General features: G+C 60.8%; 400 protein-coding genes, 7 tRNA genes, 3 rRNA genes, 9 pseudogenes and 4 riboswitches (2 of these 423 only partly in view). Of the genes and pseudogenes, 191 read left to right on the forward strand and 228 right to left on the reverse strand.

The features are described from left to right. Positions 1–299: the final stretch of a hypothetical protein gene (locus CLAC_RS09625; protein ID WP_053412735.1), read on the forward strand. The gene continues 349 nt to the left of window position 1, outside the view; only the last 299 of its 648 coding nucleotides appear in the window; its start codon lies off the left edge, out of view; its stop codon occupies positions 297–299. A gap of 95 nt (positions 300–394) precedes the next feature. Here the strand turns inward: CLAC_RS09625 and CLAC_RS09630 are convergent, their stop codons facing one another. Next, positions 395–574, reverse strand: a complete 180-nt coding sequence (locus tag CLAC_RS09630; RefSeq protein ID WP_053412736.1) for a hypothetical protein — start codon at positions 572–574, stop codon at positions 395–397. 73 nt (positions 575–647) lie between these two features. Here CLAC_RS09630 and CLAC_RS09635 point away from each other — a divergent pair, with 73 nt between their 5' ends. The 3 genes from CLAC_RS09635 (at position 648) to CLAC_RS13065 (ending at position 2,086) form a co-directional block, all read left to right on the forward strand. Beyond that, positions 648–1,115, forward strand: a complete 468-nt coding sequence (locus tag CLAC_RS09635) for a hypothetical protein (protein WP_141762951.1) — start codon at positions 648–650, stop codon at positions 1,113–1,115. A 164-nt stretch (positions 1,116–1,279) separates the two neighbouring features. Beyond that, positions 1,280–1,606 carry a hypothetical protein gene (locus CLAC_RS12695; RefSeq protein WP_156324825.1) on the forward strand — a complete coding sequence of 109 codons (327 nt, stop codon included), beginning with the start codon at positions 1,280–1,282 and terminating at the stop codon, positions 1,604–1,606. A gap of 345 nt (positions 1,607–1,951) precedes the next feature. Beyond that, positions 1,952–2,086 carry a hypothetical protein gene (locus tag CLAC_RS13065; protein WP_256375039.1) on the forward strand — a complete coding sequence of 45 codons (135 nt, stop codon included), beginning with the start codon at positions 1,952–1,954 and terminating at the stop codon, positions 2,084–2,086. Here CLAC_RS13065 and CLAC_RS12700 read toward each other — a convergent pair whose 3' ends face one another. Both CLAC_RS12700 and CLAC_RS09645 read right to left on the reverse strand, forming a co-directional pair. Beyond that, a complete protein-coding gene (locus CLAC_RS12700; protein ID WP_156324826.1) occupies positions 2,087–2,257 on the reverse strand; it encodes a hypothetical protein in 171 nt (56 codons plus the stop codon). It abuts the gene before it with no gap. A 72-nt stretch (positions 2,258–2,329) separates the two neighbouring features. Then, positions 2,330–2,569 carry a hypothetical protein gene (locus CLAC_RS09645; protein WP_053412739.1) on the reverse strand — a complete coding sequence of 80 codons (240 nt, stop codon included), beginning with the start codon at positions 2,567–2,569 and terminating at the stop codon, positions 2,330–2,332. A 180-nt stretch (positions 2,570–2,749) separates the two neighbouring features. Between CLAC_RS09645 and CLAC_RS12705 the strand changes: the two genes are divergently transcribed. Genes CLAC_RS12705 through CLAC_RS09660 form a run of 3 tightly spaced genes read left to right on the forward strand, consistent with a single transcriptional unit; the run spans position 2,750 to position 4,635 of the window. Further along, positions 2,750–3,280: a hypothetical protein gene (locus CLAC_RS12705; RefSeq protein WP_156324827.1), complete on the forward strand. Its 531-nt coding sequence runs from the start codon at positions 2,750–2,752 to the stop codon at positions 3,278–3,280. Beyond that, positions 3,273–4,271, forward strand: a complete 999-nt coding sequence (rhuM, locus tag CLAC_RS09655) for a RhuM family protein (RefSeq protein WP_245621856.1) — start codon at positions 3,273–3,275, stop codon at positions 4,269–4,271. The genes CLAC_RS12705 and rhuM overlap by 8 nt, the downstream gene beginning before the upstream one ends. Then, a complete protein-coding gene (locus CLAC_RS09660) occupies positions 4,252–4,635 on the forward strand; it encodes an ImmA/IrrE family metallo-endopeptidase (RefSeq protein ID WP_053412742.1) in 384 nt (127 codons plus the stop codon). Before rhuM ends, CLAC_RS09660 begins: the two co-directional genes overlap by 20 nt. A gap of 134 nt (positions 4,636–4,769) precedes the next feature. Here CLAC_RS09660 and CLAC_RS12825 read toward each other — a convergent pair whose 3' ends face one another. After that, entirely contained in the window at positions 4,770–4,916 is a 147-nt protein-coding gene (locus CLAC_RS12825) for a hypothetical protein (RefSeq protein WP_168165347.1), read from the reverse strand. Positions 4,917–5,310: 394 nt separating this feature from the next. Here CLAC_RS12825 and CLAC_RS13070 point away from each other — a divergent pair, with 394 nt between their 5' ends. The 6 genes and pseudogenes from CLAC_RS13070 to CLAC_RS09680 all read left to right on the forward strand — a co-directional run bounded on the left by CLAC_RS13070 (position 5,311) and on the right by CLAC_RS09680 (position 8,549). Next, complete coding sequence (locus CLAC_RS13070) at positions 5,311–5,439, forward strand: hypothetical protein (protein WP_255456356.1); 129 nt, start codon at positions 5,311–5,313, stop codon at positions 5,437–5,439. Positions 5,440–5,799: 360 nt separating this feature from the next. Next, on the forward strand, positions 5,800–6,672 hold the full coding sequence (locus tag CLAC_RS09670; protein ID WP_053412744.1) for a DNA adenine methylase: 873 nt from the start codon (positions 5,800–5,802) through the stop codon (positions 6,670–6,672). Between the two features lie 96 nt (positions 6,673–6,768). Continuing rightward, positions 6,769–6,951 (forward strand): hypothetical protein, encoded by a 183-nt coding sequence (locus CLAC_RS12830; protein ID WP_053412745.1) that lies wholly within the window; start codon positions 6,769–6,771, stop codon positions 6,949–6,951. 41 nt (positions 6,952–6,992) lie between these two features. Next, positions 6,993–7,085: pseudogene (locus CLAC_RS13205) on the forward strand (DUF2335 domain-containing protein); the annotation flags it as partial. Then, the gene (locus CLAC_RS12835; RefSeq protein WP_245621857.1) at positions 7,086–7,382 is read left to right on the forward strand and encodes a hypothetical protein; all 297 of its coding nucleotides are present in this window, start codon (positions 7,086–7,088) and stop codon (positions 7,380–7,382) included. A gap of 24 nt (positions 7,383–7,406) precedes the next feature. Further along, a complete protein-coding gene (locus CLAC_RS09680; RefSeq protein WP_053412746.1) occupies positions 7,407–8,549 on the forward strand; it encodes a site-specific integrase in 1,143 nt (380 codons plus the stop codon). 109 nt (positions 8,550–8,658) lie between these two features. On the opposite strand, the gene CLAC_RS09685 is transcribed toward CLAC_RS09680, so the two are convergent. Together CLAC_RS09685 and CLAC_RS09690 are read right to left on the reverse strand one after the other, a co-directional pair. Then, entirely contained in the window at positions 8,659–9,798 is a 1,140-nt protein-coding gene (locus CLAC_RS09685) for a DUF5808 domain-containing protein (protein ID WP_053412747.1), read from the reverse strand. Continuing rightward, on the reverse strand, positions 9,795–10,211 hold the full coding sequence (locus CLAC_RS09690; protein WP_053412748.1) for a GntR family transcriptional regulator: 417 nt from the start codon (positions 10,209–10,211) through the stop codon (positions 9,795–9,797). The genes CLAC_RS09685 and CLAC_RS09690 overlap by 4 nt, the downstream gene beginning before the upstream one ends. A 513-nt stretch (positions 10,212–10,724) precedes the next feature. Between CLAC_RS09690 and CLAC_RS12710 the strand changes: the two genes are divergently transcribed. After that, positions 10,725–10,955 (forward strand): hypothetical protein, encoded by a 231-nt coding sequence (locus tag CLAC_RS12710; protein ID WP_156324828.1) that lies wholly within the window; start codon positions 10,725–10,727, stop codon positions 10,953–10,955. 90 nt (positions 10,956–11,045) lie between these two features. Next, a complete protein-coding gene (locus tag CLAC_RS09695; protein WP_053412749.1) occupies positions 11,046–12,062 on the forward strand; it encodes an alpha/beta hydrolase in 1,017 nt (338 codons plus the stop codon). A gap of 92 nt (positions 12,063–12,154) precedes the next feature. On the opposite strand, the gene CLAC_RS09700 is transcribed toward CLAC_RS09695, so the two are convergent. The 9 genes from CLAC_RS09700 to CLAC_RS09730 all read right to left on the reverse strand — a co-directional run bounded on the left by CLAC_RS09700 (position 12,155) and on the right by CLAC_RS09730 (position 21,550). Beyond that, positions 12,155–12,730, reverse strand: a complete 576-nt coding sequence (locus tag CLAC_RS09700; RefSeq protein WP_156324829.1) for a hypothetical protein — start codon at positions 12,728–12,730, stop codon at positions 12,155–12,157. A 92-nt stretch (positions 12,731–12,822) separates the two neighbouring features. Beyond that, positions 12,823–13,176, reverse strand: coding sequence for a hypothetical protein (locus CLAC_RS12715; RefSeq protein WP_156324830.1), 354 nt, complete (start codon positions 13,174–13,176; stop codon positions 12,823–12,825). Between the two features lie 120 nt (positions 13,177–13,296). Further along, entirely contained in the window at positions 13,297–13,422 is a 126-nt protein-coding gene (locus CLAC_RS13075) for a hypothetical protein (RefSeq protein ID WP_281175549.1), read from the reverse strand. Between the two features lie 163 nt (positions 13,423–13,585). Further along, complete coding sequence (gene gcvT / locus CLAC_RS09705; protein WP_053412751.1) at positions 13,586–14,758, reverse strand: glycine cleavage system aminomethyltransferase GcvT; 1,173 nt, start codon at positions 14,756–14,758, stop codon at positions 13,586–13,588. Between the two features lie 234 nt (positions 14,759–14,992). Then, positions 14,993–16,657 carry a solute symporter family protein gene (locus CLAC_RS09710; protein ID WP_053412752.1) on the reverse strand — a complete coding sequence of 555 codons (1,665 nt, stop codon included), beginning with the start codon at positions 16,655–16,657 and terminating at the stop codon, positions 14,993–14,995. 3 nt (positions 16,658–16,660) lie between these two features. Next, positions 16,661–17,038: a DUF485 domain-containing protein gene (locus tag CLAC_RS09715; protein WP_053412753.1), complete on the reverse strand. Its 378-nt coding sequence runs from the start codon at positions 17,036–17,038 to the stop codon at positions 16,661–16,663. A gap of 291 nt (positions 17,039–17,329) precedes the next feature. After that, a complete protein-coding gene (locus CLAC_RS09720) occupies positions 17,330–19,753 on the reverse strand; it encodes an HAD-IC family P-type ATPase (protein WP_053413390.1) in 2,424 nt (807 codons plus the stop codon). Positions 19,754–19,885: 132 nt separating this feature from the next. Then, positions 19,886–20,638 (reverse strand): enoyl-CoA hydratase, encoded by a 753-nt coding sequence (locus CLAC_RS09725; protein WP_053412754.1) that lies wholly within the window; start codon positions 20,636–20,638, stop codon positions 19,886–19,888. A 60-nt stretch (positions 20,639–20,698) separates the two neighbouring features. Continuing rightward, positions 20,699–21,550 carry an aldo/keto reductase gene (locus CLAC_RS09730; protein WP_053412755.1) on the reverse strand — a complete coding sequence of 284 codons (852 nt, stop codon included), beginning with the start codon at positions 21,548–21,550 and terminating at the stop codon, positions 20,699–20,701. A 140-nt stretch (positions 21,551–21,690) separates the two neighbouring features. On the opposite strand from CLAC_RS09730, the gene CLAC_RS09735 reads away from it, so the two are divergent. The 4 genes from CLAC_RS09735 (at position 21,691) to CLAC_RS09750 (ending at position 24,777) form a co-directional block, all read left to right on the forward strand. Next, positions 21,691–21,954: a helix-turn-helix transcriptional regulator gene (locus CLAC_RS09735; protein WP_053412756.1), complete on the forward strand. Its 264-nt coding sequence runs from the start codon at positions 21,691–21,693 to the stop codon at positions 21,952–21,954. Positions 21,955–21,956: 2 nt separating this feature from the next. After that, complete coding sequence (locus tag CLAC_RS09740; RefSeq protein WP_053412757.1) at positions 21,957–22,526, forward strand: hypothetical protein; 570 nt, start codon at positions 21,957–21,959, stop codon at positions 22,524–22,526. Positions 22,527–22,597: 71 nt separating this feature from the next. Further along, positions 22,598–23,503, forward strand: coding sequence for an ABC transporter ATP-binding protein (locus CLAC_RS09745; RefSeq protein ID WP_053412758.1), 906 nt, complete (start codon positions 22,598–22,600; stop codon positions 23,501–23,503). After that, a complete protein-coding gene (locus CLAC_RS09750) occupies positions 23,500–24,777 on the forward strand; it encodes an ABC transporter permease (protein WP_053412759.1) in 1,278 nt (425 codons plus the stop codon). Before CLAC_RS09745 ends, CLAC_RS09750 begins: the two co-directional genes overlap by 4 nt. On the opposite strand, the gene CLAC_RS09755 is transcribed toward CLAC_RS09750, so the two are convergent. Continuing rightward, a complete protein-coding gene (locus CLAC_RS09755) occupies positions 24,774–25,808 on the reverse strand; it encodes a ribokinase (RefSeq protein WP_053412760.1) in 1,035 nt (344 codons plus the stop codon). The two genes, CLAC_RS09750 and CLAC_RS09755, sit on opposite strands and share 4 nt — an antisense overlap. Further along, a complete protein-coding gene (locus CLAC_RS09760) occupies positions 25,809–26,792 on the reverse strand; it encodes a nucleoside hydrolase (RefSeq protein ID WP_053412761.1) in 984 nt (327 codons plus the stop codon). Between the two features lie 184 nt (positions 26,793–26,976). Here CLAC_RS09760 and CLAC_RS09765 point away from each other — a divergent pair, with 184 nt between their 5' ends. Both CLAC_RS09765 and CLAC_RS09770 read left to right on the forward strand, forming a co-directional pair. Then, the gene (locus CLAC_RS09765; RefSeq protein WP_053413391.1) at positions 26,977–28,458 is read left to right on the forward strand and encodes a carboxyl transferase domain-containing protein; all 1,482 of its coding nucleotides are present in this window, start codon (positions 26,977–26,979) and stop codon (positions 28,456–28,458) included. Positions 28,459–28,769: 311 nt separating this feature from the next. Further along, a complete protein-coding gene (locus tag CLAC_RS09770; protein WP_053412762.1) occupies positions 28,770–28,961 on the forward strand; it encodes a hypothetical protein in 192 nt (63 codons plus the stop codon). 116 nt (positions 28,962–29,077) lie between these two features. Here the strand turns inward: CLAC_RS09770 and CLAC_RS09775 are convergent, their stop codons facing one another. Both CLAC_RS09775 and CLAC_RS09780 read right to left on the reverse strand, forming a co-directional pair. Next, positions 29,078–29,437, reverse strand: a complete 360-nt coding sequence (locus CLAC_RS09775; RefSeq protein WP_053412763.1) for an FKBP-type peptidyl-prolyl cis-trans isomerase — start codon at positions 29,435–29,437, stop codon at positions 29,078–29,080. Between the two features lie 183 nt (positions 29,438–29,620). Further along, positions 29,621–30,916, reverse strand: coding sequence for a citrate synthase (locus tag CLAC_RS09780; RefSeq protein WP_082313327.1), 1,296 nt, complete (start codon positions 30,914–30,916; stop codon positions 29,621–29,623). Positions 30,917–31,628: 712 nt separating this feature from the next. Between CLAC_RS09780 and serC the strand changes: the two genes are divergently transcribed. From serC to CLAC_RS09795, 3 genes are all read left to right on the forward strand, one after another. After that, the gene (gene serC / locus CLAC_RS09785) at positions 31,629–32,765 is read left to right on the forward strand and encodes a phosphoserine transaminase (RefSeq protein WP_053412764.1); all 1,137 of its coding nucleotides are present in this window, start codon (positions 31,629–31,631) and stop codon (positions 32,763–32,765) included. Positions 32,766–32,913: 148 nt separating this feature from the next. Then, complete coding sequence (gene sepH / locus CLAC_RS09790; RefSeq protein ID WP_156324832.1) at positions 32,914–33,987, forward strand: septation protein SepH; 1,074 nt, start codon at positions 32,914–32,916, stop codon at positions 33,985–33,987. A 27-nt stretch (positions 33,988–34,014) separates the two neighbouring features. After that, the gene (locus CLAC_RS09795; RefSeq protein WP_053412765.1) at positions 34,015–34,896 is read left to right on the forward strand and encodes a DUF6928 family protein; all 882 of its coding nucleotides are present in this window, start codon (positions 34,015–34,017) and stop codon (positions 34,894–34,896) included. Between the two features lie 37 nt (positions 34,897–34,933). Here CLAC_RS09795 and CLAC_RS09800 read toward each other — a convergent pair whose 3' ends face one another. The 3 genes from CLAC_RS09800 to CLAC_RS09810 form a co-directional block, all read right to left on the reverse strand. Continuing rightward, positions 34,934–35,797, reverse strand: coding sequence for a TrmH family RNA methyltransferase (locus CLAC_RS09800; protein ID WP_053412766.1), 864 nt, complete (start codon positions 35,795–35,797; stop codon positions 34,934–34,936). 95 nt (positions 35,798–35,892) lie between these two features. Then, positions 35,893–37,398 carry an NCS2 family permease gene (locus CLAC_RS09805; protein WP_053412767.1) on the reverse strand — a complete coding sequence of 502 codons (1,506 nt, stop codon included), beginning with the start codon at positions 37,396–37,398 and terminating at the stop codon, positions 35,893–35,895. A 305-nt stretch (positions 37,399–37,703) separates the two neighbouring features. Then, on the reverse strand, positions 37,704–38,396 hold the full coding sequence (locus tag CLAC_RS09810) for a DUF3027 domain-containing protein (RefSeq protein ID WP_245621858.1): 693 nt from the start codon (positions 38,394–38,396) through the stop codon (positions 37,704–37,706). A gap of 22 nt (positions 38,397–38,418) precedes the next feature. Here CLAC_RS09810 and CLAC_RS09815 point away from each other — a divergent pair, with 22 nt between their 5' ends. Then, positions 38,419–39,408 (forward strand): glutaminyl-peptide cyclotransferase, encoded by a 990-nt coding sequence (locus tag CLAC_RS09815; protein WP_082313331.1) that lies wholly within the window; start codon positions 38,419–38,421, stop codon positions 39,406–39,408. Between the two features lie 61 nt (positions 39,409–39,469). Next, entirely contained in the window at positions 39,470–40,009 is a 540-nt protein-coding gene (locus CLAC_RS09820) for a DUF2771 family protein (protein WP_245621859.1), read from the forward strand. Between the two features lie 4 nt (positions 40,010–40,013). On the opposite strand, the gene CLAC_RS09825 is transcribed toward CLAC_RS09820, so the two are convergent. After that, on the reverse strand, positions 40,014–40,412 hold the full coding sequence (locus CLAC_RS09825) for a cold-shock protein (protein WP_053413396.1): 399 nt from the start codon (positions 40,410–40,412) through the stop codon (positions 40,014–40,016). Positions 40,413–41,041: 629 nt separating this feature from the next. On the opposite strand from CLAC_RS09825, the gene CLAC_RS09830 reads away from it, so the two are divergent. Further along, positions 41,042–41,620 carry a transglycosylase family protein gene (locus CLAC_RS09830; protein ID WP_082313333.1) on the forward strand — a complete coding sequence of 193 codons (579 nt, stop codon included), beginning with the start codon at positions 41,042–41,044 and terminating at the stop codon, positions 41,618–41,620. A 213-nt stretch (positions 41,621–41,833) separates the two neighbouring features. Here the strand turns inward: CLAC_RS09830 and CLAC_RS09835 are convergent, their stop codons facing one another. Next, entirely contained in the window at positions 41,834–42,031 is a 198-nt protein-coding gene (locus CLAC_RS09835) for a hypothetical protein (protein WP_053412768.1), read from the reverse strand. A 63-nt stretch (positions 42,032–42,094) separates the two neighbouring features. On the opposite strand from CLAC_RS09835, the gene CLAC_RS09840 reads away from it, so the two are divergent. The 3 genes from CLAC_RS09840 (at position 42,095) to CLAC_RS09850 (ending at position 47,050) form a co-directional block, all read left to right on the forward strand. Continuing rightward, a complete protein-coding gene (locus CLAC_RS09840) occupies positions 42,095–44,557 on the forward strand; it encodes a helicase-associated domain-containing protein (RefSeq protein WP_053412769.1) in 2,463 nt (820 codons plus the stop codon). A 123-nt stretch (positions 44,558–44,680) separates the two neighbouring features. Beyond that, entirely contained in the window at positions 44,681–46,396 is a 1,716-nt protein-coding gene (locus CLAC_RS09845; protein WP_053412770.1) for a DNA repair helicase XPB, read from the forward strand. Positions 46,397–46,411: 15 nt separating this feature from the next. After that, entirely contained in the window at positions 46,412–47,050 is a 639-nt protein-coding gene (locus tag CLAC_RS09850; RefSeq protein ID WP_053412771.1) for a DUF3239 domain-containing protein, read from the forward strand. A gap of 7 nt (positions 47,051–47,057) precedes the next feature. On the opposite strand, the gene CLAC_RS09855 is transcribed toward CLAC_RS09850, so the two are convergent. The 4 genes from CLAC_RS09855 to CLAC_RS09870 all read right to left on the reverse strand — a co-directional run bounded on the left by CLAC_RS09855 (position 47,058) and on the right by CLAC_RS09870 (position 53,512). After that, positions 47,058–48,185 (reverse strand): alpha/beta hydrolase, encoded by a 1,128-nt coding sequence (locus CLAC_RS09855; protein WP_053412772.1) that lies wholly within the window; start codon positions 48,183–48,185, stop codon positions 47,058–47,060. Positions 48,186–48,309: 124 nt separating this feature from the next. Further along, positions 48,310–48,426, reverse strand: a 5S ribosomal RNA gene (rrf, locus tag CLAC_RS09860). A 99-nt stretch (positions 48,427–48,525) separates the two neighbouring features. Beyond that, positions 48,526–51,613 (reverse strand): 23S ribosomal RNA (locus CLAC_RS09865). A gap of 381 nt (positions 51,614–51,994) precedes the next feature. Next, positions 51,995–53,512: ribosomal RNA gene (locus tag CLAC_RS09870) — 16S ribosomal RNA — on the reverse strand. Together the 16S, 23S and 5S rRNA genes form the textbook arrangement of a ribosomal RNA operon. Positions 53,513–53,680: 168 nt before the next feature. Between CLAC_RS09870 and CLAC_RS12720 the strand changes: the two genes are divergently transcribed. Next, entirely contained in the window at positions 53,681–53,959 is a 279-nt protein-coding gene (locus CLAC_RS12720) for a hypothetical protein (protein WP_156324833.1), read from the forward strand. 360 nt (positions 53,960–54,319) lie between these two features. Here the strand turns inward: CLAC_RS12720 and murA are convergent, their stop codons facing one another. Continuing rightward, positions 54,320–55,588 (reverse strand): UDP-N-acetylglucosamine 1-carboxyvinyltransferase, encoded by a 1,269-nt coding sequence (murA, locus tag CLAC_RS09875; protein ID WP_211255355.1) that lies wholly within the window; start codon positions 55,586–55,588, stop codon positions 54,320–54,322. Positions 55,589–55,635: 47 nt separating this feature from the next. Here murA and CLAC_RS09880 point away from each other — a divergent pair, with 47 nt between their 5' ends. Then, complete coding sequence (locus CLAC_RS09880; protein WP_053412774.1) at positions 55,636–56,274, forward strand: cob(I)yrinic acid a,c-diamide adenosyltransferase; 639 nt, start codon at positions 55,636–55,638, stop codon at positions 56,272–56,274. An 82-nt stretch (positions 56,275–56,356) separates the two neighbouring features. Here the strand turns inward: CLAC_RS09880 and ramA are convergent, their stop codons facing one another. The 5 genes from ramA to CLAC_RS09905 all read right to left on the reverse strand — a co-directional run bounded on the left by ramA (position 56,357) and on the right by CLAC_RS09905 (position 60,777). Then, a complete protein-coding gene (ramA, locus tag CLAC_RS09885; protein WP_053412775.1) occupies positions 56,357–57,193 on the reverse strand; it encodes an acetate metabolism transcriptional regulator RamA in 837 nt (278 codons plus the stop codon). Between the two features lie 421 nt (positions 57,194–57,614). Next, a riboswitch (cobalamin riboswitch) is annotated at positions 57,615–57,868 on the forward strand. Positions 57,869–58,039: 171 nt separating this feature from the next. Beyond that, entirely contained in the window at positions 58,040–58,846 is an 807-nt protein-coding gene (locus CLAC_RS09890) for an energy-coupling factor ABC transporter ATP-binding protein (RefSeq protein ID WP_053412776.1), read from the reverse strand. A 31-nt stretch (positions 58,847–58,877) separates the two neighbouring features. Then, a complete protein-coding gene (gene cbiQ, locus CLAC_RS09895; protein ID WP_053412777.1) occupies positions 58,878–59,615 on the reverse strand; it encodes a cobalt ECF transporter T component CbiQ in 738 nt (245 codons plus the stop codon). A 12-nt stretch (positions 59,616–59,627) separates the two neighbouring features. Then, positions 59,628–59,996 (reverse strand): energy-coupling factor ABC transporter substrate-binding protein, encoded by a 369-nt coding sequence (locus CLAC_RS09900; protein WP_053412778.1) that lies wholly within the window; start codon positions 59,994–59,996, stop codon positions 59,628–59,630. A 31-nt stretch (positions 59,997–60,027) separates the two neighbouring features. After that, positions 60,028–60,777: an energy-coupling factor ABC transporter permease gene (locus CLAC_RS09905; protein WP_053412779.1), complete on the reverse strand. Its 750-nt coding sequence runs from the start codon at positions 60,775–60,777 to the stop codon at positions 60,028–60,030. Between the two features lie 67 nt (positions 60,778–60,844). Further along, positions 60,845–61,127, reverse strand: a riboswitch (cobalamin riboswitch). Positions 61,128–61,379: 252 nt separating this feature from the next. Between CLAC_RS09905 and cysK the strand changes: the two genes are divergently transcribed. Next, entirely contained in the window at positions 61,380–62,312 is a 933-nt protein-coding gene (cysK, locus tag CLAC_RS09910; protein WP_053412780.1) for a cysteine synthase A, read from the forward strand. Positions 62,313–62,407: 95 nt separating this feature from the next. Next, positions 62,408–63,001, forward strand: coding sequence for a serine O-acetyltransferase EpsC (gene epsC, locus CLAC_RS09915; protein WP_053412781.1), 594 nt, complete (start codon positions 62,408–62,410; stop codon positions 62,999–63,001). Positions 63,002–63,128: 127 nt separating this feature from the next. On the opposite strand, the gene CLAC_RS09920 is transcribed toward epsC, so the two are convergent. From CLAC_RS09920 to CLAC_RS09935, 4 genes are all read right to left on the reverse strand, one after another. Beyond that, positions 63,129–63,410: a GNAT family N-acetyltransferase gene (locus CLAC_RS09920; protein ID WP_053412782.1), complete on the reverse strand. Its 282-nt coding sequence runs from the start codon at positions 63,408–63,410 to the stop codon at positions 63,129–63,131. Positions 63,411–63,465: 55 nt separating this feature from the next. Further along, positions 63,466–63,921 (reverse strand): hypothetical protein, encoded by a 456-nt coding sequence (locus tag CLAC_RS09925; protein WP_053412783.1) that lies wholly within the window; start codon positions 63,919–63,921, stop codon positions 63,466–63,468. A 167-nt stretch (positions 63,922–64,088) separates the two neighbouring features. Beyond that, positions 64,089–64,161: transfer RNA gene (locus CLAC_RS09930), tRNA-Phe, on the reverse strand. Between the two features lie 19 nt (positions 64,162–64,180). Next, positions 64,181–64,257 (reverse strand) — tRNA-Asp (locus CLAC_RS09935). Between the two features lie 150 nt (positions 64,258–64,407). On the opposite strand from CLAC_RS09935, the gene CLAC_RS09940 reads away from it, so the two are divergent. Further along, complete coding sequence (locus CLAC_RS09940; protein WP_245621860.1) at positions 64,408–65,883, forward strand: DUF5129 domain-containing protein; 1,476 nt, start codon at positions 64,408–64,410, stop codon at positions 65,881–65,883. Between the two features lie 251 nt (positions 65,884–66,134). Here CLAC_RS09940 and CLAC_RS09945 read toward each other — a convergent pair. Continuing rightward, a tRNA-Asp gene (locus CLAC_RS09945) sits at positions 66,135–66,208 on the reverse strand. A 15-nt stretch (positions 66,209–66,223) separates the two neighbouring features. Further along, positions 66,224–66,299: transfer RNA gene (locus CLAC_RS09950), tRNA-Glu, on the reverse strand. Between the two features lie 326 nt (positions 66,300–66,625). On the opposite strand from CLAC_RS09950, the gene CLAC_RS09955 reads away from it, so the two are divergent. Together CLAC_RS09955 and CLAC_RS09960 are read left to right on the forward strand one after the other, a co-directional pair. Then, entirely contained in the window at positions 66,626–68,761 is a 2,136-nt protein-coding gene (locus tag CLAC_RS09955) for an AMP-dependent synthetase/ligase (RefSeq protein WP_053412784.1), read from the forward strand. 66 nt (positions 68,762–68,827) lie between these two features. After that, positions 68,828–69,370 carry an NUDIX hydrolase gene (locus CLAC_RS09960; RefSeq protein WP_053412785.1) on the forward strand — a complete coding sequence of 181 codons (543 nt, stop codon included), beginning with the start codon at positions 68,828–68,830 and terminating at the stop codon, positions 69,368–69,370. 102 nt (positions 69,371–69,472) lie between these two features. Here the strand turns inward: CLAC_RS09960 and CLAC_RS09965 are convergent. Next, positions 69,473–69,545, reverse strand: a tRNA-Lys gene (locus CLAC_RS09965). 320 nt (positions 69,546–69,865) lie between these two features. Here CLAC_RS09965 and CLAC_RS09970 point away from each other — a divergent pair. The 6 genes from CLAC_RS09970 to phoU all read left to right on the forward strand — a co-directional run bounded on the left by CLAC_RS09970 (position 69,866) and on the right by phoU (position 77,683). Beyond that, on the forward strand, positions 69,866–71,434 hold the full coding sequence (locus CLAC_RS09970) for a cytochrome ubiquinol oxidase subunit I (protein WP_053412786.1): 1,569 nt from the start codon (positions 69,866–69,868) through the stop codon (positions 71,432–71,434). 9 nt (positions 71,435–71,443) lie between these two features. After that, positions 71,444–72,466 (forward strand): cytochrome d ubiquinol oxidase subunit II, encoded by a 1,023-nt coding sequence (gene cydB / locus CLAC_RS09975; RefSeq protein WP_053412787.1) that lies wholly within the window; start codon positions 71,444–71,446, stop codon positions 72,464–72,466. A gap of 22 nt (positions 72,467–72,488) precedes the next feature. Next, positions 72,489–74,006: an ABC transporter transmembrane domain-containing protein gene (locus CLAC_RS09980; protein ID WP_053412788.1), complete on the forward strand. Its 1,518-nt coding sequence runs from the start codon at positions 72,489–72,491 to the stop codon at positions 74,004–74,006. Continuing rightward, entirely contained in the window at positions 74,003–75,646 is a 1,644-nt protein-coding gene (cydC, locus tag CLAC_RS09985; RefSeq protein ID WP_053412789.1) for a thiol reductant ABC exporter subunit CydC, read from the forward strand. The genes CLAC_RS09980 and cydC overlap by 4 nt, the downstream gene beginning before the upstream one ends. After that, positions 75,643–76,857, forward strand: a complete 1,215-nt coding sequence (gene dusB / locus CLAC_RS09990; RefSeq protein ID WP_053412790.1) for a tRNA dihydrouridine synthase DusB — start codon at positions 75,643–75,645, stop codon at positions 76,855–76,857. Before cydC ends, dusB begins: the two co-directional genes overlap by 4 nt. 97 nt (positions 76,858–76,954) lie before the next feature. Next, positions 76,955–77,683 carry a phosphate signaling complex protein PhoU gene (gene phoU, locus CLAC_RS09995; RefSeq protein WP_053412791.1) on the forward strand — a complete coding sequence of 243 codons (729 nt, stop codon included), beginning with the start codon at positions 76,955–76,957 and terminating at the stop codon, positions 77,681–77,683. Positions 77,684–77,812: 129 nt separating this feature from the next. Here phoU and pstB read toward each other — a convergent pair whose 3' ends face one another. From pstB to mshD, 5 genes are all read right to left on the reverse strand, one after another. Next, complete coding sequence (gene pstB, locus CLAC_RS10000; RefSeq protein ID WP_053412792.1) at positions 77,813–78,589, reverse strand: phosphate ABC transporter ATP-binding protein PstB; 777 nt, start codon at positions 78,587–78,589, stop codon at positions 77,813–77,815. Between the two features lie 46 nt (positions 78,590–78,635). Next, positions 78,636–79,571: a phosphate ABC transporter permease PstA gene (gene pstA / locus CLAC_RS10005; protein WP_053412793.1), complete on the reverse strand. Its 936-nt coding sequence runs from the start codon at positions 79,569–79,571 to the stop codon at positions 78,636–78,638. 30 nt (positions 79,572–79,601) lie between these two features. Then, positions 79,602–80,663, reverse strand: coding sequence for a phosphate ABC transporter permease subunit PstC (gene pstC / locus CLAC_RS10010; RefSeq protein WP_053412794.1), 1,062 nt, complete (start codon positions 80,661–80,663; stop codon positions 79,602–79,604). Positions 80,664–80,804: 141 nt separating this feature from the next. After that, a complete protein-coding gene (gene pstS, locus CLAC_RS10015; protein ID WP_053413398.1) occupies positions 80,805–81,872 on the reverse strand; it encodes a phosphate ABC transporter substrate-binding protein PstS in 1,068 nt (355 codons plus the stop codon). A gap of 337 nt (positions 81,873–82,209) precedes the next feature. After that, entirely contained in the window at positions 82,210–83,124 is a 915-nt protein-coding gene (gene mshD, locus CLAC_RS10020) for a mycothiol synthase (RefSeq protein ID WP_053412795.1), read from the reverse strand. Positions 83,125–83,203: 79 nt separating this feature from the next. On the opposite strand from mshD, the gene CLAC_RS10025 reads away from it, so the two are divergent. Then, entirely contained in the window at positions 83,204–84,061 is an 858-nt protein-coding gene (locus CLAC_RS10025; protein ID WP_053412796.1) for an LmeA family phospholipid-binding protein, read from the forward strand. Between the two features lie 69 nt (positions 84,062–84,130). Further along, a complete protein-coding gene (locus CLAC_RS10030) occupies positions 84,131–84,823 on the forward strand; it encodes a heme-binding beta-barrel domain-containing protein (protein ID WP_053412797.1) in 693 nt (230 codons plus the stop codon). A 24-nt stretch (positions 84,824–84,847) separates the two neighbouring features. Here the strand turns inward: CLAC_RS10030 and CLAC_RS10035 are convergent, their stop codons facing one another. Further along, positions 84,848–85,735, reverse strand: coding sequence for an aminodeoxychorismate lyase (locus CLAC_RS10035; RefSeq protein WP_053412798.1), 888 nt, complete (start codon positions 85,733–85,735; stop codon positions 84,848–84,850). A 41-nt stretch (positions 85,736–85,776) separates the two neighbouring features. Here CLAC_RS10035 and ygfZ point away from each other — a divergent pair, with 41 nt between their 5' ends. Then, positions 85,777–86,928 carry a CAF17-like 4Fe-4S cluster assembly/insertion protein YgfZ gene (gene ygfZ / locus CLAC_RS10040; RefSeq protein WP_156324835.1) on the forward strand — a complete coding sequence of 384 codons (1,152 nt, stop codon included), beginning with the start codon at positions 85,777–85,779 and terminating at the stop codon, positions 86,926–86,928. 235 nt (positions 86,929–87,163) lie between these two features. Further along, positions 87,164–87,346 (forward strand): DUF3073 domain-containing protein, encoded by a 183-nt coding sequence (locus tag CLAC_RS10045; protein WP_053412799.1) that lies wholly within the window; start codon positions 87,164–87,166, stop codon positions 87,344–87,346. 104 nt (positions 87,347–87,450) lie between these two features. Here CLAC_RS10045 and purM read toward each other — a convergent pair whose 3' ends face one another. From purM to CLAC_RS10060, 3 genes are all read right to left on the reverse strand, one after another. Next, a complete protein-coding gene (gene purM, locus CLAC_RS10050; RefSeq protein ID WP_053412800.1) occupies positions 87,451–88,515 on the reverse strand; it encodes a phosphoribosylformylglycinamidine cyclo-ligase in 1,065 nt (354 codons plus the stop codon). Positions 88,516–88,610: 95 nt separating this feature from the next. Then, positions 88,611–90,110 (reverse strand): amidophosphoribosyltransferase, encoded by a 1,500-nt coding sequence (gene purF / locus CLAC_RS10055; protein WP_245622040.1) that lies wholly within the window; start codon positions 90,108–90,110, stop codon positions 88,611–88,613. A 217-nt stretch (positions 90,111–90,327) separates the two neighbouring features. Beyond that, entirely contained in the window at positions 90,328–90,744 is a 417-nt protein-coding gene (locus tag CLAC_RS10060; protein WP_053412801.1) for a sterol carrier family protein, read from the reverse strand. 30 nt (positions 90,745–90,774) lie between these two features. Here CLAC_RS10060 and CLAC_RS10065 point away from each other — a divergent pair, with 30 nt between their 5' ends. Continuing rightward, entirely contained in the window at positions 90,775–91,782 is a 1,008-nt protein-coding gene (locus CLAC_RS10065; protein ID WP_053412802.1) for an acyl-CoA thioesterase, read from the forward strand. On the opposite strand, the gene CLAC_RS10070 is transcribed toward CLAC_RS10065, so the two are convergent. From CLAC_RS10070 to purS, 7 genes are all read right to left on the reverse strand, one after another. Next, positions 91,779–92,510 carry a hypothetical protein gene (locus CLAC_RS10070; RefSeq protein ID WP_053412803.1) on the reverse strand — a complete coding sequence of 244 codons (732 nt, stop codon included), beginning with the start codon at positions 92,508–92,510 and terminating at the stop codon, positions 91,779–91,781. The genes CLAC_RS10065 and CLAC_RS10070 overlap by 4 nt on opposite strands. Positions 92,511–92,546: 36 nt before the next feature. Continuing rightward, the gene (locus CLAC_RS10075; protein ID WP_053412804.1) at positions 92,547–93,335 is read right to left on the reverse strand and encodes an ABC transporter ATP-binding protein; all 789 of its coding nucleotides are present in this window, start codon (positions 93,333–93,335) and stop codon (positions 92,547–92,549) included. After that, the gene (locus CLAC_RS10080; protein WP_169750341.1) at positions 93,332–94,174 is read right to left on the reverse strand and encodes a FecCD family ABC transporter permease; all 843 of its coding nucleotides are present in this window, start codon (positions 94,172–94,174) and stop codon (positions 93,332–93,334) included. The genes CLAC_RS10075 and CLAC_RS10080 overlap by 4 nt, the downstream gene beginning before the upstream one ends. 111 nt (positions 94,175–94,285) lie before the next feature. Then, entirely contained in the window at positions 94,286–94,858 is a 573-nt protein-coding gene (locus CLAC_RS10085; protein WP_082313341.1) for an iron chelate uptake ABC transporter family permease subunit, read from the reverse strand. Between the two features lie 149 nt (positions 94,859–95,007). Then, positions 95,008–97,350 (reverse strand): phosphoribosylformylglycinamidine synthase subunit PurL, encoded by a 2,343-nt coding sequence (gene purL / locus CLAC_RS10090; RefSeq protein WP_053412807.1) that lies wholly within the window; start codon positions 97,348–97,350, stop codon positions 95,008–95,010. Positions 97,351–97,378: 28 nt separating this feature from the next. Then, positions 97,379–98,050: a phosphoribosylformylglycinamidine synthase subunit PurQ gene (gene purQ / locus CLAC_RS10095; protein WP_053412808.1), complete on the reverse strand. Its 672-nt coding sequence runs from the start codon at positions 98,048–98,050 to the stop codon at positions 97,379–97,381. After that, positions 98,047–98,289, reverse strand: coding sequence for a phosphoribosylformylglycinamidine synthase subunit PurS (purS, locus tag CLAC_RS10100; RefSeq protein ID WP_053412809.1), 243 nt, complete (start codon positions 98,287–98,289; stop codon positions 98,047–98,049). Before purS ends, purQ begins: the two co-directional genes overlap by 4 nt. Before the next feature lie 122 nt (positions 98,290–98,411). Between purS and CLAC_RS10105 the strand changes: the two genes are divergently transcribed. Further along, positions 98,412–99,398 carry a hypothetical protein gene (locus CLAC_RS10105; protein WP_245621861.1) on the forward strand — a complete coding sequence of 329 codons (987 nt, stop codon included), beginning with the start codon at positions 98,412–98,414 and terminating at the stop codon, positions 99,396–99,398. Here the strand turns inward: CLAC_RS10105 and CLAC_RS10110 are convergent. The 3 genes from CLAC_RS10110 to bluB form a co-directional block, all read right to left on the reverse strand. Then, positions 99,395–99,886 carry a glutathione peroxidase gene (locus CLAC_RS10110; RefSeq protein WP_053412810.1) on the reverse strand — a complete coding sequence of 164 codons (492 nt, stop codon included), beginning with the start codon at positions 99,884–99,886 and terminating at the stop codon, positions 99,395–99,397. The genes CLAC_RS10105 and CLAC_RS10110 overlap by 4 nt on opposite strands. A gap of 34 nt (positions 99,887–99,920) precedes the next feature. After that, entirely contained in the window at positions 99,921–100,685 is a 765-nt protein-coding gene (locus CLAC_RS10115; RefSeq protein ID WP_053412811.1) for a DUF2334 domain-containing protein, read from the reverse strand. 61 nt (positions 100,686–100,746) lie between these two features. Continuing rightward, positions 100,747–101,406: a 5,6-dimethylbenzimidazole synthase gene (gene bluB / locus CLAC_RS10120; RefSeq protein WP_053412812.1), complete on the reverse strand. Its 660-nt coding sequence runs from the start codon at positions 101,404–101,406 to the stop codon at positions 100,747–100,749. Positions 101,407–101,485: 79 nt separating this feature from the next. Here bluB and CLAC_RS10125 point away from each other — a divergent pair, with 79 nt between their 5' ends. Both CLAC_RS10125 and CLAC_RS10130 read left to right on the forward strand, forming a co-directional pair. After that, positions 101,486–101,953, forward strand: coding sequence for a winged helix-turn-helix domain-containing protein (locus CLAC_RS10125; protein WP_082313343.1), 468 nt, complete (start codon positions 101,486–101,488; stop codon positions 101,951–101,953). Positions 101,954–101,992: 39 nt separating this feature from the next. After that, a complete protein-coding gene (locus CLAC_RS10130) occupies positions 101,993–103,006 on the forward strand; it encodes a serine hydrolase domain-containing protein (protein ID WP_082313345.1) in 1,014 nt (337 codons plus the stop codon). Between the two features lie 9 nt (positions 103,007–103,015). Here the strand turns inward: CLAC_RS10130 and CLAC_RS10135 are convergent, their stop codons facing one another. The 3 genes from CLAC_RS10135 to CLAC_RS10145 form a co-directional block, all read right to left on the reverse strand. Then, the gene (locus tag CLAC_RS10135) at positions 103,016–105,211 is read right to left on the reverse strand and encodes a S9 family peptidase (protein WP_053412814.1); all 2,196 of its coding nucleotides are present in this window, start codon (positions 105,209–105,211) and stop codon (positions 103,016–103,018) included. After that, positions 105,208–106,101, reverse strand: a complete 894-nt coding sequence (locus CLAC_RS10140; protein WP_053412815.1) for a phosphoribosylaminoimidazolesuccinocarboxamide synthase — start codon at positions 106,099–106,101, stop codon at positions 105,208–105,210. Before CLAC_RS10140 ends, CLAC_RS10135 begins: the two co-directional genes overlap by 4 nt. A gap of 75 nt (positions 106,102–106,176) precedes the next feature. After that, positions 106,177–107,535, reverse strand: coding sequence for an alpha/beta hydrolase (locus CLAC_RS10145; RefSeq protein ID WP_053412816.1), 1,359 nt, complete (start codon positions 107,533–107,535; stop codon positions 106,177–106,179). Between the two features lie 124 nt (positions 107,536–107,659). Between CLAC_RS10145 and CLAC_RS10150 the strand changes: the two genes are divergently transcribed. The 5 genes and pseudogenes from CLAC_RS10150 to CLAC_RS12470 form a co-directional block, all read left to right on the forward strand. Beyond that, on the forward strand, positions 107,660–108,982 hold the full coding sequence (locus tag CLAC_RS10150) for an acetyl-CoA C-acetyltransferase (RefSeq protein WP_053412817.1): 1,323 nt from the start codon (positions 107,660–107,662) through the stop codon (positions 108,980–108,982). 48 nt (positions 108,983–109,030) lie between these two features. Continuing rightward, positions 109,031–110,389: a 3-oxoacyl-ACP reductase gene (locus CLAC_RS10155; RefSeq protein ID WP_053412818.1), complete on the forward strand. Its 1,359-nt coding sequence runs from the start codon at positions 109,031–109,033 to the stop codon at positions 110,387–110,389. A gap of 50 nt (positions 110,390–110,439) precedes the next feature. After that, positions 110,440–111,405: a MaoC/PaaZ C-terminal domain-containing protein gene (locus CLAC_RS10160; RefSeq protein ID WP_053412819.1), complete on the forward strand. Its 966-nt coding sequence runs from the start codon at positions 110,440–110,442 to the stop codon at positions 111,403–111,405. Positions 111,406–111,735: 330 nt separating this feature from the next. Next, positions 111,736–112,320, forward strand: coding sequence for an NADPH-dependent FMN reductase (locus tag CLAC_RS10165; RefSeq protein WP_053412820.1), 585 nt, complete (start codon positions 111,736–111,738; stop codon positions 112,318–112,320). Positions 112,321–112,657: 337 nt separating this feature from the next. Next, positions 112,658–113,171, forward strand: a pseudogene (locus CLAC_RS12470) (IS110 family transposase); the annotation flags it as partial. A 33-nt stretch (positions 113,172–113,204) separates the two neighbouring features. On the opposite strand, the pseudogene CLAC_RS10170 reads toward CLAC_RS12470, so the two are convergent. After that, positions 113,205–114,431 (reverse strand): annotated as a pseudogene (locus CLAC_RS10170) (IS3 family transposase). A 48-nt stretch (positions 114,432–114,479) separates the two neighbouring features. Between CLAC_RS10170 and CLAC_RS12475 the strand changes: the two are divergent. Together CLAC_RS12475 and CLAC_RS13010 are read left to right on the forward strand one after the other, a co-directional pair. Continuing rightward, positions 114,480–114,906 (forward strand): annotated as a pseudogene (locus CLAC_RS12475) (transposase); the annotation flags it as partial. Between the two features lie 885 nt (positions 114,907–115,791). Beyond that, positions 115,792–116,118 carry a hypothetical protein gene (locus CLAC_RS13010; RefSeq protein ID WP_245621862.1) on the forward strand — a complete coding sequence of 109 codons (327 nt, stop codon included), beginning with the start codon at positions 115,792–115,794 and terminating at the stop codon, positions 116,116–116,118. 430 nt (positions 116,119–116,548) lie between these two features. On the opposite strand, the gene CLAC_RS10190 is transcribed toward CLAC_RS13010, so the two are convergent. The 3 genes from CLAC_RS10190 to CLAC_RS13210 form a co-directional block, all read right to left on the reverse strand. Next, on the reverse strand, positions 116,549–116,800 hold the full coding sequence (locus tag CLAC_RS10190) for a hypothetical protein (protein ID WP_053412823.1): 252 nt from the start codon (positions 116,798–116,800) through the stop codon (positions 116,549–116,551). 1,023 nt (positions 116,801–117,823) lie between these two features. Then, positions 117,824–119,089 (reverse strand): hypothetical protein, encoded by a 1,266-nt coding sequence (locus CLAC_RS12725; protein ID WP_156324836.1) that lies wholly within the window; start codon positions 119,087–119,089, stop codon positions 117,824–117,826. Between the two features lie 26 nt (positions 119,090–119,115). Next, the gene (locus tag CLAC_RS13210) at positions 119,116–119,823 is read right to left on the reverse strand and encodes an ABC transporter ATP-binding protein (protein ID WP_082313349.1); all 708 of its coding nucleotides are present in this window, start codon (positions 119,821–119,823) and stop codon (positions 119,116–119,118) included. A 984-nt stretch (positions 119,824–120,807) separates the two neighbouring features. Here CLAC_RS13210 and CLAC_RS12730 point away from each other — a divergent pair. Beyond that, positions 120,808–121,493, forward strand: a pseudogene (locus CLAC_RS12730) (IS3 family transposase); the annotation flags it as partial. 204 nt (positions 121,494–121,697) lie between these two features. After that, positions 121,698–122,635: pseudogene (locus CLAC_RS10205) on the forward strand (IS110 family transposase); the annotation flags it as partial. Between the two features lie 133 nt (positions 122,636–122,768). On the opposite strand, the gene CLAC_RS10210 reads toward CLAC_RS10205, so the two are convergent. Next, positions 122,769–123,191, reverse strand: a complete 423-nt coding sequence (locus tag CLAC_RS10210) for a VOC family protein (RefSeq protein ID WP_053412825.1) — start codon at positions 123,189–123,191, stop codon at positions 122,769–122,771. Positions 123,192–123,208: 17 nt separating this feature from the next. Beyond that, on the reverse strand, positions 123,209–124,123 hold the full coding sequence (locus CLAC_RS10215) for an alpha/beta hydrolase (RefSeq protein WP_053412826.1): 915 nt from the start codon (positions 124,121–124,123) through the stop codon (positions 123,209–123,211). A 155-nt stretch (positions 124,124–124,278) separates the two neighbouring features. Between CLAC_RS10215 and CLAC_RS10220 the strand changes: the two genes are divergently transcribed. Continuing rightward, positions 124,279–126,141: a glycerophosphodiester phosphodiesterase family protein gene (locus CLAC_RS10220; protein ID WP_053412827.1), complete on the forward strand. Its 1,863-nt coding sequence runs from the start codon at positions 124,279–124,281 to the stop codon at positions 126,139–126,141. 16 nt (positions 126,142–126,157) lie between these two features. Here CLAC_RS10220 and CLAC_RS10225 read toward each other — a convergent pair whose 3' ends face one another. The 4 genes from CLAC_RS10225 to CLAC_RS10240 form a co-directional block, all read right to left on the reverse strand. Beyond that, on the reverse strand, positions 126,158–127,264 hold the full coding sequence (locus CLAC_RS10225) for a hypothetical protein (protein WP_053412828.1): 1,107 nt from the start codon (positions 127,262–127,264) through the stop codon (positions 126,158–126,160). Then, on the reverse strand, positions 127,264–127,917 hold the full coding sequence (locus tag CLAC_RS10230) for an ABC transporter ATP-binding protein (RefSeq protein WP_053412829.1): 654 nt from the start codon (positions 127,915–127,917) through the stop codon (positions 127,264–127,266). The genes CLAC_RS10225 and CLAC_RS10230 overlap by 1 nt, the downstream gene beginning before the upstream one ends. Positions 127,918–128,084: 167 nt before the next feature. Continuing rightward, positions 128,085–129,515, reverse strand: a complete 1,431-nt coding sequence (gene purB, locus CLAC_RS10235) for an adenylosuccinate lyase (protein ID WP_053412830.1) — start codon at positions 129,513–129,515, stop codon at positions 128,085–128,087. Positions 129,516–129,576: 61 nt separating this feature from the next. Beyond that, positions 129,577–130,029, reverse strand: a complete 453-nt coding sequence (locus CLAC_RS10240) for a MarR family winged helix-turn-helix transcriptional regulator (protein WP_053412831.1) — start codon at positions 130,027–130,029, stop codon at positions 129,577–129,579. Positions 130,030–130,472: 443 nt separating this feature from the next. Here CLAC_RS10240 and CLAC_RS10245 point away from each other — a divergent pair, with 443 nt between their 5' ends. The 5 genes and pseudogenes from CLAC_RS10245 to CLAC_RS10265 all read left to right on the forward strand — a co-directional run bounded on the left by CLAC_RS10245 (position 130,473) and on the right by CLAC_RS10265 (position 135,139). Further along, complete coding sequence (locus tag CLAC_RS10245; protein ID WP_053412832.1) at positions 130,473–131,699, forward strand: MFS transporter; 1,227 nt, start codon at positions 130,473–130,475, stop codon at positions 131,697–131,699. Positions 131,700–131,816: 117 nt separating this feature from the next. Next, entirely contained in the window at positions 131,817–132,545 is a 729-nt protein-coding gene (locus tag CLAC_RS10250; RefSeq protein WP_053412833.1) for an amino acid ABC transporter ATP-binding protein, read from the forward strand. 12 nt (positions 132,546–132,557) lie between these two features. After that, positions 132,558–133,494: pseudogene (locus CLAC_RS10255) on the forward strand (transporter substrate-binding domain-containing protein). A 20-nt stretch (positions 133,495–133,514) separates the two neighbouring features. Further along, positions 133,515–134,201, forward strand: a complete 687-nt coding sequence (locus CLAC_RS10260; protein ID WP_053412834.1) for an amino acid ABC transporter permease — start codon at positions 133,515–133,517, stop codon at positions 134,199–134,201. Next, positions 134,201–135,139, forward strand: coding sequence for an amino acid ABC transporter permease (locus tag CLAC_RS10265; RefSeq protein ID WP_053412835.1), 939 nt, complete (start codon positions 134,201–134,203; stop codon positions 135,137–135,139). Before CLAC_RS10260 ends, CLAC_RS10265 begins: the two co-directional genes overlap by 1 nt. A gap of 201 nt (positions 135,140–135,340) precedes the next feature. Here CLAC_RS10265 and CLAC_RS10270 read toward each other — a convergent pair whose 3' ends face one another. Beyond that, positions 135,341–137,188 carry a BCCT family transporter gene (locus CLAC_RS10270; protein WP_082313353.1) on the reverse strand — a complete coding sequence of 616 codons (1,848 nt, stop codon included), beginning with the start codon at positions 137,186–137,188 and terminating at the stop codon, positions 135,341–135,343. A 317-nt stretch (positions 137,189–137,505) separates the two neighbouring features. Here CLAC_RS10270 and CLAC_RS10275 point away from each other — a divergent pair. After that, positions 137,506–138,351 (forward strand): annotated as a pseudogene (locus CLAC_RS10275) (alkaline phosphatase D family protein); the annotation flags it as partial. A gap of 56 nt (positions 138,352–138,407) precedes the next feature. Further along, on the forward strand, positions 138,408–138,791 hold the full coding sequence (locus CLAC_RS13215; RefSeq protein WP_425388824.1) for an alkaline phosphatase D family protein: 384 nt from the start codon (positions 138,408–138,410) through the stop codon (positions 138,789–138,791). Positions 138,792–138,872: 81 nt separating this feature from the next. Here the strand turns inward: CLAC_RS13215 and CLAC_RS10280 are convergent, their stop codons facing one another. From CLAC_RS10280 to thiO, 5 genes are all read right to left on the reverse strand, one after another. Beyond that, positions 138,873–140,675 carry an ATP-binding protein gene (locus CLAC_RS10280; RefSeq protein WP_053413403.1) on the reverse strand — a complete coding sequence of 601 codons (1,803 nt, stop codon included), beginning with the start codon at positions 140,673–140,675 and terminating at the stop codon, positions 138,873–138,875. 81 nt (positions 140,676–140,756) lie between these two features. Beyond that, entirely contained in the window at positions 140,757–142,019 is a 1,263-nt protein-coding gene (locus tag CLAC_RS10285; RefSeq protein ID WP_053412837.1) for a ThiF family adenylyltransferase, read from the reverse strand. After that, the gene (locus tag CLAC_RS10290; RefSeq protein WP_156324889.1) at positions 142,016–142,834 is read right to left on the reverse strand and encodes a thiazole synthase; all 819 of its coding nucleotides are present in this window, start codon (positions 142,832–142,834) and stop codon (positions 142,016–142,018) included. The genes CLAC_RS10285 and CLAC_RS10290 overlap by 4 nt, the downstream gene beginning before the upstream one ends. 20 nt (positions 142,835–142,854) lie before the next feature. Next, entirely contained in the window at positions 142,855–143,094 is a 240-nt protein-coding gene (thiS, locus tag CLAC_RS10295) for a sulfur carrier protein ThiS (RefSeq protein ID WP_053412839.1), read from the reverse strand. A gap of 17 nt (positions 143,095–143,111) precedes the next feature. Continuing rightward, positions 143,112–144,275 carry a glycine oxidase ThiO gene (thiO, locus tag CLAC_RS10300; protein ID WP_245621864.1) on the reverse strand — a complete coding sequence of 388 codons (1,164 nt, stop codon included), beginning with the start codon at positions 144,273–144,275 and terminating at the stop codon, positions 143,112–143,114. Further along, positions 144,268–144,424, reverse strand: a riboswitch (TPP riboswitch). Its footprint overlaps the gene before it by 8 nt. Before the next feature lie 55 nt (positions 144,425–144,479). Between thiO and CLAC_RS10305 the strand changes: the two genes are divergently transcribed. Beyond that, positions 144,480–145,253 (forward strand): thiamine phosphate synthase, encoded by a 774-nt coding sequence (locus CLAC_RS10305; RefSeq protein ID WP_053412841.1) that lies wholly within the window; start codon positions 144,480–144,482, stop codon positions 145,251–145,253. A gap of 22 nt (positions 145,254–145,275) precedes the next feature. Here the strand turns inward: CLAC_RS10305 and CLAC_RS10310 are convergent, their stop codons facing one another. The 3 genes from CLAC_RS10310 to CLAC_RS10320 all read right to left on the reverse strand — a co-directional run bounded on the left by CLAC_RS10310 (position 145,276) and on the right by CLAC_RS10320 (position 148,563). Beyond that, positions 145,276–145,977: a potassium channel family protein gene (locus CLAC_RS10310; protein ID WP_053412842.1), complete on the reverse strand. Its 702-nt coding sequence runs from the start codon at positions 145,975–145,977 to the stop codon at positions 145,276–145,278. Beyond that, on the reverse strand, positions 145,970–147,367 hold the full coding sequence (locus CLAC_RS10315; RefSeq protein ID WP_245621865.1) for a TrkH family potassium uptake protein: 1,398 nt from the start codon (positions 147,365–147,367) through the stop codon (positions 145,970–145,972). The genes CLAC_RS10310 and CLAC_RS10315 overlap by 8 nt, the downstream gene beginning before the upstream one ends. A gap of 68 nt (positions 147,368–147,435) precedes the next feature. After that, a complete protein-coding gene (locus CLAC_RS10320; protein WP_053412843.1) occupies positions 147,436–148,563 on the reverse strand; it encodes an esterase-like activity of phytase family protein in 1,128 nt (375 codons plus the stop codon). 400 nt (positions 148,564–148,963) lie between these two features. Between CLAC_RS10320 and trpB the strand changes: the two genes are divergently transcribed. After that, a complete protein-coding gene (gene trpB / locus CLAC_RS10325) occupies positions 148,964–150,295 on the forward strand; it encodes a tryptophan synthase subunit beta (protein ID WP_053412844.1) in 1,332 nt (443 codons plus the stop codon). Positions 150,296–150,346: 51 nt separating this feature from the next. Here the strand turns inward: trpB and CLAC_RS12735 are convergent, their stop codons facing one another. From CLAC_RS12735 to CLAC_RS10335, 3 genes are all read right to left on the reverse strand, one after another. Next, positions 150,347–150,505 carry a hypothetical protein gene (locus tag CLAC_RS12735; RefSeq protein ID WP_156324837.1) on the reverse strand — a complete coding sequence of 53 codons (159 nt, stop codon included), beginning with the start codon at positions 150,503–150,505 and terminating at the stop codon, positions 150,347–150,349. A gap of 238 nt (positions 150,506–150,743) precedes the next feature. Then, positions 150,744–151,046 (reverse strand): hypothetical protein, encoded by a 303-nt coding sequence (locus CLAC_RS10330; protein WP_053412845.1) that lies wholly within the window; start codon positions 151,044–151,046, stop codon positions 150,744–150,746. An 11-nt stretch (positions 151,047–151,057) separates the two neighbouring features. Continuing rightward, positions 151,058–152,431, reverse strand: a complete 1,374-nt coding sequence (locus tag CLAC_RS10335; protein WP_082313567.1) for an inorganic phosphate transporter — start codon at positions 152,429–152,431, stop codon at positions 151,058–151,060. Between the two features lie 325 nt (positions 152,432–152,756). Between CLAC_RS10335 and CLAC_RS10340 the strand changes: the two genes are divergently transcribed. Genes CLAC_RS10340 through CLAC_RS10350 form a run of 3 tightly spaced genes read left to right on the forward strand, consistent with a single transcriptional unit; the run spans position 152,757 to position 155,014 of the window. Next, on the forward strand, positions 152,757–153,353 hold the full coding sequence (locus tag CLAC_RS10340; protein WP_053412846.1) for a hypothetical protein: 597 nt from the start codon (positions 152,757–152,759) through the stop codon (positions 153,351–153,353). Between the two features lie 36 nt (positions 153,354–153,389). Continuing rightward, the gene (locus tag CLAC_RS10345) at positions 153,390–153,869 is read left to right on the forward strand and encodes an RNA polymerase sigma factor (RefSeq protein ID WP_245621866.1); all 480 of its coding nucleotides are present in this window, start codon (positions 153,390–153,392) and stop codon (positions 153,867–153,869) included. Beyond that, on the forward strand, positions 153,866–155,014 hold the full coding sequence (locus tag CLAC_RS10350; RefSeq protein WP_053412848.1) for a hypothetical protein: 1,149 nt from the start codon (positions 153,866–153,868) through the stop codon (positions 155,012–155,014). Before CLAC_RS10345 ends, CLAC_RS10350 begins: the two co-directional genes overlap by 4 nt. Here CLAC_RS10350 and CLAC_RS10355 read toward each other — a convergent pair. Together CLAC_RS10355 and purD are read right to left on the reverse strand one after the other, a co-directional pair. Further along, positions 154,989–156,191 (reverse strand): aminotransferase class I/II-fold pyridoxal phosphate-dependent enzyme, encoded by a 1,203-nt coding sequence (locus CLAC_RS10355; protein WP_053412849.1) that lies wholly within the window; start codon positions 156,189–156,191, stop codon positions 154,989–154,991. The two genes, CLAC_RS10350 and CLAC_RS10355, sit on opposite strands and share 26 nt — an antisense overlap. 52 nt (positions 156,192–156,243) lie before the next feature. Then, a complete protein-coding gene (gene purD, locus CLAC_RS10360; protein ID WP_053412850.1) occupies positions 156,244–157,518 on the reverse strand; it encodes a phosphoribosylamine--glycine ligase in 1,275 nt (424 codons plus the stop codon). 88 nt (positions 157,519–157,606) lie between these two features. On the opposite strand from purD, the gene CLAC_RS10365 reads away from it, so the two are divergent. From CLAC_RS10365 to CLAC_RS10375, 3 genes are all read left to right on the forward strand, one after another. Then, positions 157,607–158,029 carry an HIT family protein gene (locus CLAC_RS10365; protein ID WP_053412851.1) on the forward strand — a complete coding sequence of 141 codons (423 nt, stop codon included), beginning with the start codon at positions 157,607–157,609 and terminating at the stop codon, positions 158,027–158,029. A gap of 269 nt (positions 158,030–158,298) precedes the next feature. Next, on the forward strand, positions 158,299–158,994 hold the full coding sequence (locus tag CLAC_RS10370; protein ID WP_245621867.1) for an esterase/lipase family protein: 696 nt from the start codon (positions 158,299–158,301) through the stop codon (positions 158,992–158,994). Positions 158,995–159,104: 110 nt separating this feature from the next. Beyond that, on the forward strand, positions 159,105–159,755 hold the full coding sequence (locus tag CLAC_RS10375) for an alpha/beta hydrolase family protein (protein WP_169750343.1): 651 nt from the start codon (positions 159,105–159,107) through the stop codon (positions 159,753–159,755). Here CLAC_RS10375 and CLAC_RS10380 read toward each other — a convergent pair. The 3 genes from CLAC_RS10380 to CLAC_RS10390 form a co-directional block, all read right to left on the reverse strand. Beyond that, on the reverse strand, positions 159,752–160,594 hold the full coding sequence (locus CLAC_RS10380) for a PaaI family thioesterase (protein ID WP_053412853.1): 843 nt from the start codon (positions 160,592–160,594) through the stop codon (positions 159,752–159,754). The two genes, CLAC_RS10375 and CLAC_RS10380, sit on opposite strands and share 4 nt — an antisense overlap. Positions 160,595–160,684: 90 nt before the next feature. Further along, positions 160,685–161,092 (reverse strand): hypothetical protein, encoded by a 408-nt coding sequence (locus CLAC_RS10385; protein ID WP_053412854.1) that lies wholly within the window; start codon positions 161,090–161,092, stop codon positions 160,685–160,687. 613 nt (positions 161,093–161,705) lie between these two features. Then, positions 161,706–161,781 (reverse strand) — tRNA-Thr (locus CLAC_RS10390). Positions 161,782–162,156: 375 nt separating this feature from the next. Here CLAC_RS10390 and CLAC_RS10395 point away from each other — a divergent pair. From CLAC_RS10395 to CLAC_RS10405, 3 genes are all read left to right on the forward strand, one after another. Then, complete coding sequence (locus CLAC_RS10395; RefSeq protein ID WP_053412855.1) at positions 162,157–163,722, forward strand: threonine/serine exporter family protein; 1,566 nt, start codon at positions 162,157–162,159, stop codon at positions 163,720–163,722. A 172-nt stretch (positions 163,723–163,894) separates the two neighbouring features. Further along, positions 163,895–164,254: a hypothetical protein gene (locus CLAC_RS10400; protein WP_053412856.1), complete on the forward strand. Its 360-nt coding sequence runs from the start codon at positions 163,895–163,897 to the stop codon at positions 164,252–164,254. Positions 164,255–164,267: 13 nt separating this feature from the next. Next, complete coding sequence (locus CLAC_RS10405) at positions 164,268–164,741, forward strand: META domain-containing protein (protein ID WP_053412857.1); 474 nt, start codon at positions 164,268–164,270, stop codon at positions 164,739–164,741. 12 nt (positions 164,742–164,753) lie between these two features. On the opposite strand, the gene CLAC_RS10410 is transcribed toward CLAC_RS10405, so the two are convergent. Beyond that, positions 164,754–165,368 carry a flavin reductase family protein gene (locus CLAC_RS10410; RefSeq protein WP_053412858.1) on the reverse strand — a complete coding sequence of 205 codons (615 nt, stop codon included), beginning with the start codon at positions 165,366–165,368 and terminating at the stop codon, positions 164,754–164,756. Between the two features lie 43 nt (positions 165,369–165,411). Further along, entirely contained in the window at positions 165,412–166,530 is a 1,119-nt protein-coding gene (locus tag CLAC_RS10415; RefSeq protein ID WP_053412859.1) for a LacI family DNA-binding transcriptional regulator, read from the reverse strand. Between the two features lie 250 nt (positions 166,531–166,780). Between CLAC_RS10415 and CLAC_RS10420 the strand changes: the two genes are divergently transcribed. From CLAC_RS10420 to CLAC_RS10430, 3 genes are read left to right on the forward strand one after another with little or no spacing between them, the layout of a single operon-like run. Continuing rightward, positions 166,781–167,815, forward strand: a complete 1,035-nt coding sequence (locus CLAC_RS10420) for a metal ABC transporter solute-binding protein, Zn/Mn family (RefSeq protein WP_053412860.1) — start codon at positions 166,781–166,783, stop codon at positions 167,813–167,815. Positions 167,816–167,818: 3 nt separating this feature from the next. After that, the gene (locus CLAC_RS10425) at positions 167,819–168,502 is read left to right on the forward strand and encodes a metal ABC transporter ATP-binding protein (RefSeq protein ID WP_053412861.1); all 684 of its coding nucleotides are present in this window, start codon (positions 167,819–167,821) and stop codon (positions 168,500–168,502) included. Then, positions 168,499–169,392, forward strand: a complete 894-nt coding sequence (locus CLAC_RS10430) for a metal ABC transporter permease (RefSeq protein ID WP_053412862.1) — start codon at positions 168,499–168,501, stop codon at positions 169,390–169,392. Before CLAC_RS10425 ends, CLAC_RS10430 begins: the two co-directional genes overlap by 4 nt. 571 nt (positions 169,393–169,963) lie before the next feature. On the opposite strand, the gene rlmB is transcribed toward CLAC_RS10430, so the two are convergent. The 3 genes from rlmB to CLAC_RS10445 are packed head-to-tail and all read right to left on the reverse strand — an operon-like array spanning position 169,964 to position 173,013. Next, positions 169,964–170,920: a 23S rRNA (guanosine(2251)-2'-O)-methyltransferase RlmB gene (rlmB, locus tag CLAC_RS10435; RefSeq protein ID WP_053412863.1), complete on the reverse strand. Its 957-nt coding sequence runs from the start codon at positions 170,918–170,920 to the stop codon at positions 169,964–169,966. Positions 170,921–170,976: 56 nt separating this feature from the next. Beyond that, positions 170,977–172,383 (reverse strand): cysteine--tRNA ligase, encoded by a 1,407-nt coding sequence (gene cysS, locus CLAC_RS10440; RefSeq protein ID WP_053412864.1) that lies wholly within the window; start codon positions 172,381–172,383, stop codon positions 170,977–170,979. A gap of 57 nt (positions 172,384–172,440) precedes the next feature. Further along, a complete protein-coding gene (locus CLAC_RS10445; protein ID WP_053412865.1) occupies positions 172,441–173,013 on the reverse strand; it encodes a CarD family transcriptional regulator in 573 nt (190 codons plus the stop codon). A 154-nt stretch (positions 173,014–173,167) separates the two neighbouring features. Between CLAC_RS10445 and CLAC_RS10450 the strand changes: the two genes are divergently transcribed. Then, positions 173,168–173,866, forward strand: a complete 699-nt coding sequence (locus tag CLAC_RS10450) for a hypothetical protein (RefSeq protein ID WP_053412866.1) — start codon at positions 173,168–173,170, stop codon at positions 173,864–173,866. 150 nt (positions 173,867–174,016) lie between these two features. Continuing rightward, on the forward strand, positions 174,017–175,597 hold the full coding sequence (gene radA, locus CLAC_RS10455) for a DNA repair protein RadA (protein ID WP_053413406.1): 1,581 nt from the start codon (positions 174,017–174,019) through the stop codon (positions 175,595–175,597). Positions 175,598–175,614: 17 nt separating this feature from the next. Here radA and CLAC_RS10460 read toward each other — a convergent pair whose 3' ends face one another. Together CLAC_RS10460 and CLAC_RS10465 are read right to left on the reverse strand one after the other, a co-directional pair. Continuing rightward, a complete protein-coding gene (locus CLAC_RS10460) occupies positions 175,615–176,304 on the reverse strand; it encodes a hypothetical protein (protein ID WP_053412867.1) in 690 nt (229 codons plus the stop codon). Positions 176,305–176,309: 5 nt separating this feature from the next. Further along, on the reverse strand, positions 176,310–176,942 hold the full coding sequence (locus tag CLAC_RS10465) for a carbonic anhydrase (protein ID WP_053412868.1): 633 nt from the start codon (positions 176,940–176,942) through the stop codon (positions 176,310–176,312). A 43-nt stretch (positions 176,943–176,985) separates the two neighbouring features. Here CLAC_RS10465 and CLAC_RS10470 point away from each other — a divergent pair, with 43 nt between their 5' ends. Next, positions 176,986–177,903, forward strand: a complete 918-nt coding sequence (locus CLAC_RS10470; RefSeq protein WP_053412869.1) for an HhH-GPD family protein — start codon at positions 176,986–176,988, stop codon at positions 177,901–177,903. A gap of 340 nt (positions 177,904–178,243) precedes the next feature. Next, positions 178,244–179,197 (forward strand): lipase family protein, encoded by a 954-nt coding sequence (locus CLAC_RS10480; RefSeq protein ID WP_245621868.1) that lies wholly within the window; start codon positions 178,244–178,246, stop codon positions 179,195–179,197. A gap of 20 nt (positions 179,198–179,217) precedes the next feature. On the opposite strand, the gene CLAC_RS12840 is transcribed toward CLAC_RS10480, so the two are convergent. From CLAC_RS12840 to CLAC_RS10500, 5 genes are all read right to left on the reverse strand, one after another. Then, positions 179,218–179,391, reverse strand: coding sequence for a hypothetical protein (locus tag CLAC_RS12840; RefSeq protein WP_169750344.1), 174 nt, complete (start codon positions 179,389–179,391; stop codon positions 179,218–179,220). Between the two features lie 2 nt (positions 179,392–179,393). Continuing rightward, positions 179,394–182,081, reverse strand: coding sequence for an ATP-dependent Clp protease ATP-binding subunit (locus CLAC_RS10485; RefSeq protein ID WP_053412872.1), 2,688 nt, complete (start codon positions 182,079–182,081; stop codon positions 179,394–179,396). A 144-nt stretch (positions 182,082–182,225) separates the two neighbouring features. Next, positions 182,226–182,975, reverse strand: coding sequence for an anti-sigma factor (locus CLAC_RS10490; protein ID WP_053412873.1), 750 nt, complete (start codon positions 182,973–182,975; stop codon positions 182,226–182,228). A 2-nt stretch (positions 182,976–182,977) separates the two neighbouring features. After that, entirely contained in the window at positions 182,978–183,574 is a 597-nt protein-coding gene (locus CLAC_RS10495) for a sigma-70 family RNA polymerase sigma factor (protein ID WP_082313363.1), read from the reverse strand. A 77-nt stretch (positions 183,575–183,651) separates the two neighbouring features. After that, positions 183,652–183,852, reverse strand: coding sequence for a hypothetical protein (locus tag CLAC_RS10500; protein ID WP_053412875.1), 201 nt, complete (start codon positions 183,850–183,852; stop codon positions 183,652–183,654). Positions 183,853–184,137: 285 nt separating this feature from the next. On the opposite strand from CLAC_RS10500, the gene CLAC_RS10505 reads away from it, so the two are divergent. Both CLAC_RS10505 and CLAC_RS10510 read left to right on the forward strand, forming a co-directional pair. Beyond that, on the forward strand, positions 184,138–185,889 hold the full coding sequence (locus CLAC_RS10505) for a cytochrome c biogenesis protein CcdA (protein ID WP_169750356.1): 1,752 nt from the start codon (positions 184,138–184,140) through the stop codon (positions 185,887–185,889). Between the two features lie 215 nt (positions 185,890–186,104). Next, the gene (locus tag CLAC_RS10510) at positions 186,105–187,841 is read left to right on the forward strand and encodes an AMP-binding protein (protein WP_245621869.1); all 1,737 of its coding nucleotides are present in this window, start codon (positions 186,105–186,107) and stop codon (positions 187,839–187,841) included. A 42-nt stretch (positions 187,842–187,883) separates the two neighbouring features. Here the strand turns inward: CLAC_RS10510 and CLAC_RS10515 are convergent, their stop codons facing one another. Both CLAC_RS10515 and CLAC_RS10520 read right to left on the reverse strand, forming a co-directional pair. Then, a complete protein-coding gene (locus CLAC_RS10515) occupies positions 187,884–188,651 on the reverse strand; it encodes a hypothetical protein (protein ID WP_053412877.1) in 768 nt (255 codons plus the stop codon). A gap of 67 nt (positions 188,652–188,718) precedes the next feature. Continuing rightward, a complete protein-coding gene (locus CLAC_RS10520) occupies positions 188,719–190,176 on the reverse strand; it encodes a purple acid phosphatase family protein (RefSeq protein ID WP_053412878.1) in 1,458 nt (485 codons plus the stop codon). 339 nt (positions 190,177–190,515) lie between these two features. On the opposite strand from CLAC_RS10520, the gene CLAC_RS10525 reads away from it, so the two are divergent. Beyond that, complete coding sequence (locus CLAC_RS10525; protein WP_053412879.1) at positions 190,516–191,025, forward strand: MmpS family transport accessory protein; 510 nt, start codon at positions 190,516–190,518, stop codon at positions 191,023–191,025. A gap of 190 nt (positions 191,026–191,215) precedes the next feature. Here the strand turns inward: CLAC_RS10525 and CLAC_RS10530 are convergent, their stop codons facing one another. Continuing rightward, on the reverse strand, positions 191,216–192,427 hold the full coding sequence (locus CLAC_RS10530) for an acyl-CoA dehydrogenase family protein (RefSeq protein ID WP_053412880.1): 1,212 nt from the start codon (positions 192,425–192,427) through the stop codon (positions 191,216–191,218). Positions 192,428–192,467: 40 nt separating this feature from the next. After that, on the reverse strand, positions 192,468–193,874 hold the full coding sequence (locus CLAC_RS10535; protein WP_053412881.1) for an acyl-CoA dehydrogenase family protein: 1,407 nt from the start codon (positions 193,872–193,874) through the stop codon (positions 192,468–192,470). A gap of 287 nt (positions 193,875–194,161) precedes the next feature. On the opposite strand from CLAC_RS10535, the gene CLAC_RS10540 reads away from it, so the two are divergent. Continuing rightward, positions 194,162–195,193, forward strand: a complete 1,032-nt coding sequence (locus CLAC_RS10540) for a DUF5692 family protein (protein WP_245621870.1) — start codon at positions 194,162–194,164, stop codon at positions 195,191–195,193. Between the two features lie 176 nt (positions 195,194–195,369). Here the strand turns inward: CLAC_RS10540 and CLAC_RS10545 are convergent, their stop codons facing one another. Further along, positions 195,370–196,419 carry a hypothetical protein gene (locus CLAC_RS10545; protein WP_053412882.1) on the reverse strand — a complete coding sequence of 350 codons (1,050 nt, stop codon included), beginning with the start codon at positions 196,417–196,419 and terminating at the stop codon, positions 195,370–195,372. A gap of 234 nt (positions 196,420–196,653) precedes the next feature. Here CLAC_RS10545 and CLAC_RS10550 point away from each other — a divergent pair, with 234 nt between their 5' ends. Further along, positions 196,654–197,838 carry a DUF5692 family protein gene (locus tag CLAC_RS10550; RefSeq protein ID WP_053412883.1) on the forward strand — a complete coding sequence of 395 codons (1,185 nt, stop codon included), beginning with the start codon at positions 196,654–196,656 and terminating at the stop codon, positions 197,836–197,838. On the opposite strand, the gene lysS is transcribed toward CLAC_RS10550, so the two are convergent. The 21 genes and pseudogenes from lysS to CLAC_RS10655 all read right to left on the reverse strand — a co-directional run bounded on the left by lysS (position 197,835) and on the right by CLAC_RS10655 (position 219,711). Further along, a complete protein-coding gene (gene lysS, locus CLAC_RS10555; RefSeq protein WP_053412884.1) occupies positions 197,835–199,376 on the reverse strand; it encodes a lysine--tRNA ligase in 1,542 nt (513 codons plus the stop codon). The genes CLAC_RS10550 and lysS overlap by 4 nt on opposite strands. A gap of 69 nt (positions 199,377–199,445) precedes the next feature. Continuing rightward, complete coding sequence (locus tag CLAC_RS10560; RefSeq protein ID WP_053412885.1) at positions 199,446–201,005, reverse strand: polyamine aminopropyltransferase; 1,560 nt, start codon at positions 201,003–201,005, stop codon at positions 199,446–199,448. Further along, the gene (locus tag CLAC_RS10565) at positions 201,006–201,491 is read right to left on the reverse strand and encodes a DUF350 domain-containing protein (RefSeq protein WP_082313365.1); all 486 of its coding nucleotides are present in this window, start codon (positions 201,489–201,491) and stop codon (positions 201,006–201,008) included. It abuts the gene before it with no gap. Positions 201,492–201,493: 2 nt separating this feature from the next. Beyond that, positions 201,494–201,958 (reverse strand): DUF4247 domain-containing protein, encoded by a 465-nt coding sequence (locus CLAC_RS10570; protein ID WP_053412886.1) that lies wholly within the window; start codon positions 201,956–201,958, stop codon positions 201,494–201,496. After that, the gene (locus tag CLAC_RS10575; RefSeq protein ID WP_053412887.1) at positions 201,928–202,503 is read right to left on the reverse strand and encodes a DUF2617 family protein; all 576 of its coding nucleotides are present in this window, start codon (positions 202,501–202,503) and stop codon (positions 201,928–201,930) included. The genes CLAC_RS10570 and CLAC_RS10575 overlap by 31 nt, the downstream gene beginning before the upstream one ends. An 11-nt stretch (positions 202,504–202,514) precedes the next feature. Next, positions 202,515–203,129 (reverse strand): DUF4178 domain-containing protein, encoded by a 615-nt coding sequence (locus CLAC_RS10580; RefSeq protein ID WP_053412888.1) that lies wholly within the window; start codon positions 203,127–203,129, stop codon positions 202,515–202,517. Positions 203,130–203,288: 159 nt separating this feature from the next. Further along, on the reverse strand, positions 203,289–205,469 hold the full coding sequence (locus tag CLAC_RS10585) for a PhoX family protein (RefSeq protein ID WP_053412889.1): 2,181 nt from the start codon (positions 205,467–205,469) through the stop codon (positions 203,289–203,291). Positions 205,470–205,635: 166 nt separating this feature from the next. Beyond that, positions 205,636–206,052: an aspartate 1-decarboxylase gene (panD, locus tag CLAC_RS10590; protein ID WP_053412890.1), complete on the reverse strand. Its 417-nt coding sequence runs from the start codon at positions 206,050–206,052 to the stop codon at positions 205,636–205,638. A gap of 306 nt (positions 206,053–206,358) precedes the next feature. Then, a pseudogene (gene panC, locus CLAC_RS10595) lies at positions 206,359–207,288 on the reverse strand (pantoate--beta-alanine ligase); the annotation flags it as partial. Between the two features lie 71 nt (positions 207,289–207,359). Continuing rightward, a complete protein-coding gene (locus tag CLAC_RS10600) occupies positions 207,360–208,277 on the reverse strand; it encodes a Rossmann-like and DUF2520 domain-containing protein (protein ID WP_053412892.1) in 918 nt (305 codons plus the stop codon). Between the two features lie 58 nt (positions 208,278–208,335). After that, positions 208,336–209,466 carry a DUF6779 domain-containing protein gene (locus CLAC_RS10605; protein ID WP_053412893.1) on the reverse strand — a complete coding sequence of 377 codons (1,131 nt, stop codon included), beginning with the start codon at positions 209,464–209,466 and terminating at the stop codon, positions 208,336–208,338. Continuing rightward, the gene (locus CLAC_RS10610) at positions 209,459–209,968 is read right to left on the reverse strand and encodes a DUF3180 domain-containing protein (RefSeq protein ID WP_053412894.1); all 510 of its coding nucleotides are present in this window, start codon (positions 209,966–209,968) and stop codon (positions 209,459–209,461) included. The genes CLAC_RS10605 and CLAC_RS10610 overlap by 8 nt, the downstream gene beginning before the upstream one ends. Positions 209,969–209,996: 28 nt before the next feature. Continuing rightward, positions 209,997–210,530 carry a 2-amino-4-hydroxy-6-hydroxymethyldihydropteridine diphosphokinase gene (gene folK, locus CLAC_RS10615; protein WP_053412895.1) on the reverse strand — a complete coding sequence of 178 codons (534 nt, stop codon included), beginning with the start codon at positions 210,528–210,530 and terminating at the stop codon, positions 209,997–209,999. Next, positions 210,527–210,931, reverse strand: coding sequence for a dihydroneopterin aldolase (folB, locus tag CLAC_RS10620; RefSeq protein WP_053412896.1), 405 nt, complete (start codon positions 210,929–210,931; stop codon positions 210,527–210,529). The genes folK and folB overlap by 4 nt, the downstream gene beginning before the upstream one ends. A gap of 7 nt (positions 210,932–210,938) precedes the next feature. Then, positions 210,939–211,835, reverse strand: coding sequence for a dihydropteroate synthase (gene folP / locus CLAC_RS10625; protein WP_053412897.1), 897 nt, complete (start codon positions 211,833–211,835; stop codon positions 210,939–210,941). Positions 211,836–211,927: 92 nt separating this feature from the next. Further along, positions 211,928–212,503, reverse strand: coding sequence for a GTP cyclohydrolase I FolE (gene folE, locus CLAC_RS10630; protein WP_053412898.1), 576 nt, complete (start codon positions 212,501–212,503; stop codon positions 211,928–211,930). 9 nt (positions 212,504–212,512) lie between these two features. Then, positions 212,513–215,050: an ATP-dependent zinc metalloprotease FtsH gene (gene ftsH / locus CLAC_RS10635; RefSeq protein ID WP_082313369.1), complete on the reverse strand. Its 2,538-nt coding sequence runs from the start codon at positions 215,048–215,050 to the stop codon at positions 212,513–212,515. Positions 215,051–215,281: 231 nt separating this feature from the next. Continuing rightward, positions 215,282–215,866 carry a hypoxanthine phosphoribosyltransferase gene (hpt, locus tag CLAC_RS10640; RefSeq protein ID WP_053412899.1) on the reverse strand — a complete coding sequence of 195 codons (585 nt, stop codon included), beginning with the start codon at positions 215,864–215,866 and terminating at the stop codon, positions 215,282–215,284. After that, entirely contained in the window at positions 215,859–216,881 is a 1,023-nt protein-coding gene (gene tilS, locus CLAC_RS10645) for a tRNA lysidine(34) synthetase TilS (RefSeq protein WP_053413410.1), read from the reverse strand. The genes hpt and tilS overlap by 8 nt, the downstream gene beginning before the upstream one ends. Positions 216,882–216,939: 58 nt before the next feature. Next, on the reverse strand, positions 216,940–218,220 hold the full coding sequence (locus tag CLAC_RS10650; protein ID WP_053412900.1) for an amidase family protein: 1,281 nt from the start codon (positions 218,218–218,220) through the stop codon (positions 216,940–216,942). Positions 218,221–218,268: 48 nt separating this feature from the next. Beyond that, on the reverse strand, positions 218,269–219,711 hold the full coding sequence (locus CLAC_RS10655) for a D-alanyl-D-alanine carboxypeptidase/D-alanyl-D-alanine-endopeptidase (protein ID WP_053412901.1): 1,443 nt from the start codon (positions 219,709–219,711) through the stop codon (positions 218,269–218,271). Positions 219,712–219,846: 135 nt separating this feature from the next. Here CLAC_RS10655 and CLAC_RS10660 point away from each other — a divergent pair, with 135 nt between their 5' ends. The 7 genes from CLAC_RS10660 to CLAC_RS10685 all read left to right on the forward strand — a co-directional run bounded on the left by CLAC_RS10660 (position 219,847) and on the right by CLAC_RS10685 (position 228,155). Beyond that, entirely contained in the window at positions 219,847–220,320 is a 474-nt protein-coding gene (locus tag CLAC_RS10660) for an inorganic diphosphatase (protein WP_053412902.1), read from the forward strand. Positions 220,321–220,582: 262 nt separating this feature from the next. Beyond that, positions 220,583–220,876 (forward strand): rhodanese-like domain-containing protein, encoded by a 294-nt coding sequence (locus CLAC_RS10665; RefSeq protein ID WP_053412903.1) that lies wholly within the window; start codon positions 220,583–220,585, stop codon positions 220,874–220,876. Positions 220,877–221,078: 202 nt separating this feature from the next. Further along, complete coding sequence (locus tag CLAC_RS10670) at positions 221,079–221,744, forward strand: MarR family winged helix-turn-helix transcriptional regulator (RefSeq protein ID WP_053412904.1); 666 nt, start codon at positions 221,079–221,081, stop codon at positions 221,742–221,744. Beyond that, positions 221,741–225,748, forward strand: coding sequence for a Pls/PosA family non-ribosomal peptide synthetase (locus CLAC_RS10675; RefSeq protein ID WP_053412905.1), 4,008 nt, complete (start codon positions 221,741–221,743; stop codon positions 225,746–225,748). Before CLAC_RS10670 ends, CLAC_RS10675 begins: the two co-directional genes overlap by 4 nt. Before the next feature lie 105 nt (positions 225,749–225,853). Continuing rightward, positions 225,854–226,030: a hypothetical protein gene (locus CLAC_RS12740; RefSeq protein WP_156324839.1), complete on the forward strand. Its 177-nt coding sequence runs from the start codon at positions 225,854–225,856 to the stop codon at positions 226,028–226,030. A 42-nt stretch (positions 226,031–226,072) separates the two neighbouring features. Continuing rightward, entirely contained in the window at positions 226,073–226,363 is a 291-nt protein-coding gene (locus CLAC_RS10680) for a hypothetical protein (protein ID WP_053412906.1), read from the forward strand. 61 nt (positions 226,364–226,424) lie between these two features. Further along, positions 226,425–228,155, forward strand: a complete 1,731-nt coding sequence (locus CLAC_RS10685) for an AMP-binding protein (protein ID WP_053413411.1) — start codon at positions 226,425–226,427, stop codon at positions 228,153–228,155. A 9-nt stretch (positions 228,156–228,164) separates the two neighbouring features. Here CLAC_RS10685 and metE read toward each other — a convergent pair whose 3' ends face one another. Beyond that, positions 228,165–230,528 (reverse strand): 5-methyltetrahydropteroyltriglutamate--homocysteine S-methyltransferase, encoded by a 2,364-nt coding sequence (metE, locus tag CLAC_RS10690; RefSeq protein ID WP_053412907.1) that lies wholly within the window; start codon positions 230,526–230,528, stop codon positions 228,165–228,167. Positions 230,529–230,568: 40 nt separating this feature from the next. Further along, positions 230,569–230,798, reverse strand: a riboswitch (cobalamin riboswitch). A 302-nt stretch (positions 230,799–231,100) separates the two neighbouring features. On the opposite strand from metE, the gene CLAC_RS10695 reads away from it, so the two are divergent. Further along, positions 231,101–232,216, forward strand: a complete 1,116-nt coding sequence (locus CLAC_RS10695) for a Dyp-type peroxidase (protein ID WP_053412908.1) — start codon at positions 231,101–231,103, stop codon at positions 232,214–232,216. 317 nt (positions 232,217–232,533) lie between these two features. On the opposite strand, the gene ppk2 is transcribed toward CLAC_RS10695, so the two are convergent. After that, positions 232,534–233,433, reverse strand: a complete 900-nt coding sequence (ppk2, locus tag CLAC_RS10700; RefSeq protein WP_053412909.1) for a polyphosphate kinase 2 — start codon at positions 233,431–233,433, stop codon at positions 232,534–232,536. Positions 233,434–233,755: 322 nt separating this feature from the next. Here ppk2 and CLAC_RS13015 point away from each other — a divergent pair, with 322 nt between their 5' ends. Next, the gene (locus CLAC_RS13015; protein WP_245621871.1) at positions 233,756–233,941 is read left to right on the forward strand and encodes a DIP1984 family protein; all 186 of its coding nucleotides are present in this window, start codon (positions 233,756–233,758) and stop codon (positions 233,939–233,941) included. Between the two features lie 449 nt (positions 233,942–234,390). On the opposite strand, the gene groL is transcribed toward CLAC_RS13015, so the two are convergent. Further along, entirely contained in the window at positions 234,391–236,016 is a 1,626-nt protein-coding gene (groL, locus tag CLAC_RS10705) for a chaperonin GroEL (RefSeq protein ID WP_053412910.1), read from the reverse strand. Between the two features lie 321 nt (positions 236,017–236,337). Here groL and CLAC_RS10710 point away from each other — a divergent pair, with 321 nt between their 5' ends. The 8 genes from CLAC_RS10710 (at position 236,338) to CLAC_RS10745 (ending at position 245,276) form a co-directional block, all read left to right on the forward strand. Continuing rightward, positions 236,338–237,723, forward strand: coding sequence for a dipeptidase (locus CLAC_RS10710; RefSeq protein WP_053412911.1), 1,386 nt, complete (start codon positions 236,338–236,340; stop codon positions 237,721–237,723). A gap of 380 nt (positions 237,724–238,103) precedes the next feature. Next, positions 238,104–238,664 (forward strand): hypothetical protein, encoded by a 561-nt coding sequence (locus CLAC_RS10715; RefSeq protein ID WP_053412912.1) that lies wholly within the window; start codon positions 238,104–238,106, stop codon positions 238,662–238,664. Between the two features lie 118 nt (positions 238,665–238,782). Continuing rightward, positions 238,783–241,815 carry a Na+/H+ antiporter subunit A gene (locus tag CLAC_RS10720; protein ID WP_082313371.1) on the forward strand — a complete coding sequence of 1,011 codons (3,033 nt, stop codon included), beginning with the start codon at positions 238,783–238,785 and terminating at the stop codon, positions 241,813–241,815. Further along, a complete protein-coding gene (locus CLAC_RS10725; RefSeq protein ID WP_053412913.1) occupies positions 241,812–242,330 on the forward strand; it encodes a Na(+)/H(+) antiporter subunit C in 519 nt (172 codons plus the stop codon). The genes CLAC_RS10720 and CLAC_RS10725 overlap by 4 nt, the downstream gene beginning before the upstream one ends. Then, positions 242,320–244,005, forward strand: coding sequence for a Na+/H+ antiporter subunit D (locus CLAC_RS10730; protein ID WP_053412914.1), 1,686 nt, complete (start codon positions 242,320–242,322; stop codon positions 244,003–244,005). The genes CLAC_RS10725 and CLAC_RS10730 overlap by 11 nt, the downstream gene beginning before the upstream one ends. Next, a complete protein-coding gene (locus CLAC_RS10735) occupies positions 243,998–244,609 on the forward strand; it encodes a Na+/H+ antiporter subunit E (protein WP_053412915.1) in 612 nt (203 codons plus the stop codon). The genes CLAC_RS10730 and CLAC_RS10735 overlap by 8 nt, the downstream gene beginning before the upstream one ends. Next, on the forward strand, positions 244,606–244,923 hold the full coding sequence (locus CLAC_RS10740) for a monovalent cation/H+ antiporter complex subunit F (protein WP_053412916.1): 318 nt from the start codon (positions 244,606–244,608) through the stop codon (positions 244,921–244,923). The genes CLAC_RS10735 and CLAC_RS10740 overlap by 4 nt, the downstream gene beginning before the upstream one ends. Next, a complete protein-coding gene (locus CLAC_RS10745; protein ID WP_053412917.1) occupies positions 244,920–245,276 on the forward strand; it encodes a monovalent cation/H(+) antiporter subunit G in 357 nt (118 codons plus the stop codon). The genes CLAC_RS10740 and CLAC_RS10745 overlap by 4 nt, the downstream gene beginning before the upstream one ends. Before the next feature lie 45 nt (positions 245,277–245,321). On the opposite strand, the gene CLAC_RS10750 is transcribed toward CLAC_RS10745, so the two are convergent. The 4 genes from CLAC_RS10750 to CLAC_RS10765 all read right to left on the reverse strand — a co-directional run bounded on the left by CLAC_RS10750 (position 245,322) and on the right by CLAC_RS10765 (position 248,431). Beyond that, positions 245,322–246,542: a glutamate--cysteine ligase gene (locus CLAC_RS10750; protein WP_053412918.1), complete on the reverse strand. Its 1,221-nt coding sequence runs from the start codon at positions 246,540–246,542 to the stop codon at positions 245,322–245,324. A gap of 18 nt (positions 246,543–246,560) precedes the next feature. Further along, positions 246,561–247,139, reverse strand: coding sequence for a hypothetical protein (locus tag CLAC_RS10755; protein WP_245621872.1), 579 nt, complete (start codon positions 247,137–247,139; stop codon positions 246,561–246,563). An 11-nt stretch (positions 247,140–247,150) separates the two neighbouring features. Then, positions 247,151–248,029 carry a LytR C-terminal domain-containing protein gene (locus CLAC_RS10760; protein WP_053412919.1) on the reverse strand — a complete coding sequence of 293 codons (879 nt, stop codon included), beginning with the start codon at positions 248,027–248,029 and terminating at the stop codon, positions 247,151–247,153. 84 nt (positions 248,030–248,113) lie between these two features. Further along, a complete protein-coding gene (locus CLAC_RS10765) occupies positions 248,114–248,431 on the reverse strand; it encodes a DUF3263 domain-containing protein (protein ID WP_053412920.1) in 318 nt (105 codons plus the stop codon). Positions 248,432–248,472: 41 nt separating this feature from the next. On the opposite strand from CLAC_RS10765, the gene CLAC_RS10770 reads away from it, so the two are divergent. Both CLAC_RS10770 and CLAC_RS10775 read left to right on the forward strand, forming a co-directional pair. Continuing rightward, on the forward strand, positions 248,473–249,084 hold the full coding sequence (locus CLAC_RS10770; RefSeq protein WP_053412921.1) for a peptide deformylase: 612 nt from the start codon (positions 248,473–248,475) through the stop codon (positions 249,082–249,084). A gap of 99 nt (positions 249,085–249,183) precedes the next feature. Then, positions 249,184–250,224: an N-acetylglutamate synthase, CG3035 family gene (locus CLAC_RS10775; protein WP_053413413.1), complete on the forward strand. Its 1,041-nt coding sequence runs from the start codon at positions 249,184–249,186 to the stop codon at positions 250,222–250,224. Between the two features lie 66 nt (positions 250,225–250,290). Here the strand turns inward: CLAC_RS10775 and CLAC_RS10780 are convergent, their stop codons facing one another. Further along, a complete protein-coding gene (locus CLAC_RS10780; RefSeq protein ID WP_156324840.1) occupies positions 250,291–251,028 on the reverse strand; it encodes an RDD family protein in 738 nt (245 codons plus the stop codon). Between the two features lie 265 nt (positions 251,029–251,293). On the opposite strand from CLAC_RS10780, the gene CLAC_RS10785 reads away from it, so the two are divergent. From CLAC_RS10785 to CLAC_RS10795, 3 genes are all read left to right on the forward strand, one after another. Next, complete coding sequence (locus CLAC_RS10785; RefSeq protein WP_053412923.1) at positions 251,294–252,091, forward strand: exodeoxyribonuclease III; 798 nt, start codon at positions 251,294–251,296, stop codon at positions 252,089–252,091. A gap of 181 nt (positions 252,092–252,272) precedes the next feature. After that, entirely contained in the window at positions 252,273–252,848 is a 576-nt protein-coding gene (locus tag CLAC_RS10790) for a MarR family winged helix-turn-helix transcriptional regulator (protein WP_053412924.1), read from the forward strand. Between the two features lie 88 nt (positions 252,849–252,936). Continuing rightward, the gene (locus CLAC_RS10795; protein WP_053413414.1) at positions 252,937–253,254 is read left to right on the forward strand and encodes a hypothetical protein; all 318 of its coding nucleotides are present in this window, start codon (positions 252,937–252,939) and stop codon (positions 253,252–253,254) included. Between the two features lie 353 nt (positions 253,255–253,607). On the opposite strand, the gene CLAC_RS10800 is transcribed toward CLAC_RS10795, so the two are convergent. Next, on the reverse strand, positions 253,608–254,108 hold the full coding sequence (locus CLAC_RS10800; RefSeq protein ID WP_053412925.1) for an NUDIX domain-containing protein: 501 nt from the start codon (positions 254,106–254,108) through the stop codon (positions 253,608–253,610). A 147-nt stretch (positions 254,109–254,255) separates the two neighbouring features. Between CLAC_RS10800 and CLAC_RS10805 the strand changes: the two genes are divergently transcribed. The 4 genes from CLAC_RS10805 to CLAC_RS10820 all read left to right on the forward strand — a co-directional run bounded on the left by CLAC_RS10805 (position 254,256) and on the right by CLAC_RS10820 (position 260,189). After that, a complete protein-coding gene (locus CLAC_RS10805; RefSeq protein WP_053412926.1) occupies positions 254,256–255,887 on the forward strand; it encodes a hypothetical protein in 1,632 nt (543 codons plus the stop codon). Then, positions 255,884–256,885 carry a glutamate ABC transporter substrate-binding protein gene (locus tag CLAC_RS10810; RefSeq protein ID WP_053412927.1) on the forward strand — a complete coding sequence of 334 codons (1,002 nt, stop codon included), beginning with the start codon at positions 255,884–255,886 and terminating at the stop codon, positions 256,883–256,885. The genes CLAC_RS10805 and CLAC_RS10810 overlap by 4 nt, the downstream gene beginning before the upstream one ends. Positions 256,886–256,889: 4 nt before the next feature. Beyond that, positions 256,890–259,451, forward strand: a complete 2,562-nt coding sequence (locus CLAC_RS10815; RefSeq protein ID WP_053412928.1) for a serine/threonine protein kinase — start codon at positions 256,890–256,892, stop codon at positions 259,449–259,451. A 63-nt stretch (positions 259,452–259,514) separates the two neighbouring features. Then, entirely contained in the window at positions 259,515–260,189 is a 675-nt protein-coding gene (locus CLAC_RS10820; RefSeq protein WP_082313571.1) for a L,D-transpeptidase, read from the forward strand. Between the two features lie 149 nt (positions 260,190–260,338). Here CLAC_RS10820 and CLAC_RS10825 read toward each other — a convergent pair whose 3' ends face one another. Further along, the gene (locus CLAC_RS10825; RefSeq protein ID WP_053412929.1) at positions 260,339–261,535 is read right to left on the reverse strand and encodes an acetate kinase; all 1,197 of its coding nucleotides are present in this window, start codon (positions 261,533–261,535) and stop codon (positions 260,339–260,341) included. Between the two features lie 3 nt (positions 261,536–261,538). Further along, entirely contained in the window at positions 261,539–263,062 is a 1,524-nt protein-coding gene (gene pta, locus CLAC_RS10830) for a phosphate acetyltransferase (RefSeq protein WP_053412930.1), read from the reverse strand. A gap of 453 nt (positions 263,063–263,515) precedes the next feature. Here pta and CLAC_RS10835 point away from each other — a divergent pair, with 453 nt between their 5' ends. Beyond that, positions 263,516–264,910 carry an FAD-dependent oxidoreductase gene (locus CLAC_RS10835; protein WP_053412931.1) on the forward strand — a complete coding sequence of 465 codons (1,395 nt, stop codon included), beginning with the start codon at positions 263,516–263,518 and terminating at the stop codon, positions 264,908–264,910. Positions 264,911–265,159: 249 nt separating this feature from the next. Here the strand turns inward: CLAC_RS10835 and CLAC_RS10840 are convergent, their stop codons facing one another. From CLAC_RS10840 to CLAC_RS10865, 6 genes are all read right to left on the reverse strand, one after another. Further along, positions 265,160–266,047, reverse strand: coding sequence for a sirohydrochlorin chelatase (locus CLAC_RS10840; RefSeq protein WP_082313375.1), 888 nt, complete (start codon positions 266,045–266,047; stop codon positions 265,160–265,162). A 33-nt stretch (positions 266,048–266,080) separates the two neighbouring features. Next, positions 266,081–267,433, reverse strand: coding sequence for a sulfate adenylyltransferase subunit 1 (locus tag CLAC_RS10845; RefSeq protein WP_053412932.1), 1,353 nt, complete (start codon positions 267,431–267,433; stop codon positions 266,081–266,083). Beyond that, positions 267,433–268,395 carry a sulfate adenylyltransferase subunit CysD gene (gene cysD, locus CLAC_RS10850; RefSeq protein ID WP_053412933.1) on the reverse strand — a complete coding sequence of 321 codons (963 nt, stop codon included), beginning with the start codon at positions 268,393–268,395 and terminating at the stop codon, positions 267,433–267,435. The genes CLAC_RS10845 and cysD overlap by 1 nt, the downstream gene beginning before the upstream one ends. Positions 268,396–268,439: 44 nt before the next feature. Then, positions 268,440–269,195, reverse strand: coding sequence for a phosphoadenylyl-sulfate reductase (locus CLAC_RS10855; RefSeq protein ID WP_053412934.1), 756 nt, complete (start codon positions 269,193–269,195; stop codon positions 268,440–268,442). A 202-nt stretch (positions 269,196–269,397) separates the two neighbouring features. Next, positions 269,398–271,074 carry a nitrite/sulfite reductase gene (locus CLAC_RS10860; protein ID WP_053412935.1) on the reverse strand — a complete coding sequence of 559 codons (1,677 nt, stop codon included), beginning with the start codon at positions 271,072–271,074 and terminating at the stop codon, positions 269,398–269,400. A 159-nt stretch (positions 271,075–271,233) separates the two neighbouring features. Further along, complete coding sequence (locus CLAC_RS10865) at positions 271,234–272,217, reverse strand: sulfite exporter TauE/SafE family protein (protein WP_082313379.1); 984 nt, start codon at positions 272,215–272,217, stop codon at positions 271,234–271,236. Between the two features lie 214 nt (positions 272,218–272,431). Here CLAC_RS10865 and CLAC_RS10870 point away from each other — a divergent pair, with 214 nt between their 5' ends. Continuing rightward, complete coding sequence (locus tag CLAC_RS10870; protein ID WP_053412936.1) at positions 272,432–273,985, forward strand: FAD-dependent oxidoreductase; 1,554 nt, start codon at positions 272,432–272,434, stop codon at positions 273,983–273,985. A 105-nt stretch (positions 273,986–274,090) separates the two neighbouring features. After that, positions 274,091–274,594 carry a phosphoribosyltransferase gene (locus CLAC_RS10875; RefSeq protein WP_053412937.1) on the forward strand — a complete coding sequence of 168 codons (504 nt, stop codon included), beginning with the start codon at positions 274,091–274,093 and terminating at the stop codon, positions 274,592–274,594. 4 nt (positions 274,595–274,598) lie between these two features. Here CLAC_RS10875 and purT read toward each other — a convergent pair whose 3' ends face one another. The 5 genes from purT to CLAC_RS10900 form a co-directional block, all read right to left on the reverse strand. After that, positions 274,599–275,822, reverse strand: coding sequence for a formate-dependent phosphoribosylglycinamide formyltransferase (purT, locus tag CLAC_RS10880; RefSeq protein ID WP_053412938.1), 1,224 nt, complete (start codon positions 275,820–275,822; stop codon positions 274,599–274,601). Between the two features lie 131 nt (positions 275,823–275,953). Next, positions 275,954–277,003, reverse strand: coding sequence for a nucleoside hydrolase (locus CLAC_RS10885; protein WP_053412939.1), 1,050 nt, complete (start codon positions 277,001–277,003; stop codon positions 275,954–275,956). 58 nt (positions 277,004–277,061) lie between these two features. Beyond that, positions 277,062–278,267 carry a glycerophosphodiester phosphodiesterase family protein gene (locus tag CLAC_RS10890; protein ID WP_053413416.1) on the reverse strand — a complete coding sequence of 402 codons (1,206 nt, stop codon included), beginning with the start codon at positions 278,265–278,267 and terminating at the stop codon, positions 277,062–277,064. Between the two features lie 215 nt (positions 278,268–278,482). Beyond that, the gene (locus CLAC_RS10895) at positions 278,483–279,187 is read right to left on the reverse strand and encodes an LppP/LprE family lipoprotein (protein ID WP_053412940.1); all 705 of its coding nucleotides are present in this window, start codon (positions 279,185–279,187) and stop codon (positions 278,483–278,485) included. A 121-nt stretch (positions 279,188–279,308) separates the two neighbouring features. Then, positions 279,309–280,598 carry an adenylosuccinate synthase gene (locus CLAC_RS10900; RefSeq protein WP_053412941.1) on the reverse strand — a complete coding sequence of 430 codons (1,290 nt, stop codon included), beginning with the start codon at positions 280,596–280,598 and terminating at the stop codon, positions 279,309–279,311. 50 nt (positions 280,599–280,648) lie between these two features. Here CLAC_RS10900 and CLAC_RS10905 point away from each other — a divergent pair, with 50 nt between their 5' ends. Next, positions 280,649–281,539 carry a hypothetical protein gene (locus tag CLAC_RS10905; protein ID WP_245621873.1) on the forward strand — a complete coding sequence of 297 codons (891 nt, stop codon included), beginning with the start codon at positions 280,649–280,651 and terminating at the stop codon, positions 281,537–281,539. A 164-nt stretch (positions 281,540–281,703) separates the two neighbouring features. Next, positions 281,704–282,414, forward strand: a complete 711-nt coding sequence (locus CLAC_RS10910) for a DUF1707 SHOCT-like domain-containing protein (RefSeq protein ID WP_053412942.1) — start codon at positions 281,704–281,706, stop codon at positions 282,412–282,414. 59 nt (positions 282,415–282,473) lie between these two features. Here CLAC_RS10910 and CLAC_RS10915 read toward each other — a convergent pair whose 3' ends face one another. From CLAC_RS10915 to CLAC_RS10955, 9 genes are all read right to left on the reverse strand, one after another. Further along, the gene (locus tag CLAC_RS10915) at positions 282,474–283,082 is read right to left on the reverse strand and encodes an NADPH-dependent FMN reductase (RefSeq protein ID WP_245621874.1); all 609 of its coding nucleotides are present in this window, start codon (positions 283,080–283,082) and stop codon (positions 282,474–282,476) included. A gap of 243 nt (positions 283,083–283,325) precedes the next feature. Then, the gene (locus CLAC_RS10920; protein WP_245621875.1) at positions 283,326–284,651 is read right to left on the reverse strand and encodes an FUSC family protein; all 1,326 of its coding nucleotides are present in this window, start codon (positions 284,649–284,651) and stop codon (positions 283,326–283,328) included. 41 nt (positions 284,652–284,692) lie between these two features. Next, positions 284,693–285,103, reverse strand: a complete 411-nt coding sequence (locus tag CLAC_RS10925) for a DUF3151 domain-containing protein (protein ID WP_053412943.1) — start codon at positions 285,101–285,103, stop codon at positions 284,693–284,695. A gap of 57 nt (positions 285,104–285,160) precedes the next feature. Continuing rightward, a complete protein-coding gene (locus CLAC_RS10930; protein WP_053413420.1) occupies positions 285,161–286,402 on the reverse strand; it encodes a glycoside hydrolase family 76 protein in 1,242 nt (413 codons plus the stop codon). 71 nt (positions 286,403–286,473) lie between these two features. Beyond that, the gene (locus tag CLAC_RS10935) at positions 286,474–287,235 is read right to left on the reverse strand and encodes a TrmH family RNA methyltransferase (protein WP_053412944.1); all 762 of its coding nucleotides are present in this window, start codon (positions 287,233–287,235) and stop codon (positions 286,474–286,476) included. After that, complete coding sequence (locus tag CLAC_RS10940) at positions 287,222–288,022, reverse strand: lysoplasmalogenase family protein (RefSeq protein WP_082313385.1); 801 nt, start codon at positions 288,020–288,022, stop codon at positions 287,222–287,224. The genes CLAC_RS10935 and CLAC_RS10940 overlap by 14 nt, the downstream gene beginning before the upstream one ends. A gap of 1 nt (position 288,023) precedes the next feature. After that, on the reverse strand, positions 288,024–288,572 hold the full coding sequence (gene pyrE / locus CLAC_RS10945) for an orotate phosphoribosyltransferase (RefSeq protein WP_053412946.1): 549 nt from the start codon (positions 288,570–288,572) through the stop codon (positions 288,024–288,026). Between the two features lie 89 nt (positions 288,573–288,661). Continuing rightward, a complete protein-coding gene (locus CLAC_RS10950; protein ID WP_053412947.1) occupies positions 288,662–290,587 on the reverse strand; it encodes a type III secretion system chaperone family protein in 1,926 nt (641 codons plus the stop codon). An 87-nt stretch (positions 290,588–290,674) separates the two neighbouring features. Then, positions 290,675–291,505: a sulfurtransferase gene (locus CLAC_RS10955; protein ID WP_053412948.1), complete on the reverse strand. Its 831-nt coding sequence runs from the start codon at positions 291,503–291,505 to the stop codon at positions 290,675–290,677. Positions 291,506–291,582: 77 nt separating this feature from the next. Here CLAC_RS10955 and CLAC_RS10960 point away from each other — a divergent pair, with 77 nt between their 5' ends. Continuing rightward, positions 291,583–292,374, forward strand: coding sequence for an SDR family oxidoreductase (locus tag CLAC_RS10960; protein WP_053412949.1), 792 nt, complete (start codon positions 291,583–291,585; stop codon positions 292,372–292,374). Positions 292,375–292,803: 429 nt separating this feature from the next. Here the strand turns inward: CLAC_RS10960 and CLAC_RS13020 are convergent, their stop codons facing one another. From CLAC_RS13020 to clpB, 3 genes are all read right to left on the reverse strand, one after another. After that, the gene (locus CLAC_RS13020) at positions 292,804–293,187 is read right to left on the reverse strand and encodes a DUF222 domain-containing protein (RefSeq protein WP_245622043.1); all 384 of its coding nucleotides are present in this window, start codon (positions 293,185–293,187) and stop codon (positions 292,804–292,806) included. Positions 293,188–293,314: 127 nt separating this feature from the next. Next, on the reverse strand, positions 293,315–293,980 hold the full coding sequence (locus CLAC_RS10965; protein WP_053412950.1) for a GNAT family N-acetyltransferase: 666 nt from the start codon (positions 293,978–293,980) through the stop codon (positions 293,315–293,317). Between the two features lie 86 nt (positions 293,981–294,066). Further along, on the reverse strand, positions 294,067–296,646 hold the full coding sequence (gene clpB, locus CLAC_RS10970; RefSeq protein ID WP_053412951.1) for an ATP-dependent chaperone ClpB: 2,580 nt from the start codon (positions 296,644–296,646) through the stop codon (positions 294,067–294,069). A 285-nt stretch (positions 296,647–296,931) separates the two neighbouring features. On the opposite strand from clpB, the gene CLAC_RS10975 reads away from it, so the two are divergent. Next, positions 296,932–297,819 (forward strand): fructose bisphosphate aldolase, encoded by an 888-nt coding sequence (locus tag CLAC_RS10975; protein ID WP_053412952.1) that lies wholly within the window; start codon positions 296,932–296,934, stop codon positions 297,817–297,819. A 94-nt stretch (positions 297,820–297,913) separates the two neighbouring features. Here CLAC_RS10975 and CLAC_RS10980 read toward each other — a convergent pair whose 3' ends face one another. The 6 genes from CLAC_RS10980 to CLAC_RS12750 all read right to left on the reverse strand — a co-directional run bounded on the left by CLAC_RS10980 (position 297,914) and on the right by CLAC_RS12750 (position 303,610). Continuing rightward, complete coding sequence (locus CLAC_RS10980; RefSeq protein ID WP_169750345.1) at positions 297,914–299,359, reverse strand: glycosyltransferase family 87 protein; 1,446 nt, start codon at positions 299,357–299,359, stop codon at positions 297,914–297,916. Positions 299,360–299,558: 199 nt separating this feature from the next. Further along, positions 299,559–300,221: a DedA family protein gene (locus CLAC_RS10985; RefSeq protein ID WP_053412954.1), complete on the reverse strand. Its 663-nt coding sequence runs from the start codon at positions 300,219–300,221 to the stop codon at positions 299,559–299,561. 9 nt (positions 300,222–300,230) lie between these two features. Further along, the gene (locus tag CLAC_RS10990; RefSeq protein WP_053412955.1) at positions 300,231–300,959 is read right to left on the reverse strand and encodes a phosphatase PAP2 family protein; all 729 of its coding nucleotides are present in this window, start codon (positions 300,957–300,959) and stop codon (positions 300,231–300,233) included. 145 nt (positions 300,960–301,104) lie between these two features. Further along, entirely contained in the window at positions 301,105–301,722 is a 618-nt protein-coding gene (locus CLAC_RS10995; protein ID WP_053412956.1) for a trimeric intracellular cation channel family protein, read from the reverse strand. Positions 301,723–301,761: 39 nt separating this feature from the next. Continuing rightward, positions 301,762–303,306 carry an amino acid permease gene (locus CLAC_RS11000; RefSeq protein WP_245621876.1) on the reverse strand — a complete coding sequence of 515 codons (1,545 nt, stop codon included), beginning with the start codon at positions 303,304–303,306 and terminating at the stop codon, positions 301,762–301,764. Between the two features lie 49 nt (positions 303,307–303,355). Further along, entirely contained in the window at positions 303,356–303,610 is a 255-nt protein-coding gene (locus tag CLAC_RS12750) for a hypothetical protein (RefSeq protein WP_156324842.1), read from the reverse strand. Between CLAC_RS12750 and gabT the strand changes: the two genes are divergently transcribed. From gabT to CLAC_RS11020, 4 genes are all read left to right on the forward strand, one after another. Next, complete coding sequence (gene gabT / locus CLAC_RS11005; RefSeq protein WP_082313387.1) at positions 303,598–304,995, forward strand: 4-aminobutyrate--2-oxoglutarate transaminase; 1,398 nt, start codon at positions 303,598–303,600, stop codon at positions 304,993–304,995. The genes CLAC_RS12750 and gabT overlap by 13 nt on opposite strands. Positions 304,996–305,127: 132 nt before the next feature. After that, positions 305,128–306,294 (forward strand): acyl-CoA dehydrogenase family protein, encoded by a 1,167-nt coding sequence (locus CLAC_RS11010; RefSeq protein WP_053412957.1) that lies wholly within the window; start codon positions 305,128–305,130, stop codon positions 306,292–306,294. After that, positions 306,291–307,757, forward strand: coding sequence for an aldehyde dehydrogenase family protein (locus CLAC_RS11015; protein ID WP_053412958.1), 1,467 nt, complete (start codon positions 306,291–306,293; stop codon positions 307,755–307,757). Before CLAC_RS11010 ends, CLAC_RS11015 begins: the two co-directional genes overlap by 4 nt. Further along, positions 307,754–308,851, forward strand: coding sequence for a CaiB/BaiF CoA transferase family protein (locus CLAC_RS11020; protein WP_053412959.1), 1,098 nt, complete (start codon positions 307,754–307,756; stop codon positions 308,849–308,851). The genes CLAC_RS11015 and CLAC_RS11020 overlap by 4 nt, the downstream gene beginning before the upstream one ends. 16 nt (positions 308,852–308,867) lie before the next feature. On the opposite strand, the gene CLAC_RS11025 is transcribed toward CLAC_RS11020, so the two are convergent. Together CLAC_RS11025 and CLAC_RS11030 are read right to left on the reverse strand one after the other, a co-directional pair. Then, a complete protein-coding gene (locus CLAC_RS11025) occupies positions 308,868–310,409 on the reverse strand; it encodes a PucR family transcriptional regulator (protein WP_053412960.1) in 1,542 nt (513 codons plus the stop codon). A 3-nt stretch (positions 310,410–310,412) separates the two neighbouring features. Beyond that, entirely contained in the window at positions 310,413–311,261 is an 849-nt protein-coding gene (locus tag CLAC_RS11030) for a nitrilase-related carbon-nitrogen hydrolase (protein ID WP_053412961.1), read from the reverse strand. Positions 311,262–311,392: 131 nt separating this feature from the next. Between CLAC_RS11030 and CLAC_RS11035 the strand changes: the two genes are divergently transcribed. Beyond that, positions 311,393–311,725, forward strand: a complete 333-nt coding sequence (locus CLAC_RS11035) for a hypothetical protein (protein ID WP_053412962.1) — start codon at positions 311,393–311,395, stop codon at positions 311,723–311,725. Beyond that, a complete protein-coding gene (locus CLAC_RS11040) occupies positions 311,725–313,113 on the forward strand; it encodes an alpha/beta hydrolase (RefSeq protein WP_053412963.1) in 1,389 nt (462 codons plus the stop codon). Before CLAC_RS11035 ends, CLAC_RS11040 begins: the two co-directional genes overlap by 1 nt. A gap of 31 nt (positions 313,114–313,144) precedes the next feature. On the opposite strand, the gene CLAC_RS11045 is transcribed toward CLAC_RS11040, so the two are convergent. Genes CLAC_RS11045 through dnaK form a run of 4 tightly spaced genes read right to left on the reverse strand, consistent with a single transcriptional unit; the run spans position 313,145 to position 317,294 of the window. Continuing rightward, positions 313,145–313,546, reverse strand: coding sequence for a heat shock protein transcriptional repressor HspR (locus CLAC_RS11045; protein WP_053412964.1), 402 nt, complete (start codon positions 313,544–313,546; stop codon positions 313,145–313,147). After that, on the reverse strand, positions 313,546–314,763 hold the full coding sequence (gene dnaJ / locus CLAC_RS11050; RefSeq protein ID WP_053412965.1) for a molecular chaperone DnaJ: 1,218 nt from the start codon (positions 314,761–314,763) through the stop codon (positions 313,546–313,548). The genes CLAC_RS11045 and dnaJ overlap by 1 nt, the downstream gene beginning before the upstream one ends. A gap of 57 nt (positions 314,764–314,820) precedes the next feature. Continuing rightward, complete coding sequence (gene grpE, locus CLAC_RS11055; protein ID WP_053412966.1) at positions 314,821–315,447, reverse strand: nucleotide exchange factor GrpE; 627 nt, start codon at positions 315,445–315,447, stop codon at positions 314,821–314,823. A gap of 2 nt (positions 315,448–315,449) precedes the next feature. Further along, positions 315,450–317,294 carry a molecular chaperone DnaK gene (gene dnaK, locus CLAC_RS11060; RefSeq protein WP_053412967.1) on the reverse strand — a complete coding sequence of 615 codons (1,845 nt, stop codon included), beginning with the start codon at positions 317,292–317,294 and terminating at the stop codon, positions 315,450–315,452. Positions 317,295–317,699: 405 nt separating this feature from the next. Here dnaK and CLAC_RS11065 point away from each other — a divergent pair, with 405 nt between their 5' ends. Next, positions 317,700–318,500 carry a YcnI family copper-binding membrane protein gene (locus tag CLAC_RS11065; RefSeq protein ID WP_245621877.1) on the forward strand — a complete coding sequence of 267 codons (801 nt, stop codon included), beginning with the start codon at positions 317,700–317,702 and terminating at the stop codon, positions 318,498–318,500. A 66-nt stretch (positions 318,501–318,566) separates the two neighbouring features. Here the strand turns inward: CLAC_RS11065 and CLAC_RS11070 are convergent, their stop codons facing one another. The 6 genes from CLAC_RS11070 to CLAC_RS12760 all read right to left on the reverse strand — a co-directional run bounded on the left by CLAC_RS11070 (position 318,567) and on the right by CLAC_RS12760 (position 327,890). Beyond that, positions 318,567–318,995: an SDR family oxidoreductase gene (locus CLAC_RS11070; RefSeq protein WP_053412968.1), complete on the reverse strand. Its 429-nt coding sequence runs from the start codon at positions 318,993–318,995 to the stop codon at positions 318,567–318,569. Between the two features lie 116 nt (positions 318,996–319,111). Continuing rightward, the gene (locus CLAC_RS12755) at positions 319,112–319,252 is read right to left on the reverse strand and encodes a hypothetical protein (RefSeq protein WP_156324843.1); all 141 of its coding nucleotides are present in this window, start codon (positions 319,250–319,252) and stop codon (positions 319,112–319,114) included. A 252-nt stretch (positions 319,253–319,504) separates the two neighbouring features. Further along, complete coding sequence (locus CLAC_RS11075) at positions 319,505–320,179, reverse strand: DUF3800 domain-containing protein (RefSeq protein ID WP_053412969.1); 675 nt, start codon at positions 320,177–320,179, stop codon at positions 319,505–319,507. Between the two features lie 13 nt (positions 320,180–320,192). After that, complete coding sequence (locus CLAC_RS11080) at positions 320,193–325,160, reverse strand: DEAD/DEAH box helicase (protein ID WP_053412970.1); 4,968 nt, start codon at positions 325,158–325,160, stop codon at positions 320,193–320,195. Between the two features lie 114 nt (positions 325,161–325,274). Further along, a complete protein-coding gene (gene uhpT / locus CLAC_RS11085) occupies positions 325,275–326,702 on the reverse strand; it encodes a hexose-6-phosphate:phosphate antiporter (protein ID WP_053412971.1) in 1,428 nt (475 codons plus the stop codon). A 255-nt stretch (positions 326,703–326,957) separates the two neighbouring features. Beyond that, a complete protein-coding gene (locus tag CLAC_RS12760; protein WP_156324844.1) occupies positions 326,958–327,890 on the reverse strand; it encodes an ankyrin repeat domain-containing protein in 933 nt (310 codons plus the stop codon). Positions 327,891–328,062: 172 nt separating this feature from the next. Between CLAC_RS12760 and CLAC_RS11095 the strand changes: the two genes are divergently transcribed. Beyond that, complete coding sequence (locus CLAC_RS11095) at positions 328,063–328,584, forward strand: hypothetical protein (RefSeq protein WP_156324845.1); 522 nt, start codon at positions 328,063–328,065, stop codon at positions 328,582–328,584. Positions 328,585–328,793: 209 nt separating this feature from the next. Here the strand turns inward: CLAC_RS11095 and CLAC_RS11100 are convergent, their stop codons facing one another. From CLAC_RS11100 to CLAC_RS11125, 6 genes are all read right to left on the reverse strand, one after another. Then, on the reverse strand, positions 328,794–329,897 hold the full coding sequence (locus CLAC_RS11100) for a DUF418 domain-containing protein (protein WP_053412973.1): 1,104 nt from the start codon (positions 329,895–329,897) through the stop codon (positions 328,794–328,796). A gap of 134 nt (positions 329,898–330,031) precedes the next feature. Beyond that, on the reverse strand, positions 330,032–331,600 hold the full coding sequence (locus CLAC_RS11105; protein WP_053412974.1) for a PTS ascorbate transporter subunit IIC: 1,569 nt from the start codon (positions 331,598–331,600) through the stop codon (positions 330,032–330,034). Between the two features lie 68 nt (positions 331,601–331,668). Beyond that, positions 331,669–332,490 (reverse strand): PTS sugar transporter subunit IIA, encoded by an 822-nt coding sequence (locus tag CLAC_RS11110; RefSeq protein WP_053413424.1) that lies wholly within the window; start codon positions 332,488–332,490, stop codon positions 331,669–331,671. Between the two features lie 192 nt (positions 332,491–332,682). Next, entirely contained in the window at positions 332,683–334,395 is a 1,713-nt protein-coding gene (locus tag CLAC_RS11115; protein WP_156324846.1) for a type III PLP-dependent enzyme domain-containing protein, read from the reverse strand. Positions 334,396–334,404: 9 nt separating this feature from the next. Next, positions 334,405–336,000 (reverse strand): FAD/NAD(P)-binding protein, encoded by a 1,596-nt coding sequence (locus CLAC_RS11120; protein WP_082313389.1) that lies wholly within the window; start codon positions 335,998–336,000, stop codon positions 334,405–334,407. Then, positions 335,997–337,043 carry a pyridoxal-phosphate dependent enzyme gene (locus CLAC_RS11125; protein WP_342669470.1) on the reverse strand — a complete coding sequence of 349 codons (1,047 nt, stop codon included), beginning with the start codon at positions 337,041–337,043 and terminating at the stop codon, positions 335,997–335,999. Before CLAC_RS11125 ends, CLAC_RS11120 begins: the two co-directional genes overlap by 4 nt. Positions 337,044–337,223: 180 nt before the next feature. On the opposite strand from CLAC_RS11125, the gene CLAC_RS11130 reads away from it, so the two are divergent. Beyond that, positions 337,224–338,000, forward strand: a complete 777-nt coding sequence (locus CLAC_RS11130; protein WP_053412977.1) for an enoyl-CoA hydratase — start codon at positions 337,224–337,226, stop codon at positions 337,998–338,000. A 158-nt stretch (positions 338,001–338,158) separates the two neighbouring features. Here the strand turns inward: CLAC_RS11130 and CLAC_RS11135 are convergent, their stop codons facing one another. Next, on the reverse strand, positions 338,159–339,892 hold the full coding sequence (locus CLAC_RS11135) for an AMP-binding protein (RefSeq protein ID WP_053412978.1): 1,734 nt from the start codon (positions 339,890–339,892) through the stop codon (positions 338,159–338,161). A gap of 387 nt (positions 339,893–340,279) precedes the next feature. After that, complete coding sequence (locus CLAC_RS11140; protein ID WP_245621878.1) at positions 340,280–340,924, reverse strand: TetR/AcrR family transcriptional regulator; 645 nt, start codon at positions 340,922–340,924, stop codon at positions 340,280–340,282. A 134-nt stretch (positions 340,925–341,058) separates the two neighbouring features. Between CLAC_RS11140 and CLAC_RS11145 the strand changes: the two genes are divergently transcribed. Continuing rightward, on the forward strand, positions 341,059–342,267 hold the full coding sequence (locus tag CLAC_RS11145; protein ID WP_053412979.1) for an acyl-CoA dehydrogenase family protein: 1,209 nt from the start codon (positions 341,059–341,061) through the stop codon (positions 342,265–342,267). A 46-nt stretch (positions 342,268–342,313) separates the two neighbouring features. Further along, complete coding sequence (locus CLAC_RS11150; RefSeq protein ID WP_053412980.1) at positions 342,314–343,099, forward strand: SDR family NAD(P)-dependent oxidoreductase; 786 nt, start codon at positions 342,314–342,316, stop codon at positions 343,097–343,099. A 67-nt stretch (positions 343,100–343,166) separates the two neighbouring features. Here the strand turns inward: CLAC_RS11150 and CLAC_RS11155 are convergent, their stop codons facing one another. Together CLAC_RS11155 and CLAC_RS11160 are read right to left on the reverse strand one after the other, a co-directional pair. Continuing rightward, positions 343,167–344,324 (reverse strand): acetoin utilization protein AcuC, encoded by a 1,158-nt coding sequence (locus CLAC_RS11155; RefSeq protein ID WP_053412981.1) that lies wholly within the window; start codon positions 344,322–344,324, stop codon positions 343,167–343,169. Positions 344,325–344,380: 56 nt separating this feature from the next. Further along, entirely contained in the window at positions 344,381–347,176 is a 2,796-nt protein-coding gene (locus CLAC_RS11160) for a GNAT family N-acetyltransferase (RefSeq protein WP_053412982.1), read from the reverse strand. A 263-nt stretch (positions 347,177–347,439) separates the two neighbouring features. Between CLAC_RS11160 and CLAC_RS11165 the strand changes: the two genes are divergently transcribed. Together CLAC_RS11165 and mmsB are read left to right on the forward strand one after the other, a co-directional pair. Continuing rightward, the gene (locus tag CLAC_RS11165) at positions 347,440–348,966 is read left to right on the forward strand and encodes a CoA-acylating methylmalonate-semialdehyde dehydrogenase (RefSeq protein WP_053412983.1); all 1,527 of its coding nucleotides are present in this window, start codon (positions 347,440–347,442) and stop codon (positions 348,964–348,966) included. A 32-nt stretch (positions 348,967–348,998) separates the two neighbouring features. Further along, positions 348,999–349,892, forward strand: coding sequence for a 3-hydroxyisobutyrate dehydrogenase (mmsB, locus tag CLAC_RS11170; RefSeq protein ID WP_053412984.1), 894 nt, complete (start codon positions 348,999–349,001; stop codon positions 349,890–349,892). Between the two features lie 72 nt (positions 349,893–349,964). Here mmsB and CLAC_RS11175 read toward each other — a convergent pair whose 3' ends face one another. The 3 genes from CLAC_RS11175 to CLAC_RS11185 form a co-directional block, all read right to left on the reverse strand. Beyond that, on the reverse strand, positions 349,965–350,558 hold the full coding sequence (locus tag CLAC_RS11175) for a TetR/AcrR family transcriptional regulator (protein ID WP_053412985.1): 594 nt from the start codon (positions 350,556–350,558) through the stop codon (positions 349,965–349,967). A gap of 44 nt (positions 350,559–350,602) precedes the next feature. Then, a complete protein-coding gene (locus CLAC_RS11180; protein WP_053412986.1) occupies positions 350,603–351,886 on the reverse strand; it encodes an amino acid permease in 1,284 nt (427 codons plus the stop codon). A 145-nt stretch (positions 351,887–352,031) separates the two neighbouring features. Continuing rightward, positions 352,032–353,087, reverse strand: coding sequence for an LLM class flavin-dependent oxidoreductase (locus CLAC_RS11185; protein WP_342669454.1), 1,056 nt, complete (start codon positions 353,085–353,087; stop codon positions 352,032–352,034). Positions 353,088–353,185: 98 nt separating this feature from the next. Between CLAC_RS11185 and CLAC_RS11190 the strand changes: the two genes are divergently transcribed. After that, positions 353,186–353,824: an NADPH-dependent F420 reductase gene (locus tag CLAC_RS11190; protein WP_053412988.1), complete on the forward strand. Its 639-nt coding sequence runs from the start codon at positions 353,186–353,188 to the stop codon at positions 353,822–353,824. Between the two features lie 22 nt (positions 353,825–353,846). Here the strand turns inward: CLAC_RS11190 and adhP are convergent, their stop codons facing one another. After that, a complete protein-coding gene (gene adhP / locus CLAC_RS11195) occupies positions 353,847–354,908 on the reverse strand; it encodes an alcohol dehydrogenase AdhP (RefSeq protein WP_053412989.1) in 1,062 nt (353 codons plus the stop codon). 372 nt (positions 354,909–355,280) lie between these two features. Here adhP and CLAC_RS11200 point away from each other — a divergent pair, with 372 nt between their 5' ends. The 3 genes from CLAC_RS11200 (at position 355,281) to CLAC_RS11210 (ending at position 360,814) form a co-directional block, all read left to right on the forward strand. Beyond that, positions 355,281–358,658 carry a heterodisulfide reductase-related iron-sulfur binding cluster gene (locus CLAC_RS11200; RefSeq protein WP_053412990.1) on the forward strand — a complete coding sequence of 1,126 codons (3,378 nt, stop codon included), beginning with the start codon at positions 355,281–355,283 and terminating at the stop codon, positions 358,656–358,658. Between the two features lie 192 nt (positions 358,659–358,850). Beyond that, the gene (locus CLAC_RS11205) at positions 358,851–360,026 is read left to right on the forward strand and encodes a sensor histidine kinase (protein WP_245621879.1); all 1,176 of its coding nucleotides are present in this window, start codon (positions 358,851–358,853) and stop codon (positions 360,024–360,026) included. A gap of 149 nt (positions 360,027–360,175) precedes the next feature. Beyond that, entirely contained in the window at positions 360,176–360,814 is a 639-nt protein-coding gene (locus tag CLAC_RS11210) for a response regulator transcription factor (RefSeq protein ID WP_053412991.1), read from the forward strand. 86 nt (positions 360,815–360,900) lie between these two features. On the opposite strand, the gene CLAC_RS11215 is transcribed toward CLAC_RS11210, so the two are convergent. From CLAC_RS11215 to CLAC_RS11225, 3 genes are read right to left on the reverse strand one after another with little or no spacing between them, the layout of a single operon-like run. Next, positions 360,901–361,491 carry a hypothetical protein gene (locus tag CLAC_RS11215; RefSeq protein WP_053412992.1) on the reverse strand — a complete coding sequence of 197 codons (591 nt, stop codon included), beginning with the start codon at positions 361,489–361,491 and terminating at the stop codon, positions 360,901–360,903. A 10-nt stretch (positions 361,492–361,501) separates the two neighbouring features. Continuing rightward, positions 361,502–362,179 (reverse strand): hypothetical protein, encoded by a 678-nt coding sequence (locus tag CLAC_RS11220; protein ID WP_245621880.1) that lies wholly within the window; start codon positions 362,177–362,179, stop codon positions 361,502–361,504. Between the two features lie 27 nt (positions 362,180–362,206). Then, a complete protein-coding gene (locus CLAC_RS11225; RefSeq protein WP_053412994.1) occupies positions 362,207–362,800 on the reverse strand; it encodes a hypothetical protein in 594 nt (197 codons plus the stop codon). Between the two features lie 621 nt (positions 362,801–363,421). Here CLAC_RS11225 and CLAC_RS11230 point away from each other — a divergent pair. Then, a complete protein-coding gene (locus CLAC_RS11230; protein WP_082313393.1) occupies positions 363,422–363,655 on the forward strand; it encodes a hypothetical protein in 234 nt (77 codons plus the stop codon). A 5-nt stretch (positions 363,656–363,660) separates the two neighbouring features. Here the strand turns inward: CLAC_RS11230 and CLAC_RS11235 are convergent, their stop codons facing one another. Beyond that, positions 363,661–364,344 (reverse strand): CE1759 family FMN reductase, encoded by a 684-nt coding sequence (locus CLAC_RS11235; protein ID WP_053412996.1) that lies wholly within the window; start codon positions 364,342–364,344, stop codon positions 363,661–363,663. A gap of 31 nt (positions 364,345–364,375) precedes the next feature. Further along, on the reverse strand, positions 364,376–365,521 hold the full coding sequence (locus CLAC_RS11240) for a CE1758 family FMN-dependent luciferase-like monooxygenase (RefSeq protein ID WP_053412997.1): 1,146 nt from the start codon (positions 365,519–365,521) through the stop codon (positions 364,376–364,378). A 166-nt stretch (positions 365,522–365,687) separates the two neighbouring features. On the opposite strand from CLAC_RS11240, the gene CLAC_RS11245 reads away from it, so the two are divergent. From CLAC_RS11245 to CLAC_RS11280, 8 genes are all read left to right on the forward strand, one after another. After that, the gene (locus tag CLAC_RS11245; RefSeq protein WP_053412998.1) at positions 365,688–366,224 is read left to right on the forward strand and encodes a YceI family protein; all 537 of its coding nucleotides are present in this window, start codon (positions 365,688–365,690) and stop codon (positions 366,222–366,224) included. A gap of 213 nt (positions 366,225–366,437) precedes the next feature. Continuing rightward, on the forward strand, positions 366,438–367,793 hold the full coding sequence (locus tag CLAC_RS11250) for a pyridoxal phosphate-dependent aminotransferase (RefSeq protein ID WP_281175552.1): 1,356 nt from the start codon (positions 366,438–366,440) through the stop codon (positions 367,791–367,793). A gap of 150 nt (positions 367,794–367,943) precedes the next feature. Then, positions 367,944–368,621 carry an MptD family putative ECF transporter S component gene (locus tag CLAC_RS11255; protein ID WP_245621881.1) on the forward strand — a complete coding sequence of 226 codons (678 nt, stop codon included), beginning with the start codon at positions 367,944–367,946 and terminating at the stop codon, positions 368,619–368,621. Then, positions 368,618–369,319, forward strand: a complete 702-nt coding sequence (locus tag CLAC_RS11260) for an energy-coupling factor transporter transmembrane component T family protein (protein WP_053413000.1) — start codon at positions 368,618–368,620, stop codon at positions 369,317–369,319. Before CLAC_RS11255 ends, CLAC_RS11260 begins: the two co-directional genes overlap by 4 nt. Then, positions 369,316–370,845 carry an ABC transporter ATP-binding protein gene (locus tag CLAC_RS11265; protein ID WP_425388797.1) on the forward strand — a complete coding sequence of 510 codons (1,530 nt, stop codon included), beginning with the start codon at positions 369,316–369,318 and terminating at the stop codon, positions 370,843–370,845. Before CLAC_RS11260 ends, CLAC_RS11265 begins: the two co-directional genes overlap by 4 nt. Positions 370,846–371,007: 162 nt before the next feature. Then, positions 371,008–372,696 (forward strand): ABC transporter ATP-binding protein, encoded by a 1,689-nt coding sequence (locus tag CLAC_RS11270; protein WP_342669471.1) that lies wholly within the window; start codon positions 371,008–371,010, stop codon positions 372,694–372,696. After that, the gene (locus CLAC_RS11275) at positions 372,693–374,471 is read left to right on the forward strand and encodes an ABC transporter ATP-binding protein (protein WP_053413001.1); all 1,779 of its coding nucleotides are present in this window, start codon (positions 372,693–372,695) and stop codon (positions 374,469–374,471) included. Before CLAC_RS11270 ends, CLAC_RS11275 begins: the two co-directional genes overlap by 4 nt. 496 nt (positions 374,472–374,967) lie before the next feature. Then, positions 374,968–376,542 (forward strand): YibE/F family protein, encoded by a 1,575-nt coding sequence (locus tag CLAC_RS11280; RefSeq protein WP_082313397.1) that lies wholly within the window; start codon positions 374,968–374,970, stop codon positions 376,540–376,542. 50 nt (positions 376,543–376,592) lie between these two features. On the opposite strand, the gene CLAC_RS11285 is transcribed toward CLAC_RS11280, so the two are convergent. The 6 genes from CLAC_RS11285 to dcd all read right to left on the reverse strand — a co-directional run bounded on the left by CLAC_RS11285 (position 376,593) and on the right by dcd (position 382,007). Then, a complete protein-coding gene (locus CLAC_RS11285; protein ID WP_053413002.1) occupies positions 376,593–377,957 on the reverse strand; it encodes a UDP-glucose dehydrogenase family protein in 1,365 nt (454 codons plus the stop codon). A 142-nt stretch (positions 377,958–378,099) separates the two neighbouring features. Beyond that, complete coding sequence (locus CLAC_RS11290) at positions 378,100–379,083, reverse strand: ABC transporter substrate-binding protein (RefSeq protein WP_156324847.1); 984 nt, start codon at positions 379,081–379,083, stop codon at positions 378,100–378,102. Next, entirely contained in the window at positions 379,080–379,865 is a 786-nt protein-coding gene (locus CLAC_RS11295) for an ABC transporter permease (protein WP_245621882.1), read from the reverse strand. Before CLAC_RS11295 ends, CLAC_RS11290 begins: the two co-directional genes overlap by 4 nt. Beyond that, on the reverse strand, positions 379,862–380,515 hold the full coding sequence (locus tag CLAC_RS11300; protein ID WP_156324848.1) for an ABC transporter permease: 654 nt from the start codon (positions 380,513–380,515) through the stop codon (positions 379,862–379,864). Before CLAC_RS11300 ends, CLAC_RS11295 begins: the two co-directional genes overlap by 4 nt. Before the next feature lie 9 nt (positions 380,516–380,524). Further along, a complete protein-coding gene (locus tag CLAC_RS11305) occupies positions 380,525–381,385 on the reverse strand; it encodes an ABC transporter ATP-binding protein (protein ID WP_053413004.1) in 861 nt (286 codons plus the stop codon). Positions 381,386–381,428: 43 nt separating this feature from the next. Then, entirely contained in the window at positions 381,429–382,007 is a 579-nt protein-coding gene (gene dcd, locus CLAC_RS11310; RefSeq protein ID WP_053413005.1) for a dCTP deaminase, read from the reverse strand. 197 nt (positions 382,008–382,204) lie between these two features. Here dcd and CLAC_RS11315 point away from each other — a divergent pair. Further along, positions 382,205–382,278: transfer RNA gene (locus CLAC_RS11315), tRNA-Gly, on the forward strand. Between the two features lie 61 nt (positions 382,279–382,339). Here CLAC_RS11315 and CLAC_RS11320 read toward each other — a convergent pair. Together CLAC_RS11320 and CLAC_RS11325 are read right to left on the reverse strand one after the other, a co-directional pair. Further along, positions 382,340–382,990 carry a response regulator gene (locus tag CLAC_RS11320; RefSeq protein WP_053413006.1) on the reverse strand — a complete coding sequence of 217 codons (651 nt, stop codon included), beginning with the start codon at positions 382,988–382,990 and terminating at the stop codon, positions 382,340–382,342. 23 nt (positions 382,991–383,013) lie between these two features. Next, positions 383,014–384,198 (reverse strand): sensor histidine kinase, encoded by a 1,185-nt coding sequence (locus CLAC_RS11325; protein WP_053413007.1) that lies wholly within the window; start codon positions 384,196–384,198, stop codon positions 383,014–383,016. A gap of 84 nt (positions 384,199–384,282) precedes the next feature. Between CLAC_RS11325 and CLAC_RS11330 the strand changes: the two genes are divergently transcribed. Further along, positions 384,283–385,254: a Sir2 family NAD-dependent protein deacetylase gene (locus CLAC_RS11330; protein WP_053413008.1), complete on the forward strand. Its 972-nt coding sequence runs from the start codon at positions 384,283–384,285 to the stop codon at positions 385,252–385,254. Between the two features lie 26 nt (positions 385,255–385,280). Here CLAC_RS11330 and CLAC_RS11335 read toward each other — a convergent pair whose 3' ends face one another. Then, positions 385,281–386,615: an MFS transporter gene (locus tag CLAC_RS11335; RefSeq protein ID WP_053413009.1), complete on the reverse strand. Its 1,335-nt coding sequence runs from the start codon at positions 386,613–386,615 to the stop codon at positions 385,281–385,283. 248 nt (positions 386,616–386,863) lie between these two features. Between CLAC_RS11335 and CLAC_RS11340 the strand changes: the two genes are divergently transcribed. The 6 genes from CLAC_RS11340 to CLAC_RS11365 all read left to right on the forward strand — a co-directional run bounded on the left by CLAC_RS11340 (position 386,864) and on the right by CLAC_RS11365 (position 394,999). Next, positions 386,864–387,043: a hypothetical protein gene (locus CLAC_RS11340; protein ID WP_053413010.1), complete on the forward strand. Its 180-nt coding sequence runs from the start codon at positions 386,864–386,866 to the stop codon at positions 387,041–387,043. Between the two features lie 345 nt (positions 387,044–387,388). Then, positions 387,389–388,306, forward strand: coding sequence for an ATP-binding cassette domain-containing protein (locus CLAC_RS11345; RefSeq protein WP_082313399.1), 918 nt, complete (start codon positions 387,389–387,391; stop codon positions 388,304–388,306). Then, the gene (locus CLAC_RS11350; RefSeq protein ID WP_053413011.1) at positions 388,306–390,447 is read left to right on the forward strand and encodes a YhgE/Pip domain-containing protein; all 2,142 of its coding nucleotides are present in this window, start codon (positions 388,306–388,308) and stop codon (positions 390,445–390,447) included. The genes CLAC_RS11345 and CLAC_RS11350 overlap by 1 nt, the downstream gene beginning before the upstream one ends. Before the next feature lie 93 nt (positions 390,448–390,540). After that, positions 390,541–391,020 (forward strand): universal stress protein, encoded by a 480-nt coding sequence (locus tag CLAC_RS11355; protein WP_053413012.1) that lies wholly within the window; start codon positions 390,541–390,543, stop codon positions 391,018–391,020. A 181-nt stretch (positions 391,021–391,201) separates the two neighbouring features. Continuing rightward, a complete protein-coding gene (locus CLAC_RS11360; protein WP_053413013.1) occupies positions 391,202–391,396 on the forward strand; it encodes a DUF2613 domain-containing protein in 195 nt (64 codons plus the stop codon). Between the two features lie 60 nt (positions 391,397–391,456). Continuing rightward, positions 391,457–394,999: a DUF3367 domain-containing protein gene (locus tag CLAC_RS11365; RefSeq protein ID WP_245621883.1), complete on the forward strand. Its 3,543-nt coding sequence runs from the start codon at positions 391,457–391,459 to the stop codon at positions 394,997–394,999. 57 nt (positions 395,000–395,056) lie between these two features. Here the strand turns inward: CLAC_RS11365 and CLAC_RS11370 are convergent, their stop codons facing one another. Beyond that, positions 395,057–396,229 carry an acyltransferase family protein gene (locus tag CLAC_RS11370; RefSeq protein WP_245621884.1) on the reverse strand — a complete coding sequence of 391 codons (1,173 nt, stop codon included), beginning with the start codon at positions 396,227–396,229 and terminating at the stop codon, positions 395,057–395,059. Between the two features lie 215 nt (positions 396,230–396,444). Between CLAC_RS11370 and pgfA the strand changes: the two genes are divergently transcribed. After that, positions 396,445–397,602 carry a cell envelope lipid trafficking protein PgfA gene (gene pgfA / locus CLAC_RS11375; RefSeq protein WP_053413015.1) on the forward strand — a complete coding sequence of 386 codons (1,158 nt, stop codon included), beginning with the start codon at positions 396,445–396,447 and terminating at the stop codon, positions 397,600–397,602. An 87-nt stretch (positions 397,603–397,689) separates the two neighbouring features. After that, positions 397,690–399,558 (forward strand): MmpA family trehalose lipid delivery protein, encoded by a 1,869-nt coding sequence (locus tag CLAC_RS11380; RefSeq protein ID WP_053413016.1) that lies wholly within the window; start codon positions 397,690–397,692, stop codon positions 399,556–399,558. A gap of 371 nt (positions 399,559–399,929) precedes the next feature. Here the strand turns inward: CLAC_RS11380 and CLAC_RS11385 are convergent, their stop codons facing one another. After that, positions 399,930–401,096, reverse strand: coding sequence for a glycosyltransferase family 4 protein (locus CLAC_RS11385; RefSeq protein WP_053413017.1), 1,167 nt, complete (start codon positions 401,094–401,096; stop codon positions 399,930–399,932). A gap of 155 nt (positions 401,097–401,251) precedes the next feature. Here CLAC_RS11385 and CLAC_RS11390 point away from each other — a divergent pair, with 155 nt between their 5' ends. From CLAC_RS11390 to CLAC_RS11465, 16 genes are all read left to right on the forward strand, one after another. Beyond that, on the forward strand, positions 401,252–402,058 hold the full coding sequence (locus CLAC_RS11390) for a class I SAM-dependent methyltransferase (RefSeq protein ID WP_342669455.1): 807 nt from the start codon (positions 401,252–401,254) through the stop codon (positions 402,056–402,058). Positions 402,059–402,061: 3 nt separating this feature from the next. Then, complete coding sequence (locus CLAC_RS11395; protein ID WP_053413019.1) at positions 402,062–402,466, forward strand: hypothetical protein; 405 nt, start codon at positions 402,062–402,064, stop codon at positions 402,464–402,466. 201 nt (positions 402,467–402,667) lie between these two features. Continuing rightward, a complete protein-coding gene (locus CLAC_RS11400) occupies positions 402,668–403,828 on the forward strand; it encodes an iron-siderophore ABC transporter substrate-binding protein (RefSeq protein ID WP_082313403.1) in 1,161 nt (386 codons plus the stop codon). Between the two features lie 76 nt (positions 403,829–403,904). After that, entirely contained in the window at positions 403,905–404,903 is a 999-nt protein-coding gene (locus CLAC_RS11405) for a FecCD family ABC transporter permease (RefSeq protein WP_053413020.1), read from the forward strand. A gap of 38 nt (positions 404,904–404,941) precedes the next feature. Further along, positions 404,942–405,982, forward strand: coding sequence for a FecCD family ABC transporter permease (locus tag CLAC_RS11410; protein ID WP_211255409.1), 1,041 nt, complete (start codon positions 404,942–404,944; stop codon positions 405,980–405,982). A gap of 22 nt (positions 405,983–406,004) precedes the next feature. Beyond that, entirely contained in the window at positions 406,005–406,895 is an 891-nt protein-coding gene (locus CLAC_RS11415) for an ABC transporter ATP-binding protein (RefSeq protein ID WP_245621885.1), read from the forward strand. A gap of 39 nt (positions 406,896–406,934) precedes the next feature. Beyond that, entirely contained in the window at positions 406,935–408,059 is a 1,125-nt protein-coding gene (locus CLAC_RS11420; protein ID WP_053413022.1) for a siderophore-interacting protein, read from the forward strand. Positions 408,060–408,479: 420 nt separating this feature from the next. Further along, positions 408,480–409,565 (forward strand): endonuclease/exonuclease/phosphatase family protein, encoded by a 1,086-nt coding sequence (locus tag CLAC_RS11425; RefSeq protein ID WP_245621886.1) that lies wholly within the window; start codon positions 408,480–408,482, stop codon positions 409,563–409,565. Between the two features lie 250 nt (positions 409,566–409,815). Beyond that, positions 409,816–411,051, forward strand: coding sequence for an acetyl-CoA C-acetyltransferase (locus CLAC_RS11430; protein WP_053413023.1), 1,236 nt, complete (start codon positions 409,816–409,818; stop codon positions 411,049–411,051). A gap of 37 nt (positions 411,052–411,088) precedes the next feature. Next, positions 411,089–413,353 carry a 3-hydroxyacyl-CoA dehydrogenase NAD-binding domain-containing protein gene (locus tag CLAC_RS11435; RefSeq protein ID WP_053413024.1) on the forward strand — a complete coding sequence of 755 codons (2,265 nt, stop codon included), beginning with the start codon at positions 411,089–411,091 and terminating at the stop codon, positions 413,351–413,353. A gap of 424 nt (positions 413,354–413,777) precedes the next feature. Further along, a complete protein-coding gene (locus CLAC_RS11440; RefSeq protein ID WP_053413025.1) occupies positions 413,778–415,082 on the forward strand; it encodes a PDDEXK family nuclease in 1,305 nt (434 codons plus the stop codon). 101 nt (positions 415,083–415,183) lie between these two features. Next, a complete protein-coding gene (locus CLAC_RS11445; protein WP_053413026.1) occupies positions 415,184–416,776 on the forward strand; it encodes a protein adenylyltransferase SelO in 1,593 nt (530 codons plus the stop codon). Positions 416,777–417,202: 426 nt separating this feature from the next. Further along, positions 417,203–418,795, forward strand: coding sequence for a peptide ABC transporter substrate-binding protein (locus CLAC_RS11450; protein WP_245621887.1), 1,593 nt, complete (start codon positions 417,203–417,205; stop codon positions 418,793–418,795). A gap of 4 nt (positions 418,796–418,799) precedes the next feature. Beyond that, the gene (locus CLAC_RS11455) at positions 418,800–419,726 is read left to right on the forward strand and encodes an ABC transporter permease (RefSeq protein WP_053413027.1); all 927 of its coding nucleotides are present in this window, start codon (positions 418,800–418,802) and stop codon (positions 419,724–419,726) included. Next, positions 419,719–420,636, forward strand: coding sequence for an ABC transporter permease (locus tag CLAC_RS11460; RefSeq protein WP_053413028.1), 918 nt, complete (start codon positions 419,719–419,721; stop codon positions 420,634–420,636). The genes CLAC_RS11455 and CLAC_RS11460 overlap by 8 nt, the downstream gene beginning before the upstream one ends. After that, positions 420,633–422,291: a dipeptide ABC transporter ATP-binding protein gene (locus CLAC_RS11465; RefSeq protein WP_053413029.1), complete on the forward strand. Its 1,659-nt coding sequence runs from the start codon at positions 420,633–420,635 to the stop codon at positions 422,289–422,291. Before CLAC_RS11460 ends, CLAC_RS11465 begins: the two co-directional genes overlap by 4 nt. A gap of 38 nt (positions 422,292–422,329) precedes the next feature. Here the strand turns inward: CLAC_RS11465 and CLAC_RS11470 are convergent, their stop codons facing one another. Beyond that, a complete protein-coding gene (locus CLAC_RS11470; RefSeq protein ID WP_245621888.1) occupies positions 422,330–423,253 on the reverse strand; it encodes a polysaccharide deacetylase family protein in 924 nt (307 codons plus the stop codon). 101 nt (positions 423,254–423,354) lie between these two features. Between CLAC_RS11470 and CLAC_RS11475 the strand changes: the two genes are divergently transcribed. Next, a complete protein-coding gene (locus tag CLAC_RS11475) occupies positions 423,355–423,855 on the forward strand; it encodes a hypothetical protein (RefSeq protein WP_053413030.1) in 501 nt (166 codons plus the stop codon). A gap of 64 nt (positions 423,856–423,919) precedes the next feature. Here CLAC_RS11475 and CLAC_RS11480 read toward each other — a convergent pair whose 3' ends face one another. After that, positions 423,920–425,347, reverse strand: a complete 1,428-nt coding sequence (locus CLAC_RS11480) for a YeeE/YedE thiosulfate transporter family protein (RefSeq protein ID WP_053413031.1) — start codon at positions 425,345–425,347, stop codon at positions 423,920–423,922. A gap of 228 nt (positions 425,348–425,575) precedes the next feature. Here CLAC_RS11480 and CLAC_RS11485 point away from each other — a divergent pair, with 228 nt between their 5' ends. Continuing rightward, a complete protein-coding gene (locus CLAC_RS11485) occupies positions 425,576–426,607 on the forward strand; it encodes a hypothetical protein (protein WP_211255356.1) in 1,032 nt (343 codons plus the stop codon). 39 nt (positions 426,608–426,646) lie between these two features. On the opposite strand, the gene CLAC_RS11490 is transcribed toward CLAC_RS11485, so the two are convergent. The 3 genes from CLAC_RS11490 to betT all read right to left on the reverse strand — a co-directional run bounded on the left by CLAC_RS11490 (position 426,647) and on the right by betT (position 431,380). Next, the gene (locus CLAC_RS11490; protein WP_082313409.1) at positions 426,647–427,417 is read right to left on the reverse strand and encodes a CDP-alcohol phosphatidyltransferase family protein; all 771 of its coding nucleotides are present in this window, start codon (positions 427,415–427,417) and stop codon (positions 426,647–426,649) included. Between the two features lie 201 nt (positions 427,418–427,618). Beyond that, entirely contained in the window at positions 427,619–429,187 is a 1,569-nt protein-coding gene (locus CLAC_RS11495; protein ID WP_053413033.1) for an aldehyde dehydrogenase family protein, read from the reverse strand. Then, positions 429,188–431,380 (reverse strand): choline BCCT transporter BetT, encoded by a 2,193-nt coding sequence (betT, locus tag CLAC_RS11500; protein ID WP_053413034.1) that lies wholly within the window; start codon positions 431,378–431,380, stop codon positions 429,188–429,190. 405 nt (positions 431,381–431,785) lie between these two features. On the opposite strand from betT, the gene betA reads away from it, so the two are divergent. Then, complete coding sequence (betA, locus tag CLAC_RS11505; RefSeq protein ID WP_053413035.1) at positions 431,786–433,513, forward strand: choline dehydrogenase; 1,728 nt, start codon at positions 431,786–431,788, stop codon at positions 433,511–433,513. A gap of 49 nt (positions 433,514–433,562) precedes the next feature. Beyond that, positions 433,563–434,651, forward strand: coding sequence for an NAD(P)H-dependent flavin oxidoreductase (locus tag CLAC_RS11510; RefSeq protein ID WP_053413036.1), 1,089 nt, complete (start codon positions 433,563–433,565; stop codon positions 434,649–434,651). 393 nt (positions 434,652–435,044) lie between these two features. Here the strand turns inward: CLAC_RS11510 and CLAC_RS11515 are convergent, their stop codons facing one another. From CLAC_RS11515 to CLAC_RS11530, 4 genes are all read right to left on the reverse strand, one after another. Further along, positions 435,045–436,886, reverse strand: a complete 1,842-nt coding sequence (locus CLAC_RS11515; protein WP_053413037.1) for a phosphoenolpyruvate carboxykinase (GTP) — start codon at positions 436,884–436,886, stop codon at positions 435,045–435,047. A 326-nt stretch (positions 436,887–437,212) separates the two neighbouring features. Next, positions 437,213–437,653, reverse strand: a complete 441-nt coding sequence (locus CLAC_RS11520; protein WP_053413038.1) for a DUF6802 family protein — start codon at positions 437,651–437,653, stop codon at positions 437,213–437,215. A 58-nt stretch (positions 437,654–437,711) separates the two neighbouring features. Beyond that, positions 437,712–438,701 (reverse strand): hypothetical protein, encoded by a 990-nt coding sequence (locus CLAC_RS12765; protein WP_053413039.1) that lies wholly within the window; start codon positions 438,699–438,701, stop codon positions 437,712–437,714. An 11-nt stretch (positions 438,702–438,712) separates the two neighbouring features. Next, positions 438,713–439,237, reverse strand: coding sequence for a hypothetical protein (locus CLAC_RS11530; RefSeq protein ID WP_156324852.1), 525 nt, complete (start codon positions 439,235–439,237; stop codon positions 438,713–438,715). Positions 439,238–439,432: 195 nt separating this feature from the next. On the opposite strand from CLAC_RS11530, the gene trmB reads away from it, so the two are divergent. The 7 genes from trmB to CLAC_RS11565 all read left to right on the forward strand — a co-directional run bounded on the left by trmB (position 439,433) and on the right by CLAC_RS11565 (position 445,999). Further along, positions 439,433–440,215, forward strand: coding sequence for a tRNA (guanosine(46)-N7)-methyltransferase TrmB (gene trmB / locus CLAC_RS11535; RefSeq protein WP_053413435.1), 783 nt, complete (start codon positions 439,433–439,435; stop codon positions 440,213–440,215). A gap of 2 nt (positions 440,216–440,217) precedes the next feature. Continuing rightward, entirely contained in the window at positions 440,218–440,901 is a 684-nt protein-coding gene (locus CLAC_RS11540; protein ID WP_053413041.1) for an NYN domain-containing protein, read from the forward strand. 34 nt (positions 440,902–440,935) lie between these two features. Continuing rightward, on the forward strand, positions 440,936–442,015 hold the full coding sequence (locus tag CLAC_RS11545; protein WP_053413042.1) for a lysylphosphatidylglycerol synthase transmembrane domain-containing protein: 1,080 nt from the start codon (positions 440,936–440,938) through the stop codon (positions 442,013–442,015). Between the two features lie 21 nt (positions 442,016–442,036). Next, positions 442,037–442,408, forward strand: a complete 372-nt coding sequence (locus tag CLAC_RS11550; RefSeq protein ID WP_053413043.1) for a DUF3054 domain-containing protein — start codon at positions 442,037–442,039, stop codon at positions 442,406–442,408. A 117-nt stretch (positions 442,409–442,525) separates the two neighbouring features. Then, on the forward strand, positions 442,526–444,028 hold the full coding sequence (locus tag CLAC_RS11555) for a peptide MFS transporter (protein WP_053413044.1): 1,503 nt from the start codon (positions 442,526–442,528) through the stop codon (positions 444,026–444,028). A 320-nt stretch (positions 444,029–444,348) separates the two neighbouring features. Further along, positions 444,349–444,618, forward strand: coding sequence for an ACT domain-containing protein (locus CLAC_RS11560; RefSeq protein WP_053413045.1), 270 nt, complete (start codon positions 444,349–444,351; stop codon positions 444,616–444,618). Between the two features lie 16 nt (positions 444,619–444,634). After that, positions 444,635–445,999, forward strand: coding sequence for a PFL family protein (locus tag CLAC_RS11565; protein ID WP_053413046.1), 1,365 nt, complete (start codon positions 444,635–444,637; stop codon positions 445,997–445,999). Positions 446,000–446,032: 33 nt separating this feature from the next. Here the strand turns inward: CLAC_RS11565 and CLAC_RS11570 are convergent, their stop codons facing one another. The 8 genes from CLAC_RS11570 to CLAC_RS11605 all read right to left on the reverse strand — a co-directional run bounded on the left by CLAC_RS11570 (position 446,033) and on the right by CLAC_RS11605 (position 456,457). Beyond that, a complete protein-coding gene (locus CLAC_RS11570) occupies positions 446,033–446,962 on the reverse strand; it encodes a cutinase family protein (protein WP_053413047.1) in 930 nt (309 codons plus the stop codon). A gap of 5 nt (positions 446,963–446,967) precedes the next feature. Next, positions 446,968–447,486 (reverse strand): DUF732 domain-containing protein, encoded by a 519-nt coding sequence (locus tag CLAC_RS11575; protein ID WP_053413048.1) that lies wholly within the window; start codon positions 447,484–447,486, stop codon positions 446,968–446,970. Between the two features lie 4 nt (positions 447,487–447,490). Then, positions 447,491–449,737 carry an alpha/beta hydrolase-fold protein gene (locus CLAC_RS11580; RefSeq protein WP_053413049.1) on the reverse strand — a complete coding sequence of 749 codons (2,247 nt, stop codon included), beginning with the start codon at positions 449,735–449,737 and terminating at the stop codon, positions 447,491–447,493. A 561-nt stretch (positions 449,738–450,298) separates the two neighbouring features. Beyond that, positions 450,299–451,342 (reverse strand): alpha/beta hydrolase, encoded by a 1,044-nt coding sequence (locus CLAC_RS11585; RefSeq protein ID WP_053413050.1) that lies wholly within the window; start codon positions 451,340–451,342, stop codon positions 450,299–450,301. A gap of 281 nt (positions 451,343–451,623) precedes the next feature. Continuing rightward, positions 451,624–452,652, reverse strand: a complete 1,029-nt coding sequence (locus CLAC_RS11590) for a decaprenyl-phosphate phosphoribosyltransferase (protein ID WP_281175611.1) — start codon at positions 452,650–452,652, stop codon at positions 451,624–451,626. Positions 452,653–452,672: 20 nt separating this feature from the next. Continuing rightward, positions 452,673–453,263, reverse strand: a complete 591-nt coding sequence (locus CLAC_RS11595) for a phosphatase PAP2 family protein (protein WP_053413051.1) — start codon at positions 453,261–453,263, stop codon at positions 452,673–452,675. Next, complete coding sequence (locus tag CLAC_RS11600) at positions 453,247–455,292, reverse strand: glycosyltransferase (RefSeq protein ID WP_053413052.1); 2,046 nt, start codon at positions 455,290–455,292, stop codon at positions 453,247–453,249. The genes CLAC_RS11595 and CLAC_RS11600 overlap by 17 nt, the downstream gene beginning before the upstream one ends. 121 nt (positions 455,293–455,413) lie before the next feature. Further along, entirely contained in the window at positions 455,414–456,457 is a 1,044-nt protein-coding gene (locus tag CLAC_RS11605; RefSeq protein ID WP_053413053.1) for an ABC transporter substrate-binding protein, read from the reverse strand. A gap of 158 nt (positions 456,458–456,615) precedes the next feature. On the opposite strand from CLAC_RS11605, the gene CLAC_RS11610 reads away from it, so the two are divergent. From CLAC_RS11610 to nrdF, 4 genes are all read left to right on the forward strand, one after another. Continuing rightward, positions 456,616–457,566, forward strand: coding sequence for a FecCD family ABC transporter permease (locus tag CLAC_RS11610; protein ID WP_053413437.1), 951 nt, complete (start codon positions 456,616–456,618; stop codon positions 457,564–457,566). After that, on the forward strand, positions 457,563–458,612 hold the full coding sequence (locus CLAC_RS11615; RefSeq protein ID WP_245621890.1) for a FecCD family ABC transporter permease: 1,050 nt from the start codon (positions 457,563–457,565) through the stop codon (positions 458,610–458,612). The genes CLAC_RS11610 and CLAC_RS11615 overlap by 4 nt, the downstream gene beginning before the upstream one ends. A gap of 43 nt (positions 458,613–458,655) precedes the next feature. Further along, positions 458,656–459,492, forward strand: a complete 837-nt coding sequence (locus CLAC_RS11620; protein ID WP_082313417.1) for an ABC transporter ATP-binding protein — start codon at positions 458,656–458,658, stop codon at positions 459,490–459,492. Between the two features lie 367 nt (positions 459,493–459,859). Next, the gene (gene nrdF / locus CLAC_RS11625; RefSeq protein ID WP_053413054.1) at positions 459,860–460,843 is read left to right on the forward strand and encodes a class 1b ribonucleoside-diphosphate reductase subunit beta; all 984 of its coding nucleotides are present in this window, start codon (positions 459,860–459,862) and stop codon (positions 460,841–460,843) included. Positions 460,844–460,846: 3 nt separating this feature from the next. Here nrdF and CLAC_RS11630 read toward each other — a convergent pair whose 3' ends face one another. Beyond that, on the reverse strand, positions 460,847–461,373 hold the final stretch of the coding sequence (locus tag CLAC_RS11630) for a DEAD/DEAH box helicase family protein (RefSeq protein ID WP_082313419.1). The gene runs 3,106 nt beyond the window's last position; the window shows 527 of its 3,633 coding nt (coding positions 3,107–3,633); its start codon lies off the right edge, out of view — the gene reads right to left on this strand; its stop codon occupies positions 460,847–460,849.

Consider the following 461,373-nt stretch of genomic DNA (forward strand, 5'->3'; position numbering starts at 1 on the left):
CTCCCGCTGATGCCCACTATCGGCACGTTGATAACGTGTCCTACGGTGCGCAACTGTTCTTCAAGCTTGAGAGCATTTACCCTCAGTTGATTCCCAAGGCGCGAGCCCAGAAGCGCCACATCGTCGCAATGTTCGGAGACAGCGTCGTATACAACGGCCGCAATCCCATCACCTTTGATGTCATTGCTGTCATGTCGTGGAAAACGCCCGGTGGTGGCGAGCGCGGTGGCACTATTAAGCGCCGCCTGAGCTGTCGCGAGGACAAGCTCGGAGCCATTGTCTTTTCTCAGGTTTCCTAGGTCGTTCACTCTCGTCCTCCCTCCTTTTTGCTTGTTGACAGTTGCTGCCCGGCACCTTCCCCAGCGCCCGGCGGGTTGAATCGTTAGCCAGCCAGCTAGCGCACGAGTTGCGTTAGGTCTTCGGCGAAGCGTTGCGCCTCCTCGATAGAGATATCGATTACGTTCGCTCCATGAGGTAGGTGCATCGCTAGTCGTAGATCATCGCGGGTGGCGTAGCGGTAAATCCTCACTCCGCTGATTGGACTCTTCATTTGGGCATCTGCTTGCGCATTCATTTAGATTCCTTCCTTTCGCTTGTCGACGGTTGCCCTGCCCAGCAGTTTCTGAGAGCTCAACTAGTGTTGATGTATGGATTTCGGAACAGTCTCGTCATGGGTAGCAGCCGGCATCTCTTTCGCTTCCGTAGGCGGTGCTGCTCTTTGGTCTTGGTGGAATCGGCCCTTGGTTGACTGGTCATTTACCGGGGAACTCTCCAATCCATCGAGAGACGAGAAACGGCTCATTATTTACGGGTCTTGCGGAAACTTCGGCGACGGCAATGCTCACCGTGTGAGCGTGTGGATTCACCGAGATGCCGAGTACCGCGAGCAAAAAATCGCAACTTCTCCTTTGCTGCGTCCAGGAGACTCCCTGGAATTCGAAACATCATTGCGCTTCGAGGACGTTTGCAATGCAGTCGTCTTCGTGCAGTGGACTCCGGCACCAATTCGTCGCCGCACTGAGCGCAGATCTGCGAGATTCCGTGTTGCTTCCGAATTCGAGCCAACTCCCTTCGTCGATTCGCTTCTCCGGAAACACCAATCCAGCCAGGATTAAATCTGCATCCGTATTGGCACTCGCCTCCCTTGTTCGACAAGTCGTCCACACGATCACTGGGCTGGAGCGACGTATCGCACGGCTTGAACGGCAGGTCGGCGAACATCCTGTCGACTAGGTCACTGTCCCATCGCGTCGACTGTGGCACTCGCAGCATTTGCGCGGTGGGACATTCCTTTTTGTTCTCACACATCTCTATTTCCTCCTTTCGCTTTTCGACGGTTGTTGCCTGGCACCTTCCCCAGTGCCCGGCGGTATTCGGTTGGTTAAAATTCCCGGTCAGGGGACGCTTCCCCGGAAGGGAGGTGATTAAGATGATGAACCTGTACTACGAAGGCCAAAACATCCTGCTTGATGAGAACGACAACGAAGAACTGGCGAATCTAATCAAGAGCAATAGATTCCCCGGTCTGATTGCTGTCTTTTTCGAAGGAAGAAGGCTCTATGTGAACCTGTCCGAACACGTCCCGTTCACTGTTGAGTTCAAGTAGTGCTCGTTGGAGTCGTTCATCTTCGATTGCAAGCGCTACTCCGAATGCGCCGGCTAGGCGTTGCGCGAGGGAAAGCGCCAGTAGTTTTCCGCGCGCGTCTAGTCGGCTAAGAGAATTCGCGACGGTGCCGCCGTCAGCCAAGTTTGTGCCAAGCGCGTTGAGTAGCCCCAGCATTGCGAGATCCGTTGTGGTTTGGTCTCGAAATATCCATGCCATCCTTGTGTTTCCTTTCATTCGCTTTTCGACGGTTGCTGCCCGGCACCTTCCCCAGTGCCCGGCGGTCGTGTCACGCTGGTTTAGTAACCTCCTCAATAACGCTTTTGCGTTGGAAAGGAGGTAATTGTCTTGGCTAAATCTGCTGGCAAGAGTTCTGGCAAGGTTCACCGCAGCGCTATTACAGGACGCTTCGTGAAGGCCTCTACCGCTGCTCGCCACCCGAAGACCACGGTTTCCGAGACTCGGTCTAGGGGTAAGAAGTAGTTAGTTGCCCTGGTCGTGCTTCGTTGCGTCCAGGGCCTCCTGCACGATTACTGCCATCACATTCGCCAGAATTTCGTATTCGATGTGGATTCCCTCACTGGCACCGTCTACATCGATGTTGACTCCTGTATCAGTGCCCTCGATATTGAGCTTCGCTACTTTTGCGCCCATAACTGCAATCTCCTTTTTCGCTTGTCGACGGTTGTTGCCCGGCAACTTCCCCAGTGCCCGGCGCGGTTTTTCTTATGCCGCGATTGGCTCGCAGTATCCAGCGATGAAATCGCCGTCGCCCTGCAGTGTTGCGATGTGTAGCGCCATTCGAGCGGTGACTGGAGCGCCTGCGCGCATATCTCCTAAGCGGTCCACGTTCGTTCCGAGTGCTGCTGCGAGCTGCTCTTCGGTCTGCAAGCGTCGAGTGCGCATGATGTGGTCTAGTACGCCTGGGCGAACCCGAAAGCGTGGCGCCGAGATGGTGTCCATCATGGGTTTCCCTTCCTCTGAAAGTTCCTTTCCAGCGCTTCCCTGCGCCGGTAATTTCACAGTGCCGGATTTTCCGACTTATTGCAATACCATAATTATAGCCCACCCCTTTTAAACACCCCCGCAACGTGTACTAACCTGCATTTATTGCCAATTCCGGCATATTGCAATAATGTGCATTTTATGAGGAACTCGACAGACTTCACCGCATGGCTCAAGGAGTTGGCCGGCGATGATACACAGAAGGCTATCTCCCAAAAATCAGGGGTAAAGGAGTCCACACTCTCCCGACAACTGTCACGCGGAACGTTCAGGCCAGAAATGGTGATAGCACTGTGCCGTGGCTACAACCACTCCCCCGTCACCGGACTAATCCAAACCGGATACCTCAACGAATGGGAAACAGACGGCGTAGGAATCCCCTTCGCACTACGCAAAGCGAGCAACCAGCAATTGCTAGACGAGATCATGCGTCGCTCCGACCCGGAAGCACTGTACCTATTCGGAGACCCCACCGGCGAAGCCATCGACTACGAAAACGTAGACGCACCCGTCACCAACCTCGACGCGCACCGTTCGAACACCCAATCCGCCCCGGCTGATACACATGACGGCACCGTTACGGAATGGGACGAAGCCGAACCAAACGCCGCCGATAGCAGCCCAGACGAAAACGAGGAACGAATCAAACGAGGTGAGGACCCCATTGACTAAACCAGACCACATCGCCATCTACACCACAGAAGACGGCAAAAGCCACGTCCGCCTCCAACTCAAACAAGGCACCGCATGGCTAACCCAAAAACAAATGGCCGAACTCTTCGACGTCACTAGCGCATCCATCTCACATCACGTGCAGAACATAACCAGAGAAAAAGAAGTATCCGGCAGTTTCAAACAACTTTTGAAAGTACCCGGTCAAAGCAGGTCAGTGAACCACTACAACCTCGACATGATCCTCGCTGTCGGATACCGGGTACGCGGCCCCCGAGGCGCGCAATTCCGCAAATGGGCCACCGAAGTACTCACCGAATACCTCGTCAAAGGTTTCGCGATGGACGACCAACGCCTGAAAAATGACGGCGTGGACACCCACTTTGATGAACTACTCGAACGCATCCGAGAGATCCGAGCCTCGGAACGACAATTCTTCCGCAAGATTTGCGATGTAATTGCGAAAACCAGCGACGACTATGAAGAGAAAAAGACCTATGCCGAAGTCCGGGACTTTTTCGCTGGAATCCAAAACAGACTCCACTTCGCCACCCATCACCACACTGCGGCAGAACTCGTTTTTAAGCGCGCCGACCACACAAAACCCAATGCTGGACTAACCACATGGGCAGCCGAATCGCCACACAAATCAGATATGACAGTAGCCAAAAACTTTCTCACCAGTGACGAGTTACGGAGAATGAACAGGCTCACGTCAATGTTCCTTGACTATGCAGAAGACCAGGCCGAACAACGAAAGACCATTCTCCTTAATGACTGGATGACCAAAGCTGACGCTTGGCTCGTTTTCAACGATCGAGATGTACTTCAAGGCAAGGGCGACAGGTCACATAAGCAAGCCGTGAACAAGGCCAATAGCGAGTGGGACAAGTACCAAAGGGCTCTTGATGCCAAGGTCAATGAGTTGGACATGAAGCAATTAGAGCAGGAAGTAAAGGAACTGAGCCGAGGTGAAGACCCCATCAACTAACGAGCTTATCTCCATCGCCGAAGCCGCCGGCGTTCGCGTCACATGGCACAAAGGCGGCCCCAAAGGCGCATGGCTCCCCCACGAGCGCCGCATTAGCCTGCGCCACGGCATGGACGACGCCGCCACCCGCTGCACTATGGCCCACGAACTCGCTCACATGTGGCTTGAACACCCCGCTCCAGCGAGCGACCGACAAGAGCTGCAAGCTGATCGTTTCGCGGCTCGGTTACTCATATCACCGGTTGAATATGCGCTCGCGGAACAGATTTACGAGGCACGTCCACAGTTAATTGCAGCGGAATTAGGGGTTACAAACGAAGTACTTGCCATATGGCGGGGTATGTATGAAAGGCGCACTGTGTGAGGGGCTTGGCTTACGTTAGTTAGATTGGTTCGCTATAGTTGGGCTTGACATGAATCGTCGCCCAACGCGCCCCATGTCACCGATAAGGCGAAGCCCCCACGCCGCCGCCAAGCAAACGTGAGGGCTTCGTGAGACTAGTTAGTTAGCCAAGTTATCGTCTCGCGAACCGCATCCGCGAGTTCATTGGCTACTAACACCGTGAAGGCTCGGACTGCAATCTCACCAATTGCTTTCCGAGCTTTCCCTTTTTCCGGCTTATCGCCGGTTTCCGGTTTCGGCATTTCATCTCACCCCCTTCCTTAAACGGAGGTGGACCCAACTAGCTGGTGCTATTCCAGTTCCACGCGCTTGCGGTGGAGACTTTTCGCACCGCTAGGAAAGGGGACGCTATCAGAGCGTCTTCTTTAGCTTACATGGTTGTTGTTTCCCGATGGCACCTTTGGTTTCCAAACTTGACACATAACGCATATTTACGTTATAATGGTTGTAGTGCGCGAGCGAAACGCACTAGAAGGAGAGGTGAAAGATGTGGATTACACCGACATCATTGCCACCATAACCCTGGTAGTCATGATCATCATCTGGCTAGACACCAGGAACAAATAAAGAAGCCCCCGGCTAAAGCAGCTAGCCGGGGGACTTCCCCCACCACACTACACGAAAGGACACACTGTAATGCGATTCATACTCATCGGAGCATGCACCGCCACCATCATGACACTGGCCGGAGCATCACCATTCTTTATCCCAGCCTTCCTCGCCATCGGCTACGCCATCGACCACAACCGAAAGAAAATCTCCTAATGCGCCCCATCATCATCGACGAAGACACCGGCCGCCGACTCTGGAACAGCGCCGAATGCGCAACCCACATCGGAGTTAGCCCCAGGACCTGGGCGAACTACCACGCCAACAAACGCACACCCCAACCGGTAGCAACCTGGGGCAAATCAGCCCCCCTCTGGGACGCTGAAGAAATCAAAACCTGGCACCAAAACCGCCCAGGCTCACCCGTCAAAAATCACCCCACCAAACACGGCGTCGACATCAACGAACCATGAGACTCATGAAGCAATAAGACACCTCGGCAGCAAATGTTTGGTTCGACCGCATCGAGCCGCTGCTGGTGGCCATGAACGAGAAACTACGCAATAATACTGATTCATGAGGTATCTTTCACCGCTGCGCTATCCAGGAGGCAAAGCACGACTAGCCCCCTACCTTCAGCGACTCATCACCGCCCAAACACCCCGACCCACGCACTACGCAGAACCATTCGCGGGCGGAGCAGGCGCAGCATTGAAGCTTCTCACCGATGGCATCGTCGAAGAAATACACCTCAACGACCTTAACCCCGGCATCGCAGCCTTCTGGCGCAGCATCACCACCGCCCCAGAGGAATTCTGCGAATTGATTTCCGAAACCGCAGTGAACCTGGACGAATGGCACAAACAACGTGTCACCTACCTCGCAGGAGAGACCGGAAACGATCTCGCACTAGGATTCGCAACTTTCTTCCTTAACCGAACCAACCGCTCGGGAATCCTCCACGCCGGCCCCATCGGTGGCCACGACCAAAAAGGCACATGGAAAATAGACGCACGCTACAACAAGAGCGGTTTAATCACGCGTGTACAGCATCTCGCACAATACCGACACCAAATACACGTCACGCAGATGGAAGGCCTAGATTTCCTCGACTCCATCTCAGATCTAGGCTCCAAAGTATTCATCTACGCAGACCCTCCCTACGTTGTCCAAGGTGACGGCCTATACCTGCATGCCTTCGACGAAGCAGCGCACGTAGACCTGGCAAGCAAACTCGCAGATACACACGCACCATGGATGCTCACCTACGACGATGATCCCCGAATTACGGACATCCTCTATCGAAACGTGCGGTGCGCACGTTTCCCCATCGCCCACACAGCACATAAGCAACACATCGGAACAGAAGCTGTCATCTATTCAGACTCGCTCCACGTACCAGACGTACAGCTCACCAGAGGCCGAACAGCAGAGTGGGTAACTACGTAGACGCATATCGTAGACCCCTATGTTCCTCAACGTTTCCGTATAGTAGGCTTTGTCACGTCCCCAACAGTTTAACCAGAAGGCGAGGAGTGATGACCGATGACCAACCTGGAGTACATCATGAGCCGTCGCAAGACTCCAGTAATCGCCCGCTCGACGGACGGTCGAGTGATTCGAGCGACTCCGATTCACGACCCATCGGAAAACTTTCGGAAGGGCTGGGAACAGACAGGCACGGCTCTACGCAAAGCAATGGACCATTACGGAGCGATGACGCGATAACAGCCGAAATAGTATCCGAAAACTCAGAAGCATTCGCCCGAATGCTTCAAATTCGGCAAGGTCCGCTTCCTCCAGCCGAGGAACTAGCCCGATACGAGCAAGCCCTCCCTGGAATTGCAGAACGAATTGTATGCATGTCCGAAGGAAGTATCTCTGCTGCGAACGAGGCCACACTATCCGAAGCCGAAGTGAATAACGCAATCGCCTACTCAATCCGCGAAGATGCAAACTCACATCGCCGCGCCCAATGGATTTTTGCCGCGCTCACCGCAACCTTGATTGTGGGTGCCGTACTAACTTCCGTCAGTGGCACCAGCGGCACAACCGCATTCGCATTCCTAGCCGCATTAAGCGGCTTAGGAGTCCTACTAGCACCGCGCGCGATGACTAGCTGGAGTAATAAAGACAAAAGCTCCTCACCGCAGGAGTAATCTCGCCGCAGGAAGGCGTTTGTCATGGCTACCGTCTCCTACTACAAAACGAAAAGCGGCCGACGCTGGCAAGTGCAATACACGAAACCAGATGGTTCACGCACCCGCAAACGCGGCTTCCCAACCAAAGCAGAAGCCCAAGCCTGGATAGAAGACCAAGGCGTCGCACAAAGAAAAGGCACGTGGGTAGATCCCGCTCTGTCCAACATCCCCCTATCCGAGCTATGGGATCCATGGATAGCAATCAAGAAAATGCGCCACGGCACCTCAACATGGAAGCCACTAGACTCTGCCTGGCGCACCCACGTCAAACCCCGCTGGGGATTAACGCCTATTAACCAAATCACCACCGAACAACTACAGACCTGGATAGTAGACCTGTCTGAGAATAAATCCGTCACTATCGTCGAACGCTGCCTAGGCATTATCCGAGGGATGCTCGACCTCGCCATCACCAACAAACGCCTCACCACAAACCCGGCTACTGCAGTCCACTGCCCGGCGCGGAAGCGGCCGAAGCAGGTGTTCTTGTCTTTGGAGCAGTTGGAGGCGCTGGCGTCGAAGTGCTCGGACGATAAGAAGGCGTTGGTTTGGTTGTTGGGCACGTCTGGTTGTCGTTGGGGCGAGGCTGTGGGTTTGACGGTTGGTGATGTGAATCCTTTGCGGGGCCGTATTTCGGTGACTAAGTCCGCGTCGACTGTCGGTGGCCGGGTTGTGGTTGGAGCGACTAAGGGGCGTCGTGATCGTGTGATTGCTGCGACGCCGGCCGTTTTTGAGCTTTTGGTTCCGCTGATGGCTGGGAAGAGTCCTGATTGCCTGTTGTGGGAGAAGCGTGGTGGTGGGCATTTGACTACGCCGTCAAAGCGGTCGTGGTGGCATTCTGCTGTGGATGCGTGCGTTGCTGAGGACAGTAGTTTTCCTTCTTTGCTTACTCCCCATGATTTGAGGCATACTGCGGCGTCGTTGCTTATCTCTAATGGGGCTTCTGTAAAGGTCGTTCAGGCTCAGCTTGGGCACGCGAGCGCGAAGGAAACACTGGATATTTACTCTGGTCTTTTTGACGAAGATCTTGATTCAGTGATTGATGCTGTTGGTCGTGCACAGCGTGCTGCTGGGTCTCGAAGAAAGAACAAGGGTGAGCCAAAAGTGAGCCAAAAAGCCGACTAAACTTCCATATCCTGCATATATACGGTCATGCCAGAGGTTCGATTCCTCTCTGGGGCACTTTTTTATGCCTTTTTGCGCGAGCACCCTCTTGCCCCAGCCCGCCTCAGAGCTAGCCCAGGAACGGCAACGCAATGCACACAATTAGCACCACCAGAATCGTCACCATAAACACCTTCGCTTGCCAGGTCGCATAGTTGAAGTCCATGCCCACGCCGAATCGCTTTTCGACGAGCACTGCCGGGTCGTCCGGGTTGTAATAGAACGTGCCCAGCTTGTAGAACTTGTCGTTGTCCGGGCTGTCATTGACATCATCGGGCAGCTTGAAGCCGCGCAAGGCATCGTCCGTCTTCGACTGAGCGGTAGCAATTGGAACAAGAATGGCGACGCCGCCCAGCACCGTGAGAGCAATGAAGATTCCGAACGTGGCCCCCATGAACCGTTCATAGCCGGGCAGGTAGTTGATGACCTGCATGGTGGCAAAACCTATAGCCATCATTAGCGCCAGCGCACCAAAACCTTTGTTCATACCGGCGAGGACGGCCCGCGACCGGAGTTGTCCCTTAATGGAGCGGTCTCCTCGCACCGCAACCATTGTTTTCGCCACAGCGAGCGTGGATCCCCAGAGCAACGCAAGCGTTCCCAGGCCAATCCAGGTGGGGATGAATACTTGCGCCGCGGACTTGTCAGCCCATGCGTCCGGCTCGAGCCCCGGCCCCCAATGAGTGACTATGACATTGGGAATTTCTGACCACCGCGCCGCGACCAACGCCGCAGCAGAGCCCAGTAGAGACAGCGAAGCTAGGTACCAGAAGACTGGCACGCGTGGAGCCTCCACAACTGCGATGGCGCGGGCAACATCACTGTTCTCCCCTGCCGAGGCCCCGGGCGCAATCTGCGCCGAGACGGAATACTCAGCATCCTCAAACCAACCACCGGCGGACTTCGCCTCGATAATCTTTCTTCGCTGCGCAAGATAAGCTGCCAGGCCGAGTCCGAGGACAACCAGTGGCACCACCGATGCCCATTCAGGAGCTATCGGCAACGCCAGCACTGCGAGAGCCGCGACAGCGCCAGACGCCAGGACAAGGCGCCGGTAACGGGACACCGCACTGGCGACGACGGCGTCGTCGGCACGCGAGCGCGGTATGCTCACGCCTAGCGGAGTGGTGCGGGCGACCAATGCGGAAGTTATTGCCATTGCTACTGCGATTGTGAGCACCGCAAGGGCAATCGTGATTTTGATGATCATTGCTTCGTCCTCTTTGCGTTGGAATCTTGAGCCGACTGTGGGGCTACGAGCTGATCCAGCTGAGCTGACACATAGCACTGGAGTTCTTCTGGCGAAATCCCCTGAACGACAGCTCGAGCCAAGGTTCGCCGCAGCTCTTCATGGGCCAGGCGTTGCTGCTGTCGGGTCGGAGTCCGCCCAACAGTGATGACCGATCCGGACCTGCGCGCGGTGGTGACAATGCCTTCTGATTGAAGCAAGTCGTAAGCCTTTTTCACGGTTGCAGGATTAATGCCAAAATCTGCTGCTACTCGACGGACCGGATCCAGCCTCTGCCCTTCAACAAGGTCGCCGGCAGCGACCGCCTCGACAATTTGGTCGTGAATCTGCTGGAAGAGCGGAATCTCCGAACCTGGATTGATGGTGATATACATCCAATTCCCACCTCCTGTACTGTCGAGCATAACACAGTTTGTACTACCCCGAGCAATACAGGTGAGCAACAAAAGATGGCGACCCCTGTCTGCAAACCGCTTACAGCTTAAGAAAACCTAATGCAGATAAGCATGCGACAAATACATAAATGTCAGTATCTTGTCACCATTAATTGTTTTGCAAGAAACTTCCACAAATGTAACTACCATCACCAATACGCCTTATAGACACACCCTACGCACCCCCGAAGCTTAGCCTGCCATCATCCCAGCTACACCAACTAGGCAATGGGATAGCCACACCCCCAGGCGTTATCCCCAATCGATTACCCCTGCTACCCGAATATCGGGCGCGCAAACTGCATATTTAGCCAACCATTCATACTTAAGGTGGAATGTGTAGTGCACGCAATCGCTAAAACCATTTCTTTTTGATGCAATACTTGTGCTATACCTACAAATGTATTGTGCATTAAGCTTTCCCTAAGCTTCGATTTTGATTGGTACGACTCAATGCGTTCTTCTTCACGACGTACGCTGCGCCGAGGACAGGTAGCGATCGCGCTCACCTCCGCAATGGCCGTCATCTCCGGAGGACTGACCTCTCCTGCCATGGCACAGCCGGCACTAATCCCGACGATTCCAGGCTTGCCCGCAAGCCCGGCTGCACCGGCACCGGCCGACTCCCCGGCGGTGCAGTCTCCGGCGACTCCTGCAGGTGACGCTGCTAAGCCGTTCGACTAGTTCTACCGTGGCCAGACCCCGTCGGAGGAATTTGACTCCGGCAAGGAATACTCCTGGTGGAACGAGTGCGGCTTTTCTTCCAATAAGCACGTGTGCGAAAAGCTGTCAGACGGTACCGAGGACTGCAAGATTGTCCGCAATCCGGAAGATCACAATGCGGGCAACCTCGAAAACTCGATTATGGCGCAGTATTTCCGCAGCGCTGGCGAGTACGCGGACATTAGCCGCACCACAAAGCCATTCGAGTGCCAGACCCTCGGCAAGCACATGCGTGACCTCGCAAAGCAGTACGGTTATGTCGAACTGCCGAAGTGCTACGGAACCTTCCCGGAGAAGAAGTTCCCCACCAGCATCAACGACCTGATTAGCGCTCACTTCGTCTTCCCGTCGTTCATCAAGGACGCGCCGCAGGACCAGAAGCTCCCCATTGTGCTGCTCGGCCCGGGGCTCTTCGCTGACCCCGGCCTGCAGGACCACATGGCCGAGCTGCTGGCTCACCACGGCTTCATCGGTGTCCCGACCTCGTCTAGCTTCAACGGTTTCGGCGAGCAGTTCCTGGCTGCGACGATTATCGCGGACAAGGCCAACAAGGATCCGAATCACCCACTTCACGGACGTATCGATTTCTCTCGTCTGTACATGTTCGGACACTCCGCTTCCGGTGACTCTGCACTCGGTATGAACGGCGTGCTGGAGCGCGAAATGAAGCGCACAATTCCAGAGCTGCGCGTCGCCGGTGTTGTCGGTATGACTCCGAGTGTCGGTGACTTCTACTGGCACGGCCTCACCGGCAAGGCTCCGACCCTCTTCGTCGAAGCTGACATGGACCACGCCGCACCGTTCGGTTTGGCCCGCTGGCGCTACGGTCTACTCGACCAGCCGGCATGGTGGACTCCGGTCCGAGGTTCCCGCCACAACACCGAGATGGACGCGACTTACAACACCAGCGAGTCCGGCCTGACCCTGGCCTTCCTCCGCTTCCTCGAAGGAGACAAGGAAGCCGCTACCTGGTTCATCGGTGACGACTGGAAGCTGCCGAAGGACAAGGCGCTTTACGACGTTCGCCGCAACGCCGCTGCGGATGCGCTGGAGGCAGCGCCTCAGTAAAGGCATACAGCGCCTCAGCACGAAACGAAAAGAGGGCGGATAGGGATTTTAGGTTCCTATCCGCCCTCTTTCACGTCCCCGTGTGCACCTTGCTATTTGACCTCGCAAGGAGCGATGATGACTCGTTTTCCCGCAAGAACATCGAACGGATGTCTCCCCTTAAACAGGACACTCACCAAAACGGTAGCGAGGACTATCTCCAAACCCCACTCAAAACCAAATCCCTCGCTCGCTACGAACAAAATATACGAGTTACGCAGCAGCGCCGAGACAACGCCGGATGATCCGCCAACGCTATCGACGCCACAGTTATCTTCCGCGCTCGGATTCTCGGCTACAGCCAAAAGCAGCATCGTCTGCTGTCCGTACGTGCGCACTCCCCTGCACTCCCATACTGCGCGGTGAGCAAACAGAATCATGGGAGCTAGGACGTTAAACAATAGCTCAAATCCAGGAAGGGACCGGATGGATCCGCCTCCAGCGACAAGATCCCAAACTGCGGTCACCGCCCACACAAGAGCCGCTGAAATGAGAGCCGCCACCACGGCGTCGATAAACCACGCGGCCGCCCGCCTTAGTGCCAGTTCCGAGTTCTCCCGCGCTACCGACCGCACCCCTCGTTCAACTGTGGAGGAAAAACCGCCATCGGGCTGCTGCTGATTCGACATAAAACGCATCATATCCCCTAGGACTGCGCCTTCGAACACCGTATTTTCGGACTGGCAATGTATAGTGCCCTTTTATAAACGAAGGTTGTTATCTATTCCGTAGTCTCCTTCGAGCCACCATTACTAGATCCAATCGGGCCTGAACCCCAGAAAGCGAGAGACACCGTGCGAGTCACCCACACCTCCACCACCGCGGTCCCCCGCGTCGCTCGCAGCTGCGCGCTTGCCGGTGCTCTTGCCCTCACGGCAGCCCTCAGTGTAGCCTGCGCCGGCGAAACATCTCCGGAAAAATCCGGGGCATCGTCGGCAAGCGGGGTAAGAACCACCCGCACGAGCGAATCGACATCGACTACGGAGGCGGTTAGCTCTTCGGCGGGGACGCGGCCCGCGGCAGCGCCCCAGGTTCGAGAAGGAGGAGTTCCGAGAATCGGACAGCTCTGCCCCAATCGCGCCGGCGATGTCCGGAAAGGAGCAAACGGGCAGGCCCTGAAATGTTCCGTCGTGGGGAACAATGAAGTGTGGACCGTGGTTCCGGAAAGTTCCGATAGACACCAGGCCGTCGAGAGTCAGACCTGGATTCCCACGACAGCGGAATCCACAACCGGAATGCCATCCGAAACCTCGACACAGAACCCAGAGACGCCGGACAGCACCACCAGCGAGACCACAAGCCCAACTGGTTCCACGCGCACCGAGACGGATGTAGACCCCGGTACAACGAGGACCGAGGCCCCTGAAATCGACGCTCCCGGAATGCACGATGATATGCATTCCGAGCCAAGCGCCGAACCCAGCCAGGACAAGCGCTAAACCGCTAGCCACTAGCAAGGCACGGGGCAGGCCAGATAGGGGCGCCTACTTGCGGTGGCGACGATTGTAGAAAGGCGTCGGCACCACAGTCGCGGTGACATCGGAGTCTGCGACCTTAAACTCAGTACCCTTTGTGGCGAGCCAGCGCTCAACATAGGCGAAGGCAATCGGCTGCCCCAACGTCGGGGAAACCTTCGAAGAGGTAATCACGCCGGCCTCGTTACCGTCGGCATCGAGCAACTTGGTTCCGCGGTTCAGAGCCTCCGAGCCGGAGATTCGAAGGCCCGCCAGGACTTGCTTCGACTGCGGACGGTTAAACAGGGCGTTGCGTCCGATGAACTGCCCCTTGGTCGGCCCCATAATCGACTTCAGACCGGCCTCGAGCGGAGTGCGATCACGAGTCAGCTCGTAGCCGTAGAGGGGCATACCGGCCTCCAGCCGCAGGGTGTCGCGGCAAGCCAGTCCACAGGGCAAAAGACCGAGCGCCTCTCCCTTATCGGCCGGATCGGCCGGGGACTCCAATTCCCCGCCCGCCGCGAGAATAGCGCGCCAAACGTCTACGGCGCGATCCGCCGGAGGGAAGATTTCGAAGCCGTCCTCGCCGGTGTATCCGGTCCGAGCGACAATCATCTCAACACCCGCGACCTCGAGCAGGGTGCACGAGTAGTAGTTGAGTTCATCGAGCGTGGCATGAAGATCCTGCGGAAGCACGCGGCGGAGCAGCTTCGCAGCCTTCGGCCCCTGAACCGCGAGCAGTGCCGTGATGCGATCCATCAGCTCAATCTCAACGTTGTACCCGCCGACACGCTCCAGCAGGGTTGAGTGCACTTCCTCGAAGTTTGCCGCATTCTGAACCAACATGAATTCGTGGCTGCCGAGGCGGTAGATGATGAGGTCGTCGATGATGCCGCCGTCTTCCTGGACAATCATCGTGTACTTCGCGCGCCCCAGGGCGAGAGGCTTAATTGCAGAAATCAGGGTGTGTGCCAGGAAGGAAGAAGCATCCTCGCCCGTGACTCGAATGATGCCCATGAGGGAGAGATCGAACAGGCCAACCGCCTCGCGCACCGCATCGTGCTCCGCCACCTCCGAGGTGTAGCGGAAAGGCACTTCGTAGCCTCCGATGTTTCGCATTTCCGCGCCGAGCTTTACGTGCTCGTCATACAGGGCGCTGCGACGCGGGGTGGTGGCCACAGAGTCGACAGAATTGCCAGTCATACACACTCCATCAATTGCTCTAATGAGTTTCGTTCTAATACTTGTCCACCTTATCGCCAAGACACAAAGGGCGCTTTAGTCGCACCTTCCGTCTGCGCGGGTTTTCCCGATCGCTCTTGTGCTCTCGGCCCGCTTTCCGACGTTCGCTGCGTCTAAAGCGCTTTTGGTCCAGTCTGTGCCATCCCCGCTTTTAAACGGCGGAGAGCATCCAGGCAGCTGGGATTGAAGTTGGTTTTAGTGGTCGACGGCCGCCTCAGTACCGACACCGGTGAGGGAGCGCACTTCCATCTCTGCGGCGAGGTCCTCGAAATTGTCCGGCTTGCCAATATAGGTGGCGATGATACCGGCCAGGAACGCCAGCGGGATGGACACGATGCCCGGCGAGGACAGCGGGAACAGTGCGAAGTCTGCGGAGGGAATCATCGAGGTCTTGGAACCGGACACCGCCGGGGAGAAGACGATCAGAACCAATGAGGAGATGACACCGGTGTACATGGAGGCCACAGCACCTGCGGTGTTGAAGCGCTTCCAGAACAGCGACATCAGAATCGTCGGGACGTTAGCAGATGCAGCGACCGCGAAGGCCAGGGAGACCAAGAAGGCGACGTTCTGGCCCATGGCCAGGATGCCCAGGATGATCGATGCGACGCCGAGGACGATCACGGTGATACGGGAGACGCGGACCTGCTCAGCCTCAGTAGCCTGGCCCTTGCGGATAACGGCCTGGTACAGATCCTGGCCGACGGAGGCGGAGGCGGTAATCGCCAGGCCGGCGACGACCGCGAGAACGGTTGCGAATGCAACTGCGGAGACGACAGCCATGAAGATCGAGCCGCCCAGCTCGAAGGCCAGCAGCGGAGCGGCCGCGTTAGCGCCACCCGGGGCTGCATTAATGCGGTCCGGGCCGACCAGCGCAGCAGCACCGTAGCCGAGAACCAGGGTCAGCAGGTAGAAGCCACCAATGAGGATAATGGCCCAGGTCACAGACTTACGTGCTTCCTTGGCGGTCGGAACCGTGTAAAAGCGCATCAGAACGTGCGGCAGACCCGCGACACCGAGAACCAGCGCGAGGCCCAGGGAGACGAAGTCGAGCTGCTTGGTGAAAGAGCCACCATACTTTAGGCCCGGCTCGAGGATGTCCTTGGCCTGGTAGCCCTTCTCTGCCATGTAGGCAGAACCGGCGTGCATGTCCATAGCGTTCTGCAGGAGCTGGGAGAAGTTGCCCTTGACTCCGAAGAAGATGAGCAGAGTCATGATGATGACGGCGCCGACAAGTAGGACAGCCTTAATCATCTGAACGTAGGTGGTGCCCTTCATACCGCCGATCAAGACGTAGGCGACCATGATGATACCGACGACACCTACGACGATGGACTGCTGAGTCTTATCGTGGATATTCAGCAGAACTGCGACCAACGAGCCAGCGCCTGCCATCTGAGCAATTAGGTAGAACAGGGTCACCGCGAGCGTGGAGATTGCAGCGGCGGTGCGGACCGGGATCTGCTTCAGACGGAAGGACAAAACGTCTGCCATGGTGAACTTACCGACGTTACGCAGGGGCTCGGCGACGAGCAGCAGAGCAACGAGCCATGCGACGAAGAAGCCGATGGAATAAAGAAATCCGTCGTAGCCGGTTAGCGCGATGGCACCGACGATGCCGAGGAAGGATGCGGCGGAGAGGTAGTCGCCGGCGATGGCCAGTCCATTCTGGGTACCGGAGAACTGCGCGCCACCGGTGTAGAAGTCGGAAGCACCCTTGTTACCGCTCTTGCCGACGCGCGTAACAATCAGCATGGTGCCGACGATGAAGGCGACGAAGACGATAATGTTGAGAATCGGGTTACCTGCAGCTGCTGCGTCGGCGGTGCCTTCTGCGGCGAGGAAGTTAGTCGAGATCATGGCTTACTTTCCCTCCTTTGCCAGCTGCTGCGCGATGTCGCCGTTTTCCATGGCGTCACGAATCGCGGCCTGCATGGGCTCGAGCTTCTTGTTTGCGAAACTGATGTAAATCCAGGTGATGGCAAAGGTAGTTACGAACTGGAGAATTCCCAGAACAATGCCCAGGTTGATGTTGCCCATCACCGGCATTGCCACCAGTTCAGGGGCAAAAGTCGCGAAGAGCACGAACGCGATGTACCAGACGAGACCGGCAACGGTCATCGGAATGGTAAAGGAGCGGAACTTCGTACGGAGTTCCTGGAACTGCGCGGTGTCGCGCACATAGCGGTATTCCGCCGCTTGTGGCTTGTGCCGATTGGTCGGCGCTGGAACTGCGGACACAGGGTAATCCTTTCTAAGGGATGTTACGCGGGTGTTCGTGATGATTTACTCCACAGACACATCGAGTGTGTGCTGTGCGCCACATTTTTATTTATGTGATGGAACAAAGTTACCTGGAACACAGTTCGCCACGAAATGAAAGTCGGCTAACATCCCCTCAGGAGATGCTCAGACACCCCCGAAAAAACGCTGACCAGCAAACACGCCCACCAACACCGTTACCCCCGCAACGGATACACCTCTCCCCGCCATGTAACAGTGCTTAGTTAGCGACCATTAACTCGTAACGTGCTAGCCCTTCGAATGACCACGTTCGGAGGTAGCCCGGCGAATCCACCAGAGCCCTTCCACAATGGCAGCACCCAATGCGCCGACGGCCAACGCCGAAGCCAGCAACGCAGGCCCAACCTGATGCAGATGTAGCACAGCGGATACAACGGGAACAGTGAAGATAAATACGTACGCCCCGGCTGAGACTGCCAGCAGAACCAACTTCCACCAGGCGTACGGCCGCGCGACCACGACGAGCACCCAAAACGCAGAGACGATTAGCACCACCAGCGTCGCAGTCGACGCTTCCCCTCTAGCATCCGCGCTCGCCGAGACCCCCGGGTAGGCCCAGAGCCAGAACAGGAACGTCAGCACACCGACAGTCACGCCCGCCGGTATGGCAAGTTTCAGCACTCTAGATACAAATCCTTCGCGGGCCCGCTCCAGGTTCGGGGCAAGCGAGAGCACGAAGGCGGGGATGCCAATCGTGAACCATCCGGTCACAGTCACGTGAATCGGCTCGAAGGGATACTCCATGCCAATCAGTCCCACTGCCAGCGCAAGGACGACCGAGTAGATGGTCTTGGTCAAAAACAGGTTCGCAACGCGCTCAATGTTGCCAATCACGCGGCGCCCCTCCGCCACTATCGTTGGCATAACCGCGAACTTGTTATCAAGCAGCACCAGCTGCGCTACCGAACGCGTCGCGGGCGCCCCATCCCCCATCGCCACGCCGAGGTTTGATTCCTTCAGCGCCAGCACATCGTTGACACCATCGCCGGTCATAGCGACATGATGCCCGCGACCACGCAGAGCCCTGACCATATTGCGCTTGTGTTCGGCCGTAACTCGCCCGAAGATACGACGGTTTTCGACCTCATCGGCGAACTGCTGACTGGGTTTACCATCGGCACATTCGGGAAGCCTGCGCGCGTCGAGTGGCTGATTCGCCCCCTCGATACCCAGCTCGCGGGCCACTGCGCCAACCGCCTGCGCGTTATCACCGGAGATAACCTTGACCTCGACCCCCTCATCCCCGAAGTATCGAATCGTCTCGGCCGCATCGGAGCGCACCGTCTGTCCGAGGACAACCAGCGCTGCCGGCTCGAGCACGCCATCTCCCGGCTCCGGCGACTGCCCCGCCCCATAGGGAATCTCCCCCACCGGGACCGCCGAGGATGCCAGCAGCAGCACTCGCATCCCTGACTCCATCAACTCGCCTGCGCGCTCCATGCCACCTGAAGAGCCGTCGGCAAGCACATCTGGAGCCCCCAGCACCCACGTCTCGCTGCCTGAATAGGTCAGTCCAGACCACTTCAGCGAGGAGGTAAACGGCTGGGACTGCACTATCTCTCGCTTGCCGACGGAAGAATCGGGTTGTTCGAGGCCGTCGATAAGCGCCCGGGCGGTGGAGTTCGGGCGCTCGTCGAGACGGCAGAGGTCGAGTAGCACGGAGTCGATGTCGGAGCGCGAGCGAGAAGAGTCGATGAGTTCGATGGAATCGAGACGCATGGTGTTGCTGGTCAGGGTACCGGTCTTGTCGGCGCAGACCACGTCCACGCGGGCAAGTCCCTCAATCGCGGGCAGCTCATTGACCAGGACCTTGTGGCGGCCGAGCCGAATCACGCCGAGGGCAAAGGCGATGGTGGTCATCAACACCAGGCCTTCCGGCACCATGGGCACGAGCGAAGCGACCATAGCCAGCAGAGCTTCCTTGAACGCGCTACCGGAGCGGAAGAGCTGGGTGTAGATCACCAGTGCGCCGACTGGAATCAGAATCCAGGTGATGTAGCGCAAGATTGTATTGATGCCACGGAAGAGCTCGGAGTCTGTGAGGGTAAACTTGCTGGCCTCCGCGGCGAGCTTGGCGGCGTACGCCTCGGCGCCGACCTTTGTGGCCTGATAGGTTGCACTGCCCGCGATGACGGAGGACCCCGAGTAGACGGTGTCACCTGCACGCTTGTAGACGGGGTCGGACTCGCCTGTCAGGGAGGACTCGTCGACGGAGAGGTCACGGCCCGAGCGCACCACACCATCGACGACAATCTGGTCGCCGGGGCCGATCTCAACGAGGTCGTCGAGGACGATGGCCTCGCGATCAATTTCCTGGGCCTCTGCTCCATCTCTGATGACGCTTGGTTTCGCGCGGCCGACAATGGAGAGCTTGTCCAGGGTTCGCTTAGCGCGCAGCTCCTGGATTACACCGACGGCGGAGTTGGCGATGATGAGCAGGCCGAAGGCGCCGTTGACGATGGAGCCGGTGTAGAGCACGATAGCGAACAACACCGCGAGAATGGCGTTAATTCGCGTGAATACGTTGGCGCGGACAATGTCCCACACGCTGCGCCCGGACGTCGGCGGCAGGTGGTTGACCTTGCCCTCTTTACAGCGCTGCTCTACCTGACTCCGGGTCAGACCGGTTTCGGGGGTTTCCCACGACACGATCACTTCGCTCCCGCTTTCTCGCACGGCACATCGGCGCAAAGACACGATGGCATAACGGCAATTCTCCTTCGAAGCCTACCCGCGGACGGGAGCACTAAAGTTCCGCGGGGATTTTTCCGCGCCTAGCGGAGACTACTTTCCGTGAAAGCGGGGCTCGCGCTTTTCCGCTCGAGCAGCCGCGGCCTCAGCTGCATCCTCGGAAGCCCACACCTGGTCATAGAGGGCCTGCTGCTCGGCGCCCAGCGGGGAATGCGTCTCATCATCATTGAGGACAGCCTTGTGGTAGGCCAGCGACAGCGGCGCGTAGGTGGCAATTCGCTGCGCCACCTCGTCGGCCTTATCGGATCCGCCCAGGTAGGAGGCGAAGCCGCAGCGCACAGCCTCGTCCTGATCCATGCGCTCGGCCGCAAGCAAAATGGTGCGAGCGCGGGCACCTCCAACCAGAACCCGGACCCGGCGCACAGTCCAGGCGTCCACCGCGATGCCGAGTTTCACCGGCGGAATCATGAACCAGGCGCGCTCACCGACGATGCGCAGGTCCGCCGCCATCGCCAGCTGCATGCCTGCGCCGACGGCCGGGCCTTGGATGTCTGCGATGACGATCAGGCGACTGCTTTCAATGGTGCGGAGCATGCGCCGCAGCTGCTCGTGAAAGCTACCCTCATGGTGCTGACCGCCCAAGTCGGCGCCGGCGCAGAACGCGCGCCCCTCTCCACGCAGCAAAACGACGCGGCGTTCCTGAGACTTCTCGGCCTCCTCTATCGCGTCGGCGATATCGCGACACACGTCGGCAGTTAAGGAGTTGCGTTTGTGATCACGGTCAATGGTGATGGTGGTGATGATGTCGTCGGACTCGACGCGGATTTCAGAAGCAGGGTTCGTCATGGCCACCAGGCTACCGGCCGATGCTGCGCGGCGAACCCTGTTTACCTAAAATATGCCCGCTTATTCGTTACCGAAGTCCCGCGGATCGGCGCTCATCCGACCGTCGGCACGCGCCATCGAGGCGATGGTGTCCATGTGCTCGTCGGTAAGCGCGAAGTCGGTGACCTCGAAGTTCTCTCGGATGCGCTCTCGGTTGGCGGACTTCGGAATGGCAACAACACCGCGCTGCAGGTGCCAACGAATGGCAACCTGCGCGGGCGTCTTGTCCAGCTCGGCGGCGATTTCCGCGATAGGAGAGCCATCGAGGTAGGTAGCGCGGCCAATTGGCGACCAGGCCTGGGTGACAATGCCGCGGCGGCGATCGTCGGCAAGCTGATCATCCTGCGGGAACTGCGGGTGCAGCTCAATTTGGTTGACGACCGGAGTCTCAGAGAGCTGGTCGAGGACCTCCGGGTAGAAGTTGGCCACGCCAACTGAGCGGATGAGCCCCTCAGCCTTCAGCTCCAGCAGGGTGTCGAAGCACTGGCCGAAGGCACCCTGGCTTTCGACCGGCCAGTGCACCAGCACCAGATCGATGTAGTCCAGGCCGAGCCGTTCGAGCGAGGCCTGCACCGACTCGCGCGTGGCCTGCGGCTCCTGCGCATCATTCCAAACCTTTGTGGTCACGAACACATCTTCGCGCTTTACGACGCCCTTTTCCACGGCATCGGCAATCCCGGCACCGACGCCGCGCTCGTTGCCATAGAGGGATGCGGTGTCGATGTGGCGGTAGCCCAGCTCGAGGGCGTAGGCGACCGACTCGCGGGCTTCCTCGTCGCTCATTTTGTAGGTTCCGAGCCCCAGGATCGGGATGGTGTTTCCATCGACCAGGGTGAGGTTTTCAATCTGAGATTGATTATTCGTTGTGGTCATGTCCGCGAGTGTACGAGCCCTGCAACGCGAATGCACGGACCACTCACACCGAGTGCAACGACCTGCGATTTTACAAATTTCTGTTGTTAATTTGTCGACTATCGTTGATAAATCGTTGTGTTTATACAATACTTTGACATGTGTCCCCAAAGATTAGTCCCAAAGATCCGATATTCAACAGGATCGCGGTACTTCGGACGGAACACGGCCTGAGCCGGGCACAACTAGCCAAGGAAGTTGAGGTCAACCCTCAGACGATTGGCGCACTGGAGCGCGGCGACCACTACCCCAGCCTGGATCTGGCGTTCCGGATCTGCGCGGTATTCGACCTTCCCGTCGAGGCCGTGTTTTCCCGCACCGAGTTCACCCCGATGTCCTCCGCCCTGTACCGAAAGGAAAGCTAGTGATGCCATTTGTTCGGACCGCTACCGAAACACCAACCTTCCTCGAGAAGTTGGAGGCCCGGCGCGAGGCGAAGTATCTCAAGCGCGTCGAGCAGATGTCGGGCTGGCTACCTCGGTGGCGCAATCAAGCCGGTAGGAGGAAGTTAGTCATCGCTTTGGAGGCGTGCCTGGTGCTGATGCTGCTCAGCGGCATTGCTCTCATCGGCGCGCTGATTGATATGTTCCCATCCTGGCTCGGCCTGGTCTGGGCGGCGGTGTCGTTCATCATGATGTTTGTATGGACCAGCCTCAATATCACTGTCGACATGATTGACAGCGCGCCTATCTCTCTGTTGGACGAATACCAGCAGGACCAGATCTTAAGCCTGCGGGGACTGACATACCGCTGCTACACATACTTCGGCCTGGCAGCCTTCCTCTCGCTAATTTTCGTAGGCACCTTTGTGCTGAACGAAAACCCGGACTGGGGACACTACATTCCGTACAGCGTCGGGATCTTCGGCATCGTCGCTTTTCTCTTCATTTCGACGCTGCCTACCGTCGTCTACGCCTGGAACCTGCGAGACGAGTAATCCACGTAGCCCACAGTAAACCTCCCCAAACAAAACTGCAGACCACTGGCAACCTCACAAAAGGAACACCAATGAATAGCCTCATAATCGACGGGCTCGAAAAGTCCTACGGGGACCTCCACGTCCTCCGCGGGATGAGCTTTCACGTCAATCCCGGAGAAATCTACGGCTTCGTCGGCTCCAACGGCGCCGGCAAGACCACCACTATGCGCATCGCCCTCGGTGTCCTGTCCTCCGATGCCGGCGAAGTCCGCATCGGCGACACCCCGATGAACGACACCCTGCGCCGCACCGTCGGATACATGCCGGAGGAACGCGGCCTCTATCCGAAGTCGGAGGTCCGCAAACAACTGATTTACTTCGCTCGCCTCCACGGAGTGGCCCCCGCCCGCGCCGTGTCCAATGCGGATAGCCTGCTGGAGCGCCTAGGACTTACCGAGCGCGCAGGCGACAAGGTCGACACTCTGTCCCTGGGTAACCAGCAGCGAGTTCAGCTGGCGGCTGCACTCATCCATGACCCGGAGGTTCTCGTCCTCGACGAGCCCTTTTCTGGTTTAGATCCGCTGGCAGTCGGCGTGATGAGCAAGGTTCTCAAAGAGTACGCAGACCGGGGCACGCCAGTCGTGTTTTCCTCACACCAGCTGGACCTAGTCGAGCGTCTCTGCGACCGAGTCGGCATCATCCGCGACGGACGCATGTTGGTCGAAGGCACCGTCGGTGAGCTGCGCGCCCGTGGTCCGCGGGCCTTTGTGGTCCGCGTTGATAGCGCTGACTCCTCCTGGGCCGGCTCCATCTCCGGCGTTACCTCGACTGAGGTAGACACTCATGGTGCCACCGTCGTACGCCTGGATGACAATGCCCCCGCCGACGTCGACCAGCGAATCCTCCACGCAGCCATGTCCGCCGGCACGCTGCGTTCCTTCGCCCCCCTCCAGATCCCGTTGACCGAGCTCTACCAGGAAGCAGTCCAGTCATGAGCCCAACTACCAACAACTACAGCGCCTCCACCGCAATCAAGACAGTCTTCGTCCGCGAACTCCGCGAGAGCCTGCTAAAGAAGAGCTCTCTGATTACCCTGATCATCATGGCCGTAGCAACGGTCGGCGGTGTCATTGCGGCGGACTACTTCATGAACAAGTCCTCGAACGAGACAACCAAGGTTACTGTGGTCGGCGAGGCGCCCTTCGCGTCCACTGCTGCGCAGGTCTCCGAGCAGGTTTCCAAGCAGGCATCCAAAAAAGGTGATTCCGGCCAGCAAAAATTCGCCGCCATGGCCGGCGCCAGCGTCTCCCGCATCGAGCTGACCAAATCCCCCGACGAGGCCGCCGCTCGCACGGCTGTCACCGACGGCGATGCCGATGCGGCCCTCATGCCGGGAGAAACTCCCGGCGCGTGGCGCCTGCTTGCCGACGACGCACCGTCTTGGCTAGCCCCTATCCTGCAGGAATCGCTACAAAAACAGACCGAGGCCGAAGCTCTTGCCGCCCAGGGCGTCGATGCGCAGCAGTTCTACGAAAAAGCACAGTCAGGCTCGGTCTCTGTAGAGGCTCTCTCCCCTGAGAAGGAGGCGAACTTCCCGGCAATCATCATCACCCTAATCGGTGTCATGCTGATGGTCACCGCGATCCTGATGTTCGGTGGTGCCGTCGCGATGAGCGTGATTGAGGAGAAGTCTTCCCGTGTCATCGAAATCATCCTCTCGACGGTGCGCCCCATGCACCTGCTGACCGGCAAGATACTGGGCGCAGCCCTGGCGGGTCTGATTATGATGTCAATCCTTGTAATCAGTGCTTCCGCCGCTCTTTACTTCACGAGCATCGGCGAGGCCATAGACATTCCGTGGTCCGCGGTCGGGCTACTGCTGCCCTGCTTCATCCTCGGATACTTCTTCTTCGCTGCCCTCTACGCGGCATCCGCATCGCTGGTCAGCCGCATGGAGGACTTCCAGGGTGCGCAGACCCCGGTGCTGATGCTGTCGTTGATCACCATGTACGTGCCACTGTTCGGCTGGTCCAAGTTGGACTCGACCTTCATGCAGATCGCAGCCTGGATCCCTCCTGTGTCCATCACGACCGCGCCGCTGCAGTACGCGGCAGGAAACTTCTCGGCGCTGCAGCTTGCAGGCGCGCTCGTTCTCATGGCGCTCAGCGTGGTCGGAGTCATCGCACTGGCCGCGAAAATCTACCCGCGCAACATCCTGCGCACCGGCGCCGCAGTGAGCTGGAAGAAAGCGCTCACCGCGAAGAGCTAACGCCCTCGAAGGAACTGCGCCACCTGATCGGTGGTCCCGTAGGAGCTCTGCGCGCCGACACCGGTAGCCGCATACGCTGACACCGCGGCCGCAAGCTCCGCTCCCTCCGCCACACTGTGGCCCGCCGCAATCGCGGTCAGAAGGGTTCCCATGTAGGAATCACCGCAGCCAGTCGTATCCACGACGTCAATCTTCAGCGGGGCAATCGCCGTCGCAGTCACTTCCGTGGCTGCGACGGTTTTTTCCATGGCAAGCACCACAGACCCCGCACCGCCGAGCGTGACGACGGCGTCAGCGATTCCGTGGCCGTCGGCAAGCGCGCGCCCGGCGGCATCCCAGTTGCCACCGTCGAAACCCGCGCGTGCGGCATCCTCGCCGACGATTGCGGCGAGCTCGTGCTCGTTGACAATCAGCACGTCGACCAAATCCAACAGCTCGTCGCTGACCTTGCGAATCGGCGAAAGATTGAACACGACCGGCACGCCTGCCTCGTTGGCGACGCGCGCCGCAGTAATGACGGACTCGTCGCGGATTTCCAGGCAAAGGCCGAGGACACCGGAGCCCTCGATGCGGCTGCGGTGCGCCTGCACCATCTCGGGGCCGACGTCGCCGTTGGCCCCTGCCGAGATGACGATGAAATTCTCCGCGGAATCGTCGACGACGATCATCGCCGTTCCCGTCGAGGACTCGGTCCGCGCTACGTCGCTGATGTCCACATGAGCGTCGGCCAGGGCGTCGAGAAGCAATGAGCCATTCGGATCCCGCCCCACAGCACCAATCAGCGAAACGTCCGCCCCAAGCTTTCCGGCGGTTGCGGCCTGGTTGGCGGACTTGCCGCCCGGAAGAATGCGCAGCGGGGATCCGGCGATGGTCTCGCCTCCGTGGGGCAGACGCTCGACGGTGACGGTGAGATCAGCATTAATCGAGCCGACGACGCAGACCTTTGGGCGCGAATTGTGCAATGCCCGCAGGCGCTCGATTTCCTGCTCGATGGGCGCGCCAGCGGTGTCGGCGACATGAGGAGCGCTCATCTAACTGCCCTCCCCGTGCTGCTTCGCGGCGGCGATTGTGGAACCGATACGATCCATCAGCTCCCCGAGGAAACGATCCACATCGACCGCGACGGCGACGCAGGCGTTCTTATTCGGGTCATTCAGGCGCTCGTCGTCACCGATGGTGCGCCCGCGGGTCGGCTCTTCGGTGTCGACCTTCATGTTGCGAGCCAGAGTGGTAACCAAGCTCGGATCTACTGCCACGCCGACAGCCAGGGGATCGTGCAGGCCGCAGCCTCCGAGGTGAGGCGCCGTGACATCGTAGGAACGGATGTAGTAGTCGGTCATATCAGCGAGGATGCGGCCAGCTTCAGTGCCGGTCTCGCGCCAGACAGCAGTTTCGGCCGTTGTCAGCAGGGTCTGCAGGGTCACGTCGAGTCCCACCATGGTGACGTCGGCGCAGGTGCGCAGGACCAGGTCGGCTGCCTCTGGATCCTGATTAATGTTGGCTTCACTCCAACGAGTGACATTGCCGGGGACGGTCAGTGCGCCGCCCATAAAGACGATGTGCGCGCGGGATGCGAACTCCGGGTCCTTCTCGACTGCCGCGGCGATGTTCGTCAGTGGGCCGGTGGGGACGATAACGAGATCGTCGCCATATTTGCGCACAGACTCGACCAGAAAATCCACCGCGGAGACTGTTTCAGCCTTACGCTCTGACTCTGAGAGCTCCACATTGCCCACACCGTTGTCACCGTGGATGAAACGAGAGATGTCGAGCGTCGCGAAACTGTCCTTCGTCGAGGCATGTGGCAGACCCTCAAATACCGGAACATCCGCGCGACCGAACAGGTCGAGCAACGCCAGATCATTACGAACTCCCTGCTCCACCACCACGTTTCCAAAGGTACCGGTTACACCGATGACATCTAGCTCGGGCGACCCCAGCGCATAGGCCAGGGCCAGGGTGTCGTCGATGCCAGTGTCCAGGTCGAGAATGATCTTTTTGCGCGCTTGAGTCATGGGTGTCTGAGGCCTCGCTTCCTTGTGGGGCAGATCCCTGTGGGCAGGCGCCGCGTGGCAGCCACCCGGTGCTCCGCTTGAAAAATTGCTTCTCCTAATTCTAACGAGCCAAGCGCCACTGACTACCCCTTAACGAGCACGCCCGACCAAGCCCCTGCTCTATTTGTTGAATAACCTTGAAATCATGGCAAGAATTAATGCGCAGCAAGTCATCGATACCGTCCTCGACCACGGAAGTTTCATCTCCTGGGATTCCGAGCCCGAGCATGGCCAGATTGACGAGGCATACCAGGCCTCCCTCGCCCGAGCCACGGACAAGTCAGGGGTCGACGAGGCCGTCATGACCGGCGAGGGCACCGTCGGCAATCGGCGAGTGGCGGTGATTTGCTCTGAATTCGGCTTCCTCGGAGGTTCGATTGGCGCGGCCACCGCGCGTCGTATTATCCGCAGCATCGAGCGCGCTACGGACGAGGAGCTGCCTCTGCTGCTGTCGCCGACCTCGGGCGGAACGCGTATGCAGGAGGGCACTGCGGCATTCGCTTTGATGATCTCGATAACAACGGCCGTTGCCCGGCACAAAGACGCGCACCTGCCCTTCCTGGTCTACCTGCGCAACCCCACCACCGGCGGAGTGATGGCCTCGTGGGGCTCGGCCGGCCACTTCACCTTCGCCGAGCCCGGCGCGCTCCTGGGCTTTCTCGGCCCGCGCGTGGTAGAGCTAGCCACCGGCGCGCCAATGCCAGAGGGAGTGCAGACCTCCGAGAACCTCTTCAAACAAGGCATCATTGACGGCATCATTCCACTCGATGGCCTGCGCGGTGCCGTCCGTCGCACTATCGATGTGCTTGCCGACGGTGCAGGATCCGAACCTACTGCTCCCCCGGCAGCGGTCATCGATGGCCGCGATACATGGGAGGCTATTGTTCGCACGCGCTCGAATTCCCGCCCGGGCGGCGGTGATGTCATTGACGCCCTAGTAGATCGCTCGGTACCGATTTCTGGCACTGGCGACGGTCACAAGTCGCTAGCTGTTCGGGCACGATTGGCCCGCATCGGCGAGCGCCCCGTGGTCTTGGTGGCACAGGATCGTCATAATCAGCCGCCGCTGGGCACCCACCCGATGGGGCCGGGTTCTCTGCGTTTCGCCCGTCGAGCGATGCGCATTGCTGAGAGCCTGAACATTCCGCTGGTGACGGTGATTGACACGCCGGGCGCCGAGTTGACGAAGGATGCCGAAGAAAATGCGATGGCCGGCGAAATCGCTCGCACCCTGACCACTCTGGTGGACCTAAAGGTTCCGACGGTGTCACTCATCCTGGGTCAGGGCTGCGGTGGCGGCGCACTGGCTATGCTGCCGGCTGATCGGGTTCTTGCGATGCACGATGCCTGGATGTCACCGCTGCCCCCGGAGGGCGCATCGGCAATCATCTACCGTGACACTGACCATGCGCCGCAGATGATGGAAGAGCAAGGCGTGGGCGCCGAGGCCATGCTGGACTCCGGTGTCATCGACCAGATCGTCGAAGAGCCTGACAATCCGGCGAACCTGACCGAGCGCGCACTGCAAGCAATTGAGCACGCTCTGTGGACCCTGGAGTGCGAACCTGGTCGAGTGGGCCGAGAACAGCGCTTCGCCCACTACCGTAAGTTCGCGCTGGGCGAGTAAGCCGGAAAACTTTTGGGATAGAATTTTTCACCTTTTCTAGTTCACACCAGTTATTCACGTCGAATTTCGCGATATCGACTCGGACAAAATCTCAAATTTCCTTGAAATGTCACCATAATTCGGCGTTGAGATGGTCAGCACAACCTGGCAGGCAAAGACCAACGGAGGTTCGGAAGCAGGGGCAAAGCATTAGGGATGCACTACCGCCTGATTCGATAATAAAGATCACATTGACCAGTGATAATCAGGCTGGAAAAAATTTTCCCTTTTTCTGACGGACAGAAACCTAGGAATTCGGCAAGGAGAACACCATGAAGATTCGCAAGGTTGCAGCAATCGGTCTTCTCGCCGGTGCCACTATGGTCGGCGGAGCTAGCGCCGCAAACGCTCTCACCTCCGACGATCCAGCGACCCAGGCTTACTACGACCGGGTTGAGCAGGACTGGGGCAAGTACGTCAATGAGTACTTCCCGGGTGGCCACCTTCCCCCGAACTCGTTCTAGCCCCATCTAGACACGAGGGGTGGCCGAAGCTAAGTCAGTTCATCACCTATTAGCCTGCAAAAGCGCGGGGTGCTGGAAATGGTTTCCAGCACCCCGCGCTTTTGCAATTAATCGACTTACTTGACGTCAAGCAGATCGATTACAAAGACAAGAGTCTTTCCAGAGAGGAAGTGGCCAGCCCCGGCCGGGCCGTAGGCCTTCTCTGGCGGACAAATCAGTTCGCGACGGCCGCCAACCTTCATTCCCGGAATGCCTTCCTGCCAGCCTGCAATGAGGCCATTGAGAGGAAACTCAATGGACTGACCACGATTCCAGGAAGAGTCAAACTCTTCACCGGTTTCGAAGTCGACACCGACGTAGTGGACCTCGACACGGGCTCCCGGGGTCGCCTCTGCACCATCACCAACAGTCAGATCGTTGATGACGAGTTCGGTCGGAGCAGGACCGGACTTTGCGGTTAGCTCTGGCTTGGACACGATAATCTCCTATCACGATTGGCTGAAGCCAATCTCAATTGGGTTGCATGCAAATTCTAGGCAAATTAAAAGGCGCGCACCAACCTTTGCCAGGTGGTGCGCGCCTTATGAGCCCTTATTTATTGCACTAGGCACTGGATTCACGCCGGAATCCCAGCCCCTGCGCGCGGCAGAAGGAGACTCTTAGCGCTTCTCGCGAGGAACGAAGTCACGCTCGGTCTCACCAACGTAAATCTGGCGCGGGCGGTTAATCTTCGATGCCGGGTCAGTGACCTGCTCGTTGAAGTGAGCAATCCAGCCCGGGAGTCGACCCAGGGCGAAGAGGACGGTGAAGAAGTCCGTCGGGAAGCCCATTGCACGGTAAATCAGGCCGGTGTAGAAGTCAACGTTCGGGTAGAGCTTGCGCTGGACAAAGTAGTCATCAGCCAGTGCAATCTCTTCCAGCTTCATGGCCAGATCCAGCAGCTCGTCGCCACCGAGGTGAGCAAGAACCTCATGCGCAGTCTTCTTGGCAATAGCAGCGCGCGGATCGTAAGACTTGTAGACGCGGTGGCCGAAGCCCATCAGGCGAACGCCCGGCTCCTTGTTCTTAACGCGGTTCATGAACTCGGTTGCGTCGCCGCCGTGGTTGTTCTGGATGTCCTCGAGCATTTCAAGAACAGCCTGGTTAGCGCCACCATGCAGCGGGCCGGAGAGTGCGTTGATACCAGCGGCGATAGAGACAAACATCGAAGCACCGGAAGATGCAACCATGCGGACGGTGGAGGTGGAGCAGTTCTGCTCGTGGTCAGCGTGCAGAATCAGCAGCTTATCCAGCGCGTCAACGACCACCGGATCAACCTCGAAGTCCTCGGTCGGGTAGCCGAACATCATACGCAGGAAGTTCTCGCGGGCGTTCAGCTTGTTATCCGGGTACATGTACGGCTCGCCTTTGGAAGCGCGATATGCGTAAGCGGCGAGCATGGGCAGCTTCGCCATCAGGCGAACAGCTGCGAGGTTGCGCTGCTCTTCATTCAGCGGATCCAGCTCGTCCTGGTAGTAGGAAGCCAGAATGTTTACCGAAGAAGCCAGGGTCTGCATCGGGTGAGCACCACGCGGGAAGATGCTGAATGCGCGACGGAAGTCCTCATCCAGGAGGGTGTGGTGACGAACGTCGTAGTTGAACTGCTCGAGCTCTTCCTGAGTGGGCAGATGGCCATTAATCAGGAGGTAGGACACCTCATTGAAGGTTGCCTTCTCAGCCAGCTGCTCAATCGGGTAACCGCGGTAACGAAGGACACCGTTCGCGCCATCGATGTAGCAAATGCTCGACTCGGTAGAGCCGGTAGCAGTGTAGCCCGGGTCAAAGGTGGTCAGCCCGGTCTCCTGAAGGAGCTTGCCCAGCGCGATACCGTCATTGCCCTCGGTGGCCTTGACGATGTCCATCTCGAACTCGCCGCCCGGGTAGTGGAGTACGGCCTTTTCGTTTTCAGTAGCCACAACTTCCCTTTCGCAGAAAATTTTTCGTCTATGCGCCGGACGGAGAGATTAGAGCCTAAGAGAAACGGAACTCTTCCCGTTACCCAACTCGACGTCCCACCATGGGGCGCACCTATACCAATGATTAAAATATGCGCGACAATTGCGTTCCAGTGCATTCTACCGTGTGAAAAAGTTTGCTTGTTTCACATCGGCGCCACTGCTATTCCTTTGCGTTACGAGTGCAGTGGATTAGGGCACAGAATATCAAACAGTGTGAGGAGCGCAACACCCCCTACCCCCTTGAGGCGGTCAGGCCGCTGTAATTACTGTCTACATTCACGCCGGAAAAAGCAAATGAAGAACAACCCAAATAGGTTGGTTTGACAGCAATTTTAAGCCCAGCCATGCCACCCGCAACCATCAAGAGCTCGGCGCAAGCCAGTGTTTTGCTGATTCATCACTAATTTAAAAATAGTTCCACTTTCAACCCCATTCCCCCTCCGGCAACAACAGATCGACACCCACACCCACCGCACAAACCCAGCCCTACGCCAATCTCGCAAAACCTTCGCAATATTTGCAAAATTTACTTTCCACCCTGTTTTGAAATGCAAAGTACACATACGGGGGCACTACTTATCTCCCCTATTGCTCTAAATACCCCCGAACCCAGCTAAAGTCTCTAGCAACAGCTTTAATTCGAGCTTCATTTCGAAAGGTTCCGCCTCACATGAGCGATCAGTTCCCCGTCCTTCCCGAACAGTTCCACCCCGCCGATGGCCGCTTTGGATGCGGCCCGTCCAAGGTCCGCCCGGCCCAGCTCCAGGCAATTGTTGACGGCGGCGTTTCCATCATGGGCACCTCCCACCGCCAGCCGGCAGTAAAGAATGTTGTGGGAGAGGTTCGTGAAGGACTGTCTGATCTGTTCACCCTCCCGGAGGGCTATGAGATTGTCCTTTCTCTCGGTGGCGCTACTGCCTTCTGGGATGCCGCTACGTTCGGCCTCATCGAGACGAAGTCGGCTCACCTGACCTACGGAGAGTTCTCCTCCAAGTTCGCTAAGGCTTCCAAGCAGGCCCCTTGGCTCGAGGCGCCCCAGGTCATCGAGGCAGAGCCGGGCTCCGCTCCCAATGTTGTCGCTGGAGAGGAAGGCGTAGACCTCATCGGCTGGGCTCATAACGAGACCTCCACCGGCACCATGGTTCCGATTACGCGTCCGGCTGGTTCCGAGGGGCAGCTCGTCGCTATCGACGCGACCTCCGGCGCGGGTGGCCTCCCTGTCGACATGTCTCAGGCTGACGTCTACTACTTCTCCCCGCAGAAGTGCTTCGCTTCCGACGGCGGTATCTGGCTGGCCGCAATGTCTCCCGCCGCAATCGAGCGGATTGAGAAGATCAACTCCTCGGACCGTTTCATCCCGGCGTTTTTGAACCTGCAGACTGCAGTCGACAACTCCCGCAAGAACCAGACCTACAACACCCCCGCCGTCGGCACGCTGCTGATGTTGGCGGACCAGGTTAAGTGGATGAACGACAACGGCGGACTCGACGGCATGGTTGCCCGTACCACGGCATCGTCCGCCCACCTGTACAACTGGGCGGAGAACCGTCCGGAGACCACTCCGTTCGTCACCGACCCGGAGAAGCGCTCCCTGGTTGTTGGAACGATTGACTTCGCGGATAACATCGATGCCGCACAGATCGCCAAGGTACTTCGCGCCAACGGCATTCTCGATATCGAGCCGTACCGTAAGCTGGGGCGTAACCAGCTGCGCATCGGCATGTTCCCGGCCATCGATGCAGAGGACATCCAGAAGCTGACCGGAGCTATCGACTGGGTCTTGGACAACGGTTACGCCACCAAGTAACCCGCAGCGCACCGGCACTGCTTAGGAAAACTCGACAAACCCCCGCGCCACGCAGCCCGGCAATGCCCGAATGTACGTGGTGCGGGGGTTTTGTCGTTTACGATAGAAACTGACTATGTCTAACCGTCGACCGCAAGGAGGTTTTCGCATGAGGGAGCTGAAGCCCATTCTGAATGGCGACGTGACCGATGCACTCACCCTCGTCCCCACTCAGACTACTGACTCCCCCGCCACCGCAGGAGAGGCCGCAACCGAGGGGACTCCCACCTCCGACGATTGCTTCGCGCTCCCGCTTAGCGACGAACTGAAAGGGTTCCTCGCTGAGCATTTCGGCTTCACAACCTCGGATGCACCAGCTCCTGAGGATTCCGGGGCCCTCACGGATCAACCAAACAGCGCCAACGAACAGGACATCTCGCCCACCGAGGAACGCCGAGAAGCTGAATCGAAGGACTCCTCCTCCTCCGAACTCCACTCCTCTCCTGCGGACGCTCAGGCTAAACCCGCATTTGAGGAGCCCCGCGTGGTGTTGTCGCCCCGCGAGATTCAGGATCGGATCCGTGGGGGCCAAACGGTCGAAGAGTTGATTGAGTACAGCGGCATGCAACCGCGCAAGATTGAATCTTTCGCGTACCCGGTAATGGCGGAGCGCGCACGCATTGCGGAGCTCGGCAAGCGTTCGCGTCCGCGCCGCCAAGACGGCCCGACCAAGCTTTCCCTCTGGGAGATTCTGGCGACCGCTTTTGCCGCCCGAGGGCTAGATCTGGCCGATTCCGAGTGGGATGCCTATCGCGACCCCACCGGACAGTGGATTGTGACGGTGACCTGGAACGCCGGGCATACGGTCAACGTAGCCGAGTGGAGCTATCAGGCGGAGGGCATGTCCGCGCTAACTGTCGCGCGCAATAGCCTCGCCGCGGAACTGATTGATCCCGATTTCTCCCGTCGCAACCGAGACCTGGCTCCCCAGCAGGCTGAGACTGAACTCGAGAAGGCCCCTGCGCACGAGTCTCACACAGCACCGTCTGCACAGGACTCCATGCCGCCTGCTTGGCAGCTAAACCGCGCTGCATCGACGCCCGCCACCGACGATGACGCCGAAGATGACGATTTCCTCCAGCACCCGGAGGCCGATTCCCACCCGAAGCGGAAGAAGAAGACCGTCATGCCGTCGTGGGAGGACGTGCTCCTCGGCGTTCGCCCTAATGGGCCAAAGAAGTAGGCGCACGAGGTAGGAGACATTTAGCCGATGAATGCCCCTCTGAGCGGTTCTTCACCCGATTTTGAATCGGGTGTATCCCGCCGTGGCGTTGTAACGATTTGGTACGTCAGTGCCGAGGCCCCAGCCAAAGCCCTGATGTCCTCGCCGCCGCATGGCCGCGGCTTCGGCAGAAAGTTTCTCGCCCTCTACGATTCCACTCTGCCCATAACCCCTATCGGTGACTTCCCACTGAATCGGTCGGCCGAAAGTGGCTCCGGCGAGTTCTATATCGGTGGGGTCGAGGGAGTTGCGGTGGTTCAGACTGAGCTAGCGGATGTCTCCAAGCTCTCCGCACTTCCGCGAAAGCTTCTCGCTGAGATTGCCGCGTCGGATATCTACGCCAGCGTTTCGGATGCTTCGACTGGTTTTGGAGCCTTCGCGCACTGGCACCAGGGTGAGCTGAAGCGCGCATATTCTGCAACTCGGTACCGCACTCTGGAGGACACCGGCCTGCCTATTTCGGTCGAGGGCGAGTACTGGTCAGGGAAGTTCCGCCCCGCCGTGGAGCCAAACAAGGGACCACGCGAGGGCGTCGGCCTGCCCTTCCTCCCCTCCGAGCTTGCCGACGCCGCGATTGCCACATGGCTCGGTTTCGACCCGAAAAACCCCGATACCGACATCCCCGTGAGTGCCTTCGCAGTCGACGGCCGTCGGGTCGCGCCGTCTTCGAGTACCGTACCCCCAGCGAAGCGGGCCGCTGTTTCCGCAGAGAAGGAAGCGGAGCCGGAGACTAGGGCATATGACGACTACGAGGAGCACCAAGCCGAGTCGAGTGATGAGCTCCGCGACCAGCTGACTCGCATTGGCAATCGGGCCAAGCGCCTGACTAGTCGGCTAGTATCGGCAGCAAGGAAGAAACTGCGCCGATAGCGGAATTGCGGATGCGATTGCTCGCTACGCAGCAGCTTCAGCCGGCGATTGCCCTCAGCCTCTCGTAGAATGCGATAGCCGCGGAGGTGGCAACGTTGAGGCTATCGGTTCCTGCTGACATAGGGATTCGCGCGCGGACGTCGGTTGCCGCCATCGCGTGTTCGGTGAGCCCCGACCCTTCCGCGCCAACGAGAATCGCGACCTTCTCCGTATCCATCGCATCCCACAGGTTGACGGTTCCCGACGGAGTCATGGAGACGGTGCGGAAGCCCTCGTCCTTCAGCTCCTGCAGGCTGCGCTGCCAGGTTGTGGTCGTACCTTCCAGGGTTGCAAATGGAACCGTTAGTACGTGCCCCATAGAAACGCGTACGCTACGTCGGTACAGAGGATCAGCGCACGCCGCACCGAAGAGGACACCGTCCACGCCCATCCCGGCCGCGTTGCGAAACAGGGCTCCGATATTTTCATGGTCGCCCACTCCTTCCAACAGCGCCAAGGTTTTAGCGCCTCGATATACCTCGGCCGGGGACAGCTCCGGAGCCCGGTCGGCGCTGGCCAACAGTCCACGGTGGAGATCGAAACCAGCGGCCTCAGCCATGATTTCGCGGCTCAGACTGTACCAAGGTACTGTCGCCGCGATTTTCGCTTCTTCGGTGGAAAGGGCGTCGGCAAGCACAGCGAGTTTCGAGGGCGTGCCGAAAATGGCGCGGAGAGGAAACCTAGAGCGGACCAGCCGTGGCACGATGAGGTTGCCCTCGGCGATTACAAGCCCCTTGCCTCCCGGCAGATCGGGGCGCGAGTCCGACTTATTCAAGTTGCGGATATCGTCGAGGCGGCTATCGGAGGCATCGTCAATTTCGACGATGTTGGCGAGATTGTCAGTTTCGGAGAAGGCATTCATCGAAACCCAATCTAGTCGCCTTCGCGATAGCCGCCTCAATGCGGGTTCCGCGCCGCTCTATTCGCGAGAGGCAGGCGCGAGGACGAGAAAATCAGCTAGCCGCCGAGAAGCGCGGCCAACGGATCTGCCGAGAAATAGATTACGAACAGTCCGGCAACGACCCACAGCAGCGGATGGACCTTCTTCGCGTTACCTGCGAAAATCGCAAGCGCGGCGTAGGAGATGAAACCAATGCCGATGCCGTTGGCAATCGAGTAGGTGTACGGCATAGCGACGATGGTGAGGAATGCCGGCAGAGCAATATCGAAGCGAGTGAAATCAATCTCCGAGACCTGGCCCATCATCATCGCACCGACGATTACCAGAACCGGAGCGGCGGCCTCGATTGGGACGATTTCGTACAGCGGGGTGAAGAACATTGCCAGCAGGAACAGGACACCGGTGACGATATTCGCCAGGCCGGTGCGTGCACCGTCGGCGATACCGGCTGCGGAGTCCACGTAGACAGTGTTGGAAGACGAGCTGAACGCGCCACCGACAATCGCGCCGGCGCCTTCAACGACCAGGGCGCGCTTCATGTCGGGGAGCACACCGTCCTCATCTGCCAGTCCAGCCTGCTTACCAAGGCCGTTCATCGTTCCCATAGCGTCGAAGAAGTTCGCCAGAACAAGGGTGAACAGAAGCATCGTGGCGCCGAGGACGCCAACGCGGGCGAAGGAGCCGAACAGGTCAACAGCACCTACCAGGGACAGGTCAGGAAGACCACCGATGCTCTCGGGCAGAGTCGGAACGGCGAGGCTCCATCCGGTCGGGACGGGCTTGCCGTCTACAAATGAAGGACCGGAACCGGTAAGGGCCTCGACGGCAAGTGCGATGATTGTGTTAATCACGATGCCGATGAACAGGCCGCCCGGAATATTGCGGACGACCATGATGCCGCAGATCAGCAGGCCGAGCACGAATACGGCAGTCGGCCAAGAGGCAATCTGCCCGTTGATACCCAGCTGGACCGGAACGGTTGTCCCCGCGGCGTCCGGAATGCGGCGGACCAGACCTCCGTCGACAAGTCCGATCATGGCGATAAACAGACCGATACCCACGGCCATCGCAGCCTTCATCGGGGCCGGAATCGCGTGGAATACCGCCGTGCGGAACCCGGAGATGGCGAGCAGGACGATCACGACACCGTCGAGCACGACCAGGCCCATCGCTTCTTCCCAGGAAAGCCCCTGGTTAGCAACAAAAGTCACAGCCACCAGGGTGTTGATGCCCAGGCCGGTAGCAATGCCGAAGGGGTATTTGGCGAAAATGCCGAAAGCAATCGTCATGATGCCAGCGGCCAGCGCTGTCACCGCTGCAACCTGTGGCATGCCCAGGCTGCGCCCGTTCAGATCCTCGATGTTGCCGAGAATCAGCGGGTTAAGCAGGATGATGTAGGCCATGGCGAAGAAGGTCACGACGCCTGCGCGAACTTCGGTCAGCGAGGTGGATCCGCGTTCAGTGATCTTGAAATAGCGATCGATTGCGGAGAGCTCCCGGCCGGATTTTGGTGTGCCCTTGCGGGCCGCCGGGGCCTGAGAGTCGGACGTGGCTTTGTCCATCGGTTAAACGCCTCTCTAAAAAGGAAATATGGTTCCGCGGTTACGCGGAGGTTTTTAGCCAAGAAACCGAAGCGCAGCCGCTACGACGACCACCGCCGTCCCCGGGTAACTGCCGGGTGGGCGCTTTCGGTCGACGCTGCAGTTAGAGGCGACGATTCCAGGAAGCGAAAACAACTACAGCACCTGCGCGGGTGTTTGTGCGCAGGTGCTGACAACAAAAAGCTTCCCATATAACAATGGCACTCTCAGTGAGCTTTCAGCAAAAATTCACAGAAGACTCCGGGGCCACACTTTGCCCCCGGGCTCTAAATCCTTTGGTCATCGTAGGGTTCAGACACAGGGGTTCCCTGGCCTCCTACTTCCGGTGTCGCAGAGTGGGCGCCACAGCCGTGTCCCCGATGCACTACGGAGCCGTCGAAGGCCCACTCGTTAGCGCAGACTCCCCAGTCTCGGCCCAGCGCTCCCTTGAGCTCCACCATGAACGCACACGTCGAGCAGTGGCGAAGGGCCTGTCGCGCAAAGTCGCTGTTGGGCCCGGACTCGCCTTCTCTCCAACGCTCGTCGGTCTCCCGGATTCCCTCCGCACTCAATACGCGCGACTCGAGCTGCTCCCCGTCCAGCCTCGGGTCGTCCATCGATGTAGGGAGCAAATCTCGCGGGCCGAGGTCCCCTGGGCGTAAGCGCTCTTCATAGGGCACCCATTCCGGAGCTTGCAGCGCAGACTCCCCTGTTACCAGGGCGACCTCGCTGACCGTCGCATGCTGCGAGCCCGGCGCGCAAGCGATGACCACGTTCCATTCCCAACCACGGTATCCCGGTAGATTCGCGGCAAATCGGTGTAGCGCGACGCCGTTGCCCACCACGTTGACACCCACGTGCTCGCCAGCGGGCCCCTCCCCCAGTTCATCGATAGCGCTGCGGGCAATTTCCACCGCCTGCTGGTTCAGCACTTTTCCCCGTCGGTGGCTGGTGCGAGATCGTCGTCGATTATCAGTCACGGTTCTATCCTAGAGTGAACGTATGAAGAAGTTTCCCTCGGGAGTCCTTGCCGCGCTGTGCGCGCTGACTCTCTCGGCCGCCCTCGCCGCGTGCTCTTCGCCAGACTCCTCCGCTCCCTCCGCTGAATCTCCCTCCGCCACGCTTGACGACGAGTCTGCCGCGACCTCTACGCCTCCGAAGTTTCCGGCACCGGGGGTTACCTTGCCTGGTCTGGGCAAAGCACCAACATTGCCGGTGACTATCATCGACACGCTGCCCTTCAGCAGCCCGTCGGGGGCTCCCTTCGTGCAGGGAGTCGAGTTCGAAGAGGACGGATCCCTTTTAATCGGAACCGGCTTGTACGGCGAATCGAAGGTATACCGCTTGCGCGACTGGATTAACGATCCCGCTGCGCCGCCAACCGAAGTTCACGACCTCGCCCCGGAGCTGTTCGGCGAAGGAATTACCCGCCATGACGACCGGCTGTGGCAGCTGACCTGGAAGGAAGGCAAGGCCATTGAGCGGGATGCCGCGAGCCTGGAGCAGCGCCGAGAGGTCCCGTTGGAAACCGAAGGCTGGGGAGCCTGTTCGTTCCAGGACACTGTCGTCACTTCCGACGGCAGCGGCACCCTCACCTTCCGCAACCCCAAGTCCTTCGCCCCCGAGCACCAGGTTCCGGTCCGAGCTGCGGGAGAGGACACCACTTGGCTCAATGAGCTCGAGTGTGTAGACACGGGCCGGGGACGCGAGGTCTGGGCCAACGTATGGCAGAGCCCTTACATCTATCGAATCGATGCCTCTTCCGGCGAAGTCACCGGAATCGTCGATGCCGAGCTGCTCCTGCGCGATCTTGCCCAGCGAGTAACCGACGAAGAACGCAGCAGCCTCGACGTCCTCAACGGCATCGGCCTCATCCCCGGCAGTTCTACCGAGGCCGATGGCTCCCGGGACTTCCTGCTCACCGGGAAGAAATGGCCGTATGCTTATCGCGTCAACGTGGGCGATGGCGTCGACAAGCGGGAAAAGCATTAGTCTTTGTAGGACAGCGCCTTAGCCGTATTCGCGTGGTGGACACGCGGGAAGTGAGTAGCAGATGAGTTCGAAGCAGCGCCGTTTCAAGCAGCGCAGCCGAGCAATTATGGTCGTCGCGATTATCGTCGCAGTCGGACTTGTGGTCACTGGCCTGGTTCTCGCGGTTACAAAGTGGTCCAGCCAGGCCATCGAAGATCCGCGCGCGCTAACCATCGAGATTACGCACGGCGGCAAGACCGAGAAGGTCCATCCTTACCGCATCTGCGATCTATTTGAGAAGGACTCCTGCACTGCGATCGAGTCGAATTCGCAGCACATCCAGCTGCCCCCGGAAGAGACCGCTGAGCTGAACGTGGGATCTACCGTGGGATCGAATGCCTGGGCGGTGCAGCGTTTCTTCGCCGATGAGTCGGTCAATTCCAGCACTAAGAAGTCTCCGGGCGAGGCCACCACCGAAACCATCGCCGGTTCCGCTGCCGTCAACGGCGAGCGCACCCCGCTTGGTGTCGTCGAGGTTTCCACTGCCCTAGTAGGCAAGAATGCCGCAGGTGAAGAAACCACCTACGGCATTACCTGGTCGATCGTCAACGACCATTCTTAAATCTTTAAGAGTCGAGCTCGCGGGCAACGGCGCGGAGCACCTCTGCCACCTGATGCCCGTGCTTGCGATCCGGGTAGCGCCCCTGCCCCAGGTCGCGCTGGACGGTCTCCTCGAGCATCGTAATCATGTCCGAAATCATTCCGTTTAGCTCGTTGGGCTTGTGCTTCTTCGCTTGACGACGCCCGCCACGAACACGGGGCGCTTCGGAGAGAACCTTAATTCGCAGGGCCTGCGGCCCCGGGCGCCCATCGGCGTAGTCATATTCCAGGCGCTGCCCCGTGGCGAGCTCCTCTACGCCTTCGGGCAGGACATCCTTTCCGACATAGACGTCTTCACCGTCAGGATTCGAGACAAAGCCGAATCCACGGTCCTTGTTGTACCACCTGACCTTGCCAATTGGCACCGTGTTCACCAAACCTTTCACACCCCCGTGTTGTGCTGACCGGTGTCGCTGGCTCAGTATCAAAGCGCCAAGAGGCTTCCCTGTCAGCCCCATCAAGTCCGCACCTCGGGGAGAATTTTTCACTCGCACTGCATGCGTGCCTAAAGAACTCCATTCTACGCTATCTATCGATAGGAGGACGAATGGCGCGGGACACCGGCACTGTACTAGGTCCGAATTCAAACCGCATTTTAAAAATCCATCAACGTTATTCATCGCAGTTTCGCCTGAACGACACCACCAAAATAACGACTTGATAACGTGACCTTGGTCACATTTTTATATTTTCACATAAATCACACTGTCCACTTTTAGTGCCATATACAGGCATTTAGCCGGAATCTCGCTAACTTTTCCACCACTCTTGGCGACACGATTTTGCAAAAACAGCGTGACTATTTCGTTACCAACCGCTACGGTTGCATATCGACGCGCTTAACGAACCGAGTCGCATGACCGCCTTCATCTCGCTCCCATGCGGCGACGAAGTTCCGTTAACAAATATGCGCGAAGATTCTTTCCACAGAGTGAGATGGGGAAATAGCCCCACTGGCGCCGACAAAGAAAATCGACGAAAAGGAAATTTTCCTATGGCACGCCACGCAGCTAAGACCAACACTTTTGTGTCCACCTCGGCGAAGGTCGCCCTCGCCGGCGCAATCCTCGGCGCAGGCGCCGCAGCATTCGCACCGACCGCCTCTGCCGCTCCCGACTCCGACTGGGACCGCCTCGCACAGTGCGAGTCCGGCGGCAACTGGCACATCAACACCGGCAACGGCTTCTACGGTGGCCTGCAGTTCAGCGCCAGCACCTGGAACGGCTTCGGTGGCGGCGAGTTCGCACCGACCGCTGATCAGGCTTCCCGCGAGCAGCAGATCTACGTCGCCGAGAAGGTTCTGGCCCAGCAGGGTTGGGGCGCATGGCCGGCTTGCTCCGCATCCCTCGGCCTGTCTTCTGCTCCGACCGAGCGCGCGCACCCGAGCAGCGGCGGTGGCGCTGTTGCCGGCACCGCTACCCGTTCCGCCGCTACCGAGCAGGGCGCACCGGCACTGCCGAACCTGACCCCGGAAGCCGTCCAGGAGTTCGCTTCCAACCTGCAGAACGTCAACTCCCTGTCTGACGCTCAGGCACTGATTGGCCAGGTCCGCGGATTCGTTCCGGGTCTATAAAGAGCCACGCTAAAGTCCGACTAGCCCGCTGAGGGTTGTATCCCACAAATGCTGATGGATGCGACGATCGGCGGGTTTTGTCATTTCCGCCCTTGAAAACCTGAAAGCCCCACCCTTCTATAATTTCCGAACGCAAGACTAATCCCCAGTGGCAGGCATCACCTGAAAACAGGCAGCCACCACTGGGGATTTCGGTCTTTGAGTGCTCTAAAACTAGACGTTCTTGTTGATAACCGTGGTCGGGTGAACGTAGCCCAGAGTCTCCGGGTCTACAGGGAACTGCGTATCACCGAACGGCGAATCTGCACCAGCGTGGTGAGCAATAAGCTCAGTAACAGCGTGGCGACCCGGCTCGAGGTCCTTCGGCCAGCCCGGATCGACGTAGGAGTTCTTCTTTGCAACGTTAGCCATGCTGAGATTATCCCAAAAAAATCCTGTCTAGTCACCTTAAATCTCACTAAAGTGGGGATTGTCATGACTAGTTCCACCCCCTTCGCCCCTTTTTCCGAGTGGCTGAGCACTCAACCTGTCGACCTTATCGCTGAAATTCTTGCTCACCGGCCAGACGTAGTGTCGCCACCTGCAAAAACGACCCAGGTCTTGGCAGCCAGGCTACAGCTGCGAGCCTCTGTCTCTCGCGTACTGCCGAAATTGGCGCTCCTTCCCCTGGCGTGCATCGAAGTGGCAGCGGACCTCGGGGCGGACTTGGCCCCAGTGTCGGCCTCGGCACTCATCTCCGGGATTAACTCGTCCCTTGCCGAGGCTGGAGTATCCGAGTCCTTGCGCCCCACTTCCACTCAAATCCGCGAAGCCCTGGATTTGCTATGCAGCCATGGTCTCGTGTGGGGAAACGGGGCCGGACCGCACGGAAGATTCGTCGGCAAGTCGAACCGGAAGACCCCATTGGACTGGGAAGACTACTTCTGCCTAATCGATGAGGCCGCGTCGACTATTCCGCCTGGATGGCATTTCTTGCCCAGTGCGTCGCGGCCGAGTATTTCGGACTTAAAGGCCGCGCTCGCTATCGTGACTCCAAAGCAGCAACGCCTACTGGACACTCTTGCTGAGTCGGGTGGGCTTGGCTCTTCAAAGGATGCCGCACCAGATGCCGACCCAAGCTTGCCCATCCCAGCCTTAATCAACGCCGGGTTGCTGGACCGCGTTGATGGACGCACCGTCAGGCTGCCCGCAACAGTCCGCGCCCTTATGCGAGGAGCACGGCTCCACGACGAAAACGTACCGCTTCGCCCCACAGCCCCAGAAACTATTGTCATCGCCGGGGGTGACGACCGCGGGTCCGCTGCTGCGTGGGAGACCCTCCGCCACGTGGCTGATTTGCTCAAGCAGCTGGGGTCGCATCCTGCGACCACGCTGAAGGACGGCACAGTCGGAGTGCGAGAGACCCGAGTTCTCTGTGAGTCTCTGGGGTTGGATGTCCCCGAGGTCTCTGCGACAGTGGCTTTTGCGTCCGCGGCCGGCTTCGTTCATGTCGGTACTCCACACCCCCTTCCGGCAAACGACAACGGCGGCGATTATTTTGCGCCCACACTCGAGGCCGACGGATTCCTAGAGGCGAGCCTGGTTGACCGGTGGGTGTGTCTAGCCCTGGGCAATCGAAATTCCGACGCTGCCCCCTGGCGCGTCGATGAGCTCAGCCCCGAGGGCAAGCGCATCGCCCTGCTGTCGGCACATTCCCACGGCCCCGCAGTTCCAGCTATCAGAGAAATGGTTTTTCGGTGCTGCAGCGAGGCGACTGCGAGCACCACGCCGCAACTCAAAAATGGCGATGTACTAGCGCTCGCCGACCTGCGCGCCGTCGCCGCAGCGCGGTTCCCTATAGCCAACGCACGGACCAGCGACGAGTATCTCGTTGGCGTCATCAATCAGCTCTGCGCCCTGGGGCTCGCCGTCCGTGAAGCAGACCCCTCGGGCCGCATTCGCGTGGGGCTCACTCGTGCCGGCTGTGCCTTTTGGAAAGTTCACTCTGCAACCGCCTCCGACGCGGACTCAGCGGTCGAGTCCCTTCGCGGAGTGCTTGCCGAAATGCTTCCGCCCAACGCTTCCTACTTCATGGTCCAGGCTGATAACACCGTCGTCGTTCCCGGCCCCGCCTCCCCCGAGATGGAGAAGTTACTCTCCGAGATTGCTGTCCTCGAATCTCCGGGGCTCGCCAGCGTGTACCGCATCACCGAGCACTCTTTGAGCTCCGCCCTAGACTCCGGCTTTGACGCCCGCGAGATCATCGACTTCATCAACCGTTTCGCCCTCGGCGAGGTGCCGCAGTCTATCCAATATTTGCTTGACGACGTCGCCCGCCGCCACGGCAAGCTAAGGGGTGGCCCCGCGGCATCCTTCATCCGTTCCGATGACCCGGCTCTTATTGCATCTCTACTCAGCAATTCCCTGGCTGAGCAACTCGGTCTTCGCAAAATTGCCGATACCGTCGTGATAAGCCAAGCCCCGCTTTCCAGAGTCGTCGATGCTGCGCGGGAAGGCGGATTCTCCATCATCGCAGAAGACGCAAATGGTCTTGTGCTCGACTTGTCCTCGCAGCCCAGCCGTATTCAGGCTCCCGCTCCTGCTCTGTCACCGACGAAGTCCCAGCATGGCTCGGGGACAGAGTGGATTAACCAGGTAATCGAGACTATGCGCGCAGGCGACCGCGCAGAGGCGAAAACTGTAGCTGGCCGTGGCACTGGCATTGATATCGACGATGATCCCGCGTCCGGCACCGCAGCATACAACCTGTTAAAACGCGCCAGTCGCTCAGGTCAGGACATCACGATTTCCTATGTGGACCGCAATGGGCAGTCCGGCCGACGTCGAGTTCGCCCCGTTACCGTATCCGGCGGGCAGGTAGATGCTATCGATCCTGCTTCCGGCCAGGTATTGCGCTTTCTCCTGCACAGAATCACCGAGGTGCACCTAGCAGGCTAGACCGAGCAAAACTCTACTCTGCACATGAGTTCGTTTCGCGTGGCAGAATTGAACTTTAGGCATTTTCGCCGGTGACGCAGAGTCGCCCCGGTAATCAGCAACATAAGTGAGGCGTAAAAGAGCATGGGTTTCGGCACTGGTCCTCTAATTGTGCAATCGGACAAGACGGTCCTGCTTGAGGTGGACAATCCCGAGGCGGACGCCGCCCGCGCTGCGCTTGCCCCCTTTGCTGAGCTGGAGCGCGCACCTGAGCACGTGCACACTTACCGTATTACGCCCTTGGCCCTGTGGAATGCGCGCGCAGCCGGACACGATGCCGAGCAAGTTGTCGATGTCCTGGAGCGTTACTCAAAGTTCCCCGTGCCTCAGCCTCTGCTTATTGACGTCGCAGAGACCATGGATCGCTACGGCCGACTGAGCCTTACGAAACACCCGGCCCACGGGCTAATCCTTGTCTCCCACGATCCGGCGGTCCTCGCCGAGGTCACGAAGCACAAGAAGATTCGCCCGATGCTGGGCGAGAAAATTGATGCCGACACCTGGACCGTGCACCCCTCGGAGCGCGGTCGTGTGAAGCAGGAACTGCTGAAGGTCGGGTGGCCTGCCAACGACACCGCCGGCTATATCGACGGTGAAGCTCATCCGATTTCCTGGGTGGGGCAGGCTCCCTCTGCAGACCCTGCACCGGACGGATCCTGGCAGCTGCGCGACTACCAGCGCATGGCCGCCGATTCCTTCCGCGAGGGAGGTTCGGGAGTTGTAGTCCTGCCCTGTGGCGCAGGAAAAACCATCGTCGGTGCCGCGGCTATGGTGGACGCGCAGCGCACGACTCTAATCCTGGTCACTAACACCGTTGCCGGCCGCCAGTGGCGAGACGAGCTGCTCAAACGTACCTCGCTTACCGAAGATGAAATCGGCGAGTACTCCGGTGAGAAGAAGGAAATCCGCCCCGTCACTATCGCCACCTACCAGGTCGTCACCCGCAAGACTAAGGGTGAGTACCGAGCTCTCGAGCTGTTCGACTCCCGCGACTGGGGTCTCATCATCTACGACGAGGTCCATCTCCTACCCGCCCCGGTTTTCCGCATGAGCGCCGACCTGCAGTCTCGCAGGCGCCTGGGCCTGACCGCCACTCTCGTCCGCGAGGATGGCCGAGAAGGAGACGTCTTCAGCCTGATTGGTCCGAAGCGCTATGACGCGCCATGGAAAGACATCGAGGCCCAGGGCTGGATCGCCCCCGCCGACTGCGTAGAAGTCCGCGTCACCCCCACAGAAGCCGAACGCATGGTCTACGCCACCGCAGAGGCAGCGGACCGCTACAGGCTCGCCGCAACGACTCCAACCAAGATCCCCGTCGTAAAGCAGATCCTTTCGCTTCACGACGGCGAACCGGCGCTAGTTATCGGAGCGTACCTGGACCAGCTGGAAGAACTCGGAGAGCAACTCGGCGCACCCGTCGTCGACGGCAAGACTTCTAATGCGAAGCGAGAGGAGCTGTTCGGCCAATTCCGCCGAGGCGAGCTGACAACATTAGTTGTATCCAAAGTTGCGAACTTCTCCATCGACCTTCCGGAGGCATCCGTCGCGGTACAGGTTTCGGGAACCTTCGGGTCCCGGCAGGAAGAGGCACAGCGACTTGGCCGGCTACTGCGCCCGAAAGCTGACGGAGGCGGCGCAGTGTTCTACTCCGTGGTGACCCGCGATACCCTTGACACTGAGTACGCGGCGCACAGGCAGCGTTTTCTCGCCGAGCAGGGCTACGCGTACAGGATTGTGGACGCCGACGAATACCTAGGCCCTTCCCTTCCTGGCGACGCAACCGGACCGACTGACAAATAGCAATTTGAGGATTCCATGAGCTTCCACTTCCCTGTCGACATCGCCCACACCAAGGCAAATAACGAGTACTACCGTGATGCCCGCCGGCTCATCGTATCCTCGGGTATCTTTTCTGCGCTGTTAATCATTGGCGCCGCGTTAATGATCCTTTTTCTGGACCGAACTCCGTTAGTACTCGGCGGAGCAATGGTCGTACTAGCGATAGCGATTCTCTACATCGGAGTGACCTTCCAGGTGCGGCGAAGCATAAAGCCACCACAGGAGCTCTACGACTCTTCGCCGCTGGTCCCGGCTGTCGTCGCCGAAGTTAACGAGCGGACAATGGTTCTGATGACCTTGGTCGATATTCGGAGGGATTTCACTGTTGGAAAGCCGAAGCGAGCCCTTGCTCTACGCACGGTAACCACAGTTTCCGGAGTACCGCGTCGAGTGGGCGCGCGCATCCCAGCGATTGCAGTAGCCGGTGCGCACAAGAGCGGCACGGAATTCTACGACGAGGTCACTCCGGTGCCAATTGCGTGGGCGACGAGGGATAAGAGCGTGATTGCGAAAGCTTCCCGTCAGATTGCTCACGACGATTGGACGCTACTCGAATCAAATATCAAACGAGTGGATGATGTCCGCGCGACAAAGCGCGACCTGCTTCTCCTATAGCACCCTTTTATTCCGGACGAGCGCCCCAGCTCGCCTCGTTCTCCCGGTCGATCGCCTCCTTGTCGTATTCGCCGGCAGGGTCTCCCGGCAGATCCCGCTCCGTATTAGTCACTTCCAGGATGAAACGCGCAGCATCAGTAATTTGCTGCCGTTGCACGGTCGGGACTGCTACCTGGTGGGTAGCCAAGAACTTCGAATTAGAAGTTACGCCTCCCACCTCACGAACCTTCGACAAATACTCCGTAGCAGGCCTTACGACAGTATCTTTAGTCGCCGACTGAACGTGAACACGGAGCGGCGTTTGAGGAGCGTATAGACCCGGCGACACCTCCTCACTTTGGTCATCCGAAGTGCCGAAGTATTTCTCAAGCCAGGCCGCAGGAGCGCCCCGTAAATCAAGGGCCGGCGCAACGAGTAAGAGCGCCACTGCAGTGTCATTGCCAATCTTGGAGGAAGCCCTTACCACGGTATGACCGCCCGAGGACACCCCGTATAGCACCAGTGGGTTGTCTGCATTAATCGGGCGGGCCCCTTTCGCACTGAGCCCCAATGCTCCAGACGCGGCCGCAGTGCTCACCACTGCGACATCATCCGAGGATGCAGAAACAGGGTACTCGGGGGCCAGCCGGTAATCGACATCAAGGACAATGGCGCCCGAACGGGCCGCGAGAGCTGCCATATTGGGTGCAAAGGCATTGTCCCGCAAAGCACCGTTTCCCATCCAGAATCCACCGCCGTGCGCCGCGACGACTACGGCGCCCGTAGGATTGTTCGGCGTAAACACCCGAACCGGCACGTTGCCCACTTCAATATCTTCGAAATCCACAGATCCCGAGGCGTACGCAAGATAGGGCGAAGAATGGTTTACAGCCGCACCCAATACCATCATCGAACCGTGAATAATAGCATCAGGGACACGAGCACCCCGGTCGTTTACCGATTCCCTAAGTGATTGGATTTCTTCAGGGCTACCCTGCATCGGCGACATGACAGTCGTATACGAATAGGCGGGCACATGCTCTTCCAGCCATTCGATAAGCTGCTGAAGCTTACCTTCGTCTGTCGTTACCGGAGTGAAGCCATCGTCTCCAGTCGTTTCCTCCGAAGGAATATTGACGATATCAGAATTTGGCATTTGATTAGGCATGCCAACAAGTTTGCCACAACCGTAAAAGTCGGCATGGAAATTGGGTATGAAAAAAGGGTGGGGAGGGCCACCAACCACACGGTCAGTAACCCTCCCCACCAAACAAAAACAATGCCGGCAGCGACCTACTCTCCCACACCCTCCCGAGTGCAGTACCATCGGCGCAGGTGGACTTAGCTTCCGGGTTCGGAATGGGACCGGGCGTGACCCCACCGCTAACACCACCGACAAACAACTGGCCAACCCCCACCACAAACACTGGGTAGGCGGTGTCATGCCAGACACTGAACAATAGACGCGAGCAAAACTCTTGAATTCACCAACATTTTTTGTGTTGACGTTCGGCCAATTAGTACCGGTCACCTCCACACATTACTGTGCTTCCAGATCCGGCCTATCAACCCCATCATCTCTAGGGGGCCTCAAAAGAAACCTAATCTTGGAACAGGCTTCCCGCTTAGATGCTTTCAGCGGTTATCCCTTCCGTACGTAGCCAACCAGCCATGCCCCAGGCGGGACAACTGGCACACCAGAGGTACGTCCATCCCGGTCCTCTCGTACTAGGGACAGCCTTCCTCAAGTTTCTACGCGCGCGGCGGATAGAGACCGAACTGTCTCACGACGTTCTAAACCCAGCTCGCGTGCCGCTTTAATGGGCGAACAGCCCAACCCTTGGGACCTACTCCAGCCCCAGGATGCGACGAGCCGACATCGAGGTGCCAAACCATCCCGTCGATATGGACTCTTGGGGAAGATCAGCCTGTTATCCCCGGGGTACCTTTTATCCGTTGAGCGACACCGCTTCCACAAGCCGGTGCCGGATCACTAGTCCCTAGTTTCCTACCTGCTCGACCTGTCAGTCTCACAGTCAAGCTCCCTTGTGCACTTACACTCAACACCTGATTGCCAACCAGGCTGAGGGAACCTTTGGGCGCCTCCGTTACTCTTTGGGAGGCAACCGCCCCAGTTAAACTACCCACCAGGCACTGTCCCCAACCCAGATCATGGGCCAAGGTTAGATGCTCAATACGATCAGAGTGGTATTTCAACAACGACTCCACCACCACTGGCGTGACGGCTTCACAGTCTCCCACCTATCCTACACAAACCGAACCAAACACCAATACCAAGCTATAGTGAAGGTCCCGGGGTCTTTTCGTCCTGCCGCGCGTAACGAGCATCTTTACTCGTACTGCAATTTCGCCGGGTCTGTGGTTGAGACAGCAGGGAAGTCGTTACGCCATTCGTGCAGGTCGGAACTTACCCGACAAGGAATTTCGCTACCTTAGGATGGTTATAGTTACCACCGCCGTTTACTGGGGCTTAAATTCTCCGCTTCGACACCAAAAGTATCTAACAGGTCCTCTTAACCTTCCAGCACCGGGCAGGCGTCAGTCCGTATACATCGACTTATCGTCTTCGCACGGACCTGTGTTTTTAGTAAACAGTCGCTTCCCTCTATTCTCTGCGGCCACCACCAGCTCTACTACGTCGTTCACCAGCAGTGGCCCCCCTTCTCCCGAAGTTACGGGGGCATTTTGCCGAGTTCCTTAACCACAGTTATCCCGATCGCCTTAGTATTCTCTACCTGACCACCTGTGTCGGTTTAGGGTACGGGCCGTCAATTCACATCGCTAGAGGCTTTTCTCGACAGCATAGGATCACCAACTTCCCCGCAAACCGGGTACGCATCACGCCTCACCCATCATGTGGAACGGATTTACCTATCCCACGGGCCACACGCTTACACCACGACAACCATCACGTGGCACGGCTACCTTCCTGCGTCACCCCATCACTTGGCTACTACCAGATCAGGTCCCCAGCATCACACACACCAACCAACCCGAAGGAAGGTAACAGCGCATGATCAGGTGGGTTAGTATCACTGATTCACCATGGGCGCGAAAAAACGGGTACGGGAATATCAACCCGTTGTCCATCGACTACGCCTGTCGGCCTCGCCTTAGGTCCCGACTCACCCTGGGAGGATTAACCTGGCCCAGGAACCCTTAGTCATTCGGCGGAGGAGTTTTCCACTCCTCATTCGCTACTCATGCCTGCATTCTCACTCGCGCACACTCCACATGACGGTTACCCGCACGCTTCACAGCAACTACGCGACGCTCCCCTACCCAACCAACAAAACGTTGATTGCCGCGGCTTCGGCGGTGTACTTGAGCCCCACTACATTGTCGGCGCAGAACCACTCGACCAGTGAGCTATTACGCACTCTTTCAAGGATGGCTGCTTCTAAGCCAACCTCCTGGTTGTCTTCGCGATCCCACATCCTTTTCCACTTAGCACACCCTTAGGGGCCTTAGCCGGCGATCTGGGCTGTTTCCCTCTCGACTACGAAGCTTATCCCCCGCAGTCTCACTGCCGCGCTCTGACCTACCCAGCATTCGGAGTTTGGCTGATGTCGCTAAGATGATAGTCCCGCTAAACCAACCAGTAGCTCTACCTCCAGGAGGAAACACACGACGCTGCACCTAAATGCATTTCGGGGAGAACCAGCTATCACGGAGTTTGATTGGCCTTTCACCCCTACCCACAGCTCATCCCCTCAGTTTTCAACCTAAGTGGGTTCGCGCCTCCACAGAGTCTTACCTCTGCTTCACACTGGCCATGGGTAGATCACCCCGCTTCGGGTCCAGGACATGCCACTAAAAAACACACTAGTTAGTATTCGCTTTCGCTACGACTACCCCACAACACGGGTTAACCTCGCGACATGCCGCTGACTCGCAGGCTCATTCTTCAAAAGGCACGCCATCACCCCAAAAAAAGGCTCTGACGGATTGTAAGCACATGGTTTCAGGTACTATTTCACTCCCCTCCCGGGGTACTTTTCACCATTCCCTCACGGTACTATCCACTATCGGTCATAGCAGGTATTTAGGCTTACCGGGTGGTCCCGGCAGATTCACAGCAGATTCCACGAGCCCGCTGCTACTCGGGAAACACAACAACCACACACCAGAAAGATTTCATCTACCGGGCTCTCACCGTCTACGGCAGGACATTCCAATCCACTTCAACTATCCCCTGATAACGCGGCGCAAGGCTGGCAGACCCCACACATTGCATCCCCACAACACCACACACGCAACCCCTGCCAGGTATCACACGTGACGCGGTTTAGCCTCATCCACGTTCGTTCGCCACTACTAACGGAATCACAATTGTTTTCTCTTCCTACGGGTACTGAGATGTTTCACTTCCCCGCGTAACCACCAACCAGACTATGAATTCATCTGGCAGCGACCGCCCATAACAACGGCCAGGTTTCCCCATTCGGACACCCTCGGATCAACGCTCAGTTGGCAGCTCCCCGAGGCCTATCGCAGCCTCTCACGTCCTTCATCGGCCTACTATGCCAAGGCATCCACCATGCGCCCTTACAACACAACACAAATAACTAAGAACAAATCAAACAATCAAAAAACTGTTTTACTCGAACTTACAGAAAAACAAGATGCTCGCGTCCACTATCCAGTTCTCACACAACACCCACACCAACCACCACCAAGACAAAACCACTCAGCAGGGCCAGCATAGCCACACGGGACAAACCCACACACCACCACAACAACAGCAGCAGCATGCACACAGTGTCATCCCAGACACCCAACAGCGCACCAACACACACACTTCTTACACGATGACAATCACCAACCACGCCAGAACACCAACCTTGGTGCCCTGCAGCAGGATGTATCCACCCTCAAAAACAAAAAACAGCCACCCACACCAACACGATGCGAAAAATGACTAGAGAAAAATAAACTCCTTAGAAAGGAGGTGATCCAGCCGCACCTTCCGGTACGGCTACCTTGTTACGACTTCGTCCCAATCGCCAATCCCACCTTCGACAGCTCCCTCAAAAGTTAGGCCACTGGCTTCGGGTGTTACCGACTTTCATGACGTGACGGGCGGTGTGTACAAGGCCCGGGAACGTATTCACCGCAGCATTGCTGATCTGCGATTACTAGCGACTCCGACTTCACGGGGTCGAGTTGCAGACCCCGATCCGAACTGAGACCGGCTTTAAGGGATTAGCTCACCCTCACAGGCTCGCAACCCACTGTACCGACCATTGTAGCATGTGTGAAGCCCTGGACATAAGGGGCATGATGATTTGACGTCATCCCCACCTTCCTCCGAGTTGACCCCGGCAGTCTCTTACGAGTCCCCACCACAACGTGCTGGCAACATAAGACAAGGGTTGCGCTCGTTGCGGGACTTAACCCAACATCTCACGACACGAGCTGACGACAACCATGCACCACCTGTATACAAGCCACAAGGGAAACCACATCTCTGCGGCGATCCTGTATATGTCAAGCCCAGGTAAGGTTCTTCGCGTTGCATCGAATTAATCCACATGCTCCGCCGCTTGTGCGGGCCCCCGTCAATTCCTTTGAGTTTTAGCCTTGCGGCCGTACTCCCCAGGCGGGGCGCTTAATGCGTTAGCTACGGCACGGATCCCGTGGAAGGAAACCCACACCTAGCGCCCACCGTTTACGGCATGGACTACCAGGGTATCTAATCCTGTTCGCTCCCCATGCTTTCGCTCCTCAGCGTCAGTTACTGCCCAGAGACCCGCCTTCGCCACCGGTGTTCCTCCTGATATCTGCGCATTTCACCGCTACACCAGGAATTCCAGTCTCCCCTACAGTACTCAAGTTATGCCCGTATCGCCTGCACGCCCGGAGTTAAGCCCCGGAATTTCACAGACGACGCGACAAACCACCTACGAGCTCTTTACGCCCAGTAATTCCGGACAACGCTCGCACCCTACGTATTACCGCGGCTGCTGGCACGTAGTTAGCCGGTGCTTCTTCTCCATCTACCGTCAGAAACCCTTCGTCGATGGTGAAAGGAGTTTACAACCCGAAGGCCGTCATCCCCCACGCGGCGTCGCTGCATCAGGCTTTCGCCCATTGTGCAATATTCCCCACTGCTGCCTCCCGTAGGAGTCTGGGCCGTGTCTCAGTCCCAATGTGGCCGTCCACCCTCTCAGGCCGGCTACCCGTCGACGCCTTGGTAGGCCATTACCCCACCAACAAGCTGATAGGCCGCGGGCCCATCCCACACCGAAAAAACTTTCCACCACACCCCTAGAATGTGGTCCTATCCGGTATTAGACCCAGTTTCCCAGGCTTATCCCGAAGTGCAGGGCAGGTCACCCACGTGTTACTCACCCGTTCGCCACTCGTGTACCACCGCAAGCGGTGGCCTTACCGTTCGACTTGCATGTGTTAAGCACGCCGCCAGCGTTCGTCCTGAGCCAGGATCAAACCCTCCATAAAAACCTTCAAATAAGAAGAAAACAAAAGGCCCAAAAACCTGACAAAAAACTAGAACAAACAAAAACCACCACACCACCACACACAAACGCGCAGCACCATGATGACCTCTGGCAAAAATGATCTAGAAAAAACAGCATCACCGCATCAACCGACGAGGAAAAAACTACGATGACACCAAAAACAGTTATTCAACCACTAAACAATGATCAAACACCAACAGTAAACAACCAACGCCTACCATCAGCACAACCACCATCAGCAGAAGCACTCACGAACCCACAACAGGCCCGGAGGCACCCCACCAACAACGCAGCGCACCAAAAAGCACACGATGATCATCACCAAAAAATAAAAAGTAAGTACATCGGCACACTATTGAGTTCTCAAACAACACAACCGCTCAAAAACAAACCAGAAGAACCTAGCCCGCCCTCAAGCAGCGAATAAGAACAGTATCAAACAGTTCACAATTAAGTCAAATCCGCGAAACCTAAAATTTACGAACAATGACAAAGAGAACTATAAAACCATTCCCACCAGCACCGATCGCGAAAACCACGATCCGCCGCGCTGACTCCGAATACATTACACACACCCCACTAACAAACACAAAACCCCAGTACAAAGACCTTCAAGAGGTTTCAAACTAGGGATTGCAAATGCTCTGGAGATGTTCCATCAAGAAAAATTGCTCACAGCAGATTACGGGCGCAGTTCAGCCACTCCCATATCGAGCACTTTCCCGGCTGGCTAGCATGCGCAACAAGTGGCCCGTTAGAACTCGTTGGAAAGTATCACCGGTAAAACTCAGCGATTACCAACGCGCTCCACTTCGGCTCCGAGTTCATTGAGAGTCTCCACAAACCCCGGATAGCCACGATCGATGTGATAGACATCGTGGACTTCAGTTACGTCTCCAGCCTCCGCGCAAAGTCCTGCAAGCACAAGGCCCGCGCCGGCTCGGATATCGGAGGACCAAACCGGGGCCGAGCTAAGTCGTTCTTTACCCCTAATCATGACGTGATGGCCGTCGATTGTGGCATCCGTACCCAACCTAATCATCTCATCGACAAAACGGAACCGGGATTCAAAAACATTTTCCGTTAGCACGGACGTGCCCTCGCTGACGGCAGCCAAGGCGATTGCCATCGGTTGCATATCTGTCGGAAAGCCCGGGTACGGCAGGGTCTGGTAATTCACTGCGTGAGCTCGCCCCTGCATACTTACCCGGAACCCCTGCGGATACGTCTCAACCACAGCGCCGGCATTCTTCAGCTTCTCCAGCGCTAGGTGCAAATACTTCGGATTGATGCCGCTGACGGTTACATCGCCGCGAGTCATTGCTGCAGCATAAGCCCAGGTTCCAGCGATGATACGGTCGCCGACAACTTCGTGTTCGGTCGGATGTAGGCGCTCGACTCCTTGTACCGTAATCGTATTCGAGCCTGCACCTTCGATTTTGGCGCCCATCTCAACGAGCATGTTGCACAGGTCGACAATCTCGGGCTCACGGGCAGCGTTATCCAGAACCGTCTCCCCCTCCGCGAGAACTGCGGCCGTGAGAATATTCTCTGTGGCGCCCACCGAGGGGAAGTCGAGCTTGATGTTCGCACCGCGCAAACGCTCCGCCTCTGCTACAACGCATCCGTGGTGGATGTAGGTTTTCGCACCGAGCTTTTCCAGGCCCGACTGATGCATATCGAGCGGACGCGAACCAATTGCATCGCCTCCGGGAAGTGCAACAATCGCGTTGCGAGTCCTCGCCGTCAGCGGCCCAAGTACGCAAACCGAAGCACGGAACTGCCGAACCGCATCGAAATCAGCGTGATGAGACAAGTTCTCCGGCACAGTAATAGCGATTCGAGAGCCCTGCCGGTCAACCGTGCACCCAAGCCCCTCAAGAACCTTCTGCATCAGCGGAACATCATCAATCTCGGGGCAGTTATTCAACACTGTTGTCCCCTGCGCAAGAAGCGCCGCGCCCATCAGCTTCAAAACCGAGTTCTTGGCACCCGCTACCCGCACATGACCGCGGAGGGTTGCTCCACCTTTGACCAGAAATCGTTCATTTCCCACTCCCCCAGAAAACCATATTTCGGCATACCGCGCCTACGCTTGGAGTCATGAGCGTTCACCTGACCCGCATTTACACCCGTACCGGCGACGACGGAACTACAGGATTGTCCGATTTCAGCAGAGTCGCCAAGGACGATCCGCGACTTGTCGCCTACGCCAACTGCGAGGAAGCTAACGCCGCAATAGGCCAGGCTCTCTCGCTCGGCACGCTTACCGACGATGTCTCAGTAGTTTTACGCCATATTCAAAACGACCTCTTTGATGCCGGCGCAGACCTTGCCACCCCTGTCGAGGAGAATCCGAAATATCCCCCACTACGCATCGAGCCCGAGTACATCGAGCAGCTAGAGACCTGGTGCGATGAATTCAACGAGCACCTACCGAAACTCGACTCGTTCATTCTCCCGGGAGGCGCCCCCGCCGCAGCGATGCTGCACACCGCTCGCGTGATTACCCGTCGCGCGGAGCGCTCTGCCTGGACAGCCGTGCGCGAGTTCCCCTCGAACACCTCGGTACTGCCGGCCAAATACTTGAATCGGCTCTCGGATCTGCTGTTCATTCTCTCGCGCGTCGCCAATGAAGGAAACGATGTGAAGTGGGTTCCAGGAGGCCAGCGCACCGCAGAGCGCGAAGCCGTCCTGAACGCGAAAAAGCGCCGAGCTCACAAAAAGCCCGACGCCTCTTAGGCTCGCCCTAAGCACCAATCCCCCACTCTGCTTGCCGACGACGTTTTCCGGGCGGGCCCGAGCGGGCGTCGGCAAGCGAAAATCACGGCAGCGCGCCGATGCGGCGAGCGGCGTTGACGGCCTCGTAGCGGGTGTGCGCACCGAGCTTGCGCATAACGGAGCGGAGGTAGGACTTGACGGTCTCGGCGCCGATGCCCATCTCCTCTGCAGCCTCGACGTTGGTGTGGCCGAGGGCGACACAAGCGAGCACGTCGAGCTCGCGGGCGGAGAGCTTCGTGGTCTGCTTCACGCGGACCGGAGTGACCATCTGATCACACAGCACCTCGAGCTCCTGGCGGAGCTTTTCATCGTCGACGCGGTTGGCGAGCATGCGCAGCTTCGAGTGAGTGGAGCGGACCTGCTCCCACTCGGCGCCGTTCATAATGCGGCCGCCCTTGCCGCCGCCGGTGCGGTCCATGTTTCGGCAGGCATCGACCACGGCGAGATCCTGCTCGAGGCAGCGCGCGGTCATGGTGACCTCTTCGAGGACCTTATCCCCGAGTCGGACCGAGGAGTGAACGCCGCCGTAGAGAACGCCGCGGACCAGGCGAGAAACAATAACTGGGACTGCGACGAGGGAATGCAGACCTTCGTCGCGAATCTTGTCGTCATACTCGTGAGTGATGACTTTCGCGCGGAGGTAGTCACTGACACCGACCGGGCGGCGAGTTGCTAGGACGCGCCCACCGACGCCGGCGCCCGACTCGATAGTGAGGTTCTGCAGGGCTGGCGTGCGCAGCCCAACCCAGTGGCTGATCTGCATCTTCCCACTGTCGGTGACCTCTGCGTACAGTGTGACCGGAATTCCAGTCGCATTCTTCAGAGCCACCAGGGATGACTTGATAACTTCAGCATCATCCAGAATGCGGTGGGGGTCCATCTAGCATCCTCCTGCGTCAAGAGTGTCAGGCTTTACCTAAAAGCCGATTCAACGGTGCCCGGACGGTGACCCGTTCGGGGTTGAATATCCATACAAAGTAGATAGTACCCTCCGAACGGGTACACCTGCATTAAGGCATCTGTCACATAATCTTAGGAAATAACCAGGTTTCTCTACAAGTACGTACAGCAATAAATGGCTTCCGCTTCGAAAATCACACCCGGAACGCCCCATGAAATTCGGGTTTACTACACGCTCGCCCTGTGAGGTCCACTCCCCCTCGAAATACCCCTCCGATACCAAACGTCCTGAACATACCCCCAAATCGGGCAATACTTTGAGTACCTATTCCACTATTCAATGGATTGAAGTATTGTCATTCATGCAACAGGTTTTACCGCATTGGAACCTTTGGCACGCGACCTCCACGCGCACGCCAGGGCACTGATGAGGTAAACGCAAGAGGGAATCCGGTGAGAATCCGGAGCTGTCCCGCAGCGGTAATCTGGAACGAAATTTGCCACAAGCACTGGCTCGCGTCGGGAAGCGGCAAAAAGTAGGAATGCACCGTGTTGAGGTTCTGCCAACAAGAAGCACTAAGACTGGCAGTCGTCATCCCCTCAACCGGTTGCCATGCCAGGAAGTCCGAATACCTGCCTGATGCGCCGAGGCTACCGAGCCCGGCCACTGAGATCGCCCGCGGACAGGCGTGACGTGAAAAACAGGCGGAGAAATGCGACAGCTCCGTCGGCTTTTCAGGGGCGATTACGCCTGCCCGCGGGCTTTCTCGTACATTTCTTTAGGACAATGGCTCCTTATTAAATCCCGCGCCAAATGCAGTGCTTTTTATTCCCCTGCATCTAGATCCTCGGGACTATTGATAGTCCTTCCCAGGGCTTTCGACACTAAAGGTGCCCACGGCATAGCCAAGCGTGCACTATCCATAAGCTGCCGGTCCGACAGGATTTTTGCCTTCTCGTCAACACACAGGCGACCATCGGCCAATACTGCGGCACGGTCGCAAAAGCTCCAGGCAAAATCAATATCATGGGTTGCCACAACCACAGCAGTGCCACCTTCATGGAACTGATTCAAAGTTTGCAGCAGCTGGCGCGTTGCCTGCGGGTCAAGCCCGGCGGAAGGCTCGTCGAGAAGCAAAACCCGAGGGTGCATGGCCAGTGCCCCGGCGAGGGCTACGCGCTTGCGCTGCCCATAAGAGAGCTGATGCGGAACGCGCTCCGCCAGGTCGGAAATCTCCGCAAGCTCGAGCGCTTGATGCACACGCTCGACAACCTCGGATTCAGCCAATCCCATATTCACAGGCCCAAAAGAGACGTCGCTGAAAACACTGGCAGCGAAAATCTGCTCGTCTGGGTCCTGCGTGACCATCTGGATATTGCGGCGTACCGCGTTGCGTCCGTCGCGGTTATACGAATAGGGCTCACCGTCCAGGGACACCCCGCCCGAAGTCGGCTCAAGCGAGCCCGCGAGGATGCGTAGCAGCGTCGACTTGCCCGAGCCGTTGGCGCCGAGGAGAGCCAGACGCTCCCCCTCCCCAATCGCGAGTTCCGCGGATTTGAGGACCTCGAGGTGGTCGTAGGAATAGGCCACCCCCTTGGCAGTCACAATCTTGGGAACTGGTTTATCGTTCATTGCCTGATTTCTCATCACCCTTGATCTCTCATCACATCGCCCAGTTCACTAATACCCACGCCACGACAAGCGCGATCAAGATGCCCACCGAGACAGACACAAAACGTAGGTCCAGCGGACGCGAAATCACCAGCACGCGCATCGAGCCAGGTTCAGCGCGCAACTCAATCCCCTGCTGCATCCGCCGCGCACGAGAGAAGGCGATGACAAACAGGCTCGCGGACTGCCCCGCGGTATCCCGAACCATCGAACGCCGCGTCAGGTGTCCCAACCTCCTGGCTTGGGCGTCCGCCATTGCCCTCGCAGAGTCAATTAGCACGCCGGTCATGCGATAAATCAACTCCGCCAAGTAAGTGACCGAACGAGGAATCCCGTGCCTGCTTAACCAGGACAGCAGCTCCGATAGCGGTGTGGTCAGCGCAAAAGCCATGGTGCAGCAAATGCCCGCAGCCGAGCGCAGCACTACCTCGAGCATTCGGATCGGCCCGGTGGGCGAAAGCGAAAATCCCGACGAATCAAGAGCCACCAAAAGGGGCAAGGCCCCGACGAGCACGAACGTCGCCGGAGCCAAGACCATTGCGGCATAGAGTTTCAGGGGCACCTTCGCGATGATCGCAATGACCAGCGCGAGCACTCCGATAATAGGGGCAAATGGAATTGGCGGCAGTGCCACCGCCAGGATGAGGAGCCCTCCGAGAAGAAGTACTTTCTCCCCAACATTCCGCCGCGCCCACCTACTTCGGGCCGCTGCTACTTCTAGGGCATTCACTTACGCGTCTACCTACTCCTCGCGGACACCGGATCGGGACTTGGAGTTGTCCGCAGTCCGATTCTTGCCGCGGTAGTAGCCGATAGCGTAACCGAGGACGCCCGCGCCAAGGCCCGCCTGAAGCGCGAAGAGTCCAGACTCGACCTCTCCCGGCAGTTCTCCCACGAGTGGCTCAAACCACGGCTCGTAGCCCGGATCGGTCTCCATGATTACGTCGCTTGCGATGGCATCAGTTCCGCCGAACTGCTCCTCCTCCGCCGGGTCGCCAAAGTTGAAGAACATCGGGAAGACGGCAATCAGCGCAATGGCACCAATCAGAATCGCCGTTACCAGGCCCGAGTTCTTGCGGGGAGCCTGCGTGCTGGTGGTGGAATTTTCCATGATTATCTCTCCTCTTTTTGCCTACCGACGCCTACTGCTTGCTTCCGGACATGGAAGCTGGGCGGTGGGTCTCGTCACTGCTGCTTTCTGGAGCGTTGGCGGCCTGGGGCTTCGTCGCAAAGCGAGAGAGGAACCCGAGATCGGCGAGCTCAGAGTGAGCGACGACGAGGAGGGTGCGGACGACGATTACGGTGACCAGGGCCTCGATGATGGCCAGCGGGATCTGGGTGACCGCGAAGAGCCCGATGAAGGTGGTGAAAGCGCCCGCGAATCCGCCGGGCTCGGCCGGGTGAGCGATGGCGAGCTGGGTGGAGGTCACGACGTAGGTCGACAGGTCAGCGAAGAACGCCGCCATGAAAACGCCTGGGAGCAGGCCCCCACCGAGCTTGCGCGTGATCGCGTAAGCCGCGTAGCCGACCCATGGGCCCACGATGGCCATGGAAAAGATATTCGCGCCGAGGGTCGTAATACCACCGTGCGCAAGAAGGATGGCTTGGAAGAGCAGGACAATCGTACCTAGCAGCGCCATCACGGGTGGCTTGAAAATAACGGCACCCAGTCCGGTTCCGGTCGGATGGGAGGTCGAGCCGGTCACGGACGGAACCTTCAGTGCGGAAAGAACGAAAGTAAAAGCACCGGCCGCGCCGAGCAGAAGGCCACTACCGGGATGTTCCTTCATGATGCGCTTAGCCTGGGCGGCACCGTAGATGACGAAAGGCGCGGCAGCGACGCCCCATCCGATGCAATGAGTAATGGGAAGGAATCCCTCTGCAATATGCATGATTTTAGTTTTCTTCCTACGGCGCCACTCACCTCGACGGCACCGTTCGACTGCCGACCGGCTTGTGCAGGTCGGATGATTTCCAGTCGGTCTCCTGGCTGACGAGTAGCCCAGACCTTATCTCAGAGCCTGAGCGGGCGACACGCGCCTTCCCCAGTTCGAGTCCTTCTCCGTTTAACGACGGAGACGATCTCGACCGAGTGGCGTTCGCGTGCCGCGACAACGAAACAGTCCGGTCACTGAGGGACCTGCCTTTGGGGCTTCGACTATTTCGCTGCACTCGATCACAGTGGCGAGGGCCGCTGCTTATTCTCAAAACATTCCCGTTAACTGAAAATCAACACCAATGTTAGTAGTTGCGAACAAAATTGAATTGCCTTTACCCTCACATTGACGTAGTCACAATGAACCGAACCCAACGCGAGTGCCGTTGCGGGGATTCATCGGGCGGGCATGCTGCCGATTACTCGACAAAAGTTGGACACGTCACAGAAATATAGACCAACTGGTCTGTACTTAATCGCCGAAAGGGCGTACACTACGTGACGAACCAACAACTGATTAGAAAATCCTCTGCGGTTTTCGGAAATGGATAAGACAAAATGACCATTTACAATGATGTCACTGATCTGGTCGGCAATACCCCGCTGGTCAAGTTGAACCGCATCTCCGAGGGACTCCCGGGCAACATTATTGCCAAGCTGGAGTTTTACAACCCGGCTAACTCGGTCAAGGACCGTATTGGTAAGGCGATTATTGAAGCAGCCGAGCGCTCCGGCGAGCTGAAGCCGGGCGGAACCATCGTCGAGGGAACCTCGGGTAACACCGGCATCGCGCTGGCAATGGTCGGCGCAGCCCGCGGTTACAAGGTCATCCTCACTATGCCGGACACCATGAGCCAGGAGCGCCGCGTAGTCCTGCGCGCCTTCGGCGCCGAGCTCGTACTTACCCCGGGTGCCGATGGCATGCGCGGCGCGGTAGAAAAGGCCAACGAGATTGTCGCCAACACTGACAACGCCATCCTCGCCTCCCAGTTCGCCAATTCGGCCAACCCGGCAATCCACGAGGCAACCACCGGCGAAGAGATCTGGAACGCGACCGACGGAAAGATCGATTACTTCGTGGCCGGCATCGGCACCGGCGGCACCATCACCGGTGCGGGCCGGACGCTGAAGAAGCACAACGCTGACGTGAAGCTCGTCGCAGTTGAGCCGAAGGACTCCCCGCTTCTGACCGAGGGCAAGGCCGGCCCGCACAAGATTCAGGGCCTTGGCGCCAACTTCATCCCGGAGATTCTGGATCAGGACATCCTCGACGAGGTCATCGACGTCACCAACGAGGACGCGATTGCCGTTTCCCGCGAGGTAGCCAAGCTCGAAGGCATTCTCGGCGGCATCTCGGCCGGTGCGAACATCAAGGCAGCGCTCGAAGTTGCCGCACGACCGGAGGCAGAGGGCAAGAACATTGTCGTAATCGTCCCCGACTTCGGCGAGCGCTACGTCTCCTCCATCCTTTACGAAGAACTGCGCGACTAATTTTTCGCAGTCGTACCCGCTAGTGCGGCATTTTCTACACGCTGGCTAGCGGGTTTTCGTCTCTCCGAATCGCCGAACGGCTAGGATTGTTTCCTATGATTGAATTCTTCAGAATCCTCAAAGAGGATCTGGACAATGCCCGGGCGCACGACCCCGCGGCGCGCAGCGACGTCGAGAACGCCGTCGTCTACTCGGGGCTGCACGCAATTTGGATTCACAGGATTTCGCACAGGCTTTGGCTGCGCGGCGGAATGGCTAAGGGACTCGCCCGCGTGCTGTCGCAGTTTGCTCGCGCATTAACTGGCATTGAAATCCACCCGGGCGCGACCATTGGCCGTCGCTTCTTCATCGACCACGGAATGGGCGTCGTTATCGGCGAAACAGCCGAAATTGGCGACGGCTGCATGCTCTACCACGGGGTCACCCTGGGCGGGCGTTCCCTGGAGAAAGTCAAGCGCCACCCGACGCTGGAGGATAACGTGACCGTCGGCGCCGGCGCCAAGGTCCTCGGCCCCATCACGATTGGTGCAGGCTCCGCCATCGGCGCTAACTCGGTCGTGACCCGAGGCTGCCCGCCGGATTCAATAGTCGTCGGCATCCCGGGCAAGGTACGACCCGCTAAGCCCGGAGAGCACAAGGCCCTATTCGATCCCGCAATCTACGTCCAGGGCGACGGAGACTTTATTTAAGGCATCTAAGGCTTCACGGCAGGCCGAACGCAAAAAATGGCCGGGTGGTTGTCCCCTTCTCGCATTCCCAAAAGGGCAACTATCCGGCCTTTAGTGCGTCACCCCGACGAACGGGGCTGTCGAGTTCCTACTCAGCGAGCAAATCCTTGTACTCAGGGTTCTTATCCACGAAGCCCGCAACTGCGGAACAGCTCGCGTAGACCTGGCGGCCACTCAGGCGAACATCATCCAGCGCAGCCGAAATTAGAATCTTGGACAGCCCCTGCCCCTGAAACCTGGGATCAATCACAGTGTGATTAAAGTCGAGAGCGCCCTCTACTGGAGTATAGGCGGCGAAACCGGCCTCTTCGCCCTCGACAGTGAGGACGTAGCGCCCCTGAGCCTCATCGTGCGAAATCGTATGTGCCATGGCTATTAGCTGCTCCTTCGTTCCGTACCTACTTTGTCTGCACTAAACCCGACTCCTAGTTCTGAATCAGCGGCGGCTCACCCGGATGCTCATCGGCTCGCCCCACAGCTACTCGGCAGGGCACGTTGCCATCGGTTACCTGGCTAGCTGCCTCACCGGAGGACCAGCCGAGGCTAATCGTTTCCGCGAGCGGGCCTGCGATATCCGCCATTTCGGCATGAGACAGACCAGGGGCTACAACACTAATGCGGTAGCGCTTACGCTCACCCGGATCGACCCCAGGATTAGCCTCGGCCCAAAGATCCGCCAACGACGAGGTCCGTCCAACGTCAGGCATGACGTCTTCGTAAACCTTGACCTCTTCGTCCGGGATAAGCTCCGCCAGAGCAGCGCGTACCTTATCAGCTGCAACGTGACTGCCCACTGCGTCCGTGTAGACAAAAATGCGGACAACCCACGGCAAGGTTTCATCGTGGGAAAGCGTTCCGGCGGAGGCGTATTCCTTGGTCATGGGTCACATCCTAGTTGTCAATAAACATTTCATACCGGGTGAATGTTTAGTTTCTCCCACTTTAGTGCACATAGCGACGAGAAAACCGAATTGTCAGCAAAAGGACTGAGTGAGGGAAAAAATTTTACGCAAAAGCCCCGATTCCTTGAGAGGAATCGGGGCAATTGTGGCCAGAAGCGGGATCGAACCGCTGACCTTCCACTTTTCAGGCGGACGCTCTACCGACTGAGCTATCTGGCCAGACTTGAACTAAATCAAGTGGCGACCCTGACGGGACTTGAACCCGCGACCTCCGCCGTGACAGGGCGGCGCGCTAACCAACTGCGCCACAGGGCCATAATCGCCGTGCCCAACAGCAGTAATTCCTGCGCTGTGCACGAGAATTAACTCTACAGAAGAGCGATAAAAATAAGCAAATCAGCAGTTCAATACCGTTTTTCAAGCATAGAGCTGCTTCCGTCTCCTGTCGATGCCTACAATCGGGGCATGGTACGCACCCCAGACGCTCCAGTATCCGTTTCGAAAATCCTGAGTGCAGCAGCCATCGCCGGACTACTGTGCGGCGGAGGAGCCTGGGCGATAGCCTCCGCGGCTACAGATGCACCTCAACGCGAAAGTTTCGTAATCTCCGCACCGGCACACCGAGGAATAGCGCAAGTAGAAATTCACGACCCCGACAATGTGCTGAGTCCTGCAGATGAGGCTCGTTTGAAACGCGATGCATCTCGGATAGAGGCCCCTGACGTCGTCCAACAACTGCACTACATTGTCTTCTCCAGCAATCACGAAAACGTCAATGACTCGGTTGAGGAGTACCTACGCGACAACCGTCCGGATCTCATCGGCGACGAAAAGTTCGTAGACGGCACCATTTTCGTCGGAGTGGGTCTCGACCCTCGGCAGGCATTCGTCTTCGCTGGCGAGGATGTCGCAGATGTTCTCTCCCTCCGAGACGGCAGCCACTTAGAGGGCGCAGTCAATGCCATCAAGCCCGGAATGAAAGACAACAACATACCCGCCGGTCTGTTCGCCGGCGCTTCCGCCGCTACCGACGCTAAGGCCCTTGAACAATCTCAATACCAAGACGCGGTGGACTCCCGCATCGGGCTGATGGCAGGAGCGGGGCTCGGTACAGGTGGTGCAGCTTCTGCCGCCGTCGCAGGTGTCGGTTTCTACCGTCGCGAACGGAAGAAGAAGCTCGCGGCGGCACGCGAGAATCTCGCCTTCATCGCCCGGGAGTACGGCTCTCTAGGACAACGCCTCGACGGCATCGACATCCGGGCCAATTCTCTGACTTCTCCGCTGGCGCATGCCGCAATGCGGGCCGAATGGGAGGACGTTCGTGATAGGTTCTTGGACCTCCACCAAAGTGTCGAAGCATACGGAGGGCTTACTGAATCCGGAGACCCGAAGCAGATTCTTAGCCAAGCTGACAAAATCCAGGATGCCGCAGACACAACTCGACAGCTGTCCTTTGCGGAGGACAATATCGACAAGATTTTCAACATCGAGCATGGCAACACCGAGGTTCGAACGCAGGAAATCACAGCCCTCCGCGCAGATATCGTCCAGGCCGAGGCAAGCCTGCCCGACTCCAACTCCGGTTTGTACGACAGTCTTACCTCCGCGCGTAAAGAGGCTGATTTCCTTGCAGCGAAGCCGGACGCACCTGACTTTCTGGATCGTTACGTTCAGCTACTCAGGGACTACCAAGCAGCATTAGTAGTGCTGAAGGAAAAGCAGATGAGCGAGGTCGAGGACACCAACGAGCTGCACAGGCCAGCTCTCTACGAAGCGAGCTACCGTCCCGGATACGGCTACATGGATTTCGTTCCTTACTGGGCACTCAGCAGTTGGCACAGTGCGAACGTCGAGTCAGCGCAGTCAAACTCCAGCGGAAATTCCGTAAACTCGGGATTCAGCTCAGGATTCTCCGGCGCAGGTGGTTCTTCCAGTTTCTAGTTTTTCCTGTACCGAATTCTCCGGCCCACTCCCCTGCGTGTCGCCGTTAAAACCAGGCCACTACGCGAAGAGCTCCGGCCCCTGGTATGGGGGTCGGAGATCTTGGTCATCTCCTCGATCTTCTTATCGAACTCAGCAGAGCCGGTACCGGAATGAAAACCGCCCCACACACAAGAACCTGGAAAGACGGGCCACATACGGGTTAATACACAAAAGCCAGCCCCTCTACCGAGGAGCTGACTTTTTATCTGCGACCCTGACGGGACTTGAACCCGCGACCTCCGCCGTGACAGGGCGGCGCGCTAACCAACTGCGCCACAGGGCCATTGTGAAATTTTAGTGGTACTCCCAACGGGATTCGAACCCGTGTTGCCGCCGTGAAAGGGCGGAGTCCTAGGCCTCTAGACGATGGGAGCCCGACATATATTGCCACCGCTCACGTCCTCGCCTCGGCTTTTACACCCTGGCAGGAGCTCGCTGCAACAAAGGAAACTTTAAATCATGCGAGCATTTTTTCCAAAAAATGAGCCTACCTGGGAAAACATAGGACCTTTACATAACTTACGAACTACTTTCACCTGCACTGAAAACCCCGTAGCCACAGACAAAAACATTGAGCACGAATTTTTCACCGTTTTCACTATTTCCAGCCCAGCACCGACCCGCGACAAGTATTTTGGTCTGCAAACACGAATCGAGTTCTTAGTCAACTCACCACAGACAACGAAGCGGAGACCCCATCATGACGCTTGCAAACCCTCACCCATCAGCAGCTTCCAACGCTGCGCCGAACGAGTTCAATGCCCCACAGGCCCACGACCAATCCCCGCCAATCAACTTGCGAGGCGTTCCCCGCCCCACCAATGCCCCTAAAGCAACCTGGTCTGCAAACGGAATCCCAAGCTCCGAGGCAGAGCAAATCGACCGCGAAATCCTCGACAACCCAGCTGCCAGCATCGGCCACCTACTCCAGCGTCGCGCGGCAACCACTCCTGACAAGGTCGCGTACCGCTTTCGCGACCCGAACGAGCAGTGGCAATCATTCACCTGGGACCAGTTCAACGACCGCGTCCAGCAGCTCGCCGCAGGCCTACTCGAGGTCGGCGTAACCAAGGATTCCGCCGCGGCAATCATCGCCGGCACCAGCATCTCATGGGTAGAGGCGGACATCTCCCTGATGTCCATCGGAGCGCAGTCCATCGCCATCTACCCGACCTCCATTTCGGAAGACATCTCCTACATCCTGCGCGATTCCAACTCCCGTATCGCGATCGTCGAAGATGCCTCGCAAGTAGAAAAGCTACTTTCCGTCAGACAGGAGCTCCCCCAGCTCGATCATGTCTACGTTATCGACCCTGCATTCGATTTCGCCACCATCACAGACGAGGACTCCAGGGAGTGGCTATCTCCACTAGAGGAGTTGCGCACCCTCGGGTCGCAGTACCTCCAGCAGGATTCAGATGTCGCCAATCGCGCCATCGCCGCCGTCGACCATGAAACGGTTGCCTGCCTGCAGTACACCTCGGGCACCACAGGCAAGCCGAAGGGCGCCATCATCACCCATGGCGCATGGGTAAAAAATGTCGCATCGGTATGCTCCATCGGCTCCATCTACAACGATGATGTCCACTTCATCTGGCTTCCGATGGCCCACCTATTCGGCCGCTTCCTCGTCTACCTTTCCGCCGACGCCGGGGTGCCTACCGCCATCGACGGTCGCATCGACAAAATCGTGGAGAATCTCCAGGAGGTCAAGCCCACTGTCATGGGCGGCGCGCCGCGCATTTTCGAGAAGGCCTACTCCGCCATCATGGCCCAGTTCGATGGCGACGGTGTGAAGGCAAAACTCGGCAAAGTCAGCATGCGCCTGGCACTTGAGGACACGGAACGCAGGCTCGTCGGCAAGCGGAGTTCGGCATGGCACCGCGCCAAACTGGCGATTGCAGACCGCGTGGTGCTGTCGAAAATCCGCGCGGCGCTCGGCGGGAATGTGCGCATGTTCATTTCGGGCTCCGCCCCGATTAATCAGGACATCACTAAGTGGTTCACCGCCATGGGCATGCCAATCGCCGAAGGCTACGGCCTCACCGAGGGCTGCATCACCCACCTCACCCGCCTCGATGCCTTCCGCATCGGCACTATCGGCTGGCCGCTGCCAGGGGTTGATGCCCGGCTTGCCGACGACGGGGAGTTACTCATCCGAAGTGACTGGAACCTTCTCGGCTACCACAACCGGCCAGACGCCACGAAGGAAGTCCTTCCCGGCGGCAGCTACATGTACACGGGTGACATCGCACACATAGACGACGGTTACTTCTACATCACTGACCGAAAGAAGTCACTGTTCAAGACCTCCAACGGCAAGTACGTCGCGCCCGCGGCAATCGAGTCGGAGTTCAAGGGCCTGTGCCCCATCGCGATGGAGCTGGCCACCTACGGAGAGGGCCACAAGTTCATAGTTGGCATGGTCATACTCGAAGAGAAGGCGACACAGGCCTGGTGCGAGGCCAACGGCATCGAGGCGGATTCCTTTACCGAGATGACCCAGCATCCGAAGGTCGTGGAGTTCGTCCAGCAATGTCTCGCGAAGCTGAACGAACGACTGAACTCGTGGGAACAGGTCAAACGCTTCCGCATCCTGGACCGCGAGCTGACCCTGGAGGCCGACGAACTGACAGCGAGCCTGAAGATGCGTCGCAAGCACGTCCACGAAACCATGAAGGAGCAATTCGAGGCGCTATACGAAGACCCACTAGCGCCAGGTTGTCACGACTCCGCCGGAGTCACCTGGGTCAGCTTCGCCCAGCCGGCACTGGACGAGCACCCGGTCTTGGACGATGCTCACGATATCCACCTACGCCGCCGCAGGAAGCCCTAGGAGGCTTCCAGGCCGTGAGTGTGGAGGGCGTCGGCAAGCGGGCGCCCACCTCTACACTTGAGAACTATGGCTACTCCTGACTTCATCCTGGAACTGCGCGACAAGATTGGCCACGCTCCGCTATGGCTGCCGGGAATAACTGCGGTGGTTTTGAAGGAGGTTCCGCCCGGGGCTCCCATTCACCAGCTACCGGAGGTGCTGCTGGTTCGGCGGGCGGACAATGGCGAGTGGACCCCGGTGACGGGGATAATCGACCCGAACGAGGAACCCCATGTCGCGGCCGTGCGCGAGGTCAAGGAGGAAACGGGGCTCGACGTGATGGTGGAGGCGCTGCTCGGCACCGGCGCGGTGGGCCCTGTCGAGTACCCCAACGGCGACGTGACCTCGTACGTTGATATCGCGATGCGATGCGCCGTCGCGAGCGCCGAGCCCGGGGCGGACACCCCGCACGTGGCGGACGACGAGTCGGTCGAGGTGGGCTGGTTCCAGGTCTCGAAGATGCCTCCGATGAAACCGCGATTCCGGCTCATTATCGCCGACGCGGTGGCCCAGCTAAATCATCCGACCGGATATCGCCCGCGGATGGGCTACTACAAGCGGGAAAGCTGAATCACAGATTTTTCATTTTTCTCTTTTTCCCGCATGCAAGCGCAATGGATACAAAAAACCTGGCAGCGAAGCCGGTTAAAGGCTCCGCCACCAGGCGCGCAGTGGGCCCTGAGGGGCTCGAACCCTCGACCTGCGGATTAAAAGTCCGTAGCTCTACCAACTGAGCTAAAGGCCCGTGCGAAGTAAATCGTAGCAATTGAAACACGAATTCCAACAATCGGGATCGAAAATTTCCCGCTCCCGCCCCCGACCTCGCAACTCAATCAATCGCGCAACATACCCCCACCCCTATTTTGGCCTAGACGAAAGCACGCAACGGAACTTAGCCCCCAACCCGCCCGACTGTCTATATAAGCGGCTAGTCTCCCGCCCCGGTTGTTGCAACCCTTTTTCGCCCCGAGCACCACTCAGGTGACGAGGGAGAAACTAGGGTCGCACGACGGCGCTACGGACTACCTGCTCTAACCAAACAACGTTTCTTGCAGTCGAGGAATCATGGATGTCGTCGATATATCCCGCTGGCAGTTCGGCATAACCACCGTCTACCACTTCCTATTCGTCCCCCTGACCATCGGCCTTGCCCCACTCGTCGCCATCATGCAGACGCTGTGGGCCACGACCAAAAACGACCTCTGGTACCGTGCCACTCGCTTCTTTGGCACGGTCTTCATCATCAACTTCGCTATGGGTGTCGCAACCGGCATCGTCCAGGAGTTCCAATTCGGCATGAACTGGTCCGAATACTCCCGGATGATTGGCGACGTCTTCGGCGGACCGCTGGCCCTCGAAGGCCTGATCGCGTTCTTTTTAGAATCGACCTTCCTGGGCCTGTGGATTTTCGGATGGGGCCGAATCCCCACCTGGGCTCACACTGCGTCAATCTGGGTCGTCGCCATCGCGGTGAATATCTCCGCGTACTTCATTATCGTCGCGAACTCCTTCATGCAGCACCCGGTGGGCGCCATCTACAACCCGGAGACGCACCGTGCGGAGCTCACAGACCTCGGGGCCCTGCTAACCAATCCCACCGCGCTAGCCGCCTTTCCCCACGCAGTCGCCGGTTCTTTCCTCACCGCGGGCACGCTGATCCTCGGTATCAGCGGCTGGTGGATTGTCCACAGCCGCCGCGGCGGGGAGAGCAACACCGTCTACGAGCAGACCTTCCGCAAGGCGGGCCGAATTGGCTGGTGGGCCACCGTCCTCGCCTCCATAGCTGTCGCAATCACCGGCGATATTCAGGCGAAAATCATGTTCGTGCAGCAGCCGATGAAGATGGCCTCCGCGGAGTCTCTATGCCACACCCAAACGGACCCGATGTTCTCCGTCCTCACCGTCGGCACGCACAACAACTGTGATTCCGTGTCGCACTGGTTGGAGCTTCCCTGGGTGCTGCCTTTCCTCGCTGAGGGCAAGTTCTCGGGCGTCACACTTCAGGGTGTCCAGGACTTGCAAAAGCAGGCGGAAGCGATGTTCGGCCCCGGCAACTACGCTCCAAATCTCTTCGTCACCTACTGGTCCTTCCGCGCCATGATTGGCCTGATGGCCGGTTCCCTGGCAATCGCGTTTTTCGCCTGGCTGTTCACCCGGCGCGGCCTCGTCCCGACGGGCCGGTGGTCTCGTCTCTTCGCCCTGGGCTCGCTACTGGCCATCCCGTTCCCGTTCGTCGCCAACAGCGCCGGGTGGGTATTCACGGAAATGGGCCGCCAGCCCTGGATCGTCCACCCCAACCCCGACCACGCCGGCGATCCTCGCACGGAGCTAATCCGTATGACCGTCGACATGGGCGTTTCTGATCACGCACCCACGACGGTACTGATCACGCTCATCGGTTTCACCGCAATCTATCTCGCGCTCGCCGTGGTCTGGTTCTGGCTGATTCGCCGGGCGGTCATCGCTGGCCCGCCTATCGACGCCCCGAACCACCCCGCCGTCACAGCTACCGGGGTATCGGCAGCACACTCGGCGATGCCCGGGCCTTCGGCACCTGTCGCAACCGACCTCGGTGCGAGGGTTAGCTCCCCGGTCCGTTTCGCGCAGTGCCGACCCGTCGAGTCAGAAAGGTAGTCGATAAACATGTTTGGGCTAGATCTTCCCGTCGTCTGGTTTGTTCTCGTTGCGTTCCTTTTCGCCGGGTATTTCCTCCTGGAAGGCTTCGACTTCGGTGTCGGAATGCTGCTGCCTTTCCTTGGCCGTGGGGAGCCACGTCGTAAAGCGATGCTGGGCACAATCGGTCCGGTGTGGGATGGCAACGAGGTGTGGCTGATTACCGCGGGAGGAGCGCTCTTCGCGGCGTTCCCCGAGTGGTATGCGTCGATGTTTTCGGGCTTCTACCTTCCCCTGTTTCTCATCCTGGTGGCATTGATCGTGCGAATCGTGGGCCTGGAGTGGCGCTCGAAGGTGCACGAGGATTCGTGGCGCGCCTGGTGCGATGGCGCGATTGTGTTCGGCTCGTGGCTGCCTCCGATTCTGTGGGGCGTGGCGGTGTCGAACCTCATCCGCGGCGTGCCGTTGGACGCGAACAGGAATCTCGATTCGGGTTTCGGCACGCTTTTAGGGTTGCTAAACCCGTACGCCCTGCTTGGCGGCGCCGCCTTTGCCTCCGTCTTTGCCCTGCACGCGGTCGCATTCCTGCGCCTGAAGACGGCGGGCACGCTGCGGGAGGCCCTCGGGCGCGCGGTGCCGATCCCCGCTGCGGCGGCGCTGCTATTCGGCAGCGCTTTCCTGCTGTGGACACAGCTGGCCTATGGCAAGCCGTGGGTGTGGGTTCCGCTTGTCGTCGCGGCAGCGGGACTGGCGCTGGCAGTCGTCGCCATCGCCGCTGGTCGCGACGGCCTCGGATTCATTGCCAGCTCAGTCACTGTGGTCACCGTGACGGTGGTAGTTTTCGGATCGATGTTCCCGTTCCTGATGCCCTCCACGGCACCCGGTGGGGTGTCGCTGGACATCTGGAACGCGTCCTCCAACCCGTACACGCTGAAGATTATGACCTGGGCCGCCATTGCGGTGACGCCGTTGGTCCTTCTCTACCAGTCGTGGACTTACTGGGCTTTCCGCAAGCGCCTGACCGCCGACCGTGCCGCGATGCCGACCGAGTGAATAAGTACGGAGAGGAGCACGCATGAGCACGACCGTGGCGGCGGCTCGAGGACCGATTGACCCGAATCTTTTGGCTCTTTCCACGCCGGTCCGTCGGTGGATTTTCGTCGCTGGAGTCCTGACCACGCTCAATGTCGCCGCGACTATCACCCTGGGCTTGGCTATCGGAATCACCGTGGCCAGAGTCCTCGGGGAAGGCGACCCCGCCTGGCCCCTTTTCGCCGCCGTTTCGTTGACCGCTGCGGCCGCGAAGGTCGCCTGTTCATGGGCTCTGACCAGGTTCGGCGAGGCTGTCGGCGCGGAGGCGGCCTCTACCCTGCGGGCCGATGCGCTCCGGGCTCTCGCGTTGAAGGATCCGCGCACCGTCGATCTCTCCGCGTGGCGAGCAACCCTCACCGTCGGCATCGACGGCGTTGCCGTCTACATCGCGGAGTTCCTCCCCAGCATCGTCGCAGCAGCGCTGGCCACTCCCATCGCACTGTTCACCGTCGCTTTTCTGGACCTGTACTCGTTCGCCATCGCTGCAGTAACGCTCCCCCTTGTGCCCCTTTTCATGTGGCTGGTCGGCCGCCTGACCGAGGGACGCACCGAGCGCCGCCTGGCGGATATCGGCACCGTCCGCTCCCAAATCCTCGACCTCATCACCGGACTGCCAACCCTACGTGCCCACGGCATCGCGTCGGCACCCGACGCCGAAATCCGCCGACTGTCCGAGCAGCACCGGGACTCCTCCATGGCCGTGCTCCGCGTGGCCTTCCTTTCCTCCATGGTCCTCGAGTTTTTAACCACGCTATCTATCGCGCTCATAGCCGTCAGCATCGGCTTCAGGCTTCTCGACGGCTCCAGCACCCTCAGCACCGGGCTCGCCGTCTTGATTATCGCCCCGGAAATCTACGCGCCCATCCGCGCCGTGGGGCACAAGTTCCACGCGGCCCAGGACGGTCTAGTCGCTGCCCGCGAGGTCACGGCCCTGCTCAGTGCACCGAGCCCGGTGGCGAGCGAGGAGTCGTCGGCAAGCGGAACGGAGGTGGCGCCGACGGTAGAGTTCCGAGACTTCTCCGCGCCCGGCCGTGACGGGTGCCGCCCCTACCTGCTCAGCGCGGTGGCAGGGCCTGGGCGGGTGACCGTGCTGGCTGGGCCGAATGGCGTGGGCAAGACGACCGCGCTGCTGGCCGCGGCTGGAATAGTGACGGAGAATCTCTGCGGGCAGGTGCGGGTGACCGTACACGGCCCCGAACTGCTCCGCCGCATCGCTTGGGTGCCGCAGCGGCCGGTCCTCGACCCGGCCTCAATTGGGGATGACTCGCGGCGCTCCCTCGGCCAGCGGCAACGTCAGGCGCTGCAGCTCGCGCTGTCGGATCCTAGCCGTAACCTTGTGCTTGCCGACGAGCCCACCGCGCACCTCGACTCCGACAGCGCACGCGAGGTCATCGATTCCCTGCGCGAGCGCGCCCGGCGCGGAGCTACGGTGCTGGTCAGCAGCCACGACCCGCTGCTTATCGACGCCGCCGACGACGTCGTGGAGGTGCGTGCGAAGTGAACGGATTGAGGCGGCCCGCAGGCACAGGCCCGGACGCGGGCGTCCTGCGCAGCCTCCGGGGGCTCATCGGCCTGCGCGAACTTCTGTGGCCAGTCTTTGCCGGGACCGTGACGCTGCTGTCAGCGCTGAGTCTCACTGTGGTTTCCGCATGGTTGATCACGCGCTCATGGCAAATGCCACCGCTGATGGAGATTACGGTGGCCGTCACCTCCGTGCGGGCCCTAGGTATTTCTCGGTCGGTGTTCCGTTACATAGACAGGCTGGCCGCGCACCACGTCGCTCTGACCGCTGCGGAGCGTTCCCGCCTGGCGCTGTGGCGCAATCTCTCGGGAAAGCCACAGGTTGCGGGGTGTGGCCGCGGCGAGCTAGCGGGGCTTCTCGGCACGGATGTCGACACACTGGCGAACGTGGTCGTCCGCTTTGTCATCCCGACACTCATCGCAGCTACAACCTCTATTCTCGCCGTCTGCTTCGCGGCTGTTCTCTCCGTTCCATCCGCCGCAGTGCTCGCCGTCGGTCTTGCTGTCGCGGGCATGGCCGCGCCGTACCTGATTTACCGCACCACCGTCGCCGGGGTGGATCCTCGCGCGAGAGCCCTCACCGACACCGCTAGCGCGATTGAGTCCGTCCTCGTCGACTCCGCCGGCCTGCGCATCCGGGGCCAGCTCGACGAGGCGATTGCGGCCGCCACCCGTTCGACCACCGCCGTCGCGCGCATTGACCGCCATACAGGCAACGCGGCCGGCAGAGCCTCCGCGCTCGCCACCGCCGCCTCCACGCTGTGCGCCGTCGCCACCGTCGGCATCGCCGCCTACCTGATGGGCACTGCGCACAGCCCCGAATGGCTCACCGTCCTAGTCCTGATTCCCCTGGCCGCCTTCGAATCCGTCGCGGCGCTGCCCGCGGGAGCCCAAACTCTCGCCCGCTCCCGCTTAAGCCTCATCACGCTTGCCGACGCCCCCTCCACCGGCGCCGTCGGCCCTAGCGGCGCGACTATTCCCGCAGACCTTCCTCTAGAGTTGGCGGCGCCGCTGCTGCGCGTCCACGACTTGGAAACCGCGCACGGAAACCTGGGGCCATGGAACTTTGAGCTGCCCTTCGGCGAGTACAAGGAGATCACGGCGCCGTCGGGAAGCGGGAAGACCACGCTGCTAAAGACACTGGCCGGGGCCATTTCCCCACTCAGCGGTCGGGTGGAGATTGTGGCCGATTCGCGACCGTTGCCGCCTGTGCCGGAGGTAGTTCGCTTTGTCGCCGAAGACGAGCACATCTTTGCCACGACCGTCCGCGACAATATTGCGGTCGGCAACCCTAAGGCGACCGCGGGCGAAATTGCCGAGGTCACCACGGCCCTGGGGCTTGCCGAATGGGTCAGCAGGCTGCCGGATGGCTTGGATACGGTGCTCGCCGACGGGGCCGACAGCCTCTCGGGCGGCCAGCGACGTCGCCTCATCCTCGCGCGTGCACTGGTGAGCACCGCTCCGATTCTGCTACTCGATGAGCCGACCGAACATATAGACGAAGCTTCCGAGGCAATCCTTCAGCTCCTGCGCGACGGCTGCGCCCATGGCACTCTGCCCGGGGCACGCGGTCGGCGCAGCGTTGTAGTTGTTCGCCACCCTCGGCAAGTGCGACAATGACTTGCGTGTCGAGTCCTCAAACCACGCTAACCGCAAACGCCGCGCCCAGCCCTGTGCACATTGGCCCCTTCGAGCTGTCCTCACCGGTGGTCCTTGCGCCCATGGCCGGCGTCACCAACGTGGCGTTCCGTACCCTGTGCCGAGAGCAAGAACGCGCCCGTACGGGAACGGTCTCGGGTCTCTACGTATGCGAAATGGTCACCGCACGCGCGCTTGTCGAGCGCAACGAGAAGACCATGCACATGACCACCTTCGCCCCCGACGAGGACCCACGCAGCCTGCAGCTCTACACCACGGATCCAAAGTGGACCTACGAGGCCGCCAAGATGATCGTCGAGGAAAACCTCGCCGACCACATTGACATGAACTTCGGTTGCCCCGTGCCCAAGGTCACTCGCAAGGGCGGCGGCTCGGCTCTGCCGTACAAGCGCCGCCTCTTCGGCAATATCGTCGCCGCGGCGGTCAAGGCCACCGAGGGCACGGATATTCCGGTCACCGTTAAGTTCCGCGTCGGTATCGACGACGAGCACCACACACACCTCGATGCCGGGCGCATTGCCGCATCTGAGGGGGCTAAGGCCGTGGCCGTGCACGCCCGCACCGCGGCGCAACGCTACTCCGGTCACGCCGACTGGTCCCAGATTGCGAGACTGAAGGAGCACATGGTGGACTCCGGCTTTGCCGACATCCCGGTTCTCGGCAATGGCGACATCTTCGCCTCCACGGACGCCCGCAAGATGATGGACAGCACCGGCTGCGATGGCGTCGTCGTCGGCCGCGGTTGCCTCGGCCGCCCGTGGCTATTTGCCGAGCTCTCCGCGGAACTTCGCGGAGAAGAGGTTCCCGCACCGCCGACCTTCGGCGAGGTCGCGGGCATTATCCGTCGGCACGCGGAGCTATTGGTGCAGCACGAGGGCGAGCGCAAGGGCTGCCGCGACCTGCGCAAACACATCGCCTGGTACCTGCGCGGCTACCCTGCCGGCGGTGAGATTCGCAAGTCGCTCGCCCGCGTCGGTTCGCTCGCCGAGCTCGATGAGATTCTCACCCCGCTTTACGACGGCGAGCTCGCCACTGCTCTGCCCGAGGACGCCGACGGGCCGCGTGGACGACAAGGATCGCCTGCGAAGGTGGTGCTCCCGGAAGGGTGGCTCGACGACCCGGAAGACGACACTGTCCCCGAAGGCGCGGAGATAATGCACTCGGGCGGGTAACCGGCGGCTGGGAATTCCCCATTGGACTGATCTTTCGTTTCAGCTACGCCTGAATTTAGGTGAGCAAAAACTGTCCACACGTTCTAGTATGTAACACATGCGTACCGTCTATCGAGAACAAATGGATAACCTGGCACACAGCCTTATCGTCATGTGTGACCACGTCCACTCCATGCACAGCACTGCCAACCGAGCGCTCTTTAATGCAGACCTCGTCGCCGCCGAGGAAGTGCTTTCTCTGATGGACCCACTGGATGAAATTCGCAAAGACGCTGAGCAACGGGCTTTCGAATTGCTCGCACGCGAAGCTCCGGTAGCAGGCGACCTGCGTCAGGTCGTTAGCGGAATTTATATCGTCGAAGATATCTGCCGCATGGGAGCACTCAGCGTCCATATCGCAAACACCGCGCGCCGTCGTCACCCAGAGAAGGCACTACCTGAACCTGTCGAAGGCTTCTTCCGTGAAATGGCGTCGGTATCAGAATCGATGACGCACGAAACCCGTCAAGTCCTCATCGATTACGACGTGGACCAGGCCTTAGCAATTGACAAGACCGATGACAGCATTGATGACATCCATCAGCATCTATTCACTCTCACCACTGCCGATGACTGGCCGCACACCCCGCAAGAAACCGTTGACATAACACTTCTGAGCAGGTTCTACGAACGCTACGCGGACCACGCTGTCGAGGTCGCCGCTCGCATCGTTTACCTCGCTACCGGCTACAAGCAGACTGAATACTTAGACAAGTTGGAGGGCGACCGCGATCAAAAGCACTTTGCTCGCCGACTCGAAGACCTAGAGCGCCATTTGCGTATGTAGGCGCAACTAAGGCACCAGGTCCTCTGAAAACAGCGAAAAGAGCATTGCCGTGCTGAGGCAATGCTCTTTTCGGGTCGAAGCGCAAAACCCTCTTAAAGGGACTTTAGTGACGCATCTTGGCCAATGAGCTTATCCGAAGCGACCAGAGATGTAGTCCTCGGTCTCCTTCTTTTCCGGGTTCTCGAAGATCTTCTTCGTCGGGCCGACCTCGACCAGGTGCCCTGGCTTGCCAGTGGCCTCCAGTGAGAAGAACGCAGTCTGATCGGAGACACGCGCTGCCTGCTGCATGTTATGAGTCACAATGACGATAGTGAACTGTTCCTTCAGCTCATGGATTAGGTCCTCAATCGCCAAGGTGGAAATCGGATCGAGTGCCGAGCACGGCTCGTCCATCAGCAGAACCTCCGGCTCGACCGCAATAGCGCGGGCAATACACAGTCGCTGCTGCTGACCACCGGAAAGACCGCCGCCCGGCTTGTCCAGGCGATCCTTGACCTCATCCCACAGGTTCGCACCACGCAGGGACTTCTCCGCTACCTCCCTCAAACGAGCCTTATTTTTCACGCCTGAGAGCTTCAGGCCGGCGACGACATTGTCCTCAATCGACATTGTCGGGAAAGGGTTCGGACGCTGGAACACCATACCGATGGTATTGCGAACTGAGACCGGGTCGATTTTCGGGCCGTAGATGTTCTCGCCGTCGAGAAGCACCTCTCCCTTGACGTAGGCCCCCGGGATGACCTCGTGCATGCGGTTGAGAGAACGCAGCACAGTCGACTTACCACAGCCAGACGGGCCGATGAACGCGGTAACCGAACGCGGAGGAACGTGCAGGTTGACGTTCTGGACAGCGTGGAAATCGCCGTAATAAATGTTGACGTTGTTAAGATCCAGGCGCTTAGCCATTTTCTCTAAAACCTTCCTTGGGTGTGCGGACGAAGTGCGCCCAGAATTAGTTCTTAACCGAGAACTTGGCGGAGACGATACGAGCCACGATATTGATGACAGCGATGATCAGAACCAGCGTCAATGCGGCTCCCCACATCTTGTCGAATGCAGCGCCGGTATTGCCTGCCTTGTACATGTCAAGCATGAACAGTGGCAGCGACGACTGCGACTGGCCGAACGGATTGTAGGTGATAATGCGCGAGGTAGCGACGAGGATTAGCATTGGCGCAGACTCGCCCATGACGCGGGCAATTGCCAGCATGATTCCGGTGACGATGCCGGACAAAGCAGTTGGGAGAACGACCTTGAGAATCGTCTTCCACTTCGGGACACCGAGCGCATAGGCAGCCTCGCGCAGATCATCGGACACGACGCGGAGCATCTCCTCAGTATTGCGGACAACAATCGGCAGCATGAGCAGAACCAGGGCCAACGCGACTGCGAAGCCCGAGCGGCTCATCCCAAACATCACGACCCACATCGAGTAGATGAACAGGGAGGCGACGATTGAGGGAACACCGGAGAGAATATCGACCATGAAGGTCGTAACCTTGCCAAGCCGGGAATTGCCAGCGTATTCAACCAGGTATATTGCAACAAAGATGCCAAACGGCACCGTCAGAACTGTGGTCACCAGCGCCTGAACGATAGTGCCGATAATTGCGTGGGCCACGCCGCCGCTGGTCGAACCTACGGTTACGCCACGCTGAGAGCTCCCCCACCACTCTGCAGACAAGAGCGAAGGAGTACCGCGCACAATCACTTCGAACAGGACCCACACCAGCGGGATAAGCGCCAAAGCCATACACGCGTAAATCAAGACAGTTGAAATCTTGTCCGAAGCTTTACGGGAACCCTTGATTTGGGTGAATGCGGATTCGCCCGTCGGTACTTTCCCATTCGGATCGCGGGTCAGAGAATCAGAGGTCTGAGTAGTCATTGTTACTTTCGTTCCTTTTCCTGACGCCTGCTATTTCTTCGCAATCACACGGGCTGCGGAGTTAACCACGAAGGTCAGCAGGAACAGCACCAGACCCGCCGACATGTAGGCGCCGGCCTTGAGATTGTCGTTGAACTCCGGCGCCGCGTTAGCAATTGCAGTCGCGAAGGTAGTACCTCCGTCGAAAAGCGATGCGCGGAAGGCGGAGGAAGGAGAAATCACGAGGTACAGGGCCATCGTCTCACCGAGGGCGCGCCCCAGTCCGAGCATCGAGCCGGAGATGAAGCCGGACTTACCGAACGGGAGGATGGCGAGTTTTACCATCTCCCAGCGAGTAGCACCCAGCGCCAGTGAGGCCTCAATATGCCCTCGTGGAGTCTGGACAAAAACCTCACGCGTCGTAGCCGCAATCACCGGCAGAATCATAATCGCGAGGACGACACCACCTGTGAAAAGGTTACGTCCTGTTTCGAAGGCCGGGGAGTTCGGGTAAATCGCGAACAAAGGGATGAAGCCAAGAACATCGGCGAGAATTTTATACAGCCCTGACAACGCAGGCCCCAGAGCCATGAAGCCCCACAGACCGTAAACAATCGACGGGACCGCGGCCAGAAGATCAACCAGGTAACCGAGAGGCTTCACCATTGACTTCGGCGCATATGCAGTTAAGAAAATTGCAATTCCCAGCGCAACCGGCATAGCCAAAAGGAGCGCGAGAATCGACACCGAAACGGTTACCAGGAACATATTCGGGATACCGAAGTGCATTGCCGCGGTATCAGCCAAATTCCAACGGTCGGAGTAGGTAAAGAAGTTTTCTTCGTTACGGGAGATTGCTGGAACTGCGCGCAGTAGCAGGAACACTGCAATAGCGATGATAGACACGGTGACAAGCACCGACGACCCCACAGACAGAATCCGGAAAATCCGGTCGCCTGGACGGACAACCCCAGCGTTGGAGGTGCCAAGCTCTGATTCTGGCGCGTCCGCCGCTACGGTTTGGCCTTGTTTACCTGTACGGTTTGCGGTGGTCAGAACCGGGCTGCCATCAACAGTGTCCTGATTTCCCGGGAGGGAAGACGAGGAACTCATGATCTCTTTCCTAGATAGAAGTGATTTGCGCTTATTCGCGAACAAAGACCGACTACTCCGACCGTTGCGCAGAGTTTAAGACTCAACGCGTTTGGTCAGAGCCAATCGGCCTTCGAGCGATTTGGCTAGATGCCTTGACACTTACTTAATCGCGTCAACTGCAGCAGAGAGCTTGTCCTTGAACTCACCCTGAACTGGGATGTAGCCCAGCTTCTCAAGCTCGTCGGTCTGTCCCTTCTCCAGGACGACCTTCAGGAAGTTCTTAACCAGATCACGAGTCTGATCGTCGTAGCCAGCGGAACAGACAATCTCGTAGGTGGTCAGAACCAGCGGGTAAGCGCCGTCTTCCTTCATTGAGAACAGAGCGTCAGAGTCAACCACCATGTCGTGGCCCTCGGTCTTGAACTTGACCTTGTCCAGCGCCTTGCCGACGGTGTCCTTGTTCAGCTCAACTGGGCCGTTACCGAAGTCCAGCTTGGCAACGCCGAGCTTCTTGTCCTTAGCGAAGCCGGACTCAACGTAGGTGATAGCTCCGTCGATCTTGGAGACCTCATCGACGACACCGGCGGAACCGTTGGCGCCCTGGCCGGTGGCGGTCGGGAAGGACTTGGAGGCCTCGTGAGTCCACTGCTCGGGAGCGGCAGCGGAGAGGAACTTCATGAAGTTCTCAGAGGTACCGGACTCCTCAGAGCGGAACACAACCTTGATGTCCTTATCCGGCAGCTTCGCGCCCTTATTTTCTTCCTCAATCTTCGGGTCATTCCACTTGGTGATCTTGCCGTCGAAGATTTCAGCGACAGTCGCCGGGGACAGCGAGAGCTCAACGCCCTCCAGGTTGTAGGCAACTGCGACTGGGCCGACAACCATCGGCAGGTGCCATGCATCGTTGTCGGAGCAACGCTTCTTTGCCTCAGCGACCTGATCCTTGCCGTCCTTCTCCTTCAGAGCGGAGTCGGAACCGGCGAAAGCGACGGTGCCGGCGATGAACTGGGTCTGGCCGGAGCCAGAACCGGTTGCGTTGTAGGACAGGGTCGAGCCGGTCTCCTCGAAGAGGGTGGCGAACAGGTCCATCGCACGCTGCTGGGAGGTAGCGCCCTCGCCCTGCAGCTGGCCAGTGGTCTCTGCCAGGCCCTCAACATCGGAAGCAGCATTGTTGCCGCCCTCAGAGCAGGCGGCCAGGGTCAGGCTTGCGACAGCAGCAAGACCCATAACGGACGCTGCACGATTCTTCTTCAGCACGGTATTCCTCCGGTTTAAAAAGCATGTCTTAAGACAAGCGACTTGAGTGAGACAGTTCTGTGGAACCGTTTCACTCGGTCCACTGGAGGAAGAAGCTAACGAGTCTTGGTAACTAAGAATTGTTGCGTACGTTAACAACTGGTGAACGCCAAAGTAAATCTGTGGGCGCGGTCCGATTTACCTGGTGAGAACCTGAAAAACCGCTTTAAAACGGGGGCAGTCCAGGGGGAAGATTTCCTACCCCTTAAGCTGATTCATCACCGCGATACAAGCAATTTCGACGCCAACTACACGCCTGCTACCAGTGTCACACGCCGTACATCACATCGCGCCGAGACACCTCAAACCCCACTTTCTCGTAGGTACCAATCGCCGCGGAGTTGTCACCCTCCACGTAGAGAATTACCTCTTCAGCACCCCGCTTTCGCAGATGCGACAGGCCGATATTAGTTAACCAACGTCCCAGCCCGCGCCTCCGAGCCCGCGTGGCCAGGCCAATCACATAGACCTCTCCAGTCGGTTTTTCAGCCTCCGCGTGCCACTTAGTCCAATGGAAACCACAGATTGAGTCGGCAGCATCCTCCCCTCCCGCGATATCCGCCGCGAAGAACACGCCCTCCTCATCGAACCACTCCGTGTCACGCGCGCGCTGCAGCTGCTCCTCGGACCAACCGCCCTGCTCCGGATGCCAATCGAACGCCTCATTGTTCACCGACAGCCACGCGCGATCGACCGCCGCGCTCCCCCAGCGCCGGCGCGCGGCCGCCAGATTCACCGCCTCCACGTCATCTCGCTTCACGACACCACCTTCAGTCGCATCCAGTCCCTGCGCATCAATGGACATCTGCAGAAGCTCACGTACTACACGGCGGCCAGTCAACTCCGCGAGCCGCGCGGCTCCACCGATATCACCGTGCGCCCAAATGGGCAGTCGATCGCCGACCTCGTTATCGATATAAGCGAGCAGCGCAGCCCCGACGCCGGACTTCCTAGACTCCGGGTCGACGACCATCTCGATTGCATCGGGGGCGACCCCGGCGAAGCCCAGATATGTACCGCCCTCCCGGACCGCGAAGTGGCGGTGGCCGAAGGAAGCGTCGTCAAGCCCGCGGACAAAGGCCTCACCCAGCGGTTCCACGCCATCGGCGGTGATGGCGCGCCCCAGGATGTCGTGCACCTGAGGCAGGTCCAAATCGGATTCGAAGAGCTCCACTACATTCATGAGCCCACCCTATACAAACCCTGACTGGCAAGGAGTCCGCAGCTTCGGTCGAATTCGGTGAATGCGGTACTAATAGAGTGTGCCCACATCTCGACGACTCTTGAAGGTTGGCGGCTCCGTTCTCGCCGTCGCAGCGCTCCTGGTGACTGCGGACGCGGGCTTTGCCGCGCACGCGGAGCAATCCCTGTCAGAGCAGATTCGCAAGACCGCGCATCTTGAAATGACGCCCTATGTAAGCATCGCGGGCAAGGCGTACACATCGTCGTTCTTTACGGGTAAGTGGAGCTCGGTGAACTCGCGCATCCGCGACGTCGAGGTCCCCGGCTTTGGACTGGTCTCCCTCGAATACGGCGCGGTGAATGTGCAGATCCCGAAGGAATCCGTGTGGTCGGGTCAATTCGGGGAGTCGAAGACGAAGCAGTACTTCACCAAATTGGGGCTCGACGGGCTATCGCTCGGGCGAAAGATGGGGCTGAGCGACCTCGTTATTCAGCCATTGGAGGACTCCTCACCGGCTGGCGGTTGGGAGACCGAGGCACTGTTCGAGGCCACCCCGAAAGACTGGAAGACCGCCGCTAAAGTCGCGGTGAAACTACGCATCGTCCAGGGAGACGTAATAATTACGCCGATCGACATTGTCGCTACACCAAAGGGCTCGGAGGCGACGAGCCTGGGCGACCCGGAGGAGCTGTCGGAGGCAGACCGGAAGACCGTTCTTGAGACGTTCTCGCTCACGCTGCGCGGCGATGACATTCCGCTAGGCATGCCGGCGACTCGCATCTTTGTGTCCGGCGGCACTGTGACCATTGAGGGTGAGCAGATTATGTGCACCGTCTCGCCGGCGAATTTCATGCCCCCGACCTCACGGGATGCGGCGGAGCTATCTGCGAAGTCGGCGGAGAAGCTGCCGGCGAGCAACTGCCGCGTGCGCCGCTGAGCGGTTAGTGGGCTCTTGGACGGCTGCCGGTTCGGGCGAAACCTGCATGTATGCGTAGAGTATGAAGACATGACCGAAAACAATGTCAGCGACAACAACGCAAACACACCAGAGCACGCCGCTGATGCGACGCAGCCGACACAAGGCCAGCGCCTCGACGGCAACGAGGCCGTCAACCGCGCAGCCGAGCAGGCAAAGACCACCTCGACTCGGAACATCACCGACCTGCTGGATTTGCCCATCGCGGACGAAACCGCGAACCTGCGCTACGGACCGAATCTTCACGACGGCCTCCTCGCCCTCCTCCCGCTCGTAGGCGTGTGGCGCGGCGAAGGCCAGGCCAACACGGTTGTCGACGGCGAGTACAACTTCGGGCAGCAGATTGTTTTCAGCCACGACGGCGAAAACTACCTGAAGTACGAGTCCCGCTTCTGGAAGCTCGACGACAAGGGCAAGCCCGCAGGCCCCGACCTGCGCGAGTCCGGATTCTGGCGGATTAACGAAAAGGACGAAATTGAGTTCATCTGCACCCACTCCACCGGCGTCGTAGAGATTTACTACGGCAATCCGGTCTCCGAGCGCGCCTGGGAACTGCAGGCCGCCTCCACCATGGTTACCGCCACAGGCCCCGCGGAGCTCGGCCCGGGCAAGCGCCTCTACGGTCTCATGCCGAACAACGATCTCGGCTGGGTCGACGAGCGACTGCGGGACGACGAGTTCGTGCCGCGCATGTCCGCGCAGCTCCAGCGCTACGCGGGCTAACTCGCAGGGCGGCCCTGAGGCTTCCTACTGGGCGGCCAGCGCCTCGTCGCACAGGCCCCGGAACTCGGCCTCGGCAGCCTCGTCGGGCTGCCGGATTGGCTCGCCGTCGATACTGCTGACCACAACGGCGATACGCACCGACGAGACCAGCCACACTGCATCCGCCGTGTAGAGATCGTCGGGGGTAAGCACCGCAGGGGTAACCTTCCAGCCCTTTTCCGCGGCTGCCTCGAACAGCGCCGCCTGAGTCGTCCCCGGCAGCACTCCCTCGCCCGGGTTGGGCGTAAGCAATTCTTTGCCCCGGACCACGATAATCGTCGAGGTCGGACCCTCCAGCAGGTTTCCCTCTGCGGAGGTGAAAATGACATCGTCGAATCCCTTGCCCTTGGCGTACCTCAGCGCAGCCATATTCGCGGCGTAGGACAGGGTCTTCGCACCGATGAGAGCCCACGGCGCGCGGCTACCGAGATTCAGCGAAAAGCCGCGCTCGGCCAGCATGACCTTCACCGGCTTCGTCCGTGACTCCACTATCTTCTCCGCGGAGCTGGCCAGCACGTAACCGGTCGGCGTCCCCGTTGATTCACGGCCACGGGAGTACACCCACCGCAAAGTGGCATCGGAATGCACGCCCTTGCGTTCCAATTCCCCCAGCGCGAGCGCCGTCGCATCGCGCCACTGATCCAAATCCGGAGTGGGCAGGTCGAGCATCAGCGCGGAAGATGCGAAACGCTTCTCATGCCGATCCGTATTGCACGTATGCCCTTGCCTGACCAGCAGAGTTTCGAAAACTCCGTCGCCACGGATAGCGCCTAGGTCATCGGCGTAGAGGAACGCGGCGCCCGCGTCGAGCGTGCGTGGCCCGTCGGGTGCGAAGACATCGACAAGTACGAGATCTGAGAGGGAATCGGTCATAGAGCCAGCATATTCCGTCGGATTCTGGTTAACATGTTGGGGTGAGTGTTGAATATGTAAGTCCTCTGCTCTCTCACGTGCCGGGCGCAGCCGCCGCGGATGTCGCGGATACTACGGATTTTGCCGCCGCGGGCGAAAATGCCTCTATCGGTGACTGGCACTCGGCCGTAGCCTGGCACTACGGCGATCCGCTGGTGGAGCAGCGACACCTCCAGGAAGACTGCGGAGTCGTCGACCGCTCTCACTACCGGGTCATCGAAGTCACCGGCGACGATCGACTGACCTACCTCAACACGCTTTTTTCCCAGAAGGTCGACGATGCCCAGCCCGGCACCGTCACGGAGGCGCTCAATCTGGATGCGAATGGGCATGTCCAGCACCATATGACAGTGACAATCCTTGAATCCTCTGTGCTTATCGACGTTGCCCCGTCCGGGTTCGAATCGCTCCTGAAGTACCTCTACATGATGGTCTTCTGGTCGAAGGTCGAAATTACTGAAGCCCAGCGCGCGATTATCTCGGTGATGGGCCCTCGGGCACCCGAAACGCTGGTTGCCGCCGGCCTGGCTTTCCCACAGGTGGGTAAGGCGGCGCCGGTAGGCAACTCGGTTGTCAGACACCTGCCCTGGCCTGCGGGAGGTCGCGTCGATGTCCTAGTTCGTCGAGAGGATCTGGCTGGAGCGTGGGATGCGCTTGTCAACGCGGGTGCAGCCCCAGTCGGTCTGATGGGCTGGGAGGCCGAGCGCGTCGTGTCCCTGCGGCCCGAGATGGGCCTGGATATCGACGAGAAGATGATTCCGCATGAGGCACCGCGATGGATTGCCTCGGAGTTCGATACGGCCGCAGTCCACCTGAATAAGGGCTGCTACCGAGGCCAGGAGACGGTCTCGCGTGTGCATAATGTTGGCCGCTCCCCACGAGTTACCGTGATGCTGCAGCTGGACGGATCGGCGACGCTGCCGTCGACGGGCGATGCCGTTATGGCCGGCAAGCGCTCGGTGGGGCGAATGGGAACGGTGGTTCAACATGCGGACTTCGGACCGATCGCCCTGGCCCTGGTAAAACGCTCCGCCCAGGAACGGGAGGATCTCACGGTCGGAGAATGTGCGGTATCCGTGGATCCCGCCTCGATTGACCGCATTGAGCAGCTGCCGCCGGGGCGCGTTGCCATGAACCGACTTCGGGGGAAGTAAATATTGGTTGGTGCGCTCCAACCTAATTTTTTCGTACTTTTTTCATTTGGCGTTTTTGCAGGTAGATGCGGATAACATCCGTTTTAGAGGGGTGACACGGCCCTGTTTAGGTATGCCCGCGTCAACTCTTGACCTTTTTATCGGCTATGGTGTCTTACAGGAATTGACGCAATAGACATAAGTGGGTCGGCCGCATCCCCGTGCCGGCCCACGGATTACACAAGGGGGTCAGGCCATGGGTCGCGGCCGTGCGAAGGCAAAACAGGCGAAGGTTGCCCGTCAGCTGAAGTACGATTCTCCAGAAATGGATTTGGAGCGTCTCCAGCGGGAACTCGTCGGCAAGTCGAACGAGTCCGATCAGGAAGACGATTACTCTGACTGGGAGGAATGGGCCTCAGGCGCAGATGATCACCGTTAGTGGTCCTCGATGCCACTCTTAAATATCGAAAAACGCGCACTCGCTTTTGAGTGCGCGTTTTTCTTTGCGCCCCGGGGCGCGTATAGGCCCAGGGCGAAAGCAGCCTAGAAGCGCGGGTGGCTGCCGGTGAGAACAGCGCCCTCCTCGCCCTCGGCGGTAGCACGGACGGTGCCGAGCTCCCACGCGTCGATGTGGCGGGCGGTCAGCAGAGCTAGCGCGCGGTCTCGGTCCTCGGCGGAGACGATCGCAACCATGCCGATGCCCATGTTGAAGGTCTTCTCCATCTCCTCGCGGGCGACGTTGCCCAGCTCGGCGATCGTCTTGAAAATTGGGCCCGGGGTCCAGGTCGCGCGGCTCATGTCGGCGGTCAGCCCCTCCGGCATGATGCGAACCATGTTGCCCACCAGTCCGCCGCCGGTGACGTGACAGAAGGTACGGACCTCGGCCTCGTTCATCAGGGCCAGGCAGTCCTTGGCGTAAATCTTGGTCGGCTCGAGCATCTCCTCGCCGAGAGTACGGCCGAAGTCCTCGACATAGGCGTCGAGCTCCAGTCCGGCCTTCTCCAGCAGGACGTGGCGGGCCAGGGAGTAGCCGTTGGAGTGCAAGCCGGACGAGGCCATCGCGATGATGACATCGCCCTCGCGGACGCGGTCCGGACCGAGAACCTTGTCCTCCTCGACGACGCCGACACCGGTCGCGGAGACGTCGTACTCGTCCGGATCCATCACGCCCGGGTGCTCCGCGGTCTCGCCGCCGAGCAGGGCGCAACCGGCCTGGACGCAACCTTCCGCGATACCGGAGACGATCTCCGCCACGTGCTCCGGGACAACCTTGCCGATCGCAATGTAGTCCTGCAGGAACAGCGGCTCTGCACCGCAGACGACGAGGTCGTCGACCACCATTGCAACGAGGTCGAGGCCAATCGTGTCATGCTTGCCGACGGCCTGCGCGACGGCGAGCTTCGTACCAACGCCGTCGGAGGATGCGGCGAGCAGCGGCTTTTCGTAGTTGCCGAGGGCGAACAGGCCTGCGAATCCGCCGAGTCCACCGCGGACCTCGGGACGGGTCGCCTTCTTCGCGATCGGGGCGAATAGTTCGACGGCGCGGTCGCCTGCTTCGATGTCGACGCCGGCTGCGGCGTAGGAGGCACCAGAAACGTTCTCAGTCATTAGAGGTTCTCGCTTAGGCTTTCTCGGGCCTTTCAGGCCCGGGTTTGTATCTGCGGGTTTTGTGAAACTGCGGGGTATTGGGGTGGATAGCGATTCTAGGCGTTGGCCTGCTCTGCTTTTTTAGCTGCCTGCGCCGCCTGCATCCGCTCCACGGCTGCCGCGTTGGCGTTGCCCTCGGGCAGGCCGAGCGGGTACTTGCCGTCGAAGCATGCGCAGCAGACCTCGTTCGGGGCCTGCTCCGACGCGGAAACCATGCCGTCAATGGAGACGAAGCCCAGACTGTCGGCCCCAATCGCTGTGGCAATGCCCTGGACCACGTCGTTTTCGTCGACGCCATTGGCCAGTAGCTCGCCGGGCGAGGCGAAGTCGATGCCGTAGAAGCAGGGCCACTTCACTGGCGGGGAGGCGATGCGGACGTGGACTTCCTTCGCACCGGCCTCGCGCAGCATGCGGATTAGGGCGCGCTGGGTGTTGCCGCGCACAATCGAGTCATCCACGACGACCAGGCGCTTGCCCGCGATGACTTCCTTCAGCGGGTTTAGCTTCAGGCGAATACCCAGCTGGCGAATCGTCTGAGAGGGCTGGATGAAGGTGCGACCAACGTAACCGTTCTTGGTCAGGCCCTGACCGAATGGAATCCCGGACTCCTGAGCGAAGCCCACCGCGGCCGGCGTGCCGGACTCCGGGACGGGCATGACCAGGTCACCGTCTGCTGGAAATTCGCGGGCGAGCTGCCGGCCGAGTTCCAGGCGCACTGCATTGACCGAGCGCCCGCGAATCACGGAGTCGGGGCGCGCCAGGTAGACGTACTCGAAGATGCAGCCCGCGTGGGTAGTCCCCGCAAACCGACGCGAGCGGACACCGGAGGCGTCGATGGACACTAGCTCGCCCGGCTCGATCTCGCGGACAAAGGACGCTCCGACGATGTCGAGCGCGCAGGTCTCCGAGGCAACGACCCACCCAGTGGACAGTCGGCCGAGGCACAGCGGACGCACACCGAAGGGATCACGCGCCGCGTAGAGGGTTTCGCCATCGGTGAAGGTCAAGCAGAACGCGCCCTGCAGCCGCGGCAGCAGCTTCATCGCGGCGGCCTCCACTCGCGTGGAGCACCCATCGTCCTCAGGGTGGTCGGCCTTGCCGGTCTCGTCGGCCAGCAGAACCGTCATAATCGCGGAGTCGCTGGGCATGTCGCCCTCCTCCGACACCAGCCGCTTTTCCACTGCCTCTTTGTAGAGGGTGAGGTGGTTGGTCAGGTTGCCGTTGTGCCCGAGCGCAATGTCGGTTCCGTCGGAGGACATCTGGAACATCGGCTGGGCGTTTTCCCAGGCAGGGGCGCCGGCGGTGGTGTAGCGGGTGTGCCCCACCGAGACGTAGCCCTTCAGGGCGTCGAGAGTTTGTTCATCGAAAACCTGGGAGACTAGGCCCAGGTCCTTGAATACGAGAATCTGATCGCCGTCGCCCACTGCGATACCGGCAGCCTCCTGACCGCGGTGCTGCAGGGCGAACAAGCCGTAGTAGGTAAGTTTGGACACGTCTTCACCAGGTGCCCATACGCCGAATACGCCGCACTCCTCGCGCGGGGCGGTTTCCCCCATATCGTCGTAGGGGGAAATCGGCTTAGCGATGGAATCTGGTGCACCTGAAATTTTGGTATCGGCCACGTGACCCACCCTAATAGCCGCACCCGCCTGGGTACTAATTTACGAAAGTGCTAAACCCCCCACTACATTTGTGCGTCCCACAGGTAGCGTTTGTGCGCTTGCCGACGCCGCCCTCCTCCGCAGGCAATCACCCTTTTCGCGCGGGAGGCGGTCACACGCGCGCCACCGGCAGGTGATCAGCAATCTCTCCCGCCCTGGTGCCGGAGGCGTCGATGTGGTCGCCGACCTCGTCGTAGCGCAGCAGGCCAAGCGCCAGCCCCAGCCAGAGCTCAGGCGCCATCTCGACGACGTTCGGGGGCGTGCCGCGCGTATGCCGCGGCCCCTCGATGCACTGCACTGCCACGAAAGGCGGAACGCGCAGCTCCACGCTGTGCCCCGGTGCCTCCTGTGCCAGCATCCGCGCCGAAGATCGCACCGCATTCGCCAGGGTCGCGCGCGTTGGTCGCGCCACTTCGCTTTCCGACGCCTCCACGGCGCCAATCCCACGTTGCTCTAGGGCTGCCGCTACCCAGGGGGCGACGGCGTTAAGGGCGCTGCGGACGTCGGCAGGCGAAACTTTTGGTGCCATGTCCCCCATCTTAGAGTTATTGTTTTAGACATGGATACGCAGTCAACTGATAAGGACCTTGAGGTCCACGCCCCCGCCTCCTCTTCCCTGACGCTCCGGTTCATGGCCGCGCCTACCGATGTCATTATGGCCGGCTCTAATTCCGTCCACGGAGGCCGGGTCCTGCAGTGGATCGATAAGGCGGCCTACGCGTGCGCCACGGCGTGGTCCGGCAAGTACTGCGTGACGGCCTACTTTGGTCACATCCATTTCACCCGCCCGATTCCCAGCGGGCACCTGGTCGAGGTGCGTTCCAAAGTCGCCCACACCGGGCGCACTTCCATGCACATCGTCAATGAGGTCCTCTCCGCGGACCCGCGCGATGGAAAGTTCACCCGCGCCGCCGACTGCCTGGTGATCTTCGTGGCCATGGACGAAAACCGTAAGCCTTCGCCGGTGCCGAAGTGGATTCCGAAGACCGACGACGAGATCCGCACTCAGCAGGCCGCCCTGTCCCGCGTGGAGCTGCGCCGCGACATCGAGGCCTCCATGCGCGCTCAGACTTACTCCGCGGATTCCTCCGCGCCGGAGATGACCACCCGCTTCCTGGCTAAGCCCACCGACGTCAACTGGGGTGGCAACGTCCACGGCGGCACGGCCATGGAGTGGATTGACGAGGCTGCGACGGCCATCACCATGAACTGGGCGGGCCGCCAGACGATTGCCGTGTACGCCGGTGGTATCCGCTTCTACAAGCCGATTCATATCGGGGACCTGGTGGAGGTTAAGGCGCGCATCCTGCGCACCGGCACGACTTCGATGCATCTGTCCGTACACGTTTACTGTGGTGAGCCCCGCAAGGGCCGCGGCGGCCTGGAGAAGGCTCTGCACTCGACTATGACCTACGTGGCGATTGACGACGAGTTCAAACCCCAGCCGGTGCCGCACTTCCAGCCGACCACCGAAGAGGACAAGCGTCTTCACGCCCACGACCTGGCGCTGAAGGCACTTCGCGACGAGTACAGCCCGATGCCGCTCGTGCTGCCGGAGGGGCGCTAGGCCTCGGCGCCGTCGCCCGCCCCCACCTTCGCCTTCTTGGAGTTCTTCCACCAGATGGACAGGAACATCCATCCGATCAGGGCGAAGGTGATGTACATGACGTACTTGTCAATCGTCTCCAGGGAGGATTGAATGCTCGGGCCAAAGGTGAGACCCAGGTAGAGGTAGAAGCACTTGAGCATCACCGCGAAGATAAAGAGGTAAGCGCCCACGAGCCAGCCCTTTGCTCGTGCGATACCTCCGATGCCCACCACGATGGTCGCGGGGATCGGGGAAAACGGGACGAACGAGGCGAAGAGACTCACGTCAATCCTGCGGTAGATGAAGGCCTCCATCTTTCTAAACCAGCGCGGCGGGTACCCGCCGAAACTCATGGTGATAAATTCCGGCCCCCACTTTTTGCCCATCCAGTAAAACAGCGGCATGAACTTGATAGTCGACAGCGCCGCGACCAGCACGACAAACGCCAAAAACCACGGCCGGTCCGGGTTCTTCGCGGCAAGAATCAGCACGGATAAGTTCGAACCCGACAGCCAGGTGTGCAGGAAGGTGTGCTCCAGAAGCAGCACCGCACGGAAAGGGATGAGGGCGAAGCCGTAGACGGCCATCGCCATCAACGAAGCGTAGAGAATCTTGTCGATTCTGTCCGGTTCCCGTAGGAAGCTGGGCAGGTCCTCGTGGGGGTCGTGTTCTTGCGTAGCGGCGCTGTCTCTGTCGCTGGAAGTCATGAAAGACAGTGTATCCGCGCTACGCCCTCCCGCGATTTAGACCGCCGGGATGACCAAAGGCAGCCCGTTGTCCGGGTGCCTGCCGATGGTCGCCTCTACCCCATAGACCTCGCGCAGCAACTGCTCGTCAATCACGTCCGCCGGAGCGCCCTGCGCGACAATCTTTCCCTCGGCGAGGACGACCAGGTGATCGGCGTATTGAATCGCCTGGTTGAGGTCATGCAGGACCATGATGACCTTCGTCGCGGAGTCGTCGTGAAGCGAGCGCAGCAGCCTCAGCACGGCGGTCTGGTGCCCCAGATCCAGGTAAGTGGTGGGTTCGTCGGCGAGGATCCAGTCGGTGTCCTGCGCCAGCACGCACGCGAGCCATACTCGCTGGATTTGGCCGCCACTGAGCTCGCTGACCTGACGGTCAGCCAGTCCGACTATCCCGCAGCGCTCCAAGGCGCGGTCGATGATGGCGTTGTCCTGCGCGGTCAGGCCCCGCAGTGGCTTTCGATAGGGAAAGCGACCGTAGGAAACCAGCGCGCGCACGTCGATTCCGGTCGGCGGCACCTCCGCCTGGGCGAGCAGCGAGACCCGCCGCGCCAAGTCTTTCGCGCCGATGCGGGCTAGGTAGCGGCCGTCGAAGTCAATGCGCCCGCGCTCGGGCCGCAGCAGCTTCGCGAGCCCCGCCAGCAGTGTCGACTTACCACTGCCGTTCGGGCCGACTAGCGCGGTACAGCCCGGCGCCAGATCGAGATTCAGCTTTTCGACGACCGGGGCGCCGCGGTAGCCAAGCGTTAGGTCGGTCAGGGCAAAGCCGTCGGCGAGATGTGCCGTCATGCTGCGGTTTCCTTTCTACGAGGTGCCAACTTGCCACGGCCTCCGCGGAGGGCGACGAGGATGAAGGGTATGCACACGGGCGCCACCAGCGCACCGACCGGCAGACCCGCTACGGCCGCATCTGACCACGGGATGGCCAAGGTGGTGCGAACGGCGAGGACGTCGGCAAGCGAGAGGATGGCGGCACCCACCCCGGCGGCGGACGGAATGAGAAGCGACGGCTGCGTGGTGCGGATAAGCCGGCGGGCGATTTCCGGGGCGGCCAGGCCGAGGAATGCGACGGCCCCGGCGATGAGTACGGCGGCGGTCGTCAACGCGACGGCCATGAGAAACACCCCGACCGCCGCGGGAATCAGCGCCGAACGCAGATCCGCGGCGGTGACTGCGTTCAGGGAACCGACCATCCACCGCAGAACCGCGCCCAGGGGCAACCCAGTGATGGCGAGAACTCCGGCCGTCAGCGCGGACACCACGGAGCCGACGATGACGCCCGTGAGCACCAGCCGCACCCTGTCGAGCTGGCCGGACGATGAGGAGTACAAGATCAGGGCGAAGTTGCCCAGCGCGCCGATAAGCCCAGGTAGCGTCACCCCGAACTGCGCCCATCCGGCGCCCCTCGAGGCCACCACGCCGAGCGCAGCACCCGCGGACACTCCCAGCAGGCCGGGCTCAGCGAGCGGGTTTCCGGTGACGAGACGCATGAGGACACCCTCCACTGCCAGCAGGGCGCCGACCGCCACGGCACCGAGGGCCCTCGGCAGGCGCAGGTTCACAATCAGCAGATGGGACCGTCGCTCCGGCTCGCCTAGCAGTGCCGCCACCGCCTGCCCCGCACTCACTCCCCCCCCCACGCCCGAGGACCATTTGCATGACGACGGCCACGGCCGCGGCTACCGCACATACTGCAAGCAGAAGCAGCGTTCTGGAAAGGTACGGAATCCTCGTGGTCCTCATGCGCGAATCCTTCTCAACACGATCAGCAGGACCGGCCCGCCGATAAGCGCGGTAGCCACGGACAGCGGCGACTCCCCCGGAGCCGCCACAACCCGGGAGAGGCAATCGGCGATGGTGATTAGCGCGGCGCCCGAAAGGGCAGCGGGCACCAGGACTACCGAGGTTCTCCCCTGTCGCAGAGCCCGGCGCGCCAGGTGCGGGGCTGCCCGCGCCACGAAGGAGATTGGACCACACACGACTACCAGGAGAGACGACACTACGGTGGCCAGAGCTAGCACAGAAAATCGCACATTTCCGGGGCGGGCTCCCAGGGGCGCCGCCGCGGAGCCCCCCCCAAAAAAAAGGCGGACCGCCTCTACCCTCCGAGTGAGCAACGCTGCGCTAAGTGCGGTCAACCTCGCGGCGATGATTGCCGGAGTCACGTCGTCCCAGGTGCGCCCGGCGATGGAGCCAAGCATCACCGTGTAGAGCAGCCCCACTGCTGTCGACGATGCCAGGGAGATCACCGCAACCGTCAGCGCCGAGATGAGGGCCGCGGCACCCGCAGCCTGGGACTGGTGGCAAAGCAGGCCGCGGAGGCCATTGCTAAGAAGTAAGGGGCGCTCATCATCAGGAGCACGCGACGCTTACGACATAAGTAAAGGCCCGGACCTCAAGCACCTGCTTGGGATCCGGACCTTTACTCTACTCGGCTTTCGCCCAGCTCTAAACGGCTTCCCTACTCCGCCTCAACGACAGAGTTGGCGCCGGCTGCGTGAGCGAACAGGCGCGGCAGGGTGCTCTTCCACGCCTGGGCTGCCTCTGCGACCGGCAGGGAAATCTCCACGCCAGCGCCGGAGACCTCGATTACGGGCTCTGCGGCATCCGCGACGACGCGGCCGAGTGCCACGGCCTTGACACCGGTAGCTGCAGCGCGCGCGGCCAGCTTCTCCCCCGCCGATGCCGGGACGGACACCAGGGCGCGGGCCGACGACTCCGAGAACAGGGCCACGAAAGCGTCGGAGGAGACGTCGTCAAGCGAAACCTTGACACCTACGCCGGACTGAATAGCGGCCTCAACGAGAGCCTGCGAGAGGCCCCCCTCGGAAAGGTCGCGGGCGGAAGCTACGAAGTGCTTGCCCTCTGCGGCGATGGTGCCGTGGAAGAACTCAACCAGGCTCTCCTCGGCATCCAGGCGATCGCGCGGTGGCATACCGCCCAGCTCGTTATGAGCGACCTGCTGCCAGATGGAACCACCCAGCTCATCGTCGGTCTCGCCCAGCAGGTAGAGCAGCTCGTCCTCTCCCTCGACGGTGCCCAGGCGGTTGCCGATGGCGTGCTCGACATTGTCGACAATGCCCAGGACGGCAATCACCGGGGTCGGCAGAATCGGCTCGTCGCCGGTCTGGTTGTAGAAGGAGACGTTACCGCCAGTGACCGGCACGGACAGCTCCGCGCAGCCATCGGCGAGACCGCGTACGGCCTCCGCGAACTGCCACATGGCGTCCGGGTTCTCCGGGGAACCAAAGTTCATGCAGTTCGACACCGCGTACGGCTTCGCGCCGGTGACGGTGACGTTGCGGTGCGCCTCGGCCAGCGCCAGGCGGGCACCAGTGCGCGGGTCGAGCTTGGTGTAGCGGCCGGAGGCGTCGGTCGCAATCGCGATGCCACGGCCGGTCTCCTCGTTGACGCGCAGCACACCGGCGTCGGAGTTCTGCGCCGCGACGGTGTTGCCGCGCACGTAGCGGTCATACTGCTCGGTGATATGCGCACGCGAGCACAGTGCCGGGCTGGCGGCAAGGTTTAGCATGGTCTCGCGCAGCTCATCGCTTGCCGACGGGCGCGCCAGGTCGCGCTCGGTCTGGAGCGCATCCTGCCAATCCGGGCGGGCGTACGGGCGGTGGTAGGTCGGGCCCTCGTCGGCGATGGTCTTCGGCGGGGCATCGACCACGGTCTTGCCGCCATGGGTGATGACCAGGTTCGGGTTCTCGGTGACCTCGCCGATATCGGACGCAATGACGTCCCACTTGGCGCAGATCTCCATGAAACGGTCCACATCCTCCGGGCGGACGATGGCACACATGCGCTCCTGGGACTCCGAGGACAGGATCTCCGCGGCGGTCATGTTCTCCGCGCGCAGGTGGACGTTGTCCAGGTTGACGGCCATGCCGCCCTCACCGGAGGCAGCCAGCTCGGAGACCGCGCAGGACAGGCCCGCGCCGCCGAGGTCCTGGATACCGACGACGACATCGGCCTTGTACAGGTCCAGACAGCACTCGATGAGAACCTTCTCAGCGAACGGGTCGCCGACCTGGACGGCCGGGAGCTTGCGCTCCGACCCCTCTTCGAAGGTGTCCGAGGCCAGCACGGACACGCCACCGATGCCGTCGAGGCCGGTGCGCGAACCGAAGAGGACGACGCGGTTGCCGGTGCCGGTCGCGAACGCCAGGTGGAGGTCCTCCACCGGAAGCACGCCGACGCACAGGGCGTTGACCAGCGGGTTACCGGCGTAGGACTCGTCGAATACGGTCTCTCCGCCGATGTTCGGCAGGCCCAGGCAGTTACCGTATCCGCCCACGCCGGCGACGACGCCCGGAAGCACGCGCTGCGTATCTGGCGCGTCGGCAGGCCCGAAGCGGAGCTGATCCATCACGGCGACCGGGCGGGCACCCATAGCCATGATGTCGCGGACGATACCGCCGACGCCGGTGGCCGCACCTTGGTACGGCTCGACGTAGGACGGGTGGTTGTGGGACTCGACCTTAAAGGTCACAGCCCAGCCGTCTCCGATGTCGACAACACCGGCGTTCTCGCCGATGCCGGCCAGCATCTTGGACTTCATCTCGTCAGTGGTGGTCTCGCCGAAGTAGCGCAGGTGTACCTTGGAGGACTTGTACGAGCAGTGCTCGGACCACATCACCGAGTACATCGCCAGCTCGGCGTCGGTGGGGCGGCGGCCCAGGATGTCGCGGATGCGCTGGTACTCGTCTTCCTTCAGCCCTAGCTCAGCCCAAGGCTGATCGAGCTCAGGGGTTTCGGCGGCGTGATCGACGGTGTCGTCGTGCACGTGAAATTCAGTCATTGCAGTGTTTCCCGTCTTCCCTTTTCGCTTATGCGCCTACGTTTTCGACGACCGACAGGAACAGCCCCAGGCCGTCCAAGGATGGGCCGGTCAGCTTCTCGACGGCGTGCTCCGGGTGCGGCATCAGGCCAACGACACGACCGTTAGCGCTGGTAACACCGGCAATCGCGTTAATCGAGCCGTTGAAGTTATCCGTGTAGCGGAACACCACACGACCCTCGTTTTCGAGTTCGGCGATGGTCTCCGGGGAGGCCTGGAAGCGGCCCTCGCCGTGCTTGGCCGGAATCAGGATCTTCTGTCCGACCTCGAACTGCGTCGTCCACGCGGTCGAGTTATTCGCCACCTCGAGGTAGGTGTCCTCGCAGTGGAAGTGCAGACCCTGGTTGCGGGTCAGGGCACCCGGTAGCAGGCCAGCCTCGGTGAGAATCTGGAAACCGTTGCAGATGCCCAGCACCGGCATGCCGCCCTCAGCGGCGCCGATAACCGAATGCATCACCGGCGCGAGTGCAGAGATAGCACCCGAGCGCAGGTAGTCACCGTAGGAAAAGCCTCCGGGGACGACCACACCGTCGACGCCCTTCAGGTCGGCGTCGGCGTGCCACAGCTCCACGGCCTCGGCGCCGGCAATCTTCACCGCGCGAGCGGCATCTACGTCGTCAAGCGTTCCTGGAAAAGTAATGACGCCAATGCGGGCGGTCACTTGGCCTCCTCACGCACAATCACGTAATCCTCAATCACGGTGTTTGCCAGAAGAATCTCGGCCATACGCTCCACATCGGCGTCGGTTACAGAATCGTCTACTTCGAGTTCAAATCGCTTTCCCTGGCGTACATCTGCGACGCCATCTACTCCGATTCGCCCCAGTGCGCGCTGCACTGCCTGACCCTGGGGGTCAAGAATTTCAGCTTTGGGCATTACATTGACAACTACACGGGCCACGCTTTGCTCCTGGTTGTTGGGATTATCCGCCCAGCCGAACGACAGTTTTGGTTTTTCTGGCGGGCGATTCCAGACACCACTCTACAAGGGCGACCCCAAAGTCCCTATTATCCTTAATACTTATGACCCCTAAATCCCCCTCGGACCCCACTGCGGACGGCTCGCCCGAGCGCTCAGGCGAGCGCCCCGGTGTCCCCACCGACGGTGCCAACGGCGCCGACCGTGCCGACGCCAGCCCCGAGGTGGCAGGTGAGCGCTCAATGGCTCGGAAATTACGTGATGTGCTTCCGCCCGTCTCGATTGTGCTGCTGACCATCCTGTTCATTTTCGCCGGATGGTTCAACTTATACGGACCCGTCAATCTCCTGGCCTGGCGCGGCGGCGAGTTCCCCGAAACCGAAAAGGACCGCCCCTTCTACCAGCAGGACCTCAAGGACATCACTCGCTTCCAGTACGAGAACCAACCCGATCACGCCGTCTATTTCGGCGCCGCGTGCGGGGCCAGCGAGGACGATATTCTGCGCGTAATACCACCCCTGCCTGCCGACGCCCAAATAGACGAACCTCGCCCCCCTCACGGCCCTGAATTTATCCCCAACAAAAAGGGGCTTGGCAACGATTCAGGTAAGAAAGATGCCACCAACGAGGAGTTCAACTCACACCTCGACGCGTTCGGCGACAAGGTTGACTGCGGGGGCAGATGGGACGCGGCTTTTATCTCCTTCGCCATGGCCGCATCGGATCTTCCCTTCTACCAGCCCGAGCCCGGACGCGACATTGAGAGCGAAAACTTCTGGCTGGTCACAGACGTGGAGCAGCTGATGCAGGTCTACCGCGACCGTGGCGCGTTCTTCGACAACCCGGACTTCTCCCCGCAGGTCGGCGATGTGATTTTCTACCGCTACCCCGGAGGCCTCGGTGTCCACGCCAACATGATTGTGGCGGTCACTGAGGACTGGATAACGGTCGGCGGAGACGAGTTCGGCAAAGTCGGGCTGGCAAGCATGACCCTCCGCAACCGCGGCGGCATCGTCGGATACGGCGCATCCGGGTACTTCGAAGGCGCTCCCTTGCCATCTCCGGCTAGCGCCTATCGACAGGAGAACTAGATAGGCAGGTTGTCCTCGATTAGGTCGCGGACCTGCTCATCATCTGGCTCTACCTTAGAGCGGAAACGTCCCAAGACATCGCCCTTAGGCCCCACGACAAACTTCTCGAAGTTCCACTTCACGTCGCCGGCCTCGCCATTCGGGTCAGTGGCCTTCTTCAGCTCCGTAAAAAGCGGGTGCTCGTCGGCCCCATTAACGTCAATCTTGGAAAACAGCGGGAAGGTTACACCAAATTCCTTACTGCAGAAGGCCTTAATCTCCTCCTCCGAGCCCGGCTCCTGCCCACCGAACTGGTTGCAGGGGAAGCCCAGGACGAAAAAGCCCCGCGGCGCCAGGTCGTCGAAAAGCCCCTGAAGCGCGTCGTACTGGTCAGTGAAACCGCATTCGGACGCTGTGTTGACAATCAGCAGGACATGGCCCGCCCAGTCGGAGAGCTTCGCCTCCGCGCCGTCGATGGTGGTCAGTGGGATATCGAAGAGATCGCTCATGCCACCCAGTCTAAGCTGGCTTTACGGCGGGCGGCTAGGATGCGTCGCGCAGCCCTGCCACCTGCGGCTGGCTGTGATATCCCAACGGGACTTGGCCGTACCGGGCCGGCTGCGCGCCTGCATGAATAGCCTCGTCGATGATGGAGAACATGTCGCCGCGCAACTTGTGCTCGCGCAGGCGGGTCGCCGCCACGGACAGGCGAATCGGTCGATTCTTGGCAAGCGAGCGCTGCACAGAACCGCGCACCGCGCGACGCCACCAGCGGGCACCGCCGAAGCCCTCGCCGAGGGCAAGAACGCGGGTGGGGTCTACAGCCCCAGTGGAAAGATCATGCACACTGTTGCGGTCCGCGGCAATCCTGAAACCGAGATCCGGCAGCACCTCAAGGGTTTCGGGGGACATCGTCCACTTCGGCGGGGCGAAGATGTCGGTCTCAATGCCGAGTGCGCGCATCTGGCGGGTGGCGGCGGTCAGTCGCAGCCGGGCCTCGTGGGCGGACAGCGAGGAGAACTCGGCGCTGCGGCCGCGCACGGACTGGTCAAATCCGGCAAGGACTATCTCCATGCCATCGTTAGCACGGTGGAGCACCCAATCAAGAACCGCCGGGGCATTGCGTAAGGCCCAGTCCTTACCGGAATGGGGTGCAACCAGCAGTGACGGCGAGATACCGCGCTGATGCAGCGCTGCGACGAAGCGGGCAACGTCGAGCAACGTGTCATCGCGCAGACCCGAAACCGAGACGACCAGTGGGGAGCGCGTGACGCGACCCTGTGATTCGCTTACTTCGCTTACTGCCATGGGAATTACAAAAACAGCTTTAGGTAAATTCCCGGTGACGGGCGAGACAAAGGTTGGGGAATTATTCCCAGTGCACGACCTGCTCCAGTGGAAGCCCCTTGCGCCAGCCAAAGCGCTCCAGGTCCCGCTCCTTCGCCAGCTCCGTGACGGGGCCCAGGCACAGCCAGGCAACAGGGCGAACCGGGGCTTTGGCACCCACAAAGTCGGCGAGGAAATCCTCGTGGTAGAAACTAACCCAGCCCATGCCGAGCCCCTCGGCTGTCGCAGCCAGCCACATATTCTGGATAGCCAGGGCTACCGACATCAGTCCGGTGTCGTCGATGGTGTCCCGGCCCAGGATATTCTTGCCACCACGCGTCGGGTCGTAAGTCACAACAACTCCCGTCCCCGAATCCACGATGCCCTCAATCCGGATCGGGTTGAAGGTCTCGCGCCGCTCCCCCACAAGCTTCGCCGCGAACTCCTCGCGGCGGTGGCCCACATGTTCCGCGAACGAGTCCAGACGAGCCGGATCCTGGATGACGTGGAAGTCCCACGGCTGCGACAGTCCCACCGACGGCGCCGCGTGCGCCGCCGCGAGCACGCGCATCAGTCGCTCGCGGTCGACAACCTCGCCGGAGAACTCGCGGCGCACATCGCGGCGCCGGAAAATATTGCGATACACCACCTGCAGCTCGGGAGTTAATTCGCCGAACTGCTGCTCAAAGGCTTTCTCTGACATGCTTCAAAATTTTAGCGACGCCGATTCCCGTCAGCCCCCCCCTAGCCAAGACGCTCCATAATTCTGTATTTTTAAAAGTATGGATTCATTGATTGAACGTCGTCTTGCCGAGCTGGAAAGTCGCATCGTCGCCCTTGAGGCGTCGGCAAGCACTCGCCCTGACCAGAAGCCGACAGTGCGCTATGACGAAGTTGCAGGCACCGTATCCTTCGGCGGTCAGGCGATTACTGGAGCGGGAGAAGTCGAATATCAGTGGCACCGCCCCACCGACTATCTGCGACAAGAGGCGTTCGAATCTTCCCTAGAACGTGTTGGGGCTCTCGCCCACCCAGTGCGTCACGCAATCATGCAGCAACTACTTACTACAAGTACTTCTGTGCACGAATTGGTGGAACTAGGCATCGTTTCATCGACCGGAACGGCCTATCACCATATCTCTGCACTTCAGGCATCTGGTTGGGTGCGCAAAAAGGATGGAGTCCTGTCAATTCCTCCGGGCCGAATCATTCCCTTATTGACAATCGTCGCCGCCGGAGAAAATCACTAAGGCTAGGCAAGTACCCTTACGGAAAGGTGCGGATTTCTCATGAAACGAACCACGATTATCATCCTCGGTGTCATTTCCGTCTGCACACTTACAGTGGCTGCAGTAGGTTTCGCATTCAACGACCGCTTTTCCACGGCTCACTCGGCACCATTATCCACCCGCGCAATCGGCGATCCCCAGCTAACCGAGGCCTTAGCCTCGAATGCCCCTGAAGGTGCGCACAACCTGGCCGGCTTTGTAATAAACCACGGCGAAACACGGTTCGGAGGCCTTGGGGCAGACCAAGACACCGAGTTTGAGGTTGGCTCTATTACCAAGACGTTCAATGTTGAACTACTTCGGATTCTCTCCGAACGTGGCGAGGTATCACCGCAAATCAAAGTGGGTGAGATTATTAACGCCACCGCGCCCATCTGCGACATCACACTCGAAGAACTGGCCAACCACACATCCGGGCTTCCGCGACTAGCTGGAATCCCTCTGTGGAAGCTCATCTGGAGCGGCTTCGCTGAAACGAATCCCTACGAGAATATCTCCGCTGCCGACATTGTTGACCTTGCCTCGAAACAGCAACTGAAAAACCGAGGTACCGAGCAATACTCCAACTACGGTGCAGCTCTCTTAGGTCAGCTACTCGCTATTAAGGCTGGCAGTACATGGCCAGAACTAGTGGAAAAGGAGATTCTGACCCCTCTTGGCATGCGCCACACTTATGTTGCGACTTTCGGCCGGGTGCCCGATAACGCACCGGTGGGACTCAACGAATTTGGCCGCCCAGCAGCAGTATGGGAAATGGAAGGCTACGCACCTGCGGGTGCAATCCGCTCCACGGCACAGGATATGGAAAAATACACGCGCTACCTATTAGATAAAGGTGTGCCGGATTACGGCTGGCAAGTCGACGCACATGGCGTTTGGCACAACGGCGCTACCGCAGGCTTTAGCACTCAACTGCGCATCGATTCCAAGAATCAACGCGCAGCATACGTCGCCAACGATACGGAGACCACGGTCGACGAACTGCCAGACGCTATGCTCAACGCCTTCAGTTAACCCGCTTCGTTAAATTTCCACGGCCCCTGCCGTGTGCGCAATCCAGGCATACTCGAAACCGGTCTGCTTCCAGCGCTCATAGCGGCCCGAGACTCCTCCGTGGCCTGCGACCATCTCGGTCTTGAGCAGGAACTGTCCCGGCTCCGTCTTGTCACCCACCACGTCGCGGAGCTTCGCGATCCATTTCGCAGGCTCCACGTAGAGCACGCGGGTGTCATTCAGGCTGGTGATTGCCAGAATCTTCGGATAGGTTGCCTCGCCCGAGATGTTCTCGTACGGCGAGTACGACGCCATGTAATCGTAGACTTCCGGGTCATGGTACGGGTCGCCCCACTCGTCCCACTCCACCACAGTCAGCGGCAGCTCGGGCTTGAGCATCGAGGTCAACGAGTCCACGAACGGCACAACAGCCTGGATGCCCGCGAAGCGGTCTCCCGCAATGTTGGCTACAACGCCCATCAGCATGCCGCCTGCAGAGCCTCCCAGCGCCACCATCTGCTCGCGGGTGGTCCAGCCCTTCTCCAACAGGAAGTCCGCGACATCAACAAAATCAGTGAACGTGTTCTTCTTCGTCAGCGCCCGACCCTGCTCCCACCAGGCACGGCCCATCTCTCCGCCGCCACGCACGTGCGCGATGACGAACACCATGCCACGGTCCAGCAGCGACAGTCGCGCGATGGAGAAACCCGGATCCATCGAGGACTCGTAGGAGCCATACCCGTATAACAGTGTCGGGTTCGGCCGACTCACGTCCAAATCCGCCCGATGCACAATCGACACCGGAATCTGCGCGCCGTCGGCCGCCGTCACCCACTCACGCTTAGCGACGTAATCGGCGGCGTCGAACTCGCCCCGGACCTTCTGCTCCTTCAGCATGACTCGCTTGCCGGAGGCGATCTCCAACTGCCACAGCTGCGATGGAGTGGTGAAGGAACCGTATCCATAGCGCAGCACAGGTGCATCCCACTCCGGGTTGCCGCTAGTGCCAGCAGAGTAAAGCTCCTCGGAGAACTCCATCTCGGTGAACTTGACCGCTTCTGCGGTGGGGAGCTGGGCCGGGTCAGCGTCGGAAAGCGAAGTGTCGAGGATGGCCAGGGCGACCCGGCCGATGCCGCCGCGGCGGTAACCGAAGGCAAGGTGCCCAGCGAAGCAGTCCACGCCCTCGACGCGGACGTCGTCGCGGTGGGCGACCAACTCGGTGAGATCCTCGACTGAGTCGAAGGTTCCGACCGGAACCATCGCGAGCGCAAAGTTCGAACCGGTCATGTTGTGGGTGATCATCCACATGTCGCGGCCGGAGATGACGGCGTGATCGACGTCGTACTCCACGCCGGCCTCGCGCGGGCGCACGCAGGTGAACTCACCGGTCGGGTCGGAGGTGTCGAGGTACCAAACCTCAGAAGTGATCTTCGAGGAGGCCTCCAGCAGCAGGTACTTCTCGCTGCGGGTCGAACCGACGCCAACCCAGTAGGACTCGTCCGGCTCGTGGAAGACGCGAACGTCCTCCGAAGCATCGGTGCCAACTCGGTGGCGCCAGACTGAATCCGGACGCCAGGCCTCATCAACCTTCTGGTAGAAGATCCACTCCGAGCCAATCCAGGTGGCACCAGCCGCGATGCCGACGATCTCGTCGCCCAGGAGCTCGCCGGTGCGCAGATCCTTGACGCGCAGGGTGTAGCGCTCGTCGCCGGTGACATCCGTGGAGTAGGCCAGGAAGCTCCCGTCCTCGGAGACGCTGGCGGCGCCGAGGGAGAAGAAGTCGTGTCCCTCGGCCAGCTCGTTGGCGTCGAGGATAACCTCCTCGCCCGGCGCGGGCTCATTGTCGGAGATAGTGGGAGGAGTCCAGGCATCCAGGCCCGTGCCTTCGTCGGCACGCAGGCGGCAGCTCATGCCGTAGGACTTACCCTCCTGGGTGCGCGAGTAGTACCACCAGCCATTCAGGCGGGTGGGAACCGACATGTCGGTTTCCTGCACTCGCGACTTAATCTCGGAGAATATCTTCTCCGAGATGTCCTTCAGATCCGAGGTAAAGGCCTCGGTGTAGGCGTTTTCCGCCTCAAGATAGTCAATGACCTCGCGGCTTTCCTTATCGCGGAGCCACTCGTAGTCATCGACAAATTCCCTTCCGTGGAAGGACCGGGTCACCGGCCGCTTCGCCGCGATGGGCGGGTTAATGCTTTCCGGTGTCCTGGTCGACTTGGTCACGCAGGGTCTCCAATCCAATCTGAGAATCGGCGGCCGGACAGGCGCTCGTAGGCCTCGACGTACCGCTCGCGGGTTGCTTCCACAACACTACCCGGCAGCACCGGCGGAGGGGTGCCTTCGCACTTCTTCCAGCTGGACTTCGGAGAAGTCAGCCAGTTGCGCACGTACTGCTTGTCGAAGCTCGGGTTGACCGCGCCCTCCTGGTAGGAGTCCGCCGGCCAGTAGCGGGAGGAGTCCGGAGTCAGCACCTCATCGGCGAGCACCAGGTTGCCGTCCGTATCCAGACCGAACTCGAACTTGGTGTCAGCCAAGATGATGCCTCGCTCGGCAGCCAGCTCGGCAGCCTCGGAGTAAATCTTCAGGGTGGCATCGCGCAGCTCCTCGGCGCGCTTCTGCCCCAGCGACTCGACGACGGCCTCGAAGGAGACATTCTCGTCGTGGTCGCCGAGCTCCGCCTTAGTGGCCGGGGTGAAAATCGGCTCGGGCAGCTTAGAGCCCTCGACCAGGCCCTCCGGCAGCTCGATACCGCAGACGGCGCCGGTAGCTTCGTACTCCGCCAGGCCGGAACCGGTCAGATAGCCGCGGGCGACGCACTCGAACGGCAGCATCTTCAGCTTCTTGCACACCAACGCGCGGCCGAGACACTCCTCCGGAATGCGCTCATCGTCGGCCGGGCCCGCCATGTGGTTCGGGAAGTCGATCTCGTCGAAGAAGAAGACGCTCATTGCGGTCAGCACTCGACCCTTATCTGGGATGGGTGTTTCCAGAATGTGGTCGAACGCCGAGATACGGTCGCTGACCACTAGCAATAGGGTCTCGGAGTCAATCTCGTAGATTTCCCGGACCTTGCCCGCGGAAAGATGATTGTACGAGGAGAGTTCAGGTCGCATGGCGATACAGTCTAAACCTCCTCGACAATAACCGCCCTATCGGGAGGCCTGCTAGCCACCCTAGACAGTGGGGACCTAAGAAATCTGAAGCCGCTGCGCCAGCCAGTCCAGCGAATCAGCAAAACCAGCTCTCCATACCTGCCACGTATGCTTTCCTGGAAATTCTATATAAGTGGAATCAATGCCGGCGGCACGCGACAGTCGATCCAACTGCCGTAAATCCACTTGTGCGGCCCGGTCTTCATCGCCTGCGATGAACCGCCCTGCAACGCCCTCATACGCACCCGGCCCTTGCCCATTTGCGATTGCATTATTTGTCAGGACCTTCTCCGCACCAGCGTCCGCATAGGCCTGTGCGTTACCACCGAAATAATCTTTAATAGCAGCATCGACCGTGGTAGTTGAAGGATGCAGCTCACCCGACATATTTATAAAGGTCGCGAACTTATCGGGGTGATGTGCCACAATCTGCAGCGAACAGGTCCCACCCCGCGAGAGTCCAGCAACCGCCCATTTCCGCGCCTGCGGCGCTGCGCGGAATCGCTTTACTACGTCATCACGCACGTCCTGGCTGATATAGGTGTCGACATTTCCTTCCTTACTATCTACGCATAATGTGTCGTGAAACTGTGACCCATTGGCATCAATCGCAACCACAATTGGCGCCTTTCCTCCGTGACTTGCTGCAAAGTCATCGAGCGCCAAGTGCGCCTGCCCCAATGAAAACCAGTCGTCAGGGCCACCCGGAACACCCGAAACCAGGACAATCACCGGCAAGTTCTCGGCTCCACTGAAGTACACGGGAGGAAGATAGACAAGCGCCGGTGTCGTCGTAAAGCGGGAGGCAGAGTTGGACAAAGACAAGCGCACGACGGCGCTGGACGGAGAAGTATCGGCAGGTCCCTGTACATTTTCCCCTAATTGGGAGGAACCACGGGAAATTGCAGACCATCGTGCCCGGTCAGCTTCGGCTTGCTCATAGGAAATGGTTCTCGGCCCTTCTGCGGACAGGAGCGAATAGGCACTGGGGAAAAGGTGGTAGACAACGTTTCCCATTGCCAGTGCACACATCGGGGCCACCGCAAGCGATAAAACAGCCCCAGCAGCGACGAGAGCTTTACGTCGGCCGCGGATGGGAGAGCTCCGTAGCGACATCAAACGGGCAATCGCCAACCCAATGGCGAAAATCGCAAGCCCCGAGGCGATAAAGATGCGCACATCGATGCCTTCGGGAACGAGTTTCCACTGCCGTTCGAGCAGGTACCAGGTGCCACCGGCGAGCGCCATAGCGATCAAGAAAGACGGCGCGGTTCCGCGCAAGAGAAACCTACGACGTAGAGGCAGCATCAGGTACAGGACAATCAAAACCAGCAGGGCGAAAATAACCAGGTCGGCAACCTGACCTGTCAGCGGAATCGCGCGAAGAATATTCACGTTGCTCTTTGTATCGCGAATTCATCAAATTATTTCTAAAAACGTGACAGAAAACACTGATACCAGTATTGTCTAAATTTAGTAACTCACGTCACACTTCATGGATTTGAAGGGAACTACTCACATGGCAGCTCAGGCCAACAACAACTCTCTGCGCCGCGCAGTCGTCGTCGGCGGTAACCGCATCCCGTTCGCTCGCTCGAACAAGGAATACGCAAACGAGTCCAACCAGGACATGCTCACCGCCACCATTGATGGCCTGGTCGCACGTTTCGGCCTGGCCGGTGAGCGCCTCGGTGCAGTCTCCGCGGGTGCCGTGCTGAAGCACTCCCGCGACTTTAACCTCACCCGTGAGTGTGTCCTCGGCTCCGCACTGGCCCCGGACACCCCGGCTTTCGACATTCAGATGGCCTGCGCCACCGGCATGGAGGCCCTGAACTCCGTGTCCAACATGATCAAGCTAGGCCAGATTGACTCCGCCATCGCCGGCGGCGTCGACACCACCTCTGACGCGCCGATTGCTGTCAACGATCGCCTGCGCAAGATTCTCCTGGAGGCCAACCGCCAGAAGTCGCCAATGGACATGGCAAAGGTCTTCCTCAAGGCCCGTCCGGCCGACCTGGCACCGGACGCACCGTCCACCGGCGAGCCGCGCACCGGCCTGTCCATGGGCGAGCACCAGGCCATCACCACCGCAACCTGGGGCGTTACCCGCCGCGAGCAGGACGAGCTCGCCGCCGCCTCCCACCAGAACATGGCCCGCGCCTACGATGAGGGCTTCTTCACCGACCTAATCACCCCGTACAAGGGCGTCACCCGCGACACCAACCTCCGCGCGGACTCCACCGTCGAAAAGCTGGGCAAGCTGAAGCCTGTCTTCGGTCGCGGTCTCGAAGCCGAACCGACCATGACCGCGGGCAACTCCACCCCGCTTACCGACGGCGCCTCCGCCGTTCTCGTCTCCACCCCGGAGTGGGCCGCCGAGCGCGGTCTGCCCGTGCTGGCCGACGTTGTCGACTCCGAGGCTGCGGCCGTCGACTTCGTCCACGGCGACGAGGGACTGCTGATGGCTCCGGCGTACGCCACCCCGCGCCTGCTGGCCCGCAACGGCTGGACCTTCGACGACTTCGACTTCTTCGAGATCCACGAGGCCTTCGCCGGCACCGTCCTGTCCACCCTGAAGGCATGGGAGGACGAGGAGTACTGCCGCACCAAGCTCGGCCTCGACGGCGCGCTGGGTTCCATTCCACGCGAGAAGCTCAACGTCAACGGCTCCTCCCTGGCGGCCGGTCACCCGTTCGCAGCGACCGGCGGTCGCATCGTGGCAGCCCTGTCGAAGATGCTGCGCGCCAAGGCAGACGAGACCGGCAAGACCACCCGCGGCCTGATCTCCGTCTGCGCCGCTGGCGGCCAGGGTGTCGTCGCGGTCCTCGAGGCTCGCGTCTAAGCACCGCCACCGAACTACAGCTAACTTTTCCCAAGGAGAACTTCCACAATGACCGATAAGTACCAGGAACTCGTAAACGGTGGCCCGCTAACCGGACTCGCTAAGGCCGCTGGCCTGCCGCAGCCGCCCTACCTGCGCCGCCACAAGCCGGGCGACTCGATTCTGAAGAATGACAAGGTTCTCGTCACCGGTGAGGGCGCTGACGCAGATGCGGTTGCCGCACAGCTGTCCGAGTGGGGCCTGCAGGTTCGTCGCGGCGAGGCCGCTGACGACAAGGTCGGCGCCCTCGTCATCGTCGTCACCGAGGCCGCGCGCCCGGCCGAGCTGCAGGGCCCAGTCCTGGCCGCTGCGAAGCACCTGCGCAAGCTGGACAAGGGTGGCCGCATCGTGTCGATTTCCCGCGCCAAGGATGCCGACCATAACGGCACCCCTGCTGAGATTGCAGAGAATGCGGTCGCCGGTGGCGTCGAGGGCCTGATTCGCTCGCTGGGCCACGAGGTTCGCGGTGGTTCCACCGCCAACGGCATCCTGGTTACCCCGGGTGTTGCCGTTACTGCGCCGTCGGTACTGGCCTCCCTGCACTTCTTCCTCTCCGGCCGCTCCGCGTTCATCGACGGCCAATTCCTCCGTGTCGCCTCCGATGCCGGCGAGATTCCGGCCGACTGGGACAAGCCGCTGGCCGGCAAGGTCGCAGCCGTCACCGGTTCCGCCCGAGGCATTGGCGCTGCTATCGCACGCCAGCTGAAGCAGGACGGCGCCGAGGTCATCGTCATCGACGTTCCGCAGGCCGGCGAGGCTCTCGCCAAGGTTGCCAACGAGCTTGGTGGACTGGCCCTGCAGCAGGACATCACCGCTGACGACGCCGGCAAGAAGATCGCCGACGCTGCCGAGGCACGCTACGGTCGCCTGGACATCGTAATCCACAACGCCGGTATTACACGCGATAAGATGCTCGCCAACATGGACGACGCCAAGTGGGGTTCCGTCATCGCCGTGAACATCGAGTCCCAGCTGAAGATGAACGAGCAGCTGCTGGCCCACAAGGCATTCGCGGATTCCCCGCGTATTGCGACCATGGCCTCCACCTCCGGCATCGCCGGTAACCGCGGCCAGACCAACTACGCGACCTCCAAGGCCGGCGTTATCGCCATGGTTGAGGCCTACGCTGCGGAGTTCGCAAAGCGGGGCGGCAACATCAACGCCGTCGCACCGGGCTTCATCGAGACCGATATGACCGCCGCGATTCCTTTCGTGAACCGCCAGGTCGCCCGCCGCGTGAACTCCCTACAGCAGGGCGGCCGCCCGGAGGACGTCGCGCAGGCGATTGCCTTCCTGGTTTCCGACCGCGCACTGGGTGTTAACGGCCACGTTCTCCGCGTCTGCGGCCAGAACATCGTCGGCGCATAAGTCCGGCATCCGCTTTACGACGAGCACACCAAGCAACGGAAGAAGAACTCATGGCAAAGACCCTGGATTCCATCCCCAACCTGCTGCCGCTCTACGCCAAGGCTGCCGCCGGTTCCACGAAGAAGCGCCCGAACTCCATCGAGATTAAAGTCGACGCTCTGGCAGTGAAGTCGGTGACCGTCGGTCGCGACCGCGACGAGGAATTCCGTGCCCTGGCCGGCGCGCCGAAGGCGGAGCATGCCTTCTTCGGCCACGTCCACGCCCTCATCATGCCCATCCAGATGGAGCTGATGGCCGCGGATGATTTCCCGCTGCCCATGATGGGCCTGGTTCACACCGAAAACACCTACCGCGAGCTCTCCCCCGTGGTTTTGGGCGGAAAGGTCGACATTGAGGTCCGCGTCGCCGCGTTCCGCGCGCATCGTTCCGGCACCGAAGTCATTCTCGCATCGACCGTGACCGCGTCCGAGTCCGGTGCAACGCTGGTCGAGGAAGAGTCCGTGTACCTGGCCAAGGGTGTCCGGCTGAAGGATGCCGAGGGCTTCGACGAAGTCCAAGCGCAGCGCGAGGCAATCAAGTCCGGCGCTCAGACCATCAAGCGCGAGCAGTTCAAGGTTCCGTTCCCGACCGCACAGTGGCGACTGGCCGGCAACACCGGCCGCCGCTGGGCGAAGGTGTCCGGCGACTGGAACCCGATTCACATCACCGCAGGATCCGCGAAGGCCCTCGGTATGCCGGGCGCAATCGCCCACGGTATGTACACGGCCTCCCGCGCTCTGGCCGAGTCGGACCGTCTCCCGGGCGAGCCCTTCGAGTTCCACATTGCTTTCGGCGCACCGGTGGTGTTGCCGTCGACTATCAATGTGGCGCTGACCCGCACCGGGCTTCCTGCTGGAGCTGCTCACGATCTCACCGCAACCGGTGCAGCGACTGCAGGCCGCGCAATCGACATTGTGGCGTGGGACCGCAAGAAGAAGCGTCCTCACTTTACCGGTAGCGTCCGCCCGCTTAGGTAGTCAGTCAGCGCGTTTTCCCTACCTACCTCCACTATTACGCCCTAGCTTTCGTCCCGTACATCGGGTCCGAAGCTAGGGCGCTTTGCATTTGAGAATCAGGTGGATGAACGAATCACCAGGAAGGTATTCGTCATCAGTTACCAAACCCCACCCCTTTGATTGACATATCATCAAAAATAGGCTGTAATGCTTCCTTGTACTTGACACCCACAACAATTACTCCTGGATGTGCTGTCACGTCGGCTTTTCATGGCGACGCTGCAACAGTTCTAATAGCATCAACTACCGCAACTTCAGGTGAATAGGCCAGCAGACGAAAAGGACCAATTAATGACCGACCAGCAGCCAGCACAGAAGATTCGCCTCGGCATCGTCATCGGCACCACCCGCCCGGGCCGCCACAGCGAACCGATTAGCAAGTGGATTCTCTCCCACCTCGAAGACGACGAGCGCTTCGAAGTCACCGTGCTGGACTTGGCCGATATTCGCCTGCCGCTAATGGACGAGACCAATCACCCGCGCATGCAGCGCTATGAGCGCGACCACACTAAGGCATGGTCGAAGCAGATCGCATCGCAGGACGCCTTCATCTTCATCACCGCCGAGTACAACCACTCCATCCCGGCACCGCTGAAAAACGCCATCGACTACCTGGCCGTGGAGTGGCAGAACAAGCCGGTCACCATCGTCAGCTACGGCGGCGTCTCCGCAGGTATCCGCGCAGCCGAGCACCTCCAGAACGTTGTGGTTGCCCTCGGAATGAAGCCGACTCCGAACGCCGTGATGATTCCGTTCCACTTCAAGCGCGTCGACGAAGAAGGCTTCCACCCCACCGAAATCGAGGACTTCTCCGTCACCAGCGCCCTGAACGACCTGGTCACCTGGGATGCGGCCCTGCGTCCGCTGCGCGACTAACCCACGAACATGCCCCGTGTGACCTAGCAGCGGAAGGAGCGAGGCTAGCCACGCCAGGCCTGAGCGCAACTATCCGGCGTAGAAAGCCCCCATGACGCCAACAGCTTGAAAATCCCACATTTTACTCCCGTTACTTTATGACTATCCCCGATAATGGGGATAGTTGCTGGTCCCGGCATGGCTTATCTGCCCTGTAGTTTCCATGATCCGGGGGGGTGTTGCCACCGGGAACCAGGGATGTTCGATGACAGCTAATAGGGACACGGCCAGTAGGTAAACTAGGTCTCTTTGTAACGTGGATGCTCGCAGCGAACGTCACGACACCAGCGACTAGAACAACACCATCGGCGCACTACCCATCGCAGTTGCCCGTCAACGCGGCTGCCACGTTGGCTACCTACCAGGCCTCGCCATGCGAAAAGCCGCGGACCTCTACCCTGACCAAGCAAAAACCGACAGACGCGACGCGCTCACTCATCGCCGATACTGCACGAACCATGCCGCACACCTTGCGGGCGGTTGACCGAAACAGCGAAGTACTCGCGGCCCTGAAGATGCTGTCCGGTTTCGACGATGACACCGCTCGTGACTGCACCAGAACCATCAACAGGCTACGCAGCGTTCTCACCCAAATCTACCCCAGCCTGGAGCGTATTTTCGCAGGCAGCACGCTCACCCGCAGCCCAGTACTGGACTTACTCATCCATTACAAAAGCCCCACAGGACTGAAAAAGGCTGGCCGCAGCCGGGTTCTAACATGGCTATCCAGAAGAACCCATCACAACCCAGACATACTGGTCGATAATATTTTCACCGCACTAGCAGCACAAACCGTCACCGTTCCTGGAACACAATGAAGCGTCCTGGGTTTAGTTCCGCTTCTTTTACCACCCTGTGTTGATGGTTTCGGTGAGATAGTACTCGGTTTCTACTTCTTGCGGGGTGGCGTAGTCCAATGCTTGATGAAGACGCTTGGTATTCCACCAGTGAACCCACCGCAAGGTGGCCAGTTCAACTTCTCCTACTGATGTCCACGGGCCTTGCGCGTGGATGAGTTCAGCCTTGTAGAGCCCGTTGACGGTTTCAGCCAGAGCGTTGTCATAAGAATCGCCAACTGCTCCCACACTCGGTCGGATCCCGGATTGCGCCAATGCCGTGGAGTACTTCAACGACACATACTGACTTCCCCTATCACTGTGGTGGATCAGCTGGTTTCCATGGATTCGACCAGCAGTAGTAAGAGCATGCTCTAAAGCTTCCATAGGAAGTGCATCTGTACGCATCGTAGAGCGTGCGGCAACGCCGACAATCTTCCGATTGAATACATCAATAACAAACGCGGTGTACGCGAATCCCGAAAAGTGTGCGTACGTAAGTGATATCAGCTACCCACAGCCTCCCAGGAGCCTTGGCACGGAAATTTCGCCGAACCAAATCTGGGCGATGATCCGGGACTTTCGCACGGATCGTTGTCACCGGATTACGCCCACGACGCCGGCCGCTCACACCTGCTAGTTTCATCAAACGTGCGGTCTTGTCTCGTCCAATTCGGTAGCCTTGACGGTTCATCGCGTGCCACATTTTGCGGATGCCGCAGACCGAGAAGTTCTCTGCATGCACGCGTTGAATTTCTGGAACCAGCAAGCTATCACTCAAGGCTCTAGCACTGGGAATGCGTATCCTGGCTTTCCGGTAACCGCGGGAAGTGATGAAACCACGATCTGTCTGTGAAAGAACGCGGCAGATGGCCTCGACCCCAAACTGCTCCGTGTAAGCGTCAATGTAGGAGATCATCTGGTCGTGGGTCGGTCGAGTTCCGCCGCGAAAAAAGCCGATGCTGTCTTAAGAATCCCATTGGCTCGTTTAAGCTCGCGGTTTTCCCGACGTAGCCGCTTGAGTTCTTCTTCCATTGATTCCCCGCCTGCTGGCTCGGCTGCATAACGAGTTAAGAGGCTATCGCGGTACCAGGCTCGTAACGTGTGGTGGGATACACCAAGGAGTTCGCCGACTTCCTCGTAGGCGCGTTGCAGTGAACAGGGCTCCAGGCGCACCATTTCAACGATCTGATGGACCGCCTTCTCCTTGAACTCGACAGAATACTTCTTGGGCATAGTGTTCAATCCTTCCCTAGTTGAGGTAGGAACTAAACCCAGGACGCTTCACAAGCAGCCAAGCTTGTCATACCACAGCTAGCAGCCAACATTAAAACGCTCAAGGCCCAGCGCGATACTATCGCCGGCCAGGTTGAAGACATGCTGGAGGATTTCCCTCTTTCCGAGGTCTTGGATCGAGTATGCCGGGGATCGACCATCAAGACCGCGGCACAGATCCTGCTTTCCATCGGTGATGGATCCGACTTCGCATCCTCTTGCCACCTCGCAGCCTATGCAGGCAATGCCCCAGTGACACGAAGATCAGGCTCATCAATACGAGGAGAATTCCCCGCCCGAGCAGGAAACAAGCGGCTGAAAACGCCACAATGCCGCAGTCATATGTTTGGCACGACGACGGTGCAACGTCATCTTCGCGATGATGAAGAACAAGGAGTTCTTCCGCGAAATCCCAGCCCGCCCAGTCGCCGCATAGCAGTAAACAAAAATAGCCGACCAGAAATTATGCTAGTCGGCTAAATTGGCCTGCCCCGAAAACACCCCTATGGTTGCACTCGCGAGTAGCAAGTCAGAGCTTGACAAAAACATAGAGACACCCCCAGTAAGGTCCGAGAATATTCGATACTAGCGACTCGCATACCCACCACGTTTTCCTAGGAGCTATCTATACCGCCCGATAATCCCATCGACATTTTCCTTGGCCTAGACGTAGGCAAATCTCAACGCCACAGCTAAAGCTCTAAATAAGCACGGAACAAAAGTTTTCGACATGCCGTTTCCCCAACTCGAATCAGAATTAGCAGCACCCTGCGATGGCTTTCAGCCCCACGGCACAGTATTAGTCGTAGTTGACCAGGCAAACATCATCGGTATACTCCCCATTTACCCATTGCGAGCTGCCCGTCAAAGCGGTTGCCAAGTCGGCTAATACTGGACATCGCCACGCAATAAGCCGCAAATCTCTACCCTGGCCAAGCGAAAACCGACAGGTGCAACTCGCTCACTCACCGCCGACGCTGCACGAACCATGACACACACCCTGCAGGAGGATAACCGAAACAGCAAAGCACTCTCGGCCCTCATAGTGCTGCCCGACTTCGACAATGACACCGGCCATGAGGAGCACCAGAACCGTCGACCGGCTACACAGTGCCCACCCAAATCTGCCCCAGCCTCGAGCACGTTTCCGCCGCCATCACGCTCACCCACAGCCCAGAACTGAGCTTACTCATCCATTACAAAAGCCTCACAAGATTGAAAAAGGCTGGCCGCAGCCGAATTCTGGCGTGACTATACCGGAAAAACCATCACACCCCAGACCCCCTAGTGGACAACATTTTCGCGCCGCTAGCGGCACAAAGTGTTGCTGTTCCCGAAAACCGAGGCGGCCAAGCTTTTTGTTCCACAGCTGGCAGCCAACATTAAAGCGCGAAAAGCCCAGCGCGATACCATCGACGAGATTGCTGAGAACATGCTAGAGGATTTCCCTGCCTCCGAGGTCGCGGACCGAGTATGCCGGAGAGCGACCATATTGACCGCAGCGCAGATTCCGCTTTCCATCGGCGATGGATCCGACTTCGCATACTCTGGCAACCTCGCCGCCTATGCAGCGATTGCTCCTGTGACACGTAAAATCAGGCTCATCAACACAAGGCGAATTCTCTGCCCAAAGAGAAAAAGTGACTGAAAACACCCTGTTCTACTGACGCTTTCGCCACCATACACAGTCACCAACTCTCACTTCAGTACTACGGACGCAAACGCGCAGAAGGAAAACGCCACAACACCGCAGCCATATGTTTGACACCAAGACGGTGCAATGCCGTCTTCACGCTGATGAAAAATGATGATTTCTTACGCGAAATTTCCGCGCGGCCACCGCGTAGCAGTCAAAAGTAGCCGACCAGGCATCATGCTAGTCGGCTAAACTGGCCTGTCCCCAAAAACCGCCCATATTGTTGAACTTGCGAGTGGCAAGTCAAATCTTCACAAACGCACAGGGGATATCCAATGATGATGAGACTGAAGATGAAACGCCTATGAGCAAAAACGAGAACGAACTATCGAACTCTGACCTGACTGGGAAAGCGTCAAGTGATAACAACCAACAATAAGAACTAATCTTTTTCGTTATCACTGCGAGACATAAAATAAGCTATCGCCTGATCTATACCAACGAGCTCAATAGCCATGATATCACCAGAAGTAGAAATATCTACGGCTCCAGCAATGGACCCCGGCGTTCCTTCAAAGCTTAATTGAATTGAGAACCGGTATTCGCCCAAGTGCTTCACACCAGTGTTTTTAAGTGTGATTCCCTCTTCGTCAAAAATACCCGATAAATCAAGACGGTCACCCGCTTCAAACATTTAATATCAGCCCACCTTAATCACAGTCACAACCCAAGCATTATCATTAATCGCCACTCGAAGATTTCCGCGGACTACGTTCCATGAATTATTTTCAGAGGACCATAAATAACGATCTGGGGAAGCAACTGCGTCGATTACCTGGTCCCGGCTCACGCCTCGCGCGGCCATGCGCTGTTGTGCGTGAGGGGTTATTCCAGCAACATAGTTCGGCGGGCGGGTGGACTTAGCCCTAGCTAAGTATTCAATATTGACATGAGGACCTACTCGCTGTTCAGCCATGGCCGGTGGCAGCGTGAGAGAAAAGAAGGCGATGAATACAGCTACCGCTCCGGTCAACCTGGAAAAATACCTAAAACTCACGGCTCCTCCTAATCGAAAATGCGGTGCGGCCACGGTATCACTGACGCCCAGTCACGTCAATAGATATAGGGAAGAAAGTTAAGATGACGCCGAGTATAAAAAGTGCGAGATAGAAAAGTTTCATCCCGAGGAGCAAGCCGTTTCCAACACCATCGCCAGCGAAACCATTCGCCCCAAATAGCATAGGAGATGCTAACACAACAATTGTGACCGCAAGAGAGGCCATAAACGATTTTCGAGCGTCAAGAAAACTATAAAAGACGTAAAACGTTCCCAAGCTTAGAAAGCCAAGCCAGAATGAAGAAGATGCAATACTATACTCCGCCCCTAGTAATAGAAGAAATGCCGAACATATTGTCGACGTTAGAAAAGATAGAAACGCACAAGCCCCCCGGAATAACTCCACACTTCGACCCGAACAGGAACTCTCAAAGCATCCTGGCCAGTTCGATTTAAAGAAAGTCCCAACACACGAAAGCGGAACGAGTGGAGCAAAGGTTCCCAGCACCCTACCTTGGTCGAGCGTTCCGGAGATATCAACAGGAATTACAATCCCAAAACCAAATGACAAAAGGATTCCAATGAGTAAAACTAGGCCAGTTTGCTCCAATCTGCGTAGCCTAATATACCGAGCAAATTGGCCGAAACAAATACGATGATTCATACTAGATTGGGATTACAGTCTTCTATAGCTCGAATTGCGATTCTTAGATCACTTTTTTCCTTAAAATTATTAAAATTTATTTTTTTCGAATTCATAAGGTGCCACCCTTTCCTGTCACCAAACTCGGTTGACATGACGTCAGCTATGCCTTCCACAATCCGGCGCAATGCCACCTTGGCCGACGGATTTAAAGAGTCTCCGCATTTCTGAATATCGTTATTCAGCAATGCCGTAGTTGAACGCGTGAAAACTGACGAGGTCGACCTAAATGATATGCCGGATATCTCGATATCGGGTTTATCCAAGACACCTTGCACTGAAATAGTGCGAGAGTCGAGAGGAATTCCAATTTCATCCAACTCATTCACATAATCAGACCATGATCTTTTCATTTTTGCTATGACGTCGCCGTCTTCCGGCCACCCACAAAAGCGAATACGAGCGTAATCATCCTCAACACAGGCAGGCCGAACTGTGCTTGGTCGTGGCTCTAGTACAGATGAATTCCCAGTTACCGTGTTCACTAATATGCCGGAGCCCAATGTCAAAACAAAACCTATGCTCAAGAGCGCTCGGGCCGGGGCGGAACTCCCGCGAACCTCGAAGTAAAACGCCAGCCAAGTTAAGAAAGCACACAGAAGGGAAATCGATGAAATCGTAGCTACTGAAGGTATTGATAGCTCGCTTCCCTGTGGGCCAATCGCCCAAGGACGTGAACTTGCGAAGTTATCGGTCCAAAAAATCCCAAAACGCGGAAGGAATGATACTGAATTGGACAGATAAGAAGAAACCAATATAGAAAGCGATACTGCAAGGGTTGATAAATTGGCATAATATCTCCTACTTCGGAGTAGTAGGGAGATATATGCAGCTATGGCGGGGCAAGCTACGATTACCCAAAACATCCCTGAGACTATCCCCAAATACCATGGGCTGCCGCTGGTTCCTCCAACCCTACACAATACGTAGAGCAGTACGATAAAGGACATATATGGCAATAAAATATTGGCTGCAGGGAGTAGAACCTGCAGTCTAAGCATTCCGGCTTTTCGGTGGGCGCTAGAGTTTATGAAACTAATGTCATGTTTTGTGATTCTATCGGATAAAACCACTGCCATGACTATACCGGTTACAGCAGAAAAATCCCTGACTACAGCATCGAAACTCGGCCAGCTCACCGTAGGCTCATATTGGGAATAGAAAAACAGCGCTAGCCCCAAAATCGTTAGCATTCCTGGTGCGTTTTCCAGTCTTTCGTTCACTACGTTAGATTTCCCACAGTATTAATTCAAAAAAAGTGCCGATATGCGTTCTGTATGGATCCATATTCCTGCCTCAACACATCCGTGGGGGAATGGTGAGCTACGGTTCCTTGGGACATGACAACAAGGTTATCCGCTTCCTCCACATCTGCTGAGATATGGCTACTGAAGAGTACATGCACGCCAGTATCGGATAAACTACGAAGCTGCTCGATGTGCTGTTCGCGAAGTATCGGATCCAGGCCAGCGGTGGGCTCGTCTAACAAAAGGTACGTCGGATTGTGTACAACACCCGCAGCAATTGCCGCACGACGCTTCATTCCGCCGGATAGTCTGCTCGCCCTTATATTTGCCTCGGCAGATAGGGCGACGCGCTCTAATGCAGCACGCGTGGAACGTCGAAGTTCTCTTCCATTTAGACCCCGTAGCCATGCTACCTTTGAAACAAACTCAAAAGGAGTTTCACTTGGTTGAATCATTTCACCCTGAGGTACCCAACCTGACAACTTTCTAAACTCCCGGATGGTGGACGGCGTCAGATGAGTACCTCCGAAAGAGATTTCCCCAGAGCTGCAGCGTAGCTCGGTCGCAAGTACACGAAGTAGAGTAGATTTCCCCGCGCCGTTTTCCCCGAGGATAGCTGTCGTCCCCGGGCCAATATCAAGATTTACGTCTATTAGATTGTGGGATTTCCTACGATACGAGAAATTTACTCCGCGCAGCCTTAGTGACATTGTACGTGGCGTCTCCTCGCGTTAACTTACGGAGGCTGAGCCGCCAACTGCCTTGCCCCACCCAAAACAAGAAGCCGATAGTGTTGCCATTCCCCCCGGTTTAATCGAAGCCGTGTCTTTGGTGTCGGGTGCCCATGGTTGGCAGTCAACATACAGGGTCGCAATGACTGTCTTTGTTGTGCTCTGGTTATAGCAATCTACAGTAGCTTCATTGTTGTGGAAGCTGATCGCGTCACATCCATGTCCTTGAGCAGCCGCTGACGAGGCGAAGAAAAGCGACCCTCCAAATGCAAAAGTGACTGCTAACGCTACGCGTGCCTTCACACTTTTCATAGCATTCTCCTACCTTCTAAAGTTGTATCGCCACTGACAGTATCGGCCTGAAGATCTTCTTGCAATAGATAGGCGGTTGATTTTCTAGCTTTAATGAGCCGTGGAGAGTTCTTCGTTCCCGATTTTCGATCATATGATTGGTAATTTTCCGGAATTGGCCAGAAGATAGGCGTTCCCTGAAACGCTGCCAGGTATCTTTTTATTGCTGGAGAACCGCGATACGGCTGTAGGACAAAAAGTTCTGTTATATTTTTGAATACATGCTGGACTGGGCATGTCTGTAAGTCGCGGGTAACTAGCGCGCTTGCTTGGTCGATAGACAATTCTTTGGTGTCGGACTCGGCGGCATTCCGCTGAAGATGATGGTTAGGCCATCTAATTTGCGTAATCTGAGTGCGCCCTTTGTGTAGCCCCTATGTTTTTGTCGCGCTTCAACTGAGATTTTAATTGAAACTCTTGGGGAGTCACGGTTATTAGGCCAATCAACAGGTGTGGGGAGCCTGGTCGAAGCTCGGCTTAAGCTGCTATTGACTGTTTCGTAGGTGAGGCGTCCCGGGTTTAGTTCCTGCCTGAGCCAAGGAAGAATTGTCCACTACATCTAGAAAGTATTCTGCCGAGTTCAAAAAGAAGGCGGTCCTTCAAATCGCTGAAATGGTTCGTCTGAAGTCTTGCTCGCTGCAACGCGCTTATGAAGAAGTTGGAGAACGTCTCGGGGTATCTCACCACACGCTACGGGCCTGGTACCGTGACAGCGTTTCCGCTCCCAACAACGTTTAGCCTCGCAGCGGCGAGTCAACGGCAGAAGAGTTCAAGCGAATACTCCGGGAAAACCGAAAGCTCAAACGTGTAAACAGGATTTTGAAAACCGCGGCTGCTTTTCGCAGCGGACCTCGACAGTCCCACGGACACATAATCTCCTACATCGATGCTTACAAGAAACGGTGTGGGGTCGAGGCCATCTGCCGAGGCCTTCAACAGACAGATCATGGATTCATCACGCCTGCGGATACAGCAATGCCACAGCCCCCAGCGCTTGGTCGTTGAGTGATAGCTTGCTCGCCCCGGAGATTCAACGAGTTCATGCCGAAAATTTTCCATTCTACGGTATTCGTAAGATGTGGCATGCAATGAATCGTGCAGGCTTTCACATTGTCCGCGACAAGACTGCCCGTTTGATGAAACTGACAGGAGTCAGAGGTCGGCGATGTGGGCGTCACCCAGTGACAACAATCAGCCCGAAAGTACCGGATCACCGACCAGACTTGGTACAACGAAACTTGCATACCCAAGTCCCTGGGCGTTTCTGGGTTTCTAACATTACCTATGTTCGCCCGTTACTTTATGACTATCCCCGATAATGGGGATAGTTGCTGGTCCCGGCATGGCTTATCTGCCCTGTAGTTTCCATGATCCGGGGGGGTGTTGCCACCGGGAACCAGGGATGTTCGATGACAGCTAATAGGGACACGGCCAGTAGGTAAACTAGGTCTCTTTGTAACGTGGATGCTCGCAGCGAACGTCACGACACCAGCGACTAGAACAACACCATCGGCGCACTACCCATCGCAGTTGCCCGTCAACGCGGCTGCCACGTTGGCTACCTACCAGGCCTCGCCATGCGAAAAGCCGCGGACCTCTACCCTGACCAAGCAAAAACCGACAGACGCGACGCGCTCACTCATCGCCGATACTGCACGAACCATGCCGCACACCTTGCGGGCGGTTGACCGAAACAGCGAAGTACTCGCGGCCCTGAAGATGCTGTCCGGTTTCGACGATGACACCGCTCGTGACTGCACCAGAACCATCAACAGGCTACGCAGCGTTCTCACCCAAATCTACCCCAGCCTGGAGCGTATTTTCGCAGGCAGCACGCTCACCCGCAGCCCAGTACTGGACTTACTCATCCATTACAAAAGCCCCACAGGACTGAAAAAGGCTGGCCGCAGCCGGGTTCTAACATGGCTATCCAGAAGAACCCATCACAACCCAGACATACTGGTCGATAACATTTTCACCGCACTAGCAGCACAAACCGTCACCGTTCCTGGAACACAAGCAGCCAAGCTTGTCATACCACAGCTAGCAGCCAACATTAAAACGCTCAAGGCCCAGCGCGATACTATCGCCGGCCAGGTTGAAGACATGCTGGAGGATTTCCCTCTTTCCGAGGTCTTGGATCGAGTATGCCGGGGATCGACCATCAAGACCGCGGCACAGATCCTGCTTTCCATCGGTGATGGATCCGACTTCGCATCCTCTTGCCACCTCGCAGCCTATGCAGGCAATGCCCCAGTGACACGAAGATCAGGCTCATCAATACGAGGAGAATTCCCCGCCCGAGCAGGAAACAAGCGGCTGAAAACGCCACAATGCCGCAGTCATATGTTTGGCACGACGACGGTGCAACGTCATCTTCGCGATGATGAAGAACAAGGAGTTCTTCCGCGAAATCCCAGCCCGCCCAGTCGCCGCATAGCAGTAAACAAAAATAGCCGACCAGAAATTATGCTAGTCGGCTAAATTGGCCTGCCCCGAAAACACCCCTATGGTTGCACTCGCGAGTAGCAAGTCAGAGCTTGACAAAAACATAGAGACACCCCCTAGCGAAACTATTCGGCGTGGAACGCCCACATGATGCCGAAGGGATCGAGAATCTGGCCGTAGTGGGAGCCCCACGGGGCCTTCATAAACGGCATCTTGACGCTGGATCCGGACTGCAGGAACTTCGCAATGAGCTCTTCAGCCTCTGCGACAGTCTCGCACTGAATCATGAACGAGTAGACCTCTGATTCCAGGCTGGGCAAGCTCTCGCCGATGCCGTCTCCGCCGGTGATGCGAATCCACCCGGCATCGAGAAGACCGTGCGCTAAAGCGCCCTCCGGAGGGGTGAAGGGGAACGGACTTTCCTGCCCCTCCCCGACCTCGGGGTAGTCCTGCAAGTGCAGTTCACCGCCGAAAATCGACTGATAGTACGCGAATGCCTTGCGTCCGTTGCCCCGAAAACTGATGTACGGGAAAAAGACTTTAGCCATGCGGGAATCCTAAACGCCTAAACGCTGTCGAGCCAGCGCACGACGTCCGCAAAAACCTCGTCACGGTTAATCTCATTCAGAATCTCGTGGCGTGCCCCCTCGTACACGGCGAAGCGCAATCGTTCTTTGCCCGCGTTGCGGTACTTGCCCACGACCTCGGCGACCGCACCCGCGCCCCCCACCGGATCCTCCGCCCCGGAGATAATCAAAAGAGGCAGGTCGGCCGGGCAGTTCTGGTACGCCGCGAGAGAGTTCGCCCGGCGCGTGCCCACCATCAGATCCCGGAAGAACACGTTCGTGGGAACGAAGCCACACTGCGGGTCGGCGACGTAGGCATCCACTACCGCCCGGTCGCGGGAGAGCCAATCAAAGTCCGTGCGCCCTTCCAGCCCATCATTGAACCCGGCGAACGTCGCCGCGTTGAGCAGGCGTCCCTTCGACTTCGGCGCCACGCGGGCCAGCAGCTCCGCCAGCATCAGCCCCGCATCGCCCTTGCCCGCAGGCCAAATTGCCGTACCGACAACAATCGCACCCGCCAGCCCCTTACCGTGGCGCGACAGGTAATCGCGGAGCAGCAACGACCCCATCGAATGACCGAGAAGGAAATGCGGCACACCCGGGTACTCACCATCTACCCATTCACGTACGGCGTGGACGTCGTCAAGCACCACCGACCAGCCGTCAGCAGCGGCGAAAAACCCCGGCAGCCCCTCGTCGGTGGAGGTCTCCCCGTGGCCGTGGTGATCGTGGATGACCACGGCGAACCCCTGCGCGATCAGGTACTCGGCGAGCTCGGCGTAACGGCGCGAATGCTCGACCATGCCATGCAGCAACTGCACCACGGCCTTCGGCGCGCCATCAGCGGGAGCCCAGCGCAGCACATTGAGGGAGGCTCCGGGGCGGGAAAGGGAGATTTTCTCAGCGACAGTCACGTTGCACGCCTTTCGAATGACACTAGGTACAGATTGGAACTTTTATAGAATGGGAACGTTACCGGGAAAAGCCCGGCCACCCCGCCAAGCTTAGTCGGCGGGCCCCGCTTCCAGCGTCGATTTCGCGCTGATGGCCCCAAGGAGGTTCGCGCCAGATGCGCGACAGTGACAGCACGCGGGTGCTCGCTCCGCCCCGCAGTTTCCGCGAGCAATTCCGTGCGATCCACAAAATACGTGTCGGACGGATGAGTAATCTGTGGTTATACGTCAGGTACCAACTCCTGTCGAAGCTTCTGGTGTCTATCGTGGTGTTTCCGGCCTATAACTGGGCACTTCGCAAACTGATTGGCGCCACAGGTCGCTCGACAATTAATTCCAGCGATGTAATGGGATTTCTATGGTCGATTCAGGGCGCGGTGGCGGTGTTGCTCAGCGCGGCTTTTGTTTTGCTTGTAATGTGCCTGGATATCGCGGCGTTCGTGCAACTGGAGCTCCGCCGCCTCCAGGGTGAGCCACTGCCCACCGCCCGCCGCATGTTGCTCGACGCGCTGCGCCTGTACCCGCGATTTCTGCACCCCGGTTCGCTGGTGCTGCTCGCCTACGTTGTCATCCTGATTCCGCTGGTCGGCTTCGGTCCCGAGCCGAGTGTGCTGGAATGGCTGAAGATCCCAAACTTCGTCATGGACGTCATCATCCACAATCCGGCGTACCTCACCGCCTACGTTGTGGCCATTGCGCTGCTGGGCGTGCTGTCGTTTTTCCTGCTCGCGACGTTCCCGGCGATGCTGGTCCACGGCCACTCCCCCTGGGGCGCGATGCGCGAGTCCTTGCGCTACATGCGCCGCTACTGGCTGATTAACCTGGTGTGGCTTGTCATCTACCTGGTGACGGTCCTGCTGATTGTCGGTGTCACGCTCGCCGTGTTGGGCGGGATCTCGCTGTGGGGCATCCCACTGGTCGCCGAGTCGCTGCTGACCATCCGCTTCACGACGCTTCTCGCCGCCCTCATCGCCGCCGGCGCCGTCGGTCTAATCCTCCTTTTCCTCACCCCCAGCATGTTGCGCGAGCTCACCCGGGTCTACGCCGTGCTTCACGACGATTCCCCGGTGCGCCCCGAGCCCTGCATCTCCACGGCGAGCACGGAGGACCGGCAGGCCCGCCCACGGTTATTTGCGGCCGTCGTAGTTGCGGTGGCGGGGTCTGTTATCGCTGCCGGAATCGGTGCCTGGAACTTCGATGATTTGTTCCGCTCGGAGGCGAAAATCGAGGTAGTGGCGCATCGCGGTGGTGGCGACTTGGACGCTGAGAACACCGTGAAGGGGTTGGAGGCTGCTGCAGCAATTGGCGCGCAGTGGTCCGAAATTGATGTGCAGCGCACCGCCGACGGCGCGTATGTAATCAACCACGACTCCACTTTTGCAAGGGTCGCGGGCGAGAGCCGCGCCGCCGAGGACATGACGCTGGCAGAAATTAAGTCATTGCAGGTCGAGAACGGTTTTGCCCCTTCTTCTCCGTCGCGGCCCGTTGCGACCTTGGAGGATATGCTCACAGCGGCGAAGGGAAAAATTCGTCTGTTTGTCGAGCTCAAGGGGGCCACCGCCGATCGACGTATGGTCGACGACGTGGCTGCGCTTATTCGTCAGCACAGCATGGAAAAAGAGGCTGCAATAATCAGTTTGGATCAGGGACTCATCGAATACGCAGAGCAAAAGAACCCTGACCTTTTAACAGGATTTCTATACTTCTTCGCAGTCGGCGACACCGAGAATCTACCCGCTGACTACCTCATGATGGAAGAACAGGTTGCCACCGAAACTGAATTGTTGCGCCTCAATGATGCCGGGAAGAAGACGGTGGTTTGGACGGTTAACACGGAGGCTTCTATCGCTAAGTACACCGTGTCTTCCGTTGGCGGCATAATAACCGACCATCCACAGCAGGTCATTCAAGCTCTGACAGAGCGAAGCCTGCGCTCCGACCTCGAACTTATTGTGGAGCAAGTCCTTAATTTCGGGTAGATAGCGTGCGCTACAGTCACCAGCCAGCGCTAAAGTGCCCGAGGACCAGCGCCGACCCCAGCCATCCGAAGCCGCAGGTGAAATAGCTAAAGGCCTCGGGATCGATGGAAAAGCCCATTCCCGTGTCGGCAAGGTATCCACCGTTGCCGCTGCGCGGTCTACTTCGACGGACTATGCCGACGAAAAGTCCCGCCGCGACAGTTACACTCCACAAACATGCTGATGCCGACATCGGATTCCCAGCAACCACCGTGGTGACGATAGCGCCCGCCACTGCCATCACCATGGCGACCGCCTTCGGCAAGGGCGATACCACCCCGAGTTCGGATACGTCCGCTGCCCTGCAAACTCCCGCAGAGCCAATCATCCAGAAGACCAAAAGCACAATTGCGACAGCGCCCGGGGACAATTCCGCGAGCCCAATCGCCAGAAAAACTGCGCTTCCTATCAATAGTCCCAGATAGGAACGACGTCGAAGCCGACGGAGGAAAATCTGGAACAAATTGCTCGAAGCTGAGGACGAACGAGTCTTGCACCACGTCGCGGCAATCGCCTTCGAAGCCACCTCTGAGTCGCGCAGGTACAGCGAAGCCGAATAAAACACGCGCGAATCACCTGCACGCAGAATCTGCGACAGGCGAAATCTTCGCCGCAATCCCAGCGCGAACCTCAGCAGCATCGCGACAGCTGCGCAGCCAGCAGCAGCCACAAATGTTTCCAGGCCTAGTACCCAATGATGCGCAATCCCGATCAACGCACCGAAAACGCCTGTAGTCAGTATCTGCCCGACTGCTACCGAGTCAACCAGGCTGAGCCTGCCCCGGGGCCGGTCCCGATAAACCCACGCCTCGCGACTAACCGCCTGCAGCGGCAGCATCTTCTCAGCTACGAAAACGACAGTGACCAGCCCAATAATCGCACAACCAAACTGAACTGGAGCCGGGATACTCCGCACCAGCCCGCCCGCGAACTCTTCCTGCCGGGATAGCCAGCCTGTTGTTGCATATAGAATCTGCAGCAGCATTCCGACCGCGATGAGGTAGACCGTCAGGTCGCCCACCACACTAAGCGCTGTGGTCAGGCCTGCTTTACGACGCCATCTTTCCATTTCCGCTGTCGCCATCACGCTGCGGGCTCCAACTCGATCAGCTGATTGCAACGTGTGGCGATAACGGAACTGTGAGTGGCGACCACGACCAACCGCTTTCTTTTAGCTAATTCAGCGAGAATATCGGCTACAAAGTCTTGCCACGAGGAGTCAAGGTGCCGCTCTGGTTCATCGATGAGAAGCACGGGAGCAGTCGACAGCTCCAGCTGCGAGGCGAGAAAAACTCGTTGCCTCTGTCCGCTGGAAAGATCTTTTGGGGAGATCCCCAGCAGGGCATCCAGTCTCCACCGGTCGACGACCACATCCCACATCGAAGGTAGCCGCTTCGCAGCACGTCCTAGCAGCGCCAAGTGTTCGCCAACGGTTAGGTCGGGGAGGAAAACTGGCTCTGCAACGTGGACTATTTTGCCGATACTCGCACGGGACCCACTATCGATGACGGCATTAACTCGAGCGCTATTCCCCGTCAAGCCGGGCGCACTTGGAATGAGCTCAACCGAACCCGACAGTGGCTCCAGCTCCCCCGCAAGTGTTTTAAGTAGCGTCGACTTTCCCGCCCCGTTGGGTCCGACGAGGCCGTAGAGGTTGCCGTCGGCAAGCGTCGTTTCGAGCGACCCCACAGGAAATACGTAACCGTAGGTGCAATCGGCGTTGAGGTGGAAGGTCATGAGCTCAGAATAAACGGTCGCTCTAGGTTGCCCGGACACTTCAGCACAACCTCGTGACTGTAGAACAGCGGAGAGCGCGCGCTACAGTCACCAGCCAGCGCTAAAGTGCCAGGAAGGACGGGAAGGCCAGGAAACGCGGGGAGAAAACTGCCCGCTAGGGCTGCCCGCTACAGAATCTCACCCGGCTTGTAGGCCTCAGCCTCCGGGTACTTCGCAACGACATCCTCAACGCGGGCAATGACGCGGTCGACCTGGGATTCCGCGGCACCGATGAAGGCGTGACGGTTGGACAGGGCGTCGGCAAGCCCATTCTTATCGAGCGGGAAGCGATCATCGGCGGCGAGGCGCTCGGTGAGGTTCTGCTCCGCGCCCTTCTCGCGCATGTCCAGCGCGGTGGCCACGGCGTGCTCCTTGATAATCTCATGAGCCTCCTCGCGGCCCATACCGGCACGAACAGCGGCCATCAGGATCTTGGTCGAGGCAAGGAACGGCAGGTAGCGCTCCAGCTCACGGTCGATCATGGCTGGGAAAGCCCCAAACTCATCGAGCACGGTGAGGAAGGTTTCGAACATGCCATCCATAGCGAAGAACGCATCCGGCAGCGCGACTCGACGCACGACAGAGCAGGATACGTCACCCTCATTCCACTGAGTGCCGGCGTACTCGCTCAGCATGGTCATGTATCCGCGCAGAATCACCTGGAAGCCGTGAACGCGCTCGCAGGAGCGGGCATTCATCTTGTGTGGCATGGCCGACGAGCCGACCTGCCCCTCCTTGAATCCCTCGGTGACAGTTTCGTTGCCGGCCATCAATCGGATGGTGGTGGCCAGCGAAGCCGGGCCTGCGCCAATCTCTACCAGGGCAGATAGCGCGTCAAAGTCCAGCGTACGCGGGTAAACCTGCCCGACAGAGTCGAAGACACGGTCGAAGCCGAGGCCCTCGGCGATTTCCTGTTCGAGAGAAGCCAGGGCGGATTCGTCTCCGTCGAGGAGATCGAGCATATCCTGCGCGGTACCCATCGGCCCCTTGATGCCGCGCAGTGGGTAGCGGGCAATCAGGTCCTCAATACGCTCGATGCCAAGGAGCATCTCATCGGCAGCCGAGGCGAAGCGCTTGCCCAAGGTGGTGGCCTGCGCGGCGACGTTATGGGAGCGGCCAGCCATAACCAACGATTGGTACTGAGACGCCTTCTCCGCAGTGCGCGCGGCCACGGCTACGGCCTTGTCACGCACAACCTTCAACGATTGCAAGACCTGAAGCTGCTCGACATTTTCGGTCAGATCGCGGGAGGTCATGCCCTTGTGAATGTGTTCCGTACCAGCCAAGGCACAAAATTCCTCGATACGAGCTTTCACATCATGGCGGGTAACACGCTCGCGGGCGGCAATTGACTCAAGATCGACCTGTTCAATGACGGCCTCGTAGGCCTCGACGGTGCCTTCCGGAACCTCAATACCCCGGGCGATCTGGGCTTTTAAGACCGCAATCCAGAGCCTGCGCTCTAGCACGATCTTGTACTCAGGACTCCATAGCTCCGTAAGGGATGCAGAAGCATAACGGTTAGCGAGGACGTTTGCAATCTTCTTTTTCTCAGCCACGTCCTCAAGTATTCCACGGTTTGACCGCAGCTAGTACTTCGCACCTCGGTACCGAAAACTTTTATCTCGGCCAATGCTGTTGCCGCAGGGCCTCAACGTCCTTATTAAATCGTTCCAATAGTTGCGCTAATTCGCGTACGGCACTGTCCGGCCATTGACGAGTCACATAACCGATAGATTGGGCGCGGCGCCCCAGCTCTTCTTCCAGCAGCTTCTCACCGTTGACGGTGGCGCGGTGCAATTTCGCAGAACCGCCCTCGGGATCATTAATTCTTTCGATTAATCCGTGCTTCATTGCCGCGGCAACCTGGCGATGAACCGTGGAGATATCCAGACCGAAAGCCTCAGCCAGATCGGCAACGGACATTGGCGCTGATGCCGTTAGTCGGGCGAGCAAAATGGTGGCGGAGCGATCAAGCACGGCTTGCCGCTTGTATGGCGCAATACCTTGAGTCGCAAGCCGAGAAAGCAGCATAATCTCGTATACCAGGTCTGCAATGTCGTCCGAACGCATATTCCTTACTATATTCATCCAGGCACCTAGCCAGGCCTTTACCTAGGCGCGGACTCCGCCTTTCATGCTGGCTCAACTCGATTACGGCATAAACTCTCAGGTCTGCAGGTTTGCATGATACAATCTCCTCACATGTCGATTTTTGCATGATGCAAACGTCGCAGTCATGCAGTTTTCGACCCCATTTTTGGCCCCTCACCTCGTTTCCAGCCCTTCACCTCGGTGGCGCTCAGTTACAGGTTTACGCAAGTGGTGCGGCAATTACCCGTGTCGCGATTTTGTCGTGGCATTTTCTCGCCGAGCTTTTCCTCGCCTTTGGTTCAACCCGGCAAGTATTGCACCGGTGTCCCCTGAGCACCCCACAATCGCGAGCTGTAGAAGTTGGGGGCTACAGACACGACAGATACAGCCTTTGGCACATACCCTGAAAGGAGCACTGCTCGGTGGCCTCGAAACAAAGTTCGGCAGCGAAACCGCGTTTGTTTACTCCGACTTTTCTAGTCGCGTGGTTGATTAACTTCAGCATGTTTCTCGTCTTTTACTTACTCGTGACGATTATGGCCCTCTATGCCGTCAAAGAGTTTTCCGCCTCTAACGCCGCCGCCGGCTTCGCCTCCAGTTCCTTCGTCGTAGGCGCGACTTTTGCCCGCATGTTTTCCGGCTGGCTCGTCGACTCAATGGGCGGGCGCAAAATACTATTTACTACCCTTGCGGTCATCGCCGTCACCTGCGCTGGCTACCTGGTGGCCGGAACTTTGGTTGCCGTCATTATCGTGCGCGCCCTCCACGGAATTGCCTACGCGCTAGCATCCACCGCGGTTATGGCGATTGCACAAGGCGCCATCCCCTCGAGCCGCCGCGCCGAGGGAACTGGCTACTTCACCATGGGAAATACCCTAGCCACCGCCATTGGCCCAGCTCTCGGCCTCGCAATGAGCAGCTCTTTAGGCTATACCTCACTGTTCGTATTTTCCCTGGCTCTTGCCGTAGTTTCTCTAGGGCTGGCCTTTACCTTGCCCAAGCCAGACACCAACCCGGCTTCGAACGCTTCTAAAAAGTTCCAGCTCAGCGACATCGTTCATCCGACTGTGCTTCCCATCGGCAGCTTTATGCTGCTAATCGGCCTAGCCTACGCCGGCGTGATTACATTCTTGAACCAATATTCGGTACAGGAAAACCTCACCACTGGCGCAGGTTTCTTTTTCCTTGCGTCAGCATTCTCCATGATTTCCGCCCGTACTTTCCTTGGTCGACTCCAGGACCACCGCGGCGACAACCCTGTAATCGCAATTGGCGTGGTCTGCTACGTCATCTGCCTGGCGCTTCTGGGTATTGCTACCTCAGATTGGATGGTCGTTGTAGCGGGTATTTTCTCCGGCCTGGGCTACGGCACTATTGCTCCCGCATGCCAGGCTATTGCTGTGCGTTGCGTACCCGCCCATAAAATGGGCACCGGCATCTCAACCCTTTTCCTGCTTTCCGACGTAGGACTTGGCCTCGGGCCGATTCTACTTGGTTACATTGCTTCCAACTCGGGCTTTGCCATGATGTATTTAGGTCTGTCGGCGCTGACCCTAATCGCGGGCATCTACTACATCTTTATTCACGGGCGTAAGCCACAATCGAAGCCACACCATGTGCAGATTGCTACCGTAGAAAAGATCGACTGAGCAGCGCCTAAACGCCATCCACACCCCACTGTCATGAGCGCCGTCACATCGGCAATGTACTTTTGCTGTCGATTACAATAAAATTTTCGCATGACAGACTCATCAAAATCTCAGCCAATGATCTCGCTCGCTGGGGTGAATAAACACTTCGGCGAGTACCACGCACTACGCGATATCAACCTGGAAATCCCAGCTGGTCAGGTCGTTGTTATCCTGGGCCCATCCGGCTCGGGAAAATCTACGCTGTGCCGGACGATTAACCGTCTCGAAACCATCGACAGCGGCGAAATCCGCATCAATGGCGAGTTACTGCCTGAGGAAGGTAAGGCTCTAACCCGACTTCGGGCTGAGGTCGGCATGGTCTTCCAGCAGTTTAACCTGTTTAGTCACATGACGATCCGTGACAATGTAACTCTGGCGCCGATGAAGGTTCGCAAGACCTCCAAGGCCGAGGCCCGCGAGCGCGCGGAGAAGCTCCTCGACCGCGTCGGCATCGCCGCCCAGGCCGACAAGTACCCGGCGCAGCTCTCCGGCGGCCAGCAGCAGCGCGTCGCTATTGCACGCGCCCTGGCTATGGATCCAAAGGTCATGCTCTTCGACGAGCCGACCTCCGCGCTCGACCCCGAGATGATCAACGAGGTCCTCGACGTCATGACCGATCTGGCGAAGGGCGGCATGACCATGGTCTGCGTGACCCACGAGATGAGCTTCGCCCGCCGAGTTGCCGACCGCATTCTGTTCATGGCCGACGGCGCGATCATCGAAGACACCGATCCGGAGACCTTCTTCACCAACCCCGCCACCGATCGCGCCAAGGAATTCCTGGCGAAGATCGTCGGCCACTAGGGGCTGGTCAGCATGAATATTTCCGCTACCTCGGCCCGCACCAGCCGGGTCCAGGCCAAGTACAGCTGGGTCAAGCGCGCCGCCGCCGCAGTCGTCGTCGTCGCAACCACCGTATCTCTGGCCGCCTGCGGCTCCGGCGGCCCCCGCGACCTCCTGGCCGACATCGAGGCAGGCCACGTCACGCTCGGCACCAAGTTCGACCAGCCAGGCCTCGGCGAGCGCACCCCCCAACCGCGAGTTCGCGGGGGTAGACACCGATGTCTCCCGTTTCGTCATTGAGTACATTGCTAAAAAGCACGGCTGGGCCGTGCCGGAGATGGACTGGCGCGAAACCCCGTCCGCCCAGCGCGAAACCCTGATCAACAACGGCGAGGTCAACATGATCGCCGCCACCTACTCGATCAACAAGGGCCGCCTCGCCGCCGTCGACTTCGCCGGGCCTTACCTGGTCACCCACCAGGCGCTTCTGGTCCGCGGTTCCGCCGGCATCCAGGGGCTTGCCGACGTCGCCCCAGGCACCCGCCTGTGCTCCGTCTCGGGCTCCACCCCGGCGCAGAAGGTCAAAGACGCACTCCCGGAGGTGCAGCTGCAGGAGTTCGACACCTACGCGGCTTGCGCCGAAGGCGTCAAGCAGGGCGTCGTGGACGCCCTGACCACCGATGCGACCATCCTGGCTGGCTTCGCTCAGCGCTATAAGGAGCGCTTCGGCGATGACTTCCGAGTCGTCGAACTCCACAAACCCGACGGTTCCTTCTGGACCAACGAAAACTACGGCATCGGCCTGCCCAAGGGCAACGACAAAGCCAAGGCAGAGGTCAACGAAGCGCTGGCAGCCCTCTACGACACCGGGGAACTGGAGAAAATCGTCGCAAAGCACCTCGGTGACAAGTTCGAGCTCGGCGACAAGCCCGCCATCGGCGACCTGTCGTTCGTCAACAAGAAGAAGTAGGAAGGGGTGCAACCAAGATCATGAATCCAGAACTATGGTCAGAAATGGGGCCGGAGCTACTTCCGGCGTTCTGGGTGACGATTAAGCTGACTGTCGCCTCCGCGATTGGGTCGATGATTCTCGGCACGATTCTCACCGCGATGCGCGTGAGCCCCGTCGGGGTGCTGCGTACGCTATCGACCTGGTACATCAACATCGTCCGCAACACCCCGCTGACCCTGATTGTGCTGTTGGCCTCCATGGGCCTTTACTACAACCTGGGTCTACTGCTCGCCGCGGAGAACGACTCCTTCATTGTGAAGCAGAACTTCCGCCTGGCGGTGCTGGCGTTCGTCGCCTACACCTCCTGCTTCGTTGCGGAGTCGCTGCGCTCCGGCATCAACACCGTGCCCTTCGGACAGGCCGAGGCCGCGCGTTCGCTGGGGCTTAGCTTCGGCCAGAGCTTCCGACATATCATCTTCCCGCAGGCCCTGCGCGGCGCGATTGTGCCGCTGGGCAATACCCTGATTGCTCTGACGAAGAACACGACTATCGCGTCGGTCATTGGCGTGGCTGAGGCCTCGCTGCTGATGAAGACGCTCACGGAGGACTACGCCAGTGACATCCTGGTTATCTTCGGCATTATCGCCGTCGGGTTCATCATCCTCACCCTGCCGACGGGTCTCTTCTTCGGCTGGGCCGGCAAGCGTTGGGCGGTGAAGCGCTAATGGCTACTCGTGCAACAGTTCTATACGACGCACCGGGCCCCAAGGCCCAGCGTTTCAACCGAATCCTCACCGGCATCACGCTGGTAGTTATCGTCGCGATTCTGGCGTGGGTCGGCATGAAGCTGGCCGATAAGGGTCAGTTCGAGGCAGCCAAGTGGTCCTTCTTCCTGGACTCGACCACTTGGACCACATACGTTTTGCCGGGTCTGGTCAGCACCATCGTCGCCGCCGTCGTGTCGATCGTTTTCGCGCTGGTCATCGGCGCCCTGCTGGGTGTCGGACGCCTTAGCCAGCAGGCTCCCGTCCGCTGGGTCTGCGGCGTTATCGTCGAGTTCTTCCGTTCTATTCCGGTGCTGGTGCTGATGCTGTTCGCATACGCGGTCTTCGCGATGTGGCAGATCTTCCCATCCAGCTACCTTGGCTTTGCGGCCGTCGTGTTCGGACTGACCATGTACAACGGCTCCGTTATCGCCGAGACTCTGCGCTCGGGTATCGAGTCCCTTCCGAAGGGCCAGCGCGAAGCCGCAATCGCCCTGGGCCTGTCCCACCGCCAGTCCATGTACACGATTCTGCTTCCGCAGGCCGTCGCGGCGATGCTGCCGGCGATCATCTCCCAGATGGTCATCGCGCTGAAGGACTCCGCACTGGGCTACATGATCGGCTTCGTCGAGGTCGTTCGCTCCGGCCGCCAGCTCGGCGAGTACTACGGCGCCATGATTCCGGCGCTGGCCCTGGTCGCGACAATCCTGATCCTGATCAACTTCGGCCTGGCCAAGCTAGCCGAGCGCATCGAATACCAGCTCCGTGCCGGCCGCGCCCGCCGCAACATCATTGCTAAGGTGCCGCACCAGCGTGACGTCGGTGTCGTCACCAAGGACGAGGCCACCGTCGACTGGCACGCCGAGGGCCACAAGGACCTGCGTACCACCTTCGAGTAAGGGCTTTCTGCCCCCTACACACAACTAAGGCCCCAGTGTTTACCGCACTGGGGCCTTAAACATGCCATACATGCCAAATAGCATCCAATAATAGCGAAAAACGGCTGTTACGCAGCTTGCCGCCTCGCCCCTTCCCCGACTTCAGCACTCGTTCGCGACTGTAGGCCACGCTATGGGCGGTGCTGAAGTCACAAATGAGCGCTAATGTGCTCGGATGTCGCCCGAACCAGAACCAGAGTCCGAATCCTGCTCCACGTACTCCGCATCGAAGTCGGATTCACCCGTGACACCCATATCACCGTGGATGACCACGTCGGACTTGATGACCAGGCGTCCATCGTCGTCGTACTCGTATTCCAGGGCGGGCAGCTCATTGCCCTCGGCATCGTAGCCTGGAGCAGGCGCGGCCTCGTAGGCCTCAAGCTTTTCCGGAGTATCGGTCTTGCCCCATTGGCGAGTGACCGGGTTCCGCACCGCCATGTGGTCGTCGCTCATACCTTTGAAAAGCGAGTACATCATCACGAAGTGAATGAAGAAGAAGGGCACGCCGATAACAATCACGACGGACTGCAACGCCTCGAGGGCAATCTCGCCACTAATCAGCAGGACCGCGGCCGCGACGGCGCCAATCATGACGCCCCACAAAACTCGGTAGAAAGTCGGAGCCTTGTTCTCCTCGCCTGTCGACATCATGTCCGTAACCATTGCGGCGGAGTCAATCGAGGTCACGAAGAAAATCAGGATGACCAGGAGCGCGAACACGCTCATCACGGATGCCAGCGGGTACTGCTCCAGGAGGATGAACAACGACGGTGACGGATCCCCGCCCTCAACAACGGGCTTGGTCAGGATACCCGGGTGCTCGTTTTCCAGCTCAAAGCCGGCGCGACCGAACACAGAGAACCAGATGACGGCCACAATCGTCGGCAGCGCAATCACGCCGCCGATGAACTCGCGCACCGTACGACCACGGGAGATACGCGCAACGAACATGCCCACGAAAGGCGACCAGCAAATCGTCCACGCCCAGTAGAAGACTGTCCAAGCGCCCTGCTTCCAGTTGGGATTGACGTCGTAGGAGTCGGTCCAGAACATGATGCGCGGCAAGGTGTCAATGTAGATGCCCGCGGTGTCGACGATCTGGCGCAGCAGCGTCAGGGTCGGCCCCATCAGCAGCACGAAAACCATCAGGCCCATGGCGGCCCAGATGTTGACGTTAGACAGTAGCTTGATGCCCTTGTCCAAGCCTCGCGCGACCGAGATGGACGCGATGATAATGATGATCGCAATCAGAATCAGCTGGACCATCGAGTTTTCGGGCAGCCCCAGAACTCTCGCCGCGCCAGAATTAATCTGCAGCGCACCCATACCGACCGAGACAGCGATACCGAAAATAGTGCCAATGATGGCGACAGCGTCGATAAGCTTTCCGGGCCAGGAGTAAATGCGGGCGCCGAGGATAGGCGCGAAGATGGAGGACACGCGCGGCGGCAGGTGGCGCTTGTAGATGAAGTAGCCGAGCGCAAGGCCTGGCAGCGCCATGATGACCCACATGTGCATACCGATGTGGTAGACCGTGAACGCCATGGCGGTATTCTGCGCCTCGCGGGTCATGGGTTCACCGCCAAAGGGCGGGTTGTACGCGTGGTTCAGGGGCTCGGCGATACCCCAGAACATCAGCATGGAGCCGGTGCCGCCGGCGAAGAGCATGCCGAACCACTCGGCGAGGTTGTACTCGGGTTCGTCGTCATCATCGCCAAGCCGGATACGCCCGTAGCGGGAGGCGAAGATTGCGGCAAGGTAGATCAGCGAGGCTGATACGCCGCCGATGAAGAGCCAGCCGAGGTTGGTGGTGACCCAGTTGGATGCCGTGGAGTAGATGTCACGTGCGGTCGGTCCGAGCGCGACCGTGATTCCCACGAATAGGACGGTAAAGCCCATCGCGGTGAGGAAGATCAGCGGGTCCGTGTGCAGTTTCTGCAGTGGGTTCCGCGACCTTTTAGTTTGCTTTTCTGTGGTTTTCTGTTGTCGCGTTTGTTGGGATCCCATCCGGGATACGCGCCTTTCGCTTGTAGGTTGAGGTAAAGAGTTGCCCATTTACACTACAAAAACCGCGGTATTGATTCTCAATAGTCGACGTATTCGGTGAAGTAGGCGGGGAATTCTATACGCTTTTCCGAAGTCCAAAATCAGAGCCTGCCATGGCGCGGTTTCTCCACGGTAAACCTCGACTACTCCAAAGTACGGCGGAGAGGTGACTTACGCTTTCGCAATGTCAAAGGCTCCAGAGGGTGGCCTGTTGGCAACTACCGGTGCGGACGCCGCGGTCATGAGCTGGCTCATCACCGGCGCTATCGCGGCAGCAGGTGGAGCGATGCTCGTCTTCGGTATCCGCCGCTTCGTTCGTTCTACCGTCCGGGACTATTGGGCTTATTCGACGCCGCCCCGAGATTACGCACGGCATCGCCGCCGGCGATGTTCGCAGCGACGGAGCACTTATCTGGACACGATCATCCCGTCCGGCGCACATGCTAGTCGAAGTCGCAGCGACTGAGGATTTCCGTAACGCGAAACAATTCCGATCCCCAGCCCCACTCACGCCCGGCACGGACTGGACAGGACGCCTCCGAGTTATCGGGCTGGAACCCGACCAGCAGATTCATTACCGAGTCACTCTTGAAGACGTTGACACCGCAGTACGCTCCGCCTCTCAGACTGGTACGTTTCGCACGGCCCCGCTGCCGTCGTCGGCAAGCGCCCCGCGGAGCATTCGCCTCCACTGGTCGGGCGATGTGGCGGGCCAGGGCTGGGGAATCAACGACGCATTCGACGGATACGTCGGCTTTGCTGCCATGGCAGATCGCAATCCTGATCTGTTCATCCACTCCGGCGACACTTGCTACGCCGATGGCTCTCTAAAGGAAACCGTCACGCTTTCCGATGGCACTGTGTGGCGCAACCGGGTGACCCCAGCGAAGTCGAAGGTTGCAGAAACGCTCGAAGAGTACCGGGGCCAGTACGCCTACAACCTCATGGACGACAACTACCTGCGGTTCAACTTTCAGGTAGCCCAGCTCGTGCAGTGGGACGACCACGAAACGGTCAACAATTGGTACCCGGGCGAAATTCTCGACGATGACCGCTACCGCGAGCGCCGCGTCGATGTGCTCGCAGAAAGGGCATACCAGGCATTCCATGAGTGGCAGCCGATAGATGAGCGGCCGGCCGTGAGCAGGAAATTGCCCGCGTCCTCAGCGCAATTAAGAACATCCCGAACGTCGTTTGGCTCACTGCGGACGTGCACTACACGGCTGCGTACCACTACAGCCCGGAGCGCGCGCAGTTCACGGACTTCGCTCCGTTCTGGGAGTTCGTCTCCGCCCCCCCTTCACGCCGGGGCACTCGGCCCGAACGAGATGGATTCCACATTCGGTCCGAGCGTCGAATTCGTCCACGCTCCGGGCAAGGACAATGCCGGAGCGGACCCCACTCAGGATTTCCAGCACTTCGGCGAGGTCAACATCGACGGAGACAGCCGGGCGATGACGGTACGGCTGCTGACCACACGAGGCACGGAGCTGTGGTCGACCACCTTGCAGCCACAGTAGTTCTCCAAGACTCCCTCCCCCCCCCAGCCTGCCGGGTTGTTTAACCTCTGAAGCGCGATATTCCGCTGACAATTAATTGGAGCGCTCCTCGAGAAACATCCTCAAGCGGCCCAAGAACAACGTACTCATTTTGCACTTTTGATGAAGTACCGGAAAGCCCGCTTGTCAGCTGGGTCCTTGTCATAACCAACCTTTCCCTCATCAATGAGTTGCTTGAGGATACGGTAGACGTGGTTACCTCTCAAACCGGTTTCCTCTGCGACTCGGTTGCGTTTCACCGGAATGCCCACATTTTTGAGAACATCAACGACCATCTGTCGGGCTTCCGCCGCAGAAAGTCTGTTATAAACAGGCGACTGTTGCGATTGCGTCATCGTCACATGCGCGGGATCGGGATCGGTTACAGGATTCCTGCGCTCGATAACTGCCTCATCTTTTCCTGAGCTGCGGTCGGCTAGCCGCGCGAGTGTATAGGCCGTTGTCCTGCCCGATCCAGTAGCTTCGACGAGACCGAAACGGACCAATTCTTGGAGTTCACCTCGCGCTTGAACTGAATCCATAGGGAATTGGGACCGATAATCAGCGTTTGAGATTATCTTGCCCTGTTTCATGGCAACGAGAGCATGCTTTTGAGCGACGCTCATATTGCTACCGCCAGGAAGCGTTGCCAACCAGTTGAGGTCGTCCGGCGAGAGCACCGACGATGAAGATAAAACCGTACGGAACTTAATCACTTCATCCTTGAAGTAGGGGGCAGGAAGAAAAGCCTCACGCAGGCTACGCCTTACTTCGGGGATTCCCGTGGCATGGCCTTCGATAACGCGCTTCCCATCTTCAGACGTAATCGCGGAACACATCCTGTACAGCACGGCATTTCGCGCCCTCGGGCTGGTATTGCCTAATTCTCGTTCGGTAAGGCCCCACAGACCGCCAGGGTTTTCAACTATGAGCTTGGTCGGAAGTTTCACCAACATGGGAAAGCTGCCAACGCTCGCACTGGAAAGATCACGATGAACTAGTGCGTTAGCGATGATTTCTCGGACAGCTACTGGCGGTAATTCACTGGTATCGTAGCCGTGCCCGGTGCTTTCGAAGTAAACACCTCGCATGAGGTGTTTACGAACCCATTCCATCGTGGACGAAAGAAGGTCAGGAACTGGCCCAGAGAATTCGGCACGGTCGATAAAGCGGGTTTGGGAACGGTTCCTGCTCTCTGGCCGCGCATGTGCTTTAACTGTCGTTTGCGGGAGAAATTGCTGCGGGTGGATTCCCATGGAATAGACTGCAGCAACGGTGGGCAAACCCGTCTTATGGTCAACGACGTTGGTGCGAACAAGGAGTTCGTCTCTGCCTATGTTCCTTAGCCTGGCGCTTTCCGACCTTTGCACGGCAAGGTACTGATTCAAGAGATCGGGAATGAGATCCCTAGCAACATCCGCCCCCTCAACTGGTTGCCGGTCGTGGAGAGGCTGGGAGCGCTGGCTAATCAGATAGAGTTCTTCCTGTTCATCCAGCTGGTGGTCACCGTCACCAGAGCGAGTGTAGGCGCGACCATGCAAGCCGACTCGAAAAGGGCGACGATCGGACGGCTGAGGCGGAACAACGCAGGCTACTACGTGAACACCTTCAACGATTGCTGTTTCTACCGCTCCAAGCTGGATAGGTGGAACGATTCTTTCACGTGCCTTGGTGGCAATCCCCGCCATTAACTCCCTGGGATTTTGTACTCCTGAGATATCCATTGCCCCATTAGTCTCAGACACTCCAAGGACAATAGTTCCACCCTCCGGCATATTGGCAAATGCACTCAATGTCTCATCAATGGATTCGGGAAGGCCTCCATAAGCAGACTTAGCCTCGATATTCCACGTATCTGTCTCACTCTCCACTAGTGTTCTTACCAGCGCGGAAATATCGATGGAGTTCATAACTTCAAAGTATAGTGCAATGCACTCAATATGCACTCTACTTTTGAGTGCATGCCCGCACCAACCTCAGAATTCTCTTACTTAGCGGAGGCCAAGCCCGGCCGCCTGCCAGGCCACAATCCCTCCATCGAGGTTGATCAGCCTGACTTCACTAGAGCCGACAGAATCAGAAGCAGCCTTACCCCTCTCCGAAGCCAAAACCTCAATCGCAGCTGCCGAGCGCGCTCCGGAGCGACAGTGCACGATAATCTCCCCCGGAGAGTCTCCGGACGAGCCCGTTTGCCTCCGAGCCCGAGCCAATGCCGCACCAACAGCATCCCACCCCAAAGCGCGAATCTCCCCGAGAGGAACGTGAACGCTTCCAGGGATCGAGGCCTCGGCTCGCTCAGCGGATTCGCGAACGTCGATGAGTACAGCGCCGCCTCGAATCAGCTCGTTCGCCCTGTTCGGCCCGACGCTGTCAGTAAGCCGCGGTGATTCATTTACTCCCGCGCCGGAGACTGCACCCGCACTCGCCCCTGCGCCGGTACCCGCATCCTCGTCCCACGACGCCGCGCAGACCTGCGCAATCTCGGTCAGGTCGCGCGTAGGCTCGCGATCCGGGTCGGCGCCGAAGGCCAGGGACCGCGATGAGCAGCCGAGGGAGTCGATAAGCACGAGCTTTCCAACGGCAACCTCTCCAACCCCAGTGAGAATTTTCAACGCCTCGACAACCATCATCGAGCCGACCTGCCCGACCATCGCGCCGAGGACCCCACCTGCGGCGCAGGAGGGCACCGAACCGGGATCCGGGATGTCCGGGTAGAGGTCGCGCAGCATCGGCCCACGCCCGGGCCAGAATACGGACAATTGGCCCTCGAACTGCAGGATTGTTGCCCACACCAGTGGCGTCCCGGTGATTTCCGCTGCATCCGAGGACAGGTAACGGGTGGCGAAGTTATCGGCGCCGTCTAGCACGACATCGTGCGCTGCGAACAACTCGAGCGCGTTGTCCACGCTGAGGCGCCCCACAATCGCATCGACGGAAACTTCCGAATCGAGCCGCCGCACCGCGTCCGCTCCCGACTCCGCCTTCGGCCGCCCGATGTCGGACTCCCGGTGGATGACCTGGCGCTGCAGGTTGGACTCGTCGACAACATCGTCGTCGATGATGGTGATGTGGCCGACGCCCGCGGCCGCAAGGTACAGCAGCGCGGGCGAGCCCAGCCCTCCGGCTCCAATCACCAAGACTCGGCTGCCCCGAAGCCGCCGCTGCGCATCAGCCCCGAAACCGGACAGGGTCAGGTGGCGGGCGTATCGGCGCAGGTCACGGTCGGAAAGCCGCGGCAGCGCCCTACCACTCACAGGGAGTCCCCCTCGCGCGGGCCGGAAACCCGCTCGGTGATGATTCCTTCAAACGCCGAGCTGGCCTGGGCTAGCCGGCGACGCGGGATACGCCCAGACTCACGAGCGGCCAGGCCCGCCTCAACGCCGTAGCGCATCGCGGTAGCCATGCCCACCGGGTTGTGCGCCCTGGTCACGGCAGAGGCGAGCAGCACCGCGTCGCAGCCGAGTTCCATAGCCAGCGCTGCCTCCGACGCTGTACCGATGCCCGCGTCGAGAATGATCGGCACGTTCGCACGGTCGACGATCAGCTCGATATTGTGCGGGTTCAGGATTCCCAGGCCCGTGCCGATCGGGGAACCTGCGGGCATCACCGCGGCACATCCGATGTCCTCCAGGCGCTTGGCCAGGGCCGGGTCATCGTTGGTGTAGGCGAAGACCACGAAATCGTCCCCGACCAGCTGCTCGGCGGCGTCGACAAGCTCGACCGGGTCAGGCAGTAGCGTGTCCTCATCGGCGATGACCTCCAGCTTGATGAGGTTGGTCTCCAGCGCTTCCCTTGCGAGATTCGCCGTCAGCACCGCGTCGCGAGCGGTATAGCAGCCCGCCGTGTTCGGCAGCGCCGCGATGTTGTTGCGCTCAAGGATCTGGAACACCGACTGCTGCGCACCGGCGGAGAAGCGCCGCATCGCCACCGTCGTTAGCTCCGTACCGGAAGCAACCAGTGCCCGCTCCAGCGTATCCATACTGGTTGCACCGCCCGTGCCCATAATAAGGCGGGACGAAAGCTCCAGCCCACCGATCCGCAGCGGCTGTCGAGTTTCAGTCTTTTCCATGTTGTCTGCTCCGCTCATCTCTAGCCTCCCTGCACTGCCGTCACAATGTCGATCGCACCCTCCGCAGGCGTGGCCGCCCACTGCCCTCGCCTGACGACGGCCCCGTCAACGGCCACGGCAATCCCCAGGCGGGTGCCGTCAGCAGGCGTTCCATCGTCGTTAAGCGGGCGTCCCGCGTGCCTGGCCACGAGGTCCAGGATGGTTTCGCCCTGCTCCGGGGCGTAGGCCTCGCCGTTTACGGTCGTATTGTTCGCTGTCATTAGTCCTTGAAACCTCCTTAGAACCGGAACGGGTCCACCGCTGCGACCAGCGCCGCGTCGTTGTCGTTCTGGCAACCGCAGACGAAATCCGCCCCCAGTTTCGAGCCAATGGCCGTCAGCAAAATTCCGTGCCGGAAGTAGCCGGTCGATACCGTAAGGCCCGGCGCGACCCGGCCGATTATCGGCACATCATTGGGTGAGCCGGGGCGGGCCTTGGCCGTCATTTCGTAAATCTCGCAATCGAGGATGCCCGGCACCAGGCGATAGGCGTCGCGCAGCAACTGGTGCACGCCCTCTGCTGAGACGCCCTCCATGTCGTCCTCGCGGGATGTCGCACCCAGGACGACCGTGCCATCGGCACGGGGGACGATGTAGACCGGGCGCCCCTGCACTACGCCCCGGATTGTGCGAGTGACCAGGGGCTGAAGGCGCGTCGGCACGCGGAGGCGCAGGACCTCGCCGCGGACTGGGCGAAGCGGCAGGGTGAGCCCCTCCGGAAGTCCGGCGATGGAGCCGGTGTCGACACCTGCGGCGAGCAGCACCTCTTCGGCGAGGTAGTCGCGGCCGTCGGCTCCGCGCAGGCCAACCGCGCGCCGAGCCTCGCCCTTGCCCGCGTAGATGATCTCTTTAGCGGCCACGCGCACAACGCGGTCTCCCAGGATGTCCAGCAGCGCGGCGCTAAGCAGGCGCGGATCAACCTGGTGATCGCCCGGAATGTCGACCGCCCCGACGCACCCCGGCCCCAGCGCAGGCTCGGCGCGGCGGGCAGCGGTGGCGGTGATGCGCTCGATTTCCATACCCATGGCGTGCTGGAGCTCCACCAGCTCACTGAGGGTTTGCCGATCGGCGGAATCCCCGGCGCACACAAAGGTCGAGTTCTCGATGTAGCCGACGGTACGGCCGGATTCCTCCTCCACTGCCAGCGCGAACTCGCGGTATATTCGCCCCGACTCAATCATGAGCGGGTACAGGGCCGGCTGGTCCCAGACCACCTCGGATACCGGGGCGAGCATCCCCGCTGCGGCGAAGGTCGCCCCCGACACCGGCTGCGCATCCAGCACCGTCACCTCAAAGCCCCTGCGCAGCAGCCGCCACGCGGTAGCCAGACCAATGACGCCCGCGCCAGCGATTACTACTGAGCGCGCGCCCGCAACTTCGTCCTCAACTTCGGCAGTACTCACTGCCATTCCTCCCTCCGGCGGCATAATCCGCATCAGGTATAGCGGTCGGCGATAAAAGCCCTCTCAGCCGCATGCCGGGCAGCTGGCCGCTCCGGCGCCTTCGCGCCTCCAGCGAACTCTCGTGCCCCGCGGCTCCCGCGGAATTGGTACTCCCCCATCATAAGCCCCCTGCCGGATTCGCGGTTACTCGCCTACCATGGGGCCATGAACGCCACAGCAGCAGGTTCCCCTGGTTCTCCGTCCACCCGGGCCTCGCGGCGCACCCAGCTCGCCGCCGCCCACCTCTACCTGTGCACCGACTCCCGTACCGAGCGCGGCGATCTGCGCGAATTCCTGCACGCCTGCTTCGAAGGCGGCACCGACATCATCCAGCTGCGCGACAAGAAGATCGACACGCGGGATGAAATTGCGGCAGTAGAGGTCCTCGCCGAAGTCGCCGCCGAGCACGGCAAGCTCTTCGCCGTCAACGACCGCGCCGACATCGCCGCCATTACCGGCGCCGATATCCTCCACCTCGGCCAAGAGGACCTCACCACCGAGCAAGCTCGCCGCATTGTCGGTCCCGAGGTACTGATTGGCCGCTCGAACCGAAACCTCGACATGTTCGCCGCCTCGCTTGCCGACGACGGCATCGACTACGCCGTCATCGGCCCCGTGTGGGCCACCCCCACAAAGCCGAATCGGGAGGCCATTGGCCTGGAGACAGTCCGAGGTGCCTCCAGCCTGGTGTGCCAGCTGCGCGCGCAGAGGTCGGCGGAATCCCACCAGCAAACCGTGTCTGACATCGTGCACCCGCACGATACCGCAGCTTGCGATCCGGTAAAGCCCTGGTGGGCCATCGGCGGCATCGACTCCGAGAGAGTCGCGGAGGTCACCGAAGCGGGTGCTGAGCGCATCGTGGTAGTCCGCGCACTCACCCAGGCCGCCGACCCGAAGGCCGCGGCCGCGGCGCTGAAAGCCGCAATATCCGAGCAGTAGCCGAGGCTAAGTAGCCGCACACCTACTCGCTTGCGAAATTCTCCAACTGGCTGACATCGCCCGAGACAATCAGGAGGTCGCCGGCGAAGATGCGATCGTCGTCACGCGCCGGGCGGAACCTCTGGCCCCTCTTGCGCACGGCAACCACGGTGACGGGGGCGAAGGAATTGATTTCCTCGACGGTGCGCTCCAGGCAGGCGATCGGCGGGGTGATTTTACCGACGGCGTAGTCGCGGTCGAACTCCAGGAAGTCCTGAACTTTTCCGCCGATTAGGTGCGCGACGCGACGGCCGGTGTCAGCCTCCGGGCGGATGACGTGGTGCACGCCAATTTGCCCCAGGATTTTGGCGTGGGCGGTGTTATCGGCCTTCGCCCAGATTAGCGGCACGCCCATGTCCACGACCGCCGAGGCGGTGAGCAGGGACGCCTCGATGTCGCTGCCGATTGCGATAACGACGCGCTCGGCCTCACTTACGCCCAGCTGCTCGAGGACGCCCGGCAGTGTGGTGTCGGCGCAGACCACGTGGTCGAAAGTGTTGGACAGTTCCTGGACGATCTTCTCGCGGTGGTCGACGCAGAGCACCTCAATACCTCCGGCCACCAGCTCTTCGCCGAGGGCCTGCCCGAAGCGGCCCATACCGAGGATGATCACCGGGGAGGTGTCCTGGCGACGGGAGAACGTCGTGGTGAACTTGGACAGCGGGTTAGAGCGTGAGTTAGCCAATGAACGGCCTTTCTTCGGGGTACTCAAAGGTGCGTTGGCGGGAGCGGGCGGCCAGCACGGTCGCCAGTGCAATGGGGCCAACGCGGCCTGAGAACATCAAGATGATGAGAATGAATTGCGCGGCGACGGGTAACGAACTGGTAATGCCCGTGGACAGGCCTACCGTCGCGAACGCGCTGATGACTTCGAAAAGAATCTGGTCGGTCGAAAACTGCGGCGCCAGGAAGCAAATCGCCAGCACCGCGACGAGCACCTGCGCGAGACCAAATGCCAGGACCACCAGTGCCTGACGCAGCACTCGCGGATTGATGCGGCGGCGAGCAACGGAGACGGAGGCGTCGCCTCGCACCTCGGCGATGACTGCGGCCAGAATGACCGCTGCGGTTGTAATCTTGACACCACCTGCGGTACCGCCCGAGCCACCACCGATGAACATCAGAATATCGGTGCCGAGCAGTGTCGACGGGTGAAAGTCAGCGTAATCGAGGGCGTTAAAGCCAGCAGTGCGCGGGCTGACCCCAGCAAAAAACGCATTCAGGATTTTCGCGGGTACGGACAGATTCTTCATCGCCCCGTACCACTCGGCCACCCCGACCATGAGCGCGCCAATCGCGACCAGACCAACCGTGCCCTTGATAGTAAAACGGGTGGTCAACGACCAGCGCCTAGGCAGTTTGCCGCGGGTGCACAAATCGAACCAGCCCCGCAGGTGCCGCCAGATCTCCAGCAGCACGGGAAAACCCAGACCGCCGACCATCAGGGCGAAAGCCAGCGGTAGCAGCACCCAGGCATCGGTCTGGAAGCCGATGACGTTATCCGTGTAGAGCGCGAAACCCGCGTTGTTGAAGCCGGAGATGGAGTGGAACAGCCCCTCCCAGAGGCTCCTGCTCAGCCCATAGCCGTAGCCGGCGTAAAACCGCAGCGCCAGGAAAAGCGCAACGAAAGCCTCGACGACGAGCGTGAAGATGATGGTCGCGCGGACGACCCAGGAAATCTCGCCCATGTCGACGCCTCGGCCCTCAACACGGGCGCCGGCGCGGCGATTCAGCCCCAGTCGCCCGGCCACGAAAAGGCCAAACAGCGAGGCAATAGTCATGAACCCGATACCGCCGAGCTGAATCAGCATCATGATGACGAACTGTCCGAACCCCGACCAGTGCGTCTGAGTATCCACCGTGATCAGGCCCGTCAGGCAGGCCGCCGAGGTCGCGGTGAAGAAGGCATCGGGGAAACTGGTGAAGTTTCCCACCTCGTGACTACCGCTAGTCACCGCTCGGCTCGCGGTGGACACCGGCAGCATTAGCAGGATGGTGCCCACCGTAATTAGGACGGCATAACACGACACAACCAGTGTCGCCGGGCGAACTCCCCTGCGACGTCTTGTGCGCATATGCGACAACATATTCACGCTGGGCAACATTAGACCGCGGCACTGGGCTTGTCTATCCAGTTTTTGGTCTACTGGCTCACAGCCGTGTGTACCAGGGTCTTCTGCTTGTCACTGAAGTTGTTATCCGCAATCATCGTGAACTGCACCTGCTCGCCGCTGCTGTCCTCTCCGCTTGCCGACGGCACCTGCGCCACGGCCAGCCCCTCCACATTGCCGGGCTGGGTTGTAACCGGTTCGAAGTCGAAGACTTTCGTCCGCGACACAGGTTTTTCCGCGCCTGTCAGAGACTTCTGCCCCAGCACGTCCGTTGCCCCGTCGAGGTTCAATCGGTAAATCTCGCCGCGATTACCGACCTTGGGAAGATAACCACGCTCCAGTGCGTATAGGCTTCCCTTCGCGTCGAACGCCAGCGACGCGACACCTCGGTCCTCGGCACCGGGATAAAGCGGGTCGATGGGCAGGACGAGTTCCCGTGTGGGCCTGCCCGTCGCGGTGTCGTAGAAGGTCAGTCTGGTGGCTGCCCCAGTCTCCGCAGTGTTGACCGGCCCGTCCTGGGCAAGAGCGTTCTCGTTGGCCGTAACGAAGTAGGAACCGTCCGGGGCAACCGCCATAGCCTCCGGTCCTTTGTTGGGGCGCGTGCCGTGGCTGTGCACCAAATTCGGGTGGTGATAAGCCGGCGGCGAGATTCGCCGCACCTCGCGGCCGGCACTGTCTGATTCAACGATTACGGGCGCTCGGTTCTTCAAACTGTCCAGCTGCCCTTCACTGGTCCAGAGGAAGTGCCCGTTCGGCAACATCCGAATTTCCTCGGGGTCGAAGGCTGCTGGGTCGTAGTCGCTGCCATCCGCATTGGTGAAGGTCACCTGTCCTGTTACCTTGGCGGTCGCGTCCGGGAAAATCTGCAGCTGATAGGCCCGCACGGGACCGTGGTCGCCCTTGTCGTCCGAGATTGCGATGAAGTTCTTCCCTCCGAGCCAGTCCAGTCCCGACAGCCCTCCGACTGCGGTATCGGAAACGTGCGCCCCGAGGTCGTATTCACCCTGGTAGCGGGCTTGCCCTCCACCCAGGACGGATCCGTCGTAAAGCGCCGCGGGAGACGGGGCGAAGGAGCGAGCCGTGGGCGAGATGGGCGCGGCCTGAACGAGGGCCAGGGAGGACAGGGCAAGCGAGGAGAGGAGCGAACCGAGGGAAGGCATGCCCCTATATAAACAGCCCTTACCCCATTTCGCCTGCCACGGGAGCGAGTCACCTGCGAAAAATGGGCTGTCGTCACCCCCGAATGTCAGGAACCAAAAGGAGAATTATCTCCGAATTTTGTCCCGGCGAAGGCCGTGGATTAGTCTGACTTCCATGATGACAATGTTGCCTACATCACCAACGCTGGTGCCGCTGATGCCGCCAGCACGCTGGTGGTGGCTCGCCTTCGACAGCGAGCCGGCTGGCTAAGGTCATCCACGTTAAGATCACGCGGCGAAAGAAAATCCCCGCAATCCTTAAGAGCTCGCAGAATTTTTCAACTCGCGGGCTCTTTCGCTTATCCCGACAAAGGGCCCGCCTCAACAAAGTAATCCCCCCCCCCAAGGAGGCCCTTTCACAATGAGCACCACCCCGCAAAACCAGGTAACCGAGCAGGCCATCGCTCGGGCAACGGCTCCGACGGCGACCAAGCAGCCGTCGGGAAGCGTAGAAGGCGCAGGCGAGGTCAGACAGACCCTGCTTCCCGCTTACTTCGGCCGATTCGGCGGGCAGGAAGTGCCAGACTTCCTGCGCCCGGCGCTCGACGAGCTGGAGCTCGCCTACATCGAGGCGATGAGCGACCCCGAGTTCCTGCGCGAGCTGGACGAGCTGCGCCACGATTTTCTCGGCCGAATCACCCCGATTTACGAATGCCGACGCCTGTCGACGCCGAATACGACGATTGTCCTCAAGCGCGAGGACCTCAACCACGGCGGCGCACACAAGGGCAATAACGTGCTGGGCCAGGCACTTCTGGCGAAGCGGATGGGCAAGACTCGCCTCATTGCCGAAACCGGCGCCGGCCAGCACGGCACCGCAACCGCGATGGTCGCAGCCCTCCTCGGACTCGAGTGTGTGATTTACATGGGCGCGCACGACGTCGCCCGCCAGCACCCCAACGTCGAGCGCATGGAGCTGATGGGCGCCACGGTCGTCCCGGTTGAGGTCGGTGAGGCCTCGCTCAAGGACGCCATCGACGTGGCGCTGGTCGAGTGGAGCAAGTCGCTCGATTCCACCTTCTACCTGCTGGGCACCGCCGCCGGCCCGCACCCCTTCCCCACCATTGTCCGCGAGTTCCAGCAGGTCATCTCCGCAGAGGCCCGCGAGCAGGTCCTTCAGCGCTACAACAGGCTTCCCGACGCCGTCATCGCCGCCGTGGGCGGCGGCTCCAACGCCATCGGCGCCTTCGCGAACTTCATCGACGATGCCGACGTCGCGCTCATCGGCGTCGAGCCCGCTGGCAAGGGTCTGGACACCGACGAGCACGGCGCCCCCATCTGCGCAGGCCAGACGGGCGTCCTCCACGGCATGCGCTCTTTTGTGATGCTTTCCGACGACGGCGAGGTGCTGCCCTCCCACTCGATTTCGGCCGGGCTGGACTACCCCTCTGTTGGACCGGAGCACGCGATGCTTCAGGAAAACGGCCGCGCCACCTACGTTGGCGTGACTGACGAGGAGGCGCTCGAGGCTTTCCAGCTGCTTAGCCGCATGGAGGGAATTATCCCGGCAATGGAGTCCTCGCACGCCCTCGCCCAGGCGATCAAGATTGCGCGCATGCGAGAGGCCGACCCCGCTGCAACAGCGAAGATCGGCCTCTCGGGTCGCGGCACAGACGAGCCTTTGTTGCTGCTCGTCAACTTGTCCGGACGTGGCGATAAGGATCTGGAGCAGGTTCGCGAGTTCTTGGGTTAAGCCTTGCGCGGCTGCTCTTTAAATATCCTGACTCCCGCGCTCTAGCGCTACTTACGCGGCGGCGCGGGGGTCGGTCTCTGCGGCCTCCTCAACGAGTGCCTCTGCCACCAGCGGAGCCAGCGGAGCGGATTCGAGGACGTCGAGACCAGTGTTGGTGTCCCCCTTAAACGTCGAGGACAGCGTGTCAAGAACTTCATGGAAGGCGTTCATCTGAGGTCACCTCTCTTTGGTGCAAATTAATGGTTTTTCTCCAACCATTTTTCAGCAAATTCCCTGTTTGAGACGGCGCTGAAATAGCGATTGAAGCTTGTGAATACGACAGCCTAGCTTCAATCGCCTCAGAAAACAAGCCCTAGAATTTCTTTTTAGTTAACCTTCCGTTAACTTTAGTCTCCTTTGCGTAACCTTTTTCGGGTCACTGCCAGCAACAATCCCCATTGGGGACAGCTCAGTGCTTGCTCGAAAGACCCGGGAAAAGTTCCCAACCGAAGTAGTGGTTCAGAGTGTCTTTCGCAAGCCACACGATGGCTACGCAGATCAACGCAACTAGCACCGCATACACGGTCCAGCCGAGGACCTTCATCTGCGGAGAGGCCGGCGTATCGCCGATGACGACGCCATTATCATCCCGAATCGGATCTCCCACCATGCAGCGCATCCCCAACGAAAACAGAACCGGAATGCCCGCGCCGAAAATCACCGCAAGCCCCGCAACACGGACGATGGCAGTCAAAATCTCTGCTGCAGTCATGACTTTTTGCCCTAAACCTCTCGCTTCTCGGAATTCACGGCGCCCTTGCGCGCCTCGCCTGACGACGCCACCGTTGCTGGCTCCTCCGGGCTGTGCTCAATGGCGTCGGCAAGCACGGTGCCCAAAGTGGACTCGATTCCGGGAGCCCCGTCGGAGGCGGAGTTAGCGGCGGCGTCATCGGTAGAGCCGACGGAAGTATCGACAGTCTCGGTCTCGCCGGACCACTCGTCGGCGACGTTGGAGGCGTCGATCGGGTTCATCCGCGAGCGAACGATGATGAGGATGGTCATCGCAATCAGAAGGACGAAATCCACAATCACGCCGACCACTGGCGATGTCAGGGCTGCGACACCGGTCGCCAGCCACCAAGTCGCGAAGCCCACGAAAGCCGCACACGGCAGGGTGATCAGCCAAGCCGAAACCATTCGCATGGCCACGCCCCAGCGGACCGTGGCACCCTTCTTACCAATACCTGTGCCGAGGATAGAGCCTGTGGAAACGTGCGTGGTCGACAGCGCCATGCCGCCCGCCGCGGAGGTCAGAATAATGGAAGCGGAGGAAGCGTCGGCGGCGAGCCCCTGCGGAGGCTCGATATCCACTAGCCCCTTGCCGAGGGTGCGAATCACACGCCAGCCACCGGAGAGGGTACCCAACGCGATGGCGAAGGCGCAGGCAACAATCACCCACGTAGGGATGCGGGCATCCGGGTTAGCGTTACCCGCGGCGACGAGTGCCAGGAAGATGACACCCATTGTCTTCTGCGCATCACCAGCTCCGTGAGCGAGGGAGACCAAACCGGCGGTGACAACCTGACCGCGCTTGAAGTGGTGATTCTTCACATCGTTCGGGATTGTATTGGTGATCCAATAAACCATGAACGTGCCAATCGCAGAGACCATACCCGCGATGAACGGAGAAACGATCGCGGGAAGGATGATCTTGCCCAGAATCGACGACCACGCCACGCCCGACATGCCCATCGCCGCGAGCGCTGCACCGATTAGGCCACCAAAGAGGGCGTGCGAGGAACTGGATGGAAGACCCAGCAGCCAGGTGAAGAGGTTCCACAGGATGCCTCCGATGAGGCCTGCGAAGACAACCATAAGCAGCGCAGGGCCTTCGACAGGGGCGGCGCCCGCAGCTGCAGTCAGGTCATAGGAGTCGAGGTTGACGATGCCGGAGGCGACAGTAGCCGCGACATGAACCGACAGGAACGCACCGATCAGGTTGAACACCGCAGAATAGGCGACCGCGACCATGGGCTTGAGCGCCCCGGTGGCGATAGAGGTAGCCATAGCATTCGCGGTGTCATGAAAACCGTTCGTGAAATCAAACGCCAATGCGGTCACAACCACAATGGCAAGAATGATAAAAGTCGTGGTCAGCACGTAATAATCCTTCGACCTATGGAGACTAAGCCTGCCCTGGCCAATGCCCTGCTAAAAGGCACTTTTGCCATTGAATAGGCTACTCCGGAGCCGACTACCAGAACAATAAGTGTTGGAGCTACCTAAAGTTTTCTTTTTAAAAATTCTCTGAATTTTTAGCGCCCCGACCTGCCCCGGAACGGTTTCTAAAAAAGAAATTCTGCGATGCCTGTAACAAACACACTTGTTTAAACACAGACAGAGTGAAGCCCGGTTGAGGTTTCGAAATCGATAAGAAGTTCAGCAAGATAGTCCAGCAAGAAAACGAGAAAGGTCAACTGTCATGCGACTGCACCGAAACAGCCACAGCACCACCTCCCGAGCGCTTGCCATCAGCGCGACCTGCCTGATCGGGCTTGGAGGCCTCGCCGCCTGCAGCGGCACTGAAAAAACCGCTCCTGAGACCGCCGCTAAGTCGGCCACCTCGGCTGCTACGGCTACCGCGGCAAAGGCCTCGGACAGCCGCGCCGTGAGCAGCAAGAGCACCATGGGCAGCGCGGACGAAACCGACACCGGTGCTCGGGGGCCGGAGTACACCAAGTCCGATGGCGGTGTCGACATCACCGTCCACGACCTGCTGAAGCCGAACAATGAGATTCTCGTCAGCGCTCACTGCAAGCCGGAGGACACCCGCGCGACGCTGACCACATCTCTTTCCGACACTCCAATCGAGATGACCCCCGCCGCCGACTCCGGCGAGCTGCTCGGCGACATTAAGGCCCCCAACGAGATTGGCCCCGGCCCGAAGGACGGCTACCACACCATCACCGTGGAATGCGCATCCGGTGCCAAGGGTACGATCACCATGGACAGCGCCGGTAACGGGAATAACGCCCCGGCCGATAATGCCCCGGCAACTGGTGAAAGCACCGAAAAGTAATCTCGCCCGGATACTCTCCTCCAACATCTGACAACTGTGGACGATTTCACGACAAGCTACCGCGACTGCTACCCGGCAGTGCTCGCCTACCTGCGCAGGCGCAGCAACGATCAGGTCTGCGAGGACCTGTGCGCCGAGGTGTTCACCCGCGCATGGAAAGGCTGGCCGCCGCATGGTCGGCCGCTGCCGTGGCTCTACGGAATTGCCCATAATGTCGTATTGGAGTTCTACCGCGGTCGCGAACGCGACCTTGCCGATTACAGTGTCCACGATGCCGATGCTCAGTCCGAGTCCGCGGAGGAAATCGTTGCCGGGCCGCTTAGCATCCTGCAGGCGTTGGCGACCCTCCCGGAGGATGATCAAGAAATCCTCCGGCTGCACACCTGGGAGTGTCTTTCTCCCTCCGATGTGGCCCTCACCCTTGGAATTTCCCCCGCAACTTGCCGCGTGCGCCTGCACCGCGCACGTCGCAGGCTCACCGCCGCCCTCGCGGAGGCAAAAGGTAGTCAATCATGAACAGTGAAGACGTCTTCTTCCAGCTCAAGCGCGCCAATCCCGCGCCGGATTCGATGCTTTTACCGGCCGAGCAAGCGCGTGCCGACGAGACCCTGGCCGCGATCGTCGCCCGCAATGACATGGGCGTCGACAATCGTCGAGAAGCCCCTCGCAGGACTCTCGCGGCCTTCATGGCCATTGCCGCGGTGATTGTCCTGGTCCTCGGAGTGAATCTATTGCCGGGCAACCAACCTTCGGCGACGGCACAGCAATACCTGTCCACAGCCGCACAGTCGGCGGAGAAGCGACCGACCGTGACTTCCCCCCAAAGCCGCGATTATCTGCGCAGGGTCGACCGCATCGGCGATAGCGCCGTGACCAGCGTCCTACTTACCGACATCGCCGGCCATGTGCACGAGGAGACCACTTCGGTCGGCCCTCGTAACGAAAAGCTGGAAACGCTCAACGCGGCCGCAATCGAGCCGAACGCAATCAACGACGCAGAGTCTGCGGCCGAGTTCGTCACGCAGCGCTACGGCCGCGATGCCGAGTCGGCTACCCGCGGCGCGCTAGAGGTACTGCTCACGCCCGGCCTACACAGTGATCGCCAGAGGCAGGCCTACGAACTCCTCTCCGGGTTGGAAGGCATCACAGTAGTCGATGTGGCTGAGGCCTCCGACGGCGGCGAAGACGAGATCGTCACGCTCCAGGCCACAGTTGACGGTAGCGATGCAGAGCTGAGTTTCTCGCTGATTCCAGCTACCGGGCAGCTCACCCGCGTCCAGGGGCTAGTGGCCCCGGGAGTCGAAACCACCGTCGACGCAGCCGGAATCTTAGGATGCGTGGCCGTCACCGGGCTCGGCGGTCCAGAGAGCCTCTCCCTTGCCTGCGCCGACAACAACTACACCCTGAACGAACTGCGCTGGAGCGACTGGGGCGCCCCATCCGCCACCGCCACGGGAGTCGCAAACATTAACAATTGCGATCCCGACTGCGCGCAGGGCACACGGGAGCAGTTCCCCGTCACCGTAACCGCACGGGAGCGGAGGTCCTGCGGCTACAACCTGGACGTGTACACGCGGCTGACCGTTGCCTACCCGCCGGAGGCGAAGCAGAAAAACCCGCTGGCCGCCGACGAAACTATCGATCTAGGCTGCGGCCAGTAAACGCCCCAATGCGGCGCACGGCCTCCTCCATCTCGGAGGTCTGGCCCGCAAAACACAGACGTACCCACTCGTGGCCGTGGGCAGTATCGAAGTCGATGCCGGGAGCCACGGCCACTCCCGTGGCCGCCAATAGTTCCCGAGCCCACGTCATCGAGTCGACGGCGGTCGGGTCGTCGTAAAGCCCGGCGATATTGGCGTAGATATAGAAGCCGCCGTCCGGCGGGGCGATGTTATCGAGCCCCACCGCTGGCAGGCCCTCGAGGAGCACATCGCGGTTGCGGGCGTAGCGGTCGACGTGCGAGTTGAGCTCCGCCAGCGACTCCGCGCTGAACGCCTCTACGGCCGCGGCCTGCGAGATTGCGGGCGGGCAGACGGTGAGGTTGGCCTCGAGGCGGTCGAGAGGGGCGCGCAGCCACTCCGGCACGATCAGCCAGCCGATCCGCCAGCCGGTCATGGAGAAGTATTTGCTCACGCTGCCGACGACGACCGCTTGATCCGAGAATTCGCGTGCCGACGCGCACTGCCGACCGTAAGTAATACCGTGATAGATCTCGTCGGAGATCAGCAGGCAGTCGTGATCAGCGCACCAATCGGCGATGGCGCGAAGCTCCTCTGCGTCGATGATGGTGCCGGTCGGGTTGTCCGGGCTGGTGACAATCACGGCCTTCGGCACCCGCGGCAGGGTCTGAAGATGCTCGACGGTCAGCTGGAAACGAGATTCGACCCCGCAGTCGATTTCGATGATGTTCGCGCCGAGCGCCTGCAGTGTATTGCGGTATGCCGGGTAGCCGGGGCGGGCGAGCACGATGTCGTCGCCCGCGTCGAGGGCCGCCAGGAACAGCGCCACGAATCCGCCGGAGGATCCAGTCGTAATTACGACATCCTCCGCCGCCGTGCTCGTGCCGTAGGTGTCGCGGTGCCACGCGGCGATGGTTGCGCGCAGCTCAGGCTTGCCGACGGCCGCCGTGTACCCCAACACCTGGTTGTCCAGGTCGGCGCGGGCGCGGCGCAGCACGGGCGCCGGCGCCGCGGTGGCGGGCTGTCCGACGCACAACAGCAGGGCATCACCGTGAGTGCGCTGCCGCTGCTGCGCAGCCGCCAGCACGTCCATGACGTGGAAGGGCGCAACGTGGCTTCGGCTTGACGACGGATCGCGGTGCTGGTTATTCGGCTGCATGACTCCTATTGTGACAGCCCGCGATGAACCGACGTTAACCGGATGGTTCCACCTAGACGGTAATGCGGCGTTCCACGGCGGGCAGCGCGATGTCGCTGCGGTAGTGGGAGCCGTCCAGAGAAATCGTCTTGATGGTGGCGTAGGCCTGCTCTCGCGCGGCCTCGAGGGTGTCGCCGACACCGACGACGTTGAGGACGCGGCCACCGGCGGAGACCAGCTCGCCGGCCTCATTGCGGGCGGTACCTGCGTGCAGGATGCCTTCGGCCTCACGGCCGGGCTCCGCGCCGACGATGACGTCGCCGGTGCGAGTGATAGCTGGGTAACCGTTGGCGGCCAGAACCACGGTCAGCGCGTAACCATCACGCCAGGACAGCGGGCCGAACTCGGCGAGCTTTCCGGTGGCGGCAGCGTTGAGCAGCTGTGCCAGCGGGGTCTCGAGCAGCGCCAGGACGGCCTGCGTCTCCGGGTCGCCGAAGCGACAGTTGAACTCGACGACAGCCGGGCCGTCCTCTCCCCAGGCCAGACCCGCGTAGAGCAGGCCCTGGAACGGGCAACCACGGGCGACCATCTCGCGGGCGACGGGCTCGCAGACTTCGGAGACGATGCGCTCAGTAGCGCCCTCCGGCAACCATGCCAACGGGCTGTATGCACCCATGCCGCCGGTGTTCGGCCCCTCGTCGTTGTCACCGACGCGCTTGTGGTCCTGTGCGGGCAGCAGCGGAACGACGGTTTCGCCGTCAACCAGGCAGAACAGCGAGACCTCGGGGCCGTCGAGAAAGGACTCCAGCAGCACAGGGTTGCCAGCGGCGAGAACATCGGTTGCGTGGGCAATGGCAGCAGCGCGGTCAGTGGTGACCACGACGCCCTTGCCTGCGGCGAGACCGTCATCCTTGACAACCCAGTTCGGGCCGAAGCGGTCGATTGCGGCCTCCACATCCTGCGCGGATGCGCCCGGCGCGATGGCCTCAGCGTGGGCGGTCTTGACCCCGGCAGATGCCATGACGTCCTTCGCGAAAGCCTTAGAACCCTCAATCCGGGCTGCATCCGCGTTCGGGCCGAAGACTGCGAAGCCCGCCTCACGCAGAGCGTCAGCAACGCCCGCGACCAGCGGAACCTCCGGGCCGACGACAACCAAGTCCGCGGCGATTTCGCGCGCGAGCGCGGTAGCGGCAGCAGGATCGTCTACGACCAGCGGGTGCATTGTCGCCAGTTCACTCATGCCCGCGTTACCCGGAGCTACATGTAGCTCGGTTGCTTGCGGGTCCTTGCTCATTGTGTATAGAAGGGCGTGCTCACGGGCACCGGAACCAATTACGAGGATGCGCATAGGCAACATCATACTGACCGGCCCGGATTATCCATTTTCGCCTCCCAATGGGCGTACCCGAATCCGGCTTTCGGGTTACCCTTGGGCCATGAGCACCGTGTTTACAAAGATTATTAATGGCGAAATTCCCGGTCGTTTTGTCTACCGCGATAACGAGGTTGTCGCGTTTTTGACCATTGAGCCGGTCGCACCCGGCCATACGCTGATTGTGCCGGTGGAGGAAGTCGACCGCTGGACGGATGCGGCCCCTGAGCTGTGGTCCCACATGAACGAGGTCGCGCTGATGGTCGGCAACGCTGTCGTCGAGGCCTTTAACGCTCCCCGCGCTGGTTACCTCATCGCCGGTTTCGAGGTTCCGCACGCTCACATCCATGTGTTCCCCGCCCACGACATGTCTGGCTACAACCTGGCCAATGTGGATCGCAACCCCTCGGCGGAGTCCCTGGATGAAGCCGCGTCGAAGCTGCGCGCCGCAATCGGCACCGATGAGCACGGAGAGTTGGTGCGCTGATCAAGGGGCCAGCGGACAAGCAAGGATTAGCAACACAGCAGACGGAGCGGAACTCCGGGCTTCCCGCCCAATCCGCATCGCCCCCGTCTGCCGTATCGACCGCGTCTGAGCAAGCGCCAGTACCGGCGCCCACCCCAACCCCGACACCGGATCCGGCGCCGGCGCCGGCATCGAGCAGCCCGTCAGTTCCCTACTCGATCTACCGTCCGCTGCGCGGAATCTTCGAGGACGATTGGCGCGCCACCGCCACTGAAGCCCGCCCCTGGCCGGTGATCCTCCTGCACGGGACAGGGCAAGTCAAGGGAATCTGGGAGGCTCTGGGGAGCGAGCTGCGCGAGGACGGCTGGGCGGTTTTCGCGCCGGACTTCGGGCACCGCGCAACCGACCCGCTCAACGAATCGATTGACATGCTCGCTGCATATATCGGCGCAGTGCTCCATTCAACAGGAGCAAAGCGAGCCATCATCGTTGGGCATTCGCAGGGTGGCCTCCTGGCAACACTGATTTCCATGCGCCTCGCCCACCAGGTCAAGCATGTAGTGTGCCTTGCCGCCCCCAACCACGGCACCAACCTGGGCGGTATCGCCTCGGGCCTGACTAAGATTCCTGGCACGAGGTACCTGCTCAGTAACTTTGTGCAGAGTTACTGGGGCACCTCCGGGCTGGAGCAGCTGACAGGCTCGAAGATGGTTTTGAGCTCCGAGGACCACGATGTCCTCGCCCCGGGTGTCACTTACACCTGCATCGCCACCAAGTTCGACCAGCTAATCAAACCAACGCACTCCTGCTTCCTCGACGACGGGGGCCAGGGAATGGTGGATAATTTCTACGTCCAGGACCGTTTTCCACAAGCTGTCATTCTCCACGAGCAAATGGCTCATGATTGGCGCATCCGCGCACTCACACGCGAGGCGCTGTTCCGCCTGGTCGACGAGCCCTTTAACGCCAACGAAGCCCTAACCTAAACCGCCCCGAGCTCATGCCGAAATGCGCGCCCCTTCTGCTCCGCCTCTTTCCCGCCCAGCCCCTGCCCCCGCTCAAACGCTGCCCTTCGAGCCCCGCTGGGCTTCCTCCCGTGCTTCTTCTGCACGGAACCGTCGACAGCCCCGGTGCCTGGGCTGTGCTTGCCGACGCCCTTACCTCCCGGGGCCGGATAGTGTTCGTCCCGGCCTATGGCAATCGCGGCACCGACGCCGTGGAAAACTCCGTGGCCGAAGTCGAAGAATACGCGCGCGGCCTACTCTCTTCCTCCCGCGCCGAGCGCCTCGACATAATCGGCCACTCACAGGGCGGTCTCATCGCCTACCTGCTGGCCCTCCGCGGTTTTCCGCTCCGCCGCGTCGTAAGCGTCTCCGGCTCCATCGGTGGAAGCTGCACTGAAGGGCCGCTAACGCCAATCCTCCGAGTACTGAGCTGGCGGCGCGGAACACTCGCCCGCCTCCTCGCCGGAGAAGCGATGACGCAACAAATCGCCCGCACGGGCCTCACCGCTCCAGACCCTTACGATGGCCCCACCCCACTGCCATCGCCGCCGAGCTGGGTGAACCTCATCAGCGGCAACGATGGCGTCGTAAAGCACTGGAATCCGCAGGCCGAGCAACTGCTTCCCGACGCCCGCACCATCTGCTTGGAGGAGCGAACCGGGGGCCGAGGGGCGCGGCACTGGGAGCAGCAGGCGGACCCCGAAGTGGTGAGGATTGCCGTCGAGGAGATAATGCGGGCCTAGTATTTCGCCAGGGACTCGCGGGCGGTTACTACTTCCGCGAGCAGTTCCTGCGCGTGCGCTGAAGGGGTGTCGGAGGTCAGCGCCTCTAGTACGACCTCGGGCAGCCCGGCGGCGCGGTAGTCGTCGACAGTGACCTCACCCAGCTCGAGGATTCCCTGCAGCCATGCGACGGCGCGGGCCTCCGGGGTGACGCAGCGGCGGGCCATGCGCTCCTGCTGGACCAGCAGATCCCGGTTGTCGAGGTTGCGCATCCCCAGGCGTGCGAGGGTACGCGCTGCGGCAATGAGATTCTCACCGGCGACATGATCTTGCTGATTCGGATTTGCGGGAGGCTTGTCTCCACCACGGCGGCGGACATAGAGATCCTGCTGGCCGATGCCGACCAGCGAGCCGTCCGGATTTCGAACCACCGAGGTGTAGGAAATAACCGTGGAGTAGCCGCCCTCGGTTTCCTGGAGGATCTGTTCGACCATTTCGTCGGACACACTGACCTCTAAGTAGGCTCCCCTGCGGCCGGGACGGATGAACTCGAAAGAGCCGGTACGCGTCCAGGCCTCGAACTTCTTGACGTCCAGGCGCTGCATCACGAGGGTTCCGAAGAGGACGTCCGTCATGGAAAACAGGGCGCCTCCGAAAGCGGCTCCATGCATATTCGCGGTCAGCCGGTTTAGCCGCAGCTCCAGGCGGCCTGTGGACCAGTCCTCAGAGATATCGGTAATGCGGATGCCGCTGCCCCACAGTGGAGGCCAGATGTTCATCAACAGCTTCACCACGCCTGGGGAAATCTGTTTTTCAGCGAGCTTATAAAGTGAGCGACGAAGAGACGGGCCGATAGTCATAGCTATATACATTAGATGGCTGCCGTTGAAGGCGACACAAAAATGAGCATATGACAACAAAAAATTTTGCTCAGCGCCCCCATTAGTTGACTAGGCCGCAAGCCTGCACGCCAATTTATGCACCCTGTCAATCAGCTGTTCGCGTAATTGCACGTATCTTTCGACACCATGAATACCGCGCTTGGCAGGATCATCGAACATCCAGCGTTCGGTCGCACAGTCGGGAGCGACGAAATCGGTGGTATCAACATCACCAACGACGACAACAACATCGGCGCGATCCGCCAATGACGGGGTCAGCTGAAGAGGGTCGCCATCACAGCGGGCACCCACCTGGCTCAGCGCAATCCGCGCATCTTCATCAATTCCCCGGTCGTCATCATCGATACTGATGCCCGCCGAATACACAGTGAGCGACGGCGACGCCTGACGCAGCAGCCCCTCAAGCAGACGGGAAATTCCCATATTGGCTCGGCTGACAAAAAGGACCTCAGACATGGCCCCATCGTAAGTAATTTTTTAATCAAAAACAGCCCCCTTTCGAGGGGTCTTACCGCTTTTCGAAAGCCAACGAGAAAAGGGGTGTCGTAGCGCCGCACCCCTTGTAGTCGAGACCTAGCGGACCTCCATTAAAGCCCCTAGTAACGCAAAAGCGCCCATAGCGCAGGCCCTTCCCCGAGACCAGCCCTATGCGCGCGGCGCGGCAGCTTTCCACCGCGAGCACAATCGCCGCCGACGAGAAACCCAGCGCGGAAACCGGGTATCAGAATACACACAACTGTTACAGATGTGAAAGTTGGGGCTATTGTTGCGCGGGTTGTTGCTGGCTGACTTCCCCACGAGCAAACCGCCTCCACGCCGCCTGCACCTGTTGGCGCAATACTCACTTGTAGGTGCGCTACAGCGCGCACACAACTTGATCGCGCACTAACAAGTGCCAACAGAAGCCGGAAAACGCCACACAAGTGGCCCCGTCCAGCACGTTTACGCGCCACCTCCCCCGTCAAGCCATTGCAGAGGACAACTACACAATTTGATCAGGATCGAATCAGGACCCCACCCCTTTTACACCAAAAGAGGCCAGGCAGAAAGCAATTTCTACCTGGCCTTTTGGAGCCGGAAACGGGACTCGAACCCGTAACCTACTGATTACAAATCAGTTGCGCTGCCAATTGCGCCATTCCGGCAACTTTAAAGCGACGACACTTCAGCACATCGATGCGCGCTGTATCCGGGACCAGCGGAGTCAACCAGAGGATCCAAGGTGCAGCATTGTCGCTGTGACGGCATATTACAGGTTGCGGGCAGAAGTTAAAAACAGCCCTCCGAAAACCTAATTCATTTACGCATGCCAACACGGGGTAGTGTGTCAGTCGCGATTGAACTATTGCCCGAACTTTTGCCAGTAAGTCAGCCATAAACCCAAACATTGCCGACACCGCGGGCCGACACCTCGACAGTAGATTCTTAAACGTTTCCGCGATGCCCACGAAGCACCATCACGGAACCATCGCAAGGCCACCACGACATCACCGCGACACCACAGAGAGGAGCGGTCGAATATGACAGACGCTGGGGAAAAGTTTCGCGCCCCCGCTGCGGAAACCCTGGAGGCTCCGCAGGAGGATCAGTCCTCACTGAAGGACCGGGTCCTCGACTTCGTCGCCGGCCCGGCATCCACTGTCGACCTGGTTCGCTCCACGTCCGCGCCGCTACCGCTGGCCCCTATCGACTACTCCGACCCTAGCCAGGTCACCGCCGTTCTCGACCTCGCAGCCAGGGTCGGAGGCCTGCTCCTGGCCTGCGGCTCGGGCAACCGCGACACTGAGCTCCAAATCAAGGCGGTCACGTCGGCCTACGGTCTCACCCAGATTCAGGTCGACATCACCCTAACCTCAGTGACCGTCTACCACCTTATCGGTGCACGCCGAACCCCGATTACCGCAATGCGAGTGGTCAACTCGCCAATTCCCGACTTCGAGCGCCTGCGCCATACCGACCGCGTTGTTCGCAAAATTCGCGCCGGGCACTTGAGCCTGGACGACGCTATCGAGGCCATCGACAAGGTCGAAAGAGAACCTTCAAAGTACCGTCTCCGCGTGATTTACGCCGGCTGGGCAATGCTGGCATCCTCCGTGACGATTCTCCTCGGCTCGGGACTCGCCGTTGCACTCATCGCCGCCGCAGTCACCCTGGCGATCGTTGTGGTCATTGGAGAGCTGGCCGCCCGCGAGCTCCCCACCTTCTTCCAGAACGCAGTCGGCGGCCTAATCGCGACGCTGTCCGCGGCAATTCTCAACGCGATTCAGGACTACATGCCCTTCGACATGCAGCCCTCCCGTCTCATCGCCTCGGGAATCGTCGTGATGCTCGCGGGCCTTACCCTGGTCCAGGCACTTCAAGACGGCATGACGGGCGCACCGGTGACCGGCTCCGCTCGATTCTTCGACACGATGCTGCTCACCGGAGGAATCGTGGCTGGCATTGCCCTCGGAATTGAGCTGTCCGGAATTTTCGGGATTCCGCTTCCCGACGTTATTGCGGGCTCCGACCTCAACTTCTCCCAGGCAACGGTCAGGGTGCTTGCAGGCACATGCGCCTCGCTCGCTTTTGCGCTGGCATCAAATGCGGGTTTTACAGCTCTCGCAGTGTCCGGCACCGCGGCGCTATTGGGTTCTCTGATGTACTACTTCGCCCTCATTCCAGCCGGTATTCACCCGGTAACCAGTGCAGGTGCCGCAGCTACGCTAATTGGCCTAATCGGAGGCCTGCTCGCCCGTCGCTGGTCAATTCCGCCGCTTATCACGGCGGTTTCTGGTGTCACCCCGCTGCTGCCGGGCATGACTATCTACCGAGGGATGCACGCTCTGCTCCACGATGAGGCGATTGCAGGATTTACCGCGCTCGCTTCAGCACTCGGCGTAGCGACCGCTCTGGCCGCGGGTATCGTCCTCGGCGAGTGGATGGCACGCAGGATGCGTCGCCCCCGGGTACTCACCGAAGACAGTGGCCTCAAGCGACCGCACATCGCACGACGCCGTACTATTCGCCCGGCCCCACAGCGCGCCAAGCTGCGCAGAGTCCGCGTTAACCGCTTCAAGGGCGGCATGAACCCCCGTCTGCGCTAGGCCTACCCATCCCTTCCCCGGGGATTGAGCGGGAACGAATTTGCGGGAAATGCTAAAATAAGTGTTTTGAACTGAAAAATCAGCTCGCGCACGGTCTACGATTGCCGTCGCCTTCCGGCGCATGTGCTCGTTTCGTGAGCTTTTAAACCGGCCATGTAAGCCAGGAGGATTCGTGCCACCGAAGGTCACTGACACTCGTACCGCTCAGAATGAGGCCCTTCATAAGGTCGAAGAGAAGACCGCCGCTGGTGCAAGGCGAATCGTCGCCTCTTTTTCCGAGGACTTCTACGACGCTGTCACTCTCATGTGCATGCTCGGCGTGGAAAAGGAAGGCCTGAGTTTCAAGAAGGTCCACGAGGAGTACGAGAAGGAAAACGCTCCGAAGACCACGAAGCGCACTCGTAAGTCCACCAAGAAGACTGCGAAGAAGTCCACCAAGAAGTCGAGTAAGAAAACCACCAAGAAGGCCGCCAAGAAGACCACGAAGAAGGCGGCAAAGAAGACCACCAAGAAGGCCGCTAAAAAGGCCTAGTTGAGATTCGCGCGTGAATAGTGACACCTTCGCAAAGACGACTGCGATTGCACTAGCGGCCGCGGGGGCATCCGTGGCCGTGGTTTCGTGCCAGGCCGCTTCGCCCACGGAAGATATCGTCGGAAAGCGATGGCAAGTGATAGAGGTTTTTGACGACCCGACGCTGCCCAGCGCTGCCCCGGAGAACCAGGCTCCACCGACGATTACGCTCGGGCAGACCTCCTACGCCATTACAACGGCATGCGGCAACGCTGAGGGAACAGTCAAATGGCTGGACAACTCAGTGGAACTCGGCAAGCCCACCGCCACCCGCCAGACGGAGTGTGACCCGAGCGCGAAAACCTTTGCCACGCGCTTCGAAGCGATGGCGCGAGGATCTTACCTTTTCACCGTGGGGCCGAACGGCCTGCGATTGAGCGAAATTACCGACACCGGGTCGCCGGACACCAACCGCGGCTGGACGGCGGTGTCACTGGCGGAGCGCTAGGCGCGCAGAACCCTAGACGGACGGGCGCTGACGCCACTTCTCCTCGACGGAAGCATCGATACCCGGGCGCAGCACACGGGCGTAAGAGCCGCGGTGGTAAATCAATGGCTTGACCTCGTCGCGCTGACCAATAGCGACGATATTAGCGGTGACAATCCAGTGATCGCCGCCCTCGTGGACGTCGGCAACCGTGCAATCAATCCACACCGAACTGCCGTGCAGCAGCGGGTTACCCAGCTCCGAGCGGGACCACTGGCCCGAATCGAATTTCTTTCCGTTACGGCGACCGAACTCCGCAGAGATGTCCTCCTGGTCTTCTGCCAGCACATTCACTGCGAATGTGCCGGTTTTTTCAATGTGCGGCCACGAACGGGAGGATTTCATAACCGTGAAAAGAATCATCGGCGGATCGAGGCTCAGCGAGGAGAAGGACTGGCAGGCGAAACCAACCTTCTCACCCTCATGCTCAGTAGCGACGATGGTGACGCCGGTGGTGAATTCACTCATAGCGCCACGAATCGACATCTCGTCCAAACCGACGGTGTGTCCCAGCTCTTCTAACTGCTCGCCCGCCGGCGCCACGGTGATCGTAGAGGAATCTGCAATAGCGTTCGTCTGTTCGTTCATACGTTAGACCTTAACGCCTAGCCAGAATTGCTGATACTTACATCTACTTCTGCCAACCAATTTGGGTTGGCCGCGCCGTCGTCTTACCGACCTCGAAGCGGGTCTGAAGCAGTACGCGCCCGGCCGGCTGCGTGTCACCGTGGCTATCGTTATTCCGCGCAATCTCCTGCGCAAGGGCCTTGCCGACGGCTCTTCCCTTGTCTCGATTCGGTTGGATAACCGTCGTGAGCCCGAGCATTTTCGCGCGCTCGATACCGTCGAAGCCGGTCACCGAGAGCTCCTCAGGGACGCGAATTCCTTTTTCCTTGGCGTACTCGAGCACCGCCAGCGCCTGAGTATCCGTAGTGCACACGACCGCAGTCAGGTCAGGGTGGGAAGTCATCAGCTCCTCCGCCGCCTCTTTATTGTTCTTCCGGTCGTTGAAGTGGCGCTCCACAATTGGGACCTCACCCGCGTCAATACCTGCCTCCGCCAGCGCCTCGAGAGCACCCTCAACACGGTTCTTCTGGACCTGGTGGTGCGCGGCCGCAAGGCGCTTGGGCGTAACGCTTCCATCATTCGGATCTCGCGAGAGCCTCACCGACAGGATTCCGACTCTCTTGTGTCCCAACTCAGTCAGGTGCCGGACCGCAGGTTTGATTGCCTCGCGATCGTCGATTCCCACGAACGCAATCTCGCTGACATCTGCCGGTTGGTCGCAAATCACCGTCGGCAAGCCCCTGCTGCGGACGGTGGCGAGGAAGGGGTCGTTATCGGCGACGGAGTAGACCACGAAGCCGTCGACGACTGCCTGGCGAATAAGATTGGTGTCGTACTCCCCCTCGCTCTGGGACGAGGCGGGAATGACCAGCATGGAGTCGCCCATTTCGCCGAGTTCCTCGGCAAGGCCAGCTAGGAAATCCACAGAGGCGGGGTCCTCGAAGGCGAACGGCAGATGCTCGGTGAACAGCACGCCGACGGCTCCGACGCGGCGCATTCGCAAGCCGCGGGCCATCGGATCCGGGCCGGGGTAGCCGAGACGCTCGGCGGTGGCGAGAATTTGCTCCCGCAGCTTATTAGATAACTGATCGGGGCGGTTGTAGGCGTTGGAAACCGTCGTCCGCGAGACGCCCAATTCTGCAGCAATCGAGGCCAAGGTGCCCCGCCGACGACTGTTCGACACGAAAATGCCACCCCTAACAAAGCGGTGCGACTAGATGCGCCGGCTGAGGCCAACACACCCGAGAAGCCCAAAGAACTTGTTTATCAAGCAACAATTTTACTCTATTCAGGCATTGCCGTGGCTATCAAGGCTGTCCTACCTACCCAAGCGCCTTCAAAATTGGTTAACTTAGCAATGTAAATAGCAACCGTTTTCAACAATGGCCCGTTAGTGGGCCAGACGGGCACAAACCGAAAGGAACGATTGACCCATGAAGTCACGCGCTAAGGCGAGGATTGCCGCGATTATCGCAAGCGCCGGACTGGTCGCAGGCCTGGGCGCCTGCGCCAGCGGTGAAAACAACTCCGCTGATTCCTCGACCGCTGCGGGCGACGGCGCGATCAAGCTGGTCGCCTCCACCAAGGTTTGGGCCGACATCGCCGACGCTGTTACCGACGATTCCAAAGTCTCTATCGAGCCGATTATTGCCTCGAACGACATTGATCCACACTCCTACCAGCCAACCGCTGCAGACATGGCCAAGGTTGAGGAGGCTGACATCCTCCTCGCAGGCGGCGGACACTACGATGCCTGGCTGACTTCGTCCCTGAAGGACAAGGCAGACAAAACCATCATCTCCGCTCTCGCCATGGAAGAGGGCCACGATCACGACCATGGGCACGACCATGGGCACGAGGGCCACGCTCACGAAGCAGAGGCCGCCGACGCACACGACCACGAGCACGAGGGCCACGACCACGAGGCAGAGGCCGCCGACGCACACGACCACGAGCACGAAGGCCACAACCACGGAGATGCCGAGACCAACGAGCACATCTGGTACGACACCGGCAAGGTCGACGAGGTCGCGCACCAGCTCGCGGACGCCCTGAAGAACAAGGGAGCGGAGGCCGACACCGATGCAATTCACAAGGAGCTGAAGGAAATCAAGGACTCCAAGTCCAAGATCAAGGCAGCCAAGGTCGCGCAGATTCACCCACTCGCCGATGACATCATCGACGACACCAAGGTCGAAGACATCACCCCTGAGGGCTACCGCAAGGCGACCCTGTCCGAGTCCGAGCCGACCGCTGCAGACGTCAACGCCATGCTGAAGCTGATTGAGTCCGGCGACCTCGACTACATCATCGACGCGCCACAGACGCACGACCAGGTTTCCGAGCGTCTCCTCGAGGCCGCGAAGGCCAAGGGCGTTAAGGTTGTAAACGTCTACGAGTCGCCAAGCAAGGACGAGTCCTACTTCGACCTGTACAAGCGCACCCTCACCGATATGGAAAAGATCTAACAATTGCCCTCCCTGACCTTCACCGATGCCGCAGTCGAACCGCTGTGGTCCGGCCTTAATCTCGACGTCGCGCCCGGCGAGTTCCTAGCAATCCTGGGCCCCAACGGCATCGGCAAGTCCACCCTTTTAACCACGGCACTGGGCACGCGAAAGCTGACCCACGGCTCGGTGAAGGTCGACGGCAATATCGGTTATGTTCCGCAACAGCGGATGTTCGACCCCGACCTGCCAATCAGGGTTCGCGATTTGGTCGAGCTCGCCGCTGGAAAAAACCGCGAGGCAGCCCGCGAGATTCTCGCCTATGTGGGTGCCACGGGCATCGCGGACAGGCGCGTCGGCACGCTGTCGGGTGGCCAGCAGCAGCTCGTCCGCCAGGCGCAGGCACTGGTCACGGATCCCGATTTTCTGCTTTGCGACGAGCCCCTCATTGCCCTGGACCCGGCGGCGCAGCGCACCACGGTGGAGCGCCTGGAGCGCCGGCGTCAGGAGCACGGGACCGCAGTCGTCTTTGTCACACACGGCATCAACCCAATTCTGAACGTGTGCGACCGGGTGCTCTACCTGACCCCGCACGGCCACGCGGTGGGCCCGGTTCGCGAGATTATTACCTCGGAGACGCTCTCGGAGCTGTATAAGACCAAGATCATTGTCGCCAGTGTCGAGGGAAGGCTGGTTATCGCGTCATGACGCAGTTCATCAACGACACGGCGGAGCTACTCCAGGTCAGCTTCGTGCACAATGCGCTGCTGGCGGCTGCCCTGCTGGGCATTATCTCCGGTGTCATTTCGCCACTGATTGTGATGCGCCAGATGAGTTTCTCCGTCCACGGCACCAGCGAACTGGCACTGATGGGCGCCTCCGGCGCGCTGCTTCTCGGCGTGAACGTCGGCGGCGGCGCGATGGTCGGCTCGGTTCTGACCGCCATCGTGCTTTCACTACTCAGCATGCGCGGCGGCAAGGACGCGGTCGTCGGCGTGGTGCTGAGTTTCGGCATGGGCCTGTCGGTCCTTTTCATCCACCTCTATCCCGGCCGCACGAACACCGCGTTTTCGCTCCTAACAGGCCAAATCGTGGGCCTGACCGACAACTCGCTGTGGATCATGGCAGCTGTTGCGGTGGTTGTCGTGGGCGGCGTCGTGTGGAAGTGGAAGCCGCTGTTGTTCGCCTCCGCGGATCCGGTAATGGCCGCCGCCTGCGGTGTTAACGTCAAGGCGCTGGCGCTCTACTTCGCCATCCTGACCGGCCTGGTGGCGGCCCAGGGCGTACAAATCGTCGGCTCCCTGCTGATTATTTCGCTTGTGATTACCCCGGGCGCGTCAGCCTCCTTTGTTACGGCCTCCCCAATCAAGGCGGTGATGCTCTCGCTTATCTTCGCCGAGGTCGCAGCCGTAGGCGGAATCATCCTGTCGCTTGCCCCCGGCGTGCCAGTCAGTGTCTTCGTCACCACGATCTCGTTCGCCATTTACCTGATCTGCCGCGCAATCGGCGCTGTCCGCTCGCGCAAGGCAACGCGCGATGACGAGCAGGCCGCCCGCTGGGCGGCAGCCGACCCGCTGGCCGGCGAGACCGTCCAGTAGGGCAAAGACAAAATAGCACAAACGGCCCCCTCACCCCAGGAATGCCCGGAAACTTCTCCAGCATCCCCGTGATGTAGTGGGACCGTTTTTCTATGCTTCTGTGAACCCCGGACGGGAGCTCACACCAGCCCTACTGCGAGGCCGCCATACAGTGGATCGCGATGGCGATGACAGAAAGTCGCCCCCATAAGCTGTCAGGCTTCTGGCGGCCCCCTTCCCGCATTTGTGAGCGGGTCGAGCATCCGAAAGTTACTAGACCAGCGGGCACCGCTATCGCCAGTTTTTCGAAAGTGTAACTCTAAACGGAGCCTTCGAAAAAGGGCGGGACCCCTCCCCCAGTACCCTGGGCAACAACCGGAGAACTTTCTGTCGCAAAATATATTAACTCGAGAATTATTGCAGCGCATCCCCACAAACGCAGTATTGCTGCAAGCCCTCAAAAATTGGGGGTAATAGCGCTCGCCACCATTCTAAATGGCATTAAAAAATCCCTAGTCACATACCCAACAGTAGGTGTGACTAGGAATGTGTAACGGGGGTGGCAAACGGCCATCGCTACAGAGCGAGCGGCCTAATTGCCCGCCTTATCCGAGCCGTTCGCACGCCTCTGGCGCGCGAACTCGCTGAGCGTTACGCCCGCAGCCACGGAGGCGTTGAGAGATTCCACCCAGCCGGTCATCGGGATGGACATGATGGTGTCGCAGGTCTCGCGGACGAGACGGGAGATGCCCTTGCCTTCGGAGCCAACAACAACCACGGTCGGTGTAGTGCCATCGTAAGTGTCGAGGGTGTGCTCGCCCCCGGCGTCGAGCCCGACGACCTGGTATCCGGCTTTCTGGAACTGCTTCAGCGAGCGAACCATGTTGGTCGCACGCGCGACGGGCAGTCGCGCCGCGGTTCCAGCAGAAGTGCGCCAGGCGACCGCAGTAACTGCCGCGGAGCGACGCTCCGGAATTACAACGCCGTGGCCGCCGAAGGCCGCCACGGAGCGAATCACGGCGCCGAGGTTGCGCGGATCGGTGATGTTATCCAGGCAAACAATCAGGCCGGGCTCGCCGCTACCGGCCACTTTGTCAATCAAATCTTCGACGACATCGTACTTGTAGGGCGGAATCTGCAGACCGATACCCTGGTGCATCGTATTGCCGGTCATCTGGTCCAGCTCGTGGCGCTGCACCTCCCGAATCGGGATGCCGCGCGAGTTGGCGATACGGACGGCCTCCTGCAGGCGGTCGTCGTTATCGGTGCCGAGAGCAACCACCAGGAAAGACGCCGGAACCTTCGCATGCAGGCACTCGACGACCGGATTGCGGCCGACTACCAGCTCAGTTCCATCCGACTTCTTCTCATGGCGCCCTTGATCGCGGCGACGCTTCTGCACCGCACGCTTATGAGCAGCATGATAGACACGATCCTCCGCCTTGGGAGTCGGCCCTTTACCACGCAGCCCACGCTTCTGGCCACCCGATCCGCCGACGTCCTTCTTGCTGGATTTGCGCACCGCGCCCCGGCGATTGCCGCCTGCCATAGTTTTCCCTGCTTCCGTCGTGTTATCCGCTAGCGATTACTAAATTCTCGGGCCGACTATTTTTCAGATACCGACCACGACGGGCCATCCGCCGTATCGGTGACTATAATGCCCGCCTCCGTCAGACGATCACGCACCGCATCAGCCTTAGCCCAATCCTTCTCCGCACGTGCCTTCGCGCGTTCTTCAAGCTGATGCTCCACCAAAACTCCCAGCGCGTGCATAGCATTGTCGTTCGAGGAGCCGGCCTCGAACCAGTGCTCGTCCAAGGGGTCGAAGCCTAGCACATTCGCCATAGCGCGAACTGCGCCGGCGATCTCCTGGGCCTTGACCGCATCACCGTCGGCAAGCGCCTGGTTACCGGCGCGAACCGTGTTGTGAATCTCGGCCAGCGCGCGCGGGACGGCAAGATCCTCATCGAGGGCGGCCTCGAACTCCTCGGTCCACTGGCCAACCGCGACCTCGCCGAACTTGTCATTCGCACGAAGCAGGAAGGACTCGATGCGGCGGTAACCCACGGCCGCCTCATGCAGGGACTCCTCCGAGTACTCCAGCACACTGCGATAATGTGCGCTACCCAGGTAGTAACGCAGCTCCACGGGGCGAACCATCGTAAGAATATGCGGCACGGACAGGACGTTACCGAGCGACTTGGACATCTTCTCGCCGGCCATGGTCACCCAGTGGTTATGCATCCAGTAGCGGGCAAAACCATCGCCGGCTGCGTGGGACTGTGCAATCTCGTTCTCGTGGTGCGGGAACTGCAGATCGAGACCACCGCAATGGATGTCGAACTCGGAGCCCAGGTAGTACGTCGCCATCGCGGAGCACTCCAGGTGCCAGCCGGGACGGCCGTTGCCCCACGGAGTCGGCCAGCTGGGCTCGCCCGGCTTCGCGGCCTTCCACAGTGCGAAGTCATGTGCACCGCGCTTGCCCGGCGTGGAGACCTCGCCCTGTTCCATCTCCTCGACGCGGTTGCCAGACAGGCTGCCATAGTCGGAGCCGGATGCCTTCGACCAGGCGTCGACGTCGAAGTAAACGCTGCCGTCGACATCGTAAGCGAAGCCGTTATCCATCAGACGCTGCATGTACTCAACCATCTGAGTCACATGGCCAGTAGCGCGCGGCTCCACGCTCGGAGGCAGAACACCCAGCTGGTCGTAGGCCCAGGTGAACTCGCGCTCAAAGTGGGAGACCCATTCCCACCACGGGCGACCATTTTCAGCAGCCTTGGTCAAAATCTTGTCATCGATATCCGTGACGTTGCGCACGAATGCGACATCAAGCCCCTTGGCGGCGAGCCAGCGGCGGAGGATATCGAAGGCGACGCCAGAGCGCACATGCCCGATATGCGGCTGCGCCTGCGGAGTTGCGCCACAGAGGTAAATCGAGGCATGCCCCTGACGGATGGGCTCGAAGTCCCGAAGTGTACGAGTCGCGGTATCGAAGATCTTGAAAGTCACGACCTCGAGTCTAGCGGGCAACGCCCCGCATTTATTGCAGACCCGTACTACGCGCCCTTACGCGTCGAGGTCCACCGGCTCATCGTCGACTGCGGGCTTCTCCGCCTCCGACTCGGTCGACTCCTTTGCGAGCGCCTGGTGCCGCTCAATCGTGGCGTCCACGCGTGCGAAGACCTCTTCAACCTTCTGCTCATCCACGCCGTCGGCAAGCGCGAGCTCACCCACGAGAACCTGGCGGGCCTTGCTCAACATGCGCTTCTCGCCGGCGGAAAGGCCGCGATCCTGGTCGCGGCGCCACAGGTCGCGAACAACCTCTGCGACCTTATTGATGTCGCCCGAACCGAGGCGCTCCTGGTTGGCCTTGTAGCGGCGGGACCAGTTACCGGCCTCTTCAACATCGGTCTCGCGCAGGACGGAGAAAACCTTGCGCAGGCCTTCCTCCCCCACAACGTCGCGGACACCCACGAGCTCAGCATTCTTGGCGGGCACCTGAATATTCAGATCGCTCTGCAAAATCTGGAGAACAAGATACTGAACGGTTTCGCCCCCAAGCTCCCGCTCAACAATGTTTTCAATTTTTGCTGCACCGTGGTGCGGATAAACGACGGTATCGCCAATGCTGAATTCCATGTAAAGTGCACGCCCCTTCCAACGGCCTTCTACCCTATCATGTCCCCCCGAAAATTTACGGGTAGTATGAGAACATCTTAGGAAGACACTAAGGTGTTCTTTAAATACCTAGAATCCAATCGCCCATCCTCAAGTTCCTGGAGGAAACCTAGTTATGGCCTTCAAGTCCGTTCTTCGTCGTGGCTCCATCGTTGCCATCTCCGCAGCTTCTGCGGTTGTTCTCGCAGCCTGTGGTGCCGGCCAGGTCTCTCAGACCGCAGACCAGCTCCCCGCAGTCGATGGCTCCCTGAACATCGGCAAGGCTGAAGCCGGCAAGTCCGAAGCAAAGGGCAACCCGCGCATCGGCTCTGTCGCACTGCGCGATGTCCACGTCCTGGTCGACCCGGAAGGCGACACCGCCGCACTGAAGTTCTCCGCTTCTAACCAGCAGCGCGCCACCGATTCCTTCTTCACCCTGAAGTCCATCAAGGTCGACGGTGTTGGCGATGTCACCCTGAAGCCGGCTGGCGAGACCCCCTCCTACAAGGAGCACAAGAAGGGCGACAAGTCCGTACCACGTAACTGCCAGCTCGTCGTTGGCCCCGAGTCCGTCATTGCGCCACTGGCCAAGACCGCTAAGGACAACACCGGCTGCATCGCGTACTTCAGCAACACCCTGAACCCGGAGTCCCTCGTCGGCGAGAAGTCCTCTGCTGCTGCTCAGCACCGCAACGTCACCTTCGAGTTCACCGACAAGGACGGCGCAAAGGTCACCTACCCGTTGACCGCTACTGTCTCCGCTGACATCCTCGAGGCCGGCCAGGCCAATCGCGGTGCAGACGGCCAGATCGAAACTCCGAAGCAGGCCAAGTAGTCTTCAAACCCCTTTCTCACTGACTGGGCGATCGGTCGCCTAATCCGGACCAAGGTTTAAAGTACTCGTGGCGCGCGCAGCGCCATGAAGTACAGACCCTGGTCCGATTTGGCGTATCTGGGCACAATTTTTTCTAAGGCGGTTTTCCACGTGGCAAAGTCCAAAGACGAAGCGTACGAGTGCTCCGCGTGCGGCTGGCAAGTCACTAAATGGGTCGGCCAGTGCCCCAACTGCAAGGAATGGGGAACGCTGGAAAAAATCACCGTCCGAGTGAGTTCTTCCAAGTCCGGCACCAGTCTCGAGGAATCGATTGCAACCCGAGCGGCTCGCGTCGCCAAGAACCGCCGCCGAAGCGCTTCCCCCGCGGCTGGGGAGGCGGGCGCCGGTGGGCGTCGTAAAGCAACCTCCAAGCAGAGCCTCGCGCAGACCAGCCAGCGCCTCAACGAGTGCGCGCTTAACGACGAAGCGGAGGCCGGTTTCCGCGAGTCCGGCTCCCTCGAGGACCGGATCCCCACGACGGCCACAGGTCTGACCGCCATCACGGGGATCTCGGCTAAGGCCGCGCACGCGGCCAAGACGGGCATTGGGGAGCTGGATCGAGTGCTGGGTCAGGGCATCGTTCCGGGCTCGCTCGTGCTGCTCGCAGGCGAACCCGGCGTCGGCAAGTCCACGCTGCTGCTCGAGGTTGCCTACCGGTGCGCTGACGGAGAGCTGGGGCCAACTCTCTACATCACGGGCGAGGAGTCTCTGGGCCAGGTGCGGCTACGAGCCGAGCGCACGGGTGCACTCTCGGACAGCCTGTACCTGTCGGCGGTGTCCAATATCGAAGACGTCATCGACCAGACTATTGAGCTACAGCCCGGCCTGCTGATTGTGGACTCGGTGCAGACAATGCGGGCCGACGTCGAAGGCACCCGCGGCGGTGTCGCCCAAGCTCGAGCGGTCACTTCTGCACTGGCGGCGCTGGCGAAGGAGACGGGCACTGCAATCTTCCTCGTCGGGCACGTGACAAAGGACGGCAATGTCGCTGGCCCCCGAACCATGGAGCACCTCGTCGATGCGGTGCTCAACTTCGAGGGCGACCGGCATTCCGGGCTGCGCTTCCTGCGAGGTCTGAAAAACCGCTTCGGCAGCACGGATGAGGTGGGCTGCTTCGAGCAGACCGCATCCGGAATCGCGGAGGTAGAGGACCCCTCGGGGCTCTTCCTGCACCACCGTACGCCGACCTCGGGAACGGCCATTACCGTGGCCATGGACGGGCGCAGGCCGCTACTGGCAGAAGTCCAGGGGCTTGTGATCAACACCGAGGCACATAACCCGCGCAGAAACGTCTCGGGGCTCGACCCGAGGCGGGTGCCCATGGTCGCGGCGGTTCTGACCGAGCACGGAAAGTTCAAACAGTTGGCCCGGATGGAGATGTACGTCAGCACCGTCGGCGGAATGTCTCTGACGGAGCCCGCAGCGGACCTGGCCATCGCGCTATCGCTGGCATCGTCCATGACGAAGAAGACATTCCAGGAAAAAACCATTGCCCTTGGAGAACTCGGTCTGGCTGGAGAGGTTCGACGCGTGCCAGACCTGGAGTGGCGGCTGAAGGAGGCACACCGCATGGGCTTTCGCACGGCCATAGTCCCGCGCGGATCGAAGGGACCTATGGGCATGCGCCTGCTGGAGGCAGGCACCATCGCCGAGGCGATTGCGCTGGGACTCGGCGAGCGGCAGGCTGGGTGAGCGCCTAGCCGAAGTTACTAGCCGAGGTTAAAGGTGTAGCCGTCGGAATTCTTATCACCGACGAGGCCGTAAAACAGGTACGGACCGGGGGCTGTCTGCTGACGATCGGCCTCAGTGCACTTGCCCGGCGCGGAGGTCAGGCGCGACCAGACCGCGGTGTAGACAGCGTCCGCACCAGGCTGGAGGCGCAGCTCGCCCTGCCCTTCGGACTCGTTGCAGTCCAGGTCGGACCAGACTCGCTGGTAATCGCCGAGAGTGAAGACCTCGAAGCGCAGCTTCTGTTCGTCGAGGTTGACTACGCATTCGCCGCCGGTCGGGTTGTGAATGGTCAGCGCCAGCTTCGGCTGCTCCGCCCCGTAGTTCGGGCGGTCCGAGTTGACCTTAATCTGCAGATCCGCAAGGCTGCAGTCCTTCTTCGCGGCGAGCGCCGCGGTTTCCGCATTCTGCTCTGCTGCAGGATCCGCGGCATCAGCCTTATCGTCCTTCGCCTTGGACCCAGAGCTGGGCTTATACGGCTCAGCTGCCTTTCCAGAGGGGGTCACCTTTTTGCCATCATCTCTGGTGACATTGACCTGCTCAGCACTGGTGTCATCCTTACTGAGCAGCGAGGAGACTCCCCAGAGCGCAGCGAGGATTACAACAACGATGATAACCAGCGCGGCGATACGCCGACGCCGGTAGATTTCTGGAGGCAGCTGATTCGTCACGCCTTCTAGGGTAGCGGGTTCTCGCTGACACCCTGGGTAACTACGGTCTCAGCGAGTCCATCGGAGAGGCGGTAGCGCAAGCCGACGACGCCGACCTCGCCGGCGTCGAGGCGGGAGGAAATCTCCGGCGAGCGATCGACGATGTGGTTGACAATCTCCTGGACGTGGCGGCGCTCAAACTCGTCCGTGGTATGCTGCCCATCCTTGCGGGCTGCCAGCAGAGAAGGGGTGACCTTCTCAATGAGCACGCGCTGAAATCCTCCCGGCAAATCTCCGCCATCCAGAGCGCTCTTCGCAGCGGCAACTGCGCCGCAGGACTCGTGGCCGAGTACGACGACGAGCTTGACCCCCAGCCCGTCGACCGCGAACTCCAGCGAAGCCAGCACCGACAGGTCGGTAATCTCGCCGGCGGTACGAATAACGAAGATGTCACCGAGGCCCTGATCGAAAATAATCTCGACTGGAACGCGGGAGTCGGAACAGGCCAGCACGACGGCCTTCGGTTTCTGTCCGTGGGTCAGCTCTTGACGGCGCCCCTCATTCTGGCGCGGGTGCGCCGACTTGCCTTCAACGAAGCGGCGGTTTCCGCGGATAATGGATTGCCATACACTTTCAGGGGTCCACTCAGAGTTGCTCATACATACATTGTGCAACCTCAGAATGATTATTGGGAATGCAAGGATGCAAATACGCAGCGCACAGACCACGGTTGACGCTTTCGACGACGAAGTGAGAAGCGAATTGAGGTCCTGGTACCGCCAAAACATGCGCCCTCTCCCCTGGCGCGAGCCGGACACTAGCCCGTGGTCCGTACTCGTCAGCGAAGTAATGAGCCAGCAGACGCCCGTCTCGCGCGTCATCCCCTCCTGGAGAGCGTGGATGGAAAAATGGCCTACTGCCAGCGACTTAGCACAGGCACCTAAAGACGAAGTGCTCCGGATGTGGGGAAAACTCGGTTACCCTCGCCGCGCCCTGCGTCTGCGCGAGTGTGCAATCGCAATCGCCACCGAATACTCCGGATCAGTCCCCAATGACGTCGAAACACTGTTAACCCTTCCGGGGGTGGGAGACTACACAGCCCGGGCGGTGGCGGCTTTCGCATTTTCTCATCGCACCCCTGTAGTGGACATCAATGTTCGGCGGGTGCTCCGCCGACATCGCCAGGCGGTGTTCCTGCCCGGCCCCCACAAGCGCGCGGATATGCACGCTGTCGAAGAGCTCTTGGACGAAGACGCCCCCTCCGCTGCCGAGACCTCAGTCGCACTGATGGAACTGGGCGCACTCGTCTGTAAGACCACACCCGACTGCGACAACTGCCCCATCGCCTCCTCCTGCGCATGGGTAGCGGCGGGCAGCCCAGAGCCAGAGAAGCATGAGGTCAAGGCCGCGAAGCGGCGAGTACAAAAATTTGAGGGCACCGATCGGCAGGTCCGGGGTCTCCTACTAGACGTCCTCCGCGCCGCGGACTCGCCCGTCGAGCAGGCAGCCCTCGATACCGTCTGGGACGATGATGCCCAGCGTTCCCGTGCCCTTTTCTCTCTTCTCGAGGATGGTCTCGCCGAGCAAACGAAAGACGGCCTGTTCCGGCTGCCAACCTAAATCAGGCCACCCGGGGCGCTGCCAAGAACCTGACGCTGCCTAGAATCGAATTATGGTCGCCCAACCTGACAACTCCAATGCAAAGCGCAGAGGCCCATCATGGTGCCGATCGGCGCTGGCGGCTGCATTCTACGCGGCCATCGTCGGGTTGGTCAGCTGCGCGCCCAGCCCCTCCGACAGCGCCGATTCCCACTCGGAGGCGACCACTACTGCGGGACCTAGCGCGGGAGAGGTCATCACGAAATCCAATCTCCCGGTCAAATTCAATGCTCGGGTTAGCCGGATCGTCTTCGCATCGTCCAAATCCAACCCGAACCGGCGCAGCGCAGTGTCCGGCGCTGTGCTCGAATCATCGAAACCCTGGCCAGGCCCCGGGCCTCGTCCGCTGGCGGTCATCGCGCCCGGCACGCTTGGAATGGCCGACCACTGTGCCAGTTCCGTCGCGATTCGTTACGAGGCCCCTCCAACGCCACCCGCCCCCGAGCTCCTCGACCGCGGCTGGAACGTCGCAATCGTCGATTACGAGGGCCTCGGTACCCCGGGCATCCCCGCTTACTTAAATCGCGCATCCGCTGCACACAACACCCTAGACATGGCGCGGGCAGGCCTTTCCCTTCTTTCGCTTGCCGACGACACCCCGGTCGCACTCTTCGGTTATTCACAAGGTGGCGGCGCGGTGGCAGCCGCGGCAGAACTTGCGGAGTCGTACTCTCCCGAGCTCAACATCAGGGCTGCCTACGCCGGCGCAATCCCCGCTGACCTGAGAGATACGGCGAGGCACATTACGGGCTCCGCGCTATCCGGATTGATTGGCTACGCGGTAAACGGCCTAGTTGCGGAATACCCGGAGACTAAGGGACCCATCGACCGGATGATGAGTCCACTCGGCGAGGATTTTCTCTCGCTGACCAGGGGGGAATGCATCGGTGATACCGTCCGAAACTGGCCTCGTAACGATACGAGGGCTTTCACCGCAGATAGTCGCAGCATCGGGGAAAATCTTGCCTCCCCCGCTCTCGACCCGGTTATTCAAGAGCGGCTAGGGGAGCAGAAGCTGGGGGCCGGGGGCCGCGCACCGAGCATGCCAATTTTTGTAACCCACAACGTGCGTGACGATGTGCTCCCAGTGTCGTCGGCACGCGAGCTGGTGCGGACGTGGAAAGAGGCCGGGGCGCGCGTCACTTACGAAGAGGTCGACAGCGACCTCGGTGACGCGTCCCACGGCCTCGCGTACGCGCTCAGCCACGACCAGGCGATGGCCTGGCTGGATGAGCAAATGGGCTACCGGAAGTAGATTCCGGCAATAGTTGGAGACTACTTCCTCCAGCGGCCTCGGAAGGTCAGGCCCTTCCCCAGACGCACGGTGTACCCACCACGACTATTGAAGGTGACCGGGCCGATTCGCTTAGAGCCGGAGACACCGGAGCCGGAGTAGTTCAGCCAGGTGTCCTTGTCCAGATTCTGCTTCTTGCGGAAGATGATGCCCATTTTTAGTTCTCACTTTCCTGGTTAGAGGAGCCCTCAGAGTCGGCCTCGGGCTGAGCCTCGGCCGCGGCCTTGTCAGCCGCGCCCTCGATGTCCTGGGAACCGACAGACAGGGTACCATCGGCGTTGCCCAGGGCATCCTGGCCAGCGGCTTCGGCACCGTCCGCATCGACGTTCTCCGCGCCGCCCTTGTTGGTGAAGACGAACTTGGCTTTGTCGGTGTTGTTCGACTCGCCGTCCCAGCCTTCGGCCTCGATGAAGACAGTCTCGCCGAGACCAATCTCGCCGTAGAGAATCTTCTCCGACAGCTGGTCCTCGATCTCCCGCTGAATGGTACGGCGCAGCGGGCGGGCACCCAAAACGGGATCGAAGCCACGCTTGGCCAGCAGGTTCTTCGCCTTCTCGGAGACCTCCATGGTGATGCGCTTTTCCTTCAGCTGCTCGCTGACGCGGGACAGCATGAGGTCGACCATCTGGACAATCTCTGCCTGGGAGAGCTGCTTGAACACGACGATTTCGTCAATACGGTTCAAAAACTCCGGGCGGAAGTGCTTCTTCAGCTCGTCGTGGACCTTGTCCTTCATGCGCTCGTACTTGCCGGCCTCGTCGGACTCTCCGACACCGGAGAAGCCCATGCCGACAGCCTTGGAGATGTCGCCGGTACCCAGGTTTGAGGTGAAAATCAGGACCGTGTTCTTAAAGTCGACCACGCGCCCCTGCGAATCGGTCAGGCGACCGTCTTCGAGAACCTGGAGGAGAGTGTTGTAAATCTCCTTGTGGGCCTTCTCAATCTCGTCGAAGAGGACGACGGAGAACGGCTTGCGGCGGACCTTCTCGGTGAGCTGACCGCCCTCCTCGTAGCCGACGTATCCGGGAGGAGCACCGAAGAGACGGGACGCGGTGAAGCGATCGTGGAACTCGCCCATGTCGATCTGAATCAGGGCGTCTTCCTCGCCGAAGAGGAACTCCGCCAGGGCTTTCGACAGCTCGGTCTTACCGACACCGGACGGGCCGGCGAAGATGAACGAACCGCTCGGGCGCTTCGGATCCTTCAGACCAGCGCGAGTACGGCGAATTGCGCGGGAGACTGCGCCGACGGCCTCTTCCTGGCCGATGATGCGCTTGTGCAGCTCCTCTTCCATACGCAGCAGGCGGGAGGACTCCTCCTCCGTCAGCTTGAACACAGGGATGCCGGTCCAGGAGGCCAGGACCTCGGCAATCTGCTCCTCACCGATCTCGGCGATGGAGTCGGACTCACCTGCGCGCCACTTCTTCTCCTTCTCGCGGCGCTCCTCGCCCAGCTTGCGCTCGGTATCGCGCAGGCCTGCAGCTTTCTCGAAGTCCTGCTCGTCGATGGCGGCTTCCTTCTGGCGGCGCACATCGGCAATCTTGGAGTCGATTTCCTGCAGGTCCGCCGGGGCGGTCATGCGCTTGATGCGCATGCGAGCGCCGGCCTCGTCGATGAGGTCGACTGCCTTGTCCGGCAGGAAGCGATCGTTGATGTAACGGTCCGACAGGGTTGCTGCGGCGACCAGGGCCTGGTCGGAGATGGAGATGCGGTGGTGCGCCTCATACTTGTCGCGGATGCCACGGAGAATCTCCATGGTCAGGTCGACACTCGGCTCCGGGACGTTGACCGGCTGGAAACGACGCTCCAGCGCGGCGTCCTTCTCGATGTGCTTGCGGTACTCATCCAGGGTGGTCGCACCGATGGTCTGCAGCTCACCGCGAGCCAGCTTCGGCTTCAGGATGGATGCTGCGTCGATTGCGCCCTCGGCTGCACCTGCGCCGACCAGGGTGTGAATCTCGTCGATGAACAGGATGATGTCACCGCGCTGGTTAATTTCCTTGAGGACCTTCTTCAGGCGCTCCTCGAAGTCACCGCGGTAGCGGGAACCCGCGACCAGAGAGCCGAGGTCCAGCGAGTAGAGCTGCTTATCCTTCAGGGTCTCCGGCACCTTGCCGTTGACGATATCGAGCGCGAGTCCCTCGACAACGGCGGTCTTACCGACGCCCGGCTCACCAATCAGAACGGGGTTGTTCTTGGTGCGGCGCGACAGCACCTGCATAATGCGCTCAATTTCCTTCTCGCGGCCAACGACCGGATCGAGCTTGCCCTCGCGAGCTGCGACGGTCAGGTTACGGCCGAACTGGTCGAGGACGAGCGAACCGGACTGGTGGTTGCCATCTTGGACGCGGGAGCCGGAGGTGGCGCCGACCGGGCGCTGCTCCGGGGAGCCATCGGACTCGTCGCCCTGGAAACCGCTAAGAAGCTGGATAACCTGCTGGCGGACACGCGGCAGGTCAGCGCCGAGCTTGACCAGAACCTGCGCGGCGACGCCCTCGCCCTCACGAATCAGACCGAGGAGCAGGTGCTCAGTACCGATGTACTTGTGGCCCAGCTGCAGAGCCTCGCGCAGCGAGTACTCCAGCACCTTCTTGGCGCGAGGGGTAAACGGAACGTGGCCGCTCGGCGGCTGCGCGCCACGGCCAATAATGTCGACTACCTCGGAGCGCACGGCATCCAGGGAAATGCCCATGGATTCCAGCGCCTTAGCTGCAACACCGTCGCCCTCACTAATAAGGCCGAGCAGGATGTGCTCGGTGCCAATGTAATTGTGATTGAGCTCCCGCGCCTCGTCCTGAGCCAGGACGACAACGCGACGTGCACGGTCCGTAAACCTCTCGAACATCACTGCCCCTTTGTCGGTTATCTATTAGTCGTTTCAAATAGCTTAAACGTGCACCGCCCGGAATTAATCCTCGATGGCGTACGCCAGTAGCGAACAGGCAGGTCCGAGCTTTTGCTTCCCTACCAACCCGAGCCGCGTGCCTGCCTACGTCAGCTCAATCTGCGCCAGCACCTCACCCTGCGGCGATGAGGCTCCGGACATCGGCTCGACCGTAACCTTGACCGCCATCGTGTCGCTGGGCAGGGGCATCCACACATCCGTGTGCGGCTCCTGCCCGATCACGCCGGCCGAGCGCGCGTTGCCTTCTCTGTCGATGGACCAGACCTGCGCCCCCATTCCCTTATCGAGCGTGGGTGCGCCGTTGACCATCGCCCCTCCCGCGTTCATTTCTGAGGAGACCACGACCGCAAGCCGTGCCCCATCTGCATTTAGAGAGGCCGAGCGAACGTCCTCCGCCGCCATAATCTCGTGCATTTTCTTCGCGCCGTCGGCGGTGATGACGGTCTGCGATTCGGATCCGCCTCCGAAGAGAGACGGCCATCCCGTCACAGCTCCGACTCCGACACCCGCGACCAGGACCACCGCTGCCGCGATACTGACCACACTGGCCCAGCCCTGCCTCAATCCGCCCGAGCCCTGTCCGCCCGCCTTACGACGCCCCGAAAGGCTCACCACGTTATCCACCTCGGGGGAAGCATCCGCATCGGGCTGCTCTACGGAGGCCGAGTCGACCGGTTCTACCTGGGGCAGCCCATCTAGCTGCGCCATGATCGAATCCTTCAATTCCGGTGGGGGCGCGACCGGCTCAGCCAGCTGCGCTAATTCGGCGTCTAGACCGTCGAAGTCGGATTCGTCGAAGTTTTCGGAGTTACCGCGAGAAAATTTACTGCCCATTGCTAACGCACACCTCCTTCGGAATGTGAACAAGTATCGCCAAAACCGGCGCTGGCGTGAAGCTCCCGTTGCAGTTTGCGAAGCCCGTCGCGCAGCCTGGTCTTTGCCGTCCCCAGCGCCACCCCTGTTACCTCAGCAAGTTCTCTGTTGGTCAGGCCCTGGAAGTAAGCCAATAACACCGCGGTTTTGTGGGGCTCGCCCACGCGGTCGAGGGCATCCCTGACCATCTGCCGATCCAGGCTGATTAGAGTCTCCTGCTCTACAGAGTCCACAACTCGTGCAGCGTCCAAAATCGCGTCCCGATCATCTCGCGTGACTGTCGCCCGGTGGGAACGCAGCCGATCAATCGCCCGAAGCCTGGCAAGCCGGAATATCCACGACTTCGCCGACCCCTTAGTGGGGTCGAACGTGCGGGCTTGCTGCCACAGCTCCAGGTAGACCTCCTGGGTAATCTCCTCCGCCTGAGCCCGGTCGTGCAGTACTTGGACTGCAAGACCGAGGATTGCCGACGCCGTGGCGTCGTAAAGCGAAGAAAAGGCCTGGCGGTCGCCACTTTGGACGCGCAGGAGTAACTCATCGAGGAGTTCGGTTTCGCGCATCACAGGTAACGATAGTAATTCGCAGGTAGGCATCCGGGCGAACAGTAGCTTTCAGTGCAGGTGGAAAAGGGGTTTGACTACTTCTCCATCCCCTCCGAAGGCTCCATCTTGTCCATCTTGTCGGTGCTCTGCATCGTGCTCGACTGCTTCATCTTGTCGCTGTCGTTGTCGCCACACGCAGCCAACCCGGCCGCCGCTCCCACTGCGACGGCACCAATTAGAACAGTGCGAGCCAGCTTCGCGCGAACCGAACCACCATTACGTACTGAAGAGATCATGACTTGTACTCCTTGATTATCTCGAGGCTTTCATTGAGAGGCTCTCCCGAGCTTCTCGCTTATCGACGGCACCTTCTCTCGTTGCCGTCATAGATGATTACGGAGCCCGGAAGCTTGCGGATTGCATTTTGCGAAAAGTTTTCCCAGCCCAGTTTTTAGGCGTGAGTTTCCCGAGATTATTTGCCCGACAGTCCAATCCATGCCGAGAGACTGCTCCGTAACTACCTATGACGCGCGCACAAATCTCCCTACGGACAACTCGTTAAAGCAAGGAGCGGACCCATGATTCCCGAAATTCTCCTGATTGGTCTGATTGGAGGCCTTGTCACGGGCGTCTCCCCGTGCATCCTTCCAGTCCTGCCCATCGTTCTGGCCGTTTCGGCAGACGCCAAGCGCAAACCGTTGCTGGTCGCGCTGGGCATTGCGATTAGTTTTACGGCTATTACCCTGCTCGGCACCCTGGCGCTGTCCGTACTAGGGCTTCCCAGCGCAACGCTGCGCTGGGTTGGCGTCGCCCTGCTGGTGATTGTGGGCCTGAGCATGCTCTTCCCCGCCCTTGGCCACCTGCTGGAAAAACCATTCGCGACAATCCAGGTCCCCTCGTGGATTAGCAGCAAAACGAGGGGTTCTGCCGGTAAAGGCTCCGGTTTCGGAATCGGACTGGCACTTGGCGCCGTGTACGCGCCCTGCGCAGGCCCTGTCCTTGCTGCGGTGACGGTCGCGGGCGCCACCGGAGATATCGGCTGGCCAACCGTGATCCTGGCCTTCTCGTTCGCCTTCGGCGCCTGTGTTCCGCTGTTCTTTTTCGCGTTGGCGGGCTCGGCGTGGTCAAAGCGCGCGCAGTTTGCCACTGATAACCGCGCCCGCATCTCTCGAGTTGCCGGCGCACTTGTACTCGCCCTGGCTTTGGCGATTGCCACCGACGTTCCCGCGAAACTGCAGCGCACTCTGCCGGACTGGACGGCCAGCATCCAACAGAAGTTCAATTCTTCCGAGGACACCCAATCCGTTCTCAACGGACTGCGCGGCGATAGCTCCGAGGACGGGGCACAGGCGGCGTCGGCAAGCCTTAATGCGTGCCGAGACGAGGACCCGTCGAGGCTACTCGACTGCGGCGATGTGCCAGCCTTCGAGGGCCTTACCAACTGGATCAATACCACTCCGGCGGGCTCGGCGATTGACCCGGCGCACCCCGAAAAGCGCGATGGCCGCCAGACGATTACGCTGGTCGATTTCTGGGCCTACGCCTGCATCAACTGCCAGCGGGCGAATGAGCACGTCACGAAGCTCTACGATCGCTACCGCGACTATGGCTTGAATGTTGTCGGCGTACACGCGCCGGAGTATGCCTTCGAGCACGATGCCGCAAACGTCGCGATGGCCACCAATGAGCAGGGCATCCACTACCCAGTCGCGCAGGATAATGACTTCCTGACCTGGAATAATTTCTCCAACCGCTACTGGCCGGCCCACTACCTCGTCGATGCACACGGCCGCGTCCGCCAGATCCATGAGGGCGAGGGCGCCTACGCAGCCACCGAAAGGCTCGTCCGCCAGCTGCTTGCCGACGCCAACCCCGGTATCGAACTGCCCGCCCCCATCGAGGCGAACACCGACGATGCCCCGATCGCGACCATGGGACGTAACCTGGAGACGTACCTGGGAACAGACCGAGCATCGCTGTTTTCCAATCCCCTGAGTGAATACCGCGCGGGTGTCCACGATTTCGCCTACGTTGACCCAGCTGAGAAGGGCTACAGCCTGGAGGGACCGTGGGAGCTGCGAGGGCAGTCAATCTCCCCTGCCGGCCCCGGCGCGAAGATTCACCTGAACTACCACGCAGCACTGGTACAGATTGTGGCTTCGGGCAAGGGGGAGCTGACGGTGACGGGTAGCGATGGGAAGGTGACCAAGTTCCCCGCCTCCGAAGTGCCGGGAACAATCGATCTGGTCAAGACAGACGGAAAGCCCGCTAGCGGGAACCTGACCATCGAGGTCCCGGAGTCGATGAGCGCGTACTCACTGACGTTCGGGTAGCGAATAGAGCGGCCGACCCAAAGGTCTTTAGTTTCTCGTCAAGAAAGTTTTTCAAAATCCTTTCAACAGTGAGCCGGGTCACTTATTATTACTGCCAAAGAAACTATATCGACACAGCTGCAAACCCCGGCACCCCACCAGACCGCCGAGTACAGGCAGCTATAGAGAAAACTGTTTCCCCTGCTCACAGTGTCTAAGCCGCAGGACAAGCGACTATGAAAGACGAGAAACACATGACCAGCAAGCCCCAGACCTCACTCCTCAACAAGGTCCGAAAGGCCTCGAGGGCCACCTCCGACATGATTCTGGGTCTCGCCCCAGTTGCACAGGCCGGAGTTCTAGGTTCCATGGGGCCGGGTGCCGCGGGCAAGGCAGCCAGCTCGATCTACCGCTGGGACTTCCTCCCCGCTGGGCTGCTTGGCATTGCCGCCGCCCGCGACCCGCACCACACCGCCATCATCGATGATGGCGGATCGCTGACTTACGAGGAACTCCACGAGCGCTCCACCGCTCTCGCCCGCGCACTGCGCCACGGCGACGTCCAACAGCGCAACCGTATCGGAGTCCTCGCACGCAATCACCGCGGGTTCATTATGGCCCTGTGCGCCCACGGTCGCCTCGGCACCGATTTGGTGCTGCTCAACACCGGTGCTTCCGCGGAGCAGACCCTCGCCGTCATCCGGGAACAAAAGATTGACTTCCTCTTCATCGACGAGGAATTTACCCACATGCTCCCAGAGGACTTCAACGACTGCCCCGTGGCAGTGTCCTGGTTCGAAAACTACGGCGACACCTCCTGCGTCCGAGATGGCTGGACATCGCTACAGGAAATGCTGAAGACCGCGCCGCCGCCTAAGTGGCCCACCGCCGAGCTGCCGCAGCGCCCCCGCCGCGGCCGCGTCATCATTCTGACCTCCGGCACCACTGGCACCCCGAAGGGCGCCAAGCGCCCGGAGCCGCGCAGCTGGATGCCGGCGTCGTCCATCATGAGCCGCATCCCGCTGCGCCAGCGCCGCCCGGCGTACCTCGCCGCGCCGATGTTCCACACCTGGGGATTTGCGACTGCCCAGCTCTGCATCGCTTTGCGCTCGACCATGATCATGCGCCGCAAGTTCGATCCTCAAGACAGCCTCCGCATCATCGAGGCGCACTCGCCGCACACCATCTTCCTGGTTCCGACCATGCTGCAGCGCATGATGGAGGTGCTCCCCGACGACTACGACATCGGAGCCACCTCCCTGCGCGTCATCGCTTCCTGCGGCTCGGCAATCCCCGAGGGCATCGTGAAGAAGACCCTCGAGCGCTTCGGCCCGGTCCTCTACAACCAGTACGGATCTACCGAGGTCAGCTGGGCCACAATCGCAAACCCGGAGGAGCTGAAGGAAAACCCGACGACCGCCGGACGCGCCCCGTTGGGAACACGAGTCCAGATCCTCGACGCCGACGGCAACCGCGTGCCCGACGGAGAAACCGGACGCATCTTCGTCGGTAACAACATGTTGTACGAGGGCTACACCCGCCCCGGCGCCGACAAACCCGTCATCGACGGGATGGTCTGCACCGGCGACCTCGGCCACCTGGAAAACGGTCTGCTCTACATCTCCGGCCGCGAGGACGACATGATTGTCTCGGGCGGCGAGAACGTATTCCCCCGTGAGACCGAGGACGCACTCAGCCAGCTAGAGGGCATCCGCGAGTGCGCCGTCGCGGGCGTCCCCGACGAACGCTTCGGCCAGGCACTTGTCGCCTGGGTAGTCCGCGAGGATTCCCCCGAGGGCAAGGCCCTGACCAACGAGCAGATTCGCGCGTTCGTGAAGAAGCGCCTGTCCAGGTTCGCGGTCCCGCGCGAGACCGTCTTCCTCGACGAGCTGCCCCGCAACGCCGTGGGCAAGGTCGTCCCCCGCATGCTTCCGAAACCGTGGGAGGAAGCCGGCTCCGAGCAAGCTGCGTAGGGCGTAGGGCGGCGTCGGCAAGCGGCGGGGTGGGCCCCGCTTCTATCCCGCCTGCAGCAGGCCCCAGTCGGTGACAGGCTCGGAGAAGACCTGCTCGCCGCCCTTGAATACCTTCAGGTCGCTGCGGGTCAGCTCGTAGCGGTAGCCCTCGTTGGTTGCAATGACGCGTTCAGCGGAGAAATTCTCAACAGGATATGCGTCCGGAGCTGCGGAGATGTTCTGAAAATCACCGATGTAGTGACGGTCCTGGCGATTGGAAGAATTCTCACAGATCACGGCCTTACCCGACGGGGTCTCGGCGAGTACTCGGGCATAAAAGCCACCCGAGCAGCGAGCCGTGCTGCCGATCCAACCTGCGGCATCAATATCGGAGCGATTCATCTTAAACGCCCGCTGCCCGAAATTTCCTGGCGCTTGTTGCGCGGGCGAGGTCTCCTGGGCCGATGACTCGGCGCGTTCCGGGGCAGGAATCGACTTACCAGGTGTCGCGCTTGGCATATCGCTCCCCCGGCCGGCCTCTGCCTGCGGGCTTTGGCTTGACGACGTCTGCCCCGCCGCCACGGGGGATGGCTCCGGAGCAGCGGACTTGGAATCCTGCGAGAGCAAATACCCTCCACCAACGCCGACCAAGCCCGCCAGCACGAGCCCCAGAACCGTTGCGGTGGCGACCAGGCCAGTGTTGTTGCGCGGCTTTGGGACCTGCGGCTGTTGTGGTTGAGATTGCTGCGCGTCTTGCGGGCTTTCCGGGACGGACCACGGGTTAGAATCCGCCACGTCGGGGTAGTTGCCCGGCTCGTAGGGGCTTGTCATCGTACTTCACGCCTAACTCAACATGGACTGCTCTTACCTGCCAGCTTAAGTTAACAACGCAGTACGACTACACGGCCACGGTATTGGCAAACTTGTGGACGTAGTTACGATCCGAGACCTTACCCAGCATCAGCTCCGGCTCGAGCCCGAACATCGACCAGCGAGTCTTCGTGGACCAGAGCAGCGACTCCGGCGTCGTGGTCCTGTGAAAACTGACCTGGTAGCCATCCGTGTGAACCCGAATGCGGGTATATCCGCCCGGGTAGCCCAGCGAGGCGCCGCGTTCGCAGAAGTCAGTCGAGCCGACATCCGCGATCCCCCTCCTGCTGCGATGCGTATGACCGGCGAAGATTCCCTTAACTCCTGGAGTCGCCGCCGCAATCTCCTGGAGCTTCTTCGACTGCGTCCAATCCATCATGAAAGCGGGACCACCGATGTGAGAGCGGACTGCGTCTCGGGTCAGGGGATGGTGCGCAAAGAGGATTGTCGGCCGATCCGGGTCACTCGCCAGCTCAGCTCTGACCGCCCTCATTTGCCGCTCATTAATGCGGCCGCCCGCATACCCAAACTCCGCGGTGTCCAAACCCATCAGGCGCACCTCCCCGACATTGGTGGCCCAATGCTGCTGTGTCGGTACGAGATGCTCGCTGAAGTAATCCGGGATATCGGTTTTGCCACGGCGAATGTCACGGCCACGCCGACCATTGATATTGGGCAGTCCAGGAGGGTGATTATCGTGGTTGCCACGGGTGACAAACCAATTCTTTCCGAAGTCCCCGAAGCCGTTCATCACCCGCAGAAATTCCGTGTACTCCTCCGGCCGGTTGCTGTCCGTACAGTCTCCATTGACGACGATGGTGTCAATACCGGCGGCCGACACCGTCTTGAGCAGTCCATCCAACTGCATAGAAGAAAAAGGCTGATCGCCCGGCTCCGCCGATAGCCCGAAGTTTCCGATGCGGATACCGTCGTGATTCGGCTTTCCGATGTGCGTGTCATTCGTCAGGGCGAATGTGGCCAGATACTGACCTTCCAGCGCCGGAAGCGTGGTGAATTCGCCGATGCATTCCGGCGCCGCACGGTTCATTGTCACGCCCAACGATGGAAGTGCCTTCGACCCGTCCGACCAGCATTCGAAGCGGTAGGCACGACCGGGCTCTAGCCCTTCCACCATGACGTGGTGATAACCGGACTCTGAAAAGCCCTCGTAGACAGTCTTTAGCTCACCGCCATCAGCCGGGGCAAGGAGTACCTTCTGCCCTGCGGGAACCGTAGGCTTGGCGAAACCATAGGCAGTCTGAACACCCGGGGCGTAGGTCGCCCAGGTAAAGGCAACCGAGGTGTCGGTCACAGTGATGACTTCCAAGTCGCTTGCCAGGACAACCATCGACTTTAGATCAGATTCTGTAAGCCCCAGACCCGAGGCCAGGCGCCCCACCCTCGCAGCTCCCGACGTCTTAGCAATAGCCACCGAGCTAGCGGCCAGAGCGGCGGCGGAAAGATACGCGCGACGGGAAATACTCATGAAGAAAAACGATAGCCCTGCAATGTGAAAACTAGTTTAAAAATCCTCTAAATCTCGCGAACTATCCATTTTATTAGGGAAATAGAATGGTGGAGGTATCGGAAGAAGCTCGAGGAGAAAACACGAGTCTCCCCCCCCCCGTCGTTGCTCCTGCCCCCTGTGGCTCCCTCCAGTTTTCCACACATGAGGACTGCAAACAGATTCGAAATAAATAAATACACAGTCCGGCGAGCTAGATACACCAAAGGGGTCCCGTTCCGAGAACCGTCGGTTTACCTTTTCTTCGGACTGCGGGATTGCCCAAAAATCGGCTTTTCGTTCCCCTAGGAGGAAACCATCATGACCAGCCCGCAGAGCCCGAGTTCTGGCGACTACCCGCAGGAAAACGCTCCTCAAGTTATCTACGTCAAAGAAAACCGTCCATGGTACAAGCGGGTCGGCTGCATCGTCGGCCTTGTTTTCGCCCTTTCCCTCATCGCTATCGTCGCGGGTTGCACCGCGCTCCTCGGCGGCGCGGTGAATGAGGTCGATAAGACAATGAATGAGGAGCACACAGTCACTTACAGCATCGAGGGCGACGCGCAGGACGCGAGCGTGACTTACAACGTCGGCGAAGCGCAGACAGCCCAGGACACCAACGTCGCGGCTGGCTGGAGCAAGGACGTGAAGGTGAAGGGCTTCTTCGGCCCTTATCTCTCCGTTACCAACGGCATCAATGAATCCGGAGCGATTACCTGCAAGATCAGCGCAAACGGCAAGGTAATCACGGAAAACACTGCAACGGGTGAATTTGCCACCGCGTCGTGCAACACCACTGGCGACGACCTGCGTAAAGCATTCGAAGAGTAAGAGCACTACAACAAGGATGCTGCGCTAGGGCCATCGAAGCTGCGCGCAGCCTGCTCTCACAGCGCAAGCAAAACCCGCGCCCCATGGAGGAAACGGGGCGCGGGCAATTGTGGCTGTAAGCAAGAAAGGCCTAGTGCCTCAAATCTGGCCGGGGTGTCGCATTCCCCCAAGCGTATGAAGCCTGCAGGTTTTACTTCAGTTCCTTGGAGGACAGGCCCAGCGTGCGGCGAGCGACGACCAGCTGCTGAATCTGCTGGGTACCCTCGAAGATGTCGAGGATCTTGACGTCGCGGGACCACTTCTCCAGCAGGTTACGCTCAGAGTAACCGAAAGTACCGGCCAGCTGCACAGCACGCAGGCAGATCTCGGTGCCGGCGCGGCCTGCCTTAGCCTTACACTCGGAAGCCTCCAAGGTGTTCGGCTGCTTGTTGTCTGCCATCCACGCGGCGCGCAGGGTCAGCAGGTAAGCGGCCTCCCAGTCGGACTCCAGCTTCAGGTACTCGGCAGCAGCTGCAGACTGGGAGTGAGCGGGCTTGTCGTAGTCGATCTCAACGCCAGCCTCTTCCAGGATGCGACGCAACTCTTCGAGAGCTGCGCGGGAGACGCCGATTGCCATGCCGGCGACCAGCGGACGAGTGTTGTCAAAGGTCGCCATAGCACCGGCGAAGGACTTCTTAACGTCGATGTCCGGAGAACCGAGCAGGTTCTCCTTCGGAACGCGGACGTTGTCCAGTCGCAGCACTGCGGTGTCGGAAGCGCGGATACCGAGCTTCTCTTCCAGGCGCTCAACGGTGAAGCCCGGAGTGCCCTTCTTAACCAGGAAGGACTTGATGGCTGCGCGCCCCTTGGACTTGTCCAGGGTTGCCCAAACAACAACAGAGTCGGAGCGCTCGCCGGAGGTGACGAAGATTTTCTCACCGTTGATGACGTACTCGTCACCATCGAGCTTCGCGGTGGTGGACACTGCGGAAGAGTCGGAGCCGAAAGACGGCTCGGTGATAGCCATGGAAGCCCAGGTCTTACCGAAGGCCTCCAGCTGCTCGTCGGTCGCAACAGCCGCGATAGCAGCGTTGCCGAGGCCCTGGTACGGCATGGACAGGGTCAGTCCGACATCACCCCAGCAGGTTTCGATGACATTGAGCAGCGAAGCCATGTTGCCACCGTTCTTGACGCCAGTGCGCTGCTTCTTCTTCTCATCGCCACGTCCGCCGGACGCACCGGAGAAGCTGCGTCCGCCGTCCGCCATGCCGTCCATCATGGAGGCCAGCGTGTCGAGCTCCTTAGGGTACTCGTGCTCGGCGATGTCGTACTTGCGGGAAATCGGTCGGAAGATCTCAGCGGCGGCCTGATGCGCCTGGGACGCGCCCGCCTTGAGGAACTTCGGCAGTTCGAGGTTAATCATTTTCTTTCCTCTTTATCTTTAGGCTGAAGTGTCTAGCGGTTTACAGAACAATGACGCCTTCGGCGACACCGATAGCGCGAAGGTTGCGGTACCAACGCTCCACCGGGTGTTCCTTGGTGAAGCCGTGGCCACCGAGCAGCTGGACGCCGTCGGAACCGATCTTCATGCCCTTCTCGGTAGCGAAGGTCTTGGCCAGGGCTGCCTCGCGGGCGAAGCCTCGGCCTTGGTCGGCGCGGGAGGCGCCGCGGAGAGTAATCATGCGCAGGCCGTCGAGCTCAATCTTGATGTCGGCGACCATGAAGGCAACCGCCTGGCGGTGTGAAATCGGTTCGCCGAATGCCTGACGCTCGTTGACGTAAGGAATGACGTAGTCGAGAACTGCCTGGCAGGTACCCATTGCCAGCGCTGCCCAGCCGAGGCGGGAGCGACGCAGAACGTCGAGGTACGCTTCCTCGCGCTCCTGCGCGGAACGCTCGGCGCCACCGAGAATGTTCTCGACCGGGACTTTGACGTCCTTCAGGACAACGCGGCCCATAGCGGCGCCACGCAGACCCATCGACGGATCGGCCTCAACATGCAGGCCCTCGGTGTCGGACTCGACGATGACCAGAGCGGGCTTGCCCTCCAGCTCAACACCGACGACGAAGAGCTCAGCTGCGCCGGCGTTCGGAACGAAGGACTTCACGCCGTTGAGTACCAGGGAGTCACCCTCGCGCTTGGCGGTGGTCTCCGGCGCCTTGGCGTCGAAAAGCGGGCGCGGCTCGGCGAGGACGACGGCAGCGGCGGGGACATCCTCACCAGCGAAGGCCGGGAGGTAGGTCTTCTGCTGGGAGTCGGAGCCGTGAGCGGTCAGGGTCGCGGCGACACCAGCCGGTGCCAGAACCGCGAGGGCTAGGCCCATGTCACCGTAGGACAGGGCTTCGGCGACAAGAGCGTTGGTGGTGACGTCCTCGCCAGTGGCGATTCCCTCGTAGGCCTCGGGAACGTTGATCATAGTGACGCCGAGCTCGGAGGCCTCGGAGACGAGGTTCTCCGGCGGGGTCGCGTCGTGGTCGGACTGATAGGCGGTCTCACGCAGGCGAGACTCGGCGAACTCCTTGACCGTCTCGACGATCATCTGCTGATCCTCAGTCGGGGTCAGGTCAAAGAGCTTCTTCGCCTTTTCCTCTGCAGCGGCATCCGCGGCGGCCTGCGCCTCGGCGGCCGGGCGCTCCGGCTTACCCGAGCCAGCAATCTTCTTAAACTGACGGTTCGCAGCACCAAGGGTCTTGAAACCGGATTTGGTGGACTGGTACACCACGCGGTCGATCTTGGGCTGAAGGTCGTACTTCTGGGCGAAGTCCGAACCAGTAATCGACGTGATGAACCGCATTGCCGCTCCGATAGCGTCGCGACCAGGGTTGTTGCGGCCGACGGTCGAATCTTCGCGGTTCTTCTTCTCGCTCATGTGATCATGGCCTTTCGAGTCAGAACTATTACTCGCATAACAATAAATCAATTACGTGACCGCTATCACATAATTTCGAAAATCGACCCTAGGCAACAGAGTTTCGCGGACTTTCGGTTACCCCCGTAAGCCTGCGACCTGCGATTGTTCCGCTCTTCATGTTGGTCAGAAGAATCGTTACACATTCCGGAGTAGCGTAAGAAGTAGAGGCTCACCAGCACAGGCGAACCAAACGCACGCAAAAACTGAATACAAACATCAAAATCGCCGCCTACTTAGGACACACCATGTGGCCCTCAATCCCCGCTCCGAACTACCCGACGCTCTTCTTCTTTGAATCCGGTCAGTGGTGGGACTACGCGATGCTTGTCATCGTCACCGTCGCACTAGCCGCGACCGCATGGATGGCGCAGCGCAGCAAGGCCGTGGTCGTAGCCGTTTTCGTTGTAATCCCCCTGCTTCTCACCATTTTCTGGTGGCCATACTCGACCGAAGGGACAAATTCGGCGGGCTGGTTCCCCATCGTCAAGCAGTATTCCGCCCTGGCGGGAAGCCTCTGCCTGGTCGCTCTGCAGTACTCGAAGAAGCTGCGCTACAACAAGTGGTACCTGCTAATCCCGCCGTTCATCCTGGCAATCAACATCGCCGAGGCCGTCGTCCGCGACTTCCAGTGCTACTACATCCACGGCATCGACCCGGCGCAGGGCATGGCAACCTGGGGCGGGCCGTGGAACATCATGAACGGAATCGCTGGCATCCTGAACCTGCTGGCAATCTCCGGCTGGATGGGCATCTTCGTGGCTAAGGGGCGCAACCGAGCCATCATCTGGGGCGACCTGACCATCTGGTGGATCATCGCCTACGACGCCTGGAACATCGCCTACGTCTACAACTGCCTAGCCGACCGCGCCTGGTACTCCGGCGTCGCCCTGCTGGCATCCTGCACCATCCCTGCCCTGTTCAAGTGGGGGCGTGGCTCCTGGATCCAGTACCGCGCCTACACGCTGACCTTGTGGTCGGCGGTCGTACTAACCTTCCCGCATTTCATGCAGGACTCGATGTTCGCCCACCGTTCGGCGCACAACCCCACGGCACTGTTCACACTCTCCACAATCGCCCTTGTCCTCAATATCGCCGTATTCGCCTACCACGCGTGGCGCATCGCTTCCCGACGCCGCAACCCATTCGTCCAGGAGGTCTACTCCGACTCCGCGGATTATGTGGCGCTTGTCCGGGACAATGCGACTCCACAGGACCAGGACCGCATTGCCGCGCGCATCGGCTCCGACGCGGTGACGCTGGGGTACCGCGACCGCTGAGGCAGACGGGATTGATTGCCACGGGGCCTCCGCGGCGCATAGTCCCAAGACAATTTTTGCCAGCTTTTTGTACGAAGTAAGCCGAGTTTTCTCGCTACTTCCTACAAAAAGCTGGCAAAAACATTGGAATGGAGGACGGGAGGAAGGGACAGAAGGAAGGGGAGGCCCCTCCCCCACTACTTATTGGACTTCTTGCCCCAGCCCTTCAAGTAGGTGCGCTCGCGCTTCTGGCGAATCTGCTCGTCCCAGGAGAACTTCGGTTCCTCCCAGTCCACGTAGTATTCCTCGTCGAGTTTGCCGTCCCACGGGGTGCCCGGCCCCTTAGGCGGCCAGGACGGATCCTCGGTCTTCGGCGGGCGAATCTCCGCCGATGCCGGGCATTGCCGCCCGTACTGGAACCACTGCGTGTAGGTGTCCTCGAACAGCTCGGTGCCGTCCCAACGCCCGGCCGGGGTCTTGGAACCGAAGAAGCGTCCGCCCAGCACACCTCGCATGAACTTGCCCTGGTGCTGCTGCTTCTTGCGGAACTCCGCCACACGCTTGATGTAGTTGTTCTGCAGGCGCGTCATGCAGCCACCAATCAGCTCGATATTGACCCAGTTAATCGCCCCAGGAAGCGGAGTATCCGGTTCGTAACCAATACGCCAGTGATTAATCAGCCGGGTGCGCTCGCCCTTCAACGGGATGGTGTAGAAGCACCAGGCCGCTGCGAAGTGTGTCATCGTCGGGTAGCGGAAGGCATAAGACCCGGGCGCTGCCGGTGGATTCTTGGTGTCCACCCACTGCACCAGGTATTTGCCGGGCACCACGTCGGCCCACTCCATGGACATGCCCTGGAAGTCGAAGGCGGCGATGTCGCCGGGGACCATCGAGTCCGGCTGCTGGAACTCCTCCTGGATTTCGTAGCTGTTGTAAAACGGCAGCCGAGCGAAGGCGCGCTCCAGAAACTCCGAGGAAAACGAGCCGGACTTGTTCGCGCCGATTTGCTTGAGGATGCGCCACACCGCGTAGGCCGGCGCATCAATCTCAATGGCGTACGTCGAGGAGTAGCCGTTGGAGTAGTTCGCGTCGATCAGGTCGTCGCCCGGGTATTTCCACGCCTGCTCCTCCGGCGTTGCCTTGCCGCTTAGCTGACTGAACGCGTACATTCCGCCGAGCACCGCCGCGGCCGCCGTAGTTCCGCCTGCCGCAAGCGCGCCGAATCCTGGTTTTGGAAAGCCTCCCATGACACCATCACCCTCTTCTTCCAAGAGAAAACGATTATTGGATTTTAGGATCTAGCTAGGCCTGCTTGCCGGCACCCAAAGGGCGCCTGAAATGCAGTGAGAAGAAGTTACTACCAGAATTATAGCACCTTTACACTTTCGGGCGTAGTGTGAAATTAGGTACTGCAATTCAGCCCTAATCCAGTCTCAGTTTGAGTCTTTAATATCTCAACCCAACTAACGAATGGCGAGACAATGCAATCGCTTTTTCTCTGGGAAATCGGCACACCGATCGTCTACGTGACGTGGTTCGTCGTCTTCGCAGCCCAGATCGCAATCTCTGAAATCAACCGCCGCTGGAACTGGACCATCTTCGTCCTCTGGACAATCGGCGGCATCGCCCTCATGCCCTACGCCGCGCTGCATGGCACACCGATGGTGGGCTGGTTCCCCTTCGGCAAGTACGCCATCATGGTCGCCACCGCCACCATGACCGGTTTCCTGCTCTGGTACGGCAAACGCAACCCCGAAAAGGCGCACCGCTACGCCCTCTGGTTCGGTGTCGCCCTGTGGATTGGCCTGGCCGCTAACATCATGGAGGCTAACATCCGCGACGTGACCATCTTCTTCGAGGCCGACAACTACCTGCGCTGCGCCGCAGACCCGGCCTGTCTGAAGCAAATCAACGACGCCCACGTCGGCATCGACATGATCAATGGGCTCCCGGAGACCAGGGGAATCGAGGCGGCCGTCGGCACGCCCGAGTGGTACACGACAGTAGCGGCGAACTTCCAGGCCTCGGGCGTCGGCATCGACCCGGCGACGGGCTTCCGCACCATCGGCGGCTACTGGAACCTGCTGACCGCGGCGGCGGGCGCGCTCAACATCATCACGATTACGGGCCTGGGCTCGATCTTCATCACGTCCAACCCGGCGCAAAAAGTCCGCGGCCTGATCTGGCCGGACATGCTGTGGCCGTGGGTTATCGCCTACGACCTGTGGAATCACGCATTCCTCTACAACGCGCTGGCCGACTACACCTGGTACTGCACCCTCGCGCTACTACTCGCCTGCACCGTGCCGGCGTTTACCTGGGCAAAGGGCCAGTGGCTGTGGTTCCGCTGCTTTACGCTCATGTTCTGGATCGCAGCCAACAATCTCCTGCCGGAGATCCTGGTGCCGCCGAGTTCGATTACGAACTTCTCCACCATGAACCCCACCGCCAACGCGGTATGCGCCTGGGCTGCGTTCCTATTCAATGTTGGCCTGTTCGGCTACTGGATTTACCGCATCCGCGTCACCGGCAGGAACCCGTGGAAGGACCCACTGTTTACCAATCTCGGCGAATTCCGCGAAATCATGCGCCTGCATGCCGACGACTCCGACAAGCACTTCATCGCAGCAAAGGCCGGTAAAACGCCGAGCGAGCTGGGGCTCTAGGCCTCCGGCTTCACAATCGGGAAGAGCACGGTCTCGCGGATGCCGAGGCCAGTCAGAGCCATCAGCAGGCGGTCGATGCCCATGCCCACACCGGTCGTCGGGGGCATGCCCTGCTCCATTGCGTGCAGGAAGTCCTCGTCGAGGACCATCGCCTCGTCGTCGCCACCGGCGGCCAGGCGGGCTTGGTCCTCGAAGCGCTCGCGCTGGATCACCGGGTCGACCAGCTCGGAGTAGCCGGTAGCCAGCTCGAAGCCGCGCACGTAGAGGTCCCATTTTTCGGTCACGCCCGGCTTGGAGCGGTGCTGGCGGGTCAGCGGGGAGGTCTCAACCGGGAAGTCGCGGACGAAGACCGGGCCACCCAGCTGGTCTTCACACAGGTGCTCCCAGATCTCCTCGACAAGCTTGCCGTGGCCCCAGCCGCCCTTCTCCGGAACCGCCAGGCCGATGACCTCGGCGATGGCCTTTAGCTCATCAACGGTGGAGTCGATGGTGACCTCCGGCTGGCCTGGGAACTTGCGGGCAAGCGCCTCATTCAGGGATGGGTACATCTCCATCTCACGCCACTCGCCACCGAAGTCGTACTCGGTGCCGTCGGCAAGCGTGACGGTCGTCGAACCATAGACCGCGACGCAGATCTCCTGGATGACCTCGCGGACGGTGCGCGCGGAGTCATCGTAGGTGCCATAGGCCTGGTAGTACTCCAGCATCGCGAACTCCGGGCTGTGCGAGGAGTCTATGCCCTCGTTGCGGAAGTTGCGGTTGATCTCGAAGACGCGCTCCAGGCCGCCGACGACGCAGCGCTTCAGGTACAGCTCCGGCGCGATGCGCAGGAACAGGTCGATGTCCAGAGCGTTAGAGTGGGTGACGAAAGGCCGCGCTGCGGCACCACCGTGCAGGGTCTGCAGCATCGGGGTCTCGACCTCGAGGAAGCCACGACGCTCCAGGGCGTGGCGCAGCTCGCGGATGACCTTGATGCGGGTCAGCGCGTTGGTGCGGGCCTGCTCGCGCATGATCAGGTCGGTGTAGCGGTGGCGGACGCGGGTGTCCTCGGACAGGTCGGCGAAGGACACCGGCAGCGGGCGCAGTGCCTTCGACGCCATCTGCCACTGCGTCGCCATCACGGAGAGTTCACCGCGGCGGGAGGAAATGACGCGACCGGTGATAATGACAAAGTCACCCATGTCCACGTCGGACTTCCACGCAGCCAGGGCCTCCTCACCGACCTCGGCCTTCGACAGCATCGCCTGCAGCGTCGTGCCGTCGCCCTCCTGCAGCGCCGCGAAGCAGAGCTTGCCCGTGTTACGGATAAACATGACGCGACCCACGACGGTCACTACGTCCTGGGTTTCCTCGCCCGCTTCAAGGTGGCCCCACTCCTCGCGGACGTCCTTCAGCGAATGCGTGCGCGGCACCTCAACCGGGTAGGCCTCGACGCCGGCGGAGAGCAGGCGGTCGCGCTTGTCACGGCGAACTCGCAGCTGCTCAGGCACAGCGTTAGTGTTATCAGTGGTCTCGGTGGAATTCTTCGCGTCACTCACGGCTATAAAGGTTAGCCGACGCACGTCCCCACCTGCTACTCGCCCGCCCCTTGCCAAACACTCGGTGGGCTACTCCCCCGCCTGTCGCCAACCGCGACGAATATCCTCCACAATTTGCGGATGCGCGAGCGTCGACGGTTCCAGCTGCTGCGGGCTGTTATCGGCACCGAACACGGTCGCGGCCCGGGCCACTTCAGGGGTGAAGAATTTCAGCGGCGGGGCGGCGTCGTCAAGCGTGACCGAAGGAGACTCTGGAGCGGCCTGCGCAAGCACGAATCCCCAGTCCCCGAAGGTGGGAACGTGCACGTGGTACGGGGTGGTCGACCAGCCTGCGGCGCGGATCGTGCTGTCGGTGCGCCAATAGGCCTGCGGGGTCGAAAACGGAGAGCCCGACTGCACCACCAGCTTCGCGCCCGGCGCCGCCACCGTCCGGATCAGCCCGTAGAACTCCTGCGAGTACAGCTTGGCCAGCACCGCGTTGTCGGGGTCGGGAAGGTCGGCGTAGATTGCGTCGAACTTCTGTGCCGGCACCTTGCCGCGCGCCTGGTCGTGGAGCCAGGCGAAGGCGTCCGCGGTGACCTTCTCCACGCGGGGGTCCTCCAGACTGCCGCGGTTGTCCTCACGCAGCACAGTGCGGGCGACCTCGATGACCTCCGGGTCCAGCTCAACCTGGACAATGCGTTCGATATTGGGCATCCGCAGCAGCTCCCGGGCGGCCAGGCCGTCGCCCCCGCCGAGAATCAGCGCGGACTTCGTATCCTTGCCCACCGCCGGATACACCAGCGACTCGGTGTAGCGATACTCATCGCGGCTGGAGTACTGCAGTCCCCCGTCGAGATAGAGCCGCCGGTCCTCACCAAATCGCGTGACGACGATGTCTTGGTACTTCGAGTGCTTGGCAAAAACAATGGGCTGGGCATACAACGACTGCCGGGCAGTCGCCTCAATGTCCCGGATTCCTGCCAGTAGCGCAACCAGTGCAATCAGCGCCGCGAGAAGGGCACCGACGGATGCAAAACGCGCCCGGCGAGACAGCATCTTCCGCAGCAACAGAGCAGCGATAATGAGCGCCGCGGTGACGTTAATCAGGCCGGCGATGGCGGTGGCCTTCAGCATGCCGACCGTGGGCAGGAGAACAAACGGCCAGATTAGGCCTCCGACCAGGGCTCCGAAGTAGTCCGCGGCGTTGAGGTTCGCGAGCACGCGGCCGGTGTTCTCGGCGGAGGCGATCCGGCCGGTCTGCAGCAGGGTCATCAGCAGCGGCACCTCGGCACCGACTAGCGTGCCAATCACAAACGTGGCGGCGACCAGTGCCCCGAGGCTCTCACCCGTGACTGAAAATACCCAGTACAGAGCGGTTGCGGATACGCCGCCGAGCAGTCCCAAAACGCACTCGATGCCGAGGAAAGACATCGCGGCACGGCGCACAAACGGCTTCGCCGCCACGGCACCAAAGCCTAGCGCCGCGACGTAGCCGGCGACGATCAGGGAATTGGCGACGACGTCGCCGCGGCCGAGGGAGGCCGACAGCGCCAGCAGCGCCAGCTCATAGACCAGTCCACATGCAGCGCACGCTGCCACGGAGCCCAGCAGCAGGGCCCGCCAACGCCGGGAAGTCGCAGTCTCCATTTACGACAGCGCCACCGCGTTAATCACACCGATGACGATGAAGGTCGTCGCCGCCAGAGCCGCCCGGGGGCGGACCTTCGCGTCCATCACGACGTCGCGGAAGCGCCCCGGAATCAGGGCCTCGAGCACCAGCAGCGCCACCGCCTGAAACACAATGCCGAGAGCGCCGTAGACCAGGGTCTCCCCCAGGCCAGTCATCAGGGTGTCGTCGGATGCGCGAATCACCGACACAACAATGCAGGCCAGCGCAATCTGCTGGGCACCCGCGATCAACGCGGCACCCGCACGATTTTCGGTAAATACCAGGTCGCGCAGTTTGCCGGGCGTGAGCAGGTCAAGAACGATGAATCCGACCGCCAGCACCAGGGCGCCCGCGAGGAAATAACCGATGGTGGCCGGCACTCCGACCGCCAGCTGCTCGCCCACCGTTGCCTGCGCAGAGAGAGTATCCGCCCCGTTGGCGGCCATGTACGTTACTGGTCCCATGATTATTTCGCTCCTCCGAAAGATCCGGCCGATCCGCCCGAACCGCCCGAGGGAGCGGAGGGTCCAAAACCGGGGCCAAGGTAGATGAAGTGTCCGCCCGAGTAGCGGCCACCCAGTGATTCTCTAGTTATCAAGCACGTGTCCTTCGACCCTGCCTCAGGAGCCTGGCGCGAGACAATGAACAGGTAGTTCTTCGTCCTTAAGTACGCCGCCCCTCCATTTTCGCTGTAGGCCTGCGGCCTGATTTCATCGCGCAGCTCGCGCCCCACTTCGATGGGGTCGCGGTCGCCGCAGGTCCAGCGCCGGTCAATCCCGTTGCTGGTCTGCATGGCAGAGGCTGCGCCGGGCGCGGACTGATAACGCTCGCTAATCCGTTCCTCCGCCGACTTTCCACCCACGAAGTAGCCGATAAGAGAGACCGCAACGCCAACCACAATTAACGCGTAGCCGATATTTTCGCGTCCCATATGCTCAGGCCCCCTTCCTTTACGCTGTCTGCTTTTGCCCCTTGAACACCGCCGACATCAGTCCAAGTATTCGACGTCCACACAATCTGCACCGGAGGGTATCCATGCCAAGTCTCCCAGCGATACCCCCGCTCTATCGGCTCCGCGGATAACACGGTCATCGCCCCGGGAGAACCTGGAAACTCCGCGACGACTGAACGGGGATGACCTGCGCCGAGTTCGCGTCGTAAAGCATCTGTGCGCTGGACGAAGACTTCCGGCGAGAGACGCTCCACACGAGCTTCCACGGCGGCGCCCGCCCGAGTCAGCGGAACACCGTCCGCAGCGGTACACGAGACCTCTTCGGCAAAGTGGGGCGACTCCCGCTTGCCGACGAAAACCACATGCGACGCGCCGAGCACTCCCAGAGTCAGCGGCGGTGTGACGCCGTCGGGGTGAGAGATGACCTTCTCACAGAGGGTGCCCGGGACGGGGCCGTCAATGGCCACGCGGAGCTGCTCCGCCGCGGTGTCCTTGAACGCAACGTCGAGAACTGCCAGAGACATAGAGGCCGCCGCTAGCGCTTGTCAGTGCCCGGATTGTGATCCGGAGCTGCCAGAACATCGATTTCACCGGGAAGGATTCTGATGCCGGTCGATGCTTCCCACGACGAGTCACCGTAGCGTTCCAACCCGAGCAAGCGACCGTCACCGGACTTGTAATCGACAAAGTCCGTAGACCCCTCCGGCGGCAGCCCGGTCGTGCCGATAGCGGTGTAGCGAGCGGTTCCCCGCTCCTCCTCCCAATACTCCACGCCGTCGACGACCATGGGATTCGCTGGCTCGAAGCTGCCCGGGAGCTTGCGCCACCAAGTGAGGATGACCTCGCCCTCATCTTCCTCGACACCGAACCAGGAGCCATCCGCGCCCCCGTCGACGAGGTGTTCCCACCAACGGAACGGCCCCTGAGAAAGCTCAAGCGATCCGCGCACGACATGGGAGGAACCGCCGTAGTTCAGGATTGCGCCCGGCGCGACAGAGGTCGGGCCGTACTTGCGATACTCGTCGGTCATCAGCGGATCGACAAAACGCTCCCGATCGGAGCCCGGAACCTGGGTATTCCGACGTGCTACGACAACGACGATGACGCCGATGACAACGAGGATGATGCCGATTATGACGATGCTGTTCACTAGGGTTAATCCCATCGATAGTGCGGGGGCGCTAAAGAAACGCCCAATTAATACTTTTCTACCGAACAAAAACGCGGCGCGTCATCGAACAGTACTTTTCGTTCGAGACGCGCCGCGTGAGGACTACGCGCTGTTACACGCTGCTACGCGCGATTTCCACTATGCACCAATCTTGCCGCCGCCGGAGCGGACGACCTGTACAACCGCGGGGCGCGGCTGAGCATCGCCGCCGTCCGGCCAGTGCGAGGTCGGCTTGGAAATCGGGTCCAGGCCCTCCTCGGTCGGGTGGCCCTGGTCGGTCTCAATCTCGCCCGGGTGCTGGACGTTGACCATGACGCGGTTGGACTCGACCATCGGACCGCAGGTCTCGGCGGCGGTCGGGACGGTCAGGAAGCACTTGGTCTCACCGCGACGCTCGCCCTCCACGGCCACTGCGTAGAGGCCATCGTTGGACTTCAGGGCGTTGCCGTCGGTGGAAATCCAGAGGTTTCCGTACTCGTCGAATACCAGGTTGTCCGGGCAGGAAATCGGAGAGACGGAACCCTTGTCGAAGCCACCGAAGTAGGAGTAGGCCTCGTTCGGGTCGCCGCAGACGAGCAGCAGGTTCCACTTGCCCTTAGTTCCGGCGTGGTCGTCTTCCATCTCCAGGACCAGGCCGTTCTTGTTCTCGGTGATCGGGGCGACCTCGATGGCCTTGTCCAGCGGGCGGCCAGCACCGTCGGTGCGCTCCTTGCCCTTGTCATCCTTCGCGCCAGCCTTGCCGCGGTATTTGTTGTTGGTCAGCGCAGCGTAGACCTTGCCGGTCTTGGGAGATGCCTCGATATCCTCCGGGCGGTCCATGCGGGTAGCCCCGACCTTGTCGCCGGCCAGGCGGGAGTAGACGCAGACCTCTTCGGCGCTCATTCCATCAACATGCGACTCGTGGTTGCCGTCGGCCTTCGCGGTCATCAGCGGCAGCCACTCGATGGTGCCGTCGAACTTACCGTCGGCCGGCAGCTCGCCGGAGCCGTCGATCTCGTCTTCCGAGTTTCCGTCGAACTTGCCGACGTAGAGCGTGCCCTCCGAGAGAATCCCCATGTTGTGCTTGGTGTCGCCCTCCTTGATCTTGCGGGAGGAAACAAACTTGTAGATGTACTCGAAGCGCTCATCATCGCCCGAGTAGCAGACGACCGTGCCGTCATCCGTGACGTGAATCTGGCCGGCTTCGTGCTTGAAACGGCCGACGGCGGTGTGCTTAACCGGCGTGGAGTTCGGGTCGGAGGGATCGACCTCGACCAGCCAGAAGAAGCGGTTCGGCTCGTTCGGCTCCTTCGACACGTCGAAGCGGTCGTAGTGTTTCTCCCAGCCGCGGTCGGAGGTTTCCTTGTTCTTCACCGAGTAGCGCTTTAGCTTCTTCGTAAGCTCCTCGTCGTCGAGCTTGCCGACGTTGCCAAAGTACTGGTCAACATTTTCCTCCCCCGACAGGAAGGTTCCCCACGGGGTGACGCCACCGGAGCAGTTGTTCAGGGTGCCCTCAACCTTCATGCCGGTCGGGTCGGCCTTGGTCTTCAGCAGTTCGTGGCCGGCTGCCGGGCCGTCCACGGTGAACTCGGTGAAGCCGGTGATGCGGCGGTTGCGCTTGTCGGACAGGATTGGTTTCAGGAAGCCCTTTTCATCCTCCTCGACTGCGAGGACGGTGTGGCCGTGGGCAGCCAGTCCGATATCCACCTGCTCCTTGGTGGCCTTCTCCTTGTCATAGCCGCGGAACATCATCGGCTCCGTGGTGTACTCGTGGGAGCAGACGTAGAGGAGAGTGCCGTCTGCGGCCTTGATCAGGCCTGCGAAGTCATTGTTGAAGCCGAATTGAACCTTCTGGTTTTCGGCGGTCTGCTTGTCGAAGTTGAACTCCGGACCGCCCTCGTGGATGGGGTCTCCCCAGCGGATCAGGAGCTTCTGCTCGTAGCCGTCCGCAACGACAACAGCATCTTCCTTATTCGGCGCGACTGGCTGGAAGCGCATGCCCTCCGGGGACTCGCCATTTGATGCAGGAGCGCTTGAGCCGTTAGAACTCGAGGCGCTGGACTCGCCAGAAGCAGCGCCAGAACCGTCAGTCGAGCAGGCCGCCAGAACTGCGCTGCCGCCCAGTGCCAGAGCACCGGCGCCGGTAACCTTCAGCGCCGCACGGCGAGAGTATGCGCGCTGCGAGAAAGCCTGCTGAGCAACATCACCGAAGTACTCGTTCGAGGAGAACTCGTTGGGAGCATCCTCGGCACATGCATTGCCGCACTTGTAGGTACAGGTCAGGGAGCTGCGCGAGGTAGCAAACGCACTCGACAGCAGATTCTTACCGATGCGAACCACGGGTAGACCGCCTTATCTAGCTTTATAAAATCTTGGGGATTTCTCAGGACCGTTTAAATCCCTTAAAAAGCTAGGACCTCTGTATTGACACCCAGTTTCGCAAAAATTGCCGCCACATGAGGATTTAATGACAACCTCGTGGCAGTAAGTTAAACAGTGAGTTAACTCACTGCTCCGGGTGGCGAGGGTCCTTCAGATCGGAGCCTTCGGGCACATCGGCCGGGTCGTGGCCGGCCTCCAGCATCTTGTTGTTCTCGTCGACGAAGATGACATCCGGCTGATAGGTACGTGCCTCGGCATCGTCCATCATCCCGTAACCAATGATGATCACAAGATCGCCGGGAGAAATCAGGCGCGCTGCCGCACCGTTGATTGAGATGATGCCGGAACCCCGCTCGCCGGTGATGCAGTAGGTGGTCAAACGGTTGCCGTTGTTGATGTCGACAATGTCGACGGCCTCCCCCTCAAGAAGGTTCGCGGCCTCCATCAGATCTTCGTCGATGGTGCACGAACCGACGTAGTGAAGGTCCGCCTGCGTCACCGTTGCGCGGTGAATCTTCGACTTCAGCATTGTGCGGAACATGAAAAGGTGGGTCCCTCCGGGTTAACCGAGCGCCCGTCGCCCGGAAATCGTGGTCGTGAAAACCTTAAAACCTGTGGGCTCCGCAAGTCGGAGCCACGGCAACCGAGAATACTACTGCTTATCCTCGCCGAATCCAGCATTCTTTAGATTTTCCCTGCTTGCTTCGTCAGCCAGCCGGGCCTCGCGCGCCTTGCGTACCTTGTCCTGCAGCACCGCAAGCTCCGCGGCCTCTTCCTCGGTCAGCTCCCCGTCAAAGCCTGCCGCAGCCAGGGCCGCCGATGCGATTTCGGCGCTCTCCCGGCCGAGAGCAGCGCTGCCCGCAACGCCACCTGCGACCGAGTCCGGGCGCGGTGCGCCCAGAATCACGCCGACGTTGTCGATTAGCCGGGTGGTGCCTACGCGGGCCGCGACCAGCAGCCGCGCCTCTAACTCGCCAGCAGCGCCGGAGAACTCGTAGTCGGAAAGCTCTGCGAGGTTGGCGGCGCGCAGCTCGAGGTAATCCACGTCGACCTCGGGCCGACTATCCAGCACCCCGCGGGCGGTCTCCAGCACAGCGGCGGCCCCACGGTCGCCGACGAAGGCACCCGCGGTCAGCGCCGCGGATAGGGTCACGGCCACCTCGCGGTCAGTCTCGGAGAGGTAGCGGTTGCGGGAGCTCATCGCCAGGCCGTCGGCCTCGCGAATCACGGGGACACCGTGGAGCTGCACCGGCATGTTCAGGTCGGTCACCATCTGCTGCATCAGCGCCAGCTGCTGATAGTCCTTCTCGCCGAATACGGCATCGGTGCAGTTGGTGATGTTGAAAAGCTTGTTGACAACCGTCAGCGCACCCGCGAAGTGCCCCGGGCGAGTGGCACCCTCCAGCTCGTCGGCGAGCGGGCCGGGTGCCACGGTGGTGCGGAAACCATTCGGGTACATCTCGTTCGCACTGGGGGCGAAGACCAGCTCGACGCCGGCGGCGCGCAGCTTCTCCACGTCCTCGTCGAGGGCGCGCGGGTAGGCGTCGAAGTCCTCCCCCTCACCGAACTGCAGCGGGTTCACGAAGATGGACACAACCACCACCGCACGCGGGAGGGTCTTCGCGGCCTCCACCAGTTCCAGGTGCCCCGCGTGGAGTGCGCCCATCGTCGGCACCAGCACCACAGGACGCCCGGTTTTGCGCAGAGCACGCGTCACCTGGGAAATCCCCGCAATTGTGTTGTGAACTGTAGTTTCTCCGGCGGCGTAGCCCGTCATGATTCCTCCGAATTAGTATCGGCCGAATTGGTATCGACGGACATACCTTACGCTACCTGTCCCAGCACCACTTACTCCCACCCCTTGAGATGCCTCAGCACTCCGCTGGCACCCCTCATATGCGCGATTCGCGCTGCCAGCGAACGGTAGGCCTCGCTCGCGCCCGGATGCGCCCTGCCAATCTCCGCCTCGTGCTTTACGACGGTCTCCACGTCATCGCGCGTCACCGGGCCCGTGAGCCCGCGGGCGCCCCACTTCAGGGCGTTTTCCAAGGAAGCCTCCAGCAGCGGGGTGAGCAGAGCGGCTGCCTGCCTGCGGCGTTCAGCATCCGTGAAATCGGGGGTTGAAGCGTCGCTGGCACCGATTGTCTGCGCTAGCATCTCCACCGCGTCGGCCACCACGGCTCCGAGCCCATTGGAGCCGTGAGCCATCGCTGCGTGATACAGGCCCCTGTGACGCTCGTCGATGAACACCGGACGGCCACCCAGCTCGCCGATCAGCAGCTCCGCGACGGTGCGGGCCAATTCGTCGCCGACCGTCACTCCCCAGGGGCAGCCGGACAGGCGGTCGGCATCGTCCGAAAGCCCGGCGAAAGTCATCGCCGGGTGCGCTGCGATAGTCAGGGCGCCGGTCAGCGCGACCTCATCCAGCACTGCACGTCCCATGGAGCCCGCAGTGTGCACAACAATCTTTCCAGGTCCGACGTGCAAAGCCACCTCGGAGGCGACTTCGGCGACCGACCTATCTGGCACCGCGATAAAGATGAGCTCGCAAGCGGCGGCCGTCTCTGCCACGGTGGCCAGGCGGGCGTCGGCAAGCCGGAGACGAGCCCTGGTGGAGGACTCGTCGGAGCGCGCCACAACGTGGGTCACGCGGTGGCCGCAGCGCAATAGGGCCTCGCCGAGGGCGGTTCCGACTCTTCCGGCAGAAATAATCCCCACCGACAACCTTGGCGCTGTTGTGCGATGGGGATGGTGGCTTTGCGTCATGACTGACAGGTTAGACGAAAAGCCGTTGGTTCTACCGGGGCTCTACCGGGGCGGCTCTTTACTTCTTGCGCATCTGGGCTATCAGCTCGGCGACGGTCAGACCATTTTTGTGATCCTCCGCGCGGCGGCGGCCGTGGCGAGAGGACTCTTCGGAATCGACCTCATCGTCAGTGATGGCCTGGAGCTGACGAGTCGGATCCTCGGCCTCCTTGCTGGACCAGTCGGCGTCTTCCTGGCCGCCCGGGGTTTCCTGCCAGTGAATTGCCCGGAAGGTATCCGTGGAGAACTTCTTGTCCTCCGGTTCCTTAGCGCCGCCCTTGGCATCGTCCTTGTTGCTTTCCTTAGCCTCGGCTGCGACCTCAGAGACGTCAACCGGGGAACCGGAGGGCTTGAACTCGGACTGGATGTTGGTGTCCTCTGCCTCCTCGACCGGGGAGCCCTGGACGCCGTGCTGGGTATGCACGCCGACCGCGCCATTGGCGGTCATCTCGGCGCGATGTGCGGTGGCGCGGGGCTCGGGACGATCGTTGCCAACCGGATCCTTCATCGGAGAGGACTGCTGCGGAGCGTCCAGCTCGCGCAGGCGTTCGGCGCGGGCGCGCAGGGCAACCTGCTCATCGTCGAACTCCTCGCCCATGAACTGGGCCAGCTGCTCGCGCAGCGCGAAAATCTCAGCGCGCAGCGCGGCAATCGACTCGTCGTTATTGCCCTCGAGCGAGTCGAGGTAATTCTGCTCCAGAATCAGCTCCTGCTCGCGGTGAGTGGCCAGCTCGCGGTCGAGCTCAACCTGGTGGAGCTGCTCGATGGTCTCCAGACGGTCGCGATCCGCGGCAATAGTTTTGCGGTACCGGGTCACCAACACAGCGCCGATGACTGCGGACCACAGCGCGAAGAGCACCGCAATCTTCATCCAGCCCGTAGAAGTTGCGAAGAGCATGACCACGCTAGCCAGGACCGCGAGAACGAGCAGCGCAATCATCAGGATGACCGCTGTCTTCTCGGTCATTGTCTCCTTGCTCTCCGGGTTCCCGGGGTTTTCCGACACGGGTTGCGCATCCGGGCCGGAAACCGTGGGCTCTGCTAATTCTTCGGCGGAGCCCCGGCCATTAGCGATTGCCTCGGGGGAGTCATCAAAAGGGGCATTTTCCGACTGCTTCGGGTCGTTGCCGGCGTTTGGAAAGTCAGTCATAACTCCACCCTACCGATGAAGGCCCCATATCCCCGGTAGGTGGAGGAGAATTTTCGCCATCAGAGGGCAATTGGCACACTTTTTCCAACCACAGCCCGGCTGCGGACAGCAGCACGCCCGACACGCACCCCACAATCATGATTGGACCATCCGACTGGGCTGCGGCGAGATCTGGCCACTGCGGCACCGCCCACGCGACACCGCCGAGGTAAAGACCGGCGAGAATCGCCCCGAGCCATGCAGCCGACGAGCCCACCACACACCAACGAGATAGCGTCAGCGGCTGCACCTGACTGCGATCCTGGCCGACACGGCCGTCGTCAAGCACCTTCTTAATCCAGCGCCCAGCAGCAACACACACCGCGGTGAGAACCCACGGGAAACCGAGATCCCACCAGCTTCGCGGGCCCAAATCCGCGAAAAAGCGGTCGAGAATAATCCACGAGCAGCCAGCAAGTAACACCGCCACTGCCAACAACGTCAACGGGGATGTCGGTTTCATTCGTATTCCCTTCGCTAACTCCGGGCCGCTACCCGGCGCTCCCGGAGCTCCCAGTGCTTCCGATGCTCGCCGTGCCCTCGGCGCGCACCTCCGCGACCTCGCCCGGGTCTAGCTTGCCGACGAGATCTCGCACCCGCACACCCTTCAAAGTAGCGTCCGGATCGGCATCCAACCAGGGTACGAGAACAAAGGCACGCTGGGCCGCCCACGGGTGCGGCAGCGTCAGGGTTTCGTCGTCCGCGATGACTTCCCGCCCGCTATCTAGGTCAATGACCTGGACGATGTCGACATCCAGCGTGCGCGGCCCCCACTTGACCTCGCGGGTACGCCCGGCGGCATTTTCCAACTCCCAGCCGGCTTCGAGCAACTGCATCGGCGTACGCGAAGTTTCCACAATCAGAATCGCGTTGAGAAAATCTCCCTGCTCAACGCCTCCCCACGGGGCAGTCGTAAAGATCCGGGACGCGGCGACGGTCTCGGAGCCGAAATATTCGAATACCTCGGCGAGACGCTGCCGCGCCTGCCCGAGATTAGCCCCAATCGACAGCACCGCCCGAATCATGAAGCCCTGCCCTTTCGGGAGCGGCGCGCGGTCACAGCGGCGTCCTCGAAGTCGAGGGGAATCGGCGCATGCGGCTTGTGAATCGTGACCTCGACGGCGTGCAGAAGCGGGGCAAGGCCGCGGTCGGCGCGGGCGTCGTCGTCGGCGAGAAGAGCCTCGGCGATGTCGGTGGCGACCGTCTCGATGAGGTTTCGCGGCTCGCCGGTCATAATCGCGTGGGCGCGCTGGGCAACGGCTCCATAGTCGACGGTGTTGTCGAGGTCATCGGTGCGAGCGGCCTGCCGGAAATCCAGCCAGAGGGTGACATCGCAGGAGAAGTCCTGCCCGTCGCGGCGCTCGTGGTCGAAACAGCCGTGGAAGCCGCGGGCCTTGAGCCCTTTCAGTTCAATGCGATCTGCCATGGATGTGTCAGGCTCCTTCGGTTGTGCTTTCGGTCGTGCTTTCGCTGCTGGTAGCGGCCTGGTTTCCCCCGCCTTCCGGGTAATCCCCCGAGGCCGTAGCCCCGCCAAGCGCACGACCTGCTGTCCACGCCGAGACGACCCGCACCGCGTCGAGGCTGAAGGGGACATTGTGAACGCGGACTGCCCACGCCCCCGCGGCCGCCGACAGCGTGGAAATCGCGGCGGTTGCCGCGTCCGCGTCCTGGGGTTTGCGGGCGTGCCCATCCAGCGAGGCCACAAACCGCTTGCGGGAGGCACCGACCAGCACGGGGAATCCAAGGTCGATGATCTCCGGCAGACCGTGGAGGAGGGCCCAGTTGTCGTCGGCGTTCTTGGCGAAGCCCAGCCCTGGATCGAGGATGATGTTTTCCTCCAGCACGCCGGCGGCCAGGGCGTCGTCGGCAAGCCTCGAGAGGTGCTCGGTGACATCGGCGAGGATCCCGGCGGGGTGGGTGGAGGAGCGGCCGGAGGCGGAACCGAAGCGGTCAGTCTTCCAGTGCATCAGGCAGACGGGGATGTCACCGGCGGCACATACGCGGAGCATGTTGGGGTCGGCCAACCCTCCGGAGACGTCGTTGATGAGCGCAGCGCCAGCCTCGATTGCGGCCTCGGCGACGGAGGCGCGCATGGTGTCGACACTGACCAGGTGCCCCTCGGCGGCCAGCTCGCGAACGACCGGTTCCACCCGGCCAATCTCCTCGACCTCGCCGACGCGATGCGCGCCCGGGCGGGTCGACTCGCCTCCCACATCGATGATGTCAGCGCCCTGCGCGAGCAGCTCGTGCGCATGGGAAACCGCCGCGTCGAAGGTGTTGTACATCCCGCCGTCGGAGAAGCTGTCCTCCGTCACATTGACGATGCCCATCACCTTGCAGCGCGCCGCTGCCCCTGTCTCAGTCACCTTTTGGTCGCCTACTCCCCTATTCGAGAATCGATACTGCGGTTGAAAGAAGTTCGCTAGTTTTTCCGGATTAGCGCCATCGCCTCGGCGCGGGAACGCGCGTCTGACTTGAAGCCACCCCGGACGGCGGAGGTCACCGTGGTAGCGCCCGGCTTGCGGATGCCGCGCATTGCCATACACAGGTGTTCGCATTCGATAACCACGATGGCCGATGCCGGGTCGAGCTTCTCCACAATCGCGTCCGCGACCTGGCTGGTCAGCCGCTCCTGAACCTGTGGGCGCTTGGCGTAGAGATCGACGAGCCGGGCCAGCTTGGAAAGACCCGTGACTTTGCCGTCCTTGCCTGGGATATAGCCGATATGTGCTACCCCAAAAAATGGAACCAGGTGATGCTCGCACGTGGAGTAAATCGGGATGTCCTTGACCAGGACGAGCTCCTGATGGTCCTCACTAAAGGTCTTGGCCAACACCTCGGATGGGTCCGTGTACAGGCCCGCAAAAATCTCGCGGTACGCCCGCGCCACGCGCGCCGGGGTCTCCAGCAGCCCCTCGCGGTCGGGGTCCTCGCCCACGGCCAGCAGCAACTCGCGGACCGCTGCCTCGGCCCGTGCCTGATCGAAGTTTTCCTCCATGACGAGTTTTTACGACTCCTGATTCTTGTCCGCAGCGCCCTGGTCTCCGCCACGCGCGTCATCGTTCTTAGCGTGATTTTGGTGATTTTCGTGGTCCGGCTGCTCATTGTCTGGCAGTCGGAAGCCACGCAGCTCGCGGGGCTGGCTCCCCGTCGCGGGGATCACCGTGGTCGGAGTCGCATCGCTTGCCGACGATTCCTCGTCCTGCTTGGCGTGCCTGCCGCGGGTGCCACGTTCCGACCCCGGCATCGCCGGCGGCGCAGGAATGCTCGCAGGGCCGCCGCTTACCGGGTAGTTAGCGGCACCCGGATGCGGCGGGGCAGCCGGGGCATCCGGAGACTGCGGGGCTTGCGAAGACTGCGACTTGTCCTGCCGCGTCTCCTTCGGAGGCCAGCCCGGTGCCGTCCAACCTGCAGGCGGCGGCGTGCCGCCGTAGACCGGAACGTTCGGGCGGTCCTGCCCCTGGCCCAGCGGCTGCTGAGCACTTCCGCCGGTTGCCGGAGGTGCAGCTGCTGAGTTTCCGTCGGCCTTGCCGCTGCCATCCGAGGCCAGTTCAGTGGCTGGCTTTTCGCGACGCACCGGAGCGAAGATGTTGGTGCGCTTCGGGGGCTCTTCGCCGCGTTCGATGGCTAGCTCCACCGGAGTTTTGACCGGCTCGCGACCGTCGGCCGGGTGCTTGGAGTCGGTGTCGAAGAAGTTCAAGCGTTCGCGCTGGACCACATCGGTGAAGATGACCTCGAGGTCTGCGCGGCGCAGTGTCTCCTTCTCCAGAAGCTTCTCCGCCAGGACATCCAGGGTGTCGCGGTTTTCCTTCAGAATCGCGTAGGCCTCGTCGTGGGCCTTGTTGATCAGCCCGCGGACCTGCTCATCAATCAGAGCCGCAACCTGCGGCGAGTAGTCCAACGAGCCGCTGCCGCCGCGCCCGACGAAGGGGTCGCCCTGTTCTTCGCCGTACTTGACCGGACCGAGTGCCGGCGCCATGCCGTACTCGGTGACCATCGCGCGGGCAATCTTGGTCGCCTGTTCGATATCCGCAGACGCTCCGGTCGTCGGAAGGCCGAAGACGAGCTCTTCGGCGGCACGGCCGCCCATCGCGAAGACCAGGCGGGCGAAGAGCTCAGGCAGGTTGTACATGCCCTTGTCATCCTCCGGCACGGTCATGGCGTGGCCGCCGGTGCGGCCGCGAGCCAGGATGGTGACCTTGTAGACTCGCTCGATGTCCTTCAGCGCCCAGGCCGCGAGGGTATGACCGCCCTCGTGGTAGGCGGTGACCTTCTTCTCCTGCTCGGAGATGACCTTCGAGGTGCGACGCGGGCCGCCAATAACACGATCGACTGCTTCCTCCAGCGCGTCGGCAGTAATGATGTTGCCGTTGACGCGGGCGGTGAGCAGCGCGGCCTCGTTCAGAACATTCTGCAGGTCAGCACCGGACATGCCCGCGGTGCGCTTGGCCAGGGATTCCAGATCCGCGTCCGGCCCCAGCGGCTTGTTGCGGGCATGGACCTTCAAAATCGCCTCGCGGCCCTTCAGGTCCGGCGCGCCGACCGGAATCTGGCGGTCGAAGCGGCCCGGGCGCAGCAGAGCCGGGTCCAGGATATCCGGGCGGTTCGTGGCCGCCATGATGATAATTCCCTGACGGTCGCCGAAGCCGTCCATCTCCACCAGGAGCTGGTTCAGGGTCTGCTCGCGCTCGTCGTGACCTCCGCCCATGCCGGCGCCGCGCTGGCGGCCAACAGCGTCGATCTCGTCGATGAAGATGATGCAGGGGCTGTTGTCCTTGGCCTGGTTGAACAGATCGCGGACGCGGGACGCACCGACACCGACGAACATCTCGACGAAGTCGGAACCGGAGATGGTGTAGAAGGGCACGCCGGCCTCACCCGCGACTGCGCGGGCGAGCAGGGTCTTACCGGTACCGGGCGGGCCGTAGAGCAGCACGCCGCGCGGGATCTTCGCGCCCAGCTCCTCGTAGCGGGCCGGGTGCTGCAGGAAGTCTCGGATCTCGTCGAGCTCCTGAACAGCCTCGTCGGCACCGGCGACGTCTGCGAAGGTATTGGTCGGAGTTTCCTTATTCAGCAGCTTCGCGCGGTTACCACCGAACCCAAACATGCCGTTCTTGCCACCCTGCATGCGGCTGAAGAAGAACATGATGACGAAGAAGAAAATCACCATCGGCAGCAGGAAGCTCAAGGTCGACATCAGGAAGGATTCCTGGTTGACCTTCGTGTTGAACTTCGCGATGTCCTTAGCGGCGGTGACCTTGTCGAACACCTGGTCCGTAGCGCGGGCCGGGTACTTGGCCATCACCTTGGTGACATCCTTCGTTCCCTTAACCTCTACGCCCTTCTTCAGGGTTAAGCGCAGGCGTTGCTCGCGGTCATCAATCTGGGCCTCCGCAACATTGCCCTTATCCAGCTGGGTCAGGGCTACCGAGGTATCCACCTCCCGGAAGGACCGCGAATCATCCGTCAGCCGCGTAACAGCAAACAGAATGATCAGGATAATGCCGGCAATCGCGGCAAACCGGAACACCTTTTTCTTGTCCATATATGTGGGTTCGCTTTTCGCTCTCTACAAGTCGTAACTAACTGGGCGTTACTACTTACAAATCGGTATAAATCAGTTCAATTATTGGTACGCAAAGTGGGGCCAGGGCTTCGTGCTCCTGACCCCACATCTACTACAACGCCGCGAGGGCGTAATTAGTTTCCATTTCCCGCGATAAATCTAGGCCGTGGCGCTGGGCAAGGGCCGACGAGCGTAGCTGACCGCCCGCCGCTACTTCTGGTAGACGCGCGGATGAAGCGTGCCGACGTACGGAAGGTCGCGGTAGCGCTCCGCGTAGTCGAGGCCGTAACCGATGACGAACTCGTTCGGAATATCGAACCCGATGTCCGCCACCTCGAGGTTGGTGCGCACTGCCTCCGGCTTGCGCAGCAGGGTGATGACCTCCAGCGAACGCGGGTTGCGGTTGCGCAGGTTCTTCATCAGCCAGGACAGGGTCAGACCGGAGTCGATAATGTCCTCAACGATGACGACGTCGCGTCCCTCAATGTCGCGGTCCAGGTCCTTCAGAATCCGCACGACGCCCGAGGAGGACGCTGAATTGCCGTAGCTGGACACCGCCATGAACTCCATCTGAGTGGGGATGCTCAGCTCGCGAGCAAAGTCCGTCATAAAGAAGACTGCACCCTTCAGAACCGCGATGAGAATAAGGTCCTCTTCGCTGTCCTTGTACTTCTCGCTGACGCGCGCAGCCATCTGCGCGATGCGATCGTGCAATTCCTTCTCGTGCACGAGGACTGCCTCCACGTCGTCCCCATAGGGATTCGCGGGGACGTCGAAATCCTTTACATCATGCATCGCTATTCCTTTCCGCCGTACCTAATTGTAGAGTGCCATCTTTTCTCGCAACCACCAACCTGCCCCTTGCGGGCTGCGCCTGCGCAGCGTCGCCACGAGCACGGGTCACCGGCACTTCTCCCTGGCCGTGATAGCGATGCACCAGCGCCATGACCATGTCGATCTGTTTGCTGCTGGGCTCCCCGCCCGCCCGCCTCAACCAGCGCGCGAGGACCCGCACCGCGATTGCGTCGTCAAGCTCGGCCACCCCTCGCACGGGCAGAGCTGCGCTTGCCGACGCTTCCCCCTCCCCCAGCAGCGTCGCAAGCGCCGACTCGGCGCGAGCATCCAAAAAATCGTTGTCCACCGCGGCGATGGACGCGGTCTTGGCGAGGTTCTCCGCGACACCCGGGCCCAGCTCCCGCTCGAGCAGCGGCAGGATCGTCTGCCGCACACGGACGCGGGCGTAGTGTTCGTCGTAATTGTGAGGGTCGTGCCAGACCTTCAGTCCCAGCTCTTCGCAGCAGAGCTGAGTATCGGCACGGCGCACACCGAGCAGCGGCCGCAGGATTCGAGTCCCGTCCGACCAGATCAGCTCGGCGCGGATGGCGGACAGCGCCTGCGGACCGCCTCCCCGGGCCAGGCGCAGCAAAACGGTTTCGGCCTGGTCGTCCAGCGTATGGGCAAGGAGCAGGGCCGCGCCGCGGGACCTGGTAATTTCGCGTAAGACCCGGTGCCGCGCGATGCGCGCCTCGTACTCCGGGCCGTGGGGAGAATCGCTAACGATGTCGACCGCGACTACCTGCGCCGTGGCCCCCATCCCGCGGGCGATGTTGGCTGCAAGCTCGGCGACCTCCGCGGACCCCTCCTGGAGCTGGTGATCGACCACGACGGCGTGGACATTCTTGCCTGCAAGCGACCCCTTCGGACCGAAGGCTTCCGCGCATGCTCCAGCGACGAGCGCGAGAGAGTCCGCGCCGCCGGAAAGCCCGATGACGACACCGCCTGCAAGCCCCGCCCCTTGCTGTCGAGCCATGGAACGGACAGCATGGCGGATGGTCACAAAGTGCGGGCTGTGGTCCGGCCAGAAGGGTTTAGACAATGCGGCCGCCACTGGCGATGGTCTCCATCGCGGTAAGCAGGATGCGTTCCTGGGTCGGTCGTGCAATGAGCTGCACCGGCAACCCGGAAACAGGTTCCACGACGATTCCGGCCGGGAATCCAAGGTAGTTCCACGTTGAGGCGTAAGGGGTAAACCGCAGGTTGGATAGCAAGTTCACGATCCACGGCATGCGGTGCCACGCCCGGTTGCGCGGAGGGGTCTTAGCCAGGGCCGGGGTAATCAGGATGGTATCGCCCGGCAGCTCCCGCTCGATGCGAGCTCGGTCGCGCACCACCTGGCGGTCGTTGATAATGAAGCGCAGCGAGCGGCCGATGCGGGCGTGGATGCGGTTGCGCCACTCCAGGTGATCCGGGCGCGGACCGTAGCGGAGCTGGTCCGCCACACCTGCGGTCCAGCGCGCGAGCATCGGCAGTGGGTTCAGCGGATACGGCATCTTCTTCTCAGTGACGACGAAGCCGTTGTCCGCGAATACCTTTGCCGCCTGCTGGGCCGCGTCGACGTACTCCGGCGCCGCTTTCAGCCCGAAAACGGGCGCCGTGGTGTCCAGGCTGACGGCGAAGTTCTCAGGCAGCGTCTTCGCCGGGTTTTCCGCATCCACCAGGCCGTCGGTGAGCACCTTGGTGATCAGGCACAGGTCCTCGTTGTTGACCGTGAGCACGCCGTGGACCGACATGCCGAACCAGTCGGTACCGCCCACACGCCCCGGCATGATTCCCGGAGTAGACTTCAGCGTCGACAGGCCGCAGCAGGCCGCGGGGATGCGCAGCGACCCCATGCCGTCGTTGCCCTGCGCGAACGGGACCATGCCCGCGGCGACAGCCGCCGCCGAACCTCCCGATGACCCGCCCGGGGTGTGGCCCGGCAGCGTCGGATTGTCGACAGTCAGCCCCGGCAGCGTCGTCGTACCCCACGTGCAGAACTGCGGGTTCACGGTAGTTCCCACGGCAATCGCGCCGGCGTTGGTCAGCTGGCGCACGAACGGGTTCTCCGGGACCGTGTTCTCCTTCAGGGAAAAAGGCACGCCTGCGAGCGGCAGCTGGGAGAGGTCCTCGCGCTGCTCAAGGTCCCGCGCCGCCTGCAGAGCGCGGCCCGCCCACACCTCGCGGAAAGCGTGAACCCCGCCGTCCAGCCTGCTAATCGCATCAAGGCTGCGCTGCACGCTGTCGACCGGGCTGAGCTTTCCCTCCCGGACCTGCGCCGCAATCTCGTGGACGGTGGGCAGGTCCCTAATGGCGGAAGTGTGAGAGGTCATGGCGGATTCATCTCCTCGGGAAATTTTTCAGTGGCAAATGAATTCAGTCTAGATATCCGCCAGTGCGCTCGCTGCCTTATCGGCCGCAGCGCGCGCAGGAAGTAGGCTCGCCTCGTTCGACAGCATCACGAAACTGAGCACCTGCCCCGACTTCGTCACCACGTAGCCAGCCAGCGCCGATGCCTTATTCAGGGTCCCCGTCTTCGCTCGAACGAGCCCCGCCCCGGAGCTATTTCCGAAGCGATCCGCCAGGGTCCCGGACACCCCCGCCACCGGGAGGCAGTCCAGAAGCGGGCGCAGCGCGTCCGTCACCGCCGCCTTTTTCTCTTCCGTCTCTCCGCTATCCCCTCCGCTTTCCGACGCCTCTTGCCCACTCCCCGGCCCAGCCGCCGCGGTCAGGACTTCCGAAAGATGCTTAGGCGTGACTCTGTTATCCGTGCTCAGCCCGCTCGAGTCGGCCAAGATAGCACCGTCGAGGCCGAAACCATGCTCGGCGAGGGTATCCCGCACAGCCGTTGCGGCGCCTGCGAAGGTCGGGGGCAGATTGCGGGCCACCGCCAGCTCGCGGGCTATGGACTCTGCCAGGACGTTATCGCTGTAGAGCATCATGTCGCGAAGGCGCGTGTGCAACGGTGCCGACTGCACCGAGGCCACCACGGTCGGCTCTACCGCCGGCAGCGCGACGCCGTCAGCGACATTTCCGCCCGCCTCGGTGCCGAGCTGGGCTGCCAGCACGCTCGCGATGTCCTCAGCCGGGGTGGCGCTGCGCGGGGAGTTTTCCTCCTTCGGGTCGATGCGACCCGCATCGATCATTGCGGGCTCGACGTCGGCGACGTATCCGTCGGCCAGCCCCTGCTTCTCCCAGGTGGAGTGGAAGGTCTCAGGAAACAGGGAGGTATCAACGTAGACCTTGCCCACGCCGTCCGGCATGGCTGCACGTACCTTCGCAGCCAGGTCCGCGACGGACGCGGCGTCGTGGAAGAACCCGTCCCCGTTAGCGCTCAGGGTCGGGTCGCCGGCACCCTGAATAACCACGTCCTTACTCTCTCCGTAGCGCAAGACCTTGGTCTCCACACGGTGGTCGTCGTCGATGCCGAGCAGCGCGGCGGCCGCCGTGAGGATTTTCAGCGACGAGGCCGGCATCGCCACGACCGAATCGTCCTTGCCCCACAGCCTGGCGCCGGTCGTTGCATCGGAAACTACCGCGTGGAGCTGCCCGAAGCCCGTATCCGCAGTAGCACCGTCCATGGCGGCGGTGACTTTGGCGGCCAGGGTGTCGTCGGCAAGCGAGGAGCGGGCGGCGGTGACAGGAGAGGCCGCACGCTCGACGGCGGGGGCCGGCTGCACCTCAATCTGGCGATTGTTATACGAAATCAGCGCGAGTGCGCCACCGAGCGCGGCAAGAAGCACCACAAGGAGAATGGAGACCCATACTACCCAGCCCCGACGCGTACCGGACTGCGAATCGGCACTGCTCAAAGTGAAATGCACCTGCTTCCTTATGCCTCGAGAGGTCGAGCAACCGGAGAAGGCGACTACATGCCGGGAGGGCAAACGCTCTAGCGGGCGCGCATCGCCTAAGATGGCCGTCAGGGAATTGTACACCGATTATAAGGAGTCATCGCCGTGAGCGTTGAGGTCACTATTGAGATCCCGAAGGGTCAGCGCAACAAGTACGAAGTCGATCACGAGACCGGCAAGGTCTACCTCGACCGCTACCTGTTCACCCCCATGGCATACCCGGCCGACTACGGCTTCATCGATGGCACTCTGGGCGAGGACGGCGACCCGCTGGACGCACTGGTCATCCTGCCGGAGCCGGTATTCCCAGGCGTTATCGTCAAGGCCCGCCCGGTCGGTGTCTTCAAGATGACCGACGAGGCCGGCGGCGACGACAAGCTGCTCTGCGTCCTCGATGACGTCCGCTTCGAGGGCTACCAGGACATCTCCGACGTGTCTGACTTCGTCAAGGACGAGATCGAGCACTTCTTCGTCCACTACAAGGACCTGGAGCCGGGCAAGGAAGTTTCCGGTTCGGGCTGGGGCGACAAGGCTGAGGCCGAGAAGATCCTGGCTGAGGCTATCGAGCGCCACAAGTAGTAACCGGGGCGGCGCGGCGCATGCCGTGCAAGAGGTGCAAGAGGTGCAAGAGGTGCCGCGCCCAACTTTTGATTTTTGCCAGCTTTTTGTAGGAAGTAAGCCACTTTTCGGCGCTACTTCCTACAAAAAGCTGGCAAATTTTTTACGGTTTGTTTTCCGGCGTGCTCGCCTAGCCCGGGCCATTGCCTTAAGCCCCGAATCGCAGCAGTGCCACCTCCATCGCCGCGCCATACCAACGATGCCGCGCGTATAGTGACGCACTATGGAAACCGTATCTGTAACTGAAGTACCCGCAGGCGCCCAGCTCATCGATGTTCGTTCCCAGATGGAGTGGGACGACGGTCACGCCGTCGGCGCTACCCACATCCCGATGGAGGAGATTCCATCCCGTTATGGCGAGTTGGACCTCGACTCGGATATTTACCTGATGTGCCGCTCCGGAGGCCGCGCCTCCCAGGTCGCTGACTGGCTGGAGAAGAACGGCATCGACACCATCGTCGTCCGCGGCGGAATGATCGATTGGGAGCACTTCGGCCTGCCGATGGAAAAGGCATAGCCTTTTCGGATACTTCTGGATTCTCCCAGCCTCTTTTGGAAGGGGCCGGAACTTCCCGGGCTACCCCATCCAACTTTATCCCTTTCAGCGCGGCGTGCAGCGCCTTCCAGACCTTGCACATCGCGCTGAACTCTACAAAGACGTTAAAATAATTGGGCGTGCCCAACTATTGAATACACAGCTATTCGATAGCATTGGAAGCATGTCTGATTCCCCTGCCTCAAAGTCGATCAAGGCATCTCGCACCAAGAAGCCCAAATCCGCGGCCAAGCGCCCCGGCACTGCCACGGGCTCCGACTCCCCCATGGCCCCGAGTGCCCTGCGCAAGTCTGCGTCCTGGTGCCTTTCGTATCTCGATGCCGCTGTTCGGGAGAGTGTCAACGCAACGCTCTCTCGCACTAACATCGAAAGCCTGTCCCTGCGCGGTTACTGGGTTCTGGAAGCTATCGCCGACGGCGACGGGCTCGCCCAAACCGAACTGAGCTGCGCCCTCAGCATGGATCGCTCCGACATGGTCCGCCTCATCGATTCTCTGGAAAAGGCCGGCCTAGTCATCCGCACGCGCGATATCAACGACCGCCGGCGCCAGCTCATTTCGCTCACCGTGGACGGAGACACCGCCCGCTCATCGCTGCGCCGCTCCCTCCGTCGAGCCGAGCGCACCGCCGTCGCTTCCTGCCCCGCCGAGGTGCGCTCCCTCCTGTCTTCGCTTGCCGACGTCCCCTCGGCCCCCATCGACCCGGAGCAGCCTGCGGCGTCCAAGGAGCCATCCGCTCCGGAAGAGGCTACGGTGCTGACCGAGACAAAGCCCAAGAAGCAGAAGAAAAAGAAGAAGGGCAAGAAGAAAAAGAAGGGTGACGGAAAGTGAGTACCGGCGCGGACTCGAACGCGATTGAGAAAAAGTTTTTGCGCGCATCCGCCAATCCCTCGGAGCGCACCCTCATTGACATTCTGCGGTCCACTGCTCGCCGCTACCCGGATGCTGCCGCCATCGACGACGGCGACGCCGTAGTCACCTATTCCGACCTCCTCCACGAGATTGATGTCACCGCCAACTGGCTGTTTGAACAGGGCATTCGCCGCGGTGATCGCATTGGCGTGAGGATGCCGTCGGGAAGCCGAGAGCTGTACGTGGCAATCCTGTCGATTATGGCGGCGGGGGCTGCGTACGTGCCGGTCGATGCGGACGATCCGGACGAGCGGGCGGAGATGGTCTTCGGAGAGGCGCAGATCGCGGGGTATTTCGATGCCGATGGGCTGCACCTTACCGGCCGCGCGGGGGACACCGCGGTCCACACCGGCGAGCCCTTCCTCGACCAGTCCCCTTCCCCGGACGACGACTGCTGGATTATCTTCACATCAGGCTCGACGGGCAAGCCGAAGGGCGTGGCGGTCACGCACCGCAGTGCCGCGGCGTTCGTCGATGCGGAGGCCCGCTGGTTCCTGGTCAACCACCCCGAGGGACCTCTAGGGCCGGACGACCGAGTGCTGGCCGGGCTGTCGGTGGCATTTGACGCCTCCTGCGAGGAGATGTGGCTGGCCTGGAGAAACGGCGCCTGCCTAGTACCGGCGCCGCGCTCCCTGGTGCGATCCGGAGTCGATCTGGGCCCCTGGCTGATTTCTCGCCACATCACTGCCGTGTCGACCGTCCCAACCCTGGCTGGTCTTTGGCCAGCCGAGGCTTTGGACAGCGTCCGCCTGCTGATCGTCGGAGGCGAGGCGTGCCCGCAGGAGCTGGTCGACCGCCTCTCCACCCCGGAGCGCGAGATGTGGAACACCTACGGCCCCACTGAGGCGACGGTTGTGGCCTCCGGCATCCAACTGCACCCCGGAAAACCCGTGACCATCGGCTTTCCGCTGGACGGCTGGGACCTGACCGTCATCGACGAGGAGGGCAACCCGGTCCCTCCAGGCACCAAGGGTGAGCTGGTCATCGGCGGAGTGGGCCTGGCCCGCTACCTGGACCCGGCGAAGGACACCGAGAAGTACGCACCGCTGCCCGCCCTCGGCTGGGAGCGCGCGTACCGTACCGGCGACCACGTCATCATGGACGAGGCCGGGTTGTACTTCGCTGGCCGCGTCGACGATCAGGTGAAGATCGGCGGACGCCGCATCGAACTCGGCGAGGTCGAGGCCCACCTGGCCGCACTGCCCGGCGCGACGCAGGCGACCGTCGTTGTGCAGAAGACCGGCGCGGGCGACTCCGTCCTGGTCGGCTACGTCGGCGCGGGCGGCGACGCGGGCTCGATGGACCACGACGAGTGCATGGCCATACTCCGCGACGCCATGCCCGCCCCGATGGTGCCGCGCCTGCACATCATGGACGAACTGCCCGTGCGCACCTCTGGCAAGGTGGATAAGGCTGCGCTACCGTGGCCGCTGCCTGCCGCCCCTTCCGCGGATACCGAGGGGATGACGCCCGTTGAGGCATGGTTGTCGGGAATCTGGTCGGAGGTCCTGTCCGTCCCGCAGCCGGGCCCGGCGTCCGACTTCTTCGCCCTCGGCGGCACCTCTCTGGCCGCAGCAGGCGTGGTCGCCCGTATCCGCGAGCGCGCCCCGCAGGTCGCCGTACGCGATCTCTATGACCACCCTCGCCTGGGAAGGCTCGCCGAAGAGCTCGTCTCCCGGGGGCTTGTCGACGACTCCGTCGCTGGTGACGCCGCGTCCTCTACCGGCGAGGAAATACCCGAACCCACTCCGGTATCCCGGGGCACCCGCTGGGCGCAGGTGGCGCTCATGGTTCCGATTCAATGGGCTCGTGGCGTGCGCTGGGTTACCTGGCTGGCGATTGCGAACTGGGCTCTCGGTGGTCCGTTGGCGCTGCCGGGTTGGGCTGTCGCGCTGCTTGGAGTCCTGTTCCTGACACCGCTTGGAGTGATGCCTGTCAATGCTCTGCTGACTCGGGCCCTGACGTCCTCGGTACGCCCTGGCGACTTCCCGCGCGGCGGCTCCGTGCACTTGAGACTCTGGGCCGCCGAGCGATTGGCGGAATCGTCCGGAGTCCGCTCCGTTGCGGGCGCGCCCTTTGTGCTCTGGTACGCGAGGATGCTCGGCGCGTCGATAGGCAAGGGTGTGAATTTGCATTCACTGCCGCCGGTGACGGGCCTGGTGAGACTTGACGACTACTGCTCCATCGAGCCGGAGGTCGACCTGTCGGGCTACTGGGTCGACGGCGATACGGTGCACGTCGGCGAGATTTCCGTGGGTGCGCATGCGCGAGTCGGTGCCCGCTCTACCCTGCTGCCGGGCACACGGATTGGCCAGAGCGCGCACATCGAGGCGGGCTCGACCGTCACCGGCGAGAAGAAGGTCAAGGCGGGCGCGCGCTGGTCGGGCTCGCCGGCGCGCAAGGTCGGGCGTTCCAAGCACCGCTTCCCGGAGCAGCTGCCACCGTCGGCACGCGGCTGGGTCGCGGTGTACGCAGCGACGGCTGTGCTGCTTGCGCTGGTTCCGCTGGCATCACTGCTGGCCATGGCCGCGCTGCTCGGCTGGGCGACGGATGCAGGGGCCTTTGGCGCTGAGACAGCCGAGTGGGAGCTGAGCTCTGCGCTCGTCAGCGCACTGGCCTGGGTTCCTGCCGCAACCTTGGCGGGCATAATCGTCTACGCAGCCCTCACCCTGGTACTGGTGCGACTGTTCAGCCTGGGACTGCGCGCCGGCGTTCACCCGGTGCGCTCGAGAATCGGCTGGCAGGCCTGGGCGACAATCCGGCTCATGGATGCCGCCCGCGTCGACCTCTTTCTCATCTATGCCTCACTGCTGACCCCGAATTGGTTGCGCGCGCTCGGTGCCCGCATCGGCCACGATACGGAGATCTCCACCGCAGTCGCGATTCCGAAGTTGATGCAGGTAAAAGAGGAATCCTTCCTCGCTGACGACACCATGGTCGCAGGCTACGAGCTCGGCGGTGGGTGGATGCTTATCGACGATTCCAAGATTGGCAAACGGGCCTTCCTCGGCAACTCGGGCATCACCTTGCCCGGGCGCAAGCTGGCGAAGAACTCATTGGTTGCAGTGCTATCGTCCACGCCGAAGAAAACCAAGTCCGGTTCGAACTGGTGGGGATCTCCGCCGGAGAGGCTCCGCCGCGTTACCAATGTTGGCTCGGACGAGTCCGCACAGACGTACCGCCCGACCACGGGACTGAAAGTTGCCCGCGGCGTCGTGGAGACGCTGCGCATCCTGGCCCCGATGACATCCCTGGCGCTGGCGGTGGCCACCTTGGCCGGAATGCAGTGGATCGGCGAGGCGGCGTTGACTCTTGCGATGGGATTCCGGGGTGCCGAAGATACCATGGGAATCGCGTTTGCCCTGCTGGTTACGCTCGCCCTGACTCCCCTGGTGTTCCTGCTCGCCGGCATCCTGGGCCTTGCGGTGACAGTGGCCGCGAAGTGGGTGTGCGTCGGCAAGCATCGCACGGGCGAGTCCCCGCTGTGGAGTAGGTTCGTGTGGCTCAATGAGCTTCAGGACACCTTCGTGGAGATGGTCGCCGCGCCGTGGTACCTGAACCCGGCGATGGCGACCGGAGGGGCGTCGCGCGCGATGCGTCTGCTGGGTGCGAAGATTGGCCACGGAGTGTGGCTGGAGAGCTACTGGCTGCCGGAGACGGACCTGGTGGTTATCGAACGCGGCGCGACCGTCGGGCGCGGTTGCGTGGTTCAGACCCACCTTTTCACCGACCGCGTGATGACTCTCGACGAGGTTCACATCGGCCGCGGCGCCGTACTGGGGCCGCACTCGGTGGTGCTGCCGGCATCGGTGCTGGGCGCGGGCGCGCGGGTGGAGCCGGGGTCGCTGGTGATGCGCGGCGATCACGTTCCGGCGCACACGGCCTGGCGTGGCAATCCAATCGAGCCGAAGGCTGCGAAGTAGGGGGAGCGCTGCGGCCGTCGCCCACAACAGCGCCCCACCTTCGACATAGTCGACGCGAACCCCGGCCCCGGCGGCGCGTGGCGCCACCGCTGGGATTCCCTGACCATGGAGACGGTCAACAACATCTACGACCTTCCCGGCATGCCCCAGGCCGAAGCCCCACCAGAGGCCAAGGCCTCGACCACATTGATTGACTACTTCGGGAAGTTCGAAAAGCGCGTCCGCGAGGGCCTGCCGCCACAGTCGGTGGTGTCGGTGACCGGACTCGGCTGGAATCCCTAGCTCGTCGATGCCCGCGAGCGCGGCGTCCTAGTCCCCCACCCGATGTTTGAGTGCACGGACTCAACCGGCGTGATCATCGCCGACGGGGAGCACCTGGACTTCGATGCCGTCAATTTCGGCACCGGGTTTCGCTGGGAGATGCGCCACCTTAGACCGCTGCATCTTTGCGACGAAGCCGGCGGCATCCTCATGGATCCACCGCAGGTCGTCGCCGATCCTCGCATCTTCCTCGTTGGCTACGGCCCATCGGCCTCTACCGTCGGAGCCAATCGCGCCAGTCGCGATGCCGCGAATTCAATCCGTCGCCAGATGAAGGCCCGGGCCCGCCCCTAACCCACAAGTTTTCGCGAGAAAACCCTCACTTTTTTGTTTTCAAACATTTACTCTTGTGGGCATGACTGACTTCCCCACCAAAGACGGCCTGAATATGCCCATCACTCCGCTGCGCTTCCTCGAGCGCAGCGCCCGCGTCCATCCGGAAAAGATCGGATTTGTCGACGGCCCCCGCCGAATCTCCTTCCGCCAGATGGCCACGGATGCGCAGGCCTTCGCGCACGCGCTTATCGACGCCGGCCTGGCCACCCACGAGCGCATCGGCGTCCTGGCGGCCAACAGCTACGAGGCTCTACTGGCCCAGTTCGCCGTACCGCTAGCCAGAGGCGTGGTGGTGGCGATCAATACACGACTGGCCCCGAAGGAGATCGAATACATCCTGGAGCACTCGGGCATAACCACCCTGATGGGCGAGAAGTCTCTGATCGACAAAGCTCTTCCCACAATCGGCCACCAGCTAGAGCATGTCATTTACATCGCCGATGGCGACGGCACCGAACCGGTAGCCGCACCTGCCACCGACCCCGCTACCGATGAGCCGGGTTCAAGCACAGCCAGCATCGACTTCACCACCTTTAGCAGCTTCATCGCGGGAGGCGGCGTCGGCAAGCAGGACCTGCCCTACGAGGTGGCCGATGAAAATGACCCCATCGCGATTAACTACACCTCGGGCACGACAGGCAAGCCGAAGGGCGTGGTCTACACTCACCGCGGCGCGTACCTCAACGCGCTGGGGCAGGTGCAGACGATGCACTTCAACCACCACACCGTTTACCTGTGGACACTGCCTATGTTCCACTGCTCCGGCTGGTGCACCGGTTGGGCAGCGATGTCGGTGAGCGCGCGCCAGGTAGCAATTCGCGCGGTGCGCGGCCCCGAGATGTGGCAGCTCATCCTCGACGAGGGCGTCACCGCGATGTGCGGCGCCCCAGCAGTGCTGACCACGCTGGTCGACGACGAGAACAAGCGCCGCGTCACCAACCTGCGAATCATGACCGCGGGCGCCCCGCCGAGCCCGACCATCATCACGCGCTGCGAAAATATCGGAGTGGAGATCACCCACGTCTACGGCCTGACCGAAACCTACGGCCCATTCACCGTCTGCGAGTCCCAGCCGGACTGGTCCGACATGACCGTCCGCCGCCGCGCAGTGCTCAAGGCCCGCCAGGGCGTCGCGTCCGTCACCAACCAGGACGTGCGCATTATTGAGCCCACCGATACCCTCGACGCACCACTAATCGATGTGCCTGCCGACGGCGCCACGATTGGCGAGATCATCATGACGGGCAACGGCGTGATGAACGGGTACTTCCGCGACCCGGAGGCGACCGCGCACGCGTTCCGGGGCGGCTGGTTCCACTCCGGAGACCTGGGCGTGATGCACCCGGACGGATATATCCAGCTCCTCGACCGCGCCAAGGACGTCATCGTCTCCGGCGGTGAGAACATCTCCACCATCGAGGTCGAGCAGGCCGTAGTGAGTTACCCGGATGTGTCCGATTGCGCCGTCATCGGCGTTCCGGACGACAAGTGGGGCGAGCGCCCGCGCGCCTACGTCGTACTGCGCCCGGAGGCGCTCGGCGAAGGCTCACCGGAGGAGATCGCCGAGCACAACGAGGCCGTAGCCGCGGTTATCATCGCGCACTGCCGCGCCCACATCGCCGGATACAAAGTCCCGCGCGACGTGGTGGTCATCGACGAGTTGCCGCGGACCTCGACCGGCAAGGTGCGCAAAAACGAGCTGCGCGAGGCCGCCTGGGCGGGGCACGGGGACTCCCGCATCAAGGGCTAACGCTAAGAGCTACAGCACCCGCGCCCCCTCTGAAACCGGCTCCGCACCGGCTCGCACTTCGGAGAGCGGTTCTGCTGCTGAGCGGGCTTTTTTAGCGGCCTTGACCAGCACTTTCAGGGAGGCGATTGTCTCTGGCCAACCCCGGGTTTTCAGGCCACAGTCCGGGTTGATCCACAGCAGCTTGGGGTCCACGCTCGCCAACGCGTCAGAAATCAGGTCATCGACCTCTTGCTGCCCCGGCACACGCGGCGAGTGGATATCCCACACACCGGGGCCGATTCCTTGTGCGTAGCCGGCGTTGGAGAGGGCGGCAAGGACTTGCATTCCATTTCGGGCCGCTTCGATGGAGGTAACATCGGCATCCAAATCACCGATAGTGCCGATTAGCTCATTGAATTCCGAATAGCACATATGGGTGTGAATCTGGATGTCATCGGCCACTCCGGCCGTGGCCAGACGGAAGGATCCGACCGCCCATTCGAGGTAGGCGGGCTGATCCTCCTTCCTCAGCGGCAGCAGCTCACGGATTGCAGGCTCATCTACCTGAATGATGCGCGCACCGGCAGCCACCAGATCGGCAATCTCGTCACGCAGCGCTAACGCCACCTGATCTGCGGTAGTTCCCAGTGGCTGATCGTCGCGAACAAAAGACCATGCAAGCATCGTCACCGGCCCGGTCAGCATGCCCTTGACCTGACGGGACGTCATCGTCGCCGCTGCCTCATACCAGCGCACCGTCATCGGCTCCGGGCGGGATACATCACCGAACAGAATCGGAGGACGCACACATCGGGAGCCATAAGACTGCACCCAGCCATTCGTCGTGGCTAGGTACCCGTCGAGCTGCTCAGAGAAGTACTGCACCATATCATTGCGCTCTGGCTCTCCGTGAACTAGCACGTCAAGACCAAGCTCCTCCTGGCGTTCAATGACCTCGCGGATTTCAGCTATCATCGCCGCGTCGTACCGCTCCGGGGTAAGGTCGCCGCGGCGCAGGCGCGCCCGGGCCCTGCGGATTTCCGCAGTCTGAGGGAAGGATCCAATAGTGGTGGTCGGCAACTCGGGCAGATTCAGCGTCTTTTCCTGGGCCGCACGCCTGCGCTCGAACGGAGTGCGAGTCCTGTCCTGCTCGCCGACTGCAGCCACTCGCCTCTCAACCCGCTCATTGTGGATTAACTCTGAAGTCGCCCGCTTACCGACGGCCACACGGGCCCGCCTCAGCGCCGCGGCATCGTCAGCAGTGATGTCCGTGCCGTTAATGCGCGCTTGAAGAACTCGGGCCAAAAGCGCGACCTCGGCGATTTTCTCTTCACCAAACGCTAGCCAATCGTGGATCTCGGCCTCACTTTCGGTGGGGGTCTCAGCCCTCAGCGAGTACGGAACATGCAGCAGAGAACAGCTGGTGGAAACGATAATCTCGCCTCGGTCTGCGAGATTCTCGAGAATATTCAGAGCTTCGTCGAGGTCACGCCTCCATACATTGCGCCCATCCACGATGCCCGCAACCAACACCTCTTGCCCGGTCCAGTGAGGCAATTCAGCCCCTCCAGCGACTAAGTCGACGCCGATGGCGCCGACTCCGGTTCCGGAGAAAATCTCTAGGGCCTGATCGCCGTCGCCGAAGTAAGTTTGTACCCACAGCTTTGCCCCCGCAGCCTCGGCGGCGTCGGAAAGCACCTGGTAGCACCGACGGAGACGCTGCCGGGCGCCATCATCGAGATCTGTGACAGCGATAGGCTCATCGAGTTGTACCCACTCAAACCCCTCAGCGCCAAGGCGCACGATTATATCCTGGTAAGCGTCTACGAGCTGTTCCAGGAGGGCCAGCGGATCGGAGCCATCGTCGGTGCGTGCCAGGGCTAGGTAAGTGTACGGGCCGATCAGATGCGGACGTATGACGCCCTTGCTGTAGGCACGGAAATTACAGGCTTCGCCGAGCCATGTGGCCACGTCGGGTCGAAAAACCGTCCGAGAGGATAGCTCTGGGACAATGTAGTGATAGTTAGTATCGAACCACTTTGTCATTGCGGACGCAGGCTGCGTCTCAGTGCCGCGCGCCGTGGCGAAATAGCGGTCAATCCAGGCAGGAAGGTTGGCGCCGATGCAATCCGGAATCGTGTCGAATCGGGACGGCAACACCCCCAGCAGAGCTGAAGTATCAAGCATTGAATCATAGAAGGACCGGCCGACGGTGGGGATTGAATCAATACCCGCAGCGTTGGCACTGTCGATGTAGCGGTGTACTAGGCCACGCGCTGTTGCTGCGAGCAGTCCGGCTGTAGCCGGGTCTCGCCAATACTTCTCCAGTGCGATTTTAAGTTCTCTATTTGGCCCGATACGCGGAATGCCCGCGACGGTAGCATGAATAGCCATGATCTCGTGATTTCCTCGTCAATCGTGATCGGCAGTGAATATCTATTTCTCACAACCGGCAGGCATTCGGGCTTGTCGACGTAGCAGATACCGAAGCCATGGCTATTTTCACAATTGCGCCAATGCGTTTTTAGTGCAATTTGCGCGGTTTGACCCCGGATTATTCAACTAGACGCTTACCGTTGCGGGACAGCTCCGGACTTTCACCGGATTCCCCTGCATAACTCATGGTTGTTCGACTATGACTCCACTCATTCCGGGGCTCCAGTGAGTGCACCATTTCGGCTCGTCATACTCAACCACAAGGCGGCTGTTGGCCAACAGTGTATACCACGCCACATTTCCTATTGAGCAGAGGGCAAGAATTAGCGAGTTTCCGAGATTCATCAACCCTTTTGGGGTGACCTAGCAACGTATAGACCCGAAAAAGGCTAACCCCACCAGTAGTTATTCGTTTCATTTTTTGAACCAGCATATAGATAGCATGTCGTCCTATTAATGGCTTAAGATAGAAACAACAGCTAAAGCGACTACAGCCCTGCCTGAATCTCAGCACAGAAGGGAGCCCTCCCATGACAGAGTCGACACAAACGCCACTAAAGAACGCCATCCAGCCCTTCGACGGCGATGTGCAATCCGGCATTGAGCAACCAGGTCCCGCGCATCTGCACCTAATCGCCCTGGACTTTAACGAGGACATAAGTCCCGAAGGCATAGCCGAACTATTCCGCAGGCTTACAGACGTTTCTCGACGACTCACCCAGGGCGAGGAGATTCCAGACTTCCTCGAGCGCGCAATGGTCGAGGTCATCGCAAATCTGACCATCACTGCGGGCTTTGGCGAGCGAGTCTTTGACCTACTGGGAAAATCCGACCGCAAACCCGCCGGTCTACATGACATTCCATCCTTTAAGTTAGACCGGCTGCGCCCCGAGTGGGGGCAGAGTGACTTCGTCCTACAAATCTGCTGCGACGACGCCGTAACCACCGCCACCGTAGCCCGTCTTCTTACCAAAACCGCAAAGCCATGGGCCCATGTTAAATGGTTCCAAAAGGGTTTTGGTCGAGCATTCGGCTCTGTCCCCGTCGGCTCCACTCCACGCAACCCGATGGGCCAAATCGATGGCACCGTCAACCCAAAGGATCCCGAAGAATGGGACGAGCAAGTCTGGATTGACTCCCAGGATGCAGCGCTTAAAAACTCTTCCATCATGGTCGTTCGGCGCATCGCTCTGAATTTGGATGCATGGGAAGAACTAACCTTGGAGGAGCGAGAAATGGTGATTGGCCGCCGAATTGACAACGGCGCTCCCCTATCCGGCGGCGATTCCGAATTCGATGAAGAGGATATGGATGCCAAGGATGCCGAGGGCAACTATCTTATTCACCGCCAATCACACTTAGCACTATCCCGTGAACAGGATGGGCAACCGGAAGATGCCCTACGACGCCGCGCCTATTCTTATGAAGATCAGCCGGCAGGCAACCCGGATGACCCTAACAACACCGGACTGGTGTGGATTGCATTCCAGAAAAACCCCGACAACCAGTTCACCAAAATCCAGTCAAGACTAGACAAGGAAGACATGCTTAACGAGTGGAGCCGACATATTGGCTCTGCTGTGTACTGGATTGCTCCCGGTACGACTCCAGATTCCTACTGGGGCCAGGAGCTCATCGAGAACTAACAGCGAAAGGTGCAGGCTGCGGGGTGGGAAGTGCGGGAGGCGCGGGCTGTCGGCACTTTAGCGCTGTTTTAAACGCACCCGCTGCACCGTAGCGCTGGCTTGTGACTGTAGTGCACGCTATCTGCTGCTCTACAGTCGCGCAACAGCGCTAAAGTCGCCAGCCAAGGCACCAGCCTTCCCACTATTCGCCCGCCAGCCCACCCCAAAACCACTTCAAAACACCGAAAACCCGCCCCTCAATAAACGAGAGGCGGGTTTTCGTATAAGCCCGACAAGAGTGCGGCAGGCGCTCTCACGCCACCGACACTAGCAAATCACTAGTCACCAATCTGGTCGCGACCGCGCTTCACTATCTTCGGATCCGGAGTGCCAACCAGCTCATGGTCCTTCTCGGTGTACTCGAACTTAGAAAGCACGTAACGCATAGCATTCAGGCGTGCGCGCTTCTTGTCATTCGACTTGATGGTAATCCACGGCGACTCATCCGTGTCGGTGTAGCGGAACTGCTCCTCCTTGGCGCGTGTGTAGTCATCCCAGCGGTCCAGCGAGGCAAGGTCCATCGGGGAGAGCTTCCACTGGCGGACCGGATCCACCTGACGGATGGCAAAGCGAGTGCGCTGCTCCTTCTGGGTCACGGAGAACCAAAGCTTCGTCAGCGAAATACCGGAACCCAGAATCATGTTCTCCAGCATCGGAACCTCACGCAGGAACTCCGCATGCTGCGACTCGGTGCAGAAGCCCATGACACGCTCCACACCGGAACGGTTGTACCAGGAGCGGTCAAAGAACACGATCTCACCCGCGCACGGGAAGTGCTGAATGTAGCGCTGGAAGTACCAAGAGGTGGATTCGCGCGGCGACGGCTTCTCCAGAGCGACGGTGCGCGCACCACGCGGATTCAAGTGCTCATTGAAACGCTTGATTGTGCCGCCCTTACCGGCGGCGTCACGGCCTTCGAAGAGGATGATGTGCTTCTGGCCAGTTTCCTTGGTCCAGTTCTGCCACTTCAGGAGCTCAATCTGCAGCTTGCGCTTGGTCTTTTCATACTCCTTGCGGGTGAGACGCTCCTCGTACGGGTAGTCATCCCTCCACGTATCGACGGGAGCCCCGTCAGGGGTAATCAGCACCGGATCGTCTTCATCCGAATCATCCACAACGTAGCCTTCGGTCTTCGCCAAATCGACGATGTGGAATTCCTCTTCATTCTTGTCAGCCATGTCTTCAATCTTACTGAATTAAGCAGGTTCATGTCCCCCATCAGGGTGCCTTTACCTGCAATTTCCCAGCATCGATAGCTCTCAGGCACCGAATTTGAGGGGGAGATCTCAGCTGCCTGAACCGACCTGCGAACATAGGTTGTGAAACATGTTGTTATCTGAAAGCCCTAGCAGCCCGAGCTGAGGCCGATCGTCTCCTCGCCCGCACGGAGTGGCTCGTCCGCTCCATCAACGCCACCGCCTTCAGGGAAGGCACGCCTACCAACGCCCCCCCCTGGCCAAGCGTGATTACCTTCTCGCGCGGCGAAATTTCTTAACTAAGGTGGCCGACCAAGTATCATCGAGGCAAGACCGCTATTCGTCATCCGAAATTCGTCATGTTCCAACCGTCGAGGTCAAAGAACTGAGGAGACAGACGGACAAAGCGTCGAAAGACTTCCGAGAATTGGATTCGAAAATTCAGCAGAAGAACTGGGCCACTGAGCTAATCGAAGCCAGCAAGATCTAAAAAGGCGGCTCCGGAAGGAAAACTTCACCCAGTTTCTTATTTCCAGGAAAGCCGGTAGTTTCCTAGGCAAGTTAGTAGTTGCGCGCGTATAGCGTAGGCGAGTGTCACGGCATTCTCGGCCCGAAAAGAGACCCCTATAATCACGCCTGTATTTGGGAGCGCAGGTCCATACGTCACTGAAGCTCACCAGGCATGATTCACATGGATATCGACGAACAATTGATTGTTCACTACCAGGCACTGAGGCCTAGAGCGTGCAGCGAGGGTTGGGTATGGGGACTTAGTACGCCTACGAAATTCAGCTCCGAAATGCGACGGCCACCGAGATTCCTTGGGGATCGCATTCCACGAGGAATTCTCGGTGGCCGTCGCTTTCTTCACAGTCGAGGGCTCCGTTCTTGGCACTGCCGGAGTGGAGCCCGCTCAATCAGCGCGATGTCCACTAAGGCTTAGAAGCCCATACCGCCCATCTCGTCGCCACCCGGCATTGCCGGTGCAGCCGGTTCCGGCTTATCGGCAACAACAGCCTCGGTGGTCAGGAACAGAGCTGCGATGGAGGCAGCGTTCTGCAGAGCAGAGCGGGTGACCTTCACAGGGTCGTTGATGCCCGCGGCCATCAGGTCGATGTACTCACCGGTAGCGGCGTTCAGGCCCTCACCCTGTGGCAGGGAGGCGACCTTCTCGGTCACGACACCAGCCTCGAGACCAGCGTTCAGAGCGATCTGGCGCAGCGGAGCTGCCAGTGCGGCGCGGACGATGCGGACACCGGTGGCCTCGTCGCCGGACAGCCCCAGCTCGTCGTCGAGGATGTGGGAAACCTGCAGCAGAGCGGAACCGCCACCTGCAACGATGCCCTCCTCAACGGCTGCCTTAGCGTTACGCACGGCGTCCTCGATGCGGTGCTTGCGCTCCTTCAGCTCGACCTCGGTAGCAGCACCAGCCTTGATAACTGCAACACCGCCGGAGAGCTTCGCGAGACGCTCGGAGAGCTTCTCCTTGTCGTAGTCGGAGTCGGAGTTCTCAATCTCGGCGCGGATCTGGTTGACGCGGCCCTCGATAGCGGACTGCTCGCCAGCACCCTCGACGATGGTGGTCTCGTCCTTGGTGACAACAACCTTGCGGGCGCGGCCCAGCAGCGGCAGGTCGGCGGTCTCCAGGGAGAGTCCAACCTCCTCGGAGATGACCTGGCCAGCGGTCAGGATAGCCATATCCTGCAGCATTGCCTTGCGACGGTCACCGAAGCCCGGAGCCTTAACTGCGACGGACTTGAAGGTGCCGCGAATCTTGTTGACAACCAGGGTGGACAAAGCCTCACCCTCGACGTCCTCGGCGATGATCAGCAGCGGCTTACCGGACTGCATAACCTTCTCCAGCAGCGGCAGCAGGTCCTTGATGTTGGAGATCTTGGAGGAAACCAGGAGGATGTACGGATCCTCCAGGACGGCCTCCTGGCGCTCCATGTCGGTGGCGAAGTAACCGGAGATGTAGCCCTTGTCGAAGCGCATACCCTCGGTCAGCTCCAGGTCGAGGCCGAAGGTGTTGGCCTCCTCCACGGTGATGACGCCTTCCTTACCGACCTTGTCCATAGCGGTGGCAATCAGCTCACCGATTGCCGGGTCAGCGGCGGAGATACCGGCGGTAGCAGCGATCTGCTCCTTGGTCTCAATGTCCTTAGCGGAAGCCAGCAGCTTCTCGGTAACGGCGGCAACAGCCTTCTCGATACCGCGCTTGATGCCCATCGGGTTGGAGCCGGCAGCAACGTTGCGCAGACCCTCGGAAACCAGAGCCTGAGCCAGAACGGTAGCGGTGGTAGTGCCGTCACCTGCGACGTCGTCAGTCTTCTTGGCGACTTCCTTGACCAGCTCTGCGCCAATCTTCTCGTAAGGATCCTCAAGTTCGATTTCACGTGCAATGGAGACGCCGTCGTTGGTAATCAGCGGTGCGCCCCACTTGCGCTCGAGGACTACGTTGCGGCCCTTGGGGCCGAGCGTGACCTTAACAGCGTCGGCCAGGGTGTTCAGACCCTTTTCGAGACCGCGGCGGGCCTCCTCGTCGAAAGCAATAATCTTAGCCATGAGGTTTGAAGAATCCTCCGTTTATAAGTGGCACTTACATGGGAGTTGACCCTGGCGCCCGCGACGGCATGTGATTTGAGGGAAGTGCCACCCTCTCCATCACCGGAGTCAACACTGTACTTGTTGAGATTTGTTGAACTACTTTGAGAAAACCTTGTCTAAAAGTCTTATCTAAAAGCCGTTCCTTTTAGCACTCAACTAATTCAAGTGCTAAGTCACTTTTCTAGCACTCCCCACCCTCGAGTGCAAGGTTTGCCCACACCGTACGCACGCCACACACTTCCCCACGCCCAGTCCACACATGCGCCTACACTGGCGCCCATGAGCATTATTAATAAGGACCTGATCGAGTCGCTGCGCACCAACATCGCCAGCCAGCGCGACACAATCCGCACCCAGTTGACCGACCTGGTCGCATTCCCATCCGTCCACGGAACCGAGGAAACGAAGAAGGCCTGCAAGGACGCGGCCGCAGCCGTGGCCGGTATGTTCGCCGAGCTGGGCATCGAACTGATCTCGCACGACACAATCGACGGATCCATTACTCTTTCCGGGTTCGTCCCAGCAGCGTCGGAAAGCGCTAAGACTGTACTGCTGTACTCGCATTATGATGTCCAGCCCGCCGGCGACGAGTCCGCCTGGACCGCCAGCCCCTGGCAGCTCGACGAGCGCGACGGCCGCTGGTACGGCCGAGGCACCGCGGACTGCAAGGGCAATGTGGTCATGCACCTCGCCGCGCTTCGCGCCCTGCTTGACGACGCAATTGCGAGCCAGGTCGAACTGCCGAACATCAAAATCATCGTCGAGGGCTCCGAGGAGCGCGGGTCAGCCGGACTCAATAACCTCATTGCGACACAGCCGGAGCTCTTTAGCGCCGATGTCATTCTCATCGCCGATGTCGGAAATGCGGAGGTCGGCCAGCCGACGCTCGTTACCACCCTGCGCGGCACGGCGGACCTGGAGGTTCGCGTCGATGCGCTGCAGCAGCCGGTCCACTCCGGCATGTTCGGCGGCGCAGCCCCGGACGCGCTGGCGGCGCTTATTCGCATGCTCGACAGCCTGCGGGACGAAAACGGCCATACCAAGATTGACGGCCTGGACTGCTCCCAGAAATGGGAGGGCCTGGACTACGAGCCGGAGACCTTCCGCGCGGACGCGGGCGCACTGGACGAGGTTGAGCTCCTCAGCAACCAGGACGCCTCCGTCGCGGACCTGACTTGGGCGCGCCCGGCGGTCATCGTCACCGGCATCGACTGCCCTCCGGCCACCAACGCGGTCAACGCCATCGCGGCGACCGCCATGGCGCACATTAACTTCCGCATCCCGGGCGGCGTGGACCCGGCCGAGGCCCAGGAGGCCCTGGAAAATCACCTGCGGGCCCATGCTCCATGGGGCGTGAAGGTGAGCGTGAACCGTGACGAGCTCGCGAATCCGTTCCGCGCCAACGTCGAGGGCGACGTCGTAAAGCTTGTTTCGGACAGCCTCGCAGCGGCTTATGGCAAGGAGACCGCAAGTATGGGCGAGGGTGCGTCGATTCCGCTGTGCGCGACGCTGCTGGAGGCCGTGCCGGGCGCGGACATCGCACTCTACGGCGTGGAGGAGCCGCAGTGCCGGATCCACTCTGCGGACGAGTCCGTGGATCCGAACGAGATTCGTGACATCGCGGTGGGTGAGGCGGTGTTCCTGTCGTCGATTAACGCGCTATAGCACCCACCCTCACCCCGACTACCACATCGGGTTTTACAGGGGTTACAAACAAGCAGGGGCTGAAGTTTCGAAAAATTTTCACCCCTGTTTTTAGTTGCACAATCACGCAGGTAGCCGGGCGCTTTTCAATTCGACAAAGGCACGGTACCTGTGTTGCCCACGTCTCCTTTTTCACAAAAATGACTTGTGTCACAACTTCTCTTTGTATTAAAGTACCACCCATGCAGAAGAACATTCTTATTCGAGTAGCGAAGGCTACGAACCCCGGTGGAGGCCCAACGGACTAGCCCCTCCACACGGGGTCTCTGGCCGCAACTTTCCAAAGCACCTGGTTGGTCCGCAACTCACTCACCGAGATTTTTCGAAAAGGACCACAAAGAATGTTTTCCACTCGCACCACCAAGAACATGTCGACCTCGACCACCTTCACCGGCAAGCGCCCGTCGCTGGCCACCGAGGGTGAAGGCGAGCGCACCGTGCGAACCTTCTCCGACGACCCGTTCCGGGCTCGCTTCGGACACCGCCTGCCCCGCGGCCTCCGCCAAGAAGCTCGCGGGATGACGTGGCGCAATTTCAGCGACACATATTCGCCAACGCATGGCCCGGTTCAGATTCGCAACTTCACCGCTGAGCGTGGCACCCTGGGGCGCATCCGGTTCAATGCCGACCTGACGCTGACGGACCGCCAGGGCAACTCCCGCACCTTCACCGAGGAGATCACCGCCATGGGTCCGGTCTCCGCTTGCACCAATCTGCTTGCCGACGCTGGTTACCGCGTTGAGATCGTGGAGTTCCACCAGTTCGAAATCTTCGAAGCTACGGCAACGTTCGTCTACGCTGCTCACAACCACGACCATGTGTGGACGATGGGCTTCGGCCAGACTCCGGAGACTTCCGTTCTGAACGCTATGGTGTGCGCTGCCAATCGTCTTCACGGCTAGCACCTACTCCCTAGCCCTTTAAGAGGGCGTTGGCTTTTCACTCACTCCATCGGACGTTGTGAGCCTATAGCCCCAAAAGGGGTTGCAATAATGTTGCTACATCATTCATGATGGAAATGTGACTATTCTCCTGTGCATCCTGTTCGCCACCGCAGCGGTTGCACCATGGACGATTAGGTGGCTCGGAACCCGGGGCTTTGTCCTTCTGAGCCTTCCTCTGGCTGGCGGAGCAATCTACATCGGCCGCCACCTCGCCCAGCTTGCGCTGTCCCCGCAGGCGGAACCTGTCGTTGAGCACTTCGAATGGATGCCGGCTGTGCACCTCGACGTGCACTTTAGGCTCGGCGCTATCGAGTCCATCTTCGGCACATTGGTTTTGACGGTGGGCTTTCTCGTCCTCGTGTACTGTGCCGGATACTTCGTCGATCCTCCTCCGGGGAAACGTCGCCGCATCGGGTCTTTTTCTGCGCAGATGGTCGCATTCGCCGCGTCCATGTACGGGCTCGTGGTCAGCGATAATATCCTGCTGATGTTCATCTTCTGGGAGATCACATCGGTGCTCTCCTTCCTCCTGGTCGGGTTCTACGCCGAGCGCTCCTCCTCCCGCAGGGCCGCAGGGCAGGCACTCCTGGTGACGACACTGGGTGGCCTAGTCATGTTGCTCGGCATCATTTTGATGGGCGTCACCACGGACTATTGGCAATTTTCCACCCTTACCGCCCCAGGTGCGATCAGTGACGAGCAGCTCTACTCCCCCGCTGTCGCTACCGCCGCGGTGCTTCTCCTCATCGGGGCACTGTCGAAGTCGGCCATCGCGCCCTTCCACTTCTGGCTGCCCGGCGCTATGGCTGCGCCGACTCCGGTGTCGTCCTTCCTGCACTCCGCGGCGATGGTCAAAGCGGGCGTATTCCTTGTCGCCCGGCTGGCGCCGACGTTCGGCACTACCGAAACCTGGCATCTGACAATCATTCCGCTGGGCCTGGTCACCATGATTATGGGCGGCTGGATGGCTCTACGGCAGAAGGACCTCAAACTGATTCTGGCCTATGGCACGGTCAGCCAGTTGGGTTTCATCATTACCGTTGCCTCCGTCGGCACGCGGGCGGCGATGTTGGCGGCGCTGGCGCTGACCCTGGGGCACGCGATGTTCAAGGCCACGCTGTTTATGGTGGCTGGCGCAATTGACCGGCTGACCGGTACTCGCGATATTCGCAAGCTCTCGGGCCTGGGTAACAGAGCTCCGCAGCTGCTGGTGATCTCGGTCCTGGCTGCCGCCTCGATGGCTGGCGTTCCGCCGCTGTTCGGCTTCGTCGCGAAAGAAGCCGCGCTCGACGCGGTGCTCTCCGCGCGGCCGCTGCACGGGATGCCCGCAATCTTTACGACAGCCGGGCTCGTCGTCGGCTCCATCCTCACCGTTGCCTACTCGCTGTATCTGCTCCATGGCGCCTTCGCGACGAAGCCCCGCACCCACGTCTGCGGCGGCGGCATTTCCGAGGCGGTCTCGAGCATGCAGAGTCCGAGTGCCCCTCTAATCGGGCCAGCGTGGATCCTAGCTGTCGCAGGCGTAGTCACTGGCCTCACCCCGCAGCTGTTCGACGGGGCTATCGCGCCGTATCTCAAGGTCGCGTTCCCCGAGGAATCGAGCCACTCCCACTTGGCGCTCTGGCACGGTTGGACCCTTCCCCTGGCTCTGACTGCCACCGTCCTCTTCACGGGCTGGGTTATGTACTGGCAACGCAAGCTCGTCCGGCAGCTGCAGTTTGATCAGCCGGCTCTCGGCAGCGCGGATGCACTCTACGACCGAGTTCTGGGCACCGCCCGCCGCCTCTCGCTGCGAGTGACGGCCGCGACCCAGCGTGGTTCTCTGTCGCTGAACGAAGCCGTGATTTTGCTGGTCCTGATCATCCTGCCCACCTCTGCGCTGCTGCTTGGCGAGCGGGACGACATCCGCATGGAGCTGTGGGACTCGGCCCCACAGGGCGCAGTGGCTCTGGTCATCATCATCGCTGCGCTCGCCGCGACCCGACTTCGCAACAGGCTCTCGGGAGTAATCATGGTCGGCATGACCGGCTATGGCCTGTCCATACTCTTCGCCATGTACGGCGCCCCGGACCTGGCTCTCACGCAGCTGCTCGTGGAGACCGTCTCCATGATTATCTTCGTCCTGGTCCTGCGCACCCTACCCGCCCACGCCCCCAAGTCCCGGCCCCGCTGGGAGCGCCACCGCGCGTGGCTGGCCATCGCCGTCGGTCTGACAGTGCCTATCCTGGGCGCCTTCGCCATGGCTTCCCGACGCAGCATTCCCGTCTCCGAGGACATTCCTGCTCTGGCGAAAGAGATTGGCCATGGTGCGAACACAGTGAATGTCCTACTGGTGGATATTCGCGCCTGGGACACCTTCGGCGAGATTTCGGTTTTGGTTATCGTGGCTGTTGGTATCGCCTCCCTGGTGTTTCGTACGCACACGGTCTACGTGCGCTCGAAGCTTCCTAGAGGAACCCGCCGCGACCGCCGCAACGCCCGTTGGCTGATGTCCACCGATCCTTCGGCGGAGCCCGAGAAGCTGAAGTACCCGATTATGGTGCTCGTCGCGTCCCGACTGCTCTTCCCCGCAATGATTATCATGGCGGCGTACCTGTTCTTCGCGGGGCACAACGCCCCGGGCGGAGGCTTCGCCGCAGGCCTTGTCGCCTCCCTGGCAATCGCCATGCGCTACATTCTGGGAGGCAGGAAGGAGCTGGCTGCCACGCTTCCCGTGAACACCGAGGTCCTCCTCGGCGGCGGCCTGCTCCTCGCCGCGCTCAGCACAATCTGGCCGATCGTTGTCGGCTGGCCGCCGCTGACGTCCTGGTACGTATCGCTGGGGCTGCCAGCGATCGGCAAAGTCAACGTGGTCTCCCCGATGCTGTTCGACTTCGGTGTGTTCCTCATCGTCGTCGGCACAATCGTCTACATCCTGCGCAGCCTCGGCGGGCGCATCGACGTCGAAACTAGCCGCCGAGCCGAACGATCGCGCTCGCGTCGCGTCTCCCTGACCGCTCTGGGACGCTCCCGCGGGCTGAGAAACAGGCTACCCAGCGGCAAACCAAGAAAAACCCAGGCTCGCGCCAGCGCGCCAGTAGCACAGGCGATCAAGGAGGAAAACCAGTGATTCTCAACTTCGTGCTCCTGGCTGCCGTGGGCGTGCTGATCGCCGCCGGCGTGTACCTCTTCCTCGACCGTGCGCTGACGAGGATGCTGATGGGGCTGCTTCTTATGGGAAACGGCATCAACCTTCTGATTCTACTAGGCTCCGATGGCCCCGGCAGTCCGCCGATCTGGGGACGCAACGTACTCGGTGGAGGCCAGGAAGCGGATTCTCTTCCGCAGGCGTTTATCCTCACCGCAATCGTCATTTCAATGGGTATGACCGGGTTTCTGCTCGCCCTGGCCTACCGCCAGCACCGCTACCGCATCGGCGACCACGTCCAGGACGACCGCGAAGACCGCACCCTTGCACTGCGCAGACTCGACGATCCCTCGGCCGCCCCTGACCACGACCGCTCCGACGACCCGACTACCGGCCTCCCAACGCAGGCCGGCGACCAATTCGGTCCCGTGAGCTTCGAGAAGCCAATCGAATCCGACAGCGCCGCTGCCAAAAAGGGGGACGGCGATGACGACTGAGCAACTCATCTACCTCCTGATTCCGCTGCCGGTCATTGTCCCCGCGGCGACCGCAGCGCTCGCGCTGCTGCTCTCCCGACGGCCACGCCTGCAGCAGGTGCTGTCGCTGACCGCGCTCGGCGCCCTCGTCGCCATCTCGATTGGGTTGGTTTACCTGGTCTACGCGCACGGTATCCACACCGTTCAGGTCGGCGGTTGGGATTCGCCAATAGGCATTACCCTGGTTGCGGACAGCCTGGCCGTGCTGATGATTGCGGTGTCGCAGCTGGTACTCTTCGCCGTGATGTGGTTCGGCATCGGGCAGGGCATCTCCGACGGCGACGACGACGAGCCCATCTCCGTATTCGTCCCGACATACATGCTGCTCAACATGGGTGTGTCCATGGCCTTCCTCGCCGGCGATCTGTTCAATATGTACGTCGGCTTCGAGGTGCTCCTGGTGGCATCCTATGTGTTGCTCACCCTGGGCGCGTCGTCGTCACGCATTCGAGCGGGCGTGTCCTACGTGATGGTCAACATGCTCTCCTCGATGGTGTTCCTGCTGGCCATCGGCCTGGTGTACCAGTCGGTGGGCACGGTGAACTTCGCGCATATCTCCATCCGCATGGAGGAAATTCCCGCCGGCACCCGCACCGCCATCTTCGCGGTGCTGCTGGTCGCGTTCGCGGTGAAGGCCGCGGTGTTCCCGCTGTCGTCGTGGCTGCCGGACTCCTACCCCACCGCCCCCTCGATGGTGACCGCGGTCTTCGCTGGCCTGCTGACCAAGGTCGGCGTGTACGCCATCATCCGTGCGCGCAGTGTGGTCTTCCCCGGCGGTGGGCTTGACGACGTTTTGATGTGGGCCGGGCTTGCGACAATGCTGATGGGCATCCTCGGCGCCATGGCCCAGAACGATATCAAGAGGCTGCTGTCGTTTACGCTGGTCTCGCACATCGGTTACATGATCTTCGGCATCGCGGTCGGCAACGCCATGGGGCTTACCGGAGCGATCTTCTACATCGTCCACCACATTTTGGTGCAGACCGCACTGTTCCTAGTTGTCGGGCTGATCGAGAGGCAGGCCGGGTCCTCGTCGCTACGCAGGCTCGGCGGCCTGGCAAAGTCCTCGCCACTGCTAGCGATCCTGTACCTGATTCCGGCCCTAAACCTCGGCGGCATCCCGCCTTTCTCGGGGTTCCTGGGCAAGGTACTGCTGATTCAGGCCGGTGCCGAGTCCGGGACCGCGACCGCGTGGATCTTGGTTGCGGGGTCGATTGTCACTTCCCTGTTGACTCTCTACACCATGATTATCGTGTGGTCGAAGGCATTCTGGCGCGACCGCTCCGACGCCCCCGAAGGCGACATGGCGTTGGCCACGCCCGCAACTCTGCGGGAACGGACAAAGCTGGTCGCCCTGGACGAGCGCGCGGATGTCGGTCGGATACCGCTCGGCATGCTGGCACCGACGATGCTCCTGGTCGTAGCCTCGGTGGCAGTTACGATCCTGGCCGGTCCGCTGTCTGGAATCGCGAACCGAGCGGCAACCAATGTCTCTAACGTCGACGCGTACCGGACCGCCGTCCTGGGAGTCCGCGACCTGGACTCGGTCGACTCGCTCGACGATGTCGGGCGCACGAAGCAGCCCTGGAACCCGGCTGCGCCCCACGAAAAGGCAGAGGAGGTAGGCCATGAGTAAGACTCAGTCTAACCACGACAATTCCGTCTCCTGGAAAAAGCCTCCGCGCATCTCGCTGGTGATGTTTCTGCTGTTGATGGTGATGTGGGTGTTCCTGTGGGGCGAGGTTTCCGTCGGAAACATCGTCTCCGGGGTACTGGTTATCGGCCTGCTCACGCTGGCAGTGCCGCTACCGCTGCCTCCGGTCAGCGAGATGGAGCTGAATATCTCCGGGCTGATCCGCCTATTCGGCTCCTGGGCGATCGACTTCCTCGTCGCCTCCGTCGAGGTCGCCTGGATCGCCATCCGGCGCGCCAATCCTCCGCCCGCCGCCATCATCGAGGTTCCCATGCGCGTGCGCGGCGATATCACGCTCGCCACCGCAATGGCACTGATTAACCTGCAGCCGGGAGGAATCATCGTCGACGTTGATAAGCGGAAAAAGACCCTGACTATGCACATTCTCGACGCGTCCTCCACCTGCAAGGTGGATAAACAGATCGCGCAGCTCACGCGGCTCGAGCGGCGGGTACTGCGGGCCTTCGAAAATCGCGATGTGGCAGACGTGGAGGCACCTAATGCCTCCGCGGCTCCGGCGGAAGCCAAGGAGGGACACGCCCAATGAATCCCGAGCTCTTCAACACCCTGCTCGGCATCGCCGCCGGAATCTACTTCGTGGCGACGCTAATCGCCCTCGGCCGCATGATCGCCGGGCCGAACTCGTTGGACCGTCTCGTAGGCCTCGAGTCCATCACCGCGATGCTCCAGGGCATGCTCGCCGCGTTCATGGCGTGGCGCTTCGACACGTCAGTGGTCTATCCGATGCTGGTCATCGCCCTGCTGGGGTTCCTCTCCTCACTGGCGGTCGCGAAGTTCCGAGTTCCCGATGACCGCGCCGAAATCAGCCAGCCCACCGCCGATCGGAAGGAGCAACCGTGATTCTCTTAGCCGATATCCTCGCTATCGCCTTCATCGTCGGTGGGGCGCTGCTCTGCCTCGCCGCCGCGGTCGGACTCGCGCGCTTCCGCGACACCATCAGCCGCATGCACGCGTCCTCCAAGCCTCAGACGCTCGGTCTGATGCTCACGCTGAGCGGCGCCCTAATCCACGTCCTCGTCCACGGCACGTGGGACGCCACCACGCTGGGTGACCTCGGCCTGCTCACGCTGATTATCTGCTTCGCGCTGGGCACCTCCCCCATCATCGGAAACCGTGTGGGGCATGAGGCCTTCAAGGAAGGGCTTATCGACGAGGCGAACATTGCCCGCGATGACTCCGCCGGCCAACGCTGAGCGCCGTCGGAAGTTAGCCCTCCGCGCCTACGCGCTGGCGTCGAGTTATCGCGCGCCCTCGCGAAAATCCTCCGGCGCGATTGGGAGCCCGGCGCGAAGCTCCTGCACGCCCAGGTCCACCGCGGCGGCCCACGGGGTGCGCCCCAGCTTCGCTTCGTTGTCCCGAACCTCATCCTCGGTAACCAGAGCGGGCAGAGCACCCGCCGCCTGGGCCACGGCGCGCTGGCGCTCGTAACCTGCGCCAAGAGCAACAATGTCCTTGACATAGTCCAGCTCCGTACGACAGCCCAGTTCGTCGGCAAGCGGAGCTAGCTGCTCGACTAGCTCGACTAGTTCATCGCGAACCCAGCGCTCATCGGTGTCGCGGTTGACGATTACCAACGCGTCCATGCCGTAGCGGGCTGCACGCCACTTGTTCTCATCGATGTGCCAGGGCTGCAGGCTGGGCAGCTCCTCGCCGGCCTCCCACATACGGTCGTAGTACACGGTTAAGCAGTGGGTTAGCGCGACGATGGCCGCGAGTTCCTTCATGTTCGAGGTAGCATCGGCGACGCGTACCTCGATGGTGCCGTACTTAGACGCCGGGCGGATATCCAGGTGCATCGAACCGGTGTGGTTAATCACCCCGGAAAGCTCCTGATCGCGCATGTAGGACTGCCAGTCAGCCCAGGTGAAGATGGCAGGAGGAAGCCCGGCGGTGGGCAGCTGCTGGTAAAGCAGACTGCGGTTGGAGGCGTATCCCATGTCCTCACCGTTCCAGGCGGGCGAAGACGAAGACAACGCGAGCATGTGCGGCATCTTCGTGGCCAGGGCCTGAATGATGGGCCATACTCGCTCGGCGTCCTGGATTCCCACGTGGACGTGGATACCCCAGATGATCATCTGGTTTCCCCACCATTGAGTGCGGTTAATGATCTCGGAGTAGTGCCCCTTGTCGCTGACCTGCTGCGCCGTGCCACGGGCAAACGGGTGCGAGCCGGACGACCACACGTCGACCCCGACGCGGTCGGCCGCGTCCAGGACCATGTCCAGCTGGCTGCGCAGGTCGGCTACCGCCTGCGGCACGGTGTGGTGGACACCGGTGACCAGCTCCACCGTATTGGCGAGGAACTCCCGCTGCAGGGGATGCCCGGGATGCTCGGCATCGATGATCTCGAGCACCTTCGCCGCAACCGGGGCGGTGTCCCGCGTCGAGCGGTCAACGAACGCCAACTCCCACTCGACACCGAGCGTGGGTTCGGGGGATCCGGAAAATTCCTCAGTCATGCCCCCTATTTTTTCACACTAGGAATCGTTTGAAGCAGTTGGCTCGGTCCATTTCACCGATTTCGCGCAGGCAGCAAGATCGCCTTTTTCGTCGATAAGCGCGACGGTGGTGAAGCTATTGGAATCAATCTTGGCAGGCGTCGACCACACGTCTACGGAGTTGTCCCCCGAAGCGTGGACCTCTCCGATGGTGCCGAGCCCTTCCACAGCGGGACTACCGACACCGCTGCAGCCCGATGCGCCACGGGCCTGCACTATGTACTTGCCCTTTTCCAGGACGGAGAACTGACTCTTTTCGTCGACGAGGCCAACCCAATCCTGGACGCTCTTGACGTGGACGGTGGCGAGCATCGCCATCGTGCCGTCATCGTTAGTCCGAATGAAGTTGAAGGCCCCGAGTTTTTCCTTCAGCGCAGGCGCGTCCGGGTTCACTCTGACCGGTGCCGTGGACGTGGCCGAGGAGGAAGCTTCCTCCTGCCCCGATCCGGCGGGCGCGCATGCGGAAATGCCGAGCACAAGCGCGCATGCGCCCGCTGCAAAGAAACCCGCATCTAGGGCGCGGTGTCGGCGACGCATCGTGTTCATCGCGTTTTTCATCGCGCCCCTCGTTAATTCGCCTGGTCAGTCACAATGACGACGATGCCGACGGGCTTGCCTTCCAGGCGCTCGTCGCGAGGAGCGGTAACCCAACCGTTTTCGCGGGCCAGCTCCTCAGCCGCGGCTTTCTCCTTCGCATTGTCCTTGGCGAAGTAGACGGTCGTCTTCTCCCAGATGCCCATTTCGTTCTCGGGAGCGTTTCCGGTGGCGCCACGGCCCCAGCCCTGGCCACCGACCTTCTCGGAAACCTTGTCCGCAAGACCGGTCACCTGCGAGTTATTCAGGACGGTGATCTTCGTGGCACCGCGGTCGACCCGCGGGGCGTCCGCCGGGGCGCCCTCTTCGGCCCTCTCCTGGCCTTGCGGCTTATCCTCCGGCTTCGCGGCATCGGAAGCTGCGGGAGGAGGCATAGGCACGCCGGACTCCGACGGAGCAGCCGGCGGTGGCGGCGGAGGCACATCTTGGCTGGAGCTCTGAGACTCGGATCCGTTGGTCTGCGAGCTGACGACCGTCTCGGAAGGTGTTTGCTCGTCCGAGCCCCCACCTGTGCTGAAGGCGTAAATTCCGTAACCGACCAGACAGACGCCAATAAACAGGCAAACCGCGGCGAGGATGCGCAGAGAACGCCCCTGCCCGGCCCCGTCACCGACCGATGAGTCAGCTTCTGCGCCGGAGGCACCGGCCCCGGCCGCCCCCGCCGCGCCAGAGGCACCGGCGGTACCGGATGCACCTGCAGCACCGGTGGCAGAGACGGCAGCGGAGTTCTCGCTGTACGCGCCGTACTGGCCATTCTCGCTGTACTCGCCGTAGTCGTCGTACTCGTCGAAGTCGTCGTCGAGACGGTGACGGCCGCGACGAGGCGAATTCTGTGGGTTCAGTTGGTCAGACACAATTGCAATACTATAGGCCGAACCCCACAACTGTGCAGTAAAGGTTGAAGCTTATTTGCTGCCCAGTCTCGCCAGCGGCGCGACCTAGTGCCCCGCCGTCCCATCGCGCAGCGCCCGCAGCCTGTGCACCAAAACAGGCTCCGCCGCCTCGGCTGCGGGCGAATCAATCAGGCGGGAAAGCACCTGGTGGTAACGCACCGGGCCGCTGGCGAAGTCCTTCCCGAACCTGCTGCGGATCGCCTCGTCCCTGGCCCCCGCCATCTTCGGCCCGCGCCGCGCGACCTTCAACCACTCCTTCTCAAAATCCAGCATCCGGCGCGCCAGGGCGGGCTCGACTCCGAGCGTATCGCCCTCTAGACTCGCCGAATCGGCTCCCTGTTGCTCGTCCCCACTGGTCTTCATCGCCTCCAAGTTTGGCACAGGCTCCGAGTAGAATCACTGCCATGACTATTCGCCCTATCGTCATCGCTGGCGACCCCGTCCTCCACACTCCGACCGAACCGGTCACCGAGGACGTCTCCGAGCTCCGCGAGCTGATTGACGACATGTTTGAAACCATGGACCGCGCCCACGGGGTCGGCCTCGCCGCAAACCAGATTGGCGTCGGCAAGCGGCTCTTCGTATATAACTGCCCCGACGATGACGACGTGTGGCACCGTGGCTGCGTCATCAACCCCGTGCTGACCACCAGCGAGGTCCCCAAGACCATGCCCTCCGACGACGGCTCCGACGAGGAAGGCTGCCTTTCCGTACCGGGACTTAGCTTTCCGACGGGTCGTGCCGACCACGCCGTAGTCACCGGCCTCGACGAAAATGGCGAGGAAGTTCGCATCGAGGCGACAGGATTCTTCGCCCGCTGCATGCAGCATGAGGTGGGGCACCTGGATGGCTTCCTCTACACCGACTGCCTCACTGGCCGGTGGAAGCGCATGGCGAAGAAGGAGATTAAGCGGGCCGGCTGGACCGAGGGTGGCCTGACCTGGACCCCGGGTGTCGACCCCGACCCCTTCGGCCACGACGACGAGCCCGAAGAAGACACTCAAGCCACGAAATAGGAGGTAACCGCTGTGGCCGACAGGCGCGAGGAACCACAGACGGCGGAGGCGTCGGCAAGCGAAAGCGCGACCCATGACACCTCGGGCCGCGACCTGCCCATCTCGCGATGGGGCGTGGGCGAGGTCGCGGTGGGGCGCCGAGTGATTGTGCGCCGAGCGCTGTCTCAGGAGGAGGCGGCCGCGTCCGGGAAGACGACTACGGACGTGATTGGGCATGTGCTCAGCATGGATCCGTTCGTCGTTCGGCCACAGAAACGCGCAGGTGAGCGCTCGGACGACTCTGTCGCGGCGGTGGACTTCAGCGATAAAAAGGTGCTGATTGTAAAAGCGCTGCCGGATCATCCAGTACGCAACTCGGATATCCGCGCGGTGGAGGTCGCCACAGCGAAGGCGTTCCCGGGCATCGAACACGCGGAGGAGTCCGGATGGCTGCTGCGCGCTGGTGACGGCATTACGGAGCGGTCGAACTCGGCGCTGCCGATTGCGCCCGGCGCGGGCATGCATCCGGTACCGCTGGAGCAGATTCGCCAGTTCTACGCGGCCCACGGACTTGCCGTGAGGATTGCAGTGCCGGACCGGATCGCCAAGCCCGCGCAGGCACTGGTCGCGGGCGACGGATGGTCGGTGGGCCCGGACATTCTCGTCATGACTCGGTCGCTGAAGACCGAACTACCCCCGACCGATTCGGCGATAACAAACGTCGAATTCGACATTGCTGACCAGCCCGATGAGGATTGGCTGGCCCTGTACCATTTCCGCGGCCAGTCACTCCCCGAAAAGGCCCTGCGCCTGCTGCGTGAGGAAATCGACGGCCGAATGTGCTTCGGGCGGCTGCTAATCCCGGACAGCTCCGCGCCCAGCGGCCGTCGCACCGTCGCGATCACTCGTGGCACCCTGACCGAATCGGAGGACAGGCGAGTCTGGCTGGGCTTTTCCGCGGTGGAGGTCGCGGAAGGCATGCGCCGCAGGGGGCTCGGCACGCTACTGGGAATTCACATGCTGCATTGGGGCGCGGGCCACGGCGCCGACGAGGCATACCTACAGGTGCTAGCCACGAACCAGGCTGGCATCTCGCTATACCGCACCCTTGGCTTCACGGAGCACCACAGGCACCGCTACGCCGAGCTGGTCGGCTCCTAGCTCGAGCAATCTCTAAGGGAGCCGGTTTTTAGGGAGCCGATTAAGCACCTCGTTAGCGGCTCCCCGTTAGCGACCGAGCTCGCGATCTGGCTTTTCCTCCACACGGGTTCCCGAGCGTAGCTCGTGCGAGCCGCGGCCCAGCGGATCACGCAGAGCACTGACCCCAATCCAGCCCGCGATACCCGCCGTGACCACCCAGCCCAGGAAGGGAATCATCGAGGGCAGCAGCCAGGCGTTGCGCACCAGGCCATCCCGGGCGGAGACCGGAAGACCATGCGGGCCGGACATCCGCAGCCCCAGCATGTGCTTGCCCGGGGAGCCCTCGAAGATGGCATCGCCCGCGGCGCGGTAGAGGTAAAAGCCGAGCGGACCCGCGATCGAGGCAGCAATCGTGATCGCCTGGGCGGGTTCCTCGCCGAAACCCACCCACGCCAGCAGCGCGAGGAACGTGACGGCGGCAGCGTAGATCGCGCCGTCGAGAAGCAGGGCACCAGCGCGAAGCGGGAGGGAGGCATTAGCGAGATTCGAATCATAGCCGAGCTCGACTGCGGCCTGCGCGGTCATCGGGGAAACGCGCGGGTTGCTACTCAGCAGCGGAGAGGGAGAGCCCGCCGCATAGCCGAAGGAAACCAGATCGTATTCAGCAGAGCCGGGGAAAGCGTCCATCGCGCCCATGGCGCCGCGCTGCGCGCTGAGAGTCCGCCGACCGAGCGCATCGGCCAGGCCGGGAACGCCAAAGCGAGACGGAAAGCCCCCACCTCGCGGCTGCTTTCCCATCGAAAGCCTTTCTTCCCACCGTGCCACCGAAATCTCTCCTTAAGTGTCCCTGTATTCCCTGACGGTCCCGGGCAGTGCGCTTTTGCGGACCGCGCACCACTCATCTTTCACAACGCTTTCCGACGCTCATTGGTTCCCACACCACCTGGTTGAGCGCGCAAAACACCTATCTAACCCAATGCTCGCAGCCTTGCCTGGAAAACGCAGTAGTGCTGGCGCTACCTTTTGGGTTTTACAGGCGTGCTGCCGACGTCGGGCTTGGTGCGGGGCCTAGCAGTCTAGAATCTGGAATATGCGAATCTGCGTCTGGAACGTCAACTCTGCCCGTACTCGGCTCGAGCGCATGACCGAGTTTCTGCGCCGCAACGATATTGATGTCCTGGCTGTGCAGGAAACGAAGTGCCGCGACGACCAATTCCCCGCAGCGGCCTTTGAGGATCTGGGCTACGAGGTCGCGCACCACGGGCTCAACCAGTGGAACGGCGTCGCGATTATTTCCCGTGTTGGCTTGGCCGATGTCCAGGTCGGCTTCCCTGGACAACCCGGTTTCAATAAGGACACGGACGCCGAGCAAAAATTGGAGGCTCGACACATAGCGGCAACCTGCAGAGGCGTACGCGTCCACAGCGTGTACGTGCCCAACGGCCGAGAGATCACAGACCCGCACTTCGAGTACAAGCTGGAGTTCCTGGAGAACCTGCGCCAGGATATCTTTGCCACGCTGGAGTCCGATCCGGAGGCGAAGTTCTTGATCGGCGGGGATTTCAACATCGCCCCCACCGATGCCGACGTCTGGGATATGGGTTTCTTCGCAGGTAAGACGCACGTCACTCCGCCAGAGCGCGCCGCCTTCTTCGCACTGGAACAGGCGGGGATGAAGGAAGTGACCAGGCAGTTCACCCCGGGGCAGTGGACCTACTGGGACTACAAGGGCGGGCGATTCTTCAAGGATGAGGGCATGCGCATCGACTTCCAACTCGCGTCCCCCGCCCTAGCCTCCACCGCGACCACGGGATTCATCGACATTGAGGAGCGACAGGGGAAGGGAGCATCGGACCACGCGCCGGTTGTCGTGGACTATTCCGTCTGAGGCACCGAGGGTAAACAGCACTCCCCCAGTTCCACCGGGCATGGAAGGTTCAAAACCCCTGCTAGGAGCAACACGCAAGAAATTTCCTGATGTTTTCTTCACATTTTCAGCACGGAAACTTCTTTTGAACATATAAGGTATTAGCACATCCCATCTAGGTCCTCCTCTGGAAGGAAAACCAATGACTTCTTCGCACTCACCGAAGTTCTCCGCCACGTCGGAGAGGATTAGCAACTTAGGCGATTCCCGCGAGCACGACCGCGATACAGCGGAGTTCGACGAAAGCCTGCGCCAGAGTGTGCAGAAGATTTCGATTGGCCTCTACGACTTCCTGGCCTCCACCCGCCGACTGGGCGAGCGCCCGAATGCGCGGATGGACATCTCCCAGTCCGAGATGGAGGTCCTCCATTTCATCTCGACGCACCCGGGCTGCGGCGTCTCGGACATTGCGCGACTACGCTTTTTGCGCCCGTCTAACGTATCCGCCACTGTGCGCCGCCTCCTCGACAATGGCCTGATTAAGCGCGAGAACAACGCCAAGGATCGTCGAGCACAGAACCTCTACGTCTCCGAGGACGGCCAAGAAATGCTGGGCCAGCTAATCGACCACTGGGGTGACATGGTCTATCAAATCGTCCGCACCATGTCGAGCAAGGATATTCGCTCTTTGATTAAGGCCCTGCCTTCCCTTCTGAAGCTTGCGGAGCACTCCGAGAGCTTCGTCGAGGAGCACCAGCGCCGCCAGGAGCCCTTCTAAGCAGCGGAGAGCATCTAGCCTCTTCGACATGGAGCTTTCCCAGGAAAACCTCAGCGAGCTCTGCTTTTTCGCTGCTAGGGTGGCCGTTATGGCTATCACTTTGAAGAAGGCACAGGACGTCCAGACGGCCCCGCTCATCGCAGTGGGCCTCATCGGCGGTTGGCTAACCGCCCGCGAAACCGGAATCCGCCCGCTCGGCGGCGTCATTCTCGGAGCAGCTGGCGCATACGCCGCCCGCACTTGGTACGCAAAGACCGGCCTGGCGGGCGCCACCAGCCTCGTCGGCACCTACCTGGGCGCGTTCGGCCTGTCGCACCCGTTGGCAAAGAAGGTGGGCGCCTGGCCGTCCGTCCTCGCCGTCACCGCTATCTCGGCTGGTGCCGCCGCGCTTGCCGACGCCAAGTAGGCACCTCCCCCACCCCTCCAACTGGCTTGGCCCCGGAACTCGATTGTTTGCGGGGCCTTAGTTCTGCCCTGAGGACGTTAGCCGACAGCCTGGCATCGCCGGGGAAACCAGGCCAGGGAGCCGGGCGGGGGACACATCGCTTGCCAACCCCATGCGGCGCTATTGACCTGTTGGCGCGATATTCACTTGTAACTGCGCTATAGCACGCCAACAACATGATCGCGCGCCTACAAGTGGCAGATTGAGCGCCAACAAGTACCAGCGGGAAGGCTCCAGCAGGAAGACTAAGGAATCAAAGTTTGCGCCATTTTCGGAGCCCGTTCTTCCATGAGTCTTTGAAAACTGTTTGAGACTTAGGCCTGCTCGAGAAGCTTCTCCGCATGCGCCCGAACCTCGGGCCACGATTCCGCGAAGGCGGGCAGGAGGTTGAGTGAGGCGACGTCGGCAAGCGGAACCCACCTGAGCTCGAGCGATTCCTCGTTGGGGAAGGTTTGCAGCTCTTCCTCGGCCAGCGCATAGACGGTGTGGTACTGCCAGCCTCCGGCGAGTTCGGGCCGATTGGGGTCGGCGACGTAGGGGCCGGTGGTGACTTGGGCGTCGAGGATGCGGAGCTGATGCTCGCGGAGCCCGGTCTCCTCGGCGGTTTCACGAAGCGCAGTAGCCTCAGGAGACTCATGCGAATCACAAGCCCCACCAGGAACACCCCAGGTTAGGGGGAACGAGGTCCATTCGGCGCGGTGTTGCATCAAAGCGGTGCGTCCGGGCGTGATTATCAGAAGCCCTGCAGCTCCGAACCGCCCCCAGCATCGTGTATCCCCCGGACCCGCGGACCAACCATTTCCATCATGAAGCATGACTCCACCCTACGTCAGCAGGGCTTGTGTTTTCGGTCACAAGCGATGAGGACTACTATTTCTAACTAGTTCACGTGTACCTCCGCCCTTAAAAAGGTCGAGGTGACAGGATCGGTCCGCAAGGTCTCGTCGGAAGGAATTGTGCGCATGAGCGAATCCGCCACAGGCGCGCACCGCGCCCGCAGGCCTCGGCGCGCCCGGTTCAGCGGCCGGACCACCCCGGGCGGCGAAAGTCTGCGAAACGTCGCCGGAGAAGAATCCGAAAACAGCTCGCGCCTTACCCACTCCGGCCGGAGCAAGAACCCTCGGCACGCTCAGAGCCGCCAGCAAATTCAAGGCGCTCAACGGGCGGCCGGAGCGCAGACCGAGGAAACTGGCGCGGTGGCACACGCCTTGGCCACGAGCGCGCCCACCCAGGACACAGATCTGCGAGTCGACGACCTCGAGCTGAGCACCTCCAGCAACCGCCTGATGCGCCTTCTGGGACATAGGCTGTACAAGAAGCTCGGGCCGTCGGCGACCTATGTGCAGCGTTCGCTGACATTCTTGATGACCTCCCCTGGTCGACTCACCACGGTCGCGGTGATCCTGATCGTGGCGATCCTCGCCGCCGGTCTTTCGATGTGGCAGACCACCTCAGATCGCCAGCAGCAGCTGAGGCGCATCTCCGAGCTGAGCGAGCCCATGGCGCACGCCTCCCAGAACCTCTACGCATCGTTGACGATTGCCGACGCCTCGGCAAACACCGCATTCTCTCGGGGAACGCTGGACAGCAGCTTAGATCTCGGGACGAACTTCGACGACGCAATCGCGCAGGCATCAATGTCTGCGACCCGAGCGACGACGGGCATCAACAACGTCAATGATCCCGCCATGCGCGATGTCGCTACAGTCCAGCGGCTACTGCCCGTCTATACGGGGATGATCGAGACTGCACGAGCCAACGCCAGGCAGGGTCACCCCGTCGGCGTAGCCTACTTGGCCTCGGCATCCGGGCTGATGAGAGACGAGATTTTGCCGTCCGCACAATCCCTGTACGAGCGAACCAGCACCAACACCAGCCAGGATCAGAAAGCTCTGGCGCTGCCTCCGCTGATTCCGCTATCCGGAATTTTTGCGGCCCTAATCATGCTGCTTGCCGCGCAGTGGTGGATGACCCGCAAGAACGGTCGCCTCTTCAACGTCGGCCTCTTCGGGGCGACAATCCTGATGGCCGGAGCCCTGTTCGGAGTCATCGTCGCAACAACGCAGCCATGGCAGAACTCGGCTCTCTTCGGTTCGAAGCAGCCGGAGGTTCAGGCTCTGACCGAGACTCGCATCGCAGCGCAGCAGCTCCGCGCCAGCGAAACCCTTGGCCTGGTGCGCCGGCAGCCCACGGATGCAGAGGATTTCACCCAGTCCCTGGACAAGCTCACTGACCGTCTTGAGCCGCTGACCCAAACCTCCCCGAACCGAGACATTGATGCCGCGCTGTCATCGATGAAGGCATGGAAGGCGAGCCACCAGGAAATGATCAGCCACCTCGACTCCGGCGACTATGCCGGGGCCGTAGCCGTCGCCACAGGAACGACCGATCCTCATTCTTCCGCGGTGGTCTTCCGGGACCTCGACGAGGCTCTGCGCTCCTCGATCGCGGACTCGCGGCTATTGCTTCGCGCAGAGCTCGACAATGCCCGACGCGCCTCCGCCGTCATTTCTCTGTTTACCGTCACCATTACTGCAATCGCCGCCGTGATGGTCGCCTTCGGATTCCGCAACCGCCTCCTGGAGTACCTATGATGACGCTGCCAATCCGACGCGCCACCCGAGCCCTCTGCACACTCGCCGTCTCAGGGCTCGTCCTGTCCGGCTGCTCGCAGCCATCACTTGTCGACGACCCCTACTCTCGCGTTATCGACCAAGCCACGGGTAGTTTCCCGTTGCCCTCTGGCGCCGTGTACGACGCGGCGGACTCCCGTCCGCCGCAGCCTCCTGAAACCGAGACGGATCTGTCCACCCTGGCTCCGGATTCCGAGACCCCCGAGGAAAGAATCCCGGAAATCCACAAACGCGGCCGCATCATCGTGGGTGTCGACCAATCGCTAAACCTACTCAGCTTCCGCGACTCCTCCTCCGGAGAGCTAGCCGGTTTCGAGGTCTCCCTAGCGCAGGAAATCGCCCGCGATATCTTCGGCAACCCGGATGCTGTGGAATTCCGCTACGTCGATAGCACCGAGAGAACGAAGGCGCTAGAGTCGGGCACCGTCGACATTGTGCTGCGCACTATGACCGTGACTGCCAAACGCAGGGAAAAGGTGTTGTTCTCGGCGCCGTATCTACACTCTCGTGCTGGGGTCCTGGTGTCTTCCCCGGGAGGCGACACCAAGCCTAGCGACGTCAAGGACGGGCGCATTTGCGTATCGAAATCATCAACGACCGAGGAACTAATCCGCCGTAACTCGCCGGACTCTATGCTCCTGCTCGTGGGAAACTGGTCCGACTGCCTCGTTGCAATTCAGAACGGGCAGGCGGAGGTCGTCGTCGCCGATGACACGATTCTGGCCGGTATCAACGACCAGGATCCCTCCACCGCGATTGTGCAGCGGGGGCTCAGCGAGGAAAACTACGCCGCCGGAATCGCCAAGGACAATCCGGGACTGGTCCGGCAGGTCAACGACACCCTCGAGCGCATCAGGACAGACGGCACCTGGCAGGCGCTCTACGACACGTGGTTCGGCCCCTTCCTCCCCGAAGGCGAGCAGCCGGTACCGACGTACGCGGAAAGCGAGGCGAATTAGGACAGTGAGCACTACCGACGAGACGGGCCAGCAGAGTGGCCCGCAGCGCAATCCGCAGACACCAAGTGGCGAAACCGAGCACTCGCAGCCAGTCTCGCAGCCGGGATCACAACCGAGTGGCCAGCCGGATTCCCTATCCGAGGTCGCCCCCGCAACAGAGGCAGTCGCTTTCGATCCCTTCGCCGACGATGACGACGAGGACGACTGGGACCCCAGTATCGGCCCTAGCACGGGCGCCCCAGGCGCCCCGGCCGCCGAGCCGGGGACCTCTGCCGTCGCCTTCGATCCCTTTGCGGACGATGACGACGAAGACGAGTTCGACATTTCCGCATTGTTGGCGGGCAACTCGACGTCGGCAAGCACAATTCAGTCCCCGAAGAGCCCGAGCAATGACCCTTCGGTAGCCTCCCACAGAAAAGCCCTGGAAGACTTCCGCCGAAAGCGGTCCAACTCGCACCGCGGCCGCACCATCGCCGACGGCATGGTGCACCTGCCATATATTCCCCCGGGCGATCCGCGCGACGCCGTCCTAGACGAGGAGGCGATCAAGGCCACGAACAAGCCCACACCGACCCTGCACGAGGGCGATATCGTTGCGGGGCAGTACGAAATCGTAGGGCCGATTGCGCACGGCGGACTCGGCTGGATTTACCTGGCCATCGACCACAACGTCTCCGACCGCTGGGTCGTGCTCAAAGGCATGATGGCGGCGAAGAACGAACGCGACTACGCCGTGGTACAGGCTGAGCGGGAGTTCCTCGCGGAAATTACGCATCCGGGCATCGTTAAGATCATCAACTTCATCGACGATACGGCCTCGGAGAAGGCGATTGACTTCATCGTGATGGAGTACGTCGGAGGCCCCTCACTGCGCAAACAGCGGCGCACCTTCCCGGACGGGACCATGCCCTGCGACCTGGCAATTGGCTACATCCTCGAGCTGCTCCCCGCACTCGATTACCTGCATTCCAGGGGCGTGGTCTACAACGATCTGAAGCCCGACAACGTACTGCTCACGGAAGACCACGTCACGCTGATCGACGTCGGCGCGGTCACCGGCATCGGTGCGTACGGGCACATCTACGGCACGCCCGGATTTCAGGCTCCCGAGATCGCTTCGACCGGCCCCACCGTGGCCAGCGACATCTATACGGTCGGGCGCACGCTCGCCTCGCTGATCTTGACCCTGCCGTCGACAAACGGCGTCTACGACCCCGGCCTGCCCACCCCGGAGGAAGTCCCTCTCTTCCGTCGTTTCTACTCCCTCTACCGCTTCCTCCTGCGCGCGTGCGACCCAGACCCGGAGCGTCGTTTCGCCTCCGCGGAGGAAACCAGCGCCCAACTCATGGGTGTCCTGCGAGAGATTCTCGCCGTACGCGACGGGGTGCAATTCCCACACACGGTGTCCTACTTCTCGCCGCAGCGCTCGACCTACGGCACCAAGCACCGAGTTTTCCGCACCGATCAGCTGGTCGACGGCATCACCCGAGGAGTAGCGATCACCCCGCAGGAAGTCATGGTCGCCCTGCCCGTGCCCTTGGTCAATCCCTCCGACCCCGGTGCTCGCATTCTCAGCGCGACCTCGTTTACTGAACCCAGCGAGCTGATTGAAACCCTCAGCAACGCCCTGGAGGACCCCGAGTACGGCACCTCCGTGGAGATTCCGCTCGGCATCGTCCGAGCTCAGCTGGACCTGGGGCTTGTAGACCAGGCCCGCAACAGCCTTCGCGGCGCCCCGGAGAGACTCCGCAAAAACTGGCGTTATCGCTGGTACGAGGGAATCACTTACTTGCTTCTAGACCACTTCGACGAAGCTTTGCTGTCCTTCCACTACGTCCTGTCGATGCTCCCCGGCGAGCCCGCCCCGAAGCTGGCCCTGGCCGCCACTCTGGAGCTCATCGGGCAGCGACTCGGAATCTCCCAGAAAGCGCTTCTGGACCCGAGGATTGCCCGCGCCGCCGCCAACCTCACCACCGACCTGGACGTACTGCCCGAAGACAGCGCAGTGTCCCTATCCCCCAACTGGGCCGAGGGCGAATTGGGCGCCGAGACCATCCGCTTCAATACCCTGCGTCTCTACGCCGTGGTCTGGGCCGCGAACCCCACCACAGTCTCCTCCGCATTCGGGCTCGCAAGGCTGCTCACCGCGGAGGGTCAGTTCGAGATGGCTATCTCTCAGCTCGACCGTGTCCCAGCCAACTCCCGTCACCACCGCATGGCCCGCCTTACGACGATTCTGCTGCTCACCTCCGGTCCCGCGATTGCGATGACGGAGTCGCGGATTCGCAGGGCCGCCCGCAGGTTGGCAGAGTTGCCGACCAACGAGCCAAGGCTGGCACAGCTGCGCATTGCGGTGATGGCAGCGGCTCTGAACTGGCTGAGAGCATCGAACCTGGATCACGCGGCCAGCGCGAACGAGCTTTTCGAGGTGCCGTTCACCGTCGAGGGCCTCCGCCGCGGCTTGGAGAAGGACCTGCGCAAGCTGGCGCGTTCCTCTCCCTTCTCACGGCATCGCTACCGGTTGGTCGACATTGCCAACCTGATTAGGCCGCGGACCTGGCGCTAGCCCCCGAAAATAGTGCTAGCGGAAATCTCAGCTTTTACTGGCAAAAAGGTTAAGCTGGTTTTCATGACCTCGACCAGGAAACTTTTCACCAGCATCGGAAGGCGCATCGTCGTCGGCTCTCTCGCTGTGACTACCGCTTTGGGAATTGGTGCTGGAGCTGCAATGGCTGCTCCCGCCACCCCAGCACTGCCGGGCATTCCGGGCCTGCCGGAGTCGCCTGCACTGCAACTCCCGAAGATTCCGGGATTGCCGGAGTCACCTGCACTTCAGCTCCCGAAAATTCCGGGATTGCCGGATCTCTCGCAGCTGCCGGGATTCCCCTCTCGCCAGGAACCTGCGCCCGCCCCGGCCCCTGAACCAGCCCCGGCGCCTCGCCCGGAGCCCAAGCCGGCCAGTCCGTGTCCGCCGACTGCCCGCGCCTGCGTCGACCTAGCCAACAACAAGAGCTGGCTGCAGGATAATGGTCACATCACCTTCGGCCCGGTCCCGATTTCCTCCGGCAAGCCCGGCTACGAGACCACCAAAGGATCGCTTAGCGTCACCCGCAAGGTCCGCGACGAGTGGTCCGTCCCCTACAACGGCCCGATGCCCTTCGCGGTGTACTTCACCAACACTGGTGAGGCTTTCCACGAGGGTTCTGTGGACGTTCCCTCCCACGGCTGCATCCATCTCAACCACGATGCGGCAGTCAAGTACTTCGACACGCTCCAGGTCGGAGACAGCGTCTTCATCTGGTAATTCGGCACCTGCTAGTTCAATAGTTCTTCAATGAGCAGCGCGCAGAAGTAAGCGAACAAAGAGCCCCGCGCTCCTTTTCTCCCACTCGGAGGCTAGAAGCGCGGGGCTCTTTGTTCGCTTTGGTTCTCGGCTGTAGTTTCCGCCAACAGCTAGTGCGCGAAGCTCATCGCGTAGCGGGCAATTGCCAGCTCCTCGTTGGTCGGAACCACGAAGACCTTAACCTTGGAATCATCGGTGGAGATCAGGCGAGGGCCGTTGTTCGGCTGGGCATTGCGCTCCTCGTCGATCTTGATACCGAAGTTCTCCAGCTCCGCCATGGAGTCGCGGCGGATACCGACGTGGTTCTCGCCGACGCCAGCTGTGAAGGTAATCGCGTCCAGACGGCCGAGAATCAGCATGTAGGAGCCGATGTAGCGGCGCAGCTGGTGGACGTACATCTGGTAGGCAGCCCAAGCATCCGGATCGTGCGCGTCCATGCGCTCCTGCAGCACACGGAAGTCGTTGACACCGGAGACGCCCTTCAGACCGGACTGGCGGTTGCAGAGGTTATCAATCTCATCGATGCTCATGCCGTTGCGGTAGAGATGGAAGATGATGCCCGGGTCGATATCGCCAGTACGGGTGCCCATCATCAGACCTGCCAGCGGGGTCAGACCCATCGAGGTGTCCACGGCCTGGCCGCCGCGAATCGCCGCACAGGAGGCGCCGTTGCCGAGGTGCAGGGTAATCTGGTTAATCTCCGCTGCCGGGCGACCCAGCAGCTCCGGGAGCTGCTTGGAGACGAACTCATGCGAGGTGCCGTGGAAACCGTAACGGCGGATGTCGAACTTCGACGCGACCTCGGCATTGAGCGGGTACAGGGCCGCAGCCGGGGGCATGGTGTGGAAGAAGCCCGTATCGAAAACAGCGACGTGGGGGACGTCGGGAAGCAGCTTGCGAGCCTCCTCGATGCCGACGATGTTCGCCGGATTGTGCAACGGAGCCAGCGGGATCAGGTCGCGGATCATGCCGATGATCTCATCGTTGATCAGCTCCGGACCGGAGAACAAGCGGCCGCCGTGAACGACGCGGTGACCGACCGCCGCGATCTCGACGCTGTGGGGACCGACCTCGTGCTTGTCCATCAGAGCGAAGGCCTTGGACAGGCCGTCAGCGTGGTCCGCGATTGGCTCGGAGATCTCAATCTTCTCGCCGGCGAACTTCAAGTTGACGATGCCGTCATCCTCGCCGATGCGCTCAACCAGGCCGGAAACATACGGCGGCTGCGAGGTGTCCTTCTCCGGGGCTACCAGCTGAAACTTAATGGAGGAGGAACCGGAGTTCAGAACGAGTACGTGACGCGACATAAATTAGTTTCCTCCTGCTTGGATAGCGGTAATGGCAACGGTGTTGATGATATCGGGCACGGTGGCGCCACGAGACAGGTCATTGACCGGCTTGTTCAGACCCTGCAGAATCGGGCCAATTGCCAGCGCGCCGCCGCAGCGCTGGGCAATCTTGTAGCCAATATTTCCGGCATCCAGGTCCGGGAACACGAATACCGTGGCCTTGCCCGCGACCGAGGATTCCGGCATCTTCTTCTCAGCGACTTTCGGATCAATCGAAGCATCGAACTGCAGCGGGCCATCGACAGCGAGGTCGGGCACCAGTTCTTTGGCCTTCGCAAGGCCTGCCTTAACGCGGTCGACGTCCTCACCCGAACCAGATACGCCCGTGGAGTAGCTGAGCATGGCGACGCGCGGCTCGATACCGAAGGACGCGGCGGTCTCAGCCGACACAACCGCAATCTCGCCGAGCTGATCCGGGGTCGGCTTCGGCAGCACTGCGCAGTCCGCGAAGCCCCACAGGTGGTTGTCCATCACCATCAGGAACAGCGAGGACACCGTCGAGGCGGTCGGCTTCGTCTTAATGATCTGGAAGGACGGCTTGATGGTGTGCGCCGTGGTGTGGGCGGCGCCGGAGACCATGCCGTCGGCAAGCCCATTGTGGATCATCATGGTGGCGAAGTAGGAGATGTCCTGCATCGTCTCGCGGGCCTCCTCCAGGGTGACGCCCTTGGACTTGCGCAGCTCGGCGAACTGCTCGGCGAACTGCTCCAGGTAATCGGAGGTGGCCGGATCCCACAGGTGAGCGCCCTCGATGTTCAGGCCCAGCTCTGCGGCCCGGGAGTTCATCGAATCGGGGTCACCCAGAATGGTCAGCTCACAGATGTCCTCGCGCAGGAGGTAATCGGCGGCCTGCAGAATACGGTCATCATCGCCCTCGGGCAGGACAATGTGGCGCTTGTCGGCGCGTGCGCGCTGCAGCAGCCACCACTGGAAACGCTGCGGAGTGATGATGGTTTCCACCTCACCAGCCAGGGCCTCGCGCAGCCCCTCCGAGTCAGAGGCCGCTACCACCGGGACATCGAGTTTGAGGGAGCTCGCGTTCTCAGACCCCGCACCGGTCAGCACGACCGCAAGCACGTGTGCGTGGCGACCCTTCGCCCCGGAGACCGCCATACGAATTCGAGCCTGACCGGCCTCGACATTGCACCCCTCGCCGGCCGCGACCAGCACTACGCCGGCACCGGAGACGGTCGCGATACGGAAGTCATAATCCTGGTTACCGGAACCGGTGATGACGACCGAGCCACCGTTTTCCGCACGATCGGCCTCTACTGCGGCGACGATTGTATCCAGAGCCGATTCAGGATCCTCGACGATTTCATCCACAGTCGCGCCATTCGGGCCGCCGACTGAATGGAAAAGGCGGGCGCCCCCGAGCACCTCCGACACAGCGGAGATGACATCGTGGAGATTGTCCGCACGGTCAACCGATGAAATAAGTACTGCGGAGCCCGAATCGGAGACATGGGTGTTGGTATCGCTCACCGACGTTCCTTCCTCATATAGCGTGCAAATGAGTCGCAATTCATTACTAACGATGTTTTGTGAGTCACCTTACATCTTGGAGCGCCCCAAACTCCTCCTGGTTACCCCTGTAAACAAGTACACTCCCACGACAAAACTGCGGGAAGATGGGTTTTTCACGCCCTAACCCACCCATAACGGTCGGGCTTAGTGAGAAAGGTCACACCTCAAAAGTTAATTCCGGATAACTTTTCCTATTGCGTCTCGCGACCGATCCTTCGGCGCACCACACCATAAAGAGCCGGTAGCCCAAAACCGGCCCTCGATTTTTCCTTCTTCGGCGCTACCATAGGAGCGCTAAACAAAACCCGGAAGAGTATCCATGCCTTACTTATAAGGCACCTTTTCACCGGCACGTCGGCGAAGGAGCCGTCGGAAAGCGAAAAGTTGAAGCAGAAAGAAGGGCAAACCCACATGACTCGTCCACTCCGCGTTGCAGTAGTCGGCTCCGGCCCCGCAGGCGTCTACGCCTCTGACGCGCTGATGAAGTCCAGCACCGACGTCGAGGTGGACCTGTTCGAGAAGATGCCCGCGCCCTTCGGCCTGATTCGCTACGGCGTCGCCCCGGACCACCCGCGCATCAAGGGCATTATCAAGGCGCTGCACCGCGTTATGGACAAGCCGCAGCTGCGCCTGTTTTCAAACGTGGAGTTCGGCAAGGACATCACCCTCGAGGAGATGAAAGACCTCTACGATGCCGTTATCTTCGCCACCGGCGCAGTCGGCGACCGCGCCCTGCCGGTTCCGGGTGCCGATATGCCGGAGCACTTCGGGGCCGGCGAGTTCGTCGGTTTCTACGACGGCAACCCGCTCTTCGAGCGCTCCTGGGACCTCTCCGCCGAGTCCGTCGCCGTGATTGGCGTGGGCAACGTCGGCCTGGATGTCTCGCGCATTCTGGCCAAGACCGGCGAGGAACTGCACGTCACCGAGATTCCGGACAACGTCTACGAGGCGCTCAAGACCAACAAGGCCACTGAGGTGCACGTGTTCGGTCGCCGCGGCCCGGCGCAGGCGAAGTTCACCCCGCTGGAGCTGAAGGAGCTGGACTACTCGCCAAACGTCGAGGTCATCGTAAACCCGGAGGATATCGAGTACGACTCCTCCTCCGAGATTGCCCGCCGCGAGTCGAAGATCACCGACCAGGTCTGCACCATCCTGGAGAACTACGCCATCCGCGAGCCGAAGAACGCCCCGCATAAGCTCTACATCCACTTCTTCGAGTCGCCCGTCGAGATTCTCGGCGAGGAAGGCCCGGACGGAGTCCAGCACATCACCGGCCTGCGCACTCAGCGCATGGAATACGACGGCGCGGGCGGTGTACGCCCGACCGGCAAGACCACCGACTGGAACGTCGGCGCCGTCTACTCAGCAGTGGGCTACCGCTCCGATGCGCTGCCGGGAATCCCCTTCGACGAGGTCAAGCATGTCATCTCGAACGTTGGCGGCCGCGTCATCGACTCCGAGACCACCGGCGACGAGGACGCCCAGGCCATCACCGGCCTCTACACCACCGGCTGGGTCCGGCGAGGCCCGGTTGGTCTGATTGGCAACACCAAGGGCGACGCCAACGAGGCCGTCGCCAATCTGCTTGCCGACGCCGCCGAGGGCAAGAAGTTCTCGCCGTCCAAGCCGGAACTCGCGGCGGTCGACGAGCTGCTGCGGGCCAAGGGCGTCGATTTCCTGGACTGGGACGGTTGGCACGCACTGGACGCAGCTGAGCACGCTGCCGGCGAGGCCGAGGGCCGCGAGCGCAAGAAGTACGTCGAGTGGGCTGACATGGTCGCGCACTCGAAGGGCGCGCAGGGCTAGGGCTTAACGCCGCGTTCCTGCGCCTCCGGACCCTCCCCATACGCACTTGTTGGCACAAGGTCGGGATTCCATGCCGCCATGCGCCAATTATCAGAGTATTTTTCGCACCTCACGGTCACTTGTCGGCGCGCTGTGGGCGTGCACGGTCACCTGTTGGCGCGAGATCATGTTGATGCTGCGCTATAGCGTACACACAACATGATCTCGCGCCGACAAGTGGCTTTCTGCGGTCTCGCGATGCGAATTTCCCTACGCCGCGGTCCCCTCCTCGGCACTCAAGTAACCGGGGCGCGCATCACTACGGGAGCCCTGAGTCGCACGAGTGCTCCACTCGCCCCGGCAGTCTCGTGAATCCCAGCGGCAACACACAATTGGGACAAGCAGGCTGCCGAGCGTCTCTCCGAAGGCGACCCGACCTCCTGGAGCTGCCGGTTCCTCCGAAGCTGACAGGTCGGCGCCCGCACCATCCACGCCAATCACGCCATCCAAGCCGCCTGTAACTTTGTCCCAGAGCAGCCCGGGCGCGGTGAAAAGCGGCACGACCACGAGGTCGCGGCCCCGCATCGCGGCCCTCCCCCGTGCGGCCTCGACCGCCGCGGCACCCTTGACCTGTTCGGGCCCGACGACGAAAGCCGCAGTAACCTGCCCCGGGAACATGCTGTCGAGGCCTGCGGCGAACTCGTGAACCGCCTGGTTAGCATCGACGTCGGAGGAACCGACGGCCATGATTAGGGCGTCGTTAGGCCCGGAGAAATTGGCCTCCTGGGCCGCCTCGACGATTCGCCGGACGACGGCGCGGCGGGTGCCGTCGCCAAGCCCCAGCCCCTCGGTGACGGTCACGTCGATGCCGTGGGCATCGCACTCGGAGACCTGGGCGGGGACGTCGATTCGGGCGTGAAAAGCGTTCGTGAACAGCAGCGGAACAGCCAGAGCGGAGCGCTCTCCGGACGCGGCCAACTCCGCACAAATGGTATCGAGGGAGGGCTCGTCCAGGTCGAGCCACGCCAGCCGCACCTCGCTCGGCCCACCGCACGACGGCGACGGCAGGGACTGCCGAACCTGCTTTACGACGCCGTCGAGCACCGACCCCGTCTGATCGTGGCGGGATCCGTGGGCAAGCAAAATCAGTGCGGTCATGACCGTGGCCTCCTGTTTATCGAGTGTCGCTCACTAGCTGGTTGCGCCTCGGACCAGGCCTGCGGTCAAGCTGTCGCCGGTGCCCGGCTCGATGAGAAGGAAGGCGCCGACGCGGCCGCCGACTCGGTACGGGTCGACCGGCAGCGGCTGGGCCAGCTCGACGGTGACCTCGGCGACGTCGTTGACCTGCAGCTGATCGGCAACGCCGGTGGGTGCGCCGGTCTCGATGTCGATGAGCGCATCGACCGAAGCGATGCGGCCGCGGACCAGCGCGGCGCCGTAGCGGACCTCGACGACGCGGCCGACTGCCAGCGGCTTGTCGGACAGGTGGACCGCCACGGCGGAGAATCGGCGGGTGTCCTCCGGACGGTCGGCGGCGGCATCAGCACCCGCACTGTCGCCGGCACCAGCACCCGCACTGATCAGGTCGCCGCGCGCGAGGTCGAACTCAGTGTCCAGACTGACTGCCACGGACTGGCCTGCAACGGCGGATTCGACGTCCTCGGCGGCGACGGTAATGCGCGTGACCTGCGCCTCGCGACCGCCGCCGACTGCGACGGTGTCACCGATGCGGACGGAGCCGGTGGCGATGCGACCGGCATAGCCTCGGTACTCGGTGGCGTGGTCGCGGATCACGTAGTCGATGGGAAGGCGCAGCGCACTTTGCGCGTCCTCGGCCAAGTCAGCGCCGATGTCGAGGTTTTCCAGCAGCTCCAGCACGGTCGGCCCGGAGTACCACGGGGTGTGCTCGGAAGCATCGACGATATTGTCGCCGACCAGCGCAGATACCGGCACTACGAAGGTGTTAGACAGCCCCAGTCGCTCAGCCAGCGCATGCACGTCGGACTCGATTGCGCGGAACGCCTCCTCGCTGTAATCCAGCAGATCAATCTTGTTGACCGCGAAGATCACGTGCCGCACTCCCAACAGGGACGCCACCGTCGCGTGGCGCTTGGTCTGCGTGACGACGCCGTTACGCGCGTCGATAAGCACAACCACGGCCTCAGCGGTGGACATGCCGGTGACGGTGTTGCGGGTGTACTGCTCGTGGCCCGGGCAGTCGGCGAGGATGAAGGAGCGGACGTCGGTGGCGAAGTAGCGGTAGGCAACGTCGATGGTGATGCCCTGCTCGCGCTCTGCGCGCAGGCCATCGACCAGCAGGGACAGGTCCGGGTTCTCCTGCCCGCGAGCCTGTGAGGAGGCGACGACCGCCTCATACTGATCGGCGAGGATGTTCTTAGTGTCGTGCAGCAGGCGGCCGACGAAGGTGGACTTGCCGTCATCAACGGAGCCTGCGGTACACAGTCGCAGCGTGCGGCGGGCGCGGGTGGCGCGGTCGGCGGTAACCAGGTGCGCAGTATTCACGGTCTCGGTGCGGGAGGGCATCAGAAGTATCCTTCCTTCTTGCGATCCTCCATAGAGGACTCGGACAGTTTGTCGTCTGCGCGGGTCGCGCCGCGCTCGGTCAGCTTCGAGGTACGCAGTTCCTCCATCACCTCGGCGATGGTGGAGGCGGTCGACTCGACCGCGCCGGTGCAGCTCATGTCGCCGACGGTGCGGTAGCGGACGGTGCGAACCTCGAGGGTCTCGCCGTCGCGGGGGCCGCCCCACTCGCCAGGGGCGAGCCACATGCCACCGCGGTTGAATACTTCGCGCTGGTGGGAGTAGTAAATCGGCGGCAGCTCAATGTCGCGGGCCTCGATGTAGGCCCACACGTCCGCCTCGGTCCAGTTGGAGATCGGGAAGACGCGAACGTTCTCGCCCGCCGCGTGGCGGCCGTTGTAGAGGCCCCACAGCTCCGGGCGTTGGCGACGCGGATCCCAGCCGCCGAAGGAATCGCGCACGGAAAACACGCGCTCCTTGGCGCGGGCCTTCTCCTCGTCACGGCGGGCGCCACCGAGCACGGCGTCATAGCCCCGGTCGGCGATGGTTTCCACCAGCGGAACGGTTTGCAGAGGATTGCGGGTGCCATCGGCACGCTCGGTCAGAACCCCGCGGTCGATCCAGTCCTGGACGTGCGCGACGTGGAGATTAATGCCCGGCTGCGCGGCGACCTTATCGCGAAACTCGATGACTTCGGGAAAGTTGTGGCCAGTGTCGACGTGCAGCAGCTCCAGCGGGACGCCCGCCGGGGCGAAGGCTCGCTTGGCCAGCTCCAGCACGAGCACGGAGTCCTTGCCGCCGGAGAACAGCAGCGCCGGCTTGTCGAACTGCCCCGCGGTCTGCCGGATAATGTCGATTGCCTCGGCCTCGAGCTCTGCTAGTCGCGGGTCCAGGGGCTTGTTCTGCTTGCCGACGGCACCTGCGTGGTCTCCAGGAGAGGTGGTCACGGTGGTTGGGCTAGTCATGGTGTGGCTATCTCTTCTTAAGTCGTTGATCTTGATGGAAGCTTTTACAGGTGCAGTCCGCACTCGGTCTTCTCGGAGCCGGCCCAGCGCCCGGAGCGGGGGTCGGCGCCTTCTGCGACGCGGGCGGTGCAGGTGGCGCATCCAATGGAGGGGAAGCCCTGCTTCGTCAGCGGGTGCACGATCAGGTCGTGGGCTGCGATGTAGTCCTCGATATCCTGGTCGGTCCAGGCGGCCAGCGGGTTAAGCTTGATGCGGCCGGTCTTGTCGATCTCCAGGACCGGAGTGTTAGCGCGGGTCGGGGCGTCAACGCGCTTGAGTCCGGTGACCCAGCCCTCGTAGGGTCGCTTGACTGCGGCGAGCGGCTCGACCTTGCGCAGTGCGCAGCAGCGGGTCGGGTCGGTCTTGTAGAGGTCGACGCCCTCCTCAGCGTCCTGCTCGGCGCGGGTGCGCTTAGGGACGATGGACAGCAGCCGGTTACTGTAGCGCTCGGCGACCTGATCTGCGACTTCGAGGGTCTCCGGGAAGTGGTAGCCGGTGTCGAGGAAGATGAGGTCCGCGTTCGGGGCGTGCTTTTCCGCGAGGTCGGCCAGCACGGTGTCCTGCATGGACAGGGTGACGGCCAGCGGGGTGCGCAGGTGCTCTGCTCCCCACTCGAGAACCTCGCCTGCGGTGGCGCCCTCCAGCTTGGAGCCGTAGTCCAGGGCCAGTTCCATCAGGCGGCGAGCCGTCGCCGGGTCGGAGAGAACGTCGTCGTCGGCAAGCGCATCAGAGGTATTAACGGTAGTGATTGCCGTGCTCATGAGGCCACCTTTCTGTCTATATGCCCGTGCAATTTCACTGTGAATACGCGACAGCACTCACGGCACTGCCAGGCGTAATCGGTCTCCATGTCGGGCCAGAGGTCATCGCCACCGCAGTAGGGGCAGTGCATGATGGCACCACGATTGGGGTTCGGGTGAGCACTACGCCCGCCAACACCTAGGTTCGCTTCACGGATACTGGTCACTGCAGGTCCCCCTCGTCAGCACGGGCGACCCATTCGCGGAACTGCTCGCCCTCGGTGCGCTGCGCCTTGAAGTTGGTGACCAGGCGCTCGATGTAGTCAGTCAGCTCCGCGGAGGTAACCTTGTGCCCACGGAGTTTACGGCCGAAGTTCGCGCCAAGGCCCAGCGCACCACCGAGGTGAACCTGGAAGCCCTCGACTCGGTTTCCATCGGCATCGGTGACAATCTGCCCCTTCAGGCCGATGTCCGCAATCTGGGTGCGTGCGCAGGCATTCGGGCAGCCATTGAGCGCAATGGTAATCGGAACATCTAGGTCCTTAAGACGACTTTCGAGCTCACCGACCAAATCGATGGCGCGCTCGCGAGTGGTGACCAGCGCCAGCTTGCAGAACTCCAGTCCGGTGCAGGCCATGATTCCGCGGCGGAATGCAGATGGGGTCGCGGACAGTCCGATGCTATCCAGCTCTGCGAGAAGGGAGTCGACCTGATCGTCCTCGACGTCGAGGAGGATGAGCTCCTTCATCACTGTGGTGCGAATGCGGCCGACACCGTGGCGCTGCGCGATATCCGCCAGCTTGATCAGGTCGCTGCCCGGCACGCGGCCGACGGCGGGCTTGACACCGACGTAGTTGCGGCCGTCGGCCTGCTTGTGGACTCCAATGTGGTCGCGGTCCTTCTCATAGGCTTCCGGAGCCGGGCCGTCGATAAGCTTGCGCCCAAGGTAGTCGTCCTCGAGGACCTGGCGGAACTTCTCGATTCCCCACTCGCCCACCAGGAACTTCAGGCGGGCGCGATTGCGCAGACGGCGGTAACCGTAGTCGCGGAAGATCCGGCACACACCAGCCCATACCTCCGGAACCTCGGACTCCGGCACCCAGGCGCCGAGGCGCTGGCCCAGCATAGGATTTGTGGACAGGCCACCGCCAACCCACACGTCGAATCCAGGGCCGTGCTCTGGGTGGTTCACACCGACGAAGGCGACGTCTTGAACCTCGTGGGTGACATCCAGACGCGGGGAGCCGGACACGGCCGACTTGAACTTGCGCGGCAGGTTCGAGAACTCGTCCCCCGCCAGGTACTCCTCTTTGATGCGGCGGATGGCGTCGGTGCCGTCAATAATTTCGTCGGCGGCGACGCCTGCGACCGGGCTGCCGAGGATAACGCGAGGCACATCACCGCAGCCGAAATGGGTATCCAGACCGACCTTTTCCAGGCGGTCCCAGATCTCCGGCATGTCCTCGATGCGAATCCAGTGCAGCTGGACGTTCTGGCGGTCGGAGAAGTCCGCGGTGTCGCGGGCGAAGTCGCGGGAGATCTCACCGATAGCCCGGATGCCCTCGGTGGTGGTCTGGCCACCGTCGAGGCGGATGCGGAGCATAAAATACTTGTCCTGCAGTTCGGCGTTGGTCTTGACGCCGGTATGCTCACCGCCCATGCCCTGCTTGCGCTGAGTGTAGAGGCCAATCCATTTAAAGCGTGGTGCAAGGTCCTCGGCGGGGATGGAGTCAAAGCCCTCTTTGGCGTAAATATCCAGCACTCGCTGCTTTACAGCCATGCCGGCATCTTCTTGCTTAATGCGCTCATCGTCGTTCAGGGGCTCTTTGCCATCGACGAGCCACTGCCCTTGTGGCTTAGGCGCGCGCTTACGACGGGCTGTTTTGGTTGGTGCGCTCATGGGATTTGGGGAATCGCTTTCCTCATCGACTGTGATTCAAGCGACGATCAATCGTGTCCCGATTGACGCCGACTAAAATCTTGATGATTTTCAACGGGATATTTTATAGACTAAACGGTCTATATTTTTCTGGAGGCCACTTTAGACTGACTGGTCTACCTATTGCAACACCGAGGGTTCAGCCCCTGCACGGGAGCGCCCCTCAACAGCGCCATTTCCGTCGCCCTGTTCACCTTCCGACGACGCATCCCCAGCTTCCGACGCCACCAGCTCAACCCGGCGACGAAGCGCGCGGAGAGTATCATGCGAGCGCGCCCACAAGACAAGCGAAACGATTACGGCAACCCACGCAATAAGTACGCCCGCCAGGCCCCAGCCGGGGATAACACCGGACAGCAACGTTCGGACATTGAGACCTACGAGCACGCCACCAATAACAATGCCCAGCAGGCGTGGATTGATTCGCCCCACCAAGTACGCCGCCAGCGGAGCGGCAATAACCCCTCCGACAAGCAGCCCAATTACAGGTGCCGCATGCTGCGCAAATTCTTCACGCAGCATTGGAAGAAAGCCCACGACCGCAGCGGCAGAGACCAAAAACTCCGCAGCAGAGACCGTACCGATAACCTTCCGCGGCCGATCCGCCTCAGCACTGAGCAGCGTAGAAGTTGTAATCGGCCCCCAACCGCCACCACCAGTGGAATCGAGAAGACCGCCAAGCAGCCCCAATGGCGCCAGCTTCTTCACACCCCAGCCGCGCGCTTTTCTATTCCTTCCAGCAAGGAAGGCGAAACGAATCACCACCCAGAGGCCAAGACCGAGAAGAATTGCAGAAGTCACCGGTTTAGCAGCATCACCATCGAGCCCCGACAGGAAGGTCGCGCCACTAAACGCACCGATAGCACCGGGAACTCCAAGGCCAAGTGCTCGCCGCCAATCGACATTGCCGAAGCGCCAGTGGGAAATTCCCGACACCAATGTGGTTCCAACCTCAGCTACATGCACGACAGCCGAGGCAGTGGCGGCGCCAGTACCAGAGAGAATAAACAGCGTGGTCGCAGTGACACCGAAGGCCATGCCCAGGGTCCCATCAACTAACTGCGCACCCAGACCAATGAGCACGAAGACAAGAAGCTTCTCCATGGCAAGTCCTCCTATCGCCACAGCCGGCACTCGACCGAAAAGATCAAGCACACCCGCCAAACACTGAGAAGCGAAAGCGGAAATCAGCTAGATCCCAACTGCTGCAACGAGTTAATTTGTTGCGTTTCATAGACTAGGTTGTCTATATTCTGTTGGAGCACAGCATAGACCGAATTGTCTATAACAAGCAATCCAAAAAGGAAGATTTCATAAAATGTCCGCCGCAGACGACGCCGTAAACCCCTCAACGAAGCCCACCAAATCAGCAAAGATCGATTCCACCAACCCTCTGACAGGCTTGACTGACGCCGGTCAGAACCAGCTGCGAGTCGCAGTCGTAGGTTCCGGCCCTGCCGGCATTTACGCCTCCGATGCGCTGATGAAGTCGGGCCGCGACGTGTCCATCGACCTCTACGAGCGACTGCCCGCGCCCTTCGGCCTGATTCGCTACGGTGTCGCACCGGATCACCCGCGCATCAAGGGCATCATCAAGTCGCTGCACCGTGTGCTGGATAAACCGCAGGTTCGACTGCTCGGCAACGTAGACGTCGGAAAGCAGGTCAGCGTCGAAGAGCTGCGCGATTACTACGACGCCATCATCTTCGCCACGGGCGCGACCGGAGATCGTGACCTAAATATTCCGGGCTCCGACCTACCGGAGCACTACGGTGCGGGCGAATTCGTCGGCTTCTACGACTCGCACCCTGAGTTCTCCCGCGAGTGGAACCTCAACGCGGAATCCGTCGCCGTCGTCGGCGTGGGTAACGTCGGCCTCGATGTCGCACGTATCCTCGCGAAGACTGCGGATGAGCTCCACGTCACCGAGATTGCTGACAATGTCCACCAAGGACTGTCCAAGAATGCAGCCAAAGAGGTTCACGTCTTCGGCCGCCGCGGCCCTGCACAGGCTAAGTTCACGCCGCTAGAACTGAAGGAGCTCGATCACTCCGACACGATTGAAGTAGTTGTTAATCCGGAGGACATCCAGTACGACCCCGCCTCCGAAGAAGCCCGCCGCTCCTCGAAAATCACGGATCAGGTCTGCACTATTATCGAAAACTACGCCATCCGCGAGCCCAAAGGGGCCCCGCACAAGCTGTTCATCCACTTTTTCGAGGCCCCTGTGGAGATTATCGGCGAGGAAGGCCCCGACGGTACCCGCCACGTCTCTGCAATTCGAACCGAGCGCACCGAACTCGATGGCAAGGGCGGAGTCCGCGGCACCGGCGAGTTCACCGATTGGCCGGTCGGCGCTGTCTATCGCGCTGTCGGATACCGCTCGGATGCTATTTCCGGAATTCCCTTTGACCAAGCTACTCACACAATCCCCGATGCCGGCGGACGCGTGCTCGATGACGTCGACGGCAACCACCTGTCCGGTCTCTACACCACTGGCTGGATTCGCCGCGGACCCGTCGGCCTGATTGGCAACACGAAGGGTGACGCGAACGAAACTGTCGGCAACCTCATCGAAGACTGGGAAGCCGGACGTCTTGATACTCCCGCCAAGCCGACAACCACCGCAGTCGACGAGTTTTTGGCTGCAAAAGGCCTACACGTGACGACGTGGGACGGTTGGTACGCTCTAGACGCCGCCGAGCGCGCCGCCGGTGAGGCCGAGGGCCGCGAGCGTAAGAAGCTCGTCGAGTGGGAAGACATGGTCGCAGCCTCCACCGTGGCACCTGAGGAACCGGACTCCGAGGAAGTCGCCGAAGTGGTCCACGAGGCTGTCAATGAAGCGGTGGAAAAGGCCGCGGTTAAGGCGTAGAAACTGAGCACAGCGGCCTAAAGGCCACGCTGAAAGCCCGAGCATCCCGCGCAAGCAGGTGTGAGGAATGTGCACGCCAGCAAGCGGAGAGATTAGAGTTAGAACATGGCTTATCATGCAGACTCATCCGACCTGGACGTCAAGGAAGTTCTCACCTGGGACGGCTTCGGCGTGGCCTCCCGCGAACTCGCACAGACCATCGTTGACTCCGGCTTCGAGCCGGAGATCATCATCGCCGTCGCACGCGGTGGCCTCCTCCCCGCAGGCGCCCTCAGCTACACCATGGGCGTGAAGCTTTCCGACGCTATCAACGTCGAGTTTTATACCGACGTCGCGGAGACCCTCCCCGACCCGGTGCTCCTGGAGCCGCTGCTCGACGTCGAGTCAATTTCCAACCGACGTCTGCTGGTCGTCGACGATGTCGCCGACTCCGGCCGCACCCTGCACCTTGTGCTGGACCTGCTGCGCAAGTACGGCGCAGAGGTTCGCTCCGCGGTCCTTTACGGCAAGTCCCGCTCGGAGATCTCACCGGACTACGTCTGGAAGCACACCGACGACTGGATCGTTTTCCCCTGGTCGGCCGAGCCGCCGGTGACGAAGTCCAAGTAGCTGGTTACTGCCCCAGCTCGACTACCTTCACCTTCGACGCGGCCTCTGCCGCGCGCTCGCGCGCCGCGTCAACCGTATCTGCGGTAGATACCGCGACGCCCATGCGACGGCGCGGGCCCGCGACCGGCTTTCCAAAGATACGAACGTCGGTCTCCGGGATAGCCATGGCCTCAGCCAGCCCCTCATAGCCCGGCTGCTCGATGTCTGCTCCGCCGTAGACGACGGCAGAGGCGCCAGGGGAAACCAGGGTGACGTCGATAGGAAGCCCCAAGATAGCGCGAGCGTGCAGCTCGAACTCGGAGAAGCGCTGCGAGCCCATGGTGACCATGCCGGTGTCGTGCGGGCGCGGGCTGACCTCGGAGAACCACACCTCGTCGCCGCGAACGAACAGCTCGACACCAAAGATGCCGCGGCCACCCAGCGCATTGGTGATGCGCGCGGCGACGGAGCGGGCGTTATCCAGCGCGTCCTCACTCATCGCGGCCGGCTGCCAGGACTCCACGTAGTCGCCGTCGACCTGGCGATGCCCAATCGGCTCGCAGAACCAAGTCGCGTCCTCCCCGGTATTGGGATCGATGGAGCGAACGGTCAGCAGCGTGATTTCGTAGTCGAAGTTGACGAAGCCCTCCACGATGACGCGACCGGAGTCCACACGGCCACCGCTCATCGCGTACTCCCACGCGCCCTCGATGTCCTCCGGGGTGCGCAGGGTCGACTGCCCCTTACCCGACGAGCTCATCACCGGCTTGACCACGCAGGGGAAGCCGATCCGCTCAATGGCGGCGGAGAACTCCTCGAAGGTGGAGGCAAACTCGTAGCGCGACGTCGGCAGGCCGACCTCCTCCGCCGCGAGCCGGCGGATGCCCTCGCGGTTCATGGTCAGCTGCGTGGCCCGCGCCGTTGGGATCACGGTTACGCCGTTGGATTCGTCCGCCTCGATCTCAGCGAGGGCGTCCGTCGCCAGAGCCTCAATTTCCGGAACGATGAAGTGTGGCTTTACCTCGTCGACCAGCGCACGCAGAGCCTGCGGATCGGACATATCCAGCACGTACGCGAAGTGGGCTACCTGGTGTGCGGGAGCGTGCTCGTAGCGATCCGCTGCGTGAACCTCCACGCCGAGGCGTTGGAACGCAATCGTCACTTCCTTGCCCAGTTCACCCGAGCCGAGTAGGAGGACCCGAGTGGCGCTCGGCTGATAGGCAGTTCCGGTGGACTGAGGGGTAAACATCGAGGCGGGCTCGCTTTCTTCGTGTTGACACCAGCGGACGTGCCTGCGGGGAGGCACTCAGGCTTCCAGCATACGGCCCGGCGCGACTTCACTGGGAACAGGCAGGTGCCGACCGGGGTAGCAAGTGAGCGCTAACGCGCGATGAGGCGGATAACGCGGATAAACTCCGCTGCCACTGCATCCCGGTTGGCAGCGACAACGACATCGGCCTCCGCCCCCGCGCCATCCAGCATAATCTGCCCACGTCGGGCCGGCTGCAGCCCGAAAGTCCGCTCATCGACGCCCGCCAGTCTGCGCCGCTCTATCCTGCCGCCCAGAACGGGCAGCTTTCCGACGGCCACCATTGCGGCGAAAAGATCGTGGACCTGCGCCTTGTAGCCGACCCCGACCCACTGGTGAAACTCGAAGTAGAAATTCAGCGCGCGCCGCAGCACACGCAGCAATTCCGGCTCCATTCCGGCATCGCGCCAGGTTTCGATGTCTGCGTCGTTGATGGTGATGGTCTCGGTGATGTTCAGCGGGGCGAGCATCGGAACCGGCGCGCCCACGGCCGCTGCGATGCTGCGCACCGCATCTTGCGGGCGTTCGACGCTGACGGCACTCGGGGTGCCGAATACTTTGGTGACGGCGGTGGGGTCGACCCAGAAGTTCCACTCCGAAAACTCGGTGACGTTGCCCGGGTAGTCCAGCGCACCACCCATGATGGTCACGCCGTCTAGCTGTCGCATCAGCTCCGGGTATTTCTTCAGCGCAGCCACGTACGTTGTCATCGGCCCTGTGACCAGGAGGTGAACCCTCTCTCCTGCCGAACGCGCCTGCTCAATGATGCGCCGCCACAACGCTAGCGGGTCTGTCGCACCCGCCCGCCCCGGCTCATAAATCACGCCCGGGGGCGCCAGGTTGTAGCCCAGGCCGAAGGGCCCGTGGGTCTCGGGCGTCGTGGTCAGCTCACGGTCGGCGGGGCCCTCGAAGCCGCTGGCGACGGGAACCTCAGGGCAGCCGCAGAGATCCAGGATGTACTTGGTGTTGCGGGCCGCCCATGCGGCGGTGGTGTTACCTCCGGAGCAGGTCACGCCCACTAATTCAATCTCACCGGCTACGTGCAGCCCCGCCAGGTAGACCAGGGCTAGGCTGTCATCGATGCCGGTGTCGACGTCGGCAAGCACTCTCAAACGGGTCATAGCCACTAGTGTGGCATGACTCGAAGATGGCCTGCCGGGCGTCCCTCGGATAGGGAGGCTACTTCTCCGTCGGGGCCGGGGCGGGCAGCTCCATGCCGAGCTCGGAGAGGACCTCACGCAGGCGGGTCGGGTAATCGGTGATGAGGCCATCGACACCGGCGGCAATCTGCTCGCGCATGGTCTCCTTCTCGTTGACCGTCCACGGGACGACGGCCATGCCCGCCTCGTGCGCCTTGGAAATCAGCTCCGGCGTGGCAATCGGGTTGTAGTCCGAATCGGAGGGCTTCTTACCGTAGGGGACGCTGTGGCCCGGGGAGAGCACCTGCACACCGACCTGCTTGGCTGCCTTGACAATGTCACCACCGACGGCGTCGTAGTCCACGTCGCCGATCCACGGGGAGTCCTTCTTCCAGGTCGTCTCATCCCACAGCAGTACCAGCGGGATATCCGGGTTCCGCTTGGCTACGAGCGGCAGCGAGCGCCAGTCAAAGGACTGAATCATCACGCGGTCGGCCACTCCTGCGCGGTCAACCTCGTCCAGAATGGTGTCGACGAACTGCTGCGGCTCAGCCGAGTCGCCGCGCTTCTCCCCCTCAATCTTGGTCTCGATGTTGAAGTGGATGTTCTTGTTATCTTTGGCCAGCTCAAACAGCTGCGGCAGCGTCATCATCTTGTTGCCCTTGATGACCTCCGCGTCCGGGAAATCCTCCAGCTGCTTCGCGCAGTCCAGAGTAGAGAGCTGCTCAAACGTCAGGTCGTGCACCAGCTTGCCGACATACGGGAACTGCGGGTCGCCTTCCTTCACCGGCTTCGTGTCCGCGCACTTCTCCGGCTTGACCTCCGGGTCGTGCCACACCACCGGCACGCCATCCTTAGTGATGACAATGTCGAACTCAAGCGTGGTCACACCCAGCGCCAGCGAATTCTTCATTGCCTGCATGGACTCCTCCGTCCACTGGCCACGGCCGCCACGGTGCGCCTGCAGGTCGAAGCCCTGCGGCAGGTTCTCGACCGCTTTCGGCTGCGGATTCGCCTGCGCGTTTAGCGGCGAGACATCCTTCTTCTCGAAAGTCCTCTGCTGGCTCGCTGCTGCCTGCTCGCTGGATGCGCTTGCCGACGACGCGGACGTTGTCGCTGCGCCATCATTACCGCTAGCGCATGCGGCAACTGGTGATATGGCAAGAGCACCCACCGCTAGCGCCGTAATCGCACGACGGGCACGCGAGTGAGTGCTCTGAGACTTCTGCTGTACCGAGTCCGGCATTGCATTGTCGACAAGGTCGGTCGGACTCGGGACGGGTGGCTTGACAGACGACATGGCCGATAGGGCTCCTTGACGTAGGTAATGACGGAGCGGTCGCAACAATGCTACAAAGCGGTTGCGTACGCGACCGCAGAAAACCGCGGAATTACGCTTTTCGCCACCACCCTAAACCGGTTCAGGTGGATGTGCATCCGGGGCCTACCGGAGCAGGAGAATCACAAGCCAGTATTCGGAATCCGACCTTCATGCTGAACCTGTGCGCCGTCCCAGTAATAGGTCACGGTGCTTGTGTACTTACCAGCGGCGGCATTCGCATCTCCGCTGTCCCTTAGCGCCTCCCAGTCCTTGTACACAACCTCAAGCCCGCGGGAGGATGGTGCAGTACTCACCACTTGCTGCGGATAAGTCGAGTCAATCCCCAAATACTCGCCCTTATGGAAAAAGATCAGCAGAGTTTCATACTGTGCATTTCCCTGCTGGGCCTGCTCGACCTTTGCATAGGTCAGGTCAGCTGCGGAATCGAAATTGGTATCGCCCTTAAATACCCAGCCCCCGAACTTGTTCGGATAGTCTCGGTTGACACGATTCACCGCTTCCGAAACTGCTTCATCGGAGGTTTTCGGCGCTTCTTCAGTTTCCGAGGCGTTACCTCCCACCCCCTGTCCAGCTTCATCCGCGCTGGATGAGGAGCCCGAAGGGAGCATTGACGCTCCGGAATCCGTACCGCCGTTACCGGCGCCCGTGCCCTCAGCAGAACTGTCGCTTACAGGCGAGGTCGGGGAATCCGAAGCGGACGACGAGACTGAGCTCGTGTTCGACGTCGTATCCGCATCTGCGCAGGATGCCAGCAGCAAGGAGCTGCCGAACAAAGCGGCTACGGCAAGGTGTGCTGTCAGTCGTGGTGTACGCAAAATAATCACGTTCCTTCTTCTGCCATCGCGTGCACCACAAGATACAGGGAACGGTTCTTTTGTACAGCCCCCAAAATGACCGGGCCTTAACTAGGGGCCACCTCTGGACTCAGGCTCCTTCAGTCCCGTACTAGTTTTCCATCACGTCATTGACCACGATGGTCTGGTCGCGGCCCGGACCGACACCAATGTAGGAGATGCGGGCGCCGGAGAGCTCCTCAAGGCGGTTCAGGTAATCCTTCGCCTTGTCCGGCAGCTCATCGAAGGTGCGGCAGCCGGTGATGTCCTCGTCCCATGCCGGCATGGTCTCGTAAATCGGGACAGCGTGGTGGAACTCCGACTGGGTCAGCGGCATCTCGTCGTGGCGCACGCCGTCGACGTCGTAGGCGACACAAATCGGAATCTCGCCGATGCCAGTCAGGACGTCCAGCTTGGTGATGAACAGGTCGGTGAAGCCATTGACGCGGGCGGCATAGCGGGCCAGAACCGAGTCGTACCAGCCACAGCGGCGCTTACGGCCGGTGTTGACTCCGACCTCACCACCGGTGGTCTGCAAGTACTCGCCCCACTTGTCGAACAGCTCCGTCGGGAACGGGCCCGCGCCGACGCGAGTGGTGTAGGCCTTCATGATGCCCAGAACGCTGGTAATCTTCGTCGGGCCAATGCCGGAGCCGACGCACGCGCCACCCGAGGTCGGGTTCGAGGAGGTCACGAACGGGTAGGTGCCGTGATCAACGTCCAGCATGGTGGCCTGGCCGCCCTCCATCAGGACGTGCTTTCCGTTGTCGAGAGCCCGGTTGAGCTCGTACTCCGCGTCGATAATCATCGGGCGCAGGCGGTCCGCGTAGGACATGAAGTACTCGAAGACCTCGTTCGGGTCGATTGCGCGACGGTTGTAGAGCTTGACCAGAATCTGGTTCTTCTGGGCCAGCGCAGACTCAATCTTCTGGCGCAGGATCGACTCGTCCAGGATGTCCTGAACACGCAGGCCGACGCGACCGACCTTGTCGGCGTAGGTCGGGCCAATACCGCGGCCGGTAGTGCCGATGGCGCGCTTGCCCAGGAAGCGCTCAGTCACGCGGTCCAGCGTCTGGTGGTACGGGGCCACCATGTGCGCGTTTCCGGACACACGCAGGCGCGATGCCTTGGCGCCGCGGGCCTCCAGGCCGTCGATCTCATCAAAAAGCGCCTCGAGGTTGACCACGCAGCCATTACCGATAATCGGGGTTGCGTTTTCGGACAGAACACCCGCCGGCAGCAGCTTCAGCTCATACTTCTCACCGCCGACAACGACGGTGTGACCGGCGTTGTTGCCGCCATTGGGCTTTACCACGTAGTCGACGCGGCCACCGAGAATATCGGTTGCCTTGCCCTTGCCTTCGTCGCCCCACTGGGCACCGACGATAATGATTGCGGCCATAGTCCTACTTCAACTCCTGGATTGCAGACAACGCACTAAAGTGTAGTCCTATGCGAATTGTTGTGCTGCAGTGTGGCCCCGAAGCGCCCTCTTTCCCCGATTTGCTCAGCGAATCCGCCCCCGCCTATTCGCTTCACGACGTCTCCCTCATCCCAACCCGGAAAGAACTGGCGTTCGTTGATTCCCTCGCCAAAGAGGTCCTACCGGTGGACACGGCTCCGACTCCCGAGGAAATTTCCAAACAGAAGTCCGTCGAGCACCTGGGAGCCCCACAGCCGGCACCCCAGACACCGAGCGAACCGCTACGCCTTGTAGTTCACGGCACGGACGCCGCACTTGCAGCCGTTGCGACGTACCTCATGCGCAAAAATCTTCTGTGGATTGAGCTCGCCCACTTGCCGACGGCACCATCGGCGGCCGCGAAAAACTGGGCCCTTGGAGGCGGGGCGGGCCTGACAGCCGATGAGGCCCTGACCCACGCAACCGTTCCGGTGCCTCTTATCCGCGACGATACCGGCCATGCGATTGTCGGCTACGCGCTACTGACCGAGCCGGGAATCTCGGGCCTGTCGTCAGCCAAAGGGTTCACAGGCGAGGTCTACGTAGACGAGAACCTGATGTTTGCCGGGTCCTCCACGGGACTGCAGCTGCGCCCCATACCGGATGCCCCCGGCATTGTCGCCGCTGAGATTCCCGCACCTGAGCAGGACAGCCCCGCTGGAGCTAACCGCGAAGGCGGATTCCTATCGCGATTGCGACCTGGGGGACGCCGTAAAGCGAATGCGAGACAGGCGCGCCCGCCGCACAAGCCGATGACCGGGCGCGCAGTACAGGTAGGCAGCTTGGGCTTTCGATACGTGCGCGACGGCGTTGAGTCGCGCAAGCCACGCGAGAAAACTACGTTGTACCGACACCTGCGCGACCTGCAAATTGTCCGGTAGTGCTCACTTTGTTTAACCAGCAAGGTTGAAAAGGAACAGCTAGGGTATGGAATACACGCGTGACCGTGGGGACTCTGCCCCTGCAGGCACGTAAGGCCACAATCAACAGGCTATTCAATTGGCATGCAATTGACACAGATCGAGCCGCATTTTAGGAGCTTCCAATGAGCGACAACCTGCCTCACGGAATTCAACCGGGCAACTCCGACAAGCCCCGGATGCGGGCCGGGAATCAAGCAAGAGAAAAGACCATCGCGAAGCTCGAATGGGCTTTTCGCGATGGCCAGATTGATTTCGCCGAGCTTCAGGAGCGCACCCAAGCAGCTCACGCGTCTACATATGTGGACCAGCTGCCTCAGCTGGTAAACGATTTGACGCTACCGAACCCCCGATCCGGAACGGTTGCCCCCGCCCCACACAACGGTGAGGCAGTTGGGCGCCATAGGGCGTCGGCAAGCGGGATGGGACAGGTCGAGCGCCAGAGTGAGTTTCAACGAGGCCCCAACGAGAGCTGGGTCTCGCTAGCGGCTTTTAGCGGAAACGATAAAAAGGGACGCTGGCACTGCGCCCCTCAGCACACCGTCGCAGCGGCGTTTGGCGGAGTTGAGTTGGATTTAACCCAGGCTACGCTGTCCGAGCAGGATACCTTCATCAATGTAGGCTGCGCTTTTGGCGGAGTCGACATTCTCATTCCCGACTCCTACGCCCTGAATTTGCAGGTGCTCCCTGTTTTTGGAGGGGCGACGACCACTGGCGAGTACCTCGGTTCGCCGACCACACAACAGTCGACAGACCCGTCGGCTCAGCCGCGAATCACAGTGCGCGGCTTCGTCGCCTTCGGAGGAGTCGAGGTCAAGTGGGTGCCCTCGGCATAAAAGCCGAGGGCACCCCCCCAAAAAAAAGAGGCGGACGGACTCGCCTACTTCTTGAAAATTTACTTCTGAGAGCTCACGAGCTCCGCGAAACGCTCGATGTAACCGCGAACGAACGCGATAGTGTCCTCCGGGACAATGTTGCCCTCGCTATCAAGGAGCCACGGGGAGTTACCGAGGAAGACCTCAGGCTGGCCCAGCATTGGCATGTCAAAGTAGGACAGCGCTAGTCGGAGGTTCTTCTGAGAGCTGTAGCCACCCATCCGGCCGACGGAGTGGCTAATGATACCGGCAGGCTTACCCTTCCAAGCAACTTCACTATTGGGCTTCGATCCAATATCGACAGCATTCTTCAGGCACGCTGGAATAGTACGATTATTTTCCGAGGTCACGAAAAGAATACCGTCGGAGTTCTTGATGGTGCTGCGAAATTCGTCGTACTCGTCCGGGGTCTGCACATCCGAGACTTCGGGGTCATCGTAGTCGAAGTTATAGAGGGGAAGATTGCCAATCTCAACGATGGAAGCCTCGAACCCCTCAGGGAAATATCCGATAGCATTTTTGGCGATTTTGCGAGCGATGGAACCGCGACGCAAACTGCCAACGAGAACTGTAATCTTCTTGAGCTGGTTCTGAGACTGCACGGACGATTCCGTTACGTTGTCGGCCACTTTTTTCCTTTCTAAAGGACCTATTGGATAGGAGAAAACTGACTAGCCTCACTCTGAGAACAGAGATGAGACTTTTTGCTTTTCATCAACGTGGCCGAAGATAGCAATCAGCCAAAAATAGGTCAATCTTATATTTTCGCAGTATTGAACTTAATAAGTTACTAAAGAAGAAATGGGGAGGGTGGCCCCGGGAGATGATGCCAGCCAATTCTTTGTTCAAGCCCTCAGTCAGGCTGTGAAAAGTTACTCGTCCCAAACCTCAGGCGGCATGGCTGGATACTCGGTCGTCGGAGGAAGAGTCGCGACTGCGGAGAGTCGAGACAGTCCACAAACTTGTAGTAAATCAACCATCAATGAGCGACATTGGGCAAAAACAACCTGCTCCGACAAGGTAGCCCCCTCCACTACATTTGGATGCATCCTCGCCGACAGCCGACGCAGGTAACGCACAATATCCTCCAGCCCTGCAAGATCTTCCGCGACTCCTAACTCCACTGGAGAAGTAGCGGTTGCCTCTTTGTCAGATGACTGGGTCACTGCGGACTCATACGGAAGCTCCCCCCAAGTCGGAATCTTGCGTATCGCAGCTTCATTGTCCAAAAGAAGTCCAACGAACCTGGCAGCCTCGGAGACTCCAACGACAAGATCACACAGACGAGAATCAAACTGTATATGGTCCTCCCTCGCCGTTATTGCCCGGCGCGCAAGCACTCGAATATTGCGCATTGCGTTGTCAACCGGATGCACTACTCGCGACAGCGATTGAATCTCCTTCCGCGACCTCCATAGCAGCGGTGAGATACGCACTTGCTCAGCCGCATCGGCCACAGTTCCATCCATTAGAGAAACCTTGGTCTGCATGGAGCGTACGACACTCAGAGCGGTACGGATACGCTCAGTGTCAGCTTCCCGCATGCCGATGCCAATGTCATAGAGCGAATCAGCGCCCATATCCAACACTTCGGCAATCTTGCGGCGGGCCCCCGCAAGCGGATTACGTGGCAGCACTACGAGCACGAAAATACCAATCACGCCACCAACCAGGGCATCAATCATTCGGTGATAGGTCCCCGCGGTACCCGGAGGAATAATCGTCGCAATAAGGACAGCCGAAGATGCTGCCTGGTTAACTACCAGCGGGCCACGGCCAATAAAAACGCCAATGACCATTGCGACAAACACCCCAATAGTCAGCTGCCAGGTTCCCGGGCCGAGAATCGAAATAATCACATCGCCGACCCCAACCCCCAGCGAAGCACCGAGGACCAGCTCCATCGAATGTTTAATTCGTGGCCCCGCGGTCATCACATTGAGGCTGATAAAGGCAGCCATTGGCGCAAAAAATGGGTTGGGATGGTTAAGGACGCTGAGCGCGACCCAATAAGCGATACCGGCCGCCAGGGTCGCCTGAATAATCAGCATCCACCGCGACTTCACCCGGTTTGCGGCATGCAGGAACCTGGTCCTAGGGCGCATACGGCGCCGAACAGCATGGGCAGCTCGTGATGCAGGATGCAGGTAGGCCTGGCGAAAATCCAGGAAATCAGGCCTCGGATTGTCCGGTTCCACCTGACTCCTCCCCTGCTCCGGGCCTAATGGCTCGATGCCGCTCACAAGCCAAGCGCGCCAATCGCTGACTCATCGCTGTCACGAAGAAGCGCCATCATGCGGTCGAACTCCTCGTCCTCCCCGATTGCACGGGCGGCCTTAGCGAGAGCTGCGAACGCGCGGAGCACCCCTCTGTTACCCTCGTGCGACCAAGGAATCGCGCCAAAGCCCTTCCAACCGTTGCCGCGGAGAAGATCTAGGCCACGGTGGTACCCGGTGCGCGCAAACGCATAGGCCTGGATCTCTTCGCCCGCTGCGAGGGCCTGCTCAGCGAGCTCAGCCCACGCCTGGGAATCCTTCGGACAAGCTCGGGCAACGTCCTCAGCTGAAGCACCCGCATGGCGCGCATCCGCAGCCGCTTCGAATGCAGGAAGATGTACGGGCGGTGGCGCCATCATGTCATTAAGTTTCATGGCCACTATTGTGCCAGCGAAGCCCCAATCGCAACACCGGTTCAGGCCAAGTCGATCCTACTCGCAAACAGGCCTCGGTAGCCCTCCACCAGCTGCATCCCCCGCAGAGTTACCCGCAGAGGAAGGACTTCCCTGCTGAGCGGTCTTCGCCATATGATCCGCAATCATCGCGCACGCCTCCATCAGCATCCAGCCGGACAGTTGCACCGACAGATCGCGCTCCTTAATCGCAGATTCACGCACCGCACCCGCAATCGACAACCCGACAGCACCGCCGCCCTGCGGGAACTTCGCATTATCCGTCCAATCGGCCGGGAAAAGAGGCAATCCATCAACCTCGAGTCGGTGGTACCAGCATTTCTCACCGGAAGTCAGCACCAAACGGCGGGCAATTCGAGCCGCAGCCCTGCTCATCCGATCATCCGCAGGCAAACGAACCGCGGCATCGGCCAGGTAGCGCGCCAGAATTCCGTTGAACAGGCCACCATCGCCACCGCCTGCGCCGGCGATAACGTGGCTGGTCGTAGCCATGTCCTTAGCCACGGCGTGGATGAGGTTCTGCACCCGAGTGAAGTACTTCGTAGCTCGGTCACGGTCGCCCCGCCCACGAAATGCAAGGCCAATTTCCAGGCAGGCCCCAATCATCACGCCCTGGTTGTAAGTGAACATTCCCTTTTGCACGACCGCACCGGTCATGGACATCCGCACACCGTCGTAAAGCAGCCCAGAATTAGCGAGCAAATTATCGTAAACCCACTCCACCAGCGCTGCAGCCTCCTCAACGCGGCCGTGACGAGCCAGTGCGATCGCCGCAGGACCGTTCGACGGCACGTTAAAGAAGACATCGTTTTCACGCCACGGCAAAACACCAACGGAGGATTCGGTGCCATCCGCCAGGCAGGCGACCAACCGCTTTGTCGTCTTACGGGGCTTCCGACTGCCAACGACTGCGTCCGCGCGCCCCAGAGCAAGCGCCATCCAGGCGCGATCGTCAAAATACTTATTCGACGTCAATCGAGAAAGGTTGCGAATCCGAATTCCCCGAACAGTATGCCGAATTGCCCGGTTCTTCTCCTTCGAAGGAACACGCGCGGCCGCATCAACGAGGCAGTCCAGGTAATGCGCCTGCCACCAGTAATGCCAAGTCAAGAAAATCTTATGCTTGATGGGGGCCGGCCAGGAGGGAGTGGCCAAATTAGTGCCCGGCAACCCCCACAGCTTTGCCGCATGGCGATTGCGAATCGCCTGCTCCGCCACGTCCGCCCGATATGCCCATGTCTCGGCCTCCGGACGCGACATCTTAACGACCACTGGCTCTCCTTAAAACAGCCTGCAATAAAGCGTTTGATTACCTTAGCTGTACCAGACAATTACCAGGCAGAACTAATATCTGCATACCTACGCACCCACGCATGCATAGCGATACCAGCCGCCACCCCAGCATTAATCGAACGGGTCGAACCGAATTGGGCAATCGATACGGTCATATCTGCCGCGCGGCGTGCCTCTTCAGTCACTCCGGGCCCCTCTTGACCAAAAAGCAACAGGCAGCGTTCAGGCAATTCCGCAGTCTCAATCGGGATAGAACCCGGCACATTGTCCACCGCAACAACAGCCAAATCATTCTCGCGCGCCCAGTCCACCACTTCGCCTACCGACGAATGATGCAGCAAGTGCTGGTAACGATCTGTCACCATCGCCCCGCGACGATTCCAACGTTTTCGCCCCACAATATGGACGGTCTTCACCAGAAAAGCATTGGCGGTGCGTACGACGGTTCCGATATTCGAATCGTTCTCGAAGTTCTCAATCGCGATATGCAGCGGGTGCCGACGCTGATCCAAATCCGCGACGATTGCCTCCATGGACCAGTAGCGGTACGCGTCCACGACGTTGCGACGGTCGCCCTCGTCGAGAAGCGTTTGATCGAACTCTTCCCCCACCGGGCGCGGCTGGCCGGGGTGCTCAACCTCCCACGGGCCGACGCCAACCCGAGCCTCGAACCACTCCGTAGGCCCCTTGCCCGGCGCGGGCTCGAATGGAGCATCGCCCGATGCGCCGTTGTCGCTCTCCGCATCCGAAACCGGCCCACCGGAGGCTGCCCCAGAAGGCACAAGCTTAGGATCGGTCAACGGCCAACAACCCCTCCACCAGGAAAACCTGCGCCATGGTGTAGGTGTCCATCACCGCAGCATTCAAAAGCCTACCGACGACACCTTGCTCATCCACGAGCTTGCGCGCCATCAACAACGTATCGGAAATGAGGAAGAGGTTACCGCCGTGGCCAAGCCCGAAAGCCGGATCGGCCACAGGAAGCCCCGACGGCTCATCTGTGGACAAGCCCGGAGCAGAAGCCACGAGCGCGGGGTCATCTGCAAGTACAGAAGTCGCAGCCAGCAGTGGGCCATAACCCACCGCCGCGGGCAGCATCGACGGCTTCAGGGCCGCAACCAGCGGAATTGAACCTGCCCACAGCGGGAAGCGAATCGCGGTGCGCACAGCGTCCATGCGGGCGCCCGCACGCCACAGCAGAACGTGATAGGCAGCATGATTCACCGCGAACGCAGCCGACCCCTTATTGAGGTTCGGCTTGTTGGGCATCAGCAGTAAATCCCCCAGCCAACCGCCCGCAAGGCCGATGAGCAGGGCGGAGGTCGTAAAGCGAGAGGTTTCCCCACGGCGGCGCCAAACGTTGACGGCGAGTAGGGGCATGAGCACGGTCTTCGAGACGCGGCGAGGACCCTCCCAACCAAAAGCGCTCGAGACAACGTTGACAGCGCTCGCGGCGAGGTAGCCGACGCGCTCAGGCGCACTGCGGAAACCATTCTTCTCCGGACCGCCTACGACGTCACGTGAGATGGACACCAAAGCGCCGAGACCTTCGGTGGTACGGCGAACAAAAACATCGGAAAGGGACATGTTAGGCCAGTCCCAAATCGTCGAGACCAAGCAAGAATCGGTACTCAAGGCCCTCTGCTCGAATCACATCGCCAGCGCCAGTTGCACGATCAACGACGGTAGCTACGCCGACGACCTCTGCGCCAGCCTCACGGAGCGCGGCAACAGCAGTCAGCGGCGAGTTGCCCGTAGTGGTGGTGTCCTCAACGACCAGCACCTTCTTACCGACGATATCCGGGCCCTCAATGCGACGCTGCATGCCGTGCTTCTTGGCTTCCTTGCGGACGACAAAGGCATCGATCGGTCGTCCCTCCGCATGCATCACAGAGGTGGCGACGGGATCAGCGCCAAGAGTCAGGCCGCCGACATGAGCGTAATCCCAGTCCGCAGTCAGCTCGCGGAGCAGGGAACCAATCAGACGAGATGCTTCATTATGTAGGGTCGCACGACGAAGATCCACGTAGTAATCGGCCTCCCGGCCGGAGGACAGCGTGACCTTACCGTGGACGACAGCCAACTCCTTCACGAGCTCAGCAAGGCGCTGCAGCTTAGTGGAATCAACATTGGTCATTTGAGAACTCCTTTTAGTTTTGATGCTTAGCGACGTGACGATTTGAAGCAGTCTAGGTAAAAGTTGCGCATTCGGAGAGAAGCGCCCGGTCAATCCTTATCCTGAGCAGACGAGGTGGCTTCTCCCTTCGACTTTTCAGCGCTATCTGGCACCTCTGAGTCTTCGGAGGCTACCGAGGTAGCGGGCGCTGGCGAGTCGGATTCGGAGTAGTCCTTAAAGATGCTAGCCGGGCGAGCATTCGACCGGACGATGCTCCCCCCTCTCTCCTTCAGCTGACTGTGATCTGGGTCCTCGCCCAACGCCGGAATGTCCTCACTATGCGCGCGCATGTCCGCTGGCATACCGACATCACTCACTCCCATCCTGCGAGCTGTCAGGCGAGTCGGAAGCTCCTCCGACTTCAGAGAAGACTCACGAACCGGTCTCCACGAGGACTTATCGATTGTCTGAAACTCCTGCTCCTTAGGGCCTGCACGATTCGAGCCCTCTTCATCAGCGCCCGCCCCGGGTTCATCACCAATCCCATCAAGTTCTTCAACATCCAAGACGTCCACGACCTCCAACGGCTCTTCGTCGGCCGAAGAAAAATCTGCGCTTCCCGGGGAGGACGATGTCGGGGCACCGGACTTACCTTCCGGAACCACCTGTAGGCGGCCTCCGTGTAAACCGCTCGCCCGCTGGTTCTCATCCACTGCGGCCGCAGTCAATTGCAGCCGGGTCGGATCCCACTGCCCCGTCTCCAGCGAATAGGTTTCCCCCTCGGCTGGGGGGAGACGCCTCGCGATATCGGAGAAAGCAGCCAAAGATTCGAGCGCTCGATCCCACTCTTCCGAGTCTGCACCAGGAACCAGTTGGGCCAAAGACCATTCATTTTCCGACCAAATGCGTTCAATTACCGGGTCCAATTCAGCCAGCATCCGATTTGCGCGGTCGTCGAAAACGCGATGAATGAGTTCCGGTGTCGTTGCCGCAACCTTGAGACCGGCCTCTGTAGCAACATGCGGCAGAGATGTCTCGCCACTGCGACGTAACTCGAAAACCTCATCGCTTGCGACGGTCCGTCGCAAGGCGAGGAAGGTGACCCCAGAGATATCAGCCAGGTGCATTTCACGGCCATGCGAGAAACCGGAAACAACGGCTTTCGCATCACCACCGGGTGTCCTCCGCCAGTAGCTGGGAAGCTCGCGATCAGTCCGAGCAAAGGTCGCATTGCGCGCAACTGCCCATGCTTTGCGCTGTTGACGAAGTCGGCGCCCACGAAGTGGCCGTCGGGAATGCTCCTCCTTGCGGGGTGCCGATGCGGAGGCAGCGACCGGTTGTCCTCCGCCGGCGCTCTCGTGGCCGGAATCAGCGTTCTCGGTGCTATCGGCACTCTCGCCCTCGTCGCGGGAGTGCGACTCAGCTTGCGGAGTTTCGGTAAGCCCTGAAGCTTCTGTCTCCTTTGGCCCGTTTTGGGCTTCCGGCTCTACTGACGCCCCGTCCCTCGCTTCGGATGCTTCAGTCGCTGCGGAATCTGGCTGACCTGCGTTGGCAGAATCGCCAGAATCCTGGGCAACTTCCTGCTCACCAAAACCAGAGGGGCTAGAGGCACCCTCGACAGGATTGTTATTGGTGGCACCACCGGTCACGCCCGGCTCGGTCACCTCAATTGAGAGAGCCGCGTCGTTGGGCTCTTCCGAGCCGTCGGCCTGAAGACCATCCTGATCCGCGCCCTCGAGGAACTTTTCGTCTCCATCCAGATTATGTTCATGATCCGCAGTGTTCGAAGAGCCACCCTTTCCGAGTTCTCTAGCAGAGTCAGTGTTCGCATCTGCCGATTCCTCGTTTAATGAGTTATCAGACTCCGACTGATGAGCATGCGCGGCAAGATGTTCTGAAGTGTTCGAACTCGAGTTGGAAATGCCGTCGGCTGGGTGTACTGCGCTGCTCTGCTTGCGGCTGCGACGGTCCACGATAAGCAGGACTATAGCCACAACGATTAGGCCTGCAGCGAGGATGAAAACAAATGGAATCATTAACCACTTAGCTTAGGCCAGATGCGTACTCGAGTTTGGCAGGCGGAGCCGGTCTAGGTCCGAATGCCCCTGGCGGAGCTGCCAGCGCTACAGCCGGACAATTGGCAGTTTGGGGTTTCCGGCCCACTGGGACCAACCACCCACATAGAGGGAGGCTCCCGTGATTCCGGCTTCTTCCAGAGCCTGAATAAACAGTGAGGAATGCAGCCCGGAACCGGAGTAGACCGCAACATTCGAACCATCGACAATTCCGACCGCTGCGAACTTTTCGCGTAGCTCCTCGACCGGCAAGAATCCACCTCTTTTATTCTGAAGGCTGCGGGCCGCCAGGTTCACAGCGCCGGGGATGTGCCCCGCCTGCAGATCGACACGCTCGGTCCGCCCCTCGAAACGGAGAGCCTCACGGGCGTCCACAAGGATGCCTTTTTCAGGCCAGCTCTTCACTTCTTCGATGCCGACAACCGGCATGTTTCCCGAAGTTACTGGCACACCTCCGGGATGAGGGAGGTTTCCGGGGCCAAAAGCGGTTTCCTGGCCCTGGCGTTCCCACTCTGCCAGGCCGCCCGACAATACACGGACATTCTTCAGTCCTGCCCATTTGAGAATCCACCATGCACGGGAGGCGAACAGACCATCGCCAGCGTCATAGACGATGACCAAATGGTCCGACTGAACACCCCACCGGCGTACGGCATCACGAACACGCTCAATCTCCGGTAGCGGGTTTCGCCCATCTTCACGACTGGGGATTCCAGCCAGATCCATTGCTGGGTCGCAGAACACGGCGAGCGGAATATGCGCCGTGGTGTAGCAGTCGTAAGGAGTTTTCTCGCGGGTCCAGCGCGCGTCAACAACGACGATGTGGTTTCCTCCGCGGATCAATTCCCGAAGTTCTTCAACCGAGATGGATGTTGTCATAGACAAGGATTCTAAATCGATTGACAATAAACCGCGATACCCAGTCCGCGATTCTCCCACAACCTAGAATTGACTGTATGACTAGCAGAGCAACACAAAAATGCATTTTTATCTCCGGTGCTGGTCGTGGCATTGGCCGCAGCACGGCGGAAAAATTTTTGGCCCGCGGATACACCGTCGGAGTGTTCGATATCTCCGGCGACGAAAAGTGGGCTGAGCATCACAGAAATGCAATTGTCGGCAATCTCGACGTCACAGACCCCGGACAGTGGGAGGCGGCATTAGACCAGTTCGTGAGGGAAACCGGCCGACTTGACGTCCTCATCAACAATGCAGGAATTCTTTACGGAACCTCCTTCGAGGACGGATCCTTCGAGCAGGACAGCACCCTCGTCGACGTCAATGTGAAGGGTGTCCTCTTCGGCAGCCGCGCGGCCCTCCCGCATCTGAAGACCTCCAAGGGACAGCTGGTTAACATCTGCTCTGCTTCTGCCATCTACGGCACTCCAGATATGGCGACGTACTCCGCAACCAAATTCGCAGTGCGAGGCATCACCGAAGCTCTCGAGGTGGAATGGGAACCTTTCGGCATCGACGTCAAGGCTGTCTGGCCCCTATACGTTGCCACGGGAATGCTGGACGATGTTCGCACTGATGGGACGGATCGGATGGGTATTCGTCTCACTGCGGAAAAGGTCGCTGACGAAGTCGTTGCATGCGTGGATCATACGCAGGGTCGCATCACTAAGGTTCACTTTCCCGCTGGTTTGCAGGCAAAAGCGCTCTACTACGCATCAAGCGTCGGCGCCCCGTTCCTCAATCGTTTCATCAATGCGAAGCTGACTACGAAACGAAAGATTCGTCTGTAATTTCCCACGCGAGCCGACATCGCTGCCAGTGCCGGCTCCTACGGCGGTTCATCCCCCCCCCCAAGTCCCTCAAGTTTCCGTCTTGTTTCGCGCTCCTCCGCTTTCCGACGCAACCAGCGCCCAGGATTGTCGAAAGCGCCGGGATTGACGAACGTCAGGTTCGGCAAATCCGTCTTCCCACCTGTTGACCAAGATTGAATATGGTGCATGTCGCACATTGCCGCCGGTGTGGAACTCCCCGGTGCGGAGGACCGCCTTCTTCTCCCATCAGTGCTAGGCACTGGGAGAGGCTGCCGAGCCGCAGGAAGCGGCCGAAGTACAGAGTCTGACCTGCAATCCCCTGGCACCTGTAGAAAAGAGTTTTTGCGACGGTCTCGCGGATGGCCTCGCTGAGACTCATTCGAATCCCGGTATCGGTGACGGCTTTGCCTACGCCGGGGAAGCGTGAATTCGACTCCGGGTTTCAGAGACACTCCGGTCAGCGCAGCTACGTCCGCTATATGGGCGACTGTGACTAGCGTTGTCGCGCCGCGCGCCGGCTTCAAATCCCCTTTGGGGCAGAATCCCGGCGTGAAGTGCGGCTTCCAAAGCATCGTGAAACCGCTGGGTGGGACTGCGGTCATCATCCGTACTGCCCTCTAATAGACTGCCCGGGCAGGCATGGTCCGCCCGAAGCATCTTCAAAACCGCGGCGAGGCCAGGGGCCACCACCCCGGACAGCACACACATGCCGTCTGGCCCTTGGCCAGAAACTTTGAGAAATCTTTTCCGGGCCCTGTCAGCATCGGTGTACGGATCGTCGATACCGAGCATCCCCTTCAACCGGACTGGCAATTGCGCCAAGTCATCGACCCGAATCTTTTCGACCTGCTCTAATTAGGTCTACACCAGCCCCCAGAGAGCCCCGCGCCTATCACTGCCCCCCCCCTATAAGGCCACCTCAGAAGCGGTAAACCATCACATCGTGATCAGGGAAGGTCGAGCGCCCCACCCGATCAAAACCGGCCTTCACATAGGCCTTCGCCGCCCGCGGATTGCGATCGTCAACCGCGAGGCTCACCCCGGGGTAACCAAGTTCCCTCGCATGCTCCAAAAGCGCCCTGACCAGCACCTGCGACAGCCTCCGCCCTACCATTGCCGGCCGGATAGCGATCGCCACCTCAGGAATTGCATTGTCCACAAACCCATATCCCGGCTCTTTCGCATCAAAACAACGCAGCCATGCCGCCCCCACCGGCACGGCCCTCCGCAAGATATTTAGCCCCTCCGCTCCACTCTCCCCTTCTTCGTTTGCCGACGCCCCGGTTCTCGCCCCCGCGTACGCCCCGGCACGGAAGGCCTCCGAGCGATTGAACCCCGGCTCAAAGGGGTCGTTCCTTTTCACGTCCCCTTCGAGCGCTGCATAGTCGTCGTCGGAAAGCTCGGTTGCTTCGATAATGACCCCGCCCTGTTTCTCGTCCCACATGTCCACGTAGGCGCGGCGGGTGTCGCGGTAGTCGTCGCCCAGTGGCTGGGTTTCATCGCCGAAGGTCTCGGTGAGCTCGTCCATCCACTGGATAAAGCGGCGGTCGGTTTCGGTTGCAGGTCGGCAGCGGAAGTTCGTCATGGGTCCGGACTATACCCCGCGCCCGCTCAGAGGCACTCGCGCGTCCACCAACTTCGCCGCCGTAACCTCCACTGCTTCCGCCACACCTAGGCGCGGGCGTCGCCGTCCTCGTCATAGCCGACAACCTTCAACGACTCGCCATCGTCAGCGACGGTAACCTCGACGCGGTCGCCATCGCGGACATCACCGGCGAGCAGGCGACGGGCCAGTTCGTCGCCAATGGCCTTCTGAGTCAGGCGGCGCAGCGGGCGCGCACCGTAGGCCGGGTCGTAGCCGCGCTCGGCGAGCCAGTCCAGAGCCTCGTCGGCGACGTCCAGGACCAGTCGGCGTGCAGACAGCCGCTCGGCCAGGCCGCGAACCTGAATATCAACAATGCCTCGCAGCTGCTCGGCACTCAACGGATCGAAGACCACCACATCGTCCAGGCGGTTGATGAACTCCGGTTTGAAGGCCATCTTCACCGCGTCCATGATCTGCTCGTGAGTACCGCCGGCCCCCAGGTTCGAGGTCAGAATCAGAATCGTGTTGCGGAAGTCCACGGTACGCCCCTGGCCGTCGGTGAGTCGGCCCTCGTCCAGAACCTGCAGGAGCACGTCGAATACATCCGGGTGCGCCTTTTCAACCTCGTCGAAAAGCACGACCGTGTACGGGCGGCGACGAACAGCCTCGGTGAGCTGGCCGCCGGCGTCGTAGCCGACGTATCCGGGAGGGGCACCGATGAGGCGTGCGACGGAGTGCTTCTCGCCGTACTCGGACATATCGATGCGGACCATGGCGCGCTCGTCATCGAAGAGGAACTCCGCCAGCGCCTTCGCAAGCTCGGTCTTACCAACACCCGTCGGGCCGAGGAACAGGAAGGAACCGGTCGGACGGTTTGGGTCGGCAACACCGGCGCGCGAACGGCGCACCGCGTCGGACACCGCCTCGACGGCGTCGGTCTGCCCCACCACTCGGCGACCGAGTACTCGCTCCATGTCGAGCAGCTTCTCGGTTTCGCCCTGCATCATCTTACCGGCCGGGATTCCGGTCCAGGCGGAGACAACCTCGGCGACCTCCTGCGGAGTGACCTCCTCCTTCAACATGGAGTTTTCCTCCGCCTCGGAGACGGATTCCTCCGCAGCCTCGAGCTTCTTCTCCAGTTCCGGGATGCGCCCGTAGCGCAGCTCCGCCACGCGACCATAGTCACCCTCACGCTCGGCCTTCTCCGACTCAGTACGCAGAGCGTCGAGCTCCTCGCGGACCAGACGGACGTCGTCAATCGAGGACTTTTCGTTCTGCCAGCGAGTCTTGAGAGCGTTGAGCTTTTCGCGCTCGTCGGCAAGCTCCTCGCGGAGCTTCTCCAGGCGATCCTTGGATGCCTCGTCGGTCTCCTTCTCCAGGGCCATCTCCTCAATCTCGAGGCGGCGCACGATGCGCTCGGCGGAGTCAATCTCCTCCGGAGAGGAGTCGATTTCCATGCGCAGTCGCGATGCCGCCTCATCGACCAGGTCGATAGCCTTATCCGGAAGGAAGCGCGACGTAATGTAACGATCTGACAGCGTCGCCGCAGCAACCAGCGCCGAGTCTGTAATTCGGACACCGTGGTGAACCTCGTAGCGCTCCTTCAGGCCACGAAGAATACCGATGGCATCTTCCACGGAGGGCTCGCCAACAAAGACCTGCTGGAAACGTCGCTCCAGCGCGGCGTCCTTCTCGATGTACTTGCGGTACTCATCCAGCGTCGTCGCGCCGACCAGACGCAGCTCACCGCGGGCCAGCATCGGCTTAATCATGTTGCCGGCATCCATCGACCCGTCACCGGTGGCACCCGCGCCGACAATGGTGTGAATCTCGTCGATGAAGGTAATAATCTGCCCGTCGGACTCCTTAATCTCGTCCAACACGGCCTTCAATCGCTCCTCGAACTCGCCACGGTACTTCGCGCCCGCGACCATCGAGCCCAGATCCAGGCTCATCAGAGTCTTGCCTTTCAGGGACTCCGGAACGTCACCCGCAACGATGCGCCGGGCCAGCCCCTCCACAATCGCGGTCTTACCCACGCCCGGTTCACCGATGAGCACGGGGTTGTTCTTAGTACGGCGAGAAAGCACCTGCACAACGCGGCGAATCTCGGAATCGCGGCCGATAACCGGGTCAATCTTGCCCTCACGAGCGCGCGCGGTCAGGTCGGTGGCGTACTTCTCCAGCGCCTGGTACTGCTCCTCCGGATTCTCGCTAGTGACGCGCTTCGAACCACGAACGCTGGTCAGGGCACCCTTGAGTACCTCTGGGGTCGCCCCCGCGGACTGCAGCACCTGCGCCGCATCCGACTGCCCCGTCGCGACACCAATCAGCAAAATCTCGGTCGAAACAAACTCGTCTCCGAGCTCGCCCGCCAGCTCTTCCGCTGCATTCAGCGCGTTAATAGCGTCCCTATTAAACTGCGGGTTCGCCATATTAGCCCCGCTTGCCGACGGATACCCAGCCACGAGCTCCTTGGCACGGGTAGCGACTCCGGAGGGATTAACGCCTGCCGCCTCCAGCAGCGGCGCGGCAATCCCCTCCTCCTGCTCCAGCAGCGCCACGAGAATGTGCGCCGGGCGAATATCGGGATTGCCCGCGCCGGTGGCGGACTTTAATGCGTCCTGGAGGACTTCTCCAGTCTTAGTGGTTGGAGTGAAACTCATGACTTGCGCCCCTTCGACTCAACTTTTTTCGTTCACTGACCATAACGCACCAACCCTTGAGTCTGTTCCACTCAACTTAAGAAATTCGCCTATATTTTAGTGATACGCATCACAATAAATATATGTCCGATTATGACCGAATACAGGTCATGCCAACCGTTAACGGACACTCTCCCATCTCTAATTTGGCCAAAAGGTGTGAGTTACCCCATGCCAGCGGCACGATAGCTAGTTTTTGGTTACCCTTGATGACAGACATTCCTTCACTTTCACGAAAGGACTCGAATGAACATCGAGCAGGCACGACAGATGACCGAGGGCAAGGGCTTCATCGCAGCTCTCGACCAGTCCGGCGGATCCACCCCGAAGGCTCTGCGCCTGTACGGCGTGAACGAGGACCAGTACTCGAACGAAGATGAAATGTTCGACATGGTCCACCAGATGCGTACTCGCATCATCACCTCTCCGTCCTTCAACTCGGACCAGATCATCGGCGCGATTCTCTTCGAGCAGACCATGGATCGTGAGATTGAGGGCATCCCGACCGCCCAGTACCTCTGGGAGAAGAAGGGCATCGTCCCCTTCCTGAAGACCGACAAGGGTCTGGCCGACGAGGAAAACGGTGTCCAGCTGATGAAGCCTTGCCCGGGCCTCGACGAGCTGCTGGAGCGCGGTGTCGCCAAGGGCATCTTCGGCACCAAGATGCGTTCGTTCATTGCTGAGGCCAACGAGGAGGGCATCAAGGCCGTCATCGCTCAGCAGTACGAGTTCGGCAAGCAGGTTCTGTCCCACGGCCTGGTCCCGATTCTGGAGCCGGAGGTTGACATCAACGCTGCCGACAAGGCTGCGGCTGAGGAGATTGTCCTGCGCGAGCTGCTCGCAGGCCTGGACACCCTCGCTGACGACCAGAAGGTCATGATCAAGGTCTCCATCCCGACCAAGGACGACCTGTACAAGCCGCTGATTGAGCACCCGAAGGTCATGCGTGTTGTCGCACTGTCCGGTGGCTACGAGCGCGATGACGCCAACGAGCGCCTGTCCCGCAACCACGGCATGATTGCTTCCTTCTCCCGCGCACTGTCTGAGGGCCTGTCCGCTCAGCAGTCGGACGAGGACTTTGACGCAACCATGGCTGCTTCGGTCAAGGGAATCTACGAGGCTTCGATTTCCTAGTAACCCGCTTCTCGTCTTTTCATAAGACACCGAGACTCCCCTCCAGTTTTCTGGATTGGGGAGTCTCGGTTTATTTGTGGCCTATACCGCCTTCTTATGCGCGATGCCGCCCACCGGGACTTTTGACGAACATATCGAATAGCAACATAGGCTCTCCATGCTCGCCCTGTATTCGTTCTACGATTCCATCCTTGCCGGAAACCAACAGCCTCCAGGGCACGTAGGAACCCACCAAAAGTGCCGCGAACGCAATAAGCATCGCCAGCAGCGCGAAGTAGTGATGCCCGGAAAGATCAGGGCCGATAACAAGTGGCGTTTGACCAGGAAATATGACCATAAATAGCACTGCGGCGATTGTGAACTGCATCCAGACCCTGAGCTTTTTCTCCTCTGCTAGCAGCCAGAGCCCCATCACTGGGAAGATCAGCGAAAGAGAGTAGTGCGACCACACAATCACCGAGAAACAGGTCGCCACGAGCCACGCCGACACCACCAGAATCTCGAAGCTGCGCGTCCTATGCAGCCACGCCACAGCCAGCGCCGCGACGACAAAAACAAACGCAACAAGTACCGGAACAACTCGCACCCACAGCGGATAGTCCTCAACGCTGATGATCGGGATGGGAACGTCCTCACCACGGGCCAGCAGCAACCCCGACAACGACTGGTTCGCCATTCCAATCAGCACTGAGTCCGAGACATCCCCCATTCGCTCCAACCAGGCCGCGGTAATTGACCGGTCGACCACGAGGAAAAGCACGATGGCCATCACGATGTTTCCGGATAGCGCAATCAGGGCAGCCTTCCGTCGGTAAGCGAAAAAACACATGACGACGACAATGGCGATGGGCGAGAGCTTCACAATGGAGACGAAGGCCAGCAGCACTCCCGAGATGATAGGCCTGCGGCGAGAAACTGCCAGAGCAAAGGACAGGCAGCCGAGAATAAGAGGAGTCGTCTGGCCGAGCCAAAAGGAGTCGGTAACAGCGGGAAATCCCAGTGTCGCGACCGTCACCAAAGCGGCTATTCCGATGGGAATCGTGCGCCTACGCCGTAGGTGATAGGTACTCGCCACCAGGACCGTAATGCTGATTCCGGACAAGAAGGCCAGCACTAAGGTGGAGGTTTCGAAGCTCATCACTCGAACCACGAACGACATCGCGTAGGCAACCAAGGGGTTCTGCACAAACGGATGCACCCAGAGCTCTGGTAATTCCCCGGCAACTCCATACCAGACGTCTCCCGAGATTGTGGAGAATTCCTCGGGGTCATGGTCGTAGATATGCGCCGCCTGGTTTCGACTCACGAGAAGACCTGCGATCCAGTGCGGAGCCCAGTCGTCAGAGCGGTTGCGGCCTTTCCACAGAAGCGCCGAGCAGATTCCCACCACGATTGCCAGCAGCGCGAGCCGAGCAGTAATAACCGGCGGAGGTCCTACCAGGTCAGCGTTGTTCGGCTTCTTCGCATGCGCAGCCCTGCGCCTAGTATCGGGGAAGCGGTTGGGGCTGCGCTTCGAGGGCATTTCTTTAATGAAAGACACGAATAAACCTTCAATATCGGCCATCTCGCGGGGAGTCCTCAGCGGGCTTTTCCCCTGCGAGAGACGCAACGGGACCACCAAAATACCCGGAAGCGAGCGGTTATATCGTTTACCCGAGAAAGTTTATTCAGTTTACGCACGTGAGCAAGTTATGGGGCCGCTCTTGGCCGAACAAGCGACCTATAGCCCTTAAGCTCCCCTACTTCCCCTCCGCCGGCGGCAGCTTCTCCAGCCGTTGCGCGCGCTTTGCCTTACGACGCGCATTGACTCCGCTGATCACGATTGGCAGCACGGAGATAAAGATGATCAGCAGCATAATCTTGTCGATCGAGCTGGTTATCCCCGGGATGTTGCCCAGCAGCACGCCGACGGCAACCATGCTCAACACCCAGGCGACCGCGCCGGTGACGTTCCAGCCGATGAACTTCCTGTAGGGCATGTTCGCCGTGCCCGCCGCCAGCGGGATGTAAGTTCGCACGATTGGAACGAAGCGCCCGAGCACTAGCGACAGCGGCCCGTACTTGGCGAAGAACGCCTCTGCAGCTTCGAGCCTGTCCGTCCTCAGCACCTTCGCGTCGTCCTTGAATAGCCGTCGCCCGAAGGTGTGGCCGAGGTAGTAACCCACCTGATCCCCCAGAAAGGCCGCAACGATGCTGACCACTAGAATCTGCCAAACCTGAATATCGAGTTCGCTTCGCAACACTGCGGCCGTGACCAGCAGTGAGTCTCCGGGCAGGAAGGGGAACAAAACACCCGATTCAATGAAAATGATGATGCCCAAACCTGCGAGTACCCACGGGCCAAACCCCTGCAACAGCGCCTCAGGGTTGCTGAGGCTGGAGAGAATGTCCGAGAAATTCATCGGCTACACCTACTTTTCCTGCCCGTCAGAGTGCTGGGCACTGCCTAACAATACTGCGTTTTTCCTCATCAGCAGCGCATTGAGTGCAAGCCACACCGCTGGCGTCACCGTCACTGACCACACCATCGAAGCGAGCGCATCGCTCGGGTAGTGCACGCCCTCGACTAAAACGCACATGGCAATCAGCACAATTGCCACCGCTGCCAGCACCTTCGCTAACATCAACTTTTTTACTTCTTTTGCAGTTCTACTTACCGACGATGACGACGCGACCACGAGAACTAACGCAACTGCAACAGCGGTGACAAATGCGGTGTGTCCGCTGGGAAATCCCCAATCCGCAGGCACCGTCTCGACCGGATACTCGAGCAACGCTCGATCTGGCCGTGGCCGCTGAAAAAACTCCTTGAATCCCACGATGGGAAGCCAGGTCAGCGCAATCGTCAGGCCAAAGGTAAGGCTGAGCGCGACCGAGGAACGCAGCACATAGAGAACAACCATAAGTGTCGCTACAAACGCGACCGCGCGCGGTGGCTGAAAGGCCCAGTAGACAGCGTCGACAAGTGTGCCTAACGGGCTACCCCGAAGTGAGTTAAAGAACTGGGTGACGGGAAGATCGTTGGTGGAGTGAGCGATTGTCCAGCCCGTGGTGCACATGATGAACACGCCGATTACCGCACCCATAACTGTGATGACGGGACTGTCGCTAGGAGGAGAGGCGCTACGGGATAAAGACATGCGAGATATGTTTCTCCTACATTCGCCGATTTCGATGATTTCTCCCCATGAATCGGCTGAGAATTTCTCCTGCGGATATTTTAAAGGCTAGCTTCGCCACCTGCTTTTGCCGAGCCAATCTGAATTCTTTTAGCGGTCAGTCCCCTTAGTCACGCCCCTGATAGTCAAATACTGGCAGAGACCACCCACGCCAAATGGCGGCTAGCCGGATAACCAAAGCCGAGAGTACTGCGCAAATGATGTTGATGTTCTCGTGTAGGCCGGCGACATCGAGGGCGTAGTACAGCACAGCGGCAACCACCGCAATGGAAGCGTAGAGCTCCTTTTGGAACACCAGTGGAATCCGGTCACACATCAGGTCTCGAAGAACGCCGCCGAATGCGCCAGTCAGTACTGCCCCGACTATGGCGATGATGACTCCGTGGCCCATTTCCATAGCGACTCGGGCGCCGATAATGGAAAACGCCGATAGGCCGATGGCGTCGGCGACCAGGAAGACAGTGCGAAAGTGTTTCATTAAGAAATCTGCGAGCAGTACAGTTACCAGCGCTGCGCCTACGATTACTAACAGATATTGAGGACTCTTTACCCATACGAGCGGATAATGCCCGAGGATTACGTCGCGAAGTGTGCCTCCGCCGATCGCGGTCATGCAGGCGATGGTGGACACACCAAAAAGGTCCATTCGGAGCCTTCCCGCAGCGAGCGCACCTGTCACGCCTTCGGCCGTGATTCCGATGACCCAAAGAATGTGCAGCAGCATGCTTAAGAATATAAAGCACAGGCGCGGGGCGTAGGTTCGCTAGTCCAGATTCTCGTAGACGCGGCCCGGGGAGTAGTCGTCCTCGTCGACGCCCTTCGGCAGCGTCGCCGGCAGGCCCTCGTAGCGGCCCTTGATGCCGGTCTTCTGCAGGAAGAGCCCGATTCCGACGACAACCGCGAGGCTGACCAGGGACTGGAAGAACTCAGCGCGGGTCTCGGTGCGGATTCCCATCGCCAGCAGGATGACTACGATGAGTGCGGTCACCAGAGACGGGATGATTGGCCAGCCGAACATCTTGAAGGTCAGGCCACCTCGAGCCGCTGCCTCACGCTCTAGCTGCGGACGCAGCTTCACCTGGGAGATTCCGATGAGAACGTAGACGAAGAGGACCACCGCGCCGGAGGAGTTCACCAGGTAGAGGAAGATAGTGTCCGGCCAGAGGTATCCCGCGCCGATGCACAGGAAGCCGACAATCGCGGAGAAGAGAATGCCGCCCGTGGGCACACCGCGGCTGTTGACGCGGGTCATCCAAGCCGGCGCATCGCCATTGCGTCCCTGCGTGAAAATCATGCGCGACGCCGTGTAGAGGCCGGAGTTCAGGCAGGACAGCACCGCGACCAGCACGATGAAGTTCAGAATATCGGCAGTGTAGGGCACGCCCATCGCATCCAGCGCGGTAATGAAGGGCGACACACCCGCCTTGTAGTCATCCCAGGGCAGGATGGTGACCAGCAGCGCGGTCGAGATGACGAAAAACGCCAGAATACGGACGACGACGGTCTGAGTCGTGCGACGGATTGCGTCGGCCGGGTGCGCGGACTCGGCCGCCGCGATGGTGACCAGCTCTGCGCCCGTCATGGAGAAGATGACCGTAACCACGCCGACGAAAATGGCGCTGACACCGTTGGGCGTGAATCCGTCGTGAATCCAGAGGTTGGAGACCTGCGCCGCGTGGTCGGTCGTGCCGGTCCACAGGCCCGCAACGAACGCCGCTCCAGCGATGATGAATGCGATGATGACGGCGACCTTAATGCCTGCGAACCAGTACTCGGCCTCGCCGAAGCTCTTCACCGAGAGCATGTTCACCGCGATCATCGCCACCAGGATGACCACTGAGGTCACCCATTCCGGAATCGACGGCATCCATCGGGCAATCAGTTCTCCGCCGACGACCGCCTCGATTCCTGCGACGATCACCCAGAAGTACCAGTAGAGCCAGCCGGAGGCGAAGCCTCCCCATCGACCGAGCGCCATGCGCGCGTAGTCGACGAAAGAACCCGTGGAGGGCCTGGCGACCGCCATCTCTCCGAGCATGCGCATCACCAGGTAGACGATGATGCCGGCAATCGCGGTTGTCAGAATCGCAGAGGGGCCCGCCACCACGATCAGGCCGGACAGGCCGACGAAGAAGCCCGCGCCGATCGTGCCGCCCATGGAAATCATGGTCAGGTGCCTCTTGGACAGGTCTGCGCGCAGCTCCTTGCCCTGGCAGCCCTCAATGCTTGCCGACGGTCCTTGCTCCCCCGACCCCACTGCGGGCCCGGTAGCGCTGCCCGTTTCTGTTCCCTGTCTCATCGTTGTCATTAGTTCCCGCCTCTCCTCGGTATTGCCGGTGACCGGTGTTGGGACTGACTTAAGTAAGTTGCTTCACATAAGTTAGTTCACTTGACGAAGTGATTGCGCTCACATTAATGCCGAGGAGCTCATCAAGAAAATCACCAAAACGGCGATTTTCAGTTTTTAATTTCCCGCTTTTGTCGATAGCGCGCCACATATTCATTGCCCCAAAGTGATGGGCAACACAATTTTTATTGTGGTAAGCAAAACCTTTTCGAGTCGCATCGCGCTCGTCGTATTTTGTGAAAGGAGCAGCTCGTGACTGGAGCACAGACACTCACCGCACCAGGAGCTACCGGCGCTACCGAAGCTTCTGGGACTACCGCGCAGTCCGTAGAGCAGTCTCGCCATCTGGCCACCGAGATTCCTGGCCCGATCTCGCGAGAGCTGAGCGCACGAGCGCAGGCAGCCCTGCCTCAGGGGCTTGGCACTGCGCAGCAGACTTGGGCATACCGCGCCGGCGGCGGCATCGTTGAGGACGTCGACGGAAATCGGCTAATCGACCTGGGCTCCGGCATCGCGACTACCACTGTCGGCAATGCAGACCCGCGCGTCGTCGCAGCGGCAAACGACCAGGCTCAGCGTCTCACTCACACCTGCTTCTTGAATCAGCCCTACGAGTCCTACCTCGCACTGTGCGAGAAGCTGGCCCAGATCACCCCGGGTAACCACGCCAAGCGTGCCGCACTGTTTTCCACTGGCGCTGAGGCACTCGAGAACGCTGTGAAGTACGCCCGAGCCGCCACCGGAAAGTCCGGTGTCGTCGTCTTCGACCACGCTTTCCACGGTCGCACCAACATGACCATGGCCATGACGGCGAAAAACAACCCGTACAAGAAGTCCTTCGGCCCCTTCCCCGGCGAGGTCTACCGCACCCCGAGCCCCTACTCCTACCGCTGGCCGGGCACCCCGGAGGAGGCTTCGGCAGAAGCTCTCGCGCAGCTTCAGCTGATCGTCGATGCGCAGGTCGGTGCCGAGAACATCGCCTGCGTCGTGCTGGAGCCCATCCAGGGTGAGGGTGGCTTCATTGTCCCGCCCGCAGGCTTTTTGAAGAAGCTCTCCGAGTTCTGCTCCGAGCGCGACATCCTCTTCGTCGCGGACGAGGTCCAGACCGGTGTCGCCCGCACGGGTGACATGTTCGCCTGCGACCACGAGGGCGTAGTCCCGGACCTGATGACGCTGGCCAAGGGCCTCGGCGGCGGCTACCCAATCGCGGCGGTCGTCGGCCGCGCAGAGGTCATGGACGCCCCGCACCGAGGAGGTATCGGCGGCACCTATGCCGGCAACCCCGTCGCCTGCGCTGCAGCGCTCGAGGTCCTGCGCCAGTGCGAGGAGGAGGGGCTTCCGGCCCGCGCCCACGAGATCGGCGAGATCATGACCTCCCGCCTGAGCAAGGCCGCCGAGACCAACCCGGCCATCGGCGATGTCCGTGGCCGCGGCGCGATGATTGCCGTCGAGGTGGTCGTACCAGGTTCGGACAAGACCCCGGACGCGGCAAAGGTCGGCGCAGTCGCCCGCGCCTGCGAAAGCAACGGCGTGCTGGTCCTTACCGCCGGAACCTACGGCAACGTGCTGCGATTCCTACCCCCGCTGAGCATTTCCGACGAGCTACTAAACGAGGCCCTCGACGTGGTCATCGAGCAGCTGGCCCTGTAAAAAGCGTGCCCGCCGCCGGGTCCCCACGCAGGCCCGGTAAGGCCGGCGCCCGTGACGTCGGCAAGCGGAAGAAAAACAAGACTTTCTCACTGACCAGAGCAACTACCTCAAGAATTGGAGATCTAGATTCACATGGCTACTTACACCCCGACCCAGCTCATTGGCCTCGACAACATGCTCACCCTGGAGGAGCGCCAGATTTGCGACACCGTCCGCGAGTTCTGTGACCGCGACCTGCGTCCGCACATCGAGGACTGGTTCGAGGACCACACCATCCCGCGCGACCTCGGCCCAGTCTTCGGCCAGATGGGCGTGCTGGGCATGCACCTGGACGGCTACGGCTGTGCGGGCACCTCGGCTGTCGCATACGGCCTGGCATGCATGGAGCTGGAGGCTGTCGACTCCGGTATTCGTTCCTTCGTGTCGGTTCAAGGCTCGCTGGCCATGTACGCAATCCACCGCTGGGGCTCCGAGGAGCAGAAGCAGCAGTGGCTGCCGCAGATGGCCGAGGGTAAGGCCATCGGCTGCTTCGGCTTGACCGAGCCGGACTTCGGTTCTAACCCGGCGGGCATGCGCACCTACGCCAAGCGCGACGGCGACGACTGGGTCATCTCCGGCTCGAAGATGTGGATCACCAACGGTTCGCTCGCGGATGTCGCCGTGGTCTGGGCGAAAACTGACGACGGCTACGCCGGCTTCCTGGTGGAGAAGGACACCCCGGGATTCACCACGCACGACATCGCCCGCAAGATGTCGCTGCGCGCGTCGATCACCTCCGAGCTGGTGCTGGACAACGTACGCGTGCCGGACTCGGCCCGCCTGCCCGAGGTCAACTCCCTGCGCGGCCCGCTGTCCTGCCTGAACGAGGCCCGCTTCGGCATCATGTTCGGCGCTCTCGGCGCCGCCCGCGACTGCATCGACCAGACTCTGGAGTACGTCAAGGAGCGCCAGGTCTTCGACAAGCCGCTGTCCTCCTACCAGCTGACCCAAGCCAAGCTCGCCGACATGGTCCTCGAGCTGGACAAGGGCATCCTGCTGGCGCTGCAGCTCGGCCGTCTGAAGGACGAGGGTAAGCTGCCGCACGAGTCGATCTCCTTGGGCAAGCTGAACTCTACCCGCGAGGCCATCCAGATCGCCCGCACCTGCCGCACGCTGCTGGGCGCTTCCGGCATCACCACCGAGTACTCCCCGATTCGCCACGCCAACAACCTCGAGTCCGTCCTCACTTACGAGGGCACCGCCGAGATGCACCAGCTGATTCTCGGCAACGCTCTGACCGGGGAGGCTGCGTTCCGGTGACAGCACTGCTAACTCATTACATCGGCGGTCAGTGGGTCGCCGGCGAGGGTGACTCGCTGTCCTCGGTGTCCCCGTCCCGCCCGGATGTCGTCGTGGCCGCAGGCCGCTTTGCGACGTCGGCCCAGGTGGATCAAGCCATCGATGCCGCCGCCGAGGCCGCCGCCGGCTGGGGGTCCCTCCCCTACGCCGAGCGCGCGAAGGTGCTGACCCGCGCCGCCGAGATTCTCCGAGCTAATGCCGAGGAGTGGGGCCGCGAGCTCTCCGCGGAGGAGGGCAAGACGGCGCCCGAGGGCATCGGCGAGGTTCAGCGCGCCGCAGCGATCCTGGACTTCCAGGCCACGGAGGCCGTCCGTGAGGCCGGGGAGATTTACCACTCGCCGCGAGCCGGGGAACGCATCGAGGTTGTCCGCAAGCCGGTGGGCGTGGTGTCCATGATCACGCCGTTCAACTTCCCCATCGCTATCCCAGCGTGGAAGGCTGCACCGGCACTGATCCACGGCAACACGATTGTGTGGAAGCCCGCGCACTCTGTGCCTCTCCTTGCCGTCCGCCTGACCCAGGCGCTCGACGAGGCAGGACTTCCCGCTGGCGTGTTGAACCTGGTCATCGCACCTTCTGCCGAGGCGTCCGCAATGCAGTCCGACCCGCGCATCTCGGCCCTGACATTCACCGGCTCCACGCGCGTCGGCCGCATGATTGCGTCGCGGTGCGCCTCGGTCGGCATCCCGGTCCAGGCTGAGCTGGGTGGCAAGAACCCGGCCGTCGTGCTTGCCGATGCCGACCTGCCGCATGCGGCAACCCAGGTCCTCAACGGCGCTTTCAACTCCACCGGACAAAAATGCACGGCGACGTCCCGCGTGGCGGTCGTGCGCGAGGTGGCCGACGACTTCCTCGCTGAGCTGAAAAGCCAGCTGGCCAGTCGCGTCACCGGCGACCCGCTGGCCGAGGGCGTGTCCATGGGCCCGATGATTGACGCCCGCAACCGCGACGAGGTGCTGGCCGCGGTCCAAAAGCACGCGGGCCCGGACTCCACCTCGGGCGCGAGGCTTCTGGTGGGTGGCAATATCCCGGAGGTCGTCGGCTGCGAGGGCGGCTACTTCCTGGAGCCGACCATCGTGGAGGTTCCGAACCGCGACCACTACCTGTGGAACGAGGAACTCTTCGCGCCCGTGCTTAGCTTCCTGGTTGTCGACGACGCCGCGGAGGCCTTCGAGGCCGCGGAGTTCGGCGAGTACGGCCTGTCCGCCGCGGTGTTCACCGACTCCCTGGCCGCGACGTTCAACGCCGTCGACCGCCTGGACGTCGGCATCCTGCACGTCAATTCCGAGACCGCGGGCGCCGACCCCCACGTGCCCTTCGGCGGCGCAGGGGCCTCCGGCTACGGCCCGAAGGAGCAGGGCCGGGCCGCTCGGGAATTCTTCACGCACACCACGACCGTCTACTTAGGAAGGTGGCCACGATGAGCGAAGGCGCACTAGAGGGCCTGGTCGTCGCGGATTTCTCCCGCGTGCTCGCGGGCCCGTACGCGACGATGATGATGGCCGATCTCGGCGCCGAGGTAATCAAGGTCGAGCGCCCGGGCGTCGGCGATGACACCCGCTCTTGGGGCCCGCCGTACGGCCCCGACGGGCAGGCGACCTATTTCACGTCGGTGAACAGGAACAAGTCCTCCGTGTCCATCGACCTATCCAGCCCCGAGGGGCTCGCGTCGGCGCACGAGCTGTGCGAGCGCGCCGACGTGGTGATCGAGAACTTCCGCCCCGGCACGATGGAGCGGCTCGGCCTCGGCTACGAAGAGGTCTCCGCGAAGAACCCTGGCGTGGTCTACGCGTCACTGTCCGGTTTCGGCGACGGCGAGGGCGCCCGCCTCGGCGGGTATGACCTGGTCGTCCAGGCCGTCGGCGGACTGATGTCGGTCACTGGTAACGGCCCCGGCGAGGAGGTCAAGGTCGGAGTCGCGCTTGTCGACGTCATCACCGGCCTACACCTGGCGTACGGCATCATGGCAGCGCTGCGCCACCGCGACCGCACGGGAGTCGGGCAGCAGGTCAAGACGGACCTGATGTCCTGTTCCCTGTCCTCGCTGGTCAACCAGGCTTCTGCGTTCCTCGGCGCGGCGAGGGTCGCAGCGCCGATGGGCAACAAGCATCCGTCGATTAGCCCTTACGAGGTCTACCCCACCGCCGACCGCAAGCTGGCTGTCGCCGGCGGAAACGACTCCATATTCGTGCGTTTCGCGAGGGTGCTGGGCCGCCCGGAGCTCGCCGAGGATCCAAAGTTCGCCACCAACCACGCACGCGTGGAAAACCGCGCTGAACTGCGCGAAGTCATCGTGGAACTGCTCGCCCAGCGCGGTGCGGACGAGTGGTTCCGCCTGCTTTCCGACGTCGGTGTCCCGGCGGGCCCGGTCAACAATGTGGAGGAAGCCTTCGAGTTCGCGGACGAGCTGGGGCTGGCCCCGAGGGTCGAGATCGACGGAGTTCCGAGCGTGCGCAATCCGCTGACTTTCTCGGCAACCCCGGCGACGTACCGGACGCCACCGCCGAGGCTGCAGTGAGCTATAGCGAAATGGTCTAGTGAGTGCGGAAGTGGGAGGCCTTGAACGCCAACCACAGCTCGGCACGTAGGTCCGGGTCATCCAGGTGTTTTCCGAGGACATCCTCCACCTGGTCGGCCCGGGCTTTCGCCGTCTGGCGATGAATTCCCATGGACCGCGCCATGGCTTCGTAGCGGCCGTTGGCGTCGATGAAGGCGCGGGCGGCGCCCAACAGGTTCGTGCCGTTGGCCTGGTCGTGTTCACGCAGCTGGCGATACGCGCCGCCGGTGAGCAGCTCGAGCGCGTTCGAGTCCGCGATTGCCCCCAGGATCAGGTCGTGGGCCGGCAGGTCGGCGATAGCGCGGACGGCCCCTCCCGCAAGGTCCTTGGGGACAGCGACCTCGGCCTGGTTGAGGGACAACGCGGCCTCAGCGAGAGGGACCGCGCTGCCGATGCCGATACGCACGTTCGGATGGACCCGGCGGATCTTCTCGTACAGAGTCATTACACCCGGGTGTTCTCGACCCCGGCCCATATCTCCGGCGCAGACGATTGCGTACCCCGATTTCTCGGGCCTGGCCGCGTAGAGAAACTTCCAGCCGAGGCCGTGGAGTTCCTCCGAGAGCCGAATCGAGTCCAGCTTCCGCGCGGCAATTCCAGTCAGGAAGAGCGCCGTGACCTGCGCGTCCGGGCGCAGAGAGAAGAGACCCAGCCGGTCGGCGTCCGGGGTTTCTCCCGACAGGATACCGATGAGCGCCTGCTGCCGGAGTCGCTCCTCCGCCTCGTGCACGGCCAGGCTGCGCGAAGTCGACAGCGAGATAATCGCCGCCGCGAAGCTGACCAGGAGGCGGTCGGACTCGTCGAAGTAGCGCGCCGCGTCGACCACCAGCGCCCCCTGCCTCACAAATGCGCCGTTCAGCGGCGAGACGATTCTGCTGCCCCGCGGGTTAAGCACCGACCTCCCCACCTGCGGCGAGTACGGCGGAGCCGGGGTGACACGCTCGAAAACGTTCTGCTCCTCGACCGGTTTCGCCGAGGCTTCGACAAGGCGCACCCCGTAGTTGTCGGTGACCACGACCACCGCGTCCAGGGACTTGGCCAGCTGTAGAGCGACCGCCTCCAGCCCCTCGCGCAGCAGCAGCGAGACCAGGTCGTTTTGAGCTGAGATGAGATCCGTCAGCTGACGAACTCGCGCCGCAGTAATGTCCTCGGCCACGGCGCGGACCACGGTGGCCAGGGGAATCTCCGCGGCAATGGCCAAGACCGGGAAGCCAGTTTCCTCCCCATATTCGACGAGGGCCCGGGGCACTTGCTCCCAGCGGCCTCCCGTGTCGACCGCGACCGCACAGGCTCCGGCCTTGCGCAGCGCCTCAATTTGACCTTTTTGCCCCTGCGAATCCTCCGGGAACTGGTAGCCGGCGGTCATCACGAATGTGCCCGGGGCAATCCACTTGTCGGAGTCAACGCGGTCGATTGCGTGCGCCCATTCCACCGGAGTTACCTCGGCGGCCTCCGCAGCCGCCAGCAGGGTCAGGCCCAGCTCCGGCCGCCGCGCCAGCGATGCAACGGTGAGCTTCATCCGCTAATCCCCATGGCGAATTTCCAGCACCGGAATCTCCTTGCGCACCCTAGCCAGGTCCGCCAGGTCGATATCCGCCACGATGAACTGCGGATCATAGCCGCCGGAGGCGATCACGCCGCCGTCCGGGCCGACCAGCATCGAGTGCCCAACACCCGTCGGCCCCTCGGCCTTTCCTGCCTTCGCCGCGCCGCCCGGACGCGCGGCACCCGTGGCCGCCACGAAGCAAGTGCTGTCCAGCGCACGGGCCGCCACCAGCGTCTGCCACTGCTGCACCTTGCCGTGCCCGTCATTCCACGAGGCCGGCAACACAATCACATCCGCGCCAAGCCCGGCGAGGTCCACGAACTGCTCCGGGAAGCGGATATCGAAGCAGGTGGCAAGGCCGATTGCGACCGAGGAGCCGTCGGCAAGCGGGATATCGCACACGACCTGCGAGGTGCCCGGCGCGACCGTGTCGGACTCGCGGAAGCCGTAAGCATCGAAAAGGTGAACTTTGTCGTAGAACTCGACTCCGGGGCCGTCTTCCTCCGGCCAGGCGAGCAGCAGCGAGTTGTAGACGCGGCGGCGGGTCTTGCCGTCCCGTTCGACCTCGTCCGCCGGACGGAACATGCCGACGGCCACGCTGACCTGCTTGGTCTGGGCAAACTCCGCAATTTCTCGCGCGAAGTCCTCGCTGGAGTCGTGAGCAACGGTGTCGAGCCTGCCCGTGTTGAAGGCCTTCATGGTGGCCTCCGGGAACACGATCAGGTCGGCGCCGTCCGCAGCACCCCGCGCGATGGCTTCCTTGACTGCCTCGAGGTTTTCAGAGACCTCTGCCGAAAGCTCCAACTGTGCCAGTGCGATACGCATGTCCTACAGGCTACCGGCTCCTGCGGATTAGCACGGAGGTTTTCCACAGGGGTGTTCTCCCGCGCGAGTTATCCACAGATTCGAGGTCGCCCCCTTCCGCGACGCCCAGTACGCCCCGCACAATCGAGTCCATGAGCGAACACATCACGGCTTCCGCCGCCGCACTTTTAGAACTTTCCCGCACCTACCAGGGTATTTCCCACCGCGTCTCGGGTCTTTCGGCTTTGGTGTCGGCCGCCCCAGAACGCGCTTCCGTCAGTGGCTGCTTGCCCGGCTCGCTGCTCGCCTCGGCAATTGAGAAGGCTTCCGGCGCGTGGGCCTCCTCCCTCTCCTCCGCCGCGCACGCTATCGAGGGGCTCGCCTTCGCAGCCGATTCGCTTGCCGACGCCACCACGGCCCATCAGCAAGAGCAGTCCCGTGGTTTCGGTGATGTTCTCGGATCTCAGGCGGGATCTCCGCGCTGATGGTTACGCTGACACAGGCGCTGAGATGGGATGCCGCGTCGCTATCGCGGGTGGGGCGGTCTTTGCAGGTAAACGGCCGCGCGCTGGATGCCGCGGCCGACGGGATTCTCGGCGCCCTGGGGTCGATTGGCACCGACAGCTTCGACGGGGCCAACCGCGTGAGTGCCGAGGGCGCGGCTTCGAAAAGTGCGGCGGAGCTGCGGCGCGGCAGTCTGGCGCTGGGCAGGATCGCGGACTCGTGCCAGGAGGCCTCCGTGAAGCTCGGCGCTGCGGTGGCCGGGTTGAGGGACGCGGTGGCGGAGGCGGACAGGCTGGGACTTTCGGTAGACCCAGTCGATGGGCACGTGGCCGAGGGGCCTGTCGGCAAGGGGCAGGCGCAGGCTGCGGGCCCTGCTCTTATGCTGCGGCTGGTCGAGCGCTGCCAGCGCCGGATTTCGGAGGCGCTAGCTCGCGTCCTCGAGATTGACCAGGTCTACGGCGCCGCGATAGCGGCTTTCGTTCCCTTTGATTCGCATGCGCCGGAGGCGGGGACGCCCGGGGGCAGCGGGGGCGTCGGAGACGGTGACAGTGCGGAGTCGCTGGCCCTCTCCCCTGCAATGGCCGATGCCGCCCGGTCGCTGGGGCTTCCCGCAGCGCGGGTGTTGGAGTCCTCGCCGGGGCATTCCGCTATTGCGTTCGGGGACGTCGATACTGCGAAGACGGTTATCACGCTCGTGCCGGGCACCGGTTCCTCGGCGGCCGGGGCGCATGAGCAGCTCAGTCGCGTCTCAGCGATGTTCGATGCGTCGGGTCGGCCCAGGGAGGATGTCGCCGTGGTGCTGTTTTCCTACGACGCTCCGCCCGCGCTGACCGAGGCAGCGAAGGCCGACTACCACGACCGGGCTGCGGAGCGACTACAGCATCTGCAGTCGGAGCTCTCGGCAAGGGGGCGTCCGCACGAGCAGGTGGTGGCCGGGTATAGCTACGGGGCGACGGTGGCGGCCCAGTCGACTCTCGGCCGGGGACTTTATGCGGATCGGGTGCTGCTGATTGCGTCGCCGGGCGTGGGGCCGGGGTTGCGCAGCGCTGAGCAGATGAAACTGCTGCGCAGCGATGGCACCGCGCACGAGAGCAAAGAAAATAGCCACCGCGTGGCGGTGGCTACGTCCCCTGCCGATCCGATTCGCATCGCCGCGAATGCCGGGGTCCACGGCATCGACCCGATCGATGATGACTTCGGCGCGCACCGGATGGACCTGAACCGGCCCTGGTACGAGTCGGCACAGACTCTATCTGAGTTTGCGGTGCGCCCCAGATTAGAACCGCTATTTCGCGCGCATACGACCCACTACTTCGACGATGAAATCTTCACGCGAGAGACCCGGAGGTGGCTGCGGCAGCCGACGTAGGTGCGCTGGAGCTGCTAGCGTGCCCGCCCTACTACGAGTCACGTTCGCGGCGGCGCCGCGACCGCGGTTTCCACATCACGACGGCGGTTGTGCGCGGGACGTGGACGAGCTCGCCGCGGGGCCTTCCGCGCTGCGCCTCGGCCCGGCTGAGTTGCTCCTTCAGCTCGGAGTTTTCCTGCTCGAGGTCGTGGACCTTCTGAGTCAGGTCGATGATTGCCTTGATCCCGGCGAGATTGACGCCCTCTTCCTGGCTGAGCCGCTGAATCTCACGGAGCAGCGCGACGTCGCGCTTGGTGTAGCGACGCCCGCCACCCGAGGTCCGCTGCGGCGTAACCAGCCCGAGCCGGTCGTAGTTGCGCAGGGTCTGCGCGTGCATTCCGGCTAGGTTCGCTGCGACCGAGATGACAAAAACTTCCGCGTTGCTGTCAGCCATTACTTCGCTCCGGCCCAATCTTCGCGGGGGTTGAACCCGCTGGCCCGCTCGGCCTCCACGTAGGAGCGCAAGGCCGAAGTGGCGTTATCGTCCAGGTTCTTCGGAACCTTCACGCGCACGGTCACCAGCAGGTCGCCGGGGGTGCCGTTGCGTTTCGGGATTCCTCGGCCACGCACCCGCAGAGTCCTGCCGTCGGCAGTGCCGGCCGGGACGCGGACGCGGATCTTGTCGCCCAGCGTCGGAACGGTAATGGTTCCGCCAAGCGCCAGCTCGCCGAAGCTCACGGGAACGGTTACCTCGAGGTCATTGCCGCTGCGGGTGAAGACCTCGTCTGGGCGCACGTGGACGGTGACGAACAGGTCACCTGCCGGGCGTCCGCGCAGGCCAGCCTCACCCTGGCCTGCGAGACGTACCTTCTGGCCATCGACGACGCCCGCGGGGACGCGGACCGTGATGGTGCGACGACGCGTGGTCACGCCGGTTCCGTTGCATTCCGGGCACGGGTGCTCGATGCGAGTACCCTGGCCACCGCAGTCCGGGCAGGGCGCGGAAAAAGCAAACGCGCCCTTCTGTTCCTTGGTGAAGCCACTGCCATTACAGGTCGTGCAGGTCACCGGGTGGGTTCCCGGCGCAGCACCGGAGCCGTTGCAGTTCGTACACGGCGACGGGTTGGTGAGCTGCAGAGGAATGGTCACGCCCTGGGCTGCCTCGCGGAAGTCGAGTGTGATCTCGGTTTCCACATCCGCGCCACGACGCGCCTTCTGTCGGCCGCCACCACCGGCTCCGGCGGCACCCCGGTTAACAAAGCCTCCGAGGAAGTCGCCGAGCCCACCGCTGCCGGCCCCGGCACCAGCACCGGCTCCGGCGCTGCCGAAACCTCCACCGAAGCCACCGCCGAAGAGGTCGGAAACGTCGAAATCGAAGTTTCGGGTACCTGCGCCGGCGCCCGTTCCGCTACTTCCGGGGAATCGGAAGCCACCGGCGAGTGCGGAGCGAAGCTCGTCATACTCACGGCGCTTGTCCTCGTCACCGACTACGGAGTAGGCCTCGGACACGCGCTTGAACTTGTCCTCCGCGGCCTGGTTGCCGGGGTTTTTGTCCGGGTGGTTTTCCCGGGCGAGCTTGCGGTAGGCCTTCTTGATCTCGTCATGTGACGCAGACTTAGAGACGCCCAGGTCAGCGTAATAGTCCTTCTCGGCCCATTCGCGTTGAGTCATGGTGCATCGCCTCCTTTACGAAAAATAATTCAAAACATCTACGTCACATGTCGCCGCTTACGCCGGGTCGCCGATGACGACCATCGCGGTGCGGACCACGCGATCGCCCAGCTTGAAGCCCTTTCGCAGCACTGCGGCCACAACCTTGTCGTCGCCCTGCGAGAGGTCCTGAACGGCCTCGTGGATTTCGGGGTTGAACTCCTCGCCCTCGGCGCCGAAGGCCTCGGCTCCCTGGGAGGTGAGCACCCCGCGGAACTTGTCCGCGAATGCGCGCAGCGGGGTTCCCTCGGCGAGGTCGCCGTGTTCCTCAGCGCGATCCAGGTCGTCCGCCAGCGGCAGCAGTTCGCCTACGAACTTTGCCTTGGCCAGCACACGATCCGTCTCGCGGTCGCGCTCGACGCGACGGCGGTAGTTGGCGAACTCCGCAGATAGTCGCTGCAGGTCCTCGGTGCGCTCGGCAAGCTCTTGCTTGGCCTGCGCCGCCGGGTCTACCTCCGCGCCCTCGGCGTCCGTGCCCTGGGCGCCCGCGTCCGAGTCCGCCAACTCGGAGCCCTCGACGACCTCGCCGTCGAGGACCTCGGCGTCGTCGGCAAGCCCGGCGTCAGCGAAGACCTCATTGACCTGATCGGCCAGGTTGTCCGGGCCCTCGGGGGTTGCCTGGTTTCCCTGATCCTGGTCAGCCATTTTTACTTGTCCTTCTCGTCCTCGTCGACGACCTCGGCATCGACGACGTTGTCGTCAGCGGCCGCGCCCTCAGCACCTGCGTCGGCAGCGGTTGCGCCCTCAGCGGCCTGAGCCTCGTAGATGGCCTTGCCCATCTCCTGGCTCTCGGTGGACAGCTTCTCGACGGCGGTCTTGATGGCCTCGATGTCGGAGCCCTTCAAAGCCTCGTCGACGCCCTTGGCAGCCTCTTCGACGCGGTCGCGGATGTCCTGGGAGACCTTGTCCTCGTTCTCCGAGGCGAACTTGCGGGTCTGGTAGACCATGGACTCAGCGGAGTTGCGGACTTCCTGCTCCTCGCGGCGCTTCTTGTCCTCGTCTGCGTGCTTCTCAGCGTCCTTAATCATCTGGTCGATCTCCTCCTTGGACAGACCGGAGCCGTCCTGGATGGTGATCTTGTTTTCCTTGCCGGTGCCCTTGTCCTTCGCGGTGACGTGGACAATGCCGTTGGCGTCGATGTCGAAGGTGACCTCAATCTGCGGGACGCCACGCGGAGCCGGCGCGATGCCACCCAGCTCGAAGGAACCCAGCAGCTTGTTGGCTGCGGCCATCTCGCGCTCGCCCTGGAAGACCTGGATCTGAACGCTCGGCTGGTTGTCCTCAGCGGTGGTGAAGGTCTCAGAGCGCTTGGTCGGGATGGTGGTGTTGCGCTCGATCAGCTTGGTCATCACGCCCCCCTTGGTCTCGATACCGAGGGACAGCGGGGTGACGTCGAGAAGCAGCACGTCCTTGACCTCGCCGCGCAGGACGCCGGCCTGCAGAGCAGCACCAACTGCGACGACCTCATCCGGGTTGACGCCCTTGTTCGGCTCGCGGCCACCGGTCAGCTCCTTGACCAGGTCAGAGACGGCCGGCATACGGGTCGAACCACCGACGAGGACGACGTGGTCGATGTCGGAGACAGCGATGTCGGCGTCGGAGATAACCTGCTGGAACGGCTGGCGGGTGCGGTCGAGCAGATCGGAGGTGATGCGCTGGAACTCGGTACGGGACAGGGTCTCGTCCAAGAACAGCGGGTTCTTGTCCGAGTCAACCGTGATGTACGGCAGATTGATGGATGCCTGCTGGGAGGAGGACAGCTCAATCTTCGCCTTCTCAGCGGCCTCGCGGAGGCGCTGCAGGGCCATCTTGTCCTTGGTCAGGTCGATGCCGTGGCTGGACTGGAACTTCTCAACCAGCCAGTCGACGATGCGCTGATCCCAGTCGTCACCACCGAGCTTGTTGTCACCGGCGGTCGCACGGACCTCGACAACACCGTCGCCGATCTCCAGCAGGGAGACGTCGAAAGTGCCGCCACCGAGGTCAAATACCAGGATGGTCTGGTCCTTGTCGTTCTTCTCCAGGCCGTAGGCCAGAGCAGCCGCGGTCGGCTCGTTGACGATACGCAGGACGTTCAGGCCTGCAATCTGGCCGGCCTCCTTGGTGGCCTGACGCTCAGCGTCGTTGAAGTATGCCGGGACGGTAATGACGGCATCCGTGACATCCTCGCCCAGGTAGGACTCCGCATCGCGCTTGAGCTTCATCAGCGTACGTGCGGAAATCTCCTGCGCGGTGTACTTCTTGTCATCAATCTCGATGGTCCAGTCAGTGCCCATGTGGCGCTTGACGGAACGGATGGTGCGGTCCACGTTGGTGACCGCCTGGTTCTTGGCGGACTGACCGACCAGAACCTCACCATTCTTAGCGAATGCAACCACCGACGGAGTGGTGCGCGAACCTTCGGAGTTCGCAATAACCTGAGCCTCGCCGCCCTCGAGGACAGAGACACAGGAGTTCGTCGTACCCAAGTCAATACCAACTGCGCGTCCCATGATGAACACCTTTCTGAAGAAGTGAAGATTTGCTCTTAAGTCTTACCCGCTCAAGTTTGCACTGACGTTTTCAAACTGTCAAGCAAACTTGAGCGCTTGCGACTCAATGCTTGTCATGCAGTGCAACGGACGGGAGCGCAAAGTTATTCCACCCGGACTCAACTTTTCTTGGGTTGCCGCTGTTTTTCCAGGTAAAGGTCCGAAATTATTTTTCGCTTTACGACGGATTCCTGCGCGGCGCCCGTCCACACAATGTGGCAACCCTCCGAGTTGAGCGTTTTAAACAAATTTCTTAGTGACCTTGGGAACTTTTGGCAGGCACCTTCCGACTAGTTTTCGTCCCGCTTTCGCACTCCGCGACGGGAAGAAGCCACGTACCTTCCTCACATCTTCTAGGAGTTCCCCGTGCCTTTTAATCGTTCCGCATTTAACTGCGCCCGCGCCCAGAGCCAATCCCGCGCGCCCCGCTACGCCCGGGCATCGCTGGCCGTGGCGTCGGCAAGCGCGGCAGCATGCCTCACTTTCCCAGCAGTCGCGTCCGCGCACGTTCACGCCAATCCGGACATGGCAACCATCGGAGGTTACACCGACCTCGCGTTCGGAGTCCCCCACGGCTGCGACGGATCCGCCACTACTAAGGTCGAGTTCAGCATCCCGGAGGAGTTCTCCAAGGTCACGCCGAACGTGAACCCGAACTGGACCATCGAAAAGACCACAGACGGCGAGGGCAAGGATGCCACGGTAAAGAAGGTCACATACACCGCGAAGACCCCACTGCCTTCCGATCAGAAGGACACTCTGACGCTGAGCGTGAAGGTCGCCGAGGATGCCAAGCCCGGTACGGTTTTGGTTCCGACCGTCCAGACCTGCGAAAAGGGCTCGGTCGAGTGGGCCTCGGCGAACCACGATGACAAGCACCCGGCCCCGACTGTTGACCTGATGGCGGAGGGCCCAGAGGGAGAGGCAGGTGCGGCGGGCAGCCACAGCCATGACCACGGCGACCACAGCCACGCGGGCCACGACCACTCCAGCCATGGTCATGGCGACCACGCAGACCACACCGCTACGGCCGAAGCCGATCCCGAGCACTCCGCGGACTCGCAGTCCAGCAACGGAAACCTTGGCGCTTGGGGGCTCGGCCTCGGCGCGGTTGGCGCGCTGACCGGCATCGCGGCGCTCGTCGTGGCACTGCGCAAGCGCGGCTAGCGCTCTCACCTTCGCAGTTAGGGGCTGGAGGCCAGCCTTACAGCCCCATACCGCCGGAGGCGTCGATTACCGCGCGATCCCAGCGCAGCCGCCAACGACTTGGTGAATGATTCCACCGCCGCCTTCGACATGGCGTAGGCCATCGCGCCCGCCGACCCCCTTCGCCGCGCCTGACGACGTATTCACGACGCGGGTCCCATCACAAAGCCGGTCCAGCCCGTGATGCACGATTGAATACGGCGCGACAGTGTTTACCTGCAGGTTCTTCTGCAGTACAGAGGTGCCCACCTTGACGATTCCACCAGCCAGGAACACTCCGGCATTGTTGACCAGGACGTCGATAAGCAGAGGCCCAGCGGTGTCGGAGCCGCCAGCTCCCTCAATACCGGACTCGGCGACTGCGGCATCGAAGGAGTCCCCAAAGGCCTTGCCCGAATCTTCGACGGAGAGGCCTGCGCCGAAGACGAAACCGCGCCCGCCCGAACCGAACTCCATGGCGGCCTCATTGACCAGAGAAAGCGCCTCGTACGCGGCATCGGCGTGGAGCCGTAGTGGATACCGACCGTGTAACCGCGGCGGACCAACCGGATGGCAATGGCGCGCCCCATCCCTCACGAGGCGCCGGTAACTACGGCTATCTTGCCTCTCACGGAAGACGTGCCGGTTGCCGGGGCGGTGGCTGTGTCGGCGATGGTCTCAGCGGTCGTGCCGGCGACGGAGTGCAGGGCGTTATTCTGCGCGTTTTCGTTCATACATCAACTAACACGGTGGTTGGAGGTAAAAATTCCGCGGCGTATGCAAAATCCCCGGGCGCATGCACAAAAGCAGAGGCGACACCGGGGCGTTCACTAGACACCGTATCACGCAATTCCACGAATGCCCGGCCTCACGTCCCCGAAAAATCTCTTGCAAACTAGCACCACTCGAGATAGATTCAAGGCGAAAGGTTCCACCCCGCTGATAAGAGCCCCTGGGCTTTCCGGAGTATCCGGTAGGCGGGGTGGTCACTTTTTGGGGCCAGCCCAATATATCTGCCGCCTCGAGTTGAACAAGTCGAACTGCGTCCAATCGTGGTTGTCAGACAACGCATCGAAGGCAGTCGTATCTTGGTTCTCAAGCATCCTGAACCAAGCCCAGGAAAAATAATCAGCAATTTGACCATTGAGGTCTTGCTTTACTGGGTGAAAAAGAACTTTGTACTCGAACTTTAGGTCCTTCAGCACTGGCTTAATGTTCTTTTGGAACGCATCACGCTCTTTACCGGTCAGCACCGAATCGAATACTAAAATTACCTGTTCAAAATCACTTCTTCGGTATACCTGATCAATCCACCGCCCCATGGCTTTAGCAAAAATTCCGAACAACGCAATTGAGTTTTGGCAGCTTGGGTAGGTGTATCTTTTATCAATCCAAAGGGTATGAACCTTAATTCCCTCAATCTCGCTGATTACATTAAGCACCCGACTGCGTGTTCCTTTTGAGTTCACCGTCGCATGGAATTCAAGATCCTCACTTCGTGAGGCCATGAGGTCATATTTCAGTTCCTGCATTTTCGCAGCAGAAACTGTTGGGATTGGTGTACAGACTGCAGTAACTAGGAAGTGAGTTGTCCCCTTGGGCTTGAACTGCATATCACCCGATTCGTCCATAAACACGAACAGTGTCTTCGCGTTGCTCATATTCCCAACTCCTCTACTTACTCACGCCTTCCAACCCATCCACAGTCCGCACGGTCTCCATCGCAACGCGCACCACACGACCAATCAAATCCACAATGTAACGCGGATTGCCCACCTCATCAGCCCAATCATTCGGGTCATTCACAATCCCGGAGGCCTTGTCCTTCTTCACCTGATAGCGGTCAATCAGCCACGCCACCGCGGACCGCGAACCCAGCATGTATTGATCAGCCTCCGTAGGAATCCCCGCGATGGTCACCTTCTTGTTGTAAATCAACTTGGTGACATCATTGACGCTCTTGCCAGTCTCCGGGTCCTTCCGCTTAGCCCACTTCATCTTCAGCACACGCCAGGTCTCACGGTCCGTCGCATCACCCTTGACGTCGACTTCCAACGGCCATGGCTCCACCGACTCGTAGCCGACATGCAGCGCCATCAGCTCCTTGCCTGCCGACGCGAACTTATCGAACTCCTCCCGCGAGGCAGGGGTCTCAATATGCGGCAGCATCTTCTTCAAATCCGCCCCGTACTTCGCGCGGTAGACCGGGTCATGCAACTTGCCGTAGACAAAGTGAAAAATGTCATCACCAGTGACATCGCCGCCCAGCGCCTCACGGTAGATCGCCTTGATCTCATCGGTGATGTTGTCCACGCGCACGTAGCCGCCCACGACTTCACCAATCTCACCGTAGGCGCTAGCCTCCCCTTGCTTGCCGACGGCACCTGTTCCGAACAATCCCCCGTCCTCGGCGTCGACCGGCGCCCAGGTGAAACGAGGGAAGAACTGGCCACCGGAGCCGGCGCCAGTCACATGTAAATCAGGAAGCAAGTTCGTCGCAATAACGGAGAATGGGACGGCTGAACCGTCTCCAACTTGGTAGAAGCCGATGTTGTGGTGCGCCGGAGTCGGAAACATCGACGGCAGTTGCGAACGTTCATGATTCAACATCGCGTCGTAATAGACCGATTGCGAACAGAATGGACGATAAAGACCAGCGACAATTCCCTCCGGAGCAAAATTGAACTCATCATTACGGAAAGCCGAGTTTCGTAGAGAACGACTCCACTTAATGTTTTTTGGAGCCGCAAACTGAGGCTGAGTCTTCAGAAATTCCGCGATAGCAGATTCGCCTTTTCCACTTTTGCTCGGGGCATCAACATGGAAGGCAGCACGAGCCTGCTCGTACGTTTCTCCCAGTTTCTTTACTTGGGCTTCGACGTTGCTCTTGTTAAATCCATAGACCCATGTATCTCGGCCAGTCTCAAGACCACGGGTAAAAATCGTGAAGAACTTCGTTGACGAGCCCTTCTTCTCACCCAACACCGGCCAAGTAGCAAACTCCTCCGACCGCTGATTCAGCCAATCACCCTCCTTGTTTGGCGTGATGGACTGCCACTCCATTGAAGGCACCGACGATGCTTTTACAATCTCCAGCTTCTCCTCGCGAGAAGCCCCATCCGGAGTCTGCACATAATGCAGATTGAAACCATTCTTCGCAGGGTCCTTCACTCCGATGAAAATCGAGATGGTTGTCTGCGAACCTGCACCAAAGATTTGACCACCTTCGGCCTTCCAGTTGGAATTACGCATGTTACCCCTCAGGTTAAACACGTAGAGATCCGTGAAGTCCTCCGCCATCGACAGGCGCACACCATCACCGGTATTGCCGTCAATCCAGCCGCCGTTGGACACAAACGCCACCACACCCGCATCACCAATACGGTCAGTCGCCCACCGGAACGCACGCAAATACGAGTCATACAGCGAGTTCTTATTCGTCGCCGTCGACCGCGCCGCATACGTCTGCCCAATCCGCGCATCCAGAGTCGGGTACTTCACATTCGCATTCAAATCATTCGCCGATTTCTGGCCTGCCGAATACGGCGGATTACCCACCACCACATTAATCGGCGCGGCCTTCTGCCGCTCAATCACCTCATTATTGCTGCGGAATACATTCAAATCAGGAATATCACCCTCCTCATGAATCTGAAACGTATCCGCCAACGCAATATTGGAAAACGGCACATACCCCGGAGCCTGCTCACCATCACGCAACGCCGCCTCCGCCACCAGGGCGTTATACGTGGTCTCAATATTGACCGCCGACACGTAGTAGGCCAGCAGCATAATCTCCGTCGCGAAAAGTTCGCTGGCGTATTTGCGGGCCAGGTCCTCAGGCTTGATTAGGCCCGACTGCAGCAGACGCACCGTAAACGTGCTCGTTCCCGCAAATGGGTCGAGGATACACACGCCCTCATCCGTCAACCCCCGCCCGAAATGCTCACGGGAGACATCATCAGCAGCACGCAAAATAAAGTCCACAATCTCCACCGGCGTATACACAATGCCCAGCGCCTCCGACTGCTTGCGGAAAGCCTTGCGGAAAAACCGCTCGTAGAGCTCCTTAATCACCTGCTGCTTACCAGACGCGCTCGTTACCTCAGACGCACGAACACGCACTGATTCGTAGAACTTCTCCAATGAATCAGTCTCAGTATCCAGATTCGCACCCGAAAGCGCCGCAACCATCGTCTCCATCACCCGCGCCACCGGGTTATGAGTAATGAAGTCATGGTTATCGAACAGCGCATTAAACACCGGCGCAGTAATCAAATGCTGCGACAACATCGAAATCGCATCATCCTCCGTGATGCCATCATTCAAATTGCCGCGCAGCCCCTCGACGAAACTATCGAACTCACCGCGTAAGGAAGCATCGGCACCATCGACAAGCGCCGTAATACGCGTGATCTGGTTTTCGGCGATGGTGGCAACATCATCAGCCCAATCCTCCCAATAGGTGCGTGTGCCAACCTTATCCACCAACTTGGTGTACATCGCCTCCTCCCACGCCTCCAAGGAGAACAACGCCAACTGCTGCGTGATGTCGGTGGAATCGGTAAACGTGTCCGGATTCTTCACCGAATCCTTTTCCGCATCCTCGAGCTTCTTGCGAGGGTTCGTGACCGTATCAACCTCAATCGGCAACTCCTTAACATCACCCTCATTCAGCGCAATGGAATTGACCTTCGCATTAAAACGATCATCATGCGCACGCAGCGCATTCAAAATCTGCCAGACAACCTTAAACCGCGTGTTGTCACCCAACGCCTGGGCAGGAGAGACATCCGGGGCCACCGCCACCGGCAAAATAATGTAACCGTAATCCTTGCCTTCGGATTTGCGCATCACGCGGCCAACGGACTGGACCACATCCACCATGGAATTGCGCGGATTGAAGAAAATCACCGCATCGAGCGCCGGCACATCCACACCCTCCGACAAACACCGAGCATTGGTCAAGATACGAGTCTCATCCTCCACGGCAGGCGACTCCAACCACGACAGGCGCGTACCACGCTCCAAGGCATTCATCCCACCATCAACATGCTGCGCCGCAACAGCCAGGTTTATGTTGTGCAGAGACACATCACCCAGCACCGCATGCTCTTTAAGCAGTTCTTGGTGGGTGGACACCAACGCCGGGAACGACTCCGCAATCTGGGTCGAGGTCTTAATATCCTTCGCGAACGCTACCGCACGCTGCATCGCCGCAGCACCCTCATCAAAACCGCCCCTCTTGCCCTGCAAGGCACCAGAACGCTTCGCCAAACCATTCCACGCACCAATCATCGCCGAGGCAAGGGTCAGGTTAATCTGGTTATTCTCGCTACGCGCCATGGCTTCGGCTGCAACGGACTCATCGACGGTCATGACCAGCACCTTGTAATCAGTCAGCAGCCCCTTATCCACCGCCTCACCAAAACCCAGGCGGTAAAACTCCGGGCCGTAGACGGCCTCATCATCCATCGATGCGAGCTCTGCCGAATGCTCGGCCGCTTTGCCCTTGACCGCCTCATCGAACAAACGAGGTGTAGCCGTCATATAGAGGCGCTTGGCAGCCTTGATGTAGGCGGCGTCGTGAATCTTGGTGAAGTTACTGGCCTCCTCACCAGCCAATGTCACACCGGTGGTGCGATGCGCCTCATCACAAATCACCAAATCAAACTCATCCAACCCCACCTGCTGTGCTGCATGCACCGCCGACAACGACTGATAGGTCGAAAACACAATATTCAACCCCTTCGCACGCTTACCAGAGGCAAACCGCTTCGCGATCTCCGCCCCATCAGTCGATACCGGGACTTCTAGGTCATAGGTGGCAATATCCTCGGCCTTGCGGGAGACCTTCGAATCCGAACACACCGCAAAGGTGCGCATATCCAGCCGCGCCTGCGCCGTCCACTCCTTCAGCGTCTGCGACAAAAGCGAAATCGACGGCACCAAAAACAGGATGCGAGCCTTACCGCCACGGTCTTCCGCCACCCGCTCCGCCAGGCGCAGAGCAGTAAAGGTCTTGCCCGTGCCACACGCCATAATCAGCTTGCCTCGGGTCTGCGTGGCAAAGCCCTCCATAGCCTTATCAATCGCCGCCTGCTGATGCGGGCGAGGAGAAAAGGTCTCCCGCTGGGACAGATTAATCTGGATCTCCGAGCCGGGGAAGGCCACGTCCCAGTTAATCGGTGATTCCGCAATCGCCGCGACACCAATACGCGACGTGGGGATAATCTGATCGGCCAGCGCGGCTTCAGCATGAGAGGACCACCGATCCGTGGTGGAGATAATCATCCGCGATGCGAAATGCCGCGGGCCATCCTCGGTGGCGAAAGAATGCCCAGAGGCCTCAAAGAAAGAATCCAGATTCGCCTTATCAATCCGAGTAGTCGGCAGATAAAACTTGCACTGGATCGCAGTCCAGGAGCCGTCGTCAATGCGGCGGGCGACAAGGTCGATTCCGGTGTCGGGTTTACCACCGTTGTAGCGCCAGTCCGACCAACGGTAGACCTCATCAAACTGGGCCCTCAAGGTCGGGTCAGTGCGGAAGTAATTGACCATCAGCTTTTCAAAAGCGATTCCGTACTTCGCTTTCGGCTGGTTTTCCCGCAGCTGTTCGAGGACCTCAGAAAACTTAGACATGTTGCCATTGTGTCTGAACACAATTCATTTTGGGTGATGCCACCAGCAAACATGAAAAAGCACGGACCGAACCGAAGGTACGACCGCGCTCAATCACCTAAACAACCGCCGCTTTTAAATAGCCGCCTTGTCACGTTCCTCTTCTGCCCCGGCCTCCTCGGCCGCCTGCAGCTTCCGAATCTTGCGCTCTTCGCCGACCGCGACGATTGCCAACAGCAAGATACCGATGGTCAGAGCGAAGTAGAACACTGTGAACACCGCTCCCCAGCCATGCAATAGGAAACCAAACACACTGAGGCCCTCCTGCTCCGGGTCGGCAATCGCGGCGAGGCCGACCTTGGCCATGGAGTCGCCGAACAAGTAACCGAATGTGCCGGTCATGCCGTTGGCCACGCTGACCGCGCGCTTTGGCACGAACCCGACCAGTGAGACACCGATCAACAGCTGCGGGCCGAAGATCAGCGCGCCGAGGATGAACAGGGCGACGTTGACCATCATGACGCTCGTCGCATTGCGGTAGAGCATGACCGCAAAGTAAATCATGAATAGGCAGCCGATCGCGACGACAGCGCGGCGACCCTTCAGCAGGTCGGATACGTATCCCCAAAGGAGGCTGGCGACAAGCGCACCAATCTCGAAGTAGAAAATGGTGTTGACGGCATCGCCCTTGGCAAAGTGCAGTTCCTCCGTGACATACAGTGGCGCCCAGTTGTCGATGCCGATACGCACGATGTAGACGAATACATTGGCAATACACAGCGTCCAAAGCCATGGGTTTTTCAGTACATAAGCCAAGAACACGTCCTTTTTCGACATATCCTCGGTCTCGGAGTTTTCCTCTTCGACGGCCTCGCCGAAGATTTCCTCGCTGCGGTTCCAGCCGAGTTCTTCGGGGTCATCTTTACCAACGAACAGGCCGATCGCACCGATTGCCAGACCGATCAGGGCCGGGAACACGAACATGCCGACGACGTTTCCGCCGAAGAACATGTTCGCACCCCACAGAGCGATACCTCCGGCCAGCGCGCCACCGATGTTGTGAGAAGCGTTCCACAACCCGAGGTATTTGCCTCGCTTGGTTCGAGGCGCCCAGCGCGAGATTGTGGAATAGGACGCGGGGCCACCCGCAGATTGGAAGAGGCCGTTAAGGCCCCATAGAACGATGAAGATTCCGATGACAGAACCGAAGTAGCTAAGCAGCAGTCCCATCGTCAGCACCATGGCGGATGCGCAAATCAGAAGCATCGAAATGATGCGCTTCGAGTTGTGTCCGTCGACAAAGTAGCCGACGAGAGTTTTACCCACGCCATAAGTAATAGAGAAGGCCAGACCAATGTAGCCCAGCTGAAGCGTGGTGAGGCCAAATTCCTCTTTGAGCATTGGCTGGGCAACTTTGAAGTTGTTCCTGATGAAGTACATAGACATGTACACAAAGAAGACGACAAAGAACGCCTTGAGGAACTGTCCCAGCCACTCCTTTCTCTGCTGCTCTAGTGGAATTCCCTTGTTGGGAATCTTCTTGAGATCGAAAAAGGAAGTCATATCTGAATTGTTTCAGGTTAACAAAAGGTTAACAAGAGTGCTTTTCATTAACTGACACATTTCTCCAGGTCGACCAGTGGCCTAATGCAAAATCTCACACTAACCAACGCGAGATCAACATATTCAAAGATAGGCGGAAGAAGCTTTATCCCTACCTGCACTTGCCAACAACCCCGACGAGCCGCCCATCATCAGGAATCCACAACTTCCCAATGCGCCCGCAAGCCAGTCGCGCCTGCAAGCCCCTCAAAGCATCTACCGCGTAGCCTTCTGCAAGATCGCCGCGACTTCCCGCTGCCCACCGGCCCGCGCGTGATCCAGCGGAGTCTTCCCATCAGCATCGGCGATAGTCGGGTCAGCCCCGGCGTCGATAAGCGTGCGCACAATCTCCTGGTAGTCCTCGCTGCCGTCACCGAGGATTACGGCCTCGAGCAGCGCGGTCCAACCGATGTTGTTGATGTGGTTGAGGTAGTCGACCGTAATCTTCGGTTCCTGAACCATCACCTGCACGTAGTCGAGGTGCCCGCGCTCGCTGGCCGGGATGATTGGCGTGCCACCGTAGCGGTTATACAGCGAGAAATCGACGTCGTAGCCAAGAATCAGCAAGCCCATGTCCGCAGATCCGGTCACTCCCGTGACCAGCCAGGGCGTGTCCTTTTGTTCATCTACGGCGTTGACATTCGCCCCAAACGACAGCAGCAGCTCCGCAACCTCAATGTGATCGTTTGTGACGGCCCACAGCAGCGGAGTCCTGCCAAAGCCATCGACTGCATCCACCTTCGCGCCAGCCACCAGGAGGTTCGCGACCGCCTGAAGGTCTCCCTCTTTCGATTCCTCCACCAGCGCGCGGTTTAGTTCCTCGGCGCTACGCTTCTCCACAGGCTCCGCAGAATCAATCGCCTCAACAGTACTTTCGTAGCCACGCTCCTCTGCATGCGCACGCGCCTCTCGCGAGCGCCGACCCCCATTCACGCCCTTCCACTCCTTCTCGCTTGCCAACGCCGTCCCGGCCTCCGATGCTGACTCCGCCTCGGCAGAGTTGTCGTCGGCACGCTCAGAAGAGGAAACTTCGGAAGCCGCGCTTGATGCAATCTTCTGTTCCTCGGTTGGAGCATCGCACGATGCGAGGGGCACCGCGGCCAGGATTGCGGAGGCCGAAATCAGTGCAGAAAATCGGTGGCGAGTCATGGGCCCCATCCTTTTCTGGAAGCGCTCTCATAGGTCGGCGAAGGATATCCCCATCGTAACCAGAATCGGCGCACTGATAGCCCACATCAGTTATCCGGTAAATTTTACCGGTATTATTACTGGGCATTTTTACACTGGATTTCGCGAGGCAGCGCACGGCAGTTGGCACCCGGTGCCCGGTGCCCGAGCACCAAGCCGCGATGCTGCGCTGGACCGAGCAGCAGGTACTGACGGCCGCACTCCGTCGGCGGCAGCCGGGCCGGGCGAGCAACAGCGGGGCGCCCCAGTCCCGCAAGGAAGAGGCCGCGACAGTATTTATGGCCTCAACCGCATGCTCTATGCCGTCGCCATCTACCGCACGGACCGCACGACCGAGCCACGTGAGGCCGCCGATTTCGAGACACTCATGCTTGACGACGCCCTCCTCACCCGCGGGGAGAAACAGGCCGCGTACTTCAATCGCAGCGAAGTGCCCGCGGACAAGGCGATTGCCGATTTCATTGCGAAGGTGCCGAATTCATTCGTCCCGCCCCTGTCGGTTGGCGACCTTGCCGAGCAGTACCTGCGGTTTATCCGTGATTCGGACGCGGCGCGGGACACGAGTCCGCGGATTGATATGGAGGCGTCGCGGATTGCACTGGTGCTGTGCGGGTTGCACTGGTGCTGTGCGGAAACTCCGCTGCTTAGCGTGTGAGGTTGCGGCAAGATTCCGCCACTTGTAGGCGTACTTTCCCGCGTTTTTGCCGCATTCCCACCGCTTCCTCACCACTTGTATGCGCGGGATCATGTTGTATGCGTGCTATAGCGCAACATCAACATGATCCCGCGCATACAAGTGGCGATGGTGGTGGAAAATGCGCCAGTACCGCGCCAACAAGTGACGTCCTTAGGGGGCCGCGCGCATCACCCCTTACGCATCGGCGGCAGCTCCAGGCGCGTTCCTGCCCGCCAAATCCATTCCAGCGGCCCGTAGCGGAAATGCCGCATCCAGAAGTAGCTAAACACCATCTGGACTGCAATGACAAACACGCATAGCCCCAGCGCCAGTGTCCAATTTCGTGCACCATAAACGCCCAGCACTGCGCCAAGGGCAAGCGCGAGAACCGTCTGAGAAATGTAATTTGTCAGCGCCATCCGCCCGTACGGCGCCAGCACGTGAGTCAACCGCGCATCGCGATTACGAGTCAGGCGAAGAATCAGCGCCGAGTACGCGATCATCAGCACGACCACACTCGCCGCCGCCAGCGGCATCGACGCCGCAAACAGCCAAGTCTTTTCGCTTTCCGACGCCGTCTCCAACGACGATGTCACGTAGGTAAGGGCGGCCGCAATCGGGATAATCGCGGCGACCGCAGCGACCAGGATATAGGTCAGGCGTTCCGTATTCGCCATAAGCCTCTGGAAGAGACCGTTGCGAGTCAGCCAGAAGCCGATAAGAAGGAAGCCCATCGGCGGATGGATGAAGAAGAGCAGACCGCCGATGACAGGCACGACCCGATCCCAGGGTTTCGGGATAAATGCTGCTAGCGGCAGCAAAATTCCAGCCATGGCGTACGAGCGCAGTACATCAGATCCGTAGCCGTACGAGTGCAGGAACCCGAACGCGTACAGAATCACCATGCGGCGTACTACCTGCCATGTCTTGGCGTTTTTATCGCCCTTGAGTGTGCCGAGGTACAGCGCCATACTAACGCCGAAAAGGAAGCCAAAAATCGAGTAGAACTTGTTGTTCACTAGGAAATCGGTAACAGCCTGCAAGCGCTGGTCCGAAGGGTCCTGGGAGGCGAAGATATTCAGAATCGCCGGTAGGTTGGCGAAAATAATGCCACTGACGGCGAAGCCGCGGAGAGCATCAATCTGGTGATAACGAATCTTCGAGAAATCCGACTGCGGCGCACGGCTTTCCGACGCCCAGGCACCAGGCACTACATTTTCCTGCTCCCGGACTTCCAGGACCTTCGTTTCCAGCGTCCGGGTTTCGGAGGCTACGGGGCTGCTGCTGTTCATACCGGACAAAGCTAGTGGTAGGAGGCTGCTTTGCCAGTAGTGCTAGCGATAGTTTGGGCGTAGAGTCGGCAATCTCGTGCCCGACCGCCACGCCCGAAAACGCCAACACGCCCCGTCGCTAAAGCAAGGGCCAATTACGCTGCCGGCGGCGTCGGCGCGCCCTTCGGCGGCAGAACCTTCGGGTACTTGCGCGCCGCCTCGGTCAGGCCGGATCCGGTTGCGGTCGGCGTAGCGGAATCAGCGGCGCCGCCACCGAACCCGCCTTCGCGCCACGGGGTTGGGTCCCAAGGGGCGTCAACGAGCTTGACCTGGCTCCACCAGCCGAGGGCGAATACTGCGAGACCAACAATAAGCACCGCGATTACCCCGACCGCGCCGTGCAGGCCCGCGCCCCAGCCGATGAGCATGCCGAACCAGCCGAAGTCGGCATCTCCGAAAGTGGTGTTCGCGGCGCCGAAGGATCCGAGTACGCCCAGCAGGAATGCGGGCAGGAACGTGATTAGCAGGCCGTTGGCGAAGCCACCGAACGCGGCACCTCGGCGTCCGCCGGTCGCATTGCCGTAGACGCCCGCGGCACCACCGGTGAAGAAGTGCGGAACGAGGCCGGGCAGGATCAGGGCAACGCCGAAGGCGGGGTTCAGCCAAAGCGACAGCACAGCCAGGCCGACCAGGCCACCGACGAACGAGGTAATGAAGCCAATCAGCACCGCATTCTGCGCGTACGGGAACACGATCGGAGCATCCAGCGCCGGAATCGCGCCCGGCACGACCTTCGCAGCGATGCCCTGGAACGCCGGTACGAGCTCGCCCAGAATCGTACGCACGCCGAAGAGGATCACCGCCACCGCGACGCCGAATTGCAGGCCCTGAGTCACCGACTGCATCAGGTAATTGCCGACACCGGACGCACCGTCCTCAAACGCGGTGAACGCCTCCCTCTCCCCCGCGCGCACCAGGAATAGCACCGCCAAAATCACGTACATCAGCGCCATAGACAGCGCGGTCGCAACCATCGAATCGCGCAGGAAGCGCAGTCCCTCCGGAAGCTTCAGCTCCTCCGTAGACTTCGACGCCTTCGGCCCCTTACCGCCAACCAGCTTGCCGACGGCACCCGCCGCCACGTACCCGGCCGTTCCAAAGTGTCCGATGGCGATCGAATCATCGCCGGTGACGCGTCGCGTCCACGGGTGCGCGATAGCGGGCAGGGACACCATCAGGATGCCCAGCAGCAGCGCGCCGACCGGCACGACGACCCATGGGCCAAAACCGGCCGTAGCCAGCACCATTGTCAGCATGGTCGCCATGAATAGGACGTGGTGACCGGTCAGGAAGACGTAGCTCATAGGCGTAATCCGCGCCAGAATCAGGGCGACGGCGAAGCCGAGAATCATCAGCCAGGCGACCTGGCCGCCGAACTGATTCTGGGCGATGCCAACGATGGCCTCGTTGGTCGGTACCACGCCCTGGGCGCCGGTGGCACCCTGGATCATCGCGCCGAGCGGCTCCAGGGATGCGACGACCAGGGTCGCGCCCGCGCCGATTAGCAGGAAGCCGAGCGTCGCCTTGATGGCGCCGCCGAGAACCTGACCTGTCTTTTTACCCATCGCCGCAAGACCCACGGCGGTGATAATGCCGATGAGGAACGCCGGCACAGAGAGGATTTCATTGACAATAAACTGCGGAATCGCAATCAACGCATTCATGTAAAAATTCCTAGTTTTAGTGCGTCGTAAGGTTCAGTGCATTCGCAAAATCGATGCGTTCTGGCCGGCTACACGTCGTAGAGCTCGCGCAGGGCACGGTCGATCTCGTCGGCGGAGGTGAAGTTCTCGATGACGTAGACCGGTACGCCGACATCGCCGAGCGTACGGGCAATCTCAGCGGAGGTCAGCAGGAAGTCCGCCTCCTTCGCGCGCCCCTTCGCTGAGATGGTGTCGGTGGCCTCCGTGGACACGAACCCACCCCAACCCCAGGTGTCCAGCACCTGGTCGAGCGTGTTTTTCAGGAATAGCGACGTGCCCAGCCCGTTACCGCACACGGTCAGAATTTTGCCCTTGGACTCCACCGAGTCAGTGGCTGGTTCGTGTGTAGATGTCGAGGGCACGGTCGGCGCCGCAGCTGCTGCCTCGGGCGACTTCTTCGGAGCGGTGTCGCTCAGGACGTCGCGAAGCTCGGAGACAGACGAGACCTCGTCGAGGGCGCGGCGGCGCGAGGCGTCGGCAAGCACACGGGCGATGTCCTTCATGGCGTCGGTGTGCGCGTGGGCATCGGCGGCGGCGAGCGCCACGACCAGACGGACCGGGTCGTTCTTGGGGTGACCGAACTCGACAGGCTCGCGCAGACGGAGCCACGAGATGGCGGTGCGGTGGACGGCCTCGGAGGGGCGTGCGTGGGCGAAAGCGAAACCGGGCGCGACCACGATATACGGGCCATTGTCGACAACCGATTGGACCATCGCGGCGGTGTAATCAGAATCGATGGCTCCCTCGCGCTCCAACTGCGCGCCGGCTTGCGTGATGGCGTCCTGCCAGGTGGCGGCGGTGGCATCGAGGTCGACGGCGCCGTCCGCCAGCAGGGAATTCAGAGTGCTCACTGGCGTGTTGCTCATTGGCTCTCCTTTTAGGGGATTCGCGCAGGCGAATCCGCGGGTGGATGGAATTTTTCAACTCAAGCCTAGAGCGCTTCTGAACCGATTAACAGGGTTGTTTCTGTGTTTTATTTCTAGGGGCAATCATGCACCCGACGATTTCCAGCTGCCTCGGCGAAACCACTTTCCGCCGCAGCACTATCGGAACGAGGAAAAATCGATCTCATCAGGGAGAATCCGCAAACCTGGACTCTCTGGGGAATGCTCCGAGCTATGGGCGCGCCCAGCGAACTTATCAATGCTCGAGGCGACATCGGCCGATGATGGTCGCTCGCGAGTTCCGAAGTCACGGTCCAGATACACGTTGCGCGCCAAGGGAATCTGGTGCGAAGCACTTTCGAGAATATGCATGAAGTACCCCGCAGTATTCGGGATAGCGATGACATCCCCAGGTTCAACGCCGTCCGGGAAGCACATCGCGCGCCTAACTATTACCTCATCTTCGATACAGTAGGCACCGACCAAAAACGCAGTTAATCCCCTATTTTCGCGCTTCTTGGGTATATCTCCATCCGACGGACCTTCCGAATCACCCCGAGCGGCTGCAGGAACCAGAATTGGGTCAACGAGAATGTCGTCAGACGTCGTACGACATTGAGTTCGGTTCATCTCCAAACCGACGAGGCCGACTCCATCGCTACGCTGTTTCACGAACGAGACGCGGGCCAGGATCACTCCTCCCCCGTCAAGCAAACTACGTCCAGGCTCAAGATGGAGCCGCAGCTGTCGGCTATTCAATGCTGCCGCAACCGACGTCCCCGCCGTGGATTTAGAATCGACCGAATCTCCGCCCAATCGCCCTTGTAAAAGTTTGCGCAGCCAATCCGCTCGAGTAGGTTCCTGCCAGAAAGGATAGGTATTAGCTAAACCGTCGCCTTTCCACGTGAAAGGAGACCGCTTCCCAGCGCGGACTTCTGCCAGCAAGGCTTGGAACCGTTTCCACTCGTCGGCGTCATCGAGATAGCTCATTGGGACGCCCCCACCAATATCGACGAATTCGACCGGATGTTTCAGCTCCCGAGCCGTGTCAGCGACAACTAGGGCTTCTTCCAGCGCAACACGACGATCCAGTTCCGAGTAACCGTGAAGGTGAAGATGCACGCCGTGAACTTCGACACCGGACGCGACTCCTCGACGTAATTCCCTTCCCCAGATAGCTGCACGCTCACCGAATCGAGTAGGTGGCAGACTCTCGTGCGAAGGAGCAATGCGTAAAACTACACGGGCACGCGTTTCGCCGAACTCAACGGCTTCTCCCGCCGGATATACCGCGGTAGGTATGTTCGGGAATCTCCCATCCCGCACTATTGCCTCTATGCGCTGCAATTCAACAAGGCTATCGACACTGATGAAGACACGGGACTCAACTGCCAATTTCAGCAATCGATCAGGTTTGACGGCTGCTGACAGAATCACTTTGTCAGGGCTTGCCCCACGAGCTAGAACCTGTTGCAGCTCCCGCTCACTAGCTACATCGATTCCATGATCGCTAGCAAGCGCAATATCGACGAAGCTCAGAGCCTTATTCGCTTTGCGAGCAAAATACACACGAACATCGACTCCACAATCCCGCCCTGCATCGACTAGTTCCTCCGCATTGCGCGGCAAGATGTGGGGTGCCAGTACGTTGACCGGTGAATCATAGGTATCTATTAGGGCTGTGCATTGATCCGGGTCCTCTAGCAATTGCCGCATCCACGGCTCTAGTCTGCCCGTCAGGGGTACGGTCCCGCTCATATGAGGATCGAAGAAGTTCTCCTCACCTATCTTTTCGGCGAGGTCGTGTGTCGATTTCACTTTGTCCGCAGGGCGAGCCTGTCCGTTATTTCCCACGTTATTTTCCACGTTCATTTCGAATCTTCAGCCTCTCTTGTCTCCCCGCAGTTCCTTGGCACGTTGCAATACCATCCTCGCCCAATTCGGAATCTCACCATGCATTGTGCGGTTCAAGGTGTCATGACCAATAACCCGGGGTGAGACATCTCGACCTATGACTGCTACGTGTTTCCCTCGTAGGACCCCGCACCGATCTACCGCGACCCCTCCCTGCGGAAGCAATGTTGCCTCCCCACGCTCAACGAGTTTAGCCAGCAAAGTTTCGGGTTGTACCCCTGGAGGCGCGATAACTGCATCCACCCGTACTGCGTCCTGCGGCGGTATCGCCGGTTCTCCCCCTTTGAGCGGAAGGACGACTATTCCCGCTTCAACCAGGGCATCAATCTTCTTCGCGGTCAAGGCTGGTGGGCCGAAAGCGAGCGGCTCCATTTCACGCTCAAGATCGTGAAACCCCTCTAGATCACCATCCTCTGAGTAGCTAACCCGCTCTACCAAGGCTCCGTACAGCCTCCGCCAGACCTCGCCGGTTGCCCACTGCCGGTCTGGAAGCTGAATCACCGATTCCTTGCGGGCTCTACGGACCGAATCAGCAAACTGTCTCGCCGAGTCCAGTAAATTCTCCTCAGCCTCTCGCAAGATTACTCGCAGGTGTTCAACATCCGAACAATTCCGAATTCGTTCCTCGAACTCCTCCTGATGCTTGAAATTTACTTGGCTCCAAATGTTCGAGGGAGCCGGCTTAATACTCATCAATTTCGCAGAGCGGCTAAACGGAAAAATCCGTGAGGGCTCTTTTCCCGAGGGGATGTAGCGGAGTTTCCTAGCTCTTTCCTCTGGAGTCGCCGCCGGATTGGGATGCATACCGCAGATCTGGCCTCCATCTTCCGAGCGGTGGTCTGGAACAAAGCGACCTCCGCGCGCTTCTGTGAGAGCCAGGCAGGTGTCAATGAAAGTCAGTGCCATCCCTCGAACCACAACATCCGAATCCGCCTTAATACTATTCAGAGCTGCGAAGTCGTTTGCCGCAATCGCCCCTTCCCAGCGCCCTCGCCACGTCGCAGCGTGTCCAGTGACTATTAGTGCTTCGTCCACGATTTCGTCGAGGTTGTTCGCAACCTCAATTCGACAACCATCGTCGGCGCTGTGAATATCCTCGACCCGGGCACACACATGCCGTAACTCATTTTGTCCGCCGGCATCTTTAAATTCACGGGCTAATTCCAACCAACTCATCCGCAAAAACTCGCCGACTAGTGCTCGCGGCGGAAATATCTTATCTTCACCCGACAACGCCATCTCGCATTTACCGCTGAAGGGTGACGCCAGCCTTCTTATGTCTGCCTGCTCGGCGCCCACCCCATCGACGATTACTTTCCGGTCATGAGACTGTCTACTTTCCAGCCAATCGGAGAAGGACCCTAGTCGAGTTCGGACAATATCGGAACGGACGTTAAGGCGCCAGCACAACGGCTGATCTGCACGATATACTCTTCCTGCGCCAGGCTCCTCTGGGTCCCAACAAACAATCGACAGGGGAAGGTCGTTGTCACGAAAAAGGGCAAATAATTCTTCGGCCGCCCACAACGCTCTCGGGCCACCTCCTACGAGTCCGACCCTCATCCTGCGATAAACCTTTCAATCATCCTGCTCAATTCCGAAGCACTGGTTCCTAATTTGGATTGGACCCAATCATCGTCGTAAATGGTGCCCAAATAGTTAGTACCACCATCATGAAGAACTACGACCACTGTCGATTCAGGAGGAATCTCCGCGATACAGGAACGCAGAGCGGAAACTACCGCACCTCCCGAGGCCCCAGGCAGTAACCCCTCTGTGCGAGCAAGCACACGCGCACCCACCACCGAATCGATATCGTGTACTCGACGAACCAGATTGGGCTCGTTCAGAGTTGAAAGATGCGGGATAACGCCCGCTCCAAATCCAGGTAGCATGCGTTCACCGCGTTTCCCCCGGTAGAGAACCGACCCTTGGGCATCCACACCAACAGTGACCGTATGCGCCTGCAATCGTTCGAGCCGCTGGATGCACCCGCCAATAGTGCCGGTCGTGCTCATTGCTACCAATAGCCAATCCGGTGCCTCACCGAGCTGGCTAATAATCTCGGCCATCGTCCCCTCGTCGTGGGCCTTGAGCGCTGCAGTGTTCGAATACTGGTCTAGATTGACGGCACCTTCAATCGAATGCGTCAGTGCGGCCACCCGAGTTCGGCGGGCAGTCAACCAATCTCCCGTATCCGGATCTGGTTGATCGATAATTTCCACTTCAGCGCCTAGAGCCCGCATCGTCGCCACCGTGGACGCATTGACACGGGGGTCGACTACGCAGTGAAAATGCCATCCGCGCAGCTGCGCCTGCCTCGCCAACGCCATTCCCAGATTTCCCGAACTAGATTCAACGAGGGTGGGCCTGTCCGGCATACCAGACTCAATTGCAGCGCGAACCAAGGCTTGAGCGGTTCTATCCTTAGCGCTCCCTCCGGGATTAAATTGCTCTAACTTCGCGAATATACGCAAGTCGGGCCGATGAAATACTCTAGCCAGTCGTTCCAGCTCCACCATCGGGGTATTACCTATGAGCCCGTCGGCTCCTAGACTAGCTGGTTCACGATCAGTCCTCAGCCTGCGTGTCGTTCCCGAGTACATGGAATTCTTTGCAGACTCGAATCTCATACTTGCCCAGTGTAATCCCCGAAGCCTTTTATGGATTGTTGGAAGGACAACTCATCCGTTCGTTTATCCGAAACTCCCGAGACGACTTCACCGAAAACCAGTATCCTCGCAAGAAAAGTGAACTATATCTCACAGTTTCGAATCGAGGAACGCATGACCACCTACGAGAACATCCTGACCGAAACCCGCGGCCGTGTCGGCATTATCACCCTGAACCGACCGAAGGCGCTGAATGCGCTAAACCACAAGACCATGGAAGAGGTCGGCGCCGCAGCTACCGCCTTCGACCGCGACTCCGGCATCGGCGCGATTATCATTACCGGCTCCGAAAAGGCCTTCGCCGCAGGTGCGGATATCAAGGAGATGGCGGAGAAGTCCGGCACCGAGATGTACGTCTCCGACTGGTTCTCCGGCTGGGATGTTTTCACCTCCGTCCGCACCCCGGTTATCGCCGCGGTCAATGGCTACGCGCTCGGCGGCGGCTGCGAGGTCGCCATGATGGCCGACTTCATCATCGCAGGTAGCGGCGCCAAGTTCGGCCAGCCCGAGGTCAACCTCGGCGTCACCCCGGGCATGGGCGGCTCGCAGCGCCTCACTCGCGCGATCGGCAAGGCCAAGGCCATGGAGATGTGCCTGACCGGGCGCATGATGGGTGCCGAGGAGGCCGAGTCCGCAGGTCTCGTCGCCCGTATCGTCGAGCCGGAAGCGCTTCTCGACGAAGCCCTAAAGACTGCCGAAGCGATCGCCGAAAAGTCGCTGGTTGCCACCACGTTGATCAAGGAGCAGATTAACCAGGCGTACGAGATGACTCTGTCGCAGGGCCTTCTTTACGAGCGCCGTACCTTCCACTCCCTGTTCTCCTCCAACGACCAGAAGGAAGGCATGGCCGCGTTCTCCGAGAAGCGCAAGGCGAACTTCACCAACTCGTAAGAGCGCGCGGCAGCGTTTGTTGCGAGGCGTGGGGGGGGGCACCCCCGCGCACGTTTTTGCCAGCTTTTTGTAGGAAGTAACCGGGAATTCGACGCTACTTCCTACAAAAAGCTGGCAAAAATGTTACTGGGGGGGAGGCCGGGCCGACCCCTACCGCACTACCCCTTCAAACCGGGAAAGTCAGTGTCCGCATACTCGGTCGAGGCCTTGGTCTCGCCGCCATCGCTGGCGTGGATTTCACCTTCGCGTTTACGCAGGTCAACACGGCGAATTTTGCCGGACACCGTTTTCGGCAGTTCGTAGAATTCAAGGCGGCGAATCCTCTTATACGGCGCCAAATTATCGTGGCAGTACTTGAGAATCGACTCCGCCACCTCAGCGGACGGCTCGGCGGACGCCACCAACGCAACATATGCCTTAGGCACTGCCAGACGAATCGGGTCCGGCGACGGCACTACCGCCACCTCCGCCACCGAGGGATGCTCGATCACCACGGATTCGAGCTCAAACGGCGACAATCGATAGTCCGACGCCTTGAAGACGTCGTCGGCACGCCCAATGTAGGAGATGTACCCGTCGGCGTCGCGCTCGGCGATATCGCCCGAGTGGTAGTAGCCATCGGCGAAGACTTCGTCATTCTTCTCCGGCGCTCCGTAGTAGCCCGGCGTGAGGCCCACGGGCCGGGGGTCGAGGTTCAGACAGATCTCGCCGGTGTCTCCGATTTCGCCGGTCGCGGGGTCAATCAGAACCACATCCATGCCCGGCAGCGGGCGGCCCATCGAACCCGGCTTGACCTTCTGACCTGGTGTGTTGGCAATCTGAACGCTGGATTCCGTCTGCCCGAAACCATCGCGGATGGAGGTCTTCCACGCCTTCTCCACAGTGTTGATGAGTTCCGGATTCAGCGGCTCACCTGCAGCAACGAGCTTCTGCGGCGGGGTCTTGAGCCGGGTCAGGTCCGCCTGTACCAGCATTCGCCACACGGTCGGCGGGGCGCAGAAGCTGGTGACGCCCTCCTCAGCCATCTTGTCCATGAGCGCGGCGGCGTCGAAACGCGTGTAGTTGTACAGGAAGATTGTCGCCCCCGCGATCCACGGCGCGAAGAAGTTCGACCAGGCGTGCTTCGCCCAGCCGGGCGCGGCTACGTTGAGGTGCACGTCGCCGGGCTCCAGGCCAATCCAGTACATGGTGGACAGGTGCCCCACTGGGTAGGAGGTGTGCGTGTGTTCGACAAGCTTCGCTTTGGACGTCGTGCCGGAGGTGAAGTACAGCAGCAGCGTCTCGTCGGCCGCGGTCTCCTGCTGCGGGGTGAAGCCCTCCGGCGCGGTGTGCGATTCACGGTAGAAGACGGTCGGGTGCGTGCCTTGCGCCGGCTTCGCTTCCGAGCCGACCTGAATGACGGTGATGTCTGCGTCGACGCCGTCGAACTTCGTGGCATCGTCCGGGTTGACCACCACCCAGCGAACCTCGGCGCGCTCCACGCGATCTTGCAGGTCCGCTGTGCCGAGCATTGCGGTCGCAGGGTTGAGCACCAGCCCCGCCTTGATGCAGGCGAGCATTGATTCCCAGAGTTCAACCTGGTTATTCAGCATCAACATGACGCGGTCGCCACGGCGGGCGCCGAGCCCGAGCAGCCAGTTCGCCAGCTGGTCGGAGCGCCGTGACAGTTCCGCGAAAGTACGCCGTGTCGCGCTGCCGTCGATTTCGGTGATAACCAACGCTTCCTTGTCCGCGGTCGCAGGGTCGGCGCCGAGATGGTCGAACCAGTCGAGCGCGAAGTTGAAGTGGCTAAAGCGGGGCCACTCGAAGTTTGCTCGGGCGCTTTCGTAGTCCTCCCGGTGCTTAACTAGCAGGTCTCGGGCGGCGCGGAATTGCTCGGTTACCGTTGTCATCCTGGGATTCCTTACTGTGGTGCGACAGGTGATTTCCAGGGCCACATCCGTCGGCATCACTCCTCATCGCGACACCAAAAACTAGCCAAATGTGACCCAGGTCTCACTTTCATGCTAGCTGTTCATTTCTCTGTCAAAAACATCTTTCGGCCACAATTTTCCCCGCTTGCCGACGCCCCAAGCGCCCCGACCGCCAGGCAGCCAAAGGGACAACTGTACGATTACGTGCTAAAACGTACACTCGCCCGCCAACACCCAACAACGCCCTGACGGTCCAGTGCGCCCCGATATTTTCATTTTGGGGGTAAACAAACAGGGGAGAAAAGACGCATACAGGTCACAGCTACACACCCCGGGGAGGCAATACCGCCCCGAAACCGCCCGGAACTACCTCTCAAGCCCGCGAATAACCAGCTCACCGAACGCAGCATAGGCCCGAGCGTTCGGCAATACATCCAGGTAGACGCCACTTTGAATATCCTGCAGGCTTCGCTGAATCAGCCGAGAAACAAAGCCCACCGACTCGATTGAAAACTCGCCGAACTCGACACCGGCACTAAGGATGCCATCCACGACCTTCACCGCAGCGGCCGTATTCACGGAGTAAACCTCCTGCGCCACCGGCTCCGCCAGGAGGTCGCGCATGAACTTTTCACTAGCAGGCTCAAGAGCCCGGGCAATCGCGGCAAAATACCCTTCCAGCACCTCTACACAGGGCAAATCCACGCCATCTTCAACCCATACCGGCTCGGTAGCGCGCGCCACTCCACGAAAAAACTCCACGATCACACCGCGCAAGATCTCATCACGATTCGCGCCGAGCGAGTACATCGTCGACTTCGAGCAGCGATAGCGCCTCGCAGCCGCGTCGACGGTAAAGTCGGCAAATCCTTCGTTCAGGACGTCACGCATCAAGGCGTCAAAAAGAGCCTGCTGACGAGAGGTGAAATTCCTTTGACCGCTTCCCATAACCTGCAACTTTAATTTTTCTCCCCGTTCGTTAGCGAGGTTTCCGTCGGCAAGTAGCCCCACACTAGCCTCTTCTCGACCGGGAGAGCAGCACCCCACCACAAAGTATTTTGTTTGCAAAACTTGATTTCTTTAGTGACCTGTGCCACATTCTGACAGTACGATATTCCTTCAAATCGTACAGCGAGGACCATGCCATGCCACCGATCTTGGATAACAGCCATCCGCAGGGTGCTGCCCTGCAGAATGTTCCGTTCCCGCACGCAGACATCCTCGAGGTCGCTGACCAGCTCATCCCCGAAGAGCGCGAACGCCTGGCCATCATCCACGAGTTCCTCCAGACCGAGATCCGCCCCGACGTCGGCGAGTACTGGGACCGCGAGGAACTTCCGCGCGAGATGCTCCCCAAACTCGCAGTTCACGGGCTCGGTGAGGTAGAACTTTCCGGGACCTCGCGGCTGTTCCGAGGCCTCGTTTACGCGGAGGTCACGCGCGCGGATGTCTCACTGTCCGCTCTTGTCGGTATCCACAACGAGCTCATCGTCGGCCTTATCAACGCCCTGGGCTCCGAAGAGCAGAAGGAGCGCTGGCTGCCTGGCCTGCGCCGATTCACCAACCTCGGTTGCTTCGCCCTCACCGAACCCGATAGCGGCTCCGACATCGCCGGCGGCCTGTCCACCACTGCCACGCTTACCGACGACGGCTGGGTCATAAACGGCGAAAAGCGCTGGATCGGTGCCGGCACAATCGCGGACTTTGCCATCGTGTTCGCCCGCGACACGGCCGATAACCGAATCAAGGGATTCATCGTCGAGCTGGATCGTGACGGCGTATCCACCTCAAAAATCAGCCGTAAGATGGGCCTTCGCATCATGCAGAACGCCGACATGGTGTTCGACAATGTCCTCATCCCGGCCGAGAACCTCATCCCCGGCGCAGAGTCCTTCGCCGACACCAACGAATATCTTTGCAACTCCCGTGCTTGGGTCGGCTGGCAGGCCGCGGGTCTGCAGCTCGGCATCTTCGACAAGGCCCGAGAGTACGCCGTGACCCGCAAGCAGTTCGGCAAGCCGCTGGCGGGATTCCAGCTGGTCCAGGAGGCGCTGGTGCGCATCCTCGGCAATACGACCGCATCACTGGGCATGATGGCGCAGGTCGCTCACCTGCAGGAACAGGGTAATCTGCAGATGCCGTATGCAGCGCTGGCGAAGGCCACCGCCACCCGCTTCGCTCGCGAATCTGCCGCGGCCGGGCGCAACATCGGAGGCGGCAACGGCATCCTCACCGACTTCGACCTGTCCAAGATGATGGCCGACGCCGAGGTTCTCTACACCTACGAAGGCACCTACGAAATCAACTCCCTCATCGTCGGCCGCGCCGTCACGGGTCAGTCCGCATTCGTGTAAAACGCCAGCCACCCAGCCACCAACTATCCCACGGAATGAGACTTCCATGCAGCTAGACAGCACAATCTCCGCAATCGTCACCGGCGGCGCGTCCGGCCTCGGTGCCGCGACTGCCCGCATGCTCGCCGAGCGCGGTGTCCACGTCACTGCCTTCGACCTCGCCCGCTCCATCGACTCGCTTTCCGACGATGCCAAGGTCCCCGGCGTTACCTACGCCGCCGTGGACGTCACTGACTTCGAACAGGTATCCGCGGGAGTCGCCGCCGCACAACGGGCGACGCGCGATGCGCCATTGCGCGTTGCGGTGAACTGCGCCGGGATTGCGCCGTCGGCACGCATTGTGGGGCGCAGCGGTCCGCACGATCCCGGGCTCTTTGCGACGGTGCTGAATGTGAACCTGAACGGCACCTTTCACGTCATGACTGCGGCGGCGAATGCGATGGCCGCGCAGGATCCCATCGATGCAGGTGGGGACGGGATGCGAGGCGTGATTATCAACACGTCATCGGTGGCGGCGTTCGAGGGGCAGGTCGGGCAGGCGGCGTATTCGGCGTCGAAGGGCGCGGTGCATGCGCTGTCGATTACCGCAGCGCGTGACCTGGCGAGCTTGGGAATCCGCGTCAACGCGATTGCGCCCGGCGTGGTCGAGACGCCCATGATGCAGCAGATCACTGAGGAGTTCCGCGAGCACCTGGCCAAGATTGTGCAATTCCCGGCGCGGTTGGCGAGGCCGGAGGAGTACGCGAAGTTGGCGGAGTCGATTATTAGTAACGACTACCTCAATGGCGAGACGATTCGCCTCGACGGGGCGCTGCGGATGCCGCCACGGTAAGTGTGGTGTTCGGGCGTTCGGATGATCGGGCGTTCGCGCGTTCGGGGCGCGCCTGTCGCGGCGGCGTTTAGCTGCCGTACGCAGGAAGACCCCAGTACGGGAATACGGCCCTAGAAGTCTGCACTAGCGCAGGATGCGGTCGCTCTGCCATTACTTGATGGGCATCGAAGGCTGAGGTCAAAGAACCAATATCCACGTCCTCATCGCCGAGCGTGCGCCCCGGCGCATGCCCCCAGTCGGCGGGCATGCGGGAATCGGCGGGAAGTTCTACTTCGGCGACGGCGGCGAGCACGTGTGTCCAGGCGCGTGCGACCGAGTCGCGGCTGTAGCCGCCACCGCCCAACGCGACCCATTTCCCACCCGCGAACCGGCGTGCCCACGACGACATTGAGCGGTAGGCAATCCCCATCGCGTCAATGCTGACCTCCAGGTCAGCCAAAGGATCCGCTCGGTGCGGATCGGCGCCGTGCTGGCTGATGATCAACTGCGGGGAAAATTTCTGCAGCAGCGGTGGAACGGCGGCGTGGATGGCCTGAAGCCACGTGTGATCATCGGCGTCGCGCGGCAGTGCAATATTGACGGCGGTTCCGGCTGCAGAGGGCCCGCCGATGTCGCCGGGGAAGCCAGTGCCGGGAAACAGGTAGAGGCCGGACTCGTGGACGGAGATGGTCAGCACGCAAGGGTCGTCCCAGAAAATCTGCTCGACCCCATCGCCGTGGTGGGCGTCCAGATCAATGTATGCGACCCGCTCGGCACCACCGCGGTCCAGCAGCCAGCGAATCGCGACCGCAGCATCGTTATACATACAAAAACCAGCCATACGCTCGGGGAATGCGTGGTGCAGCCCACCCTCCAAATGCGCTGCTCGGGGAGCCGCTCCCTCCCACACTGCCCTGGTCGCTGCGAGGGTTCCGGAGACGATGGCAGCTGCCGCGTCGGGAAGCCCGTCGACAATGGGATTTTCCTCAGTCCCGAGGCCGTGACTCTCGCTCGGCCGATTTCGCTTCGCCGCGGCAACATACTCGGGCGTGTGGACCAGACCGAGCACCCCGTCCTGCAGTGGCGGAGGCGTCTCATGGCGGAATTGCCCCAGAACACCGAAGTAATCGGCCAACCCCAGCGCGAGGCTGACGCGGTCGGGTCCCATCGGGTGATCGCGCCCGAGATCGTACTGGTAGATATCCGTTCCATCTACCAGCAGCGGTACCTGCGAACTCTCGCTCATTCTCGACCTCCTTGAACACCTGCCAGCAACTCGCCCCCTCGCCTGGTCCCCCGTTACTAAAGCGCGCGTGCCGACGGATCGCGGTTCGTCCCCAGCGGCGCCACCTTTACACGAGCCCCGACAACGGACGTGGATTTTTCAGCGGCAACAACCGGATACAGCTCAACCTCGACAATGGACGGGTGGTCGTCAGCGAGTGCCGATAGCCGCATGATGATCTCCTCGACCTCTGTGAGATTGACCGGCGGCAACCCTCGCCCTCCCGTGAGCAATCCCGCCGACTTCAGCCCCAACAGCATCCTGCGAGCATCTGACCTGCGTAGAGGCGGAGCACAATAACTGACATCACCCAGCACCTCCGAGGCGAGTCCCGCCACTCCCACCGACGTCATCGGCCCGAGGGCCGCATCTTCTACGGAAGAAACAGTCAAGGTCGTCCCAGAGGGGACAGTGGCCTGGACGACTGGTTGCACAGCGGCAAGGTCCGAATCCGGATCAAGGCCGACCTCCCGCGCCATGGCCATCAGTTTCTTCCAGGCAAGCCTCATTTCCTCAGGTGAGGCGATGTGTCGAACCACGCTGGGAAGTTCGGGGCGCCCCTTGAAAACGCGGTTCGTGGACTTCAGCACGACATCCCAACTGAGTTGCCCCGCCGCTTCGATTGCTCCCTCGACACTTTCGACAGCCTGCCATGGCTCGACGTCTATGCCGTAGCAACCAAGGATTGCCGTGGCCTCAGCATCGCTGACCCAACGCCCGCCGGACGATTTGTGCCCATTGGACGCGCCTAACACTGACTGTGCCAACGCCTCCTCGACCAAGTGCTGCACGCTCTGCTTGGCATCTTCTTGGATGACGGGGAATTCATCCGCTGGCGTCGGCTTCGCCAGCTCACGGCGCCGCTGTGTCTCTGCTATCAGCGATATGGCCTCTAGCGCGTCGGCGTAATTGTCGATGACAGGAAGCTGCCCGAGCTCTTCCTCCCCGCAAGTGCCATCTTCACCAAAGCCGCAGGAAACGCCAAGACCACCGAAACCTACAAGGCTCGCAATTAGGGGCACCGACGAACCCGCAGCGGCGTGGTGATCGAGGACCGTGCTGGCGTCGGCAAGCAGCGGTTCCCCCGCCTCGGCAATAGTGACAACCACGGCATCAACGCGCGATTGCGCACACGGCGGAGCGCCGTCGCCGCCTGACCCGAGCAGCGCAGAAAGGGCCTGGTCGAGGGCGAGCACTGGATCCTCGACGGGCGATGCAGGAACAGGCACCGCGACCGGAGTCAGCCCGAAGCGCACCGCGGACTGCTCCATTTGATGCAGCAGCCCGGATGAGTTAGACACCACCGCGACACGTGAACCTCGCGGCACCGGCTGACGTGCCAGAATCTGCGCGACATTAAACATGGTCTCGCGACGCGACACCACCATCGCGCCCGTGCCGCGAATAACCTCGTCGACACCGGCAGCACCAATCTGCGCCAAGTCCACATCGCCGTAGTGACGGGCGTTGACCAAAGCCCGCGAGGGCATAAACACAATCACATGTTTGACCAGCGCCAATCGACGCAGCACGCGGAAGAATTTTCTCGGGTTACCGACCGCATCCAGCGATAGCAGGCAGACTCGGGTGCGCTCGTCAGTGCTCCAAAACTGCATCACGTCGTTGCCTGTGACATCAGAAAACAGCCCCGCGCCTAGGAAATTGCTCACTCCCGTTCCGTGTTGCAGCACCTGGGACAGCATCACGGTCGCCACACCCGCGGACTGCGCAAACACCCCAACGCCGCCCTGCCTGGGCATAGGCGCAGGCGTTGCATTCAGCGATACCGACGCCTCCGTGTTGACCAAGCCAAGCGCCGCCGGCCCCAGCGCCCGCAGGCCGTAATCGCGCGCCACATCCACCACTCGCTGCGCGCTTTCCGACGACACCCCGGGACTCACATTGCTAGCCAGAACTGCGACGCCGTAGGCATCGCGGCGGGCCGCGGCGGCCATCACTTCGTTCAGGACATCGAAGAGATCCGGAGACTGGGAGATGAGCACGAGGTCCGCTGTTATCTCCGGAGCCGCTGACTCAAGGGCCTTTGCAGGATTTCCGTCCGTGGCCTGCGCGGCAACCTCATGAATATCGCCGGTGAACCCCGCCCCCTTGAGAGTGGAGACCACCCCGGCGACGTCATCCGCCGGCCCCAGAACTGCGATGGAGCGCGGATGCAGGAGGCGCCGTAACGAGTTCGCTTCGGCTCGTTGCTCCCGACGCTCCATGACCTCCCTGGACACCGGCGACGTGGCGATTGCGAAGTCGACGGCAATCAGGCCGTCGGCAAGCTCTGGTTTTGCGGAATACCCTGCGCGGACGAAGGTCTGCACCATGTTGCGATTTTTCGGCAGCATCTCGGCGACAAAACGGTCAATGCCCTGCTCCCGGCCGACCTCCGCGAGATGCTCGAGGAGGATATTGCCGACGCCGCGGCCATGGTGGGAATCCTGAACCAGGAAAGCGACATCTGCGACGCGTTCTGGAAGCAGCTGCTCCACCAGGCGATAGGTGGCCACGCCGACGATGCGGGCACGGTCGGTGACTACAAGCGTCACGCGGTCGCGGCCATCGGCCCCGAGCCAGGCGCGCAGATCCTCCTCCGTGAGGTCCGGATGAGTGCCGAAAAAACGCAGATACTTGGAGCGGTCAGACACCCTCGCGTAGAAATTGCGCAGCTCAGCACGGTCAAATGCGGTAATTGGACGTAAGGTTGCGATACCACCGTCATTCAGGATGACATCCGCCTCCCATGCCCCGGAAGCCGACGCAGCGTGACTGCGCTCGCCGACATTTGTACCGTCTAGGCCACTCATGACCGACTACCTTTCGAGTCTTCTCCTGTGGTTTGGAAGCCAAGTAAAGCAGCACCCGCAGACTGGCGGGGGTAGTGAACACTGTCCACCCCAGCAAAAGAACTCCGAGTTTTTCTAAATCCCCAGTTCATGAACATTTGACGACAAACATACCGGGGGTGAAACGTGTTCTGCGTCACTAAAAATCTAGTTTCCAATCCGCCCCGTGAGTTAGCGTGACTGCAATCTTCCAAATAGTTCGCCCCCGGAAAGGAATCAATACTATGTCCGCACCGCGCAACATCGTCCACTACGTCTCCGGCCAGGCATGGGAAGGAACCACTGGCGCTTTCCAGCCCGTTCTCAATCCATCGACAGGCAAGGAGCAGGCGCAGGTCGCTCTTGCGAATAAGGCCGACGTAGATCATGTAATCGCCGAGACTGCTGAGGCCCAGCGCGCGTGGGGTGCAGCCAACCCGCAGAAGCGCATTCGCGTCATTATGCGCTGGATCCAGCTGATTCACGAGAACATGGACGAGCTCGCCCGCACCTTGTCGCTGGAGCACGGTAAGACCTTCCCCGACGCGAAGGGCGATATCCAGCGTGGCGTTGACGTTCTGGAATTCTCCCTCGGCGCACCCCACCAGCTGAAGGGCGAGTACTCCACCAACGTCGGCGCGGGCATCGATACCTACTCCATGCGCCAACCGCTCGGCGTCGTCGCAGGTATTACCCCGTTCAACTTCCCGGCCATGATTCCTCTGTGGAAGGCGGGCCCAGCTCTGGCCGCAGGTAATGGGTTCGTGCTGAAGCCCTCCGAGCGCGACCCTTCCGTTCCGGTACGCCTCGCCGAGCTGTTTATTGAGGCAGGCGGCCCGGAGGGGGTGTTCAACGTAGTCCACGGAGGCAAGGACGCGGTCGACGCCATCCTGAACTCCGACACCATCAAGGCCGTCGGTTTCGTGGGCTCCACCCCGATTGCCCAGTACATCTATAAGCGTTGCGCTGCCACCGGCAAGCGCGCCCAGTGCTTCGGCGGCGCGAAGAACCACGCAATTGTCCTGCCAGATGCGGATATCGAGGCCACCGCTGACACCATCATCGGCGCTGCATTTGGCTCCGCCGGCGAGCGCTGCATGGCTCTGTCGGTCGTCGTGCCCGTCGGCAGGGACACCGCGGACCGCCTGGCCGAGGCCATTGCCCGCAAAACCCCGGACCTGAACGTTGGCCACTGCCTCGACCCGAAGGCGGACTTCGGCCCGCTGGTCACCGCCGATGCCCGCGACCGAGTCAACCGCCTCATCGGCGAGGGCATCGAGGCCGGGGCCGACCTTGTCATTGATGGCCGCAGTCTGGACATGTCGAACCAAGAGTTCGAGGGCGAGCCGCTTGCCGACGGCTTCTTCGCCGGCCCGTCCTTCTTCGACAACGTAACCCGTGACATGAGCATTTACACCGAGGAAATCTTTGGGCCTGTGCTGTGCATGGTGCGCGCGGAGACCCTGGAGGAGGCAATCTCCCTGCCGGATGAGCACATTTACGGCAATGGCGTGGCGATTTTCACTTCTAACGGCGGCGCAGCACGCGACTTCGCCGAGAAGGTCCAGGTCGGAATGGTCGGCATCAACGTGCCAATCCCGGTTCCGATTGCGTACCACACCTTTGGCGGTTGGAAGGCATCCGGCTTCGGTGACCTCAACCAGCACGGCCCGGACTCCTTCCGCTTCTACACCAAGACCAAGACCGTCACCACCAAGTGGCCGGACGAGTCGCATGCAGGCCCCCAGTTCACCATGCCGGTCATGAACTAACCCGGCCCAGAAGAAGAAAGGACTTATCCACCATGAGCACTATCGCATTCATTGGACTCGGAAAAATGGGCGGCCCCATGGCCGCGAACCTCGCCAAGGCAGAACACGACGTCCGGGGCTTCGACCTTTCCGATCAGGCCCGCGCCGCAGCCGAGGAAGCCGGCTCTACCACCTTCGATTCGGCAGTTGCGGCCGCCGAAGGCGCCGAAGTAGTTATCACCATGCTCCCGAACGGCGGCCTGGTCAAGCAGGTTATCGGGGAGATTCTCCAGAGCACGGAAGACTCCGCTCAGAAGCCGGGCCTCTTCATCGACTCCTCCACCATCGCAGTCACCGAAGCCCGAGAAATTGCTGAGCTCGTTCAAGCCGCTGGCTCCCACTTCGTTGACGCTCCGGTCTCTGGGGGCATGTCGGGAGCACAGGCCGGCACCCTGGCATTCATGGTCGGAGGCGACAGCGCCGACTTCGATGCCGCTCACCCGTTGCTCGAGGTCATGGGCCGCTCGATTACCCACTGCGGTGGTATCGGCAATGGACAGGCAGTCAAGGCCTGCAACAACATGATTCTCGCAGTCCACCAGATTGCGCTTGCGGAGGCACTTGTGCTCGGTGAGCGACTTGGACTCGACCACCAGGCGTTTTTCGACGTTGTCTCCAACGCCACCGGCGCTTCCTGGGCGCTAACCACCAACGCCCCGGTCCCCGATGTGGTCCCCACCTCCCCGGCGAACAACGACTTCGCCCCGGGCTTCGCCTCGGCGCTCATGCTCAAGGACCTCAAGCTGGCAATGGCCTCTGCCGAAAAGACCCACACCGACACCACCTTGGGCCGCATCGCCGCTGGTCAGTACGCCGACTTCGTCGACGCGGGCAACGGTGGGCTGGACTTCTCCGCAATCATCAACGAGATCCGCGCCAAGAAGTAGGCACCTTTCCCGCCACGTATTGCGCCAGTTTTCGCTTGGCCATGTCGCAACGTTCGCGACGTCGGCAAGCGGCTAGTCGCTTCCATCAATAATCGACTGGAATATCCCGGCGTAGTGATCCTCCACGGCGGCCTGGTCCAGCAGGCGGAACTCCGAATCGCCGAAGCGACGCATCAGGGATAACCCGAGAATCAGCGCCAAGGCTGACTGAGCCCGAAGCTCCGGCGAAGGGTTAGGGTGCGGCGCCTCATCCCTAATGCGCCGCGCCAACACCTCGAGAAGATCCGTGCGGATTTTCTTGCCGATTGCGCTGAGTGTGCCATCATCGCCGCTGGCTACAGATATAGTCCGGGCCATCGAGTAATGAGCGGTATGTGGCGCGGTCAGGGTTTCCACGACAGCGGTCCGCCCCAGGCGATCAAACGGTCCCGCGAAAAGCTGCGAAGAAGAGGCTGTGAAGTCCACCGTCTGGGCGAACAAGGTCTGCTTGTTCTGGAAGTGCTTGACGATCAGCGCCACGCTGACCTGGGCCTCTGCAGCAATGTCGCGCAAAGACACATTCCCATAGGCGTCCAGGCTGAACAGACGCTGCGAGCACACCAAAATGCGCGTGCGCGTATCCGATGGCTGTGCGACTTCGGTGGAGTCTTCGGGACGGTGCGACATGCAGCAATTCTATCCGCGGGGACACACCACTATGCCCAACTCCCCTAGTTGAAAATGCCCCACACGGTCGCGATGAGAACAACGACGCCCATCGCGGCCACAAAGTAGTTGCTGGTAGCCCCACGGAACCGGCGGAGAGCCTCGACCTTACGGATCGCCACCATGGGCAACAAGTAGGTCATAAAGGCGAAGAAAATGCCGCCCACCAGCGAAATCATGTCCAAAATCGACGGGTTGAAAACACCGACCAGCGTCGCACAGACGAAGATAAAGAAGTAGGTCGCCAGGTCGAGAGAGCGCCCACTCTTCCCGCTCTTTTCGCCCATTCGCTTGACGACGCCCGGCGCCGCCACCCGGGCCAGGTACTGGGTGCCTTCCACGGTACCCAGAGCGTGGCCGAAGTAGGACGAAGCAATGGCGCAGACGACGATGATCGGCGCGATGTAAGCCATGAACGGCGTGCCGGTTACGTTGGCGAAATAGGACAGGACGGGGAGGTTCTGGGCCTCCGCCTCACGCATGCCGTCCGCACCCAGCGCCAGCGCGCAGGACCAAACGAAGAACATGGTGAAAACGGTCAGCAGCAGCGTGGAGTAACCAATTACTCGGCTGGACTGCTGCTGGTGATCCGGGCCATACTCGTTCTCCATCCCCAGCGAGAATTGCGACAGCGCCGCGACGAAGCTAAACGAGAACACCAGCACTGGCAGGATGAGAATTACCGAGGTAACAACGCCCCAGGCGGATGTGTCGCCGGCCTGCATGAAGGACTCGAGGTCCCACTTCGGAATCAGGTAAACGGACACCGCGGCCAGAGCAATGATTAGCGGGTAGACAACAAACTGGGCAACTGCGAGCATGATTCGTCGGCCGAAGGCGAGCCCGGCTGTCATTAGGCCAACGAGCACAGGCGCGAGCACCCAGCGTGAGAGCTCCGGCCCGCCGAGCTGGTTGACAATGAAACTCTCGACCGTATTTACGATGCTCACGCCGTAGATAAGGACGACGGGAAAAATGGTGAACCAATAAATCGCCGCGAGTACCAGCCCGGCGCGCGGTCCGAAGAACTCGCGCAGGACTTCCAGTACGTCCTTGCCCTGCGTCGGCGAGTACCCGACCATCCTCTCGAAGGCACGATGCGCGAAGAACGTCATCGGGCCGATCAGAACCGTAGCGATAAGCAGCGGCCAGAACCCGAAGCTGCCCGCGTTGATGGGTAGGAAGAGGATTCCGGCGCCGACGGCCGTGCCGAATAGCGTGATGGTCCACTGGGCGTTGACGCGCTTCTTCGCCTGCGGGACGGAAGAAGAGGCAAGTTTTCCGGACATGGTGAGCCTTTCACGAGCGACCTCACCTGTGCGGAGGCCGCTCTTGCGCCAGGGTCACACTTGGTGCCGTGTTACCTGGCTTACATTTCGTACCCAGATAACAATATTCGTATTGGCGTAGCTCGCCAATTCCCCTTTTGGCGACCTACTCCCCGTCCGCAATCATGTCACGCACCATCGGCACGACCTTAGTGCCGTATAGCTCGATACTTTTCAGAATCGCCTCCTGCGAACCGGTACCGATTTTCAGGTCGAAGGAGTCCGCGCCCAGGGCCTTGATTCCCTTCGTGATCTTGCGAGCCACCGTCTCCGGCGAGCCAACAAAAAGTGCACCGCTGCGCAGCTCGTGATTGAAGCGCTCCGGAGTCATCGCGCCCCAACCACGCTCATTGCCCAGGCGGGTGACGTGCGCGACGTGCTTTTCATAGAACGCCTCGACCGCCTCCTCGTCGGTGTCAGCCACCAACCCGTGGCTGTGCCACCCCACGGACTTGCCCGGCTCGTGGCCGAACTCTTCCTGGGCGCGCCGATACAGGTCGGCGAATGGCGCGAACCTGCTCACGGCACCGCCGATGATGGCCAGCCTGAGCCCCAGGTCGTGCTTCGCCGCGCGCACCACAGACTGCGGCGAACCGCCAACCGCGACATAAATCGGCATCTTATCCTTGTCCAGCGGAGGCCAGATTTCCTGCTCCTCAAGACTCTGGGTGTGCTTACCCTGCCAGGTAACAGGCCGATTATTCACAATCTCGACGAGCATGCCCAGCTTCTCTTCGAATAGCTCCTCGTAATCAGACAGGGAGTAGCCAAAGAGCGGGAACGACTCAATAAAGGACCCGCGCCCAACCGTCAGCTGTACGCGATTGCCCGACAGCGCCTGAATAGTAGAAAAGCGCTCGTAAATACGCACCGGGTCATCCGAGCTCAGCACGATAACCGCGGTGCCGAGATGAATGTTCTCAGTGACGCCGGCAATGTGAGACAGCACGGTATCCGGCGCACTAATTCCGTAATCATCGCGGTGATGCTCACCGACATTAAAGGTGTAGAGCCCAACCTGGTCTGCGAGTTTCGCCTGTTCAACTACATTTTTAAGCCCCTTGACGTAGTCACCATCCGTAACATCGCCGAAGGTGTCGAGGCCAAACTTGAGGTCTTCCGGATTTACTAGCAAATTTTGTTGACGTGTCATATTATCCATAACTAGAACAATACAACGCTTATTCCCGAGCCGAAACGCGGGCCGACAACCGCTTACCCCCGCCCCACTCACAATCATCACCACGAAGGACAAAATCCATGAACGCAACCACCCCACCGGACATTCAGACCATCGGCATCGTAGGCGTCGGCAAGCTGGGCTCCGCTCTCGGACAAGTCGCCGCCGCGGCTGGCTTCAAAATTCTCACCACATCCCGCCCGGGCCCCATGCGCGAGGCAATCATCTCCACCGTGCTGCCCACCGCCACCGTCGTCGACTATGAAGAGCTAGCTTCGCTTGCCGACGTCGTCATCTTCGCGATCCCGAATACACAGGTGGCGAACTTCGACCTTTCCAAAGTACGCGGAACAATTATCGACGCCACCAACCCCTGGGAGGCCACCGGAACCGACTCCGCAGAGTCCGTAACAACGGCGGACCTCGCCAAGCGATTCCCAGGGGCCCACATCGCCAAGACACTAAACCACGTCTCCTACGAGGAACTGCTTAGCGATTACCGAACCCCGGAAGAAATCGCCGAAGGCGCGCCGCGCCGAGCGATCGCAGTCATGTCGACAGACCCTGCGGCCCTCGAGGCCGCACGAGCAACAGTCGAAGCCTTCGGATTTGAACCGGTGCCCGTTGACGTGAGCGTCGGCAAGCGATTCAGACCCGACGGCGACCTTTTCGGAGTATGGCTATCTGCAGACCAGATGAGGCAGGCGGTCGAGGAATAGAGGCGCCGACTAGAGCCTAGGACTAGTAGCGAATGGCCATGCGACCATCAATCTTGCCCTGCCGCATCAGCTCGAAGACATCGTTAATTTCGTGCAGCGAGCACTCCTTAACGGTCGGCTTGACCAGCCCGCGGGCGTAGAAGTCGAGAGCCTCGGCCATATCCTGGCGCGTGCCGACCAGCGAACCACGAATAGTGAGATTGCGGAAGACAATGTCGAACACACTCGCCGGGAACTCCCCCGGCGGAAGGCCATTGAAAACAATGGTTCCATCGCGGCGCGCCATACCAAGAGCCTGGCCGAACGCATCCTTATGGACAGCAGTGACCAGAATGCCGTGAGCTCCACCATCGGTATAGGCCTGAACCGCCTGGACCGGATCCTCATCCTTGGCGTTCACCACAAACTCGGCACCCCACTCCTTTGCGTGGTCGAGTTTGTCTTCCGCGATATCCACTGCAATAACGCGCATACCCATCGCCTTGGCGTACTGGACCGCCAAATGCCCCAATCCACCGACGCCAGAAACCACCATAAACTGCCCCGGCTTCGTCTCGGAAACCTTGAGACCCTTATACACAGTCACGCCGGCGCAGAGAATCGGCGCAGCCTCCAGGTAGTCCACGCCCTCCGGTATACGAGCGGCATACCGCGTGTCGACCAGCATGTACTCGCCAAAGGAACCGTCCTGAGTATAACCGCCATACTCGGCGTCGTTGCACTGAGTCTCGCGGCCGGTCCGGCAGTACTCACAGTCACCACACGCGGACCACAGCCATGCATTGCCAACAATGTCACCCACACTGACCGAATGCTTTCCAGGGCCAAGCTCGATCACCTCGCCGATTCCCTCATGCCCCGGAATGAAAGGCGGCTCCGGCTTCACCGGCCAGTCTCCCTCTGTCGCATGCAGGTCAGTGTGGCAGACGCCGGAGGCAATCAACTTCACGAGCGCCTGATTCGGCCCCGGCTTTGGCAGATCGACGTCGCGAACATTGAGGTTTGGCCCGAATTCATCAACAACTGCGGCAGTGAACTGGGACGATTGCCCGGAACGGACACGGTCTGGCTGCACGGAGGTCATGATCAATCAACTCCTTGATTGGTCGGAAAACAACTGACGTACAACCCCACGCTTTTTGAAAACGGTTTGCATTAGCATATTTCGTTTCGTTTGTAAAACTGTGGGGCGCAAAAGTTAGCATAAAGTGACGCACGCCACGCTGTACACCCTTATTTTTCTAATGGAACATATTTAGAGCATGATCCGGGGCGGAATTAAGAAACCCATTCGTTGCGAAAATCGCCGAAAACACGCAGGTTACACCACATAGCCATGATTTCAGCACTAATTACGGCGTTAGTTATGTACGCGTCCGTGGCTCGTGATACAACTCACAAGAGAACTATTTTCACTCAGCCATCACCCTGGCTGAGCCAGCCCAGAAGGAACATCATGAGCGTGCTCAACCTCGCCGAGGCGGCGACTGAGACGGCAATGATCCCGGAATCTACCGGTTTCACCGTCGCAGTCGGCGTCATTGGCGTCCTCTTGTCCCTGCCCTGCTGGTTCGTCTTCATCAAGGGCTTCACCCACATGGTGAAGACCATCATGGTGGGCCAGAAGACCTACGGTCACACCGGTGATTGGGGATCGCGAATCTGGACCACGATCCGCGAGATCGTCGGCCACACCAAGATGAGCAAGAAGCCGGGCGTAGCCGTGGCCCACTGGTTCGTCATGGTCGGATTCCTCCTCGGATCACTCGTCTGGTTCGAGGCATACATCCAGACCTTCTGGCCTGCCGGCGGCTGGCCGATCCTAAAGGACCTGACGCTGTGGCATTTCGTCGATGAAATCCTGGGTGTCGGCACCACCCTGGGCATCCTGGCGCTGATCATGGTCCGCCAGACCAACCTGGGCAAGGAGCGCCTGAGCCGCTTCTACGGCTCCAACGCGGGCGCCGCCTACTTCGTCGAGGCCGTCGTCCTCATCGAGGGCCTGGGCATGGTCATGGTGAAGGCCGCCAAGCTGGCCACCTACGGCGAGCACGGCCACACCGGATCTGAAGTCTGGAACTGGGCGAACTTCGTCACTGGCGGCATCGCACAGGTTCTCCCCGCCTCCCACGTGATGGTCTCCATCTTCGCGCTGATCAAGCTGCTCTCCGGCATGATTTGGCTGTTCGTCGTCGGACGCAACCTGACCTGGGGAGTCGCATGGCACCGCTTCCTGGCGTTCGCCAACATCCTGCTGCAGCGCAACGCCGACGGCTACAACGCCCTGGCCGCAGCGAAGCCGATGACCTCTAAGGGCGAGATTCTGAACCTGGAAGAAGCCGACCCAGAGGTCGACTCCATGGGTACCGGTGTGGTCACCGACCACTCCTGGAAGGCCCTGCTGGACTTCACTTCCTGTACTGAATGTGGCCGCTGCCAGGAGCAGTGCCCGGCATGGAACACAGCCAAGCCGCTGAGCCCGAAGCTTCTGGTCAACCGCCTGCGTGACCACGCATACGCTTCCGCCCCGTACCTGCTGGCTGGCGAGACTATCGAGGGCGCTCGCGAGGGTGAAGGCGCTGGTGCCGCACTGCTGACCAAGTCGCTGGTCGGCGACGGCGAAGAGGGTGTCATCGACCAGGATGTTCTGTGGTCCTGCACCAACTGTGGCGCCTGCGTCGAGCAGTGCCCGGTGGACATCCAGCACATCGACCACATCGTCGATATGCGCCGCTACCAGGTCCTGGTCGAGTCGGAATTCCCGACCGAGCTGGCCGGCCTGTTCAAGAACCTCGAGACCAAGGGCAACCCGTGGGGCCAGAACGCCTCTACCCGCGCCGACTGGATTAACGAGGTCCGCAAGGACGGCGTCGTCGTCCCAGTCTGGGGCGAGGATGTCGAGAGCTTCGACGCTACCGAGTACCTGTTCTGGGTCGGCTGTGCCGGTGCCTACGACGACAACGCGAAGAAGACCACCAAGGCCGTCGCCGAGATGCTCTACACCGCCGGTGTGAAGTACGCGGTACTGTCCCAGGCAGAGGGTTGTACTGGTGACTCCGCACGCCGTGCCGGTAACGAGTTCCTGTTCCAGATGCTCGCAGAGCAGAACATCGAGCAGCTCTCCGAGGTCTTCGACGGTGTCCCGCCGAAGCAGCGCAAGATCGTTGTCACCTGTGCGCACTGCTACAACACCTTCAAGAACGAGTACCCGGAGCTGGGCGGCCAGTACGAGGTCGTCCACCACACCCAGCTGCTGAACAAGCTGGTCCGAGCTAATCGCCTGCAGCCGGTTGCCTCCGGTCAGGGTCGCGAGGTCACCTACCATGACCCGTGCTTCCTGGGCCGCCATAACAAGGTCTTCGAGGCACCGCGTGAGCTGATCGGGGCATCCGGCGCGAACCTCGTCGAGATGCCGCGCAACAAGAACACCGGCTTCTGCTGTGGTGCAGGCGGCGCGCGCATGTGGATGGAAGAGACCATCGGCCAGCGCATCAACGTCAACCGCACTGAGGAGGCCGTCGCCACCGGCGCCGAGGCCATCGCGATTGGCTGCCCGTTCTGTAAGACGATGATGACCGACGGTGTCAACAACGTCGTCGAAGAGGACGAGAAGAAGCCAGAGGTTCTGGATATCGCCCAGATGATCCGCGATTCTGTGCTTGTCGACGGCGCGTTGCCGACCGCCCGCGAGCCGGAGTGGATGGAACAGCCCGAGCGCGGCTGGGTCGATCCGAAGAAGGCCGAAGAGGAAGAGCGTGCTCGCCTCGAAGCCGAGGAGGCAAAGCGCAAGAAGGCAGAGGAAGCGGAAAAGAAGAAGGCTGAAAAGGCTGCAGCCGCAGCTGCTGGTGGCGCTGCTGCCGCTGGAGCAGCAGGCGCTGCCGCCGCTAAGTCCGGTGCTCCGACTCCAGGCGGCGCAAAGGGCGCTCCCGCACCAGGTGGCGCTCCCAAGCCAGGCGCCGCAAAGTCCGGCGCACCGACCCCAGGCGGCGCAAAGGGCGCTCCCGCACCGGGCGGCGCTCCCAAACCAGGCGCCGCAAAGTCCGGCGCACCGGTTCCAGGTGGCGCTAAGTCTTCCGGCGCACCGGTTCCAGGCGGTGCCAAGGGCTCTCCCGCACCGGGTGGCGCACCCAAGCCAGGCGCCGCAAAGTCCGGCGCACCGGTTCCAGGTGGCGCTAAGTCCGCTGCTCCGAAGGCAGTGGCTCCCGCAGCAGAGGCAGAGGCTCCGGCTGCCGAGGCCACCGAAGCGCCGGCTGCGGCTACCAAGGGTGGCGCTCCGGTTCCGGGTGGCGCCCGAAAGGGTGCTCCTATCCCGGGCGGCGCCCGCAAGGCTGCCGCTGCCCCGAAGGCTGAGTCTGCATCTGCACCGGAACCTGCACAGGAAGCCGCTGCTGCCGAGCCGGAGACTCCCGCAGTCGAGGCAGAGGCTCCGGCCACACCGGCTGCCAAGACCGCCTCCGGCGCACCGGTTCCGGGTGGTGCCCGAAAGGGTGCTCCTATCCCGGGCGGCGCCCGCAAGGCTGCCGCGGCGGCTACGGCCGCTACCGCTGGTACCGCAGCCGCTGCTGCAACCACCAGCTCTGACGAGGCACCCTCCGTCAACGCTGAGGACACCGCACCGGAGTCCTCCGAGGACGCCGTCCAGGAGCCCCAGGCAGGTCAGGGTTCCACGGCTACCGAGACGCCTGCTGCTGAGGAGACTCCCGCTGCGGAAAATGCCGAGCCCGCTGCCGAGGAGGCACAGCCGGCAGAGACCGAGGCACCGTCGGCAAGCGGCGCGGACCTACCGCGCAACGAGCACGGTGTCCCGATTCCAGGATCGGCACGTCGCAAGTAAGGCGTAAATAGAGTGCCTTAAACGACACACAACATAATCCGCCCGAGGCGAGCATGCGAACAGCTCTCCCTCGGGCGGATTTTTCATGCCCATCCGACTTCCCCCTCCCCTACCCCGACCCCACAACAAAGCAATATATTTAGACCCGACATACTCGCCTTCGCAGCTTCCCAGCCAGAGAGGACCACCACGGTGAACCTGAGACGACTGGTGCACAAGACCAAGAAATTCCTTTCCATTCCCGGAATCTTGGAAACGCTCTTCGCATTCGTCCTGACTGTCTCCGACATCTTCTTTGTGGATCATCAGCGCGCCATCCCGCTGCTGGCCATCTTCGGCGGCGTCCGCATCGTGTTGGTGTCCATCTCCGCGTTCCTACCCCTGTTTGCGGCATTCCTCGTGCCCGCCAGTTATCTCGCGTTCGCATACCTCCCCAATGAGCAGGCTCCACTCCAAATCTTTTGCGCGCTACTGGCCGTAGAGGTCATGAGGTCGGTGGGCAAGGCCCGGCTCGCACGCATCACGGCTATCCTTCTCTGGTCAATCTCCAACTACGACACTGTTGAGCACACTTTCGCCCGCGACCTAGTCGCGACTTCCGTGACGACGGTGCTCTTCCTCGTCGCATACGGCATCGGCGCCATGCGCCACAACAATAAGAAGCAGGCCGAGGAAGCCAAGAACGAGGCGAAGGAAGCGCTTCACCAACAGCGCCTGGAGTTGGCTACCTTCTTGCACGACTCCATCGCGAAGTCCTTTACCCGGGTCACCATGCAGTCGCAGTCCCTAGCCATTGAGTTCGAGGACGACAATCCCGAGCTGGTCAGCAACCTCAACGACATCGCAGAGACATCGCGCGAGGGGCTCCTGCAGTTGCGCCAGCTCCTCGCCCTGCTCAAGAGCAACGACGATGATTCTGAAGAGTCGCTGCCCAGCGCTATCGGCCAGGACGAGCCCATTCCGACGGTGGACAAGGTTCTCGCCCAGGCCAAGCGTGAGCTCGAGGCTGAGGGTTTCATAGTCTCCCTGTCCTCAAATCTCGGTTCACAGCCAACGCTGTCTCAGATATCAGAGGTCATCGCACCTGCGATATCAGAAGTGTGCACCAACATCGAAAAATACGGCGCTGCCAAATCCGAGGTCCAAATTTTTGCTACAGGCAATCGTGACGAGGGCTATACGGTCACGGTCCGAAACCGGATTGCGCCGAGCCCCAACCTTCTCCCCCGCGCCGTGCTCTCCAGCGGGTTCGGTTTGGCGTCTCTGCGCCGTCGCACTCGACTGCTTTCCGGCACGATTGAAACGGATAAGAACAACGACATCTGGACGACAACCATTACTCTGCCCGCGCCGAAAGATAGCCTTTAGTTCCAAAGAAATCAGGGGCTAGACCTGGCGGAGCTGCGTATACTCACTTATGATTACACAGTTGTTCATATCAAAATATCTAAATTGCATCCCCGGGCAGTCCGCGCAATCAGCGGATCCTTTCTCTTAGCCCAGCGAAAGGCTATTTCATGTCTGAGATCAAGGTCTTCATCGTCGACGATGATCCCCTAGTCCTCTCTTCGCTGCAAACATATTTCAAAAAAGCCCCACACATCACCGTTGTGGGCGAGGCTAACGACGGCCATGAGGCCCTGAACGTCATCTCCAAGGGCGGAATCGACGTTGTCCTTACCGACATCCACATGCCCAAGATGGACGGCGTCGAGCTCCTCGAACGCATCCAGAAGGTGGCCGAGCCGCCTAAGTTTGTCGCCATTACCTCGTTCGACACCGACGAGACGATGATTAAAATCCTGAGCCTCGGCGGCAACGGCTACATTCTCAAGACCGCGCGCCCAGAGTCCATCATCAGCACCATCGAGGACGTCATGCAGGGCGGAACGGTGATTTCCCCAGTCTCTGCGACCCGCCTGATCAAGACGCTTCCTACCCAGGGCATCGGCTCTTACCACGTCACCAATGCCGAAGAGGAAGTCCTGAAGCTCATCTGCAAGGGCATGTCGAACCACGACATCGCCAAGGAGCTGGGCAAGTCGCCCGGCACCGTGAAGAAGCACCTGTCCAGCCTCTTCAATAAGTTCGGGGCATCCTCGCGCCTGGACCTAGCACTAAAGGCGATTGACGCCGGGTTTAAGACCAAGGACTAATCGACCAAAGTCTCTTTCCCGACGTCAACCGCCCCTCGTGGAACAACTCGCAGGGCTTGAAGTCCTCAACTCCCCGCGAGTGCCTGTTATTGGATGGTCACCTCGACATGGCGCTCACGCGGAGCGACACCAAAGTAGGACTTACCAGTTGGCTCCCATGTCTTTGACTTGCCGCAGCGTACGGACTGCCCCGCGAATTCATCAACCAGGAATCCCCAGCTAAGGCGACCTGTCTCCCCCGCCCCCACCTCGTAGGGGCCAATCTTCTGCCCAAGGCTCCACACCATCTCGCGGGAGTATTCCCACTCGTACTTGCGATTGAGTTCCTGCCCGACCTTCGCATTCACGGTGATGTTGGTCCACCACTTCTTCGACTTCGACTCCTTAATCGTCTGAGTCAGCGGAAGCGGTGCGTCTCCGGTGGTGTTGGCGGTCGAAACGACTCCCTCGACATCAAAGCGCGAGCCTGTGACCTCGACAAACTCCGACATCGCGCCAGGGGCCTCGCAGACCGTGCCGGGCTTCGGCCCCTGATCCACCGCAGCTGGCTTCGCCACCGGCACCCATTCCTCAGGCTGTAGCGGCTCGCCAGGCGTAGGTGCCGCCCCCGCCACAGCAGTTCCCAGGCCGAGGGAGGTGAGCGTCGTCAAGCACAAAGCGATTACACGCGTCTTCATTAGATCTCTCCTAGTCATTAATGCTTGCCGACGCCGGCCCACCGTCGCCCGAGTTTCCACTCACCGGGGCCCACTGTTGACGGTGCTTACCCTCCTTCGTGGTCTTATGCCAGACCACGAAACGAGTCGACGGACCCTTGCCGTTATACTCGCCGAAATAGGGTTCGCCGCGCCAGGTTCCCGACTTGGGGTCGCAAGTACGAACGCGGCCGATGAAGGACTTCATGTGCACCCCATAATCCGCGCGCACGGTCTCGCCGGGATTGACAGTCACTGGCCCCAGCTTGTCGCCTACAGCCCATTCACTAACTCTGACGATGCCGTAACGCGATTTCACCCCGTGGAAGAAAATATCCCACATGTTGCCGGAGCTCATCGCCTTAACAGACTCATTAACCCCCTCAGTCACTTCCAATGTGTACTCAATTGGGCGATCGCTGCGGTTGGTGAATGAATTAGTGCCGTTGTAGCGGTCCCACTCGTCGGTGACCCACTGCTCCCAAGGGTGATAGTTCGCATCGGTCTCCGGGTTACATTTATCAGTATTGACGAAGCCTGCGTGGTGCTCATCCTGGTCAGGAGTCTGTGTCAACGGTGTTGCAGCGGCAGTCGTCGCGGCCAGAGGAAGTGCACTGGGAAGGAGGCTCGCCGCGACCATCGCGGCAGCCACAAACGTCCGTGATTTCATTTTCAGCATTGAGCTACCCCTGCCTTGCTAGACAGCGAACTCGGTGACCTGAGGCTTTGCGCCGTCGACGGAACGATCCGACTCATTAGTGCGCATGGACACGCGAACGTGGCGCTCCTTCGGGATGGTGCCCCAGAACGGACGACCTGCGTCGACCCACTTACCGCCCTGGCAGCTAAGGTGGGTGCCCTCGAACTTCTGGTTCAGGAAGCCGTACTGCAGGACGCCGGTGTAGCCGGGCTTGACCGGGTACGGGCCGAGCGTCTGGCCGACCTCCCAGGCCTGACTGGACTTGTATCCGGAGCTGAGGCTGACGTGGAAAAGCTTGAGCAGGTCGAAGTCAACAGACCCACCGACGTTCCACTCCTTGGTCTTGCCCTCCTTGAGGGTCTGGGTCAGAGGGAGATCAGTGTCGCCGTAGTTAGCGACAGTGGCGGTGCCTTCGATTTCAAAATCGGTACCGACAATCTTCAGCGACTGTCCCTGCTGCCCCTCAACGGTGCAGGTTCCACCGAGCTCGCCGGGGGTCGGCTGAGCTGAGGCATGGGCGCTAGGAGCGAGGACAGCGGAGGAAACTGCAATTAGCGCGGCGACAGATCCGCTCAGGAGGGTCTTCTTCATTTTGCGGAAAATCCTTTCGAGGTAATGAGGTGACGAGAGTGAAACCGGGACCAGATTGTGACCAGGCTCGGATCAATCCACGCCCTAACACCGATAAAACTAGCCCCATAATCATCCTTTAGTAGGTCACAGTCGGCCACTATCAGTGTTCAACTAAGACTTGCCCCATAGCCAAAAAAGTACCGCCAGCACCGCCAGCCCAGACCTCAAGATAGAAACTTATACCCCCCCCTAACAGGCGAAATATAATTTACCCAGTTGGAATTACGCTTACCCCACCCGGCTTAAAACAAAACCAGTCGGTACATATATTCGCCCTAAAGTACCCATCAACTAGAGAAGCATCCACCGACTAAAAGGCACCCTAACCCACTCTTTAGCTACCCACGATTTAGGTGCCCCCCCTCAATGCCTAAAAGGCTCGTACTCCGTGCGCAGATACGAGACTTACTGTCAAATCATCGGCACCAAAAAACTATACAAATATTGCCGAAGTGCACCGCCACCGCTACGATGATTGCATTATCAAACTTGACACTGCCCAGGCGAATGAAGCAGTTGCACTCTCTTACCACCAGCAACTGCCCCGCACCAGGGCTCTACTCTTTTGGAGTGACCGAAATGATTGGAAGCGCATCCTCTCTAGCTAGTGCAATGATTTCCGCGACATTGTCCCTAGGCACGATTGGTGGACTCCCCACCACCCCAGATGCCCCGACCACTCCGGCACCGACCACCACTCAGGCCGCAGCCGCTTTGCAGACCAACGCTGAGAAGCCCTACATGGCCACTAAAAAGTACGCCATGGCCGACACCTTCTCCTGCGATTTCTACGACCTGCCCTGGTGCCGCTAGCCCGATTACAAGGTTCCATCGTGGCCGGAAAGTAGCGACTCAAAATCGGCCACTCTTGGGTTCACCTGCGTATTAGTACTATGCCGGTGGTTATTGCTAGCCCCGACACCATCGGCGAAATCAGGTCCGAAACCCACCACCGCAGAGCGCACATTCACCAGGTACTCAGCCAGCTCGCGAGCCGCACGCGTCGCGCGGCGGCTCATCATCTCACCGCCAACCGCTGAGCCAAAATCATCAGTAGTGGCAAAAACAGCCGTCGGCATCACAGTTGCACGTAGGTAGCTAAACAGTGGGCGCATGGCATACTCAGTCATCAAAGAGTGTCGGGCCGTGCCCGCAGTTGCGGCCACGACGACCGGCATTGAAGTCAAAGCGTCCTTATCCAGGGAGTCAAAAGACATCTTGAACAGGCCGGAGTACGATGCCGCGAACACAGGAGTCGCAGCAATTAGACCATCGGCCCCGCTGACTTTGTCCAAGGCCTCACGCAGGGACTCGTCGTAAAGCCCCGCAGACATGACTGTTCCAAGACTCATAGCGAGTTTACGCAGTTCAACATATTCAACCTCGAGCCCCTCGCCGCGCTTGGAGACCTGCGCTTGCACGGCCTCAGCAATGCGGTTAGCGAGCATGCGAGTGGTCGACGGGTTGGATACGCCCGCGCTGACAACCACTAGCTTTTTCATGGTTTCACCCTCCTGCGAGTTGCGAACCCGATCATCGTTCACCGTCGTCGACCCGGTTGGCGTATGACTCGGACGGACGAATCATAAGGTGCGGAGAGCCTGCCCCCTCGGCGCACAATGAGGCGTGGGTCGGCGGATTGGAGGGCACGTGAGCCGGGCGGCGACGTTCGAACTCAGCGCGCAGAGTCGGAACGATCTCTCTGCCCAAAATTTCCACCTGCTCAAGCGCCATTTCCAGGGGAAGGCCTGCATGATCAATGAGAAAGATTTGCCGCTGGTAGTCTCCGACGGCATCTGCATAGCCGAGGTAGCGGTCGATAATCTGCTCGGGCGTGCCGACGGTCAGAGGTGTGATGCGCTCGAACTCCTCCAGTGATGGACCATGGCCATATACGGGAGCATTGTCGAAGTACGGCCGGAAGGTCTCCTTCGCCTTCTTCTCGGTCTCCGCGGCGAAGAACTGACCACCCAGGCCAACAATGGCCTGGTCAGCAGCACCATGTCCGTAGTGCTCGAAGCGCTGGCGGTAGAGATTCACCATCGAGGCGGTGTGCTCGATATTCCAGAAGATGTGATTATGCAGGAAGCCATCGCCATAGAAGGCGGCTTGCTCGGCAATTTCCGTGGAACGAATGGAGCCATGCCAGACAAACGGCGCGACACCATCAAGTGGGCGCGGAGTAGCCGTAAAGTTCTGCAGCGGAGTGCGGAACTGACCTTTCCAGTTGACGTTCTCCTCACGCCACAGGGTGCGCAGTAGGTGATAATTCTCAATTGCTAGCGGGATTCCCTTGCGAATATCCTTACCAAACCACGGGTACACCGGGCCGGTGTTGCCACGCCCCATAACCAAGTCCACGCGACCGTCGGCCAGATGCTGCAAATATGCATAGTCCTCCGCGATGCGCACGGGGTCGGTCGTAGTAATGAGAGTCGTCGATGTCGACAGAGTGATGTTTTCCGTCTGCGCGGCAAGATAGGCCAGCAACACTGGTGGATTCGCCGGAGCTACAAACGGTGGATTGTGATGCTGGCCGGTTGCGAATACGTCGAGGCCAACCTCCTCCGCTTTCTTAGCTAGGGCTACGGTCGCTGTAATACGTTCATTCTCAGTCGGCACCTTGCCGGTGGTGGGGTCTTTTGTTACGTCGCCAATGGTGAAGATTCCGAATTGCATAGCAAAATTCTAGAACTTTTTTGTTGACATGTCACTACAGTGGAGTTACGGTTGACTCATCAACACTAACGAAGTGAGCAGGGAAGCTCCGGAACCTTCCCGAGCCCAACCAAACTGTGTTGATAACGAACAAATAGCTCTTAACCAAGCACTCCAGGAGATTCACATGACTTACCAGTCCGGTACCTACACTCTCGACGCTGCACACTCTTCCATCGGTTTTTCTGTTCGCCATGCAATGGTCACCAAGGTCCATGGTCGCTTCGAAGAGTTTGAGGCCACCATCGAGTTCGACGCCGAGAATCCGGCCAACTCCTCCACCACCGCCACCATTAAGACCGACTCCATTAACACCAACAACTCCGACCGCGACGAACACCTGCGAAACAAGGACTTCTTCAACGCAGAGGAAAACCCGAGCATTACTTTCAAGTCCACCGCCATCGAACTCCACAGCGAAGAGAAGGCAACGGTAAAGGGCGACCTGACCATCAAGGGCATCACCAAGCCGGTTTCCCTCGACGTTGATCTCTTCGGCTCAGCTGAGGATCCGTGGGGTCAGACCCGCGTCGGATTCGAGGCAACTACCACCATCAACCGTAACGACTTTGGTGTCGAGTACAACGCTCCGCTGAAGACCGGTGGCGTCCTGATTGGCAACGACATCGCTATCCAGATTGAGGGCTCTGCCGTTAAGCAATAGCACTACTGAGCAGCAGCCACTGCCAGGTCAACAAGCCCACCAAGAGCCCAGGCACAATCCCTTCAAGCGCCTGGGCCCTTGGTCTATGCAAGCCATTTTCCACTCAATCTCAGCAAACAAACGGACGCGGCCAACCTTCCTAAAACCCCTTTGTGTCGCCCCCGGTTGGAAAAAAGCGCAGATATTAGACGAGAAGGTGGCATGCTTAGACAGGTGAGTTCCAGCAAAGAATCTTCCCCAGGCAATAACGGCACCACTTCGGCAGCTGCGAATGCTGCCGCCCAGGAGCAGACTCGCGCAGCTCGTCTAGCAAGTCGCCGCGGGGACATCAGAGCGCCACGGCGCACCCCGCTGAAGCCACTGGACCAGTCAACCAAGCTACAGAATGTCCTCTACGACATTCGCGGGCCGGTAACCACCCTGGCCGAGCAGATGGAGGCCGACGGCCACCGAATTCTTATGCTGAACACCGGAAATCCAGCGAAGTTCGGTTTCGATGCTCCCGATACCATCGTGCAGGACATGGTTCGCGCCCTTCCACACGCACAGGGCTACTCGGAGTCCAAGGGCATTTATTCAGCGCGCCGTGCCGTCGTCACGCGATATGAGATGGACCCGGAGTTCCCGCGCTTCGATGTGGGCGATGTATGGCTGGGCAATGGCGTCTCAGAGCTGATTTCAATAACGACACAAGCCTTGCTCAACGAGGGCGACGAGGTCCTCATCCCCGCACCCGACTACCCACTGTGGACCGCCGCGACGACGCTAGCAGGCGGCAAGCCGGTGCACTACATCTGCGATGAGGAAAACGACTGGGCGCCGAACATCGAGGACATCCGCTCAAAGGTGACCGACCGCACCAAGGCGATTGTCATTATCAACCCAAACAACCCAACCGGCGCCGTCTACTCCCGCCAGGTGCTCGAGGACCTCGTCGAAATCGCGCGCGAGAACTCGCTGCTTCTGCTTTCCGACGAAATCTACGACCGGATCCTCTACGACGATGCGGAGCACATCTCGACCGCCTCCCTGGCGCCCGACCTGCTCTGCATCACCTTCAACGGTCTCTCCAAGACATATCGCGTTGCCGGGTATCGCGCCGGTTGGATGGTGATAACCGGCCCAAAGCGCCACGCGGAGGGCTTCATCGAGGGAATAAACCTCCTGGCCAGCACCCGCTTGTGCCCGAACGTGCCCGCACAGCACGGAATTCAGGTCGCACTCGGCGGATACCAGTCGATTAACGACCTCATCCTGCCCGGCGGCCGACTTCTGGATCAGCGCAATGCGGCCTACGAGGGGCTGACCTCGATTCCCGGTGTGACGTGTGTGAAGCCGATGGGTGCGATGTACGCGTTCCCGAAGCTGGACCCGAATGTCTACGAGATCCACGATGACGAGAAGCTGATGCTCGACATCCTCCGCGAGGAGAAAATCCTCATGGTCGGCGGCACTGGCTTCAACTACCCGACGCCGGACCACTTCCGAATTGTGACGCTGCCGTGGGCTCGGGAGCTCTCGGAGGCGATTGAACGCCTGGGTAACTTCCTGGCCAGCTACAAGCAGTAGCTAAACCGAAAGGGAGCCGGGCCCCCACACGCCCCCACGTGGAGGTCACCATAAGTTCAAACCTTTAAACTAATACCATTCCCTGTTAGGCTCGCCTAAGCAACATGTGCTTTGTGCACATTTTTCCGCATGTTCAAAAGGAGAGCCCCCGTGACCTCAACAAGCCCAGACGCTCCAGCTCCCGCTGTCTCCGCCAATCACACCACTTCACGCGGTCTCAGCCCCCGAGACCTCATCAACGTCGGCGTTTTCGCGGCCCTATACTTCGTCGTCACATTCGTCTTAAACATGGTTGGTTTCGCGGGACCAGCGTTCATGTTCCTCGGATTCATCCTGGGAAACCTCGCTGGCGGCACCATTCTCGCCCTTTATGTCGCACGCGTGCCCAAGCTGGGCGCGCTGACCCTTCTCGGCCTAATCCTCGGATTTGCTTTCACCCTTACCGGCCATAGCGCCTACATGATTATCGTCTCCACCCTCTTGGGCTTGCTTGCCGACGCCATCCTCGTCGGCTTTGGTGCACTGTCACGAGGACGTGGGCTGGCGCAAGCCAAAGGAAAGCGCGTCAGCACTGCATTCCCCCTGGCATACGCGGTATTCAGTGTGAGCTTTGTGGGCGCGTTTATCCCATTGATTCTCAATACCGAGGCGTACTATCAGACGATTTCTGCGCAGATGGGCCCCGAATACGCAGAGGCCATGGCTGCGATCTTCCAGCCCTGGACTGTCGGGGTTTTGGCTATCGGCATGTTCGTGCTGGGGCTGATCAGCGGGGCGATTGGCGTACGCGTTGCCCGCAAGCACTTTGAAAGCGCTGGCCTACTGTGAACATAACCGTCGACCCGCGCACAATTTTGCTGGCGGTCGCGGTAGTCAACACGATAGTGATGGCATCCCCGTCAACCACTGCGCTTTTTTGTTGCGCTGCGGTTACCTCCACCGCGTTAGCGACAGTGCGGATTCGCTATGGTGTCATTGCCATCCTCGCGTTTTCCTTTCTCTACTTGGCCTTTCAATTATTGCTCCTGGTTCCAGGATCCAAAGGCGTGGCTTTTGCTGCAGTGATGTTCATGTGGCTGGCCCGATTTGCAGTCAGCATCGGAATCGGCGCCTGGGCCATCCTCGGAATCTCACCATCAGCACTTACTGCAGCGTTGCGCAGCCTGCGTATCGGACCGCTCCGGCTACCCTCCTGGGTGACAATTCCCCCAGCCGTGTTCCTAAGAGTTCTGCCCATTGCCGTCACTGAGGCCAGGGCAATCTATGACGCAATGCTGCTGCGCGGCCTGCGGCCCGGCGCAAGGCAATGGCTGCTGCATCCAGTGCAGTCAACATCAATGCTCGTTATTCCCCTGCTCGGAACTGTTGTCCAATCCAGCGATGACCTCGCTGCTGCGGCACTCATCCGCGGCCTGGGCGGCACGCGGACACCTACCACCATCGCCCGACTGAGCCTGCGTACCGCAGATGTAGGGGTTCTGGCTAGCCTCGTGGCCATTGTTAGCGCGGCGTGGTGGTTGCCATGATGCATTCCTCCTCGGCAGCGCCGGAGACTCGTTCCTCCATAACAGCACGCAATCTCTCATTCCGCTATGCCGCCAGTGGCGCGGGCCTGCATAACATCTCCTTTAGCCTGAATCCAGGCAGAACAATGCTGATTACGGGCCCCTCGGGGTGCGGTAAATCAACCTTGCTACGTCTCATTAACGGTCTTATTCCACACTTTGATGACGGCGATCTACACGGCGAAATCCTTTTGGATTCGCACGGACTAGCTCCTACCAGCGGTGCCGGTTCGATGAATCCGGCCAAAGTGCCTCTACACAGATCAGCGGAATTCAGTGCGACGGTGTTTCAGAACCCGCGCAGACAATTCTTCACCGACACAGTCATCACAGAGCTGGCTTTCGCTTTGGAAAACGCAGGCACAGATCCGGGGCGCATCCGAAACCGCATCGATGAGGTGGCCCGTACAGTAGGCATCGAGGATTTGCTGGGGCGCAGACTTGGCGAACTGTCTGGGGGCCAGCTGCAACAAGTGGCCTGCGCGTGTGCCCTCATGCCTAACACCGGCATTATCCTCTTTGACGAGCCCACGGCCAGCCTCGACTCCGAGGCCATCGCCACGCTACGCGAACTCCTGCAACTCCTGCGCAGTCTGGGCAAAACCATCGTCATCGCCGAGCACCGCATCGCCCCGCTGCATGGCCTAGTTGACGATGCTCTCATCATCGACAACGGAGAGATCTCCGCATCTCTAAGTGCTGAGGAGTTCTTTGCTATCTCCGAGCAGCAACGCCAGGCCTGGGGACTGCGCAGCCTGACACCGGTGCCCTTGCCGCCGCTACCAAGGCTGCACAATCTCTCCGAGCCGGAGACGAATCCAACCCGGGGACTGGTTTTGGACAATGTCGTTTTTTCTCGCAAGTCGCCCGGAGGAGCCCTGCGAGGAATCCGACGAGATGAACGGAGAATTCTCGACATCGACCACCTAGTCTTTCCCGCAGGCGAAGTCACTGCAGTCATCGGCCCAAATGGCACCGGCAAAACAACGCTCGGCAGGCTCATCTGCGGTCTCGAAAAGCCACAGCGCGGTGGCTCTATCCGCCTGAACGGAAAGCGTCTATCCGCAGCCGAACGCAACCGCCGCTGCCAAATGGTGATGCAAGACGTGAGCAGGCAGCTCTTTTCGGAGACTGTCGCGGGCGAAATTGAACTCGGGGCGAAAGAGCCCCCGCCCACGCAGTCACTATTGGAGCAGATGGATCTGGCCGGACTGGACAAACGCCATCCGAGATCCTTATCCGGCGGGCAGCGCCAACGACTCGTCATTGCTGCGGCGAAGGCCCAGAATGCCGATGTCTACGTCTTCGACGAACCCACCTCCGGCATTCCGTGGAGGCACCTGGAATCTATCGCGCAAAGGCTCGAAGAACTCGCTACAGCCGGTGCCGTCGTCATCGTCATTACCCATGACAACGAACTCATTGAGGCGGCAGCCACGCGCATCGCCGACCTGAGTCCTTTTTCACCGCACCTTGCTTTCCATTGACAATCCCCTTAAAGAGACCGCCCCTGCAAGGTTCAAGAGGGGCACGCATCTGTTAGGACCACCATGACATCTCATAACACCAACACGGACTCGGCCTCGCCGAAATCCGGCAATGCTGGCGTCGAAAAGCGAAAAGCCGGGCAGAAGGCTCTACAAGAGCTGATGAAACCCGTGCAGTGGCGCATACGAATCGCACAGGTGCTGGCACTTATTTCCTGCGCTCTGGCGGTGGCACCGTATGTCGCCCTTGTCGCACTCGGCGATACTCTATTGACTGCCCAGATCCACGGCACGCCGGTCGACTCGGAGCGAGTCCAAACAACTATCTTCTGGCTAGTCACAGCATTCCTCAACCAGTCTTTACTCTATACCCTGGCGCTGCTCATCACTCACTTTGCCGATCTGCGACTAGTTCATCTCACGCGAGTGCGCATCATTCGGACAATCAGTCGAGCGCCACTGTCCTGGTTTGGTAACACAAGCGCAGGACGGATCCGCAAGGCAGTCGACGACGACACCCGATCTCTCCACACGCTGGTTGCTCACGCTCCTGTCGACCTCATCATGGCAGTCGGCGTGCCGCTGTTTCTCCTTATCTTTGCGTTCACTATCGACTGGCGTTTGGGGCTGCTGACTATCGTGTCAATCCCTATCTATCTGGCGCTTCAGATGTTCTCCATGAAGGACATGGGCGCAAAGACCGCCGAGATGGACTCCTACCTCGGTGAGGTCTCTGCCACGGCCGTCGAGTTTGCCGAAGGCATTGGCGTCGTCAAAGCATTCGGCACCACGGGCAAAGCGCACCAGCGCTACATCCGAGCGGCAGAGAACTTTGCTGACTTTTACTACGCATGGGTACGGCCTTTGCTGCGTATCGGCGCACTCAGCGAATCTGTCATCGGCATTCCCCTAATCCTGCTTATCAACATTGGCGGAGGCTGGCTGCTTACCGACGCCACCGCCCCCGAGATTGTCGCCACCACACTCATTGCGCTCATTCTTCCGACCACGATTCAGCATGTCGGGATGATGATGTGGTCTTTCCAACTAGCCGGAAATGCGGCGCTGCACCTCAAGAATTTGATAGACCTACCACCGATTCCGGAGGGCACCGGCGAGCTCAAAGCCTCTCCAACACCTGCCGCCACATCCACCACTGCCGGTGTAATCGCCTTCGAAAACGTCAGTTTCTCCTACGGGGATAGTCCCGTTATCGAAAACTTCTCCGCCACCCTCCAACCGGGAACGGTTACGGCCTTGGTCGGGCCGTCGGGAAGCGGAAAGTCCACCCTGGCGACGATGCTGGCGCGATTCCAAGACCCGGACTCCGGTCGTATCACGATTGGCGGGGTAGATATCCGCGAGCTAACCTTCTCCGAGCTCTACCGCACGGTGGCTTTCGTGCTGCAGACCACCCACCTACTTCGGGTCAGCATCCGCGACAACATCCGCCTGGCACGCCCCGATGCAAGCGATGAGGCCGTATGGGAGGCTGCCCGCGCCGCGCAGATCAGCGAATTCATCAAGGGGCTTGACGACGGCCTCGATACCGTTATCGGAGACGACATCAACGTCTCCGGTGGACAGGCGCAACGCATCGCCATCGCCCGTGCCATCCTCGCCGACGCACCAGTTCTCATCCTGGATGAAGCTACTACAGCGGTCGATCCTGACGCGGAGGCGGACATTCAAGTGGCCCTAAATTCACTGGTCAAAGGCAAGACGGTTCTCGTCATCGCGCATAAGCCTGAAGCGATTGCCGGTGTTGATCAAGTCATCCGTTTAGATGCAGCGGCCAGGAAGCACGCGGCAGCCCCGCACGCAATCGAGCAGGAGGAATCCCACGCATGAAAACGCTACTGACAAACCTGCGCGCCCTGCAGACGGCCGAGGGACGCCAAAGGACTACAAAGTTCGGCGCCTTCATGACACTTGTCGGCATCACCGACGGGCTGGCAATTTTGCTACTTCTACCCATCATCAGACGAATCGGTCAGGGGCAGTCGCCCGGGGTAGTTCTTCTTACGTTGGGCATCATCGCCCTGGTGGGGCTCGCGCTGCGATACATCACCACGCTGCTGGGCTATTCCATTGCCCTAGACTTCCTCCGCAGTGCGCATCGCATCATTGGAGACAAGCTCGCAACCCTTCCCCTTGGCTGGTTCCGCCCCTCACGCACCGGTGGCCTGTCAAGCCTGGTCTCCGATAAATTCATGCAGGCCACGGAGATGTTCGCCCATCAGAGTGGAATTTTCATCCGGGAGTCATGGGTACTCATCACACTGACTATTGGCGCATTTGTGTGGAATCCCTGGATCGGTCTGGTGTTCCTTTTTCTTGCGCCCGTCACCATCGCGGTCATGCGAGCCTCCTCGGCCCTGAAGAAATATTCATCCAACCAGGCGCTACCTGCAGGCCACGAACTCTCGTCGCGAATCCTCGAGTTTGCTCGAAACCAACCAGCACTGCGCGCCGCCGGCCGCAGCGAGAACTTCGCCCCACTGGAAAGGGCGCTTGAGGCGGACTACAGGGCTCGCTACCGCGAACTGTGGCTGTCCACTGCCGCGATCGTCCTCAGCGGGCTGATCGTACAGCTTTTTGTTGTCGCTATTATCGCAACAACCTCTTGGCTGGCTGCCGAAAAGTCCATGGCCGCCCTCACGGCACTCGCCTTCATTGGCATCGCGCTGCGCTTCTCCAAGACCTTGGAGAATCTGAGCCAGGCCTTCCTCGGGTTGGATAGCGGCCGCCTCGCCTTGGATGAGACGGCCAAGATCACCGGTGCACACTCCCTCCCGGAGCCTACCGAGCCCAAACACGGCGACAATTCCGGATCCGTGGAGTTTGACCATGTGACCTTCAGCTATGGCGACGATACGAGTGCCACTTCGGTCGAGGCGGACGATATTGCCGATGCGTCTACCGCAGTGCCGGTACTGCGCGATATCTCCTTTAGGGTCGCCCCACGCACGGTCACGGCAATTGTCGGCCCCTCTGGCTCTGGAAAGACCACAATTTCGCGACTGGTAGCCCGCTTTTTCGACGTCGACAGCGGCACAGTACGCGTTGACGGAGTAGATATTCGTGACATGGGAACCGAGGCGCTCATGTCCAAACTTTCGATGGTATTCCAGGATGTCTATCTCTTCGATGACACGTTGTACAACAATGTTGCCGTCGGCAGGCCGAGCGCCAGCCGCGAAGAGGTTCTGCGGGCGGCGGATTTGGCTGGCGTAACCGAGATTGCCAACCGCCTCGGTTGGAATACGCGCGTCGGAGAGTCCGGTGGTCTGCTCTCCGGTGGCGAGCGACAGCGAGTCTCCATTGCACGCGCTCTGCTGAAGGACGCCTCCATTGTGCTTTTCGACGAGGCGACCTCCGCCCTCGATGGAGAAAACGAAGCCAACATCCTGCGTTCCATGGCGGAGCTTCGGAAACACTCCACGTTCATCGTGATTGCGCACAAGCTCGATACCGTTCAAGACGCTGACCAGATCATCGTCCTATCCGAGTCAGGAACTATTGCGGAGATTGGCACCCATGAACAGCTCTATTCCGCTGGCGGGGACTACCGACGGTTCTGGGACCGGCGAAACCAGGCATCAGGCTGGACGCTGGTGCGCTGATAAAGCCATGGCACGAAAGCTTGCAGAGTTTTCACCAGCAAAAACCCACAACACAAGTTCAGCATCCTGAATCCATAGCCTCCGAGCGACTAGCGTTGGGGGCGTGGGTAGGCACTCTTTAGAACCGGACGAACCGGCAGCTCAGAAGTTCACACCAAATAGCCAGGTCAACAGCCTAGGCTCTTTTGGCATATCCAATGCCGGAATGCGCCCCTCAGGCAGCTTTCAAGGCTCTCGCGTCAGTAGGCGCCCAAGCAGGCGTTCGCATGGCACACCCAGCGCTTCGGCTGCCCCGCAGGTACCTGCCCCGCAGATGCCTAGCCAGCGAGCGACTGCCCGGCCCTCGGCGAAGGCGCACGCCTCCACACCGAATCCCGCTGCGCAGCCAAAGCAACGTCCGATCTCTCCCTCGCCTGCCACAAAAAAGCACTCTTCCCAACCCGCGAGCTCCGCGACTCCCGCCTCGAGTTCCCAGAAAGCGCAAAGGCCTAAGCCGATGCGCCATAATCCTCTACTCGCGCGCAGAATCTTGGCGACTGTCCTAACCATTGCCGGCATCGCAACATTTCTCGCCCTCGTCGGCCTCTGGCCCTCAGGCGAGGCACCAAAGCCGCAGCCGGGGTTCCTCGAATCCCAATCGACTGCCGCCGAATCCGTCACGGGCACCGTCGTCGAGCACACTTCCGGCACCTGCTCCTCACCGGACGTGGGTCGCGTATTCACAGATCAGCCCCGCCTTTCTCCTTCTTCTGTCGGCTTGCCGACGCCCCCTACCGCCCCACGTGTTCCCGGCAATCCCGGGGCACAGGAACAGGATTGCCAGCTCTCGGTTGTCGAGTTGACCTCTGGCCCTGACGAAGGGAAAAAGACCCTTCTTGAGACTTCTGGAATGCCGGGCGAGGTCGAACTTGCCAAGGGGGACAAGATTGTCCTGGCGATTCATAAGCCATCGAGTGAGGGGATTCCGGGAATCCCCTTTGGCTCAGGTGATCCAGGCAGCGCGGGAGCTGTGCCAGCGCCAATGCCCGCCCCTATGCCCTCACCGGGTCCGGCGCCCGAAGGAGTTCCAGCGCCACCAGCTGCCCCTACCCCGGGCGAGGGGCAGACACCGGAGGCCCCAGCACTGCCGTCCCCGCCCGCCCCAGAGGGAGCACCTGCGCCGGAGCCTGCGGATGCCCCGGTCCCGGCGCCAGCACCTGCACCCGTTGCCGAGGTCACGCCACAACAGGTTTCGAATGTGGCGTCGACCAGCACTAACACCTACACTTTCTTGGACCTAGACCGCAGCGTGTCCATCTGGCTTTGGCTGGGTGCCGCCGTGATTCTCATTGCCGTCGTCGGCATGACCCGCGGTATGCTGAGCCTGGTTGGTCTGGGGATTACCCTTGTCGCGGTACTGGGTTTCCTCGTTCCTGCGCTGTTGCGCGGCGGCGATCCGGTCGCTCTCGCGATTACAGCGGGCGCTGCAATTCTCTTCCCGGTCCTGTTCCTGGTACACGGTGTCAATTGGAAGTCTGCCTCCGCACTCGCGGGAACGCTAACCACTATGGTTCTGGCTGCGCTTCTCGCCAATGTCGCGATCTCGTCGTCTCAGCTCCGCGGCCTTGGCAACGAAGATAACCTACTGATTCAGCTCTACTTGCCGGAAGTCTCGGTCACGGGTCTGCTCATGGCCGGTTTCATTGTCGGCGCACTTGGAGTGCTCAACGACGTCACCATCGCGCAGGCCTCGACCGTGCAAGAGCTTTACGACGCGGCCCCCAAGTCTCGTCCCATCGAGGTCTTCCGGTCCGCAATGAAGGTAGGCCGAGACCACATAGCGTCGATGGTCTACACGCTTGTACTCGCCTACCTGGGCACCGCTCTGCCGCTGTCTATTCTGCTCAGTGTTTCTGACAGGCCACTGTTGCAGTCGCTGACATCCGACGTGGTGGCAACCGAGCTCCTGCGCTCGGTCATCGGCGCGATTGCTCTGGTCCTGGCGGTGCCAATTACAACCTTCATCGCAGCGCACACTATCGCGCCGGAGGGAATGAAATTGCCGAAGCGCTCCCGCGCAGCGAGCGTTTAGCCGACCGGCCGCGCACTAGACAGCCACGCTGCCCTAACCGCTGCCACTAGCTAGCCGCGGCCCAGGCAGGTGACGTCCCACCCGGCGTCACTCCACTCCTGGCTGGGCAGGCAGTTGCGGCCATCCAGAACCGCCGCCCGCTTCACCAGATCCTTGGCCCACACGGGATCGATCTCACGGAACTGCTTCCATTCGGTCGCAACGACGACCATCTCGGTGTTGCGCAGCGCGTCCTCAATCGTCGGTGCGTAATCGAGCGTCGGGAAGACGCGCTTGGCGGTTTCCATCGCCTGCGGATCATGGACAACCACCGCGGCACCGGCCAGCGACAGCGAGCCAGCGATCGACAGGGCCGGTGAGTCGCGGACATCGTCCGAATCCGGCTTAAACGCCGCGCCCAGGACCGTGACAGTGTGACCCAGCAGGGAGCCGCCGAAGCTCTCCTTGACCAGGTCCACGGCCTTCTCGCGGCGGCGCATGTTAATCGCGTCGACTTCGCGCAGGAACGTCAGCGCCTGATCCGCGCCGAGCTCACCGGCACGCGCCATGAACGCGCGGATGTCCTTCGGCAGGCATCCGCCGCCAAACCCCAGGCCTGCATTGAGGAAACGACGACCAATGCGAGCGTCCATGCCAATGGCGTCGGCAAGCGTGGTCACGTCTGCGCCAGTGGACTCGCAGATCTCGGAGACGGCATTGATGAAGGAGATCTTGGTGGCCAGGAAAGCGTTGGCGGAGACCTTCACCAGCTCGGCGGTGGCAGTGTCGGTGACAATGATGGGGGTGTTGCGCTCGAGGATCGGGGCGAAGCATTCGCGCAGGATCGCCTCGGCGGACGCCTCGACTTCGCGGCCCGCGCCATCGACGATTGCGCCCGGTTTTTGCAGGCCGAGAACCACGCGGTCCGGCTCCAGGGTGTCCTTTACCGCAAAACCCTCGCGCAAGAACTCGGGGTTCCACGCCACCTCAATGCTGGTGTCCTCGAGGCCACGCTCCGCCACAATCTTTGAGCCCAGCTGCTGCAGGCGCGTCGCAGTCCCCACCGGAACCGTCGACTTTCCAAACACCACATGCTTGCCGACGACCCTGCGCGACAACTCGGTGATAGCGGCATCGACATAGCGAACATCCGCGGCATAGGAGCCCTTGACCTGCGGCGTTCCGACACCGACGAAGTGGACGTTGGCGAAGGCCGCGGCCTCGTCGTAATCGGTGGTGAAGCGCAGGCGACCGGACTCGACGTGCTTACTCAGCAGCTCAGGCAGCCCCGGCTCGAAAAAGGGAACCCGGCCGGAGGATAGCGCCTCGACCTTGGCGGGGTCGACGTCGACTCCCAGCACCTCGTGTCCCAACTCCGCCATCGCCGCGGCGTGTGTTGCGCCGAGATAGCCCGTACCAATCACTGTAAGTCGCATAGGGAATATTATTTGTTCGCGCACGTGCGGTGTTCAAACCCTTACAGCCCTCAAAAGGTGTGGAAAAAAGGGGTATTTGACGAAACTTTGGGAGGCTTTACCCTCCGGTTTTCCGAGCCTTCTCCGGGAGTATCCCGCGACGTCACCGGCCGTTCATGCGCGACGAGTCCAGCCACTGTCGCGCGATTAGAGCCGAACCTGCCTTCTCCTCCCCCGAGGAACGCTCATTCATCCGCACCAGATCCGCCGTCGTCAGGTTCTCCGACACCTCGCCCAGAATCTTCCGCACGCGATCATCGACGGTGTCCATGCGGCCCAATGCCACGACATTTTGCGCCAGGATCATCCGCTTGGGATCTTCCAGCGTGACCAGATCTACTTTCTGCCCCGACGAGTCCATCAGCGGCGTAGTGGTGAAGATGTTCGCCATATCAACCGCCCCCTGTGCGACAGCCTGAATTGTCAGAGGACCGCCTGCGTCGCCGTAGCCGACCAGCTGCATCCGGTCTTTTTCAATGCCATAGTACTTCGTCAGGCCCATCGGCCCGAATGGCTGCTTGGCGAGCTCCGGGCCTCCGCCAATGCGGATCTTCCCAGGCAGGCCAGCCATGTCCTCCAAGGACTTCACGCCGTACTTCTCCGACGTCGCACGGGTGATTCGATACGCATCCTTAGACTCCGCTGGCGCGACGGCGAGTACGCCGAACCCCTGTGGCAGATTGCGTCGCAGCGCCTCCTGCACCGCAGTGGAGTCCGCACCTGCGGGAACATCGCCGAAGTAAGAGGCCAGGTTTCCCGCGTACTCAGGGACGATGTCGATAGAGCCCTCCTCCAGGGCCTCCAGATAGACATCACGGGCGCCGATTTGCGGGACTACTTCTGCCTTCAGTCCCGCGTCCATCAGTGCATACGCCCAAATCCGGGCCAGAATCTCGGACTCCGGAAACATTGCCGAACCGATTCGAATCTCCTGACCATCGCGGTTTTTCGGGTCGGCCGGATCGAGGTTACTAACCGAGCAGCCGGACAGCACACCGGCAGACCCCACAGAGCCCGCAACGATGGCCGCCGCGGCGCCGCGCAGGAAACCGCGCCTGCTCACCATACTTGTCGCTACACGCTTCACTGTTCGCTCCCCCTCTGCGTCTCGGCAGCTGCTCCCCGGGCAACACCTCTGGGAGTCACTAAGCGCTGGGCCAGGGCAAAGATGGCGTCGGTAAGCAGGGAGAGAACAGCGACAATCAGGGCCGCGCCGAGCATGACCCCGTAGTCGCGGACCGCGAGGGAATCTAGCAGGTAGCGGCCAATTCCACCGAGCCCCAAGTAGGCGGCGACCGTCGCGGTGGCCAGGACCTGCAGCCACGCCGAGCGGACCCCGCCGATGAGGACGGGCAGAGCCAGGGGCAGCTCCACGCTGGTGACGACCTGCCGGGTCGAAAAACCGACAGCACGGGCGGCATCCACCGTCGCTCGATCGACCGCGGCGAAACCTGCGGCCGTCGCGGCGAGTACCGGAGGCACGGCCAGGATGACCAGCACAATCGTCGCCGGGATCAGCGCCGCCGTCACTCCTGCGGGGATGATGAGGGCGAGGAAAGTCAGAAGGCCCAGGGTGGGCATCGCGCGCAGCACGCCGGAGGCACCCAGCACGGCGCCGCGCCCGCGCCCGGTGTGCCCCACAACCATGCCCAGGCCGACACCCAACACCACCGCGATGCCCGTGGCCAGGGCGGTGTAGCCGAGGTGCTCGGCAACGCGCATCGCAATGCCGCTATCGCCGCGCCACGATGCCGCCGACGTCAGCCACTCCCACGCCTGCCGGAGCACGGCGTAGCCCTCGGCATCGTGCGCGTCCGCGTTCATGTCGGCTGCAACCGCCTGGGCCAAGGTCGTCACTCCCGCGCTCATTTCACGGCCGCCTTCCGCGACCACGGCATCACAATCGCGCCCAGCGCCACCAACACCACGTCAAAGACCAGCGCTACCACCGCGGTGCCGGCGACGCCGGCGAGGATTTCCGTCGGGAAGCTGCGGTTAAAGCCGTCAGTGAAGAAGTAGCCCAACCCGTGCACGCCAACCAGAGACCCGACGCTGACCAGCGACACCGTCGACGCCGACACGACTCTCGCGCCCGACAACAACACCGGACCGGCTAGCGGCAACTCCACTCCGAGGACCCGCCACAGCGGGGCGTAGCCCACGGCCCTCGCGGCATCGCGGGTCATCGACGGCACCGCCCCGAACGCATCCGTCGCCGTCCTGGTCATCAGCGCCACGCCGTACGCCGCCAGCGCCACCTGCACATTCAGTGGCGACAACACCGAAGTGCCCAGCAGCGCCGGAAGCATCACAAAAAGCGCCAACGACGGAATCGCATACAGAAGGCCCGTCCCAGAAGAAATCACCGCGCGAAACCGACTCCTCCGCGCGGCCGCAAACCCGAGTGGGATAGACAGCAGCACCGCCACCACAATCGGCGGGACCGCCAAGGACACGTGCGCGAGCGTCAACTCCGCAATCTGTGCGAAATTCTCCGGATACCAGGACCAACGAATCATGGCGGACCGTCACCGCGCTTCCGGGGACGTGGCTGCGGGGTCGTCGACAAGCACACCGGCCACACGCCCGCGCGCATCGAGCACACGGGACCCGTCCACGCGGAGCTGGCGGGAATCCGCATCGATGAACTCGCGGACATAGTCGCTGGCCGGGGCCTCGATGAACTCATCCGGGGTACCCTGCTGCGCGATATGGCCGCCCTTTTGAAGAAGCACCACCTTATCGCCCAGGTGGAACGCCTCACCAATGTCATGAGTGACAAACAGGATGGTGCGCCCCAACTCGCGCTGCAACCGCAGCACCTCTGCCTGCAGCTCACGCCGCACGATCGGGTCAACGGCCGCGAAGGGCTCGTCCATCAGCAGAATCCCCGACTCCGCAGCCAAAGCGCGCGCCACACCGACACGCTGCTGCTGCCCGCCCGATAGCTGCGCCGGATACCGCTTGCCGACGCTGCCCTCAAGCCCCACGACTTCGAGAAGCTCCATTGCTTTCATCCGGGCCCGCCTGCGCGGCACCCCGTTGAGGCGCGGGACCGTAGCCACGTTATCGACCACGGTTTTGTGTGGCATCAAGCCACCATTTTGCATCACGTAACCGATACCTCGGCGCAGCTGAACCGGATCGCGCTCGGCGACATCGACACCATCAACAAAAACACGGCCCGAAGTCGGGTCCACCATGCGGTTGACCATACGCAGCAGCGTTGTCTTACCGCAGCCGGAAGAACCGACGAGAACCGTGATGGCATCGCGGGGAATATCCAGGTCAATGGCATCAATGACCAGGGTCGAAGACCTGCGGGCCGCGCCAAAGGTTTTGGACACGCCCTCAAAACGAATGGCGACTTGCCGTAGGTCAGCTGACATGGTCTCCACCGTAGCAGCGACGGCGGATTCAACTCGCGAAGATTTAATCTTCCCGGAAGTTCAGATATGCGCGCGACGGTGTCGGACCGCGCTGGCCCTGGTACTTTGAACCCAACTTGCCCGAGCCATAGGGAACCTCGGCCGGCGAGGACATCTTGAATAGCGCCAGCTGACCGACCTTCATGTTCGGCCACAGGGCGATGGGGAGGTTCGCGACGTTGGAGAGCTCCAGCGTGATATGTCCGGCGAAACCGGGGTCGATGAACCCCGCAGTGGAGTGGGTAGCAAGTCCAAGTCGTCCCAGCGAGGACTTGCCCTCCAGGCGCCCGGCAAGGTGAGACGGAATGGTGAAAAACTCCAGCGTGGATGCTAAAACGAACTCACCTGGATGCAGAATAAAGGCCTCGCCCTCGCCGACCTCATGCAGAGAAGTCAGCTCCTCCTGGGGCAGCTTCGGGTCGATGTGCGTGTAACGGGAGTTATTGAACACGCGGAAGAACTTGTCCAGGCGCACATCGATAGACGATGGCTGGATCATCTTCGGGTCGAAAGGATCGATGCCAAGGCGGGCATCGCCCTCGGCGTCGATGGCAGCACGGATATCGCGGTCTGAAAGCAACACGACCTTGAGCTTAGCTGTTCAGCGATGAGGCGGGAGCCCGTGGTGCCGCTATGTCACGCAAGGTTTTACACAAGACCAGATTTTTTACAGACTTCCGCTAGTGATACATTGAAATTGCAGAGGGCGATTGTTACGCCCTCGTCGCAGTACTGTGCCAATCTTTTGCGGCGAGGTCTTATGTACCAGTCTCCCCGTTTGCCGATGTAGTTCAATGGTAGAACTCCTGCTTCCCAAGCAGGCGGCGCGGGTTCGATTCCCGTCATCGGCTCCAGGAAAACTCAAGAAAAATTTGAGATGAGCTTCATCAACCGAAAAATCCCCAGATTGCGCTTTTAATCTCGCGCGCTGGGGATTTCTTCGTATCGCAGCCAGTGCAGCACTGCTTTAACCCGGCGGTTGTCATCGCCGGGCAAGAACCCCAATTTCACAAACACATTCGCCACATGCTTGCTCACAGCGCCCGCAGTCAGTACTAGTAAACGTTCAATTTCCCGATTGCTCAGCCCCTGCGCCATCAAACTGAGAACTTCCCGCTCGCGTGGGGTCAGCGTCGCAATACCGCTCTCCCGTGCAGATATCAGCGCCGTCACCACCTCCGGGTCCACCACGGTGCCGCCGCGTCGAACTTCCTCCAAGTCTTTGACAAACGCCTCCACGTCGGAGACACGCTCCTTCAGGAGATATCCGAAGCTGCCGTGTTCCAGGAGCCTATCCAGGTAACTGGCCGCCACATACTGGCTGAGGACAACAACCGCCTGCTCAGGATTGCCTTTGCGAAGGTCATGCACCGCCTGGAGGCCGTCGTCACGCATGGCCGGAGGCATGCGCACATCGGTGACGATTACATCGAACACGGAGGCCACAGCGGCAGCGCGCAATTCATCCGCATCCGTTACCGCCACGACTTCATGACCGAGCGCACGCAGCAGGCCGGCGAGCCCCTCTCGCAACAACCCGGAGTCCTCCGCCAACAGGATATTCACCGTTGTCCCTCCTCATTTCGACGCTATTTCATTGGACGGATTGGCAAATCCATGCGCAACTCAGCTCCGCCTTCCCCGCCACTGGCCCGCCTCAGCTCCACCGTGCCACCCAGCGCCACCGCTCGCTCTCTCAATCCCGCGATTCCAGTGCCAGGGGCGCGCTTACCGACGCCTCTTCGTTCCTCCTCTCTCAGTTCCGCCAGGCCGCGGCCATTATCCTGGACTCGCACGGTCAAGGTTCGCAGGGGCGACACCATCGCCGGCGCCAGCTCATTTGCAGTTATAGAGACCTCTACCTTGTCGGCGCCGCCGTGCCGAGTCGCATTGGTCAGCCCCTCGGCGACGCAATGGTATGCCAGCAGCGCCGTGGTTTCATCGAGCGGGCCAATATCAGGGGCATCCTCGGAGCCTAGATCCCGATTCAAGGCAACAGTCACACCCGAGTGCGCAATCAGTTCCTCCACAGCAGAGACCAGGCCGTTGTCGTAGAGAACCTGCGGGGCGATGCCTCGGACTACTCCCCGAAGCTGCGCTAGGGCCTGGGCAGCATTCTCGTCTGCGGCATCCAGGGCCGCCTTCAGCCCCTCCGGGTCTTTTGCAATTCGGGCGGCAGCCAGGTTGAGTTTCAGGGCGGTCAGGTGCTGCTGGGGTCCGTCGTGAAGCTCCCGTTCGATACGGTGGCGCTCCCCGGAAAAAGAGTCAATGAGGATGTCTCGGGAGCGGGTAACGTCCTCGCTTGACGGGGCGAGAATGACGCGCGCGAACCACAGCGATAACAGGCCTGATCCGAGTGCGATGACGAGCGTCAAGGCCAAAACGATTGTGGCAAGGCCCCACGAGACGGCGATCTTCGGCGCCGGATCAGATACCGTCCACGAAAAGAATTGCAACTGTTCCACGAGGAACGGGGCACCGTAGAGAACCCCCGAGGTGAAGCCACCTCCAAGCCACGCCACCAAAGCCACGAAACCAGTGCCTAGCTGCACAATCAGGTTTCCAATCTGACGCACGTCGAACCACCGGCTGGCCTGCCGCGGCGGCACCGATTCTCCAGTCCACGCCGCAGCACAACGGCTAATCCAGTCGGCGCCGCGTGCTATCAGTGGAATCCAAGGAAGAAATACTAACGAGACGAAAAGTCCGGGGATAAATAGCACACCGAGGATAAAACTCCAGGCCAGGGCCTTTACACTTGTCTTTGTTTTCATAGCTCTCAACCTAAAATAGGCTTCCGGGCAAAAGCAGTGGAGCTAACTCCCCATTTATCAGCCAGCAGGTGTAAAACTGCGACTATGCCCGGTTCGTTCCCCCAATCTGTCGCCGCCGACAAGAACTCCACTGCGGGCGCATCCATCGCACGCTCCCACCGGTCCGCTCTGCGTTCCATCGCCCGTGTCGTCACGGAGACTGCGACTCCCACGCCACCGGACAAAGCCCTGGCCAGCATCGCCGAGATGCTTTCCGACGCTCCGGCCCTGGTACTCACCGGCGCCGGGGTATCCACTGACTCAGGAATTCCCGACTATCGGGGCCCAAGGGGTTCCCTATCTAGGCATCGCCCCATGACTTACCAGGAATTTCGCTACGATTCGGCTGCGTCGCACCGTTACTGGGCCCGCAGTTTCGTCGGCTGGCGAATAATGGATCGGGCGCGCCCGAACAGGACTCATTTTGCCATTGCGGAGTTGGAACGACACGGGTTCGCAAGGGGCGTCGTCACGCAAAATGTGGATGGGCTGCACGCCCAGGCGGGGACGAAAAACGTGGTGCCCCTGCACGGCGACCTGGCGACTGTCATCTGCCTCTACTGCGGAAGCCGCGAAGACCGAGAGCGTTTCGACGCCCGCCTAGCTTCAGCGAACCCAGGTTTTTTGGAGCGGGCCCGCGTGGATGAGGCCAGTGTGAATCCGGACGGCGACGTTGACCTCAGCGCGGCCCTGGTCAAAGCGTTCCACATGGTCGGGTGCGAGCACTGCGGGTCAACGATGCTGAAGCCGGACGTGGTGTACTTCGGCGAACCGGTGCCCGCCGACCGCAAGGAGGCAGCGACAAAGATGCTGGAAGAAGCGGGATCACTGTTGGTGGCGGGATCGTCGCTAGCGGTGATGAGTGGGTACAAGTTCGTCATCGACGCCCAGCGTGCGGACAAGCCGGTCGCCGTCATCAACGGTGGCCCGGGCCGGGCGGATGGGCGCGTGCAAACGCTGTGGCGTACTCCCGTGGCGCCCGCGTTCGACGCGCTGCTAGACGCTCTAGATATTTAGGCCGTCTGGCCCAGCGAGCCCTTCCCCTAATCCAGCGTGTAGCGACGCAGCTTCTCACCGGATCTCTCCTGCAGCTCAAAGTCAATCATGGTGTCGCGCCCGACAATGAAGCCCATCACCGACAGCAGCAGCGTCGTGCCAAAAAGGACCCACAGGATTGGACCCCAGTTGTGCAGCGCGCCTGCGGCCACGCCGACCAAAAACGGCCCCAGCGCGGAGAGCAAATACCCCACTGGCTGGACGAACCCGGAGAGCCGGGCGGTCAGCACGTGGCTGGCAGTGCGCGCGGGAATGAGGGCGATGGCCATCGGGAAGCAGAAACCGCCGACGCCGAGCAGGAGCGCTGCGAGCATCGCGAACCAACCGGGCAGAGCGTCCGCACCCCGGTGGCAGAGCAGAATCATCAGTAAGTATCCCGCAGCGAAAATCAACGCAAGGCCTGAGCCAACAAAGGACAGGCGTTTTGTCCTCGCGATTAGTGGTGGCATAACCAGGCCACCCACAATACCGAGTCCTTGCACAAACATTGATGCCCACGTCGCCAGGCTGGCGCTCACACCGGAGTCGATGAGCATTTTCGGCAGCCAACCCATGAGAAAGTAGGCGTTCATGGACTGCACGCCGAAGAACACGACCAGCGCTACAGCGGTCGGAGACTTCCACACCGGCACGTTGACGCTGCCGCTGGGCGGGGCCGCAGGGTAGTCGTGCCCGAGCTTCGCCCACATCGGCGCCCACAGCACCAGCTGCACGAGCGCCACCACAGCCCACGCCGCCAGCGCGAGCTGCCACATCGCCATTCCGCCCCCGCTTGCCGACACCGCATTGCCCTGTTCCCCGCTCTGGAATAGCAGTGCCGTCGCGGGGCCCAGGCCTCCACCAACTGCGAGGAAGCTGGAGTAGATGACCATCAGCGTGACGACGTTGCGTCCTCCGTGGACCTTCACCCAGGCGGGCAGGAGCACGTTGGCCAGGGCGATGCCCGCCACTGATAGCAGCGTGAGCAGTAGGAAGAGCCAGATGTTGCTGACCCAGGGGCGGATTGCGAGCCCCATAAAGAGCATGACCGCGCCCACTGCGAGGGCGCCGGTGAGGCCGAGCCGCTTCGCGACTGCTACCGCCACCAGCCCGACCAGAAAGAATGCAAGGCCGGGAAGTGCCGTAATGACTCCACCGAGGGAAGGCGATGCGTCCATGGCAGCGAGGATGTCGTCGAGGACGGGACCGACGGAGGAGATGCTGGGGCGCAGGTTCAGCGCCGCAACGATGACCGCGATGACGGCCAAAGTGCCTCCGACCTTAACGGCTGCACCGCGGTTTTCGTGATCCCGGCCCTGGTTTTCCTCTCTCACCTCTGCCATAGATGTATAACCTACTCCCGTATCTCTGCTGACACATCACCGTTATTGAAGAACCTCGCACGCGAGAAACTAACGCAGGGCCCGCCCACACTATTGAAAATAGTTCTCAATATCACTCTGACCTGCAGATTTCACCCCACACCCCCTTGCATCGAACATACCCCACGGGGTATTGTAGGGACGTCGGGCGCAATCCCGCTACCCACTCGCCAAACACTTAAGCTCAATACCTAAGGAGCACCTCACCTATGTGTCGCCCAGTAGAATGCAACGTTTGCCACAAGACCACGTGGGCTGGCTGCGGTCAGCACATCGCGCAGGTCAAGGCCATGGTTCCCGCCAACCAGTGGTGCGACGGAAAGCACACCCAAGCAGAGATTGAAGCCTCCGGCGCCAACCGGGGCTTCCTCGGTCGCCTATTCGGATAGCAGCCCAACCGCACTACCAGCGGCGAAAATCCACAACTTACAGACATCGGCCCTATTTGGGCGTGGTCATACTTTTGACCGCGCCCAAATAGGGCCGATTTTCCGTACAACCTCCCACAACATCTCGATAAGGCGTTAACTTTCTACCGTCATAACTTGAAAGTTATTTATAGTTTCAGTTCTAATCTGATAAGCACTTCAACAATTCCGTTGCCCTTGCGTATAGCCCCGTCGCCCAACAACGACGACGGACGACAGCCAGAGCAGCACCCCTAGCGTCATGCACCGTTGAGCTCGGCCGAGCCCAGCGACATGCTCCGCCACGCAAGAACTACAGAGGACGACATGAGTGAGACCACGCCCAAGGCACCGGAAACGCCAGACGCGGCGACGCCTCCTGCGATCATCGCCAAGGACCTCTCCCTCGCAGCAGAAGGCGGCCCCGTCTATGGCCCGCTGACCTTCACGGTCCCGAACCAAGGAGTTACCATTCTCTCTGGCAAGGGCGGCAGCGGCCGGACAGCCCTCGCCCTGACCCTCGCGGGCAGGATGAAGGCCGATTCCGGAACGCTGGAAGTCCTGGGCCACAGCAAGCTCCGCGACATCCGCACCCGAGTCGCCATCGCAGGCGTCGAACAGGTAGACCTCCTCGACCGCGATGTCACCGTGCGCACACTCCTCAGCGAGCACCTGAATTGGTCACTGCCCTGGTGGCACCGCGCAAAGAAGGCCGACGAGGAGTACCTCGAAGACATCGCCGGCGCCGTTTTCGGACCCCGAAGCCTGCCCCCCATCGACGCCTACGTCTCCGCACTACCTGGCCTCGACCGACACCTGCTGCGCATGGCCCTGGCGCTGCAGCCGGCACACGGGCATGACACCGAGTTGCTCGTGATCGACGACCTCGAGCAGATCCACGAAATCGCCGACCGCAACCTTCTGTTGCTCCGCGTGGGCGAGATCGCGAAGGACATCCCGGTCGTCGTCAACGCAACGAACCCAATCCCGGACAATCTCATCGACATCGGCGCGAACGTGGAGCTCGACACCGACCGCAGCCATATTCACCCGGAGCACACCGGCAACTCCGAGGTCCGGAGCCACTTGAAGAAGGCCCGTGAAGCCGCGGAGAAGTTGATTCACGATGCGCCGCAAGCACCGTCGGCAAGCGGAGGGCCGCGGCACGCGGCAGGCGACAATCCGCGACAGCACACACGGAAACACCACGCAGGAAACTCGCAGGCAGAAGGGGAAGAACAGTAATGATCTCCGGTCTCCACATCGGCACTGAGCTGCGCCGATTCAACCGATTCAAGCTCTCCCGCGTCGCCATCCTAATCATGTGCGTGATGCCCATCCTCTACTCCACCCTCTACCTGTGGAGCTATTGGAACCCGTTCGGGCAGATTGACCGCGTGCCCGTCGCGCTAGTCAACTCCGACCGCGGCACCACCGTCGAGGGCAAGCAACTCGAGGCGGGCAAGGAGGTCGCCGACGGCCTACTCGAGGATAAGTCTCTGAACTGGCAGAAGGTTTCGCACCAGGAGGCCATCGAGGGTGTGCGCGAAGGCCGCTACTACTTCGCGGTAGAGCTGCCGGAGGACTTCTCCCAGGCCATCGCGTCGCCGGCACAGAAGGACAACCCGAAGCCGGAGAAGGCGACCCTGCAGGCAACCTATAACGACGCCAACGGCTACCTCTCCACTATGATCGGCGAGAACGCCATGCGCGTGGTCATCAACGTTGTCGGCGAGAAGATTGGCTCGCAGGCGGTGGATAAGCTGCTGGTCGGCCTGCTCGACGCGGGCACCGGCATCGGCCGCGCCGCCGACGGTTCCGAGAAGCTCGACGCGGGCATCGCCAAGCTTCACGACGGCTCCGGCGAGCTCTCCGACGGCCTCCACAGGGCGAAGGATGGCACCGCTCAGCTTGCCGATGGCACGGACCAGCTCGTCGACGGCACCGGCAAGCTCAAGAACGGCTCCTCCCAGCTTGCCGATGGCACGGACCAGCTCGTCGACGGCATCGACCAGCTCGCTGCCGGCGTGGGTGCCGCGGCGGGCACTATCAACGATGTCCAGAGCAAGGCCGATGCGCTGAAGTCCCAGGTCGACGCGTTCGGAGGCCGCGTGAGCGCCGCAGCGAACCAGGTCGCGCAGCTGGAGTCGGTGGCGCGCGGAGCCTCGGAAGCCCAGGGGCAGTCCGCGGGCGAAGTTCGCCGAGTGGCGGACAGCCTGGCCGGGCTCCCCGACCCGGTGAGCCAGGATGCCGCGAAGCGCCTGTACAACTTGGCGGATCAGTTCGATTCCCACGGCCTCGGCCCGAAATCGGACGCGATGGCGAAGGTCGACCTGGTCACCGGTGGCGTTCGCGACCTAAATGCCCAGTTCAACGATCCTGATTCAGAGCTGCGCGGGGCCTTCGGCAAGGTCAGCGACGGCATCGCGAAGTTCGGCCAGCTCCAGGACGGTGTCAATCGCCTGCAGGACGGCTCGCACCGCCTGCGCGACGGCGCCCACCAGCTCGATGACGGAATCGGTCAGCTCCAGGACGGCGCGGTACGCCTCCAGGACGGCTCCCACCAGCTCCGCGACGGCAGCGTGAAGCTAAGCGACGGCGCGGACCGCCTGCGCGATGGGCTGGGCCAGGCGCACGACGGCAGCCAGGAACTTTCCAAGGGGCTGCGCGAGGGCGCCGACTCCGTGCCCACGTGGACGCCGACACAGCGCAAGGACATCGCCTCTGTCATGGGCGGGCCGGTGCAGGTCTCCGACCACAACGATGCCGGCAGCAACACCTTCGGCGCGGGACTGGCCCCGTTCTTCTTCGCGCTGTCGCTCTACATCGGCGCGATCATCATGTTCTTCCTACTCAAGCCGATCCAGCGCAGGGCAATCGCCTCGGGCATCTCGCCCCTGCGCGCGGCAATCGACGGCTTCCTCTCCCCCGCAGTCATCGGTGTTGCGCAGGCTCTCGCTGTCGTCGGGCTGACGCTGCTGGCAACGCCGCTGCAGGCCTCTACCGTTGCGGGACTGACGGCCTTTGGCATCCTGGTTTCGCTGATGTACGTAGCCTTCAACCAGATGTTCCTCACCCTGCTGGGCACGGGCCCGGGCCGCGTGGCGTCGATGGCGTTTTTGATGATTCAGCTGGTTGCCTCCGGCGGCCTATACCCCATCGAGACTGAGCCGAAGGTTCTGCAGTGGATCAACCCGTTCATGCCGATGAAGTATGCGGTCGACGGCTTCCGTCAGGTCCTCTACGGGGACTTCGACTCGCGCCTGCCAATCGCCATCGTGGCGCTTGTCGGGTTCATGGCATTGGCGCTGGCCATCACCGCCTTTGCCGCCGCTCGCGATAGAACATGGACGATGAAGAAGCTGCATCCGGCAATCCAGATGTAGCCGAAATGCCGTCGGCTTCGAGTCCCGTTGTCCTATCCTGAGGTAGACACGAAATTTTTTGAAATTTCTATGGAAGAGGATTCTTAAAGGACCATGGTTGAACCGATTTCTGACTCAATGCTCATCGCCTACGACGGCTCGGAGGAATCCAAGCGTGCGCTGGAATACGCAGGTCAGCTCCTACGGGTTAAGAAGGCCTACATCCTCACCGCCTGGGAGCCGCTGCAGCGCCAGGCCGCCCGCACGGCCGGCGCCTCCGGCATGATGCAGCCCGACTGGGACTCCACCACCGAAAACGGGGACCCCGCCCACGACGAGGCCGTCGCCATCTGCCGCGAGGGCGTCGCCGTGGCCGCTGACGCCGGCTTCGTTGCGGAGCCGTACCTGGTCGAGACTGAGACCACCATCTGGTCCGCGATCGTCGATGCCGCCGAGGAGCTCGACGCTGGCGTGATTGTGTCAGGCACCCGCGCCCTGACTGGATTCCGCGGCCTGTTCTCCGCGTCGACGTCTGATGCCGTCGTAAAGAATGCCGGCCGGCCGGTGCTGATTGTGCCGGCGGCGAAAGACTAAAAGTTTTTCAGGAAAACTTTTAAAAACTTCACTGCGCGATACAAAATCAGTTATTCTTCTGACCATTGCTTACCTGCGTGTCCCCGCATTGGGGGAAACCACACGGTTTTACTGGAGTCACAGGAGCCAGCGGGTATAGTTTCCTTTCAGGTTTGATTTATATGTAACGAGGAGTCTTCACATGGCGTACGAGACTGATTCCGAACCACGTCGCAGCATCGGTCCGGCACTTGCCTCCGCCCTCATCGGCGCCCTGCTCGGTGGTGCGATTATTTTCGGCCTCGGCCAGGCTCTGACCGAGGACCAAATCCCGGAAGCTCAGGCCGTTTCCGCTGATCAGGCCCTTCTTGGCGGCGTCGAGTACGGCCAGCGCTAGGCAAACTCTGCTATTCGTAGCCGAACCGACCTGCAGCTAGACATGCCCACCACCGGTCGAGTGCGCACTCGCGCGCTTGCCCCGTGGTGGGTTTCGCTGTGCCTGCTGGCGTTTGTCCAATCCCCGGGCAAAACCGTCGCGGACACCAAACACGATCTGACGGAGGACCCGACAGGTTTCCTCTCCGGCGCGCTAAACATGTGGTCTGAGAACATGACGCTCGGACAGCTGCAGAACCAGGCCTACGGCTATCTCTTCCCGCAGGGCCCCTTCTTCGCCGCATTCGATCTGCTTCCCGACGCCCTCGCGCCCGACTGGGTCGCCCAGGCCCTGTGGTGGTCGCTGACTCTGTGCCTCGCTTTCACCGGCGCATACCGAATCGCGGAGACGGCGCGGGTCGGATCGCATACCTCGCGGGTGATTGCGGCATTGCTCTACGCCCTGTCGCCGCGCATCATCACAACCCTGGGCGCGATTTCCTCGGAGACCTGGCCCGTAGCGCTGGCCCCGTGGATCGCGCTGCCGCTGCTGCGGGTGGCGGGCGACCGCTCAAGCCTGCCGCGTCGCGCGGCCACGCGGGCGGTGTTGCTCTCGGGATTGGCGGTGCTGTGCACCGGTGCCGTCAACGCGATTAGCACCGCGGCGGCCTGCATCCCGGCGGGGCTGATCCTGCTGTTCTTCGGCTTCACCGGCCCGCGCCGCGCCCGAGCCTGGTCTATGCTCGGCGGCTGGCTGGCCGCGTGCGCCGTGGTAAGCATGTGGTGGATAGTGCCGCTGCTGCTGCTCGGCCGCTACTCCGCGCCGTTTACCGACTACATTGAGTCCTCCGGCGTGACCACCCGGTGGATGAGTCTCGGGGAGGCGCTGCGTGGAACGACGTCATGGACGCCCTTCGTCTCCTTCGAGCGCATCGGCGGAAATGCGCTGGTTGCCGAGCCAATCCTGATTTATGCCACGCTCTCGGTGACCGCGCTCGGCCTGCTGGGCCTGGCCATGCGTGGCCTGCCGCTTCGCCGCATGTGGCTGACGATGGCGCTTATCGGCATCGTCATCATGGCCGCCTGGACCGAGCCCTTCGGCCTTCTCTGGCAGCCCGCCCGCGAGGCCCTCGACAGCGCACTGGCCGCGGTGCGCAACCTGCACAAGTTCGACACGGTGTTGCGGCTCCCGCTAATCATCGGCATCGCGCACGCCACCGCCCAGCTGCCGTGGCCCTGGGAGCGTAAGAGCGCAGAGGCGGACGTGGGCGTCGGCACGTCGGCAAGCGAAAAGTGGCTGCACCCGGAGAAGCACCCGGCGGCGATCGCGGCGATGGGAGTGCTGCTGGTGCTGGTCGGTGCGACGGCTCCCGCGTGGAGCGCGCGGCTGGCTCCGGCGGGGCCCTTCGAGAAGGTTCCCGGCTACTGGCACGAGGCTGCCGACTGGATTAATGCCCACGGGTCCGGCACGCGCACGCTGCTGCTGCCGTCGTCGCCGTTTGCTGACCAGAACTGGGGAAACACTCGCGACGAACCCATCCAACCGCTTGCCGACGTCCCCTGGGCCGTCCGCGATGCGATTCCACTGGTACCGCCAGAGGCCATCCGCGGGCTCGACGGGCTGCGCGATTCGCTGACGCGCGGGCGCGAGGTACCGGCACTGGACGCGACCTTGAGGAACAACGGCATCGGCTACGTGCTGGTCCGCCGTGACCTGCGCCTGGGCTACCGGGCAGACTCGCTACAGGACATCGGCGACACACTGCGCGCATCCAAGGGAATGGAGAAGGTTGCGCAGTTCGCGGATGACAAGGGCCGCACCGCCATCGAGATCTGGGGTGCGGGGCCGGCCTTGGTGCGCGATAAAGCAATGAGTCCGCGCTTGATCGACACAACGCAGATCCCGCTGGTCGCCGGCGGCCCCGAGGTGCTGCCGCGACTCGACGAGGTCGACCGCGATGCCCCTGTGCGCATCCTGGCGGGCGCGGACGCGGGCACCGTCACAGACACCCCGGCCCGGCGCGGGCGCAACTACGGCGAGGTGGTCCGTGCGGAGTCCGGGATCCTGGCGGCCGACGAGGAGACCAACGTGCGCAACCTGGTCCCCGACTATCCCGTGGCCGGTATCCCGCTGGTGCAGACGGCGACGGGCCGCAGCGAGATTGCGGTGTCCTCGTCCTCCTCGGAGCCGTACAACGTCGGCGGCGCGGCTTCGCAGCACTCGGTCAACGCGATGCTGGATGGCGATAAGAGCACCTGGTGGGAGCCGCTATCCGGCAAGAGCCAGGCCGAGTGGGTCGAGCTGACGCTGCCCGACCGGACCGACGGCGCGGTCATCACGCTGACCGGCGCGAAGGTGCCCGCTCAGGTGCGCGTGCAGACCGACGATGCCTCCGTGTCCACGCAGCTGATTCCGGGACAGCCGACGCGCATCCCACTGCCCGGCTCCGCCACAAAGAAGGTGAAGGTCACCGCCACGATCGCGCCAATCGGGTTCGGCATCGCCGAACTGAAGTTGGTGGTACCCGGCGCAGGCGCGGGCGCGGGTGCTGATGCAGACGCGGGTGCGGGTGCTGATGCAGACGCAGGCACAGACTCTGCCGACCTCGACCTGACACCGGTGCGCCTGCCAGTCGTCCCGGACTCCTCCCCTCTGGCACAGCGCTGGGTCTTCGGCCAGGAGGTCCGCGAGGGCACCTTCGTCCGCCTGTTCACGGTACCCGCGAACCGCCGCGTCCGCGTCGATGCCGACACCTGCCGCAACGGCATCGGCGACCCATGGGCGACCCTGGAGCGCGCCGACGGCAGCGGCAATCGCGACCTGGCCTGCGGCGAAACTCTGGATCTGCCGGCGGGCGCGTGGCGCATCGACGCCAAGTCCGACTGGGTCTCCCTGACCGACGAGTCCTACTTCGCCCCGACCTCCGAGCAGCAGCAGGCCACGCAGGTGTCCCCAGCCCTGGACCAGCCCATCGAGGCCAGCAGCAACGACCGCGTCCTCTGGCTGCCGAGCTCCGTCAACCGCGGCCGCGAGTTCCTCGTCGGCGGCGCGCCCATGAGCCCAGTCACCGTCAACGGCTGGCAGCAGGGCTGGATTGTCCCCGCCGGGGTCCACGGCATGCCCGAGCTGACCTACCCGCCACAGAAACTCTGGAAGGGCGGCATCATCGCAGGTGGCGCGCTCGCCGTCGCATACGCGCTCGTTGCGGGAATCCTCATTTTCGCTTTCCGGCGCCACCACCCCACGGGCCCTATCCCTCCGGACGCGCTCGGTACCGACCTTCCCCGCGCGGTCGTCGCGGTAACGGCGACCGTGACAGTGGCGCTCGTGTCATCCTGGCCCGGGCTGCTCGTAGGATTCGGCGTCGTTGCCGTTGCCCAGGCGGCGGAGCGGGCGATGCGGGGGCGTGTGGGCGTCAGCAAGCGGGAGCGGGCCCTAAGGTACGGGCTGATTTCCTCTCTGGCGGCGGCGATGGGAGCGGGCGCGGTGCTGCTCGCGACGAACCCGTGGCCGAAGGAGGACTACGCCGGCGAGGGTTGGCCGCTGCAGCTGCTGATGACAGCGGCATTGGCTGCGACCGCCTGCTACTCGGTGGCGTTCGGGAGGAGAGATTCGGATAACTAGGCCTCGGAGCACGCCGCGACGAGTTTGCCCCGAAGGAAGGCACCTAGTGAAAAGCGCCTAGCGGTTCACCCACACGCGGCCAAAGTAGCGGCGAGCGGGCTCCTCCACCAGCGCATAGGAGGCGGCGGCAACGGGAATAGACAGGGCAACTGTCACGACGGACACCGCGAAGAGGTGACCGCTAAACAGGTTCACGCCGAGGAGGGGGAAGGCTACCGACAGCATCGCGATATGCCAAAGGAAGATCCCGTAGGACCAACGGCCGAGTGCCTGCATGACGGGGTGCTCGAAGAACTTCGACTCCGGCGCCATCGCCCACGGACCAATCATGGCGGCTCCGAATACGAGGCCGCAGAGGAGTCGGCGGGTGAATTCCCAGTTGCTCAAATCGACCAGGCCCTCCGGACCAAGGACGGACGCCAGCACTAAAGCGGCGATAGCCAATGCAATCCACAGTGGGCGGCGGCGGGCCCAGCGCTGAATTCGTTCGACCTTCGCCCGTGCCGACGCGGTTTGTACGCCTTGGAGCGACTCGAGCTCCGCAAGCACCATTCCGACGGCAAACCAGGAGAAGTAGGCGACCGGCTGGATGTGCGGATTAACCCCATCTGGGTAGGGAATCGGCAGGTACGGCCACGCCCAACTGGCGGCTGCGAGAAGGCTAATCACAAGGATCCGGCGGCCCTGTCGCGCGTGCGGATCAATGCCTCGCAAGCCGATCGCAAGGACCGGCAGTGCGACGTAGAAGGCGACCTCTACAGACAGGGACCACAGGTGCGTCAGGCCACCGTGAAGGGAGTTCGGAAAATACACCTGGGTGAGCGTCAGGTTGGTCAGCCACGTCTTCCAATCGGCGCCACTGCCTACGGGCAGCGCCACTAAAACGATGACCACGAGCACCCAATAAGCTGGGATAATCCGGGCGAATCGCTTCTTGTAGTACTTAAGCCAGCCTGCGGCGAAGCCCCGGTCGGGACGTCGGAAAGCAGCGCGGGGAGGAACCCCGCCAAAGCCCGTGCGATGCGAGCGCCACAGCAAAAAACCGGACAGAGCGAAAAACACGGCAACGAAGAAATCGAAGCGACCGAGGACGCGCTCCCACAGCGCCCCCGTGTCATGACCGGTCTGAAACGCAACGTGCGTGCCGATGATGCCGATGGATGCGACTGCTCGCAGCCCCTCCAACGAGGGCAGGAAACCCGGCTTTAAGGCCTTGGGTGGCGCGGACACGAGACTAGCGTTTTTCATAATTCTTTCTTACACAGGACTTAAAGGTGATAAAGTCTGAATTATCTTATTATCTAGTAAAAGCAGGTCAGGGCATATTTCTGAAAAACCATTTCGTTTTCCTGACAAGATAATATGAAAAATCGTGCACACACACGCCGGCTTCCTGCTACGTTTTGCACGAGAAAGTTTAATGAAGTAAAGGGAACCAATCGCTCATGAAGAGAACTCTCGGAAACGCGCTGATCCTCATCGGCGCGGCATTGATTGTCATTGCAGTGTTGCTGCCCACCTTCCTGGTGCCCCGTCTTCGGGTAATTCCGCTTGATACCGTGAGCGATACCTCCACTGAAATCCGGGAGGCCGCTCTGCTCGACTCCGCACTGTTAGGCAAGAATCAGCCAGCACCGGGTCGCGAAAACGACCCGCGCTGCAAGGCCACCACGGATGAGGAGAAGCAGAAGCTCCCGGTTCACTGCTTCATCAACGATAAGACTCCGCTGCAGTCCAAGCGCCACGTCGAGATTGAGGAGCCGGCGGACGAGAAGGTCGCCACCATGCAGGTCGGCACCACCATGCTGCGCGATGACAAGGAAGAGCCGAACAACCTAGTCAACGCGACACTGGATCGCATCACCCTGAACCGCTCCACCGCATTCCCTGTTGAGGATCCGACTTCCAGCGTCGCTATCAACGCACCAAAGAGCGGCCAGGACACGGAGCCTCCGACGTTCCCTCGCCCTGGTATCCAGTACCAGTTCCCCTTCGGCACTGAAAAGAAGTCCTACCCGTACTACGACGTTCAGTCGATGCGCAACTTCGAGATTGACTTCGTCGGCGAGGAAGAGCAGGCCGGCGAGACCGTCTACAAGTACTCCATGACCATCCCACCGCAGAACCTGTACGAATCCTTGAAGGAGCACTTCACTCGCGACGGCCGCAAGCTGACTGAGGCTGACAAGAACACGCTCGCTTCCATGCGACTGTCCTTCCCGGGCCACAAGTGGGGCCTCGAGGGCGATGAGGACGTCGAGATGGACCGCTACTACACCAACGTCCGCACCGTCCGTGTTGAGCCCACCTCCGGCGTGATTGTCAACGGCACCGAAGAGATGTTCATGTTCTACGCTCGCGATGCCAAGGAGGCCGAGGAGATCGCTTCCAAGGCTGGCCACGAAAAGGAGCGCGCCGAGCGCAACCGCACCGCTATGGACTACACCGCACAGTGGGACGGCAAGTCCAAGGAAGCCCAGATGCAGAAGGCTACCGATGCGATGAGCGCCATGTTTATCGGCGGCACCGTTGCCCCGTGGATTCTGGGTATCGTTGGCCTGATCCTGGTTCTGGTTGGTTTCCGCGTCCGCTCCAAGGGCTAAGCGCAAGGGCGAGACGAAAGACAATGCCCGATTAGGAGCCCCACGGCATTGCCGTGACGGGCGACGAAATAACTTAATATAAAGCGCGTGACTCAAAACTTCCGTGCAACCCTGGCCCAGTCGGCCCGCTCCCATTCCGAGCGAGTCGGCTGGGCTTTTGTGTTGGCATGGATCTTCGCCCTCACCTCCGCCGTCTGCTGGCCACTGTTCTTCCCGGCATTGCCCGCCGACTCCGGCCAGGCGGGCGGGCGCGCCTTCGGCCCACCGCAGTTCCTCCTGCGAGACATGGTCATCCCCTCCCACCCTCCGCTTACCGACGCCACCCTAGGCCTCGGCCAATCTGCCGCGCGGTCCGTCCCCCAGGACACCCTGCTCTGGGCGCTCGGGTATTTCGTTGATGCCAGCCACTGGGTTCGTTTCCTCATGGTCGGTGCCTGTGTTATTGGAGGGCTGGCGGCAGCTGAGCTGGCGAGGACGCTGACGAGTGGCGTTGTTGGTGGTGCTGGCACTGGCGCTGTGCGGGAATCTCGTGCTGGGCGGACACCCCGGAGTGTCAGCCTCGTTGGCCAACTCATCGCGCCGACGATGCTGCTATGGAATCCGTTCGTCGTGGAGCGACTCCTCCAGGGCCAGTGGTCCCTGGTTATTGCGGCGGTGCTGCTACCCGCGGTCGTCTTGGCTGCCCGGATGCGCAGCCCCTGGTGGCGGACCAGCGCAATCGCCGTGGCGGGTCTCACCCCGACCGGCGCTTTGCTCGCCGGGATTACGGGACTGGTGGCAGCCCGTGCGTGGCGCGACCGCGCCTGGATTGCCGTCACGACTGCCCTGGTCAGCGCACCGTGGTTGGTTGCCTCGGCATTGAACTTCGGCGCGGCTTCCTCCGCCGATGCATCAGGGGCCGCGGCTTTTGCTGCTCGCGCGGAGGCGCATGTCGGCACGCTGGGTGCGTTGCTCGGCCTGGGCGGGATATGGAACCGGCAAGCTGTTCCGCTCACCCGCGAGGTCGGGTTCTCAGCGGCGATGGTGCTTGTGCTACTGGCTCTGTTTGCTCTCGGATTCCGCCGCGTGTGGGATTCCAGGCCGGCATCGTGCCCGGAGACAGGTCCGTGTTGGCGAGGTCTAATCATCATGGCCGGCGTATCAATCGCCCTGGTAGCGCTGGCTGCCACCTCACCGGGTATTGCTGTGATGGGTTGGGCCCTTCAGCACATCCCCGGCGCCGGGCTTCTCCGTGACGGCCAAAAGTGGGTGGCCCTGGCACTTCCGGCATACGTGCTCCTTGCCGCCGCCGGCGCGGAGCACCTCGCGGCGCGGGCCCGTGACGTCGGCACGCGAGCCGGGCAGTGGTTGGCGGGGGCGGTGAGCGCGCTGATCATCGTTGCGGCGGTGCCCACTCTGCCTGCCGACGTCTCCGTCTTGCGACCCGTGCCCAGCTGGGCGGGGTGGTCCGCGGTTTCGGGAGTCGTTGCGATGGATGAGCACGCCGTCGCAGTTTTGCCGGCCGGGTCCTACCGGATCATCGACGGGTTACCCGTATTCGATCCCGCATTCAAGGCGCTGCCCGCGCCGGTTGTGGGGTCGGGCGAGCTGATTGTGTCGGGCACTGCTGTCGCCGGCGAAGGGTCGGGCCTGGTGGAACGGACTTTGCTGGCTGGCGCTGATGCTGGTGCTGGAACGGGCATCGAGCGGGCGCTCGACGTTCTTCGAGGAAATGGCGTCGGCTGGGTACTAGTGGAAAACTCACCGGGAAATATGGGCAATGCTCAGTCGATTCTTGCAGCGTTAGATTCGGTTTACAGCGATGATGACCTGCACCTTTACCATGTTCCGGGAGTTATTGAGCGCCCCGAGCGCCCCAGTGACCTCCACTATGCTGCTGCGTGGGCAGCTTTTGGGATGTGGATACTGTGCGCGCTCGCGGGGCCGGCGGGGGCTCTTTTTCCGCGGAGGCGTTAACGAAGACGTTCAAGGACTTTTCCGGTCGGGCGTGGTCTCGCCGAAAACAGATTCTCTCCGGGGCGATATTTGAAGTACATCGCCGGCGCCGTCGGTTGCATATCCCCACCCGAGAGGTGGTGCTGTAGCATCATCGACCACTTGCACCCCACGCCCCACAAGAACTAGCGCGAAGAAGCCCCTAAAGTGACAAGCTCTCAAGTTTGCGCCATTCACTCTTGCAGATGCCCAGGTGGTCAAATTTGCTACTGCTAAAAAGTGTCACAAAATTGAGAACTAATCCAATGATGGGCCGATTTTTGGCCTTTTAATGCAGAAAAGAGGCCCAGGAACCGCATCTCGAGAGGACAGAGCCCGCGACCCCCGACAACCTACCGAACGCGTGGCGACTCCAGAACCTTCAGTACCGCCGCTGCGGTCTTATCCCATCCGAACTCATCGGCGCGAGCGACACAGGCCTCCGCCATACGTCGCCGCAACTCCGGGTCCGCCAGAATCTTCCGGGTCTTTTCAGCCAGATCGGCCTCGTCATCCGCGAGGAGTCCCGTCTCACCGTCGTTGACGGAGTCATTCAGGCCCGCTGAGGACCGGTAACCTACCGTCGGCACGCCGTGTTGAGCGGACTCGATGACGGCAAGGCCCCAGCCCTCCTTACGCGAGGGCATCATGTGGATGCACGCGCCGGAGAGGATGCGGTGCTTGTCGGCCTCCGAAACCTGCCCGTGGAAGACCACATGGTCCGCAACACCTTTCTGGCCTGCGTATTCAACCAGGTTGTCGTGCCACCAGCCGGAACCAATGACGTCGAGGATTGCTCCGGGGTAGTCTTCCACCAGGTCGGCAAGAACGTCGATGGCATGCTCGATCTGCTTGTGCGGCACCAGGCGAGACAGCGTCACCAGGTGCGGCGCCTCACCCTTGACAATCGCGGCATCACCGACACCGGCGGTGGAGCGGGCCTCCTCAGGGATAGGGTCGACGCCGTTGCGGATAATCTCGATGCGATCGGCATCCACGCCGAGGTTCACCAGCTCGGCGGCGCTCGGCTCGGACACCGTGATGTAGCGGCAGCGCCGGTGAATCAGCGGGGACAGGCGCGATTCGATGAACCAACCGAGCTTCGCCACCACCGGTCCCGCGACCGGCCACTGTTCGCGGTGGCAATGGTGCGTGAGCAGGACCGTCGAGGTCCGCGCCAATGCGCTTGAGAAGATACGCGCGAAGAAGGGCACGCCATTTTGAGTGTCCACGACCACATCCGGACGCCCACCCAGCGCGTTGCCTATTGACCCGGCACCGAACCGCGCCGCAACCATGGCCGCCCATGCGCGCACGTAGACGGAAAAATTGCCACCCGCGCGGGAGAATACGACACCATCACGCTCGGGAAGCTCAGGCGCCCCGGGGTAGCTCGCGGTCCGAAAGACCACTTGGTGCCCCTGCTGCGCGAGATACGCGGCCACTCTCTCCAGGTAGCGTTCGCTTCCGCCGCCCTCGGGGTGGCCGGTATCGCGCCAGCACAACAGCAAAATTTTCATAACTATCTCAGAATATCCCTCCGCCTGCCTACCGTCCCCGCTTTGCCCCGATTACCCGCCGAACCCACCTCCGCGCACGCCGCCCGTCTACTAGGTTTATAGGGGTGACCAGGTTTAGACTCCCCTCCTTTTTCGTTCCTCGTGCACTCGCCCCTTTGGTTCGCTTTGCGACGCTCAAAAGGTCATTCGGCCTGCTCGGGGACTTCAAATACGAGCAGACTGACCCTGGCATTTTCTACGGTCACTTGGCCGAGGACACTATTGGCCTGTTGGAGGGTATTGCGGCTGGGGCGTCCCGAGTCGGCTATACCGAAGCCCACGGCGATGAGGCGGCGCAGGGGGCGTCGGCAAGCGGGGCTTTGCGGGGGATGCGGATTCTCGACGTCGGCGGCGGGCCGGGCTACTTCGGACGTGCGTTCGCCGAGCGCGGCGTGGAGTACTACACCTGCGAGCCGGATGTCGGAGAGATGGCGGCGGCGGGAATCAAGCTGGAGTCGTCGGTGCGCGGTTCGGGGCTTGACCTGCCGTTTCGCGATGGTGCGTTTGACCTGACGTACTCGTCGAACGTGGCGGAACACGTGTCCGACCCGTGGCGGATGGGCCGGGAGATGCTGCGTGTGACCGCACCCGGCGGGCTGATGGTCTACTCGTACACGATTTGGTACGGGCCGTTCGGCGGGCACGAGATGGGGCTGACACATTACCTCGGCGGCGACCGCGCGCGGCGGATGTATGAGAAGAAGCACGGCAAGCGGCCGAAGAACTACTTTGGCGAGTCGCTGTTTAAGGTCGGCTGCGCGGAAGGTATGCGCTGGGGCGATGCTGTCGAGCGCGCTGGTGAGGCCGAGGTTTTGGCGGCGTTCCCGCGCTATCACCCCTGGTGGGCGTGGTGGATGGTACACGTGCCAGTGCTGCGCGAGTTCGCGGTGTCGAATCTGGTGCTGGTGCTGCGGAAGAGGTAGTGGATGAGTCCGGAAGTCGATAGCGCCCAGAGCGCAAGGGATAAGCGGGAGTTTGTTGACCGAATCAATTCGGCGAAGGAGGGGTTGATCGGCACTCACGCTTTCCTCGACGACTCAGGCAACATCACCATCGACCTTTGGAAAGACATTCCCCCACGCAATTTCGTTGTGGTGGAGTGTTCCGCTCAGGTTTTGCATGACTATCTGGAGAGCGTTCGAGCAGGGGAAGCGGGTTCTTTTCATGCAGCAGATTTCGAAGGGGACATCGACAGCGCGCTCTACGACCTCGATATGCGACCGTTTGCGCAGCCGGTCATGCGGTTTCACCATGCTAAAAGGACTTGGTATCTCGCAGAGGCAACCCTAGAACCTAATACTCTCCCCGCCCCCCCTACCGTTACCCCTTAGGCCTCCAACCATGGAGGGAACCTTTTTAGCCCGGACGAGCCTGTGGAATAGGACTGGGGCCAGGAAAAACGCCTCAGCACTCCCCCTACTTACACAACGTTTACGGGGCCGAACGACTACCTTTGCGTAACAAACTGAGACTAGCCTAAGCTTGCTTCCCAAGTGTCTATTTACTTATTTTTATGCGCCCTTGGAGGCCCCATGCACCGCGAATCCGCCACACCACGCGAGACTACAAAGACCACCAGCAACCACACCGTTCGAACAACTCACACCGCCGCCCGAGCCACCGCCACACGTGCACTCCTAGCAACAGCAATCGCCGGCTCCCTCGCACTGGGCCTTGCTGCCTGCACCAGCACTGACACCAACGGTGCCAATAACGCCGCATCCGGCACCTCCACCAGCGCAGACGATAGCAACGCCGCCTTCCCCGTCACTATCAAGCACGCGTTCGGCGAGACGACCATCAATCAGGCTCCTCAGCGCGTTGCGACTGTTGGCTGGGCCAATCATGAGGTCCCCCTCGCCCTTGGCGTGGTTCCGGTCGGCATGTCCAAGGCCACCTTCGGCGATGACAATGACAACGGAATCCTGCCCTGGGTTGAGGACAAGCTAAAGGAGCTCGGTGCAGACTCCGGGGAGAAGAAGCCCGCAATCTTTGACGAGACCGACGGCATCCCCTTCGAGCAGGTAGCCGAAACAAAGCCGGATGTCATCCTGGCCTCCTACTCCGGCATTACCCAAGAGGACTACGACACGCTGTCCAAGATTGCACCCGTCGTCGCGTACCCCTCCACTGCCTGGGGAACCTCGTTGAAGGACATGATCACGATGAACTCGAAGGCTCTCGGCAAGGACTCCGAGGGCGAGAAGCTGGTCGCCGATTTAGACAACAAGACTGCCGACGCCCTGGACGCCCACCCCGAGCTGAAGGGGAAGAAGGTCCTGTTCACGGCCTTTGGCGGCAGCACGGACCCGTCGAAGTTGGGCTTCTACTCCACGAAGGATCCGCGCATGGGATTCCTTGTTGACCACGGTCTGGCGGCACCAGAGCTCGTCGCACGCGAGTCGGAGCGCTCGGATCAGTTCTGGATTGAGGCCTCCACCGAGAAGCCGGAGCAGTTCGCGGACGTGGATGTGCTGCTGGCGTACTCCTCGGGCAAACCGGACGACGATAAGAAGAAGCTGGCCGACATGCAGGCCGATCCGCTGCTGAAGAAGGTCCCAGCCATCGCGAAGGGAAAGGTCGTGTTCCTAGAAAACGGCCCGCTGGGTGCCGCCGCAAATCCGTCGCCGCTCGGCATCACCTGGGGAATTGACCGCTACTTCGGGGAAATCGCCAAGGCCCTGAAGTCCTAGCGCCCCAACGACATCCCAGCTACACGCCGCCTACCAAAACACCACACCCGACCACAGGAATACTGATCGCTCGCCTATGCAGTCGAGAACGAAAACTACTCTCACCTTCGCCGTCCTTGGCGTGTGCGCCCTGGTAGCGTGCGTGTGCTCGGTGATGTTTGGGGTACGCAGCATTTCCGTCGCCGATGCCATCTCTGCCCTCGGCGGGGCCACCTCCACTCCGGGTGAGGCCGTCGCGTGGACGCGCATTCCCCGCACCGTTATGGCATTCGCTGTGGGTGCAGCGCTTGCCATGGCTGGAACGACTCTGCAGGCCGTGACCCGCAATCCCCTGGCAGATCCAGGCATCTTTGGCGTTCTGGCCGGCGCCGCCTTAGCCGTATGCGTCGGCATCGCCTTTGCGAATCTCTCCCGACCCCTGCCGACGATGATCACTGCCATCATCGGCGCGTTCGCCGCAGCCGTTTTTGTCTACTCGGTCGGCTCGCTGGGCCGGGGCGGGGCCACACCGTTGAAGTTAGCGCTCGCCGGCGCCGCAACCACCGCCGCACTAACTAGTCTGACCAGTGCGGTTGTTCTTCCACGCAGTGAGGTGCTCGACCAGTTTCGCTTCTGGCAAATCGGCTCGGTCGGCGGTGCCCGCTGGGATACTCTGGCAACGGCCGCGCCGCTTCTGCTCGTTGGCACGCTGTTAGTCGCCGCCACCGCCGCGGGGCTCAATGCTCTTGCGCTTGGCGACGACACGGCCACCAGCCTCGGCATTCCCGTGGTCAGGACTCGGCTGACTGCGACCATTGGCGCGGTGATTCTTTGTGGCACGGCGACGGCACTGGCGGGGCCAATTGGTTTTATCGGACTGATTGTCCCGCACTTCTTGCGTCTCTTTCTCGGCACCGACTACCGCGTTTTGCTTCCGGCTTCATTGCTGGCGGGTGCGGTGGTGCTCGCGGCTGCCGACACGATTGGGCGGCTTGTTGGGCATCCGAGCGAGGTGGCGGTCGGCATTGTGACGCCGATGATTGGCGCTCCTGTGTTTATTTGGCTAGCCCGGCGAGTGAAGGTGGGCGAACTATGAGCTTGGAGACCGGAGCACGCCAAAATACCGAAGCTACGATGCCGCTTGCAGATTCTCTGCGCCGCGCCCGGCGCGTGCACGCCACCGGCTATGCGATGCGCGTTATGGCCTTGGTTGTTGTCGTCGGCACGCTGTGGCTGGCAAGCCTGATGTTCGGCGAGACCACCTACTCCCTCGGCGAGGTCGCGCGGGTGGTTGTGGGGCAGACGGTGCCAGGCGCGTCGTTTAGCGTAGGCGAGCTGCGACTGCCGAGGGCGAGCATCGCGGTGGCGGCAGGGCTGGCGTTTGGCATGGCGGGGATGGTGTTTCAGACGCTGCTGCGCAATCAACTGGCGTCACCGGACATTATTGGTATTTCCAGTGCAGCGGCGGCGGCCGGGGTCACGGCGATTGTGCTGTTCCAGGCGGGTGCGGTTGTGGTTGGCTCAAGCGCGCTGGCGGTGTCGCTGCTGGTTGCAGTGGCAATTTATTTACTGTCAACGGGATGCGGCAGGTTAGCTGGGGGCCACGGGCGCGGGTTCTCGGGGGCGCGGCTGATTCTGATTGGCATTGGTGTTGGCACGATGCTGCAGTCCTGGACTACGTACGTGCTCTCCCGGGCCGCGGCGTGGGACATGCCGACGGCGACGCGCTGGCTGACGGGCTCGCTGAACAACGTGGCGTTCGAACGTGGCTGGCCAGTGCTGGCGGTCGTGGCAGTGGCGGTTCCTCTGGCAGCCGTTGCATCGCACCAATTGGCGTGTATGCGGCTGGGGCAGGATATGGCCAAGTCGCTGGGCATTCGCTCGGCGGTTGTGCGCGTCGGGCTAATGGTGGGCGCGGTGCTGCTGGTTGCAGTGGCGACGTCCGTATGTGGGCCGGTGGCATTCGTGGCCTTTATGTCCGGGCCGATTGCGGCGAGGCTCTTCCGCCCGGGCCCCGCACTCATCATTCCGGCCGGCCTTGTTGGCGCGATACTTGTGCTCGGCGCAGATTTGGCAGGGCAATTCCTGTTCGGCACCCGCTACCCGGTGGGTGTTGTTACGGGCGCACTCGGGGCGCCGTTCCTCATCTACCTGCTGATTCGCTCGCGTGCGTGAGTTAGAAAGAGAAAGGCATACCTTGACTTCCACTCCTATCTCGGAGCCAGCGCAGGCACCGGCGCCGCCGCCGGTGCTCGAGGCTCGAGACTTGACCGTCGGCTACGGTGACCGCGCCATCGTGCGAGGTGTATCCACCCAGTTCGCGCCGGGGAAGGTCACGTCCATCATCGGGCCAAACGGCTGCGGCAAGTCGACACTGCTGAAGGCTCTATCCCGCCACCTGGCGCCGCAGTCTGGCTCAGTGAGCGTGGCTGACCGCGATATAAAGCAGTTCGGGGTCAAAGAGCTGGCCCGTATCATCGGGATGCTGCCACAGACGCCGATTGCCCCGGATGGCATCGCCGTGGCGGACCTCGTTGGCCGGGGAAGGACGCCTCACCAGGGCTTTTTCGGCCGGTGGAGCGCGGAGGACTACCGGGTTGTCGCGCAGTCGCTTGAGGCCACCGGACTCGGCGATCTTGGCGAGCGCCCCGTCGATGAGCTCTCCGGTGGCCAGCGCCAGCGCGCCTGGATTGCGATGGCGCTGGCCCAGCGCACCCCAGTGCTGCTCCTAGACGAGCCCACCACTTACCTCGACCTCAAGCACCAGGTGGAGGTCCTGGATCTACTCACCGACCTCAACCGCAGTCGCGGCACGACAATCGTGATGGTCCTGCACGACCTGAACCTGGCCGCGCGCTATAGCGATCAGCTGCTGGCCATGTGTGACGGACAAATCCTTGCCTCGGGTGCGCCCGGCGAGGTGGTGACTGAAGCTACCCTCCGCGATGTCTTCGACTTGGAGTCCCGCGTTATCGAAGATCCCGTCTCCGGCACTCCGGCCGTCATGCCCGTGGGCCGGTGGGGCGGTGGAGCCGCCGAAAAGAAGGAGCAGCGGCCACCAACGCTGCCTCATGCTCACCGCCACTGACCGTTTCCCGGCTAACACCCCCGCTACAGGAGCTCGACAATGTACGCACCCTTTACCGTCCGTGTGGCGCGCACCGAGCGCATCTCCCCTCATTTCCAGCGCATCACCTTCCATGGCGTCGACGATATGGGCCCCGCTGAAACAATTCGAGATCTGCGCATTAAGCTCATCATTCCCGGCCCCAGTGGCCTGCCCTGCTTCGAGTCCGACTCCGACTGGTACGCACTGTGGACCTCCCTTGATCCCGCCACGCGCGGCAATCTTCGCACCTATTCGGTGCGCGCTTTCCGACGCCCACAGGCCCCCAACGCCGCCGGTACCCCGCTGCCGGCGGAGCTGGATATCGACTTCGTGATTCACGCCGAGGACCCGGGGCCAGCGTCGGCGTGGGCGGCGTCGGCAAGCGAAGGCGACGAGCTCATTGTGATTGCGCCTACGCGAGACGACGACTCGGGGCGCGGGATCGAGTTTGCGCCAGGAGATAATCGGATTGTGCGGATGCTCGGCGATGAAACGACGCTGCCCGCGATTGCGAAGACGCTTCAGGAGTGGCCCGAAGGTGTGCGCGGCGATATCTACATTGAGGTCCCGACCAGCGCCGATGTCCAAACCCTCGAGCTTCCCGACGCCGTGGGCATCCACTGGCTGCCGCGCGATGCGGCGGGTGTCGAGGCAACGCTTGCCGAGCCTGTCGAGTGCGGCGAGTTGCTCATGCGGAGCCTGGAGCTGCTGGGGCATGAGCTGGGGGTTGGTGACGGCGTTGGTGATGTTGACGCTGATGCTGGTGGCGCCGAGTCGGGTGCGGACGTGAGCGCTGATGGCGGTGTCGGTTCTGAAGAGGGTGTGTCCGTGAGCGCAGGTTCGGGTTCGAGTGGCGTCGTTGCGAGCACTGCGGACGAGCCGCTGGTGTGGGAGACGCCGAGTTACTCCAGCGACGGCGAGGACCTCGGAGCGGAGGGCTCGGCTGCGCAGAAGGCGACGGCGCAGGACGGCGCCAAGAACGCGGCGACCACGCACGGCATTGACGACACCTACTACTGGATCGCGGGTGAGGCGGGGGCCGTCGTAAAGATGCGGCGAATGCTCGTGCGCGAGTGGGGTGTGCCGCGCGGGCATGTGTCATTCATGGGCTACTGGAAGCGCGGTGTGGCGGCGAAGGATTAAGGGCCCGAACTCCAGCTCATCGCTGCGCAATACCCGCAATCCAATTGAGGATTTAGTCGATACCGCGAGTCAAAGTAAACCGGTTGATAAGCAGTGGGAAACCGACAACAGTCCCCGCCCACTCACACTGCGAGCATGGAAAAGCGCCGATACAATCCCATTGTCCAATAAAGCCTCTGTCAATAAGGCTCCATCTCGCTATACGAGGGCAGGATTATGGCTCACCGGCAAACTCGCAGATCATTCCACTACGCTAGATTCGCTACCGGAGCGGTGCTTATCCCCGGATTCATGCTCGGGCTCGCAGGTTGTTCGCCTTCCAATAGCGGGGAATCTGATGCTCAATCGACAACTACCTCCACCAATAGCACTGAGGCTAAGGCAGAAAACTCCGCCGGAGCATCCGAGAATAAGGGCCTAGTGGCTGCGACCTATAACACCAGCCTTAACCGTGATACCTCTGGGGAATTGCTGAAGGACCTGCAGGAAGGTGATGAGCAAGCACGCAACATTGCTGCTGTGATTCAGCACAATAGCCCCGATGTGGTCATTCTCAATGAGTTTGATTATGACGAAGGCAACGAGGCGCTCAAGCTCTTCCGGGATAAGTACCTTGGCGCCGGACAAAAGGGCCAAGATGCCATCGATTACCCGTATATCTTTTCTGCTCCGGTAAATACTGGTGTTGATTCCGGGATGGATCTTGACGGCAACGGCAAACTGGGCGATCCCGGCGATGCTTATGGGTTTGGCAAGCACCCGGGACAGTATGGAATGGCGATATTGTCCAAGTACCCGCTGGATGAAGCCAATGCGCGTACTTTCCAGAACTTAAAGTGGGCAGATATGCCCGATAACAGAATTCCGGTGGATTTCTACGAACAAGCCGCCCCAGGAAGCGTAGAGCAGCTACGGCTTTCCAGTAAGTCTCACTGGGATGTTCCTGTGAAGTTTGATGAAGAGAATATCCATCTGCTAGTTTCCCACCCCACTCCCCCATCCTTCGATGGACCAGAGAAACGGAACTCGCGACGCAATGGTGATGAGATTCGCCTCATGGCCGATTACATCGCAGGTGGCGAGCGCGCCGAGTGGATTGTTGATGACAAAGGTCAACGAGGTGGCCTAGCACCGGATGAGCGTTTCATCGTCTTTGGTGATAACAATTCCGATCCCGCGGATGGAGATAACTCTGGGGCCACTGGCATTGGTCAGATTCTGGACTTGAAAGAAATTTGCGATTCCCAACCCACTAGTAAGGGAGCAGTTTTAGCCGCCCAGGTTGAAGGTAGCCCTGAGCATAAGAACCCAGATGAGCAGGACACTGCGGATTTTAGTGAACCAAAGCCTGGCAATCTGCGAGCAGATTATGTCCTGCCATCATGCAATCTTCCCCAGGCAGATAGTGGGGTCTTTTGGCCTGCCGAAGGTGAGGAGCTCAGCGACTTAATGGGCTCAGATGCCACCAGCGACCACCACCTGGTGTGGGTGCGTTTGAAGGCTTAACCCCTGGGCTTGGTGCAACGATGGGGTTACGGATAGATCAAGATTTTGATGGCCTAATCTGACGAACCCAAAAACTTATGTAAATACCCCCGTTTTGTTCCGTAGTCGCAGCTCAGAGCCTCACACATTCCAACTTTCGCCCCAATACCACGCGAAGTGCTGCCACCAATCCGGTCGAACATATAGAGTGACGCACGAAACCAAAGAGTGATACACGACACTCTACGACGAATTTGTGAGGTATAAATACATGACTTCCGCCACCATCCAGCCGGGCGGCGAGGCCTTCATCTACGAGGCAATTCGCACCCCGCGCGGCAAGGGCAAGAAGGACGGCTCCCTCCACGAGGTACGCCCGGTATCCCTGCTCGTCGGCCTCATCGACGAAATTCGCAATCGCTTCCCGGACCTCGACGAGGAGCGCATCAGCGACCTCATCGTCGGCTGTGTCAGCCCGGTAGGCGACCAGGGCGCGGACATCGCCCGCACCGCCGGCCTTACCGCTGGTCTGCCCTACCGCACCGGCGGCGTGCAGATTAACCGCTTCTGCGCCTCCGGCCTCTCGGCCATTAACCTCGCAGCTCAGAAGGTCCGCTCCGGCATGGACGAGCTAGTCCTCGCAGGTGGCGTGGAGTCCATGTCCCGCGTCCCCATGATGTCCGACGGCGGCGCCATGGCCATGGACGCCCAGGTCTCCTTCGCCACCGACTTCGTCCCGCAGGGCATTTCCGCGGACCTGATTGCCTCCCTCGACGGCTTCGACCGCGAGTCCCTCGACGAAATGGCCGCGCTCTCCCATGCCCGCGCAGCAAAGGCCTGGTCGGAGGGCCGCTTCGACCGCTCCGTCGTACCAGTTAAGGATGCCAGCGGCCTGACCATCCTCGACCGCGACGAGACCATCCGCGAGGGCGTTACCGCTGAATCGCTCTCCGGCCTGCGCCCGGCCTTCACCATGATGGGCGAACAGGGCGGCTTCGATGCCGTGGCTCTAAAGAAGTACCCGCAGCTCGAGCGCATCAACCACGTCCACCACGCAGGCAACTCCTCCGGCATCGTCGACGGTGCAGCCCTGACCCTGGTCGGCTCCGAGAAGGCAGGCGCCGAGATGGGACTCACCCCGCGCGCCCGCGTAGTCGCTACCGCCGTCAACGGTGTCGAGCCCACTATCATGCTCACCGGCATCGAACCGGCAGTCCGCGAAGTCCTCGCCAAGGCCAACCTGACCGTCGACGATATCGACGTATGGGAAATCAACGAGGCCTTTGCCGCCGTCGTAAAGCACGCGCAGCAAAACCTCGGCATTGACTACGAGAAGCTGAACATCAACGGCGGCGCAATGGCAATGGGCCACCCGCTGGGCGCGACCGGCGCGATGATCACCGGCGCTGCCATCGACGAGCTGCACCGCACCGGCGGCCGCTACGGCCTGATTTCCCTGTGCGTCGCGGGCGGCATGGGTGTCGCGACCATTATCGAGCGCGTCTAACTACCGGAACAACCACGACAAAAGGACTGAGAGACTAATGAGCAACTCTGAAAACATGTTCCGGTGGGACCTCGACGACGCCGGAATTGTCACCCTAACCATGGATGACCCGAACGCACCGGTCAACACCATGAACCAGACCTTCCAGGATGATATCCGCGCCACCGTAGAGCGCCTGGAAGAAGAAATCGGCGACGGCTCCGAGACCCCGATTAAGGGCATCATCATCACCTCAGCGAAGAAGACCTTCTTCGCAGGCGGTGACATCAAGCAGATGTCCAAGGCCACCGAGGACGACGCAGCAGACATGTTCAACATGGTCGAGGACATGAAGGCCTCGCTGCGCCGCATCGAAAGGCTTCCTGTGCCCGTGGTTGCCGCCATCAACGGCGCAGCACTCGGCGGTGGCCTCGAGGTCGCACTCGCCGCGAACTACCGCGTCGCAGCAGACGCCCGCGGCTCCAAGATCGGCCTGCCAGAGGTCACCCTCGGCCTTCTGCCCGGCGGCGGCGGAGTCTCCCGTGTTGTCCGCATGATCGGCATCCAGGCCGCGCTGATGAAGGTCATCTTGACCGGCGCGCAGATGAACCCGTCCAAGGCTCTGGCCACCGGGCTTGTCGACGAAGTCGTTGCCCCCGAGGCTCTGCTGGAGTCCGCGCGTGCCTGGCTGCTCGGCGATAGTGCCAAGGCCACCCAACCGTGGGACGAAAAGGGCTTCAAGATCCCGGGCGGCGACCCGAAGAACCCGAAGTTCGCCATGAATCTGCCGTCCTTCCCGGCGAACCTGACCAAGCAGCTTAAAGGTTCGCCGATGAAGGCCCCGCGCCTTGCCATGCAGGCCGCAGTCGAGGGCGCCCAAGTCGACATCGATACCGCCCTGCGCATCGAGTCCCGCTACTTCACCGAGCTGGTCACTGGATCCCAGTCGAAGAACATGATGCAGGCGTTCTTCTTCGACCTGAACCATGCCCAAGGTGGCGGATCGCGTCCGCTGCAGGCTGACGGCACTCCGTACCCGAAGCGCGAGTTCAAGAAGGTCGCCGTCGTCGGCGCTGGCATGATGGGCGCGGGCATCGCGTACGTATGCGCGAAGGCCGGCATGGAAGTTGTCCTAAAGGACATCTCGCTAGAAAACGCCGAGCGCGGCAAGTCCTACTCCGAAGGTCTGGAGGCCAAGGCTCTCGAACGCGGCCGCACCACCGAGGAGAAGTCCGCTGCCCTGCTGGGCCGCATCAAGCCGACCGAGTCCTACGACGATCTCGCCGACGTCGACCTGGTCATCGAGGCCGTCTTCGAAAACACCGAGCTCAAGCACAAGGTCCATGCAGAGATCGAGGCCGCAGTGCCGGAGACCTGCATTTTGGGCTCCAACACCTCCACCCTGCCGATCACCGAGCTGGCCTCGCACGTCAAGCGCGAGGGCGACTTCATCGGCCTGCACTTCTTCTCCCCCGTCGACAAGATGCAGCTGATTGAGATCATCTCTGGCGACAACACCGACCCGGCCATCCTCGCGGCATCCCTGGACTTCGCGGTCGCGATCCGCAAGATTCCTATTGTGGTCACCGACTCCCGCGGTTTCTACACCTCCCGCGTTATCGGCACCGTCATCAACGAGGCGCTGCGCATGGTCGCCGAGGGCTACTCCCCAGCCGTTGTTGAGGCCGCTGGCCGCCAGGCCGGCTACCCGGCACCGCAGCTCCAGCTTGCCGACGAACTCAACCTCAAACTCATGGAAAAGATTGCCGGGGAGACACGTGCTGCCGCCGAGACCGAGGGCGTCGAGCTGGACGAGGGTGGCGTCCCCGCCCTGGTCGAGGCCATGCTGCACAAGTTCGAGCGCCCGGGCAAGCTCGAGGGCAAGGGCTTCTACGAGTACGCCGATGGCAAGCGCACCGGCCTCTGGTCCGGTCTAACGGCGGAGCTGCGTGAAGAGCTCGGTATCACCCCGATTGCCCCGGAGGACACCGATATCCAGGAACTGGTCGATCGCATGCTCTTCATCGAGGCTATCGAGACGCAGAAGTGCGTCGACGAGGGCGTTCTGCTTCACGACGCCGATGGCAACATCGGTTCCATCTTCGGCATCGGCTACCCGGCATGGACTGGTGGCACCCGTCAGTTCATTAAGAACTACGACGGCGGCGTGGTCGTTGGTGGCGGTGTCGGCAATGGGGGCACCGGCGGCAGCGGTGCGGCGCACCCAGAGCGCCGTGGCGTGGCAGGCTTCGTCGAACGTGCCGAGGAACTTGCCGCAAAGCACGGCCCGCGCTTCTCTGCACCGGAGTCGCTGAAGAAGTAGGAGTTGAGGGGCCTGGGGTTTGTTTAGGCGCATTCCTTCCCTCATTTAGCCCGGACAGTCAGGGGTTTTCCTCATTGTCCGGGTTTTCTTATACCTACAAACCTCTCAGGCCCCACCCGTAACACTTCCTGTCCCAGAACATCTCTAAATCGGCTTTATTCTCAAGTTTGTGACAGCGAATTTTCTAAAACCCCTGTTCGTCAGATTTGCTACCACGAAAATGTGTCACATTTTTGAGAATACAGCCGTTTTGTCGCCGTATTCGGCCTCGTTTAGGCCCTGAGCCTCTACAAATCGCATCCCTTCGCTCAAACTCCAGCTATCCACAGGTTTCGAATACGGGAATTCCAATTCCTTCTAAGTTATCCACAAGCCCTCCGATTACTACTGCAGAAGAGCATGCTTTTTCGTCACCATAAGACCTATGGCAAAGAGGTCGGACATCGTATTCAACTCGCAGGGAATCGCGCACGTCAAAAATCAAAAGCACGTTTCCTACCGCACTGCGATTAGAGCGATTCAGCGCGCAGTTAGTGACGGGCGAGCAGTCAGTCTCACCCGGGGTATCTGTATCGATAGTCAACAATGGCCCTCTACCAGCGATTATCCCGACGGGATTCTGGCTACCAAGGCGGCCCACGCCCGCGCCCGGATCGAGTGCATCGCCATGGCACAGGCACATCCGGACCGGGTACTCACAGGTCACGCCGCCGCGCTCGTTCACGGGTTGCCGCTGTTGGACCTCCCAAACACCCTGAGTCTTTCCTCGCCGACAAAGCGGGCATCGACACGCCGCACGACCACCTCTGGCCAGCAGTTTCACCTGAACTATGCCGCGCTGAGCTGGCCTTCAGACCGCACGACCGCGCAAATCCCCGACACAACGCCAGACGTCACTGTCATCGACGGCGCACGCGTCACCACCATCGCCCGCACGGTCGTCGACATTGCCGCCGCGCAACCTCAGCCGACCGAGGATACCCGCCGTCAGCTGCATGTTTTCCGTCGTTTCGCCGAGGCCCTCTCGCTTGCCGACGCCTCCCTGCGCGGCAATACCGGCACTCTCGGCGTCGAGGGCACCCTAGCCGGAACATCCCCGATGTGGCCCGGCGCGCCCGCGCGTTTCAATCCACCAGAGTGGTCAACGAACCGCGATCATCCCAACCTCGCGCCGCAAAGGCACTCCCCAATTTCCTCTGCTGACTTCCTGCCACATCTCCGAGATAGCAGGGGCGCTCTGCGCGGAGGATGCACCATCGAAATCCTCACCGCAGCATCGCCGCTTTCCGATAGCGTCTTCGAGTCCGCTACAAAAGCCCTACTCATCGAACTGCGTGTGTCTTTTGTACAGCAACCTCGCATCGTTGATGAATCCGGGCTCCTGGTAGCGCGTGTGGATTTCCTACTACCGCAGTTCAGCATCATCATTGAGTGCGATGGTCGCATTAAGTACGAACCCAGCACTTTCGACCCCAGCGCTTCCGAACCCACCGCCGCCGACCCGTGGAATGACCGCCGCCGCGACTTCCGGCTGACCAATCTCGGTTACCGCGTCATTCACCTGACCTGGGCCGGGCTCTTCGACGGTAGCGCCGCAGCGGCTATCCGTAAAGCCATTCGCTCGACGCAGGCCCATTACGATTACAACGCACGACCCCGCGGACGCTGGTTCGATGCTTCAACTGCGCTGCCTCGTGAGGCCTACCAGCGCTTTCGCGACGCGGCCTAGTCGCCGCATAGCCACCACACAACCAGTGCTCAGCCGCTATCATGCCTAGCCGCCAGACAAACCCGCCACACTCAGTCCGCTCCACCTTATACACTGCGCACATGTCGACTTCGCCCAACCAGCCGGATCTGCCCACTTCCATCCCTGAACTCGCCATCGAGCAGGAGGGCTTCGACGCGCCGTCCCCGAGCCTTGTCTTGCTTAACGACGCCCTCGCAACCGACCTCGGTTTCAACCCCGCGTGGTTGCGCTCCGAAGAAGGCCTCCGGTTCCTCACCGGCCACGGCACCGAAACACCAGGCTCGCTCCCGGTTGCGACCGCCTACGCAGGCCACCAATTTGGCAACTTCGCGGGCCTTCTTGGCGATGGCAGGGCCCTGCTCTTGGCAACAGTTGCGGGTCGCCCCGGATTGACCGGGCTAAAAGGGCAGGTCGGCGTGCCTGATAAATCGACCCCGACCAATGCGGCCGCCAGCCAGGCAACCCAGCTCTACGAGATCCAATCAAAGGGTACCGGGCCGACGCCCTTCTCCCGCGGTGGCGATGGCAAGGCCACTTTGACCAGCGCCCTTCGCGAATACCTGATTAGCGAGGCAATGTTTGCCCTCGGTGTCCCTACAACGCGCGCCCTCGCAGTCATTGCCACTGGCGAGGATATCTACCGAGGCTCGCAGATCCCCTTCGACGAGCAACCTCCGACCAGCGAGCTCCAGCCCGGAGGCATCGTGGTGCGGGTAGCCACAAGCCACTTGCGCGTCGGCACCTTCGAACTGGTCGCCCGCTCGGGCTCGGACACCATGCCCCGTCTCATCAACTTCGCCGCCGCCAGGCACCGCTACGACGAGTCGGCGAAGAGGGTGCTGGCGGGCGTCGTCAAGCGGCAGGCAGACCTGGTTGCGCAGTGGATGACCTGCGGATTCGTGCACGGTGTGATGAACACGGACAATGCGTCCGTCTCCGGCGAGACTATCGACTACGGCCCATGTGCATTCCTGGACGCGCACGATCCACGCGCGGTGTTCAGCAGTATCGACAGCACGGGGAGGTACGCGTTCGGCGCGCAGCCTACCGTTGCCGGGTGGAATCTTGGGCGCCTGGCCGAGGCACTCTTGCCAAGCCTTGAGGAGACCCCGGACGACGCACTCAATACTGCTCGCGAGATTCTCGGCAGCTTCGCGGATGAGTTCGCCTCCGCACTCACCCGCCACTGGCTTCCGAAGATTGGCCTGCCATCTTCACTTGCCGACGACCCCTCCGCCACGAAGTTGCTTCGCCAGTGGCAGTCGCTGTTGGTGAAGTTCGGGCCAGACCATACGAACGTGCACCGAGCCCTCATTTCCTTAACAGTGCCGACAGACGGAAATCCACTCGCCGAGATGCCGATTGCCAGAGACGAAGGACAGTGGCCGGATGCGGTGGCAGAGTGGGCCCGCAAATGGGAATCGGTGCGGGAGAAAAAGGGCGTAAGTAAGGCCCGGGCGCGAGAACTGATGGAGGCCGCGAACCCCGTATACATTCCGCGCAATCACCTGGTTACGGAAGCTTTGGAACAGGCTGGCGCTGGCGACACAGACCTGTACCTACGGTTGCTGGAGGCAGTAACGCATCCGTTCGAAGCGGCTAACTTCCCTACGGAGTTCACCCTACCTGCGCCCGCGGAGCTAGGCTCCTTCCGCTCCTACTGCGGGACATAACTCTCTACGCGTTCTAACTGCCCCGGGGGCTCATTTGCACGGACCCTTGCTTGCCACCCCGAATAATTGCTTCACCTAACACCACGCTCCTTATTGTGACCCGAAACACTAAGATTCTCTTAGTTCTTGTAAAGTAGACAAACAGATTGAACAGTCCTATCTCGATTTTCTGCCGCCCTATTGATGAATAACCTTCACCAGGGCCGCTCTCGAAACGAGAAGATTTCAACGTGATGGGGTTGGTCAGTAGGCACAATAGGAAGGCTCGCCATGCAAATACCCAACGCACCTGGCGCTAAACACCGGCCCGAACGCTCTTTGGGCCACAGCGTCCCACCCCGGAGCACAACGCAGAACAACGCAGTACAAAACAGTGCAGCATCTCCCATCTCCGCGCTTCGCCTGCCCCTGCGCAAACTACTCGCGATGCTCCTGGCAATAGTACTGCCCGGCGCCGCACTCGCCGCCTGCAGCCCCGACCAGCAGCAGGTCGGCAAGGGGTTCGTAGTCGTGCAGAACTCGGAACCGCAGAGTCCTCTCTACACCACAGACACGAACGAGACCGGTGGCGGCGACATTCTGCGCATGCTCTACTCCGGCCTGGTGCGCTACGACACCGACGGATCCATCATCTTAGATCACGCCGAGTCCATCGAACCGAACAATGATTCCACCACGTTTCACATCAAGCTAAAGCCCGGCTGGAAGTTCCACGACGGCGAAGCCGTGACAGCACAGAGCTACATCGACGCGTGGAATTACGCCGCTTTTGGCCCCAACCTGCAAAAACAGCAGTCTTATTTCGCCAACATCAAGGGATTCGACGAAGTTTCTGGCGAGAAGGCCACTAGCAGCGAAATGTCCGGCTTGGAAAAGATTAGCGACCTCGAATTCACTGTGAATCTGACAGACCCGGACTCGTCATTCCCGCTCAGCCTCGGCTACACGGCCTTTATGCCGCTGCCGAAGGCCGCATTCGGAGACAAAGACGCATTCGGAGAACACCCAATCGGCAACGGACCGTACAAGATGGCCGACGGTAAGGCCTGGCTGCACAACAACCAGCTGACCCTGGTGCGCAACGATGACTTCGCTGGCGAGCATAAGGCGCGCAACAACGGCCTGGTCTACCGCTTCTACTCGGACATGGACACCGCCTACGCTGATCTACAGGCAGGTCGCTTGGATACCCTGCCGCGTACCGTTCCACCGACCGCCATGGCAAGCTTCGAAACCGATTTCCCGGACTCCAGCGCCAATGTTCCAACCGCTTCTTCCCAGTACTTCGCAATCCCGCAGTACTTGCCCGGGTTCTCTGGCGAGGAGGGCCGTCTGCGTCGGCAAGCAATCTCCATGGCGTTCGACCGCGACCTGATTACGGACAAAATTTTCTTCCGTACCCGCACACCGGCGCGCGAGTTCACCTCGCTGACTCTCGGTGACCTCGACCCGAACATCCCCGGCCAGGACGTATTGAAGTACAACCCGGACAAGGCACGCGAACTGTGGGCCAAGGCCAACGAAATCGCACCCTTTAGCGGCAAGTTCGAAATTGCCTACAACGCCGATGGCGGTCACCAGCAGTGGGCGGAAGCCGTCACCAACATGATCGCGGAAACCCTCGACATCAAGGCCCACGGCAAGGCCTACCCGACGTTTAAGCAGCTGCGCGACGAGATTACCAACAAGGCCGCGACCTCCGGCTATCGAACCGGCTGGGCCGCGGACTTCCCCTCTGTCGCAAACTACTTGGTGCCGCAGTTCACTTCGAACGGTTCGTCCAATGACTCCGGCTACGCCAGCGAGGAGTTCGACCGCCTGGTCCGCGAGGCCTCCGCTGCTAGAAACTCTGACGAGGCCAAGCCGAAATTCGTCAAGGCACAGGAGGTACTGATGAAGGATCTTCCCGTCATCCCACTGTGGTACCCGAACGCCTCCGTGGCGTGGAACCCGAAACTGCGAAACGCTGTAGTGCAGTGGGACGGCGTCCTCGACTACCCGATGATTGAAAAGGACTAGCACCGTGGGTTGGTATATCGGAAAAAGAATCCTGCAGATGGTGCCCGTCTTTTTCGGCGCCACACTACTGATTTATGCGATGGTCTTCGCCATGCCCGGCGACCCCATCGCCGCATTGGCCGGCGATAAGCAACTGCCTCCCGAGCAGATTGCAGCCCTGCGCGCCCACTACCACCTGGACGAACCCTTCTTCGTCCAATACTGGGAGTATCTCAAGGGACTGTTTACCCTGGACATGGGCGAGACCTTCTCGGGCCGTTCCGTCGGTGAGGAAATCGCACTGGCATTTCCCATTACCTTTCGCCTGGCGCTGATGGCAGTGGCCATCGAGGCGATCTTAGGCATTGGTCTCGGCGTCATCGCCGGTATGCGCAAGGGCGGATTTTTCGACTCCACCGTCCTGGTCCTGTCCCTGCTGGTCATCGCAACGCCAACGTTCGTCCTCGGCTTCGTCGCTCGATATCTCTTCGGCGTGCGCTGGCACATCGTCTCCCCGACCGTCGGCAGCGACGCCTCCTTCACCGCACTGTTGCTGCCCGCATTTGTCCTCGGCCTAGTCTCCGTTGCCTATGTGCTGCGCCTGACCCGCTCGGAGGTGGCGTCGGCACGCCATGCGGACTTCGTGAGGACGGCAAAGGCGAAGGGCCTGCCCAGCTCGCAGGTCACCCGCCGCCATATCTTGCGTAACTCGCTAATCCCCGTTGTGACGTTCATCGGCGCCGACCTGGCCGCCCTGATGGGTGGCGCAATCGTCACCGAAGGTATCTTCAACGTCCCCGGCATCGGCGGACTAATTTTCCACGCCGTTCAAATCGGCGAGGCGCCGACCGTGGTCAGCGTTGTGACAATCCTGGTTGTCATTTACATGTTCGCCAACCTCATCATCGACCTGCTCTACGCAGTCCTGGACCCGAGGATTCGCTATGCCTAATGCCACCAACTCTCATCCTGTCGACGTCACCACAGTCGACCAAAATGTCCCTGACAATCCACCTCTCGGCCTGTGGGGTTCGGCCTGGCAGGACCTGCGCCGTCGCCCGCTGTTTTGGGTATCAGCGGCCATCATCGTCCTCGTCGTGCTAGTTGCGGCGTTTCCGTCGCTGTTTACCTCCGTCGACCCGCAGTCGGCGAACCTCCGCGATTCCCTCGCCCCGGCGCGCTCCGGGCACCTGATGGGCTTTACTCAGCAGGGCTACGACGTCTATTCGCGCGTTATCTACGGCGCCCGCGCGTCAGTCATCGTCGGCATCGGCGTGACGGTCGCGGTGACGATTCTCGGAATCCTCCTCGGCGCGCTCGCCGGATACGTCGGAGGCTGGGTCGACGCCATCCTGTCGCGCATCACCGATATGTTCTTCGCCATCCCGCTGATCCTCGCCGGAATCGTGCTGATGCAGCTGTTCACCGAGCGCACCATCTGGTCGGTCGTGATCGTACTGGCTGCCTTCGGCTGGCCACAGATGGCCCGCGTGGTGCGCTCGGCTGTCATCTCCGTCAAGAACGAGGAGTACGTCACCGCCTCCCGTGCGCTGGGGCTATCCCCCACCGGGATCCTGTTCCGCCACGTGCTGCCCAACTGCCTGGCGCCTGTCATTGTCATGGCGACGACATCTCTAGGCATCTACATCGTCGCCGAGGCCACACTGTCTTACCTGGGCATTGGCCTTCCGACTACCACCGTGTCCTGGGGCAACGACATCTCCGTCGCACAGCAGGTGCTTCGCCAGGCCCCCTCGAATCTCTTCTGGCCAGCAACCGCGCTGGCTGTGACCGTCCTGGGCTTCATCCTGATGGGTGACGCGTTGAAGGATTCCCTCGACCCGAAGGAGCGTCGTCGATGAGCACCAATCCCGTACTGAGCCTGTCCGGCGTTTCCATCGGCTTTCCGACGGCTTCCTCTTCCGGCCGTCGTAGCGCCGAACTCACGGACGTGGTCCACGACGTAGATTTGGACGTTTTCCCCGGCGAGACCGTCGCTATCGTCGGCGAGTCCGGCTCCGGTAAGTCCACAACTGTCCATGCCGCACTTGGCCTGCTGCCCGGCGATGGCCAGGTCACTGGCGGAACCATCACCTTCGACGGCCGCGACATCACTCGCCTAACCGAGCGGGAATTCACCGAGGTCCGAGGCAGCGGCATCGGCCTGGTTCCCCAGGATCCGATGACCAACCTCAACCCCGTCTGGACTATCGGCGACCAGATCAAGGAGGCCCTGCGCGCCAACAATATCGCTGCAGGCTCCGAGGCCCACACCAAGGCCATCGAGTTGCTCGAGCAGGCTGGTTTGCCCAAGGCCAAATCCCGCATTGACCAGTACCCACACCAGTTCTCGGGCGGTATGCGACAGCGCGCGCTCATCGCCATGGGGCTTGCTGCAAAACCGCAGCTGCTCATCGCCGACGAGCCGACCTCTGCGCTGGATGTGACGGTCGCGAAGAAGATTCTGGATCACCTTCAGTCGCTGACTAAGCAGCTCGGCACCGCGGTGGTATTGATTACGCACGATCTGGGGCTCGCCGCGGAGCGGGCTGATCGTCTCGTCGTCATGCAGGCAGGCCGCGTCGTAGAGACAGGCCCTGCCCTTGAGGTCCTGCGCAACCCGGAGCACCACTACACGAAGCAGCTCATCGCGGCGGCGCCATCCCTGGCGGCCCGTCGCGGCGACCGTGTCGTGGCCGCCCCCACCACCAATGACGAGGACCAGAAGGCTATCCTTGTCGCGAAAAACCTGGTCAGAGACTTCGACATTCCCGGCGACAAGCCGTGGCGCAAGGACACCTTCCGCGCCGTCGACGACATCAGCTTTACGCTGCGCGCCGGCCGCACCATCGGTATCGTAGGCGAGTCCGGCTCCGGCAAGTCCACCGTCGCCAACATGGCGCTGGGCCTGCTCGACCCCACCGAGGGTGAGGTGCTTTTCGACGGCCAGCGCGTCCAAGGCCGCAATCGCCGCGATGAGCTCGCGCTACGTCGCCGGATTCAGCCGATTTTCCAGAACCCGTACGCCACCCTAGACCCGATGCGGACGGTGCACTCCTCGATTGAGGAGCCCCTGCGGATTCACAAGATTGGCGGCAAAAAGGAGCGTGACGAGCGTGTCCGCGAGCTTCTCGACCGAGTGGCACTGCCTGTGGAGATGGGGCGCCGCTTCCCCGGAGAGCTCTCGGGCGGCCAGCGTCAGCGCGTCGCCATCGCCCGCGCATTGGCACTGAATCCAGAAGTCGTCGTGTGTGACGAGGCCGTGTCCGCCCTGGACGTGGTGGTCCAGGCGCAGGTCCTCGAACTACTGGCGGAGCTACAGGAAGAAATGGACCTGGCTTACCTGTTCATCACGCACGATCTCGCGGTGGTACGCCAGGTAGCCGACGAGGTCATCGTCATGGAGCACGGCAAAATGGTGGAGCACCGCCCAACCGATGAGCTCTTTGACCACCCGGAGCAGGAGTACACCCAACGCCTGCTGGATGCCATCCCGGGTGCGAGCTTGCAGTTATAGGTATTGCTGCGGGAGGTGGTTGGGGCGAACGCTACACCTCACGCCTGCCCCAACTTCACAAAAGTAAACCCCGCCGCACGCAATTGCGGAATCGCCGCCCGGACACCTTCGGCCGTGCCGTGTCCGGGTTGGTTCATATGCATAATCGCGATTGCGCCAGCGCGGCTATGCACCAACGAGTTTGTTACGGATGGCGCGGGTAGTGTCGCTCCCGCGTCACCGTTTACGGCAAAGCCCGCTATAGATACTCCCAGGTCGCGGGCAATCTGTATCGCTGTGTCGTCGTAATGAGCGGTGCCGGAACGGAACCAATTGGATTCCACTCCCAAAAACTCCCGCATAAACTTGCGGTTTCCCTCAATCTCTTCGACGAGCTCGGCAACATCCGCTGTGCCCGCGATGCCGTAAGCCGGGCGCCCATTAACCGACAGCGGCTTATGCGAGGTTCCGTGATTTTCAATCTGGAACAGAGGATTTTCTGCGATTTCGAGTGCCCTTCGGGGATTGGCGTCAATCCAGCGCTTATTCCAAAACAGCGTCGCGGGCACGCCGTGTTCTTCAAGGGTTGCAAGCAGAGCCTCATCGATTTGAGACCCATGCGCCCCTCCACAGGCATCGAAAGTCAGGGCAATTGTCTTCGGGTTTGGGTCAACGGTGCGCGCAATACCCGGCAGGTCAAGCCCCCAATCCTGCGGGTGAGCGTGCTGGTAGCGCGCAATCACCTCTTCCGGCAGAAGCTTTGCGACGCTTTCTTGCTCCAGAGTCGGCGTTGCCGATTCGGGCAGGGCCACGTCGGTTGACGGCATTGAGGACGAAGAAGCGCCACTCGCACCGTCAGGCACAGACCCTGAAGACTTTCCTGCAGGAAGTGTGCAGGAGGCAAGAAACTGTGCTGCGCCGAGCAATGGCAGCGATAGTCCTGCGGCGAGAAACTTACGGCGCGAAGTGCTTGGGGTGCCCATATTCCCTCAGTCTATTCATTCTTCGAAACTTCGTTTTCGAGGTGTCTGAAAACAGAAAATTTCTCTCCACAACGGCGCTGGCTCTTATAGATTCAAAGTTAATGCGTACGCCAAAACAGCCACTTTCGCCCATTCACTCAATTGCCGCTGCTGTCACATTGGCCCTATTCAGCGGTGCTCTGGTTTCATGTGGAGCGGACGCCCCGCCGAAGGCGGGCAAGGGCCCGGACGATGCTTCTTCTGTCGGCACGTCCTCAGCCCCTCATCGCCCAAGCGACGCACCGATTCTCGGCGTTGTTTCTCCCCACGGTGACTGTGATCCAGCAGTTGTCGATATTGACCACGAGCGGCCCACTGCGCACATCACTTACACGGGACAAGAGGGGGACCACATCTCGGTGAAAATCAGCTTTACTGACGACAACGGCGCTGGCCAGACCAAAGAGTCGGAATTCACCCTCGCAAAAGGTATGACTGGCATGCAGCTTCCGACCGACGTGACCAATGATTCCATTAGCGAAATTTCCGTTGCAGCAATTTCCGGCCCCGGCCAGCCCGGAACATGCACAATCCCCGTCAATGGAGCTATGCAACTCCACTAACGGGGATCTCACTCACCGCAGGCTAAAACGCTCAATACGATTTCGACGCCCCTCAGTCTTCTTCCTACTTCCCGCGCTTGACCGAGATGATCCAGCCTGCCTCATCGGTCTGCTCGAAGCTCGTGACCTCGTGCCCATCCTTCGCGGCCCAGCGCGGAATCGCGTCGGTCGCCTGGGTGCAGTCGAACGGAATCACCAGCTCCTCGCCAACCTCAATCTTGCCGATTGCCTCCTTCGCTTCAATCAGCGGGAAGGGGCAGACAGCACCGACGGTGTCCAGCTCGTAGCGCCCGCTACCAAGGTCGACCAGCTTGCCCTTGTCCTGCTTGACGACGGCACGGTCCAGCAGCGCAACCGGCGCGATGGCAAAGCCAGCGGCGTTTGTGCCCTCCGGAGCAGCAACCGCGTCAACGGGGGCCACGGGGGCGGTGGTGGCGTCGGCAAGCGGAGCGGACGGCGCAGCGGCAGGAGCTGCGGACGGCTTCAGCCAGACCTTGGCGGCGATGCCCACGCCAGCGGCGATTGCGACAAGCGCCAGCCAGCCCTGGTAGCTAAACAGGGAGGTCTGTACCATACCGTTGCCGACAGTGCAGCCGCCGGCCCATGCGGCGCCAACACCCATGAAGATGCCGCCGACGACGGAGCGCGCACCCTGGGTGGCGTCCGGGACGCGGAGACGGAATTCGCCCGAGGCCTTAGCCGCGACGAACGAGCCGAGGAGTATACCCAGAACCAGCAGCACGCCCCAGTCGAACTTGGCGGTGTCGCCATTGACGATGAAGTTGGTCAGATTCGACGACGGAGTAGTAATACCCAGGCCGTCGTTGCGCCCGGTCGCGGCGGACAGCGGCCAGGCGATAACGCCCAGCACGCCGACGGCAACGGCGGTGGAGTACACGTGCCACGGCTTCTCGGCGAGAATGTGCGCGATTCCGGACTTGCGGGCGGCCAGCTTCGCGGGTTTCGGGCCGGAGAACTCCTCGCGGAGGAATCGCACTGCCAAAAAAGCGGTCAGCGCGGACAGGGCGATTGCCAGCGGCCAAACGCTAATACCCAGGGAGGCGTGGATGCTGGTCAACTCCACTGTCTGGGACTTCAGGGCCTCGTTAACACCGGAGAGAACACCGGTCTTCATCGCGGCGGCCGACAGACCGTAGAACACCAGGGCAATCCAGGAACCAATGAGGCCCTCGCCCGAGCGATACCAGGTGCCGGAAGCGCAACCGCCGGCCAGGACAATGCCAATGCCGAAGACCAGGCCGCCGACGATGACGGCGATTGGGGTGAGGTTGTCGTACTCCGGGGTGATTACGCCGCCGCTGGTCAGGGCAGCCAGCCCGACCGCGTGGACGGAGATAACGATCAGGAGGGCGACGAAGCCGCGCCAGCTGCGCTGGGTGAAGATATCGCGCAGAAAGCCAGTAACGCAGAATCGGCCACGCTGCATTACGTAGCCGAGCACTGCGCCGAGCGCCAATCCGGTAACCAACATGAAGTCTTCTCCTCGCCTTTAACCAGTTGCTTTAAGTCACGTTTCTATCGGGCCTGAATTCGAGCATTAGGAGCCTTAAATAAGCTCCCAACAACATTAATGAACAGACCTGTCTATCTAGTTCCTGCACGAAGTTACGCGACAACCCCGCGAAAACGCAACCCACTCCCGGTTTCCGGATCCTTCCTCACCCCACCGGATACCCACTTTGTGGCAGGCTGGAAAATTGTGAGCAGCCAAAAACTTCCACTCTCGGCCACAAAGCGCGCACTCGCTTTCCGCTCTATCGTCGACCTGCCGTTTACGCACACCTATGCAATCGACGCGGAGAAGGTACTGCAGATCTCTGAGGTCCCCAGACTGGGCGACCTCAACGCAAAAAACGTCGTAGTCGTCGACAGTTTGCGCGCGCTTGCTCACACAACGCCCGAGAGCTTCTTCGCCATTGATGACGCCACCGAGGTCCTCGGCACCGCGCTACAGACGGCCGCCACGACACGGCAAGTCCTCTGGCTTAGCTCTATCCCTGCCTCCGAGGTTCCCCACATCAAAGCGATTCTGGGCGATGACATTGTTCACCAGGTTGGCCTTGCCATCCACACTGACGAGCGCGCCCCAGAAGGCGTACGCCTGCACGGGGAGCCTCTCGTCCCCATCGCTCTGTCGCCAACCACTCTTATTCAAAAATGGGCGAAGGGAACCCCGCAGCAACAGCAGACCCTCGCCTATCTCATGGACGGCACGGACACGCTGATCATGCGACGGAAGAACCTCCACGCACTGCGAAGGGTTGGTGCCGATCTCATCGAGCGCAACGCAGTCTGGCGGTTCCTCGCCAACCCCAAGGTCATCGCATACCTGATTGTGTTGGTCTATTCCTCGCTGCGCGCCCTACCGGTAGTCTTCGTCCCAGGCTTTCACGGCAAGGTCTGGGTGCTGTGGACCATCGACATAGTCACCGCGATTCCCTACACCTGGGGAATCGTTGAAATGTTCGCCGGGCCCAATATTTGGCGAAGAATGCTGGGGCTCATTGTCACACTGGTGACTTTCGTATCGCCCTACGTCTATTTCTGGTACTACGGTCGCGGATACCCCATGTGGGTCAACTTCTTCATCGCCGCGATGATTATCGGCGCCATCCTCATCGAATACGCTCGCTGGCTGCGCGACCGCATCGTCCGCCAGGTCATCCGGGGCTCCATACACGAAGGCCGCCCCTGCGGGCGGCGACTACGCAACAATCAGGAACCGGCTTAAGCCATTTCAGCCCGGACAACCCCAGGCTTTACGACGCGGCTAACGTCCCGTCCACGAGCGACGAATTCCGCCGACGACAAGCCATGCCCCCGCCAGTACGTTCACCACGACGAGACCGACTTCCCCGGTCTCGGAGATCCACGCCGGTGGCGTCGGCAAGCAGGCGATCAGCAGACCCGTGGTGACAATCCAGATGAACGTGGCCATGATGTTCCCAGCCTTGCCGCGCTCGACGCGGAATGGGTGAGTGTAGTGCAGCGGAACCAGGGTCATAACACTAAAGATGACAATCGCGGCGACATTCACCGCGAGCGGTGCCTCCCAGACCCACAGCAGCACAGCCACGATATTCCAGGCCGCAGGGAAACCCACAAAATAGTTATCGCGCGACTTCGCGGCCTCATTGGCATAGCAGAACATCGAGGACACCAGCACCACGATGGCCAGGAAAATCGCGAGCGGGCGCGGGCCCAGCGGTAGATGCATGACCATGAACAGCACCGGAATGGCGGTCCAGGTCAGGTAGTCCACTACATGGTCGACGACCGTGCCACTAAACCACGGAATGACTTCCTTAATCCGGAACTTGCGGGCCAGGTTGCCGTCGACACCGTCAACGATCAGCGCGACACCCAGCCAGAACCACATCCAGTGCGGCTTGTTATCCAATAGCGCCACGACCGCCAGCGTCGCCCACACCAGGCCGCTCAGCGTGAATGCGTGGACCGCCCACGCAATCGCCTTCTGCACGGTTGTGAACACCTCCGGGCTGGAAGTCTCAACTGTGTTGGGCTCAGAGGTTTCGGGCACTGGGAATCTTTCGTCGACGGGCAGTTTGCGAGCACCAGCGGGGCGCTCCGCAACCTAGAAGCCTATTCGCGATTGCTGCGCGCCACAAACACCTAATGCCCGGGTATCGGGGGCCAGTATAGTGCCTCGCCCCCGATAACCCGGGCAGATATCGCCGATAATTGAAGCGTTTGCGCGCTCGGCTTGCTTCAGCGCTAGGTGCTAGCGGCGGTCCTCAAACCAACCGGTCACAGCGGGAGCGGTGTTTTCGTACACCAGCTTCGCCTCGGTGTACTCTTCCAGGCCGGCTGGGCCCAGCTCACGGCCGATGCCGGACTGGCCGAATCCGCCCCACTCCGCCTGCGGCAGGTACGGGCCAAAGTCGTTGATCCACACGGTGCCGTGGCGCAAGGCCCGGGAGACGCGCTCCGCCACACCGCTATCCGACGTCCACACCGCACCGGCCAGGCCGTAGTCGGTGTCGTTGCCAATCTCGATGGCTTCTTCCTCAGTTCGGAAGGTCTCGATAGTCACGGTCGGGCCGAAGGCCTCGTCGTGGACGCAGTCCATCTCGCGGGTGACCTGGTCGATAACCGTCGGCGGGTAGAAGTAGCCGTCGGCCAGCGAGCCGGAGCCATCGGCGGTCGGGCCAGTGGCAATCTCACCGCCGACGCGGACGCGCGCGCCCTGCTCACGGGCACGGTCGACGTAGGCCGCGACCTTCTCCAGGTGCTGTTTGGAGATCAGCGCGCCGGTCTCCGCCTTCTCGTCCAGCGGGCCGCCGAGCTTGATGTGGCCGGCGCGCTCGACGAGATCGTCGACGAACTTCTCGGCGATGGACTCCTCCACCACCAGGCGAGCGCCCGCCGAGCACACCTGGCCGGAGTGCAGGAACGCGGCGTTCAGGGCGTTGTCCAGCGCGGCCTCGTAGTCGGCATCGGCGAAAATGATGTTCGGGTTCTTGCCACCGAGCTCGAGCGCGACCTTCTTCACCGACTTCGCAGCCTCGCCGGCGATGATGCGGCCAGTAGCCAGGCCACCAGTGAAGGAGACCATGTCGATGCGCGGATCGGACGACAGCGGCGCACCGGCATCAGAGCCCGCACCGGTGACCAGGTTCGCGACACCAGCCGGAACACCCAGGTCATCGATGACGTGCATCAGCAGGATGGCGGTGTGCGGGGTCAGCTCCGCCGGCTTGAGAACGAAGGTGTTACCACCCGCAAGGCAGGGCGCGACCTTCCACGCCACCTGCAGCAGCGGGTAATTCCACGGGGTAATCAGGCCACACACACCGACCGGCTCGCGCACGATGCGCGCAACAACGGTCGGATCGTTGGCATCCACCAGGCGCCCGGCGTCGTTGCCGGCCAGCTTTCCGAAGTACTCGAAGCAGGCGATGATGTCGTCCATGTCGGCCGCGGACTCCGGCAGGCGCTTGCCGGTGTCCATCGACTCGGCCCACGCGAACTCATCTTTACGCTGACGAATCGCAGCAGCGATATCGAGAACCAGCTGACCGCGCTGCGCCGTGGTCCAGGACGCCCAGGAGTCCTCACCGGTCCGTCGGAAAGCGGCATCGGCGGCGGCGATGGCGCGCTCGGTGTCGGAGGCATCGGCCTCAGCGACCTCGGCGACAAACGAGCCGTCGGCCGGGCACTCGATGGTGCGGGTGCGGCCTGCGGCAGCTGCGGACCATGCGCCGTCGATAAACAGCGTGGCCGCGCCTTCGTGGGACTTGGCGGTCTCGGGTGCGAGGGCCTTGTCGGTTGTCGAAGGCTTAAAAGTCATTTAGGAATCCTCCTTGGAGTAGTCATCAGACCATTCGCGGACAGGGTCAGCATTATCGGACAGGTCAGAGGTGCCCGGGAGATCAGCCTGCATGTGCAGGAACTCCATGTGCCGCTCGTAGAGATCCAGCACGTCAGAAATCAGCTGTTCCTGGGTGTAGCCGTAGACGTCATAGCCCAGGGAACCGGTCAACGTGAAGACCTCAAGGCGGTAGTAGTAACGATCAGCGTCACTGTCCAGGTGAATCAGGCCGGCAAACGACGGGGTCGGGTGCTCGACCGGGTAAACCTGGTAGCGGAAGTCGCGCTCATCACCAAAGCCAACGTTGAGATCAATCTGATCTATTCCAAGATCCTCAATCGTCTCCCGGTGCAGCTCGACCGTGCCGCCACGCTCACGGATTGCCTCCGCCACCTGAGCCAGGGCCGGCTCGACGACGTTATCGAGGTGTCGAACAACCTGCTTGCGCTCCGGGAAGGACATCGAACGCGTCAGGCGACGGCGCCAATCCCCCGCCTCGTTCTCGGCGGCGCGGCCGGACATCGCGCCGTGCATAGCGCGACGCGTCGACGCGCGCTGGAGCAGCTCCAGGCGCAGTGACTTAAACAAGCCGTACATGATCAGGTAGATCACGAACGCGAACGGCAGGCCCATGACGATGGTGGCCGACTGCAGCGTCGGAATGCCACCGACGTAGAGCATCGAAATGGTGAGCACGCCGACGACGACGGCCCAGAAAATACGTGTCCAGACCTTGCCGTCCTGCTGCGTATCGGTGATCTTCGAGGTGAAGTTACTCATCACCAGAGCCGCAGAGTCAGCCGAGGTGATGTAGAGCAGCAGGCCAATCAGAGACGCGATCGCGGCGACCATCATCGGGGCTGGGTACTGCTCGAGCAGCAGGTAGAAGGCGCGCTCCGGGTAATCCAGCGCGGTCTGACCAAACTCGGAGTCACCACCGAGGACCAGGTCGAGTGCGGAGTTACCGAACACAGACACCCACATCAGCACGAATAGGAAAGGGATAGTCATCGTGCCGACGACGAACTGGCGCAGGCTGCGGCCGCGGGAAATGCGAGCCAGGAACAGGCCGACGAACGGTGCCCAAGCAACCCACCATGCCCAGAAGAACAGGGTCCAGGCGTTCAGCCACTCCTGAGCGTTGGAGAAGGCGTAGGTGTCCATCGTCATCGACGGGAACTTGGAGACGTACTCGCCGACGTTCATGACCAGCGCGTCGAAAAGGAACGCGGTGCGGCCGGTGAGAAGAATGTAGAGCATCAGGGCAATAGCCAGGCCGACGTTAATCTCGGACAGACGACGAATGCCCTTGTCGACACCCGAAACGGCCGACGCGGTCGCCACCGCAACCGCGATGACGATAAGCGCAATCTGCCAGGTGATGCTCTCATCGACGCCGAACAGGACGCGCAGACCGTAGTTCAGCTGGACGACGCCAATACCCAGCGACGTTGCGACACCGAAGACGGTGCCGAGCATTGCGGCAATCTCCACCGCGTCGCCGGCAGGGCCGTGGATACGCTTGCCGATAATCGGGTACAGCGCGGAACGGATGGTCAGCGGCATATTCAGGCGGTATGCGAAGTAGCCGAATGCCATGCCCATCAGGGCGTAGAGGGCCCAACCGGTGACACCGTAGTGGAACAGGGTGAACACCACGGCCTGGCGGGCGGCCTCGACAGTCTCGGGGTCTCCTGTCGGCGGGCCGTAGAACTGGGCCACGGGCTCAGCCACCGAGAAGAACAGCAGGTCAATGCCGATGCCGGCCGCGAAGAGCATCGAAGCCCACGAAAACAGGCCAAACTGTGGCTTGGCGTGATCCGGCCCCAATTTAATATGGCCGGTCCGAGCGATTGCGACGTAGAGCATGAACAGAACTGCAGCGGTGGCCGTCACGATGTAGAACCAGCCGAAGTTCTTGGACACCCAGGCGACAACGCCTGCGAGGGTATCGGCAGCGTTTTCACGCGCGAAAATCGCCCACATTGCGATGGCAATAATGCCAACGCCAGAAGCGATAAATACCGGCCAGTTTACTTCCGGCTCGTTAACCTTCGTCGGTCGACGTGATTTCAGACTCGACTGCGACTGCGGCTGCGAATGCTGCTCCGTTACCTTTGCGGTTGGCGCCTCAGGGGTTGGCCCCTGTGAAGATGGCGGAGTATCAGACATAGGAAAATCCTTCATTTTTGGGAACCCATTAAGCATACATCTCTTACAAATTGAGTGAAATTGTCACGGATTCTCGATGTTTTTCAACATTTCCAACATACGTGATTACCTGGACTTTTTCTCGAAAACTTAGCAATCTCTCGTACTTTTGACTGGAATTTTCAAATACTTTTATGTCATTCTTGATATGAAGCGTCGTCTGCCAACAAAATCTTCACCTGGGATTTCGATGGCGGACATATAAGTATTTTTTCTCAATACTTTGTTGCGGCCCCGGCCGCGACACCCCGGAGCGACGTACGGCGGAGGCAGCTCACACTGATTCCGACTGCTCCTGGCACCGCACAAACGCGGTGCACAACGCGCTTGTACTAGAGCCTACGAACCACGGAGGTACACCTGAACATGGCCGCTTTCCCGTTCTTCGGTAAGAAGAGCACCAACACTGAGATTGAGCACCGCGACGTCGTTATCGTCGGCGCAGGATCCGCAGGATCGGTGCTGGCCAACCGTCTGTCGGCAGACCAGAGCAAGAGCGTTCTCGTCCTTGAGGCCGGTCGTATGGACTCCCTCTGGGACCTGTTCATCCACATGCCGTCCGCATTCTCCTTCCCCATCGGCAACAAGTACTACGACTGGGCCTACGAGTCCGAGCCGGAACCGGAGATGAACGGCCGCCGCATCTACCACGCCCGCGGCAAGGTTGTCGGCGGATCCTCCTCCATCAACGGCCAGATTTACCAGCGCGGCAACCCCATGGACTACGACAAGTGGGGCAACACCACGGGCCTGGAGAACTGGGGCTGGAACAACGTCCTACCTTACTTCAAGCGCATGGAAAACGCCCTGGGCTCCGATAAGGACGACCCGCGTCGCGGCCACGACGGCCCGCTGCGCATGAAGCGCGGTCCGGCCAAGTCCCCGCTGTTCAAGGCCTTCTTCCGCTCCATCGAGCAGGCCGGCTACAACTACACCCCGGACGTCAACGGCTACCGCCAGGAGGGCTTCGGCCCCTTCGACGCTAACATCGACAAGGGCCGTCGCCTGTCCGCAGCCCGCGCGTACCTGCACCCGGTGTTGAACCGCCCGAACCTGGAACTGCGCACCCTCGCCAACGCCGACCGCGTCCTCTTCGAGGGCACCAAGGCCGTCGGCGTCGAGTACACCTGGAAGGGCCGTACCCGCCAGGTCCGCGCCGACAAGGTCATTCTCTGTGGTGGTGCCTTTAACTCCCCGCAACTTCTCGAGGTCTCCGGCGTCGGCAACCAGGAGATTCTGAACGCCGCCGGTGTGAACGTCGTCAAGCACCTGCCGGGTGTGGGCGAAAACCTGCAGGACCACCTCGAGGTCTACATCCAGTACAACGTCACCAAGCCGGTGTCCTCGCAGCCATACCTGGACAAGTGGCGCTGGCCGTTCATCGGCCTGTGGTGGCTGCTGACCCACAAGGGCCCGGTAGCGACCTCACACTTCGAGGGTGGCGGCTTCGCGCGCTCCAACGACAAGGAGCCGTACCCGAACCTGATGTTCCACTTCCTGCCGCTGGCCATGCGCTACGACGGCACGAAGATTGACAGCCCGCACGGATTCCAGTTCCACGTCGGCCCGATGTACTCCGACGCGGTCGGCCACGTGCACATCAAGTCCTCTGACATCAAGGTCAAACCGGAGATCCTGTTCAACTACCTCTCCACCGACCAGGACCGCCGCGAGTGGGTCGAGGCCGTGAAGGTCTCCCGCAAGCTGCTGGACACCCCGGCGATGAAGGAGTACACCGACGGCGAAATCTCCCCCGGTGCCGATGTCCAGACCGACGAGGAAATCCTCGAGTGGGTCCGCAACGACGCCGAAACTGCCCTGCACCCGTCCTGCACCTGCAAGATGGGTCCGGCTGACGACGAAATGGCCGTCGTCGATCCGGAGACCATGCAGGTCCACGGCACCGACGGCCTCTACGTGGTCGATGCTTCGGTCATGCCGGGCATCACAAACGGCAACATCTACGCCCCGACCATGATGATCGCCGAGAAGGCCGCCGACCTGATTGCCGGCAAGACCCCACTGGCCCCGCTGGACATTCCGTTCTACCGCGCCGGCCAGGGCATGCCGCTGGATCCGCCGGAGAGCAAGTAGCACGGAAATCCGCAGCGCTGTCTCGTGAGGTCGTGTTAGCCTCGGCCCCATGAGCACCCTGCGTACACCGAGCACATCCGAAGCCCTGCCTATCGTCCTCGCGCCGATGGCAGGTGGCCCCTCTACGCCCGAACTGACCGCCGCCGTCTCGAACGCCGGCGGTCTTGGCATGCTCGCCGCCGGTTACCTCAGCGCGCAGGCCCTCATCGACGCCGCACGCAGCACCGCCTCCCTGCTTTCCGACGGCCATACCTTCGGCATCAACCTCTTTTGTCCCGATTCCGTCGGTGACAATGAGACCGAGGAGAACCTGCTGCGGTGGGCCGAATTCCGGGACCTGCTCGCGCCCGTCGCCGAGAAGTTCGACGTCGACCTGCCTAGCACTCCAACCTGGTCCGACGACCATTTCACCGAGAAGCTCGAGGCAATCTGCGCAGACGATTTCCTGCCCAGCCCGGGCGCGCTGGAATACGTATCCTTCACGTTCGGGTACCCCGATGCGGACGTCGTCGCGCGGGTGAAGGAAACCGGCCGCAAGGTCGTGCTGAATGCGACCTCTATCGACGGAGTCCGCGCGGCCGCCGACGCGGGCGCGGACCGTATCGTCCTCCAGGGCCTGGCCGCCGGTGGGCACCGCGGCTACGTCGATGGCAAGGACTCGTCCGACATCATTGGCGCCACCATCGACGAGCTCGCCGCTGCGGTCGCAGAGGCCACGCGCGCAACCGATGTCTCCATCATTGCGGCCGGGGGCGTTGGGGGTGCGGAAGACGTCGTAAAGCTCTTGCGGGCGGGAGCAACGGCGGTGCAGGTGGGGACGCGTTTCCTCACTGCGGAAGAGGCCGGGACCAAGCCCACCCACGCACGCGCCCTGCTCGAGCTTCAAGGGCGCGAGACTACACTGACGCACGCGTTTTCGGGCAAGCCCGCGCGCACAATTTCGAACCGTTTCGCCGAGGAGTTTAGCGACCCCGCGCCAGCGCTGTACCCGCAGCTGCACTACCTGACCACGCCAATCAGGGGTGCCGCGAACACCGTCGGCGACCCCGAATACCTGAACTTGTGGGCAGGCAGCGGCTACTCGAAATGCAAAGCCCAGCCAGCCGCCGAGATTGTGGCGGAGCTGGCTGGGTGCTAGCTGAGCGTTAGCTGCGCTTATGCGTCCAGTTGCCAGTCATTCGGGCTGAACAACTCGAAGTGGACGCGTGACCGGCCGCTGCCCCGCTGCTCAAGCTGCCCCCCCCTGCCCCAACAAAACCAGCACCGCGGCCTCAACCCAACTTAACTAGCGACAGAAACCAAAATATCGGCGTATCAAACATTTTCTATACGCGTAATCCCCAGCGCCCCTCGAAAGGGATGCTGGGGAGCCCGGAAAACCTCTGACACCACACTCAGTAGAGAAAAATCCATCCACTGCGCTTCACCCTACTGCGCCCCAAACATGGATGGAATCAAGAGGGCAGGCCCGGGAAAACCCGCCCTCTTGGAACCAGTCAGGAGAAACTCCTAATGGCCTATTGGAAGAGTCTTACTTCTTCTGCAGGCGCTCTTCGACTCGAGCCTTGAGAGCCTCAAACTCATCCCAGACTTCCTGCGGGACACGGTCGCCGAGGGACTTCAGCCACTCCTCATTGTCCTCCAGGTCTGCGTTCCACTTCGAAGCCGGCGCCTTCAGGGCCTCCTGAACGTCCTCGAACGGGATGTCCAGGCCGGTCAGGTCCAGATCCTCCGGCTTTGCGGTGTAACCAACGACGGTCTCCTTGGCCTCCACACGACCCTCAATGCGGTCGATAATCCACTTGAGGACGCGGGAGTTGTCGCCGAAGCCAGGCCACAGGAAGTGGCCGTCATCAGCCGCGCGACGGAACCAGTTGACCAGGAAGACCTCCGGCATCTTGTCGCCGCCCTTGACGCCCATGTCAACCCAGTGCTGCAGGTAGTCACCGACGTTGTAACCAATGAACGGCAGCATTGCCATCGGGTCATGGCGCAGGGAGCCGACCTTAGCCTCCGCGGAAGCAGCGGTCTGGCCGGAAGCCAGGGTTGCACCGATGAAGGTGGCATGGTTCCAGGACAGAGCCTGGGTCACCAGCGGAACGGTGTCGGGGCGACGGCCACCGAACAGGATTGCATCCAGCGGGACACCCTTAGGGTCGTCGTACTCCGGAGCGGCGACCGGGCACTGCGAAATCGGGGTGCAGTAGCGGGAGTTCGGGTGCGAGGACAGCTCGTCCAGATCCGGAGTCCAGTCATTGCCCTTCCAGTCAATGAGGTGATCCGGCTTGCCTTCCATACCTTCCCACCAGACATCGCCATCGTCGGTCAGCGCGACGTTGGTGAAGATGGTGTTGCCCGGCTCCATGGTCTTCATGGCGTTCGGGTTGGAGTCGTAGTTGGTGCCCGGCGCGACACCGAAGAAGCCATTCTCCGGGTTGACGGCGTAGAGACGACCATCCTCGCCGAACTTCAGCCATGCAATGTCGTCACCGACGACCTCGGCCTTCCAGCCCTCAATGGTCGGGGTAATCATGGCGAGGTTGGTCTTACCACAAGCGGACGGGAAGGCCGCTGCGATGTGGTAGGCCTTGCCCTCCGGGTTGGTCAGCTTCAGAATGAGCATGTGCTCAGCCATCCAACCCTCTTCCTTAGCCATAACAGAAGCGATGCGCAGGGCGTAGCACTTCTTGGCCAGGATGGCGTTTCCGCCGTAGCCGGAACCGTAGGACCAAATCTCCTTGGTGTCCGGGAACTGGGAGATGTACTTGTTGTCGTTGCACGGCCAGGTAACGTCCTCCTGGCCTTCCTCCAGTGGGTAACCGACGGAGTGCAGAGCGTGGACGAAGTCGCCGTCCTTGCCGATCTTGTCGAGCGCTTCCTTACCCATGCGGGTCATGATGCGCATCGAGAGAACGACGTACTCAGAGTCGGTCAGCTGAACACCGAGCTTCGGCTCCGGGTCGGTAATCGGGCCCATGCAGAACGGGACGACGAACATGGTGCGGCCCTTCATGGAACCGCGGTAGTGCTCAGTCATCTCCTTCTTCAGCTCGACCGGGTCAGCCCAGTTGTTGGTCGGGCCAGCGCCGTCCTCAGTCTTGGAGGCGATGAAAGTACGGGACTCAACACGAGCCACGTCCTTCGGGTTCGAGCGGGCGAGGAAGGAATTCGGACGCTTTTCCTCGTTCAGCTTGATGAAAGTTCCCTTATCCACCAAGTCCTGGGAAAGGCGGTTCCACTCTTCTTCCGAGCCATCTGCAAAGACAACCTTGTCTGGCGTGGTCAGCTCTGCGACCTCAGCGATCCAGCGGAGCAGTTCAGCGTTCTCGGTCGGGGCCTGGCCCTCGAGGCCAGGAATGGAAGGTGCGGACATCAGTTCTCCTGACTAATTGATTCGCGTCTTGATTTAAGGCTACCGGGGGATACCAAAACATGCCGGAACCCAACATCCCCGCATCGCCGCATCCCCATTTTGTTGACAGCTCCACGGAGGCTAATTGGCAGCTATTTCGACATGCACGGGTAATTCTACCTCTTTCTATAGGTCGATAACCTGCATCTAAGCCTAACCTCACTATATATGTTCATTGCAATGAACTTAGCTGCCCGTCCCACCCCCATTTGTTAGGAACATGAATACACGCGCCGATTTACCAATGTCGTCGGACGAAATTTTCCCCTTTTGGCTATCCCCCTTGACTATCCCCAATTCCCCCGGGCGGACTGCTCCCATGTGTAAGCATCCCAGTTAGCCACAGACTCCCCAACAGCGTTTCCCGCGAGCCCACCTTCCCCATCCACGTCCCCTGCACTCTCCGCTCCCTCCATCGGACTGTTCCAGGACTCCCAAGTCCCGTCGAAGCGCACCGTGGTCACATGGTCGACCTCGCCATCGCCATCCATGTCCGAATACACCGACAGACCGTCGCAATCGGCGAGCGTCACCGAACTCTCCTCCTCTCCGAGGTCGAAGGACTGCCCGTCGACTACCACCACCAGCCCGGTGCCGACCTCGCCGTCGGCAAGCGGAGTCGCCTCCCCCAGACCGCAGGGCTGACGCAACTCGGCGCTGGGCTCACCTCCCGGCAGTCGGGCCTCACCATCCTGAAAAAATCGTTCTAGCAGAGAAAACTCATCCATTGGAACCTCCGTCGAATCTCTTAAACTGCACGTTTGAGTGCGGCTGAAAGCTAAGTGGCTAATTCGCGTGCTCGGCCAGCTGCGCGACCCGCCATCCACGGTGGCCGGCGGGATCGCGCGCGTGCACGGCTCCCTCGGCTAAGTGCAGCCACTCCCGCCGCAACCTCGCCAAGTAGGTGGCAACCCACTGACCGCGGCGCTGCCTGGCATTTCGCCGAAGCGTCGCCACTACGGCCAGCGCCGCAAACCCCACGCCGACCAGAACCGTCGCGACCTGCACCCAGACCCCCGAAAGCCCCAGCCACGACAACGGCGCCGACAACAATCGGGAGACACCCGCGGCCGCTGCCAGGACCATCACGGCGACCACAGCCTCCGCCAGCATGTTTGCCTTAACGGGTGGAGCAGGAAACGGCGCCTCCATCTCAACCGCCCCGACTCCCTGCTGCCCGCACCACCGCGACAGTTCGGCGGCCGCGCGCGCACCGGCTCGATGCAACTCGGCCTCATCCCTCGGAGAGCCCTCCGCGACCGACTCCAGCACTTGCACCACCATCCGCTCGAAATCGGCACGGACATGCGCACGCGACCGCTCAGCCATTCCCGCCCGGCGCGACCTCTCCGCCGCTAACTGGGAATGTATCGCTTGCCGACGCCGCAAAGCCCCCGGCCTCGCCACCGCCCTAGGCGGACCATCGCTCAGGAGCACCAACGTGCGCCCCATACGCTGGTCGAGCTCGCCCATCGGTATCCGCCCGGGAATCGCACTCCGCCAGAGCTCCGCAAACCTCCCACCACCGAAGAGGCCCACGGCCACACGCCCGGTGGCTTCAGCGATAGCCTCGACGGTTTCCACGCATTCCCGAGTCGGCTCCACATCGCTGTCCGCGACGTAGAGCACGACCGCGGCGCGCTGGTCGACGAACTCGATTCTTCGGGCCTGTTTCCGTTCGCCGGCAACCCCTCCGGTGGCCCCGCCGGCAACCCCTCCGGTATCTACTACGCCGCTAAGATCAGCACGATTGGCCGCGGGACCAGCCTTAGTCACCTGTAGGACTCCTACATCGTCTGACACAGCAGCTCCTCCAATTCGTCGCTGGCCTGCGGATACAGCGCGATGATCTCCTCGACCAACTGGCTCAGCACCTCAAAGCGCCGCTGTTCTAAATCCTCTGCCGCGCGCAGTGCCTCCATGAGTTCGAATTCATGCTCCGCCGGGTCATTTGTCTCGATGCTGCAGTAGACGTCGGCAAGCAGGAGGCGCACCGGCCCCTCCTCCACAACCAGACTGATTCCCTCCCTCGGCACCACGTCGGACTGGGCGAGACATCTATCGAAGGCCTGCCGGACCCCTTCGGCCCCAACACCGCGGCGCAGGCGGGCGCAGATCTGCGGCGGGCCGGCGTCGCGCTGTAGGGCCGACGCGATGGCCACCTCGGCCGCACCGGAGGCGCCGCATCCAGCTGGCGAGCAGACTCCACCGCGCTTCGACATCCAGTCCAAAAGGCCCGCGCGAAGCATCTTGCGCGCCGAGCGAAATACCTCACAATTCTGTGGCTCCTGCACCAAAGTCTGCGTGCTCAATTGCACATCCACGAGCGAATATCCCCCAATCGCCTAATTGCCACGAATTCCGCAGCGTATCCCCCACGCGACGCAATACGGTCACGATACCGCAAAGACTACAGCGTGCACCGGATTCGGCAACTTACCGAGCTCGCCGACCGCTACTACTAACTAGGTATTGGATACTCGCGCGCGGTCATGAACAATAGGGAGGTGACTAATTCTGATATTTCTAAAAACTCACCGACGGCTGAGCCCACTACAAAGGGCGAGCTGCCCCACGGCCGCCCGGAGAAAACCCAGTTCAACGACGGTCTGGACTACCCGCGCATCGGCAACCTCTCCTTCCGCCGCGGCACTCTGACCGCCAACCAGGAGAAGATCTGGAACGACAACTGGGACGCCTACGGCAAGGTCCTTTCCGACGAGGTCATTGACGTGGAAGAGTGGTTCGGCCGTACCGGCCCAACGATCGTCGAGATTGGCTGCGGCACCGGTACCTCCACCGTCGCAATGGCGCCCGAGGAGCCGGATCACAACATCATCGCGGTCGAGCTGTACAAGCCCGGCCTGGCAAAGCTGCTCTCCGCAGCAGTCCGTGGCGGCGTGACCAACATCCGCATGGTCCGTGGCGACGGCGTCGAAGTCCTCCAGCGCATGATCGAGCCCGAGTCCCTCGACGGCGTGCGCCTGTTCTTCCCCGACCCGTGGCCGAAGGCACGCCACCACAAGCGCCGCATCCTGCAGTCCGGCACCCTGCGCCTAATCTCCTCCCGACTAAAGCCGGGCGGAGTCTTCCACGCCGCCACCGACCACGCGGGCTACGCCGAGTGGATTGAGGAGCTGCGGGGCGTCGAACCGACCCTCGAGCCGATTGCCTGGCCGTGGCCGGAATCGCCCATGCTTCTCGACCGCCCAACCACCAAGTTCGAGGCCCGCGGCCTGCGCATGGACCACTCCATCCACGAGTTCGTCTGGCGCAAGAAAGAGGCCTAACCGTGAGCGCGACACAGAACTATTCCGCCAGCTACACCGCCGCGGAGACGCACCCGACTGCCCTCCTCGTCTGGGATGCCCCCAACCTCGACATGGGGCTCGGCGCGATTCTCGGCTCCCGGCCCACCTCCGCCCACCGACCGCGCTTCGACGCCGTCGGCAAGTGGCTTATCGACGAGGCGGAGCGGGTCTCCAACAAGCTCGGAACCGATGTACTGCCTGAGGCGACCGTATTCACCAACGTCAGTGTCGGCGCCGCCGAGACGGTGCGCCCGTGGGTGGAGGCGCTCCGGAATGTCGGCTTCGCGGTGTTCGCCAAGCCGAAAGTGGAAGAGGACACCGACGTCGACCCGGACATGCTGGCGCACATCCAGCGGCGTTACGACGAGGGCGTGCTGCGCAGCGTCGTGGTGGCCTCCGCTGACGGGCAGAATTTCCAGGAACTGCTGGAAAAGCTCGCCGACGAGGGAATCCCGGTCACGGTCATCGGCTTCCACGAGCACGCGGCCTGGGCGCTGGCCTCGGATGCGATTAAGTTCGTGGATCTCGAGGAGATCAAGGGCGTCTTCCGGGAGCCGCTGCCCCGCGTCGACCTGGACCGCCTTCCGGAAGGCGGCGCGTGGCTGCAGCCATTCCGCCCGCTCACCTCACTGCTCAAAGACCGCAACAGCAAAGACCACGACTAATCCCCGTAGTAGGTAGAACGGATAACTCGCCTTCATGACACGACTGAAAAACGCGCTTCTAAAGCTCGCCGGCGCCGGCTGGCTGCGGTGGACCATCACCGCGGCCATCTTCGTCGTCGCCGCGGTGCTGACCGCGCGCAACTGGACAGTCGTGACGAAGGGCGTGCGCATCCTCGCGCGAGTCGACGCGTGGTGGCTGGCCGTCTCAATCGTCTCCGTCGCCGCTTCTCTCTACGCGATGGCCGAGGTGATGCGACTGCTCCTGCGCTCCGGCGGGGTCGCCGCAGCTACACGACGAAAGACCAACGCCCTGGTGCTGGCCTCCAACGCTTGGTCCGTGACCGTCCCGGGCGGCGCGGCGTTCAGCACCGCTCTACAAATCAAGCGGATGATGGAGTGGGGAGCCACGGCCGTGCTGGTCAGTTGGTTCGTGCTCTTCTCCGGGGCGCTGTCCTTCCTCGGCCTCGCTTTCCTGGGCGTCGGCAGCCTCTTCTTCATCGGCCAAGGCGGCGCGCCGGCAGTGCTGATTGCAATCGCCATCGTGGTGCTACTGGCAACCATCCTGCTGTGGAGGCTCTCTCAGGACCCGGCAATCCTAAACTCCATCGGCGGCTGGGGACTGCGACTATTCAACCGAATCAGGAAGAAGCCTGCGAACACCGACCTGGTCCGACTGCGCGGCGTAGTCAACCAGCTGACCTCGGTCAAACTCTCCCCGCAGGTACTGGGCATCTCATTCTTCTGGTCGTTCATGAATTGGGTGACCGAAATCGTCTGCCTCTACGCCTCCATCCGGGCCATCGGCGTCGACGACATCTCCGCGACCAAGGTCCTGCTGGCTTTCGTCACCGGCAAGCTCGCCGGGTTTATCCAGGCGACCCCAGGTGGCGTCGGCACAGTCGAGGCCGTACTCACCGCGGCGCTCATTGCCGGCGGTACCTCCGGCGCAGAGGCATTCGCTGCGGTGCTGGTCTACCGCATCGTCTCCTTTGTCCTCGTCGCCATTGTGGGATGGATCGTCTACCTCCTGCGCTTCGACCACAAGAAAGAAAGCGAAGAAATCTCCTCGAGTGATGCCCGTGGCAGTTCGGATGCCCCACCTGCGCAAAAATAGCGTGACGATACACTAAGACGTATGAACTCCCGCGTCTCAACATTCGTCATCGACACTGTCGCCATCATCATCTTCGCCGTCCTCGCTCGGCTGGCCCACAACAAACCGGACGACCCATTCACGTTCCTCAATATCGTGGACACCTTCTGGCCATTCTTTATCGGCGTCATCCTGGGCACTCTGCTAATCGCAAAGCAGGTCAACCCGCGTTCCATGAAGTCCGGATCAATCGTCTGGATCGCCACCGTCGTGGTCGGACTTGGAATCTGGGGCATCCGCCACGCAGCCTTCCCCCACTGGTCCTTCATTCTGGTCGCATCGATTACGAGCGCCCTACTGCTGTTCGGCTGGCGCGGTGCTGCGGGCGCCGCGACACGCAAATCCGCTGAATAAGAGGCGTCGGCAAGCGAAGATTTTTCAACCCAAATTCGCAGCGAAATAACGTTAACCGTCAGCAAGCTTAATGCTGACGGTTTTTAATTTCGGGACCAAAGGGCGAATAATTGACCCATGGACAATTCTTCTGAAGGCCCGGACAGAGCACGCACTGCACCCGCGGCCATCTCACATGAGCGAACCTTCCTCGGCCAACCCTGGGGTCTGGCCAACCTTTTTGGCGTTGAGATGTGGGAGCGCTTCAGCTTCTACGGCATGCAGGCCATCCTGGCGTTTTACATGTACCATCAGGTCAGCGAAGGCGGCCTGGGCATGGACAAGGCAGCCGCGACCTCCATCGTTGGTGCCTACGGCGGTCTTGTCTACATGGCAGCACTCGTCGCCTCTCTGGTCGCGGACCGCATCCTCGGCTCCGAGCGCACTCTGTTCTACTCCGCCATCTTGGTCATGATTGGCCATATCTCTCTAGCGCTTGTCCCCGGAATCTCCGGCCTGGCAATCGGCCTAGTCGCTATCGCGATTGGCTCCGGCGGTGTGAAGACCAACGCCCAGGTCGTACTGGGCCAGCTCTACTCCCGTAGTGACCCGCGACGCGACGCCGGCTTCTCCATCTTCTACATGGGCGTCAACATCGGTGCCCTTTTCGGGCCGCTGCTCACAGGATGGCTCTGGGGCATGAAGGGCTTCCATTGGGGCTTCGGCTTGGCCGCCATCGGCATGGCAGCCGGCCTGATTCAGTACATCCTGATGCGTAAGACCACTATCGCCGACGCCGGCCACGAAATCCCGAACCCACTGCCGAAATCGCAGTACCTGACGTGGGGTGCTATCGCAGTTATCGTCGTCGGTATCGCTGTCACTCTGGTCGCTACCGGCATTGTCCCGGTCGACTCCCTGTCCACCGTTGTTACCGTGATTGCGCTAGTCGCAGCGATTGTCCTGTGGTGGCAGATGTACTCCTCCCCGCTGACCACGAAGTCGGAGAAGACCCGTCTTGTTGGTTTCATCCCAATGTTTATCTCCGGCGTGCTGTTCTTCGGCATCTTCCAGCAGCAGTTCACCGTACTGGCCATTTACTCTGACCTGCGCCTGGACCGCGAGATCTTCGGATGGGAGATGTCACCGGCCTGGATTAACTCGATCAATCCAATTTTCATCATTATCTTCTCCATGATTTTTGCTGCCGCCTGGTCGAAGCTCGGTGATCGCCAGTGGTCTACCCCGGTGAAGTTCGGTGTCGCCAACATCATCATCGGTGTTTCGCTGTTTTTCTTTATCCCGTTCTCGGGCGGCGGTGCTAACTCGACCCCGATTTACGCAATCATTTGGATTCTCTTCCTGTTCACCATGGGTGAACTCATGCTGAGCCCAGTCGGCAACGCGCTCGCAACGAAGGTCGCCCCCGCTGCGTTCCCGTCCCGCATGATGGCCGTCTGGCTGATGGCCATCGCGATGGGCACCTCCCTAGCCGGCACTCTCGCGGGTTACTACAACCATGAGGATTCTGCCGCTGAGAACACCTTCTTCCTGACCCTGGGCGTCGCCTCGATCGTCCTGGGCCTGATCCTGCTTGCCCTGCGCAAGTGGATTGTCAAGGAGTTCGTCGACGTGCGCTAAATGCGCGCGATTTGCCCGCTTGGGGAATTTGTAAGTTAGGGGCCCGCGTAACGCTACTGGTGTAGTGAGCGCGGGTCTCTTTTTGGGCGCGGTGGTTGGGTGGTTGCGGTGGTTTGTTCAGGGGAGGATGGCCGCTGCTGCACTGTAGCGCTGGCTGGTGACTGTAGCGCAGTGTATCGGCTGTGCTGAAGTCACAAACAAGCGCTGAAGTGCACTGCGGACTGAAGAGCGCTGCGAGTTGGGGAAATGTGGCGACACCGGCCGGCCGCGCAGCCCGGCCAGCGCGAACAGTCGCACAGCCGCCCACTAGACTGAAAACCATGTTTGCCATCATTACCGTCACCGGCGAAGACCACACCGGCATCATCGCTGCCGTCACCAGCGCACTAGCTGAACAGGACGTCAATATCGTCGACGTTTCCCAGACGCTCATGGACAAGTGGTTCACCATGATCCTCCGCGTCGAATTCGACGAGAAGGCAACCCCGATTAGTGAGCTCCAAGCCCATATGGATGCCGTCGGCAAGCGAGAGGCTCTGGTGATTCGCATCCAGTCGGAGGCGCTCTTTAGCGCCGTCAACGAGATTTAGGCCGGGCGGGACAAGCATGGACTTCAACTTCGCGCAGGCCAAGTTCCTCGACACGATTGACATGATCGAGAAGTACCGCCTGGACATCAGGACGGTCACGATGGGCATCTCGCTGCTCGAATGCGCCCGCTCCGACATGTCCGCCACCGCGCAGGCCGTGTACGACCGCGTTACACGCCAGGCCTCCCGCCTGGTCGAGGTGTGCGAGGGCATCGAGGCGGAACTCGGCATCCCCATCGTGAATAAGCGCATCTCGGTCACCCCGATCGCACTGGTCACCGCCGGCTGCGACGGCAACCCCGTCGAAGTCGCCCGGGCCCTGGACCGCGCCGCTCGCGACACCGGCGTCAACTTCCTCGGCGGCTATTCGGCCCTCGTGGAAAAGGGAGCCACCACCAGCGAAAACCGCCTCATCGACTCTATCCCCGAGGCGCTGACCGAGACGGAACTGGTGTGCAGCTCCGTAAACATTGCGTCGTCACGCGCGGGCATCAACATGAATGCGGTGGCGCGCATGGGAGAGGTAGTCAAAGAGGCGGCAGAGATGACCGCCGACCGCAGTTCCATCGCCTGCGCCAAGCTGGTCGTGTTCGCCAACGCGGTAGGCGATAACCCGTTCATGGCGGGCGCGTTCCACGGCATCGAGGAGCCGGATTGTGCGGTCTCCGTCGGTGTGTCTGGCCCCGGCGTGGTTGACCGCGCGCTCGGCGACCTGCAGGGCGCCAGCTTCAACGAGGTCGCAGAGGAGATCAAGAAAGCCGCGTTCAAGATCACCCGCACCGGCCAACTGGTCGGCACGATGGCCGCGGAGCGCCTGGGCGTGCCGTTTGGCATCGTCGATCTCTCGCTCGCTCCGACCGCCGAAATGGGCGACTCTGTGGCCCATATCCTCGAGCACATGGGTCTGGACCAGGTGGGCACGCATGGCACGACCGCCGCGCTCGCCCTGCTTAACGACGCCGTCAAGAAGGGCGGTCTCATGGCGTGCTCGCGGATCGGTGGACTGTCCGGCTCTTTCATCCCAGTCTCGGAGGACAAGGGCATGATTGACGCGGTGCGGGAAAGGTCCATCACGATGGACAAGCTGGAGGCGATGACGTCGATCTGTTCCGTCGGCTTCGACATGATCGCCATCCCGGGTGACACCCCAGCCTCCACCATCTCAGGCATGATTGCCGACGAAGCCGCCATCGGCGTAATGAACCACAAAACCACCGCCGCCCGCCTCATTCCAGTGCCAGGAACCAAGCCTGGCGATGAGGTGAACTTCGGTGGTCTGCTCGGATACGCGCCGGTCATCGATGTCAACCACAAGGGCAATGCCGAGTTCATTGCCCGCGGCGGGTACATCCCGGCGCCGGTGCACGGGTTCAGGAACTAGGGCCTTAGCGCCGGAGCCACCCCTAGTGCAGCCCTAGCGCGCCAGCGAGGCATCAATCAGCCCGCGCGCCCAGCCCTCGGTCCAGGCCAGTGGCGTAGTACCGGGAATTGCGGCGTCATTGAACGCGTAAGTGGCGTGTGCGCCGGCCATTGCGAACATTTCCCCTGCCCGGGCAATGGCATCCGGCACTGCGGGCGGCACGTCACAGAAGGTATCGCCCGGCACACAAACGTTGTGCACTCGGTCGTTGAGCGGCCCGAATCCCGCGCGCGGCCCACGCATTGTTGCTCCTGGCACGACCGTTCCCACAATCGGGGCAACCGGCTGCAGCGATAGCTCGATACCGACACCCGCCAGGTCCACGTTCTCGTTGACACCCTGGTTCGGGTCGCGACGAGGGTCACCGAGCAGCGCAACGCCTACAACTCGCTCAGCGGGCACTGGCCCGTTACCTGCGCCAATCTGCTCCGCTACGTCACCCGCAATCGATGCGCCCTGCGAGAATCCCATGAGGACGAAATCCGTCATCGGGCACTGCCCGTGCAGGTCGGCCATTTCCTTGGAGGTGACGTCACGGCCCACCGCCTGTGAATCGTCGTAAGTCAGCTGGTCCGGCGCCTGGTGCATCTTGATCTGCGCCGGATACGGCGTCGTCCACACCTTGACCTTATCGCTAGGGTAAGACTCGCTCAGCGGCCCTGTCACCCCGAGCAGTAGCGAGTTGGGATTGGCCGTTGGGGCCAGCGGGTCGTCGTCGGCACGCGATTCTGCGGTACCGGGCACGGAGATGACCTCCACGGCCGGGCACCACTCGGGCTGCTCGGCGAGTACGCCGCCCTCTTCCTTTCCCGGGGGAGCCGGGACTGGGCCGCCGGGCTGCTGGGTCGTGAGCCATTTGCCCACGCCCAAGCCAATTCCGACCACCAAAATGAGGACCGCCAGGACCGTGAGCACTTTACGCATGGGAACTAGCAATACGCTTTCTTGGCTGCTTTAGCAATGGCGCTCGCCACTGTTGCGGCGTCCGCCTTCGTGCGTCCTTGGGCGATCAGTTGCCCGGCCATCGCGTCCGCCATGGCCTTGCGCTCGGCCTCCGGGATCTCCGCACAGGTCGCTCGACCTGCACCGATGAGCTGATCCTCGATGCCCGCGACGTCTACCTTCGCGGCGATGATGTCGTCGAGATAGCCCCCGTCGGCCTCGCTCAGTGGCATCTGCCCGTCCGGAGCCTCGTCGACGCGCTTGGCGCCCGGCTCGTTGATCTCGGGCTCCTTACTCGTCGTGCTGCGCGGCTTGTCCTTCTCCGCGCTTTCCGACGCCGCCCCGGCCGAGCTACTCGACGCCTTCGCGGAAGAGGACACGTCCTCGGAGTTCACAGTGGCATCACCACAGGCGACAATGCCGAATGCCAGCAGCGTTGCCGTTGCCAAGGCCGCGCCGCCGCGGATCAGTCCGCTGCGCCAGGGCTGAGTTGCGTTCTTGTTCATGGGTTTAGTTCCCCTCGCCTGCGGGCGCAGGCTCAGCTGCAGGAGCCGGAGCCGGACGCTCTTCACGCTTCTCCACAATCTTGCCGTTGAGCTGACGAATCCAGCCTCCTTCAAACTGCTGCTCCAGGCCACCGGCCTTGACTGGCTGCAGCGGTCCGACAGGGTAACCGAACGGGCCGTTTTCGTAACCTGTCTTGCCCCAATGGTCAGCGATGTCGCTGGAAGCTACCGGCTGGGCACCGGTCTCCGGAGTCCAGTAGATGGCGCCGTGCTCAAAGCGCTGGAAGGCACCGCGAATTAGCTTTTGCTCGTCTCCATCCACGGGAAGACCGAGGTCAGAGCCTGCGCCACCAAGCTCCTGGTACTTCTTGCCAATTTCACCGCGGACAATGCGTGGCGCTTCTTCGCCGATCTTGACCAAGGTTCCACCCTCGAAGTCCTGGGCAATACCGCCCGGGATGTCGCGGCGGTTGCCCTTCGGGTAGCCGAGCGGGCCGGTCTCGAATCCGGAGTTACCCCATGCGTTCATCATGTCGCCCATAACCTCGTGAGCGCCGCCCTCCGGGGTCCAGTAGATGGAGCCCTTTTCGAAGTGGACGAACCGGCCCTTGCCATCGGGTGTAGCCAGCTCGCTGGTCAGTGGGTAGCCAAGGTTCGACTTCGCTCCACCGAGCTCGTTGTAGCGGGATCCGATGCGCCCCCACACCACGTGCGCGCCGGTCTCCGGGTGCCAGTACGCGGTACCACCGGTGAAGTCCTGCTTCACGCCGCCGTTTCCGGCATCGTACTCGTCGGAAAGGCAGGTACCGATGCCAGGCAGGGAGGCCACCGCCTTCTCGATATCCCCACCGACGCGACAGACGGCACCGCGATCCGAGTCCGGTAGGGAGAGGGCGTCGGCAAGCGTAGGCCACGCCTGGCTGACCTCGAACTGCCAGTAGGGCCAGGTGTGCGTGCCCGAGCTGCGGAAGTTCACCACAGGCTTCAGACCGGCCGCGCGGGCATCGCGAAGGAAGGTTTCACTGGTCATGCGGGAGAGCACTTCGAGGGCAAAGCCGGTCGGGTTGTTCGGCTTGGTCGGGTCGATGGTAGAGGGCACATCCCACTCGCCAGTATTGCCGTTGCCTGCGGAGATGTACAACGACATGTCCTTTAGCTTGTCGACGTTTAGCTTCGGATCATTGTCCTTCCACCGCTGCGAGCCAAGTGGACCCCACATCTTCGTGGCATCATAACCGCCGGAGTTCTTCATTGCGACGGCCATAGCCTGTGGCATTCCCGGGGAGCTCATATCGAGGTAGCCGGAGAGACTGCCCGCGAATTTCCACAGCTCCGGGGTATGCGCGGCTATGTTGTAGGCACCAGTCGCCCCCATTGAAATACCGAAGATACCGCGAGTGTCATTGCCGCGGAACCCATTGGTAATTACCGGCACGAGCTCCTTGGTGATGAACGTCTCCCACTGGTAATTCTTGCCATTGTCCGGCTGGTCCCAGTCCGCGTAGAAGGAGGACTCACCGCCGGCCGGCATGACGACGAGCACGTTCTTGTCCTCGTAGAAACGCTCGATGTTGGTGGCGCGAATCCAGCCGGAGTAATCGTCGAAGGAAGCCATGCCGTCGAGGTGGTACACGCTCGGGAAAGTGCGCTCGGGGTCGCGGTACCAGTCGCGCGGGAGCAGCAGCTCCACCTGAATCGGCTTCTCCGGCATTGCTGCGGAGGCGATATGCAGCACAACGTGATGGTCGGTGTACCAGTCAACCTTCTCCACGCTGACACCCGACGGAAGATTCGCCACGGACGGGGTCTCCGTGCGGAACGGGGTACGCGGCGGCCCTGGCATCGGCTTTGGCATGCCGAGTCCGCCGGGGACAGCCTGCGCCAATTCCTTCGATTGCGCGCCCTGCTGCGCCTGGGCCAGGGCGTTCTTGCCCTCGGTGGACTCTGCCACCTTGTTCACGACTTCCTGGGACTGGCCGGTTGCGCGGGCGATATCAGCCGGGCTCATGCCCTTGCCCAGGGCATCCAAAATCGCCTGCGCGCCTGCGCGGACGTTCGCGTCGATGCCCTGCGAGGTTACCTCTTGATAGCTCGGCAGGTTCTGCTGCCCCGCCGCCTGGTCGGGCGCGGCAACGGCCAACGGGGCGCTGATTACCAGCGCAGCCGGAAGAGCCAGAATTGCGGTCATCGCCCGCGACGAGCGTCGGAAAGCGCCGACCCGGCCGCGGAGGAAAGTAGCGGTTTCGCGCATAAGAAGGCTTCCCCTTCGTGTGAAGTCATTTGAGTATTTTTAGAGGCGAAGCTGCGCACCGGGACGGCTGACCTTGGCCCGGCCCCGAAGGTTCCCCTCCTCCGGCACGCAGAGCTCAGAGCGATCAACGACCGCGGATACTTGCGGTGGCGAGATTAGTCACTAATCACACCACAGAGCTTCACCCTTTACTTTAAGGTTCGACTTCAATATTTACCCTGCCACCGCGACTAGTGGGTAACGACACACTCAAAACACGCGCAATCAAGGTTAAATACAGGCTGAGGCCGCACTTTGTTGGCGTGCTGTCCCCGTGTTGCCGCCGTCGGGCCGCACTTGTTGGCGCGAGATCATGATGTTGTTGCGCTATAGCGCATACACAAGTGAATATTGCGCCAACAAGTGACCTCAGCGTCTGACCTCAGCGTAAACTTCACCAGCGAAAAACACGCAGAACGGCCAGCTCTATAGAAAAAGGCCGGCCCTCAGGTGAGGACCGGCCTTCATGAAGTTTTTAAAACGCTAGGACGATGGCACTAAGGCCTTCGGTTCTTGCTGACCTTACAGGCCGAGCGCAGCCAGGATGGAGGGACGAGCCAGAGCTGCATCGCGGCTCCACGTTTCCCAAGAGTGGATACCATTCGGGCTGTAGGCAAAGGTTGCATTCAGGCCCGCAGCACGAGCATCACGCTCAAACTGCTGGGTGGAAGCGCGGGAGATGGACTCCATCACGGAACGCCATACAGTATCCGGAAGCTGCGGAACTGGGCGCTTGAGCACCTCCGGGTCACTCCACAAGCTCGGGACACCGTTTGCAGAAGAGATGTACATCGGCAGACCCTGCAGTTCATTGAATAGCTTCGACGGATCGTGAGCCATGCGCTCCGGGGAAGCCGGAATCGGCAGACCCCACATAGCGGTCGGGTTTACAACACCCGTGGTAGCGACCATCGCGGTGGTACCTGCGGCAACGACCGGGTTGGAAAGCTGGTAGTAGCCGGACAGTGCTGTGACGTGCTTGAACTGATCACGGTGACGAGCGGCCGTAGACATAGCGGCGGATGCGCCCATAGACAGGCCAGCGATTGCGTTACGGCTCGGGTTCACACCGAACTCATTCTGAAGGTAGACCGGCAGTTCCTGAGTCAGGAAGGTCTCCCATTTCTGAATCTTAACGCCATCACGGGTGACGGCTGGAGCATTCCAGTCAGCATAGAAGGAGGCGTCACCAGCAGCCGGAGCCACCAGAGTGATGTTGTCATTTGCGAAGGTTTGGGCGATGTTGCCGGACCAAATCCAACCGGAAGCACCCTTGTTGTAGCCATAAAGACCATCGAGCATGTACAGAGACGCGTCGCCACCACCGGTAGCAGCCTTGATCTGGACCGGAATATCACGTTCCATCACACCTGAGTGCACCTGGCAGTACTGGACCCACCAGTTGTACGGATCCCACTCACAGCCCGGGCGCAGACGGTCACGGTTCGGATCAGCGCTTGCATCCTTTGCTGTAGCAAGGACGACACCGCCGATGACCAGCGCAACAGCAACAAGAGCAGCGATTACCTTAGCCATGAAGCTACGCGATACTGCAGTGAAGCTCATCGTTCTCCTCAAAAATCTTTAAGACTTACCTCAGCGTCGATAGCACGGAGGCAGTCACACCTAGAGGGCTGCTTCCAGTTGCGACGCAAAACAACTGGAGATCGGACGTAGTGATCTCAGGACTGATACGTTACCCAATCGCAACCTACTAGCCAAGTCCGTTCGTAACCTTTCTGTAATTTTTCTCAGAAGGTTTTTAAGATGATGTATTTACCTGCAAAAATACATCACTGTAACTTGAGTAATCTAACTCACAAAGCATCCATGATGCCTACGGGAGGCTACCCCAGAGCCGGGACGATATAGACCGCAATCGCAATCGAGATCATCCACAGCACGGCCAGAGCCTGCAGCGGTCGGTCGCGCAGCGCAATCTCGTCCGGGCTGCCCGCATCGCCGCGGTCGACATCGGCAGCGAAGCGCAAAATGGCGACAGTGAACGGGACCATCGAAATCTGGTACCAAATCGCCGACGCCGAGGAGGTACCGGCAACTCGACCCATCTCAAAGCCCCACAGGGCGTAGGAGAGCACAACCGCGGTTGCAGCCAGAGTCCACACGAAGCGCAGGTACGTCGCGGTGTAACCCTGCAGCGATTTGCGAATTTTCTTGCCCGTACGCTGCGCTAGAAGCAACTCCGCGTAGCGCTTGCCCGCCGCCATGAACAGCGAGCCGAACGCCGCAACCAGCAGGAACCACTGCGAGAGATGAATAGATGCAGCGACGCCACCGGCCATTGCACGGAGCATGAAGCCGGAAGAGACCAGCGCAATGTCAATCACCGGCTGGTGCTTCAAGCCGAAGCAGTAGCCCAGCTGCAGCACAATATATACAGCCACGACAATCGCGAGCCCCGGGCCAGAAGACGCCAGCCAGGACACAGCAATCGAAGCAACGATAAGCGCGACCGCCATAGCGTAGGCCATGTTCACAGGAAGCACTCCGGCCGCGATCGGGCGGAAGCGCTTCGTCGGGTGCGCGCGGTCCGCCTCTACGTCGCGGGCATCGTTGACGAGGTAAATCGAGGACGCCGCCATGCAGAACGCGACAAACGCCACCAGCACGTCCACCACCAGCGTGCCGATATCGGCACCGCCGTTGATGATCTCGTTGCCCCCGGCCGCGGGCGCCGCAATGACCAGGACGTTCTTCACCCACTGCTTCGGGCGAAGCGCCTTAATCATGCCGTCGAGCAGGTTCTTCGGAGGCTGCCCCTGCGGGAACGACGGCTCATCGATTCCCGAAGTGTGCGGCTCCGAACCCAGTCGCGTCGCATGATCATGCGCTTCCGACGACGCCGTCGACGGCACGTTATTGTTCTCCGCCTGTGTCACTGCGCTTTCCTTTCCGACCGAATTGTTGCACCGCTTACTCGCGGCCGAATGACCTTATCACCAATCTTGTCGACGGCAACCGCTGTCGACGCACCGAGCGCTGCACCGAGTGCGACATCCGTCGGGTAGTGGACTCCCAGCACCAGACGCGAAAGCATAATCGCCGGCACACCAACCGCCGGTGCCGCGCCGTAGCCGAGCGCTGCCAACCCCACCAGCGCCGCCGTGGTCGACGTCGCGTGCGAGGAGGGGAAGCTCAGCTTGCTGGGCGTGCCGACGCCGATAACAATCCTGGGATCGTGAGGGCGCGGTCGGCGCACAATGCGCTTGATGACAACCGACGCCGCGTGCGAGGTGAAAGTGGCAACGCCGACCTTCGCCCAGTCGACACGGCGCTTGCTGTCCACCGCGACGCCAAGGGCCGCCAGCCCCATCCACCCGAGTGCGTGCTCGCCGAAGAAGCTCATTGCCCGGGCGGCCGGGATAACTCCGGGCACCTCGTTCAAAGCGCCCTGGATACCGACCAGGAGGTCGGACTCTCCGAATGGGTCTCCCGTGATAGGCGAGCCATTAATTTTCGAAGACATCAGCCCAACCCTTCCTGCTGGTCAAGTGCTCGTATGCCGCGCGGTAGCGGCCCTGTAATTCCTCAAAGCGCTCCGCGACCTCGCGCTGCAGCGCCCACGATTGGCGCAGCAGCTCCTCCGCCTTGTCGCGGTCACGCTGGCGGTATACCACACCCCGACCGTCGGCAGTCGACACCGTCGCACCGTCAACTCGGGACAGGGAGAACCAGCGCGCCTCGATTGGCGCGAGGTTAGCCTGCGGAGTCTCGTGATGCTTTTCATCCGCCGGGCGCAGGCTGTGCAGCAGGCCCTTGGCCAGCCACGCCACCTTCTTCACCTTGCCGAGGCGACCACCGATATCCTTCGTCGGCACGCCCGGGATACCCGAGGCGCGCGGAAGGTCACCGGCGCTAGGCAGGACGACGGCATCCGGGAACTGCTTGCGCATGGCATTGATGCGCGGCAGCGAAGTCTCGAGGATGTCGAAGAGGCGCTCAGGGCCAGCGAGGAAGTCCTTCATCGCCTCGTTCTGGATCGCGACGGTGGAGTACTCCAGGCAGAGCAGGTGCTTGAAAGTCGCCTTACGCATGGACTTTACGATGCCCGCCGGGCCACCGTCGTGCTGAAGCGCCGCGACAATCAGGCGGTTGCGCAGGTGGAAGTACGCCTGCCAGTCGATGGCATCGTCCTTATCCGACCACGCCATGTGCCAGATGGCGACGCCGGGCCATGTGGCCGTCGGGAAGCCTGCCTTGCCCGCGCGGAGGCCGTACTCGGCGTCGTCCCATTTAATAAACAGGGGCAGCGGCTGGCCGATGGTCTCGGCGGCGACGCGCGGAATCAGGCACATCCACCAGCCGTTGAACTCCACGTCGATGCGGCGGTGGAGGTCCTTGGAGTCGACGACCTCGCCCGAGGCGTTGGTGCCGTGCTCGCCGCGGTCGCGCAGCGGATGCGTGTAGAAGTCGTGGTCGTAGTGGACGTGCGGCGCGGAGGTCCACATGAAGTCGTGCCGGCCGATGACCTCACCCATCGAGTGCAGGTGGCTGCGCTCCTGGAGGTTCAGCATCTGGCCGCCGACCAGCATCGGGGACTTCGCAAACCGGCCCACGGCCACCGCACGCAGAATCGAGTCCGGCTCGATGGCGATGTCGTCATCCATGTAGAGAATGAAGGGGCTGTCGGTCGCGCGCTCCGGGTCCGACTCCGGTCCGCCGAGAGCCTCGTACATGATGCGCGAGTAGCCGCCCGAACCACCGAGGTTGCCCTGCGGGAAGATCCGCAGGCGCTCACCGAAGTGCTTTGTGACGGCATCGAAACCGGGCTCATCTGCAGGATGCTTCGTGCCCTGATCCGGCATCAACACGGCGTCGATGATGCCGTCGACCTCCGGATCGGAGGAGAGGGCCTCCAGCGCTGCGACCGCGTCGGTCGGGCGGTTGAAGGTCGGGATGCCGATGGTCACGCGGCCCGCAGGCGCCGGGTGGACGGAGCCGTCCGGGTGCGTCTGCTCCGGCGCTGCAATGTCCGAGTACCAGGCCGCCGAGTGAATCTCGACGTCCGTTTCACAGGTCAGGTCGAACCAGATCCAGCCACCGTCCTCGAACTGAGCCAGCGACACCGGAATCTCGCAGACGTTGACCTTTTTGCCGTCGATCTTCGCGGCGGCGCCGGCGGCGGCATCGGAAAGCGAACCGACAACCTGCCCGGTCACGGCGATGCGGGCGCCGTCGATCTTCGAGCGGTAGATGTCCACGCGGGCGGTGCCGGAGAGCTCCAGGCGCAGCACAACGTTGTCCAGGTTGGTCCAGCGGCGCCAGTAGCTGGCCGGGAAGGCGTTGAAGTAGGTCTCAAAACTAACCTCATCACCTGCGGGGATGGTCGCCGAGGTGCGCGAATGTGCCTGCACGCGACCGGCGTTGGTGTCCGGCTCCACCAGGTAAAGGGAGCGAACATCGCGGGGCTCGCCGAGCTTCGGCAGCAGGATGCGCTGCAGGCGCTCCACGGCGAGGCTGGATGGCTTGGCCGAGGTTTCAGGCTTCGATGCCATAAGACGTATCAACCGCTTTCCATGAGATTCATCCGGGAAAATCCCAGAACTTTTCTCATAAAATCCTAGTGCCACAAGCGGATCACGGCACTCTGCCACGCTCGGCAGGCGGGATTGCATCCTAGCTGGAAATGAGATCTTTCAACTGCTGCGCAATCTTCGTCGCTCCAATCGGACCAAGACCCAGCCCCCACAATCCATCGTCAACGCGATGAGCGCGCCCCTGCTGAACAGCGCTCAGGTTCTTCCAGCCGTTGCTTCCGACAACTTCCGCCTCACCAGTGGCATTAGCGGCACCGTAGCTACTGTAAAACAGGTAATCAGCCTCGGCCTTATCAATCTCTTCTGGTGAGATTTCTGCAGCTAGCTCATCAATATCCTGCGATTTGGGGCGCTGGAAACCAGCATCACGCAAGACAGTGCCGATCAGCGACTGGTGCCCGTAGAGACGCAGCTTTCCCGGCAGGAAGCGCACCATAGAAACGGTAGTGCCGGGCTTGACCTCGGATTTGATGTCTGCGGCGGCGCGGTCGTAGGTGTCCATTACCTCCTCGGCCTTCTTTTCACGCCCTAGCGCTTCTCCGGCCAGTAGGAAGTTTTCTTTCCAAGTGGAGCCGGGCCGGATTGCGAAGACAGTCGGGGCGATCTCACTGAGTTGAGGGTAGAGCTTCTCGGCGCGCAGTTGGCTACCGATAATGATGTCCGGCTTGAGCTCAGCGATCTTTTCAATATTCAGTTCGTTGGTCGTGCCAATTGTCTCTACATCTTCAACCTGGTCCGCCAGATACGCAGGAATGGGGTCCGCGCCCTTCGTCGTGGCCATTCCCACAGGTTTCACACCTAGCGCCAATACGGCGTCTAGCTCTCCTGTTTCCAGCACCACGACACGCTTTGGCTCGGAGGCGATAGTGGTGGTTCCCATTGCATGGGTCACGTCGCGGGGGAATTCGCCTGGTTTGGCATCTGAGCCAAACTTAGCGGTCTTTTCCGCTGCGCTACCGAATTCTTTGCCGCCGGTAGCAATCTCACTGCTGGCGGCCTGCTTTTCCGCGCCATGCCCATCGTCTTTACCCGGCACGCATGCAATCAACGTCAAGGTCAGGGCCGTTAGCATGCCAACAGCAGCTGCGCGGATGGTACCGCTGCCCTTCAGTCCATTTTTCATGGTTGGCTATGATAGCCTAAATCGGTAAAGATGACCTACCTTTAAGGTTCTCCTTGTCCCTTGAGAATTCTTCGCCCATCGGCACCATATCCAGCTGCGGGCCCAAAAGAGATAAATCGAGCTCTGGATTCGCCTTAACGACTATCGCTCTGCTCGTCCTGACGCTTGCACTATGTGTGAGCAGCCTTAGCCTCGGCGCTCGTACCATCCCGCTTGCCGACGCCCTCACGGCGCTAATGAGCCTCAATCCTGCTAGCACTGAGTATTCCGTGATCCTTGAGCGGCGAGTACCCCGAACAATAATTGCTATTGTTGCCGGCTCTGCTTTGGCCAGTGCCGGGGCATTGCTGCAGGCAATAACACGCAACCCCTTAGCCGATACCGGAGTACTGGGAATCAATGCCGGAGCAGCCTTTCTCGCCGCTGTGGCGTTGAGCGTATTAGGCTGGACCTCCCCCGTAGCCTTCGTCACGATGGCACTAATTGGGGCCCTCGCCACGATTGCACTCGTCTGTCGAATCGGTCTCGATAGCTCAGGGGGAATTGCTCCGCTAAGACTAGTCCTAGCGGGCATAGCCGTCGGCGCCATTTTGGAAGGCATTTCCGATGGCCTCGCCCTCGTGGACCCACAGGCATTTGCACGTCTTCGTGCCTGGATGCTCGGGACAGTAGATATAGCCGGATACCAGCAAATCGTCATCTCCGGCATCGGCCTCATAATCGGCTCCGCCCTCGTTTTCCCACAGCTCGGAAGCATCAATTTGCTGAGCCTGGGTGACGAATCCGCAGCCGCTCTTGGGGTAAACCTCAAGCGCACCAGGGCGCTCATTATCGTAGCGGTGACCATTATGGCAGCTGCCACGACTGCTGCCGTCGGGGTCTTTGCTTTCGTCGGCCTGGCCACTGCCCATATCGTTCGCAGCCTCGGCTTTCATGATGACCGCAGCATCATCTGCCTGTCTGCAGTCGCTGGACCGGCATTGCTCCTTCTCGCTGACGTAGTGGGTCGGCTCATTATCGACAGCGAGTTACCCGCCAGTGTAGTGGTGGCGTTCATCGCTGGCCCCATTCTTATCGCTTCCGCTCAAAAGGACCTGTACCAACGTTGATTTCCGCACAGAATCTGGCCACTATCCGAATCGGAGTCTTCAGCAGACAGGTCGAGCGCCGCACGTCAATTATCCTGTTTGTCGCCCTTGCAGTGTTGGCGATCTTAATCTTCATATCGCTGTTATTTCCCGGTGCGGGCATTACTACCGCCGAGGCGATCGGAGTTCTTTTTCCTCGGATCCGCACTTCTCACACACCTGAGTTTGCCAGCACAGTGGTTACCCAATGGCGACTGCCACGAACAACTGCAGCAGTCGTTATCGGTTCCGCATTGGCTTTATCGGGGACTTTGATGCAGGTCATTACCCGAAACCCACTTGGTTCCCCCGATATTCTCGGCTTTAATACCGGCGCTTATACCGGCGCCATCCTGGCACTTTCCTTAGGCTTTGGCAGCTTCGCTAGCACCGCGCTAGCCGCGTTCCTCGGAGGCATGGCCGCGGCGTTCGTCGTCATGGCTTTTGCTTTCCGACGCGGCACCAGCGGGCTGAGATTAATCCTGACGGGCCTGGGTGTTGCGATGATGCTGTCGGCGCTGAATAAGTGGCTGATCCTGCGCGCAGATATAGAAAGCTCCATGTCGGCGGCCGCCTGGGGCGCCGGTTCTCTAAACGGACTTCGCTGGTCGCAAGTGTTTTATGCCAATATCGTCCTAATCACACTCATTGGCCTGACACTTTTCTGGCAACGCTACATTGACGCTCTGCGCCTCGGCGATGATACCGCGAAGGCGATTGGCGTGTCTGTGGCGTGGCAACGACGGATTACCGTCGCCGTAGCGGTAGCACTTACCGCCTCCGCAACAGCATTGGCAGGACCTATTAGCTTTGTCGCTCTTGCAGCCGCGCATATTACGCGTTTGTTGACCAGGTCGGTTCGTCTTCCCCTACTGACCACGGCAGCTGTTGGAAGTTGTTTGCTCCTTGCATCAGATATTGCGGCGCAGCGCGTCTTCGCCCCCGTTCAACTCCCGGTCGGTTTAATTACCGTCGCCCTGGGCGGAGTCTATCTGCTATGGCTCATGCACTTTGACCAAAGAAAATAGCAACACCCAAACTCAACAGGCAATATCCAAAAACTTGCATCCCATGAAACTCACTCGACACACTCCATCTGTTTCCGGCCAAAGCCGCCCAACCGTTCCCGCCATTGCTACTCCCGCAGTCACCACTTCACAGCTGACCATCAAGTTAGGCGGTCGCACGATTATTGACCGTCTTGACCTCGAAATTCCAGCTGGGAAAGTCACCGCAATAATTGGACCAAACGGCTGCGGCAAATCTACGCTACTCAAATCGCTGTGCCGTATCCTCGAGCCGTCGGAAGGCGAAATTCGGATTGGAGGAATCGATATCGCCACAGTGTCGCGGAAAAAACTTTCGCGGCGAGTGTCCCTTATGGCGCAGTCGGCGCAGGCACCGGATGGAGTGACGGTGCGGGAGTTGGTTGGACGTGGCCGTTTCCCCTATCAGAGTTGGTTAAGGCAGTGGAGCGAAGCGGACGAAAGGGCTGTCGACAAGGCGTTGAAGCGCGCGAACCTGGGCGAGCTTGCTAACGCACGGATGCAGAATCTCTCCGGCGGGCAGCGGCAGCGAGCATGGCTCGCCATGGTTCTAGCTCAAGAGACCGGGGTTATGCTTCTCGACGAGCCCACCACCTACCTGGACATCGGGCACCAGCATCGACTGTTAAAGCTGATGACCAGCCTCAAAGACGATGACCGTACGATTGTCGCGGTGCTGCATGATCTGCAACAAGCGGTTCAATACGCCGACCATCTGGTTGTTATGAAAAGTGGCAGAGTCCTGGCTACCGGGGCACCAGCGGAGGTTATCAATCCCACCTTACTTCGCGAGGTTTTCGACGTGGACGCGGAGGTTGTCCGCGCTGGGCAGAGCGAGCATGTGGTGGTGCTGCCGCGATAGCGGGCACATTAACAAACAAGCCCATGACCAGCATCTTTGCGCAATTAGTAAAGCTGTTATGGTCAAGGCCTAAGTCAGAGATTCGTGACATTTTAGACACCGTGCAAATCCATACGGAGCCCAAAGATTTCACTAGGCTGTTGGCATAAAGTCTCAGACCATCCATAAAGCACCCACTGCCGAAGCAACAATCAATTGCTGTCAATAGCAATCAGAGTTGCCTCTCTAACGGCACCCCCGCCCTATTGCCTACTCAGCGAAGACGGCTTACGTCGACGATACGAACAGGCGGGAAGTCTCAACCGTAAACGTCCATTGGCAGCTGGGTGCTCCGCCCATCTGATATTGCAAGAAAGGAAACAGTGCCATTAGCGCATTTAACTCGCACCTAGAAGATCGCCCGGTAAAGGCGATCGACTGGAATACCATCCCCGACCAGACTGACCTCGACGTGTGGAACCGCCTCACCGGGAACTTCTGGCTACCTGAGAAGATTCCGCTGTCCAATGACATCGCCAGCTGGAACACACTCAACGAGTACGAACAGCAGACAACCATGCGGGTGTTCACCGGACTGACCATGCTCGACACCGTCCAATCAGGAGTCGGCGCCGTTGAGATTATGAATGATGCTGCCACAATGCACGAGGAAGCCGTCATGGCAAACATCGTGTTCATGGAGTCGGTGCATGCAAAGAGCTACTCCAACATTTTCATGACTCTGGCATCCACGCCTGAGATCAACGATGCCTTCCGATGGAGCGAAGAAAACGAGTACCTCCAGCGAAAGGGGAAGTTGATTCTTAAGTACTACGAGGGGGACGATCCACTAAAGCGCAAGATCGCCTCAGTCATGCTTGAGTCATTCCTGTTCTACAGCGGTTTCTATCTACCGCTGAAGTGGGCGAGCCTTGGAAAGCTCACCAACACCGCAGATATTATCCGCCTGATTATTCGCGATGAAGCCGTACACGGTTACTACATCGGGTACAAATACCAAGTTGCATCCGAAAGCGTGACACAACAAAGACGCCACGACCTCGAAACCTACGCAAACGACCTGCTGCTTGACTTGTACGATAACGAGGTCGAGTACACCCGCAGTCTTTACGACGAGCTGGGCTGGTCCGAAGAAGTCCTGCCCTACCTGAGGTACAACGCCAATAAGGCACTGTCGAACCTGGGCATGGCGCCGTTGTTCCCCAAGGACAGCGCTACAGTCCCGCCGGTCATCATGGCGTCGCTCAACCCGGGCGCTGATGAAAACCACGACTTCTTCAGCGGGTCGGGTTCCTCCTATGTCATCGGCAAAGCAGAGAATACGAGCGATGACGACTGGAGCTGGGAATAAGGTTTAGGGGCCGATGGATGGGCTTGCCCTTCCATCGGTGTGCTCCATTTCCATAAGTTCCGCACTACGCGCAATCCGGTCGAGCCTGTCCTTAATATCCGTGACCGTGGCGATGTTGTCATCGAACACGTCGAAAGGTGTGCCGTGGTCGGCGTAGGGGGAATCGAAAAGCTCGCTCATCGTTACGACGCCATTGAGTACCAGGCCTCGGATTAGCCGGTTCATGAAGTCCAATTGCACAGAGTTGAGCTTGGTGCCGTCGAGGAAGTCGGCGAATGCTTCGCGCGCTGCCGCCTCTTCCAGCCCCACCAGCCCGCGCACAAACCGCGGCAGCGACATGCCCAGCTGATCACGCAGGCCCGCCACGTCCGCAATTCCGGCGCTTGCGACTAGTTCCTCCAACGCCGCAATATCCACAGACGAGAGCGTTTTCGCCCGGCGGATTTTCTGCAGCACCAGTGCGTCGCCATGAGCCTCGATGACTTCGCGGATCTTGTCCTCCACCGAGCTGCCGGTCACCGTGGTGGAGG

It is taken from the genome of Corynebacterium lactis RW2-5 (assembly GCF_001274895.1).
GTDB lineage: Bacteria > Actinomycetota > Actinomycetes > Mycobacteriales > Mycobacteriaceae > Corynebacterium > Corynebacterium lactis.

What these genes read in the sequence shown, in the direction of transcription:
- CLAC_RS09630 (WP_053412736.1), bottom strand. Translation starts at nt 574, where the DNA reads ATGAATGCGCAAGCAGATGCCCAAATGAAGAGTCCAATCAGCGGAGTG.
- CLAC_RS09635 (WP_141762951.1), top strand. Translation starts at nt 648, where the DNA reads ATGGATTTCGGAACAGTCTCGTCATGGGTAGCAGCCGGCATCTCTTTC.
- CLAC_RS12700 (WP_156324826.1), bottom strand. Translation starts at nt 2,257, where the DNA reads ATGGGCGCAAAAGTAGCGAAGCTCAATATCGAGGGCACTGATACAGGA.
- CLAC_RS09645 (WP_053412739.1), bottom strand. Translation starts at nt 2,569, where the DNA reads ATGATGGACACCATCTCGGCGCCACGCTTTCGGGTTCGCCCAGGCGTA.
- CLAC_RS12705 (WP_156324827.1), top strand. Translation starts at nt 2,750, where the DNA reads ATGAGGAACTCGACAGACTTCACCGCATGGCTCAAGGAGTTGGCCGGC.
- CLAC_RS12825 (WP_168165347.1), bottom strand. Translation starts at nt 4,916, where the DNA reads ATGCCGAAACCGGAAACCGGCGATAAGCCGGAAAAAGGGAAAGCTCGG.
- CLAC_RS13070 (WP_255456356.1), top strand. Translation starts at nt 5,311, where the DNA reads ATGCGATTCATACTCATCGGAGCATGCACCGCCACCATCATGACACTG.
- CLAC_RS09670 (WP_053412744.1), top strand. Translation starts at nt 5,800, where the DNA reads ATGAGGTATCTTTCACCGCTGCGCTATCCAGGAGGCAAAGCACGACTA.
- CLAC_RS12830 (WP_053412745.1), top strand. Translation starts at nt 6,769, where the DNA reads ATGACCAACCTGGAGTACATCATGAGCCGTCGCAAGACTCCAGTAATC.
- CLAC_RS12835 (WP_245621857.1), top strand. Translation starts at nt 7,086, where the DNA reads ATGTCCGAAGGAAGTATCTCTGCTGCGAACGAGGCCACACTATCCGAA.
- CLAC_RS09680 (WP_053412746.1), top strand. Translation starts at nt 7,407, where the DNA reads ATGGCTACCGTCTCCTACTACAAAACGAAAAGCGGCCGACGCTGGCAA.
- CLAC_RS09685 (WP_053412747.1), bottom strand. Translation starts at nt 9,798, where the DNA reads ATGATCATCAAAATCACGATTGCCCTTGCGGTGCTCACAATCGCAGTA.
- CLAC_RS09690 (WP_053412748.1), bottom strand. Translation starts at nt 10,211, where the DNA reads ATGTATATCACCATCAATCCAGGTTCGGAGATTCCGCTCTTCCAGCAG.
- CLAC_RS12710 (WP_156324828.1), top strand. Translation starts at nt 10,725, where the DNA reads ATGCGTTCTTCTTCACGACGTACGCTGCGCCGAGGACAGGTAGCGATC.
- CLAC_RS09700 (WP_156324829.1), bottom strand. Translation starts at nt 12,730, where the DNA reads ATGTCGAATCAGCAGCAGCCCGATGGCGGTTTTTCCTCCACAGTTGAA.
- gcvT (WP_053412751.1), bottom strand. Translation starts at nt 14,758, where the DNA reads ATGACTGGCAATTCTGTCGACTCTGTGGCCACCACCCCGCGTCGCAGC.
- CLAC_RS09710 (WP_053412752.1), bottom strand. Translation starts at nt 16,657, where the DNA reads ATGATCTCGACTAACTTCCTCGCCGCAGAAGGCACCGCCGACGCAGCA.
- CLAC_RS09725 (WP_053412754.1), bottom strand. Translation starts at nt 20,638, where the DNA reads ATGACGAACCCTGCTTCTGAAATCCGCGTCGAGTCCGACGACATCATC.
- CLAC_RS09730 (WP_053412755.1), bottom strand. Translation starts at nt 21,550, where the DNA reads ATGACCACAACGAATAATCAATCTCAGATTGAAAACCTCACCCTGGTC.
- CLAC_RS09740 (WP_053412757.1), top strand. Translation starts at nt 21,957, where the DNA reads ATGCCATTTGTTCGGACCGCTACCGAAACACCAACCTTCCTCGAGAAG.
- CLAC_RS09745 (WP_053412758.1), top strand. Translation starts at nt 22,598, where the DNA reads ATGAATAGCCTCATAATCGACGGGCTCGAAAAGTCCTACGGGGACCTC.
- CLAC_RS09750 (WP_053412759.1), top strand. Translation starts at nt 23,500, where the DNA reads ATGAGCCCAACTACCAACAACTACAGCGCCTCCACCGCAATCAAGACA.
- CLAC_RS09755 (WP_053412760.1), bottom strand. Translation starts at nt 25,808, where the DNA reads ATGAGCGCTCCTCATGTCGCCGACACCGCTGGCGCGCCCATCGAGCAG.
- CLAC_RS09760 (WP_053412761.1), bottom strand. Translation starts at nt 26,792, where the DNA reads ATGACTCAAGCGCGCAAAAAGATCATTCTCGACCTGGACACTGGCATC.
- CLAC_RS09765 (WP_053413391.1), top strand. Translation starts at nt 26,977, where the DNA reads ATGGCAAGAATTAATGCGCAGCAAGTCATCGATACCGTCCTCGACCAC.
- CLAC_RS09770 (WP_053412762.1), top strand. Translation starts at nt 28,770, where the DNA reads ATGAAGATTCGCAAGGTTGCAGCAATCGGTCTTCTCGCCGGTGCCACT.
- serC (WP_053412764.1), top strand. Translation starts at nt 31,629, where the DNA reads ATGAGCGATCAGTTCCCCGTCCTTCCCGAACAGTTCCACCCCGCCGAT.
- sepH (WP_156324832.1), top strand. Translation starts at nt 32,914, where the DNA reads ATGAGGGAGCTGAAGCCCATTCTGAATGGCGACGTGACCGATGCACTC.
- CLAC_RS09795 (WP_053412765.1), top strand. Translation starts at nt 34,015, where the DNA reads ATGAATGCCCCTCTGAGCGGTTCTTCACCCGATTTTGAATCGGGTGTA.
- CLAC_RS09800 (WP_053412766.1), bottom strand. Translation starts at nt 35,797, where the DNA reads ATGAATGCCTTCTCCGAAACTGACAATCTCGCCAACATCGTCGAAATT.
- CLAC_RS09805 (WP_053412767.1), bottom strand. Translation starts at nt 37,398, where the DNA reads ATGGACAAAGCCACGTCCGACTCTCAGGCCCCGGCGGCCCGCAAGGGC.
- CLAC_RS09815 (WP_082313331.1), top strand. Translation starts at nt 38,419, where the DNA reads ATGAAGAAGTTTCCCTCGGGAGTCCTTGCCGCGCTGTGCGCGCTGACT.
- CLAC_RS09820 (WP_245621859.1), top strand. Translation starts at nt 39,470, where the DNA reads ATGAGTTCGAAGCAGCGCCGTTTCAAGCAGCGCAGCCGAGCAATTATG.
- CLAC_RS09830 (WP_082313333.1), top strand. Translation starts at nt 41,042, where the DNA reads ATGGCACGCCACGCAGCTAAGACCAACACTTTTGTGTCCACCTCGGCG.
- CLAC_RS09835 (WP_053412768.1), bottom strand. Translation starts at nt 42,031, where the DNA reads ATGGCTAACGTTGCAAAGAAGAACTCCTACGTCGATCCGGGCTGGCCG.
- CLAC_RS09840 (WP_053412769.1), top strand. Translation starts at nt 42,095, where the DNA reads ATGACTAGTTCCACCCCCTTCGCCCCTTTTTCCGAGTGGCTGAGCACT.
- CLAC_RS09845 (WP_053412770.1), top strand. Translation starts at nt 44,681, where the DNA reads ATGGGTTTCGGCACTGGTCCTCTAATTGTGCAATCGGACAAGACGGTC.
- CLAC_RS09850 (WP_053412771.1), top strand. Translation starts at nt 46,412, where the DNA reads ATGAGCTTCCACTTCCCTGTCGACATCGCCCACACCAAGGCAAATAAC.
- CLAC_RS09855 (WP_053412772.1), bottom strand. Translation starts at nt 48,185, where the DNA reads ATGCCAAATTCTGATATCGTCAATATTCCTTCGGAGGAAACGACTGGA.
- CLAC_RS12720 (WP_156324833.1), top strand. Translation starts at nt 53,681, where the DNA reads ATGACACCAAAAACAGTTATTCAACCACTAAACAATGATCAAACACCA.
- CLAC_RS09880 (WP_053412774.1), top strand. Translation starts at nt 55,636, where the DNA reads ATGAGCGTTCACCTGACCCGCATTTACACCCGTACCGGCGACGACGGA.
- ramA (WP_053412775.1), bottom strand. Translation starts at nt 57,193, where the DNA reads ATGGACCCCCACCGCATTCTGGATGATGCTGAAGTTATCAAGTCATCC.
- CLAC_RS09890 (WP_053412776.1), bottom strand. Translation starts at nt 58,846, where the DNA reads ATGAACGATAAACCAGTTCCCAAGATTGTGACTGCCAAGGGGGTGGCC.
- CLAC_RS09900 (WP_053412778.1), bottom strand. Translation starts at nt 59,996, where the DNA reads ATGGAAAATTCCACCACCAGCACGCAGGCTCCCCGCAAGAACTCGGGC.
- CLAC_RS09905 (WP_053412779.1), bottom strand. Translation starts at nt 60,777, where the DNA reads ATGCATATTGCAGAGGGATTCCTTCCCATTACTCATTGCATCGGATGG.
- cysK (WP_053412780.1), top strand. Translation starts at nt 61,380, where the DNA reads ATGACCATTTACAATGATGTCACTGATCTGGTCGGCAATACCCCGCTG.
- epsC (WP_053412781.1), top strand. Translation starts at nt 62,408, where the DNA reads ATGATTGAATTCTTCAGAATCCTCAAAGAGGATCTGGACAATGCCCGG.
- CLAC_RS09920 (WP_053412782.1), bottom strand. Translation starts at nt 63,410, where the DNA reads ATGGCACATACGATTTCGCACGATGAGGCTCAGGGGCGCTACGTCCTC.
- CLAC_RS09925 (WP_053412783.1), bottom strand. Translation starts at nt 63,921, where the DNA reads ATGACCAAGGAATACGCCTCCGCCGGAACGCTTTCCCACGATGAAACC.
- CLAC_RS09940 (WP_245621860.1), top strand. Translation starts at nt 64,408, where the DNA reads ATGGTACGCACCCCAGACGCTCCAGTATCCGTTTCGAAAATCCTGAGT.
- CLAC_RS09955 (WP_053412784.1), top strand. Translation starts at nt 66,626, where the DNA reads ATGACGCTTGCAAACCCTCACCCATCAGCAGCTTCCAACGCTGCGCCG.
- CLAC_RS09960 (WP_053412785.1), top strand. Translation starts at nt 68,828, where the DNA reads ATGGCTACTCCTGACTTCATCCTGGAACTGCGCGACAAGATTGGCCAC.
- CLAC_RS09970 (WP_053412786.1), top strand. Translation starts at nt 69,866, where the DNA reads ATGGATGTCGTCGATATATCCCGCTGGCAGTTCGGCATAACCACCGTC.
- cydB (WP_053412787.1), top strand. Translation starts at nt 71,444, where the DNA reads ATGTTTGGGCTAGATCTTCCCGTCGTCTGGTTTGTTCTCGTTGCGTTC.
- CLAC_RS09980 (WP_053412788.1), top strand. Translation starts at nt 72,489, where the DNA reads ATGAGCACGACCGTGGCGGCGGCTCGAGGACCGATTGACCCGAATCTT.
- dusB (WP_053412790.1), top strand. Translation starts at nt 75,643, where the DNA reads ATGACTTGCGTGTCGAGTCCTCAAACCACGCTAACCGCAAACGCCGCG.
- phoU (WP_053412791.1), top strand. Translation starts at nt 76,955, where the DNA reads ATGCGTACCGTCTATCGAGAACAAATGGATAACCTGGCACACAGCCTT.
- pstB (WP_053412792.1), bottom strand. Translation starts at nt 78,589, where the DNA reads ATGGCTAAGCGCCTGGATCTTAACAACGTCAACATTTATTACGGCGAT.
- pstA (WP_053412793.1), bottom strand. Translation starts at nt 79,571, where the DNA reads ATGACTACTCAGACCTCTGATTCTCTGACCCGCGATCCGAATGGGAAA.
- pstC (WP_053412794.1), bottom strand. Translation starts at nt 80,663, where the DNA reads ATGAGTTCCTCGTCTTCCCTCCCGGGAAATCAGGACACTGTTGATGGC.
- pstS (WP_053413398.1), bottom strand. Translation starts at nt 81,872, where the DNA reads ATGGGTCTTGCTGCTGTCGCAAGCCTGACCCTGGCCGCCTGCTCTGAG.
- mshD (WP_053412795.1), bottom strand. Translation starts at nt 83,124, where the DNA reads ATGAATGTAGTGGAGCTCTTCGAATCCGATTTGGACCTGCCTCAGGTG.
- CLAC_RS10030 (WP_053412797.1), top strand. Translation starts at nt 84,131, where the DNA reads ATGACCGAAAACAATGTCAGCGACAACAACGCAAACACACCAGAGCAC.
- CLAC_RS10035 (WP_053412798.1), bottom strand. Translation starts at nt 85,735, where the DNA reads ATGACCGATTCCCTCTCAGATCTCGTACTTGTCGATGTCTTCGCACCC.
- CLAC_RS10045 (WP_053412799.1), top strand. Translation starts at nt 87,164, where the DNA reads ATGGGTCGCGGCCGTGCGAAGGCAAAACAGGCGAAGGTTGCCCGTCAG.
- purM (WP_053412800.1), bottom strand. Translation starts at nt 88,515, where the DNA reads ATGACTGAGAACGTTTCTGGTGCCTCCTACGCCGCAGCCGGCGTCGAC.
- purF (WP_245622040.1), bottom strand. Translation starts at nt 90,110, where the DNA reads ATGGGGGAAACCGCCCCGCGCGAGGAGTGCGGCGTATTCGGCGTATGG.
- CLAC_RS10060 (WP_053412801.1), bottom strand. Translation starts at nt 90,744, where the DNA reads ATGGCACCAAAAGTTTCGCCTGCCGACGTCCGCAGCGCCCTTAACGCC.
- CLAC_RS10065 (WP_053412802.1), top strand. Translation starts at nt 90,775, where the DNA reads ATGGATACGCAGTCAACTGATAAGGACCTTGAGGTCCACGCCCCCGCC.
- CLAC_RS10070 (WP_053412803.1), bottom strand. Translation starts at nt 92,510, where the DNA reads ATGACTTCCAGCGACAGAGACAGCGCCGCTACGCAAGAACACGACCCC.
- CLAC_RS10075 (WP_053412804.1), bottom strand. Translation starts at nt 93,335, where the DNA reads ATGACGGCACATCTCGCCGACGGCTTTGCCCTGACCGACCTAACGCTT.
- purL (WP_053412807.1), bottom strand. Translation starts at nt 97,350, where the DNA reads ATGACTGAATTTCACGTGCACGACGACACCGTCGATCACGCCGCCGAA.
- CLAC_RS10105 (WP_245621861.1), top strand. Translation starts at nt 98,412, where the DNA reads ATGACCCCTAAATCCCCCTCGGACCCCACTGCGGACGGCTCGCCCGAG.
- CLAC_RS10110 (WP_053412810.1), bottom strand. Translation starts at nt 99,886, where the DNA reads ATGAGCGATCTCTTCGATATCCCACTGACCACCATCGACGGCGCGGAG.
- CLAC_RS10115 (WP_053412811.1), bottom strand. Translation starts at nt 100,685, where the DNA reads ATGGCAGTAAGCGAAGTAAGCGAATCACAGGGTCGCGTCACGCGCTCC.
- bluB (WP_053412812.1), bottom strand. Translation starts at nt 101,406, where the DNA reads ATGTCAGAGAAAGCCTTTGAGCAGCAGTTCGGCGAATTAACTCCCGAG.
- CLAC_RS10125 (WP_082313343.1), top strand. Translation starts at nt 101,486, where the DNA reads ATGGATTCATTGATTGAACGTCGTCTTGCCGAGCTGGAAAGTCGCATC.
- CLAC_RS10130 (WP_082313345.1), top strand. Translation starts at nt 101,993, where the DNA reads ATGAAACGAACCACGATTATCATCCTCGGTGTCATTTCCGTCTGCACA.
- CLAC_RS10140 (WP_053412815.1), bottom strand. Translation starts at nt 106,101, where the DNA reads ATGCGACCTGAACTCTCCTCGTACAATCATCTTTCCGCGGGCAAGGTC.
- CLAC_RS10150 (WP_053412817.1), top strand. Translation starts at nt 107,660, where the DNA reads ATGGCAGCTCAGGCCAACAACAACTCTCTGCGCCGCGCAGTCGTCGTC.
- CLAC_RS10155 (WP_053412818.1), top strand. Translation starts at nt 109,031, where the DNA reads ATGACCGATAAGTACCAGGAACTCGTAAACGGTGGCCCGCTAACCGGA.
- CLAC_RS10160 (WP_053412819.1), top strand. Translation starts at nt 110,440, where the DNA reads ATGGCAAAGACCCTGGATTCCATCCCCAACCTGCTGCCGCTCTACGCC.
- CLAC_RS10165 (WP_053412820.1), top strand. Translation starts at nt 111,736, where the DNA reads ATGACCGACCAGCAGCCAGCACAGAAGATTCGCCTCGGCATCGTCATC.
- CLAC_RS10190 (WP_053412823.1), bottom strand. Translation starts at nt 116,800, where the DNA reads ATGTTTGAAGCGGGTGACCGTCTTGATTTATCGGGTATTTTTGACGAA.
- CLAC_RS13210 (WP_082313349.1), bottom strand. Translation starts at nt 119,823, where the DNA reads ATGTCACTAAGGCTGCGCGGAGTAAATTTCTCGTATCGTAGGAAATCC.
- CLAC_RS10210 (WP_053412825.1), bottom strand. Translation starts at nt 123,191, where the DNA reads ATGGCTAAAGTCTTTTTCCCGTACATCAGTTTTCGGGGCAACGGACGC.
- CLAC_RS10220 (WP_053412827.1), top strand. Translation starts at nt 124,279, where the DNA reads ATGCGCGACAGTGACAGCACGCGGGTGCTCGCTCCGCCCCGCAGTTTC.
- CLAC_RS10225 (WP_053412828.1), bottom strand. Translation starts at nt 127,264, where the DNA reads ATGGCGACAGCGGAAATGGAAAGATGGCGTCGTAAAGCAGGCCTGACC.
- CLAC_RS10230 (WP_053412829.1), bottom strand. Translation starts at nt 127,917, where the DNA reads ATGACCTTCCACCTCAACGCCGATTGCACCTACGGTTACGTATTTCCT.
- CLAC_RS10240 (WP_053412831.1), bottom strand. Translation starts at nt 130,029, where the DNA reads ATGCGTTCGGACGACATTGCAGACCTGGTATACGAGATTATGCTGCTT.
- CLAC_RS10250 (WP_053412833.1), top strand. Translation starts at nt 131,817, where the DNA reads ATGATCTCGCTCGCTGGGGTGAATAAACACTTCGGCGAGTACCACGCA.
- CLAC_RS10260 (WP_053412834.1), top strand. Translation starts at nt 133,515, where the DNA reads ATGAATCCAGAACTATGGTCAGAAATGGGGCCGGAGCTACTTCCGGCG.
- CLAC_RS10265 (WP_053412835.1), top strand. Translation starts at nt 134,201, where the DNA reads ATGGCTACTCGTGCAACAGTTCTATACGACGCACCGGGCCCCAAGGCC.
- CLAC_RS10270 (WP_082313353.1), bottom strand. Translation starts at nt 137,188, where the DNA reads ATGGGATCCCAACAAACGCGACAACAGAAAACCACAGAAAAGCAAACT.
- CLAC_RS10280 (WP_053413403.1), bottom strand. Translation starts at nt 140,675, where the DNA reads ATGAACTCCATCGATATTTCCGCGCTGGTAAGAACACTAGTGGAGAGT.
- CLAC_RS10290 (WP_156324889.1), bottom strand. Translation starts at nt 142,834, where the DNA reads ATGGAAAAGACTGAAACTCGACAGCCGCTGCGGATCGGTGGGCTGGAG.
- thiS (WP_053412839.1), bottom strand. Translation starts at nt 143,094, where the DNA reads ATGACAGCGAACAATACGACCGTAAACGGCGAGGCCTACGCCCCGGAG.
- CLAC_RS10305 (WP_053412841.1), top strand. Translation starts at nt 144,480, where the DNA reads ATGAACGCCACAGCAGCAGGTTCCCCTGGTTCTCCGTCCACCCGGGCC.
- CLAC_RS10315 (WP_245621865.1), bottom strand. Translation starts at nt 147,367, where the DNA reads ATGCGCACAAGACGTCGCAGGGGAGTTCGCCCGGCGACACTGGTTGTG.
- CLAC_RS10320 (WP_053412843.1), bottom strand. Translation starts at nt 148,563, where the DNA reads ATGCCTTCCCTCGGTTCGCTCCTCTCCTCGCTTGCCCTGTCCTCCCTG.
- trpB (WP_053412844.1), top strand. Translation starts at nt 148,964, where the DNA reads ATGAGCACCACCCCGCAAAACCAGGTAACCGAGCAGGCCATCGCTCGG.
- CLAC_RS12735 (WP_156324837.1), bottom strand. Translation starts at nt 150,505, where the DNA reads ATGAACGCCTTCCATGAAGTTCTTGACACGCTGTCCTCGACGTTTAAG.
- CLAC_RS10330 (WP_053412845.1), bottom strand. Translation starts at nt 151,046, where the DNA reads ATGACTGCAGCAGAGATTTTGACTGCCATCGTCCGTGTTGCGGGGCTT.
- CLAC_RS10340 (WP_053412846.1), top strand. Translation starts at nt 152,757, where the DNA reads ATGCGACTGCACCGAAACAGCCACAGCACCACCTCCCGAGCGCTTGCC.
- CLAC_RS10350 (WP_053412848.1), top strand. Translation starts at nt 153,866, where the DNA reads ATGAACAGTGAAGACGTCTTCTTCCAGCTCAAGCGCGCCAATCCCGCG.
- CLAC_RS10355 (WP_053412849.1), bottom strand. Translation starts at nt 156,191, where the DNA reads ATGCAGCCGAATAACCAGCACCGCGATCCGTCGTCAAGCCGAAGCCAC.
- purD (WP_053412850.1), bottom strand. Translation starts at nt 157,518, where the DNA reads ATGCGCATCCTCGTAATTGGTTCCGGTGCCCGTGAGCACGCCCTTCTA.
- CLAC_RS10365 (WP_053412851.1), top strand. Translation starts at nt 157,607, where the DNA reads ATGAGCACCGTGTTTACAAAGATTATTAATGGCGAAATTCCCGGTCGT.
- CLAC_RS10380 (WP_053412853.1), bottom strand. Translation starts at nt 160,594, where the DNA reads ATGACTATCGGCCCGTCTCTTCGTCGCTCACTTTATAAGCTCGCTGAA.
- CLAC_RS10385 (WP_053412854.1), bottom strand. Translation starts at nt 161,092, where the DNA reads ATGTCTGAGGTCCTTTTTGTCAGCCGAGCCAATATGGGAATTTCCCGT.
- CLAC_RS10395 (WP_053412855.1), top strand. Translation starts at nt 162,157, where the DNA reads ATGACAGACGCTGGGGAAAAGTTTCGCGCCCCCGCTGCGGAAACCCTG.
- CLAC_RS10410 (WP_053412858.1), bottom strand. Translation starts at nt 165,368, where the DNA reads ATGAACGAACAGACGAACGCTATTGCAGATTCCTCTACGATCACCGTG.
- CLAC_RS10420 (WP_053412860.1), top strand. Translation starts at nt 166,781, where the DNA reads ATGAAGTCACGCGCTAAGGCGAGGATTGCCGCGATTATCGCAAGCGCC.
- CLAC_RS10430 (WP_053412862.1), top strand. Translation starts at nt 168,499, where the DNA reads ATGACGCAGTTCATCAACGACACGGCGGAGCTACTCCAGGTCAGCTTC.
- rlmB (WP_053412863.1), bottom strand. Translation starts at nt 170,920, where the DNA reads ATGGCAGGCGGCAATCGCCGGGGCGCGGTGCGCAAATCCAGCAAGAAG.
- CLAC_RS10445 (WP_053412865.1), bottom strand. Translation starts at nt 173,013, where the DNA reads ATGGAATTCAGCATTGGCGATACCGTCGTTTATCCGCACCACGGTGCA.
- CLAC_RS10450 (WP_053412866.1), top strand. Translation starts at nt 173,168, where the DNA reads ATGGCCTTCAAGTCCGTTCTTCGTCGTGGCTCCATCGTTGCCATCTCC.
- CLAC_RS10465 (WP_053412868.1), bottom strand. Translation starts at nt 176,942, where the DNA reads ATGAGCAACTCTGAGTGGACCCCTGAAAGTGTATGGCAATCCATTATC.
- CLAC_RS10470 (WP_053412869.1), top strand. Translation starts at nt 176,986, where the DNA reads ATGCAAATACGCAGCGCACAGACCACGGTTGACGCTTTCGACGACGAA.
- CLAC_RS12840 (WP_169750344.1), bottom strand. Translation starts at nt 179,391, where the DNA reads ATGGGCATCATCTTCCGCAAGAAGCAGAATCTGGACAAGGACACCTGG.
- CLAC_RS10485 (WP_053412872.1), bottom strand. Translation starts at nt 182,081, where the DNA reads ATGTTCGAGAGGTTTACGGACCGTGCACGTCGCGTTGTCGTCCTGGCT.
- CLAC_RS10490 (WP_053412873.1), bottom strand. Translation starts at nt 182,975, where the DNA reads ATGGGCAGTAAATTTTCTCGCGGTAACTCCGAAAACTTCGACGAATCC.
- CLAC_RS10495 (WP_082313363.1), bottom strand. Translation starts at nt 183,574, where the DNA reads ATGCGCGAAACCGAACTCCTCGATGAGTTACTCCTGCGCGTCCAAAGT.
- CLAC_RS10500 (WP_053412875.1), bottom strand. Translation starts at nt 183,852, where the DNA reads ATGATCTCTTCAGTACGTAATGGTGGTTCGGTTCGCGCGAAGCTGGCT.
- CLAC_RS10510 (WP_245621869.1), top strand. Translation starts at nt 186,105, where the DNA reads ATGAAAGACGAGAAACACATGACCAGCAAGCCCCAGACCTCACTCCTC.
- CLAC_RS10515 (WP_053412877.1), bottom strand. Translation starts at nt 188,651, where the DNA reads ATGACAAGCCCCTACGAGCCGGGCAACTACCCCGACGTGGCGGATTCT.
- CLAC_RS10520 (WP_053412878.1), bottom strand. Translation starts at nt 190,176, where the DNA reads ATGAGTATTTCCCGTCGCGCGTATCTTTCCGCCGCCGCTCTGGCCGCT.
- CLAC_RS10525 (WP_053412879.1), top strand. Translation starts at nt 190,516, where the DNA reads ATGACCAGCCCGCAGAGCCCGAGTTCTGGCGACTACCCGCAGGAAAAC.
- CLAC_RS10530 (WP_053412880.1), bottom strand. Translation starts at nt 192,427, where the DNA reads ATGATTAACCTCGAACTGCCGAAGTTCCTCAAGGCGGGCGCGTCCCAG.
- CLAC_RS10535 (WP_053412881.1), bottom strand. Translation starts at nt 193,874, where the DNA reads ATGAGCGAGAAGAAGAACCGCGAAGATTCGACCGTCGGCCGCAACAAC.
- CLAC_RS10540 (WP_245621870.1), top strand. Translation starts at nt 194,162, where the DNA reads ATGTGGCCCTCAATCCCCGCTCCGAACTACCCGACGCTCTTCTTCTTT.
- CLAC_RS10545 (WP_053412882.1), bottom strand. Translation starts at nt 196,419, where the DNA reads ATGGGAGGCTTTCCAAAACCAGGATTCGGCGCGCTTGCGGCAGGCGGA.
- CLAC_RS10550 (WP_053412883.1), top strand. Translation starts at nt 196,654, where the DNA reads ATGCAATCGCTTTTTCTCTGGGAAATCGGCACACCGATCGTCTACGTG.
- CLAC_RS10560 (WP_053412885.1), bottom strand. Translation starts at nt 201,005, where the DNA reads ATGGAGACTGCGACTTCCCGGCGTTGGCGGGCCCTGCTGCTGGGCTCC.
- CLAC_RS10565 (WP_082313365.1), bottom strand. Translation starts at nt 201,491, where the DNA reads ATGGGACCAGTAACGTACATGGCCGCCAACGGGGCGGATACTCTCTCT.
- CLAC_RS10570 (WP_053412886.1), bottom strand. Translation starts at nt 201,958, where the DNA reads ATGGGACGCGAAAATATCGGCTACGCGTTAATTGTGGTTGGCGTTGCG.
- CLAC_RS10575 (WP_053412887.1), bottom strand. Translation starts at nt 202,503, where the DNA reads ATGTCTCTGGCAGTTCTCGACGTTGCGTTCAAGGACACCGCGGCGGAG.
- panD (WP_053412890.1), bottom strand. Translation starts at nt 206,052, where the DNA reads ATGTTCCGCACAATGCTGAAGTCGAAGATTCACCGCGCAACGGTGACG.
- CLAC_RS10600 (WP_053412892.1), bottom strand. Translation starts at nt 208,277, where the DNA reads ATGACGCAAAGCCACCATCCCCATCGCACAACAGCGCCAAGGTTGTCG.
- CLAC_RS10605 (WP_053412893.1), bottom strand. Translation starts at nt 209,466, where the DNA reads ATGACTGACTTTCCAAACGCCGGCAACGACCCGAAGCAGTCGGAAAAT.
- CLAC_RS10610 (WP_053412894.1), bottom strand. Translation starts at nt 209,968, where the DNA reads ATGAAACCGACATCCCCGTTGACGTTGTTGGCAGTGGCGGTGTTACTT.
- folK (WP_053412895.1), bottom strand. Translation starts at nt 210,530, where the DNA reads ATGATTCGGGCGGTGCTGTCGATTGGGGCTAATCTCGGGCAGGCGCGG.
- folB (WP_053412896.1), bottom strand. Translation starts at nt 210,931, where the DNA reads ATGGCAGATCGCATTGAACTGAAAGGGCTCAAGGCCCGCGGCTTCCAC.
- folP (WP_053412897.1), bottom strand. Translation starts at nt 211,835, where the DNA reads ATGGGCATCGTCAATGTGACGGAGGACAGCTTCTCCGACGGCGGGATG.
- folE (WP_053412898.1), bottom strand. Translation starts at nt 212,503, where the DNA reads ATGGAGGAAAACTTCGATCAGGCACGGGCCGAGGCAGCGGTCCGCGAG.
- ftsH (WP_082313369.1), bottom strand. Translation starts at nt 215,050, where the DNA reads ATGGACAAGAAAAAGGTGTTCCGGTTTGCCGCGATTGCCGGCATTATC.
- hpt (WP_053412899.1), bottom strand. Translation starts at nt 215,866, where the DNA reads ATGCATGATGTAAAGGATTTCGACGTCCCCGCGAATCCCTATGGGGAC.
- tilS (WP_053413410.1), bottom strand. Translation starts at nt 216,881, where the DNA reads ATGGCTCGACAGCAAGGGGCGGGGCTTGCAGGCGGTGTCGTCATCGGG.
- CLAC_RS10650 (WP_053412900.1), bottom strand. Translation starts at nt 218,220, where the DNA reads ATGACCTCTCACACTTCCGCCATTAGGGACCTGCCCACCGTCCACGAG.
- CLAC_RS10665 (WP_053412903.1), top strand. Translation starts at nt 220,583, where the DNA reads ATGGAAACCGTATCTGTAACTGAAGTACCCGCAGGCGCCCAGCTCATC.
- CLAC_RS10670 (WP_053412904.1), top strand. Translation starts at nt 221,079, where the DNA reads ATGTCTGATTCCCCTGCCTCAAAGTCGATCAAGGCATCTCGCACCAAG.
- CLAC_RS12740 (WP_156324839.1), top strand. Translation starts at nt 225,854, where the DNA reads ATGGAGACGGTCAACAACATCTACGACCTTCCCGGCATGCCCCAGGCC.
- CLAC_RS10680 (WP_053412906.1), top strand. Translation starts at nt 226,073, where the DNA reads ATGTTTGAGTGCACGGACTCAACCGGCGTGATCATCGCCGACGGGGAG.
- CLAC_RS10685 (WP_053413411.1), top strand. Translation starts at nt 226,425, where the DNA reads ATGACTGACTTCCCCACCAAAGACGGCCTGAATATGCCCATCACTCCG.
- metE (WP_053412907.1), bottom strand. Translation starts at nt 230,528, where the DNA reads ATGGCTATTCATGCTACCGTCGCGGGCATTCCGCGTATCGGGCCAAAT.
- CLAC_RS10695 (WP_053412908.1), top strand. Translation starts at nt 231,101, where the DNA reads ATGACAGAGTCGACACAAACGCCACTAAAGAACGCCATCCAGCCCTTC.
- ppk2 (WP_053412909.1), bottom strand. Translation starts at nt 233,433, where the DNA reads ATGGCTGACAAGAATGAAGAGGAATTCCACATCGTCGATTTGGCGAAG.
- groL (WP_053412910.1), bottom strand. Translation starts at nt 236,016, where the DNA reads ATGGCTAAGATTATTGCTTTCGACGAGGAGGCCCGCCGCGGTCTCGAA.
- CLAC_RS10710 (WP_053412911.1), top strand. Translation starts at nt 236,338, where the DNA reads ATGAGCATTATTAATAAGGACCTGATCGAGTCGCTGCGCACCAACATC.
- CLAC_RS10715 (WP_053412912.1), top strand. Translation starts at nt 238,104, where the DNA reads ATGTTTTCCACTCGCACCACCAAGAACATGTCGACCTCGACCACCTTC.
- CLAC_RS10730 (WP_053412914.1), top strand. Translation starts at nt 242,320, where the DNA reads ATGACGACTGAGCAACTCATCTACCTCCTGATTCCGCTGCCGGTCATT.
- CLAC_RS10735 (WP_053412915.1), top strand. Translation starts at nt 243,998, where the DNA reads ATGAGTAAGACTCAGTCTAACCACGACAATTCCGTCTCCTGGAAAAAG.
- CLAC_RS10740 (WP_053412916.1), top strand. Translation starts at nt 244,606, where the DNA reads ATGAATCCCGAGCTCTTCAACACCCTGCTCGGCATCGCCGCCGGAATC.
- CLAC_RS10750 (WP_053412918.1), bottom strand. Translation starts at nt 246,542, where the DNA reads ATGACTGAGGAATTTTCCGGATCCCCCGAACCCACGCTCGGTGTCGAG.
- CLAC_RS10755 (WP_245621872.1), bottom strand. Translation starts at nt 247,139, where the DNA reads ATGAAAAACGCGATGAACACGATGCGTCGCCGACACCGCGCCCTAGAT.
- CLAC_RS10765 (WP_053412920.1), bottom strand. Translation starts at nt 248,431, where the DNA reads ATGAAGACCAGTGGGGACGAGCAACAGGGAGCCGATTCGGCGAGTCTA.
- CLAC_RS10770 (WP_053412921.1), top strand. Translation starts at nt 248,473, where the DNA reads ATGACTATTCGCCCTATCGTCATCGCTGGCGACCCCGTCCTCCACACT.
- CLAC_RS10785 (WP_053412923.1), top strand. Translation starts at nt 251,294, where the DNA reads ATGCGAATCTGCGTCTGGAACGTCAACTCTGCCCGTACTCGGCTCGAG.
- CLAC_RS10790 (WP_053412924.1), top strand. Translation starts at nt 252,273, where the DNA reads ATGACTTCTTCGCACTCACCGAAGTTCTCCGCCACGTCGGAGAGGATT.
- CLAC_RS10795 (WP_053413414.1), top strand. Translation starts at nt 252,937, where the DNA reads ATGGCTATCACTTTGAAGAAGGCACAGGACGTCCAGACGGCCCCGCTC.
- CLAC_RS10800 (WP_053412925.1), bottom strand. Translation starts at nt 254,108, where the DNA reads ATGCTTCATGATGGAAATGGTTGGTCCGCGGGTCCGGGGGATACACGA.
- CLAC_RS10805 (WP_053412926.1), top strand. Translation starts at nt 254,256, where the DNA reads ATGAGCGAATCCGCCACAGGCGCGCACCGCGCCCGCAGGCCTCGGCGC.
- CLAC_RS10810 (WP_053412927.1), top strand. Translation starts at nt 255,884, where the DNA reads ATGATGACGCTGCCAATCCGACGCGCCACCCGAGCCCTCTGCACACTC.
- CLAC_RS10820 (WP_082313571.1), top strand. Translation starts at nt 259,515, where the DNA reads ATGACCTCGACCAGGAAACTTTTCACCAGCATCGGAAGGCGCATCGTC.
- CLAC_RS10825 (WP_053412929.1), bottom strand. Translation starts at nt 261,535, where the DNA reads ATGTCGCGTCACGTACTCGTTCTGAACTCCGGTTCCTCCTCCATTAAG.
- CLAC_RS10835 (WP_053412931.1), top strand. Translation starts at nt 263,516, where the DNA reads ATGACTCGTCCACTCCGCGTTGCAGTAGTCGGCTCCGGCCCCGCAGGC.
- CLAC_RS10840 (WP_082313375.1), bottom strand. Translation starts at nt 266,047, where the DNA reads ATGACCGCACTGATTTTGCTTGCCCACGGATCCCGCCACGATCAGACG.
- CLAC_RS10845 (WP_053412932.1), bottom strand. Translation starts at nt 267,433, where the DNA reads ATGCCCTCCCGCACCGAGACCGTGAATACTGCGCACCTGGTTACCGCC.
- cysD (WP_053412933.1), bottom strand. Translation starts at nt 268,395, where the DNA reads ATGACTAGCCCAACCACCGTGACCACCTCTCCTGGAGACCACGCAGGT.
- CLAC_RS10855 (WP_053412934.1), bottom strand. Translation starts at nt 269,195, where the DNA reads ATGAGCACGGCAATCACTACCGTTAATACCTCTGATGCGCTTGCCGAC.
- CLAC_RS10860 (WP_053412935.1), bottom strand. Translation starts at nt 271,074, where the DNA reads ATGAGCGCACCAACCAAAACAGCCCGTCGTAAGCGCGCGCCTAAGCCA.
- CLAC_RS10865 (WP_082313379.1), bottom strand. Translation starts at nt 272,217, where the DNA reads ATGGAGAAGCTTCTTGTCTTCGTGCTCATTGGTCTGGGTGCGCAGTTA.
- CLAC_RS10870 (WP_053412936.1), top strand. Translation starts at nt 272,432, where the DNA reads ATGTCCGCCGCAGACGACGCCGTAAACCCCTCAACGAAGCCCACCAAA.
- CLAC_RS10875 (WP_053412937.1), top strand. Translation starts at nt 274,091, where the DNA reads ATGGCTTATCATGCAGACTCATCCGACCTGGACGTCAAGGAAGTTCTC.
- purT (WP_053412938.1), bottom strand. Translation starts at nt 275,822, where the DNA reads ATGTTTACCCCTCAGTCCACCGGAACTGCCTATCAGCCGAGCGCCACT.
- CLAC_RS10885 (WP_053412939.1), bottom strand. Translation starts at nt 277,003, where the DNA reads ATGACCCGTTTGAGAGTGCTTGCCGACGTCGACACCGGCATCGATGAC.
- CLAC_RS10890 (WP_053413416.1), bottom strand. Translation starts at nt 278,267, where the DNA reads ATGCCGGACTCGGTACAGCAGAAGTCTCAGAGCACTCACTCGCGTGCC.
- CLAC_RS10900 (WP_053412941.1), bottom strand. Translation starts at nt 280,598, where the DNA reads ATGGCCGCAATCATTATCGTCGGTGCCCAGTGGGGCGACGAAGGCAAG.
- CLAC_RS10905 (WP_245621873.1), top strand. Translation starts at nt 280,649, where the DNA reads ATGCGAATTGTTGTGCTGCAGTGTGGCCCCGAAGCGCCCTCTTTCCCC.
- CLAC_RS10910 (WP_053412942.1), top strand. Translation starts at nt 281,704, where the DNA reads ATGAGCGACAACCTGCCTCACGGAATTCAACCGGGCAACTCCGACAAG.
- CLAC_RS10925 (WP_053412943.1), bottom strand. Translation starts at nt 285,103, where the DNA reads ATGAAACTTAATGACATGATGGCGCCACCGCCCGTACATCTTCCTGCA.
- CLAC_RS10930 (WP_053413420.1), bottom strand. Translation starts at nt 286,402, where the DNA reads ATGTCGCGTCCGGAGGCCGAGACATGGGCATATCGGGCGGACGTGGCG.
- CLAC_RS10940 (WP_082313385.1), bottom strand. Translation starts at nt 288,022, where the DNA reads ATGTCCCTTTCCGATGTTTTTGTTCGCCGTACCACCGAAGGTCTCGGC.
- pyrE (WP_053412946.1), bottom strand. Translation starts at nt 288,572, where the DNA reads ATGACCAATGTTGATTCCACTAAGCTGCAGCGCCTTGCTGAGCTCGTG.
- CLAC_RS10950 (WP_053412947.1), bottom strand. Translation starts at nt 290,587, where the DNA reads ATGATTCCATTTGTTTTCATCCTCGCTGCAGGCCTAATCGTTGTGGCT.
- CLAC_RS10955 (WP_053412948.1), bottom strand. Translation starts at nt 291,505, where the DNA reads ATGACAACATCCATCTCGGTTGAAGAACTTCGGGAATTGATCCGCGGA.
- CLAC_RS10960 (WP_053412949.1), top strand. Translation starts at nt 291,583, where the DNA reads ATGACTAGCAGAGCAACACAAAAATGCATTTTTATCTCCGGTGCTGGT.
- CLAC_RS13020 (WP_245622043.1), bottom strand. Translation starts at nt 293,187, where the DNA reads ATGCTCGGTATCGACGATCCGTACACCGATGCTGACAGGGCCCGGAAA.
- CLAC_RS10965 (WP_053412950.1), bottom strand. Translation starts at nt 293,980, where the DNA reads ATGACGAACTTCCGCTGCCGACCTGCAACCGAAACCGACCGCCGCTTT.
- clpB (WP_053412951.1), bottom strand. Translation starts at nt 296,646, where the DNA reads ATGAGTTTCACTCCAACCACTAAGACTGGAGAAGTCCTCCAGGACGCA.
- CLAC_RS10975 (WP_053412952.1), top strand. Translation starts at nt 296,932, where the DNA reads ATGAACATCGAGCAGGCACGACAGATGACCGAGGGCAAGGGCTTCATC.
- CLAC_RS10985 (WP_053412954.1), bottom strand. Translation starts at nt 300,221, where the DNA reads ATGAATTTCTCGGACATTCTCTCCAGCCTCAGCAACCCTGAGGCGCTG.
- CLAC_RS10990 (WP_053412955.1), bottom strand. Translation starts at nt 300,959, where the DNA reads ATGTCTTTATCCCGTAGCGCCTCTCCTCCTAGCGACAGTCCCGTCATC.
- CLAC_RS10995 (WP_053412956.1), bottom strand. Translation starts at nt 301,722, where the DNA reads ATGCTGCTGCACATTCTTTGGGTCATCGGAATCACGGCCGAAGGCGTG.
- CLAC_RS11000 (WP_245621876.1), bottom strand. Translation starts at nt 303,306, where the DNA reads ATGACAACGATGAGACAGGGAACAGAAACGGGCAGCGCTACCGGGCCC.
- CLAC_RS11010 (WP_053412957.1), top strand. Translation starts at nt 305,128, where the DNA reads ATGGCTACTTACACCCCGACCCAGCTCATTGGCCTCGACAACATGCTC.
- CLAC_RS11020 (WP_053412959.1), top strand. Translation starts at nt 307,754, where the DNA reads ATGAGCGAAGGCGCACTAGAGGGCCTGGTCGTCGCGGATTTCTCCCGC.
- CLAC_RS11025 (WP_053412960.1), bottom strand. Translation starts at nt 310,409, where the DNA reads ATGAAGCTCACCGTTGCATCGCTGGCGCGGCGGCCGGAGCTGGGCCTG.
- CLAC_RS11030 (WP_053412961.1), bottom strand. Translation starts at nt 311,261, where the DNA reads ATGCGTATCGCACTGGCACAGTTGGAGCTTTCGGCAGAGGTCTCTGAA.
- CLAC_RS11035 (WP_053412962.1), top strand. Translation starts at nt 311,393, where the DNA reads ATGAGCGAACACATCACGGCTTCCGCCGCCGCACTTTTAGAACTTTCC.
- CLAC_RS11040 (WP_053412963.1), top strand. Translation starts at nt 311,725, where the DNA reads ATGGTTACGCTGACACAGGCGCTGAGATGGGATGCCGCGTCGCTATCG.
- CLAC_RS11045 (WP_053412964.1), bottom strand. Translation starts at nt 313,546, where the DNA reads ATGGCTGACAGCAACGCGGAAGTTTTTGTCATCTCGGTCGCAGCGAAC.
- dnaJ (WP_053412965.1), bottom strand. Translation starts at nt 314,763, where the DNA reads ATGACTCAACGCGAATGGGCCGAGAAGGACTATTACGCTGACCTGGGC.
- grpE (WP_053412966.1), bottom strand. Translation starts at nt 315,447, where the DNA reads ATGGCTGACCAGGATCAGGGAAACCAGGCAACCCCCGAGGGCCCGGAC.
- dnaK (WP_053412967.1), bottom strand. Translation starts at nt 317,294, where the DNA reads ATGGGACGCGCAGTTGGTATTGACTTGGGTACGACGAACTCCTGTGTC.
- CLAC_RS11070 (WP_053412968.1), bottom strand. Translation starts at nt 318,995, where the DNA reads ATGGAGTTCGGTTCGGGCGGGCGCGGTTTCGTCTTCGGCGCAGGCCTC.
- CLAC_RS12755 (WP_156324843.1), bottom strand. Translation starts at nt 319,252, where the DNA reads ATGAACGAAAACGCGCAGAATAACGCCCTGCACTCCGTCGCCGGCACG.
- CLAC_RS11075 (WP_053412969.1), bottom strand. Translation starts at nt 320,179, where the DNA reads ATGAGCAACGCGAAGACACTGTTCGTGTTTATGGACGAATCGGGTGAT.
- CLAC_RS11080 (WP_053412970.1), bottom strand. Translation starts at nt 325,160, where the DNA reads ATGTCTAAGTTTTCTGAGGTCCTCGAACAGCTGCGGGAAAACCAGCCG.
- uhpT (WP_053412971.1), bottom strand. Translation starts at nt 326,702, where the DNA reads ATGACTTCCTTTTTCGATCTCAAGAAGATTCCCAACAAGGGAATTCCA.
- CLAC_RS12760 (WP_156324844.1), bottom strand. Translation starts at nt 327,890, where the DNA reads ATGACTCGCCACCGATTTTCTGCACTGATTTCGGCCTCCGCAATCCTG.
- CLAC_RS11100 (WP_053412973.1), bottom strand. Translation starts at nt 329,897, where the DNA reads ATGAACAGCAGCAGCCCCGTAGCCTCCGAAACCCGGACGCTGGAAACG.
- CLAC_RS11105 (WP_053412974.1), bottom strand. Translation starts at nt 331,600, where the DNA reads ATGAATGCGTTGATTGCGATTCCGCAGTTTATTGTCAATGAAATCCTC.
- CLAC_RS11115 (WP_156324846.1), bottom strand. Translation starts at nt 334,395, where the DNA reads ATGAACGTGGAAAATAACGTGGGAAATAACGGACAGGCTCGCCCTGCG.
- CLAC_RS11120 (WP_082313389.1), bottom strand. Translation starts at nt 336,000, where the DNA reads ATGAGGGTCGGACTCGTAGGAGGTGGCCCGAGAGCGTTGTGGGCGGCC.
- CLAC_RS11125 (WP_342669470.1), bottom strand. Translation starts at nt 337,043, where the DNA reads ATGTACTCGGGAACGACACGCAGGCTGAGGACTGATCGTGAACCAGCT.
- CLAC_RS11130 (WP_053412977.1), top strand. Translation starts at nt 337,224, where the DNA reads ATGACCACCTACGAGAACATCCTGACCGAAACCCGCGGCCGTGTCGGC.
- CLAC_RS11135 (WP_053412978.1), bottom strand. Translation starts at nt 339,892, where the DNA reads ATGACAACGGTAACCGAGCAATTCCGCGCCGCCCGAGACCTGCTAGTT.
- CLAC_RS11145 (WP_053412979.1), top strand. Translation starts at nt 341,059, where the DNA reads ATGCCACCGATCTTGGATAACAGCCATCCGCAGGGTGCTGCCCTGCAG.
- CLAC_RS11150 (WP_053412980.1), top strand. Translation starts at nt 342,314, where the DNA reads ATGCAGCTAGACAGCACAATCTCCGCAATCGTCACCGGCGGCGCGTCC.
- CLAC_RS11155 (WP_053412981.1), bottom strand. Translation starts at nt 344,324, where the DNA reads ATGAGCGAGAGTTCGCAGGTACCGCTGCTGGTAGATGGAACGGATATC.
- CLAC_RS11160 (WP_053412982.1), bottom strand. Translation starts at nt 347,176, where the DNA reads ATGAGTGGCCTAGACGGTACAAATGTCGGCGAGCGCAGTCACGCTGCG.
- CLAC_RS11165 (WP_053412983.1), top strand. Translation starts at nt 347,440, where the DNA reads ATGTCCGCACCGCGCAACATCGTCCACTACGTCTCCGGCCAGGCATGG.
- mmsB (WP_053412984.1), top strand. Translation starts at nt 348,999, where the DNA reads ATGAGCACTATCGCATTCATTGGACTCGGAAAAATGGGCGGCCCCATG.
- CLAC_RS11175 (WP_053412985.1), bottom strand. Translation starts at nt 350,558, where the DNA reads ATGTCGCACCGTCCCGAAGACTCCACCGAAGTCGCACAGCCATCGGAT.
- CLAC_RS11180 (WP_053412986.1), bottom strand. Translation starts at nt 351,886, where the DNA reads ATGTCCGGAAAACTTGCCTCTTCTTCCGTCCCGCAGGCGAAGAAGCGC.
- CLAC_RS11185 (WP_342669454.1), bottom strand. Translation starts at nt 353,087, where the DNA reads ATGGATAATATGACACGTCAACAAAATTTGCTAGTAAATCCGGAAGAC.
- CLAC_RS11190 (WP_053412988.1), top strand. Translation starts at nt 353,186, where the DNA reads ATGAACGCAACCACCCCACCGGACATTCAGACCATCGGCATCGTAGGC.
- adhP (WP_053412989.1), bottom strand. Translation starts at nt 354,908, where the DNA reads ATGACCTCCGTGCAGCCAGACCGTGTCCGTTCCGGGCAATCGTCCCAG.
- CLAC_RS11200 (WP_053412990.1), top strand. Translation starts at nt 355,281, where the DNA reads ATGAGCGTGCTCAACCTCGCCGAGGCGGCGACTGAGACGGCAATGATC.
- CLAC_RS11210 (WP_053412991.1), top strand. Translation starts at nt 360,176, where the DNA reads ATGTCTGAGATCAAGGTCTTCATCGTCGACGATGATCCCCTAGTCCTC.
- CLAC_RS11215 (WP_053412992.1), bottom strand. Translation starts at nt 361,491, where the DNA reads ATGAAGACGCGTGTAATCGCTTTGTGCTTGACGACGCTCACCTCCCTC.
- CLAC_RS11220 (WP_245621880.1), bottom strand. Translation starts at nt 362,179, where the DNA reads ATGAAATCACGGACGTTTGTGGCTGCCGCGATGGTCGCGGCGAGCCTC.
- CLAC_RS11225 (WP_053412994.1), bottom strand. Translation starts at nt 362,800, where the DNA reads ATGAAGAAGACCCTCCTGAGCGGATCTGTCGCCGCGCTAATTGCAGTT.
- CLAC_RS11230 (WP_082313393.1), top strand. Translation starts at nt 363,422, where the DNA reads ATGATTGGAAGCGCATCCTCTCTAGCTAGTGCAATGATTTCCGCGACA.
- CLAC_RS11235 (WP_053412996.1), bottom strand. Translation starts at nt 364,344, where the DNA reads ATGAAAAAGCTAGTGGTTGTCAGCGCGGGCGTATCCAACCCGTCGACC.
- CLAC_RS11240 (WP_053412997.1), bottom strand. Translation starts at nt 365,521, where the DNA reads ATGCAATTCGGAATCTTCACCATTGGCGACGTAACAAAAGACCCCACC.
- CLAC_RS11245 (WP_053412998.1), top strand. Translation starts at nt 365,688, where the DNA reads ATGACTTACCAGTCCGGTACCTACACTCTCGACGCTGCACACTCTTCC.
- CLAC_RS11265 (WP_425388797.1), top strand. Translation starts at nt 369,316, where the DNA reads ATGATGCATTCCTCCTCGGCAGCGCCGGAGACTCGTTCCTCCATAACA.
- CLAC_RS11270 (WP_342669471.1), top strand. Translation starts at nt 371,008, where the DNA reads ATGAAACCCGTGCAGTGGCGCATACGAATCGCACAGGTGCTGGCACTT.
- CLAC_RS11275 (WP_053413001.1), top strand. Translation starts at nt 372,693, where the DNA reads ATGAAAACGCTACTGACAAACCTGCGCGCCCTGCAGACGGCCGAGGGA.
- CLAC_RS11280 (WP_082313397.1), top strand. Translation starts at nt 374,968, where the DNA reads ATGCGCCATAATCCTCTACTCGCGCGCAGAATCTTGGCGACTGTCCTA.
- CLAC_RS11285 (WP_053413002.1), bottom strand. Translation starts at nt 377,957, where the DNA reads ATGCGACTTACAGTGATTGGTACGGGCTATCTCGGCGCAACACACGCC.
- CLAC_RS11295 (WP_245621882.1), bottom strand. Translation starts at nt 379,865, where the DNA reads ATGAGCGCGGGAGTGACGACCTTGGCCCAGGCGGTTGCAGCCGACATG.
- CLAC_RS11300 (WP_156324848.1), bottom strand. Translation starts at nt 380,515, where the DNA reads ATGATTCGTTGGTCCTGGTATCCGGAGAATTTCGCACAGATTGCGGAG.
- CLAC_RS11305 (WP_053413004.1), bottom strand. Translation starts at nt 381,385, where the DNA reads ATGTCAGCTGACCTACGGCAAGTCGCCATTCGTTTTGAGGGCGTGTCC.
- CLAC_RS11325 (WP_053413007.1), bottom strand. Translation starts at nt 384,198, where the DNA reads ATGAAAACAAAGACAAGTGTAAAGGCCCTGGCCTGGAGTTTTATCCTC.
- CLAC_RS11330 (WP_053413008.1), top strand. Translation starts at nt 384,283, where the DNA reads ATGCCCGGTTCGTTCCCCCAATCTGTCGCCGCCGACAAGAACTCCACT.
- CLAC_RS11335 (WP_053413009.1), bottom strand. Translation starts at nt 386,615, where the DNA reads ATGGCAGAGGTGAGAGAGGAAAACCAGGGCCGGGATCACGAAAACCGC.
- CLAC_RS11340 (WP_053413010.1), top strand. Translation starts at nt 386,864, where the DNA reads ATGTGTCGCCCAGTAGAATGCAACGTTTGCCACAAGACCACGTGGGCT.
- CLAC_RS11345 (WP_082313399.1), top strand. Translation starts at nt 387,389, where the DNA reads ATGAGTGAGACCACGCCCAAGGCACCGGAAACGCCAGACGCGGCGACG.
- CLAC_RS11350 (WP_053413011.1), top strand. Translation starts at nt 388,306, where the DNA reads ATGATCTCCGGTCTCCACATCGGCACTGAGCTGCGCCGATTCAACCGA.
- CLAC_RS11355 (WP_053413012.1), top strand. Translation starts at nt 390,541, where the DNA reads ATGGTTGAACCGATTTCTGACTCAATGCTCATCGCCTACGACGGCTCG.
- CLAC_RS11360 (WP_053413013.1), top strand. Translation starts at nt 391,202, where the DNA reads ATGGCGTACGAGACTGATTCCGAACCACGTCGCAGCATCGGTCCGGCA.
- pgfA (WP_053413015.1), top strand. Translation starts at nt 396,445, where the DNA reads ATGAAGAGAACTCTCGGAAACGCGCTGATCCTCATCGGCGCGGCATTG.
- CLAC_RS11385 (WP_053413017.1), bottom strand. Translation starts at nt 401,096, where the DNA reads ATGAAAATTTTGCTGTTGTGCTGGCGCGATACCGGCCACCCCGAGGGC.
- CLAC_RS11395 (WP_053413019.1), top strand. Translation starts at nt 402,062, where the DNA reads ATGAGTCCGGAAGTCGATAGCGCCCAGAGCGCAAGGGATAAGCGGGAG.
- CLAC_RS11400 (WP_082313403.1), top strand. Translation starts at nt 402,668, where the DNA reads ATGCACCGCGAATCCGCCACACCACGCGAGACTACAAAGACCACCAGC.
- CLAC_RS11405 (WP_053413020.1), top strand. Translation starts at nt 403,905, where the DNA reads ATGCAGTCGAGAACGAAAACTACTCTCACCTTCGCCGTCCTTGGCGTG.
- CLAC_RS11410 (WP_211255409.1), top strand. Translation starts at nt 404,942, where the DNA reads ATGCCGCTTGCAGATTCTCTGCGCCGCGCCCGGCGCGTGCACGCCACC.
- CLAC_RS11420 (WP_053413022.1), top strand. Translation starts at nt 406,935, where the DNA reads ATGTACGCACCCTTTACCGTCCGTGTGGCGCGCACCGAGCGCATCTCC.
- CLAC_RS11430 (WP_053413023.1), top strand. Translation starts at nt 409,816, where the DNA reads ATGACTTCCGCCACCATCCAGCCGGGCGGCGAGGCCTTCATCTACGAG.
- CLAC_RS11435 (WP_053413024.1), top strand. Translation starts at nt 411,089, where the DNA reads ATGAGCAACTCTGAAAACATGTTCCGGTGGGACCTCGACGACGCCGGA.
- CLAC_RS11440 (WP_053413025.1), top strand. Translation starts at nt 413,778, where the DNA reads ATGGCAAAGAGGTCGGACATCGTATTCAACTCGCAGGGAATCGCGCAC.
- CLAC_RS11445 (WP_053413026.1), top strand. Translation starts at nt 415,184, where the DNA reads ATGTCGACTTCGCCCAACCAGCCGGATCTGCCCACTTCCATCCCTGAA.
- CLAC_RS11450 (WP_245621887.1), top strand. Translation starts at nt 417,203, where the DNA reads ATGCTCCTGGCAATAGTACTGCCCGGCGCCGCACTCGCCGCCTGCAGC.
- CLAC_RS11460 (WP_053413028.1), top strand. Translation starts at nt 419,719, where the DNA reads ATGCCTAATGCCACCAACTCTCATCCTGTCGACGTCACCACAGTCGAC.
- CLAC_RS11465 (WP_053413029.1), top strand. Translation starts at nt 420,633, where the DNA reads ATGAGCACCAATCCCGTACTGAGCCTGTCCGGCGTTTCCATCGGCTTT.
- CLAC_RS11470 (WP_245621888.1), bottom strand. Translation starts at nt 423,253, where the DNA reads ATGGGCACCCCAAGCACTTCGCGCCGTAAGTTTCTCGCCGCAGGACTA.
- CLAC_RS11475 (WP_053413030.1), top strand. Translation starts at nt 423,355, where the DNA reads ATGCGTACGCCAAAACAGCCACTTTCGCCCATTCACTCAATTGCCGCT.
- CLAC_RS11480 (WP_053413031.1), bottom strand. Translation starts at nt 425,347, where the DNA reads ATGTTGGTTACCGGATTGGCGCTCGGCGCAGTGCTCGGCTACGTAATG.
- CLAC_RS11495 (WP_053413033.1), bottom strand. Translation starts at nt 429,187, where the DNA reads ATGACTTTTAAGCCTTCGACAACCGACAAGGCCCTCGCACCCGAGACC.
- betT (WP_053413034.1), bottom strand. Translation starts at nt 431,380, where the DNA reads ATGTCTGATACTCCGCCATCTTCACAGGGGCCAACCCCTGAGGCGCCA.
- betA (WP_053413035.1), top strand. Translation starts at nt 431,786, where the DNA reads ATGGCCGCTTTCCCGTTCTTCGGTAAGAAGAGCACCAACACTGAGATT.
- CLAC_RS11510 (WP_053413036.1), top strand. Translation starts at nt 433,563, where the DNA reads ATGAGCACCCTGCGTACACCGAGCACATCCGAAGCCCTGCCTATCGTC.
- CLAC_RS11515 (WP_053413037.1), bottom strand. Translation starts at nt 436,886, where the DNA reads ATGTCCGCACCTTCCATTCCTGGCCTCGAGGGCCAGGCCCCGACCGAG.
- CLAC_RS11520 (WP_053413038.1), bottom strand. Translation starts at nt 437,653, where the DNA reads ATGGATGAGTTTTCTCTGCTAGAACGATTTTTTCAGGATGGTGAGGCC.
- CLAC_RS11545 (WP_053413042.1), top strand. Translation starts at nt 440,936, where the DNA reads ATGACACGACTGAAAAACGCGCTTCTAAAGCTCGCCGGCGCCGGCTGG.
- CLAC_RS11550 (WP_053413043.1), top strand. Translation starts at nt 442,037, where the DNA reads ATGAACTCCCGCGTCTCAACATTCGTCATCGACACTGTCGCCATCATC.
- CLAC_RS11555 (WP_053413044.1), top strand. Translation starts at nt 442,526, where the DNA reads ATGGACAATTCTTCTGAAGGCCCGGACAGAGCACGCACTGCACCCGCG.
- CLAC_RS11560 (WP_053413045.1), top strand. Translation starts at nt 444,349, where the DNA reads ATGTTTGCCATCATTACCGTCACCGGCGAAGACCACACCGGCATCATC.
- CLAC_RS11565 (WP_053413046.1), top strand. Translation starts at nt 444,635, where the DNA reads ATGGACTTCAACTTCGCGCAGGCCAAGTTCCTCGACACGATTGACATG.
- CLAC_RS11570 (WP_053413047.1), bottom strand. Translation starts at nt 446,962, where the DNA reads ATGCGTAAAGTGCTCACGGTCCTGGCGGTCCTCATTTTGGTGGTCGGA.
- CLAC_RS11575 (WP_053413048.1), bottom strand. Translation starts at nt 447,486, where the DNA reads ATGAACAAGAACGCAACTCAGCCCTGGCGCAGCGGACTGATCCGCGGC.
- CLAC_RS11580 (WP_053413049.1), bottom strand. Translation starts at nt 449,737, where the DNA reads ATGCGCGAAACCGCTACTTTCCTCCGCGGCCGGGTCGGCGCTTTCCGA.
- CLAC_RS11585 (WP_053413050.1), bottom strand. Translation starts at nt 451,342, where the DNA reads ATGAGCTTCACTGCAGTATCGCGTAGCTTCATGGCTAAGGTAATCGCT.
- CLAC_RS11595 (WP_053413051.1), bottom strand. Translation starts at nt 453,263, where the DNA reads ATGTCTTCGAAAATTAATGGCTCGCCTATCACGGGAGACCCATTCGGA.
- CLAC_RS11600 (WP_053413052.1), bottom strand. Translation starts at nt 455,292, where the DNA reads ATGGCATCGAAGCCTGAAACCTCGGCCAAGCCATCCAGCCTCGCCGTG.
- CLAC_RS11605 (WP_053413053.1), bottom strand. Translation starts at nt 456,457, where the DNA reads ATGAAAAATGGACTGAAGGGCAGCGGTACCATCCGCGCAGCTGCTGTT.
- CLAC_RS11620 (WP_082313417.1), top strand. Translation starts at nt 458,656, where the DNA reads ATGAAACTCACTCGACACACTCCATCTGTTTCCGGCCAAAGCCGCCCA.